Annotated in this window: 479 protein-coding genes, 16 tRNA genes, 3 riboswitches and 1 other annotated feature (2 of these 499 only partly in view); of the genes, 458 read left to right on the plus strand and 37 right to left on the minus strand. The window is 48.6% G+C overall.

The genetic code is table 11. The annotated features are described in order from the left end of the window. From HMPREF1705_RS05830 to HMPREF1705_RS05900, 15 genes are all read left to right on the plus strand, one after another. Positions 1-425: the 3' portion of an O-acetylhomoserine aminocarboxypropyltransferase/cysteine synthase family protein gene (locus HMPREF1705_RS05830; RefSeq protein ID WP_009201731.1), read on the plus strand. The gene continues 859 nt to the left of window position 1, outside the view; only the last 425 of its 1,284 coding nucleotides appear in the window; its start codon lies off the left edge, out of view; its stop codon occupies positions 423-425. 24 nt (positions 426-449) lie between these two features. Further along, the gene (gene metX, locus HMPREF1705_RS05835) at positions 450-1,553 is read left to right on the plus strand and encodes a homoserine O-acetyltransferase MetX (protein WP_009201730.1); all 1,104 of its coding nucleotides are present in this window, start codon (positions 450-452) and stop codon (positions 1,551-1,553) included. Positions 1,554-1,788: 235 nt separating this feature from the next. Next, positions 1,789-1,863 (plus strand) — tRNA-Val (locus tag HMPREF1705_RS05840). Positions 1,864-1,879: 16 nt separating this feature from the next. Beyond that, positions 1,880-1,956 (plus strand) — tRNA-Asp (locus tag HMPREF1705_RS05845). Between the two features lie 21 nt (positions 1,957-1,977). Then, positions 1,978-2,053: transfer RNA gene (locus tag HMPREF1705_RS05850), tRNA-Phe, on the plus strand. Between the two features lie 41 nt (positions 2,054-2,094). Then, positions 2,095-2,169: transfer RNA gene (locus HMPREF1705_RS05855), tRNA-Gly, on the plus strand. A gap of 8 nt (positions 2,170-2,177) precedes the next feature. Further along, positions 2,178-2,252, plus strand: a tRNA-Cys gene (locus HMPREF1705_RS05860). 14 nt (positions 2,253-2,266) lie between these two features. After that, a tRNA-Asn gene (locus HMPREF1705_RS05865) sits at positions 2,267-2,342 on the plus strand. Between the two features lie 159 nt (positions 2,343-2,501). Further along, a complete protein-coding gene (rnhA, locus tag HMPREF1705_RS05870) occupies positions 2,502-3,032 on the plus strand; it encodes a ribonuclease HI (RefSeq protein WP_009201729.1) in 531 nt (176 codons plus the stop codon). A 125-nt stretch (positions 3,033-3,157) separates the two neighbouring features. Then, positions 3,158-3,255, plus strand: a riboswitch (TPP riboswitch). 91 nt (positions 3,256-3,346) lie between these two features. Continuing rightward, positions 3,347-4,126 (plus strand): sulfide-dependent adenosine diphosphate thiazole synthase, encoded by a 780-nt coding sequence (locus tag HMPREF1705_RS05875; RefSeq protein ID WP_009201728.1) that lies wholly within the window; start codon positions 3,347-3,349, stop codon positions 4,124-4,126. 156 nt (positions 4,127-4,282) lie between these two features. Then, positions 4,283-4,690, plus strand: coding sequence for a thioesterase family protein (locus HMPREF1705_RS05880; RefSeq protein ID WP_009201727.1), 408 nt, complete (start codon positions 4,283-4,285; stop codon positions 4,688-4,690). Between the two features lie 63 nt (positions 4,691-4,753). Further along, a complete protein-coding gene (locus HMPREF1705_RS05885) occupies positions 4,754-5,011 on the plus strand; it encodes a 4Fe-4S dicluster domain-containing protein (protein ID WP_009201726.1) in 258 nt (85 codons plus the stop codon). Beyond that, the gene (locus HMPREF1705_RS05890; protein ID WP_009201725.1) at positions 4,989-6,134 is read left to right on the plus strand and encodes a 2-oxoacid:acceptor oxidoreductase subunit alpha; all 1,146 of its coding nucleotides are present in this window, start codon (positions 4,989-4,991) and stop codon (positions 6,132-6,134) included. The genes HMPREF1705_RS05885 and HMPREF1705_RS05890 overlap by 23 nt, the downstream gene beginning before the upstream one ends. After that, complete coding sequence (locus HMPREF1705_RS05895; RefSeq protein WP_009201724.1) at positions 6,131-6,973, plus strand: thiamine pyrophosphate-dependent enzyme; 843 nt, start codon at positions 6,131-6,133, stop codon at positions 6,971-6,973. The genes HMPREF1705_RS05890 and HMPREF1705_RS05895 overlap by 4 nt, the downstream gene beginning before the upstream one ends. 6 nt (positions 6,974-6,979) lie before the next feature. Beyond that, a complete protein-coding gene (locus tag HMPREF1705_RS05900; RefSeq protein WP_009201723.1) occupies positions 6,980-7,525 on the plus strand; it encodes a 2-oxoacid:acceptor oxidoreductase family protein in 546 nt (181 codons plus the stop codon). Positions 7,526-7,705: 180 nt separating this feature from the next. Here HMPREF1705_RS05900 and pdxS read toward each other — a convergent pair whose 3' ends face one another. Continuing rightward, positions 7,706-8,482: a pyridoxal 5'-phosphate synthase lyase subunit PdxS gene (gene pdxS, locus HMPREF1705_RS05905; protein ID WP_111089645.1), complete on the minus strand. Its 777-nt coding sequence runs from the start codon at positions 8,480-8,482 to the stop codon at positions 7,706-7,708. Between the two features lie 302 nt (positions 8,483-8,784). Continuing rightward, a riboswitch (TPP riboswitch) is annotated at positions 8,785-8,881 on the plus strand. Positions 8,882-8,934: 53 nt separating this feature from the next. Between pdxS and thiC the strand changes: the two genes are divergently transcribed. Further along, entirely contained in the window at positions 8,935-10,221 is a 1,287-nt protein-coding gene (thiC, locus tag HMPREF1705_RS05910; protein WP_242603547.1) for a phosphomethylpyrimidine synthase ThiC, read from the plus strand. Positions 10,222-10,252: 31 nt separating this feature from the next. On the opposite strand, the gene HMPREF1705_RS05915 is transcribed toward thiC, so the two are convergent. Both HMPREF1705_RS05915 and HMPREF1705_RS05920 read right to left on the minus strand, forming a co-directional pair. Beyond that, a complete protein-coding gene (locus HMPREF1705_RS05915; RefSeq protein ID WP_009201719.1) occupies positions 10,253-10,792 on the minus strand; it encodes a type 1 glutamine amidotransferase domain-containing protein in 540 nt (179 codons plus the stop codon). Positions 10,793-10,868: 76 nt separating this feature from the next. Continuing rightward, the gene (locus HMPREF1705_RS05920; RefSeq protein ID WP_009201718.1) at positions 10,869-11,345 is read right to left on the minus strand and encodes a ferritin family protein; all 477 of its coding nucleotides are present in this window, start codon (positions 11,343-11,345) and stop codon (positions 10,869-10,871) included. A 177-nt stretch (positions 11,346-11,522) separates the two neighbouring features. On the opposite strand from HMPREF1705_RS05920, the gene HMPREF1705_RS05925 reads away from it, so the two are divergent. Beyond that, on the plus strand, positions 11,523-12,929 hold the full coding sequence (locus tag HMPREF1705_RS05925) for an MATE family efflux transporter (protein ID WP_009201717.1): 1,407 nt from the start codon (positions 11,523-11,525) through the stop codon (positions 12,927-12,929). Here the strand turns inward: HMPREF1705_RS05925 and HMPREF1705_RS05930 are convergent. Together HMPREF1705_RS05930 and HMPREF1705_RS05935 are read right to left on the minus strand one after the other, a co-directional pair. Further along, positions 12,912-13,808 carry an ROK family protein gene (locus tag HMPREF1705_RS05930; protein WP_009201716.1) on the minus strand — a complete coding sequence of 299 codons (897 nt, stop codon included), beginning with the start codon at positions 13,806-13,808 and terminating at the stop codon, positions 12,912-12,914. The two genes, HMPREF1705_RS05925 and HMPREF1705_RS05930, sit on opposite strands and share 18 nt — an antisense overlap. A gap of 39 nt (positions 13,809-13,847) precedes the next feature. Continuing rightward, positions 13,848-13,935, minus strand: a tRNA-Ser gene (locus HMPREF1705_RS05935). Positions 13,936-14,089: 154 nt separating this feature from the next. On the opposite strand from HMPREF1705_RS05935, the gene HMPREF1705_RS05940 reads away from it, so the two are divergent. The 83 genes from HMPREF1705_RS05940 to HMPREF1705_RS06350 all read left to right on the plus strand — a co-directional run bounded on the left by HMPREF1705_RS05940 (position 14,090) and on the right by HMPREF1705_RS06350 (position 85,179). Next, complete coding sequence (locus tag HMPREF1705_RS05940; RefSeq protein ID WP_009201715.1) at positions 14,090-14,473, plus strand: DUF3426 domain-containing protein; 384 nt, start codon at positions 14,090-14,092, stop codon at positions 14,471-14,473. 58 nt (positions 14,474-14,531) lie between these two features. Further along, positions 14,532-14,945, plus strand: a complete 414-nt coding sequence (locus HMPREF1705_RS05945; RefSeq protein WP_071804893.1) for a CoA-binding protein — start codon at positions 14,532-14,534, stop codon at positions 14,943-14,945. Positions 14,946-15,085: 140 nt separating this feature from the next. Continuing rightward, positions 15,086-15,499, plus strand: a complete 414-nt coding sequence (locus HMPREF1705_RS05950; protein ID WP_040348227.1) for an acyl-CoA thioesterase — start codon at positions 15,086-15,088, stop codon at positions 15,497-15,499. A 23-nt stretch (positions 15,500-15,522) separates the two neighbouring features. Further along, a complete protein-coding gene (iorA, locus tag HMPREF1705_RS05955) occupies positions 15,523-17,382 on the plus strand; it encodes an indolepyruvate ferredoxin oxidoreductase subunit alpha (RefSeq protein ID WP_009201712.1) in 1,860 nt (619 codons plus the stop codon). Next, the gene (locus tag HMPREF1705_RS05960) at positions 17,382-17,942 is read left to right on the plus strand and encodes a 2-oxoacid:acceptor oxidoreductase family protein (RefSeq protein ID WP_009201711.1); all 561 of its coding nucleotides are present in this window, start codon (positions 17,382-17,384) and stop codon (positions 17,940-17,942) included. Before iorA ends, HMPREF1705_RS05960 begins: the two co-directional genes overlap by 1 nt. Next, positions 17,932-18,462: a type II secretion system protein gene (locus HMPREF1705_RS05965; RefSeq protein ID WP_057940791.1), complete on the plus strand. Its 531-nt coding sequence runs from the start codon at positions 17,932-17,934 to the stop codon at positions 18,460-18,462. The genes HMPREF1705_RS05960 and HMPREF1705_RS05965 overlap by 11 nt, the downstream gene beginning before the upstream one ends. Positions 18,463-18,554: 92 nt before the next feature. Then, positions 18,555-19,061 (plus strand): signal peptidase I, encoded by a 507-nt coding sequence (lepB, locus tag HMPREF1705_RS05970; protein ID WP_009201709.1) that lies wholly within the window; start codon positions 18,555-18,557, stop codon positions 19,059-19,061. Then, positions 19,061-19,879 (plus strand): YlqF/YawG family GTPase, encoded by an 819-nt coding sequence (locus HMPREF1705_RS05975; protein WP_057940792.1) that lies wholly within the window; start codon positions 19,061-19,063, stop codon positions 19,877-19,879. Before lepB ends, HMPREF1705_RS05975 begins: the two co-directional genes overlap by 1 nt. A gap of 1 nt (position 19,880) precedes the next feature. Beyond that, positions 19,881-20,462, plus strand: a complete 582-nt coding sequence (locus HMPREF1705_RS05980) for a ribonuclease HII (RefSeq protein ID WP_057940793.1) — start codon at positions 19,881-19,883, stop codon at positions 20,460-20,462. Further along, positions 20,452-21,411: a hypothetical protein gene (locus tag HMPREF1705_RS05985; protein WP_057940794.1), complete on the plus strand. Its 960-nt coding sequence runs from the start codon at positions 20,452-20,454 to the stop codon at positions 21,409-21,411. The genes HMPREF1705_RS05980 and HMPREF1705_RS05985 overlap by 11 nt, the downstream gene beginning before the upstream one ends. Then, positions 21,408-21,710, plus strand: coding sequence for an EscU/YscU/HrcU family type III secretion system export apparatus switch protein (locus tag HMPREF1705_RS05990; RefSeq protein ID WP_009201705.1), 303 nt, complete (start codon positions 21,408-21,410; stop codon positions 21,708-21,710). Before HMPREF1705_RS05985 ends, HMPREF1705_RS05990 begins: the two co-directional genes overlap by 4 nt. After that, entirely contained in the window at positions 21,703-22,080 is a 378-nt protein-coding gene (locus HMPREF1705_RS05995; RefSeq protein WP_057940795.1) for a YraN family protein, read from the plus strand. The genes HMPREF1705_RS05990 and HMPREF1705_RS05995 overlap by 8 nt, the downstream gene beginning before the upstream one ends. After that, positions 22,081-23,583: a YifB family Mg chelatase-like AAA ATPase gene (locus tag HMPREF1705_RS06000; protein WP_057940796.1), complete on the plus strand. Its 1,503-nt coding sequence runs from the start codon at positions 22,081-22,083 to the stop codon at positions 23,581-23,583. It begins immediately after the preceding gene. Then, positions 23,573-24,697 (plus strand): DNA-processing protein DprA, encoded by a 1,125-nt coding sequence (gene dprA / locus HMPREF1705_RS06005; protein ID WP_057940797.1) that lies wholly within the window; start codon positions 23,573-23,575, stop codon positions 24,695-24,697. Before HMPREF1705_RS06000 ends, dprA begins: the two co-directional genes overlap by 11 nt. Beyond that, on the plus strand, positions 24,687-26,762 hold the full coding sequence (gene topA, locus HMPREF1705_RS06010; protein ID WP_242603550.1) for a type I DNA topoisomerase: 2,076 nt from the start codon (positions 24,687-24,689) through the stop codon (positions 26,760-26,762). Before dprA ends, topA begins: the two co-directional genes overlap by 11 nt. Next, a complete protein-coding gene (gene trmFO / locus HMPREF1705_RS06015) occupies positions 26,734-28,071 on the plus strand; it encodes a methylenetetrahydrofolate--tRNA-(uracil(54)-C(5))-methyltransferase (FADH(2)-oxidizing) TrmFO (RefSeq protein WP_071804895.1) in 1,338 nt (445 codons plus the stop codon). Before topA ends, trmFO begins: the two co-directional genes overlap by 29 nt. 90 nt (positions 28,072-28,161) lie before the next feature. Next, positions 28,162-29,055: a tyrosine-type recombinase/integrase gene (locus HMPREF1705_RS06020; protein ID WP_057940799.1), complete on the plus strand. Its 894-nt coding sequence runs from the start codon at positions 28,162-28,164 to the stop codon at positions 29,053-29,055. Further along, positions 29,048-29,584: an ATP-dependent protease subunit HslV gene (gene hslV, locus HMPREF1705_RS06025; protein ID WP_057940800.1), complete on the plus strand. Its 537-nt coding sequence runs from the start codon at positions 29,048-29,050 to the stop codon at positions 29,582-29,584. The genes HMPREF1705_RS06020 and hslV overlap by 8 nt, the downstream gene beginning before the upstream one ends. After that, positions 29,577-30,989 carry an ATP-dependent protease ATPase subunit HslU gene (gene hslU / locus HMPREF1705_RS06030; protein ID WP_071804897.1) on the plus strand — a complete coding sequence of 471 codons (1,413 nt, stop codon included), beginning with the start codon at positions 29,577-29,579 and terminating at the stop codon, positions 30,987-30,989. The genes hslV and hslU overlap by 8 nt, the downstream gene beginning before the upstream one ends. A 24-nt stretch (positions 30,990-31,013) precedes the next feature. After that, on the plus strand, positions 31,014-31,838 hold the full coding sequence (gene codY, locus HMPREF1705_RS06035; RefSeq protein ID WP_057941017.1) for a GTP-sensing pleiotropic transcriptional regulator CodY: 825 nt from the start codon (positions 31,014-31,016) through the stop codon (positions 31,836-31,838). A 106-nt stretch (positions 31,839-31,944) separates the two neighbouring features. Next, positions 31,945-32,352 carry a flagellar basal body rod protein FlgB gene (gene flgB / locus HMPREF1705_RS06040; protein WP_057940801.1) on the plus strand — a complete coding sequence of 136 codons (408 nt, stop codon included), beginning with the start codon at positions 31,945-31,947 and terminating at the stop codon, positions 32,350-32,352. After that, positions 32,352-32,762, plus strand: coding sequence for a flagellar basal body rod protein FlgC (gene flgC, locus HMPREF1705_RS06045; RefSeq protein ID WP_057940802.1), 411 nt, complete (start codon positions 32,352-32,354; stop codon positions 32,760-32,762). Before flgB ends, flgC begins: the two co-directional genes overlap by 1 nt. Positions 32,763-33,027: 265 nt before the next feature. Beyond that, positions 33,028-33,321, plus strand: coding sequence for a flagellar hook-basal body complex protein FliE (gene fliE / locus HMPREF1705_RS06050; RefSeq protein WP_242603551.1), 294 nt, complete (start codon positions 33,028-33,030; stop codon positions 33,319-33,321). A 12-nt stretch (positions 33,322-33,333) separates the two neighbouring features. Beyond that, positions 33,334-34,884 (plus strand): flagellar basal-body MS-ring/collar protein FliF, encoded by a 1,551-nt coding sequence (gene fliF / locus HMPREF1705_RS06055; RefSeq protein WP_040348221.1) that lies wholly within the window; start codon positions 33,334-33,336, stop codon positions 34,882-34,884. 36 nt (positions 34,885-34,920) lie between these two features. After that, positions 34,921-35,934, plus strand: a complete 1,014-nt coding sequence (gene fliG, locus HMPREF1705_RS06060; protein ID WP_009201691.1) for a flagellar motor switch protein FliG — start codon at positions 34,921-34,923, stop codon at positions 35,932-35,934. Next, positions 35,927-36,799, plus strand: a complete 873-nt coding sequence (locus HMPREF1705_RS06065; RefSeq protein ID WP_057940803.1) for a FliH/SctL family protein — start codon at positions 35,927-35,929, stop codon at positions 36,797-36,799. The genes fliG and HMPREF1705_RS06065 overlap by 8 nt, the downstream gene beginning before the upstream one ends. Further along, positions 36,789-38,117: a flagellar protein export ATPase FliI gene (gene fliI / locus HMPREF1705_RS06070; RefSeq protein WP_083489960.1), complete on the plus strand. Its 1,329-nt coding sequence runs from the start codon at positions 36,789-36,791 to the stop codon at positions 38,115-38,117. The genes HMPREF1705_RS06065 and fliI overlap by 11 nt, the downstream gene beginning before the upstream one ends. A gap of 52 nt (positions 38,118-38,169) precedes the next feature. Beyond that, entirely contained in the window at positions 38,170-38,622 is a 453-nt protein-coding gene (locus HMPREF1705_RS06075) for a flagellar export protein FliJ (RefSeq protein WP_057940804.1), read from the plus strand. Then, on the plus strand, positions 38,619-39,173 hold the full coding sequence (locus HMPREF1705_RS11145) for a lytic transglycosylase domain-containing protein (RefSeq protein ID WP_057940805.1): 555 nt from the start codon (positions 38,619-38,621) through the stop codon (positions 39,171-39,173). The genes HMPREF1705_RS06075 and HMPREF1705_RS11145 overlap by 4 nt, the downstream gene beginning before the upstream one ends. Then, the gene (locus tag HMPREF1705_RS06085) at positions 39,173-39,844 is read left to right on the plus strand and encodes a MotE family protein (RefSeq protein WP_057941019.1); all 672 of its coding nucleotides are present in this window, start codon (positions 39,173-39,175) and stop codon (positions 39,842-39,844) included. Before HMPREF1705_RS11145 ends, HMPREF1705_RS06085 begins: the two co-directional genes overlap by 1 nt. A 5-nt stretch (positions 39,845-39,849) precedes the next feature. Then, complete coding sequence (locus HMPREF1705_RS06090; RefSeq protein WP_057940806.1) at positions 39,850-41,214, plus strand: flagellar hook-length control protein FliK; 1,365 nt, start codon at positions 39,850-39,852, stop codon at positions 41,212-41,214. Between the two features lie 15 nt (positions 41,215-41,229). After that, a complete protein-coding gene (flgD, locus tag HMPREF1705_RS06095) occupies positions 41,230-41,658 on the plus strand; it encodes a flagellar hook assembly protein FlgD (RefSeq protein ID WP_057940807.1) in 429 nt (142 codons plus the stop codon). A 55-nt stretch (positions 41,659-41,713) separates the two neighbouring features. After that, positions 41,714-43,639, plus strand: coding sequence for a flagellar hook protein FlgE (locus HMPREF1705_RS06100; protein WP_057940808.1), 1,926 nt, complete (start codon positions 41,714-41,716; stop codon positions 43,637-43,639). Between the two features lie 33 nt (positions 43,640-43,672). Continuing rightward, positions 43,673-43,909, plus strand: coding sequence for a flagellar FlbD family protein (locus tag HMPREF1705_RS06105; RefSeq protein ID WP_057940809.1), 237 nt, complete (start codon positions 43,673-43,675; stop codon positions 43,907-43,909). After that, positions 43,896-44,675: a motility protein A gene (locus tag HMPREF1705_RS06110; RefSeq protein WP_057940810.1), complete on the plus strand. Its 780-nt coding sequence runs from the start codon at positions 43,896-43,898 to the stop codon at positions 44,673-44,675. Before HMPREF1705_RS06105 ends, HMPREF1705_RS06110 begins: the two co-directional genes overlap by 14 nt. Before the next feature lie 18 nt (positions 44,676-44,693). Beyond that, positions 44,694-45,413: an OmpA/MotB family protein gene (locus HMPREF1705_RS06115; protein WP_057940811.1), complete on the plus strand. Its 720-nt coding sequence runs from the start codon at positions 44,694-44,696 to the stop codon at positions 45,411-45,413. Positions 45,414-45,446: 33 nt separating this feature from the next. Beyond that, entirely contained in the window at positions 45,447-45,902 is a 456-nt protein-coding gene (locus tag HMPREF1705_RS06120) for a flagellar basal body-associated FliL family protein (protein WP_057940812.1), read from the plus strand. Between the two features lie 14 nt (positions 45,903-45,916). Beyond that, positions 45,917-46,945: a flagellar motor switch protein FliM gene (fliM, locus tag HMPREF1705_RS06125; RefSeq protein ID WP_057940813.1), complete on the plus strand. Its 1,029-nt coding sequence runs from the start codon at positions 45,917-45,919 to the stop codon at positions 46,943-46,945. After that, positions 46,938-48,038, plus strand: coding sequence for a flagellar motor switch protein FliN (fliN, locus tag HMPREF1705_RS06130; protein ID WP_057940814.1), 1,101 nt, complete (start codon positions 46,938-46,940; stop codon positions 48,036-48,038). The genes fliM and fliN overlap by 8 nt, the downstream gene beginning before the upstream one ends. Positions 48,039-48,057: 19 nt before the next feature. Next, entirely contained in the window at positions 48,058-48,420 is a 363-nt protein-coding gene (locus HMPREF1705_RS06135) for a response regulator (RefSeq protein ID WP_071804899.1), read from the plus strand. Positions 48,421-48,446: 26 nt separating this feature from the next. After that, positions 48,447-48,824: a hypothetical protein gene (locus HMPREF1705_RS06140; RefSeq protein WP_242603552.1), complete on the plus strand. Its 378-nt coding sequence runs from the start codon at positions 48,447-48,449 to the stop codon at positions 48,822-48,824. Positions 48,825-48,857: 33 nt separating this feature from the next. After that, positions 48,858-49,589 (plus strand): flagellar type III secretion system pore protein FliP, encoded by a 732-nt coding sequence (fliP, locus tag HMPREF1705_RS06145; RefSeq protein ID WP_040348597.1) that lies wholly within the window; start codon positions 48,858-48,860, stop codon positions 49,587-49,589. Between the two features lie 13 nt (positions 49,590-49,602). Beyond that, positions 49,603-49,863, plus strand: a complete 261-nt coding sequence (fliQ, locus tag HMPREF1705_RS06150) for a flagellar biosynthesis protein FliQ (RefSeq protein ID WP_040348213.1) — start codon at positions 49,603-49,605, stop codon at positions 49,861-49,863. After that, the gene (gene fliR, locus HMPREF1705_RS06155) at positions 49,860-50,639 is read left to right on the plus strand and encodes a flagellar biosynthetic protein FliR (protein WP_009201672.1); all 780 of its coding nucleotides are present in this window, start codon (positions 49,860-49,862) and stop codon (positions 50,637-50,639) included. Before fliQ ends, fliR begins: the two co-directional genes overlap by 4 nt. Beyond that, positions 50,630-51,733, plus strand: coding sequence for a flagellar biosynthesis protein FlhB (flhB, locus tag HMPREF1705_RS06160; RefSeq protein WP_009201671.1), 1,104 nt, complete (start codon positions 50,630-50,632; stop codon positions 51,731-51,733). The genes fliR and flhB overlap by 10 nt, the downstream gene beginning before the upstream one ends. Positions 51,734-51,748: 15 nt before the next feature. After that, positions 51,749-53,821, plus strand: coding sequence for a flagellar biosynthesis protein FlhA (gene flhA, locus HMPREF1705_RS06165; RefSeq protein WP_009201670.1), 2,073 nt, complete (start codon positions 51,749-51,751; stop codon positions 53,819-53,821). Then, positions 53,818-55,005, plus strand: coding sequence for a flagellar biosynthesis protein FlhF (locus HMPREF1705_RS06170; protein WP_083489961.1), 1,188 nt, complete (start codon positions 53,818-53,820; stop codon positions 55,003-55,005). Before flhA ends, HMPREF1705_RS06170 begins: the two co-directional genes overlap by 4 nt. Before the next feature lie 5 nt (positions 55,006-55,010). Beyond that, positions 55,011-55,895, plus strand: a complete 885-nt coding sequence (locus HMPREF1705_RS06175; protein WP_009201667.1) for a MinD/ParA family protein — start codon at positions 55,011-55,013, stop codon at positions 55,893-55,895. Between the two features lie 6 nt (positions 55,896-55,901). Next, positions 55,902-56,585: a flagellar brake protein gene (locus HMPREF1705_RS06180; protein WP_009201666.1), complete on the plus strand. Its 684-nt coding sequence runs from the start codon at positions 55,902-55,904 to the stop codon at positions 56,583-56,585. Then, positions 56,560-57,627, plus strand: a complete 1,068-nt coding sequence (locus HMPREF1705_RS06185; RefSeq protein ID WP_111089573.1) for a protein-glutamate methylesterase/protein-glutamine glutaminase — start codon at positions 56,560-56,562, stop codon at positions 57,625-57,627. Before HMPREF1705_RS06180 ends, HMPREF1705_RS06185 begins: the two co-directional genes overlap by 26 nt. Positions 57,628-57,682: 55 nt before the next feature. Further along, positions 57,683-59,704 carry a chemotaxis protein CheA gene (locus HMPREF1705_RS06190; RefSeq protein WP_009201664.1) on the plus strand — a complete coding sequence of 674 codons (2,022 nt, stop codon included), beginning with the start codon at positions 57,683-57,685 and terminating at the stop codon, positions 59,702-59,704. 22 nt (positions 59,705-59,726) lie between these two features. Next, a complete protein-coding gene (locus HMPREF1705_RS06195) occupies positions 59,727-60,359 on the plus strand; it encodes a chemotaxis protein CheC (protein ID WP_009201663.1) in 633 nt (210 codons plus the stop codon). 4 nt (positions 60,360-60,363) lie between these two features. After that, positions 60,364-60,855: a chemotaxis protein CheD gene (locus HMPREF1705_RS06200; RefSeq protein WP_009201662.1), complete on the plus strand. Its 492-nt coding sequence runs from the start codon at positions 60,364-60,366 to the stop codon at positions 60,853-60,855. 24 nt (positions 60,856-60,879) lie between these two features. Beyond that, entirely contained in the window at positions 60,880-61,920 is a 1,041-nt protein-coding gene (locus HMPREF1705_RS06205) for a hypothetical protein (RefSeq protein ID WP_009201661.1), read from the plus strand. A 5-nt stretch (positions 61,921-61,925) separates the two neighbouring features. Continuing rightward, entirely contained in the window at positions 61,926-62,681 is a 756-nt protein-coding gene (locus HMPREF1705_RS06210) for a sigma-70 family RNA polymerase sigma factor (RefSeq protein WP_009201660.1), read from the plus strand. A 27-nt stretch (positions 62,682-62,708) separates the two neighbouring features. Next, on the plus strand, positions 62,709-64,301 hold the full coding sequence (locus HMPREF1705_RS06215) for a DUF342 domain-containing protein (protein WP_040348210.1): 1,593 nt from the start codon (positions 62,709-62,711) through the stop codon (positions 64,299-64,301). Positions 64,302-64,315: 14 nt separating this feature from the next. Further along, on the plus strand, positions 64,316-64,633 hold the full coding sequence (locus tag HMPREF1705_RS06220) for a hypothetical protein (protein WP_009201658.1): 318 nt from the start codon (positions 64,316-64,318) through the stop codon (positions 64,631-64,633). Beyond that, positions 64,626-65,213, plus strand: coding sequence for a hypothetical protein (locus tag HMPREF1705_RS06225; protein WP_009201657.1), 588 nt, complete (start codon positions 64,626-64,628; stop codon positions 65,211-65,213). The genes HMPREF1705_RS06220 and HMPREF1705_RS06225 overlap by 8 nt, the downstream gene beginning before the upstream one ends. Before the next feature lie 13 nt (positions 65,214-65,226). After that, positions 65,227-65,835, plus strand: coding sequence for a hypothetical protein (locus HMPREF1705_RS06230; protein WP_131725252.1), 609 nt, complete (start codon positions 65,227-65,229; stop codon positions 65,833-65,835). Positions 65,836-65,928: 93 nt separating this feature from the next. Continuing rightward, entirely contained in the window at positions 65,929-66,360 is a 432-nt protein-coding gene (locus HMPREF1705_RS06235) for a S1 RNA-binding domain-containing protein (protein WP_050767862.1), read from the plus strand. Beyond that, positions 66,329-66,961: a DUF501 domain-containing protein gene (locus HMPREF1705_RS06240; protein ID WP_009201654.1), complete on the plus strand. Its 633-nt coding sequence runs from the start codon at positions 66,329-66,331 to the stop codon at positions 66,959-66,961. Before HMPREF1705_RS06235 ends, HMPREF1705_RS06240 begins: the two co-directional genes overlap by 32 nt. Before the next feature lie 11 nt (positions 66,962-66,972). Then, positions 66,973-67,920 carry a Ppx/GppA phosphatase family protein gene (locus tag HMPREF1705_RS06245; RefSeq protein ID WP_009201653.1) on the plus strand — a complete coding sequence of 316 codons (948 nt, stop codon included), beginning with the start codon at positions 66,973-66,975 and terminating at the stop codon, positions 67,918-67,920. Beyond that, a complete protein-coding gene (gene argH, locus HMPREF1705_RS06250) occupies positions 67,917-69,326 on the plus strand; it encodes an argininosuccinate lyase (RefSeq protein WP_009201652.1) in 1,410 nt (469 codons plus the stop codon). Before HMPREF1705_RS06245 ends, argH begins: the two co-directional genes overlap by 4 nt. A 67-nt stretch (positions 69,327-69,393) precedes the next feature. Continuing rightward, a tRNA-Lys gene (locus HMPREF1705_RS06255) sits at positions 69,394-69,469 on the plus strand. A 28-nt stretch (positions 69,470-69,497) separates the two neighbouring features. Next, positions 69,498-69,573 (plus strand) — tRNA-Glu (locus tag HMPREF1705_RS06260). 14 nt (positions 69,574-69,587) lie between these two features. After that, positions 69,588-69,663, plus strand: a tRNA-Thr gene (locus HMPREF1705_RS06265). 39 nt (positions 69,664-69,702) lie between these two features. Further along, positions 69,703-70,200 (plus strand): flagellar assembly protein FliW, encoded by a 498-nt coding sequence (gene fliW / locus HMPREF1705_RS06270; protein ID WP_057940816.1) that lies wholly within the window; start codon positions 69,703-69,705, stop codon positions 70,198-70,200. Continuing rightward, the gene (gene csrA / locus HMPREF1705_RS06275; protein WP_009201651.1) at positions 70,201-70,443 is read left to right on the plus strand and encodes a carbon storage regulator CsrA; all 243 of its coding nucleotides are present in this window, start codon (positions 70,201-70,203) and stop codon (positions 70,441-70,443) included. A 125-nt stretch (positions 70,444-70,568) separates the two neighbouring features. Then, on the plus strand, positions 70,569-71,216 hold the full coding sequence (locus HMPREF1705_RS06280; RefSeq protein ID WP_009201650.1) for a histidine phosphatase family protein: 648 nt from the start codon (positions 70,569-70,571) through the stop codon (positions 71,214-71,216). Positions 71,217-71,238: 22 nt separating this feature from the next. After that, a complete protein-coding gene (locus HMPREF1705_RS06285) occupies positions 71,239-71,808 on the plus strand; it encodes a sigma-70 family RNA polymerase sigma factor (protein WP_009201649.1) in 570 nt (189 codons plus the stop codon). A gap of 32 nt (positions 71,809-71,840) precedes the next feature. Next, positions 71,841-72,491, plus strand: coding sequence for a hypothetical protein (locus HMPREF1705_RS06290; protein ID WP_040348206.1), 651 nt, complete (start codon positions 71,841-71,843; stop codon positions 72,489-72,491). Positions 72,492-72,507: 16 nt separating this feature from the next. Next, positions 72,508-74,382 carry a BamA/OMP85 family outer membrane protein gene (locus HMPREF1705_RS06295; RefSeq protein ID WP_009201647.1) on the plus strand — a complete coding sequence of 625 codons (1,875 nt, stop codon included), beginning with the start codon at positions 72,508-72,510 and terminating at the stop codon, positions 74,380-74,382. A 93-nt stretch (positions 74,383-74,475) separates the two neighbouring features. Beyond that, positions 74,476-75,639 (plus strand): hypothetical protein, encoded by a 1,164-nt coding sequence (locus HMPREF1705_RS06300; protein WP_242603554.1) that lies wholly within the window; start codon positions 74,476-74,478, stop codon positions 75,637-75,639. Positions 75,640-75,661: 22 nt separating this feature from the next. Next, complete coding sequence (gene lpxD / locus HMPREF1705_RS06305; RefSeq protein ID WP_009201645.1) at positions 75,662-76,729, plus strand: UDP-3-O-(3-hydroxymyristoyl)glucosamine N-acyltransferase; 1,068 nt, start codon at positions 75,662-75,664, stop codon at positions 76,727-76,729. Next, positions 76,689-77,540: a UDP-3-O-acyl-N-acetylglucosamine deacetylase gene (gene lpxC, locus HMPREF1705_RS06310; protein ID WP_009201644.1), complete on the plus strand. Its 852-nt coding sequence runs from the start codon at positions 76,689-76,691 to the stop codon at positions 77,538-77,540. The genes lpxD and lpxC overlap by 41 nt, the downstream gene beginning before the upstream one ends. Then, a complete protein-coding gene (fabZ, locus tag HMPREF1705_RS06315; protein WP_009201643.1) occupies positions 77,537-78,004 on the plus strand; it encodes a 3-hydroxyacyl-ACP dehydratase FabZ in 468 nt (155 codons plus the stop codon). The genes lpxC and fabZ overlap by 4 nt, the downstream gene beginning before the upstream one ends. A gap of 2 nt (positions 78,005-78,006) precedes the next feature. After that, entirely contained in the window at positions 78,007-78,828 is an 822-nt protein-coding gene (lpxA, locus tag HMPREF1705_RS06320) for an acyl-ACP--UDP-N-acetylglucosamine O-acyltransferase (RefSeq protein WP_009201642.1), read from the plus strand. After that, complete coding sequence (locus tag HMPREF1705_RS06325; RefSeq protein WP_009201641.1) at positions 78,815-79,285, plus strand: KdsC family phosphatase; 471 nt, start codon at positions 78,815-78,817, stop codon at positions 79,283-79,285. Before lpxA ends, HMPREF1705_RS06325 begins: the two co-directional genes overlap by 14 nt. A gap of 9 nt (positions 79,286-79,294) precedes the next feature. Next, on the plus strand, positions 79,295-80,404 hold the full coding sequence (lptG, locus tag HMPREF1705_RS06330) for an LPS export ABC transporter permease LptG (protein ID WP_009201640.1): 1,110 nt from the start codon (positions 79,295-79,297) through the stop codon (positions 80,402-80,404). A gap of 5 nt (positions 80,405-80,409) precedes the next feature. Beyond that, the gene (locus HMPREF1705_RS06335) at positions 80,410-81,216 is read left to right on the plus strand and encodes an LpxI family protein (RefSeq protein ID WP_040348586.1); all 807 of its coding nucleotides are present in this window, start codon (positions 80,410-80,412) and stop codon (positions 81,214-81,216) included. Then, complete coding sequence (gene lpxB / locus HMPREF1705_RS06340) at positions 81,213-82,316, plus strand: lipid-A-disaccharide synthase (protein ID WP_009201638.1); 1,104 nt, start codon at positions 81,213-81,215, stop codon at positions 82,314-82,316. Before HMPREF1705_RS06335 ends, lpxB begins: the two co-directional genes overlap by 4 nt. Then, positions 82,313-83,419 carry a glycosyltransferase family protein gene (locus HMPREF1705_RS06345; RefSeq protein ID WP_009201637.1) on the plus strand — a complete coding sequence of 369 codons (1,107 nt, stop codon included), beginning with the start codon at positions 82,313-82,315 and terminating at the stop codon, positions 83,417-83,419. The genes lpxB and HMPREF1705_RS06345 overlap by 4 nt, the downstream gene beginning before the upstream one ends. Then, positions 83,407-85,179 (plus strand): ABC transporter ATP-binding protein, encoded by a 1,773-nt coding sequence (locus HMPREF1705_RS06350; protein WP_009201636.1) that lies wholly within the window; start codon positions 83,407-83,409, stop codon positions 85,177-85,179. The genes HMPREF1705_RS06345 and HMPREF1705_RS06350 overlap by 13 nt, the downstream gene beginning before the upstream one ends. Before the next feature lie 7 nt (positions 85,180-85,186). On the opposite strand, the gene HMPREF1705_RS06355 is transcribed toward HMPREF1705_RS06350, so the two are convergent. Further along, entirely contained in the window at positions 85,187-86,785 is a 1,599-nt protein-coding gene (locus HMPREF1705_RS06355; protein ID WP_009201635.1) for a Na/Pi cotransporter family protein, read from the minus strand. Positions 86,786-86,929: 144 nt separating this feature from the next. Here HMPREF1705_RS06355 and lpxK point away from each other — a divergent pair, with 144 nt between their 5' ends. Genes lpxK through HMPREF1705_RS06390 form a run of 7 tightly spaced genes read left to right on the plus strand, consistent with a single transcriptional unit; the run spans position 86,930 to position 95,481 of the window. Next, positions 86,930-89,230 carry a tetraacyldisaccharide 4'-kinase gene (gene lpxK, locus HMPREF1705_RS06360; protein ID WP_040348205.1) on the plus strand — a complete coding sequence of 767 codons (2,301 nt, stop codon included), beginning with the start codon at positions 86,930-86,932 and terminating at the stop codon, positions 89,228-89,230. Further along, a complete protein-coding gene (gene kdsB, locus HMPREF1705_RS06365) occupies positions 89,223-89,975 on the plus strand; it encodes a 3-deoxy-manno-octulosonate cytidylyltransferase (protein ID WP_009201633.1) in 753 nt (250 codons plus the stop codon). Before lpxK ends, kdsB begins: the two co-directional genes overlap by 8 nt. Beyond that, complete coding sequence (kdsA, locus tag HMPREF1705_RS06370) at positions 89,960-90,808, plus strand: 3-deoxy-8-phosphooctulonate synthase (RefSeq protein ID WP_009201632.1); 849 nt, start codon at positions 89,960-89,962, stop codon at positions 90,806-90,808. Before kdsB ends, kdsA begins: the two co-directional genes overlap by 16 nt. 5 nt (positions 90,809-90,813) lie before the next feature. Continuing rightward, positions 90,814-91,833: a KpsF/GutQ family sugar-phosphate isomerase gene (locus tag HMPREF1705_RS06375; protein WP_009201631.1), complete on the plus strand. Its 1,020-nt coding sequence runs from the start codon at positions 90,814-90,816 to the stop codon at positions 91,831-91,833. A 21-nt stretch (positions 91,834-91,854) separates the two neighbouring features. After that, positions 91,855-93,090: a 3-deoxy-D-manno-octulosonic acid transferase gene (locus tag HMPREF1705_RS06380; RefSeq protein WP_242603555.1), complete on the plus strand. Its 1,236-nt coding sequence runs from the start codon at positions 91,855-91,857 to the stop codon at positions 93,088-93,090. 22 nt (positions 93,091-93,112) lie between these two features. Further along, positions 93,113-94,276 (plus strand): iron-containing alcohol dehydrogenase family protein, encoded by a 1,164-nt coding sequence (locus tag HMPREF1705_RS06385; protein ID WP_111089575.1) that lies wholly within the window; start codon positions 93,113-93,115, stop codon positions 94,274-94,276. After that, positions 94,276-95,481 (plus strand): DegT/DnrJ/EryC1/StrS family aminotransferase, encoded by a 1,206-nt coding sequence (locus tag HMPREF1705_RS06390; RefSeq protein WP_009201628.1) that lies wholly within the window; start codon positions 94,276-94,278, stop codon positions 95,479-95,481. The genes HMPREF1705_RS06385 and HMPREF1705_RS06390 overlap by 1 nt, the downstream gene beginning before the upstream one ends. A gap of 59 nt (positions 95,482-95,540) precedes the next feature. Here the strand turns inward: HMPREF1705_RS06390 and rimI are convergent, their stop codons facing one another. Continuing rightward, on the minus strand, positions 95,541-96,026 hold the full coding sequence (rimI, locus tag HMPREF1705_RS06395; RefSeq protein WP_009201627.1) for a ribosomal protein S18-alanine N-acetyltransferase: 486 nt from the start codon (positions 96,024-96,026) through the stop codon (positions 95,541-95,543). A 204-nt stretch (positions 96,027-96,230) separates the two neighbouring features. Here rimI and HMPREF1705_RS06400 point away from each other — a divergent pair, with 204 nt between their 5' ends. The 4 genes from HMPREF1705_RS06400 (at position 96,231) to HMPREF1705_RS06415 (ending at position 99,777) form a co-directional block, all read left to right on the plus strand. After that, complete coding sequence (locus HMPREF1705_RS06400) at positions 96,231-96,764, plus strand: hypothetical protein (protein ID WP_111089576.1); 534 nt, start codon at positions 96,231-96,233, stop codon at positions 96,762-96,764. A 6-nt stretch (positions 96,765-96,770) separates the two neighbouring features. Continuing rightward, positions 96,771-98,411: a carbon starvation CstA family protein gene (locus HMPREF1705_RS06405; protein WP_009201625.1), complete on the plus strand. Its 1,641-nt coding sequence runs from the start codon at positions 96,771-96,773 to the stop codon at positions 98,409-98,411. 97 nt (positions 98,412-98,508) lie between these two features. Further along, positions 98,509-98,784: a hypothetical protein gene (locus tag HMPREF1705_RS06410; protein ID WP_009201624.1), complete on the plus strand. Its 276-nt coding sequence runs from the start codon at positions 98,509-98,511 to the stop codon at positions 98,782-98,784. Positions 98,785-98,856: 72 nt separating this feature from the next. After that, complete coding sequence (locus HMPREF1705_RS06415; protein ID WP_009201623.1) at positions 98,857-99,777, plus strand: ArsA family ATPase; 921 nt, start codon at positions 98,857-98,859, stop codon at positions 99,775-99,777. Between the two features lie 74 nt (positions 99,778-99,851). On the opposite strand, the gene HMPREF1705_RS06420 is transcribed toward HMPREF1705_RS06415, so the two are convergent. The 6 genes from HMPREF1705_RS06420 to HMPREF1705_RS06445 form a co-directional block, all read right to left on the minus strand. Continuing rightward, positions 99,852-100,013 carry a hydrogenase expression protein HypA/HybF gene (locus HMPREF1705_RS06420; protein ID WP_040348203.1) on the minus strand — a complete coding sequence of 54 codons (162 nt, stop codon included), beginning with the start codon at positions 100,011-100,013 and terminating at the stop codon, positions 99,852-99,854. Between the two features lie 58 nt (positions 100,014-100,071). Then, positions 100,072-100,788 carry a DUF554 domain-containing protein gene (locus tag HMPREF1705_RS06425; RefSeq protein WP_009201621.1) on the minus strand — a complete coding sequence of 239 codons (717 nt, stop codon included), beginning with the start codon at positions 100,786-100,788 and terminating at the stop codon, positions 100,072-100,074. Positions 100,789-100,997: 209 nt separating this feature from the next. Continuing rightward, positions 100,998-101,699 (minus strand): hypothetical protein, encoded by a 702-nt coding sequence (locus HMPREF1705_RS06430; RefSeq protein ID WP_009201620.1) that lies wholly within the window; start codon positions 101,697-101,699, stop codon positions 100,998-101,000. A gap of 20 nt (positions 101,700-101,719) precedes the next feature. Beyond that, the gene (folK, locus tag HMPREF1705_RS06435; protein WP_040348579.1) at positions 101,720-102,205 is read right to left on the minus strand and encodes a 2-amino-4-hydroxy-6-hydroxymethyldihydropteridine diphosphokinase; all 486 of its coding nucleotides are present in this window, start codon (positions 102,203-102,205) and stop codon (positions 101,720-101,722) included. 5 nt (positions 102,206-102,210) lie between these two features. Continuing rightward, positions 102,211-103,059, minus strand: coding sequence for a dihydropteroate synthase (folP, locus tag HMPREF1705_RS06440; protein ID WP_111089578.1), 849 nt, complete (start codon positions 103,057-103,059; stop codon positions 102,211-102,213). 38 nt (positions 103,060-103,097) lie between these two features. Continuing rightward, positions 103,098-103,751, minus strand: a complete 654-nt coding sequence (locus HMPREF1705_RS06445) for a histidine phosphatase family protein (protein WP_009201617.1) — start codon at positions 103,749-103,751, stop codon at positions 103,098-103,100. A gap of 233 nt (positions 103,752-103,984) precedes the next feature. Between HMPREF1705_RS06445 and hrcA the strand changes: the two genes are divergently transcribed. The 72 genes from hrcA (at position 103,985) to lptB (ending at position 177,990) form a co-directional block, all read left to right on the plus strand. Next, on the plus strand, positions 103,985-104,992 hold the full coding sequence (gene hrcA / locus HMPREF1705_RS06450; protein ID WP_040348200.1) for a heat-inducible transcriptional repressor HrcA: 1,008 nt from the start codon (positions 103,985-103,987) through the stop codon (positions 104,990-104,992). A gap of 25 nt (positions 104,993-105,017) precedes the next feature. Further along, on the plus strand, positions 105,018-105,659 hold the full coding sequence (locus HMPREF1705_RS06455; protein ID WP_009201615.1) for a nucleotide exchange factor GrpE: 642 nt from the start codon (positions 105,018-105,020) through the stop codon (positions 105,657-105,659). Then, a complete protein-coding gene (gene dnaK / locus HMPREF1705_RS06460; RefSeq protein ID WP_009201614.1) occupies positions 105,652-107,487 on the plus strand; it encodes a molecular chaperone DnaK in 1,836 nt (611 codons plus the stop codon). The genes HMPREF1705_RS06455 and dnaK overlap by 8 nt, the downstream gene beginning before the upstream one ends. Before the next feature lie 13 nt (positions 107,488-107,500). Next, on the plus strand, positions 107,501-108,634 hold the full coding sequence (dnaJ, locus tag HMPREF1705_RS06465; RefSeq protein ID WP_009201613.1) for a molecular chaperone DnaJ: 1,134 nt from the start codon (positions 107,501-107,503) through the stop codon (positions 108,632-108,634). A 106-nt stretch (positions 108,635-108,740) separates the two neighbouring features. Then, positions 108,741-109,607 (plus strand): 50S ribosomal protein L11 methyltransferase, encoded by an 867-nt coding sequence (locus HMPREF1705_RS06470; RefSeq protein ID WP_111089579.1) that lies wholly within the window; start codon positions 108,741-108,743, stop codon positions 109,605-109,607. Next, complete coding sequence (locus HMPREF1705_RS11205; protein WP_306337264.1) at positions 109,579-109,983, plus strand: RsmE family RNA methyltransferase; 405 nt, start codon at positions 109,579-109,581, stop codon at positions 109,981-109,983. The genes HMPREF1705_RS06470 and HMPREF1705_RS11205 overlap by 29 nt, the downstream gene beginning before the upstream one ends. After that, positions 109,955-110,308, plus strand: a complete 354-nt coding sequence (locus tag HMPREF1705_RS11210) for an RsmE family RNA methyltransferase (RefSeq protein ID WP_306337266.1) — start codon at positions 109,955-109,957, stop codon at positions 110,306-110,308. Before HMPREF1705_RS11205 ends, HMPREF1705_RS11210 begins: the two co-directional genes overlap by 29 nt. Further along, positions 110,301-111,692 (plus strand): tRNA (N(6)-L-threonylcarbamoyladenosine(37)-C(2))-methylthiotransferase MtaB, encoded by a 1,392-nt coding sequence (gene mtaB, locus HMPREF1705_RS06480; protein WP_009201610.1) that lies wholly within the window; start codon positions 110,301-110,303, stop codon positions 111,690-111,692. Before HMPREF1705_RS11210 ends, mtaB begins: the two co-directional genes overlap by 8 nt. After that, the gene (locus HMPREF1705_RS06485; protein ID WP_009201609.1) at positions 111,685-112,737 is read left to right on the plus strand and encodes a bis-aminopropyl spermidine synthase family protein; all 1,053 of its coding nucleotides are present in this window, start codon (positions 111,685-111,687) and stop codon (positions 112,735-112,737) included. Before mtaB ends, HMPREF1705_RS06485 begins: the two co-directional genes overlap by 8 nt. Before the next feature lie 32 nt (positions 112,738-112,769). Then, a complete protein-coding gene (locus HMPREF1705_RS06490; protein ID WP_242603556.1) occupies positions 112,770-114,356 on the plus strand; it encodes an Hsp70 family protein in 1,587 nt (528 codons plus the stop codon). Further along, positions 114,353-115,264 carry a J domain-containing protein gene (locus tag HMPREF1705_RS06495; RefSeq protein ID WP_009201607.1) on the plus strand — a complete coding sequence of 304 codons (912 nt, stop codon included), beginning with the start codon at positions 114,353-114,355 and terminating at the stop codon, positions 115,262-115,264. Before HMPREF1705_RS06490 ends, HMPREF1705_RS06495 begins: the two co-directional genes overlap by 4 nt. Before the next feature lie 30 nt (positions 115,265-115,294). Next, positions 115,295-115,636 carry a histidine triad nucleotide-binding protein gene (locus HMPREF1705_RS06500; RefSeq protein WP_009201606.1) on the plus strand — a complete coding sequence of 114 codons (342 nt, stop codon included), beginning with the start codon at positions 115,295-115,297 and terminating at the stop codon, positions 115,634-115,636. Positions 115,637-115,667: 31 nt separating this feature from the next. Continuing rightward, positions 115,668-115,841 carry a 30S ribosomal protein S21 gene (gene rpsU, locus HMPREF1705_RS06505; RefSeq protein WP_040348195.1) on the plus strand — a complete coding sequence of 58 codons (174 nt, stop codon included), beginning with the start codon at positions 115,668-115,670 and terminating at the stop codon, positions 115,839-115,841. A 233-nt stretch (positions 115,842-116,074) separates the two neighbouring features. Further along, complete coding sequence (gene nrdR / locus HMPREF1705_RS06510) at positions 116,075-116,554, plus strand: transcriptional regulator NrdR (RefSeq protein ID WP_009201604.1); 480 nt, start codon at positions 116,075-116,077, stop codon at positions 116,552-116,554. After that, positions 116,551-118,674, plus strand: a complete 2,124-nt coding sequence (nrdD, locus tag HMPREF1705_RS06515) for an anaerobic ribonucleoside-triphosphate reductase (protein WP_009201603.1) — start codon at positions 116,551-116,553, stop codon at positions 118,672-118,674. Before nrdR ends, nrdD begins: the two co-directional genes overlap by 4 nt. Continuing rightward, complete coding sequence (locus HMPREF1705_RS06520; RefSeq protein WP_009201602.1) at positions 118,662-119,339, plus strand: anaerobic ribonucleoside-triphosphate reductase activating protein; 678 nt, start codon at positions 118,662-118,664, stop codon at positions 119,337-119,339. Before nrdD ends, HMPREF1705_RS06520 begins: the two co-directional genes overlap by 13 nt. A gap of 32 nt (positions 119,340-119,371) precedes the next feature. Beyond that, positions 119,372-120,562 (plus strand): glycine C-acetyltransferase, encoded by a 1,191-nt coding sequence (locus HMPREF1705_RS06525; RefSeq protein ID WP_009201601.1) that lies wholly within the window; start codon positions 119,372-119,374, stop codon positions 120,560-120,562. A gap of 186 nt (positions 120,563-120,748) precedes the next feature. Continuing rightward, complete coding sequence (locus HMPREF1705_RS06530) at positions 120,749-121,891, plus strand: ABC transporter substrate-binding protein (RefSeq protein WP_009201600.1); 1,143 nt, start codon at positions 120,749-120,751, stop codon at positions 121,889-121,891. 97 nt (positions 121,892-121,988) lie between these two features. Continuing rightward, positions 121,989-122,882, plus strand: coding sequence for a branched-chain amino acid ABC transporter permease (locus HMPREF1705_RS06535; RefSeq protein ID WP_009201599.1), 894 nt, complete (start codon positions 121,989-121,991; stop codon positions 122,880-122,882). Further along, the gene (locus HMPREF1705_RS06540) at positions 122,879-123,925 is read left to right on the plus strand and encodes a branched-chain amino acid ABC transporter permease (RefSeq protein WP_009201598.1); all 1,047 of its coding nucleotides are present in this window, start codon (positions 122,879-122,881) and stop codon (positions 123,923-123,925) included. Before HMPREF1705_RS06535 ends, HMPREF1705_RS06540 begins: the two co-directional genes overlap by 4 nt. Next, positions 123,918-124,706: an ABC transporter ATP-binding protein gene (locus HMPREF1705_RS06545; protein ID WP_009201597.1), complete on the plus strand. Its 789-nt coding sequence runs from the start codon at positions 123,918-123,920 to the stop codon at positions 124,704-124,706. Before HMPREF1705_RS06540 ends, HMPREF1705_RS06545 begins: the two co-directional genes overlap by 8 nt. Beyond that, a complete protein-coding gene (locus HMPREF1705_RS06550; protein WP_040348193.1) occupies positions 124,693-125,397 on the plus strand; it encodes an ABC transporter ATP-binding protein in 705 nt (234 codons plus the stop codon). The genes HMPREF1705_RS06545 and HMPREF1705_RS06550 overlap by 14 nt, the downstream gene beginning before the upstream one ends. Before the next feature lie 43 nt (positions 125,398-125,440). Then, positions 125,441-125,962 (plus strand): CDP-diacylglycerol--glycerol-3-phosphate 3-phosphatidyltransferase, encoded by a 522-nt coding sequence (pgsA, locus tag HMPREF1705_RS06555; RefSeq protein ID WP_040348572.1) that lies wholly within the window; start codon positions 125,441-125,443, stop codon positions 125,960-125,962. A 27-nt stretch (positions 125,963-125,989) separates the two neighbouring features. Further along, positions 125,990-127,201: a M20 family metallo-hydrolase gene (locus HMPREF1705_RS06560; RefSeq protein WP_009201594.1), complete on the plus strand. Its 1,212-nt coding sequence runs from the start codon at positions 125,990-125,992 to the stop codon at positions 127,199-127,201. Between the two features lie 157 nt (positions 127,202-127,358). Beyond that, complete coding sequence (secA, locus tag HMPREF1705_RS06565; RefSeq protein ID WP_009201593.1) at positions 127,359-130,028, plus strand: preprotein translocase subunit SecA; 2,670 nt, start codon at positions 127,359-127,361, stop codon at positions 130,026-130,028. A 3-nt stretch (positions 130,029-130,031) separates the two neighbouring features. After that, a complete protein-coding gene (locus tag HMPREF1705_RS06570; protein WP_009201592.1) occupies positions 130,032-131,894 on the plus strand; it encodes a hypothetical protein in 1,863 nt (620 codons plus the stop codon). A gap of 15 nt (positions 131,895-131,909) precedes the next feature. Continuing rightward, complete coding sequence (argS, locus tag HMPREF1705_RS06575; RefSeq protein WP_009201591.1) at positions 131,910-133,586, plus strand: arginine--tRNA ligase; 1,677 nt, start codon at positions 131,910-131,912, stop codon at positions 133,584-133,586. Then, positions 133,587-133,889 (plus strand): FtsB family cell division protein, encoded by a 303-nt coding sequence (locus HMPREF1705_RS06580; protein WP_009201590.1) that lies wholly within the window; start codon positions 133,587-133,589, stop codon positions 133,887-133,889. Between the two features lie 135 nt (positions 133,890-134,024). Next, entirely contained in the window at positions 134,025-134,309 is a 285-nt protein-coding gene (rpsF, locus tag HMPREF1705_RS06585) for a 30S ribosomal protein S6 (protein WP_040348191.1), read from the plus strand. 12 nt (positions 134,310-134,321) lie between these two features. After that, positions 134,322-134,801, plus strand: coding sequence for a single-stranded DNA-binding protein (locus tag HMPREF1705_RS06590; protein ID WP_009201588.1), 480 nt, complete (start codon positions 134,322-134,324; stop codon positions 134,799-134,801). A gap of 30 nt (positions 134,802-134,831) precedes the next feature. Further along, complete coding sequence (gene rpsR / locus HMPREF1705_RS06595) at positions 134,832-135,062, plus strand: 30S ribosomal protein S18 (protein ID WP_009201587.1); 231 nt, start codon at positions 134,832-134,834, stop codon at positions 135,060-135,062. Positions 135,063-135,137: 75 nt separating this feature from the next. Then, complete coding sequence (locus HMPREF1705_RS06600; protein ID WP_057940817.1) at positions 135,138-136,094, plus strand: YybS family protein; 957 nt, start codon at positions 135,138-135,140, stop codon at positions 136,092-136,094. Positions 136,095-136,100: 6 nt separating this feature from the next. Beyond that, the gene (gene rplI / locus HMPREF1705_RS06605) at positions 136,101-136,544 is read left to right on the plus strand and encodes a 50S ribosomal protein L9 (protein ID WP_009201585.1); all 444 of its coding nucleotides are present in this window, start codon (positions 136,101-136,103) and stop codon (positions 136,542-136,544) included. 29 nt (positions 136,545-136,573) lie between these two features. Beyond that, the gene (gene dnaB / locus HMPREF1705_RS06610) at positions 136,574-137,893 is read left to right on the plus strand and encodes a replicative DNA helicase (protein ID WP_009201584.1); all 1,320 of its coding nucleotides are present in this window, start codon (positions 136,574-136,576) and stop codon (positions 137,891-137,893) included. Between the two features lie 21 nt (positions 137,894-137,914). Continuing rightward, positions 137,915-138,913, plus strand: coding sequence for a DUF72 domain-containing protein (locus tag HMPREF1705_RS06615; RefSeq protein ID WP_111089654.1), 999 nt, complete (start codon positions 137,915-137,917; stop codon positions 138,911-138,913). Then, positions 138,894-139,292 (plus strand): 6-carboxytetrahydropterin synthase QueD, encoded by a 399-nt coding sequence (gene queD / locus HMPREF1705_RS06620; protein WP_009201582.1) that lies wholly within the window; start codon positions 138,894-138,896, stop codon positions 139,290-139,292. The genes HMPREF1705_RS06615 and queD overlap by 20 nt, the downstream gene beginning before the upstream one ends. Then, the gene (locus HMPREF1705_RS06625; protein ID WP_009201581.1) at positions 139,289-140,245 is read left to right on the plus strand and encodes a 2-hydroxyacid dehydrogenase; all 957 of its coding nucleotides are present in this window, start codon (positions 139,289-139,291) and stop codon (positions 140,243-140,245) included. Before queD ends, HMPREF1705_RS06625 begins: the two co-directional genes overlap by 4 nt. A gap of 33 nt (positions 140,246-140,278) precedes the next feature. Then, positions 140,279-140,950 carry an HAD family hydrolase gene (locus tag HMPREF1705_RS06630; protein WP_009201580.1) on the plus strand — a complete coding sequence of 224 codons (672 nt, stop codon included), beginning with the start codon at positions 140,279-140,281 and terminating at the stop codon, positions 140,948-140,950. Between the two features lie 33 nt (positions 140,951-140,983). Continuing rightward, on the plus strand, positions 140,984-143,206 hold the full coding sequence (locus tag HMPREF1705_RS06635; RefSeq protein ID WP_009201579.1) for a vitamin B12-dependent ribonucleotide reductase: 2,223 nt from the start codon (positions 140,984-140,986) through the stop codon (positions 143,204-143,206). A 12-nt stretch (positions 143,207-143,218) separates the two neighbouring features. After that, positions 143,219-144,145 carry an HlyD family efflux transporter periplasmic adaptor subunit gene (locus tag HMPREF1705_RS06640; protein ID WP_009201578.1) on the plus strand — a complete coding sequence of 309 codons (927 nt, stop codon included), beginning with the start codon at positions 143,219-143,221 and terminating at the stop codon, positions 144,143-144,145. Then, positions 144,142-144,846 (plus strand): YggS family pyridoxal phosphate-dependent enzyme, encoded by a 705-nt coding sequence (locus HMPREF1705_RS06645; protein WP_009201577.1) that lies wholly within the window; start codon positions 144,142-144,144, stop codon positions 144,844-144,846. Before HMPREF1705_RS06640 ends, HMPREF1705_RS06645 begins: the two co-directional genes overlap by 4 nt. 25 nt (positions 144,847-144,871) lie before the next feature. Continuing rightward, positions 144,872-145,252: a cell division protein SepF gene (locus tag HMPREF1705_RS06650; RefSeq protein ID WP_009201576.1), complete on the plus strand. Its 381-nt coding sequence runs from the start codon at positions 144,872-144,874 to the stop codon at positions 145,250-145,252. After that, a complete protein-coding gene (locus HMPREF1705_RS06655; RefSeq protein ID WP_009201575.1) occupies positions 145,245-145,709 on the plus strand; it encodes a DivIVA domain-containing protein in 465 nt (154 codons plus the stop codon). Before HMPREF1705_RS06650 ends, HMPREF1705_RS06655 begins: the two co-directional genes overlap by 8 nt. Continuing rightward, entirely contained in the window at positions 145,696-147,786 is a 2,091-nt protein-coding gene (recG, locus tag HMPREF1705_RS06660) for an ATP-dependent DNA helicase RecG (protein WP_009201574.1), read from the plus strand. The genes HMPREF1705_RS06655 and recG overlap by 14 nt, the downstream gene beginning before the upstream one ends. Before the next feature lie 92 nt (positions 147,787-147,878). Next, positions 147,879-149,270 (plus strand): sodium-dependent transporter, encoded by a 1,392-nt coding sequence (locus tag HMPREF1705_RS06665; protein WP_009201573.1) that lies wholly within the window; start codon positions 147,879-147,881, stop codon positions 149,268-149,270. 91 nt (positions 149,271-149,361) lie between these two features. Beyond that, entirely contained in the window at positions 149,362-150,855 is a 1,494-nt protein-coding gene (locus HMPREF1705_RS06670; RefSeq protein WP_009201572.1) for a sodium-dependent transporter, read from the plus strand. 367 nt (positions 150,856-151,222) lie between these two features. Then, positions 151,223-152,761 carry a ribonuclease Y gene (gene rny, locus HMPREF1705_RS06675; RefSeq protein WP_009201571.1) on the plus strand — a complete coding sequence of 513 codons (1,539 nt, stop codon included), beginning with the start codon at positions 151,223-151,225 and terminating at the stop codon, positions 152,759-152,761. Positions 152,762-152,769: 8 nt separating this feature from the next. Then, positions 152,770-153,561, plus strand: a complete 792-nt coding sequence (locus HMPREF1705_RS06680; RefSeq protein WP_009201570.1) for a TIGR00282 family metallophosphoesterase — start codon at positions 152,770-152,772, stop codon at positions 153,559-153,561. A 113-nt stretch (positions 153,562-153,674) separates the two neighbouring features. Next, entirely contained in the window at positions 153,675-153,917 is a 243-nt protein-coding gene (locus HMPREF1705_RS06685; RefSeq protein WP_040348190.1) for a HypC/HybG/HupF family hydrogenase formation chaperone, read from the plus strand. Continuing rightward, positions 153,889-154,974: a hydrogenase formation protein HypD gene (hypD, locus tag HMPREF1705_RS06690; protein ID WP_040348187.1), complete on the plus strand. Its 1,086-nt coding sequence runs from the start codon at positions 153,889-153,891 to the stop codon at positions 154,972-154,974. Before HMPREF1705_RS06685 ends, hypD begins: the two co-directional genes overlap by 29 nt. A 2-nt stretch (positions 154,975-154,976) precedes the next feature. Further along, a complete protein-coding gene (gene hypE / locus HMPREF1705_RS06695) occupies positions 154,977-155,954 on the plus strand; it encodes a hydrogenase expression/formation protein HypE (RefSeq protein ID WP_009201567.1) in 978 nt (325 codons plus the stop codon). Between the two features lie 78 nt (positions 155,955-156,032). Further along, a riboswitch (glycine riboswitch) is annotated at positions 156,033-156,134 on the plus strand. A 119-nt stretch (positions 156,135-156,253) separates the two neighbouring features. Further along, entirely contained in the window at positions 156,254-156,676 is a 423-nt protein-coding gene (locus tag HMPREF1705_RS06700; protein ID WP_111089583.1) for a GrdX family protein, read from the plus strand. Continuing rightward, a complete protein-coding gene (locus HMPREF1705_RS06705; protein WP_040348186.1) occupies positions 156,654-156,974 on the plus strand; it encodes a thioredoxin family protein in 321 nt (106 codons plus the stop codon). The genes HMPREF1705_RS06700 and HMPREF1705_RS06705 overlap by 23 nt, the downstream gene beginning before the upstream one ends. A 39-nt stretch (positions 156,975-157,013) precedes the next feature. Then, positions 157,014-158,303 (plus strand): glycine/sarcosine/betaine reductase component B subunit, encoded by a 1,290-nt coding sequence (locus HMPREF1705_RS06710; protein ID WP_009201564.1) that lies wholly within the window; start codon positions 157,014-157,016, stop codon positions 158,301-158,303. 26 nt (positions 158,304-158,329) lie between these two features. Continuing rightward, the gene (grdA, locus tag HMPREF1705_RS06720; protein ID WP_083489964.1) at positions 158,330-158,812 is read left to right on the plus strand and encodes a glycine/sarcosine/betaine reductase complex selenoprotein A; all 483 of its coding nucleotides are present in this window, start codon (positions 158,330-158,332) and stop codon (positions 158,810-158,812) included. A 7-nt stretch (positions 158,813-158,819) separates the two neighbouring features. Beyond that, positions 158,820-160,151 carry a glycine reductase complex selenoprotein B gene (gene grdB / locus HMPREF1705_RS06725; protein WP_083489965.1) on the plus strand — a complete coding sequence of 444 codons (1,332 nt, stop codon included), beginning with the start codon at positions 158,820-158,822 and terminating at the stop codon, positions 160,149-160,151. A gap of 96 nt (positions 160,152-160,247) precedes the next feature. After that, positions 160,248-161,795: a glycine/sarcosine/betaine reductase complex component C subunit beta gene (gene grdC, locus HMPREF1705_RS06735; protein WP_057940818.1), complete on the plus strand. Its 1,548-nt coding sequence runs from the start codon at positions 160,248-160,250 to the stop codon at positions 161,793-161,795. 20 nt (positions 161,796-161,815) lie between these two features. After that, positions 161,816-162,973, plus strand: a complete 1,158-nt coding sequence (grdD, locus tag HMPREF1705_RS06740; RefSeq protein ID WP_009201558.1) for a glycine/sarcosine/betaine reductase complex component C subunit alpha — start codon at positions 161,816-161,818, stop codon at positions 162,971-162,973. Between the two features lie 348 nt (positions 162,974-163,321). Beyond that, positions 163,322-164,698: an alanine/glycine:cation symporter family protein gene (locus HMPREF1705_RS06745; RefSeq protein WP_009201557.1), complete on the plus strand. Its 1,377-nt coding sequence runs from the start codon at positions 163,322-163,324 to the stop codon at positions 164,696-164,698. A 62-nt stretch (positions 164,699-164,760) separates the two neighbouring features. Further along, positions 164,761-165,876, plus strand: coding sequence for an alanine racemase (gene alr / locus HMPREF1705_RS06750; protein WP_040348183.1), 1,116 nt, complete (start codon positions 164,761-164,763; stop codon positions 165,874-165,876). 68 nt (positions 165,877-165,944) lie between these two features. Next, positions 165,945-167,063, plus strand: a complete 1,119-nt coding sequence (gene ald, locus HMPREF1705_RS06755) for an alanine dehydrogenase (RefSeq protein WP_009201555.1) — start codon at positions 165,945-165,947, stop codon at positions 167,061-167,063. Between the two features lie 182 nt (positions 167,064-167,245). Continuing rightward, positions 167,246-169,192: a transketolase gene (locus HMPREF1705_RS06760; protein ID WP_009201554.1), complete on the plus strand. Its 1,947-nt coding sequence runs from the start codon at positions 167,246-167,248 to the stop codon at positions 169,190-169,192. Between the two features lie 27 nt (positions 169,193-169,219). Then, the gene (locus HMPREF1705_RS06765; protein ID WP_040348182.1) at positions 169,220-170,002 is read left to right on the plus strand and encodes a tRNA (adenine-N1)-methyltransferase; all 783 of its coding nucleotides are present in this window, start codon (positions 169,220-169,222) and stop codon (positions 170,000-170,002) included. A 4-nt stretch (positions 170,003-170,006) separates the two neighbouring features. Then, entirely contained in the window at positions 170,007-170,558 is a 552-nt protein-coding gene (locus HMPREF1705_RS06770; protein WP_111089586.1) for an epoxyqueuosine reductase QueH, read from the plus strand. Beyond that, positions 170,555-171,532 (plus strand): AIR synthase-related protein, encoded by a 978-nt coding sequence (locus tag HMPREF1705_RS06775; RefSeq protein WP_009201551.1) that lies wholly within the window; start codon positions 170,555-170,557, stop codon positions 171,530-171,532. Before HMPREF1705_RS06770 ends, HMPREF1705_RS06775 begins: the two co-directional genes overlap by 4 nt. Before the next feature lie 98 nt (positions 171,533-171,630). Then, positions 171,631-171,792 carry a rubredoxin gene (gene rd, locus HMPREF1705_RS06780; RefSeq protein WP_091459727.1) on the plus strand — a complete coding sequence of 54 codons (162 nt, stop codon included), beginning with the start codon at positions 171,631-171,633 and terminating at the stop codon, positions 171,790-171,792. A 103-nt stretch (positions 171,793-171,895) separates the two neighbouring features. Further along, positions 171,896-172,124 (plus strand) — a binding site (T-box leader). 50 nt (positions 172,125-172,174) lie between these two features. Continuing rightward, positions 172,175-173,218, plus strand: a complete 1,044-nt coding sequence (thrC, locus tag HMPREF1705_RS06790; RefSeq protein ID WP_009201548.1) for a threonine synthase — start codon at positions 172,175-172,177, stop codon at positions 173,216-173,218. After that, the gene (gene thrB / locus HMPREF1705_RS06795) at positions 173,212-174,168 is read left to right on the plus strand and encodes a homoserine kinase (protein WP_009201547.1); all 957 of its coding nucleotides are present in this window, start codon (positions 173,212-173,214) and stop codon (positions 174,166-174,168) included. The genes thrC and thrB overlap by 7 nt, the downstream gene beginning before the upstream one ends. After that, positions 174,150-175,376, plus strand: a complete 1,227-nt coding sequence (locus HMPREF1705_RS06800) for an aspartate kinase (RefSeq protein WP_009201546.1) — start codon at positions 174,150-174,152, stop codon at positions 175,374-175,376. Before thrB ends, HMPREF1705_RS06800 begins: the two co-directional genes overlap by 19 nt. 1 nt (position 175,377) lies before the next feature. Then, positions 175,378-176,379: an aspartate-semialdehyde dehydrogenase gene (locus HMPREF1705_RS06805; protein ID WP_009201545.1), complete on the plus strand. Its 1,002-nt coding sequence runs from the start codon at positions 175,378-175,380 to the stop codon at positions 176,377-176,379. A 23-nt stretch (positions 176,380-176,402) separates the two neighbouring features. Then, positions 176,403-177,257, plus strand: a complete 855-nt coding sequence (locus HMPREF1705_RS06810; RefSeq protein ID WP_009201544.1) for an LptA/OstA family protein — start codon at positions 176,403-176,405, stop codon at positions 177,255-177,257. A 7-nt stretch (positions 177,258-177,264) separates the two neighbouring features. Beyond that, entirely contained in the window at positions 177,265-177,990 is a 726-nt protein-coding gene (gene lptB, locus HMPREF1705_RS06815) for an LPS export ABC transporter ATP-binding protein (protein ID WP_009201543.1), read from the plus strand. Here the strand turns inward: lptB and HMPREF1705_RS06820 are convergent. Continuing rightward, positions 177,980-178,438 carry a hydrogenase maturation protease gene (locus HMPREF1705_RS06820; protein ID WP_234945337.1) on the minus strand — a complete coding sequence of 153 codons (459 nt, stop codon included), beginning with the start codon at positions 178,436-178,438 and terminating at the stop codon, positions 177,980-177,982. The two genes, lptB and HMPREF1705_RS06820, sit on opposite strands and share 11 nt — an antisense overlap. A 47-nt stretch (positions 178,439-178,485) precedes the next feature. Here HMPREF1705_RS06820 and murJ point away from each other — a divergent pair, with 47 nt between their 5' ends. The 118 genes from murJ (at position 178,486) to HMPREF1705_RS07410 (ending at position 292,828) form a co-directional block, all read left to right on the plus strand. Then, positions 178,486-180,033, plus strand: a complete 1,548-nt coding sequence (gene murJ / locus HMPREF1705_RS06825; RefSeq protein ID WP_040348181.1) for a murein biosynthesis integral membrane protein MurJ — start codon at positions 178,486-178,488, stop codon at positions 180,031-180,033. A 1-nt stretch (position 180,034) separates the two neighbouring features. After that, a complete protein-coding gene (gene hslO, locus HMPREF1705_RS06830; RefSeq protein ID WP_009201540.1) occupies positions 180,035-180,916 on the plus strand; it encodes an Hsp33 family molecular chaperone HslO in 882 nt (293 codons plus the stop codon). After that, on the plus strand, positions 180,913-181,470 hold the full coding sequence (locus tag HMPREF1705_RS06835; RefSeq protein ID WP_009201539.1) for a hypothetical protein: 558 nt from the start codon (positions 180,913-180,915) through the stop codon (positions 181,468-181,470). Before hslO ends, HMPREF1705_RS06835 begins: the two co-directional genes overlap by 4 nt. Before the next feature lie 202 nt (positions 181,471-181,672). Continuing rightward, on the plus strand, positions 181,673-182,659 hold the full coding sequence (gene tsaD, locus HMPREF1705_RS06840) for a tRNA (adenosine(37)-N6)-threonylcarbamoyltransferase complex transferase subunit TsaD (protein WP_009201537.1): 987 nt from the start codon (positions 181,673-181,675) through the stop codon (positions 182,657-182,659). A 194-nt stretch (positions 182,660-182,853) separates the two neighbouring features. Continuing rightward, positions 182,854-183,144 (plus strand): co-chaperone GroES, encoded by a 291-nt coding sequence (gene groES / locus HMPREF1705_RS06845; protein ID WP_040348179.1) that lies wholly within the window; start codon positions 182,854-182,856, stop codon positions 183,142-183,144. A 49-nt stretch (positions 183,145-183,193) separates the two neighbouring features. Next, positions 183,194-184,813 (plus strand): chaperonin GroEL, encoded by a 1,620-nt coding sequence (gene groL / locus HMPREF1705_RS06850; RefSeq protein ID WP_009201535.1) that lies wholly within the window; start codon positions 183,194-183,196, stop codon positions 184,811-184,813. 127 nt (positions 184,814-184,940) lie between these two features. Further along, positions 184,941-185,699: a nickel pincer cofactor biosynthesis protein LarB gene (gene larB / locus HMPREF1705_RS06855; RefSeq protein WP_009201534.1), complete on the plus strand. Its 759-nt coding sequence runs from the start codon at positions 184,941-184,943 to the stop codon at positions 185,697-185,699. After that, positions 185,686-187,635, plus strand: a complete 1,950-nt coding sequence (rnr, locus tag HMPREF1705_RS06860; protein WP_009201533.1) for a ribonuclease R — start codon at positions 185,686-185,688, stop codon at positions 187,633-187,635. The genes larB and rnr overlap by 14 nt, the downstream gene beginning before the upstream one ends. Positions 187,636-187,653: 18 nt before the next feature. Further along, positions 187,654-188,748 carry an AI-2E family transporter gene (locus tag HMPREF1705_RS06865; protein WP_009201532.1) on the plus strand — a complete coding sequence of 365 codons (1,095 nt, stop codon included), beginning with the start codon at positions 187,654-187,656 and terminating at the stop codon, positions 188,746-188,748. A gap of 21 nt (positions 188,749-188,769) precedes the next feature. Continuing rightward, the gene (locus tag HMPREF1705_RS06870) at positions 188,770-189,405 is read left to right on the plus strand and encodes a molybdopterin-guanine dinucleotide biosynthesis protein B (RefSeq protein ID WP_009201531.1); all 636 of its coding nucleotides are present in this window, start codon (positions 188,770-188,772) and stop codon (positions 189,403-189,405) included. Positions 189,406-189,637: 232 nt separating this feature from the next. Further along, on the plus strand, positions 189,638-191,599 hold the full coding sequence (locus HMPREF1705_RS06875) for a sodium-translocating pyrophosphatase (RefSeq protein WP_009201530.1): 1,962 nt from the start codon (positions 189,638-189,640) through the stop codon (positions 191,597-191,599). 100 nt (positions 191,600-191,699) lie between these two features. Beyond that, positions 191,700-193,454, plus strand: a complete 1,755-nt coding sequence (gene dnaG / locus HMPREF1705_RS06880; RefSeq protein WP_009201529.1) for a DNA primase — start codon at positions 191,700-191,702, stop codon at positions 193,452-193,454. After that, entirely contained in the window at positions 193,451-194,689 is a 1,239-nt protein-coding gene (gene rpoD, locus HMPREF1705_RS06885; RefSeq protein WP_009201528.1) for an RNA polymerase sigma factor RpoD, read from the plus strand. The genes dnaG and rpoD overlap by 4 nt, the downstream gene beginning before the upstream one ends. Positions 194,690-194,780: 91 nt before the next feature. Next, positions 194,781-195,926 (plus strand): baeRF10 domain-containing protein, encoded by a 1,146-nt coding sequence (locus HMPREF1705_RS06890; protein WP_009201527.1) that lies wholly within the window; start codon positions 194,781-194,783, stop codon positions 195,924-195,926. 206 nt (positions 195,927-196,132) lie between these two features. After that, positions 196,133-196,402 carry an RNA-binding S4 domain-containing protein gene (locus HMPREF1705_RS06895; RefSeq protein ID WP_009201526.1) on the plus strand — a complete coding sequence of 90 codons (270 nt, stop codon included), beginning with the start codon at positions 196,133-196,135 and terminating at the stop codon, positions 196,400-196,402. A 27-nt stretch (positions 196,403-196,429) separates the two neighbouring features. Further along, positions 196,430-197,722 (plus strand): phosphopyruvate hydratase, encoded by a 1,293-nt coding sequence (gene eno, locus HMPREF1705_RS06900; RefSeq protein ID WP_009201525.1) that lies wholly within the window; start codon positions 196,430-196,432, stop codon positions 197,720-197,722. Continuing rightward, on the plus strand, positions 197,719-198,363 hold the full coding sequence (locus HMPREF1705_RS06905) for a redox-sensing transcriptional repressor Rex (RefSeq protein ID WP_009201524.1): 645 nt from the start codon (positions 197,719-197,721) through the stop codon (positions 198,361-198,363). Before eno ends, HMPREF1705_RS06905 begins: the two co-directional genes overlap by 4 nt. Positions 198,364-198,446: 83 nt before the next feature. Further along, a complete protein-coding gene (yajC, locus tag HMPREF1705_RS06910; RefSeq protein ID WP_370739596.1) occupies positions 198,447-198,746 on the plus strand; it encodes a preprotein translocase subunit YajC in 300 nt (99 codons plus the stop codon). Between the two features lie 96 nt (positions 198,747-198,842). After that, positions 198,843-200,246 (plus strand): protein translocase subunit SecD, encoded by a 1,404-nt coding sequence (secD, locus tag HMPREF1705_RS06915; protein ID WP_040348176.1) that lies wholly within the window; start codon positions 198,843-198,845, stop codon positions 200,244-200,246. Then, the gene (secF, locus tag HMPREF1705_RS06920) at positions 200,246-201,142 is read left to right on the plus strand and encodes a protein translocase subunit SecF (protein WP_009201521.1); all 897 of its coding nucleotides are present in this window, start codon (positions 200,246-200,248) and stop codon (positions 201,140-201,142) included. The genes secD and secF overlap by 1 nt, the downstream gene beginning before the upstream one ends. A 143-nt stretch (positions 201,143-201,285) precedes the next feature. Beyond that, positions 201,286-201,585 carry a hypothetical protein gene (locus HMPREF1705_RS06925; protein WP_009201520.1) on the plus strand — a complete coding sequence of 100 codons (300 nt, stop codon included), beginning with the start codon at positions 201,286-201,288 and terminating at the stop codon, positions 201,583-201,585. A 30-nt stretch (positions 201,586-201,615) separates the two neighbouring features. Beyond that, positions 201,616-203,067: a radical SAM protein gene (locus HMPREF1705_RS06930; protein WP_009201519.1), complete on the plus strand. Its 1,452-nt coding sequence runs from the start codon at positions 201,616-201,618 to the stop codon at positions 203,065-203,067. Positions 203,068-203,094: 27 nt separating this feature from the next. Beyond that, entirely contained in the window at positions 203,095-203,460 is a 366-nt protein-coding gene (locus tag HMPREF1705_RS06935; RefSeq protein WP_009201518.1) for a LapA family protein, read from the plus strand. A gap of 59 nt (positions 203,461-203,519) precedes the next feature. Beyond that, the gene (locus HMPREF1705_RS06940; protein ID WP_242603557.1) at positions 203,520-205,109 is read left to right on the plus strand and encodes a single-stranded-DNA-specific exonuclease RecJ; all 1,590 of its coding nucleotides are present in this window, start codon (positions 203,520-203,522) and stop codon (positions 205,107-205,109) included. Positions 205,110-205,129: 20 nt separating this feature from the next. Beyond that, positions 205,130-207,424, plus strand: a complete 2,295-nt coding sequence (locus HMPREF1705_RS06945) for a RelA/SpoT family protein (RefSeq protein ID WP_009201516.1) — start codon at positions 205,130-205,132, stop codon at positions 207,422-207,424. A gap of 4 nt (positions 207,425-207,428) precedes the next feature. Further along, positions 207,429-207,884, plus strand: coding sequence for a D-aminoacyl-tRNA deacylase (gene dtd, locus HMPREF1705_RS06950; RefSeq protein ID WP_009201515.1), 456 nt, complete (start codon positions 207,429-207,431; stop codon positions 207,882-207,884). Further along, positions 207,881-208,525 carry an MBL fold metallo-hydrolase gene (locus HMPREF1705_RS06955; protein ID WP_009201514.1) on the plus strand — a complete coding sequence of 215 codons (645 nt, stop codon included), beginning with the start codon at positions 207,881-207,883 and terminating at the stop codon, positions 208,523-208,525. Before dtd ends, HMPREF1705_RS06955 begins: the two co-directional genes overlap by 4 nt. Positions 208,526-208,593: 68 nt before the next feature. Beyond that, positions 208,594-209,631: a rod shape-determining protein gene (mreB, locus tag HMPREF1705_RS06960; protein WP_040348174.1), complete on the plus strand. Its 1,038-nt coding sequence runs from the start codon at positions 208,594-208,596 to the stop codon at positions 209,629-209,631. A 55-nt stretch (positions 209,632-209,686) separates the two neighbouring features. Then, the gene (gene mreC, locus HMPREF1705_RS06965; RefSeq protein WP_009201512.1) at positions 209,687-210,496 is read left to right on the plus strand and encodes a rod shape-determining protein MreC; all 810 of its coding nucleotides are present in this window, start codon (positions 209,687-209,689) and stop codon (positions 210,494-210,496) included. A 1-nt stretch (position 210,497) separates the two neighbouring features. Beyond that, positions 210,498-210,965, plus strand: coding sequence for a hypothetical protein (locus tag HMPREF1705_RS06970; RefSeq protein WP_009201511.1), 468 nt, complete (start codon positions 210,498-210,500; stop codon positions 210,963-210,965). After that, positions 210,966-212,699 carry a penicillin-binding protein 2 gene (gene mrdA / locus HMPREF1705_RS06975; RefSeq protein ID WP_009201510.1) on the plus strand — a complete coding sequence of 578 codons (1,734 nt, stop codon included), beginning with the start codon at positions 210,966-210,968 and terminating at the stop codon, positions 212,697-212,699. Between the two features lie 3 nt (positions 212,700-212,702). Continuing rightward, positions 212,703-213,347, plus strand: a complete 645-nt coding sequence (minC, locus tag HMPREF1705_RS06980) for a septum site-determining protein MinC (RefSeq protein ID WP_009201509.1) — start codon at positions 212,703-212,705, stop codon at positions 213,345-213,347. Between the two features lie 20 nt (positions 213,348-213,367). Further along, complete coding sequence (gene minD, locus HMPREF1705_RS06985) at positions 213,368-214,168, plus strand: septum site-determining protein MinD (RefSeq protein ID WP_009201508.1); 801 nt, start codon at positions 213,368-213,370, stop codon at positions 214,166-214,168. Between the two features lie 36 nt (positions 214,169-214,204). Then, a complete protein-coding gene (minE, locus tag HMPREF1705_RS06990; RefSeq protein WP_009201507.1) occupies positions 214,205-214,480 on the plus strand; it encodes a cell division topological specificity factor MinE in 276 nt (91 codons plus the stop codon). Between the two features lie 6 nt (positions 214,481-214,486). Continuing rightward, positions 214,487-215,584, plus strand: a complete 1,098-nt coding sequence (rodA, locus tag HMPREF1705_RS06995; RefSeq protein ID WP_009201506.1) for a rod shape-determining protein RodA — start codon at positions 214,487-214,489, stop codon at positions 215,582-215,584. A gap of 24 nt (positions 215,585-215,608) precedes the next feature. Further along, positions 215,609-217,408: a radical SAM protein gene (locus tag HMPREF1705_RS07000; RefSeq protein ID WP_057940819.1), complete on the plus strand. Its 1,800-nt coding sequence runs from the start codon at positions 215,609-215,611 to the stop codon at positions 217,406-217,408. Then, entirely contained in the window at positions 217,398-217,982 is a 585-nt protein-coding gene (locus tag HMPREF1705_RS07005) for a TIGR03936 family radical SAM-associated protein (protein ID WP_009201504.1), read from the plus strand. Before HMPREF1705_RS07000 ends, HMPREF1705_RS07005 begins: the two co-directional genes overlap by 11 nt. Before the next feature lie 27 nt (positions 217,983-218,009). Next, a complete protein-coding gene (locus tag HMPREF1705_RS07010) occupies positions 218,010-219,506 on the plus strand; it encodes an Rne/Rng family ribonuclease (RefSeq protein WP_057940820.1) in 1,497 nt (498 codons plus the stop codon). Further along, positions 219,481-222,891: a chromosome segregation protein SMC gene (gene smc, locus HMPREF1705_RS07015; protein WP_111089588.1), complete on the plus strand. Its 3,411-nt coding sequence runs from the start codon at positions 219,481-219,483 to the stop codon at positions 222,889-222,891. The genes HMPREF1705_RS07010 and smc overlap by 26 nt, the downstream gene beginning before the upstream one ends. Before the next feature lie 8 nt (positions 222,892-222,899). After that, positions 222,900-223,631, plus strand: a complete 732-nt coding sequence (locus tag HMPREF1705_RS07020; protein ID WP_040348172.1) for a tRNA1(Val) (adenine(37)-N6)-methyltransferase — start codon at positions 222,900-222,902, stop codon at positions 223,629-223,631. Then, positions 223,631-224,479, plus strand: a complete 849-nt coding sequence (gene rsmI, locus HMPREF1705_RS07025) for a 16S rRNA (cytidine(1402)-2'-O)-methyltransferase (protein ID WP_009201500.1) — start codon at positions 223,631-223,633, stop codon at positions 224,477-224,479. The genes HMPREF1705_RS07020 and rsmI overlap by 1 nt, the downstream gene beginning before the upstream one ends. Continuing rightward, positions 224,463-226,403: a methionine--tRNA ligase gene (gene metG, locus HMPREF1705_RS07030; RefSeq protein ID WP_009201499.1), complete on the plus strand. Its 1,941-nt coding sequence runs from the start codon at positions 224,463-224,465 to the stop codon at positions 226,401-226,403. Before rsmI ends, metG begins: the two co-directional genes overlap by 17 nt. A gap of 14 nt (positions 226,404-226,417) precedes the next feature. Beyond that, complete coding sequence (locus HMPREF1705_RS07035) at positions 226,418-227,191, plus strand: TatD family hydrolase (protein ID WP_040348170.1); 774 nt, start codon at positions 226,418-226,420, stop codon at positions 227,189-227,191. A 3-nt stretch (positions 227,192-227,194) separates the two neighbouring features. Continuing rightward, complete coding sequence (tgt, locus tag HMPREF1705_RS07040; protein ID WP_009201497.1) at positions 227,195-228,325, plus strand: tRNA guanosine(34) transglycosylase Tgt; 1,131 nt, start codon at positions 227,195-227,197, stop codon at positions 228,323-228,325. Further along, positions 228,322-229,347: an L-threonylcarbamoyladenylate synthase gene (locus tag HMPREF1705_RS07045; protein WP_009201496.1), complete on the plus strand. Its 1,026-nt coding sequence runs from the start codon at positions 228,322-228,324 to the stop codon at positions 229,345-229,347. The genes tgt and HMPREF1705_RS07045 overlap by 4 nt, the downstream gene beginning before the upstream one ends. A gap of 17 nt (positions 229,348-229,364) precedes the next feature. Next, positions 229,365-229,451, plus strand: a tRNA-Leu gene (locus HMPREF1705_RS07050). 192 nt (positions 229,452-229,643) lie between these two features. Continuing rightward, entirely contained in the window at positions 229,644-233,195 is a 3,552-nt protein-coding gene (gene rpoB, locus HMPREF1705_RS07055; protein WP_009201495.1) for a DNA-directed RNA polymerase subunit beta, read from the plus strand. Beyond that, a complete protein-coding gene (gene rpoC, locus HMPREF1705_RS07060) occupies positions 233,196-238,154 on the plus strand; it encodes a DNA-directed RNA polymerase subunit beta' (protein ID WP_009201494.1) in 4,959 nt (1,652 codons plus the stop codon). Between the two features lie 99 nt (positions 238,155-238,253). Beyond that, positions 238,254-238,514, plus strand: coding sequence for a ribosomal L7Ae/L30e/S12e/Gadd45 family protein (locus HMPREF1705_RS07065; protein WP_009201493.1), 261 nt, complete (start codon positions 238,254-238,256; stop codon positions 238,512-238,514). A 39-nt stretch (positions 238,515-238,553) separates the two neighbouring features. After that, entirely contained in the window at positions 238,554-238,925 is a 372-nt protein-coding gene (gene rpsL, locus HMPREF1705_RS07070; protein WP_009201492.1) for a 30S ribosomal protein S12, read from the plus strand. A gap of 20 nt (positions 238,926-238,945) precedes the next feature. Beyond that, positions 238,946-239,416 (plus strand): 30S ribosomal protein S7, encoded by a 471-nt coding sequence (gene rpsG / locus HMPREF1705_RS07075; protein ID WP_009201491.1) that lies wholly within the window; start codon positions 238,946-238,948, stop codon positions 239,414-239,416. 30 nt (positions 239,417-239,446) lie between these two features. Continuing rightward, positions 239,447-241,522, plus strand: a complete 2,076-nt coding sequence (fusA, locus tag HMPREF1705_RS07080) for an elongation factor G (protein WP_009201490.1) — start codon at positions 239,447-239,449, stop codon at positions 241,520-241,522. A gap of 62 nt (positions 241,523-241,584) precedes the next feature. Continuing rightward, positions 241,585-242,790, plus strand: coding sequence for an elongation factor Tu (gene tuf, locus HMPREF1705_RS07085; RefSeq protein WP_009201489.1), 1,206 nt, complete (start codon positions 241,585-241,587; stop codon positions 242,788-242,790). A gap of 30 nt (positions 242,791-242,820) precedes the next feature. Further along, positions 242,821-243,126, plus strand: a complete 306-nt coding sequence (rpsJ, locus tag HMPREF1705_RS07090; protein WP_009201488.1) for a 30S ribosomal protein S10 — start codon at positions 242,821-242,823, stop codon at positions 243,124-243,126. A gap of 31 nt (positions 243,127-243,157) precedes the next feature. Then, complete coding sequence (gene rplC, locus HMPREF1705_RS07095; protein WP_009201487.1) at positions 243,158-243,787, plus strand: 50S ribosomal protein L3; 630 nt, start codon at positions 243,158-243,160, stop codon at positions 243,785-243,787. A gap of 3 nt (positions 243,788-243,790) precedes the next feature. Then, on the plus strand, positions 243,791-244,417 hold the full coding sequence (gene rplD, locus HMPREF1705_RS07100) for a 50S ribosomal protein L4 (RefSeq protein ID WP_009201486.1): 627 nt from the start codon (positions 243,791-243,793) through the stop codon (positions 244,415-244,417). Continuing rightward, on the plus strand, positions 244,414-244,713 hold the full coding sequence (rplW, locus tag HMPREF1705_RS07105) for a 50S ribosomal protein L23 (protein WP_040348167.1): 300 nt from the start codon (positions 244,414-244,416) through the stop codon (positions 244,711-244,713). Before rplD ends, rplW begins: the two co-directional genes overlap by 4 nt. 13 nt (positions 244,714-244,726) lie before the next feature. Continuing rightward, on the plus strand, positions 244,727-245,560 hold the full coding sequence (gene rplB / locus HMPREF1705_RS07110; RefSeq protein WP_009201484.1) for a 50S ribosomal protein L2: 834 nt from the start codon (positions 244,727-244,729) through the stop codon (positions 245,558-245,560). 16 nt (positions 245,561-245,576) lie between these two features. After that, positions 245,577-245,858 (plus strand): 30S ribosomal protein S19, encoded by a 282-nt coding sequence (gene rpsS / locus HMPREF1705_RS07115; RefSeq protein ID WP_009201483.1) that lies wholly within the window; start codon positions 245,577-245,579, stop codon positions 245,856-245,858. Positions 245,859-245,869: 11 nt separating this feature from the next. Further along, positions 245,870-246,217 (plus strand): 50S ribosomal protein L22, encoded by a 348-nt coding sequence (gene rplV / locus HMPREF1705_RS07120; RefSeq protein WP_040348165.1) that lies wholly within the window; start codon positions 245,870-245,872, stop codon positions 246,215-246,217. Between the two features lies 1 nt (position 246,218). Then, positions 246,219-246,893 carry a 30S ribosomal protein S3 gene (gene rpsC / locus HMPREF1705_RS07125; RefSeq protein WP_009201481.1) on the plus strand — a complete coding sequence of 225 codons (675 nt, stop codon included), beginning with the start codon at positions 246,219-246,221 and terminating at the stop codon, positions 246,891-246,893. Between the two features lie 7 nt (positions 246,894-246,900). Next, positions 246,901-247,326: a 50S ribosomal protein L16 gene (gene rplP / locus HMPREF1705_RS07130; RefSeq protein WP_009201480.1), complete on the plus strand. Its 426-nt coding sequence runs from the start codon at positions 246,901-246,903 to the stop codon at positions 247,324-247,326. Beyond that, on the plus strand, positions 247,326-247,541 hold the full coding sequence (gene rpmC / locus HMPREF1705_RS07135; RefSeq protein ID WP_009201479.1) for a 50S ribosomal protein L29: 216 nt from the start codon (positions 247,326-247,328) through the stop codon (positions 247,539-247,541). The genes rplP and rpmC overlap by 1 nt, the downstream gene beginning before the upstream one ends. A gap of 13 nt (positions 247,542-247,554) precedes the next feature. Beyond that, positions 247,555-247,848, plus strand: coding sequence for a 30S ribosomal protein S17 (gene rpsQ / locus HMPREF1705_RS07140; RefSeq protein ID WP_009201478.1), 294 nt, complete (start codon positions 247,555-247,557; stop codon positions 247,846-247,848). Positions 247,849-247,853: 5 nt separating this feature from the next. Further along, on the plus strand, positions 247,854-248,222 hold the full coding sequence (gene rplN, locus HMPREF1705_RS07145; RefSeq protein ID WP_009201477.1) for a 50S ribosomal protein L14: 369 nt from the start codon (positions 247,854-247,856) through the stop codon (positions 248,220-248,222). A 14-nt stretch (positions 248,223-248,236) separates the two neighbouring features. Beyond that, the gene (gene rplX / locus HMPREF1705_RS07150) at positions 248,237-248,563 is read left to right on the plus strand and encodes a 50S ribosomal protein L24 (RefSeq protein WP_040348163.1); all 327 of its coding nucleotides are present in this window, start codon (positions 248,237-248,239) and stop codon (positions 248,561-248,563) included. A gap of 19 nt (positions 248,564-248,582) precedes the next feature. Beyond that, positions 248,583-249,125, plus strand: coding sequence for a 50S ribosomal protein L5 (gene rplE / locus HMPREF1705_RS07155; protein ID WP_009201475.1), 543 nt, complete (start codon positions 248,583-248,585; stop codon positions 249,123-249,125). A 21-nt stretch (positions 249,126-249,146) separates the two neighbouring features. Continuing rightward, positions 249,147-249,332 (plus strand): type Z 30S ribosomal protein S14, encoded by a 186-nt coding sequence (locus HMPREF1705_RS07160; RefSeq protein WP_009201474.1) that lies wholly within the window; start codon positions 249,147-249,149, stop codon positions 249,330-249,332. A 27-nt stretch (positions 249,333-249,359) separates the two neighbouring features. Further along, positions 249,360-249,764, plus strand: coding sequence for a 30S ribosomal protein S8 (gene rpsH / locus HMPREF1705_RS07165; protein ID WP_009201473.1), 405 nt, complete (start codon positions 249,360-249,362; stop codon positions 249,762-249,764). 13 nt (positions 249,765-249,777) lie between these two features. Next, entirely contained in the window at positions 249,778-250,317 is a 540-nt protein-coding gene (rplF, locus tag HMPREF1705_RS07170) for a 50S ribosomal protein L6 (protein ID WP_040348160.1), read from the plus strand. A gap of 15 nt (positions 250,318-250,332) precedes the next feature. Next, entirely contained in the window at positions 250,333-250,701 is a 369-nt protein-coding gene (gene rplR / locus HMPREF1705_RS07175) for a 50S ribosomal protein L18 (RefSeq protein WP_040348159.1), read from the plus strand. A 15-nt stretch (positions 250,702-250,716) separates the two neighbouring features. Beyond that, positions 250,717-251,217, plus strand: a complete 501-nt coding sequence (gene rpsE, locus HMPREF1705_RS07180; RefSeq protein WP_009201470.1) for a 30S ribosomal protein S5 — start codon at positions 250,717-250,719, stop codon at positions 251,215-251,217. 17 nt (positions 251,218-251,234) lie between these two features. After that, positions 251,235-251,417, plus strand: coding sequence for a 50S ribosomal protein L30 (rpmD, locus tag HMPREF1705_RS07185; protein WP_009201469.1), 183 nt, complete (start codon positions 251,235-251,237; stop codon positions 251,415-251,417). 15 nt (positions 251,418-251,432) lie between these two features. Next, positions 251,433-251,879: a 50S ribosomal protein L15 gene (rplO, locus tag HMPREF1705_RS07190; RefSeq protein WP_040348158.1), complete on the plus strand. Its 447-nt coding sequence runs from the start codon at positions 251,433-251,435 to the stop codon at positions 251,877-251,879. Further along, the gene (gene secY, locus HMPREF1705_RS07195; protein WP_009201467.1) at positions 251,880-253,172 is read left to right on the plus strand and encodes a preprotein translocase subunit SecY; all 1,293 of its coding nucleotides are present in this window, start codon (positions 251,880-251,882) and stop codon (positions 253,170-253,172) included. A 33-nt stretch (positions 253,173-253,205) separates the two neighbouring features. After that, positions 253,206-253,865 carry an adenylate kinase gene (locus tag HMPREF1705_RS07200; protein ID WP_040348157.1) on the plus strand — a complete coding sequence of 220 codons (660 nt, stop codon included), beginning with the start codon at positions 253,206-253,208 and terminating at the stop codon, positions 253,863-253,865. Next, positions 253,852-254,625, plus strand: coding sequence for a type I methionyl aminopeptidase (gene map / locus HMPREF1705_RS07205; protein ID WP_009201465.1), 774 nt, complete (start codon positions 253,852-253,854; stop codon positions 254,623-254,625). The genes HMPREF1705_RS07200 and map overlap by 14 nt, the downstream gene beginning before the upstream one ends. Next, positions 254,622-254,933, plus strand: a complete 312-nt coding sequence (locus HMPREF1705_RS07210; protein ID WP_009201464.1) for a KOW domain-containing RNA-binding protein — start codon at positions 254,622-254,624, stop codon at positions 254,931-254,933. The genes map and HMPREF1705_RS07210 overlap by 4 nt, the downstream gene beginning before the upstream one ends. A 10-nt stretch (positions 254,934-254,943) precedes the next feature. After that, positions 254,944-255,162: a translation initiation factor IF-1 gene (gene infA, locus HMPREF1705_RS07215; protein WP_009201463.1), complete on the plus strand. Its 219-nt coding sequence runs from the start codon at positions 254,944-254,946 to the stop codon at positions 255,160-255,162. Positions 255,163-255,184: 22 nt separating this feature from the next. After that, on the plus strand, positions 255,185-255,310 hold the full coding sequence (rpmJ, locus tag HMPREF1705_RS07220; RefSeq protein WP_009201462.1) for a 50S ribosomal protein L36: 126 nt from the start codon (positions 255,185-255,187) through the stop codon (positions 255,308-255,310). A gap of 6 nt (positions 255,311-255,316) precedes the next feature. Next, positions 255,317-255,700, plus strand: coding sequence for a 30S ribosomal protein S13 (gene rpsM / locus HMPREF1705_RS07225; protein ID WP_009201461.1), 384 nt, complete (start codon positions 255,317-255,319; stop codon positions 255,698-255,700). Positions 255,701-255,731: 31 nt separating this feature from the next. Further along, entirely contained in the window at positions 255,732-256,124 is a 393-nt protein-coding gene (gene rpsK / locus HMPREF1705_RS07230; RefSeq protein ID WP_009201460.1) for a 30S ribosomal protein S11, read from the plus strand. A 39-nt stretch (positions 256,125-256,163) separates the two neighbouring features. Then, positions 256,164-256,790 (plus strand): 30S ribosomal protein S4, encoded by a 627-nt coding sequence (rpsD, locus tag HMPREF1705_RS07235; RefSeq protein WP_040348156.1) that lies wholly within the window; start codon positions 256,164-256,166, stop codon positions 256,788-256,790. A 20-nt stretch (positions 256,791-256,810) separates the two neighbouring features. Next, entirely contained in the window at positions 256,811-257,845 is a 1,035-nt protein-coding gene (locus HMPREF1705_RS07240; RefSeq protein WP_040348155.1) for a DNA-directed RNA polymerase subunit alpha, read from the plus strand. Positions 257,846-257,848: 3 nt separating this feature from the next. Further along, entirely contained in the window at positions 257,849-258,202 is a 354-nt protein-coding gene (gene rplQ, locus HMPREF1705_RS07245) for a 50S ribosomal protein L17 (protein WP_040348152.1), read from the plus strand. A gap of 6 nt (positions 258,203-258,208) precedes the next feature. Then, the gene (locus HMPREF1705_RS07250) at positions 258,209-259,045 is read left to right on the plus strand and encodes an ATP-binding cassette domain-containing protein (RefSeq protein WP_009201456.1); all 837 of its coding nucleotides are present in this window, start codon (positions 258,209-258,211) and stop codon (positions 259,043-259,045) included. Further along, positions 259,036-259,887: an ATP-binding cassette domain-containing protein gene (locus HMPREF1705_RS07255; RefSeq protein WP_009201455.1), complete on the plus strand. Its 852-nt coding sequence runs from the start codon at positions 259,036-259,038 to the stop codon at positions 259,885-259,887. Before HMPREF1705_RS07250 ends, HMPREF1705_RS07255 begins: the two co-directional genes overlap by 10 nt. Further along, positions 259,875-260,687 carry an energy-coupling factor transporter transmembrane component T family protein gene (locus HMPREF1705_RS07260; RefSeq protein WP_009201454.1) on the plus strand — a complete coding sequence of 271 codons (813 nt, stop codon included), beginning with the start codon at positions 259,875-259,877 and terminating at the stop codon, positions 260,685-260,687. Before HMPREF1705_RS07255 ends, HMPREF1705_RS07260 begins: the two co-directional genes overlap by 13 nt. Then, positions 260,675-261,481: a tRNA pseudouridine(38-40) synthase TruA gene (truA, locus tag HMPREF1705_RS07265; protein ID WP_057940821.1), complete on the plus strand. Its 807-nt coding sequence runs from the start codon at positions 260,675-260,677 to the stop codon at positions 261,479-261,481. The genes HMPREF1705_RS07260 and truA overlap by 13 nt, the downstream gene beginning before the upstream one ends. A 21-nt stretch (positions 261,482-261,502) precedes the next feature. After that, on the plus strand, positions 261,503-262,546 hold the full coding sequence (gene mreB / locus HMPREF1705_RS07270) for a rod shape-determining protein (RefSeq protein ID WP_009201452.1): 1,044 nt from the start codon (positions 261,503-261,505) through the stop codon (positions 262,544-262,546). Between the two features lie 43 nt (positions 262,547-262,589). Further along, a complete protein-coding gene (locus HMPREF1705_RS07275) occupies positions 262,590-263,360 on the plus strand; it encodes a flagellar hook-basal body protein (protein WP_009201451.1) in 771 nt (256 codons plus the stop codon). A 31-nt stretch (positions 263,361-263,391) separates the two neighbouring features. Beyond that, positions 263,392-264,180, plus strand: a complete 789-nt coding sequence (flgG, locus tag HMPREF1705_RS07280; protein ID WP_009201450.1) for a flagellar basal-body rod protein FlgG — start codon at positions 263,392-263,394, stop codon at positions 264,178-264,180. A 3-nt stretch (positions 264,181-264,183) separates the two neighbouring features. Continuing rightward, a complete protein-coding gene (flgA, locus tag HMPREF1705_RS07285) occupies positions 264,184-265,101 on the plus strand; it encodes a flagellar basal body P-ring formation chaperone FlgA (protein ID WP_009201449.1) in 918 nt (305 codons plus the stop codon). Then, positions 265,098-265,670, plus strand: coding sequence for a flagellar basal body L-ring protein FlgH (locus HMPREF1705_RS07290; protein ID WP_009201448.1), 573 nt, complete (start codon positions 265,098-265,100; stop codon positions 265,668-265,670). Before flgA ends, HMPREF1705_RS07290 begins: the two co-directional genes overlap by 4 nt. Positions 265,671-265,707: 37 nt before the next feature. Then, positions 265,708-266,832 carry a flagellar basal body P-ring protein FlgI gene (locus HMPREF1705_RS07295; protein WP_057940822.1) on the plus strand — a complete coding sequence of 375 codons (1,125 nt, stop codon included), beginning with the start codon at positions 265,708-265,710 and terminating at the stop codon, positions 266,830-266,832. Between the two features lie 2 nt (positions 266,833-266,834). Further along, positions 266,835-267,164: a hypothetical protein gene (locus HMPREF1705_RS07300; protein ID WP_057940823.1), complete on the plus strand. Its 330-nt coding sequence runs from the start codon at positions 266,835-266,837 to the stop codon at positions 267,162-267,164. Further along, the gene (locus HMPREF1705_RS07305) at positions 267,119-267,589 is read left to right on the plus strand and encodes a YkgJ family cysteine cluster protein (protein ID WP_242603559.1); all 471 of its coding nucleotides are present in this window, start codon (positions 267,119-267,121) and stop codon (positions 267,587-267,589) included. The genes HMPREF1705_RS07300 and HMPREF1705_RS07305 overlap by 46 nt, the downstream gene beginning before the upstream one ends. Before the next feature lie 117 nt (positions 267,590-267,706). Beyond that, positions 267,707-269,074 (plus strand): L-lysine 6-transaminase, encoded by a 1,368-nt coding sequence (gene lat, locus HMPREF1705_RS07310; RefSeq protein ID WP_057940825.1) that lies wholly within the window; start codon positions 267,707-267,709, stop codon positions 269,072-269,074. A gap of 136 nt (positions 269,075-269,210) precedes the next feature. Continuing rightward, complete coding sequence (locus HMPREF1705_RS07315; protein ID WP_242603561.1) at positions 269,211-270,407, plus strand: DUF3084 domain-containing protein; 1,197 nt, start codon at positions 269,211-269,213, stop codon at positions 270,405-270,407. Between the two features lie 33 nt (positions 270,408-270,440). Next, on the plus strand, positions 270,441-270,671 hold the full coding sequence (locus HMPREF1705_RS07320) for a hypothetical protein (protein WP_040348150.1): 231 nt from the start codon (positions 270,441-270,443) through the stop codon (positions 270,669-270,671). 3 nt (positions 270,672-270,674) lie between these two features. After that, complete coding sequence (locus HMPREF1705_RS07325) at positions 270,675-271,097, plus strand: GNAT family N-acetyltransferase (RefSeq protein ID WP_009201441.1); 423 nt, start codon at positions 270,675-270,677, stop codon at positions 271,095-271,097. A gap of 131 nt (positions 271,098-271,228) precedes the next feature. Next, a complete protein-coding gene (gene metK, locus HMPREF1705_RS07330; protein WP_009201440.1) occupies positions 271,229-272,428 on the plus strand; it encodes a methionine adenosyltransferase in 1,200 nt (399 codons plus the stop codon). A 13-nt stretch (positions 272,429-272,441) separates the two neighbouring features. After that, positions 272,442-273,104: a ComF family protein gene (locus HMPREF1705_RS07335; RefSeq protein WP_040348148.1), complete on the plus strand. Its 663-nt coding sequence runs from the start codon at positions 272,442-272,444 to the stop codon at positions 273,102-273,104. A gap of 64 nt (positions 273,105-273,168) precedes the next feature. After that, on the plus strand, positions 273,169-273,447 hold the full coding sequence (flgM, locus tag HMPREF1705_RS07340) for a flagellar biosynthesis anti-sigma factor FlgM (RefSeq protein WP_111089590.1): 279 nt from the start codon (positions 273,169-273,171) through the stop codon (positions 273,445-273,447). Continuing rightward, a complete protein-coding gene (flgN, locus tag HMPREF1705_RS07345) occupies positions 273,444-273,893 on the plus strand; it encodes a flagellar export chaperone FlgN (protein WP_009201437.1) in 450 nt (149 codons plus the stop codon). The genes flgM and flgN overlap by 4 nt, the downstream gene beginning before the upstream one ends. Positions 273,894-273,915: 22 nt before the next feature. Beyond that, complete coding sequence (gene flgK, locus HMPREF1705_RS07350; RefSeq protein WP_009201436.1) at positions 273,916-276,393, plus strand: flagellar hook-associated protein FlgK; 2,478 nt, start codon at positions 273,916-273,918, stop codon at positions 276,391-276,393. Positions 276,394-276,416: 23 nt separating this feature from the next. Continuing rightward, positions 276,417-279,086 (plus strand): flagellar hook-associated protein FlgL, encoded by a 2,670-nt coding sequence (flgL, locus tag HMPREF1705_RS07355; RefSeq protein WP_071804902.1) that lies wholly within the window; start codon positions 276,417-276,419, stop codon positions 279,084-279,086. A gap of 17 nt (positions 279,087-279,103) precedes the next feature. Next, on the plus strand, positions 279,104-281,812 hold the full coding sequence (locus HMPREF1705_RS07360; protein WP_009201434.1) for a motility associated factor glycosyltransferase family protein: 2,709 nt from the start codon (positions 279,104-279,106) through the stop codon (positions 281,810-281,812). 138 nt (positions 281,813-281,950) lie between these two features. Further along, complete coding sequence (locus HMPREF1705_RS07365; RefSeq protein WP_057940826.1) at positions 281,951-284,269, plus strand: flagellin N-terminal helical domain-containing protein; 2,319 nt, start codon at positions 281,951-281,953, stop codon at positions 284,267-284,269. Between the two features lie 114 nt (positions 284,270-284,383). Then, entirely contained in the window at positions 284,384-284,770 is a 387-nt protein-coding gene (locus tag HMPREF1705_RS07370) for a flagellar protein FlaG (protein WP_057940827.1), read from the plus strand. A gap of 253 nt (positions 284,771-285,023) precedes the next feature. Next, positions 285,024-286,028: a UDP-N-acetylglucosamine 4,6-dehydratase (inverting) gene (gene pseB, locus HMPREF1705_RS07375; RefSeq protein ID WP_057940828.1), complete on the plus strand. Its 1,005-nt coding sequence runs from the start codon at positions 285,024-285,026 to the stop codon at positions 286,026-286,028. A 2-nt stretch (positions 286,029-286,030) separates the two neighbouring features. Next, positions 286,031-287,224 (plus strand): UDP-4-amino-4,6-dideoxy-N-acetyl-beta-L-altrosamine transaminase, encoded by a 1,194-nt coding sequence (pseC, locus tag HMPREF1705_RS07380; protein ID WP_242603563.1) that lies wholly within the window; start codon positions 286,031-286,033, stop codon positions 287,222-287,224. 30 nt (positions 287,225-287,254) lie between these two features. Next, complete coding sequence (locus tag HMPREF1705_RS07385) at positions 287,255-287,971, plus strand: cytidylyltransferase domain-containing protein (protein ID WP_242603565.1); 717 nt, start codon at positions 287,255-287,257, stop codon at positions 287,969-287,971. Then, positions 287,968-289,035: a UDP-2,4-diacetamido-2,4,6-trideoxy-beta-L-altropyranose hydrolase gene (pseG, locus tag HMPREF1705_RS07390; RefSeq protein WP_009201428.1), complete on the plus strand. Its 1,068-nt coding sequence runs from the start codon at positions 287,968-287,970 to the stop codon at positions 289,033-289,035. Before HMPREF1705_RS07385 ends, pseG begins: the two co-directional genes overlap by 4 nt. 16 nt (positions 289,036-289,051) lie before the next feature. Further along, positions 289,052-290,026 carry an ATP-grasp domain-containing protein gene (locus HMPREF1705_RS07395; RefSeq protein WP_009201427.1) on the plus strand — a complete coding sequence of 325 codons (975 nt, stop codon included), beginning with the start codon at positions 289,052-289,054 and terminating at the stop codon, positions 290,024-290,026. A gap of 26 nt (positions 290,027-290,052) precedes the next feature. Beyond that, entirely contained in the window at positions 290,053-291,105 is a 1,053-nt protein-coding gene (gene pseI / locus HMPREF1705_RS07400) for a pseudaminic acid synthase (RefSeq protein WP_057940831.1), read from the plus strand. 562 nt (positions 291,106-291,667) lie between these two features. After that, positions 291,668-292,621, plus strand: a complete 954-nt coding sequence (locus tag HMPREF1705_RS07405; protein ID WP_057940832.1) for an Rpn family recombination-promoting nuclease/putative transposase — start codon at positions 291,668-291,670, stop codon at positions 292,619-292,621. A 132-nt stretch (positions 292,622-292,753) separates the two neighbouring features. Next, positions 292,754-292,828: transfer RNA gene (locus HMPREF1705_RS07410), tRNA-Ala, on the plus strand. Between the two features lie 72 nt (positions 292,829-292,900). Here HMPREF1705_RS07410 and HMPREF1705_RS07415 read toward each other — a convergent pair. Both HMPREF1705_RS07415 and HMPREF1705_RS07420 read right to left on the minus strand, forming a co-directional pair. Beyond that, positions 292,901-293,125 carry a type II toxin-antitoxin system HicA family toxin gene (locus HMPREF1705_RS07415; protein ID WP_009201424.1) on the minus strand — a complete coding sequence of 75 codons (225 nt, stop codon included), beginning with the start codon at positions 293,123-293,125 and terminating at the stop codon, positions 292,901-292,903. Next, a complete protein-coding gene (locus HMPREF1705_RS07420) occupies positions 293,118-293,372 on the minus strand; it encodes a type II toxin-antitoxin system HicB family antitoxin (protein WP_040348141.1) in 255 nt (84 codons plus the stop codon). The genes HMPREF1705_RS07415 and HMPREF1705_RS07420 overlap by 8 nt, the downstream gene beginning before the upstream one ends. Before the next feature lie 176 nt (positions 293,373-293,548). Here HMPREF1705_RS07420 and speD (HMPREF1705_RS07425) point away from each other — a divergent pair, with 176 nt between their 5' ends. From speD (HMPREF1705_RS07425) to HMPREF1705_RS07445, 5 genes are all read left to right on the plus strand, one after another. After that, entirely contained in the window at positions 293,549-294,004 is a 456-nt protein-coding gene (speD, locus tag HMPREF1705_RS07425) for an adenosylmethionine decarboxylase (protein ID WP_057940833.1), read from the plus strand. 24 nt (positions 294,005-294,028) lie between these two features. Further along, on the plus strand, positions 294,029-295,120 hold the full coding sequence (locus tag HMPREF1705_RS07430) for a mechanosensitive ion channel family protein (RefSeq protein WP_242603566.1): 1,092 nt from the start codon (positions 294,029-294,031) through the stop codon (positions 295,118-295,120). A 10-nt stretch (positions 295,121-295,130) separates the two neighbouring features. Beyond that, the gene (locus HMPREF1705_RS07435; protein ID WP_057940835.1) at positions 295,131-295,832 is read left to right on the plus strand and encodes a HEPN domain-containing protein; all 702 of its coding nucleotides are present in this window, start codon (positions 295,131-295,133) and stop codon (positions 295,830-295,832) included. Positions 295,833-295,937: 105 nt separating this feature from the next. Then, the gene (locus HMPREF1705_RS07440) at positions 295,938-297,104 is read left to right on the plus strand and encodes a MalY/PatB family protein (RefSeq protein WP_040348138.1); all 1,167 of its coding nucleotides are present in this window, start codon (positions 295,938-295,940) and stop codon (positions 297,102-297,104) included. Between the two features lie 24 nt (positions 297,105-297,128). After that, positions 297,129-298,457 (plus strand): N-acyl-D-amino-acid deacylase family protein, encoded by a 1,329-nt coding sequence (locus tag HMPREF1705_RS07445; RefSeq protein ID WP_009201418.1) that lies wholly within the window; start codon positions 297,129-297,131, stop codon positions 298,455-298,457. Here HMPREF1705_RS07445 and HMPREF1705_RS07450 read toward each other — a convergent pair whose 3' ends face one another. From HMPREF1705_RS07450 to HMPREF1705_RS07460, 3 genes are all read right to left on the minus strand, one after another. Continuing rightward, a complete protein-coding gene (locus HMPREF1705_RS07450) occupies positions 298,458-298,706 on the minus strand; it encodes a hypothetical protein (RefSeq protein ID WP_009201417.1) in 249 nt (82 codons plus the stop codon). It abuts the gene before it with no gap. A gap of 24 nt (positions 298,707-298,730) precedes the next feature. Further along, positions 298,731-298,806: transfer RNA gene (locus HMPREF1705_RS07455), tRNA-Glu, on the minus strand. A gap of 10 nt (positions 298,807-298,816) precedes the next feature. Continuing rightward, a tRNA-Gln gene (locus HMPREF1705_RS07460) sits at positions 298,817-298,891 on the minus strand. A gap of 153 nt (positions 298,892-299,044) precedes the next feature. Here HMPREF1705_RS07460 and HMPREF1705_RS07465 point away from each other — a divergent pair. From HMPREF1705_RS07465 to HMPREF1705_RS07585, 26 genes are all read left to right on the plus strand, one after another. Further along, complete coding sequence (locus HMPREF1705_RS07465) at positions 299,045-300,316, plus strand: class II fructose-bisphosphate aldolase (protein WP_040348135.1); 1,272 nt, start codon at positions 299,045-299,047, stop codon at positions 300,314-300,316. A gap of 35 nt (positions 300,317-300,351) precedes the next feature. Next, positions 300,352-302,160, plus strand: coding sequence for a ribonuclease J (locus HMPREF1705_RS07470; RefSeq protein WP_009201415.1), 1,809 nt, complete (start codon positions 300,352-300,354; stop codon positions 302,158-302,160). Beyond that, positions 302,157-302,951, plus strand: a complete 795-nt coding sequence (locus HMPREF1705_RS07475; protein WP_009201414.1) for an undecaprenyl-diphosphate phosphatase — start codon at positions 302,157-302,159, stop codon at positions 302,949-302,951. The genes HMPREF1705_RS07470 and HMPREF1705_RS07475 overlap by 4 nt, the downstream gene beginning before the upstream one ends. A gap of 32 nt (positions 302,952-302,983) precedes the next feature. Continuing rightward, a complete protein-coding gene (locus HMPREF1705_RS07480; RefSeq protein ID WP_083489966.1) occupies positions 302,984-303,586 on the plus strand; it encodes a Maf family protein in 603 nt (200 codons plus the stop codon). After that, positions 303,583-305,502, plus strand: coding sequence for a DUF5693 family protein (locus tag HMPREF1705_RS07485; RefSeq protein ID WP_009201412.1), 1,920 nt, complete (start codon positions 303,583-303,585; stop codon positions 305,500-305,502). Before HMPREF1705_RS07480 ends, HMPREF1705_RS07485 begins: the two co-directional genes overlap by 4 nt. Next, positions 305,486-306,532: a polysaccharide pyruvyl transferase CsaB gene (gene csaB, locus HMPREF1705_RS07490; protein WP_009201411.1), complete on the plus strand. Its 1,047-nt coding sequence runs from the start codon at positions 305,486-305,488 to the stop codon at positions 306,530-306,532. The genes HMPREF1705_RS07485 and csaB overlap by 17 nt, the downstream gene beginning before the upstream one ends. Then, a complete protein-coding gene (locus tag HMPREF1705_RS07495; protein ID WP_009201410.1) occupies positions 306,511-307,359 on the plus strand; it encodes a transketolase in 849 nt (282 codons plus the stop codon). The genes csaB and HMPREF1705_RS07495 overlap by 22 nt, the downstream gene beginning before the upstream one ends. 5 nt (positions 307,360-307,364) lie before the next feature. Then, complete coding sequence (locus tag HMPREF1705_RS07500; protein ID WP_040348133.1) at positions 307,365-308,306, plus strand: transketolase family protein; 942 nt, start codon at positions 307,365-307,367, stop codon at positions 308,304-308,306. A gap of 4 nt (positions 308,307-308,310) precedes the next feature. Next, positions 308,311-309,006 carry a cell division ATP-binding protein FtsE gene (locus HMPREF1705_RS07505; protein ID WP_009201408.1) on the plus strand — a complete coding sequence of 232 codons (696 nt, stop codon included), beginning with the start codon at positions 308,311-308,313 and terminating at the stop codon, positions 309,004-309,006. Then, positions 308,993-309,877 (plus strand): cell division protein FtsX, encoded by an 885-nt coding sequence (locus tag HMPREF1705_RS07510; RefSeq protein ID WP_009201407.1) that lies wholly within the window; start codon positions 308,993-308,995, stop codon positions 309,875-309,877. The genes HMPREF1705_RS07505 and HMPREF1705_RS07510 overlap by 14 nt, the downstream gene beginning before the upstream one ends. A gap of 21 nt (positions 309,878-309,898) precedes the next feature. Then, positions 309,899-311,089 (plus strand): murein hydrolase activator EnvC family protein, encoded by a 1,191-nt coding sequence (locus tag HMPREF1705_RS07515; RefSeq protein WP_111089591.1) that lies wholly within the window; start codon positions 309,899-309,901, stop codon positions 311,087-311,089. A gap of 18 nt (positions 311,090-311,107) precedes the next feature. Continuing rightward, complete coding sequence (locus tag HMPREF1705_RS07520) at positions 311,108-312,328, plus strand: S41 family peptidase (RefSeq protein WP_009201405.1); 1,221 nt, start codon at positions 311,108-311,110, stop codon at positions 312,326-312,328. A 3-nt stretch (positions 312,329-312,331) separates the two neighbouring features. Next, complete coding sequence (locus HMPREF1705_RS07525; protein ID WP_009201404.1) at positions 312,332-313,279, plus strand: divergent polysaccharide deacetylase family protein; 948 nt, start codon at positions 312,332-312,334, stop codon at positions 313,277-313,279. Between the two features lie 44 nt (positions 313,280-313,323). Continuing rightward, entirely contained in the window at positions 313,324-314,607 is a 1,284-nt protein-coding gene (locus tag HMPREF1705_RS07530) for an adenylosuccinate synthase (protein WP_009201403.1), read from the plus strand. Between the two features lie 18 nt (positions 314,608-314,625). Beyond that, positions 314,626-315,801: a mitochondrial fission ELM1 family protein gene (locus HMPREF1705_RS07535; protein WP_009201402.1), complete on the plus strand. Its 1,176-nt coding sequence runs from the start codon at positions 314,626-314,628 to the stop codon at positions 315,799-315,801. Beyond that, positions 315,759-316,862, plus strand: a complete 1,104-nt coding sequence (locus tag HMPREF1705_RS07540; protein ID WP_242603568.1) for a glycosyltransferase family 4 protein — start codon at positions 315,759-315,761, stop codon at positions 316,860-316,862. The genes HMPREF1705_RS07535 and HMPREF1705_RS07540 overlap by 43 nt, the downstream gene beginning before the upstream one ends. Then, positions 316,846-318,042 carry a glycosyltransferase family 9 protein gene (locus HMPREF1705_RS07545; RefSeq protein WP_057940836.1) on the plus strand — a complete coding sequence of 399 codons (1,197 nt, stop codon included), beginning with the start codon at positions 316,846-316,848 and terminating at the stop codon, positions 318,040-318,042. Before HMPREF1705_RS07540 ends, HMPREF1705_RS07545 begins: the two co-directional genes overlap by 17 nt. After that, positions 318,039-319,082, plus strand: coding sequence for a glycosyltransferase family 4 protein (locus HMPREF1705_RS07550; protein ID WP_009201398.1), 1,044 nt, complete (start codon positions 318,039-318,041; stop codon positions 319,080-319,082). Before HMPREF1705_RS07545 ends, HMPREF1705_RS07550 begins: the two co-directional genes overlap by 4 nt. 18 nt (positions 319,083-319,100) lie before the next feature. After that, positions 319,101-320,102, plus strand: coding sequence for a glycosyltransferase family 9 protein (locus HMPREF1705_RS07555; RefSeq protein ID WP_009201397.1), 1,002 nt, complete (start codon positions 319,101-319,103; stop codon positions 320,100-320,102). Between the two features lie 19 nt (positions 320,103-320,121). After that, positions 320,122-321,177, plus strand: coding sequence for a glycosyltransferase family 4 protein (locus HMPREF1705_RS07560; protein WP_111089592.1), 1,056 nt, complete (start codon positions 320,122-320,124; stop codon positions 321,175-321,177). A gap of 87 nt (positions 321,178-321,264) precedes the next feature. Next, a complete protein-coding gene (locus tag HMPREF1705_RS11150) occupies positions 321,265-321,399 on the plus strand; it encodes a hypothetical protein (protein WP_009201395.1) in 135 nt (44 codons plus the stop codon). A gap of 142 nt (positions 321,400-321,541) precedes the next feature. After that, positions 321,542-323,104 carry an S-layer homology domain-containing protein gene (locus tag HMPREF1705_RS07565; RefSeq protein ID WP_009201394.1) on the plus strand — a complete coding sequence of 521 codons (1,563 nt, stop codon included), beginning with the start codon at positions 321,542-321,544 and terminating at the stop codon, positions 323,102-323,104. A gap of 132 nt (positions 323,105-323,236) precedes the next feature. After that, a complete protein-coding gene (locus tag HMPREF1705_RS07570) occupies positions 323,237-323,995 on the plus strand; it encodes a hypothetical protein (RefSeq protein ID WP_057940837.1) in 759 nt (252 codons plus the stop codon). A gap of 5 nt (positions 323,996-324,000) precedes the next feature. Further along, complete coding sequence (gene pfkA / locus HMPREF1705_RS07575; RefSeq protein WP_057940838.1) at positions 324,001-324,966, plus strand: 6-phosphofructokinase; 966 nt, start codon at positions 324,001-324,003, stop codon at positions 324,964-324,966. A 23-nt stretch (positions 324,967-324,989) separates the two neighbouring features. Continuing rightward, entirely contained in the window at positions 324,990-325,910 is a 921-nt protein-coding gene (locus HMPREF1705_RS07580) for a DUF4392 domain-containing protein (protein ID WP_242603569.1), read from the plus strand. After that, a complete protein-coding gene (locus HMPREF1705_RS07585) occupies positions 325,907-326,392 on the plus strand; it encodes a hypothetical protein (RefSeq protein WP_057940839.1) in 486 nt (161 codons plus the stop codon). The genes HMPREF1705_RS07580 and HMPREF1705_RS07585 overlap by 4 nt, the downstream gene beginning before the upstream one ends. Here the strand turns inward: HMPREF1705_RS07585 and HMPREF1705_RS07590 are convergent. Continuing rightward, a complete protein-coding gene (locus HMPREF1705_RS07590) occupies positions 326,389-326,658 on the minus strand; it encodes a ubiquitin-like small modifier protein 1 (RefSeq protein WP_009202518.1) in 270 nt (89 codons plus the stop codon). The two genes, HMPREF1705_RS07585 and HMPREF1705_RS07590, sit on opposite strands and share 4 nt — an antisense overlap. Before the next feature lie 2 nt (positions 326,659-326,660). Next, on the minus strand, positions 326,661-326,891 hold the full coding sequence (locus HMPREF1705_RS07595; protein ID WP_306337410.1) for a DUF3343 domain-containing protein: 231 nt from the start codon (positions 326,889-326,891) through the stop codon (positions 326,661-326,663). A 130-nt stretch (positions 326,892-327,021) separates the two neighbouring features. Between HMPREF1705_RS07595 and HMPREF1705_RS07600 the strand changes: the two genes are divergently transcribed. From HMPREF1705_RS07600 to HMPREF1705_RS07615, 4 genes are all read left to right on the plus strand, one after another. After that, positions 327,022-327,480, plus strand: coding sequence for an OmpH family outer membrane protein (locus HMPREF1705_RS07600; protein WP_009202520.1), 459 nt, complete (start codon positions 327,022-327,024; stop codon positions 327,478-327,480). Positions 327,481-327,644: 164 nt separating this feature from the next. Next, positions 327,645-328,496, plus strand: coding sequence for an HAD-IIB family hydrolase (locus HMPREF1705_RS07605; protein ID WP_057940840.1), 852 nt, complete (start codon positions 327,645-327,647; stop codon positions 328,494-328,496). After that, positions 328,489-328,986, plus strand: coding sequence for an adenosine-specific kinase (locus HMPREF1705_RS07610; RefSeq protein ID WP_057940841.1), 498 nt, complete (start codon positions 328,489-328,491; stop codon positions 328,984-328,986). Before HMPREF1705_RS07605 ends, HMPREF1705_RS07610 begins: the two co-directional genes overlap by 8 nt. After that, positions 328,970-330,205 (plus strand): type 1 periplasmic-binding domain-containing protein, encoded by a 1,236-nt coding sequence (locus HMPREF1705_RS07615; RefSeq protein WP_083489967.1) that lies wholly within the window; start codon positions 328,970-328,972, stop codon positions 330,203-330,205. Before HMPREF1705_RS07610 ends, HMPREF1705_RS07615 begins: the two co-directional genes overlap by 17 nt. A gap of 26 nt (positions 330,206-330,231) precedes the next feature. Here HMPREF1705_RS07615 and hisIE read toward each other — a convergent pair whose 3' ends face one another. Genes hisIE through HMPREF1705_RS07650 form a run of 7 tightly spaced genes read right to left on the minus strand, consistent with a single transcriptional unit; the run spans position 330,232 to position 335,348 of the window. Next, positions 330,232-330,858: a bifunctional phosphoribosyl-AMP cyclohydrolase/phosphoribosyl-ATP diphosphatase HisIE gene (hisIE, locus tag HMPREF1705_RS07620; RefSeq protein WP_057940842.1), complete on the minus strand. Its 627-nt coding sequence runs from the start codon at positions 330,856-330,858 to the stop codon at positions 330,232-330,234. Between the two features lie 4 nt (positions 330,859-330,862). Further along, positions 330,863-331,624: an imidazole glycerol phosphate synthase subunit HisF gene (gene hisF / locus HMPREF1705_RS07625; protein WP_057940843.1), complete on the minus strand. Its 762-nt coding sequence runs from the start codon at positions 331,622-331,624 to the stop codon at positions 330,863-330,865. Beyond that, complete coding sequence (locus tag HMPREF1705_RS07630; protein WP_057940844.1) at positions 331,617-332,324, minus strand: 1-(5-phosphoribosyl)-5-[(5-phosphoribosylamino)methylideneamino]imidazole-4-carboxamide isomerase; 708 nt, start codon at positions 332,322-332,324, stop codon at positions 331,617-331,619. The genes hisF and HMPREF1705_RS07630 overlap by 8 nt, the downstream gene beginning before the upstream one ends. After that, positions 332,321-332,944, minus strand: a complete 624-nt coding sequence (hisH, locus tag HMPREF1705_RS07635; protein ID WP_057940845.1) for an imidazole glycerol phosphate synthase subunit HisH — start codon at positions 332,942-332,944, stop codon at positions 332,321-332,323. The genes HMPREF1705_RS07630 and hisH overlap by 4 nt, the downstream gene beginning before the upstream one ends. Beyond that, positions 332,941-333,507, minus strand: a complete 567-nt coding sequence (locus tag HMPREF1705_RS07640; RefSeq protein ID WP_057940846.1) for an imidazoleglycerol-phosphate dehydratase — start codon at positions 333,505-333,507, stop codon at positions 332,941-332,943. The genes hisH and HMPREF1705_RS07640 overlap by 4 nt, the downstream gene beginning before the upstream one ends. Then, positions 333,500-334,147: an ATP phosphoribosyltransferase gene (gene hisG / locus HMPREF1705_RS07645; RefSeq protein ID WP_057940847.1), complete on the minus strand. Its 648-nt coding sequence runs from the start codon at positions 334,145-334,147 to the stop codon at positions 333,500-333,502. Before hisG ends, HMPREF1705_RS07640 begins: the two co-directional genes overlap by 8 nt. Then, complete coding sequence (locus tag HMPREF1705_RS07650; protein ID WP_057940848.1) at positions 334,140-335,348, minus strand: ATP phosphoribosyltransferase regulatory subunit; 1,209 nt, start codon at positions 335,346-335,348, stop codon at positions 334,140-334,142. Before HMPREF1705_RS07650 ends, hisG begins: the two co-directional genes overlap by 8 nt. A gap of 184 nt (positions 335,349-335,532) precedes the next feature. Between HMPREF1705_RS07650 and radA the strand changes: the two genes are divergently transcribed. The 5 genes from radA (at position 335,533) to holA (ending at position 342,438) form a co-directional block, all read left to right on the plus strand. Beyond that, positions 335,533-336,867 carry a DNA repair protein RadA gene (radA, locus tag HMPREF1705_RS07655; protein ID WP_057940849.1) on the plus strand — a complete coding sequence of 445 codons (1,335 nt, stop codon included), beginning with the start codon at positions 335,533-335,535 and terminating at the stop codon, positions 336,865-336,867. Beyond that, complete coding sequence (locus tag HMPREF1705_RS07660) at positions 336,864-338,168, plus strand: NfeD family protein (protein WP_057940850.1); 1,305 nt, start codon at positions 336,864-336,866, stop codon at positions 338,166-338,168. The genes radA and HMPREF1705_RS07660 overlap by 4 nt, the downstream gene beginning before the upstream one ends. Before the next feature lies 1 nt (position 338,169). Beyond that, a complete protein-coding gene (locus HMPREF1705_RS07665) occupies positions 338,170-338,961 on the plus strand; it encodes a slipin family protein (protein ID WP_040348122.1) in 792 nt (263 codons plus the stop codon). 82 nt (positions 338,962-339,043) lie between these two features. Continuing rightward, on the plus strand, positions 339,044-341,515 hold the full coding sequence (gene leuS, locus HMPREF1705_RS07670) for a leucine--tRNA ligase (RefSeq protein ID WP_009201372.1): 2,472 nt from the start codon (positions 339,044-339,046) through the stop codon (positions 341,513-341,515). After that, positions 341,515-342,438, plus strand: a complete 924-nt coding sequence (gene holA, locus HMPREF1705_RS07675) for a DNA polymerase III subunit delta (RefSeq protein ID WP_009201371.1) — start codon at positions 341,515-341,517, stop codon at positions 342,436-342,438. Before leuS ends, holA begins: the two co-directional genes overlap by 1 nt. Here holA and rpsT read toward each other — a convergent pair. Continuing rightward, positions 342,435-342,737: a 30S ribosomal protein S20 gene (gene rpsT, locus HMPREF1705_RS07680; protein ID WP_040348120.1), complete on the minus strand. Its 303-nt coding sequence runs from the start codon at positions 342,735-342,737 to the stop codon at positions 342,435-342,437. The genes holA and rpsT overlap by 4 nt on opposite strands. A 151-nt stretch (positions 342,738-342,888) precedes the next feature. Here rpsT and HMPREF1705_RS07685 point away from each other — a divergent pair, with 151 nt between their 5' ends. From HMPREF1705_RS07685 to coaD, 12 genes are all read left to right on the plus strand, one after another. Then, the gene (locus HMPREF1705_RS07685) at positions 342,889-343,821 is read left to right on the plus strand and encodes a DUF445 domain-containing protein (RefSeq protein WP_057940851.1); all 933 of its coding nucleotides are present in this window, start codon (positions 342,889-342,891) and stop codon (positions 343,819-343,821) included. A 105-nt stretch (positions 343,822-343,926) separates the two neighbouring features. Next, a complete protein-coding gene (gene rpmH / locus HMPREF1705_RS10650; protein ID WP_040348117.1) occupies positions 343,927-344,064 on the plus strand; it encodes a 50S ribosomal protein L34 in 138 nt (45 codons plus the stop codon). A gap of 2 nt (positions 344,065-344,066) precedes the next feature. Next, positions 344,067-344,471 carry a ribonuclease P protein component gene (gene rnpA / locus HMPREF1705_RS07690; protein WP_071804904.1) on the plus strand — a complete coding sequence of 135 codons (405 nt, stop codon included), beginning with the start codon at positions 344,067-344,069 and terminating at the stop codon, positions 344,469-344,471. Continuing rightward, a complete protein-coding gene (gene yidD / locus HMPREF1705_RS07695; protein ID WP_057940852.1) occupies positions 344,464-344,727 on the plus strand; it encodes a membrane protein insertion efficiency factor YidD in 264 nt (87 codons plus the stop codon). Before rnpA ends, yidD begins: the two co-directional genes overlap by 8 nt. 11 nt (positions 344,728-344,738) lie before the next feature. Then, the gene (locus HMPREF1705_RS07700; RefSeq protein ID WP_057940853.1) at positions 344,739-345,542 is read left to right on the plus strand and encodes a YidC/Oxa1 family membrane protein insertase; all 804 of its coding nucleotides are present in this window, start codon (positions 344,739-344,741) and stop codon (positions 345,540-345,542) included. A 24-nt stretch (positions 345,543-345,566) separates the two neighbouring features. After that, complete coding sequence (jag, locus tag HMPREF1705_RS07705) at positions 345,567-346,235, plus strand: RNA-binding cell elongation regulator Jag/EloR (RefSeq protein WP_057940854.1); 669 nt, start codon at positions 345,567-345,569, stop codon at positions 346,233-346,235. A gap of 128 nt (positions 346,236-346,363) precedes the next feature. Then, entirely contained in the window at positions 346,364-346,624 is a 261-nt protein-coding gene (gene rpsO / locus HMPREF1705_RS07710; protein WP_009201364.1) for a 30S ribosomal protein S15, read from the plus strand. 90 nt (positions 346,625-346,714) lie between these two features. Further along, complete coding sequence (locus tag HMPREF1705_RS07715; RefSeq protein WP_057940855.1) at positions 346,715-348,940, plus strand: polyribonucleotide nucleotidyltransferase; 2,226 nt, start codon at positions 346,715-346,717, stop codon at positions 348,938-348,940. A gap of 19 nt (positions 348,941-348,959) precedes the next feature. After that, positions 348,960-349,397 (plus strand): dUTP diphosphatase, encoded by a 438-nt coding sequence (gene dut / locus HMPREF1705_RS07720; RefSeq protein WP_009201362.1) that lies wholly within the window; start codon positions 348,960-348,962, stop codon positions 349,395-349,397. Between the two features lie 13 nt (positions 349,398-349,410). After that, positions 349,411-350,349 (plus strand): tRNA (guanosine(46)-N7)-methyltransferase TrmB, encoded by a 939-nt coding sequence (trmB, locus tag HMPREF1705_RS07725; RefSeq protein WP_009201361.1) that lies wholly within the window; start codon positions 349,411-349,413, stop codon positions 350,347-350,349. Further along, positions 350,346-350,837 (plus strand): RsmD family RNA methyltransferase, encoded by a 492-nt coding sequence (locus tag HMPREF1705_RS07730; protein ID WP_009201360.1) that lies wholly within the window; start codon positions 350,346-350,348, stop codon positions 350,835-350,837. Before trmB ends, HMPREF1705_RS07730 begins: the two co-directional genes overlap by 4 nt. Beyond that, positions 350,837-351,328 carry a pantetheine-phosphate adenylyltransferase gene (gene coaD, locus HMPREF1705_RS07735; protein WP_009201359.1) on the plus strand — a complete coding sequence of 164 codons (492 nt, stop codon included), beginning with the start codon at positions 350,837-350,839 and terminating at the stop codon, positions 351,326-351,328. The genes HMPREF1705_RS07730 and coaD overlap by 1 nt, the downstream gene beginning before the upstream one ends. Here coaD and HMPREF1705_RS07740 read toward each other — a convergent pair. Further along, on the minus strand, positions 351,321-352,529 hold the full coding sequence (locus HMPREF1705_RS07740) for a tRNA(Met) cytidine acetate ligase (RefSeq protein WP_009201358.1): 1,209 nt from the start codon (positions 352,527-352,529) through the stop codon (positions 351,321-351,323). The genes coaD and HMPREF1705_RS07740 overlap by 8 nt on opposite strands. Before the next feature lie 49 nt (positions 352,530-352,578). Here HMPREF1705_RS07740 and HMPREF1705_RS07745 point away from each other — a divergent pair, with 49 nt between their 5' ends. From HMPREF1705_RS07745 to HMPREF1705_RS07835, 19 genes are all read left to right on the plus strand, one after another. Further along, positions 352,579-353,784, plus strand: coding sequence for an acetate/propionate family kinase (locus HMPREF1705_RS07745; protein WP_040348112.1), 1,206 nt, complete (start codon positions 352,579-352,581; stop codon positions 353,782-353,784). A gap of 46 nt (positions 353,785-353,830) precedes the next feature. Next, entirely contained in the window at positions 353,831-354,457 is a 627-nt protein-coding gene (locus HMPREF1705_RS07750) for a YceD family protein (RefSeq protein ID WP_057940856.1), read from the plus strand. Next, positions 354,414-354,611: a 50S ribosomal protein L32 gene (gene rpmF / locus HMPREF1705_RS07755; RefSeq protein WP_040348110.1), complete on the plus strand. Its 198-nt coding sequence runs from the start codon at positions 354,414-354,416 to the stop codon at positions 354,609-354,611. Before HMPREF1705_RS07750 ends, rpmF begins: the two co-directional genes overlap by 44 nt. 146 nt (positions 354,612-354,757) lie before the next feature. Beyond that, positions 354,758-355,324 (plus strand): transcription factor FapR, encoded by a 567-nt coding sequence (gene fapR / locus HMPREF1705_RS07760; RefSeq protein ID WP_009201355.1) that lies wholly within the window; start codon positions 354,758-354,760, stop codon positions 355,322-355,324. Positions 355,325-355,380: 56 nt separating this feature from the next. Beyond that, positions 355,381-356,382 carry a phosphate acyltransferase PlsX gene (plsX, locus tag HMPREF1705_RS07765; protein WP_040348108.1) on the plus strand — a complete coding sequence of 334 codons (1,002 nt, stop codon included), beginning with the start codon at positions 355,381-355,383 and terminating at the stop codon, positions 356,380-356,382. 1 nt (position 356,383) lies between these two features. Further along, positions 356,384-357,382: a beta-ketoacyl-ACP synthase III gene (locus HMPREF1705_RS07770; protein WP_040348106.1), complete on the plus strand. Its 999-nt coding sequence runs from the start codon at positions 356,384-356,386 to the stop codon at positions 357,380-357,382. Between the two features lie 11 nt (positions 357,383-357,393). Next, complete coding sequence (gene fabK / locus HMPREF1705_RS07775; RefSeq protein WP_057940857.1) at positions 357,394-358,341, plus strand: enoyl-[acyl-carrier-protein] reductase FabK; 948 nt, start codon at positions 357,394-357,396, stop codon at positions 358,339-358,341. 23 nt (positions 358,342-358,364) lie between these two features. Then, positions 358,365-359,318 (plus strand): ACP S-malonyltransferase, encoded by a 954-nt coding sequence (fabD, locus tag HMPREF1705_RS07780; RefSeq protein WP_009201351.1) that lies wholly within the window; start codon positions 358,365-358,367, stop codon positions 359,316-359,318. Next, positions 359,315-360,061: a 3-oxoacyl-[acyl-carrier-protein] reductase gene (gene fabG, locus HMPREF1705_RS07785; RefSeq protein WP_057940858.1), complete on the plus strand. Its 747-nt coding sequence runs from the start codon at positions 359,315-359,317 to the stop codon at positions 360,059-360,061. The genes fabD and fabG overlap by 4 nt, the downstream gene beginning before the upstream one ends. A gap of 24 nt (positions 360,062-360,085) precedes the next feature. Continuing rightward, positions 360,086-360,337, plus strand: a complete 252-nt coding sequence (acpP, locus tag HMPREF1705_RS07790) for an acyl carrier protein (RefSeq protein ID WP_009201349.1) — start codon at positions 360,086-360,088, stop codon at positions 360,335-360,337. Between the two features lie 66 nt (positions 360,338-360,403). Next, on the plus strand, positions 360,404-361,642 hold the full coding sequence (gene fabF, locus HMPREF1705_RS07795) for a beta-ketoacyl-ACP synthase II (protein ID WP_057940859.1): 1,239 nt from the start codon (positions 360,404-360,406) through the stop codon (positions 361,640-361,642). Between the two features lie 303 nt (positions 361,643-361,945). Further along, positions 361,946-362,485, plus strand: coding sequence for a bifunctional pyr operon transcriptional regulator/uracil phosphoribosyltransferase PyrR (pyrR, locus tag HMPREF1705_RS07800; protein ID WP_057940860.1), 540 nt, complete (start codon positions 361,946-361,948; stop codon positions 362,483-362,485). Positions 362,486-362,497: 12 nt separating this feature from the next. Continuing rightward, positions 362,498-363,427: an aspartate carbamoyltransferase catalytic subunit gene (locus tag HMPREF1705_RS07805; protein ID WP_057940861.1), complete on the plus strand. Its 930-nt coding sequence runs from the start codon at positions 362,498-362,500 to the stop codon at positions 363,425-363,427. Continuing rightward, positions 363,424-364,737 carry a dihydroorotase gene (locus tag HMPREF1705_RS07810; protein WP_057940862.1) on the plus strand — a complete coding sequence of 438 codons (1,314 nt, stop codon included), beginning with the start codon at positions 363,424-363,426 and terminating at the stop codon, positions 364,735-364,737. Before HMPREF1705_RS07805 ends, HMPREF1705_RS07810 begins: the two co-directional genes overlap by 4 nt. Beyond that, positions 364,727-365,506, plus strand: coding sequence for an iron-sulfur cluster-binding protein (locus HMPREF1705_RS07815; RefSeq protein WP_057940863.1), 780 nt, complete (start codon positions 364,727-364,729; stop codon positions 365,504-365,506). Before HMPREF1705_RS07810 ends, HMPREF1705_RS07815 begins: the two co-directional genes overlap by 11 nt. Continuing rightward, positions 365,493-366,443: a dihydroorotate dehydrogenase gene (locus HMPREF1705_RS07820; protein WP_057940864.1), complete on the plus strand. Its 951-nt coding sequence runs from the start codon at positions 365,493-365,495 to the stop codon at positions 366,441-366,443. Before HMPREF1705_RS07815 ends, HMPREF1705_RS07820 begins: the two co-directional genes overlap by 14 nt. Beyond that, positions 366,440-367,126, plus strand: a complete 687-nt coding sequence (gene pyrF / locus HMPREF1705_RS07825) for an orotidine-5'-phosphate decarboxylase (protein WP_009201342.1) — start codon at positions 366,440-366,442, stop codon at positions 367,124-367,126. Before HMPREF1705_RS07820 ends, pyrF begins: the two co-directional genes overlap by 4 nt. Next, entirely contained in the window at positions 367,123-367,710 is a 588-nt protein-coding gene (gene pyrE, locus HMPREF1705_RS07830) for an orotate phosphoribosyltransferase (RefSeq protein WP_009201341.1), read from the plus strand. Before pyrF ends, pyrE begins: the two co-directional genes overlap by 4 nt. A 4-nt stretch (positions 367,711-367,714) precedes the next feature. Continuing rightward, the gene (locus HMPREF1705_RS07835) at positions 367,715-368,569 is read left to right on the plus strand and encodes a hypothetical protein (RefSeq protein WP_057940865.1); all 855 of its coding nucleotides are present in this window, start codon (positions 367,715-367,717) and stop codon (positions 368,567-368,569) included. Here HMPREF1705_RS07835 and selD read toward each other — a convergent pair. Both selD and HMPREF1705_RS07845 read right to left on the minus strand, forming a co-directional pair. Next, positions 368,566-369,603: a selenide, water dikinase SelD gene (gene selD / locus HMPREF1705_RS07840; RefSeq protein ID WP_111089594.1), complete on the minus strand. Its 1,038-nt coding sequence runs from the start codon at positions 369,601-369,603 to the stop codon at positions 368,566-368,568. The two genes, HMPREF1705_RS07835 and selD, sit on opposite strands and share 4 nt — an antisense overlap. A 4-nt stretch (positions 369,604-369,607) precedes the next feature. Continuing rightward, entirely contained in the window at positions 369,608-370,381 is a 774-nt protein-coding gene (locus HMPREF1705_RS07845) for a biotin--[acetyl-CoA-carboxylase] ligase (protein ID WP_057940867.1), read from the minus strand. Positions 370,382-370,476: 95 nt separating this feature from the next. On the opposite strand from HMPREF1705_RS07845, the gene prfB reads away from it, so the two are divergent. The 15 genes from prfB to HMPREF1705_RS07920 all read left to right on the plus strand — a co-directional run bounded on the left by prfB (position 370,477) and on the right by HMPREF1705_RS07920 (position 385,275). Beyond that, positions 370,477-371,596 (plus strand): peptide chain release factor 2 gene (prfB, locus tag HMPREF1705_RS07850; RefSeq protein WP_111089595.1). Its coding sequence is split into 2 segments (ribosomal slippage): positions 370,477-370,548 and positions 370,550-371,596, totalling 1,119 coding nucleotides; the frame shifts between segments, so codons are not numbered across the junction. A gap of 5 nt (positions 371,597-371,601) precedes the next feature. Next, the gene (locus tag HMPREF1705_RS07855; RefSeq protein WP_057940868.1) at positions 371,602-373,359 is read left to right on the plus strand and encodes a SpoIVB peptidase S55 domain-containing protein; all 1,758 of its coding nucleotides are present in this window, start codon (positions 371,602-371,604) and stop codon (positions 373,357-373,359) included. Positions 373,360-373,392: 33 nt separating this feature from the next. Beyond that, on the plus strand, positions 373,393-374,172 hold the full coding sequence (locus tag HMPREF1705_RS07860; protein ID WP_057940869.1) for an MlaE family ABC transporter permease: 780 nt from the start codon (positions 373,393-373,395) through the stop codon (positions 374,170-374,172). Then, positions 374,172-374,939 (plus strand): ABC transporter ATP-binding protein, encoded by a 768-nt coding sequence (locus HMPREF1705_RS07865; RefSeq protein WP_057940870.1) that lies wholly within the window; start codon positions 374,172-374,174, stop codon positions 374,937-374,939. Before HMPREF1705_RS07860 ends, HMPREF1705_RS07865 begins: the two co-directional genes overlap by 1 nt. Then, a complete protein-coding gene (locus tag HMPREF1705_RS07870; protein WP_057940871.1) occupies positions 374,936-376,297 on the plus strand; it encodes an MlaD family protein in 1,362 nt (453 codons plus the stop codon). The genes HMPREF1705_RS07865 and HMPREF1705_RS07870 overlap by 4 nt, the downstream gene beginning before the upstream one ends. 2 nt (positions 376,298-376,299) lie before the next feature. Beyond that, positions 376,300-376,944, plus strand: coding sequence for a dTMP kinase (tmk, locus tag HMPREF1705_RS07875; protein ID WP_057940872.1), 645 nt, complete (start codon positions 376,300-376,302; stop codon positions 376,942-376,944). After that, a complete protein-coding gene (locus HMPREF1705_RS07880) occupies positions 376,904-377,341 on the plus strand; it encodes a DUF327 family protein (RefSeq protein ID WP_009201331.1) in 438 nt (145 codons plus the stop codon). Before tmk ends, HMPREF1705_RS07880 begins: the two co-directional genes overlap by 41 nt. Then, a complete protein-coding gene (locus tag HMPREF1705_RS07885) occupies positions 377,317-378,081 on the plus strand; it encodes a DNA polymerase III subunit delta' (protein WP_057940873.1) in 765 nt (254 codons plus the stop codon). Before HMPREF1705_RS07880 ends, HMPREF1705_RS07885 begins: the two co-directional genes overlap by 25 nt. Next, the gene (locus tag HMPREF1705_RS07890) at positions 378,056-379,138 is read left to right on the plus strand and encodes a PSP1 domain-containing protein (RefSeq protein ID WP_057940874.1); all 1,083 of its coding nucleotides are present in this window, start codon (positions 378,056-378,058) and stop codon (positions 379,136-379,138) included. The genes HMPREF1705_RS07885 and HMPREF1705_RS07890 overlap by 26 nt, the downstream gene beginning before the upstream one ends. Positions 379,139-379,147: 9 nt before the next feature. After that, entirely contained in the window at positions 379,148-380,065 is a 918-nt protein-coding gene (gene ftsY / locus HMPREF1705_RS07895; RefSeq protein WP_083489968.1) for a signal recognition particle-docking protein FtsY, read from the plus strand. A 24-nt stretch (positions 380,066-380,089) separates the two neighbouring features. Next, positions 380,090-380,761, plus strand: coding sequence for a hypothetical protein (locus HMPREF1705_RS07900; protein WP_057940876.1), 672 nt, complete (start codon positions 380,090-380,092; stop codon positions 380,759-380,761). Next, positions 380,742-381,260 (plus strand): DUF4416 family protein, encoded by a 519-nt coding sequence (locus HMPREF1705_RS07905; protein ID WP_057940877.1) that lies wholly within the window; start codon positions 380,742-380,744, stop codon positions 381,258-381,260. Before HMPREF1705_RS07900 ends, HMPREF1705_RS07905 begins: the two co-directional genes overlap by 20 nt. Then, on the plus strand, positions 381,257-382,549 hold the full coding sequence (gene purB, locus HMPREF1705_RS07910) for an adenylosuccinate lyase (RefSeq protein WP_057940878.1): 1,293 nt from the start codon (positions 381,257-381,259) through the stop codon (positions 382,547-382,549). The genes HMPREF1705_RS07905 and purB overlap by 4 nt, the downstream gene beginning before the upstream one ends. Positions 382,550-382,564: 15 nt before the next feature. Further along, a complete protein-coding gene (gene glpX, locus HMPREF1705_RS07915; protein WP_111089596.1) occupies positions 382,565-383,572 on the plus strand; it encodes a class II fructose-bisphosphatase in 1,008 nt (335 codons plus the stop codon). Positions 383,573-383,607: 35 nt separating this feature from the next. Beyond that, entirely contained in the window at positions 383,608-385,275 is a 1,668-nt protein-coding gene (locus HMPREF1705_RS07920) for a formate--tetrahydrofolate ligase (protein ID WP_057940880.1), read from the plus strand. Between the two features lie 65 nt (positions 385,276-385,340). Here HMPREF1705_RS07920 and HMPREF1705_RS07925 read toward each other — a convergent pair whose 3' ends face one another. Continuing rightward, positions 385,341-386,303: a TAXI family TRAP transporter solute-binding subunit gene (locus tag HMPREF1705_RS07925; RefSeq protein ID WP_057940881.1), complete on the minus strand. Its 963-nt coding sequence runs from the start codon at positions 386,301-386,303 to the stop codon at positions 385,341-385,343. Positions 386,304-386,456: 153 nt separating this feature from the next. Here HMPREF1705_RS07925 and HMPREF1705_RS07930 point away from each other — a divergent pair, with 153 nt between their 5' ends. From HMPREF1705_RS07930 to galU, 22 genes are all read left to right on the plus strand, one after another. Beyond that, the gene (locus HMPREF1705_RS07930; protein WP_040348097.1) at positions 386,457-386,969 is read left to right on the plus strand and encodes a HutP family protein; all 513 of its coding nucleotides are present in this window, start codon (positions 386,457-386,459) and stop codon (positions 386,967-386,969) included. Positions 386,970-387,057: 88 nt separating this feature from the next. Beyond that, positions 387,058-387,288 (plus strand): 50S ribosomal protein L31, encoded by a 231-nt coding sequence (gene rpmE / locus HMPREF1705_RS07935; RefSeq protein WP_057940882.1) that lies wholly within the window; start codon positions 387,058-387,060, stop codon positions 387,286-387,288. Continuing rightward, positions 387,278-387,979, plus strand: a complete 702-nt coding sequence (thyX, locus tag HMPREF1705_RS07940; RefSeq protein WP_234945352.1) for an FAD-dependent thymidylate synthase — start codon at positions 387,278-387,280, stop codon at positions 387,977-387,979. The genes rpmE and thyX overlap by 11 nt, the downstream gene beginning before the upstream one ends. Before the next feature lie 37 nt (positions 387,980-388,016). Beyond that, on the plus strand, positions 388,017-389,093 hold the full coding sequence (gene prfA / locus HMPREF1705_RS07945) for a peptide chain release factor 1 (RefSeq protein WP_057940884.1): 1,077 nt from the start codon (positions 388,017-388,019) through the stop codon (positions 389,091-389,093). Between the two features lie 6 nt (positions 389,094-389,099). Next, complete coding sequence (prmC, locus tag HMPREF1705_RS07950) at positions 389,100-389,951, plus strand: peptide chain release factor N(5)-glutamine methyltransferase (RefSeq protein ID WP_057940885.1); 852 nt, start codon at positions 389,100-389,102, stop codon at positions 389,949-389,951. A 31-nt stretch (positions 389,952-389,982) separates the two neighbouring features. Next, complete coding sequence (gene trxB, locus HMPREF1705_RS07955; protein WP_057940886.1) at positions 389,983-391,158, plus strand: thioredoxin-disulfide reductase; 1,176 nt, start codon at positions 389,983-389,985, stop codon at positions 391,156-391,158. An 80-nt stretch (positions 391,159-391,238) separates the two neighbouring features. Further along, positions 391,239-392,189, plus strand: coding sequence for a 1-phosphofructokinase family hexose kinase (locus tag HMPREF1705_RS07960; RefSeq protein WP_262349451.1), 951 nt, complete (start codon positions 391,239-391,241; stop codon positions 392,187-392,189). 13 nt (positions 392,190-392,202) lie between these two features. Continuing rightward, the gene (locus tag HMPREF1705_RS07965) at positions 392,203-392,640 is read left to right on the plus strand and encodes a CBS domain-containing protein (RefSeq protein ID WP_009201314.1); all 438 of its coding nucleotides are present in this window, start codon (positions 392,203-392,205) and stop codon (positions 392,638-392,640) included. Between the two features lie 3 nt (positions 392,641-392,643). Next, positions 392,644-393,204: an arsenate reductase/protein-tyrosine-phosphatase family protein gene (locus HMPREF1705_RS07970; RefSeq protein WP_071804909.1), complete on the plus strand. Its 561-nt coding sequence runs from the start codon at positions 392,644-392,646 to the stop codon at positions 393,202-393,204. Positions 393,205-393,265: 61 nt separating this feature from the next. Then, the gene (gene fliS, locus HMPREF1705_RS07975) at positions 393,266-393,718 is read left to right on the plus strand and encodes a flagellar export chaperone FliS (protein WP_057940887.1); all 453 of its coding nucleotides are present in this window, start codon (positions 393,266-393,268) and stop codon (positions 393,716-393,718) included. Beyond that, a complete protein-coding gene (locus tag HMPREF1705_RS07980; protein ID WP_057940888.1) occupies positions 393,708-394,151 on the plus strand; it encodes a flagellar biosynthesis protein FlgN in 444 nt (147 codons plus the stop codon). Before fliS ends, HMPREF1705_RS07980 begins: the two co-directional genes overlap by 11 nt. A gap of 73 nt (positions 394,152-394,224) precedes the next feature. Then, complete coding sequence (locus HMPREF1705_RS07985) at positions 394,225-395,271, plus strand: M48 family metalloprotease (RefSeq protein WP_057941028.1); 1,047 nt, start codon at positions 394,225-394,227, stop codon at positions 395,269-395,271. A gap of 64 nt (positions 395,272-395,335) precedes the next feature. Then, on the plus strand, positions 395,336-397,009 hold the full coding sequence (gene dnaX / locus HMPREF1705_RS07990) for a DNA polymerase III subunit gamma/tau (RefSeq protein ID WP_057940889.1): 1,674 nt from the start codon (positions 395,336-395,338) through the stop codon (positions 397,007-397,009). Beyond that, entirely contained in the window at positions 396,987-400,421 is a 3,435-nt protein-coding gene (locus tag HMPREF1705_RS07995) for a DNA polymerase III subunit alpha (RefSeq protein WP_111089597.1), read from the plus strand. The genes dnaX and HMPREF1705_RS07995 overlap by 23 nt, the downstream gene beginning before the upstream one ends. A gap of 96 nt (positions 400,422-400,517) precedes the next feature. Further along, positions 400,518-402,269, plus strand: coding sequence for a pyruvate kinase (gene pyk, locus HMPREF1705_RS08000; RefSeq protein ID WP_057940891.1), 1,752 nt, complete (start codon positions 400,518-400,520; stop codon positions 402,267-402,269). 33 nt (positions 402,270-402,302) lie between these two features. After that, positions 402,303-402,992 (plus strand): NUDIX hydrolase, encoded by a 690-nt coding sequence (locus HMPREF1705_RS08005; RefSeq protein WP_242603570.1) that lies wholly within the window; start codon positions 402,303-402,305, stop codon positions 402,990-402,992. After that, positions 402,983-403,825, plus strand: a complete 843-nt coding sequence (locus HMPREF1705_RS08010; RefSeq protein WP_009201305.1) for a deoxyribonuclease IV — start codon at positions 402,983-402,985, stop codon at positions 403,823-403,825. The genes HMPREF1705_RS08005 and HMPREF1705_RS08010 overlap by 10 nt, the downstream gene beginning before the upstream one ends. Beyond that, positions 403,822-404,928 carry an alanine/ornithine racemase family PLP-dependent enzyme gene (locus HMPREF1705_RS08015; protein ID WP_009201304.1) on the plus strand — a complete coding sequence of 369 codons (1,107 nt, stop codon included), beginning with the start codon at positions 403,822-403,824 and terminating at the stop codon, positions 404,926-404,928. The genes HMPREF1705_RS08010 and HMPREF1705_RS08015 overlap by 4 nt, the downstream gene beginning before the upstream one ends. Beyond that, on the plus strand, positions 404,925-405,761 hold the full coding sequence (gene cdaA, locus HMPREF1705_RS08020; RefSeq protein ID WP_009201303.1) for a diadenylate cyclase CdaA: 837 nt from the start codon (positions 404,925-404,927) through the stop codon (positions 405,759-405,761). Before HMPREF1705_RS08015 ends, cdaA begins: the two co-directional genes overlap by 4 nt. Beyond that, entirely contained in the window at positions 405,742-406,950 is a 1,209-nt protein-coding gene (locus HMPREF1705_RS08025) for a CdaR family protein (RefSeq protein ID WP_009201302.1), read from the plus strand. The genes cdaA and HMPREF1705_RS08025 overlap by 20 nt, the downstream gene beginning before the upstream one ends. 53 nt (positions 406,951-407,003) lie before the next feature. Continuing rightward, on the plus strand, positions 407,004-408,380 hold the full coding sequence (gene glmM / locus HMPREF1705_RS08030; protein WP_009201301.1) for a phosphoglucosamine mutase: 1,377 nt from the start codon (positions 407,004-407,006) through the stop codon (positions 408,378-408,380). Between the two features lie 31 nt (positions 408,381-408,411). Continuing rightward, entirely contained in the window at positions 408,412-409,281 is an 870-nt protein-coding gene (gene galU, locus HMPREF1705_RS08035) for a UTP--glucose-1-phosphate uridylyltransferase GalU (RefSeq protein WP_057940892.1), read from the plus strand. Between the two features lie 333 nt (positions 409,282-409,614). Here the strand turns inward: galU and HMPREF1705_RS08040 are convergent, their stop codons facing one another. Beyond that, positions 409,615-410,031, minus strand: coding sequence for a Fur family transcriptional regulator (locus HMPREF1705_RS08040; protein ID WP_009201299.1), 417 nt, complete (start codon positions 410,029-410,031; stop codon positions 409,615-409,617). Positions 410,032-410,188: 157 nt separating this feature from the next. Here HMPREF1705_RS08040 and HMPREF1705_RS08045 point away from each other — a divergent pair. From HMPREF1705_RS08045 to HMPREF1705_RS08130, 18 genes are all read left to right on the plus strand, one after another. After that, positions 410,189-410,264, plus strand: a tRNA-Gln gene (locus HMPREF1705_RS08045). Positions 410,265-410,331: 67 nt separating this feature from the next. Next, positions 410,332-411,699, plus strand: coding sequence for a bifunctional UDP-N-acetylglucosamine diphosphorylase/glucosamine-1-phosphate N-acetyltransferase GlmU (gene glmU / locus HMPREF1705_RS08050; protein WP_009201298.1), 1,368 nt, complete (start codon positions 410,332-410,334; stop codon positions 411,697-411,699). A 39-nt stretch (positions 411,700-411,738) separates the two neighbouring features. Further along, positions 411,739-412,707: a ribose-phosphate diphosphokinase gene (locus tag HMPREF1705_RS08055; protein WP_057940893.1), complete on the plus strand. Its 969-nt coding sequence runs from the start codon at positions 411,739-411,741 to the stop codon at positions 412,705-412,707. A gap of 122 nt (positions 412,708-412,829) precedes the next feature. Further along, complete coding sequence (locus HMPREF1705_RS08060; protein WP_057940894.1) at positions 412,830-413,489, plus strand: 50S ribosomal protein L25; 660 nt, start codon at positions 412,830-412,832, stop codon at positions 413,487-413,489. Positions 413,490-413,496: 7 nt separating this feature from the next. Further along, entirely contained in the window at positions 413,497-414,075 is a 579-nt protein-coding gene (pth, locus tag HMPREF1705_RS08065; protein WP_071804912.1) for an aminoacyl-tRNA hydrolase, read from the plus strand. 6 nt (positions 414,076-414,081) lie between these two features. After that, the gene (gene mfd / locus HMPREF1705_RS08070) at positions 414,082-417,231 is read left to right on the plus strand and encodes a transcription-repair coupling factor (protein WP_057940895.1); all 3,150 of its coding nucleotides are present in this window, start codon (positions 414,082-414,084) and stop codon (positions 417,229-417,231) included. Further along, entirely contained in the window at positions 417,210-418,043 is an 834-nt protein-coding gene (gene mazG / locus HMPREF1705_RS08075; RefSeq protein ID WP_057940896.1) for a nucleoside triphosphate pyrophosphohydrolase, read from the plus strand. The genes mfd and mazG overlap by 22 nt, the downstream gene beginning before the upstream one ends. After that, positions 418,036-419,499 carry a pyruvate carboxylase subunit B gene (locus HMPREF1705_RS08080; protein WP_057940897.1) on the plus strand — a complete coding sequence of 488 codons (1,464 nt, stop codon included), beginning with the start codon at positions 418,036-418,038 and terminating at the stop codon, positions 419,497-419,499. The genes mazG and HMPREF1705_RS08080 overlap by 8 nt, the downstream gene beginning before the upstream one ends. Before the next feature lie 38 nt (positions 419,500-419,537). Further along, positions 419,538-419,780, plus strand: coding sequence for a NifU family protein (locus HMPREF1705_RS08085; RefSeq protein ID WP_040348087.1), 243 nt, complete (start codon positions 419,538-419,540; stop codon positions 419,778-419,780). 29 nt (positions 419,781-419,809) lie between these two features. Then, positions 419,810-420,835, plus strand: coding sequence for a PhoH family protein (locus HMPREF1705_RS08090; protein WP_009201290.1), 1,026 nt, complete (start codon positions 419,810-419,812; stop codon positions 420,833-420,835). Next, entirely contained in the window at positions 420,789-422,822 is a 2,034-nt protein-coding gene (locus HMPREF1705_RS08095) for an HD family phosphohydrolase (RefSeq protein ID WP_009201289.1), read from the plus strand. Before HMPREF1705_RS08090 ends, HMPREF1705_RS08095 begins: the two co-directional genes overlap by 47 nt. Before the next feature lie 16 nt (positions 422,823-422,838). Beyond that, positions 422,839-423,339, plus strand: coding sequence for an rRNA maturation RNase YbeY (gene ybeY, locus HMPREF1705_RS08100; RefSeq protein WP_009201288.1), 501 nt, complete (start codon positions 422,839-422,841; stop codon positions 423,337-423,339). A gap of 1 nt (position 423,340) precedes the next feature. Further along, positions 423,341-424,648: a hemolysin family protein gene (locus HMPREF1705_RS08105; RefSeq protein ID WP_040348086.1), complete on the plus strand. Its 1,308-nt coding sequence runs from the start codon at positions 423,341-423,343 to the stop codon at positions 424,646-424,648. A gap of 34 nt (positions 424,649-424,682) precedes the next feature. Further along, positions 424,683-425,387: a DNA repair protein RecO gene (recO, locus tag HMPREF1705_RS08110; RefSeq protein ID WP_009201286.1), complete on the plus strand. Its 705-nt coding sequence runs from the start codon at positions 424,683-424,685 to the stop codon at positions 425,385-425,387. Between the two features lie 49 nt (positions 425,388-425,436). Beyond that, positions 425,437-426,324: a glycine--tRNA ligase subunit alpha gene (locus HMPREF1705_RS08115; protein WP_009201285.1), complete on the plus strand. Its 888-nt coding sequence runs from the start codon at positions 425,437-425,439 to the stop codon at positions 426,322-426,324. A gap of 20 nt (positions 426,325-426,344) precedes the next feature. Next, positions 426,345-428,420 (plus strand): glycine--tRNA ligase subunit beta, encoded by a 2,076-nt coding sequence (gene glyS, locus HMPREF1705_RS08120; RefSeq protein WP_009201284.1) that lies wholly within the window; start codon positions 426,345-426,347, stop codon positions 428,418-428,420. A gap of 16 nt (positions 428,421-428,436) precedes the next feature. After that, positions 428,437-429,237: a pyruvate, water dikinase regulatory protein gene (locus HMPREF1705_RS08125; protein ID WP_009201283.1), complete on the plus strand. Its 801-nt coding sequence runs from the start codon at positions 428,437-428,439 to the stop codon at positions 429,235-429,237. Positions 429,238-429,249: 12 nt separating this feature from the next. Further along, positions 429,250-430,314 carry a deoxyguanosinetriphosphate triphosphohydrolase gene (locus HMPREF1705_RS08130; protein ID WP_040348083.1) on the plus strand — a complete coding sequence of 355 codons (1,065 nt, stop codon included), beginning with the start codon at positions 429,250-429,252 and terminating at the stop codon, positions 430,312-430,314. Here HMPREF1705_RS08130 and HMPREF1705_RS08135 read toward each other — a convergent pair. Continuing rightward, a complete protein-coding gene (locus HMPREF1705_RS08135; RefSeq protein ID WP_009201281.1) occupies positions 430,289-432,559 on the minus strand; it encodes a transglycosylase domain-containing protein in 2,271 nt (756 codons plus the stop codon). The two genes, HMPREF1705_RS08130 and HMPREF1705_RS08135, sit on opposite strands and share 26 nt — an antisense overlap. A gap of 234 nt (positions 432,560-432,793) precedes the next feature. Here HMPREF1705_RS08135 and HMPREF1705_RS08140 point away from each other — a divergent pair, with 234 nt between their 5' ends. From HMPREF1705_RS08140 to argF, 6 genes are all read left to right on the plus strand, one after another. After that, positions 432,794-433,279 (plus strand): pyruvoyl-dependent arginine decarboxylase, encoded by a 486-nt coding sequence (locus HMPREF1705_RS08140; RefSeq protein WP_009201280.1) that lies wholly within the window; start codon positions 432,794-432,796, stop codon positions 433,277-433,279. A gap of 3 nt (positions 433,280-433,282) precedes the next feature. After that, entirely contained in the window at positions 433,283-434,158 is an 876-nt protein-coding gene (gene speE, locus HMPREF1705_RS08145) for a polyamine aminopropyltransferase (protein ID WP_057940898.1), read from the plus strand. Next, entirely contained in the window at positions 434,155-435,012 is an 858-nt protein-coding gene (gene speB / locus HMPREF1705_RS08150) for an agmatinase (RefSeq protein ID WP_009201278.1), read from the plus strand. The genes speE and speB overlap by 4 nt, the downstream gene beginning before the upstream one ends. Beyond that, a complete protein-coding gene (gene speD / locus HMPREF1705_RS08155) occupies positions 434,993-435,421 on the plus strand; it encodes an adenosylmethionine decarboxylase (protein ID WP_242603571.1) in 429 nt (142 codons plus the stop codon). The genes speB and speD (HMPREF1705_RS08155) overlap by 20 nt, the downstream gene beginning before the upstream one ends. A gap of 145 nt (positions 435,422-435,566) precedes the next feature. Further along, positions 435,567-436,799 (plus strand): arginine deiminase, encoded by a 1,233-nt coding sequence (locus tag HMPREF1705_RS08160; protein WP_111089598.1) that lies wholly within the window; start codon positions 435,567-435,569, stop codon positions 436,797-436,799. A 22-nt stretch (positions 436,800-436,821) separates the two neighbouring features. Beyond that, positions 436,822-437,766 carry an ornithine carbamoyltransferase gene (argF, locus tag HMPREF1705_RS08165; protein ID WP_009201275.1) on the plus strand — a complete coding sequence of 315 codons (945 nt, stop codon included), beginning with the start codon at positions 436,822-436,824 and terminating at the stop codon, positions 437,764-437,766. Between the two features lie 70 nt (positions 437,767-437,836). On the opposite strand, the gene nikR is transcribed toward argF, so the two are convergent. Next, a complete protein-coding gene (gene nikR, locus HMPREF1705_RS08170; protein ID WP_009201274.1) occupies positions 437,837-438,241 on the minus strand; it encodes a nickel-responsive transcriptional regulator NikR in 405 nt (134 codons plus the stop codon). A gap of 38 nt (positions 438,242-438,279) precedes the next feature. Here nikR and HMPREF1705_RS08175 point away from each other — a divergent pair, with 38 nt between their 5' ends. Next, the gene (locus HMPREF1705_RS08175) at positions 438,280-438,822 is read left to right on the plus strand and encodes a hypothetical protein (RefSeq protein WP_009201273.1); all 543 of its coding nucleotides are present in this window, start codon (positions 438,280-438,282) and stop codon (positions 438,820-438,822) included. 22 nt (positions 438,823-438,844) lie between these two features. Here HMPREF1705_RS08175 and HMPREF1705_RS08180 read toward each other — a convergent pair whose 3' ends face one another. After that, entirely contained in the window at positions 438,845-440,527 is a 1,683-nt protein-coding gene (locus tag HMPREF1705_RS08180; RefSeq protein ID WP_009201272.1) for a radical SAM protein, read from the minus strand. Positions 440,528-440,650: 123 nt separating this feature from the next. Between HMPREF1705_RS08180 and nadE the strand changes: the two genes are divergently transcribed. The 24 genes from nadE to HMPREF1705_RS08300 form a co-directional block, all read left to right on the plus strand. Then, the gene (gene nadE / locus HMPREF1705_RS08185) at positions 440,651-441,391 is read left to right on the plus strand and encodes an NAD(+) synthase (RefSeq protein WP_057940899.1); all 741 of its coding nucleotides are present in this window, start codon (positions 440,651-440,653) and stop codon (positions 441,389-441,391) included. 51 nt (positions 441,392-441,442) lie between these two features. Continuing rightward, complete coding sequence (locus HMPREF1705_RS08190) at positions 441,443-442,195, plus strand: YebC/PmpR family DNA-binding transcriptional regulator (RefSeq protein WP_009201270.1); 753 nt, start codon at positions 441,443-441,445, stop codon at positions 442,193-442,195. Positions 442,196-442,199: 4 nt separating this feature from the next. After that, the gene (gene ruvC, locus HMPREF1705_RS08195) at positions 442,200-442,697 is read left to right on the plus strand and encodes a crossover junction endodeoxyribonuclease RuvC (protein WP_009201269.1); all 498 of its coding nucleotides are present in this window, start codon (positions 442,200-442,202) and stop codon (positions 442,695-442,697) included. A gap of 16 nt (positions 442,698-442,713) precedes the next feature. After that, a complete protein-coding gene (ruvA, locus tag HMPREF1705_RS08200; RefSeq protein WP_009201268.1) occupies positions 442,714-443,304 on the plus strand; it encodes a Holliday junction branch migration protein RuvA in 591 nt (196 codons plus the stop codon). A gap of 19 nt (positions 443,305-443,323) precedes the next feature. After that, a complete protein-coding gene (gene ruvB, locus HMPREF1705_RS08205; protein WP_009201267.1) occupies positions 443,324-444,361 on the plus strand; it encodes a Holliday junction branch migration DNA helicase RuvB in 1,038 nt (345 codons plus the stop codon). A 26-nt stretch (positions 444,362-444,387) separates the two neighbouring features. Continuing rightward, positions 444,388-444,612: a DUF2905 domain-containing protein gene (locus HMPREF1705_RS08210; protein ID WP_009201266.1), complete on the plus strand. Its 225-nt coding sequence runs from the start codon at positions 444,388-444,390 to the stop codon at positions 444,610-444,612. A 21-nt stretch (positions 444,613-444,633) separates the two neighbouring features. Beyond that, the gene (locus HMPREF1705_RS08215; protein ID WP_057940900.1) at positions 444,634-446,037 is read left to right on the plus strand and encodes a SpoIID/LytB domain-containing protein; all 1,404 of its coding nucleotides are present in this window, start codon (positions 444,634-444,636) and stop codon (positions 446,035-446,037) included. A 39-nt stretch (positions 446,038-446,076) separates the two neighbouring features. Next, a complete protein-coding gene (gene queA, locus HMPREF1705_RS08220) occupies positions 446,077-447,111 on the plus strand; it encodes a tRNA preQ1(34) S-adenosylmethionine ribosyltransferase-isomerase QueA (RefSeq protein ID WP_057940901.1) in 1,035 nt (344 codons plus the stop codon). Positions 447,112-447,129: 18 nt separating this feature from the next. Then, positions 447,130-447,939: a class III extradiol dioxygenase subunit B-like domain-containing protein gene (locus HMPREF1705_RS08225; RefSeq protein WP_057940902.1), complete on the plus strand. Its 810-nt coding sequence runs from the start codon at positions 447,130-447,132 to the stop codon at positions 447,937-447,939. Continuing rightward, a complete protein-coding gene (amrA, locus tag HMPREF1705_RS08230) occupies positions 447,936-448,493 on the plus strand; it encodes an AmmeMemoRadiSam system protein A (protein ID WP_057940903.1) in 558 nt (185 codons plus the stop codon). Before HMPREF1705_RS08225 ends, amrA begins: the two co-directional genes overlap by 4 nt. After that, positions 448,490-449,479 carry an AmmeMemoRadiSam system radical SAM enzyme gene (gene amrS / locus HMPREF1705_RS08235; protein ID WP_057940904.1) on the plus strand — a complete coding sequence of 330 codons (990 nt, stop codon included), beginning with the start codon at positions 448,490-448,492 and terminating at the stop codon, positions 449,477-449,479. Before amrA ends, amrS begins: the two co-directional genes overlap by 4 nt. 58 nt (positions 449,480-449,537) lie before the next feature. Further along, positions 449,538-451,064: a histidine ammonia-lyase gene (hutH, locus tag HMPREF1705_RS08240; RefSeq protein WP_057940905.1), complete on the plus strand. Its 1,527-nt coding sequence runs from the start codon at positions 449,538-449,540 to the stop codon at positions 451,062-451,064. Positions 451,065-451,151: 87 nt separating this feature from the next. After that, on the plus strand, positions 451,152-452,063 hold the full coding sequence (ftcD, locus tag HMPREF1705_RS08245) for a glutamate formimidoyltransferase (RefSeq protein WP_057940906.1): 912 nt from the start codon (positions 451,152-451,154) through the stop codon (positions 452,061-452,063). Positions 452,064-452,065: 2 nt separating this feature from the next. Then, positions 452,066-453,310, plus strand: coding sequence for an imidazolonepropionase (gene hutI / locus HMPREF1705_RS08250; protein ID WP_057940907.1), 1,245 nt, complete (start codon positions 452,066-452,068; stop codon positions 453,308-453,310). Between the two features lie 9 nt (positions 453,311-453,319). Then, positions 453,320-453,940 carry a cyclodeaminase/cyclohydrolase family protein gene (locus HMPREF1705_RS08255; RefSeq protein ID WP_083489988.1) on the plus strand — a complete coding sequence of 207 codons (621 nt, stop codon included), beginning with the start codon at positions 453,320-453,322 and terminating at the stop codon, positions 453,938-453,940. A gap of 284 nt (positions 453,941-454,224) precedes the next feature. Next, the gene (locus tag HMPREF1705_RS08260) at positions 454,225-455,904 is read left to right on the plus strand and encodes an aldehyde ferredoxin oxidoreductase family protein (RefSeq protein ID WP_057940909.1); all 1,680 of its coding nucleotides are present in this window, start codon (positions 454,225-454,227) and stop codon (positions 455,902-455,904) included. A 236-nt stretch (positions 455,905-456,140) separates the two neighbouring features. Further along, positions 456,141-456,215 (plus strand) — tRNA-Val (locus HMPREF1705_RS08265). Between the two features lie 114 nt (positions 456,216-456,329). Then, positions 456,330-456,704: a holo-ACP synthase gene (acpS, locus tag HMPREF1705_RS08270; RefSeq protein WP_057940910.1), complete on the plus strand. Its 375-nt coding sequence runs from the start codon at positions 456,330-456,332 to the stop codon at positions 456,702-456,704. Next, the gene (locus HMPREF1705_RS08275; protein WP_057940911.1) at positions 456,701-458,305 is read left to right on the plus strand and encodes a bifunctional ADP-dependent NAD(P)H-hydrate dehydratase/NAD(P)H-hydrate epimerase; all 1,605 of its coding nucleotides are present in this window, start codon (positions 456,701-456,703) and stop codon (positions 458,303-458,305) included. Before acpS ends, HMPREF1705_RS08275 begins: the two co-directional genes overlap by 4 nt. A gap of 205 nt (positions 458,306-458,510) precedes the next feature. Beyond that, positions 458,511-458,963 carry a tRNA (adenosine(37)-N6)-threonylcarbamoyltransferase complex ATPase subunit type 1 TsaE gene (gene tsaE / locus HMPREF1705_RS08280; RefSeq protein WP_242603572.1) on the plus strand — a complete coding sequence of 151 codons (453 nt, stop codon included), beginning with the start codon at positions 458,511-458,513 and terminating at the stop codon, positions 458,961-458,963. After that, on the plus strand, positions 458,951-459,631 hold the full coding sequence (gene tsaB / locus HMPREF1705_RS08285; RefSeq protein ID WP_057940913.1) for a tRNA (adenosine(37)-N6)-threonylcarbamoyltransferase complex dimerization subunit type 1 TsaB: 681 nt from the start codon (positions 458,951-458,953) through the stop codon (positions 459,629-459,631). The genes tsaE and tsaB overlap by 13 nt, the downstream gene beginning before the upstream one ends. A 206-nt stretch (positions 459,632-459,837) precedes the next feature. After that, positions 459,838-460,044 (plus strand): 4Fe-4S dicluster domain-containing protein, encoded by a 207-nt coding sequence (locus tag HMPREF1705_RS08290; RefSeq protein WP_057940914.1) that lies wholly within the window; start codon positions 459,838-459,840, stop codon positions 460,042-460,044. Beyond that, positions 460,037-461,170, plus strand: a complete 1,134-nt coding sequence (locus HMPREF1705_RS08295) for a 2-oxoacid:acceptor oxidoreductase subunit alpha (RefSeq protein WP_057940915.1) — start codon at positions 460,037-460,039, stop codon at positions 461,168-461,170. Before HMPREF1705_RS08290 ends, HMPREF1705_RS08295 begins: the two co-directional genes overlap by 8 nt. Positions 461,171-461,172: 2 nt before the next feature. Continuing rightward, positions 461,173-461,373: the beginning of a 2-oxoacid:ferredoxin oxidoreductase subunit beta gene (locus HMPREF1705_RS08300; protein WP_057940916.1), read on the plus strand. It continues 624 nt past the right edge of the window; only the first 201 of its 825 coding nucleotides appear in the window; its start codon is at positions 461,173-461,175; its stop codon lies off the right edge, out of view.

Consider the following 461,373-nt stretch of genomic DNA (forward strand, 5'->3'; position numbering starts at 1 on the left):
GCATCGGCACCTTGTCTCTCAGGATGAAAAAGCACAGCGAAAACGCCCTTGCCGTTGCCAGGTTCCTGGAAGAACGCGAGGAAGTGGCTTGGGTATCCTATCCCGGCTTGGAGAGCCACCCCCATCACGAGAGGGCGAAGAAATACTTCCGAGAGGGATATGGCGGCATGATAGCTTTCTGCTTGAAGGGAGGAATTGAGGCGGGGAGGAAGTTTCTAAACAGCTTGAACCTCTTTTCGATCATAGCGAACATAGGGGATGCCAGGAGCATGGCCATTCATCCTGCCTCAACCACCCACAGCCAACTAAGCAGTGAGGAGCTGAAAAAGGCGGGAATAGAGGACGGATTGGTGCGATTGAGCATAGGACTTGAGGATGTAGAGGACATTATCGACGACCTAGATCGTGCCTTAAGTTCAATTTAAAAAAAGAAGGCGGGTAAACTGTCCGTGGTAAGTAAGTTCCTGGAAGAAACCATTGGAATGGTCGAGATACCAGAGCTTCATCTGGAGTCCGGCAGGGTATTAAAAAAGGTCAGGCAGGCCTATGCCGTGTACGGGTCTTTAGATGCCAGACAAGTGGTACTGGTATGCCATGCCCTTACCGGGAGTCATCATGTCGCCGGCCCTGACGTCCCCGGATTGCCTGAGGCGTGGTGGGATCCTTTGGTTGGTCCCGGCAAGGCCATCGATACGGAGAGGTTCTGCGTTCTTTGCTTCAACGTCTTGGGGAGCCCCTACGGGAGTACTTCGCCCTTGAGCCCTTGCGATGACGATGGGCGTCCTTATGGTATGCGTTTTCCTGTATTTTCCGTCAGGGATATGGTGAAAGCGCAGCATGAAGCCTTAAAGATCATTGGCATCGAGAAACTCGAATGTGTAATCGGAGGTTCTTTGGGCGGGATGCAAGCTTTGGAGTGGGCTGTGATGTTTCCCGAGGTCGTAAAACGTTCAGTAGTGATAGCAGCTCCCGCCTTTACGTATCCTCAGGCGATTGCATTCAACGAGGTTCAGCGCCAGGCGATAATGGCAGATCCCCAATGGCGAGGAGGAGATTATTACGATTCGGCTCCTCCGGAACGAGGACTCGCCATTGCGAGGATGTTGGCCATGATCACCTACAGGAGCGAGGAAACTTTTGTCAAAAGATACATGAGGGAGCTGGCCTTCGGCGCTCCCTGGGATTGGGATGGCAAATTCAAGATCGAGACCTATATTCACCATCATGGCGAAAAGTTGGTGCAAAGGTTTGATGCTAATTGCTATCTATACTTGACCAGGGCTATGGATTTGCACGATATAGGAGAGGGCAGGGGAGGGGTTAAGAAAGCGCTCTCAATGATTGGCGGCCAGCTTTTGGCCGTGGGCATATCGAGCGATCTTCTCTTTCCCAATTGGCAGGTTGAAGGGATAGTCTCCGAAGCCAGGGAAGCTGGCGTCGAAGCCTTTTACGACGAAATAGAAAGCGATAACGGGCATGACGCCTTTCTTATAGACTTGGATCAACTGGACGACATTTTGCGGGGTTTCTGGAAGAGGACTATGCTGTACTAAAAACAATGCTCATTCTGAAGAAGGCGTTGGCTCTGGAAGCAGCCTAATGCTTCCCTACCACGGAAAGTTACGCCTGCGGAGCTGGTCTGCTAGGGCCACTATGAAGTAGGAAGCCTTTTTTGTAAGGAAGGGGTAGTTCACGTTACGAGATTATTTTCAATTGGTATTTTTGAAAAATGCCGTCCCAATGAGATTGACAGAATTGCCGGGTCACGGTTATACTAATACGCGCTGAGGGCGGATAGCTCAGCGGAAGAGCACCTGCCTTACACGCAGGGGGTCATAGGTTCGAACCCTATTCCGCCCACCATGAGGCAGCAATATGCGGGGCTGTAGCTCAGCCGGTTAGAGCGCTGGCCTGTCACGTCAGAGGCCGCGGGTTCAAGTCCCGTCAGCCCCGCCATATTTTGACCAGGTGGCGAGAGGCGAGATAGCTCAGTAGGTAGAGCAGCGGACTGAAAATCCGCGTGTCCCCAGTTCGATTCTGGGTCTCGCCACCATTGAAAGAAAGAATAGAAGGCAAGAGGTAAGGTAGGAGAATGCGGAAGTAGCTCAGGGGTAGAGCACCACCTTGCCAAGGTGGGGGCCGCGGGTTCAAATCCCGTCTTCCGCTCCAGAGATCTCGGCGGCATAGCCAAGTGGTAAGGCAGGGGACTGCAAATCCCTTATACCCCGGTTCGAATCCGGGTGCCGCCTCCAGATAAAAAGCATACTCCGGCGTAGCTCAACCGGCAGAGCGGGTGGCTGTTAACCACTAGGTTGCAGGTTCGAGTCCTGCCGCCGGAGCCATAGAGATTAAGTCCGAAGAGGGCGTATATTTTATAGAATATCCCCCGCCAATTGAACTCGCGGGGGATATTTGCATATTTGCCCTATGGATCTGACTGAAGGAAACTAAATGGAATCGTAGACTTTGTTTCGCTTTTTTAGTGGAAGGCCCTTCTGATTATGAAATGCGAAAGGCGGGAGATGATGACTTTCGAGGAAAAGGAAAAGAGAGAGGAATTGAAAGAGGTGACCATTTACACCGACGGTGCCTGTTTAGGCAATCCCGGCCCTGGAGGATATGGTGTAGTCTTGCTTTACAACGGCCATAGAAAGGAAATATCGGGAGGATTCAGGCTTACGACGAACAACAGAATGGAGATATATGCAGCTATAGCGGGATTGAGCGCCCTAAAGTGCAGGTGTAAGGTCAAGCTTTATACTGATTCGAGGTATCTCGCCGACGCTATGAATAAGGGGTGGGTAAAGAGGTGGAAGGCCAATGGATGGATGCGAAATAAAAAGGAAAGGGCTTTGAATGTCGATCTGTGGGAACAGCTGCTCCGGTTATGCGAAAAACATGAAGTGGAATTCCTCTGGGTCAGAGGACATGACGGAAATGTGGAGAACGAACGTTGCGACCAACTTTCCACGACTGCTGCCAGAGGCAAAAACCTCCCCATTGATCAGGGCTACGAAAATGCCGACCAATAACCCATTTTAAGAAGAGCGGATTTATGGCTTGTTTTGGAGTATGTCATTTGATTAAAGTCCTTTCAAAATATGTGATTTGTTTGACTAACTAGAGAGAAGGTAGTAGTATATTTTATACAGGAAAAATATATCGCCGGGGGTGCTTCGCGATGGCGGGGCTGAGAGCATACCCCTAGACCTGACCCAGGTAATGCTGGCGGAGGAAGGGCGAGCCGAAAAATTTAAATCAACCGAAAATCTAGATGTAAACCTAAAAAGCCGCCCAGGGGCGGCTTTTTATTATGGAAGATTAAATCTATAGGAGGTGCTTAAAGGTGAAGCTCGATGAGCTGGTTATAACAAAAGCCATAGTCGAAGGGTACTTCAAGAAACTAATGAATTGTTTAGAGCTCGATGTTGCCATAGTTGGCGGAGGTCCTTCTGGGCTGGTGGCAGCTCTTGAATTGGCCAAGGCCGGCAAGAAGGTGGCTCTTTACGAACGCAAGCTAAGCGTTGGCGGCGGAATGTGGGGAGGTGGAATGCTTTTTAATGAGATAGTGATACAGCATGAAGCCAAAGAAATCTTGGAAGGGGTGGGCGTCAATGTACGCCCCTATGAGGTCGAGGGATATTACACTGCCGATTCCGTTGAGGCCGTGAGCACATTGACGAGTAAGGCCGTGAAGGCAGGAGCGACGATATTTAATGCCCTTAGCGTGGAGGACGTAGTGGTGGACGATGAGGAGAGGATAAATGGGCTCGTTGTAAATTGGACGGCTGTGGAGATGGCAGGTCTTCACGTTGATCCACTGTCGATTCATTGCAAATATGTGATAGACGCTACGGGACACGACACCGAAGTGGTAAGAGTAGTGGCGCGCAAGATGCCGGGCAGGCTTTTTACGGCGACTGGCAACATTGAAGGCGAGAAGTTTATGTCGCCCGACAGGGCAGAAAAGTTGACAATAGTAAACACCCGCGAGGTATTCCCGGGTCTTTACGTGGCCGGAATGGCAGCCAACGCCACCTTCGGAGGTCCCAGGATGGGGCCTATCTTTGGGGGGATGCTGCTTTCGGGCGCGAAGGCCGCGAGGGAGATTTTAAGTAAAATTTAGCAAGTTTTCTTACGCCTCAATTTTTTTTGGTCGCGAGCGAATTTGATTGGCCCGTAGGGTTTGCTCGCGACTTTTTTCCTGTCGGTCTGATCAATTGGAAGACAGGTGATATTGTGGTAAATTGAGACTAAATAAACGGTTCAGGAGGTGTTGTAGATGTTGGATATTTCTCAATTGGTTTCCCTTGGTTCGGAAAGGGCTATTAAGAAGACTGTTTCCGTCGATGATACCGTCGGCAATTCGTCGCTTTACCTTGAACAGTTCTTATCGACTTCTGCATGTATAAATATGGTCGTAAGAATGGCTACGGAAATGGTTGACCAGGCACTGCCTCAGGGGTTCATATCCGTAGGCTATCACACCGAGATAACTCATGAAGAACCTACTATGATGGGAGCCGAAGTCTCTTACAAAGTTGTCTTGAAGGAGATAGACGGCAACAGATTGACCTTCGATTTTGAAATTAGCGATAAAAATGGGATTGTCAGTTACGGCAAGCATGTCAGAGCGGTAGTAAACTACACGAAATTGCTCGAAAAAGCCAAAGAAAGGATGAGCACCTAAACCTGGATGCTTTGTTGATCTCCTGGTCATAAAATCCGTCGATGTCTGAGAGGGGGGTAAAGTATGCATTCCCATGAAGGCGAGATTGAAATAGCTGAGGGCAAGAAATTCATAATTAGGATAAGAAGGGAACGATGCAAGGGATGCGAAATTTGCATAGAATTTTGCCCCAAGAAAGTCTTTGAAGGCGACGAGCTCGGACATCCAATCCCGGAGAGGATTGACGAATGTATAGGTTGCGGAACTTGCGAATTGCGCTGCCCCGACTTTGCCATTGAGGTAATACCGAAGGAGTGTCATGATAGTGAAGAAAAAAGTTAAATTCATGTTGGGCAATGAGGCTATAGTGGAGGGTGCACTCCTGGCGGGGGCGACATTTTTTGCCGGATATCCCATAACCCCTTCGTCAGAGGTGGCCGAAAGTGCATCCAGAAAGCTCCCTCAGATAGGGGGTTGCTATCTTCAAATGGAAGATGAAATCGCAAGCATTGCTGCCATAATAGGTGCATCCATTGGAGGGGCCAAGGCCTTTACAGCCACATCGGGGCCAGGTTTTTCCTTGATGCAAGAAAACATTGGCCTGGCCATCATGGCAGAGGTTCCCTGTGTGATAGTCAATGTCCAAAGGTCAGGCCCAAGCACAGGATTGGCCACCCGCCCAGCTCAGGCAGACATCATGCAGGCCCGCTGGGGACGCCATGGGGATCACTCCGTGATCGCCCTCTCTCCTGCCACTGTGCAGGAGTGCTTCGATCTCATGGTTCAAGCCTTTAATATGGCTGAAAAGTACAGATGCCCCGTCCTTTTCATGGCCGACGAAACGGTAGGTCACTTGCGCGAAAACTGCGTTCTCCGTTTAAGGGATGAAGTCGAGATCGTGAACAGAAAGAGACCCCCTGAAGGGCTTGAAGAATATTTGCCATACAAAGCCGACGACGATCTGGTGCCTCCCATGGTCACGCCGGGCAGCGATTATTTAACCAGATATCATTCCTCGACCCATAACGAAAAGGGCTTGCCCACAAGTTCTCCTCAGGAGGCTAGGAAACTTATCAAGAGGCTTTACGACAAAATAGAGAAAAATAAAGATGATATTATAATGTACAGAGAATTTGACGTAACGAAGTGCGAATATCTGGTGATCTGTTTCGGCGGAGCCGTCAGGGCGGCCAGGCAGGCTGCGATAGAGGCGAAAGAGGAAGGACTGAGCGTAGGCGTACTACAGCTTCAGACGGTATGGCCTTTCCCTGCAGAATATATTAGCGAAATTTCCAAGGGCAAGCGAGGGATAATCGTTCCCGAGATGAACATGGGTCAGATAATCGGTGAAGTGCGAAAAGCCGTTCCCGACGAAATTCCGGTCCTTGGGGCAAATCGTTATGACGGTGAACCCCTGACGCCTAAGGAAATTATCCAAGTCTTGGGCGAGGTGGTATCGTTATGAGCAAAAGATCGTGCGAAGTCAGCTGGAAGGCCTTTTTGAGGGAAGAAAACCTGCCCCATCAGTGGTGCCCCGGTTGCGGCTACGGGGTGATCTTGAAGAGTATGCTTTATGCCTTCGAAAAGGGCGGCCTTGCTCCGAAAGATGTCGTTGTAGTTACGGGGATCGGCTGTTGGGGTAAAGCCGATGATTATCTTTATGCCAATACGGTTCACGTTACACACGGGAGAGCTTTGCCCGTCGCAACGGGCATAAAGGTGGCAAATCCATCTATGAAGGTCATAGCTTTGATGGGCGATGGCGATAGCGCGACAATCGGAGGAAATCATTTGATTCACTCTTCGCGCAGGAACATAGACGTCGTCGCCTTGGTAGCCAATAACCTTAACTACGGAATGACGGGCGGCCAATATTCCTGCACTACGCCGCTTTATTCCAGGACGTCTACATCCTGGTACGGTGATCCGGAGCCGGCGCTCGATGTTTGTCGTATTTCGGAGACGGCCGGAGCAAGTTTCGTCGCCAGAACGACCGTCTATCATGCGACAACGATAGAAAAATATATCGGAATGGCCCTTTCTCACGAAGGTTTTTCCCTGGTGGAAGTGATATCTCCCTGTCCGACCTATTTTGGAAGGTATAACAAGCTCTCCAAAGCGCCGGAAATGCTGAAATGGCTGAAGGAACAGTCGATACCCATAGAGCGCGTAAAGGACTTATCCGAAGAAGACCTTAAGGAAAAGTTCGTCACCGGAGTATTTGTCGATAAAAAAGGACATTCCTTCCTGTCCCGCTACAGGGTAATACAGTCTCGGGCAAGGAACGAGCTTGAAAGCGAGTGATCGTCAATGAAATATGAAGTTATTTTTGCGGGAATCGGTGGTCAAGGAGTGATTTTAGCCGGCACTTTGCTTGGCGAGGCTGCCGTAGCTTCCGGGCTGAAGGCCTCTCAGACGCAGGCTTACGGAGTGTCGGCCAGGGGAGGCTTTACAAAGACGGACGTTGTAATCTCTGACGGCGAGATTCTCTTCCCTTATGCCTTAAGCCCCGATATCGTCGTCATTTTGGCCGAGGAAGCCCTGGTTCGGTATCTTGATATAGAAAACAAAAACTGCAAAGTGGTTTACGATTCCGGCTTGATTGACGCGTCAAAATACAAGCTGGATTCGAGATTTGTCGGATTTCCCATAACGAAGACTGCCATCGAAATGGGTTCTTCCAGGAGCGCGAACGTGCTTTCCCTGGGGATAGTTGCTAGCTCCTTAAAGGCGATTTCGACTGAGGCGTTGTTTCAAACCTTGGCCGAGGCTTTCTCGCCAAAAATACGGGATATAAACGCTAAGATTCTACAAAAAGGCATTGATGTTGGAAATGAGATAATTTCTAGCCGTTAGCTTTATGAAGAGGCATTTCAGGGAAAGCTGTTTTTCTCTATTGTTCTTGCTGTAATAAGCTCTTTGTTCATTGTGTGTCGATAAGCCTTTGGACATCTTTGACAACATCCATTGACTTTGCTTTTGATTATGCCTTTGTGATCCCTGTTATGCCTCTTCGACACTTTTGTTTCTGATGCGTTAGATTAAAACTCCTTCCATGGCCTCTCCGAGTCCTGTTGATACCTCTGCCAAAACTCCGGGTTTTTTAAAGTTTGCGACGGCTTTTACTATCGCTTTTGCCCTTATCGAAGGATTCTCCGATTTGAAGATGCCACTTCCAACGAAGACGCCATCACAGCCCAGTTGCATCATCAAAGCGGCATCGGCAGGAGTGGCGATTCCGCCAGCTGCGAAGTTGACGACGGGAAGCCCTCCTGTTGCGCGACACGTTTCCAGCAATTCCAAGGGAACGCGCAGCTCACCGGCGAGGGTTGGCAGGTCCTCTTCGTTTGCCGATAAAAGCTTCTTCAATTGGGCATAGATTGTTCTGACATGCCTTACTGCCTCTATTACGTTGCCCGTGCCGGCTTCCCCCTTGGTTCGGATCATAGTTGCACCTTCGGCAATTCGACGCAGGGCCTCTCCCAGGTCGCGGGCACCGCAAACAAAAGGAGTTTTAAATTCTCTCTTGTTTATGTGATGTTCGTCGTCGGCAGGTGTTAAGACCTCACTTTCGTCTATGAAGTCTACTCCAAGTGCTTCTAGGATCTGCGCCTCGACGAAATGTCCTATGCGCACTTTGGCCATAACCGGTATGGAAACGGCATTTTTTATCTCCAATATCTTTGTAGGGTCGGCCATTCGAGCCACCTTGCCCTCCTTTCGCAAATCTGCAGGCACCTTTTCTAGGGCCATAACGGCCACGGCGCCCGCATCCTCCGCTATTTTGGCCTGCTCGCTGTTTGTCACGTCCATGATGACTCCTCCGACGAATTGCTTTGCCAGCTTTTCTTTGTCGGTGAAGTTGATTTGGTTTTTCACTGCAAGTTCCCCCTTTTCGTAAGTTTTTCGCTTTTATGTTAAGGGGGAGCTATATCTTTGGTTAGTGCCAAATCATGAGAGTTTATATCCTTTTTTGGACCCTACCAGAAACGTTTGCAGAGTCGTGTTTTTTGGAATGATCGATGTCGCATAATGAACTTATAATAATATGTAAGTGGTTATAGCGATTTTTTTCCGTTGTTCCATAAACTTTTTTATGAAAATATGTTATATTTGTAAAAGCCAGGGGGCGCTCATGTGCGTGAGCTGAGAGAGAACCCCTAGAACCTGATCCAGGTAATGCTGGCGGAGGGAATGGCGGACAAAAGAAGAACTTTTGTGATGTCCTTTCCCTTCCCATAAAAAATAGCGGGAGGGATTTTTAATTGAGTACGCAACTTGAAATGGCAATGGCTGGCATCATAAGTGGGGAAATGCGGAAAGTCGCAGACGATGAAGGCCTTGCGCCAGAAACTATTCGTGATTTGGTGGCACATGGCAAAGTCGTTATTCCCAAGAATGTCAACCACGATATTAGAAGGATCAAGGGCATAGGGAAAGGTCTTTCCACCAAGGTGAACACCAATTTGGGCACCAGCGACGAATGCTGCGACCTTGAGCTTGAAGGTCGTAAGTTGAATGCTGCCCTCGATGCCGGTACGGATTCCATCATGGATCTGTCGACGGGAGGCGACCTTGATTCAGCAAGGGCGTTCTTTTTGGAAAAATCGCCCATAATGGTGGGTGCTGTCCCAATTTATGCCGTGGCGAGTGAATTGGCAAGGGAGGACAGACCTCTGGAGGACCTTAGCGTCGAGAGGTTGTTTTCCTCTATTGAAAAACAGTGTCGTCAAGGTGTCGATTATATAACAGTACATTGCGGAATCAACAGACAGTCGATGGAGTTTTTGCGAGGTGTAGAGCGCATCATGCCCTGCGTGAGCAGAGGAGGTTCAATCCTGTTGTATTGGATGGAAAAAACGAGACAGGAAAACCCTCTTTACGAATACTTCGATGATTTGCTTCAGATAGCCAAACGTTATGATGTAGTATTAAGTCTGGGAGACGGATTTAGGCCGGGAGCCATAGCGGATGCCATAGACGAACCCCAATTGGCGGAGCTGATGGTCTTAGCTCATTTAGCGAGGAGGGCTAACGATTGGGGAGTGCAAGCCATGATAGAAGGTCCGGGACATGTGCCGATAGAGCACATAAAACCTCATGTAGAGCTTGAAAAACGTCTCACTGACGAGGCGCCTTTTTACGTTTTAGGGCCTCTTCCTACCGATATAGCAGCCGGATATGATCACATTTCCGGAGCGATAGGCGGAGCAATAGCTGCATCGGCGGGAGCCGATTTTCTATGCGACGTGACTCCGGCGGAGCACCTCGGTCTTCCCGATGAAAATGACATATATCTCGGAGTGATCGCCTCGAAATTAGCAGCTCACGTTGGTGACCTTGCTAAAGACGTTAAAGGTGCTCGTGACCGGGACAGAAGGATATCGTTGGCGAGACGAAATTTGGATTGGGAATCGATGATCGCCGAGGCTTTGGATCCGGAATTGGTCCGAATTAAATCACACCTTGCAAGCGACAGGGAAGCTTGCACCATGTGCGGAAAACTTTGTGCTGTTAAATTGAGCAGGCAGGTTTTGCCGTCGAGGGAATAAAAAAAGGGGCGCTCACGCCCCCTTTTTTATTTTAACGACAACAGCCGCTCGGTGAGGCTTTCTCGATGATGGCCCTGCAAAACTGGGGAAGGTCGTTAGGTGTTCTGCTGCTTATGAGGTTTCCGTCCACTACTGCTGCCTCATCTACCCAATTCACGCCGGCGTTCACCATGTCGTCCTTTATCGCTCCGACTGACGTGGCTTTCTTTCCTTTGAGTATTCCGGCCGAAATGGGAACCCAACCGGCATGACAGATGAAAGCCACGACTTTGTTGGCTTCATTTAGCTTTCTTACGATATCGAGAGCCTTTTGATATCTCCTGATCTTGTCGGGGGCATATCCGCCCGGTATGACTATGCCGTCGAAGTCGTCAGGGTTGACTTCCTCGAAAGACACATCGCTTTTACAGGGATAACCGTGTTTGCCCCTGTACAACTTTCCCTTTTCAGGACCCGCAACTACTGCTTCGGCGCCTTCTTCTATCAATCTGATTTTGGGATACCAAAGCTCCAGATCTTCGTATTCTTCATCTACGAAGAAGAGAAAACGTTTTCCCGTCAGTTCCGACATACGTTCCACCTCCTGACAAATGTTTGGCAATACTTATTTTATTTGATCTGCCAAACTTTTGCAAGGCCTGGCGTGTCTATAGCATCAATCTTCCTTCCAATTCACCCCTAAGTTCGTCGTAGCGTTTTTTCACGAAATCCATATGGCCTCTTTCCATTTTCGCCAGGTCATTGAACATTGCCTTGGTCTCTTGGGAATCCACTTCCTCTACCAGTTTTTCGTAAAATTCTGCTGCTCGCATCTCCGAAAGGTAGGCCGTAGATATTAGCCGCAATAAGGAATAGTAGTCTTTAAATTCGTCGGCCTGCACGCGCAGGGCAGGATCAACCGTTACATTTGGATCCGGAGTAAAGGGTTCGCCAAATAACTCCTGATAGTATTTCGATAGCGTCTTTTTGTGCGTATCTTCCCAGTCGGCAAGTTCCGATATTTCCTTTTTCAAGACCGGTGTCCTGGCATTTTCTGCCCATGTTGTATAGAATTCGTTTGCTTGAATCTCAGCGTGAATTGCATAGGCAAGTGCGCTTTTTAAATCGAATTTGCTTTCTGACATTTTCTCCTCGCCTCCCTTAAATTATTTAACATAATTCTAATGTATTAATCATATCACGTCGCTTTGTATTGTATCAATGGTGTGAGGACGTCTTCGCTACTTTTGATGCATGTGGTATAATAGGGTTACGGCAATGGGCGAATATTGTATGCATTTTAGCACGAAAGGGGGAATTGGATGATCAATGTCGACGAAAAAACAGAACGACTCGGCAAAGAACCTGTAGGCAGACTTCTTTTGGCATTTTCGCTTCCGGCAATTGCGGGATTGTTTGCGAATGCTCTCTATAACATAGTTGATAGAATTTTCATAGGGCAAAACGTCGGCGAGACGGGTCTTGCTGCCGTTACGGTGGCTTTTCCTCTTTTCGAGTTATCCATTGCCCTCTGTCTTTTGGTTTGCGTGGGGGCGGCTTCGATTGCCTCCAGGAGTTTGGGCGCCGGCAGGAAAAAGAGGGCTGAGCTGACCTTGGGGAATGCCTTTACCCTATCCGTTATTATTGCGATCTTTATCTGTCTTGGCATGGCTTCGTCCCTTGAGTCGGCTTTGAAACTCTTTGGTGCAAGCGAAGAAATCTTGGGCCCAGCTCGCGATTACATGGTCATCGTGTTGTACGGGATGCCCTTTTTTGTGATTTCCTTTGTCCTTAACTCATTGATCAGGGCTGAAGGATCGCCCAGGTGGGCAATGGGTACCCTGGTTCTGGGAACGGGGGTCAACATCTTCCTGGACTGGCTTTTTATCTGCCACTTAGGTTGGGGAATAAAGGGTGCCGCCTGGGGTACGACAATTTCAGAATTCCTGTCATGCCTGTGGGTTGCAATTTATTATCTTAAATACAGCGTACTTAAGATTAAATATAGGAATTTAAAACCACGAGCCTCCTTAATGGGTTCTATATTGTCGATAGGGATAACTCCCTGTATAACTTCAATATCCTTTGCTGTGTTGTTGGTGCTTTTAAATCAAAGAGCGCTGAGACTTGGGGGAGATTTGGCCGTATCCTCCGTAGGTATATTTCTCACGTTGGATACACTATTCTTTCTGCCGGCCCTCGGCATAAGCGAGGCAGCTCAACCAATAATCGGTTACAATTACGGAGCAGGCTTGTATCAACGCGTTAGAAAGGCCATATTGCTCGCCCTTGGGGCTTGTCTGTTGGTCTTTTCTCTTTCCTGGTTCTCCACTCAGTTTTTTGCCGGGAGAATCGTTCAAATCTTTTGCAACGATAATTTAACGTTAATCCATATGACCTCACGTGCATTGAAGGTTGGCTACATCTTTCTACCGGCTGCTGCCGTATTCGTGGTCACTTCCTATACTCTCCAGTCTTTAGGGAGAGCTCGTGAGGCGTTGTTCATTCAGCTTGTCCGTCAGCTTGGCATTTGCTACCCGGCCGTATTGATCATGCCGAGTTTTTTGGGCTTGGATGGCATATGGATGGCTTTCCCGGCTACCGATCTTGGCGGGTCGATATTGGCCTTTTTTGCTATTAGACGGGAGTTGAAGAAGCTCAGGGAAGAGGAAAAGACAGTTCACCCAAAGCTTGAAGTCGTTGCAAACAGGTCAGGAGGATGCAGGTGATTCCTCGCTTACGAGGGAAGCGGCTCCAAATATGGCTGCGTCGTTTCCCAGGGAACTGATCTTCAAAGAGAAGGCGCCTTTGTAGAGGGGAACGATATGTTTGTGGACTAAGGGTTCCAAGACGGCAAGGAGTCCCTCTGCTCGGCTGAGCCCCCCTCCCAAGATGATAGTTTCGGGGTCGAAGAGATGAACCATCGAAGCGATAGCTTTGGCTATTGCCTCTAAAGAGGGGTTTATGATTCGTGCTACCTCCGGCTCTTTCCTTCGCGCCCAAAGTATCTTCATGTCTTCGGGCAAGTCGTTGCGGCCTGCTTTTCTTTCGATTGCATCGGTGCCTCCGATAGCTTCAAGATGTCCGAGGCATCCGCATCCGCAACGCTCATCGTCGCCTAAGGCCATGTGTCCTGGTTCTCCTGCGTAGCCGTGAGCTCCCATCAGCAATCTGCCGTTCAAAACTATTCCTCCGCCAATTCCCGTCCCCAGAGTTAAAACGATGAAATTGCTAAGTCCCTTGGCAAGCCCGGTCATTTGCTCGCCCAGAGCGTAACAATTGGCGTCATTCTCTATTGCAATCCTTCTCTGCAAATTCTTTTCAAACATGGATTTGATGGGAATGCCCTTCCAATTGGGAAAGTTGGGAGAAAGAACGAGGTGCTCCCGTTGCAGGTCCAAAAAACCGGGAATTCCAATCCCGACGGAGAGCATGTAACCCGGAGGTTCCAGTTTTTCGACGATACGTTGAAGTTGTTCGATAACCCCTTTAAGGGTTCTTCCCTCGGAGGTTGGTTCTTCCCACCTTCGAAGTATTTTGTCTCCTTCAACCAGTGCAGCCTTTATATAGTGTCCGCCTATATCTATTCCTATTGCAAGGTCGCTCATTTCGTCTCTCCTTCGTGTGGTGAATTCGAGCTTACAAAATGGCGGAGGACGAGGGATTTGAACCCCCGGTGCCTTGCGGCACAAGTGATTTCAAGTCACCCGCCTTCGACCGCTCGGCCAGTCCTCCGCACAAGCCATTATAGCAACTACTACGCAGTTCGTGAAGTCAAGGTGCGAGGACTTAATGCCACCAATCGTCTTTATCGATTAAAATAAAACTGGGATTTTCCTAGCTGACCCCAGAGTTTATATAGATGACCTGAAAAAAAGGGGGATATATTATGAAAAAACGAAGACAACTATCGATTGCGTTATTTTTATTGGCGATTGTCCCTGTAATTTTGGTTTTTGCGGTTCCTCTATTTTCTGAAGAGAAAAACGATTCCTTAGTTTTGGTGGCGTCCTCCTTTAAATACAGCGGGGAAGAAGGTGTTTTTAAATTAAATACGACTATCAAAAACGTCTCATCGAGGGAGATCGAGGGGCCTGGGCTTATCGTGACCATTTACGGACAGGAGGACAAATTATTGGTACAACGGTCCTTTAAGGCAAGAAGGGTGTCCCTCTTACCCGGAGAGGAAACGGAGGTGGCAGCTACGATTTACGTCGATACGCCTGTCACTGATTTTAGGTTGACAGTGACGGAAGGTTTGGGAGGAGGTTGAAGATAAACGAGGAACACCGTGCGTGTCCTCAAAGATTTTACAAAAGGAGGGCGAGCGAATGGAGTGGGAAAGGATAATAAAAGAATACGTATGTTCCCCCTGCAAGGTGGCCGTATTGGGAGCTACGGTCGAAACGGGAAAGCCTGTCTCCAGAGTGCTGTCTTATTTAAAATCTAGAGAATTTGTGATTTATCCCGTAAACCCGAAATATATGGGCCTTAAGATCTTCGATCTTGACTTTTACTCTTCGATAAAGGGTATTCCGGAAGCCATCGATATCCTTTTGGTATTCATAGGTCCTAAAAATCAGGGATTTTTGTTGGATGAACTGAAGCAGATTGCCTATAAACCGATTATATGGTTCCAACCAGGTGCCCAAAACCCACAGCTTGAGGAAAAATTAAAAGAATTGGGATATTATGTTGTAAGTGGTGAGTGCATAATGGCGGTGCATAGCACAAATTGTCGCTAGTTTGTCCTCCATAGCTTTGCTGTTTGCTGTAAATATTTTTTTGCAAGCCCATGTGGAATATTTATCGATCTATGTGGTATGATAGATCTGCTACCCTTTTATTGTGCGTACATTACATTTCAGGCTAGGAGATGGAAACAATGTCCTTAAGCGCGTCTCTTACGGTTAGGGTGCCTTACGGCGCGACCGATCAGATGGGAGTAGTATATTACGCCAATTACCTGACGTGGTTCGAAATGGGCAGGACCGAGTTCTGCAGGGAATTCGGAATGCCATACACAGAGTGGGAAGAAAAGGGAATCTTCATGCCCGTTGTCGAGGTCAGATGCAGATACAAACACCCTGCTCACTATGACGATCTCATTAGAGTGGAGACCTCTTTGAAAGAAATAAAACCTCACAGCCTTTCCTTTGAATTTAAAATCTATCGTGATAGTGACGACAAACTTCTTGCCGAAGGCTTTACCAAACACGGGTTTTGTGACAGACGAGGGAAGTTGGTCAAAAAACCAGAGCCTTTTTACAGCAAGCTCATGGATCTGTTGAAAGAATAAAATGGCGAGAGAGGTGTATGCGAATGGCAACTGAAAGGGCTGTTCTGCTTGGCAATGAGGCGATTGCCAGGGCTGTTGTTGAAGCGGGGTGTGAGGTAGCCTGTGCCTATCCCGGCACGCCCTCATCGGAAATTTTGCCGGCAATAGCGAAATTCGCCGATTTGCTCGATACCAAAACGGTTGTGGAATGGGGCACGAACGAAAAGGTGGCGTACGAAGTCGCGATTTCCGCCTCCTTTACCGGGAAAAGGTCTTGTGTCGCAATGAAACATGTTGGTCTTAACGTTGCAGCTGACCCCTTTATGAGCGCTGCTCAGTTTGACATTGAAGGCGGCATGCTGTTGATCGTAGCCGATGATCCCGGGCCCCACAGTTCCCAGACGGAACAGGACAGCAGATTGTTCGGTCTGTTTGCCAAGGTTCCTGTCTTGGATCCTTCTTCCGCGAGGGAAGCCATGGAAATGGTAAAAGATGGTTTTGAGTTGTCCGAAAGGCACAAGATACCGGTGATGTTGCGTCCTACGGTGAGAGTCGATCATTGCAGACAGGATGTGGAGCTTAACGATCCCTTAAGGCTGGAAAGGCCGGCCAAATTCGTAAAGGACGTAAAGCGTTGGGTTTGTCTTCCCGCCCACGTAAAGACGACCCATCCTAAGCTAAACCAAAAGATGGATGCCGTAAGAGAGGAGTTTACGAAAAACTTCTCGAAGTACAACTTTGAGGTAGCGGCGCAGGAAAAACCCAAACTTGGTATTATTGCGGGAGGAATATCCTTTGCAGTAGTGATGGATTTGCTGGCAAAGCTGGGCAGAAAGGATATATCGGTGTTGAAGATAGGCACACCCCACCCCCTGCCAGTGGATCTCGTAAACGATTTTATAGCCCGCCACGAAAATGTTTTGTTACTTGAGGAGACCTATCCCGTAATAGAACTTCAGATCACTGACCGCAGAAATGTGAAGGGGCGATGGAACGGCTATGTGCCCAGAGCCGGCGAATTGACACCTGAAGTGGTGGAGGAATTGGTTTGCAAAGCTCTGGGTGAAACTTGCACTCGCGATGCTGATGAGGATTTGAAGAAGGCGATAGAAGAATTAAAGATAACGCCCAAACCCCCGATGCTATGCCCGGGATGTCCTCATAGGGCGAGCTTTTTCGCCATAAGGAAGGCCTTTCCCGACGGAATATATCCTTCGGATATAGGATGTTACACCTTGGGAGTTAACCAGAAAACTGTCGATACCTCCATATGCATGGGTGCCTCGGTAACGCAGTCATCGGGTTTTTATCTGGCCCACAAGGTCGATGGCCAGTTGCGTCCCGTTGTAGCTACCATAGGAGATTCCACTTTCTTTCACATGGGTTTGCCAGGGCTAGTAAACGGGGTTTACAACAAACATGCCTTTGTATTGGCAATTCTCGATAATCATGTGACGGCCATGACGGGAGGTCAGCCCCATCCAGGTACGGGCCAAAAACTTAGGAAAGGCGACTCTGGCAGGATAGTGCCCATAGAAAGGGCGGTCAAAGGCTGCGGCGTAGAGTTCGTAAAGAGGGTGGAAGCCTATGATATAGACGAAGGAGTAAAGGCGCTCAAGGAAGCGTGGGAATATGCAAAGGATCATAAGGAGCCGGCGGTGGTTATCTTCGGCCATCCTTGCATGCTGCTGAGACAAGAACAACCCAAGGTTCCCGTTCGCGTCGAGGACGAGACGTGTGTAGGTTGCAAGTTCTGTATAAACTTCTTCAATTGTCCCGGCCTGGTTTTCGACGAAAGCTCCAAGAAGGCCTACGTAGATGAACGCTTTTGCGTCAAATGCGGCGTTTGCGTGAATGTGTGCCCCCATGGGGCTATCCAGGTCATATCGGAGGAGGGAAAGTAATGCAATACATCATAGTTGGTCTTGGCGGGCAGGGAATACTCTTTGCCAGTCGCGTTTTAGGGGAGATAGCAATAAAAAGAGGAGAAAACGTGATTGGAAGCGAAGTTCACGGTATGGCTCAGCGTGGAGGCTCCGTTATCAGTCACTTTAAAGTAGGATCATACAAAAGCCCATTGATAAGTGCCGGCGATGCCGACGTGCTACTGGCCTTCGATCAAAACGAGGCGATAAGAAATCTCCACTTCCTGAAAAATGGAGGATACGGCATAATTAATGTCCATAAGATGGAGGTCTTTCAAAACGAGAGCCTGAAGAAATACCTTACAAAAAGAAATATTTCCACCTTTCTTTTGAAGGGATACGAAATATTGAACGAACATATGAAGGGTAATTATCTGTTTTTGAACGTATTGATTTTGGGTGCCACGGGTGCTTTAAACTTAGGGGGCATCTCTTTCGACGAGGTAAAGGATGCTGTTTCCAAGCTAAGTCCTGCGAAGTTTCTCGATGATAACATGAAAGCGCTCGATCTAGGCAAAATGGCAACACATGAGTCTTAAAAATTCAAAGACGTACAGGACCCTCCTCTCAAGAGAGAGGGTCCTGTTTTTTTCGCCAAGAAACGGGCTCTCCCTTGTCGAGCTGTTGATAGTAATTTTCATTTTTTCTTCAACTGTTGGCGGCATTGGAATGGCCGTCAGCGCGGCCAAAGAGGTATTCGCTCTCATAGAATTCAAAAAGGCTCACATATGGATTCAGGGCATCTTTATCGAAGCAGCCCAAACCGACAGGCCTTTCATGTTTAAATATACGACCCGTTCTGCTTCCACAGACACGCTGCGGATCCAATGGCTTGACACTCTCGATGAAAAAGTATTTGATACGGGTAGAAGCTGTTATTTCAGAGGGATGAGCGCGTCGGAGAGTTTTTCGGTGTATTCCCCTAAATGGCATACGCTCACTCCCGGTTTGACGTTGAAGGTGACCATAGGTCCGGGAAGTAGTTCCAAAAAACTTGGATATATAGTTATTTCTCCCTATTGTTATATAACGATCAAAAAGGATCCACCAAAGAATTGACATTTCCTCTTGATTTTGGGCATTGAATAGGGTTATAAAGACATTCATGTGACGAAGTTTAGCCAATAATCTTGTGGGGTGTAATTATCGACATGAAGCCATGGTGGAGAGAATTAATCGAGACTTTGATTTGGGCATTGATTTTGGCCTTGGTTTTGAGGACTTTTGTGGTTCAGGCATTCTGGATTCCCAGCGGTTCAATGATACCTACCCTAATGCCGGGCGACAGGGTATTGGTGGCGAAGTTTTGGTATCGCTTTACTGAACCCAAGAGAGGTCAAATAGTGGTATTTCGATATCCCCTCGATCCGACGAGGGATTTCGTAAAGCGATTGATAGCTCTTCCCGGCGAAACTGTCGAGATAAAAAACGGTGTAGTTTATATAAACGGAGAAGTTATCGAAGAGCCTTACGTGAAGAACAGGGACTTTCTCAGCATGGAGAAGACGACAGTCCCAAGGGAGCAATATTTCATGATGGGCGATAATCGTCCAAATTCGCAGGATAGTCGCTTTTGGGGTTTTGTCCCCAGAAATTACCTGCTCGGCCCCGCCTTTTTCCGTTATTGGCCCTTAAGCAGAATAGGGGTGCCCAAGTGATGGCGAGGACGGTCTGGTATCCAGGTCATATGGAAAAAGGGAGAAGAAGGCTGGCCGAACTGGCTTCTCAAGTCGATGTATTTTTAGAGGTAAGGGATGCCAGAGCCCCTTTTACTACTTCTTCTCCCCTTATAGGTGAGCTGGCCAAGCTGAAGCCTGTTTGTGTAGTATTGAGCAAAAGAGACCTAGCGGAGGAGGAAAAGACGAAACTCTGGATTAAAGAGTTGTCCAAGCTTTACCCTACATTCGCATTGAACCTGAGGAGGGGAGTTCCAAGAAAGTTGACGGGCAAACTTTTTGAAATATGCAAAAATCGGCCGAAGTGGAGGGAATTGAGGGTTGCCATCGTAGGTATACCCAATGTAGGGAAATCCATGTTGCTCAACGCTCTGATCGGTAAAAAGGCATCCAAGGTGGGAGGAATGCCGGGTATAACCAGGGGAGTATCGTGGTACAGATCGGGTAATCTGCTAGTCGTCGATTCTCCCGGAATCCTGGATCCCAAGGCTGATCGAGAAACCCATGTGATGCTGACATGGCTTGGATGTTCCAAGGCGGATGTCGTGGGAGATCATGAGACGTTAGCCCTCCAGCTGCTGGAGTTTTTGCGCTCTTCAGGTTCAATTTCCAGGTTGCTTGAAAAGTTTTCCTTGAGTTTTTCCGAAGATAAAGATGTGGCAGAATATCTCGCCGAGATTGGTCGTAAAATAGGCGCCCTTGTCTCTGGAGGCGATGTAGACTTGACGAGAGCGGGTCAATATTTGCTCGAACGCTTTGCCACCGGCAAGTTGGGTTCCTTTACGCTGGAGATGCCTTAAAATGATCGTGGTAGGGGTCGATGAGGCTGGAAGAGGTCCTTTGGCCGGGCCTGTGGTCGCCGCAGCCGTTGCGGCTACGAGGGAAAAGATGTCTCTGCTGAAGTCTGTGGGTGTAACTGATTCAAAGGCTATGTCTTCAAAGAGGCGGGAAGAGATATTTCTCCTTCTTCTGCGTTATGGTTTTGTCTATAGAGCCCAGGCTGCGAATCCGTGGTTTATCGACAGAGCAAACATCCTCCAAGCGACTTTATGGGCCATGGAAAAGGCGGTTTCTTCTCTTCCCCTGTCGCCCGATATCGTGATTGTAGACGGCAATCAAAAAATACCCGATTTGTCCTTCCCCCAAAAAGCCTTGCCAAAGGCGGACAAAAATGTCCTGGTAGTGGGAGCTGCCTCTATCGTCGCTAAAGTCATAAGGGATAGGGTGATGTGCGCATACGATAAGCTCTATCCGGATTATGGCTTTGCCGTGCACAAAGGCTATCCCACAAAGGAACACAGGAGAGCTTTGGCGTTAATGGGCGCCTCTCCCATTCACAGAAAAACATTCAAATGGAAAGTTGTGAAAGACGATGACCGGTAACGTTCAGGGGCCGGAATTCGCTAAATTCAATGCACAGGAATTGTCGGCAATACGACCTTCTTCGGCAATCCCAAACGGTTCTTTGGTTAAAGGTCTGGTCCTCGAAAAAAGGGGTGACGGGTACATAGTTGAGATACAGGGCCAACGGATGCATGCAGCCTCTTCTCTTGACCTTGAGGTTGGGGAGCGTTTTGTCGGCATATGGGATTCTACGCACATACCTCCTCTGCTGAAGATCAAACAGGACGAGATGGCTTTGCATCAAAAGCTGACAGACTTTGAACGATCCATCCTTCAGGCTTTGCTGGACAGGCAGCTTCCGGTTACTGAAGGCCTCATCAAAGCGCTTTCTTCTTTGTTGATGAAAATGGCCAGCAGCGACGATATCCTTTCTATTTTGATCGAGCTTTACGCACGAGGCCTACCTTTGGACGAAGCCAATGTTAAAACACTTTCGTGGTATTTGGGGTTGACTGACGTAGAAATCAGAAAATACGAAAAGCATATAAAAGACACACTTAAAAATCCGGAGGAAATGAAAGATTCGGAAGCTACCGAATACCTCAAATCCCTGCTGCTCCTTGCGCGCCCTCTGAAAAACGTAATTTATCCCTATAATTTTCTGCCACTTCTTTTTCATCTGGACGGCGATAAAAGCGTAAAGATCTGGATTTCCTCACAGGAAGAACCAAAAAAGGCCGTTAAACTCTTGTTTCATTTCGAAGGTCATAATATCGGTCTTGTGGAAGGTGAGCTGGTTTTTGCTGACGATGCCTACGGGGTGACCTTGCGCCCTAAAAACGATGTCGTTAAAGAGCTTATCTCCAAGGAGTTGCCCCATCTCGAGAGGGCCTTAAAAAGTTTGTCTCTTCAGTTGATATATCTCAATCTGGGTCCGATAAAAGAAATCAGAAATGTAGCCTATCAGGGATTTGAGGCGGAGGCATGACGGTGGATAGAGAAAAAGGGGATATCAAAAAAGCTGCAGCCCTTCGTTACGACAAAAAATTGGACAGTGCGCCCAGGGTAATCGCATCCGGCAGAGGATGGATAGCTGAAAAGATAATAGACGAAGCTCGAAAGAGGGGGATACCCCTCGTGGAAGATTCCCTGTTGGTATCGGTCCTTTTGGGTGTCAACCTTGGGGAGGAGATACCGGAAGAAGCTTATCTTGCCGTTGCCAGGATACTGGTTTTCCTCAGTAAAATCGATTCTGCTGGAGGAGAAGTACTCGGGAAAGATGGATAGAAAAAGTAAAAAGGACTTGGGGCGCTGGGGGGAGGATTTGGCCGCTTCCATAGTGTCTCGGATGGGTTATGAGATTTTGATGAGAAACGTTACTTTCAGGGGAGGCGAGCTTGACATTGTCGCCCTGGACGGCGATGAGTTGGTGATCCTGGAGGTCAGGGTGCGCACGAAGGGAAAGGTGCAGTCTCCCACAGAAAGCGTCGGTCCCAGAAAGGTAAAAAGGCTTCTTCGCGCGGGCAGTCTGCTGGTAGAGAGGCTTGAATGGGATGGCCCCTGGAGGTTGGATGTTATGGGTATAACGTTGGGCGGTGACGTCGCAAAAGGATATGCGTGTGAGTACATCAAAGATATTACGTTAGGAATGATATAGATGAATCGCATTTACGGTCTTACCTTGAGAGGTATCGATGCTCTTCCTGTAGAAGTAGAAGTATGCGTTACCGGAGGTTTATTTTCCATATCAATTGTTGGTTTAGCCGATACCGCAGTCAAAGAGGCACGGGAAAGGGTGCGCATTGCGCTGGGAACCTTGGGGATTAAGCTTAAGGGTCATATAGCTGTAAACCTGGCGCCGGCTGATTTACCCAAGGAGGGTGCCCTCCTTGACTTGCCCATGGCTGTCGGTATTGCCAGAGAAGCCGGTTTTATACCAAAGGACGTCAGTGGGATTTTCATGGGAGAGCTGGCTTTGGACGGACGTTTGCGCAAGGTCAAGGGCGGAGTGCCCGCAGCCTTCCTTTCCCGCGAGATGAGCCTTCCTCTTTTCGTCCCCCGAGGAAATGCCCCGGAAGCGTCCATGGTCCAAGGGGTTGAAGTCTACAGTTGTTCGAACATTGCGGAGCTGTTTTCACATCTAAGGGGCGAGATTAGGCTGAAGAAGCTCGATTTCTCTCTACCCAAGGCGAAGGTGGTCGAAGTTGAGCCGGATTTCGCCGACATAAAGGGACACGTCGCTGCCAAGAGGGGCATGGAAATTGCTGCAGCGGGCCATCATAATTTGGCTTTAATCGGCGCTCCGGGTTCGGGCAAGACCATGTTGGCCAAGGCCCTTCGCGGCATTCTTCCTCCTCTTTCGGATGAAGAATTGATAGAGGTTATGAGGATAAGAAGCGCTCGAGGGGTCTCGATCGAAGTCGAGAGGACCAGACCCTTCAGACCTGTGCATCATACCGCAAGCGTGGTAGCACTCTGCGGCGGAGGATCGGATCTAAGGCCGGGGGAGATCAGCCTTGCACATAGGGGTGTACTTTTTCTGGACGAAATAACCGAGTTCAGAAGGGACGTACTGGAGGCGCTGAGACAGCCGCTGGAGGACGGATGTATAACCGTCAGCAGGGCGGCCGGAAGTGTTGTCTATCCCGCTTCGGTATTGCTCGTAACGGCATCTAATCCCTGCCCCTGCGGTTATTTGGGCGATTCTGCGAGAAACTGCACGTGTTCGCCGGGCGATATAGAGAGGTACTCGAGAAAGCTGTCCGGTCCCATATTGGACCGTATTGACCTTCGGTTGCAGATACCGAGGCTTACGCCCGATGAATTGCTGGAATTGGACGGAGCTGGCGAAAGTTCATTCGAAATAAGACAGCGGGTGATAAAGGCCAGAGAGCTTCAGATTGAAAGATGGAGCTCCTTTGGCGTGAAGTGCAATGCCGAATTGAGCGAAAACATGATAAAGAAGCATCTTGGTTTGTCTAAAAACGGCAGGGCCTTTCTCAAGTCGCTTGGCGCTGCATTTAAACTTACTGGGCGAGGATTCAGTCGCGTCCTCAAGGTTGCAAGGACCATAGCCGATCTCGCTGGAGATAAATCGGTCGACGAGCCCCACCTTGCTGAAGCGCTGGCCTATAGAGGAGGTTATTTCTTTGAAAGATGAGGAATTATCGATCCTTCTTGCATTGAACGCTCTAAGGCAATTCAACGGCCATTTGATAAACGATTTGAAATGCAAATCCGTATCCTTGCTTGACCTGGCTGCCTCTCCCTCTGCGATAAGGGAATTTACGAGATCGGAGCGCGTCATACAAAGATGGTATGAGATGCTGTCTAAGGGTTGGCATTTCAGGGAACTGGAGCGATGTCGTGCAAAGGGCATCGAAATTCTTGTGTGGGGAGAGGAGGGTTACCCCTCTTCCCTGGATCGATTGCCCGACCCTCCTCTGTTGCTTTATTGGTGGGGGAACAATCCTAGATTAGACAAAGCTGCCGTGGCCTTGGTGGGCACGAGAAGATGCAGCAACTACGGTGGAAAGGTTGCTTTTGAGTTGGCTTTTAGAATGGCCGAAGAGGGTTTTTCCATCGTAAGCGGCGGCGCTTACGGAATAGACGCAAGAGCTCACAGGGGAGCTCTGGAAGCCGGAGGAGTTTCCCTTTCTGTCTTTGGAACGGGAGTGGATGTATTTTATCCTGCCAAAAACGAGACCCTATTTGAGGGTTTGAAGGAAAGGGGAGCCCTGGTCTCTGAATACCCCCTCGGGACGAAGGGCATGCCGTGGAATTTTCCGGAGCGCAACAGGATCATTGTTGGGTTGGCTGAGGTGGTCGTAGTGGTAGAGGCACCCATCAAAAGCGGGGCCATGATAACGGGGCGAATTGCCATGGAATGCGGAGTGGAGCTTTGGGCTGTTCCCGGAAGGATCAACGAAGGAGTGGCCAGGGGCTCCAATCTGCTGATATTTGATGGAGCGTACCCATTGATCGATGTTGATTCTTTCGTGCATTTGATGAAGGGCTCTCCCGAAGGGTTTTTGGTAAAGGGACAAAGCGAAGTGTCTTTGGCGGAGTTGGACGATGGGGAAAGGCGTGTTTACGGGCTTTTAAGGGAGAAGGGCGATAGGACTGTTGACAATATCTCTCTAGAATGTAAAATGACGCCTGCCCAGGTGTTTACTATGTTGACAAAACTTGAGTCTCGGGGCCTGGTCTCAGCGACGGGGCCGGGACGATGGGGAGCAAACGCTTTTATGGAAGGTGAAAAAGGTGTCGGATAAAACTTTAGTGATAGTCGAATCACCTACTAAAGCTAAGACTTTGAAAAAAATACTCGGTCGTAAATATGATATAAAGGCAAGTAACGGGCATGTAAGAGATCTTCCCAAAAGCAGATTGGGTGTCGATATAGAAAATAATTTCGAGCCGGAATACATCCTCGTCAGAGGTAAGGGTCCGTTGGTTCGAGAGCTTAAAAGGGCTGCTCAGAAGGCAAAGAATGTATTGCTTGCTTCTGACCCGGATAGGGAGGGAGAAGCAATAGCCTGGCATTTGGCGAATCTATTGTCCATATCTTGCGAAGAGCCTTGCAGGGTTCGTATGTATGAAATAACGCCCCGAGCCGTAAAAGAGGCTTTTTCTAAGGCCGAACCGATAGACATGAATAAGGTCGACGCACAACAGTCCAGAAGGCTTGTGGATAGGCTCATGGGTTATAGCTTGAGCCCTCTGCTGTGGAAAAAGATCAAGGCCGGGCTTTCGGCAGGCAGGGTTCAATCGGTAGCCCTTAGGCTTATTTGCGAGAAGGAAGCGGAAATAAAGGCCTTTGTCCCCCAGGAATACTGGGTCATTGCCGCAGTGGCAGAAGGGGAAAGGGGACAGTTTTCGCTAAAGCTTGCCAAGAAGGACGGAAAAAACATAAGGGTTACGAATGCCATCGATGCCCAGGCCGCATATAACGAATTGCTGTCTTTGTCCTATGTGGTCTCGAAGTTCGATACGAAGGAGGGCAAGAGAAACCCTCTTCCGCCCTTTAAGACCAGCACCCTCCAACAGGAAGCGGCAAGACGGCTTGGTTTTTCTCCCCAGAAGACCATGCGCGTAGCCCAAAGCTTATACGAAGGGATCGATCTGCCCGGGCAGGGGCCTGTGGGTCTGATCACCTATATGCGGACAGATAGCCTGCGCATAGCTCCGGAAGGTATAGCTATGGCTCGCAAGTTCATAGAGGAAAACTACGGAGAAAGGTATTTGCCGAAAAAACCTCATCAGTATATATCCAAGGAGCGGTCTCAAGATGCTCATGAGGCTATAAGGCCTACTAATGTCCGTTTGGTGCCCGAAGAAATACAAACTCACTTGACGAAAGATCAAAAGGCCTTGTACGAGCTGATATGGAAGCGTTTTTTGGCTTCCCAAATGGAGCCCGCTGTCGTGGCCAGGACTAACCTGGAGGTGGAGGCAGGGCCTTACACCTTGAGACAAAGCGGAGTGACCTTGATTTTCGACGGTTGGAGCAGGCTTTGGCCGCTGGAAATGAAGGAGGAAATCTTGCCCGAGGCGGAGGTCGGAGAGCTGCTGAAGTTGTTGAAACTCGATAAAGAACAAAAATTCACTAAACCGCCTTCCAGATATACGGAGTCGGGCTTAGTTAAGGTCTTGGAAGAGAAGGGAATAGGCAGACCGTCGACGTATGCGACAATAATACAGACGCTTTACGACAGACATTACGTCGAGAGAGACGAAGCCAAGAAGCTTTTTCCCACGGAGCTTGGGATTACGGTAAATTCCTTTTTGGTGGAACACTTTCAGTCTCTGATCAATGTCGAATTTACGGCGAAGATGGAGGATGAGCTGGACAAAGTGGAGAGGGGCGAGGCATCTTGGCTTTCGGTAGTCAGGGAATTTTGGGTTCACTTTGAGGGCATTTTAAAAAGCGTCCAAAACGTGGCCAAGGTGGAAGTGCCCGTCGAAACTATAGACGAAAAGTGTCCCCTTTGCGGTGCCCAGTTAATCGTAAAACACGGCCGTTACGGTAAATTTATAGCCTGTTCGGCCTATCCTGATTGTAAATATACGAGAAATTTCAAAAACAGCTTAGACATACCCTGTCCCAAGTGCGGCGAAGGCAAGGTGGTGCTCCTTCGTTCAAAAAACAGAAGGCCCTTTTATGGCTGCTCTAGATATCCCAAATGCGATTTCGTAAGTTGGAGCAAGCCCACCGGAGAAATTTGTCCCAAGTGCGGCGGCCCTTTTGTGGTTAAAAGAAAGGCAGTAAAGTGCGCCGATTGCGGATATGAAAAGGAGGAAATTCCCGATGATGCCGGAGCCGTTGGAGAAAGATAATTTGGCGGTGACTATCGTCGGGGGAGGTCTTGCGGGAAGCGAGGCTGCCTATCAGCTCGCCAAGAGAGGAATTAAGGTAAGGCTTTACGAAATGAGGCCCAATAAATATCCTCCGGCGCACAGGACATCGAAATTTGCTGAACTTGTCTGCAGCAACTCCCTCGGTTCCGACGTGCTTTCAAGCCCCGCTGGCATTTTAAAGGCCGAGCTTAGAGAGCTTGATAGTTTGATAATAAAATGCGCTGATCAGCATAAAGTTCCTGCCGGTTGGGCTCTTGCCGTGGATAGAGAGGCCTTCAGCGAAGAGGTTACCTCCAGGATAGGGTCGATGCCTTCGGTGGAAATAATAAGGGATGAGGTCGAAAAAATCGGAGGAGGGCCTGTGATAGTTGCGAGTGGCCCCCTGACTTCGCCTTCGCTGGCCTCCGACCTTAAGGCTTTGGTCGGCGAAGATTTTTTGTACTTCTACGATGCCGTCGCTCCTGTGGTGCTGCGGGACAGTATAAACATGGAGATAGCTTTCTACGGCAGTCGTTACGGTTATGGCGAAGATTACATTAACTGTCCTCTAAACGAGGAGGAATATCAGCGTTTTTACGAGGCCCTGATAGAAGGCGAAGTGGCCATGCGCCATGAGTTCGAAGAGGAGCATTTCTTCGAAGGATGTTTGCCCGTAGAGGTGATAGCGAAAAGAGGGCGTGACGCTCTGAGGTATGGGCCCATGAGACCGGTGGGCCTCAAAGATCCGCGAAGCGGGAGAGAGCCTTACGCCGTCGTTCAGCTGCGACAGGACGATAAAGAAGGAAGGCTTTATAACATAGTCGGCTTTCAGACTAATTTGAGATGGTCCGAGCAGGACAGGATCTTTCGCCTCATCCCGGGGTTGGAGGAAGTCGAGTTTGCAAGATATGGTGTTATGCACAGAAACATCTACGTCAATGCTCCTGTAGTGCTCGATGAATATCTGAGGTTGAAGGGTTTCGAGGATCTTTTTTTCGCAGGCCAATTGGCGGGCGTGGAAGGTTACGTGGAGAGCACGGCCATGGGATTGGTCGCCGCTTTAAACGTGTTTTGTTTGCTAAAGGGAAACGCCCTTCTGTCGTGGCCCAGGGAGACTGCCATCGGTTCTTTGTTATGGTATCTGAACAATGCCAATCCCAAATCCTTTCAACCCATGAACATCAACCTGGGGTTGTTGCCGCCCCTGCCGAAAAAGATAAAGGACAAAAGGCGACGTTGTGAAGCGATAGCTAGTAAAGCACTGGAGTCTCTTCGTGCCTTTATGGAACCCCGGAGTGATCTGTTTTAATGTAATGACAATTCTTCGTGTCAATTTTATCGAAAAGACGCAATTAATCAGAATATACTTTTATTTTCAGCAATATGATATAATTTGCGCATGAGCGAAAATATTTCTTCCTCGGTCGATGCCTTTTTGGAATATTTGAAATATGCAAGCGGAAGGACGGACAACACCGTCATAAATTACGCAGTTGACCTCTCTCAGTTTGTCGACTACGTAATCTCACAAGGTGTGGAGGAGGTCGAGAAAATCGAGCAGGCTCACATTCGCGCCTTTCTCAGAGAACTGGCGGCATATGGATATTCTAAAAGCTCGGTGTTGAGGAAGCTGTCGTCGCTGAGAAGTTGGACGAACTTCTTGCTTCAAAGCGGAAAGCTGACCTCTGATCCTACCAAAGGTGTTAGGGGGCCGAAAGAGCCCAAGAGGCTGCCAAGAGCGTTGGCTTACGAAGATGTTAGAATGATGCTCGAGAACGGTCCTAACGGTGAATTTGAGATGAGGGACAGAGCTATACTTGAACTTCTGTACGGTTGTGGTTTGAGGGTTGCCGAGTTGGTCGCCCTGGATTGGGAAGATGTGGATATAGAGGAAAGATGGTTACGAGTCAAGGGTAAAGGGGAGAAGGAGCGTTTGGTTCCAATGGGAAGGCATGCCCAGAAGGCATTGAGGGAATGGCAGGTTTTTTTAGGAAAATTGAGCGGCCCTTTATTTCCCGGAGACGGTTGCGAGCGTATTGCCGTGCGGACGGTGCACAGGGTCGTCTCCAGGTCTGCAAAAAGGGTTGGGCTAGCAGGCGTAAGCCCCCACATGCTTCGTCACAGCTTTGCAACTCACATGCTGGAAGGGGGAGCTTCCTTGAGGGTACTGCAGGAATTGTTGGGGCACCAGAGTTTGGTCACCACTCAAAGATATCTCAAGATCAGTTACGAGCAGTTGAAAAAAAGTTATATAAATGCCCATCCCAGGGGGAGAGGTGAAAAAGATGTTTAAAGGAACTACTATCATTTGCGTGAGAAGGGGCGATGAGGTCGCCATGGCCGGAGACGGTCAGGTAACCTTAGAGCACCAGATTATAAAAAACGGAGCCAAAAAAGTGAGGCGTCTTGCAGGAGGAAATGTCCTGGCGGGCTTTGCGGGCAGCACGGCTGATGCCATGACCCTGCTCGAGCGCTTCGAAAGGTATCTCGAAGGTCATAGCGGAAACTTGATGCGCGCTGCAGTTGACCTGGTAAAGGAGTGGCGCACAGATAAAGCGCTGCGCAGGCTGGAAGCGATGATGTTGGTGGCCGATCTGCGACAGACACTTCTGCTTTCCGGTGCGGGTGATGTTCTTGAGCCCGATAGCGACGTAGCTTCCATAGGTTCCGGTTCGGGATACGCTCTGGCCGCTGCAAAGGCCTTTATAGAGGTTTCCGACATGGGGGCTGGCGAAATTGCGAAAAGATCGCTGCAGATAGCTTCGGAGTTATGCATATATACGAACGATATCATCACATTAGAGGTGATAAAAGGTGAATGAGGCAGTGATTAAAGGGGACGAACTTACGCCATCCCAGGTGATGGCCTATTTGGATAGATATGTCATAGGGCAGATGAAGGCGAAAAAAGCTGTAGCGGTTGCCTTGCGCAATCGCATCAGAAGAAAACGACTTCCAAAGGAGCTTGCGAAGGAGATAATTCCCAAAAATATTTTAATGGTAGGCCCCACTGGCGTGGGAAAGACCGAAATAGCGAGACGTCTGGCACAGCTCGTGGATGCACCCTTCGTTAAAGTCGAAGCATCCAAATATACTGAAGTTGGTTACGTTGGCCGGGATGTGGAATCCATGATTCGAGAAATGGCTGATATTGCCGTGCACATGGTAAAATCCAGAAAGATCGAAGAAAACAGCGCTGCTGCGGAAACGCTAGCGGAAGAGAGGGTTCTCGATGCCCTCCTTCCGACTAAGCATAAAAGCAGGCAGCCTCAGGATTTTATGAGGCTTTTGCTCGGCGATTCTACGGAAGAAGAAGAGGAATCCGACGAGACCGAGAGGGAGACCAAAAGGACGACGAGGGAGAAATTTAGAAAACTCTTAAGGGAGGGGAAGTTAAACGACAGGGAAATAGAGATCGAAGTTGCAGAAAGCCCGCTGTCGAACATCCCCTTCGTCGGAGCCGGCATGGAGGAGATGGGCTTGAATTTGGGCGAGATGTTGGGCGGCATTTTGCCCAAGAAGATCAAACGCAAAAGGGTTACCGTAGCTAATGCTTTAAAGATCTTCCAGCAGGAGGAAGCGGAAAAGCTTATAGATATGGATGCCGTGGTTCAGGAAGCCTTGGATAAGGTCCAGGAAGAGGGCATAGTGTTTATAGACGAACTGGACAAGATCGCCTCCTCCGGCGGGCAGAAATACGGACCCGACGTGAGCAGAGAGGGAGTGCAGCGCGATCTCCTTCCCCTCGTTGAGGGGACGACGGTGCAGACTAAATACGGCCCCGTGAAAACGGATCATATACTCTTTATAGGTGCCGGAGCCTTTCATGAAACAAAGCCCTCGGATCTCATACCGGAATTACAGGGCAGGTTTCCCATACGGGTTGAACTGGACGCCCTTGAAGAAGAGGAATTGTTGCGCATCCTTGTCGAGCCGGAAAACAGTTTGGTCAAGCAATATAAGGCATTGCTCGAAACAGAGGGCATAGAAATGATTTTCGATGACGGAGCCCTTAAAGCCATCGCCTTTTTTGCGGCAAAGATGAACAGGGAGATGGAAAACATCGGGGCGCGAAGACTGCATACCATGATGGAACAGCTTTTGGAAGATATAAGCTTCAAAGCGCCGGAATTAAGGGAGAGGGAAGTGCGAATCGATGAAGCCTTCGTCAACGAGCGTCTCGCAGATTTAGTGGAGAACACCGATCTCAGAAGGTATTTATTATAAGTTAAGAAGGTGAAATTTATGGTCATGGAAACGCCTCGTGAGCTAATTGAAGCAAGGCCCAAAATCGTTAATCCCACTGCAATGGAGGATTTGCTGAATAAGACTCGCATAATAAGTAGAACCCTGCAATCTTCCGCCATGACGCCCCATCCGGATTATCAAAAGATTGCTAGGTTGTTGTGCGATCTGGCAACCGCTAACGTATATATAATCAACGGAGAGGGCAAAATATTGGGTTATGCCTGGATAAGCGATTACAAGTGCGATTATATGGAACAGTTGCTTAATGAGGGTTATATGCCTAAAAACTATACCGAAAGACTGAACCAACACAGCGAATCGGTTTTAAATCACAGCGATCACGGCAATTGCGCCTACGCTGACGAGCCCTGCAGGTATTTCAATAAGCATGTAGTATATGTGCCCATTTTCAGTTGTGGAGAGAGGCTGGGAACGCTTATCTTGGCTCGTTTCGGCGCACCTTTCGATACGCGCGATCTTGTATTGTCTGAGTATCTTGCCACTGTTGTGGGAATCGAAATTTTGTACGACAGGACACATCACATCGAGGAGAGAGCAAAGGAACGATTTATGGTCCAAATAGCTGTCAGAGCTCTTTCTTATTCGGAGATGGAGTCCATAAAAGTAATTCTTAAAGAGCTCGGGGGTTGCGAAGGGGTAGTAGTGGCAAGCAGAGTGGCCGACAGGATAGGGGTTACCAGGAGCGTCATCGTCAATGCTCTGCGCAAGCTGGAGAGCGCAGGCTTGATCGAAAGCAGGAGCTTGGGCATGAAGGGGACCTATATAAAGATCTTGTCCCCCATCTTTTTAGAGGAGTTAAGCAAATAAAAGGCCGATTTGCCCAATATATTTAATATATGGTTTAGATAAGCGCCTTTGGGCGATCTAAAGGTACGTTAATTTTTTGCCGATTAGAGTATAGGGGTGTTGATACATGAGAGACGTAACATGGGATGTCATTACCCTTGGTATGAAGGGGTTATCAAAGCGTTTTGAAGCAATTTCCCAAAACGTGGCAAATACAAATACGCCGGGATATGCCCGAAGCGAGGTTGCCTTTGAGGATGAACTTCGCGAGGCGCTTTCCGTGAACAAAAGGCCCAAACTCCCCTTGGCGACAACCCATGAAGCCCATATCACAAACTTGCCTCGGGATATAAAGGGCATTACCCCGAAAGAACATCGTGTTGTGGGTGAATTGGCGAGGTGGGATGGTAACGGTGTCGACCTCGATATCGAGATGTCCAAGTTGGCTCAAGCCAGAATGACCTATACCGCTTTGGCAAGCTTGATGTCTAAAAGGGTCAGTTCCTACAAAACGGCCATTGGGGGCGGTAGGTGATGCGTCTTTTTGATTCACTCGAAATAGCCGGCAGCTCTTTAACTGCCCATAGACTGTGGATGGATCTCATATCGCAAAATTTGGCCAACGTGAACACGACTCGAACACAGGACGGAGGACCCTACAGGCGCAAGGTGCCAATTTTTGCCGAAAGGCTTGAAGCGACGGAAAAGGGCGCTAAAGGGGTTCGAGTGGAAAAGATTGAAGAGGATGATCTGCCTCCACGTATGGTATATCAGCCAGAGCATCCCGATGCAGACGAAGAAGGTTACGTGGCCTATCCAAACGTCAACGTGGTCAGAGAAATGACGGATATGATGGCGGCTACCAGGGCTTACGAGGCCAATTTAATGGTAGTGGAGTCGGCCAAGGAGATCTGGGGCAGCGCAATTGATGTACTTCGTTCCTGATCCCTTCTGAAACATTGATAGTCGAAAAGCTCACATTTTGTGCTAGAGTTCGTTGGTTAGAAATAAAATCAATTTGTTCCTACGCCAGTAGATATAGCAGTGTAAAAAACTTTTCAACAACCTGTCTCATGTCAGGTTTTGCTGGTATGAGGCAGGTTATTTTTTTAGGGTATTGCAAACGCGATCGCTTTTTTGTTTTATAATAAAGGCTAAATTATAAGCTTAAATCTAATAACGCTAAAACCGGAGTGGGGAGGGAAAGGCATTGTCCGTTTCGCGCATAGACCTTATGAAATTAAATTCTGGTCAATTTATCCCGGAAACGAAAAAAACTAACAAGGAATCATTTGAAGATCATCTAAAAAAAGGCTTTGAGAACGTAAACAATCTTCAACTTAGGGCTGAACGAGAAGTGCAAAAATTAGTAACTGGTGACGTTGACGATATTTCGCAAGTTGTAACGGCCGTTGCTGAGGCAGAAATAGCCCTCAGACTATTTGTAGAGGTAAGAGATAAGCTGGTAGACGCCTATCAGCAGCTGTCCAGAATACCTGTTTAGGTATAATCGGTAGTGGATAGATTAACAAAGGTCTGGAACGATATTAAGCAATTTTGGTCCGGGTTGTCCAGATGGCAACGCCTTTCTATTATGGGGGTAGCAGGGGCAGGTGTTGCTGTCGTCCTTTTGCTTTTGTTTGTCGGCGGGAGAGAAAGGTACGAACCGCTTTTTTCAAATCTAGATGTAGAGGATCAGGCAGCCATTGTCAATTATTTGAAGGAAAGCAATATCCCCTACAGGGTCGACCCTTCTTTTAACGCCATTTTGGTACCTCGGGATGTTGTTTATGAGACCAGGCTTTCCCTCGTAGGGGAAGGACTTCCAAGGGGTGGAGCAGTAGGCTTTGAGCTCTTCGACAAAATGAAGATGGGAATGACCGATTTCCAACAGAAGGTCGGCTATTTGAGGGCTTTAGAGGGAGAGCTCACGCGCACCATACAGAGTATCAGAGGCGTCCAATCTTGCAAGGTCAACATTGTCATACCGGAACAGAAGCTTTTTTTGGAAGAGCAGTTTCCCGCTACGGCTTCCGTGTTATTGAGTCTAAAGCCGGGTTTTGAGATGGGCCCCGAGCAGGTGAAAGCTATCGTTCATCTCGTGTCCCACAGCGTCGAGGGGTTGAGCCCCGACAATGTTGTTGTGGTCGACAGCAAGGGCGCAATTTTGTCCGACATGCTCGACGAGAGTTATTTTGTCCTCAGAAACGAAACGGTAACTTCTGTTCAAAGGGAGATGGAACGCCAACAGGAGCTCGAATTGGAACGCAAAGCGAGACAGATGCTTGAACGAATTTTTGGACCTGGAAAGGCTGTCGTAAGGGTTCGGGTCTTTTTAAATTTTGACAGAAGGAGGACTTCCACCAGGGAATTCGTACCAGGACCTTCCGGGCGAGGGGTTCCCCGGAGCGACCAAAGCTTAGAAGAAACCTATACAGGTCCGGGCATTCCGCCAGGAGGAGCACCGGGCACGACGACAAATATCCCGGGATATGTGATAACCCCCCAGACTGCGGGGCCAAGCAGTTACGAGCGAACCGAAACTACCACGAATTACGAGATCACAACAAGGGAACAGGAAGTCGTTTACACCCCGGGAGGGGTAGAAAAGATTACAGCTTCTGTGCTTGTAGATGGACAACTTGAACAGCAAATGTTGAACAGCCTGCGACAGGCAGTGGCGGCGGCAATTGGCATTAACGAGGAGAGGGGAGATGAGTTATATGTGGCCTCGATGCCCTTTTCCGCCATGGAAGTGCCTGCCGTTGCCTTGGCCCCGTCAAGGCGATGGTTATGGATAATTTTAGCCGTATTGCTTGCATTGCTCATATGTGGAGGGGTTATTTTCTTCCTTCGCAAGAAAAGAAAAGAAGAAAAACCTGAGACAGCACCTGCTCGAGAGGAAGAGGGTATACCCTCCTTAGAAGAACTGCTCAAGCGCCCAGAATTGTTAAAAGAAAAGGGAGAGTTGGCGGTGTTGGAACAGCAATTGAGGGAATATGCTTCTAAGAAGCCAGAGGAGATAGCTGCTATTATCAAAAATTGGCTGTTGGAAGATCAATATTAGGTATATGCCAAACTACGATAAATAGGAGGTTGGAAGGTGGAAAGGAGGGGGAAAGATTTAAAAGGAAGGGAAAAGGCTGCCATACTGCTCGTATCTTTGGGATCTGACGTTGCGGCTAGAGTTTACAAAAACCTGGACGAGAACACAATAGAAATGCTCACTATGGAGATAGCCGGTCTCAGAAAGGTATCGGGCAGCCAAAGGGAAGGAGTATTGAGAGAAGCCCAAGAATTGTTGCTTGCCAAGGAATATATGACTCAAGGGGGTGTGGATTACGCCAAACAGCTCCTGGAGTCTGCCCTTGGTCCGGAAAGGGCGCAGGACATATTGCGCAGAATAACGGCCAGCCTTCAGGTCAGACCCTTTGACTTCATAAGACAGACCGATCCTCAACAGATTTTGACTTTTATACAAAACGAACATCCCCAAACCATATCTTTAATTGTTTCCTATATGGAGCCGAAACAGGCCGCCCAAGTAATGAGTGGATTATCGCCGAACTTGCAGGTCGAAGTAGCAAAGAGGATCGCTTCTATGGAAAGAGTTACGCCGGATGTGCTTCGAGAGGTGGAGAGGGTTTTGGAGAGGAAAGTCTCCACGGTGCTGAGCCAGGATTTCACGATAGCTGGCGGAATAGATTCCCTCGTTGCAATCATCAATAACGCCGATAGGGCTACAGAGCGCAACATAATGGAAAGACTAGAAGAAGAAGACCCCGAATTGGCTGAAGAGGTCAAAAAGAGGCTTTTTGTATTCGAGGACATTCTCGGTATGGACGATCGCTCTTTGCAAAGGGTGCTTCGCGATGTCGATATGAAGGACGTGGCATTGGCTTTGAAGGGTGCCTCCGAAGCGCTGAGGGATAAGTTCTTCAAGAATATGTCGAAGAGAGCAGCGGAAATGTTGAAGGAGGACATGGAGTATATGGGCCCCGTGAGGGTGAGGGATGTAGAGGAGGCTCAACAGAGGATCGTAAACGTAATACGGGCCCTAGAGGAAGCCGGCGAGATAGTCATTGCGCGAGGAGGGGAGGAGGAGTTAATTGTCTGACGACAGCAAGCTCTTTAAAACCGTACGCCTCGTGCCCAATGCGGTAAAGATAATATCAAAAGTTAACGTTGAACGCTTGCAAAAATCTCCTAAGGAGTCGAATGCAGAAGGCGACGTCATTGAAGCAGGTACCGGCGAATACGCCAATTTTAATGAGCTCAAAAGAGATTACGTTGCGCTGAAGGGGAAATATCTTTCCATTAAGGAAAAATATGAAAAACTTAGAGAGGACTTTGACAAGCTTAAAGGTTCTTTGGAAATCGAAAAGAAGAATTTTCTTGAGAAGGCTAATAGAGAAATAGAAGCAACCAAGGAAAGGGCAAAAAAAGAGGCCTATGAAGCGGGGTTCAAACAAGGTTTGGAAGAAGGAAAGGAAGAGGCCCTGAGAGTGGCCAAAGAGGAAGTGGCGCAGGAAATAGCGGGTTTGGTGGGCATCCTCGAGGGTTGTTGCGAATCCCTGTCGCGTTCGATGGACGCATTATTTAAGCAAAACATCCTGAAGATGATTCGACTCTGGGAAAAGGTATTAAAAAGACTTCTTTACAGAGAAGTGAAGCTAGATAGCGAAGTGTTGGAGCGATTGCTGGAGCAGGTTTTAAAGCGCATGAGCGATAAGGAAAAGGTTATCATATATTTACATCCCTCTGAAGTGGCCTACCTTCAAGAAAAAATTGATCAGTTCGGCGATATGCTGCGAGGTGTCAAGCACTTGGAATTTATAGCTGATGATCACGTGGAAAGAGGCAGCTGCATGGTAGAGACAAACCTTGGCATTTACGATGCCCGGTGGCGCACTCAGTTGGAACGTTTGTCTGAAGAGATCGATCGCCTTCTGATGGAGGGTCAGCAGGAAAATGACCTTTAAAGATGACGGAAATATGCTGTCGGCATTGGAAACCAGGCTGGATAACCTGGATTTTATTCGTTTAAACGGGATTATAGCGAAGGCTATTGGCATAGTCATAGAGTCTAAAGGTCCGGATGTCCGCGTGGGCGATCTCTGCGAGATCCGATATCGAGACAGCTCCTCCTCTTTATGTGCTGAAGTCGTCGGTTTTAACGAGGATAGAGTATTATTAATGCCTCTGGGAGAATTGGCCGACATTGGGCCTGGTTGCGATGTAGTGGCAGTCGGTCAGAAACTTGGCGTGCGAGTCGGCCCCGGACTTTTGGGAAGGGTTTTGAACGGATTAGGAGAACCTATTGACGATAAGGGTCCAGTGATGGCAGGGGACGTATATCCTCTATATGCCAGACCGCCTCATCCTCTGTTGAGAAAGTCCGTTTCTTCGCCTTTGCCTGTTGGCGTGAAGGCCATAGACGGCATGCTCACCCTGGGAAGAGGACAAAGGATAGGCATATTTTCAGGTTCCGGAGTCGGCAAAAGTACTCTTATGGGCATGATGGCAAGGAATACCGAGGCTGAGGTCAGCGTCATTGGGCTTATAGGAGAGCGGGGAAGAGAGGTAGGAGAGTTTCTGGAGAGGGATTTGGGAAGTTCCGGATTAAAACGTTCCGTAGTAGTGGTTGCCACGTCTGATCAGCCTCCTTTAGTTAGATTGAAGGCCGCCCTGACGGCCACGGCTATAGCAGAATACTTTAGGGACAAAGGCAAAGACGTCCTTCTTTTGATGGATTCCATTACGAGGGTGGCAATGGCTCAGCGTGACGTAGGTTTAGCCATCGGAGAGCCTCCTGCTACGAGGGGATACACCCCATCGGTTTTCGCCTTCCTGCCAAAGTTATTGGAGCGAGCAGGTGCCGGGGAAAGGGGAAGTATAACCGGTATCTATAACGTCTTGGTCGAGGGCGACGATATGAATGAGCCCGTTGCAGATACAGTACGGGGCATCCTCGATGGTCATATTGTGCTCTCAAGAAAGTTAGCTTCAAAAGGGCATTATCCTGCCATAGACATATTAAGAAGCGTAAGCCGTGTAATGCCCAATATAGTATCTCAAAAGCACCTTGCGGCAGCCCAACGTGTCAGGGAATTGCTTGCGATTTACGAAGACGCAGAAGATTTAGTGAATATTGGTGCGTATAAGGTCGGAAGCAATCCCAATATAGATTGGGCTCTGAAGCATCTGGACGATGTTTTGGACTTCTTGAGCCAACCGGTGGAGGGGAGCTTTGGTTTTGAAGAAACGGTGAAGTTGCTTTCTTCTCTGGCGCCCAAATAGATGTGTCTTCGACAGACATCGCAGTACCACTCAGTGAAAGGAAGAGTAAAGGATGAATGATAGGATAAAGAGGTTCAATAAACTCGAAAACATAAAAAACAAGGAAGTTGAATCTTTGGAAATTGCACTAAAAAATCAAAGGAAAATTTTAGATGAGCTAAAGCAGCACTTGGTCCAACTGGAGCAGGATATGAACGATGCTGTCACAGAATTTGCGACGATTTCGGACAACGGACTGCACAGCATTGAAGACCTCTGGGAGGCCAGAATGCAGGTGGAATCAATCGAAGGCGAAATAGCTCAAACCTCGATGGAATTAAGAAAATGCGAGATAGCGGTCGAAAATATAACAGAGGAACTGTTAAATAGATACAAGGAAGCAAAGATCATGGAAAGGGCGGCAAATAGGCTCTATGAAAAGGAAAATTCGGAAAAGCTGGCGAAAGAACAATCTGCAATTGATGATATTTCTTTAAGTCACATGGGAAGGAATGGTGTTTCGTGAGGATTGGCCCCAATTTCGAGAAGATCAGGGAAGTGCATTCAAGAGTTGAGCAAATACGAGAAAAGGTCGGCGAAAGGACAGAGCAAAAAAAGAGAAGCTTTATCGAAGTCATGCGCGACCTCGAAGGCGATAAGAGGTATGTCGATAAAATCTCTTCTCAAAACGTAGAAGATCTGATCGAAGATGTTTCAAGGAAGTTTAAAGTCGATTCAGCCTTGATAAGGGCAGTTATAGAGATGGAATCCGGCGGTAATGCTAAAGCCGTATCTTTCAAGGGCGCCATGGGGCTGATGCAGCTTATGCCTGCGACGGCCAAAGATATGGGTGTAGAAGATCCTTTTGATCCCCGGCAAAACGTCGAAGGAGGAGTAAGGTATTTGGCCCATCTCCTTCGGAAATATGACGGCGATTTGGATATGGCGCTTGCGGCTTACAACGCTGGCCCCGGCAGGGTTGATTATTACCGGGGGATACCACCTTTCGGGGAAACCGTCAACTTTGTGAGAAACGTGAAGGCTTTATATGAAAAATTTAAGAGGGACGACAGTTGATGGAAGCTATAGACGAACGTTCGGTCGACAGAGAAGAGGGACAAGAAGAGCTTTCGCAGAAGCCGGGCAGAAAGAAACCGAAAAAGAAGAAAAGGGCCGTAGGTTGTGCCCTTCTTTCTTTATTTATTATCATGTTGGCCTGTGGTGCCCTTTTTGGACTGCACCTCTTAGGTATAGTCGATATACGGTCGATAACATATAAAGCAGGATCGCATTTGCCCTTTTTGGGCGACAGGTTGTTTCCCCCAGGCGAGGTTGTCATAACTCCGGAGGAAAGAAGAATTCAGGAACTGCAGGAATACGAGAAACAAATTAACAGTAAATTTCTTGAACTTCAAAGAAAAGAAGAAGAGTTGGAGAAAAAGGAGAGGGAATTAACCCTAATGGAGGAGGAGCTTCAGGCCAGGGCGAGGAGTTTGGCAGAAATGACGCAAACGCCGTCGTCCTTAGAGCTCCAAGTCGAGGAGGAGCTTTTCCCAAAGGTAATCGCGATAATACAGGAGATGTCGACGAGAAGGGCTGCGGAGGTTTTAAACGACTTTACTGACTCTCTGGCGGTAGAAGTCCTGAAGGCTTTACCTCCCGACACTGCAGGGGCGATACTTGGTCGCATGGATGCGGCTAAAGCGGCAAGGCTGATGGAGCAGATGGCGACGGAAAAAGGCGAGTGATTACGGTGTCTTTCAATCCTTTTTTGATTCATTTGCTCGGAAATTTAGAGGGCGGGATTCCCGACGTTATGGCGGAAAAATATCAAACCACTTCCGACTCTGTCGATTCCTTCGGCTTTATCTTGGAAGGGATCATGAAGAAGTTGGGCGCAAGGGGCATTGCGTCGATCCAAGCGGATATTTTGCCAACCCTTTGTCAAGAAGAGGCGAAAAGATGTGACGCAAAAGAAGACAAAGCAGAGGGGGAAGAAGCGACGTTGAAGCCCTGTGAGAGAAAGGTTTTATTCCCCTACGTAGAGGCCGGCTTTTTTTGCCAGGAGTTTGCGGCTTGGCATGACCAATCAAAGGGAGAAACTGAGGCGGTCCGCCATGGCGATAGCGTAAGAGCGGAAGATTTAATGGCACCTGCAAATGCGATTCAGAATAAAAAGGACAATCATGAGCTCAAAACCCCACAGTTTGTCGATGTTTCTGACGACTTCGGGAAAATTGCCGAAAAAACGGAGCCTTACACACAATTCGAGCAGGAAGAATGGGTCCTCCTTCCTGCACATGAAGATATCCAAGATAAAGATTCGTTTTTCGGTCAAAAAAATGTCCGAAGTGACGAAATGTCATCTCAGAACGTTGTTGAAGATGCAAGCCGGGGCCAAGATCTGAAACATATGAAAAGTCCTGGCGATCAAGGTGGTTTTTCAAAGGTTTTTGACGTTAAAAGGGGCAATGCCGACACACCAGGTTTTCAGGTAAATGGAAAAGTTTCTTCCGATTCCGAATATGCCGGAGGGTTGAGAAATTTCCCCGAAATTTTAGGGAATTCAAGAAATGAACCGATCTATGAAGAGGGATCACGAGCTTCGTTTATGGCTTTAGCGTCCTCAATTGCAGATACCGCAGGGGCAGAAAATGACAGTCAAAGAGTCATATATCGAAGTAATTTTTATGACGACAGGGGCGCCATATTGAAAGAAAGTTTGGGAGCTGCAATCAATTTGATGCGTCGCGAAGGAGCCCAAAAAGCTGTCGTTGAGGTGCACCCTCCCGAGCTTGGCCATATCGAAATAAATGTCGATATTACCCAAAGCGGCGAGCTTAGGGCAACCTTTCGCGTCGCTGGCAGCGATACGGCGAACTTGCTCACGGGACAGCTTGATTCCCTGAGGCAAACCTTGACTGCAACGGGATTTCAGGTCTTGGGGCTTAATGTATTTTTAAACCACGACGGCGACAGAGATGCTCGCCATGGATGGGAAAAGAATTTTAAAAGGCAAAAAGTTTCCCATGACGGGCTTTTGGGTTCCCTGGATGAGGGCGAGAAAATGTCTTTCCTTCTGAATATGGATGCCGGATTGCTTCAGTGGATAGCTTAAAGGAGGCGTGAGAATATGGCCGTAAATCAAGTTTCCTCCGTTAACCAAAGTTACTATAGCGAAGGAAAAAGGGAGATCAAAAATGAGCTGGGCAAAGATGACTTCTTGAAGTTATTGATAACGCAGCTGACTCATCAGGATCCTTTGGAGCCCGTTAGCGATACGGAGTTTATAGCTCAAATGGCGCAATTTTCCACTTTGGAGCAGATGACGAATGTAGCAAAGGGCGTGGAAAGCTTGCTCTCCGTAACAAAGCTTAACGCCCAAAGCTATATTGGTAAAGAAGTGATCTATTACGATGATAACACGGGATTATATCAACAATCATCCGTTCGTTCCGCCCTGTTTGAGGACGGGGAGGTTTATCTGGAGTTGGAAAACGGCAAATACATACTTTTAGACGAAATAAAGGCGGTTACGACGCCCTCCACGGATGGCGGGTAAAAAGGGCAAGGGATTGTCTGCCATAAATTTCATACTCTAAATCGGAGGGATTGTAATGCTTAGGTCTTTGACGTCCGGCGTAAGCGGTATTAGAAGTCATCAAACGATGCTTGACGTGGTGGGGAACAATATAGCCAACGTCAATACAACGGGTTTTAAAAAGTCGACTGTTACATTTCAGGACTTGTTATACGAGACGAGTAAGGGCGCTACGGCGCCACGAGAGAACATTGGAGGCGTAAACCCTATGCAGATTGGGTTGGGGACGACCGTGGCTGCCGTGGAGACGATACACTCCCAAGGCCCCTTGCAATATACAGGTAACCGTACAGATGTTGCCATTCAGGGCGACGGATATTACGTATTAAACGACGGTGCTCAAAACGTATACTCCAGAGCCGGTAATTTCGTGCTCGATGGAAATGGCAATATAGTGCAGTCTGGTACGGGTTATACGCTGATGGGTTATAAGATGACGCCCGATCCTCAAAATCCCACTCAATATGTTCGAGGGACCCAGTTGGTGGCTTTGAACATTCCGGTAGGACAGAAGTTGAGTGCCAAAGGAACGGAAGTCTTGGGCTTGCAGTGTAATCTTGACAGCAGAGTTGACACCTATCTTCCCATGGGGATAACAAATCCGAACTTCTCGACAACTGTCGCCATAGGGGGCAATAACTACACTTTGGCCATTTCTGAAGGCGGCGATAACAACCTCCTGAATAACCTCCTGAATGTATCCATAGGCGGATCGTCGTATCCCATGAGCTTGGTGGGAATAAATCAAAATACCGGATTGCCAGAACTGAGCGATGTATCAGTTACAATTGGTAGCGATAGTTATACATTACACTTCGATGACGAAACCGGTGAGCTTCAGCTGAAGGATCCGGGAAATAATAATATTGTTTGGAAACAGCAAATATCCGGCATTATGGATTACCAGATCCTTAATTTTGAGGGCGACGACCATCAAACAAGGCCTTATTTAGTTGAGTTCACCGACAGCGGAGACGGTAATATGGTCATGAGGTTGTGGGGAGAAGACAATAATACCCCCATCCCCGCCTGGACGTCTTTTGAAGCGGTTGTGCCGGTCAATGCCGACGGCACCTTTGCAGTACCTACGGGTGGCATCGATATAACAGGGCTTGCGGGAAACGTTGGTCTCAGATTAAATTCCACCGAAGACGGGAGGGGCCTTTCCGTTTCCGCAAGCAATGATGGCTTTACATATGAAGTCGCTGCTACCTTAAATCAACGCACCTCTTCCATTCACTCCACCAAAATTGACATTTACGATTCTATGGGCAATCCCCATACCGTTGAAGTCGCCTTTGAGAAGATAGGCGCCAATGAGTGGCGTTGGAGGGCATGGCTTCCCACCGAGTCGGGGATAGCGCTTTCGAACAATACCGGCATTATCGAATTTGGTTCCGACGGTAAGCTGAAAAGCGGAGGAACGGCCACCGTGAACATCGGATTTTCTTCCCTCGGGGCTGAAGATGCGTCGATAAAGCTGGATTTCTCCGGCGAATCCTTTGGAAAGAGCCCCATAGACGGCGTGACTCAATTCGGTTCGAGTTTTACGACGAAGGCATACTATCAAGACGGCTATCAGATGGGCGTATTGCAGGACTTCTCGATAGCCTCGGACGGGACCGTCATGGGCATCTACAGCAACGGCAGAAACAGCGCTCTTTACACGTTATCCCTGGCGCTTTTTTCAAATCCCAGCGGCCTTGAGAAAATAGGTATGACGGCTTTTATCCCTACCGCCAATTCGGGATTGCCTCAAGTAGTTACGCCCAAGGAGGGTGGAGCGGGCTCCTTGGCCGGAGGCAACCTTGAGATGGCAAACGTAGATCTGGCAGAGGAGTTTTCGAGACTGATCATTGCACAAAGGGGATTTCAAGCCAATGCTAGGGTAATTACTACAAGCGATCAAGTTTTAGACGAGTTAATTAATCTAAAGCGTTAACCTTTACCCTTTACCCGAAAGGTGTAATGAGATATGATTGAAGTTACTCGTCTCAGGGGTGCGAAATTTGTCATAAATGCCGATTTGATAGAAACTATCGAAACTACGCCCGATACCGTGATCACTCTCGTTAATGGACACAGATATGTGGTCGAGGAGTCTGCCGAAAAGATAATTGAATCGGTATTGAACTATAAACGTAGAATAAGAAAGGGCTGCACCTTTACTTTTAAGGAGGAAATCGGAGGGTCTGGCAGTGGATCTTGCTAGTTTTATCGGGATCGCCTTGGCCTGCATCATGGTAGCAGGAGGAATAGTTGCCGGTGGTGATGCCGGAGCCTTTATCAACCTGCCGTCGCTTTTGATAGTCGTTGGAGGTGCTTTGGGAGGGACAATTCTTTCTAACCCCTGGAAGCGCGTCTTGTCTTTGGGTCAAATTTTGAAGAAGGCATTTTTTTCCGAAAGTCCCGAGCTGATATCTATAGTCCAGACTATGGTGAGTTTTGCGGAAAAGGCAAGGCGTGAAGGACTTCTATCTCTTGAGGATGATGCAGAACAGCTGGACGACCCATTTATGAGAAAATCTATACAGCTGGTCGTAGATGGCACCGATCCAGAGCTGGTCAAATCCATACTCGATACCGAAATTGGGCTTCTCGAGGAGAGGCATGCGGGCAACAAATTCATGTTCGACACCTTTGCGGAACTGGCTCCCGCCTTCGGAATGCTTGGAACCTTGATAGGTTTGATACAAATGCTGGGGAGCCTCAACGACCCTGACGCTCTGGGGCCGGGGATGGCCGTGGCATTGATCACTACCTTTTATGGTTCTATGATGGCCAATATTTTTGGCATTCCCATCGCCCGAAAGTTGACCGTCAGAACTCAAGAGGAGGTCATGACGAGGGAAATGGTGGTGGAGGGGATATTGGCAATACAGGCCGGAGAGAACCCGAGACTGGTCGAAGAGAGATTAAAGGTCTTTTTGCCGCCCAAGTTTAGAGTAGCATTCGAGGAAAAGGAAGAATCACAATAAAGATAAGGTGTTGTTTTAATGGCACGCAAGAGAAAGAAGGATTTGCCACAATTGAGGGGCAATTGGCTAACGACATATGGAGATATGGTGACCTTACTTCTGATCTTCTTCGTCTTTTTGTACTCGTTTTCTACTATAGATGTGCAGAAGTTTCAAAAGATGATATATTCTTTCCAGGATGCCATAGGTGTCCTTCCGGGGGGTGTTACGACAATACCGGGCGAAGAGACGATGCAGGGTGCACAGCTTACAGGTCCGGGGCAGGAAATGACCCTGAACGCAGAGCAGGTGAAGAAAGTACACGAGATGATGGTACAATTGCTCGAGTCAGAAAATCTAATGAATGAGGTTACGGTAAGGGTGGAAGAAAGGGGAATCGTAATTTCAATAATAGACGGACTTTTGTTTCAAAGCGGGAGCGTAGAACTTATACCACCTGCCAGGCGTTTGATATACAAGATCGCTCAAATCATTAATGATCTTCCAAATCAGATATCGGTGGAGGGCCATACGGATAATGTTCCTCTCAACAGAGGTCCGTATAGGGATAATTGGGGTTTATCGGCTATGAGGGCGGCTGTCGTAGGATCCTATCTTGTAGAAGCTGGTATTGATCCCAAAAGGTTGAGGACAGTGGGGTATGGTCAGTCCAGGCCGTTAGTACCAAACGATACTGAGGAACATCGGCGTATCAACCGACGTGTAGATATAGTGATTTTAAATAATTTCAAAGAATGATCCTTTCAATTAATTGCGAGGTATTATATAATTATGGTGAAGCGTTTTTTAATTATTATAATAGTAGGATTAATCTGTCTTATACTTGGAGTTGGCGGTGGTATCCTTTTGGGTAATAAATTCTTCGGAAAACCGCAACCCCTTGATGGGAGCTATAAGGAAATTGCGAAGCCGGGAGCCATGTTGCAACTTGGTGACTTTACGGTAAATTTGGCAGATAAAGATCCTCATATAGTGCGTTTTAATTTGGTATTGGAATTATCAGATCCGGCTTTCCTTACTACGATTTCGGAGCAGGGTTGGATAAGCAGGATAAAAAACGAAATCATATTGACCTGTAAAAATAGATATTACGACGACCTTCGTACCGCTGATGGTGTTTTAGCATTAGCTCAGGATATATCCAAACGCCTAAATACAATTTTGCCCCCTGTGAAGGACAAGCTGCCTGTAAGAAATGTGCTTTTTCAAGAATTTATAATCCAGTAGTTGGTGGTGAAATTATGGGACCAGAGGTTCTTTCGCAGAGCGAGATAGATGCCTTGTTAAAAGCTCTTTCAAGCGGTACTGTCGATATTGCTGCTTTAACTAGCGAAGAAAAAGAGAGAGCAATAAAAGTTTATGATTTCAAGCGCCCCGATAAGTTCAATAAAGATCAGTTGCGAGCTATTCAGATGATACATGAGTTTTTTTCTCGCCAATTGACAACGGCATTTTCCTCTTTTGTGAGAACCATGGTTTCCGTGGAGGTTGCCTCAGTAGAACAGCTTTCATATGACGAATTTATAAAATCGCTAGTTCAACCTACTGTAATAGTCGTTATGGAAATGTATCCCTTAAGCAGCAATGCACTGTTGGAGATAAACCCCCGACTCGTCTTTGCCATTATAGACAGAATGTTGGGAGGAGTCGGCAAAACTACCTATAAAGCAAGGGAACTTACGGATATAGAAAGGACCGTAACGGAGCGGGTCGTTATGAGAATGTTGGAACTTCTCGAGGAAAGCTGGGCCACGATCGTCGATCTCAGGTTTAGGATACAAAACATGGAAAGCAACCCCTATTTCGCTCAAATTTGTCCTGCGTCAGATGTTGTTGTGGTCATTACGCTTCAAGTGAAAATTGGTGATGTTGATGGCTTCATAAACATCTGTATACCCTATTTTGCTATAGAACCAGTTATAGATCAACTTAGCTCTCAGCGATGGTTTGTTTCTACGGGCAGTCGAGAAGATGATGCTTCTCAAGAGCGAATCATAGAGAGATTGTCCAAAGTAAAAGTGCCAGTAACTGTAGAAATAGGACATGTTGATGTAACGCTAAAAGATATTTTGAAACTTCGTGTTGGTGATGTTATTAAGCTTGAAGAAACTTATTCGGAACCGGTAAAGGTCAGAGTGGGGGAAAGGGTCAAATTTTTGGGCCATGCTGGAATTTATAATAAAAAATACTCGGTTCAGATAATCAAAACCTTCATTTCGGAGAAGGGTAATGTCGAGCTGCAGCCCGAGGAGGAATTAATTTATGGCTGATGACCTGTTAAGCCAAGAAGAGATCGAAGCTCTTCTCAAAGGAATAGGAGGAGCCTCGAAGCAGGACGAGGATGAAGAGCTTAAGGAAATTGCCTCGTTATATGCGCAGGCCTTTTCAAATGTATTACAACTGCTTTCCGGCGGAGAAGTAAAGATAGATGTAAAGGAAAGCCGAGTTTGCGGACAAGCGGCTTTTGTAGAGGAACTTGAAAAATCAAGCTATCTGCTTTACGTAGTGGATTATGACGCCTTTGAAGGTTGGTCTCACGCCTTTGTGATGAGCGAAAGAACAGCCCTGCTTTTAGCCGACATTATGATGGGTGGCGACGGAGCCGAATTGCCCGACTCGATGAACGATTTGTATCTGAGTGCAGCTCAGGAGGGGTTGAGCCAGATTACTGGTGCTGCCATATCTGAGATGGTCAATTTGTTGGGCGGTAGGAGGATTGGGATTAAAAATACCTCCTGTTCTTTAAAAGTCGAAGGATGGCTTCCCTTTGAACTTCTTCCTTCGAGCGAGAATGTATGGGTTTTTAGCTTGAATGCGGAAATTAAAGATGTCGGCAATTTGAAACTGTGGAGTTTAATGCCCCAAAAGATTGTCCAGGTTTTATCGGATGAAATTAAAAAAAGAGTGGGGTCTCGAGAACAGCCACAAAAAAGATCGGAACAGGGTCCAAAAGAAACGGGATTGCCTGTATCTGCAAAGGTTTCTCAAGTGGCAAGAGAAACGTCGGGGCGTGTCGTTGGCGAAGAAGTGTCTGGAGCTGTCGAGGTGCGGCCTGCGGAATTTGTCCCCTTGGATAAACAAATTGTAGATCAGGATATGGACGGTCATAATTTTGACCTAATAGTGGATGTACCCGTGAGGATAACCGTGAGGTTGGGCCAAGCCGCGAAAACTATCGGTGAAATATTGAATTTAACGCCCGGTTCTGTGATAGAATTGGATAAAATGGCCGGCGACCCCGTAGACATTTTGGTCAACGGTAAGCTGATAGCTCGAGGCGAAGTTGTAGTTATCGATGAAAATTTCGGAGTTCGTATTACTGAGATAGTTAACCGCAGCGACAGGATTAAGTCATTATGGTGAAGATAAAGGGGGATTTTTCGTGCCAAAGGTACTCATAGTTGATGATGCTGCTTTTATGCGCATGATGCTCAAAGACATTTTAATGAAAAACGGGTATGAAATTGCAGGAGAAGTTTCAAATGGCGTTGAGGCGATAGCTGCTTATAAGGAAATGACACCCGATATTGTTACTATGGACATAACCATGCCCGAGATGGATGGAATAACTGCGGTGAAGGAAATAAAGAAGATCGATCCGAACGCCAAGATCGTGATGGTTAGCGCCATGGGGCAACAGGCGTTGGTGATAGAGGCCATAAAGGCCGGGGCTTTGGATTTCATCGTGAAACCCTTTCAACCGGACAGAGTGCTTGATGCTTTGAGCAAAGCTTTATCTCAATAATAAAATCTTTTGAGGAGAGGGTATCGTTGACTTTGACTTTTTTAAATAAGCGAGGTGTTGTCATATGCCTCGCTTTCTTGTTATGGACAGCTTGCGAAAAAGCATTTGCTTTCCAGAACGACAACCAATTTTCGTTTATTGCTTATTCAGTTAAAATAGTCTTGGCTTTAGCGTTACTCGCTGTAGCAGCGCTGTTATTTTACCGTTATGCTTCAAGGAGAGGATTGTTGAAAAGGTCCGATGAGCTTCAGCTGATAGCGTTTCTGCCCTTGGGAAACGATAAGGTATATCTAATTCGTTGCAAGGATCACGTAGTGGGACTTTTTGTTGGCAAGTCCGGAACAGCTCTTCTGGGAAAATGGAGTATCGAAGAGTGGGACCGACATAAATCACAACCCAGGTGAACCGCCGTGAGATCGAGGATTGCTTTGTTTTTTGTGTTTTTTTTTATTTTACTTTTGGCAAAGGGAGCTTTGGCTCAACCTGCCGATATACCATTCCCGACGCTGGACATTAACGTGAGGCCGGGGGACTCGCCTTCCGATGTTGCTCTTACGTTACAAATCATTGCCCTGATAACCATACTAAGCTTGGCTCCGGCTATTGTTTTAATGGTTACTAGTTTCACTAGAATTATAGTGGTATTGGGTTTCGTTCGCCAATCCATAGGTCTTCAGCAGTTGCCTCCAAACCAGGTGCTGGTTACTCTGGCTTTGTTTTTGACATTTTTTACCATGTCGCCCGTATGGCAAAAAATATATTCCGAATCAATAAATCCATATATGGCCGGCGAAATAGCAACACAAGAAGCATATGCAAAAGCCATAGGGCCCATAAGAGATTTCATGTTCTCCCAGGTAAAGGATGAGGAGCTTTCCCTGATGGTCTCTCTTTCTGATCTGCCCCAGCCGCAAAATCACGACGACGTTCCTACTAGGGTATTGATACCGGCTTTTATGATTGGAGAGCTTAAAAAAGCATTTCAGATGGGAATCCTTATCTTTATACCTTTTATAGTTGTCGATATGATTGTAGCAAGCGTTTTGCTAAGCATGGGCATGATCATGCTTCCGCCCATGTTGATATCTCTCCCATTTAAAGTCCTGCTTTTCGTAGTTGCCGACGGTTGGGACCTTGTGATATACAGCGTTGTCAGCAGTTTCAAGTGAAGGGTGAGTTAAATTGTCCGTAAGCGATGTTTTCCAACAAGCAATCTGGATTATTTTGATATCCAGCATGCCTGTTTTATTGGTAGCGATGGTTGTTGGGTTGGTCATAGGAATTTTACAGACCGCCACATCTATTCAGGAGCAGACCTTAGTATTTATACCTAAAATATTAGCGGTGTTTTTATTGTTATTTTTATTGGGACCCTGGATGTTTGGACATGTCGGGGAGTTTGCCAAGTATTTGTTTGGCAATCTGGCTAGCTTGGTGCCATGACATTTGAAAATAGCTTTGTTCAATATTTTACATTGATATTGCTTGTTTCCCTGAGGTTTCTGGGCATGACTATTGCTGCACCTTCCTTTGCACCGCCATCTTATCCGGTCCCAGTCAAGTTTATGTTCGCTCTTGTGCTTGCCTTGGCCCTTTCCCCCCTTTTGGAATATCCTCAGGGGTTGTTTCAGGGAAGCTTTATTGCTTTGATACTTGTCGGGCTTAGGGAGTTTTGTATAGGGCTAGGTATAGGTTTTTTTGCCTCTCTGCCCTTGTATGCCTTTCAACTGGCAGGAGGATTTTCGGGCATCAATATGGGTTTTGGAATGGTCAATATATTGGATCCCTTTTCCGAAACCCAGATTTCCCTGCTTGGTCAACTTAAGTTCATGTTGGCACTGTGGTTTTACTTTAAATGGAACGGTCATATTTTGCTTTTTAGGTGTCTCGTTCATAGTTTTAAGTTGCTTCCCTTTGGCATATGGGGTTGGTCATGGAGCAACGGTTCAATAACGGGCGAATGGCTGGTTGAACTTTTTTATCTTGCAATAAAAATTTCTCTGCCTTTTTTAGGAGCTATGTTGCTTGCCGACATCGGGCTTGGTTTTGTTGCAAGGACGGTGCCACAGATGAACGTGTTTGTTTTGGGCTTTTCGATAAAAATACTCCTCGGAATGTTGGTTTTGATGTTCATGGTACCATTGTTGGTGGATATTTTAAAAGTTGAAATCGAAAAAGCAATTGTGTTGGCCTTGGAAGGCGTGTACCTATGGCGATGATGGAATATCTCAAGTTTGATCTTCAGTTGTTTGCTGAAGAAAAGACGGAACCGGCGACTCCGAGAAGGAGAAGAAAGGCCCGAGAAGAAGGTCAAGTTGCCAAAAGCATGGATTTGGTGTCATCGGTAGCTATTTTAACAGGTGTCTTGCTGCTTTTTGCTATGGGTTTTTTTCTTTTTTCGACGCTGAAGCAATTCTTTGTTTGGGAGCTTTCCCATCTTTCCGATGACGTCAATTTCAGAGGCCAGTGGATATGGAGGGCAAGCGCCAGAGGTCTTGCCGTTTATCTGAAGACGTGGTTTCCCTTGGCAATCCTGTCCGCTTTGGGTGTAGTTTTAATCAGTTTTGCTCAGGTAGGTTTTTTGATAACTCCTAAGCCGCTGGTACCGAAATTGAACAGGTTAAATCCGGTCTCGGGTTTAAAAAAGGTCCTTTCTTTAAGGTCATTGGTCGAATTGATCAAGGGGTTGCTCAAGGCCACCCTTCTGGCAAGCGTTCTTTATTTTGGACTAAAGAAGAGTTTGGAGACCCTTCTTTTAACGATGCAAATGCCCCTTTCTGGCGGTTTGGGCATATTATCGAAGACTATTTTAAACTTATCCCTTAAAATGGCAATAGCTCTTTTTGCAATTGCGATATTTGACTATGCCTATCAAAAGTGGGAGTTTGAGAGATCCATAAAGATGAGCAGACAGGAGATCAAGGAGGAATTTAAACAGCTTGAGGGGGATCCCCAGTTGAAACGCAGAATTCGTCAAAGGCAGCGGGAGCTTGCCAGGCGCAGGATGATGGCAGAAGTTAAAAAAGCGGACGTCGTTATCACGAACCCCACCAGGATAGCTGTTGCGATCCTTTACGATAAAAAGATAATGGATGCGCCCGTTGTGATCGCTAAGGGGCTGGGGGTAGTAGCAGGCAAAATAAGAGAAGAGGCCATTAAATACGACATACCGTTGGTTCAAAGGCCGCCTTTGGCTTGGACGCTTTACAATAATGTCGAAATAGGCGAAAAGATACCTGAAGAACTGTACAAGGCAGTTGCCGAGATCCTTGTTTTCGTTTATAGGTTGAAGCATAAGATTGCAAACGTGTAATAGCAGGAGGATAGCATGGGAGCCGTAAGGGAAAGGACTTCGAAGGAGAGAGGAATATTTCGTTTTGCCGACATAACCATGGCTATTCTAGTAGTCATGATAATAGGTATGATGATAATTCCCATGCCTACAAAGCTTTTGGACGTCCTTTTGTCTTTGAATATAACCTTTGCCGTTGTCACTCTCCTTTCTACCTTTTACGTCAAGGAGGCTCTGGAAATAGCGGCTTTTCCCACTATATTACTGTTAGCCACCCTGTACCGGTTGGCTTTAAACGTTTCTACGACCCGACTTATACTTTTAAAGGGGTACGCAGGCGAAGTTATAACGGCCTTCGGCAACTTCGTCGTGGGGGGAAATTACGTTGTCGGCGCCGTGGTGTTCTTGATATTGGTAGTCATACAGTTCATAGTTATAACCAAAGGAGCGGAAAGGGTTGCGGAAGTTGCCGCAAGGTTTACCTTGGACGCAATGCCGGGGAAGCAGATGGCTATAGATGCCGATTTGAATTCCGGCCTGATAGATGAGAGCGAAGCCAGGCTAAGAAGGACTCGCATTCAGCGGGAAGCCGACTTTTACGGAGCCATGGATGGAGCGTCCAAATTTGTCAAAGGCGATGCCATAGCGGGGCTGATCATAACTGTTATTAATATCATTGGCGGTCTTACTATAGGCGTGTTTCAAAGAGGCTTAACGGCGGGACAGGCTTTGCAGGTTTATGCTCTGCTCACAGTGGGAGACGGATTGGTGGCCCAAATACCTGCTCTTGTTTTCTCTACCGCTACAGGTGTGATAGTAACGAGAGCAGCCAGCGAAACAAGTCTGGGAATAGATGTGATAAATTCGTTGACGTCCAATCACAGGCCTTTGTTGATCGGTGCGGGGCTTCTTTTTATGTTGGCTATTGTTCCCGGGCTTCCCTTTCTGCCCTTTGCAGTCATAGGTTCCCTATTGGGCTTCCTTGGGTATCGCATGATCAGAGAAAAGAAAATTGCAGCCGAAATGCCCAAAGAGGAAGCCCGGCGGGAGGCCAGGCCTCAGCAGGCTGGACCGGAAAACGTCTTGCCGCTCATGACGGTCGAACCGATGGAATTGGAAATAGGCTATGCCTTAATTCCTCTTGTCGATCCCTCTCAAGGCGGAGACATGCTTGAGAGGATAAGCACCATAAGAAGGCAAATGGCCCTGGAATCCGGCCTCATTGTCCCCCCTATAAGGATCAGGGACAACATCCAGCTTAAGCCCACAGAATACGTGATTAAGGTAAGGGGGGTCGAGGTATCTCGAGGGGAACTTATACCGGACCATTATCTTGCCATCAATACATCAGGAGTTGAAGAAGCTCTCGTAGGAATTCCCACCACTGATCCGGCTTTCGGACTTAAAGCCTTCTGGATATCACCTGAAATTAGGGATAAGGCCGAGGAAATGGGTTTTACCGTTGTCGATGCTCCCTCTGTCTTGGCAACCCATCTTTCCGAAATAATTAAGAAATATGGTGCCGATCTGCTATCGAGACAGGACGTTCAAAAATTAATCGATACTGTCAAGGAAGGCCATCCTGCTGCTGTCGAAGAGCTTTTGTCAGTGCTGTCTTTGGGGGATATTCAGAAGGTACTTCAAAACCTGCTTCGGGAGTCAATTCCCATAAGGGATTTGGTGACGATATTTGAGGCATTGGCGGATAACGGCCGTATTTCCAGGAGCGTTGATTTTTTGACTGAAAGGGTGAGGGAAGCTTTGTCGCGGCATATAACGCACAGGTTTAAAGGAGAGGACGGTCAAATTACCGCCATGACCCTTTCTCCGATCTGGGAGCAGAAGATAAGAGAAGCCCTGAAGGGTGATTTATCGCAGGGATGGCAGCTGCAGATGGACCCGAAGAGTTTAAATTCTCTCCTTTCCCAAGTCTCAAGGGCTATGGAAAAGATGGCCATGGAGGGCAGGATGCCCGTATTGCTAGTTCATCCGGATGTAAGGTTTATAGTTCGAAAGATCATCGAAGGCAAGCTCACAAACGTCCACGTGCTTGCCTATAGCGAGATAGAACCCGGCACAAAGGTGCGATCTTTGGGGACGGTGGAATGACGATGCGGGTTGTGAAACAAATTATTTATGAGGTCGATACAGAACAGGAGGCCTTTGAAAAGGCCAGGAAAAAACTCGGTCCGGAAGCAGTCGTTTTGTCTAGCGTGCCTATCAGGCGTGGTGGCTTTTTAGGGTTGTTCAAGAAGAAAAAATATATAGTTACAGCGGGAATTTTGGAAGAGGAAGAAAACATCCAAAGGCATGAAAGAGATGAACACGAACGCTTGATTGCTTTTCAAAAATTGCTCAGCGAGTTTTCAGGCGATGACAAAGACGTTGCTCCTGCAGCAAAAGAAAATACCGATGTGCTTGAGATATCGAATGAGGCATTAAACCTTTCACTTGAAGGGCATAAAGGAAAGGAAGTTAATTCATCTTTTCAAGAAAATATCATATTAAGCGCTCCAAATGAAATCGGAGAAAGACAAATATGCGAAACTCTTTTGCAAGTAGGATTCGATCCCCTTATGGCAATGGAAATAGCCTCTGAGTATTTGCGAAAGGGGAGAAACAAGAAACTAGATGATTTTTTAGCAGAATCCATCTCGGTCACGGGGAGCGATTTTATCTCAGCCCTTGGCGGCAAAAGGGCCATGTTTGTAGGTCCGACTGGTGTAGGCAAGACCACTACAATAGCGAAGCTGGCGGCAATCTTTGCCCTGTGGCATCAAAAAAAGGTATTGCTGCTCGGAGCAGATACTTATCGCATAGCGGCGGTGGAACAACTTCGTACCTATGCTAGTATCCTTGAAGTTCCCATGGAGGTAGTTTCAAACAAGGAGGAAATAGAGAAAGCGCTGGGGAAACATGATGCAGAAATTGTTTTGACAGACCTTCCGGGCAGGAACCAGAAAGATTTTGCAAGATTGCAAGAATATAGTAAAGTATACGAAGCTTTACGTCCCGATTGCGTTCATTTGCTTATCGCGGCAAATTCCTCTTACGAAACTATGGTTGATGTTGTGGAAAAACTCAAGATAGTGCCCTATAACGCAGTCATTTTTACGAAAGTTGACGAAACTACGTTCCTCAGCAATATCTTTAAGTTGATGAAAACCTATAATATTCCCCTCTCCTATATTACCACAGGCCAGGACGTTCCTAGCGATATAGAGATCGCCTCTCCTGCCCGTCTGGCAAGACTTGCTTTGCGTTTAGAGTCTATTGAAACGACCGAGGTTTAAGTGGCATGGGGAAAAAAGATCAGGCCTATCAGTTAAGGAGTTTAAAAAAGAGAATAGCCGGAGGCATAAAGACATATACAATAGCCAGCGGCAAGGGCGGTGTCGGCAAGACCAGCTTATCCGTAAATCTAGCTTTGACATTGGGTAAAATGGGTATCAGAACCATTATACTCGATGGCGATTTAGGTCTTGCTAACGTCGATGTGATGTTCGGCCTTTATCCCAAATATCACTTGGGATATGTCATAAAGGGAGATAAGAAACTTTCCGATATTTTGGTTTCAGTGCAGGAAAATGTATATATGTTGCCTGGCGGGACGGGCTTACAGGAAATGGCGGATCTGGATGCCAAGAGGCAGCTGAAACTAATAGAAGAATTGGCTTCTTTGGAAGAATACTGCGATGTTTTGTTGATAGATACTGGGGCAGGTGTGCATCGCTCAGTAGTAGTCTTTGCCATTGCTTCAGACTCATTGCTATTAGTGACATCCCCTGATCCGACCGCCATCAGGGATTGTTATGGATTACTTAAAGCAGTGTTAGGGAAATCTTCCACTCCTTCGGAACTGCACTTGGTGATCAATATGGTAAAATCTGATAAAGAGGCCAAGGAAGTTGCTTCAAGATTACAGCTTACTGCTAAAGATTTTTTGGGGATAGATATCAATATGGCGGGGTATATATTAAAAGATTTTCATGTAGAAGAAGCGATAAAGATGGGCATGCCCTTTGTTATCTCTCATCCCGATTGCGAGGCGTCCAAATGCGTTGCTTGGATTGCTAAAAATATCTTCAATCCCGAAGGAGTCGATAGCGTTTTGAATGCTCCCAGCGGAAGGGGGATAAAGGCTTTTTGCATGAGGCTGTTGAAGCAGTTTCAATTGAGGTGAGATATTGTGGACGAGAGGTCGTGGGCTGAGTTTTTCGAAAAAGTTATCAATACAAAAGTGGTAATCAAGGTCAAGTATGGTTTATACAAAGGCAGCTACCCATCTCGGATTGAGGACGTAAGAGATGGTGCAGTGGCAGTTTCGCATCCTTTTTTAAAAAACGGTCTTGTCCCATTGTATAAAGACACGATATTAGATCTGATCACATTTGAAAAACAGCCTCCGATGATCATTCAAATGAAAGTGTTGCGCAGAAGCATAAGTAACGGCATCCCTCTATTATGGCTTTTCCCTTCAGGTGAACCTGTGAAGATACAAAGGCGCAGATATGCCAGAGTAAGTTGTTACATGGAAATTGCTTTCTTTTCTCTCTCCCGAGAAAAGAAAGCCCCCTTTTCTGCCAGCTGGGAAGAGGCTCGCGGGTTGGATATAAGCTTGGGTGGCATTAGAATGAGAAGCAAGGTTAGGGAAGAGTCTCTCGAGGAAGGCGACAGGCTGTATTTGAGGTTTAATATGGATCCAAATGAGGAAATATATATGATATCGAATGTTGTGCGTGTCATAAGAGAAGGCGAATTTTTGGAATCGGGCTTACAGTTTGAGGGTTATCCAAGATTTACAGAAAGAAGGCTCATACAATTCATAAGAAGCAAGGAGCTCAGAAATGCAAAGGATGTCTTTCACGACTAGGCAAGTAAAAGTTTTAGTGGTGGATGGTTCTGCCTTTATGCGTAAAATTATTTCAGATATATTGGAAGAAGATCCAAAAATTAAAGTAATAGACCGAGCGCGTGACGGCAAAGAGGCTGTCGAGAAGATCCTCAAGTTGGATCCTGACGTGATCACTCTTGATGTAGAGATGCCCGGTATGGATGGCCTTGCGGCCTTAAAGGAGATAATGCGACTTAAACCAACACCGGTAGTAATGGTCAGCAGTCTCACTCGCAAGGGTGCCGATACGACCATGAAGGCCCTGGCTTTAGGGGCTGTCGATTTTGTGGCCAAGCCCTCGGGAGCCATATCTTTAGATATGAAAGATGTGGCACAGGAACTCAGGGAAAAAGTGTTAATAGCGGCATCTGCTTCTGTTGAAAAACTAATCGGGATTGCTCTGCCCACTAAGGAGCCCGTAAGGCCAATACAGATAAAAAGAAAAAACATTGAAGTGGTCGCAATTGCTGCTTCTACCGGGGGCCCTCGGGCCATTCAAGATATACTTGGAAACGTAAAAACGACCTCCATTGCACCTATTGTTATTGTACAACATATGCCAGCAGGATTTACCAAAAGTTTCGCCGAAAGGTTGAACGAAATTTCAATTTTGGAGGTATTGGAAGGATATGATAATTTGCAGCTTAAGCCCGGCATGGTCGTAATAGCTCCCGGAGGGAGTCATCTTATAGTAGAATATGATAGAGCAAAACAACTGATATGCCGACTTTCCGATATGCCCCCTTTACATTCCGTAAAACCGGCAGCTGATTTGTTGTTTTTAAGCGTGGCTGATATTGTTGGCGATACTTCGCTAGGGATTATTTTAACAGGAATGGGTCGAGATGGTGCTGAGGGTGCTAAGGCCATCAGACAAAGAGGGGGTTACGTAATTGCCGAGTCGAGCGATACCTGTGTAATATATGGTATGCCTAAGGTTGCAGTAGAGCAAGGAGCCGTAGATGAGGTTCTTCCTCTTCATGCCATTTCAATTCGTATTGAAGAGTTGGCAGCGAGGTAATAGATTTGCATTGATATGATATCCAAAGATAAGTCAAAGAACGGAGCTGAGGGCCATGGATATGAGCGAATATTTGAGTGCTTTTTTAGATGAATCAAGTGATCAGTTAGAGCAATTGAACGATTTGATTTTGCTTTTGGAGAAGGATCCTCAATCTAGGGATACGGTAAACGAGATATTCCGCATAGCCCATACGCTTAAAGGCATGGCGGCTGCCATGGGATATGAAGGGATCGCAAATTTGACCCATGCCCTAGAAGACATGTTAGACATGGTCAGGAACGGTGAATATCAGTTGAGGGTAGAGGATATCGATTTGATATTTAAATGCCTGGATTTGCTTTCTGCTGCGGTTGGGGAAATTCGCGAAAAAGGTAATGAGGGAGAGATGGGAAGACAGCTTAGCGAGATGGCGAAGAGGATTAAATCTAAGCTTGCTCATGGATCCGCAATCCAAAAAAAAGAGGAGTCTGCTGAGATCGATGCCTGGGACGCCTTGGAACATGGGTGGTTTGACAAGGCTCGCGAGCAGGGGCTGGATGTATATAAAATTACGATTAAAATTGCCTCCGACTGCGCTTTAAAATCTGCAAGGGCTTTCTTGGTTCTCACGCGTCTTGAAGAAGCGGGAGAGGTAATAAAAACTCAACCGTCTGTCGAAGATCTTGAAAGAGAAAATTTTGGCGATGGTTTCGTTCTATACTTTATTACTAAGGAACCAAAGGAAGAGATAGAAAAGATTTTGTCCTCTATATCTGATATTAGCCTCTTTTGCGTTGAGTTAATAGACGCCGATGAAGATTCCTCGAAATCGAAGCCTAATGAGCAAAATCAAGAAGAGTTCGAGGTTAAACCGCAGATTAAAGATAATGTGAAGATGAATAGAATTAATGAAAGTTTGAATTCCATAAAACAGCAACAGACTACGACCGTCAGGGTTGATATAGGCAGACTGGATAAACTTATGAATTTAGTAGGCGAATTAGTCATTGGAAGGGCACGTATCGAGCGGTTGGCTGCAGAAGCAGGACTGAGCGAGTTCGAGGAACCCTTATTACAGCTTGGTAGGATATCGACGGAAATTCAGGAAATAGTTACGAAGTTGAGGATGGTCCCGGTTGCCTACGTATTCGACAGATTTCCCCGGATGGTTCGCGATCTGTGCAGAAACTTGGGAAAGGAAGCGGAGCTGTTCATAGAAGGCAGCGAAACGGAACTCGACAGGACGGTAATAGATGAGATAGGAGATCCCATGATCCATCTTCTGCGAAATGCTTTGGATCACGGTATAGAGACGCCACAGGAAAGAATCTCCAAAGGAAAACCACGCAAGGGTTCCATCACGATAGCGGCATTTCAAGAGGGCAATAGTGTGCTAATAGAAGTGATGGACGACGGTCGGGGTATTGACCCTGGGGAAATAAAAAAGAAAGCCGTGGAGAAAGGGGTTATAACGAAAGAGGAAGCTGAATTTATGCCGGAAGACGAGGCGCTGGCGCTTGTGTGTCTTCCCGGGTTCAGTACCTCCGAAAAGGTAACGGATCTTTCCGGACGGGGAGTCGGAATGGACGTGGTTAAGAATAAAGTGGAGTCCCTTGGAGGGCAATTCCATATCACTTCAAAAGTAGATGAAGGCACTAAAGTGACGATCAAACTTCCTCTGACCCTCGCCATTGTCCTTGCCCTTTTGATTCGAATAGGAGATGAAACTTACGCCATATCCTTAGAGAATGTCGAAGAGACATTATTGGTCGATAAAAGCGATACAAAGTACGTTCACGGTTCTTTGGTAACTACCGTAAGGGGGGAGATATTGTCCCTTCATAATTTAAAGACGTTATTAAATTACCCCGGAGAATTAGATGACAAGGAAGAGTTCCCTGTGGTCGTTGTCCGCGTTGGGGCTAGCGGTAAACGCCGCGGTCTTATTGTGGATGAATTAATAGGACAGCAGGATATAGTTATAAAACCACTGGGAAAGTTGCTCTCAAAGGTGCGCGGTATGGCCGGGGCTACTATTTTGGGAGATGGCAAGGTGGCGTTGATATTGGACGTTGCCGGTGTCGGAAATTGGTAGCGGATAAGCGGGAGATGCTGGGATGGAGTACAATGAACTGGAAGGTCTGAGCTCTTTTCATCTTGACGTTATAAGAGAAACGGTCAATATCGGAGCGGGTAATGCAGCCACTGCTTTGTCACAGCTTTTAGGGTCTGTTGTTACCATGGATGTTCCTAAGGCTGAATTGGTATCGATATACGATATTTCCGACAGATACGCATCTCCTACGGAATTGGTTTGCGCCGTTTACCTTCGGTTCGAGGGAGAGATATCGGGCAACATGCTGTGGATCATGAACGAAGAAGTGTCCGGTCAACTTGTGAAGGTGTTGGCTAAAAAGAATTTGGGAAATATATCGGTTGAACAGTTGAACGAAGTTACAGACAGTTTATTGGTGGAAGTAGGAAATATTGTTTTAAGTTCCTTTTTAAATGCCATCAGCTCTATGATTAATTCTTCATTGCCCGTCACCGTCCCGGCCATTGCTCACGATATGTTGGGGGCCATACTCGACCTGTTGGCTGCTTACTATGGCATGGTAGGGGATGTTGCTATAGTCTCGGAGGCGAATCTTAGAATCATGGATTATGAAACTCCTATGAATGGCCATGTGATGCTTTTGCCGGATCCTCAGAGTTTGTCCATGCTTCTTTCCAAGCTGGGGGTGCTTTAAAAACATGGCTGGAGTTTATCACGTAGGAATGGGAGAAATTGTCGTTGCAAAGCACCCTGTTATATTGACTTCCCTGGGTTTGGGGTCCTGCCTTGGGCTTGTAATATATGATGAAATTGCGAAGGTCGCAGGAATGAGTCATATAATGTTGCCCGAGAATCATGAGGGAAGGGAAGTTAAAAAATTTGGCAAGTACGCCGATACGGCCATTCCCAAATTAATCGAGGAATTGATCGCCCTGGGGGCCTTGAGGTCCAGGCTAAAGGCTAAAATGGCCGGAGGTGCTCAGATGTTTTCAATCCCAGGAAAGAATTCAGGTTCCTTTTTGGCTATTGGCGAGCGCAACATCGAGGCGACCAAGAAGATGCTTAGTAATTTCGGCATATCATTGGTCGCTTATGACGTTGGCGGAAATAAAGGGCGTAGCGTCGAGTTTTATACAGATAACTGGATCATGGTAGTAAAGGTGATAGGGTCTGAAGTAAAAAGAATTTAACGAGTTGGGAGGAGCTGGTAAGTAGTGGGCGATCCAGAAAAAAGCCAAAAAATAGAAGCAATAGAAGAAAATGAAAAGCAACCTAACGAAACTTTGATCCAGCTTCTTTCAAATCAAACAGGAGTTTCCGCAGAAGAAATCAAATCAATATTTGTTCAAAGCGAAGGCAATATACAAAAGGTTATCGAAATTATCAAAGAAGTGGCACCTTCTTATGTAGCAATTAAAGGAAAACTTCAACCTCGAAGGAAGGGAGAGTTAAACGGCGTTTTTTGCTTGGTGGCAAGAGGTGTGACTGGAGAGATGTTAGCCTACGAAAGCTGGATTGGTCCCAAGGATTTGCCTGAGGATTTTGATGTTAAAGCAACATGGGAATCAGTTCATTCATATATTATATCAAATAAAGATGTTCATGATAATTACGCCAAGCGGCAATTTGACAAAATAATAGACAGACTCTTTCCTCATACTACTTTGAATAAGCTCTTTATGTCACACATCAATGTGGAACAGCTCCAAAGAAACATCACGAGGGAGACAGGAGATATTCTAAGATTCGATACGGTTGTCGAAATCGATGTTGAAAAATTTAATGAAATAAGATATAGGTTATCTCCTCTTGGGAAAAAAACTGAAGAAAAGCCAGATTTAGAAGAGAAACAACAGGAAGAATCGAACGTTGGATTCCAAAGTATATCGTTGGCATGCCTGCCAAGATTAGACGCAGTGAACGGGAAGCCCGTAGCAGATTTACAAAAGGGCGATATGGTTGAAGTAGCAATAACATCTAACAATCCCTTAGGAAAGTTTATGAACAGATTGTTTGCGAAAAACGATGTTAACCCTAAGTTTAAGGTGAAATCTCTTCAGCAGCTTCCAAGCGGAGAGTATTTGGTGCGTCTTCATATTTCCGACGATATAGAAGGGATTTTTAAAGGTTCCGGCGAGCTTAAGGTAAGTGTTATTGCCGACGAGAAAGAGCTACCGAAAAGGGCAACCTATTACGTTTTTGTGTCTATTATTCTTTTTGTTATATTGTTTTTATACCTGGTTTTTAGGAGGTAGCAGTTTTGGGCAAGAAGCCTACAAAGGACGTTTTGGACGAGATATGGCGAAAATATGTCGATACTCGGTCGGAAGCCATCAAAGAGGAGATAGTTGGGTTATTTCTTCCTTTAGTTCGCTATGTTGTGGGAAGGATGTCGATTGTCATTCCCCCGGGCTTAAGTCAGGACGATCTTTTGAGTTTTGGTGCGATGGGATTGCTCGATGCCATAGACAGGTACGATCCTTCTCGTGGAGTATCATTTAACACTTTTGCCTTTTCTCGCATCAGAGGAGCTATTTTAGATGAACTCAGGAGGTATGATTGGCTGTCCAGAGGGGCTAGAGACAAAATACAACGTTTGGAAAAAGCTATAGCGGAGATGAACGAACAAGGTCTTAAGGCAAACGATGAGATGCTAATGGAAAAGCTCCAGATGGACGAAAAAGAATTAAGATGGCTTTATGAGTTGATGAGTCGAAGCTACGTGGTTTCCCTCGACGAGGTGATCTCTTTAGATGAGGGTGATGTAGAAAGGAGCGCCCTCGTTCCCGACACATCGCCAAACCCGGAGGAGTATATGGAGGCGATGGAGGATTGCGACACATTAAAAGGGGCACTGGAAAAGCTGGAAGAAAGGGAACAGCTGGTTTTGTCGCTATATTACTATGAAGGGCTTACCTTTAAAGAAATAGGAGAGGTCTTGGGTGTTACCGAATCCAGGGTATCTCAGATTCACGGAAAAGCTTTGGCCATGCTTAAAACCTTGTTGGGGAAATAAATACGGAAGATACGCGGGGTGAATCATGTGAGCTCTCGTCCTTTTTCCATATATGTGCGGGAAGACGGAGTGTATCTCGAGGTAGAACCGGAAACTGAGGTTAGCTTTATAGAGATAATGAGCCTTCTTAAGCGCAGAGGTATTGAAGTCGACGAAAAATTGATTGATGAAATAATTAAAGAACATAGGGGCGAGGTTCTAAAAATCTCTGACGAAGTGCCCGTTAGCGCCAAAGAGGCTACCATAGAGGTTGAAATTTCGGAAGACGGCCTTGCCGCCTCGGTTCACATTATTCCACCCCTTGACGAGTCGGCATGGCCCTCTCCTCAGGATATCGAGGAAGAATTGAGAAAGAGAGGCATAACCTTTGGCTTAAAAAAAGATATCATCGAAAAAATCTGCGCCGAGAAAATAGCGCATCAGAGAATAGTCGTTGCGGAAGGAATTGAGCCGATTGATGGCGAGGATGCAGAAATAAAGGTTAAGGTAGATATTGAAAGGTTGAAACCAAAGATCGAAGACCCCAGCGTCTCGAGGGTGGATTTGCGCGAGCTTGGTGCCGTCATAAATGTATTTAAGGGTCAGGAACTGGCCGAGAAAATACCTCTCAAACAGGGGCGGGATGGCATAAGCGTTTTGGGAAAACCCATAAAGGCCCGGCAGGCTAAGGATAGGAATTTACCAAAGGGCAATAATACCGAAATCACGGAAGACGGGCTGAAGTTAATAGCGACCATTGATGGTAATTTAGTCGTAAGAGACGGAAAGTTACACGTCTTGCCTGTGTATGAGGTTGATGGCGACGTAGACTACAGCGTGGGCAATATAAATTTCATTGGCAGTGTCATCGTTAAGGGTTCGGTGCGGGACGGCTTTACCGTAGTTGCTGGTTCGGATATACAGGTCGGAGGGGTGGTCGAAGCCGCTACATTGCGGGCCGGAGGCAAAATATTGATACGAGGCGGCATAAGGGGTATGGGAAAGGCTTACGTCGAAGGGGAATCCGACGTCATGGCTTTATTCATTGATCAGACTAACGTTAGGAGCAACAGCAACGTAATAGTCGAAAGGTCCATAATGCACAGTACCGTGATGGCTACCGAGAAAATCTCTGTCATGGGCGGCAGAAAAGGCATGATTGTCGGTGGCAGCTGCTCGGCCGGTTTTGAGGTATCCTGCATCACTCTTGGAAACGATATAGGAACCAAGACGGAGATCCAGGTAGGGGTGTCGCCTACGGTTCAGCAGGAGCTCAAAAATGTGACCGGAACCCTCGAGGATTTGGAGGGAAAGCTCAACAGCATCGAGAACAATTTGAACTATATCAAAAGGTTGGAGATGCAAGGCAGGATAGACCAATCAAAAAAAGCGCTCATGTTGCAGCTATCCAAGGCAAAGCTGCAACTTCAGTCAAATATAGAATTTTACAGAACAGAAAAACAGAAATTGGAGCAAGAGATGGCCAAGACAACAGAGGCATGTAGGGTAAAGGTTAAAGGTTCCTGCTATCCTGGCGTTATCATCAATATGAGAGGTATTAGCTACATTGTTAGAGAAAAGATGGACTACGTGATATTTTACTTTGATAAGGGAGAGATAAAGTTCACTTCCTATTCATAATGTGGTGATGGGTCATGTTGCGACCGATTCAGTGGCAAATAGCTATGTTAAGGACGGGGCAGGAAACGCATTTGTCAAAAGATGCGGCCTCTTCGGCATCTCAGTTTGCAATGAGACAGGAGGCGGTAGAAGAATCTGTGCGGGAACAGGAGCAGGTGAAGCGCAAAGAAAATACATCCGGTGCGAATAAATTAGGGGTCAATAACAGGAGGTCCGAAGAAGATGGCGGCCGGCGCCGTAAAAGCAAGGAGAACAAAGAAAAAGGGGCACCAAATGATGAGGATGCAGAGGCAATAGAGGACGAATACGAGGGATTGGACATATATGCCTAAGGCGCAGGCGGAATCGAAGAAGGACCTTTTACTGGGGTATTTATATATTTTGCTTTTAAGTGACAAAGACTTATATTCTGGCGCCGTTATGATTACCGATATTAGAGGTATACCGGTTGATTTCAAATACGTTGACCCAATAAAGTTTACAAGGCTTGAAAAAGTGTTGTACGGCGATGCTCTTGATGCATATTTGAAAGAAGAGTTGATACTGCATAATTTGCTCAAATCACTCGAAAAAAAGCCGCATGTTCTCATATGCCAAGATCCGTCGCTGGTAAAGCTCTCTAGATCTTTGCTTAAATCTCCTGTTTTGCACCTCGAGCCTCATTCGGGGACACCCTTAGAAAGCGCAGGAATGTTCGAAAAGTTGTCCGAGGGGGATTGCTATCTCCTTCAGGTGGAAGAGGTTGGACCTCCTTTAAGGGCCTACTTTGGTGTCGTTCCTGAGGAATCGGAGGTAAAGGGTCTTTCTTTTATGCTTACAGAGGCTTCTCGTTACATGGACTTGCTCGAGCCATTTCAGCGAATAGCAAAAGCGCTGGATGTGATTATAGAGGAAAGCCATGGGAAGCCATAGCCAGAAGGGTAGTTTGAAACAAGACCTTTTTCGACTGTTGTTCGGTAAAGTTAAGGTATGTTCACATCGTTTTGACCACAAATCTTTTGAGGTTGTAAATGCTTCGCTTATAGCCGAGGTGATATCCCTAAATCCGGATATTGAAGCTGAATGCAAAAGTTGGGTTCTTTCCCGGTCTGCTGAGGCAAAACCACAAAAATTTTCCTTGAATATCGATTTAATAAAAGTAAAAAGGGTCACCCTTTCGTCTCTTGATGTAACGATTAAGAAATTAAAGAGATTAAGAGATGTTTCTATCTGTTCAAACTTGATTTTTTGTTCCCTGTTGCCTCAAGTGAGAAAAAATAGGATAATTTCCTTCAGAAGTGGAGGTTTTTGGGGGAAGGGGACTATTCCCATTGCCCTGTTTTACCCTATAATAAAAGATAAGGTATTGAAATTAGTTTTAAGCAAAAAGGAAGGCATGCTTTTGGTGTGGTATTCTAAGGAATCGGAAAAAGGTGAGCCCTATTGTTTGTTTTTGTGTCGTAAGATTGACAAAGGGGCGGAGCAAAGCGATATCCTTTGGCAATGGGTTCCACTAAAGGATAAATGTAGCGGAGGTGGTCGGCTCACGCTTTAGGGATATAGGGTAAAAGGATACAGCAAGTCGGGATTATCGAGATATAAGTTGTGAAAAATGTTAATTACTAAAAATGGAGGTATAGTTTATCAGATGAGCAACGAGCAAGAGGTAATCACCTCGGCAAAGGTCAACGAAGTTGTCAAGTGCGTGGTGGAGAGGATAACTCCCTATGGGGCTTTCGTTAAGATCCAGAACGGGCAGAGGGGAATGATCCATATTTCGGAGATATCTCAAGGCTACGTGAAAAAAGTGGAAGATGTACTTTCCTTGGGCCAGGAAGTCGAAGCCAAGGTGATAAAGATAGACGAAAGAGGTCGCATAGACCTTTCTCTGAAAGCTCTTGGTTCCGCCGGGGAACGGGCTGAACTTCAGGCTAAAACTTCCCATCAGCACAACGAGGATGATTTCGAGAAAAAGCTGACGAAGTTCATGAAGCTGAGCGACGAAAAGATCTCCGATCTCTATCAAAAAATTGGAGACGGTAAAAAAAGTGGCAGGCGCAAGGCCGGAAGCAAAAGGTAAGACACTTCAAAACAACCTTTCAAAAATAAAGGGGCTTTTACAGCCCCTTTTGTATATTCAGCAAATCTTTCCCGGGGACGAAAGGGTTATTTTGCGCCAAATGAGGGGCAGAAATTTCAATTCCTCCATCGCCGTTGGAATTGTAAAGCGTTGCAGATTGGGCAAGCCTCAAGTTTTACTCTGCGCCCCCTTATTCGAATTAAAGCCCTTTCCCACCACCTTTTGGCTGTCCTGTCCCTATCTGGTAAGTATGTGCGGTAAAGAGGAGGCTGCAGGGGGAGTAAAGCAGCTCGAAAGTTACGCCAAAAATTATATCGATTCGGAAAGATGGATTAATTTTAATGTAAAACACGGCGTCATTAGGCTTTTTTTGTTGTCGGAAGGAGAAAAGTTATTTCTTTCTAAAGTAGGCAAAAACATATTTGACAGGCTCCGCCTCTCTGGCATCGGGGGTATGGGTTGTCCTGTTGAAATGAGAATGAAATGCCTGCACCTTCAGGTTGCCTCATGGCTCGCCCTTGGAGAACATCCTGCGGAAGGTTGGCTTAAGGGTCGCTTCACAGAGCTTGAGTGCGATAATCCCGATAGATATTGCACTTAATTGGTTTGGAGATGAACATTTTGTCTCGTTACGCTACTATAGATATAGGGTCTAATTCCTTGAGATTTCTGGCTGTGGAAAGTTGTGCTGACAGTTTGTATTATCTTGATTCCGGGATCTGGACGGTTCGTTTGGCCGAAGGAATGGGAAAGGGCAAGTACGAAATTAAGGAAAAGGCTTTAGAAAGGACTATGGCTGCTTTGGAAGAGGTTTGTCATCGGCTGGACCGATTGTCCGTATCTTTAAAAAGGAGGCTTTTGTTTACCACCGAGTCCTTGAGATCCTCTCTAAACGTTTCGGATGCAATGGGTTTTATTGAGGAACGAGCGGGTTTGAAGGTCAGAATTTTAGAGGGTTGGGAAGAGGCTTTTTACAGCTTTAAGGGGGCTCTGCTGGGGACAGGGCTGAGCGATCCTCTCGTTTTCGACTTGGGAGGAGGCAGTTTGGAGATTTCGGACGGGAAGGAAGGCTTTTCTTTACCTATGGGTGCTTTAAGGGTTAAAAACCTCTTTGGCGAAGACGAAGAGGCGATAAAGGGTTACGTCAGGTCCGGCTTAAAAGGTCTATTCGAAAAACCTTCAAGGAGAGAAAGCGCAAAATCATTCATTGGGGTGGGGGGAACTTCCTCTGCAGCCGTAATGATCTTGAAAAAAATAGCCGTCAATTCCTATCATCCCTCGAAGGTCCACGGAAGCATGGTGAAGGTCGATGATATAAGGGATTTGATCCTAGCTTTGAAGAATATGAAGCCGGAAGAGAGAAAATCCGTAGCGGGCTTAGAGCCTAGCAGATCGGATATCATAGTGAGTGGACTTTGCGTCATAGAGGCACTTCTTGAATTTTTCGGGGCAAGTTGTTATTTTCATAGCGAGTGCGACCTTCTTTGGGGATTGGCGGCAGAGATGGTCGAAAGCCGTGAGGCGAAAAAGCTATACGATGTAGTTTGGAGGTGTGAGTGAGGTTGTGGAAAGGTCGGTTTAGCGAAGATATGGCAGATGTGGTGGTGAATTTCACCCAATCTCTGGACATGGATTGGGATCTTGTAGAAGCCGATATAGAGGGAAGCAAAGCTCACGTAAGGGTTTTGGCATCGGCCGACCTGATAACGGAAGAAGAGAAAATGGCCCTATTGAAGGGTTTGGATCAGGTGTTGAGCGAGATAAAAAACGGGACCTTTAAGCCTTTGATGGAGCTTGAGGACGTTCATATGAATATAGAGGCCCGCCTTACAGAGATTTTGGGCGAAAGGGGTAAAAAGCTTCATACCGGAAGAAGCCGCAACGATCAAATAGCCACGACGTTGCGAATTTTTTTGAGGGGGCAGCTCGTCGGAATAGGAAGTAAAATGAGAAATCTCCTCGAGTCTTTGTTGGATAACGCCGAAAGGCATATCGATTTCGTAGTGCCGGGATATACCCACTTGCAAAGAGCTCAACCGATAAGCATGGGGCATTATTGGATGTCCCATTTTTGGGCTTTTCACCGAGATTCCTCGCGTCTCATGGCAGCGCTTGAAGCACTGGATGAGTGCCCCTTGGGCTCTGCGGCTCTGGCGGGATCCACTATTCCTTTGAATAGGCACTTATCGGCGGAGTTGCTCAAATTTTCTAAGCCCACAGAAAACAGCATCGATTCAATAGCAAGCCGCGACTATTTAGCGGACTTTCACCACTTTGCGTCGATGTTCTCAATTCACTGCAGCAGATTGGCGGAGGATCTGATAATATACAACACCGATGAATTTGGCATAGTTAAATTGCCCGATTCCTTTTGTACAGGTTCCAGCATAATGCCGCAGAAGAAAAATCCTGACGTTCTTGAACTGATTCGCGGTAAGGCCGGACAGATTCTGGCCGGCTACGTCGATCTTCTGGTTGTGTTGAAAGGCCTTCCTCTGGCGTACAACAGGGATTTGCAGGAAGACAAGAGGAGCTTAATGAGGAGCCTGCGAACCCTGCACGGCATTTTAGATGTCTTGCCCCAACTTATTTCAAGAATAGAAGTTGACCTCACGGCAGCGTCGAGGGCCCTTGAAGATGGCTACATCCTGGCCACGGATATAGCGGAATTTCTTGTTTTGAAGGGCGTACCCTTCAGAAGCGCCCACGAATTGGTGGGAAAGGCCGTGAAGTGGTGTTTAAAAGAAGGCAAAAGCCTTTCTTCTCTCTCAATGGAGGAGTGGCGAAACCTTATACCTCAATTTGACGAGAATATCTTCGGATGCTTAAACCCCAAATCATCTGTGGAAAGGCGCAAGACCTACGGGGGGACTGCCTTTTCTGAAGTGAAGCGACAGGTGGAGAAAGGGAAGACTTTGTTGGGGGAAATGGAAAAAAATTTGGCGACCTGGGGCGAAAGATGTTGACTATTTCTTCGACCTGTGATAATTTCCTATTGCTCGCTCGGAGCAGTATGAGGTAATTTGAATGAGGGGGCCGTTAGCTCAGGTGGCAGAGCACCGGACTTTTAATCCGGGTGTCGCAGGTTCGAATCCTGCACGGCTCACCATTACAAAATTTAAGCAGTTCATTGAAGCGGTCCCATCGTCTAGAGGCCTAGGACACCGCCCTTTCAAGGCGGCGGCACGGGTTCGAATCCCGTTGGGACCGCCATTGTATAGTTGTAGGCCGGTGTAGCTCAACAGGCAGAGCAGCGCACTCGTAATGCGCAGGTTGGCGGTTCAAGTCCGCCCGCCGGCTCCAGTTTTTATGTTCAATATGCCAAAACCGGAGGCATTTCTTATGACAAAGCTTCAAACCCCGAGGTTCGGGCTCCTCGAGTTTCAAGAAGGAGATGTTATCTTTTTTCCAAAAGGCATTCCCGGCTTCGAAGATCACAGGAAGTGGATATTGGTGGGGGATGATGAAAACCCTATAAAATGGCTTCAAAGCCTAGACGATGAAGACGTTGCCCTTCCCGTTTTACCCCCAAGTCTGGTCAGTTCCGATTACGATCCCCAACTATTAGAAGCTGACGTGAGAGAATTGAAAGCGACTGCGAAGGATTTACACCTCTTCGTGGTGGTGTCCGTACCGGAGGATGCACCTTGGGATGCCACGGTGAATCTGAGGGCTCCGATAATCATCAATTCCAATGAACGCTTGGGAAAGCAGGTTATAAGTCAGAGGGAAGATTATAAGATAAAGCATCACCTTTTTGACGAAATCATAAGAGATAGGATGAAAAGTGCCTTCCTTGAGGCCGGAAGCCAAACTCCGACCGAGGGAGGTGCCTCTTAGATGCTAGTTCTTTCGAGAAAAGAGGGCGAATCCCTGATGCTTAACGATACAATTGAAGTGATGGTCGTGGAGATAGGGAAGGGGCAAGTTCGTTTGGGCATCAGGGCGCCAAAGGATGTCTTGATTCTGCGCAAGGAGCTTACCGAGGAGGTAGCCCTTTCAAATAAACTTTCGGCTAAAACTAAAGATCTTCACGTTTTGGGATCTTTGATGAAAAAGTCCAACCCGAATAATGATAGTTGAAGCCTTTTTGTAAAAGAAGTATAAAAACAGGCCTCCCGATATCGGGAGGCCTGTTTTCTTGGATGAATTTACGAAGACTTTTGACGTAAAAATCTTTATAATAACAAGCAATGAGGTGATACATCGTGAGGCGTCTCATATTTTTGCGCCATGGCAAGACAGAGTGGAACGGGCAATTTCGATATCAGGGCAAAACCGATGTTCCTCTTAACGACGAAGGTCGCATGCAGGCCGACCGGACGGCATTGAGATTGAATTCCCTAAAGGTTGACGTCATATATGCAAGCGTGCTTTCCCGTGCAAGAGAAACTGCCGAAAGAGTATCAAGGCATTTAGGCACACCTTTGGGCGGTTTGCTGGAAGAACTGGTGGAAATGGATTTTGGCAATTGGGAAGGGATGCAGGTAGCAGAAGTAGAAAATGCCTACAAAGAAGTTTACGCTCAGTGGAGAAAATTCCCCGAAAAGGTCAAAATCCCCGGCGGGGAAAGCTTCGTTGAAGTTGTGGAGCGCGTTAATCGGGGAATGAAGAAAATTTTGGACGACGGAGGCGAAAACGTCTTGATCGTTGCCCACGGAGGTTCCATAAGGGCTGCCCTAACAGGATTTTTTGCGATGGATGCCTCTGCGGCCTGGAGGACAAGGATCGACAACTGCAGTTTGACCTCCCTTGAGCTCTGGAGGGATCGGGTAATGTTGAGCTTTACAAATGACACACTTCACCTTCTCGTCGAAGACCCCGATTTCGTTCGCAATCTTCCCGTTTTGATTTAACCTTCAAGAGGGGGATTTTACGATGGATGGTTACGAGCCAATTTATCCCGAAGGTGATACAACCTCCGAAGAAAATTTGTGGCAAAGGATAAAATTCGGTGACGAAAAAGCCAGGGAAGAAGTGATAATTTCTTATAGACCTATGGTTTTTTGGCTTGCTAAGAAGTTTCACGTACCCTCCGATTCCTATCAGGATTTGATACAGGAGGGAATGGTGGCACTAATCGAGGCAGTGGATAGGTACGATGCCAAAAGAGGTACTAAGTTCATCACCTACGCCTATTATCGTATTAAGGGACGTATGGTGAATTTTCTCGAAAGATCGGAAGCAAGAGCGCCCGAGCCCGTCGATATCGACGACCATCTCTACGAAAGCAATATGGCCAGCTTCGACGATGAGGGCTGGTTGATCGATCTTGAGGCGGCTATTCGATCTTTGAGCGAAAGAGAAGCTGAGATAGTAAAAGCCGTAGACTTAAACGGGTTATCCGTTAAGGAAGTTGCCCGGAAAAAGGGTGTCGATATAAGCTACATCTATAGGTTGAGGAGAAGGGCCATAGCGAAGCTAAAAAAGGTTTTGGGAGCAACTTAAGCGGTTTTTATTTTTATTTGGGGGGACTTACCGTGGAGAGACGTCTTTTGAGGATAAGACGTTGGATCGACAGAAGTATAGAGGCCTGCAGGCGAGGCAGGCCAAGGGATGTGGTCGTCGAACTTGAATGTGCCGAGGCGGAGATGCGAATCGCCAGGGAAGAAATTCTGACCCTCATATCAGGTTCAAAAAGCCATCGCATCTTTTTGCCGTTGAAGCAGGCCTTCGTGTCTATACTAGTGGCAGCTGTCTTTTTAGTAGCGCTGGCTTTGCCGACCTCTATGGAGGTGATCGAAGACAGCGGCAAAAGAGCGCAGGCTTCAAGGCCGAGAGATGTCGAATCCCTTCGTTTGAGTCTGATAACCGATGAAGAGGAAAGGCTTATCATGGCTTTGCGAAAAAGTTTAAGCGACACAAACCTGGGGCGCTTCTACGATCCGGGAGAAGCTTCCGTGGCTGAGGCGAAGCCCGAGGAAAAGGAAACCTTAAAGGGCAAAAAGGACGACCTTGGCAGGAAAGATTTTGCGAAAAACGGAAAAAATGAGTCAAAGGACTTACCCGAAGAGAAAAAGAGTGGTGTATCATTTGAGGAAGCCATGTTGGAGGATTTCTTGAGGTTGGTTCGCCTTGGAGAGAAAGCCCTCAAGGGTCAAGAAGAGGCTGCCGTAGAGTTTTCAAATTGAAGGAGTGATCTCGGGGATGAAATTTTTCACTAGAATCGTGATATTTAGCTTAGTTTTCATGCTTGTAAATTCACCCCTTGCTTTTGCCCAGACGATGCCCAACGTCGTGGCCGTAGAGGTAGAGGGCAATCGGCAGGTGGACACCAACTACATACTGTCAATAGTCGGCACAAAAGCAGGCCAACCAGCAGATCGGGAACAGATCGATAAGGATGTAGAGGCCATATATAATTTGGGCTTTTTCTCCTATGTCGACGTCAGAGTCGAGCCTGTAGCGGATGGCATCAAGGTAGTTTACGTGGTACAGGAAAACCCTGTCGTAAAGGAAATAAGGTTTGAAGGAAACGAAGTATATAGCGAGGATGAACTTAAAGAGCTTGTCTTTACGAAGCCGGGCAACATCTTCAACTCCGTCTTCTTCAGGCACGACCTCGAGAGAATCAGAAACAAATACCAGGATGACGGCTATGCGATGATGCGAGTGCGTGATGTGCAAATTGAAGAAGGCGTCATTACGGTAAAGATACTTGAACCCAAAGTCGGAGAAATTGCCGTGCAGGGAAACGAAAAAACCCAGACTTACGTTATAGAGCGGGAGATAAAGCTAAAACCGGGAGATCATTTCAACGCCAAGGTATTGAGACACTCCCTCAACAAGCTTCAGAGGATGGGGTACTTCGAGACGGTGAACGTCGGTTTCGAGCCCACTCAGGACCCCGCCTTCGTAAACATCATAGTCTCAGTGGAGGAGCAGAGAACCGGAAGGATTGGCCTTACCATAGGTCACGGCTCAAGCAGCGGATGGAGCGGCGGCTTGTCTTACGAGGACACCAACTGGAAGGGGTTGGGCCATACCGCGTCTGTCGGATTTGAGACGGGTAAACGGGACCAATATTGGATCACCTATGAAGAGCCCTTTATGGATGTCGATTATTACTCTTGGAGAGTAAACCTCTATAGGTGGGAGTGGGACGACATAGAAAACTACATAGGTGGGGAATCGGTCTTCGAGTACGAAGAAACCAGGACCGGCATATCCGTGGGAGCGGGCAAGAAGTTCAAACGCGATCCCAGGTTTAGCTGGTATGCAACGCTTGATTGGCACGATTCGGATATACCCTACGATGATATACGTTGGTACAGTGATTTCCTCATAGCGGCGGAGGAAGTTCGAAAGACTGATACCACCGGGAAATATAAAGACAAGACTGTGGAAGAAATTAAAAGGATATACTTCGACGAACACATGCAATCGGGAAAGACCTTCTCCATCACGGGCAGGCTGCAACGTTCTACTTTGGACGAGTATTTGAGCTATCCAAAGGGAGATGTCGTCAGCTTAAACGTAGAACAGGCGCTGGATTTCCTGGGCAGCGACTGGGACTTCACCAAATATTGGCTCGAAGCCAGATATTACACGCCCGTAACCAGAATAGGGGAGATCTTCGATATCGACCTTGGGACGGAAGACACGCCCGTGATTTTCGCCGCCCGCGTGAGGGCAGGCTTTTCAAGCGGCGAAATTCCATTCATGGATCATTATTTCTTGGGTGGAGACAGAGACCTTCGCGGTTACGAAGAGGACGAGTTTTACGGTACGGAGATGTTTTTGGCCAATTTCGAGTTGAGGATACCCATCGAGCAGGCCTTTGGGCTGGTATTCTTCTACGACGCCGGAAACGCCTGGGGGGATAGCGATCCTTTGATAGATCAACTTTATAGAACCGTAGGCCGTGGCGAAAGGCGGTCTTCCAGCTTCGACCTGTCGGATCTGCATGATTCTTACGGCATTGGAGTTCGCGTGAGAACACCCCTCGGCAACTTGCGCATAGATCTGGCCGAAGGAGAATACGAAACCTACACGCACTTCGGGTTCGGCGAGCTCTTCTAAAGATGGGTCATGAGGCAGCTTAGGGGGGCGACAAAAGGGATCTTTTTTCTCCTTCTTTGGGCGAGCTTTTTCTGCGGGGCCGCTCATGGGGATGTGAAAGTCTCTTTGACGGGACCTCCCGAATGGCTTGCTGTGGCAATGAGAGAAAGCGTCATTGCCGTCATGAATGAGATGCCCGACTACGAAGTGAGCCGACAGGAAAGACTTCTTCGCATGGTATCGGAGAGGATCTTCGAGGGATATGAAATAAAGCGTGTGAACATAACGGGAGAAAGAGAGGTATTTATGGACTTTGTGCCAAAGGCAAAGCCCAAATGGAAGGTCGCCATCTCCGCTCCCAGACTGAGACAACCCTGTGACGGCTGGTTTTTAAAGGATATTTCTGGGGTTGATGAAAAATTACAAAATATGCTGAAAGGCGTTCCCGTAGAGGCTTTAAAATGGGCTGATGAGGTGTTTTTGAGGGAAGTTAAAGGGATCGTCTCCTCCCGCCTTCCCGGTTGGGAGCCTCACGTTTTGGTGAGCCGAGAGGGCGATTTTCACGTTGTTAACATATCCTTCACGGCGACTCAGGATCTGATATTGGCCTTCGATGCCCACATTTTTTCCAGGTCCCTGCCCTCCTTTTGGCAGTATGACATGCGCGAGAAGATGGCTGAAAGCCTATCTCCCTTCGTCGGGATTCCCGTTAGCTGGGCTGCCAAGCACGAGAGGGATATAGAGCTTATTGTCGAGGAAAAATTGAAAGATATGTCATTTGCCGATACAGCAAAGATAGAAGTAGACACCGAATTTATGCCCTCGAGGATTGCAAGGGTCGAAACGAACGTAGAAAGCAAAAGATATGCATTCTACGTTTGGGGGGCAGCTTACGGCGGAACGGAGGACAAATCCACTGAACTGGGGTTGCACTTCGGACGTAAGGCACAACCTTTTCCATCTTGGGATGTGGAACTTTACGGAGAGGCCATCCTTTTTTTAGATGACGGAGACAGCGAAGAGAGGTTGGGGTTGAGGTGGTCTCCCTACAGAGATATTTGGTTGGGCACCGAGAGAGAACTTGAGGAAGATAAGACTTGGTATAGACTGTGGATAGAAGGCGGCATCAAGGCCTTTTACGCTTGGTGGCGCTATTCCGAGGATAGCGAAAACAATGCTGCATTGGGCTACCGCTTTACGGAACATCTTTCCTTGGAGATCTACCTGGATGAGCGAGACGATGACGAGGTCAGCGTGCGAGCGGTAGGCAATTTTTGAGGTTTTTGAAAGGAAGAGAGCTATGAAGAATTTCGACAGGGCCTGGAGTCTTTCCAAAGTTGCGACTTATTTGGAGGGCAGGTTGGCGGGAGATCCGGAAGAAGTCGTTTTGGGGATTGCTTCCCCCGAGGAGGCCGCCCCAAATTATCTATGCGTCGTGTGGGAGAAGAAGTGGCTTCAGAAGCTGGGGGAGAAGGTTTTTGTGATAGCTCCCGTAAATTGGTTGAGTCCCGGCCAAAGCGGAGTGGAGATCGAAGATCCGAAGAAGGCTTTGATTAAGTTGCTTTCCCTTTTCGAAAGACCGCGTTCCTCGCAAGGAGGCGTTCATCCTTCAGCCGTTGTACACGAAAGAGCTTCAGTGGATCCTTCCGCATATGTCGGTCCTTTGTGTGTAGTGGATGAGGGAGCCGTGATATCTGCTAACGCCATCCTTGAGGCACACGTTTATGTCGGAAAAAACGTCTTTATTGGCGAAGGTACTGTAATTGAACCAAATGTGAGTATATACCACGATGTAACCTTGAAAAAAAGGTGTCTCATCCATGCAGGCGCTTCCCTTGGTTGCGAAGGGTTCGGATTTTACAACGACAAAAAGGGCCTTATAAAGATTCCTCAAGTTGGAGGTTTGTTGGTGGAAGACGACGTCGAGATCGGTGCCCTGACGAGCATAGACAGGGGAACAGTCGGGGATACCCATATAGGTTCAGGCACCAAGATAGGAGACAGCGTCCATATAGGTCATAACGCAAAAATAGGCTCAAACTGCATAATAGTAGCCATGACCGGAATCGCCGGAAGCGCGGTAATAGAAGATAACGTGATTATGGCCGCCCAAAGCGGTGTCAAGGATCACGTAAAGGTAGGGAGAGGGACGATAGTGGCGGCCAAATCGGGGGTGACCAAGGACATTCCTCCGGGAATGATGGTCTCCGGTTTTCCGGCGAGAGACCACAGGGAAGAATTAAAGATTCAGGCGTTAATGCAGAAGTTGCCCGAAATATACGAAAGGCTCGTACACCTGGAACAAAAATTAGGAGCGAAAGATTGCGATGGCAAAAAGAACGACCCTTCGAAGAACAATAGAAGTTAAGGGCAAGGGGCTTCACAGCGGAAGGGAGAGCGCTATTACCTTGATTCCCTCCTATCGGGAAAGTGGTATAATGATCTGCGCTTCGAAGGGGAAAAATCTTTATCCCATCGGAGATTGTGAGCTTTTCTCGCCCGGCAGGTCTACCTGTCTTGTTTTGCCCGATGGCGAGATAATTTATACCGTGGAACATCTTCTGGCATCCCTTTATGGTATGGGTGTTGATGATGCAGTTGTAGTCGTAGAGGGAGGAGAAGTCCCCATATTTGACGGCAGCGCTTTGCCATGGGCGGAGCGCATAAAAGATGCCGGTCTGGCGGAGAAGGATGACGGCGAAGAAGAGCCCATAAACTTGTCATCTCCCCTGCTTGTGGAAGACGACGAGGCTGGGGCGTGGGTTGCTTGTTTTCCCTCCGATGTTCTAAAAGTGAGCTATATAATATCCTTTGATAACGACTTCATAGGGACGCAGGTCTTTTCTTCAGTCGTAACGGAGGAGACTTTCCTTAAAGATTTTGCTCCTGCCAGGACTTTCGTCAGGCTTGAAGATGTGGATGAGCTAAAAAAGCAGGGTTTGGCCTTAGGCGGTAGCCTGGACAATGCATTGGTGTTTGATGATAAGGGATTGGTAAACGATACTTTCTTGCGCTTTGAAAACGAATGCGTCAGGCACAAGGCGGTGGATCTGCTGGGGGATCTGTCTTTAGTGGGCAAGTTACTTTGCGCTCACGTCGTCGGGTTTAAGGCTGGCCACAGGCTGCATTTGCGGATGGTGGAACGTTTAAAACGGTTGTGCAGAGGTGATATGAGTTGACGATTGACGAGGATAAAATTGTTGATATTGATATCCATAAAATAATGAAGTGCCTTCCCCATCGCTATCCCTTTTTGCTTGTAGACAGGATTTTGGAGCTCGGCGAAGGGAAAATAGTAGGGCTAAAAAATGTCACCATCAACGAGCCCTTCTTTCAGGGACATTTCCCCGATGAGCCTGTCATGCCGGGCGTGCTTGTCTTGGAGGCCATGGGTCAGGTCGCTGCCATGATGATAGTGCTCCGTCCGGACATGCAGGGGATGGTCACCTATTTGACGGGAGTGGATAAGGCCAGGTTCCGCAGGCCCGTATGTCCTGGCGATCAGTTGATCACGGAAGCGCTGGTGTGTAAGTTAAGAGGGCGCGTTGGACAGGTTAAGGCCACAGCCAGGGTTAATGACGAAATGGCAGCCGAGGCGACGTTTAGCTTCGTGGTGGCCAAGAATTTATTACAGAAGGGGTAACTATGACGGTGACAATACATCCGACGGCAATAGTCTCTTCCGAAGCGGAGTTGGGGGAAGGGGTGGTGATTGGGCCCTATAGCATTATAGAGCCCAATGTTCGTATAGGGAGAAATACATACATTGGATCCTATGTCAGGATTCTAAGCAACGTCGAAATAGGTAGCGACTGCAGGATATACGAAAACACCATACTTGGCGGCGAACCTCAGGATCACTCCTTCAAAGGCGAGATGACTAAGGTCATCATCGGCGATCGAACGATTATAAGAGAAAACGTTACCGTGCATCGTGCCACGGGAAAGAACAATGTGACGCGAATAGGTGACGACGTATTTTTGATGGAAGGCGTCCATGTCGGGCATAACGTTAAAATAGGAAACCAAGTTACGGTGGCAAATAAAAGCGGACTTGCAGGGCATTGCGAAGTCGAAGATAACGCCAATTTGGGCGGAATGGTAGGTGTTCATCAGTTCGTAAAGATTGGTAAGTTGTGCATGGTTGGAGGCTTGTCAAAGGTCGTGAAGGATATTCCTCCCTTTACCATGGCAGACGGACGCCCGGCGAGGCTTTATGGGATAAACAGGATTGGCTTGCAGAGGGCCGGTTTCAATTCGACCCAGAGGGATCACGTAAAGAAAATATATAAAAGGCTTTACCATAACGGTCTTCCCTTACGGCAGGCGCTGGATTTGATTCGCAACGAAGACGTCGAAGACCCTATAGTGAGGGAAATCGTGAGCTTCTTAGAGAAATCGCGCAGAGGATTGGCGCCCTGGCCGAGAGTACGTCCTACGTGGGAGATGTCGAATGATGAAGATTAAGCTTTTGGCCATGGACGTGGATGGTACCTTGACCGATGGATCGGTATATATGGATGGAGAAGGACACGAATTCAAGCGCTTCGATATCCAGGATGGGATGGGTATTGCTCTCTTAAGGCGCGAGGGCATAGAAATAGCTTTAATAAGCGGCCGTTTTTCAGCGTCGACGGATCAGCGGGCCAAGGATCTAGGGATTTCTTTGGTCTTTAACGGCGTAAGGGATAAATTAGGCACCTTGAAGTCCTTAACCGAAAAATTGGGCTTGAGAGATGAGGAGGTAGCCTATATAGGCGACGACGTAAACGACATAGACTGTATCAAGTGGGCAGGCCTTGGCATTGCCGTTGCTAACGCGAGGCCTGAAGTCCTGGAAGCGGCCGGCTATATTACCAGGTCTTCTGGCGGCATGGGAGCTGTGAGGGAAGTGGCCGATTTATTGCTGAAAGAAGGAGTGTAGTTAGAGGTTATGGCTGAATTTCGCCTGAAATTTAGGTTATTGGATAAATTCATAATAACCGAATTTTATCCTACTTTCGTTTTTGGAGTAATGGTCTTTACCGTGCTTTTGGTTGCCGGCGACTTGCTTTTTGATATCGCCGATTTGCTCATCCAAAGCAGGGTTCCCTTCAGCATAGTAATCAGGCTTTTCGTATACCGCCTGCCCGGCGTGATAGTTCTCACCTTGCCTATGGCGGCTTTGCTTGCCACGATACTGAGCTTCGGAAAGCTGGCAACGCAATCGGAGCTCACAGCCCTCAGGGCTTCGGGGATTAGTTTTTATCGCATACTGCGCCCTGTATTCCTTGCAAGTATTTTAATTGGCGGCTTTGCCCTCCTTCTCAACGAAACCTTGGTGCCTTTGGCCGATAGGGCTGCCGATAATATAATGCGATACGAAGTTGCCAGGCAGAAACCATCCCTGCTCAAGGAGCAGATGTTTTTAAAGGAGGAGAGGGATGGCGCTCTGTCGAGAGTGATCTATATAGGCAAGCTGTTTCCCCAGGAGGGCAACATGGATGACGTCCTCATCCAGGAGTTTGAGTCGGGAGAAATTACCCGCATCTTGACGGCCAAAAACGGAGACTGGAAGGAGGGCCAATGGTGGCTTTACAACGGTCAGGTTTTTAATGTCACCAAGGAAGGATTCGTAGAGCCGCTTTTCAGTTTTGAAAAACAACAGCTGTCTCTGCCCCTGTCGCCTTCTCAAGTTGTAACGAGTTCGCAGGATCCGAAAAAAATGAGCGCCTTTGAACTGTATAACTATATAAAACTCATGAATGTACAGGGTTCTGACGTGAATTCGCTGTGGGTGCTGTTACACCTTAGGTTGGCTGTGCCCTGGGCAAGCGTGGTGCTGGCTTTGGTGGGAGCGTCCGTAGGAGCCGGAACAAGGAGGTCGGGCTCAGGAATGGGCATAGGGGTTTCTATCTTATTGGTTTTTGCCTACTATGTGTTCATGTCTTTCTGCCGTTCTCTGGGTCAGGGCGGTTATATTCCTCCCTTGTTGGCTGCCTGGATGCCCAACTTGATTTTCCTTGTGTGTGGCGCCTTTATGGTTAAAGGGGCTAACAGGTGAAGACGATGGACTGTAAAACTATAGCTCTTATAGCTGGAGACGGACAACTGCCATTGGAGATTGCCCGCCGCCTTACCTGCAAAGGCTGCCCCCCTGTCGTATATTCTTTTGGGGAACATGCGGGGCGTCTTTCCAAGTATGCCTTGGAGTTGGTGAGGTTATCGGGGTTAAGCCTCGGCTTTTTGTTCGACGATATGAGATCTAGGGGTATTAAAGAAATAATAATGGCCGGGGTCGTTCCCAAAACGCTGATGTACCATCAGGGGCTACAGGATTCGAAGCTAAGGCAGCTGCTTAAAAAATTGCATTCCAGAGACGATCACAATCTTTTGGCCAATATCGTCTCCGCCTTCGAGGTCAGCGGTTTTCTCGTCGTCGGGTATAGGGATCTCATATCTGACTGGTTGGCGACGGAAGGGCACATAGCAGGCAGATATGTTACGGAGGAGGAGTTGGATGACGTAAATTACGGCAGGAAAGTCGCAAAAGTGCTTCTTCCCCTGTCGTTCGGCCAAACCCTGGTGATCCACAAAAGAGCTGTTGTTGCCGTAGAGGCCATGGAAGGGACGGACGCCATGCTGCTTCGAGCCGGCAGTTTGACAAGGGGCGGAATAGTTCTTAAAATGATGCGTCCCGATCAGGACGAACGTTACGATTTGCCCACCGTGGGCATAAAAACCTTGCAGAACATGTCGAATGCAGGGCTCAAGTGTTTGGCAATCGAAGCGGACAGGACGATTATCATCGAACCCGATGAGTTCAAACGTTACGCAGAAAGCTTCGATATCGCGGTTTTGGGGGTTAGGCATTGAGTCTTTTTTTAAGTTGCGGCGAAGCCTCCGGAGACCATTATGCCGGGAGGCTTATAGAGGCCGTTAAAAGCAAAGTTGCCCCTGTCTGGGGTATGTTTGGCCCCGAAGGAACGATGGCTGGAGGCCATGCCCTGTGGGGTCTGGAGGAACTCCAGGTAATGGGCATCTCGGAAGCCTTTAAGGAGATTCCTAGGCTCATGCGTTTAAAAAACGCAATGGTCGATAGGGTCTTGAGTGAAATGCCTTCATGCGTGGTAGTTATAGATAGCCCTGATTATCATATCCCCCTGATTAAGGCCTTGAGGAAGAGGGGGTACGCTAAGCCCGTATTTTATGTCTCGCCTCCCACTGCCTGGGCCTGGCGAAGGGGCAGAGCCTCTGCGTTGAGGGATTTAAAGGTCATTTGTCTTCCCCTCTTCGAGATGGAACACCTTTTTTATAAACAAAGGGGCGTGGAAAGTCATTGGACAGGCCATCCCCTCCTCGACGACCTGTCGGGCTACGTTCCAGAGGAAAGGGTGTTGAAAAATACTGACGCTTCGCCCATAGCGGCACTTTTGCCGGGAAGCAGGTCAAGCGAAACGAGGCGTCTTGCTCCTGTTTTAAAGGATGCCGGTTTAATGCTTCAAGAGACGGGATATCATCCGGTGATTTCCATAGCGAAAAACCTATCCGCTAGAGACAGGGAAATGATAAAAAGCATATGCCATCCCCTGACTTTCTTTGAGGGCAAAGGGGTGGATTTAATTTTCCAATCCCAACTTGTTGTCGGAGCTTGCGGCACTGCTGCGGTAGAAGCGATGATGTTCGATAAGTTCATGGTGGTCCTATATAAGGCGTCGCTTTTGAGTTATATAGTTTTTAAGGTCATGGTTAAGACAAAGTGGGTATCCATGCCAAACGTTTTGCTCCGGCGGGAGGTATATCCGGAATTGTTGCAGGGCAAAGCAAATGTAGGTGCGATAAAAAGGGCGATATGCATGTACCTGGAAAATTCCGCAAAAATACATAAGGATTTGCTAGAAGCGAAAAATAAAATGGGAAGAAGGGGAGCTTATCGGCTCTGGGCCGATGTCATTCTCGAAAGGGTAGGAAGATGAAGTACGTATATATACTCAGCAACGGACCTGGAGAGCTGTGGGATTGGGCCAGACCTGTGGCATATGAATTGGTAAAAAACGAAATTAAGCCCCTTCTTTGGTTGTTGCCCTGTCAGTACGCTTCGGGTATGGAGCGCGCTTGCGCCGAGTTAATTCCCTTTCATGACGTTATAGGTCCCTACAATTGGGCGAAGACCTTTGCCGAGATGAGGAAGGCGAAGGACGTGGGCCTGGTAATGCAGTTAGGCGGTGACCTAATATTTGGAAGGTTTTTGTCTAAGACCTCAGGGGCCAAGCTTTTTTGTTATACCTACGGTAAGAAAAGAGGTTTGCCAAAATGTTCTAAGGTGTTCACCGCCTACGAGGTAATGGCAAGGAGCATCAAGGGCGATGGAGTATGCCCCCATGTCATCGGAGACTTGGTCGCCGATTCTTTGAAGTTAAATTCCGTGCCGTTTGGCGGGGATGAATTGTCGCCCAAGGGATCGTCATCCTCAAGAAGGGTGGCCTTTTTCCCCGGAAGCAGATTCTCCATAAGAAGGAAAGCGTTGCCTTTCCTGCATGAGGTTTACTTGTACCTTAAGTCCGTCATGGACGTGGAAGTAGTGACGTTGCTTTCGCCCTTTTCATTGAACGATGAAGTGTATGCTTGGAAGGAAGCGGGGTTAAACCCAAGAAGACAGCCCGCATCTACAGTATTGAAAGGCGTAGATTTGGCATTGACGCAACCGGGCACTAATACTCTGGAGCTTCTTTATTTGAAAGTCCCCACATTGGTGGCCGTTCCGTACGCATTTTTGAGCGATATACCCTTTAGCGGTTTTAAGGGGGCACTGCTTCGCTTGCCTTGGATCAAAGGCAGGGTTTTTGATCTTTTATCGAGAAAGAGAGGCATGCTTTCCTGGCCCAACAAGATACTGGGAAGAGAATTAATGCCCGAGCTGGTCGGAGATTTTACGCCAAAGCAGATTGCAGAGGCCATGGCTCGTTTTTTAAAGGACGACACCTGGCTTAAAGAAACTTCTGCATATATGGACAGATTTTCGCCCGCGAAGGGGGCTTCTAAAAAAATGGTCGAGGAGATAAAACAATGTCTCGTTTGAAGGATAAATTTTTGAACGTTGCTTCTGGAAATACCTATATGCGCTTGGTGCGATACTTAAGGCCATACCTTGGGAGACTGTTTGCTGCCATAGCGTGCATGACCTTATCTTCCGTTATGGCTGTGCTGCCTCCTTGGCTGTTGAAGAACATCGTCGATGACGTCTTGATACAAAAAGACCTCTTTATGCTAAACTTTCTTGCCTTGGGGATAGTATTAATCTACCTTTGCAAGGCAGTCTTTTCTTACGGGCAGACCTATCTGATGAACTGGGTAGGGCAGAAGGTGATAATGGATATTAGGGTCCAACTTTACGACCACATGCAGAAGATGTCCTTTCGCTATCTCTACAAGTCGCGGATCGGCGATTTGATTTCCAGGATTACCAATGACGTTATGATACTCCAAAATTTGGTAACTAACGTTATTATCGATTTGGTCGTTCAGAGCATAACCTTCGTTGCCGTGATAATATTTTTACTCATTTTGAATTGGCGACTTGCAGTGATTACCTTTGTAGTCCTGCCCATCACGGCCTATGTTTTAAACGTGGCCTCGAAGAAGTTGCGCCTGGTAGGTTACGAGATACAGGAAGAGCTGGGTAGAGTGGTTGCCATAGCCCAGGAAGCGCTCTCTGCGATAAGGATAGTCAGATCCTTCGCCACTGAAGACGAGGAGCTGGATAAGTTTAAGGGGCAAAATAAATCGAACTTCAGGGCGCTCATGCATGGCATGCAAATACATGCCTTTTTGGAAGGAGCTGTCGAGGTCATATTGATAGGAGCCCTTGCCCTGATTTTATGGATCGGCGGAAGGGACGTAGTGGCGGGAAGGGCCACGCCGGGTGAGCTGATTGCCTTCATCGGTTATCTTGGCCTGTTAGTGCAGCCCGTCAGAGTGTTGAGCAAAGTGGTCTCGGGAGTGCAGAGGGGTCTGGCGGCCGCCGACAGGATATTTGAAGTCCTAAATGTTTCGACGGAGGTACGCCCCCCCAGGTCGCCTATCGTATTAAAGGATGTCAAGGGCATGATCGATTTTGAGGATATCTATTTTGCCTACGAGGATAAAAATTGGATTTTAAGGGGCATAAATCTTCACATCTGCCCGGGGGAGAAAGTGGCGATCGTGGGTCATACGGGGGCCGGGAAGTCCACCTTGGTCGACCTGATACCCAGGTTTTACGATCCAAATCAGGGATGCGTCAGGATAGATGGTCATGATGTAAGACAGCTTGATTTGAAGACCCTTAGAAGGCACATTGGAATAGTACCGCAAGATCCCGTTCTACTTAAAGGTTCCATAGCCTACAACATTGCTTACGGATGCCCCTGGGCCTCCCGCGAAGACATCGTGGAGGCGGCGGACAGGGCAGGTATACTCGACTTCGTCAAGAGCTTGCCAAGGGGCTTCGATACCGAGGTTGGAGAGCGGGGGGTCACTTTAAGTGGCGGGCAACGTCAGCGCATCGCTATTGCGAGGGCCATCGTGAGAAATCCCAGAATACTCATAATGGATGAAGCGACATCTTCTTTGGATGCCGCTATGGAACAGCATATTCATGAATCCATGCAAAGGGCTATGGAGGGGAGGACTTCTCTGATCATTGCACACAGGCTCTCTACGGTCAGAAACGCAGATCGCATCATAGTGTTGGAGAAAGGCGAAATCGTCGAAGAAGGCGACCACGGTACCCTGCTCAAACGGGAAGGAGTGTACGCAAATCTCTACTCTCTCCAAATGGGTGAAAAATCCAGAGCTTAATTGATCCTCAGGAAGCCATTATTTCTCCTGCAATGTTAACCGCATGGTCTCCTATTCTCTCCAGGTGGCTTAGCATGTCAAGAAATACGACGCCCGAGGCGGGATAGCATATTCCTTGGTTTAATCTCTTTATGTGTCTTGCTCGGAGCGTTCGTTCCAAATCATCGAGTATGTCGTCCATGGCAATGATGCTGGCTGCCTTTTGTTTGTCGTCCTTCTCGAGGGCTTCGACCACTGTTTTCACGGATTCGACAGCTTTGTTCATCATCTCGTCCAGCTCTTCTACCGCCTGTTGCGAAAAGGGGAGGTTGTGTTTCTCGCGATAGTCGGCGAGCTCTGCTATGGCTGTGGCGTGATCGCCGATCCGTTCCAGGTCGGCGGATATGCTTATTGCAGAAGTTAGAATTTTTGCTTGCGCACTGTTAACATCCTGTTGAAATATCTTCGCGACGTAGTAACTTATGGCCTCTTCGATCTCATCGATTACCTCCTCGATGTTGTTGAAGCGCTTTCTATCTGCTTTGGGATCTCCTCTAAATATGGCGATGGCCGTTTCCAGGTTATCGAGGCACAGGTTTGCCATTCTCGCGACTTCTTTTTGGGTCTGTACGACAGCCATGAAGGGAACGGAGACCAGCTTCGCATCCAGGTATTTTGGCCCGTGCTCTATAGTCATCTCCGATCCCTTGATGAGCTTGCATACTAAGTTGATAAATCGAGGGGCAAAGGGGAGCAATACAAGAGTGGTCGTAACGTTAAATATGGTGTGAGCGTTGGCTATTTGCCTTGCAGCATCGAACCCGGAGCGCGCAACCGCACTTTCCAGAGGCTTCAGAAAGGGCAGGAAAATCAGCACCCCAATGACGTTGAAGAGCAGGTGGGCGTAGGCCGTCCTTCTTGCGGCTAAGGAAGTATTGATGGATGCCAGCAGGGCAGTTGAAGTAGTGCCGATGTTGGCGCCAAGTACCATGGGCAGTGCAGCGCTTATGTCTACGACGTTTCTTGCGGCCAATGCTACCAAAAGGCCGGTCATCGCAGAGGAAGACTGTAATAGTGTTGTCAAAGCCGCTCCGGCAATTATGCCGATTAGGGGGTGAGTTTGTCCGATGCACAGAAAATTGACGAAGGGCGCGTAGGACTGGAGGGACGACATGGCATCGCCGGCGATGGAGAGGCCCAAAAATAATAGGCCGAATCCGAGAAAACAATCGGCCCATCCTTCTTTTATGCTCTTTCTCTTTCCCAAAAGCATCAGAGCCATTCCAAGAGCTATTGCAGGCAGGGCAGTTCTTTCGAGCTTAAAGGCTACCATTTGTGCTGTTACGGTGGTACCTATGTTGGCGCCCATTATAACTCCAATCGCCTGTTCGAGCCTCATTATTCCTGCGTTTACAAAACTTACACACATGACCGAAGTGGCGCTGGAGGATTGAATTATAGCGGTAACTATTATACCTACGATCACGCCCGAGAATCGATTCGATGTAAGCTTCTCGAGAAACCTCCTCAAGCGATCCCCCGCTATCTTTTGCAGTCCTTCCCCCATTTTTGACATTCCGTATAAAAACAGAGCTATACCGCCTAAAGCAACAAGTGCCGTTTCCAAATCAAAATCCCCCGCTTTTGAGATTTTGTTCCCTTATGTTATAGCATAATTTTGGCCTCTTGGGTGATATAATGAACGATACCTTCCGCGTTTGGCCGAGGGTTTCATGAAAAGAAAAATTTCCTATTGCACATGGTGATTAAAATGAAAGGATTTCTCAATAAATATTTGGAGTATACGAGGGGGAGGGCCAAAAACTTCCTCTTCGGCCTTATTTTTACCCCCTTGGGATACATATACAGCCTTGGGGTGGTCTTTCGCAATTTCTCCTTTGATCATGGATTCAGAAGCTCACATGAGCCCCCCCTGCCGGTTATAAGCGTCGGTAATATAACTATGGGAGGTACCAATAAGACCCCCTTCGTGGAGATGCTTGCAAGAAAATTCATGGGATTGGGGTTACGTCCAGGGATCATTACCAGAGGTTATGGCGGAAAACAAAAAGGCAAAGCTCCTGTCCTCATAATGAACGGCAAAGGGGATCGTAACGAAGTGGGCGACGAATCCCTGCTTCTTTCTTCCAGGTTGCCCGGCGTTCCCGTGTCAGTTTCGTTGGACAGGCTTGCCGCCCTGGAAAAGCTGTCATCTGAGGGTAACGTCGACATAGTTATATCCGACGATACCTTTCAACACAGGCGAATGGTACGAGATGCGGACGTTGTTTTAGTCGATGCAACCTGTCCTTTTGGCAACGGGAAGCTCTTTCCTGCCGGTATTTTGAGGGAATCGCCGGAAAACCTAAAAAGAGCCCACATTTTAGTAATAACTAAGGCCGATCAGGTTAAGGCTGAAAAGCTGGATGCCTTGATAGAAGAGGTACGTAAATATGTCCCGGACAAGCCGATTTTTACATCTAGACTGGCACTTGAAAAGTGGAAACGATGGGATGGAAGCAGGCTGATCGATGCAGAACCCTTGACTTCAGGGACTCCTGTAGTAATATTTTCTGCCATCGGAAACCCGCCAAGCTTTCGCAGCTTTGTCGAAAAGATGGGGTTGGATGTCAGGGGAGAATTGCGTTTCAGAGATCATCACCTATACTCCGGGAAAGATCTAATCGACATAAAGAACTATTGTGGCGCTTTGGGAGCTAAAGCTGCCATATGCACCGAAAAGGACGTCTATAACCTTCCAGGAGGTTTTGATATGGGCTTTCCGATCCTCATTCCAAGCGTGGTGACTGCCATGGGCGAGGAGAGAAGTTTCTTTGAAAGCCTTGTCGAGACGTTAAGACCTAAGATAGTGGTATCTTCTAACGGACATGGCGAAGATTCCATGGCCTGCATGTTGATCGAGCGGATCAAAAAGGACCTGCCTGAAGCGAAAATATATGCTTTTCCTCTGGTAGGCAAAGGCAAGCCTTTTCAGGATTCCGGCATAGAGATCTATCCCCCACCGCTTGATACTCCAAGCGGTGGGGTCATCAAATACAGCTTCCTCGAGCTCTTGAGGGACATAAGAGCAGGATTGCTCGGCCACGTCAAAAGACAGCTGGATGCCTGGGGCAGGCTGAGGGGAAAGATCAGGACCCCCCTCTGCGTTGGTGATGTATATCTTTTACTGCACGCTTTGTATGGCCAGGGAATTCCGCCCATGCTTTTGGCGACGGCCAAGACCGTCTATTTAAGAGGTCATTTCTTTATAGAGAAGTTGATCTTAAAAAAGAAGTCCAGGATAGTTTGGACGAGGGACGAGCATACGGCCCGCGAACTGAAAAAAAGCTCCGTCAATGCCGTTTACTCGGGAAATCCAATAATGGATCTGGCAAGTGATAATAATAATTGGACCTTGGAAGATCCTTGGCCTAAGGCCGAGGGATACCGGGTGCTTCTTTTGCCCGGAAGCAGACAGAACGCCTATAGAGATGTAAGGTTGTTATTAAATGCTGCAGAGTTGATAAGGGAACAAGTAAGAGCAAATTTTTTAATGGTTATAGCTCCAAGCATCGAGTGGGACAGGATGGCGTCGAGTCTTGACGGTTATTCATTGGAAAATGGATTTGTAAAAAAGGGGGAAATGGAAGTCCTCGTATCCTTTTGTCCCGTTCCGGCTGCTGCCAGAAGAGCTGACATACTGCTCGGTTTGGGTGGCACGGCCAATCAGGTGTGTGCGGGATTGGGCGTTCCCGTCGTTTCCGTCGATGACAAGGGGAAAAGGGTCCAAAAAAGGCTCTTGGGAGAGGCGGAAGTCCTCCTTAAAAGGGACCCCAAAACCCTTGCCTACGAAACAATATCGATTCTTAGGGATAGCGAAAGATACGAAGCTATGTCTTCGGCAGGAAAGTTGAGAATGGGCAAACCGGGTGCGATAGAGGAAATATCGAGATACGTCCTATTCGAGCTAGGATGGAAACATAGGCATGACCTATACTGCGCCCTGCGAAGCAGATTTCACGGTTATCACGAAACGCTAGAAAAGAAGGAGGTTAAATCAGGCGTTGAATAAAGATGTTTTAGCGGTAGTTCCAGCAAGATACGGAAGCACTCGATTGTCATGCAAGCCCCTCGTAAATATTTGCGGCAAACCTTTACTTTTCTGGGTGTTAAAGGGACTGTCGGCATGTAATGTAGACGAGATAGTAGTTGCTACAGATCATAAGGAGATTGCCGATTACGCCATAGAAGAAGGCTATGAGGCGGTGATGACCCCCTCGGATCTGCCCTCAGGAAGCAACAGGACAGCCTGTGTTGCGAGAGAAAGAGATGCCGATATAGTTTTAAATGTGCAAGTAGATGACCCTATGGTAGGTCCTGATATGATCGACCCCTTGATAGCGGTACTCGGTAAATGGGAAGAAATAGATGTTGCCCTTCTAGTGAAACGGATTGAGAAGGAAGAGGAAATTCCAAACCCCAATATCGTCAAGGTGGTATTCGACCAAAGGTGGCGTGCCCTTTACTTTAGTAGATCTCCCATTCCTTACGAGAGGAACAAGGGAGCGACGTATTATAAACATATTGGCCCTTATTGTTACAGGAAAAGTTTTCTGCTTGAATTCGATTCGTGGCCCCAGACTCCCCTGGAGAGGGTCGAGAGTTTGGAGATGTTGCGCATTTTGGAGAGGGGCTACGATATTTTGTGCCTTGAGACCGAAAGAGACACCATAGAGATAGATACACCCGATGATGTTTCAGCCTTCGAGAGATATTTAAGAGAACATGGAGATGATTTGCCTTGGTTAAGAAAATAACAATTGACGGCATGACAATAGGGGAGGGGCGGTTTGTTTTGGTTGCCGGCCCTTGCGTGCTGGAGAGCTTGGAGCTGGCTCTTGAAGTCGCCTGCGAAGTGAAGAAAATATGTGACGGTTTGGGCCTGGGTTATATATTCAAATCTTCTTTCGATAAGGCGAATCGCACTTCTATATATTCCTTTCGCGGTCCCGGGCTGGAGGTGGGTCTGCGGTGGTTGGAAGAGGTCAAAACTAAAGTGGGGGTTCCCGTCCTCACCGACATTCACGAGCCTAAGCAGGCCGATCTGGTTTCAAGCGTCGTTGACATCATTCAGATCCCCGCCTTTCTCTGCAGGCAGACCGACCTGATAATGTCGGCTGCCAAAACGGGCAAACCCCTGAACATCAAAAAGGCACAATTTTTGAGCCCCTATGATATGCGTTTTGTTCTGGAAAAGGCGAAGGAATCGGGCAACGATCAGGTTATTTTGTGCGAAAGAGGCACCACCTTCGGATATAAGCAGCTGGTAGTGGATTTTCGTTCTCTCTCCATAATGCGTTCTTTCGGTTGCCCCGTGATGTTCGATGCTACCCACAGCGTTCAGATGCCAGGCGGTCAGGGAGCCTCCAGCGGCGGGAAGAGACAGTTCGTCTTGCCTCTTTCGCGTGCCGCGGTATCGGTGGGCATAGATGCTCTTTTCATGGAGGTCCATCCCGACCCCGACAACGCTAAAAGCGATGGCCCGAACATGGTGGCTCTTTCGAATTTGAGGGGGCTTCTCGAGGAATTGATTGCCCTTGATGACTTGGTCAAAAACAAGCTGGGTTGTGTCGAGATCGAGGAGGCGTAACCGATATGGAAAAGGCGATATATAAAGACAACAGAGAGCTTACCTTGTCTCGAGAGGACGAAGAGTTGCTCGAGGTCGGCAGAAGGGTATTAAAGCAGGAAGCGAAGGAATTGGCCAATGCGTCATCGCGTCTCGGGAGGGAAATCATAGAGGCGGCGAAGTTGATATTTGATTGCAAGGGTCGCGTTGTGGTATGCGGCCTGGGAAAGTCGGGCATCATAGCCAAAAAGATTGCCGCCACCTTTGCATCTTTAGGTACGCCCTCTATCTTCCTTCATGCCACGGAAGGGGTGCACGGAGATCTGGGAATGGTATGCCGCGGCGATGTGGGGATTTTTTTGAGCAACAGCGGGCAAACCAACGAGGTGCTGGAAGTGGTTCCCTATTTTAAGCGATTCGGTATTCCCATAATAGCGATAACCGGCAACGTTTCATCTAGGCTGGGAAAAGAGGCGGATCTCGTTATTGATGCGAGTGTGGAAAGGGAGGCCGATCCCCTGGGATTGGCTCCTACCAGCAGCGCCGTGGTTCAGCTTGCCATTGGAGATGCTCTTGCAGTTATGGTCGCGGACTTGAGAAAGCTGAAAAGAGAGGATTTTGCGCTTTTTCATCCGGGAGGTTCCCTGGGAAAAAAACTCCTTTTAAAGGTAAGAGATGTCATGGGCAGTGAGGATAAGCTTCCCTCAGTATCCCATAGGGCCACGGTGAGAGAGGCTCTCTTCGAGATAACAAGCAAAGGATATGGGGCTACGGTTGTCGTGGACGACGAGGGCAAGCTGAAGGGGATATTTACAGATGGCGACCTGCGCAGATTAATAGAGGATCGAGGAGAGGTTGGCGTCCTTTCTCTTCCCATTGCAGAGGTGATGACGAAAAATCCTAAGACCATAGACGCTGACGAGCTTGCCGCCAAAGGCGTCCTTCTAATGGAAAAACATGAAGTTAGCGTCTTGGTAGTGGAAAAAGATGGATTGCCCATAGGCATGGTGCATCTACACGATATGCTCAAGGCGGGGGTGGCCTAACTGAACCTGAAGTCCTATTCTTTGTTGATCAGCCTTGCCTATCTGGGGCTTTTCCCCTATTTGAGAATACGTTATAGAGAGGGGTTTCATCAGAGAATAGGCAAGCTTGCAAAAGGGCAATTTAATAATACAAAGGACAGCCCAATTTGGGTTCACGGCGTTTCCGTAGGGGAAGTTCAGGCCGCCTTCCCTCTCATATATGAGGCCCGAAAAGGCGGCTGCTCATTTCCCATATTCTTATCAACCGTTACTTGTACGGGAAAAAAGATGGCCGAAAAGCTGCTTTCGGAGCTCGTAGACGGGCATTTTTATTTCCCCTGGGATGTGCCTTGGATTATAAGGCGTTTTCTCGATGAACTCACTCCCAGGATTTATGTGGGGCTGGAGACGGAGATATGGCCCTGTCTGCTTCATGAGTTAAAAAAAAGGGAGATACCCTCTTTTTTGGTAAACGGCAGGTTTTCGGAGCGGTCCTTCAAGAAGGCCTGCAGATCCCGCGAGTTTTGGAAAGAGACCCTCGAGTGTTTTTCCAGGATATTGGTCCGTTCCTCCGATGACGCCGATAAACTCTACTATTTGGGTGTTAGTCCGGATAAAATAAAGATCATCGGCGATGTTAAAATTGATGCCTTGCTTTTGAGGCGTGATAGGGTCGACTCCGGTGCTTTAAGGGATAAATTGCATATAAGTGAGGAAGAACAATGTCTGATAGCCGGTAGCACCCATAATGGGGAAGAAGCCGTTGTCCTCGAGGCTTTTGATTTGGTGAAGAAACAATTTCCAAAAGCCAAGCTGATATTGGTGCCCAGGCACCCTGAGAGAGCTCGTGACGTGTGCGCTTTGATCGGCGAAAAATTCGGAGTATCATTATATTCCGAATTGAAGGAAAGATGGGACATTTTGGTGATCGACGAAGTCGGTCTTTTGTTCGAGCTCTATTCTTTGGCCGATGCGGCCTTCGTCGGCGGGAGTTTGGTTCCTAAAGGAGGTCAAAACGTGCTCGAGCCGGCCTGTTTTGGTGTGCCCATAGCCTTTGGCCCCCACATGGAGGATTTTTCGATGCACGCCTCTGAGCTCGGCAAGATCGGTATTGCTCAAGTGGTGGAAGACAGCACAAGTTTGGCTCGCTTATGGCTGAGTTCCCTGAAAATGAAGATCGAAAGCAGGAAAAGAGCCGTTGAATATGCGGAGAGCTTGGGCGGAGCAGCCGGACTTGCCGTAAGAGAGATACTGGATTGTTTGAAAGGTAGAATTTAACGCATTAACAGGAGGGGTTGCTTTGTCTTTTGAGATGTTCGTTCCGGGAAAGGCGTTTTTTGGAATCGGCAGTGTTTCTAAGGTAGGGGATTTGATGGGGGATGGCATGAAAAAGGCCATTATAGTCACGGATAAGAATTTGGCGAAGCACGGTACGGCGAAAAAGGTCGAGCAAATTCTCACAGCTAGGGGGGTAGATACGGTAATTTTCGATTCGGTGGAACCTGAGCCGTCTGTCGAAACTACCGACGAAGCTGCTTCCTTGGCCAAAAAATTTGGCGCCCAGGCTGTGGTGGGTTTGGGGGGAGGAAGCTGTTTGGACGTGGCAAAGGCCGTAAGCGTCCTTTTAACGAATGAGGGGTCGGCTGCCAATTACCAGGGCTTGGGACTTGTCAAAAAGCCCGGTGTTTTAAAGGTAATGATACCTACCACGGCCGGTACCGGTTCGGAAGTGACTTTCACCGCCGTTTTGATCAGAAGAAGCGATGGTTTCAAAGGCGGCATCAACGACGAAAAATTGTTTGCCGATTACGCTATATTGGACCCCGAGCTCACGGTGACGGTACCTCCAAAAGTTACAGCCTCCTCTGGGATGGACGCCCTCATACATGCTTTGGAAGCCTATACCAGCAGGTATGCAACTTGGTTCAGCGACATGTTCGCCGAAGAAGCCCTAAGAAGAATAGGAAAATGGATCAGGGTGGCCACCTGGAATGGCAGAAACCTGGAGGCTAGAAGCCAGATGCAATACGCAGCCTATATGGCGGGATTGGCCTTAGTTCATGCGGGGGTGGGGGCCTGCCATTCCCTTTCGTATCCCTTGGGGGGGATGTTTGGAGTCGGGCATGGAGTGGCAAACGCCCTGTTAATCCCCCATGTGGTACGGGCCAATGCCTTATGCTGTCCCGAGCGTTACACTGACGTTCTGAGATGGTTGGGATATATTGACGAAGAAGCCAAAATTAATCCAAGAGATGGTGCCTTGCTTTGTGCGGAGGCCCTGGAGGAACTGCTCGAGGATTTAGAGCTGCCTACAACTTTAGAGTCTCTCGGCGTGGGCATCACAGAAAAACATTTTCCTGAGATGGCAGAAAAAGCTTTAGCAGTCAGCAGGCCAATGGAGAATAATCCAAGAGTTTTCGACAAGGATCTTTGTATCAAAATTTATGAGGAGGCGATGAAGTAATGCCGGGTTTTGAGCTGTTCGATCAGAAGGAAATAGACGCTCTGGCTGACGTAATTAAAAGAAAAGTGGTCCATAGGTATTCCTTTCAAGGTGTCAGAGAAGGGATTTACAGGGTGGCCGAATTTGAGGATGCCTTTGCTAAACGCGTTGGAGCTAAATACGCTTTGGGAGTAAGTAGCGGTTCAGCAGCTTTATACGTGGGGCTTAAGGCATTGGGGATAGGGCCGGGTGATGAAATAATAACCAGTGCCTTTACGTTCATAGCCAGCATCGAAGCCATTTTGGAGTGCGGCGCCGTCCCTGTTTTGGGCGATATAGATGAGAGCCTGAACTTGGATCCCACATCCGTGGAAAGCCTGATCACCGATAGGACTAAGGCCATAATGCCCGTACACATGTTCGGTGCTGCTGCCGATATGGATGCCTTCAGGGAAATTTGCGATCTTCACGGTCTTTACCTGATAGAAGATGCCTGTCAGGCAGTGGGGGCTACGTATAAAGGAAAAGCCTGCGGAGGTTTGGGGATGTGGGGTGCATTCAGCTTTGATCCCTATAAGGTGATTACCGTAGGCGAAGGCGGAATGATCTTCACCGACGACGAAGAGCTTTACAAGAAGATGGAGTATTATCATGACCATGGCCACATTCATAATGCAAGCATAGAAAGGGGAGCCGAGGGGAAGGCCTGTCTCGGGTTCAACTTCAGGATGAGCGAGCTCCAGGGGGCCTTGGGATTGGTTCAGCTTTCGAAGCTCGATCTCGCCATCGAATCCCAGAAAAAGAATAAGAGAAAGATATTGGAAGCCATTGGCGACGTCGAAGGGGTTTCTTTGCGGGATCTTCCCGATCGTGACGGCGAGATCGCTTCCCATCTGGTGCTGATTTTGCCCGACGGCGATGCTGCTAAGCGGTTCAAAAAAGCCTGCATTGATGCAGGAGCGGGCTGTTCTATTTTGTCCGACAACACATGGCATTACGCCAAACATTGGGTTACTCTCAGAGAGGGCAAATATTATTCCAGGACGCGATGTCCTTTCGATTGTCCCTATGCCGAGGACATGCCTCTGTATCGTCCTATCGAGTGGACTCAAACCGACGAAATTTTGACTCGGTCGGTTATGTTCCCCATCGATGTTGTCGTGGACGATGCCAGGATCGAAAGGCTTGTATCGGCCATTAACGCAGGAATAAAGGCGGCACTATAGGATTTTCTGTGGTTTGCTTAGGCGATCCGACCGTAAAAGGTCGGATCGCCTTTTCGCATTTATGCATCGACACTTTCTTCTGCTTTGACTCCTGGAAACGGAAGAGGTGAAGTCATTAGATAGGCATCCTCTCCGTCTTCGTAATAACGGGAGAGGACGCGCAATTTCTTGAATCCAAATTGCTCGTAAAGCGTTATGGCCGGACGGTTGGTAACCCTTACCTCCAGAAGTACCTTTCTGCAGGCAAGCTCTAACCCTACTTCGCCCATGGCAAGTAGTAGCTGAGAGGCCACCTTGTGGCGCCTGAACTCGGGGAGGACTGCCAGGTTCATTATTTTGAGAGCCCTCCCCTCCTGGCGGCATACGCCAAAACCGCACAGTTTTCCCCTCCATCGTGCCCCAAGGTAAAAGATGCTACTGCTTCTATATTTCAAATCGGTTTCGAAGACATCGTAGGGCCAGGGGTTGATGTGTGCCTCCTTTTCTATCGAATAAATATCGTTCAAATCATGAAAATCGCAAAACTCAATATCGACTAACAACATCTCAGAAGGACTCCAATCGTTATTCTCGAAGTTTACCTCTGTTTTTAATTATAAGCGAATTGGCAAACCTTTAAATATTACGATAGATTGTCGAAGGGGTGGAGAATAGATGACCTTGCTTATATAATCTAGGTGTAGAATATATAAAAATTTATAATTGACGCCTTCGCTACCTTTCAGCGAGTTGGCAAGAGGTGTTCGGCTTTGGATAAAGTATCTTATTTAGCCATGTTGGAGCAAAGGCACAGGCATTATTTCGATGTCTTCAAAGATTATAAAATTGAAAAAATGACCTTTGATCTATATGCGGAGTGCCATGTAAAGACGGAACGCACTGTCTTGGGTTTTCCTCTCGATTCCTATGAGAGTCACGATTACAGGATGGTTAAATGTTACGACAGGCCTCTTTTAAGGGAGATAGAAGGGCTGTGCAGTTGGGTTACATCGCACTGTGATATTTGGGTTAATCCAAGGGACGATCATATGTGCACTTTTCTCACCTTAGTGGTAATATTAAGCGAAAAGCCTACTAGCGATGTCATCAGCTTTTCAAAAAAAGTAAAACATAATCGTTATTTCAGATTCGGCCTCAGGGGTTGGTGCGAATTGAGGTTTTTACTGGTGGATTTGACGAGCGGCAGGATTTGGTGTAACGGCAGCGGCAAAGGAGTGAAAGAAGACTTTGAGGTTAAACCGGCATCGAGCGGTTTCCTTGAAAAAATACTGTTTTGGAGGTGAAGTAATATGAGTGGTGTTTTATTGCTTTTGGTTACCTTTTTGCTTTTTATTTTGGCTTACATATTTTACGGAGGGTGGCTAGCGAAGCAGTGGGGTTTGAACCCTCAAGGGAAGACCCCTGCCCATGAGCTTTACGACGGAGTTGATTATGTTCCCGCAAAGGCACCGGTGCTGCTGGGTCACCATTTTGCTTCGATAGCCGGAGCAGGTCCCATCAACGGTCCCGTTTTGGCTGCCGTCTTTGGATGGTTGCCGGTCACGCTTTGGATAGTCATCGGCAATATATTTATGGGAGCCGTTCACGATTTTGGGTCTTTAATGGCTTCCATCAGGCATAAGGGGCTGTCCATTGGCGGTATCATCGATGCAAACGTTGGTAAAGGGGCCAAAAGGCTCTTTTTGCTCTTCTCCTGGCTTACCCTGGTCCTCATCATTGCCGCCTTTGCTAATATCGTGGCAGATACCTTTGTGGCCACACCGCAGACTGCCACGGCGTCGCTTTTGTTCATACCGCTAGCCATGGTATTTGGATTTTCCATATACAGGAGAAACGCGCCCCTGCTGGTGAGCACTTTTGTTGGGCTTGCAGTGTTGGTCCTTTGCATATGGCTTGGGCTTAGTTTTCCGATCAAGCTCTCTAAAACGGCATGGTTGGTTTTGATATCCTTCTATATCATAGGTGCTTCGGTCATGCCCGTGTGGATATTGCTTCAGCCAAGGGATTACCTCAATTCCTTCCTGCTCTATGCCATGATATTGGGAGGTTTTATAGGAGTGATTTTGTATCATCCGACCATTGCCATGCCGGCAGTAACGACCTTGAAACATCCGACTCAGGGGTATCTTTTTCCTATGCTTTTTATAACGATAGCCTGTGGAGCCATCTCGGGGTTCCATTCGCTGGTGGCCTCAGGTACCACGGCAAAACAGCTGGATAAAGAGGGGGATGCAAAGGTTATAGGTTACGGCGGGATGCTCATCGAGGGAGCATTGGCGATTTTGGCGACACTTTCGGCCGTCTACCTCACGACGGATGGTTATGCTACGCTGTTGAAGGGCGGTCCCGTAAACGTATTTTCAACGGGCCTGGCTACTTTCATGACCAGTTTCGGCATTGAGGCTACGGCAGGAAAAACCTTCGTGGCATTGGCCGTGTCGGCCTTTGCCCTGACCACCCTGGATACCGCTGCCCGCCTTGGCAGGTTTGCTTTCCAGGAGTTTTTCCAGGAGACTACAACGGCCGAAGCCGGCAGTAGCAGCAGTTCTTCTTCCTCAATGTCCTTTTTGGCGAACAGATACGTAGCTTCCGTTATAACCATAGGCATCTCGATTTATCTTGCCTTCACAAGTTGGAGAGTTATTTGGCCCATGTTCGGATCGGCAAACCAGCTTTTAGCTGCTGTAGCCTTGCTGGCAGTAGCTACATGGCTGGCGAACAAGGGTATGAATAATAAGATGTTGATCGCCCCAATGATCTTTATGTTTATCGTTACCCTGACGGCCCTGGTCTTTTTAATCCAATCCAACATTGCAAAGGGTAATTTCATATTAGTATTCTTTGCTGGGTTGCTTTTCGTCCTGGCAATCCTTCTGATCGTATTGAGCTATAACGTGCTTTCGAGGAAGAGAAAAAGACAGGAAGCGTAGAAAATAAAAGGCAAATGGAGGGGTCGAAGGGATGGCTTCGAGGTCTTCCTTCGGCCCCTTCATTTATCGGCCCGGTTCTTAAGGGAGGTGAAAGGTGATGTTCGAAAAAGCCTCGGCGTTTTTGAAGGATTTCTTTGCCACTTTGTTGCGGCCCATCGACAGAACTCACCCTATGGTCATGAAAGAGGCATATGCAGCTAATGATGCCTTCATGCTACTTCTATTCGGAGATCTCCTGGGTATACCCAACCCTGCATCCTATTACACCCTAGAATTATTGCCCTATTTGGCTGACGAAATAGAGGGCTGGCAACAGCGGATGGCGATCAAGGGAACGGTGCTCGAGGAGAAGGCCGCTCAATTCGATTTCTGATGTTAATCGTTCGCTCCGTGTGAGCGATATGGATTATACCAAGCAACTGGAAGGGTGTGAATTTTATTGAATATGGCTGCCTTATTCGACAAAAAATATGTTTTCTTTGGCGGCAAGGGCGGCACCGGTAAGACTACCTGTGCCGCTGCCTTTTCTCTTAAAGCCTCGGAGATGAAAAAAAAGGTTTTGCTCGTTTCGACAGACCCGGCCCATTCCTTGTCGGACATCTACGACACATCCATCGGTCCTAAGGGAGCACAACTTTCGGATAACCTGTTTGCCATCGAAATCGACCCGGAAGTAGAGGCTAAAAAGTACATAGAAGGCATAAAACGACAACTTTCTGGCGTCGTAAGCAATGTTGTCATAGAGGCACTTCAAAAACAAATTGATGCTGCATACATGTCCCCAGGCTCCGAGGAGGCTGCGATTTTCGATAAATTCATTGAGATAATGGAAAGTTCGGAGAAAAAATTTGACCTGGTGGTCTTCGATACCGCGCCGACAGGACATACTCTAAGGCTTTTGTCTTTGCCCAAGCTTTTAGGGCTATGGATCAATAGCCTGATCGAAAAGAGGAAAAATGCCGTAAAGCTTTTGGAAAAAGCCTCGGGGGTTAAAAACGATGATCCTGTTTTGCGAATACTTCAAAATAGGAAGAACATGTTTGAAAAGGCTTGGAATATTTTAAGCGATTTCCGGCAGACGGCTTTTGTGTTCGTATTGACGCCGGAGAGGTTGCCCATCTTCGAGACGGAAAGGGCCATGCAGTATCTGGAGCATTCGGGCATAAAAGTCGCAGGTGTTGTCGTAAATGGCGTTATACCCCAAGCGGCGGAGGGCGCCTTTATGAATAAGCGCAGGGAGGTCCAAAACAGGTATATAAGGGAAATCCACGGGAAATTTAAAGAAAAGGTATTGGCGGAAATCGATTTGCTCGATGAAGACATCTGGGGAATCGACAATCTAAGACGAATTGCCGAAATGTTGTGATAACATAAAAGCAGTAGGGGTATTCTAATACCCCTACTGCTTTTATGTTAAAACCGAATTCACTTGAAAGGGCTCTAACGTACGCTGAAGGTCTTACTGCTCCAAGGCTTGCCTTTAAGCGGTTCCCCTTCTACCAATTCCACAAAGCGAGAGTAACATTTCGGACACTTCATTACTGGGGGGACGTCTTCTGTCTCAAATTCATGTTTACAAACGAGGCAACGAAATTTTCTCATGATGACACCTCCCATCTTACCTTTGCCTATATTATACATGACTTCGAGAATTTATGTTTTACAAAAAAAGAGAAAATATCACCACTAAGAGCAGGGAAGGTATCATATTAAATACCTTGAAGTGTTTTAAATGAAGCAGGGAAAAACCTAACCCCAAAAGCAGCACTCCACCTACTGCCGTTATTTCGTCTATCAAAGCGTTGGATATGAAGCTGTTGAGATAAAAGGCGCCAAGCGTTAAACCTCCCTGATATAACAGTAGTGGTATGGCAGAAAAGAGGACTCCAATCCCTAAAGTAGATGCCAACGCTATGGAGGACACCAAGTCCATCATGGATTTTACCAAGAGCAGGTTGGGCGGTTTCCCCACGCCCTCTTCAAAGGCTCCCAAGATTGCCATCGATCCCATGCAGAAGAGCAGGAAGGCCGTTAAAAAACCTTCCACCAGATGATCTCCTCCGAATTGCCAACCCCTTTCTATCATCCTGGTCCTAAGACCCTTCAGCCCGTTTTGTAACCTATCCTCCAATTCCAAAGCCTCTCCCAGTATTGCTCCAAGAAGCAGGCTCAATATCATTATTAGGACATTTTTGCTCTGCAAAGTCATCTGTATCCCCAGGGCCAATACAGAGAGCCCGATGACTTGAAATGCTACCATTGTGATGCGCTCGGGCAACCTTTTTTTGATAATTAATCCTATTAAGCTGCCCGCAATAACAGCCAAGGCGTTTATGACAGAACCAGCCGCAGGAATGGCGCTGATGAAGTCGAACATTTAAAAGCCTCCTCTTGTTCGAAAGATACATGCAAAAAATTTTACATGGAAGACGTAATTTATTCTATACTCAACAATAATCCCCAGAAAATCCCCTATTCAGCGATGGCAAAGACCGTATCATGAAGCGATTGAGCTTTGGTGATCACAAAAGCTCAATCCTTCGATCGCAGAGGCAGAAATAGGGCTCGAAGTTTTTGAAGTTATGTTTACCACGTGATTTTGAAGTCCTTCTTCAGGCTTAAAGTTTTTGCTATATTATCGGCGTTCTCGCCTTGGGCGAGCTGTGTAAATATTCCGATCGTCCTTTGAACCTTCTCCTGTTCGAATATGCCCTTTGATTGAGCGAACGTTATGGCCAAAGGAATGATCTGTTCGTAAACTTTAGGCATAGGTGCGAAGGATAATCCCTTTTGCGATAGGATAATAGTGAAAACGCATGGCAATGCTTGTTCCTCTGCTAAGGGGTCGTAGGAGGGAAAAAGAAAGACGCCCTCGGGCAAAGGGAGCTTAGAGACGATCCTGGTCCAGTCGTTATTTATCGTTTTGCCGCTTGCTACCTCTATTATTCGCTCATTGGGAAGATAGGCTATCCATAGCTGCATCGTTTCATTGGAGCAGTCTCCTTTAACGAAGTGCAGCCTCCACAAATATCTTGGAGATTCCCCCTTATTTTTCAAGGTGAAAATCTCATGGCGAGATAAGAGATAGCCCTCTATAGTTTTAATTGGGTAGGAACCGGCCGGTGTGCCAAGATGAGCTTGAGCGATTACGCCGTTTTTAACGTCAGCAACTAAATAAAGAGGACACTTTTTTGCGGTCGTAACGGTAAGTGCCCAAGCACCAGTTTCGGCCAAAGGCATGAACAGGAAGTAAAAGACAACGAAAATAGAAAGAAGTGTTTTTTTCACCGGCAAAATCTCCCTTCGTATTAGAGGTTCGTTATTTTAACGATCTCGGATATATTTATGTTTCTATAAAGATCTTCTACGGTAACCCCCAGCAAAGGATGCTTCCATTTGGGACATATTTGAAATAACGGTACTATTATGAAAGGTCTTTCTTGGAGACGCGGATGGGGTATCGCCAATTCGTCGTCTCTATAGATCAAATTGTCCATAAATAAAATATCAAGATCTATTTCCCTTGGCCCCCATCGCATCCGTCGCTTCCTTCCCATCTTTAACTCTATGCTTTTAAGAAGTCGTAGAATTTTCTTCGGCTCCATGTCGCTTTCAGCCAGAAGGCATGCATTTAAAAAATATGGTTGCTCCTTTACGCCAAAAGGGGGCGTTTCGAAGACATCGCTTTGTTTTTTTACTATAAAACCAGCGTTTTTAAGCAGCTGTACCGCCGTTCGCAGGTTGTTCAAACGATCTCCCATGTTGCTGCCAAGGCCGATTCCTACCACTTCCATGTCCATCAGGCCCTTTGAATGGCGCTTATCATGGTAACGACTTGTTTGTTTTCCAGCACATCGTGAACTCTAAGAATCTCTACGCCATTTAAAGCACAATATGCTGAAATAGCCAAAGTGCCGTAGAGCGCCTCCTCCGGCCCCTTGCATCCCAATACTTTACTAATGGTTCCCTTTCTCGAATGCCCTATTAAAATTGGTCTTCCCAGAGACCTGAACTCCCTGATGTTTTTCAATATGCATAGATTATCCTCGTTTCTTTTACCGAACCCCAACCCGGGATCCAGGACGATCTGTTCTCTTTTTATCCCAGATTTTGCAGCCAATGCCATCTTATCCTCAAGAAATTCCTTTATTTCTCCTATTACGTCGTCATATCTCGGGTCTTTTTGCATGTCCTTCGGCGTGCCCTTTATGTGCATTATTATTACGGGAACCCCAAGACGGGCAATTGTATCCGCCATGTTGGAATCAAAGGATAGTCCCGATATGTCATTTATTATATCAGCTCCTGCCTCGACGGCGGCCTCGGCTACTGCAGCTTTATAGGTGTCGACGGATATCACTGCCTCGGGAAAGTTTTTTCTTAAGGATTCTACGCCGGGGATCAACCTTCTCATTTCCTCTTCGAGGGACAGAGGTTCGGCTCCAGGGCGGGTCGATTCTGCTCCGATGTCTAAAATGTCTGCTCCGTCTTCTATCATTTTCTCCGCCCTTTGAAGTAGGGTCTCTTTATCGTCTCCTATCCTGCTTTGGGGGTAAAAAGAATCGAAAGTCAAATTTAAGATGCCCATAATCATGGGTCTTTCCCCCAGGTTCAACTTGCGGTTTCCCGGTAGCATTAAAGTTTCCACGATTTTGACCTCCCTGCTGTGTATTTTTTATAGAAGGTTTACACCCATTCGCTCGTAAAGTTTTCTAAATGTTTCGTTTGATTGAGCAGGGTTAGGCAATAGCCTCTAGCTTCGTCGTGTACGATTATACTGTATGAAGCTGTATCGACGTGTATCCGCCAAAAATAGGGATCGGATATTTGAATGCATGCTGCTATCAAAGGTTTAAGTACGGCACGATGGCTGACGATTAATAAAGTCTTTTCTCTGTGCTTTTGTACCAAAAATTCCAAAGTGGAGAAAGCTCTCTTTTGTACGTCCGAAATGCTTTCGGCATTCGGAAGTTTGAGGCGTTCCGGAGATTTTATCCACAGGCTCCATTCTTCTGGGTATTCCTGCATTATCTCCTTCTTTTTTCTCCCTTCCCAGGGGCCAAGAGATATATTGGTAAAGCCCTGCAGTGCCGTCACGGGGATATTGCCCATTCTTTGGGAAATTATTTGAGCGGTTTCTGCGGATCTTTTCAGGGGGCTTGTGAATATGAAGTCCACCCTTTCCAAATTTGCGATCTCCTCTGCCAAAGATTGGGCTTGTCTGACTCCATTTTTGTTTAAAGGAAAGTCGCTTCGCCCTCTGAATAAACCCTCTACATTTCCTTCACATTCTCCGTGTCGGACGAGTATAATTTTGGTTGTTTCAGCCGGATCTGCCATTCTATCATCCTCCAGGGTACGGGTCTTCGTTTAGATAATTTTACACCTAAATTCAGCCAAAACGCAGGTTAGGGATGTCGTAAAACTTGCGCAATTCATCGGGGCTGCCCAAAGAGAGCTTTATTTGACCTGTCTTGACAATTGGCATATAAAGTTGCTAATCTATCTTGCGGACAATTAGCACTTAAAGGGTGTAAGTGCTAATTCGGTTCCCGGCTCCGGGGGGTGATAAGATGTTGACGGAGCGACAGTTGGAAATATTGTATTCTGTAGTTCACGAATATATACGGACAGGAGAGCCCGTAGGCTCGAGGACTATATCTAAAAAATACCTTACCAATAGAAGCGCTGCGACAATCCGCAACGAAATGGCAGATTTGGAGGAAGCGGGATTTTTACACCAGCCTTATACATCGGCGGGACGTGTGCCGACGTCTAAGGCCTATAGGGTATATGTGGACATGATACTTCAAAGAGATTCGCTTCAGGTTCCCGTAACTGCCCGAGAGAAACTCAGGTCTTTAAAGGAAGAGAAAAGAAGCATAGAGAACATGCTATCCTATCTGACTCAATTATTGGGCAGCATTACCCATTATATATCGCTTGCAGGCATAACTGTGCTGAACGATGCAACTTTACGCAGATTGGATCTGGTCAAAGTGGACAGTCATCACGTGCTCCTCGTTATAATACTCGAAGGCGGGCTCGTGCATCACGACATAATCAGGACGGAGCGCGATGTCTCACAGGAAGAACTAAATGACTTGACTTCCTATCTCAATGGGGTTATAGCTGGGCGTACATGGCTTGAAGCGCGGGATCTTATTAGAGAGAGGGTTTTCCGTGAGCTGGTTCATTATGCTGAAATATGTATGCAGACCCTGGATGAGGTAGATTATGTGTTAAAAAAGTCCCGTTACAGATTTTTTACTGGTGGAACCAGCAACATACTGTTGTTGCCCGACTTCAGGGATACGGAGAAGCTGCGCTCCCTGCTAGTCCTCCTTGAAAATGAGGAGGAATTTGCAAAGATCGTCGATGCCTGTGCTACCGATGAACCTATTTCCGTTATAATTGGGGACGAAAATCCCGTCAATGCTATGAAAGATTGCTCTCTGGTCCTGGCCAGTGCCGAAAGCGGAGTTAAAAGGACGATTATAGGAGTTATAGGGCCGGTCAGGATGGACTACGAGGGGACGATTGGAGTGCTGGAGCTTCTCTGTGAACAGCTTTTAAACTAAGATTGCAAGAAGGGGGAATTGCGAGTTGTGCCGTGAAAATTCGAAGACAAAGCCCTGCGAAGAGGTTTCGCAGGAAGAGCTTTGCTGTAAAGATCAACACGATGAAATCGAAGATATCATCGATATGGCCTATGAAGGCGACTATAATGCAGAAGAGCTTATGAAGGAAAAGGCTGCCCTGGAAGGTGAGCTGGCCGATTTAAAGAGACAATACGAGGCCCTGTACAGCGAAGCGGCTAGAATAAAAGCCGACTTTTACAATTATAAAAGAAGGACGGAGTCCAATGTCGAAAGGCTAAGGAATTCGGCTCTAACCGAGATTATACTTGAGCTATTGCCCGTAGTCGATAATTTCGAACGGGCATTAAACTCTGAGGAGGACAAGGACACGCCCCTTTATAAAGGCGTTTCCTTGATCTATCGACAGCTTTTGAGCGTTATTGAAAAATTTGATATGGCTCCAATTAAAAGCATCGGGGAGGCCTTTGATCCATCTTTGCACGAAGCCGTCGCCGTAGAGGAGATATCTGATACAGAACTGGACGGAAAGATCGTCAAAGAGATTCAGCGAGGATATGTCTTAAAGGGAGAAGTCATCAGACCGGCAAAGGTTATAGTTGGCAAATTGACCGATGAAACAGAAGAAGAGGTGGGTAAGGATGAGTAAAGTCGTAGGAATTGACCTGGGAACGACTAACAGCGTAGTTGCGGTTAAAGAAGGAGATAATATAACAGTTATTCCAAGTGCCGAGGGAAGCAGGCTAACGCCTTCGGTGGTAGCTTTTACCAAGGACGGAGAGCGCCTTGTTGGTCAGTTGGCCAAAAGACAGGCGGTTATAAATCCGGAACGTACTGTTATGTCGATAAAAAGGAAAATGGGTAGCGATTATAAAGTCAAAATTGACGACAAAGAATACACTCCACAAGAGATCTCGGCCATGATCCTGCAGAAGATGAAAAAGGACGCCGAGGATTATTTGGGCGAGGAGGTGACAAAGGCAGTCATAACGGTTCCGGCTTATTTTACCGATGCCCAAAGACAGGCAACGAAGGACGCAGGCAAGATCGCCGGTCTGGAGGTTCTTCGAATAATTAACGAACCCACGGCAGCCTGTTTGGCCTACGGTATGGATAGGGGCGGAGAGTTCAAGGTGCTAGTCTTCGACCTGGGCGGAGGTACCTTTGACGTCTCCATCCTGGACGTAGGAGAGGGAGTTTATGAGGTCATGGCCACCAGCGGCGACAACCATTTGGGTGGAGATGACTGGGATCAGCGGCTGGTGGAATGGATGATCGCCGAGTTTAAGCGTAAAGAGGGTGTCGACTTAAGCAAGGACAAGATGGCCCTTCAGAGGCTTCGTGAGGCGGCGGAAAAGGCAAAGATAGAGTTGTCTTCCATGTCGGAGACGACAATATCGCTTCCTTACATCACTGCCGATCAGAATGGACCCAAACACCTGGAGCTTGAAATAACCAGGGCTAAATTCGAGGAAATGACGGCAGACTTGCTGGAAAGGGTTGTCGGTCCGGTACAAAAGGCCCTATCCGACGCTGGCCTTACTCCGGATCAGGTGGACAAAATATTGTTGGTCGGAGGTTCCACGCGCATGCCTATGGTGCAACGCAAGATAAAGGAACTTCTGGGCAAGGAGCCGACGAAGGGGATAAATCCCGACGAATGCGTGGCCATAGGCGCGGCCATTCAAGGTGCCATATTGGCGGGCGAACATAAAGACATCGTTTTAGTGGATGTAACTCCTCTGTCCTTGGGTGTCGAAACCTTGGGAGGTGTCTTTACGAAGATCATCGAAAGAAATACGGCTATTCCCGTGTCGAAGAGTCAAATATTTACTACTGCCGTGGATAACCAGACGCAGGTAGAGATACACGTTTTGCAGGGAGAAAGGCCGATGGCAGCGGATAACGTTTCTTTGGGCAGGTTCTTCCTTGACGGCATACCTCCTGCACCTCGCGGAGTGCCTCAGATAGAGGTAACATTTAACATAGACGTCAACGGCATCCTAAATGTTACGGCCAAAGATCTCGCCACAGGAAAGGCGCAGCACATTACCATTCAGTCATCCAGGCTGTCGGAGGACGAGATAGAGCGCATGCGAAGGGAAGCGGAGGCCAACGAAGAGGCCGACAGAAGAAAAAGAGAACTTGCCGATGCGAGAAACGAAGCCGATAGTGCAGTCTATAACGCCGAAAAACTGCTCAAAGAGCTGGGAGATAAAGTAACCCAAGAAGAAAAGGACAAGGTGGGGTCCAAGATAGAAGCCGTCAGACAGGCCTTAAGCAAGGATGACGTATTAGCGATCAAGTCCGCCTGCGAGGAGCTGACGAAAGATCTCAACGAGTTGGCTGTTAGGCTCTATTCCCAGGCTTCGCAGGGAAAAGCAGGAGTTGGAACAGCCGAAGAAGGCTCACAGCAGAGCGGTTCCGGTGATGGTTCGACTGTAGATGCTCAATATAAAGACCATGGGCAGGCTTAAGAGGTGACCAAAATTGGCAGGTCCCTCTAAGGGGAAGGATTATTATGAAATATTAGGCGTAGGACGGGATGCATCGCAAGAGGAGATAAAGAGGGCGTACAGAAAGCTGGTGCGTCAATACCATCCTGACGCCAATCCCGGAAATAAAGAGGCGGAGGAAAGGTTCAAGCTCATTAACGAAGCTTATGAGGTTTTGAGCGATCCGCAAAAAAAGGCCCAATATGATCAATTTGGCTTTGTGGGCGACGTGCCGCCTCAGGGCGGCGAGGGCCCCTGGGATTTTGGCGGATTTGAAGACCTTTTCGGGGACCTCTTTGGTGATTTTTTTGGAGGATTCGGGTCAAGGAGAGACGCCAGATCACCGCAAAGGGGCATGGATCTGGAGATGCCCCTTACCGTTACGTTGAGGGAGGCGGCTTTTGGTGCGTCTAAAGTGGTGTATATCCCCAGATGGGAGAACTGCAGGACCTGTGGCGGCAGTGGAGCGGCTCCCGGAACTTCTCCGGAACGTTGTCCCCACTGCGGTGGAAAGGGGCAGGTGGAGTCCAGGTCTAGGAGTCCCTTTGGAGAGTTTGTAACCGTAAGGACCTGTCCCCATTGCGGTGGTTCGGGGAAAGTCATCAAAAACCCTTGCAAGGAATGTGGTGGCCGGGGCAAGACAAGGGTCAGACATAAAGTGGAAGTTAACATTCCCCCTGGCATCGATACTGGCATGCGCCTCAGGATAAGGGGAGAGGGCGAGGAAGGCAGAAACGGCGGACCGCCGGGAGACCTCTATTTGGTGATAGAAGTGGAGGAGGATCCCGTCTTCAAGAGGCAGGGAGACGATCTCCATGTGAGGGTGGAGGTCCCCTTTCCCATAGCGGCCTTAGGAGGCAAGATATCCGTTCCCACTCTTGAAGGAGAAGAGGAGATAGAGATAAATCCAGGCACGCAGTCGGGCTCCATTAAAAGGTTGAAGGGTCTGGGCATGCCTCGACAGAGGGGCAGCGGGAGAGGTGATCTGATAGCTCACATAAACATTGCCGTTCCCCGTAATCTCACCGACAAACAAAGGGCATTAATTGAGGCCTTGGCCATGGAGATGGACGTACCAATAAAGGCCTCAGGGTTGTTCGATAAGATTAAGGGCCTTTTTGCCCAGTAACTTCTTCAAAGTGGACGATAGATTCCGTTAAAATCGACTCAAGGGGAGCGAATGCTCCCCTTGAGTTTTCGGAAAATGCACATTGATGACTACGGAGATGATATTTATGGGTAATGAATCCTTCTGGTGGTATATTATTTTACGATCTAAATCTGATTGCGAGGAACTCTTTTACTACATCGCCCAAATATCGGATAGCATGGGGGCCGAAGTTTACGAAAAACAAAATTGTATCGAGGCTAAGATATATTATCGATCCGATATAAGCATTGAAGATTGTGTTAGAAAAGTATCGTCGTTGCTGGAAGGATTTGAAGGGGTAGATATCATTGAAGTGGGTGAAGCAAGATGGCACCCCTGGCTTAAGAAGCACTTGGAGGCCTTCCCTCCACTTCCCATCGGGAAGGGTTTGGTCGTATTGGCGCCGTGGCACAAAGAAGATGCCCCACAGGGCAGAGTTCACATTTATATAGAACCTGGAACTGCCTTTGGAACGGGTTATCACGCAAGCACCCAAATTGCTCTGGAGCTTCTTGAGAGAAACTTGAAGTCGGGATGGAAAGTTTTGGATGTGGGAACAGGTTCGGGCATACTTGCCTTAGCTGCGCTCAAACTTGGGGCCTCTGAGGTCGTGGCAAGGGATGTTGATCCGGCCGTTAGGGAGGAAGTCGAAAAGAACATGATTTTAAATGACATAACCTCTGGGCTTAAGCTTGATATTGGGGATGGAGTCAAGGGATTGAAGGAGAAAGTTGATCTTATAACGGCAAATATACTATACGAGCCCTTGGTTTCTATGTTAACTTCGTTTAGTAGGTTGATCTGCGACCATGGCCTTATAATACTATCGGGCCTGCTGTTTAAGGAACGGGACTCTTTCATCGATGAAATGGCCAAGGCAGGACTTACGATGGTTGAGGAACTTTCAAAGGAGGAATGGTGGGGTGTCGTTGCCTCGCGCCAGGTTAGATAGGGCGGAAAAGATTTCCGACAATATGTGGTCCTTGGATTTTAAGGAATCCCATCATCTCGTTCACGTAAGGAGATGTCGAATTGGAGAGGAATTCGAAGGGCTACTGGAGGGAAGGAAACTTCTTCTTAAAATAGAAGGCTACGAGCAGGGGAGGGTAATAGCCAAGGAAACGGGCAAACTTCCGATATACGAGAGGTCAAGACAAATCTCGCTGTTGATAGCCCTTGTTAAAAACAATGCCTTCGAAGACATATTGAACCATGCCACGGAGTTAGGCGTTGCGGAAATTATTCCTATTCTTGCAGAACGATCCGTGGTGCAGCTTAAAGGACAATTAACGAAAAAAGATGGAAAGATGGCGCAGGATAATAGCTGAGGCCACCAAAATAAGCGGTATAGGTAATCCGCCACTTTTACACACTCCCTTGAAGGTTCTGGATTTAAGGGATGAGAGCTTACCCTCGTTGCGCCTGTTGGGCGCTTTGACCGACGATGCGAAACCGCTGGGAAGCGTCAATATCAAACAACAGGAAGATGTCGTCTTTGCCGTTGGACCCGAAGGAGACTGGACGGAAGGGGAAATGGCGTATTTTGCGAGGTTGAAATTTCTTCCCGTCTCCCTTGGTCCCAACATATTGCGTGCCAATACCGCTGCCATAGCCGGTTTGTCTTATATTATTTTATGCACAGAGGGTGTTTAGTTTGACTTTGCTAAAGGGCATCAGGGTAAAGATCAAGACATTAGGATGCAGAACGAATATCTACGAGGCAGAGGCTATCGCCGACTCCTTTCGCAGAGAGGGAGCTGTGATATCCGAAGACCTGTTCGATGTAGGTATTTTGGTAAGTTGTGCCGTGACAAAAACTGCCGAGAAAAAATGCAGACAATTTCTTCGTCAGCTGAAGAGAGAATCGCCCGATGCCCTGATCGTTTTGTGCGGTTGCTACGTGCAAGCTCTTACCGAGGAAGAGCTTGCCTCGCTAGGGGCTGATCTTTATGTGGGAAACAGGCTGAAGTCGGATCTTCCTGGGATCGTAGCCAAGATGCTTAATGATCCCATCGAGAGGCCTCTTTTTTTAAAAAAGGACGTGTTGAGCAACGACAAGTGGGATGCTTTGGAGTTATCGCGGGTTACCTTTCACACCAGGTCTTTTGTGAAGGTGCAAGACGGCTGCAATCGTTTCTGTTCTTATTGCATAGTTCCCTTTTTGAGAGGTCGTCCGACGAGCCGTAGCGTGAAGGAAGTGGCGGAAGAAGTAAAGAGGTTGGTCGACCATGGCTGTAAAGAGGTAGTGCTTACGGGGATACACCTGGGATTGTATGGATATGGATGCGATTTCGACCTTGGAGACCTGATTAATGCCTTATCTAGGATCGAAGGCTTGAGAAGGCTTCGTTTTGGTTCGATAGAGCCCCATGCTTTAAGCGACAGGCTGATCGACGTTTTGGCTGAAAGTGATATCTTTTGCCGCCACCTTCATGTCCCGCTTCAAAGCGGGGACGATAGAATCTTGAGCTTGATGCAGAGGGGCTACAGGGCCGAGGATTTTATTAACATAATTCGAAAGATAAGGCGCAAACTGGGGGACGATGTTCATATAAGCACCGATATAATAGTAGGGTTTCCTGGAGAAGACGAAGATGCCTTCCAAAACACCCTAAACCTCGTTGACGCACTGGGCATTGGAAGAGTCCATGTCTTTCCTTTTTCTCCCCGCTCCGGAACGAAGGCTTACGATATGCCCGGACGACTGGAGGGACAAACGATCAAATCGAGGGTCGTAAGGGCTACTGAAAGGGGAAGGCTGTCTTTACAGCGCTATGCTCAAAGGTGGTTAAACCGTAAGGTCGACATATTGGTCGAACATAACGACGGCGAAAAAGTTAAGGGTCTTTCCAGGCATTTTTTGGAAGTAGAATCGTCGCTGGATCAGACACCGTCGCCCTCTGTCGAGGCCTTTCAAAATGGGGGAGTCGGTTTTGAGTGCGAAGTTTGTGTATTAGAGGCAAAGCATGGTATCTTATACGGTGTCTCATCCGTCGAGAAAGATCTGTCATCTGAAAGGGGAGTTTATCGTGAATAAAGACGATTTAGCGAGCATCGTAACTAAAATTACAAATATTCCATGGAACGCTCGTAATGTAGAAAGAGTCCTGTCGGCTCTATTGGTGTCGAGTAACTTTTGGGATATCGTTTCCTTCAGTTTTGAACCGTTGCCGGCTGTGGCGGCTGTCTTGAGGACTTTGGCCGAGGAGGGTATCGTCTCCTTTTCCGAGCTTGGGGTTGAGCTGACCGATAGAGGGCGCAGGTTTATAGAAAGGGAAAAGATATCTCCCCTTCATTCTCACGCCTGTCCCCGTTGCGAAGGAAGAACAGTTGTTATAGACGAATTCAAAGAGGCCTTTGACAAGTTCGCGAAGATTCAGCTCGACAGGCCTGAAGCGATCAGAAAGTTCGATCAGGGATACGTGACGCCTGATACTACCTTCGCCCGCATAGCCCTTGCCGACAGCAGGGGCGACTTGAGGGGCAAGAAGGCTTTGGTATTGGGCGATGACGATCTCGTTGGCATAGCCCTGGGGCTTACAGGGTTGGTTGAAGATATCGTGGTCTTGGAACTAGACGAGCGCATCATAGACTTCGAGCAGGGGGTGGCATCTCAATACAGTTTGCCTCTAAAGGCGTTAAAACATGACTTGAGGAAGCCTCTGCCCGAAGAGTTGTTGGGAAGTTTCGACGTTTTTTTCTGCGATCCACCAGAGACGGTAGAGGCATTGGATGCCTTTGTTGGTCGGGGCGTAGTGGGGCTTAAGGGCCTTGGTGGTGCAGGCTATTTCGGGATCACTCATGCCGAAAGCTCTTTTTACAAATGGCGCTTGCTCGAGATGGCGTTGCTGCAGAGAGGCTTGGTGATCAGCGATATAATCACTGATTTTAACGTATACATGAACTGGGAATACGTCGACGAGATGTTGGCCTGGGATTTGGCGCCGGTCAAACAGCCTCCCCATCGTAATTGGTATAAGTCATCGATGATCAGAGTGGAGGTTGTGGAGAAGGTCGAAGTGCCCAACGAAGACCTTACTGATCGCGATATCTACAACGATCCGGAAAGTTCCACTACCTAGCAAGTTTTTCTCTGCTCGATGGAGGTGTCCCTTTGGAGGGTGTTATCTTAGGAATCGACCTTGGGACGAGGTATTCCATCATGGCCGTCGTTGATGAAAGAGGGACGAGGGTCGTCAAAAACCGGTGGGGCGAGGACAAGACCTCTTCCTATGTGGCGTACGGCGATGACAAGCTGTATGCTGCCAATGAAGCGGCGTCGCTGTTTTACCTTCGTCCGGATAGAGCTTGCCCAGATTTGAAGCGACGTTTAGGAGCTTCAAAGGGTATTCGTTTGGGAAACAGATTCTTTACACCTTCCAAGCTTCTGCAGGCCCTTTTGATTTACTTGAGGGAGGATGCCGAGGCCTTTTCGCATTCCCTGGTTAATGGATGTGTTATAGCTGTGCCCTCCTCTTTCGATTTCAAGCAAAGGGAGATTGTCAGGGATGCTGCCCGTATGGCTGGTTTTTGTAGGGTAAAACTTGTAAACGAGCCTACGGCTATAGCCATGTCATCGGAGGCGGAGGGCTGTCTTCTGGTCATCGATTTCGGAACAGGGAGTGCGGACATTTCCGCCATCGAGAAGAAGGACGGTTTTTGTCATGTCTTGGACAGCGTGGGGAACGCAGGCTTTGGCGGTGCGAGCCTTGATAAAATCCTAGCCCGGCACCTATGGAGATTGATCGACAAAAGAGAAGATCCTGAGAGGGATGAAAGATGGCCCCTGCTTTTGGCTGAAGCAGAGATGATAAAGGAGGCCCTGTCCTTCTCAAATAAAGCTTACTGGTTTCCAAAAGCCAGCGGCTTTGAATGTAGCGACGACACTTCGATAACGGTTCATCGCGAGGACATTGAGAGGTTGTTTGAGCCAACAATCGCTTCTTTTCTCGACATGGCGAAAGACATGTGGAAACAATACGAGTGTCAGACAGTTTTGTTGGCCGGCGGTTCCTCGCGAATTCCCCTTTTCAGGAGATTGCTTTCCCGGTTCCTTGGAGAAACTTTGAACATCAGAGTTTGCCCCGATGAAGCAGTGGCCCTTGGAGCAGCGCGGCTGGCAAGAGGCGAGGGGGAGGCGTTAATCGACGTTTTGTCCTGCGATCTTTGTATAGGAACGGCAGAAGGCGGAGTTACGGTCATAGCTTCAAAGGGTACGCCTTTGCCACTTAAGCTTACAAAGCGGTTTATGGTCGTAGGTACCGGGGCGATAGACACTGAAGTTTTTCAGCGCAAAGAATATGGCCTCGAAGTAAGGGACGAACCCCTTTGTTCTCTGTCCATAAAGGAAGCTAACCCCGGGGATGTAGTAAAAATAGTTTTTACCGTAGACGGCAGCGGGATTTTAAATATAAAAATAACCAATGATAAAGGCAAGTTATATATGAGTCGTGATGTAAGCGTACGAGGGCTTTCTTCGCAGAATGATTCGTCGGAGGAGCGCAAGAAAAAGATAATTGAGCTCGAAAAGAGTATAGCCCCCCTTTCTTGTCTTTTCGACCCTAACCTGGAGCGGAAAGTGAAGGAGCTTTTTGATGACCTTAAAGTTCTGCAGGATGCAGAGGAAGAATTGTGGCAGGATGCTGTGTCCATTCTTGAATCGGTCGTCGATAGAATTTCTCGGGCGGTGAAAAACAAGTGAAATCAATAGAGGCCAGTTACAGGCTGTTGGATTTACCTCCCGGAGTCGATTTTTCGGAAGTAAAAAAAGCCTTCAGAAAAAAAGCCCTTCTTTGCCATCCCGACTTGGCAGGAGAGGAGCACGCCTTTCACTTTCAGCAGATCAACGAAGCCTATACCGTTTTGAAAAATGCTTTGACCAACAGACAATCTGCGAAGGTTCACTTTAGCGAGGACATAGCCGCTAAGGAGCGTGCCCGCGAGTTTTTAATAAAAAAAGAGATAGAAGATATATTAGACGAAGCCCTCCTCGATATGTCTAAACTTATAAGAACGGTTGGAGGGGACGAGAATTTGGGGCTCTCGGCTTTGCTTTTTCGCATGCAAAGTAAGCACCCTGAAGTCAGGTTTATTGCCGCAGGCCATCTAAGAAAACTGCAATGGGAAGAGGGATATGCAGCAGAGCTGGCCGGGGCAGTTTCGGCTATTCCCTTCGATGATTGCTTCGTGGACTTATTTCTCGAGTTTTTTAGGAAGGCTCCTTTGTGTGTTCAAAAGAGCCTTCTTCCAGAGCTTGCAAAGAACGCTAGTGCCGACGAGGAGAGGGCCTGCATAAAGATTTTGAATTGGGGAAAGAAAGTTGGATGGAACGATGGCGCTTTGGTTTCCTTTTTGATCCATCCTTCTCCGCGAGTTCTTTCCATCGTTCTTTCGATGCTCTCTTCTCTTGAAGAGCTGCCTTTGAAAACCATGTTATATTTGATTAAAAGAAATGAAGAAGAAGTGCTAATTCCTATACTTAAAAAACTGCGGGGCAGCAAGCATTTTCCCTATATGCGATCTGCGGTTGCTGACTTGGCGACTAACCATCCGTCCTTAAGCGTTCGAGCTTGGGCAAATTGGGTTGTAGATAAGGGAAATGTAAGGTAAAATATATCGAAAGATGCGGAGGAATGACGGGTGGCAGGTGAATGCGTTTTTTGCAAGATAGCGAGGGGCGAGATGAAAAGCGATGTGGTTTACGAGACGGCCGATGTCATGGCGATCAGGGACATAGCGCCGCAAGCGCCCCATCATTATTTGATAATTCCTAAAATGCACATACCGACCTCTCAAGATGTCAGCGACCCTACCCTGTGGGCCAACTTAATGGATGCCATCACTTCGGTTGCATCCATGATGGGTTTGAGTGAATTGGGGTACAGGGTTGTAATAAATTGTGGGAGCCAAGCGTGTCAGAGCATATTTCATCTTCACCTCCATCTTCTATCAGGACGTAAATTCGGATGGCCCCCCGGGTAGTTTTGTTTTGGTGGCGAAAGGGGGGATAAAGATGACTACGGTTTACAGAAGAGAAAACGAGTCCATAGATGATACTTTACGTCGCTTTAAAAAAGAAGTAAAAAAGGTTGGAATTCTTCGAGATGCCAGGAAGCATGAGCATTATGAAAAGCCCAGCGAAATCAAGAAGAAAAAGAAGTCAAGCCCCAAGAGACGCAGGCCATAAGTTCTGATTAAGCGTTGAATAAAATCAAAAGAGGAAGGCCAAATGGCCTTCCTCTTTTGATTTTGTCTCATAGGAAGCAGTGATTGCTCCCCCTTTGTTTTTTAGAAGATGATGCAAAAAGACCAAGCCTTAGGTGCAATTTTAATCTTCCAGACCTCTTAGCTTTTTAAAAAAACCATTACACTATATATAGAGATATTCAATAACATAAACCATATAGGTAGGGTGTCTCGATGCGTTGTCCTAAATGTAACTACGAAGACAGCAGGGTCATAGAGACTCGATCGGTAGAAAATGGCGGGGTTATACGGAGAAGAAGGGAGTGCCCTGGTTGCGGGAATCGCTTTACCACTTACGAAAGACTCGAGAGGAATAAAGTGCTTCTGGTGGTGAAGAAGGACGGTCGAAGGGAGGTTTTCGACAAACAAAAGGTTTTAAGGGGCATGGTGCGCGCCTGCGAGAAACTTCCCGTTTCGCTCGAAACGCTGGAAAACGCCGCTTCGTCAATAGAAGAAGAGCTTTTCGGCATGGGCGTCGGCGAGGTGCCGAGCTCCTTGATCGGCGATATGGTTGCCAATTCTTTAAAAGAAATCGATCATGTCGCTTACGTCAGGTTTGCCTCCGTGTACCGAGAGTTTACCGATCTGCAAAATTTTATCGAGGAGATATCTAAGCTTTTGAGAAAAGAAGAAGGAGGGAAAGATAGGCAATGACTTTAACCGTTAGGTCAGATCATAGCAGGAACATAGGATATGGAAAGCAGCAATTCCTCTTCGATCGTGGGGAGTCCACCGATTTAGCTTTGATGGTGGAGACTCATTCCAAGGACGAGAGATGCCCCTGGGATGCTGCTAGGATAAGGGACGCACTTATCAGGGAGGCGGGTGTAGATCCGGATACAGCTTTTTCCATAGCGGCGGAGATAGAAGAAGAGGTCTTGCGTTGCGGTAAGGATAAGCTTAATACCTCGATCATAAGGGAGATGGCAAATGTAAAGCTATTCCAAAGGGGATTGGACGTTTCCTTGGTTGATCATTCGAGGGTTGGGATACCCCTTTACGATCTGGAGGCTATGCTGTTTTCCCCAAACAAGGAAAACAGCAACACCGCCTATAACCCTGAGTCCATAAACCTGACCATTGCCGAAAGGATAATAAAGGATTACGCCCTTAGCAAGCTCTTTTCTTCGGACGTGGCGTCAGCTCATTTGGCCGGAGATATTCATATTCATGATCTTGGGATGGTGATAAGACCTTACTGTAGCGGGCAAAGTCCTGCCTACGTTGCCAAGTTCGGATTGAACCTTCCCTCCATAACGAGCGTTTCTTCGCCGGCAAAACACCCCGACGTTTTTCTGGCACATATTTTGAAAATGACGTCGGTACTGCAAAACAATTTCGCCGGTGCCATTGGCTGGGATGCCATGAATATGTTTTTCGCTCCCTATCTTGAGGGGTTGAGCGACGAGGATATACGACAGCTCGCTCAGATGTTGATATTCGAGTTTAATCAGCTGGCAGGCGGGAGGGGCGGACAGGTCGCCTTTACCGACATCAATCTGTACTACGAAACGCCTAAACACTTCCGTGATGTGCCGGCCATTGGGCCTGGGGGAGAGTATACTGGAAAGACCTATGGCGACTACGCCTCCCTTTCTAAGCGCTTTTTGAAGGCTTTATTTGAAGTTTATCTGGAAGGGGACAGTCGGGGGCAGCCTTTCTTTTTCCCAAAACCACTTCTTCACATTACGGACGCCTTTTTCGAGGAAGCCGGATGGGAGGAGATGTTGGAGCTAGCCTCTCTTGTAGCCGCGGAAAAGGGAAATACCTATTTCGTGTTTGATCGGGGAGGGGTTACTAAGCTTAGCGAATGTTGTCGTTTATCCTTTGAACTTACCGAGGAGGATTTACTGGAAGCCAAGACTCCCTGGAGGATGCGATATTCGGCATTGCAGAACGTTACCATAAACCTACCCCGCATAGCCTACCGGTCTCAAGGAGACACGAGGACCTTCTTTGGTTTATTAGAGGAGTTTATGGAGCTTGCCCTAAAGGCACACGTACAAAAGAGAAATTTTATCAAGAATTTGCTCGATTTAAAGGATAAAGGTCCTTTGTCGCTTTTGAGCGTGGCCTACGATGGCGAGAGCTATTTGAGGATGGAAAAGGCAAGCCACTTGATCGGATTGCTTGGGCTTAACGAGACGGTACAGGTCTTAGCGGGTAAACAGCTTCACGAAGGCAAGACGGCAGAAGAGCTGGGCCTTGCCATTGTTAAGTTTATGGAGCTTAAATGTCAGGAGTTGACTGAAAGGGTAGGTTTTAAGGTGGTGCTTGAGCAGACTCCGGCCGAAAGCGCGGCCCACAGACTCGCGAGGCTGGATCTCAAGGAGTTTTCGGTGGCCAGGGATGTGGTCAAAGGTAACCTGGAAACCAACGAGGTGTTTTATACCAACAGCACGCACATCCCTTATGATGCTCCTGTTGATCCCATAGACAGGGTCGTGAGGGAAGGTCGTTTCCATCCCCTGATCAAGGCCGGCGCCATAACACATGTGTGGATGGGCGAGCATAAACCACATCCTCGGGCGCTAGCGTCATTTGTGCGTAAAATTTATGAGCATTCCGAAAATGCCCAGGTGACCTTCAGCCCCGAGTTCACTATATGTAACGACTGCGGCAAAGTGGAAAGGGGCTTGCGATCATCTTGTGTCAGATGCCAGTCCTCTAATGTGGACGGCGTGACTAGGATAACGGGGTACTTTACTAAGATATCTTCATGGAATGCCGGCAAAAGGGCCGAGCTGGCGGAGAGGAAGAGATGGGCAATATAGGTGAAATAGGGAACTATATCCCGTCATCTTTCATAGATTGGGATAGCCGCGTGTCAGCTGTCATTTTTCTGACGGGATGTAATTTCAGGTGTCCTTTTTGTCATAATGGCCTTCTGGTAAATGAGCAAGTGCCAGCTTTAAACGACATAAAAGTCTTAGAGCACATAAAATCTAGGAGAAGTTTTTTAGATGGAGTTGTTATTAGCGGCGGCGAGCCGACGCTTGATATTAAAAGATTAGAGAAGATATTGTTTCAACTGAAAGAAGTCGGGTTGCCCGTAAAGTTAGATACCAACGGCAGTAACCCTCTTGCATTGGAGATGCTGATATCGAAAGGGTTGATCGATGCAGTTGCCATGGACATTAAGGGGCCATGGGAAAAGTACGATATGCTCTGCGGTCGTATTGTTGACAAAGAATCTATAAAAAGATCGATCGATCTTCTCATTTCATCTGAAATCGAAGTGGAGTTTCGCACCACCTTCGTGCCCGCTCTCATGGACTACGATGATCTTTCGAAGATAGAAAGATTCTTGGGCGGTAAGGCCCCATGGATTGTGCAATGCTTTAAATCGGAAAACGCCATGGACGAGGCTTTGAGAAATACCAAGGGGCCTTCGCGTGAAATTTTGCGCGAAAAGTTTCCCGGTGCTATCATTAGATAGAAAACAACAATCTCAAGGAGGGGTTCGAAAGCATGGCTTCCAATTCAAATAAGATGAGTTTTGTGACGGAGGAGCTAAAGCGCCTTAAAAACGAAGGGCTGTATGTGAATATCAGGGTAATAGAAAGCCCTCAGGGACCTTGGGTTCAGATTGAGGGAAGACGGGTTTTAAACTTGTGTTCCAACAACTATCTGGGACTTTGCAATGACCCCAGGTTATGTGCTAAGGCGAAGGAATACATAGATAAGTACGGAGTGGGTCCCGGAGCTGTTCGTACGATAGCAGGTACCATGTCGATACATGTAGAGCTGGAGAAAAAGCTCGCTGCCTTTAAAGGTGCAGAAGCAGCCCTTGTGGTGCAATCCGGTTTTTGTGCCAACCTTTCGGCCATTCCTCCTCTTGTGGGAAAGGGCGATTTGATCTTCAGCGATGAACTGAATCACGCCTCCATAATAGACGGTTGCAGGCTCAGCAGGGCCGAGATCATCCGATATTCTCACTGCGATGTGAGGGATCTTGAGGCGAAGTTAAAGGAGTATGCCGATAGAGATTGCCGCAAGCTGGTCATAACCGACGGTGTCTTCTCCATGGATGGTGACATAGCTCCGCTTCCTGAGATTGTCGAGGTTGCAGAAAAATACGGAGCCATGGTAATGGTCGATGATGCTCATGGCGAAGGGGTTTTGGGGCGCGGAGGCAGAGGTATTGTCGATCATTTCGGCCTTGGCGACAGAGTTGACGTGGAAGTGGGCACACTCTCCAAGGCCTTTGGGGTCGTGGGGGGATTTGTGGCGGGAAGCAAGGAGCTTGTCGAGTATCTGCGTCAAAAAGCTCGTCCAAACCTTTTCAGCAGTGCCCTTACCGTTCCCGATGTTGCTGCCAACATTGCGGCCGTTGACACCTTGGAGAAAAGCGACGACCTAGTAAAGAAGCTTTGGGAGAATGGCGACTACCTCAAGAAGTCTTTAAAGGAAAGAGGTTTTGATGTGGGCAGATCCCAGACACCCATCACTCCTGTCATGATAGGCGATGCAAATAAGGCAAAGGAGTTCAGCCTTAGACTCTTTGAGGAAGGCATCTTTATACAGTCTATTGCCTTTCCGACCGTTCCCGTCGGGACGGCGAGGCTCAGAGCCATGGTCTCTGCTGCTCATACCAGAGAAGACTTGGATTTTGCCGTAGATAAGTTCGCGAAAGTTGGAAAGGCGCTGAGCATAATTTAAATTCCTTCAAAACAGTTTTAAACTCGTAATAAAAGGGGCCTTCACGTGAAAGGGAAGGCCCCTTTTGATTTTAGCCTCCTCGAATAGCAGGGATATTGCTTTCCCTGGGTTGTCTTTTTGTATATAATTATGACGATTGAGAATGTTTTTTGAGTTTACATTTTAACAGTTGGAGGAGGGGTTTAGATGAAAGGCGTTGGGCGTATTTTAGTTGCAGGCTTGATTTTGCTTTTGTTGGGAACGGGTGCCTATGCTGCAGAAGATGTCATCAAAATCGGAGTATATGAGCCTTTGACGGGTCAAAATGCCTTTGGCGGTCAGCTCACTGTTGAGGGTATTCAGCTCGCCCACGAACAGGCCCCGGAGGTATTGGGCAAGAAGGTTGAGCTCGTCATCGTGGACAATAAGTCCGACAAGGTTGAAGCCGCTAATGCCGTTAAAAGGCTCATCGAGAGGGATAAGGTCGTGGCTATAATCGGTAGCTATGGTTCTTCTCTCAGCATGGCAGGAGGTGAGGTTGCCGAGCAATATGGTATACCATGTATCACCGATTCGGCTACGAATCCCTTGGTAACTCAGGGCAAGAAATATTATTTCCGCATGTGTTTTATCGATCCCTTTCAAGGGGCGGCTGCGGCTAAATACGCTTACGAGCAGCTGGGCGTCAGGAAGGCAGCCATACTAAAGGACGTTGCTCAGGACTATTGCGTTGGCCTTGCAGCCTTCTTTAGGAGAGCTTTCTTGGACCTGGGCGGCGAGGTTGTAGCCGATCTTAACTATCAATCGGGAGACCAGGACTTCACTGCCCAACTTACAGAGATAATAAGCAAAGGGCCGGAGCTTCTTTACATACCTTCCTACTTTGCCGAGGGTGCCATAATAATGAAACAGACAAGAGAACTTGGCGGAAACTTCCATATCATGGGCGGGGATGCCATGGACAACCCCGACATGATAAAGATTGGAGGAGAAGCCGTCGAGGGATTCATATATACCACCTTCCCCTATGCTCCGGAAATGCCCGACATGAATCCAATAGCCCAGGAATTTACCAAGGCCTTCAGGGAAAAATACAAAAAGGAACCAAACGCCAATGCAGCATTAGGGTATGATTGCTATATGCTGTTAGTAGATTGCATACAAAGGGCCGGCAAGGCAGACCCAGATGCAATAAGAGATCAGCTCGAAAAGACCAAGGATTGGGTGGGCGTTACGGGTTCAACGACGATCGACGAAAACCACAATGCCATAAAGGCCGTCGGAATAAAGATGGTAAAGGACGGGCAGCAAGTTTACGTCGCGACAGTTCAGCCCGAAGGCAGCAAGTAAAAGGGGAAGCTCTTTTTAAGGTGTGGTGATAATTGAGCAAATTAGGGGGAGTATTGTCTCCCCCTAATTTTTAAGACCGTCGAAGAGGGGGAATGACATGTCTTATCAAATGTTTATCCAACACTTTTTGAACGCCGTTACCCTTGGAAGTCTTTATGCCTTGATAGCAATCGGTTATTCGATGGTTTATGGCATTTTGAGATTGATAAACTTCGCCCATGGAGAAATATTCATGTTGGGAGCCTATTTCGTTTTTTGGGGAACTACCCTTCTGCACCTCCCCTGGTTGGTGGCTGTCCCTACTGCAATTGCGGTCACAGCCCTCTGCGGTGTTTTGGTGGACAGGTGCGCCTACAGACCCTTAAGGGATGCACCTAGAATTTCTGCATTGATCAGTGCTATCGGAGTTTCCTTCTTCTTGCAAAACTTCGCAATAGTGGTCTTTTCTGCCATACCCAGACCCGTCTATCGGCCGGGATGGCTGGTAACGCCAATATTGATACAGGGAGTGCATTTTTTACCCCTCACCCTGGTAGTTCCCTTTATATCCTTTGTTTTAATGTTGGTGGTGCTTTATATCGTATACAAAACGAAGCCGGGGTTGGCGATGCGCGCTATATCGAAGGATATCGAAACAAGTCGTTTGATGGGCGTCTCAGTTGACCAGATAGTAGCTATCACCTTTATGATCGGTTCGGCTTTGGCGGCAGCATCAGGCATTATGTGGTCTTTGAGGTATCCTCAGGTGCATCCGATGATGGGCATGATCCCCGGGTTTAAGGCCTTTATAGCGGCTGTGGTTGGAGGCATCGGCTCCATACAGGGAGCCGTCATCGGAGGCATGTTGCTTGGATTTATAGAAATAATGATAGTTGCCTTTTTCCCCAACCTATCGGGTTTTAAAGATGCCTTTGCTTTCGTGTTGCTCATATTTCTCTTGCTCCTGAGGCCTACGGGCATCATGGGTGAACGACTGGAGGAAAAGGTATGATGTCTTCCAGGAGAAACTTAATTTTAAATATTTTGGCGGTCCTCTGTTTCGGCATGTTTTTGTGGTGGGCGGAAGGCCACCTCAGCGGCTATCAAATTCAAATCATGAACTTGATAGCCATAAATACCATCTTGGCGTTGGGCCTTAATTTGATCTATGGCTTTGGCGGTATGTTTTCCTTGGGACACGCGGGGTTCATGGCCATTGGCGCTTATACCTGTGCACTTTTAATATTGCCTCCCTTACAGAAGGAAATGATTTTCATACTTCAGCCTCTGAGATGGCCCTTTTCGGTGCTTCACGCTCCCTTTTTGGTTGCCGTCGTGTTGGGTGGAGCGATGGCCGCAGTCTTTGGAATATTGGTGGGAATTCCCATTTTAAGGCTCGGCGGAGATTATCTTGGCATAGCGACTTTAGGTTTTGCCGAGATAGTGAGGGTTGTTGCCAATAACATTCCGAGCATTACCAACGGAGCTCTTGGATTGAAGGGTATTCCTCCCTATGCCAATATATGGTGGAATTACGGTTTCCTCTTAGTGGTATTATACTCTATGGTTAGGGTAGTCAACAGTAATTACGGCAATGTCTTAAAGGCCATAAGGGACGACGAGATGGCAGCGAAGGCCATGGGAATTGACGTATTCAGATACAAGATTCAGGTCTTTGCAATGGGTACTTTTCTTGCCGGCATAGGAGGGGCATTGCAGGCCAGCTTCATCACGACCATTGATCCCAGGATGTACATGTTTACGATGACATTTAACGTTCTAATGATGGTTGTGGCCGGCGGTCTCGGTTCAATAACGGGAACATGCATAGCAAGCGCAATAATAACCATATTGTTGGAGTGGTTGAGGATAGTAGAAAGCCCCATGGACTTTGGGCCCGTACATATACCGGGAATTCCGGGCATGAGGATGGTCATCTTTTCCTTGGCGCTTATATTCATAATACTCTTCAGGCGAGAAGGCATAATGGGCATGAAAGAGTTAACTTGGGATGCGTTATTTGGTCGTATGGGGAGGGCAGGAAAAGATGAATGATTATATTATGAGACTGGAAGGCATGACTATGCGATTTGGCGGCTTAACGGCCGTCAATGATCTTTCCATTGAGATTCCTACAGGCAGCATAGTGGGTCTCATAGGGCCAAATGGTGCCGGAAAGACCACTGTTTTCAACGTGATAACCGGGTTTTACCAACCCACTGCTGGCAAGGTCCTTTTTAAAGGGACGGATATATCTGGCAAACAACCTCATGAGGTATGTTCCTTAGGAATCGCGCGTACTTTTCAAAACATCAGGTTATTTGGAAATGAGACGGTGCTGCAAAACGTGATGATAGCATGTAATGTTAGACTGCCGATAAGGTGGTGGGAACCTCCTTTGCTCTTGCCCTCGGTTTTTAAGAAGGAGCGCACCATCAAGGATAAGGCCATGGATTTATTGTGCAAGGTTGGGCTTGAGGACTTGGCCGACGAAGCGGCAACCTCTCTCCCCTACGGTCAGCAGAGACGATTGGAGATAGCTCGCGCTCTTGCTACGGACCCCGAGCTGCTCCTTCTTGACGAACCAGCTGCCGGCATGAATCCTAGAGAAACGCATGCATTGATGGAGTTCATCAAAAATATCAGAGATCTCTTCGGCTTGACCATCATGTTGATAGAACATGATATGCGCGTCGTTATGGGCATTTGTGAGCATATATGGGTTTTGGACTATGGCGTTCTTATAGCGGAAGGCCCCCCCTCTTTCATCCAATCCGACAAAAAAGTCATTGAAGCTTACCTTGGAGAGGAGTATGCTCGTTATGTTAACGGTTAAGGACCTTCACGTTTATTACGGAGGAATTCATGCCATAAAGGGCATTTCCATCGAGGTCCCGCAGGGAGTTATCATTACCTTGATTGGAGCTAACGGAGCTGGCAAAAGCAGCACTTTGAGATCTATAGCGGGATTGGTAAGGCAAAAGAACGGAATAATATCTTATAATGACGAGGATATCTCGAGATTATCTCCGGAAAAAATAGTGGAAAAGGGCATCGTTTTGGTTCCCGAGGGCAGAAAGATCTTTCCGAATCTGACTGTTATGGAAAATTTGATGCTGGGAGCTTACCTGAGAAAGGATGAAGAGGGAATAAAAAGGGATCTAGAGTGGGTATTTGAACTTTTCCCGAGGCTTAAAGAGAGGACTTGGCAAAAGGGAGGGACTCTATCGGGCGGGGAACAGCAGATGCTTGCCCTCGGCAGGGCGCTCATGGGCAATCCGCAACTTGTCATGATGGATGAACCCTCCTTGGGACTTGCGCCCATCTTGGTGAAGGAAGTGTTTGATATAATAAAAGAGATAAATGCTCAGGGCAAGACCATACTTCTCGTCGAGCAAAACGCCTTTGCCGCGTTAAATATAGCTCATTACGCTTACGTCTTGGAAGTGGGCCAAATAGTTCTCAAAGGTCCAGGCGAGGAGTTGATAAAAAATCCACAAGTGAGGGAGGCATATTTAGGTGTCTGAAGGGCCTGTTCGAGGTGGCAACTTAAAGGGAGGCGTTACCAAGATGGGCAGCATAAATCTTCCGAACGCGTTAAGTCTTTCGAGGGTCTTTTTGGTTCCCTTGATGCTGGTATTCTTGAGCCTGGGGATCAAGTACGGCGATATTTTGGCCGGCGTGGTATTCATGGTGGCCGCCTTCACCGACATGGCCGATGGATATATCGCCAGAAAGCATGGCATGGTCACGAATTTGGGCAAGTTTATAGACCCTCTTGCGGATAAAATTTTGGTGATGGCAGCGTTAGTTGCCTTAGTGGAGCTTCAAAGGCTGCCGGCATGGATAGTGGTGGTCATCCTGTCCAGGGAGTTCATAGTTACGGGATTAAGGATGGTCGCCGCGGCTGACGGCGAAGTCATTGCTGCTTCTAAGGGTGGCAAAGCCAAGACTGTGAGTCAGATCATAGCAATATTTATGATCATGTTCGGTTTGCCAGGCGGCATGATCATGATGTGGGTGGCGATGATACTGACAATCTGGTCAGGGATGGATTACTTAATTAAAGGCAGGGAATTTCTTTTTAAGTGATGCAAATGTTAAGGAGGATATGTTTTGATGAAAGACCTCTCTGATGTTTTGGATTCCATGGAGGAGGATATGACTCGCCTCCTCTGCGATTTGGTGTCTATACCCGCCGTTTCCCCGGAGAGCGGAGGTAAAGGCGAGGCCGAGAAGGCAGCCTTTTTAAGCCAGTATATAAGAAAAATTGGATTGGGTTCTCCCGAACGTTTTGACGCGAGTGATCCCGATGCGGAGGGAGGATTAAGGCCAAATATAGTCGTCAGAATCCCAGGAACATCGAAAGAGCGCCTATGGATAGTTGCCCATATGGATGTAGTTCCCGAAGGAGACCGGTCTCTATGGGATACCGATCCCTTTGTTCCCATCGTTAAAGACGGCAAAGTCTACGGCAGAGGGGCCAATGACAATGGTCAAGAGATCGTCGCTTCTCTCTTTGCGGCATATGCTCTAAAGAAATTGGGTTTAAAGCCTGCAAGAGAAGTGTGTCTCTGTTATGTGGCCGATGAGGAGTTGGGAAGTAAGCACGGCATTCAATACTTGCTCAATAATGACCTCTTTTTGCCCGAGGATATGGTAGTCGTCCCCGATGGGGGAACTGAACGTGGGGATTTTATAGAAATAGCCGAGAAGTCGATTCTGTGGTTCGAGGTTAAGGTCCTGGGCAAACAAGTTCATGCAAGCAAACCCCATGAGGGATTGAACGCTTGTAGGATAGCCAATGAGCTGGCCGTGGAATTGGATAGAGCTTTGCATTCTGCTTTCCCGGAACAGGATGACATTTTCGCCCCACCAATTTCCACCTTTGAACCTACGAAAAGGGATGCAAATGTAGCTAACGTCAATACCGTGCCCGGAAGGGAAACCTTTGCCTTCGATTGCAGGATCTTGCCTGACACTTCTTTGGACGATGTCTTGAAGGTCATAGATGAGGTATGCAGGCGAAAATCCGGCGTAAGCGGAGCTGTAATAGAATATCGAATTCTCCAAAGAAACGATGCCGCCCCTCCGACGGATGCCGAAGCTTTCGTGGTGCAGCTATTGAAAAGAGCTGTCAATGATGTCTTGGGGGTAGATCCTGTCGTCGGAGGAATTGGAGGCGGTACCTGCGCAGCCTTTTTCAGGTCTCAGGGTATTCCTGCAGCCGTATGGGCTCAGGAGGTCGATACAGCCCATATGCCAAACGAATATGCTGTAATAGAACACATGGTAAACGAAGCGAAGGTCTTCGCTCATCTGATGCTTTAAGCTCTTTAATCGACCCGTTGCCGGCCGCATATAAGCCATATCAGGATGCAGGGGATTTTGCTGCTTAAGTCGAAAGGCGGATCCCCTTATTTGCGTTTCCGGGTTATAAAAGTGATATTATTCTACGAATTTCAGGTTCTTTATGAGGTGAATAGGTATGTTAAACGGTTTAAAAAAGATTTTGGGATTGGACGCCAATGACAGGGCGTTGAAAAGATATTCCCAAACAGTAAATGAGATAAATGCTCTTGAAGAAGAAGTTGCTGTTTTAAGCGACGATGACCTCGCGAGGGAAATTGCGGAGATGCGCCGAAGGGTTGTCGAGGAAGGGCAACCTCTCGACGAAGTGATGTGCCGAGTATTTGCAATAGTCAGAGAAGCTGCGAAGAGGACTTTGGGGATGAGGCATTTCGACGTGCAGGTCATGGGAGCGATTGCCTTGCACGAGGGAAAGATAGCGGAGATGAAGACAGGCGAAGGAAAGACGTTAGTTGCCACAATGCCCGTAGTATTGAACGCTTTGAAGGGCAAAGGCGTTCATGTCGTGACGGTAAACGACTACTTGGCTAAACGTGATGCCGAGTGGATGGGCAAAGTGTATCGTTTCCTCGGGTTGTCTGTCGGGGTAATTTACCCCTTTATGAGCATTGAAGAGAGAAGAGAAGCCTACGAAGCGGATATCACTTATGGTACCAACAGCGAATTTGGCTTTGATTATTTGAGGGACAATATGGCAATTTTGCCCTCACAACTGGTGCAAAGGGGGCATCACTATGCAATAGTGGACGAGGTCGATTCCATTTTGATAGATGAGGCCAGAACACCTCTTATAATATCAGGCCCATCAGAGGAGTCTGTTGAACCCTACAAAGTTGCCGACAGGATAGCGAAGTCCTTGACCGTTAACGAGGATTTCGAGATAGATGAAAAGGAAAAGAATGTGGCTTTGACTGAGGTGGGAATTAAGCGATGCGAAAAAATTCTGGGCATCGAAGATATATATGCTGAGGTGGAGACCTCGGAGTTGCTTCATAAGATTGTGCAGGCCCTTAAGGCCAGATATCTTTTTAAGCGCGACGTCCATTACGTCATAAAGGACGGAGAAGTTGTGATCGTCGACGAGTTTACGGGGAGGTTGATGTACGGGCGGCGCTATTCCGATGGCCTGCATCAAGCAATCGAAGCCAAGGAGGGTGTCCGAATAGGAAGGGAAAATCAAACCCTTGCGACCATTACACTGCAAAACTACTTCAGGATGTATGAAAAATTGGCCGGCATGACGGGGACCGCCGCCACCGAGGCCGAGGAGTTCAATGAGATTTATGGCCTGGAAGTCGTCGTAATCCCAACCCATAAGCCGATGATCCGCCGCGATTTCCCTGATATCATTTACAGAAGCAAACGGGAAAAATTCGCAGCTGTCGCTGATGAAATCAAAGAATGCTACGAAAAGCGTCAGCCCGTGTTGATCGGCACGACATCGATAGAGAATTCAGAAAAACTAAGCAAATTGCTTTCCGCGCGCCACGTCCCTCATCAGGTTTTGAACGCAAAATATCATGAAAAGGAAGCAAAGATCATTGCCCAAGCCGGCCGTGTGGGTGCTGTCACGGTTGCCACAAATATGGCCGGGAGGGGGACGGATATCCTTCTCGGCGGCAATCCAGAGTTTCTCGCTCTGGAAGAGGCAGAAAAGAGGGGCGTAGATGTGGAAGGTGACAGGAAAGCCTATGAGGCCATATTAGAAGAATATAAAAGTCTATGCGACGAGGAGCACAAAAAAGTAGTATCCCTGGGAGGACTGCACGTCATTGGTACTGAACGGCACGAATCCAGAAGGATAGATAATCAGTTGAGAGGGCGAAGCGGCCGCCAAGGCGACCCGGGATCATCGAGGTTTTATCTTTCCCTGGAGGATGATTTGCTTCGTCTCTTCGGATCGGACAGGATACAGGGCATAATGGAGAAGCTGGGCATGCAGGAAGGCGAGGCCATCGATCACCCTCTTTTGAGCAGGGCCATAGAGTCGGCCCAGAAAAAGGTCGAACAATATCACTTCGACATCAGAAAACAATTATTGCAATATGATAGCGTTATGAATCAACAAAGAATAGCCATATACGACGAGAGGAGACGAATTCTCTTCGCCGACGATTTGATCGAACATACGTGGCAAATAATAACGGATACTTTAGATGAAATACTCGAGTCATATTACCCTGAAGGACAGGAAGCAGATCAGAGGGGAGCCGTTTTAAAGGTTAAAGCCCTTTTCAGCGGGAAAGTAGCTGAATGCCTGACCGGCGTGGACGATCGCTCCCTTTTGCCCGAGGCCAGGGAAAAGATGGTTTCCCTTTTAAGAGACGAGTTCGAGGCAAAACTTGAGGAGCTGGGAAGGGAGACGGCCAATACGATATTTAAGATGATCCTGCTGCACGTTGTCGACTCCCACTGGAAAGAACATCTGCTGGCAATGGACGATCTGAGACGCGGTATAGGGCTTCGTGCCTTAGGTCAAAAGGATCCGTTGTTAGAATATCAGTTCGAATCATACAACTTATTTCAGCAGATGCTCGGCAGCATTCGCGAGGGTGTGGCCCGTTTGGCTCTAAAGGTTTCGGTGGCACGTGAGGGGAAGACTCCTCAGCCTCAAAATAGAAGAGAAATCAGGGATCTCGCTTTGGTCGGGTCTGCTGGCAAAGCAAACAGCGAAAGAAACTTTGAACCTACGCAAGGTACAAGGCGAACCCTAAAGGTGGGGCGAAACGACCCCTGTCCCTGCGGTAGTGGCAAGAAGTACAAATACTGTTGCGGAAGGAATGCATAGTTCATGTTCTTTGCCATGAGGATCGAAAAAGCTTTCTTTATTAAAGCTGCAATTTTGCTGTCTATAATGCTTTTTTTCTTTGCAGCTCCTGCCGTGGCCTTTGCGGGAGACGAGGATAATTTGAAGCTTATTCGGGAATATGTCAAGCAGGTTCCTCCTCTGACTGCCTACGGCAAAGATACCAAGGCAATGGTATGGCAGAGAAGCCACGAATATAAACTGCTTGCCGACGGAAGTATGCTGGTCCGGACAAAATGGCTCATATACTCTGAGTCCCCACTATCAGAAAGCTGGAGAAATTGGAAATTTCCCTTCGTTGGCGACGAAAGGGTAACGATCGACGAGGCCAAGATTTACGATCCAATTAGCTTCGAACTCTATGCCCCTTTGTCCCCGAAAAAGGCAGAAAGCGGAGGCTTATCCTGGTACGAGGTAAACGTTCCCCCTTTGGACATCCCAAACGTTCTGGTCATTTCCTACCAAAAGGAATACCCCGGCAGATGGAACGTCGATGATGCAATACCCATAGGTCTCGATCTTCCGCAATGGAAGGTCGAAATAGCGGTATCCGTTCCCCACGGCTCCAGCTTGACATGGACAACGCCTAAAGATCGACGAGTTTCCCACAGACTTGCAAGGGGAGTGGAAGACACGTATATCTGGGAATTTATAAACCAATTTCCTGAGGGGATAAATGCGCTGGAGGAAGGAAACGATAACTTTCTCATCTTCAGTATGCGCAGCGGTTGGCTTAACGCTATTAAGCCGCTTGAAGATTGGGCATCGGGCTTGAAGTCAATTGTTCCTGAGGCTGTCGGGAAATTTATTGACAACAACAAACAGAGCGCTGGCACGGAGATATTGCAATGGGTTGGAAGAGAAGATCTTTTGCTGCAGGATTTCAAATTGTCCGATGTAAGAAGGAGCCCCGAAGCTATCCCCGGGGAAGGCCCCTGGACGCCATGGGAAAGGACAGTTCTTGCAGCCCATTGGCTTTCCATGGCGGGTTGGGATGTGCGAATCAATTGGCTACCCTTCGTCGTTCCCGAAGAGGACGTCCCTGGAACGCCGAAATTGATATCTCGTCCAATTCTGGAAGCTAGAACTCCCGGAAGTAGCGCCTATAGGGTTTACGATTTGAGATCTTCCGCGATAGGAGGTGCTACGGTACCAGATTCTCTGTGGGGAGAGACTCTTTGCTTCTACGATGGCAATGGCGTGCAGTTGAAACAAATCGATCGCGGAAGCGTCGGCGATCATCGGTTGCGAGTAAAATGGAATCTGGAATTGACGGAATTGGGAGAGGCCAAAGGTACGCTTGAATTGAACCTCAACGGAGGCTGGCCTTACGTCGTATTTGGTGGGCAAAGTCCCTTTTTAGACCTGTCGTCTTCCATGCGCGTATATCCGACTCAAATCGTGGTGAGATGGAACGAGGGGGAGATATCGGAAAGACAGGGGGGCGTGAGGATTGTGTATCCCGTGTCGGGTATATTGGGGATCCCCAGCGACAGCCAAATGCTTTTGAGGTTCCCGATGACGGCCTTCAATTTTCTTGAAGCTTTGGGCTCAATGGATGTAGGGTCGAAATTGAAGTTCCCCTTCTTGGTCGAAGGCATTGTAACGCTTAGGTTGCCCCAGGGTTTTGAGGCCTTCTCGATGCCTTCGTTGCAGTCTAAAAAAGACGGCAAAATTCAATGGGAACAGAAAATCGACAAAAAAAGTCGTGGTAGAATTGTGGAGGCGAACTGGCGTTTATTGGTTAATGAAACATCCATAAACGAAGAAACTTTTTTGACATTGCGTGCAGGCTTTAAAGCCTTGCAACAGTGGAACAACTTGGCTATTCCTATCCGCAAGAAATGATGGAGGGTTGGTTTTATGATTGACGTAGAATCCCACATTAAGGACCTTTTGAATGATGCCATAATTTCGACTGCGAAAGACGAAAACCTAGTTTACCCTGAGGGTCTGGAGATAATCATAGAAAGGCCACGTCGCGAAAATCAAGGCGATTACGCCACAAATGTTGCTATGCTAATGGCTCGCAACTGGGAAATGAAGCCGAGAGACATCGCTCAAGTAATCATTTCCCATTTAAAGAAAAGCGAATACGTGGAAAAGGTCGAAGTAGCAGGACCGGGTTTCATAAATTTCTTCCTATCGGACCTTTGGATGTCAGAGCTTATCAGGGAAATAATCGATAAAGGGGAAGACTACGGCAAAAGGGACTTGGGGGAGGGCAAGCGTGCTCAAGTCGAATTTGTCAGCGCAAATCCAACGGGACCTTTGCACATCGGCCACGGCCGCGGAGCTGCCGTGGGAGATGTTATGGCCAACATACTTTCCTTTGCGGGATGGTATGTGGAAAGGGAATATTACATTAACGATGCCGGTCTTCAAATGAAGTTGCTCGGGAGATCGGTTCAGGCCCGTTACTTTGAGTTGCTTGGAAGGTCGGAGGCTGCCCCCTTCCCTGAGGACGGGTACAAAGGGGACTATATTCACGAGATAGCTCAGGAGATCATAGACATAGAAGGAGATAAATTTCTAGGCCTGCCCATCGAGGAGACATTGGATTATTTTAAGGATTATGCCGTGAAGGTGATCTTAAATGGAATTAAGAAGGATCTGGAGGACTTTAGGGTACTCTTCGACGTTTGGTTTTCCGAAAAAACGCTTCATGAACGGGGCCTCATTCGCGAAATGGTCGATTTTTTGATGAAACGGGGGCTTGCCTACGAAAAAGAGGGGGCCATATGGTATAGATCGACTAAATTTGGCGATGAGAAAGATAGGGTGCTGATCAGGTCAAATGGAGAACCTACGTATTTTGCTTCCGATGTCGCTTATCATAAGGATAAATTCGACAGAGGATTTGATCTTGTCATTGACGTCTGGGGCGCGGACCACCACGGATATGTTCCGCGCATGAAAGCTGCAGTTCAGGCCCTGGGAAGATCGCCTGATGACCTTCAAGTTTTATTAATACAATTCGTTAGTTTAATTAAACAGGGCAGGATGGTCTCCATGTCCACCAGAGCGGGGGAGTTCGTAACTCTCCGGGAGATGATGGATGAAGTGGGAGTAGATGCGATGCGATATTTCTTCCTGATGAGGAAGTGCGATTCCCATCTCGATTTCGATATAGATTTGGCGAAGAGCGCTTCGACGGATAACCCCGTCTATTACGTCCAATACGCCAGTGCCAGGTTACATAGCATATTTAAAGAGGCGTCCTCTAGAGGCATAGAGTTGCCTGCTCCGGAGAAAGTCGACATCTCTTTGTTGAAGACGGAGGAGGAAAAAGCTCTAATTAAATGTCTTGGCAAATTTCCCGAGGAAGTTGCCAAGGCGGCAAAGGAGCTTTCGCCCCACTTGATCGTTTTTTACGCCTATGAATTGGCCAAGGCCTTTCACTCTTTTTATAACGCCCACAGGGTTTTGGGCGAGGAAAAATCTTTGTCGGATGCCAGGCTGATTTTGGTGCGTGCAGTACAGGTGGTGTTGCTAAATGTCTTGGGGTTGTTGAAAATTAACGCTCCGGAAGTGATGTAAGTGCCTAAGCTCAGGTGGATAGTTATTTCTCTTTGTTCAATTCTCCTGTTTTTAATGCTCTTTAACGGTTACCTGCGGGAGCTTAAAAAGTTGAACGAGCTATCCAACCGCATAGACGAGCACGTTCAAACCCTGGTAAGGTTGAAGCTGGATATCGAGGATAAAAACGAGAAAATAAACTATTACAATACTCCCGATGGAATTGCCAAGTTAGCGCGGCAGGAGTTCAATCTCGTGCTTCCTGGAGAAAAGATCTATATTTTAGAATATTATACTCCCGAGGAAGGACCTCAAAAAAAATAACAGCAATCTTCTTGGTCTGTTTAGAAGAGATGTTGTTAAATTTCGCGTTTATGTTTATAATGCTTTGTCGTTGGTGTATCCCTGTCCCCTTTTCGGTGAGGGGATCTTTTAAGGCCAAAGGGAGGAGGTGTAGAAATGCGACCCTATGAATTAATGGTACTCATTCACCCCGATGTCGAAGAAGTCAAGGCTCAGGTCGATGAAATTTCCGAGGTAATCAAAGGTTTGGGCGGAGAGTTCCACAAATCCGACATATGGGGCAAGAGGAGGCTGGCCTATCCTGTGGAAAAACAGGTGGAAGGTTATTATGCTTTGATCGAATTTGACCTGGAGCCTTCTCAAATAGGTGAAGTCGATCGCTTGCTGAAATTGCGCGATCAGGTCTTGAGGCATTTGATTGTTCGTCTCGACGAGAAGTAGGAGAAGGTTAAGATGGTTAGAGGATATAACAGGATTATATTGATGGGCAATCTCGCACGCGATCCCGAGATGAGGTATACGGCCTCAAAACAGGCAGTAGCAAGGCTGACCGTCGCTGTGGGGCGCACCTGGAGGGATCACGAAGGAAATCAGCAGGAGCATACTGATTTCATCCCTGTAGTTGTCTGGGGAAATCAGGCAGAAAATTGCGAGAAATACCTGCGAAAGGGTCGCCCAATATTGGTTGAGGGCAGGCTTCAGATTAGAAATTACGAGACCCAGAGCGGGGATAAGCGTTGGGTTACCGAAGTGGTGGCCCAAAACGTAGTCTTCCTCGGCAGCGGCTCTCGCGATTCACATGATAGCAGTTTCAAAGGATATCAGGAACCCTCTTCTACTATCGGAAGCCTGAGGGACGAATTTCCCGACGAATTTCCAACTGACATATCGGAGGTGGAGGACGGCGGAGAAGAGGCCGATATCCCGTTCTAGTTTATTTATTGAAGAAGGAGGTCGATAGCCATGGCGGATTTTAAACGTCGCAAACGTCGCCCAAAGGTATGTACCTTTTGCTCGAATAAGATAGAATATGTTGACTATAAAAATGTTGAGCAGCTTAAGAGATTCCTGACTGAAAGAGGCAAAATATTGCCCCATAGAGTCACGGGAAATTGCGCCAAACATCAAAGACAACTTGCCAGAGCCATTAAGAGGGCCAGGTTTATGGCTCTGTTGCCCTTCACTGTGGAATAGCGTCGTATTAACATTTATTAATATAATTTGGGGAGAGAATACGCTCTCCCCCTTTTTTTACTGGGAGGTATTTTAATGCAAGATACCCGAAGTCTAGTCGAGTCATCTCTGTTGGTGGCGCTATCGGTCGTACTTTTTTTGGCAAGCCACTTCTTGCCCCTGGTGGGCATTGTAATTTCTTTCTTCTGCCCCGTGCCTCTTGTGATCTTGGGGCTAAAGGTCCCCGCCGAGAAGGCGCTGTTGGGGGCTTTTGTCGCCGCTGTATTGATCACAATGTTCATGGGACTGTTGGGAGGGGTCTTCTTTCTATTCGGTTTTGCCATCATGGGCGTTGCTCTTGGGATGTTCGGTCGGCGTATTCAAAAGGCATCTGATATTATCTTTTACGGATTTCTCGTTTCGCTGTCTTGCAAACTGATCCTTATGGCATTGGTAAAGCTTCTGACGGGTATCAACCCCTTTGCGATAGATCCCGATCTTCTCACCAAAAGTCTGGATAACGCTTTAGCGGTCTTTTCCGATGGCTACGGAGAGACCTTTTTGGAAAGCATGAAGGCACAAGTAGAGACTATGAGTCGATTAATGGTTCATATCTTGCCGGCGATCCTAATTGCTGCCTCTTTCTTCGATTGCGCCGTAAGTTACGTCATAAGCGAAAAAGTTGCCAGAAGATTTAAGGTTCTCTCCTTGCCTTCGATACCGTCTTTCGGCACTTGGCGTTTCCCTAAAAGTGTATTGCTTGCCTTTTTTGCATCCTTCATCCTTTCATTTTTTGCGGGCAAGGGTAATAATATTGGTATGCTAGACGTTCTGAGCTTGAACTTGAAAGTTCTATCAATGATGATTTTTTTGATCCAGGGGTTGGCAACCCTATGGTATTTATTGGCAAATTTTTTGAACATCAACGCAAGAAAATGGATCGGGGTTATGATCTTGGTATTTTCTTTGTTGGTGCCCATATTATCTACAATTGTGATAATGTTGGGTTTCTTTGATATGCTGATAGATCTGCGAGTAAAAATTCGGAGGTGAATTGCTTTGCAGGTAATTCTTAAGCAGGATGTTGATAAATTGGGGAAAAGGGGAGATCTGATAAAGGTGTCGGATGGATACGCTAGAAACTATCTGATACCTCGCGGTTTGGCTGAGGAAGCCACGACCGAAAAAATTAAAAAACTCGAGGAGTTTAAAAGGATAGAAGAAAAAAGGGCAAAAAAACTGGAGGAAGAAGCTCGAGAAAAGGCTAAAATGCTGCAGGGCAAGCAAGTTATTGTACGTGTCAGTGCAGGCGAAAAGGGGAAACTCTTTGGAAGTGTCACCAATGCCCACATAAGTGAAGCCATACAGGAGCAATTGGGAGTTGAAGTTGATAAAAAACTTGTTAAGCTGGAAAACCCCATTAAAGAATTGGGAGCCTATCCAGTTAAAATAAAACTCCATCCCAATGTGGAAATCGACATGACGGTTAAAGTGGAGGCGTGAGAAGTTTGAGTCAGGTGCTCGACAGAGTTATGCCACACAATTTGGATGCCGAAAGGGCCGTCTTGGGTTCCTGTCTCTTGGATAAAGACGCTGCCCTCTATGTCGTAGAGACGCTGCGCAAAGAAGACTTCTACGACGCGGTCCATCAACTGGCGTTCGAAGTAATCGCCGACATGATGCAAAAAGACAAAGCTGTCGACCCTCTGACCTTTATGGAGGAAGCTAAAAAGCGAGGCCTTCTCGAAAGGTTGGGAGGACAACCCTTTGTGGCCTCTCTGATCGATACAGTTCCCACTACGGCAAACGTCGAGTATCACGCTAGGATTGTCCGGGATAAATCGGTGCATCGTAAGATGATACAAGTGGGAACCTATATAACGAAACTGGGCTATGCCGAAGAGGTAGAAGTGGATGAGGTTTTGGACGAGGCCGAAAGGGCCGTTTTCGATGTGGCAACCCATGGAAATTTGGTTGTTTTCAAGAGGATAGGAGATATATTAAACGCAACCTTTCGATACCTCGAAGAACAATTTTTAAAGGGCAAGGTCGTCACAGGAATTCCTTCGGGTTATATAGATTTTGATCGTGTCACCGGAGGTTTTCAGCCGGGATCTTTGACGATTTTGGCAGCCAGGCCTTCGATGGGTAAGACTGCTTTGGCTTTAAACATCGCTCAGCACGTGGCTATCGAACAGGAAACGCCTGTTTTGATTTTTAGCCTGGAGATGGGGGCGGAACAGCTTTTGCAGAGGCTTCTTGCCGCTGAGGCCAGAGTTAACATTCACGATATGCGAACGGGGACATTTCCTCAAGGGGATTGGGATATTCTGTCCGATGCAGCGGGAAAGTTGGCCACGGCGCCAATTTACATCGATGACAGCTCCTTTTTGTCCACCCTGGACCTAAGGGCAAGAGCAAGAAGATTCAAGGCGCAACACGACAATTTGGGCTTGATAATAGTCGATTATCTCCAGTTGATGAGTTTAGCCAGAAGAGTTGAGAACAAACAGCAGGAGGTAGCCGAAATCTCTCGGTCTTTGAAGGGTGTAGCGAGGGAGTTGAACGTACCCGTTTTAGCCCTTTCGCAACTTTCTCGAGCCGTGGAGCAGAGGCAGGACAAAAAGCCTCAACTTGCCGACTTAAGAGACAGCGGTGCCATAGAGCAGGATGCGGACTTGGTTGTCTTTCTTTACAGGAAAGGATATTACGAGGCCGACAAAGAGGAAAACAACGTTGCGGAACTGATAGTGGCTAAACACAGAAATGGCCCCACGGGCACTATACAGCTGCTGTTCATGAAAGAATATACGCGATTTGAGAATTTGGCCTCATGGAGCTTGCCTAAATGATTTGAGGAGGGAAGTATGGGCATGGATGTGGATTTCAGGATTGGCACCTGTTCCTGGGCCGACAAGTCGCTTCTCTCGAGCGGCTGGTATCCGAAGGGCTGTAAAAAAAGCAAGGACAGACTGAGACATTATTCCTCCTTCTTTGATACCGTGGAGGCCGACTCCTTCTTTTATTCATTGCCTGACCCGGCGGTCATCTATTCTTGGATGGCCGCGACACCGCTCGATTTCCTCTTTAATGTGAAGGCCTTTGCCCTCTTCACGAATCATGCCCTTTCGGTTAAAAATCTGCCCCCTTGGTGCAGGGAAAAGTTTGACGACAGATCGAATGAAGGCTTTCAAGCCTCGCGAATTACCCTTTGGGACCTCGACAGAAAGTCGAGAGTACGGCTTTTCGATCAATTTGTCTTTCTTATATCGATCTTAAAATCTACCAAAAGGTTAGGTTACGTGCTTTTCCAGTTCTCTCCAAAAACTAGATATCACGAGCGGTGGCTTGCATACATAAAGAGATTGCGCGAACTGCTGCCTTCCTATCCTATAGCTGTCGAAGTGAGACACATCTCGTGGTTTGAAGGGGATGGAAAGGCCAAGTTTTTGGACCTGCTCGGCGAGGAGAATATGGCTTACGTGGCTGTCGATGAACCCGAGCTTTCCTGGACTGTGCCGAAAGACTGGTATATAACCTCTTCATGGGGCAGCGTCATAAGGTTTCACGGGAGGAATGCTTTGGCATGGAAGAAGGGTTCGACGGTTTTGGAAAAATACAGATATAAGTATACAGAGGAAGAGCTAAGGGGGTGGCTTGATGCTGCTTTGAGCATGAAGCTGCCGGGCAGGGTTTTTATGATGTTTAACAACTGTTACAGGGATTATGCGGTCCAGAATGCCCTTTGGATGAAAAAAGTGTTGGGATTGACTAAGGATGAAGCGCCGTTGCAAATGAGCCTGCTTGAAGGCTTGGAGGCGCCCTTGGGCAGTGAAAATACAGGAGGGGATAATGGTGATATTAAAACGTGAGTTCAGTTTCGATGCCGCCCATTATTTGCCGGATTATCACGGCAAGTGTGAGAGGTTGCACGGACATACCTATAAAGCTGCAATTTTTGTCGAGGGATCTCCCGATGAAGAAGGGATGGTTATGGATTTTGTCGAGCTCAAGGGTTTGGTCGAAGAGAGGATTCTGTCGAAACTGGATCATTCCTGTCTTAACGATGTGATAAAAAGACCCTCGGCGGAATATATAGCTCTCTGGATATGGGGGGAAATGGAACCCCACATTAATGCGGGCAAGAGGCGGTTGAAATACGTTCAAGTATGGGAAAGTCCGGGAAGCTCAGTGATCATAGATGAAAATGACTTCGAGAATTTTCGCGGTATGCTGGAGGTCGTATCATGAGGGTGCTTTTTTCGAATAAAGGTTTCGAGCGCCTCAGGGAGATAATAGAAACTCTCTTCGAAAATCACGAGGTTCGTTACGCCGATATCCTTGAGGATCCGGATTCCTTGGGGTGGGCCGAAGTGCTAGTGAAGGGAACGGAGCCCTTCACAGCAGAGATGCTAGCCCATGCTCACAATATGAAGATGCTTTGTCAATGGGGGGTTGGTTTGGAAAGCATAGACATCGAGGCTTGCACTTCTAGGGGAATCTACGTGTGTAACGTCCCTTCCGGCAACACGGGCAATGCCGAAGGGGTTGCCGAGATTGCCCTTTTGCACATGCTACTTTTGGCAAAAGGATACAACAAGTCACAGGAGAATTTGAGGAAGGGAAAGCTCTTTTCCCCGAGGGGCTTGACGATATGGAGGAAAAGAGTTTGTATAGTTGGCCTAGGAAATGTAGGAATGACCCTGGCCAAGCGTTTGAGTTCCTTCGATGTCGCTATGGTTGGCGTTAACAGATCGTGGAAAGATATATTTTCCTCTCTTTTTCTTGAGCGATTTTACACGTTGGATAAGTTGAGCGATGCCGTAAGGGGTTGTCGCTTCGTCGTAATAACTGTGGCCCTGACTCCTCAGACGAAGGGGTTGATTGGCGAAAAGGTGTTGGGGAGTATGGACGAAAATGCCTTTTTAATAAATGTAGCTCGAGCAGATGTTGTGGAAAGAAAAGCCTTGGAAAGGGCCTTGATGGAAAAGAGGATTGCGGGATGCGGTTTGGACGTCTTTTGGCAGGAACCTCCGAATCAGGAGGACCCTTTGTTAAATATGCCAAATGTCTACGTTACCCCGCACATAGGGGGAACCAATGACGAAGCATTAAAAGGTATACCTGCTTACATAGCTCAAAACGTGGATAGGCTTTCGAAGGGAGAATTGCCCCTATCTTGCGTGAATATTAAGTCTCACTAGAACATCATTCGATAATCTCCTGGAGGTGTTTTTATGAAAGTCAGAGCTCTTTTGTTCGATTTCGACATGACATTGGTCGATACTAGCCATGTCATCGCCTACGCCATGAATTATTTTGCCAGGATAATGGGATTGAGAGCTGTAAGTTACGAAGAGGTGTTGTCTACGATAGGAATTCCCATGGAAAAGTCTTTGCGCTGTTTGTGGAATGAATTCAGGCCAGAGTGGCTCGATATTTATTCAAAGGAATGCAGACCTCTGGAATATGAACGAATGAAGCTTTTCCCGGGAACCGAAGAAGTCTTGCAGGCCCTAAGGAATAGAGGTTTAATGTTGGCCATTACGTCGAACAGGAGAAAGGCCAAAAGGGCTGTCAGGCATTTGGGCATTGATAAATATTTCGATATCGTTTTAGGGTTGGAAGATGTAGATAGAGCTAAACCTGATCCTTACATTTTGTTCAAGGCTGTAGAAAGTCTTGGTGTCGATAAAGATGAAGCGATATACGTTGGGGATACGGTGATCGATATGGAAACGGCAAATAATGCCGATATCATGGGGATTGGACTTGCAACGGGGCCAAACTCGGCTGAGGATTTGAAGAAAGCAGGGGCCCTAATGGTCTTATCCGACATAAGGGAGATTTCAAATATACTGACCTGTGACGGCTTCTTGATCGTAGATGAAGCAAAGGTGGGCAATTAGTTTAAAGTTTTTTTAGGGAAGGGTGATTTAGACATGTCCAGCGGAGCGCGTATAAAACCTTCTTTTTCTGAAAATGCGACTAAAGTATTAGAGCGTAGATATTTATTGAAAGACGAGAAAGGAAATCTCATAGAGACGCCGGAGGATATGCTATGGCGCGTAGCGAGCGCTATAGCAAAGGCAGAAAAAGCATTTGGCGATGAGGAGTCGGAGGAGGAGTGGGCCAATAAATTTTATGAAATGATGGCCAGTCTGGATTTTTTGCCCAATTCTCCAACGCTTATGAATGCAGGGACGCCCACTGCACAGCTGTCGGCCTGCTTTGTCCTTCCCGTGGGAGACAGTATGGATGAAATATTTGATGCCCTCAAGTATACTGCCCTCGTCCATAAATCAGGGGGAGGGACGGGCTTTAATTTTTCGTCTCTTCGTCCCTATGGTGATATCGTAAAGAGCACCAAGGGAGTCGCCTCTGGCCCGGTATCCTTTATGGAGCTTTTTGACCATACTACCGATGTGGTAAAGCAAGGAGGGATGAGGCGGGGCGCCAATATGGGGATCTTAAACGCCGATCATCCCGACGTCATAAAATTCGTCAAGGCAAAGATCGAAGAGGGGAAGTTGAAGAACTTCAATATTTCGGTGGGAACCACGCAAAAATTCATGAAAGCCGTATTAAATGATGAGGAGTGGGAGCTGGTAAACCCGCGGACTGGAGAAGTTGTCGATAAAGTTGGGGCACGAAATCTCTTTGATTTGCTCTGCGAGATGGCCTGGAAGACAGGCGACCCCGGGATAATATTTTTGGACAAAATTGAAGCTTCAAACCTTACTCCCAATTTGGGAAGCATTACTGCCACAAATCCCTGCGGCGAACAGCCCCTTTTGCCCTTTGAATCATGCAACTTGGGAAGCATTAACTTGTCTAATATGGTTCTACCTAAGGGGGAAATCGACTGGAGCAAACTGGAAAGAACGGTGCGCATTGCCGTACGTTTTCTCGATGACGTGATAGAGGTCAACCAGTTTCCCATAAAAGAGATTGCCGATATGACCATGTCGACGAGAAAAATCGGATTAGGAGTTATGGGCTGGGCTGACGTCCTGTTGAAGTTGCGCATTCCCTACGATAGCGATGAGGCGTTAAACCTTGCCCGTAAAGTTATGTCTTTCATCGCAAAGATCGGGCACGAAGAGAGCGCACGCTTAGCTGAAACTAGAGGACCTTTTCCGGCCTGGAAGGGGAGCAGATGGGAAGAAAAAGGGATGTTAATGAGAAATGCTACGGTGACAACCATTGCTCCTACGGGGACCATATCCCTCGTGGCTGAGGTATCGAGCGGTGTAGAGCCCGTCTTTGCGCTTGCCTACAGGCGTAAGGCCTTTGAGGGCGAAGCTAATCTGACTTACGTAAATGAAATTTTGCTGGATGCCCTTAGAGAGGAAAGACTTTATTCGGAAGCTCTGATCGAACTGATTTTGGAAAGAGGATCTTTAAAGGAACTCGATCTTCCCGACAGCTTAAAGAAAGTTTTTGTTACTGCCCACGATATTTCTCCTGAATGGCACGTGAGGATGCAGGCGGCATTTCAGGAATACACTGATAACGCCGTTAGCAAGACCATTAACATGCCCCACGAGGCTTCCGTAGATGATGTCAAGAAGGCATATTTGTTGGCCTATGAGCTGGGATGCAAGGGGATAACGATATTCAGGGACAGATGCAAAGAAGACCAGGTGCTTTACATAGGCACCGGCGAAGTGCCATCCTCCGAGGTGAAAGAGGAGCCGAAGGGTTTGGCGGGCAAAGGTTACGTAAAACCAAGGAGGCGACCGCCCCTTCTTTCGGGCAGGACGGTAAAGATAGGTACAAGTTACGGGAATCTTTATCTTACTTTGAACTTTATAGATGGACAGCCCTTTGAAGTTTTCGCCACTTTGGGAAAGTCGGGCAAGGACACTCAGGCCCACACTGAAGCTTTGGGGAGACTGATATCTCTTGCGCTTAGGAGCGATATACCCATAGACGAGATCATAAAACAACTCAAGGGTATTGGGGGAAGCAGCCCCTTTCTCGAAGGAGATGCCCTAATTTTGAGTTTGCCCGACGCAATCGCGAGAGGATTGGAGATGGCCCTCGGTAAGGCCGTCGAAGTAAACGAGGGAGGGGATATGTGTCCCGTATGCGGGGCTCCTTTAATTCATGCCGAAGGGTGCGAGCGCTGCACCGGTTGTGATTATAGCAGGTGTTCTTAAGAGCATGTCGAGATGAAAGAGGGCAAAAGCGCTAGTCAAACCGTATATGCGATATGGTGCGTAATTTTAGTCTCATTGGCCGCGACATTCTTTTTGGCCTGGCAAAATCACCATTACTATACGCACCCCAGTGTAGTGGCGGCGCAATCTGCCCTGTATATAGACGAATATCCCGTAGAAGGATGGTTGTTGTGGCAAGAAGAGGTGATCTCTGCTCCTTTGGATGGGACTCTAAAGTTCGTAAACGGAGGCAAGGTGGCAAGAGTCGCCAAAGGCGAAGCGATCGCAGTCGTTCAGGGCAGGGATCGGAGGGTAATTTGGGCGCCTGAGGCCGGATACTTCGTTCCGGCGCTGGACGGACAGGAGGGTAAGTGGAGTTTTGGTCGCCTATGGCTGGATTACGACGATTTGCCAAAAGAAGTAAGGGCAAAGCCTGTGCCGCAAGGGGTTGAGGTAAAAAAAGGCTCGCCAATCGGAAAGATCATACCATTGCCGCAGTCTTTGCGTTGCGTTTTTTACACATACCTGACTCCCAAAATTAAAGAAAATTTGGAGAGAAACTTTCTGTGGATCAGGTTTGATGAGCGGGATATACCCCTTAAAGTGGAGGTATTGGCTAAAGAAATTATTGGACTTAAAGCCAGGGTCAACATTTCCCTCATGCCCTATTTCCCAGCCCATTTGACCGTAGATCGCAAGCTCAGATTTATGATCTACGAGGGAAGAAGACAGGGAGTATTGGTGCCGGAGGAAAGCGTAATTTTCAAAGAGGGCAAACAGGGGGTATACGTTGTCTCCAAGGGTATGGTTGTTTTCAGAGAAATAAGCGGAGTGCCCACGGAGGATAAAATGTATTTCGTCGATGATGGATTATTGCCAGGGGAAATAGTCGTCTTGAAGGGCGATAAAGCCAGAGAGGGGAGGGTATTCCTTTGGTGAATTTATCGGACATACAAAAAAATCTCGAATCGGTAAAAGAACGAATCGCTAAAACAGCCGAAAGCGTCGGCAGGATGCCCGATCAAATTAAATTGATAGCAGTCACGAAAAATCAGCCCCTGGAAGCTATGTTACAAGCTTCTAGGAGCGGCCTGATAGATGGCATCGGGGAGAACAGGGTTCAGGAGGCGAAGGACAAGAAGGAGCGCTGGCCATCGGATTTGAAGCTACCCTGGCATATGATAGGACACTTGCAACGCAATAAAGCTAAACTGGCAATTCAATTATTTGATATAATACAAAGCATCGATAACATGGATCTTGCGGCAGTTTTAGAAAAAAGGCTGGCTGCACTGAAAAAGAACATGGAAGTACTTATAGAGGTCAACATATCGGGGGAAATTTCGAAATACGGCGTCGATCCCAAAGATGTTTCCTCTATGGCAGAATATATTTTAAGAAATTGCCCCAGTTTAAAACTGGTGGGTCTAATGGGCATAGGACCTTTGGTCAAAGACAGAGAAAAAATAATATCATCCTTTGTCCTGCTTCGTCGTCTTAAAGAAAAAACGGAGAAAGATATCGGCCTTCAATTGCACGAATTATCTATGGGCATGAGCGACGATTTCGAGCTTGCCATAAAGGAGGGGAGCACTATGGTACGCATAGGACGTGCCATATTCGGCCCCAGAGTGGACTAATAAATCTTTACTGGAGGAGAGGGGAATGCTCGAAAGATTTCTTGCTTTGTTGGGCATTTCGGAGCAAAAGGACGAAGATCTCTTAGAAGAGGAGTCGGAGGAAGAGAGCAGGGCTTCGGGCTCGCAATATGGCGAGGTAACCTTAATATACTGCAAAGGGTCAAAATGCGTCGAACGTAGGGAAGATTTGGCCGAAGCCCTTCATGGCGGTAAGATAGTAGTGATCGACTTGAAGGGGGTCGAGAAGGCAGAAGGACAAAGCGCTCTGGATTTCATTTGCGGTGTGGCATACGCCATGAGGGGTGTGGTTATGAGGATCGCTCCTGCGGTTTTTTTGGCCACTCCAAAACGAAACCTTGTCGATCTGTGGGAGGAGGAAAGGGTAGAGGCCAAAGATCATGAATGAAGTTTTATCCGCTCTTGACGTCATTAACAAGGATTTCAAAAGATCTCTGCGCGGTTATGACCCTGCAGAGGTCGATGACTTTCTGGATCTGGTCGCCGAGAGCCTTCACTTTTACGCGGAAAAGTGCCATGAACAGGAGCGCAGGATCGGACAGCTAGAGAGGCAGTTGGAGGACTACAGAAATTTAAGGGATTCTCTCCAAGAGGCGTTGCTCATGGCCCAACAAAGCGCCGACGATAAAGTTGAGGCAGCGAAAAGGGAGGCCGAAGCTATAGTCTCTGAGGCCAGGGCCAAGTCCGAAAAGATGCTTGAGGAGACGAGCCAGCTTTTAAATCAATATAAAATGGAGATCGAAAGGATGAAGAAGCTCAAGGTGGCCTTTGTGGCTGAGTTTAAGTCTATAATAAATAAATATGCTGAGATGATAGAGGCTGAAATGTCAGATGTCGAAGGTTAGTCCTGCAGAAGAAGAGCTCTTGTGCAAGAGCGTCAGATTTTTGAAGGGTGTAGGCCCTAAAAGGGCGTCGCTTTTGTCCAAGTTGGGGGTAGAAACCGTCGAGGACCTTTTGTATTTTTTCCCCCGGCGTTACGAGGACAGAAGACAAATAACGCCCATCAAATCTCTCGAGCCCGATTCCTATGCCGCCTTGCTCGTCAGAGTGGTTGGAGTGGAAAAAAAGATCACAAAAAAGCGCAACCTCAATCTTACTGTTGCCACAGTAACCGATGGTACCGATATTGCACAAGCTCTTTGGTTTAACAAGAGAGGGTTGGAAAATCTCCTTTCGATAGGCACTTTGGTCGCGCTTTTCGGAAAAATTAAAGAAAATTACGGGATGTTGCAGATATTAAATCCCGAATTTGAGATAATCGAAGAAGATGCTCTTCCTGAAGAAATGGGAAAGATAGTTCCTATATATCCTCTCACAGAGGGATTGAGCCAGAGATGGCTGAGGCTTTTGATAAGAAGAACTCTTTCGGAGTATCTGTCCTATGTGGAGGAGTTCCTGCCTGAGGATATCGTTTTACGTTACGGATTTCCACCGTTAAAGAAGGCTATCCTCGGATATCACTATCCTGATGACGAGAGGGGCTGGAAATCATGCAGAAAGAGGCTTGCTTTCGACGAGCTTTTTTTACTTCAATTAGGAGTGGCCATTAAAAGACGACAGATGGAAGAAGAAACCTCTGCGCCGAAACTCAGCTGTGGCGGGCCCCTACAAATGAAGTTCGTCGAAAATTGTCTAAACTTTAAACTCACCTCCGCACAGGAAATGGTTTTAGGAGATATATGTGTCGATATCTTCAGAAAAATTCCTATGAATCGTCTCTTGCAAGGCGACGTAGGTTCGGGAAAGACGGTCATAGCTGTGTTGGCCATGCTTGCTGCTGTAGATACTGGATATCAGGCAGCGATGATGGTTCCCACGGAAGTATTGGCAAACCAACATTATGCGAAAATAACAAATTGGCTGTCAAAGTTAAATGCCGAGGTCACCTTGCTAACTAGCTCCCTGACTCCCCAGGAGAGGGCCAAAAGGTACGAAGACATAAAGTCCGGAAGATCCAGGATAGTAATAGGGACTCACTCTTTGATCCAGGAAGGCGTGGAATTTCGAGAGTTGGGCCTGGTGGTGATAGACGAACAACACCGTTTCGGCGTGCTTCAGCGTCGAACTTTAATGGATAAGGGCAGCTATCCCCACACTTTAGTGATGACTGCTACGCCAATTCCCCGCACCTTGGCCCTGACCGTTTACGGCGATCTTTCGCTTTCGATAATCGATGAGCTGCCTCCGGGCAGAACTCCAGTGCGTACTCAGTGGATAGGAAAGGGCAAGTTAAAGGAGCTCTATGAATTCGTCAAAAAAAAACTCTTAGCGGGCAATCAGGTCTATTGGGTATGCCCCTTGATAGATGAAAGCGAATCCATTGATGCAACCTCTGTCCAGAAACGTTATCGATCTTTATGTGAAATATTTAGCGACTTTAAAGTAGGCTTGCTCCACGGTCGCCTTGGTGCTCCAGACAAAGACGAAACCTACCGTGCCTTTCTCCGCGGTGACTTAGATATATTGGTTGCCACAAGCGTTATAGAAGTGGGCATCGACGTAGCGAGGGCCAATATAATGGTCATAGAGGACGCCTACAGATTCGGCTTGTCTCAGCTTCATCAGCTTCGCGGAAGGGTAGGAAGGGGCGGCGGCCAAGGTTATTGTTTTCTATTGGGAGAAGCCCCGACGCCCGAGGCGAGGAAAAGATTTAAGGTTATGTGCTCAACCTCCGATGGGTTCGTTATAGCCGAGGAAGATTTGAAACTCAGGGGACCGGGTGCTTTTTGTGGCGTACGGCAGCACGGCATAACGGACTTCAGGGTAGCTGACCTCGTCAATGACGTTGATTTGTTGGATATAGCTCGCGAAGAAGCGCAAGTTTTAGTGGAAAACGATCCCTCCTTGGACAAATATCCCAAGCTTAGAGCACGGCTGATTTCAACGCTTGGTGAGACCCTTTCCCTTGCAATTACCGGATAGCTTATTACTGGTTCTTTAATTAACATACGCTTTACCGATTAGGGTTGTTGGTTCTTTAGCCCCAATTTACTTTATATCTAATATGCGATAAAATGATATACACAATAAAAAAGGAGGTGGTTAAAGTGGCCGAGAGGGAACAGTTGGCCTCAAGGCTGGGTTTTATTTTGGTATCTGCCGGTTGTGCCATAGGGCTGGGTAACGTTTGGCGATTCCCCTATATTACGGGACGATACGGTGGAGCGGCTTTTGTAATAGTTTATCTTATTTTTTTGGTTATATTGGGCCTTCCCATCATGGTTTGCGAATTTGCCATGGGGAGGGCGAGTCGAAGAAATTTGGCGGGCGCTATGCTCGCTCTTGAGCCTCCGGGCACCAAATGGCACATATACGGCTACCTGGGGGTAATGGGAAACATGATCCTGATGATGTTTTATACGACCGTAGCAGGATGGGGCCTGGCCTACACTTACTTTATGGCGGCGGGGCGGCTATCTCTCCTTTCTCCTGAAGAAGTAGGCAACTTCTTTGGTTCCTTCATATCCAACGCTCCTGCGTTAACCCTGTGGATGGCTCTTGCTGTCGTCATCGGCTTTCTTGTTTGTTCGATAGGTCTTCAGGCTGGAGTTGAACGGGTTACCAAGATATTGATGTCCGGCCTATTTTTATTGCTAATCGTTCTTATCATACGTTCCGTTACTTTGCCCGGCGCTGAAAAGGGCTTGGCCTTTTACCTTAAACCTGATTTTTCCAAGCTAAATTGGGAAGCGGTTTATGCAGCCATGAGCCAGGCCTTCTTTACATTAAGTCTGGGCATAGGAAGCATGTTGATATTCGGAAGTTATCTGAGCAGAGAGAGGACGCTTGCCGGGGAGTCGGTTTACGTGGTGATTCTGGATACCCTTATAGCCCTGATGGCTGGATTGGTCATATTCCCGGCCTGCTTTGCCTTCGGAGTGGATGCCGGAGCCGGCCCAGGATTGATCTTCGTGACCCTTCCAAACGTATTTAACTCCATGATGGGTGGAAGGCTGTGGGGGACGCTTTTCTTCGTCTTCCTCTCCTTTGCCTCCCTCACCACGGTCATAGCAGTTTTTGAGCATCTTATCGCCTTTACAATGGATGAATGGAAGTGGAGCCGAAAAAAAGCTTCTTACATCGGCATAGTTGTCATGTTCATAGCTTCTCTTCCCTGCGTTTTGGGTTTTGGCCCTTGGAGCGGTTTTCAGCCCTTCGGCGAAGGAACCGTGGTGCTGGATTTGGAGGACTTTATAGTCAGCTTCAACCTCCTTCCCATCGGCTCCCTCATTTTCGTGCTCTTTTGCACTTCCAAATACGGTTGGGGTTGGAACAACTTCATAAAGGAAGCTAACACCGGAATAGGCCCTAAATTTCCCGAGGGTTTAAGGGGCTATATGACCTACGTTTTGCCTGTTATAATTGCCGTTATATTGGTTATGGGCTACATCCAGTTCTTCAGTTAACGAGAGGGGTGGTGGAGGGCGCGTAAAGATGCTTAAATGCTTTTGATGTTTTTTAGGATATTTTACTATTATTAAAAAGGAGGAGAGGAAGATGGCTGAAGCCGGCAGAGAAAAGTTTTTAAAGCGGCGTCATATGATTTTTGCTGCGATAGGATCTGCGATCGGTTTGGGTAACGTCTGGCGTTTCCCCTATATGTGTTACGAATACGGAGGAGCTGCCTTTTTGGTAGCTTACATAATCGGTCTTTTTGCCATCGGGATTCCCTGGCTTCTTACCGAGTTTGGGATGGGGCATTACTTCCAAAAGGGGGCTCCAGGGGTGTTTCGCAGCATCGGTAAAAAATGGGAATGGGTCGGGTGGTTTCCAAGCATATCGGCCTTTTTGATCGATACTTATTATTGCGTCATCATGGCTTGGACTTTAATTTACATGTTTAGTTCGATGACTTTGGCTTGGGGTGCCGGAGAAGCTGGCGCTCACCAGGCTGGGGATTATTTTTTCAAAACAGTGCTCAACCTTTCTGAGAGCCCAGGAGAGCTGGGCGGCTTGCAGTGGCCAATCGTCGGAGCTTTGGCCTTCACCTGGATTATAATTTATTTCGTAATATACCGTGGGGCCGAGATCGTCGGAAAGGTATCGGAAGTTGTCATGGTTCTGGCCTGGGTTTTGATCATAGCTATATTGATCAGAAGCTTGACCCTACCCGGTGCGGTTGATGGACTAAATTACTACCTTGACATCGATTGGTCTGTATTGAAAGGTGCCGATGTGTGGTTTGCAGCTTTTAGCCAAATAGCCTTCTCGCTTTCGGTTGGTATGGCGGGAATGTATGCCTATGGACGTTTCATCGCAAGGAAGGGAGATATTACGAACAATACAATGATCACCGCATTTTGCGACAGCGGCTTTGCCTTTCTGACAGGTTTTGCCGTCTTCAGCACCGTTGGCTATATCATGCAAGCTCTTGGCGTATCCCTCCAGGATGTTACTATTGCTGGAATAGGGCTTGCCTTTGTGACCTATCCGGTAGGCATATCCCTGATGCCTGCTTTGAATCGCCTCACTGGAGTTCTGTTCTTTATCATGTTCTGGATCATCGGGCTAAGTTCGGCCTACTATCTTGCCTACGCCGGATATATAGTACCCATGATCGACAAGTTTGGCTGGCAGAGAAAAAAGGTAGCCTTTTGGGGTTGTCTCGTTGGATTTTTGGTGGGGCTCATTTATTGTACCCAGGGCGGCCTTTATTGGCTTGACATCGTCGATAGGACCGTGGCTTTCTACACGCTGTTGATAGGTGGTGCCATAGCTTCCCTGGTCGTCGGTTGGGTATTCGGAGCCGATAAGCTCCGCGAACACGTAAACGCTACCTCTGACATCAAGGTTGGTCCCTGGCTGGACTTTCTTATTAAGGTAGTAGTCCCGGCAGGTCTCCTTTTTGTGGTCGTTTACGGGGGCTTTATGCAGGATCTCAAGGAACCTTACGGCGGATACGGCAGTTGGTCTAACTTCATATGGATCCTCATGGTCATAGTGCTTGTGGCTAGCTTCGTATTGCAGAGTATGAAATCCAAGACGGAATAAAAAGGAGGGAGGTAAGATGACGAGTGCTGCTATCGGAACGACGGTGTTCATGGCTGTTGTTCTTATAGGTGGATTGATCTTTTGCTCCAGCAGAATGGGCAAGGGAGGAGGAGGGTGGGAGGATTAAGAAAAGATTTACGTACTTTCTTCCATCCCTCATAAAAAGATACATCTCATCGGAGTCGGGAAAGAATTTTCTTTCCCGACTTTTTGTTGTATGGGGATTTTTGGGATCGCCCTTGTGGTATTATGAGACATTCTGTAAAATAATGCGCAGGATATACTTCCTGTGCTTTAAGTAAAACTGACTCGAAGAAGATGCTAATTTGTCTTGTACCTTGACAATTGAATGAGGGGTGATCTTTAAATGGGATTTGTTGTGATCGCATCGATCGTATTAGTCGGCGCGGCGGGAGTTGCTGTCGGCTATTACGTTCGAAAATTTCATGATGAAAAAAAGGTTTTAAGCACAAAGAAAATTGTTGACCAAATTCTGGATGAAGCAAAAAGAGAGGCCGATACGAAGAAGAGAGAGATCCTTGCCGAGGCCAGAGAAGAAGCGCTTAAGATTCGGCATGAGGTAGAAAGAGAGATCAGAGAGCGGCGAAGCGAACTTCAAAGAGCCGAAAGAAGGATCGAGCAAAGAGAGGAAACTCTCGACAGAAAACTCGAGGGTTTGACCAGGAAGGAAGAAGAATTAAAGGCAAAACTGGCAGAAGCCGAAAGGGCAAAAGCAGAAGCCGAAATGCTTTTACATGAACAGGTGCATAAACTGGAAGAAATAGCGGGACTTTCCAGAGAAGAGGCCAAAGAACTTCTCCTCAAAGAGGTGGAAGAGGAAGCATCCTGTTCTATCGGTTTGAAATTAAAAGAGCTGGAAGAGACCTTTAAGCGTGAGGCCGACAGGAAGGCCCGAGAGATTATAACTACGGCGATTCAGCGTTGTTCCGTCGATCATACATCGGAAGTCACGGTAAGCGTCGTTAATTTGCCATCCGATGATATGAAAGGCAGGATAATAGGCAGGGAAGGAAGGAATATCAGAGCCTTCGAGAGCTTGACGGGTGTTGACCTGATCGTGGACGACACGCCGGAGGCGGTGACGCTAAGCTGTTTTGATCCGGTAAGGCGCGAGATTGCCCGAATTTCTCTGGAGAGGTTGATATTGGACGGTAGGATTCATCCTGCCAGAATAGAGGAAATCGTCGAAAAGGTGGGCAAGGAAGTGGAAGAACACATGCTCGAGGTAGCCGAAAACGCGTTGCTCGAGGCCAACGTAGAGGGGGTACATCCCGAGATAGTGAAGACCTTGGGCAGGCTTGCATATAGATCAAGCTACGGCCAAAATGCCCTGGCACATAGCTTGGAAGTGGCACATTTGGCAGGGGTCATGGCATCTGAACTCGGATTGGATGAGAGGCTTGCGAAAAGGGCTGGATTGTTGCATGATCTGGGCAAGGCCATAGATTGCCAGGTTGAGGGTTCCCATGCCTTGATAGGAGCTGATCTTGCTAAACGTTACGGCGAGTCGCATGTCATAGTGAACGCGATTGCCGCACACCATGAGGATGAGGAGCCAAAAAGCGTATATGCCGTTTTGGTGTTGGCTGCCGATGCCATAAGCGCCTCAAGGCCGGGAGCAAGGCGGGAGAGCATAGAGGCCTATATAAGAAGGCTGGAGAAGCTGGAAGAGTTGGCTTCTTCCTTCGATGGGGTTGAAAAAGCTTATGCCATTCAAGCGGGAAGGGAAGTGCGCGTAATGGTCTCGCCCGAAGCCGGCGATAACGGTGCGATATACAAAATTGCATACGATGTTGCCCGAAGGATAGAAGAAGAGTTGAAGTATCCTGGCCAGATCAAGGTAACGGTAATTAAGGAATTACGAGCAATCGAGCTCGCAAAGTAGGAATTCTCATGAGAGTCTTGTTTGTGGGAGATATCGTAGGCAGGCCTGGGCGTAAGGCTCTTCAGAAGTTTTTGCCGAAGGTCCGAAGAGAGCATGGCCCATTTGATTTTGTTATAGCTAACGTTGAAAATGCTGCCGGCGGTTTCGGCATCACTCAAAAGATCTTGGATGAGTTATTGGCAGTGGGGATCGATTGCATGACCTCGGGCAATCATATATGGGATAAAAAAGAAGGCGTCTCCCTTTTGGACACGGAGCCCAGGTTGTTGCGTCCTGCCAATTATCCCCCCGGTTGCCCCGGACGCTGGTGTATGACTTTGGATGGTGAGGCGGGCAGGTTGGTTGTGCTTAATCTGATAGGTCGCACTTTTATGTTCGACGTGGATTGTCCCTTTAGGAGGGCCGACGAAATTCTACAAGACATCGCAGTTCCTGTGTTAGTAGACTTTCATGCTGAGGCTACCTCAGAAAAGAGGGCCCTTGCACTTTACCTCGACGGGCGGATATCTGCATTGTTGGGTACCCATACGCACGTTGCCACGGCTGACGAAGAGATACTCGATGGCGGAACTGCCTTTATAACCGACGTGGGAATGACGGGAGGGCACGCCGGAGTCATCGGGATGCAGAAAGATTCGGTAATAAGTCGGTTTTTGACGGCGATGCCGGCGCGATTTGAGGCATGCAACGAAGATTTGCGGCTGAACGGAGCTTGTATAGATATAGACCCGTCGAGTGGGAAAGCCTTGAGCATTCGAAGGATAAGCGTGAGAGAAGGCTGTGAAACCCCGAATGAATAGAATCTTCGATTATTATGATATATTATGATTCCGATGTGGCGTAAATTACGGAAAAAGCGGGGCCTTGGTAAGGTCCCGCTTTTTAATGAAAAATATAGGGAGGCATGAGGAAAATGTGTCTTGCAATTCCTCACAGGATAGAGGAGGTTTTGGATTCAAGCAGGGCTGTCGCCCGCACTGGGTCGTTGCGAGTGGAAGTGAGGACGGACCTGGTGGATGAGATCAACGTAGGGGACGTTGTGTTAGTGCACGCTGGTTTTGTCATTGAAAAGTGCGAAGAAAGGGATGGTCGGGAATTAGAAGAATTATGGAAAGAAGTGTTGAAAGTTGCTAGTCAAGGGCGCAGTGAAAGATAAAATTGAATTACTTCGGCGTGCGCTAACTTTTTTTGCTGAACGTCCAATGACGTTTATGGAAGTTTGCGGTACTCACACGGTCGCTATTTATAGGAGCGGCATAAGGTCTTTATTGCCGCCCGATATTTCGCTGGTCTCCGGTCCGGGTTGTCCCGTTTGCGTGACGGATCAGGGAGAGATAGATGTCGCAATAAAACTTGCCGGCAAAGGGGATTTGATCTTCGCTACCTACGGCGATATGCTGCGCGTTCCTGGCACGAAGGGTTCGCTGCAGAGCCTGAGGGCACATGGCGCCGATGTTCGTGTCGTGAGGTCGGCAGACGAGGCCTTGTCGTTAGCCCTTAAAAACCCCGTTAAGGAGGTGGTTTTTTTGGGAGTTGGCTTTGAAACCACCGCTCCTTCCACTGCAGCCATGGTCATTGAGGCGATGGATAGGGGTGTGCAAAATTTTTCCGTCCTTTCATTTCATAAACTGGTCCCTCCTGCTCTACGACTACTTGCCGAGTCAGAGGAATTGCAAGTTGACGGCTTTTTGCTTCCGGGACACGTGAGCGTTGTGCTGGGAGCAGAACCTTACCAATTTTTACCCAGGGATTTCGATATTGCCTGTGCAATAGTTGGCTTTGAGCCTTTGGATATAATGGAGGGGTTGGTTGAGCTGGCCCGCCAGGTAAGCGAAAGTGATTTCAAGGTCAGCCTCTTGTACTCGAGAGCCGTTAGGCCCCAGGGGAACGCAAAAGCTAAAGGGTTGATAGAAGAAGTATTCGATAAATGCGATTCAAAGTGGCGTGGTTTGGGGCCTATCGAAAGGTCGGGACTGAAGTTGAAGGGCGATTTTGCCCGGTTTGATGCTCTTTTGAAGTTCGACTTGAAGATCGAGGATGTCCCTCTCCCCCAAGGTTGCAAGTGTGGTGAAGTATTGATGGGCAAGATAACTCCAAAAGAATGCCCCCTTTTCTCTAAGCTATGCAGGCCCGATACCCCTGTTGGTCCCTGTATGGTATCGAGTGAGGGAAGCTGTGCAGCATGTTATAAGTACGATTATAGGGTGATGTAGCGATGTTCATCGAAATAAAACACGGAAGCGGTGGCAGGCCCACCCAAGAGCTTATCAAGGAGATCCTCGAAATATATCAGGATCAAAGCGTTAATGATTTGGAAGATTGTGCTTTAATTGAAAACGGCATAGGCGTAACGATTGACGGTTTTACTGTAAGCCCTCGGTTTTTCCCGGGAGGAGATATTGGGAAACTCGCTATCTGCGGAAGTACTAACGATTTAGCCGTCAGAGGGGTAAAGCCAAATTATGTTGCAGTAAGTTTCTTAATAGAAGAGGGATTGCCAAAGGACGAGCTCTTTAGAGCCGTCGATAGCGCCTATCGTGTCAGCAAGGAATTGGATGTCAAGTTCATCGCCGGCGATACCAAGGTGCTGCCCAAAGGACAGGCTGACGGCATTTATATAACCTGTTGTGCCCTGGGTCAATCCGTGACGGATCGTCCCTGGGGTGTCAATGAGCTTTCACCGGGAGATGTCATCATTGCCACCGGTCCTATCGGACAACACGGTGCTCTTATAGCCGCGCTCCGCTACGGCCTTGATGTGGATGAATTGGAAAGTGACTGTGCGCCTCTGTGGCCTTTAATGGAACCTCTGACAAAGATACCGGGCGTAAAGTGCGCAAGAGATTGTACGCGAGGCGGTTTGGGAACGGTCCTGTGCGAATGGGCCGAGGGTGCCTCCTTGGGCATTGAAATTGATGAAGATCTCATCCCACTGACCCGACAGGTAATCTCCCTAGCCGACGTCTTGGGCTTTGACGTGTTGCACCTCGCCTGCGAAGGTACAGCTGTCATCGCCGTGGATCCCGACTGCCTGCATGAAGTCCTTTCTTCTTTGAAAGAGAAGGCACCCCTCTGTTCTGTTATAGGCAAGGTCGCTGATGAACATGTCGGAATTGTCGGACTTAAGACCAGCATCGGCGGCATGCGCGTCGTCGACATGCCCTTGGGAGAGATGGTTCCCAGAATATGTTAGGCTGGAAATATGTTTGAGATATTCGGCCTTGACTTTGTGAAATGATATATATAAAATAAAGTATGTAAGAATACCCGGATGAGCACCGCAAGAGATATCTCGCTTGAAGGAAAGCGAGGAGCCGAAGGTGCAAGGGCAGCGATGCCCCAATCTCTCAGGCAAAAGGATTGCGGTGTGACGGAACCCTGGAAAAGATTTCTTTAGAGATCTACCAAAAGGGCAAGCCATATGATTGCTTATGGTGAATCCCTGGGGGTGAAGAGGACAGGGGCCAAATGGACCGAGGAGGGATTTGGCGCATGTCCTTTTTTTATGAAGTTGTAACGAACAATCCTCGACTGAAGCACATCGCAGGATGCGTATATCTAGAAGGCTGTCCTTTAGATGTGTTGGCGATGTTGCGCGATAAGGTCCATGACGGATATAGGCTTATCTCCCATCCTCTGACGGGAAATATCCCTCCGGGAAGAAGGCTTTATTTAACTGTGCTTCTGGCCAGTTCCACATCTGACGATGATTTCGTCGATCAGGAATCTCTTAATTTAATCGAAAGAGCCCTCGAAATTTACGAAAGGGTAGATCGTAATCATATCGATTTGGATCCAAGTTCGATAGAGGATATGCAATTCCTCGACGAACAGCTCATGATGCCGGTGTTTTATCAATATGGAATCTTATCAATAGGGAGGTGCACTGAAATTGATCGAATTGAACAAGGATAATTTTGAAAGCGAAGTTTTGCAAAGCGATCTTCCAGTCGTGGTGGATCTTTGGGGACCCAAATGCGGACCTTGCCTTGCTCTGATGCCTCAGGTAGAGGAGCTTTCTTCTCAATATGACGGCAAAGTAAAGTTCTGTAAACTAAACGTAGCTGAGAATCGTCGTTTGGTGATCAGTTTAAAGGTCATGGGGGTTCCTACCTTTCTCTTCTATAAAGAGGGAGAGTTAAAGGACAGGATAAGCGGAGAAGAGGTCACTATAGAAGCTATTAAGGAGCGAATGGAAAAGTTATTGCAGTAGCATTCCGTTTTAGGCGCAGAAAGAAGGGGGTGTCTGTTGGTGAGGTTGGAATTGCATAAAGTTAAGATCGAGGATGTGCAATGGGGCGATGCCACCAAGGTCGAAAATAACGTCCTTTACATCAACCGCGAAGAAGTTACAGATATGCTGCTAGAGGATGATCGCTTTGAGTCCGTAGAGGTGGATTTAGCTCGTCCCGGAGAAAGGGTTCGCATTATCCCGGTCAAAGACGTGATAGAGCCCAGGTGCAAGATCGAGGGCGAAGGCGACGTCTTTCCAGGTTTCATCGGCGATGTCGAGGGTAACGTAGGGAGGGGCAAGACATTAGTGTTGTCAGGTTCCGCAGTTGTGACCTGCGGCAAGATAGTCGGTTTCCAGGAAGGGATTATAGATATGTCGGGTCCCGGTGCCGATTACACGCCCTTCTCCAAGACCAATAACGTGGTCTTGGTCCTGACGCCCAAGGAAGGTATTGAAAGGCACGATTATGAGGCGGCATGTCGCGTGGCCGGGCTCAAGGTCGCGCACTTTTTGGCGGTGAATGCGAAGGGAACGTCGCCCGACGAAGTATCGCTTTACGAATTAGGGGAGATGACGAAAAGGCCCAAGGAGCTCGAGAGTTTGCCTAAGGTAGCATATCTTTACATGTTGCAGTCCCAGGGTCTTCTTCACGATACCTACGTATATGGAGTCGACGCGAAGAGGATACTTCCAACGCTAATTCATCCTAATGAGGTCTTCGATGGGGCTATCGTGTCGGGCAACTGCGTATCCGCCTGCGATAAGAATAGCACCTATGTACATCAAAATAATCCTGTAATAGAAGCCCTCTACAAGAGGCATGGCAGAGACATTGATTTCGTAGGTTGCATAATTACCAACGAGAACGTGACGCTCGAAGATAAGAAGAGAAGCTCTTCCTATGCAGTCAAGCTTGCCAAGATGCTTGGAGTTGACGGGTTGATAATTACGGAAGAAGGTTTCGGAAATCCCGATACTGACTTGATCATGAACTGCAGAAAGGCGGAGCGTGCGGGTATAAAGACGGTGCTCATTACCGACGAATATGCCGGAAGGGACGGAGTCAGCCAATCCCTCGCCGATGCGGCCCCTGAAGCGAACGCCGTCGTAAGCGCCGGAAACGCAAACCCGACGGTCCAATTGCCCCCTATGGAAAAACTGATAGGCTTTTCTGAATCAGCCAATGTCATAGCGGGAGGTTTTTCCGGAAGCTTAAAGGAAGATGGTTCCATCGAAGTTGAGTTGCAGGCAATAACGGGTGCCACCAACGAGCTTGGTTTCACCTGTTTGTCTGCCGAAACCAGATAAATAATAAAAACAGGAGGTGTTAACCCATGGCAAAGGGGAAATTGGTCGGTAAAAAGCTGATACTCCTTGGCGAACGGGATGGAATTCCCGGTCCCGTGATGGAGGCCTGTTTAAAGGACAGCGGAGCCGATATAGTGTTTTCCGTGACCGAATGCTTCGTCTGAACGGCCGCGGGAGCCATGGACCTGCAGAATCAACAGCGCGTCAAGGACGCAGCCGAGAAATTCGGTGCTGAAAACGTCGTAGTAATACTGGGCAGCTCCGATGCAGAGGGCGCAGAAATTTACGCCGAAACCGTTACAAACGGAGATCCGACTTACGCAGGTCCATTGGCAGGAGTCCCGTTGGGACTCGCAGTTTATCACATGTTTGAACCGGAGATAAAAGAGGAAGTGGATCCCGCTGTTTGGGAAGAGCAAATGGGAATGATGGAGATGGTTTTGGATCCTGAGGCCCTATCTCAAGCGGTAGCTAAAATGCGAGAGCAATGCAGCAAGTATACTCTCTAGGGTTGCGATGAGAGATGGGGAGGGATTATTTGTGGCTTATAGGGTAGTGCACTATATAAATCAATTTTTCGCCGGCATAGGTGGCGAGGAAAGGGCGGATTATCCGCCGGAGCTTCGTGATGGCGTGGTAGGCCCTGGGCAGGCCTTGCAGGCAGCCTTTGAAAAAGAGGCTACTATAGTGGCGACGGTAATTTGCGGTGACGGCTATTTCGCCGAACAAATGGATGAGGCTATAAACAAAATTATCGAGATGCTCAAGGAATACAAACCCGATGCCCTCGTTGCGGGGCCGGCTTTTAACGCGGGACGATACGGCATGGCCTGTGGCGCCATATGCGATGCCGTCGGTAAAAGGCTTGGCATACCCGTCGTTACTGCCATGTATCGGGAAAATCCCGCTGTCGAGATTTACAAAAAAGGCATTTACATAATCGAAGCGGCGGATAGCGCCAGAGGAATGCGCGATGCCATACCTAAAATGGCCCGCCTCGTTTTGAAGCAATTGAAGGGAGAAACTATTGGGAGCCCTAAAGAAGAGGGCTACATAGAGCGTGGCGTCAGGGTAAACGTATTCAGAGATCGAATTGGAGCCGAGAGGGCAGTCGATATGCTCGTGAAAAAGCTTCGCGGCGAGGAGTTTGTCTCAGAATATCCCATGCCATCCTTCGATCGTGTGCCGCCCGCTCCTGCTATAAAAGACATAAAGAAAGCCAAAATTGCCCTTGTTACTTCAGGAGGCATAGTTCCCAAGGACAACCCCGACAGGATAGAAGCTTCAAGCGCCACTAAGTTCGGGGAATATAGCATAGCGGGCTTGCAGGACCTCACATCGGAAACGCACGAGACAGCTCACGGAGGTTATGATCCTACCTATGCAAACGATGACCCCGATAGGGTGTTGCCCGTGGATGTGGCAAGAGAACTGGAAAGGGAGGGCTCCTTTGGCTCGCTTCACGATAAATATTACGCGACCGTGGGCAACGGAACTCCCGTAGCCTATGCCAAGAGCTTTGGAGAGGAGATTGCCAAGAGGTTGAAAAGCGATAACGTAGATGGCGTCATCCTCACGTCCACCTGAGGAACCTGTACTCGTTGCGGTGCAACGATGGTAAAGGAATTGGAGAGAGCGGGTTTACCCACCGTGCATATATGTACTATAGTTCCCATATCACAGACCGTCGGAGCGAACAGAATAGTTCCGGCCGTTGCAATTCCTCACCCCCTTGGCGATCCGACAAAGTCGCCGGAAGAAGAAAGGGCAATAAGACGCCGCCTTTTAAACAAAGCATTAAAGGCCTTACAGGTAGATATCAAGGAACAGACCCTTTTTGACGATTAACTTCTCTCCGATCAAGGGGCCAAAAGAAAGGTCCCATTGGCCCCTTGATCAATTAAATTGGCGGTAATTTCGGACATAAGGAGCGTGCATGATTACATGCGAAAGGTTGCTATAAAAGAATATGCCTATTGCTTGAACCACACCCCCGAACTTGCCTATCACTATGGCAATACCCCCTTTTGGGAAAGGAAGGCCAAAGGAGAATCGGAGTTTCTGCTTTCCCTGTCAAAATCGATGCGCCCCTTTGAAGAGGCAGTAAGTTACGCCCCAAACCAAGCCTACATCGGAGGGATTGATCCGGAGGACCTGGAGGCTCAGCCTGTTCCGTGGTACCAAAATCCGATGAGGGGAGCCTCTCGTTGGGGCCAATTTGGAGAGATAATGCCCGAAGATGAATTTTTGGCCCTTATGGATATTTCCGACGTCTTCGACATCATCTGGCTTGAGGAAACCTTTTCGGGAAAGGTCAAGGAAAAGCTCCAAAGCCATCCCTTGATAAATCCCGACATTTTACAGCGTCTGGAAAAGGGTCATCCCATTGATGCAATAGAGAGGGAAATAAGAGAAAATGAGGCGTTACCATTATATTACGACGGCATAACAGTTGGTTGTTGTAGAAAATCCCATGAATTTGACGAATGTCTGTCCTCCTATGTATTGCTCGAGAACATAGCCTGCAAAGCCGGCGGAGTATTGGCTTTGCTCCATCTACTGAAACGTGCGGGCATGAAACCTGAAGAAGTCGATTTCATCATAGAATGTTCCGAAGAAGCTGCAGGAGACATGAACCAAAGGGGAGGAGGTAATTTCGCTAAATCAGTAGGTGAAATTGCCGGCTGTATAAATGCAAGCGGGTGTGACGTAAGGGGCTTTTGCGCCGGGCCTGCCTACGCTCTTATCAACGCAGCGGGACAGGTGGCATCCGGTATCAGGAAAAACGTAGTGGTGTTAGCCGGAGGAGCCGTTCCGAAGCTTTACATGAACGCACGGGATCACGTGAAAAAAAATATCCCGGCATTGGAGGATGTCTTGGGTAGTTTTGCAGTATTGCTCACTCCCGAAGACGGGGTCTCTCCCGTAATAAGGCTCGATGCAATCGGGAAACATTCCGTTGGGGCCGGGGCCTCTCCCCAAGCCATAACCGAGGCTCTTGTTTACGAGCCGTTAAAGCGGATCGGGCTTGGCATTGCCGATGTGGATAAATATGCGGCAGAGCTGCAAAACCCCGAGATTACGCTGCCGGCAGGAGCGGGAAATGTCCCCGAGGCCAATTTCAAGATGATCGCAGCCCTTGCCGTAATGAAGAAGGAGCTCGAAAGAGCCGATATGGCTGATTTTATAAAGGAACGCGGAATGCCTGGCTTCGCACCAACGCAAGGACATATACCCTCCGGCGTGCCTTTTATAGGGCATGCCTGCGAGAAGATAAAGAAGGGAACGATGAAGAGGTCGATGATAATAGGAAAGGGAAGCCTCTTTTTGGCACGTTTGACGAACCTATCTGATGGAGCTTCCTTTATCATAGAATCGCCTTCGCCTCTTGCCGGTGAGGAAAAGACCGTAAGCAAAGAAGCGATAAAGGAGATCATTTTGGAAGTGCTTGCCGATCTCGCCGGTTCGCTTAAAGGTTCTGCCAAAGAGTAAGGCTTAAGAGGTGAAATGTTGTGAGTGATGTCAATTTGAAAAAGTTAATCGGCGAAGCGTTGATTGAAATTGTAGATGCGGCCAAAGGCGGAGGTAAGTTTGTGCCTATCGGCCTGATGAGCAGCGGAAGCGAGCTTGGTTCCGAAGAGATGGCTTTGGGGGGCAGGCTTGCCCAGCAACAATACCCTTTTATAAAAGTGGTTATGATAGGCCCTCGTGTCGAAGGTTTCGACGATTTAGAATGGATTGAGACCGACGATTGCGAGGCAGACATCCAAAATGCAATGGAAAAAGCTTTAAAAGAGGGTCGTATAAAAGGTGCCGTTGCCCTCCATTATCCCTTTCCTTTGGGCGTCGCTACCGTTGGAATGATACACGCGCCTGCCAAGGGGAAGCCCCTCATAATATCCACTTCTACGGGGACTTCTTCCGCTAATAGAGTCGAAGCCATGGTGTTGAATGCAATTTATGGTGTAGCAGTTGCCAAAGCCAGAGGAATCAAGAAGCCGGAAGTTGGCATTTTAAACGTGGATGGGGCGCAAATGGTTTACAGATCTCTCAGAAAATTGGCGGAGGGCGGTTACGATATTACCTTTGGAAGCAGCGTAAGGAGTGACGGAGGCCCTATTTTAAGAGGGAACGATTTGATAGCCGGTTCCGTGGATGTATGCGTTACCGATACATTGACGGGGAATGTCCTGGTCAAGATATTTAGCGCCTACAACACGGGCGGGAATTACGAAGCTTTAGGTTGGGGGTATGGGCCGTCCGTAGGAGAGGGGTGGGGCTATGTCGTCTCCATCATTTCCAGGGCTTCCGGGGCCCACGTTATCGCAAATGCCATCTACTTTACGGCTGAAGTGTCCTTAGCCGGCCTGCCGTCGCTTGTGAGGGGCGAACTTGAGAGGGCCAGAAATGCAGGCCTTGAAAGCATTCTCGCCCAACTGGAAAGCAAGGGGGAGGGTGGGAAATCACGGGTGGAGCCGCCCAAACCGGAGCCGACAGACGAAGAAATCCACGGTATAGATGTTTTGACGATAGAAGATGCGGTAAAAACTCTTTGGGCGTCAGGAATATATGCCGAATCGGCCATGGGATGTACTGGCCCAGTCGTAAAAGTTCCTTCACGCTTTCTCGACAAGGCTAAGGAAGTTTTGGCCGAGGGCGGCTACCTGTAATCGCTATAGAAACAGAGTTGTCGTGTTAGGCTAAAACAAAAAAGCGTTCTTCGGTTTACGAAGAACGCTTTTTTGTTTTCTCTAACTTAAAGGAGTAGTATAATATTAGTAATTACAAAAAATTTCGTAATGTTTCATCGTAATATCCCATATCGCAACGTCAACATATAACGCCTACAGTATGACAAAATTACACGCTTCTTTATTAGTTAAATGAAAGGTTAATTGGTATTACAAAAGTGGTAAAATATTATTTAATTCGATAGGAGGTGATGCCTATCGAAAAATGTATGATTGTGCTTTCGTTATTGTCTTTTAATCATATTTTTGAGGAGGGACAGTGAGAGCATGGATCTTTTGTTGAAAATTAACGGTATGGTAAACGGGATAGTATGGGGACCATGGATGTGTGCCTTTTTATTAGGCACAGGTGTTTATTTGACTATTATATTGGGCGTACCCCAGATACGTTACTTCACTTTTTCTTTTAAGAATGTATTTACAAAGAGCGCACTCAAGGGCTATGGCAAAGAAGGCACCATATCTCCCTTTGCGGCTTTAGCTACGGCATTGGCGGGGACTCTGGGATCTGGGAACATCGCAGGAGCTGCTACAGCCATCCATTTAGGAGGACCAGGTGCGGCCTTTTGGATGTGGATAAGTGCACTATTTGGAATGACAACTAAAATGGTCGAGGTTATACTATCAACCCATTTTAGAGAAAAAGACGAAGCAGGTAACTGGCGGGGAGGAACAATGTACGTGTTAAGAGCGGCCACGGGACAAAAGTGGCTGGCCTGGCTTTTTGCCCTATTTGCGGCACTGGCAGCCTTTGGAATTGGTAACATGACACAGGCCAACTCTACTGCTGAGGCAGTAAATTTAGGTTTTGGCGTCCCACATATATATACTGGAATAGCGTTGGCTTTTCTAACGGCCCTGGTTATCTTAGGTGGCCTAAAAAGCATAGCTAACGCTACCGTCATCATAATTCCTTTCATGTCCGTGCTATATTTTGTTGGTGGTTTAGTCTTGTTTTTAATGAACATGGATAAATTGCCGGCTGCTTTTGGTGCAATATTTTATTATGCCTTCCATGATCCTATGGCAATGCCAGGTGCCATTGCTGGATGGTCCGTGAGACAGGCATTGATAAAAGGTACCGCCCGAGGCATCTTTTCAAACGAAGCTGGTTTGGGATCGGCCCCGATGGTTCATTGCACGGCCATAACGGATCATCCCGTGCGTCAAGGCACCATGGGCATTTTTGAGGTGTTTTTGGATACCTTTATAGCATGTACTGTCACAGTTATAAGCATTATTGCCACAGGTACCCTTACTGGTTATCCGGAACTTACGGGTGCTCAATTGACCTTAACCGCTTTTAGTACCGTTTGGGGTCGCGCGGGCGCAATGTTTTTGGCAGTTTCCCTCGCCTGTTTTGCCTATTCGACGGTGCTTGCATGGTACTGGTACGGAGAAACAGGAGCGACTTATATATTGGGAGTGAAGGTGATTCCCTTCTATAAGGCACTTTGGATCATCTGTATCGTTCTTGGTGCTTGGGGTGGAAGTGAGTTTTTACGGAACATTTGGGACTTTGCCGATACTTTAAACGGCCTGATGGCTATACCCAACCTTATAGCTTTATGGTGGGTATCGGGAGAGGTTCGCCGTCTGGTCAAGGATTTTGATGCTAAAAGGGCTAGGGGAGAATTGTTGTAAGTCTTTGGCGTAAAGGAGGAGGGGTGTGCCCCTCCTCCTTGAATTATGGGAGGTGTTTCCCGTTGAATTTAAGGCCAACAAGGTACGAAGTGTACCTCGAAAATTTGCGCCATAACTTCGATAAGATAAAAAGTTTTGTCGGCCCCCGCGTCCAGGTAATGTCAGTAGTTAAGGCCAATGGATACGGAATGGGCATAGTCCCTATTGCCAAAGCCCTGGAAGAAGCGGGGTGTCAGAGATTTGCCGTTGCTACGCCTGACGAAGCGGTGGCTTTGAGAGAAGCCGGAATAAAAGAGCCCCTTTTGGTTCTCGGACCTTCGCCCATTGAAGCGGCGGGCTACTACGTCGACCACGATGTTGCGGCGGCACTGACCGATATGGAATTTGCATGTGCCGCAAGTCGGGTTGCAGAGGAAAAAGGTAAAGTGGCCCAACTTCACGTCAAGATAGACACTGGCATGGGTAGAATTGGTTTTTTGCCTGAAGAACTGCCCCATATTTTGCCAAAGTTAAAGGGGCTGTCCTGTATTGATATAGAGGGCATTTTTACCCACTTTGCCACTGCCGATGAACCCAACCTGGAATATAGTCGTTGGCAGTTTCGGAGATTTATGAAAGCACTGGATATACTTGCCGATTTCGGTATAAAAGTTAGGTTACGCCATGTATGCAATAGCGCCGGCATCTTAAATCTTCCGGAATATCACCTTGATGCAGTTAGGCCGGGGTTGATCCTCTATGGCATGTGGCCATCGGATAGCTGCAGAAAGCCCTTTGACCTGAAAAAAGTTTTTCAAATAAAGACAGAAGTAGCTGCCCTTAGAACGCTGCCTCTCGGAAGCGGGGTTGGTTACGGACTGCGATACATGACCAGAGGCGAAGAAAAGATAGCCGTTTTGCCCGTAGGGTATCATGACGGCTACCCTCGCGTCCTTTCCATGAGGGCATCCGTTTTGATCAAGGGAATACGCGCTCCCATCGTAGGAAATATATGCATGGACCAAATGATGGTAAACGTTACCCATATTCCCGATGTTAAGGTGAAAGACGAAGCGGTTCTTATAGGGGCTCAGGGAGATGAAGAGGTAACGACCGAAGAGATAGCCAAAATAATTGGTACGATAAATTATGAGGTCCCAAATCTCTTTACGCCAAGAGTACCACGTGTATATTTGTGAGAAAATATAGTATAATGAATATTAAAGTGCTAGTTTTAATTATCTCAATTTAAGGGAGGCATGTATAGATGAGGATAGGTTGCCCAAAGGAGGTAAAGGACAACGAATTTAGGGTAGGGCTCATTCCTGCGGCAGTCAAAGCATATGTAGATGCCGGACATGAGGTATTAGTCGAAAGGGGTGCCGGCATTGGATCCAGCATAACAGACGAGGAGTACAAAGCTGCAGGAGCCAAGATACTCGATTCGGCCAAAGAGGTTTGGGCTGCCTCTGATATGATCGTAAAAGTCAAAGAGCCGCTTCCTCAGGAATACGATCTTATGCGGGAGAATCAGCTGATCTATACATATTTTCATTTTGCAGCTGATGAAGAGCTTACCAAAGCCTGTCTCAAAAAGAAGATAGTCGCTGTTGCTTATGAAACGGTTCAGGAAGCCGACGGATCGCTGCCCCTGTTGAAGCCAATGAGCACGATTGCCGGTCGCATGGCCTGTCTCATGGGCGCATATTATCTTGGCAAGCCTCACGGGGGAATGGGGCTGCTTCCTACGGGGGTTCCTGGCGTTGCTCCTGCAAACATATTAGTGATCGGCGGTGGCAGCGTGGGCAGCAATGCAGCCAGAGTGGGAGCGGGACTTGGAGCAAAGGTAACCATACTTGACGTAAATCCGAACGTTCTCGAACATTTGACGCAGATTATGCCTCCTAATGTTTTTCCCGTATTCAGCGACAGCCACACCTTGGAAGCCGGCTTAAAAGAGGCGGATGTAGTCGTGGGTGCCGTTTTGATACCCGGCGCCAAGGCGCCAAAACTGGTTCGCAGGGAGCACCTTAAAATCATGAAACCCGGCTCCGTGATCGTTGATGTTGCCATCGACCAAGGGGGATGTACCGAAACGTCAAAGCCAACCACGCATTCGGACCCGGTTTATGTAGTCGATGGTGTCGTGCACTATTGTGTCGCAAACATGCCGGGCGCCTATGCCAGGACCGCGACATATGCCCTCAACAACAGCACGATACGATATGGTTTACAGCTTGCAAACAAAGGACCTGAGCGTACCTGCAGGGAAAACAGTGCTCTTCTCAAGGGATTGAACATGTATAAGGGTATCATAACCTACAAGCCTGTGGCAGAGGCCTTTGGCATGGAAGATCTGTACAAACCTACCGAAGAAGTCCTTTAAAAAATTCTTGTTAAAATCCGATCTATAAATAAAGCGGAAGCCAAAAGCTTCCGCTTTATTTTCTGTGCACGATTAGTCATCTTCGTCAAAAGCAACGATGCAGTTGCAATAACTTCGGGTAGCTGGTATAAGGTATGCGTTAAGTGAAACTTAATAATTTCTTGTTTGCCGGAGGTAACTAAATGAGGGACACACTTCTTGCATTAGCGCATTTTCCTAAAGATAAATTAGACAAAGTCGATACAGAGGCCTTTCTCATCGCTGCAAAAAAGTGTCGGGGTTGGGTCCTGACGATGACCACGGCGGCCAATAGCGGTCACCCGGGCGGCTCCATGTCGAGCATGGAGATGTATTTGGTGACCTATGCCGTTTCCAACCTCAGAAGAGAAAGGGTAGAGGAAACAGATAGAGATTACGTCGTGATCAGTCATGGCCATACGGCACCGGCAGCCTATTCTGCTCTTGCCTATCTGGGCTTTTTCGATCCTTTGGAACTTTTGGGCAATTTTCGCAGGACCGGCAGTCCCTTTCAAGGTCATGTGGAAAGATCTGTCCCCGGCATAGACTGGGGAAGCGGGAATTTAGGCCAGGGCCTTGCGGCAGGAGTCGGCTACGCTTTAGCTCAGAAAAAGAGAAGAGGGGAAGGACACGTCTTCGTACTGATGGGTGATGGCGAGCAAACGAAGGGGCAGGTATCCGAGGCTCGCAGGATAGCGGCAAAGGAGGGCTTAGACAACGTAACGGCCCTAGTAGATTTCAATCACATTCAAATTAGTGGTTTCGTTGAGGATGTTATGCCCGTTCAATACAAAAGGCTTTGGGAAATTGACGGTTGGCAGGTTTACGAGTGCGATGGGCACGATCCATCTGATATCTATAGCGCTTTGAAAGAAGCTTACGAGGACGATGGACCAAGCGTCGTCTTCTGTAATACGGTGATGGGTAAAGGCGTATCCTTTATGGAGGGTATTCCAGATTATCATGGCAAAGCACTTAACAAAGAACAATATCTTAGGGCCATGGAAGAGCTGGGGGAGGATCCATCGATTTTGGAAGAGGCCTTAAGGGCGCGAAGAGGCCCCTTGCCGGAAGGTCGAAGGGTTTCTGTGAGTGCTCCTCCCATACAAACAGGACATCCCTTTACTTATTCCCGGGAGACCAAGACGGATAACAGGAGCGCCTTTGGAAAGGCTTTGGCGAATATTGGCGAACTTAATTACAAAGAGGGCTCTTCTTCGACACCAATACTTGTCTTCGACTGCGACCTGGCCTCATCTGTGAAAGTGGACGAATTTGCAGATAAGTGTCCCGAATGGTTCGTAGAAACCGGCATTCAAGAACATGCCACTGCAACGGTTTCCGGAGCGGCCTCTTGCGGGGGTGTCATTGCCCTTTGGGCTGACTTCGGGGTCTTTGGTCTTACCGAAGTATATAATCAACAGCGCTTGAACGACATCAATAAAACTAATTTGAAGCTCTTTTTGACGCATGTGGGTTTGGATGTTGGTGAAGACGGGATGACTCATCAATGCATAGATTATTGCGGGTTGTTGCGCAACCTTTTCGGATGGAAGCTGACAGTTCCCATCGATCCGAATCAGACCGACAGGATAACGAGGTGGGCTCTTTCCGAAGCGGGGAACATATGCGTTGCCATGGGCAGGAGCAAAGTGCCCATCCTTACAAGGGAGGGGGAGGACACTCCCTTTTACGGAGAGAACTATGTTTTCAGATATGGCGCCATAGACCTGATAAGGGATGGTCGTCACGCATCCGTTTTTGCTATGGGGCATATGGTATATAGAGCGGTTCAGGCCAGAGAATTGCTCGAGAAGCATGGTCTTTCCCTGAGGGTTTATGGGGTTTCCTGCCCGTTGTCAATAGACGAAAAGGCTATTGAGGAAGCGGCCGAATTGGGACCCATATTCACATTCGAAGACCATCACGCAGGGACAGGATTAGGCCGGGAAATCGTCTCTAAGGTGCAGAGCTTAGGGCTGCACTGCAGGGTTAAGCCCTTGGGCGTTTGGCGATACGGCGATTCCGGACCATTTGACGAAGTCTTTGAAGCCATGGGCTTGTCCTCGAAAGCCTTGGCCGAATGTGTCCTCAAAGAGTTGGAAAAGTAATGCTGTCTTTTGGTAGGTGTGATGCCGATGATCGATAGCGGAAGTCTAGTTTTTCTTTCCTCTGCCGAAAAGAAGGACACATTTTTGATTTCCCTTGAAGAGGGGGGAAAGCTTGAAACGCGATTGGGCGTTATCTTACACGAGGACGTTATGCGAGCCGGTTTTGGGGGCAGGGTCAGATCGCACAACGGAAATCTCTTCTACATTACCAAACCCTCATTGGGGGAATATTTACGAAGGATAAAGCGCAGGACCCAGATAGTTTTTCCCAAGGAAGCGGGCTATATATTGCTTCAGCTGGATGTAAAACCTGGTGCAAGAGTCTTGGAGTGCGGGACAGGTTCGGGAGGGATGACCAGTGTCTTCGCACATTTCGTCGGGGACGAAGGTCGAGTCTACTCCTATGACGAGCGTGATGAATTTGTTGAGCTAGCACGCCGAAACTGTAAGAGATGGAAAGTTGACCACAGGGTAGAATTCAAGACAAGAAACATATCGGAAGGTTTTGATGAAGTCAATGTGGATGCCCTTTTCCTGGATTTACCCGATCCATGGAATTATCTTAACCAGGCAAGAAACGCTCTCGCCCTGGGTCGCAGGATGGGGGCTTTGCTTCCCACCTTCAACCAAATAGAGAGGTTTTTGAGGGCTTTGCAAGAAAAGGGTTTCATCGATGTCGAAGTAATCGAGATATTTCACAGGAACCTTAAGACTGATCCAAACAGGTTAAGGCCGGAAGATCGAATGATAGGACATACGGGGTATCTCATTTTTGCGACATCTGTGACTGATTTCGATGGCGGTGTCTAATGAAATGAGAATTTTACTGCAACTTTGCTGTGCCCCAGACGGCACCGTACCTCTGGACATATTGCTTTGCGAGGGCAATGAGGTTATTTGTTTCTTTTACGGACATAACATACACCCCCAAGAGGAGTACGAAAGACGTCTTTGCGCCGCAAGGCAATTGGCCGAATTTTTTCGTGTTACCCTAGTAGTTCCACCCTACGACCCGGATCGTTGGCTGTGGAGTACCAGAGGTCTGGCGAAAGAACCCGAAGGCGGCAGAAGGTGTCTGTTGTGTTACGGGTTACAGATCGAGGCTGCCGTATTTTTGGCTAAAGCCTTAAAGTGCGACGCCTGTGCCACGACCCTTACGATAAGCCCCCATAAGGATCCCGAGTCGATCAATGCAATTGGGAGGCGCATGTCTCTAAGGGTGGGCCTTCAATGGATAGATCGCATTTGGAGGAAGGGCGGAGGGTTCGTCGAATCCGTCGCAAAAAGTAAAGAAATGGGATTATACAGACAACGTTATTGCGGTTGCGTATATAGCATACAGCATCGGGAGGTGAGTGTGCGTTGACCAAAGGCTTTTCAATATCGGTAGGAAAGGTCCCTCCTCATTTACTGCAACCCCTTTTGAAAGGTTTGCGGGGATTACATAGAGATGAGGTGCTGGTAGGACCTCAAATTGGCGAGGACGCGGCGGTCGTAGGGTGGCCTGCCGGCGCTTTTTTGATGGCCACCTCCGATCCAATAGTCGGTGCCGTGAAGGGGGCTGGCAATCTGTTGGTGAACGTAAATGCCAACGATATAGCCTCCAAGGGCGGTGATCCGGCTTATATGTTGGTTGTCCTAATTTTGCCCGCTACCATGACTTTAGACGATGCAACTTCTCTTATGAAAGAAGTAAACGAAGAGGCAAAAAAAATTGGAGTAGCCGTTATAGGCGGACATACGGAGTTTTCCGATCGTTATGAACATCCCATTATGGTCGGCACCATGCTTGGTATGGGTTATAGGGTATTGAGAGCAAGCTCGATAAGGCCGGGAGATGTATTGCTTTTAACAAAACACGTTGGCTTGGAGGGAATGACGATCCTGGCAAACGACAGGGAAGATTTGCTTGCCGACCTCCTTTCTCCGTATGAGATTGAAGAAGTGAAGGGATGGGCTTCAATGCTGTCGGTCCTTCCTGAGGCGAGGTTGTTGAGGGATCTTGCGGCTTTTATGCACGATCCTACCGAGGGGGGAGTTATGGGCGGAATATCGGAAATAGTTTCGTTGACCTCTCTCAAGGTAAAGTTGAATACAGATACCTTCCCGTTGCATCCCATTACAAAAAAGGTATCCCTTGCCTTGGGTTTTGATCCCCTCTATTTGATTTCCTCGGGGGTGCTCTTGGCCGTCCTTTCGCCCGATAAAGTCGAAATAGCAGAGGAGCGCTTGAGGAAGGCCGGAATTCGTTGCTCTGTAGTGGGATCTTTTGAGTGCGAGGGCTTGGGTGCCCAGGATTTTATGGCGAAGGAAGAGCTCTGGCGAATGTTAAGTCTTTGAATAGACACAGAAAGATTTGCCGGAAAATTGTCCGATGGCTTTAGTGTCTCCGTTAGTTTATAATATTTACAAGCTTCATTTTTATATAAGGAGGGGAAATCATGAAATACGTTTGTACGGTTTGCGGTTATGTTTATGATCCAGCTCAGGGCGATCCGGATTCGGGAATTTCTCCGGGTACTGCTTTTGACGATTTGCCCGACGATTGGGTATGTCCCGTCTGTGGAGTAGGAAAGGATATGTTCGAACCGGCGGAATAAAACGATTACGATGCAGATGCTGTTTATTCTGTCAGTTTGAAAAATATTCGCTTGACATATCGGGAAAAAGGTATTATAAAGACCAACAATAACAATATCGAAGATTTTTGCGATGAAGGGGAAGAGTAGTCCGTTTCGACGAACTCCAGAGAGGAAGTTCAAGGGTGAAAGACTTCCGTTCGTGGGCGGGCGAAGACCACCCCCGAGCTGCCATCGAAGCCGATGCTCGTCGGATAAGGTGGCGGGGTCCGCCCCTTAAAGCGGAGAGAGATCCGAAAGGCGTCTTTCGGAAATTGGAGTGGAACCGCGAGAGCCCTCCTCTCGCCTCCAAGCGGAGGCTTGAGGGGGGTTTGATAATTTTACGGGAGGATGGAGAGTCCACATGGTTTGCTTATTGAAAAGATATGCCGAGTTTTTTCCCCTTACCCCAAATACGCCCCTTCTGTCTATAGGAGAGGGAAATACGCCCCTGGTCGAGCTTTGTAATTTGGGAGCGAAACTAGAAATAGAGCTTTTCGCTAAATTTGAAGGATTAAATCCCACAGGCTCTTTTAAGGATCGGGGCATGGTGTTGGCCGTTTCCAAGGCAGTTGAAGAGGGTTCGTCAGGCATCATATGTGCTTCGACAGGCAATACCTCGGCGTCGGCAGCGGCATATGCGGCCAAGGCGGGAATAAAATGCCACGTGATCCTTCCTTCCGGCAAGGTGGCAAAAGGCAAGCTCGCCCAGGCGTTGATATATGACGCCAACGTTTTGGCCCTGCGGGGAAATTTCGATGTAGCCCTCGAAATGGTCCGCAAGATTGCCGATAATTTGGGCTTAAAGATAGTCAACTCCGTAAATCCCTACAGATTGTGGGGGCAAAGAAGCGGCGCCTGGGAAGTTTGCGATGAAATCGGTGCTCCCGACTGGTGCGTCTTGCCCGTCGGCAATGCGGGCAACATCACTGCCTACTGGACGGGTTTCTTTCAGTATATGAAAAAAGGTTTGATCGGATCGATACCGAAAATGGTGGGCATACAAGCCCAGGGAGCTGCTCCCCTTGTGAAGGGCTTTCCCGTTCCCGAACCTGAGACAATAGCGACGGCGATACGGATCGGCAATCCCGTCAATGCAAAAAAAGCTTTAGCTGCCGCTAGAAACAGCAACGGTATGTTTTTATCCGTTTCAGACGAGGAGATCTTAAATGCCCAGAAAGAGCTTGCCCGGAAAGAGGGTATTTTTGCCGAACCTGCATCTTGTGCCACGCTGGCCGGTCTTTATAAATTAAAAAAAGAGGGGAAATTGCCCAAGAACATCAGGGTTGTCATGGTTTTGACCGGCAATGGCCTGAAAGATCCTCAAATTGTGGATCGAGTAACGTCCTCGCCCAGAGAGATAGAGGCAAAATATGATGTTTTAAAGGAGGCGATCCTTTCGTGTTGACCGTCATAGTGCCGGCGTCAAGTGCAAACATAGGGTCGGGCTTCGACTCCTTCGGCGTTGCCCTGTCTTTGTATAATAAATATCAATTGCTTGGATTATTGCCGGCGAAAAGATATGACATTGATGCTGTTGGAGAAGGCGGAAAGGGGCTAGCATCGCCCGAGAGCAATCTGCTGATTAGGTCTTACGAAGCGGCCATGAAGAGATTCGATGTTCCTCTTGTCGGGCTTAAGATCAGATCTTATAACGCTATTCCCCTCGCAAGGGGGCTTGGAAGCTCTGCCTCAGCGGTGGTGGGAGGCGTCATGTTGGCGAATGTAATAGGCAAGATCAATTTGCCGAAAGAGAAACTCCTTCCCATCATGGTTGAGCTGGAGGGGCATCCCGACAACGTAGTTCCCTCCTGTATTGGCGGTTTCGTGATAAGCTCTTGGGATGATAAAGATGTGAAATTCGTGCAATTACCGCCCTTCAGGGAGAAGGTGAAAGTGGTCGTAGCTGTGCCCGATGTGACTGTGGACACCAAACAGGCCCGAGAGGTGTTGCCCCGAGACGTCTCCCTTCAGGATGCCGTATTCAACTTGAGCAGGGCTGCCCTCTTTGCAGCTTCATGGATGACGGGAAAACTGGAAAACTTGCCATGGGCTATGGAGGACAAGCTTCACCAGCCCTATAGGGCCAAGCTTTTCCCGGGAGGAGAGGAGATACTGGAACGCGTCAAATCCGCTCCGGGATGCCTTGGGGCCGCCATAAGCGGCTCCGGTCCGAGTGTCCTGGCCTTTGTTAGGGGAAATCCTACGCGAACGGCGAAGGAGATGTGCTCCGTCTTCACAGAGAAGGGCTTGAGATCTCGCTTTTTCGTCTTGGATGTCGATCAGGAGGGAGCCAGGATCAAAACCTCGGAAACGAACATCTCTATGGAGGCAGATAAATGTCCCTCCCTTTCGTAGTGTTGAAATTTGGTGGAAGTTCCTTGGCTACCGTCGACAGGATCCGTAATGTGGCGGGTCGAGTGAAAAACGACTACTTGGATCGAGGCCTTAAGGTCGCGGTTGTCGTTTCGGCCATGGGCAAGACAACGGATGGGTTAATAGATCTCGCACAAAGAACCTCCAATGTTTTAAACGGCAGGGAATTGGATCAGCTTCTCGTCACGGGCGAACAGCAGAGCGCTGCATTGTTGGCGATGGCCATAGAGGAGCTTGGCTTCAGGGCAAAGTCCTTCAATGGCGCTCAAGCAGGTATCTCGGCGACGGGCTACCATATGGAAGGCAGGATTGCTGACGTAAACCCTGAGAGGGTGCTTTCCTGGCTGGAAGGAGAAGGAGAAGTAGCGGTTGTAACGGGCTTCCAGGGGATTAACGAAGCCGGAGATTTCGTAACCTTGGGAAGGGGCGGTTCGGATCTGTCTGCGGTGGCTTTGGCAGTTGCCCTGAAGAGCAGCTTTTGCCATATATACACAGATGTTGACGGGGTTTACACAGCGGATCCGAAAATTGTTTCGACTGCGAGGAAATTAACGAACGTTTCCTACGAGGAGTGCATAGAAATGGCAGCCCTCGGCGCGAAGGTCCTTCAGGCAAGAAGCGTTGAATTCGCGTCTTTATACGACATGCTCATTTATGTGAGTTCCAGCATATTGGAAGGGGAGGGAACGTGGGTGAAAGAAAAAACAATTAAGGAAGGTCTTGCTATAAAAGCTGTTGTTCATGATAAAAATATTGCTAAAATAGCTGTGCTGGGAGTGCCCGACGTCCCCGGAATAGCTGCCGGTTTGTTCAGCAAACTGGCAGATAGGGGAGTCGGAGTGGAGATGATAATACAAAGCGTTATGCGGGGAGACGTTAACGATATCGCTTTTCTGGTCAAGGAGACGCTCTTGGGAGAGGCCATAGAAGTATGCGGAGATTATGCCCGCGAGATCGATGCTCAGGGGGTTACCTACGATGCTGAGGTTGGAAGGGTGTCCATAGTCGGGGTAGGGTTGTCCCTTCATCCGGAAATACCTGCCGAGATGTTTTCGGTTTTATCCGGGGAGGGCATTAACATAGATATGATTTCATCCACTTCCAACTCGATAACCTGTGTAATTTCATCGTCGATGATAGATAGGGCTGTATCTGCTTTGCACAGACATTTCTTGGAAGGAGAAAAGTAAAATGAGGATAGCAATTTTAGGAGCAACAGGTCTGGTAGGACAAGAGATGATAAAGACTCTGGAGGACAGAAATTTTCCGGTTACGGAATTCATACCTCTGGCCTCCAGCAAGTCGGCTGGCAAGCTCGTTGCGTTTCGCGGAAGCCAATTTGAGGTAAAAGAAGTGTCACAGGATGTTTTTGAAGGAGTGGAAATAGCGCTTTTTTCGGCCGGAGCCGATGCATCCAAAAAGTGGGCTCCCATAGCCGTTTCTAAGGGTGCCGTTGTGATAGATAACAGCTCCGCATGGAGAATGGATCCGGAGGTTCCTCTCGTTATCCCTGAAGTAAATCCCCAAGACATAAGGCAGCACAGAGGAATAATAGCCAATCCTAACTGTGCCACCATCCAAGCTCTTGTAGCCCTGGCTCCTCTTCACAGGAGGTTTCGTCTGGAGTATTTTTCGGCCGTTACTTTTCAATCGGTATCGGGGACAGGAAAGGAAGCCCTGGCAGAGCTCGACGATAGCATCTCTTCAATTTTGAAGGGAAACACCTTTGAACCCCATGTTTATCCTTTACCCATAGGATTTAACGTCTTGCCTCACATTGGGGATATCGACGAGACGGGCGTTTCCGAAGAAGAGTGGAAAATGTTGAACGAGTCAAGAAAGATATTGCACCATCATAGATTGCAGGTTAGTTGTACTACAGTGAGGGTGCCCGTAAGGCGTGGACATTCCGAGGCCATCGTGGCACAATTTGAGGATCAGGTGACGCTCGAGGAGGCATACGCCTTGCTTTCCGATGCTTCCGGCGTTGTCGTAATGTTGGAAAATAAATACATAACTCCCTTGCAGGCTGCAGAAAGCGATTTTGTCTATGTAGGTCGTTTGAGGTATGATATGGGATTGCCCAGGGCCTTGTCCATGTGGGTCGTATCCGATAATTTAAGAAAGGGAGCAGCGTTAAACGCGGTGCAGATAGCTGAACTTCTTATCTCCGATTTAGGGGCTTTAAAATAAAGACATTTCCTAGGAGGAGCAAAATGAGGGCGAACAAGGCTTTAGGCCTTCTTGCGATTTTTCTTTCCCTAATGCTCTTTTCTGATCCTCATCTTTGTTTGGGAGAGGAAAAGGGGGCTACAACGGAAATTATATTGCTTTCCGACGAGCTTTATTACGATCCCGGCACGGGCAAGGTCACTGCCAAGGGAAACGTGGAAGTTACCAGAGAAGACCTGATAGTAAAGGCTCCCTTTGTAGAAGGGTTTATAAATACAGAGGAATTCAGGTTTTGGGACCAGGTCGTCGCCTCTTGGCCTTCCCAAGAGGCGACATTGACCTGCCTTGAGCTGCAGATAAGCAAAACTCAAGGGGGGACTTTGCTGCGCTCTGTCGGCAACAGCCATCTGGTGCGCGGCAAGGAAGACGACATACGCTCAAATGAGCTGGAATGGCTGCAGGGTGAGAAGATTTATTACAGCGCTACGGGAGATGTCGATGCCCAATTCGGTCAAATGACCATAGTGGCGGAAAAGGTGGTAAGAGAAGGGGAGAATTTCAAGGCCGATAAGGTCCGCCGCTTTGTCGACAGGGGGCGCGGCCTTCAGGTGAGTGCCCTCGAGGTTACGGGGAAAATAAAAGACGAGATGATAGAGGAACTGCTAGCGAGCGGAAGCGTAGTGATAGATCATGAGCCCAAAGAGGGAGAAAAGACTCACATAACAGGTCAAAGGGCCCGCTATATAAAAAGTAAGGGGGTTTTGGAAGTTACCGGCGATGCCAGAGCAGTTCAGGAGGGAAGGACTATAGAGGCAGAAAATATAATTTATCACGTGGACGATAAGCACATAGAGGCCTTGGGCAGGCCTAAAGTTACAGTGGAAGTCAAGGAGGAATAAGCCTGATATGGCCGACTTGCTTTCTGTTGTTAAATTAGAAAAATCCTTCAAACAGAGAAAGGTGGTATCGGGCGTTTCCTTTGAGGTCAGAAGAGGAGAGATAGTCGGTCTCCTGGGGCCGAACGGAGCTGGCAAGACTACTTCCTTTTACATGATCGTCGGCTTGCTTTATCCCGATGGAGGAAAAGTTTATCTCGATGATGTTGAGATTACATCTTTTCCCATGCATAATCGTGCCAGGTTGGGTTTGGGTTATTTGCCCCAGGAACCCTCGGTCTTCAGATCTTTGACCGTTGAAGAAAACCTCCGCCTGGTGTTGGAGGAGCAGGGTTTAGGGGCGAAAGAAGTCGAAGAAAGGGTATCTCGTCTCACGAAAGAATTTGGTCTGGAAAAGATCGTAGATGTGAGGGGACAATCTTTAAGCGGTGGCGAGAGAAGAAGGGTGGAAATTGCCCGCACGTTGGCAATAGAGCCAGATTTTTTGATGCTTGACGAGCCCTTCAGCGGTATCGATCCCATTGCCGTTTACGATATTCAACAGCTCATCGTTGGTTTGAGGCGAAGAGGATATGGAATAATCCTCACGGATCATAATGTCCGCGAGACACTGGCCATTACCGACAGGACCTGTTTGATTCACGAAGGACAAATCTTGGTAGAAGGCCCTCCTGATATGGTGGCAAGGAGCGACATAGCAAGAAAATACTATCTTGGAGAGAGATTTAGCTGGTAAGAAAGGGTATTTCGTCGTACTTGGACCTGAGGATGATTTTGGCAACTTTTTTTGCAGCTTTGCGTAGCGGAGTCGAAAGTTCGGTGGAAAAATCTAAGGTTTTCGGTTGTATTCCTATCGTAGTTACTAAACAGCTCAAGTCATAGTAATTTAGCAAAGGTAAAATGGATATTCCGTGAGTCATTTCGGAGTGCCCCGTCGACTCATCGAGGGGAAGCCTTCGTATGCATCCAGGAGGCAAGTTCATCTGTGCCGCATCGACGATGACTAGATGTTTCGGTTTTTTTCTTTTCAACAATGGGGCGAAGTTCTCGGGGACGCTTTCGCATATTACAATTTCAAAGCCCGGAGGAGACAGCCTTTTTAGCATCCTGGCAACATAAATACCGACACCGTCATCTCCCAATATGCTGTTTCCAATTCCCCAAACATGAGTTTTTGTCTTCACTGATACCACCATCACCAAAAGATTTGGACAAAGTTAGGAGGATAAGGTTGGCCAAAGCAATTGATACAATTATACGACATTCTATGATGATGACCATCGGAACTTTTGCCAGTCGAATATTGGGTTTGGTTCGGGAAACCATCATAGCTGCATTTTTTGGCGCCTCAAGACAACTGGATGCCTTCCTGGTGGCCTATACTTTAGCCAACCTGGCGAGGCAGCTTCTGGCGGAGGGGGCATTGTCTGCCACCTTTGTACCCATTTTTTCCAGAGTCCTAAACCGACAGGGAGAGGAAAGGGCAAAGGAATTAGGGCGTCAAGCCCTTACATTGTTGATTATAGCAGGGAGCCTTGTAGTTTTATTGGGCATGATCCTCGCACCTTTCTTGGTTTTTCTGATAGCGCCCGGTTTTTCAGGGCAGGAAAGCCTGTTGGCCATATCTTTCACCAGAAGGCTTTTTCCCTTCCTGCTTATAATATCCCTGTCTGCATTAGTGATGGGTGTTCTTAACAGTCTCGGTTCTTTTTTTGTTCCCGCCATAGCTCCGGCTGTCAGCAACGTCGTTTTCATCTGCATCACCCTAATTTTACACGGAAAGCATGGCATTTCGGCCCTTCCTGTAGCAGTTTTGGCCGGCGGCTTTTTTCAGTTTTTGGTACAATGGATTTGGAGCACCAAGAAGGGTTTTGTCCTTTATCCCGTAAAGATCGATCGTGGTGACGATGAGCTAAGGACGATGACTCGACTGTTTTTTCCTTACGTAGCGGGGCTTTCCTTTAATCAGCTGCATCCCATCATCAGCAGGGTGATGGGATCTTTTTTGGAAGCGGGCTCCATATCCGTGCTGAATTATGCCGACAGGCTTTTGCAGCTTCCTCTGGGATTGTTCGTTATAGCGATATCTCAGGCCGTATTGCCCACCCTTTCAAAGGCTTCTTCCGATAAAGGGGAATTCGCAGAGATCTTTGGCGACTCCCTTAAATTTTCCTTTTTCCTCATCTTGCCCATATCCGTCTTGGCAGTGATATTTTCCTCTGAGGCCGTCAACTGCGTCTTTTACAGGGGAGCCTTTGACGATTGGGCATGGCGAGCTACAAGCCAATCGCTGGCCATCTATTCCTTGGGAATGTTGGGCATGGCTTTGACTAATGTTACCCTCCGTGCCCTGTACGCTTATGGATTGCCCAAGGGGGCTTTAATCGTTACCGCCTCTACGGTAATTATAAATCTTTTGGTGAGCGCTTCGACAATGAAGTGGCTATCTTATCGCGGCATTGCCTTGGGGGTGGCCTGCGCCTTCACCAGTGGAGCTTTTATAGGTATGTATTATCTTTCCAAAGCGACGGAGATGAATCTTAAGATATTTAACTATAAGTGGTTGGCAAAATTATGTCTTTCGGCCGTTATCTTGGTTGTAACGACTTTATCCTATAAATTTCTCGTGCCCTATCGGGCGGAGTGGGGTACAATTTTTAAGGTCTTATGGTTAATTGGCGCAGGCATAGCGGGCATGTCTGTCTATGGCCTTACGACCTTAGCGTGCGGATTGCAGGAGTGGAAGTGGATAGAGCGATCATTTAAAAGGAGAAGGTAAGATGCCTGAAAGTGATGCCAAGAAAGCTGTTTTACACAAATGTTTGCTTGGAAAGGGAGATGCTCGTGCGATAGTCGTAGAGGCAACGGGACTGGTGGAGCTGTTGCGTCAGATTCACAACCTGTCCTTTGTGGCGACGGCCGCCTTAGGCAGGCTGGTGATGGCTTCTATGATGATGGCGGCCCAGGAAAAGGGTGAAAGGGCCAGAGTTACGCTGAAGATAGAAGGAGACGGCCCCCTGGGTGAAATAGTGGCCGATGCGGAAAGAGCTGGATCGGTCAGGGGTTATGTGAGCAAACCATGGGTGGAGCTGCCCCTCTCGGAAGAGGGCAAATGGGATGTAAGCGCCGGAGTAGGAAAGAAGGGCTATTTAACTGTAATAAAGGATGTCGGCCTAAAGGAACCTGTGGTTTCAAGAGTGCCCTTGATATCGGGCGAAATTGCAGAAGATATTGCCTATTATTACGTAAAATCGGAACAAATGCCCACTGCTGTAATGCTTGGTGTTCTGCAAAGGCCTAGTTTGGGTGTTATATCTGCAGGTGGCGTTATGGTCCAGCTGATGCCCGGTGCAGACGAGGCCTTTGCAGAAATGTTGGAAGAATTGCTTAAAAAGCATGGCTCTGTGAGCAGGTTGGCGGAAAGCTCTCAATCTCCAAGGGATATATTGGAAACTATTTTCGATGGCATCGATAAAAAATGGCTCGATAGCTTGACCTTCGAATTCGGTTGTCGATGTTCGAGGAAGCTGGCCGAAGCCCTGTTGCTCTCCACCTCGGAGGGAGAAGAGGCGAATGATGTTATAGAGGTAAGATGTCATTTTTGCAATAGAGTATATAGCTTTTCTAGGGATGAAATAAAGAAATTAAAAGGCGGTGAATGAAATTGAGAAGAACCCTACTGCCATTAGTTGTATTTTTTTTGCTTGTCCTCGGAGCTCTCTCCTTTGTCGAAGTGGCCCAAGGCTCTCAAGACAAGCTTGAATCTCTGTCTGCGGAACGTACCGGAACCATATTCCTGGAGGGAGAAATGCTTGGGGACCTTATTTTGGGAGCAAGGGCGAGGTTGGATTTTCTTTACATTGATGATGTGCTCGTCAAGGCCTCCATTTCTTCGGGGAAAACCCCCGATTGGCTTAAGTGGCATCTCGGTCATTTTGGAAGTCTCGAGACCGAAGGCAAAGAACTGTTCGTGCTGCGATACGAGGTTTACAAGCCCTGGGATTTCGACCCTTTTAAGATAACAGTCAACGGCGTTTGTTTGACGAAAGAAGATATATTGACTGGGTTCAATCGTTTTGCCTCAGGGGCTTTGCCTACAGGTACCGTAGACAGTATGGCCTTTACCGTTCCTCGGTCACCCGATGGGTTATATAATATATCCTACGACGAAGACCATATAGAGATTGATGTCAAAAAGATAAAGAGAACGAAATAATCAGGGAAGGGGATTTTTAATGCATAAATATCGATGTGCCAGTTGTAACAAGGAGTTTGAAAGCGCCAGTTTTGCCCAGAGATGTCCTCATTGTCGCGGAAAGGTGTTAATTCACCTAGAAGGAGAATCGCCAAAAAAAAGATCCGCTGCTTGCTCCGGGGGGAGTTGTTCTTCCTGTAACGGTTGCGGCAGGTGATCGATAATGCTGACTTTAGGTATCGAGACCAGCTGCGATGATACATCCGTAGCACTTCTGGAGGGCGCAAGGCATTTGCGTCGTTTTCTTGTGGCAAGCCAGCTCGAAGATCACGAGGCTTTCGGAGGAGTTGTCCCCGAACTCGCATCGCGCAAGCATCTCGAGAACTTCTTGCCCCTGCTTTCGCGGCTTCTGACGGAATGTGAGATAAAAAACCCGTCGAGGGAGATTCATTTAATAGCGGTTACTGACGGGCCCGGTTTGATGGGATCTTTGCTGATCGGAACTACCGCAGCAAAGGCTCTGGCTCAAGTCTGGGAGGTCCCCTTAATAACGGTTAACCATCTCGAAGGACATATTTTCGCAAATTATTTGGCCCATGACGATTTGTTTCCTCCCTTTATAACGCTCATAGTTTCCGGCGGACATACCGAGTTGATTTTGGTGCGGTCCTTCGGGGATTATGTATTGCTTGGGGCCACGAGAGACGATGCAATTGGAGAAGCCTTCGATAAAATCGCTCGCCTCTTGGGCCTTGGCTATCCTGGGGGACCGGCCATAGAAAAGGCGGCAAGGGGCGGAGACCCTGCGGCTGTGGCCCTTCCGGTGCCCATGGCGGATAGTCCTGATATAGAGTTCAGTTTTAGTGGCCTGAAGACCGCAGTGATATGGGCGTCGAAAAGAAATCCCTATTTAAGACTGGAGGATCTTTGTGCCTCCTTTCAGCACGCTGCTACTGAAGCTTTAGTGTGCAAGGTGGAGCTGGCTGTGAGGAAGACGGGCATTCGCAAAGTAGCCGTATCCGGAGGCGTTGCCGCAAACCTCGAGCTGAGGAGGAAGATGAAAGGCGTGCCCTGGAAGACCTACTTTCCGCCCATAGAACTCTGCACGGACAATGGGGCTATGATTGCCGCTGCCGGTTATAACGCATACAAAAGGGGTGAGAGAGCATCCTTGTCCTTCATGCCGGATCCCTCCAAATCATTGGTCTAGAAAAAGCCCAAAAAAACGAGAATAAAACAGTAATTTGTTTATAGCCGTCAATAAAAATGAATAAACGCCAATATTCATACTTGTATTATTTGCCATAAGGACCTTAACATTAGTATCGCTTGTTAGCACTAAGCATGATTGAGTGCTAACAAGGAGGACCGTGATACAGTTCATATCAGCAGGGAGGGATGAAAATGCAGCTCAAGCCACTTGGAGATCGTGTAGTAATCAAGGTTCTAAGTCAGGAAGAAAAGACCAAAGGTGGAATCGTGTTACCCGATACCGCTAAGGAGAAGCCTCAAGAAGGAGAAGTAGTCGCCGTGGGAAGCGGCAGAGTGCTTGAAAACGGTCAAAAGTTACCCCTTGAGGTGAAGGTTGGCGAAAGGGTAATCTTCAGCAAGTATGCTGGGACCGAGGTCAAAATAGAGGGCGAAGAGTACCTTATATTGAGCGAGCGCGATATTTTGGCTGTAGTAAACAAGTAGTTGTCCAACGGTGAAATATTAACTTAAAGTCGTAAAGGAGGGAACTAATATGCCCAAGGTATTGAAGTTTGATGAAGAAGCACGCAGAGCTTTGGAGCGTGGAATAAATAAAGTTGCGGATACTGTAGGTATTACCCTGGGACCTAAGGGCAGAAACGTGGTCTTGGAAAAGAAGTTTGGATCGCCCACGATAACTAACGACGGCGTTACTATAGCTAAGGAGATCGAACTGGAAGAGCCCTTTGAGAATATGGGAGCACAGCTTCTCAAGGAAGTGGCTTCCAAGACCAACGATGTGGCTGGCGACGGAACCACCACTGCTACGGTGCTTGCGAGGACCATGATACGCAATGGCATGAAAAATGTAGCGGCAGGTTCAAATGGCATGTTGATGCGAAGGGGCATCGAGAAAGCGGTCGATGTAATCGTAGACGAGCTTAAGAAGATGTCTATCCCCGTAAAGGACAGGGCCAAGATTGCCCAAGTGGCTTCTATTTCCGCTAATGACAGAGGCATTGGCGAATTGATAGCCGAAGCCATGTCCAAGGTTGGAGAGGATGGCGTAATAACCGTAGAGGATAGCCAGTCCGTCGGAACCACCTTGGAAATGGTGGAAGGTCTCCAGTTCGACAAGGGATACATTAGCCCCTACATGATCACCGATCCCGAGCGTATGGAGGCTACCCTTGAGGATGCCTATATATTGATCAACGACGGAAAGATCAGCAATGTGAAAGACCTTCTGCCTGTATTGGAAAAGGTTGTACAGACAGGGAAGCCTCTTTTGATCATATCAGAAGACGTAGAAGGCGAAGCTCTGGCTACGCTCGTGGTCAACAAGCTACGCGGTATTTTGCAGGTTTGTGCTGTGAAAGCCCCGGGCTTTGGCGAGAGAAGAAAGGCTATGTTGCAGGACATCGCTATAGTTACCGGCGGGCAGGTAATAAGCGAAGAGCTGGGAATCAAGCTTGAAAATGCAGATCTTTCCATGCTTGGTCGCGCTAAGAAAGTCCGCGTAACCAAAGAGGAGACGACCATAGTAGAAGGTGCCGGAGACAGCGAGGCCATAAGGAAACGCGCTGCACAGATAAAAGCCGAGCTGGAAGAGGCAACTTCAGAGTACGACAAGGAAAAGCTTCAGGAGAGGCTCGCCAAGTTGGTCGGTGGAGTGGCTGTCATACAGGTTGGCGCTGCTACCGAGACAGAGCAGAAAGAACTGAAACATCGCATCGAGGATGCCTTAAGCGCGACGAGGGCTGCCGTAGAAGAAGGAATAGTTGCCGGAGGCGGCGTTGCTCTCATCAACTGCATCCCGGCGTTGGAATCCTTCATCGAAAATCTTGAGGGTGACGAGAAAATCGGCGCACAAGTAGTACTGCGTGCCCTCTCGGAACCTCTACACTTAATAGCCGAGAATGCTGGCTACCAGGGTGACGTAATCGTGGAGAAGGTGCGCAGCTTGCCGAAAGGACAGGGTCTCAACGCTGCCACGGGCGAATATGTAGATATGATAGAGGAGGGTATCATAGATCCTCTTAAGGTTACGAGAAGCGCCTTGCAGAACGCTGGTTCAATTGCTGCCATGGTTCTCACGACTGAGGTTCTCGTGGCTGATAAGCCGGAGAAGAAAGAAACTCCAAAGATGCCTGATATGCCAGATTACGACTAAGGGCATAAATCCTTTAAGGATAAATACAAAACTTGTTGACCTAAAGGCTGTGGTACACTAACCACAGCCTTTTTGATTTTGTAATATAATTGGGAAAACGGTACAGGAAAGAGAGGCGTAAGCATTCATGGATTTGCAAAACAGCTTGAGAGAGCTACTGAATTCTTTAAAACGAGGAGAATTGGATGTAGATGAAGTTGTGGAAAAGTTGTCTTTTCTCCCCTATGAAGACCTTGACGATGTGAAGCTAGATTGGCATCGATCTATAAGGCGTGGGATAGGTGAAATTATTTACACCCCAGGAAAATCTGATGAACAGTTAATTAAGATAGCAAAAAGCCTATCGGAACATAGGGCTAATGCTATCTTCAGTCGTATGACAAAGGATAAATACGAAATGTTGAAATCCTTCCTTCCAAATATGGAATACAGAGATGATTCGAGGTTAGCTCTCTGTCGTTTTGAAACGCCGATAGGGCGTGGGGGGGTGGCGATTATCGCGGCCGGCAGTTCCGACCGGCCGGTGGCCGAAGAAGCTGCGGGGGTGGCCGAATTTGCGGGTTGTAAAGTGAAAAGGTTCTACGATGTAGGCGTAGCAGGCATACATCGACTCTTCCCCTATCTTCCCGAGATAAGAAAGTCGAGTGCTATCGTCGTTGTTGCAGGAATGGAAGGTGCCCTGCCGAGTGTAGTTGCCGGGTTGGTCTCGACTCTCGTCATAGCAGTTCCCACCTCAGTAGGTTACGGTGCCAGCTTTGGAGGCCTTGCTGCACTGTTATCTATGTTAAATGCGTGCAGCGGTGGCGTGGTAGTAGTAAATATAGATAACGGCGTCGGGGCAGGAATAGCAGCGGCCTTAGTGGCGGCAAAAGATGAAGCGCGATAGTAAGGATAAAAATAAGAATAAGAAAAACATCGAACATAGGCCCAGGCGGTCGCGAGGCCGCTTGGTCATCGGAGTGCTTGAAGTCAATCCCCGTGGGTTTGGTTTCGTAAGCTCCATGGGTATCCCTGACGTTTACATTGCCGAAGACGATATGGACGGCGCGATTCACGGTGATAGAGTAAAGGTCGTAGTGTATGGAGGTAAAGGAAAGCCCTATGGAAAGATCAGAAAAATCCTTTCAAGGGGCACTTCCGAAATCGTTGGCTTAATTAGGCGTGTAGGGAATAAGTTTCACTTAATTCCATTAAATCGACGCTATAATTTTACCCTTCTTTTGGATGACGAAGGTGAATTCGAAGAGAACCAGGTAGCGGTTGCCGCAATTGAAAGATATCCCTATTTTCCTAATCCCGGCGTGGGAAGGGTCGTAAAAGTTTTGGGATCCGAAGGAGATCCAAGGGTGGGAATATTGGCCCTAATGGAAGAGTATAAAATTAGTGCCGATTTCCCGCGGGAAGTAGTTGAAGAGGCCGAAAGGTTGAGCGAACTTTCTACATTTTACTGTGCGCCTGGAGAGAGAAAAGATTTAAGAAAAAAGGTCGCTCTTACGATAGATCCGTCGGATGCCAAGGATTTTGACGACGCCTTGTCCATAGAGGAGGTAGAAGAGGGTTGGCTAGTAGGTGTTCATATAGCCGATGTGTCGGAATACGTCAGGCCGGCAAGTCAAATTGACATTGAAGCAAGGCAAAGGAGCTTTTCCGTCTATCTCGTCGATAGAGCCATCCCGATGCTGCCACCCAGACTTTCGTCGGACCTTTGTAGTTTGATAGAAGGAAAAGACAGGTTATGTCTTACCGTGGAAATGGTGTTGAATCATCGGGGCGAGCTTTTGAGATACAAAGTCATTCCAAGCGTGATAAGAGTTCGCAAGCGCCTCACCTACGAGGAAGCTCAAGAGGTTTTAGATGGCAGGAACACCTTTGGGGAAGAGATCGACGGGGTGCTGCAGAGGCTATCCCGAGTCGCGAAGAAGCTGTATTCCGGGCGGAAAAAAGAGGGTATGGTAGAGTTTGACTTTCCGGAAGCGAAGGTGGTGCTTGACGAGGAGGGCAGGGCGGTAGACGTGAGGGTCGTAGAGAGGATATTTTCCTATCGGATTGTCGAACACTTTATGATCCTAGCAAACAGCGTGATAGCCGAATATGTATTTAACAGCGATATTCAGGCGATATACAGGGTTCACGAGAGGCCCGATAGAGAAAAGTTGGAACAGCTTAGACGGATCCTTGCGTCGATGGGAATTGAGATTAAAAGGATCAACCGGTCTAACAGGACCATAAATCGCCTGTTGAAGCGTGTGGAGGGCCTTCCTTTCAAAAGGTTGGTTCACACCTTGGTGTTGAGATCCTTGTCGCGAGCTCGTTACTACCCGGTTTGTCTAGGTCATTTCGGCCTCGCTCTCAAATATTATCTGCATTTCACATCGCCTATACGGAGATATCCCGACCTGGTTGTACATAGGATCGTCCACGAATTGATCAAAGAAGAAAGATCCCTCAAAGAGCCCTACAGCTTTGAGGAGCTGAAGGACATTGCCTCCTATGCCAGCATTATGGAAGAGAAAGCCGATGAATTGGAAAAGACCTCGGTCAAAATGAAGATAGTGGAATATATGGAAAATAAAGTTGGCGAATGCTTCAAGGGTGTAATATCCTGGATAACACATAGAGGTATTTTTGTCGAGCTGGATAACACAGTAGAGGGGTTTGTGTCAAAGGAAAGCCTGGATTCATGGGGCGATTTTTACTACGACGAGGATGATTTTAGTCTGAAGGGGTCGAAGGGAATGGTATTTCGTTTAGGCGATATGGTAGATGTGCAATTGGTAGAGGTCGACAAAAGCGCCAATGGGATCTGTTTTCGATTGATTTAAGCGGAGAGTGATGAAAATATGAACGGATCGTTTGCCAACAGATCACCTCAGGGAGGCTATCTTCCCTTTTTGATCGTCTTTGCCCTCTTGGCCCTCCTGGGGATTTCCATAACGGAGCCAATAGTGCGCCCTCTAATGTGGTCTGTCATTTTGTCCTTTTTTTCTCACCCCTTAAACAAGCTTTTATATGTGAAGGTCTTTCGAGGTAAGCGCAGAAACCTGGCCGCACTGATCACCGCCGGGTGTGTAGTCTTGCTTATCTGTGTCCCTATGGGTTTTATAGGTATTTCTTTAGCTAGAGAGGCCTTAAGGTTCATCTCCAGCCTTTCCGACAATCTCGAATCGATACAGGAGACATTTGCCGGGGCGTGGGCATCGTTAGTTAACAGGCTTCCCGATTACGTCATCCAATATTTCGGCATCAAAGGCGATCCTTCCTTTTTGCGCGATCTCACTCATCGAGCGGTAAATTACGTTATTTCGTCGCTTGGTGATTTTTCCAGAGGCCTCTTGGGCAATGCCTTTAAAATGGTCTATCAATTGTTCGTCATATCGGTTTCGACCTTTTACCTGCTTCGTGATGGCCACGTGGTCATAGAATACCTCGATGACATCCTGCCCCTGCCAAAGGAGGAGAGGGCATCCCTTTTCACGAGCGCGACGCGAATGATGAAAGCGGTAGTCATTGGGACTACGGTGACGGCGGGAATTCAGGCCTGCCTTGGCGTGGCTGGTTGGTTCTTCTTAGGCCTGCCCGCACCGCTGTTGGCCGGTGTTCTTCTTTTTATCTGTGCCATGATACCCTTTATAGGCACTCCCTTCGTCTTGATTCCGGCCGCCGTTTACCTTTTTCTGATGGGCAACGTAAAAGAAAGCATTATATTGGCGGGTTGGGCTCTTTTGGTCGTTAGCACCATCGATAACTTGATACGCCCCCTTTTCATATCGGAGGGAAGCAGGGTTCATTTTCTCTTAGTCTTTTTAGGAGTGGTGGGCGGAATTCACGTGTGGGGATTCCTTGGGATTTTCTTAGGTCCTATTGTTTTGTCATTGTTTATATTCTTTCTTGATTGTTACAGGAGAATTTGGAGTACGAAAAGGGAATATGAGTGAAATTTCGGAGGAGGAGATTTGATGGCCTACAAGATTTCCCTATGTGGTTACAAAAATAGCGGAAAGACCGGGCTTTGTAAAAAGCTTATCGAGATATTCAAAGATGAGCTCGCCATGAAAGTGGGCTATATAAAGCACTGTCATGATGAGGTAATTTCCGGTCGAGACACCGACAGCGGGGTAATTGCCGGCTTGGGTGTCGAAGTAGCCCTTTGGGGTGCAGACGGGGTTAGAGTCGAAGTCCAGGGCAATCGTATTGCCTTAGAGGAGATCGAGAAGAAGTTTTTTCCTGACAGAGATTTGATCCTATTGGAGGGAGGAAAATCACTGCCCATCCCTAAGATTTGGGTAGGCAAAGAGCCTCCCTCAGGCGAAGTAAAGGGAATTTTTTGCCTCTTCGATTGCACCGACGACGTCCTTCCTGCCCTGCCACATTTTCGGTCGGGGCAGGAGCGTCAGTTGGCGGAGTGGATTGTCGAAAGAAGGGGAAGCAGGAGGGAAAGTGCTTTACTGTATATAGGAGGGCAGAAAATAGGCCTGAACGATTTCGTCATGGATTTCATCGTCGGAACCGTTAGGGGTATGATAGGTTCATTGAAAGGTGTAGAGGATAAAAAGGGCGAGGTGCTATTAGTAATTCCGGAGGAGAAAAAATAATAACTCTTTCAAATATTTGGACATTATTAATTCCTGCATGAACTTTAAGGAACGCTCCTTCCTGAAGGTCGCTGTATATAGCGGCGTTGTCATGTTTAACTAATGCGAAATGGGATTCGATCTTGCAAATTTAGGATAACCTGCATATAATTAGGGTCGCTTCTTATATGATCAGATGTGCCCGCCTAAACAAAGGCGGGCTTGAAATTATCGTAAACGGAGGGATCTGGCAATGAACGGATTTGCGTTGTGGTCTTCGATAGGCGCGGGAATAGCAGCATTGTTATACGCTGTTATAGTAGTTAATCGCATAAACGGATTTAAAGTGGATAATGATCGGATAAATTACCTCTCGAACATTATCCAAAGAGGTGCCATGGCGTTTCTGTATAGAGAGTACAGGGCTCTCATTCCCTTCGTGATCGTAGTGGCCTGCCTTTTGGCCTGGAAGTTGGGCTTTCCCATGGCGGTTTCCTTTCTGTTGGGGGCCGTCTGTAGCGCCGTTTCCGGCTTTTTGGGCATGAGGGTGGCTACGAGGGCTAACGGGAAGACGGCCTTTGCTGCCACTACTGGTATGAATCAGGCTTTAAAGATTGCCTTTTCGGGCGGTTCCGTCATGGGCATGACCGTGGTTGGCGTAGGAATCTTAGGAATAATAGTTGCCTTTTTGCTATATAGGGATCCGAACATTATCACCGCCTTCGGCTTTGGAGCAAGCTCTATAGCGCTTTTTGCAAGGGTCGGGGGTGGCATTTACACTAAAGCAGCCGATGTCGGGGCCGACTTGGTTGGCAAGGTGGAGGCCGGAATTCCCGAGGACGATCCCCGAAATCCTGCCGTCATAGCGGACAACGTGGGCGATAATGTGGGAGATATTGCCGGCATGGGTGCGGACCTTTTCGAATCGTACGTTAATTCGATCATAGCTGCCATGGCTATTGGAGCCGGCATATTTGGTATTACCGGTGTGTCCTTTCCGATCTTGCTTGCAGCGATAGGAATAGTATCGGCGCTCATAGGCACCTTTTTCGTCCGGATCAAAGAGAAGGGAGATCCTCAGCTCGCCCTTAGAAAGGGCACTTTTGCTACGGGCATTTTGATGATAATTGGTTCTTTCTTTTTAACGATGGCTGTGTTCGGCGATTTGTCCCTCTTTTGGGCAGTTTTGGCCGGAGTCATCTGCGGAGTTTCCATAGGTTATATAACTGAGATATATACTTCTTCTTTTTACACTTCCGTAAAAGAAATTGCCAACGCGTCGACGTCGGGATATGCGACCAACATTCTGACCGGGATTGCGGTGGGAATGAAATCGACTATGTGGCCGGTTTTATTGATATGTGCGGCTATTTTCATAGCCGTTCAGACGGGAGGTTTGTACGGCATCGCCTGTGCGGCAGTAGGCATGCTTGCCATCACGGGAATGACGTTGAGCGTCGATGCCTATGGCCCCATAGCGGACAATGCTGGCGGCATAGCGGAGATGAGCCATTTGCCGCCTGATGTCAGAAAGATCACCGACAGGTTGGATGCAGTAGGGAATACCACTGCAGCGGTGGGTAAAGGTCTTGCGATAGGCTCTGCTGCTTTGACGGCCATTGCACTTTTTTCAGCCTACTCCAGCGCTATCGGTTTGAAGTATATAGATCTAATGGATGCTCGAGTTTTGATCGGGCTTTTTATAGGCGGGATGCTGCCTTTTGTGTTTTCCTCTAGGGCTATTCAAGCCGTTGGAAGAGCTGCACAGAGCATGATCGAAGAAGTGCGGCGTCAGTTCAAAGAAATTCCGGGCATCATGGAAGGCTCGCAGGAACCTGATTACGAACGGTGTATCGATATTTCTACAAAGGCAGCCCTTAAAGAGATGGTCGTTCCCGGGATGATGGCGGTCTTTTCTCCGGTGGTTGTGGGTTTGCTTCTGGGCCCTTCTGCTTTGGGCGGACTGCTTGCCGGTTCTATCGTAACGGGAGTGATGCTTGCTATTTTCATGGCCAATGCTGGCGGAGCTTGGGATAACGCTAAGAAGTATATCGAAGAGGGCAATCTGGGCGGCAAAGGTACACCTCCCCATGCAGCAGCCGTGGTCGGCGATACTGTGGGAGATCCCTTTAAGGATACGGCCGGTCCAAGCCTTAACATATTGATCAAGTTGATGTCCATCATCGCTCTCGTCATAGCCCCGCTGCTAATGTAATTGCTGCTTAAATATTCGCCGTTGACAAAACCCAGTTTTATCGGAAATTTTAGGGAGGGCAGATGTTGTTCCCTCCCTTTTTGGCTTTGGAGGGGTTGGTTTGGATAAATTTCAAATAGAAGAGATAAAAAAAAGGCTCGACATATTGGACATTGTAGGCGATTATGTTCAATTAAAAAAAGTAGGAAAAGGGTATAGAGCTCTGTGCCCATTCCACAGCGAGAAAACGCCGTCTTTTTACGTTATGCCCGACAGGCAGTTCTTTCATTGTTTTGGCTGCGGCAAAGGCGGTGATGTCATATCTTTTGTAATGGAGATCGAGGGGCTGAGCTTTCCCGATGCCATTGAATTGCTTGCCAACAGGGTTGGAATCAAAATCGATAGCAATGAAACCAGGCGCAACGAGTGGAACCTAAGCGAAGTCATGGAGAAAGCACTTAAGATATACCGTGACAGCCTGGAAAGCGCGGGAGGAGAAGTTGCCAGAAAGTATCTAATTCAGAGGAGGCTACTGGAGAAGTGGTGGTCCCGCTTCGAGATAGGGTGGGCGCCTCCTTCATGGGATTATTTGTGGCGCCTGCTCAATAAGGCCGGCATTCCTTCGAAAGCTGCGATCGAATGCGGTTTGGTTATCGAAGGTCAACGGGGTTTGTACGATCGTTTCAGAGGTAGAATAATCTTTCCCATTAGGGATGTAATAGGTCGGTTAATTGGCTTTGGAGGACGTTCCATAGCGGGTGAGGGCGCCAAATATATCAACACGCCGGAAAGCCCCCTGTTTCATAAAGGACGATGCCTATATCTGCTTAATGTGGCCAAGGATGCCATGCGCGAGAAGGGGCGGGCGATTTTAGTCGAAGGCTACATGGATGCAATCAGACTGCACATATCGGGGTTTGGCGAATCCGTGGCGTCTCTGGGGACGGCATTGACCGAGGAACAGGCAAATTTGATAAGCAGATTTGCCGATGTTTGTTACGTTTGCTACGATGCCGATACGGCCGGTCAGGAAGCGGCAATACGGGGGATGTATCTGTTGCAGGCTTCGGGTTTACAGGTAAAAGTAGTTGTCTTGCCCCATGGTGTCGATCCGGATGAGTTTTTATCGAAGGAGGGGGAGAGGGCCTTCAAGGAGCTTTTAAGTCAAAGCCTCCATCTTCCTCTTTATCATTTAAAAATAAGAGAGAAAGCATTAAAAGATCTCTCTCTGCGAAAGAAAGCTGTAGAGGAATTGCTAGAATCTTTCTCCGGGATTTCATTGCCCGACCTTGCCCCCTTTATGTCCCAAATAGCTTCTGCCTTGGAGGTTCCCAGGTATGCCTTGGAGAATATGCTGTTGAACTTTGGGGCAAATAAAACCAGGGCTGAAGATGAAAAAAAAGGGAAATCGGCCAAATCTAGCGTATATATAAATGAAAGCAAGAAACAGGATGAAAAAAGCTTGGCGGTCGATGCGAAAGAAGCGGCTCTTTTTGCTCTTCTATGGAACGATCCGGAAAAAAGGCATCATTTTAGGGAGGAGGAGATATATCCTCTAATTTCAGACGAAAGGATAAAAACGTTGGTTGCGGCCTTAATTAACGGCGAATCCACGGAAGAATTGGAGAAACGATGGTTGAATTCAGGGGACCTCTTTCCCTTGCAAACCTTGGCCCTGGGTAACGCCTTTTGCGAACAATTCGAGGAAGGAATAAGCCCCTGGGACGTAATTGTAGGCGAACTGAGGTTGAGATCGATTAAATTTAGATATGACGAGCTTTATTCGAAGATGCTCAAAGGGGAAGCCAATTACGATGAAATAAAGGAAATGCGAAAGATAGCTTCCTTGTTGAAGGGAGGAAAGGAGGACAGATGAACAGGAAAGACAACAGCAAAAAAGAAAAAGATAAAGATAAAGATAAAGATATTGAAAAGTCGGTAAAATTCGAAGGCGAAGACAGACAAATGGAGCGTAACGAGAACATCGTGGATCAGGAGTCACAGGAATTAGAAGACATGGAAAGTCACGAAATGGCAGAATTGATAGAAAATATCCGGGAATTGTTGCAGGAGGGGCGACAAAAGGGCTTTATCACATATGATGACCTTGAAAAATATTTGCCCCAGGAGGCCCTAAGTGAGGCTGATATAATGGACAATGTTTACTCCAATCTCTTGGAATTGGGAATAGATGTCAAAGAAGAAGATAAACTTCAAGAGATCAGGCAGGGCGAACTTCTCCCTCAGGTGAGTCTGGAAGAACTTTCGGACATAGAAAGTGTTTCCATATCCGACCCAGTGAGGATGTATTTGAGAGAAATAGGAAAAATCTCTCTGCTTACTCCGGAAGAAGAGGTGGAGCTGGCGAAACGGGTCGAAGAGGGAGAGGAAGAGGCTAAGAAAAAGCTCATAGAGGCGAACCTGCGTCTCGTTGTAAGTATAGCAAAGAAGTATATAGGAAGAGGCTTGTCATTTCTGGATTTGATCCAGGAGGGCAACCTTGGTTTGATACGGGCTGTAGAGAAGTTCGATTACAGAAAGGGATTCAAATTCAGTACCTATGCTACGTGGTGGATCAGGCAGGCCATTACGAGGGCAATTGCTGACCAGGCGCGCACCATCAGAATTCCCGTGCATATGGTGGAGACCATAAATAAGCTCATTCGAGTTTCTCGGCAGTTGGTACAGCAACTGGGTAGAGAGCCGACCATAGAGGAAATAGCACAGTCTTTGGGATTGCCGCCGGAGAAAGTCGAGGACATTCAAAGAATTGCCCAAGAGCCCGTCTCTCTAGAGACGCCTATAGGGGAAGAGGAAGACAGCCAACTGGGAGACTTTTTGGAGGATAAGGAATCTCCCAATCCGGAAGACGCCACGGCGGGTCAATTGTTGCGGGAACAACTGGAAGAGATGCTTGGCGAGCTGACCGAGAGAGAGCGAGAGGTATTGCGCTTGAGATTTGGCCTGGAGGATGGCCATGCCCATACTCTGGAAGAAGTGGGCAAGCGCTTCAACGTTACCAGAGAGCGGATAAGACAAATTGAGGCCAAGGCTTTGCGTAAATTGCGCCACCCCAGCAGGAGCAAAAGGTTGCGAGATTATTTAGAATAAAGAAAAGGATTACTTAATGTGATCGATGAGGGTTGTAATTGAAGAAGGCGAAGTATGAAATAATGTAACCTTTAAAGAGGGGGTGCGGTTGATGTTCGAAGACGTAGTCAAGGGATTGTTGAGGGAATGCGAAGGGAAGCCCTTTCTTATGTCGCTGTACGTTGATTGCGATAGAGCGCAAAGGTCGGCCAAGGAGATACTGATCGATCTTAAAAATCTTCAAAAAAAGGCCTCTGAGGAGGTGAAATACTTTTGCGGAGATGCTAATTGCAAGCAATGTAACGAAACCATCGCTTCGATATTTAATGAGTTGAGCGACGAACTATCTCACGGCGGTTTCAGCGAAGCTAAAGGAGTGTCCTGTTTTGCTGACCTGCATGGAGATTATCGTCGATTTATAGGACTTCCCATATCGGTAGAGAATAAAATAAAATTTCTGGACCACCCTTTTTTGGCGCCCCTTGTCGAAGCCCTGTCCCCTCACAAACTCGCCCTCGCTGCGGTCGTTGAGGCCAGAAGGGCTACATTTTTCAGGGTATACGCAAGTTCCGTCGATAAGCTCATGACCTTGGAAGAGGATGTACCTCCCAAGGTTAAATCTGCAGGGTGGTATGGACTCGAAGAGACGAGAATTAAAAGACATGTCGAAGATCACGTGGAAAAACATTTGAAAAACGTCGGGGCAACCATGAGAGCCCTCTACGATGAAGACAATTACTCAATTATATTGGTGGGAGGCAACACTAATTACGCTTTGGTCGTCGCCGATCTTCTTAAAGAGATAATTACCGGAATTCCCGTCGAAGTCTTGGAAAATCTTGGAATTACCGATCAGCCCAGGGCGGTAGTCGATGCTGTTGCCAATCATGCCCTTCAGACCTTTGTAGCCGAGAGTTCGAACTTGATCGAAGGCCTCATAACGGAGCATGAAAAAGGTGGTTTGGCCGTTGCTGGGCTTAGGGGGGTAATTCACGCTTCTAATCTTCATGCCATACATAAGCTCATTGTCGACAGTCATAAGGAGATAGCCGGCAAAAGGTGTTCTTCTTGTGGTACATTGGGCTTAGACGAGGATCTCTGCCCCTTGTGTCATGGCAGGATGGAAGATATTGAAGACGTAATAGATCTTTTGATTTACAAGACTTTGTGCGATGATGGCGATGTGAGGGTGATTGGGGGCGAGTCTCCTTTAAGGGAGTATGAAGGCGTAGGGGCAACTTTACGCTTCTCAATATAATGTGAAAACAAAGTCGAGTGGCAAAGAGTATGTCCCCGCTCGACTTTGTTTTTTGTTAAAATAAATAGCATCGGTTTATGAGATTTGGATTATAAGTTAAGATGAACCTGATGTTGATAAGAAATTAAAATCTTTGTGTTGATCGGAGCCTGTGTTATATTTATACTCATTCCCAAGGCGTTTGTGTCACTAGAGGGGCATAGATAATGAGGATCGACAAGTATTTAAAGATATCCCATATTGTAAAAAGGCGTTCAGTGGCGCAAGAAATGATTGCGGCAGGAGTGGTAAGGTTAAACGGCAGGCCTGTCAAAGCTTCTTCTATGGTAAAGGTGGGCGACATAGTTGAGGTTGCCTTCCCAAGGAGGACTTTGAAGGTTTCGGTTATATGTAACGATGAGCTATTGTTGAAAAAGGGCAATCGCAGTTACGAAGTATTAGAGGAGCATGTAGTAGAGCACAAGGATATACCTTAACCTGATCATTTAAGAGAGGTGAAGTTGATGGGCCACATAGTTGGCGTAAATGCTCGCGAAATTCTTGATTCCAGGGGTAATCCTACTGTTGAAGCAGAGGTTTGGCTGGATAGCGGATTAATGGCAAGGGCAGCAGTCCCCTCCGGTGCCTCTACCGGAAAGCATGAGGCTGTCGAGTTAAGGGACGGAGACGGACGTTACGGGGGTAAGGGCGTTCGCAGAGCCGTAGTCAATGTCAAAGAAAAGATAGCTCCCGAAATAATAGGGATCGATCCTGGCGAACAGGCGCTTATAGATAATATAATGATCGAATTGGATGGCACCCCAAACAAAAGCAACCTGGGAGCGAACGCAATCCTAGCCGTTTCCATGGCTGTGGCGAGGTTGGCAGCTATGGAAAGGGAACTTCCGCTGTGGAGATATATTGGCGGATTGGGCCCCTTCCTTTTGCCCACTCCGATGATGAACGTTATAAACGGAGGAGCTCATGCCGATAACAATCTGGATGTACAGGAATTCATGATAGTGCCCCATGGTGCGGAAAGTTTTGGCGAAGCTCTTAGAATGGGGACGGAGGTTTATCACTCTTTAAAGAAGCTGCTGAAGAACAAAGGTAAAAATACATCCGTAGGCGACGAGGGGGGGTTTGCGCCCGATTTGGCCGGTGCTGAGGAAGCCTTAGAGGTTTTGGTCGAAGCCATTGCCGGCTGCGGGTATAAGCCGGGAGAAGATATTAGTTTAGCATTGGACGTGGCTGCCTCCGAGCTTTACGACGATGGTCTTTATCGCTTTAAGGGGGAGGGAAAGGATTATAACCCCGAACAGTTAGTTGAGTATTACTTGAAATTGTGCCGAAATTATCCCTTCGTCGTGTCCATAGAGGATGGCATGGCGGAAGACGATTTCGAGGGCTGGAAGATGTTGACCCAGGCCCTCGGCGGCGAAATACAGTTGGTGGGCGATGATATATTCGTTACCAATCCAAAGAGGCTTGCTGTGGGTATTGAGGAAGGAATGGCCAATGCAGTGCTCGTAAAGCTCAATCAAATAGGGACATTGACCGAAACTCTCGAAGTAATAGACATGGCAGTCAGGAATTCCTATTCAGCAATAATATCCCACAGATCTGGCGAGACGGACGATCCTTTCATCAGCGATCTGTCAGTTTCCGTTGGCGTGGGGCAGATAAAGACAGGGGCACCTGCTCGTGTAGATAGAGTGGCTAAATATAATCAGCTTTTAAGGATCGCAGAAGATTTGGGCGATCTTGCGCTGTTTGCCGGGCTGAAAACCTTTAGAGGAAGGAAGGCAGAGAGATGAGAATAGCCGAGCCAACAGTTGAGAGATTGGTGCAATATATTCGTTATCTCGAGCGTTGTAGAGAAGCTGGGAAAAGGGTAATTTCTTCCCAAGAGATCGGCGACGGACTCGGTATCAAGGCAAGCCAAGTCCGTAAAGATCTGTCCTATTTTGGAGAAATAGGGAAAAGAGGCGTAGGCTATAATGTAGAGAAGTTATATGGCCATCTTAATACAATTTTCGCCCCACCGAAGACCTGGAAAATAGCCATGATAGGTATTGGAAACCTGGGGGAGGCTTTGTTGGGCTACAAAGCCTTCGAGAGCGATAAGTTTCGAATTGTTGCGCTATTTGACATAGATCCGGCCAAAATAGGCCGCAAAATACACGGCATTCCCTGTTATGACGTCGAGGATATGCCTCAAGTGTTAAATGATGAAGGCGTAGAAGTTTTAATCATAACCACGCCTTCTTCGGCAGCCCAGGATGTCGTCGATAAGGCGACCGAAAGCGTTCCTATTAAGGGGATACTCAACTTTGCGCCGACAACTTTGGTTGTGCCGGAGCATATTATACTTTACAATGTCGATATATTTGTAGAACTCGAGAAATTGCTTTTTTATATAAAGCTGAAAGAAATGGGAGGAAATATTTGGGGTTAAAAGATCTTTTGCAATTGTTGCGAGTTATTTATTAGCTTAGATGTAAATTTAATTAATTTTTCATTAATATAGGAGGGATTTCCTTGAACGGACAAGCTGGATTGTTAGGTATGATGTGGCCACTGTTGCTATTTATTGTGATATTTTATTTTTTACTGATAAGACCGCAAAAGAAGCGCCAAAAGCAGCACCAGGATATGTTAAATTCCATCAAGCGCGGAGATCAGGTCGTCACGGCAGGAGGCATCTTCGGTACGGTGCGAGACGTTAAAGACGATAGCTTCATCATTGAAGTAAGCGACGGAGTAAAAGTAAGGGTGTTGAAAAATGCTATATCAATGAAACGTGGCGGCGGAGAAGCAGGAGAGGCGACGGTAGGATAAAAAATAATAAAATATGCAATTCGATAGATAGGACGCGATGTTTTTCTAGCGAAATTATATTAGTTGCTGCTTTTTCATTTAGGAGGTAGAAATCAATTGCCCAGACATGAACGCTGGAAAATAATACTGATCCTGGTTATTCTGATCGCATCTGTTTTAGCTATATATCCTCCGGACGAAAAAATAAAGCTGGGTTTGGATCTCAAGGGCGGGGTTCATATACTGCTACAGGCCAAGGGAACGCCGGATAACCCGATCACAGGCGATAGCATCGAACGCCTGATAGCCGTGATGAGAAATCGAATCGATCAGTATGGTGTGGCTGAACCCGTCATTCAGCGAGAGGGCGGCGATCGAGTAGTTGTCGAACTGCCTGGACTGGATGACCCCGAAGCCGCCATCGAACTGATCGGGAAGACGGCAATGCTTGAGTTTAGACCTGTGGTGGATGTAACGCCGGCAATACCGAGAGAGCCCGAAAGGCAAAACTACGATACTGATGAGGAATATCAATCTGCATTAAAAAGGTGGCAGGAGTATCGCGATCAATCCCTTTCCCTGGAAGAAAAGCTGCGGGTTCGTAGCCAAAGCGATCCTTCTTTTACGGTGGCAAGGGGAGAGGATGGGAGGATCTATTTATTGGGTCCTGCCGAGGTTACTGGTAAACATTTGACGGATGCCAGAGTAGCCTTCGATAATTTGGGAAGACCTGTGGTGACTCTCAAATTTAACAAGGAGGGTACGAACCTTTTTGACGAACTTTCCAGCGAAAACATAGGCAAGCAAGTAGCCATCCTCCTCGATGGAGTTGTCATATCTGCGCCTGTGGTACAGGAGAGGATAAGTGCCGGAGAGGCGCAGATCAGCGGCAGGTTTACCACGGACGAAGCCCAAAGGCTTGCCATAATGCTTCGAGCAGGAGCATTACCTGTCACGGTAGAGATCCTGGAGACGAGGTCAATAGGGCCTACTTTGGGCGCGGATTCCATCAGATCGGGGGTAAGGGCTGGTCTTATCGGGGCTGCTTTGATCTTCATATTTATGATTATATATTACTCTGCAATAGGCTTAGTGGCTGATATCTCTTTGGTGATGACTATACTGTTGTTGCTTGCGGGTTTGGCCAGTTTCAAGGCAACCCTTACCTTGCCTGGGATAGCCGGGATAATCCTTACCATCGGAATGGCCGTAGATGGAAATATATTAATATATGAACGAATAAAGGAAGAACTGAGGAGCGGAAAGACCGTCATGGCGTCGGTCGATGCCGGCTTTAGAAAGGCCTTTATTACAATAATTGACGCTAATTTGACTACACTCTTCGCGGCCGTCTTCCTTTTCTATTACGGCACAGGACCAATCAGGGGATTTGCAGTTACATTGAGCATAGGTATTCTGGCGAGTGTTTTTTGTGCCGTCTTCGTAACCAGGGTTTTGCTGCGAATCTTCATCTCTAAGCGGAAAAAACTATTGTTCCCCGCTTTTAAGGAGAGATCCTAATGTTCATTAAGTTGAAGTCGGACTTTAATTTTATGAAATACCGAAAAATCGCTCTTGGGCTCAGTTTGTGCCTGATAATTTCAAGCCTACTTTTACTGGCGACAAGGGGTTTAAATTTCGGCATAGACTTTGCCGGTGGAATGCTTTTTCAGCTGGAGTTCGATTCTCCCCTATCTGTTTCGGAGATCAGAACTTCTTTGGAGAGGGCCGGTTTCGGTGGGGCTGTCATACAGCTTTATAGCGATAGAGGCGTTTTGATCCGCGTAAAAAGCGACAGGGAGGGCGACCAAAAGAAAGTTTTGGACTCTTTGAGGAGTAGTGCGGGCAAAGACTTCAGGGTGCTGCGGGCAGAAATGGTCGGCCCAGTCGTGGGAAGTCAATTGCGCAAGAGCGCAGCACTTGCGACCGTCTTTGCCCTCCTTGCCATGCTTGCTTACATCACAATAAGGTTTAGGTTGAGGTTTGCGGTAGGCGCAGTCATCGCCCTCGTTCACGACGTGATCATTACGCTGGGCATTTTCAGCTTGACCTTTCAGGAGATATCCATGCCCTTTATTGCCGGCATGCTTACCCTTGTAGGTTATTCCATCAACGATACAATAGTCGTATTTGACAGGGTTAGGGAGAATTTAAAAAACCCCAAGGGGATGGCTTTTGTCGATCTCTTCAACAGCTCAATCAATCAGGTGTTATCGCGGACTATCAATACGTCTTTGACGACCTTTTTCCCCGTCTTGGCTCTTTTTTTGTGGGGCGGTAAAGCTATCTCAGATTTCTCAATGGCGCTATTGGTTGGAATTGTAGTTGGCACTTACAGCTCCATATATATAGCAGGAACGGTTGTTGTCGAGTGGAACATGAGGTCGCGCGGTAAAGTCCTGTCGCAGGGGCGTTAAGTTCTTGAGTTTCAGACTCTCGGGCAATCGGTCGCATAAAAGTTGGTTAGGCACGAATTTTCGCCCCAGTTGTTTAAATTGCATTTTGGGTTAGAATAAAAATTGATATAAATGCTTACAATATAAAAAGGGGGTCGTCCTATATGGATTCGGTAATTCAGTTGATTTTGGGAGGATTTGGCGTTAGCGACGACCTTGTATCTCTATGTAAGTCTTATATGAGCACACTGGTTGAAGAGGGCGCCATGGAACAGTGGGCCATGGATAGGGTGATAGGACAGCTCGAGGAAGAGCTTGCAAGAAGACGTGAGGCGTTGATCCAGGGGTTTAAAAGCGAGATGGAGAAATTTCTCTCCTTTTTGCCCTTGGTTACAATAGAGCAATTTAAAGCATTAGAGGCAAGGGTGAAAGCTTTGGAGGAAAGAGAAAACACTTGCAATTAGGGTCGTGCTAGCTTAAAGGAGGCGTTTTCGATGGTTATGAGTTTAACGGATCGACTAAAGGGAATGGTTTCGATTGCCCTCTTGAACCAGATCGTCAAGTTGGTGGAAGAGGGCAACGACGAAAAGCTAGCTTCGCTGTTCGATACGATTTCTCGTTTGGCACCGGCAAAATTTCAACGGGAAACTTTCAGTGAAATGGCACAAATGGCCAGAGAAAACCATCCCTTTGTTGGCGTATTTAGAAGGGTATTCCAGGAGCTTCATCCTAACTGTCGAAAGAAGCTCATCGTGAACCTTATAGTTAATTTCATGGTCCTCTCTCGCGGCATAAGAGACAGAAAGATGAGAGAGCTTGATATACACATACCCAATTTTATGGTGATCAGCCCGACTATGAGGTGTAATCTGAAATGCAAAGGTTGTTACGCCGGATCCTATGACACGTCGACCGATTTGACTGCCGGGGAAATTGATGATCTGATAACGCAGGCCAAGGAATTGGGAATGTACTTCTTCACTATATCCGGAGGAGAGCCCTTTACGAGGAAGGACCTTTTCGACATATGGGCAAAGCATGATGACTGCTATTTTCAAGTATATACCAACGGGACGTTGATTACGGATGAGGTTGCGGACAAATTGGTGGAGCTTGGGAATGTGGCCCCTATGATCTCCATCGAAGGAACGCCGGAAGAGACAGAATACAGACGAGGCCAGGGAATGTACGGCAAGATCATAGAGACCTACAGAAGGCTTAGGAGGAAAGGTGTTCTTTACGGCTTCAGTGCGACATGTACGCGTTCTAGCGCTTCTTACATTTCCAGCGACGAGTTCATCAAGTGCATGCTCGAAGAGGGTTGTAAGGTTGGTTGGTTCTTCCAATATATCCCAACCGGTCTCAATCCGGATCTCTCTTATATGGCAACGCCTGAGCAGCGAGCTCACCTTAAGGAAAAAGTTGAAGAGTGGAGATCGAAGTATCCCATATTTTTGGGCGACTTCTGGAACGACGGCCCCTATGTCGATGGCTGCATTGCCGCCGGTTTTCGTTACCTGCACGTGATATCCAACGGAGATGTCGAGCCCTGCGTGTTCTGTCATTTTGCCGTAGACAACATAAGAGAGAAAAGCCTCGTTGAGGTGCTGTCTAGTCCTTTCTTCGAGGCGATACGTTCGAGGCAACCTTACGATGATGACAATTTACTCAGACCATGCCTTATCATAGACCACCCGGCAGTGCTGAGGGAATTGGTCATAGAGTACGGAGCACATCCCACGCATCCCGGGGCCGACAAGCTTCTCGATGAGCTTGCTTCTGGATTGGACGAATACGCCAGAAGGATGAAGGCGATTTACGATCCGATTTGGGAGGAAAGAGAACGCCAAAAGTACCTTAAAAACCTTGAAAAGGAGGATAACCCCGATATTAAGGGAAGATATGAGAAAAGATGCGTTAATTGCGGCACAAAGGGCGAGAGGTAAATTTTATGGACTGAAGGTGGGGCTTTCATGAAAAGTTATGTTGTGGCTCTTGCACTTGGAATGTTGTTGGCAGCCTTCTACGCTGTCCAAAATAGCGGAACCGTGATCGTAAAATTTCTGACGTGGCAATGGTCTCTTCATCAAGGCATATGGGAAGTGTTGGTCTTTGCTGCCGGTGCCGTTTTGATGTGGATAACTTCTTTATTTGCTCAGTTAGAATATAAGAACAGATACAAAAGCGACACAAAAGAACTTAAAAGGCGCATTGCAGAACTGGAAGACGAAAAGCGGTCCCTTTTGAACGCCCTGCAACGAGAAGGCAATGCCGGTTCGCGAGAGGTCTTCCCCCAGGGAGAATACGTTGCAAATGAAGGGGTAGAAGCTGAGAAGTGATTCCCCTACAAGATAACGCGCGTCTTCGTATTTGGGGGATAGAGGATGCTCCGCGCGAATTGGTAGACTCGTTGCAGTGTCATGAGCTAACGGCCTTAACTTTGCGAATTAAATATGGTGACCGCTTGGATATCTCAAAGGCTCGGGCATGGTTGCGCCCGAGCCTAAATTCGTTATTGGCTAGTCTTTTCCTTTGTGAGGGAGGGGAGGCAGTTTTTCCAACTTTAAGAGCACTTCCAAAGGGCAGCAAGGTTGCTCTTTACGGGGACTACGATGTGGATGGGGTGGCCTCTGCATTGCTTGCCAGTGAATTTGCCCGTGAAAAGGGATGGCATGTTCGATATTATCTCCCCCATAGGCTAAAAGACGGATATGGTTTAAATCCTAATGTCGTTAAGGTAATAGCGCGTATGGGTTTTGATCTTCTGATCGTTACCGACTGCGGAAGCAAAAATGAGAAGGAAATCGATCTTGCCCTCGATATGGGTTTGAAAGTGGCGGTGTTCGATCATCATCTTGTTGACAAAATTTGCCATCGTGAATGTATAATTAATCCTCACATAGGGGGAGATGAAGAAGCGAGGAAGCTGTCTGCCGCAGGAGTTTTGTGGTGTTGGCTGTGGCAAAGCGGCCTTGTGTCGCAGGATTGGTTGTTGGACAGATTGGATATAGTCTCCCTATCAGTAGTTGGCGATTCAATGCCCCTTGGCCTGCTGAATAGAGCCCTCGTGAGGGAAGGTCTTAAACGGTTAGAGACGACTCAAAGGCCGGGCTTGAGATATCTATTCGACAAACTTTCTATAATATATCCTATCGATGAAAATCAGTTAGCGATGAAGCTAAATCCATGTTTAAATTCGGCAGGAAGGATTTCCCTTGCAGAGACGGCTCTGAAGGCGCTCGAACATTCCAGGGAGAGCATCAAGGCTGCCCTGGAACTTGTGAATTTAAACTATCAGCGCAAAAAGCTGAGCGGCGAGCTGTACAACCAGGCCACTACGGGATTGCGTGATGGACGTTTCAAGTTCGTTGTGGATTCAGCTCATTGGCCTTTAGGGCTTTTGAGCAGTGTGGCGAGCAGGTTGTGCTACGAGTTCAACAGGCCTATAGTTTTGGCTGCTCAGAACGGCGGAAATGTGAGAGCTTCTTTGAGGGTGCCGGAGGGTTTAAACGCTATAGAAATATTGGAAAAGATATCCTCCCATTTAAAAAGCTGGGGAGGCCATAAGGGTGCGGCAGGCTTCAGTGTCGATGCGAAAGGATGGCATGAGGTAAAGAAAAAGCTCGAAGAAAGCTTGTCGAAGTGCTGTTTACTCGGGAGCGTTTCGGAAAACGAGGACGCAATATCGTTTGAGCCTAAGATGTGGGATTTGCATCTATGGGAGCGATTTAGGGAGCTTGCCCCCTTCGGCGAGGGCAACGAGATGCCCTACTTCTTTATAAGCCATCAATATGATGATGTAATGAAACCTCTAAGAGGAGGGAGTCATTATCGTCTTTTATCAAGGAGTGGCGAAGTATTGATATTTAATTTCAGTGAAGCAGAAAAGTACAAAGGCAGAATCAAAGGGTGGCTGTACCGCCCCTTCGTCGATGCCTTTGGGGGAAAGCTTAAGTTGTCCATGAAAGCAGAAAAAGCAGTCATATGAATTGTCAGGGGAGTAGCTAAATGAATGAAGGTAGCGAAAGTCGCATGATGTACGGCTACCAGTGGAGCGGGATGCAGAGTCCCTCATCCCAGGGGATGGATAAGGCCCTACGGATTTTGCGCGATAGCTTCATGGGTCGCATCCCTGAAGAGAGCAGGACGACTGCCGTAAGTTTAGCTTGGCAGGAGCTTTGGAGTAAGGCGGCGAAATACCTGGATAAGAACGAATTAAAGCTCCTGGGGGAAGCTTTTGTGTATGCCGCTAACAAGCATAAGAACCAAAAAAGGGCTACGGGGGAACCTTATGTGGTGCATGTCCTCTCGGTGGCCGGTATACTTTCCGATGTCAATATAGATGTTGAAACTCTTGTAGCCGCGCTCTTGCATGATGTCATTGAAGATACCGATTCTACTTTCGAGGAAGTTAAGGCTAAATTCGGCACGAACGTTGCAGTGCTTGTCGATGGGGTAACAAAACTTGGAAACATCGACTTTAAGACCGTAGAGGACTATCAGGCTGAGAATTTGCGCAAGATGTTTTTAGTGATGGCCAAAGACATTCGGGTCGTGCTAATCAAATTGGCCGACCGCCTTCATAACATGCGTACAATACAGGTCTTGAGAAGGGAAAAGCAGCTTCGCATTGCCAGGGAAACCCTTGAAATATACGCGCCTCTTGCTCATAGGCTCGGCATCTATCATATGAAACGTGAGCTCGAGGATTTGGCCTTTAAAGTCTTGGAACCGGACATGTATTATGAGATTAGGCGGAGGGTAAGAAAGAAACTTCCCGAAAGGGAAGCCATTATAAAAGAAGCTATAGACGCCTTATCCAAAAAATTGGATGAAGGGGGAATAAGGGCCTTCATTACAGGGAGGGCAAAGCACTTTTACAGCATTTACGAAAAGATGAAGCGTAAGAATCTGACAATAGAGCAGATGTACGATCTTCTGGCTTTAAGGGTTATCACAAATTCTGTTGTGGATTGCTACCAGGTTTTGGGCATTGTCCATACCATATGGAAACCTATTCCCGGTCAGTTCGACGATTACATTGCAAATCCTAAAAGCAACATGTATCAATCTTTGCATACCACAGTGGTGGGACCAAGCGGAGAACCCCTGGAAGTACAAATCAGAACCTGGGATATGCATTGGATAGCGGAGTACGGCATTGCTGCCCATTGGAGATACAAGGAAGGTCAGATAAAGCCAGACGACCTGGATACCAAGTTAACGTGGATAAGACAAGTCCTGGAAACGCAGCTAGATTCTTCGGAACCTTCCGAATTCCTAGAGAACTTGAAGGCAGATGTGCTATCGACAGAGGTCTTCGTCTTTACTCCCAAGGGCGATGTGATATCTCTGCCCAAGGGCGCAACTCCTCTGGACTTCGCCTATAATATTCACACCGAGATTGGAAACAAGTGCGTAGGCGCCATGGTGAATGGCCGTATTGTTCCCTTGAGCTACGAGTTAAAAAACGGGGATATAATTAGAATTCTTACATCTCCGCAGGGACACCCTTCCAGAGACTGGTTAAGCATTGTAAACACAGGGCGGGCCCGATCGAAGATAAGAGCCTATTTCAGGGCAATGGAGCAGACCGAGAAAAAAGAAAGGCTGGAAAGAGGGCGGGATCTGCTGCTGTCTGAAATTTCAAAGCATGAAGAATTTAAAGGCTTGGATTTGGAATCCTCTTCCAGCACTTTGAATAAAGTGGCAAGGGATTTTGGCCTGTCAAATAAAGAAGAGCTTTTCGTCGCTATAGGAGAGGGGGGTATTTCGCCCTCCTCTGTGGTGTCTAAGCTTATAGACTCGGAACTTGCGAGGTCTAAGGGTGCGACAAAGGCAATGGGACAACCAAAAACGAAGGAGACGGACTCGGAGATCCTAGTTGAAGGGGCTGGAGGAGTGATGGTCTCGCTGGCCCACTGCTGTTGTCCAGTCCCGGGAGATCAAATTGTCGGTTATGTTACGACAACCAGAGGGATAACAGTGCACAGGTCCGATTGTCCGAATTTGCTGAGAACATCGGATGGTCGAAGGGTTGAGGTCTCCTGGGGGCAGAAGACCAAGGCCTTTTACTCTACTCGCCTCAGGCTGGAGGCTGTCGACAGGCCAGGCTTGTTTGCCGATGTTACACAAGCGATAAACGCAGCCGAGGGAAGTATTCTATCCATAAGCGCCCACGTGGTCGATAAGAACAGGGCCAGAATGAACATGGAGATATTGGTCAAAGACGTAGAGCAGCTTTACCGAATAATGGCGCGCATCAATTCGATCGAAGGTGTGCTCATGGTTGTTAGGGGGTAAGTATATGCGAGTCGTTTTGCAGAAAGTGCTCTGGGCCAAGGTCGAGGTCGGAGGTGAAATGCTAGGGGAAATAGGCCCCGGTTTGTGCCTTTTGGTTGGTGTATCTCGAGAGGATACCTTGGAAGATGTAAGGTTTATGGCGAATAAAATACCGAATCTGAGGGTTTTTCCTGATGACGAGGGCAAGCTCAACCTTTCCTTAATGGATGTTAAGGGGTCCATTTTGGCCGTTTCTCAGTTTACCCTTTTTGGAGATTGTAGCAAAGGAAGAAGGCCCTCCTTTTTGGGCGCTGCGCCACCCGATATGGCCAATCGACTTTTTGAGGAGTTTTTGGATGAATTGAGGAGAAGCAAGATCGATGTCCAGACGGGACGTTTTCAGACCCACATGAAGGTGAGTCTGTGCAACGACGGCCCGGTTACATTGATAATAGACAGCAAAGAGGTGTTGAATAAATGAAGGTCATGCGATTTCCCTTAGGAGCTCTGTTTGCGAACGGATATTTAGTATATGATGAAGACGGCAATGCCTTTTTCGTGGATCCTGGCGGAGACCCCGATGATGTCATTGCTGTCATCGAGGGCAATTCACTTGAATTGAAGATTATTCTCTTGACCCACGGCCACGTGGATCATATAGCCGGGGTCAAGGCTCTGCAGGATCGCTACGATTGTCCAGTAGCGGTGCATGAAGACGACTCCGGCATGTTGGCCAATCCAATGAAGAACCTTTCTCAATTTGCCGGTGAAAGTGTGAAAGTGGATGGCAGGGTGAAACCCTTGTCCGACGGGGAGTCGATAAATATAGGCTCGATTTTAATAAGGGTTATACATACCCCTGGCCATACTCCGGGAAGCGTCTGCTATCGAGCAAGCCATGAGGGCGAAGAGGTTCTTTTTTCGGGAGATACCATTTTTGCCCTTAGCGTTGGAAGGACTGATTTGCCCGGAGGGGATTTTGCCGCCCTTGAGTCATCGTTGAGAAAATTGGATTATCTTCCCGATGATCTGAAGGTCCTTCCGGGACACGGACCGGAGACGACGCTGGGCAGAGAAAGGCGAGAAAATCCTTTCTGGCCGAGAAAGCGCGATGTGCGCTAAATTGGCCTTTACATCTATTGCCATTATAATTCAGCGTTTTTGGAGATCGAGAAGGAGGTCTAAATTCCTTGTTTAGGTTTTTGTCGGGATTGTTCGCTAGAGATATGGGAATTGATTTGGGAACGGCCAATGTGGTAGTTTATCAGAAAGGCAAAGGAATAGTGGTTGACGAACCCTCTGTTGTGGCCTACCGTAAATCTTTGAATTCCAAGGATGAGATAATTGCCATCGGGATGAGGGCAAAGGAAATGATCGGCAAGACCCCCCAGAGTATTGTTACTTTAAGACCTCTTAAGCATGGCGTTATCGCTAACTTCGATGTTACTGAAGCGATGTTGCAATATTATATAAGAAAGATCAACGGAGACAGGCGTCTCTTTGCCCATCCGAGAGTGGTGGTGAGCGTGCCTGCCTGCGTTACCGAGGTGGAAAGAAAAGCTGTAATAGATGCCTGTCTGGGTGGGGGAGCAAAAGAAGCTTATATCATAGAAGAGCCCCTAGCGGCTGCTTTGGGTGCGGGGCTTCCCATTCATGAACCGAAGGGGTCTATGGTGATCAACATAGGAGGAGGCACTACAGAGGTAGCTGTTCTCTCTTTGGGCGGCATTGTGGAAAGCTCTTCCCTCAGGGTGGCGGGGGACGATATTGATGAGGCAATTATTGAGTTGCTCCGACAAAGCTTCAAGATGTGCATCGGAGAAGCTACCGCTGAGGAAATAAAGATCGCCTTGGGATCTGCCTGCCCGCTGGATGAGGAGCCTTCGACCGAGGTTAGGGGGCGCGATTTGAGCAACGGATTGCCCAAGAGCCTGACCATTACCTCATCCGACGTTCGCGTAGCCTTAGAGCCGATGATCAAAAGAATAGAAGAGACGGTTCGGGAGACGCTTGAAAGAACATCTCCGGAGCTCGTTAGGGATATCGTCGAACGGGGCATAATTTTAACCGGAGGCGGAGCTATGTTAAAGGGATTGCCAAAGCGTTTATCTTCGTCTCTTAACATCCCCGTCATGTGCGCCGATCAACCTCTCTATGCCGTAGCCATAGGCATAGGGAAGGTTTTGTCAGAACTGGAGAGGATGAAACGGATTTTAATATCAGTTTAGCTAATGCTTCCGATGGCTATATTTTATTATTTTAAACAAGAGGTGCTGCTTCCCGATGCGAGATCGGAAGAGGGTTGAATTTTGGCAAGTCGGCATCTCCTTAATCGCTTTTTCCATGGTGCTAATGGCAGTAGTCGGTCATCAATCGGGTATTGATGTAAGAATGAGAAGCTTCATTTATAAAGGTCTGAGGCACCTTGAATTACCTGCCCTGGCCCTTCGAGAGGGCATAAATAGGGCGTTAGTTCTTAGCCGAGATAAGGGGATGTTTTTAGAAAAGATAGATTCATTGCAAAAGGAAAATGTTGCCCTGCGAATGGAATTAAACAGGGTTAAGGAGTTTTATGGATCAGAAGGTTATGAAGTCTCCCCCTATTTAGCGGCAGAGGGGATTAATTTCTTGAATGCGACAGTAATTTACCGACACCCCGGATGGTGGTGGAGATATTTGACCATCGATAAAGGCCGAGATGACGGCCTAAAGAGAGGCATGCCGGTGTTGAGTGGCGAAAACGTCGTAGGAAGAGTTTCCATAGTAGAAGATGCGACGGCTGTTGTCGAGCTGGTGACGTCGCCCGACCTTAGGATCCCCGTTATCGTAGAAGACACGAGGGATGTCGGCGTCCTTTCGGGAGATGGGAAAGGGAACATGTCCTTATTTTATATGCCCAGGAAAGCTCCTCTGGAAAGGGGCATGAAAATAGCTACGGCCTTTGCCGTGGGCAATTTCTACCCCGGATTGTTGGTGGGTACTGTGGATGGTCCGGAAGAAGATTTTGTCGAGGGAGATTTTGTTACATACAAAGTAAAGCCCGATATAGATTTCTCTCGCCTTCGAAGAGTCAGGATTTTGGAGGTAAGGTGAAGTGTCCTTCCTTTGGTTCGCCTCTATTGTCACTTGGCTTGTCCAGGATTTTTTTCAAGTCCTGGCTAATCCCTTTTCGGGAATTCCGGATTTCTACGTTTTAACCTTAGGGATGCTTCTTGTCAGCAATAGAGAGGGAAAGGAGATTCATCTTTTGGTTGCCGCATTTGTCGGTGGACTCCTCTGGGATCTGCGGTGGGGAAGCCCTTTAGGCTTTAGCTCCCTTTTCTACGTTTCCGCTATACTGGCAGTCAAGTTGATCTGGGGGGCGATTTCTCAAACAGCGAGAACACGTCTTTCTGCGACGCTTCTCGTTCTTGGTTCCCATATTTGTATTTCTATAGCGGAAGGATTTATATTCGATGCCCCAATTTTGCATGTAGGCCTTGCTTTTGTGGTAAAGCAAGCTGGCGCTTTTCTTTTTTGTATCCTTATGAATGCATATATATTTCATCGGGAGATGGACTAATTGAAACGCCTCGATCTTCCTTTGACGATCGATAAACGCCTTTTGTACTGTATTTATTTTGCATTTGCTATACTGGCTTTTTTGACGATCGCTCTGTTCGTCTTTCAGGTGATGCATGGTGACGATTATGTCAGATTGGCTACGGAAAACAGGCTCAGAGTGATCAGGCTCTCCCCTCAGAGGGGGACTATTTTCGATGCTAACCAAATCCCTCTAGCCGTAAGCATCAGCACTTTTTCCATTCAAGGGTACCCTCTCTCCATGCAGAGCGAGGAAACCATACAACGGATCGCATCCTTCCTTGGAAAACACGGGATCGTAAAAAGGCCTGAGGATCTCAAAGAAACATTGAAGAGCCAATATACGGTCCCCTACAGGTCGGTGACATTGGTCAATAACCTTACCCTGGCGCAAATGGCAACGATAGTGGCGGACCCTGAATTTCCCCAGGAGCTGGTGCCCGTCTCTCAGTGGCGTCGCGTATATCCTGCAGGGGAGGTCATGTCTCATGTCGTTGGCTATGTGGGCAGCATTAACAAAGAGGAGCTTAAAAGATACGGTAGCAGAGGTTATCAGGGCGGCGATGAGATAGGCAAATCTGGGGTTGAGGCGAAGTTCGAACACCTTTTACGCGGTAATTTTGGCGGGGAGGCCATAGAGGTGGATGCCAGGGGAAGGCTGGTTCGTAAGTTAGATTTCAAACCCTCCGAACCCGGTAAGGATGTTGTTCTTACGCTGGATTTAATTGCCCAACAAAAGGTCTCTGAATTGATGAAAGGAAAGAAGGGGGGCGTCATAGTTATGGATGTACAGCGTGGCGATGTAGTGGTGCTTTATTCTTCTCCTTCTTACGATCCCAATCCCTTGGCATGGGGCTTAAGGGATTTTGAGTGGAGGGCCTTGACCAAGGATCTCTCTTACCCCATGATGAATAGGGTCATAGGTGGCCTTTATTCGCCCGCCTCGACTTTTAAAATCGTCGCTGCGATTGCCGGGCTGGCTGAAGGCGTCATTACACCGAAAACAACTTTCTATTGCCCCGGCTATTTGGAGGTGGGCAACAGGAGATTTCGTTGCGTAAGGCCACATGGCAGGGAAGATATAGTTGGCGCCTTGAGGGATTCCTGTAATGTTTTTTTCTTCCAGCTCGGTTTAAAACTTGGTGTGGACGTGTTATCCGATTGGGCTTACAGGTTGGGCTTCGGCCGGCCGACGGGTATCTCTCTGCCGGGCGAGGTGACGGGAAATTTGGCGGGTCGTAAGTGGAAAAAGGACACTTTCGGCGAAAGTTGGTACCTTGGAGATACTGCCAATTACGTAATAGGACAGGGTTTTTTGCTCGTAACCCCAATTCAGCTTGCAAGGGCCTATGCTGCTGTGGCAAATGGAGGGTTCTTGCCCAGGCCCAGGTTGATCGAAGCAGAAGGCCTAGATGGCGAAGAGATATCGATAGACGATAAGGTTTTAAGCGTTATAAGAAAAGGCCTGGAAGAGGTGGTCAAATCCGGAACGGGGCGGGCTGCCGGGGCGTATGGTGTCAAAGTCGCTGGCAAAACGGGAACGGCGCAAACTTCACGAGGTAAAAACGACGCCCTCTTCGTGGGTTATGCTCCTGCGGATTCTCCGAAGTACGTCATTGTGGTTTTATTAGAAGAGGGAGAATCCGGAGGAAGGGCAGTGGCGCCCCTGGCGGGCGAAATATTGGCCTATTTGCTAAAAGAGAGAGGGGAATAACATATGGGGTCGCATATCCTCCTAAAGGGCACCAGGGAAGGCATACGCTGTATTTTTCCCGAAGATAAAGATATAATTGGCATCGAGCAGATGTGCGATGAGGTCGTAAGAGAGAGCGGCCATATTTTGCGAGACGGAACTTTGATCGTGGATTTGCAGGGACGGGAAAGCAACGAAGGCGAAATTGTCGCTATCTTGAAGAACCTAGTGTGGTCCTCCGGTGCAAGGGAAGTTGTCTGGATGTCCTACAATCCCAACGTAAGAAGGATCTTGAAGTCGGCAGGTTTTTGTATAGAAAATCGTCCAAGTTACGGAAGCGTCGGCGTAAGGGGTCTTTTTATATTTAAATCTCTGAGATCGGGGCAGAAGGTTGAACACGATAGCGATGTATTCATACTGGGCAACGTAAATGACGGCTCAGAGGTCTGGGCAGGCGGCAACATTTGGGTTTGGGGAAAACTGCAAGGCCTGGTTCATGCCGGCTGTCACGGGGACGAAGATGCTCATGTACTTGTCAAGGTCTTTGAGTCAAACCAGGTTAGAATAGGCAAGCTTTATAGCAGTATTGAGAAAGACTGCTCCTATTGGGGCAAACCCGTTTTAGTTTATGTGCAAGAAAATACGATCATTTTTAAGGAAATTCAATAGTTTACAGGGAGGCGGGGGCGTTGGTCGCTAGGACGATAGTAATAACATCTGGTAAAGGGGGGGTTGGCAAAACCACGACTACGGCTAATCTGGCCGTAGAGCTTGCAAAGATCGGCAAAAAGGTCGTTGCCATAGACGGAGATATCGGCTTGAGAAATCTGGACGTGGTAATGGGGCTCGAAAATAGAATAGTATATACTCTAGTGGATGTCATAGAAGGGGCATGTAGGTTAAATCAAGCCCTTGTCCGAGATAAAAGGATCGAAAATTTGTATATGCTTCCGGCGGCACAGACGAGAACGAAAGATGCCGTAACTTCAGAACAAATGTGCGAAATTTGCTCGATGTTGTCCGATGAATTCGACTTCATACTCATCGATAGTCCCGCCGGCATAGAAAGCGGGTTTAGGAACGCCGCAACTCCTGCGCAGGAAGCCCTTATCGTTACCACTCCCGAAGTTTCCGCAGTCAGGGACGCCGATCGCATCATAGGTCTGTTGGAGTCCATGGAAAAGAGGGGGATCTCTCTGGTGATAAATCGACTCTCCCCAAAAATGGTAAAAAGGGGCGATATGTTGGACATATCGGATGTCGTGGAGATACTGTCGATCAATCTGATCGGTATCGTCCCCGAAGACGAGGCTGTGATAACTTCCACCAACAGGGGAGAGCCTCTGACATTTCAGGCGGTCGGCCCTGCTGCCAGGGCATTCAGCAATCTGGCGAAACGCATATTGGGCGAAAAGGTTCCCTTCGATGAACTTGAGCACATGAACAACAAGGGCATATTGGGACGCGTCAAAAAGTTGTTTGGGGTGTAGTTTAAATTTTTTAACATGGATTTGGAGGCATGAGATATGGCTTTTTTGGATAGATGGTTTGGCAGAAACAAGACGAAGGATGAGGCAAAGGAACGCCTGCAGCTTGTCTTGATTCACGATAGGACCGATCTGGCCCCGGAACTTCTCGAGCAGCTCAGAACCGAGCTCATAAAAGTCATATGTAATTACTTGGAAGTAGACGATAAAAAAATTGAACTCGGGCTCGAAAGGGAAGATCGAACCGTAGCGCTCGTGGCTAATATACCTGTCAAAAACATCAAAAGATACATTCCTAACGCAAAGAACAAGTAAGGATAAATGGCGGAAAGCAGCAAATTAAAGCAGGTCTTTGCCTCTCTCGATCTGCCCCTTATTGCGGCAATTGCAATTTTATATGGTCTAGGGGTTATGACCATATACAGCGCAACTTACGGTCAGGGGCTGGGATATGTCGAAAGGCAGTTGATTAACGGCATCGTGGCTGCGATGGCAATGGTTGTCTTTTTCTTTATAGGTGTCAGGCGGTTTTTTGAATGGTCCTACCTGTTGTATGGGTTGCTCGTAATATCCCTGATCGCTCTTTTGTTCTTGGGCGATGCCACGAGAGGTTCCCACAGGTGGATCTATCTTGGAGGATTTGCTTTTCAGCCTTCCGAGATGGGAAAGCTCATATTATGCTTGGCTTTGGCCCGTTTTTTGGCATTGAAAAAAGACAAGTCCTTCTCGAATTTTTTAAAGGTTCTCGGACTCTCCGCTGCAAGCGGATTGTTTGTCCTATTGCAGCCCGATCTCGGTTCCTCGATCATATATGTCGTTATTACGATATCCTGCCTTTGGGTGTGGGGTTTGCCGAAGAAGTATTTCGCTGCCCTCGTTGGATCGTGTCTTGCGTGTATTCCGATTGGATGGCCTTTTTTGAGGGATTACCAGAAGCTTCGTATTTTGACCTTTTTAAACCCCAATATCGATCCCTTGGGAGCGGGGTATAACGTGATTCAGTCTCGAATTGCTGTCGGTTCCGGAGGTGTCTTCGGCAAGGGTTTTTTGAAGGGAACTCAAAGCAAACTACAGTTTCTTCCCGAACCTCATACTGATTTTATATTCGGTGTTTTCGCCGAGGAATTCGGGTTTGTAGGCGCTTTTCTGGTGCTTTGCCTTTATGCCTTCGTCCTTTGGAGAATTCTTCTTGTAGGATTAAAGAGCAAGGATCTGAGGGTTAAGATTTTTGTCGGCGGATTTACGGGGTGGATATTATTTCATGTATTCGAAAGCGTGGGCATGAGCATGGGGTTATTGCCGGTGACGGGCTTGGCGTTGCCCTTCATGAGCTATGGAGGAAGCTCGATCATTTCTTTAAGCTGCGGTTTTGGCCTTCTCCTAAGCGCATGTTTGGATTTTCCCAAAAGATACGAATAAAAGATAAGTTTGCGAGGAGATCAGATGGAGAATTTGTCTTTGGATTTGGAGTGGAATAAAGATTGGGATTATCTTACCAAGGTCAAAAGACCCTCCCGATACATTGGAGGAGAGTGGGGTCTTTTGCCCCCGAAAGATGATGAAGAAAATATCATTTCTCTCTGCCTTGCCTATCCCGATGTGTACGAGGTGGGGATGAGCTACTTGGGATATCAAATTTTGTATTTTTTGGTTAAATCCCTCGATTTTGCCGATGTTGATAGGATTTATGCCCCCTGGCCCGATATGGAGGAAATGCTTGCTAAAGAGGGAGTGCCATTGAGGTCTTTGGAGATGAAGAAACCCCTGAGGAATTTCGACCTATTGGGGTTTACATTACAGTACGAACTTAACGCAACTAACATCCTCACCATGCTTAACTTATCCTCTATTCCCCTTCGATCTGCCGATCGTGGGGATGAAGACCCAATAGTCATAGCAGGGGGACCCGGAGCCCTTGCGCCAATGCCCTACACCCCCTTTATCGACGTCTTTTGCATGGGTGACTGCGAAGAGCTGTTGGTGGAGCTTTTATCTATCCTGTATGAGCATCGATCTTTTGCCAGAGAGGAAAAGCTTAAATTGCTTTCCAAGATAGATGGGTGTCATGTTCCGCTCATGGCAGGGAGATCGGGCAGAGTCAAAAGAAGGATAATATCTTTGAAAGAGGCCTATGCCCCCGAAAGATTCATGGTTCCCTCCGATAAAATTGTTCATGATCGGGCATCAGTAGAGGTTTTCAGAGGTTGCACCAGGGGGTGCAGATTTTGCCAGGCCGGGATGATATACAGGCCCGTTCGCTACAGAGATCCGGAAAGGGTTTGTGAGCTGGCGAATAAGATCCTATCTCAAAGCGGTTACGAGGAATTGGGCCTGACATCGCTTTCTACCTGTGATTATCCCTGGCTTGAGGAGACTATGGATAGATTAGGTCCGCTGCTTTTCGAATACAGGGCTGCTTTAAGCCTTCCCAGCTTGCGGATGGATCCCAAGGCCATTGACGTGGCTTTGAAGCTTGAAGAGATGAAAAGAAGGGGTCTTACCTTTGCCCCTGAGGCGGGGAGTCAACGTTTGAGAAATGTGATCAACAAGGGAGTGACCGAAAAGGATATAGAAAACACCTTGAAGGCGGTCTTCGAAGCGGGATGGAGCAAGGTGAAGCTATATTTTATGATGGGCCTGCCAACCGAAACAGAGAAAGACCTCAGGGGCATAGTTGATATAATAGGAATGGCCCGTTTCCTGGGAAGGTCGTACAATAAAAGGACGTCGGTATCGGCTTCGATTGCCGGTTTTGTGCCTAAGGCTCACACGCCTTTTCAGTGGGAAGCACAGAACCGGATGGAAGAGTTGATGGATAAGGGGCTTTGGATTAAAAGGCAGTTTCGTCAGAAAAACGTCTCCGTGAGTTTTCACGAGCCTGCACAAAGTTTTATAGAAGCCGTTATAGCGAAAGGCGATGAAAAGGTGGCCGACGTAATCGAGAGGGCCTGGAAATACGGTGCGCGATTTGACGGATGGGGCGAGACCTTCGACTTATCTTTTTGGCTAAAGGCGTTCGATGATTGCGGAGTTGACCCCTACCATATTACGGCCAGGCAGATTCCCTACGAGGAAAGGCTCCCCTGGGATCATGTCGATGTAGGCGTAACGAAGGAATTTCTGTGGTCCGAGAGGGAAAAAGCCTTAAAGGGCGAAATAACGGGTGACTGCAGATGGAGCGGATGCAACGGATGTGGCCTCCGGGATGTTTGTTTCTCAGGTGATGTACGCCATGAGAGTTAGAATGCTCTACGAAAAAATGGGGCCCATATGTTTTGTCCCCCATGTCGAAATGCCCACCCTTCTGTCGAGATCCCTAAGGCGGTCAGGAATAAGGCAGATTTTTACGGAAGGCATGTCGCCCCATCCTAAGATAAGTTTGGGTCCTCCTTTGCCCGTGGGAGTCTTTTCTCTATGCGAAGTGGCCGATATTTGGGTAGAAAATTGGAGTGCAGAAGATCTCGAGGCTTTGAATGAAAAACTGCCCCGTGGTTTGATGGCAAAAAAGGCTGTCCCGACAGAGGGCTTGTCTTTGAGCAAATCCTGCGATAAAGCCCAATATCTTTTGCAATTTAAAAGCAAAGAGAAGGGGAGCGATGCCTGCTTCCTTTTGCAAAACCATGTCCCTGGGGTCGAGATTTTGACGCTTTGCGGAAAAGAAATAGAAGCCGTAACCGGCAATCCTTATCAAATAAGCCCAACGCTTTTCGTAAAAGCCCTTTCAAAGGGCGGAGTAATCTCCTCCTGGGAGGACATAAGGATAGTCAGAACAAAACTAGGAAAAGACGAAGAGGGAAAGATACTTTCCCTCTTGTAATAAATTGCTGTTTAGGGGGTAACGCTTTTGAATGACGACGATAAATGGATCATAGCAAATGTCATCGATCCGGAAGAATCTCGCGTTGCCATTTTGGAAGGAGGGCGTCTGGTAGAGCTTTTTGCCGAAAGGATGTGGGAAAGGCAGAGAGCGGGAGAGATATATAAGGCCAGGATAGATAATATACTTCCAGGGATGAATGCGGCCTTTGTAAATTTAGGTGAAGGGCGAAACGCTTTTTTATATCTCGATGACGCTAAGAATGCCGAAATAAAGCCAAACGGAGAGATAGTCGTTCAGGTTACCAAGGTAGCCAGGAAGGGGAAGGGGCCGCGAGTAACGGCTCGCATTTCCTTGCCGGGAAGGTATGTGGTTTTGCTTCCCGGAGCTAGCGACATCGGCGTTTCCAGGCGTATCGACGAATCGGGAGAAAAGGAGCGGTTGAAGGGCATCGCAAGAGAATTGGTTCCCGATGGTTTTGGCGTCATCGTGCGTACAGTGGCTTCGGGAGTGGATGAAGAGGTCATAAAAGAGGAGATTGGAGAGCTTTTGGAACTTTGGAAAGATATAAGCGACCTCGCGCTGACAATGCCATCTCCTTCCCTTCTTTATCGGGATGCCGGCCTGCTGGGAAAAGTTTTGCGCGATGAGCTCGACGAAAGGGTCTCTCAAGTGGTTATAGATGATCCTTACGAACACAAGCTCGTAGTTGATTACATTTCCAGGCATTCCCACAGGGTACAGCCCGTTGTGGAACTTTATGCCAGGAACATACCCATATTTGAACATTTCGACATAGAAAAAGATATCAGCGCCGCCCTGGAAAGAAAGCTCTGGCTTTCATCTGGCGGTTTTTTATACATAGACCAGGTGGAGGCGATGACGGTCATAGATGTCAACACGGGCAAGTATGTCGGAACGGATAATTTAAGACATACCATATTGGATACAAATATGGAGGCGGCAAAGGAGATCGCAAGGCAGCTGAGGCTTCGCTCCATTGGCGGAATAATCATAGTGGACTTCATAGATATGGATTACCAGGAGGACAAACAAAAGCTTTTAGACTATCTGGAAGAGCTGCTCAAGGGGGACAGGTATAAATCCAAGGTTTACGGCGTGAGCAAACTCGGCCTTGTGGAGATTACGCGCAAGCGCTCGAGGCCGGACTTGAAGACCTATATGACCAGGCCTTGTCCTTTTTGCGCCAATATGGGTTGGGTGTTAAAGGAAGATGCCGTCGCCATGGACATAAAGCGTTTCCTGAGGAAGGTGATATTGTCCAGCAAGGTCGAAGCCCTCATATTGGAGGCACACTCTGCCATAGCAGAATACATAGGAAATCACTTCCTCTCCCAATGGGCTCAGGAATTTGAAAAGGCCCTGTTCGTCCTTCAGTCGAAGGAGCTGGCGTGGGATAAGTATCGCCTTATCTTCCAAGGTCCTCTGGACCAAGCTCTTTATAAGATCAAATTGTTGGAAGAGGATGGAGATCTCGTTGTTCATAGAGCGAGTCGCTCTTAAGGGATTTAAAAGCTTCGGGGAACAGGTCGATATCGAGCTTTCCGAAAAATATACGGTAATTGCAGGTCCTAACGGAAGCGGAAAGAGCAATATTCTAGATGCCGTAAGATGGGCTTTGGGGGAGCAGTCTCCGAGCCGTTTGAGGATATCGAAGCAAAGCGATCTTCTCTTCCAAGGCAGCCCCTCGCGCCCCCCTGCCAGGGAGGCCCGGGTTTCTTTCGTAATCAACGATAAGGGAAAACTGAAAGCCTTTAAGCGCGTTCTCGACGAAAGTGGTTCCTCCTTTTTCGTGGATGGCAAAAAGGTAAAACTTTACGAGATGGAGGAAGAAAAGCGCCTGTTGGGGCTTGAAGGGATCGATTTTGCCTTCATCGGCCAGGGCGAGGTTCTAGAAGCTATTAAGCAAAAGCCCGCCGAAAGGAGGGAGAATCTGGAAGTTCTCTTCGGTATATCCCAATACCGCAGGAAGAGAGAAGAGGCCTTTTTAAAGCTGATCAGGGCTGATGAAGAGGCCCTAAGGTTAAAAACTTTGATCGATGAATTAAAGCGAAGGCGCAGCGACATTCACCCCCAAGTTATAAGTGCCAGAAAAAAACGCGAATTGGATAAAGAGCTTAAAAGTTTATCGAAAAGGATAAAATGGCTTGAGTATTGCAGGGTTATCGAGGAGATCAAAGACGCAGAGGATGCCAAAATGAGAATTTCCGGGAGCCTTTTTGCTGCCCGGCTCTGGGTTTTGCTATGGCAGAAGGCTTTAAGCTTTTTTGAAAACCAAATCGATGCCTTGGCCTCCGGGGACGAAAGAAATAGAGAGATTTTTGACCGACTCTCCAGTGAAATCGGCAACTTAAAAAAGAAGCTCTCCTCCCTGGCTTTGGAGCGCAGCAAAACAAGGGACCTCTATTTTCGTACTAAGGAGGAACTCGAGTCGGCATATATGTCGATGGAAAAGCTTCGACCTGAAGAAGAAGGCCTTAGGCTCGCCGTAGAAGAACTGAAGGAACAATTGGCCTGGAAAAGGCGACTGCGCGATGATCTCGAGGCCAAATTGAAAGACAGCTTTTCGAAGATAAAAGAACTTTCCCGAAAGAAAGAAGAATTGCTCGGAAGGAAGGCCCTTTGCGAAACATCTCTCACTGAGTTGAACCGCAAGGTTCGTTATTCCGGAAAAAGTTACGGCAGCCTGATCTTGCAAATGCTGGAGGCGAAGGAGGAATTATCCGATCTTCAAAAATCTGCGAGTGATATAGCTTTAAAGTTGCAGAATGAAGAAAGGGTCTTTGAGGAATTATCCTCTCAACACATGAAGGCTCTTGCCGAAGCTCAGGCGATAGCCGCCAAGTTGCAGTCCAAAAGGAAAGAGAGGACGAAGCTGAATTCGGAGATCGAAAGGACCAAAGACGCCCTCTCATCCGGAGTTTATCCGAGACCCGTTGAATATCTGATGGCCGCCAAAAGATTGGGAAGGCTGAAGGTTGATTTCGACCCCTTCGTCGATGCAATATCCTGCCCCAAGGAATATATCCCAGCCCTGCAGTCCTTTTTGGGTGGGAGGCAATTTTGGATATTAGTGCCCGACGAGCATGCGGCCGGCGAATGTATCGAGTACCTGAAAGTGGGCAATGCGGGAAGGGCTACCTTTTTACCCTTGAGCAGGGCCAACCCTCAGCGGAAGAATCAGGCCATCCGCGTAGATGGAAAGAAGGCGATAGGATGGTTTATAGATCTCATCTCCTACAACCCCAAATGGGAAAATTGCGTGATGCACCTTTTGGGCAACCTGCTTTTGGCGAGCGATTACGGTGAGGCCGTCAGGATATCGGGCATGTACAGGAATTTTCCGGTAGTGACCCTTGACGGAGAGGTATTCTTGCCAGGTGGTACCATATCCGGGGGCAGCGCGAACAAGTCTTCACAAAACGTTTTAGAGCTAAGAAGCTATCTGAGAGAAAGGTCGTCTTTTCTTGAATTGCTCGATGAAGAGATAGAAAGATTAAGCTCCACCTTGTCCAAGGCGGAGGAAAGGGAGATAAGGTTAAAGGAGGACACTCAAAAGCAGCTCGCTTTGGTAGATCGGCTGAAGGGGGAGATGAAAAAGATTTCGAGCCTTTTATCCAACAGCGAGAGTCGGATTAAGGACGCGGAAGCCGAGGTTGGCGAATTAAAAAAAGAAATAAAATCCCTCATCGTGGATATGAAAAAAAGAAAGGCCGAACTGGAAAAAATCTCATTAGAATTGTCCAGCATGGAAGAGATCGGCTTAAACGATAGATTGCAGAACGATCTTTCCTCCCTTGATCGAGAGGTGGAGTTATTGCAGGAGAGAATAAGGGGCCGTCAGGATGTGTTGGATAGGATAGAAGATGAATTATCAGCCCACAGGGAGCGCATCCAGCAAAAGGGGGAGGAAATCCTTAAAGCCGAAAAGGAATTGGCCGACAGCGATCTCAAAATATCCGAGTTGAAAGACAAGTATAAAGAGCTGTTTTTTAGGCGTCGGAGCCTTGTTGGGGATATGAAAGTAGCACAGGAAGTTAGGGCAAAAATCGAAAATATGTTTCACAAGTCCTCTTCGAAGCTTCAAGAAGCAAGGGAACGAATGAGGAAATGTGAGTCCCAGTTGGCCCTGGTGAAGGAAAGGCTGAAAAACCTGTATGGCCAAAGAGTAGAACTTGAGGATAGCGGATTCGACGGCAAAGAAGGTTCTCTTTGCGACGTGAGCCCTGTCGAACTGGAACGCCTTAAGGAGAGAGCAAGAACATTGCAGCGAGAGCTTCAGGATTACTGTGATGTGGACTACGGTGTCTTGTCGGAGGACGCCTCGCTGATCGGCCGTATTGACTACCTTTCCGAGCAATATGATGATGTTAATGAAGCCAAAAGAGAGCTCGATGGCATTATAAGGGATACCGACAGGCAGGCGGGATTATTGTTCAAGGGGGCCTTGAAGGCTATAAACGATCGCTTTAATGCCATTTTCGTCAAGCTCTTCGGGGGCGGAGAAGCCAATTTGGCTTTAAACGACGAGTTTGATCTGTGGAATTCAGGGGTTGAGATAGCTGCTAGACCGCCGGGCAAGATGCCGCAAAATTTGGCTCAACTTTCGGGAGGCGAACGCTCCCTGACAGCCATCGCCTACCTTTTTTCCACCATGGAGGAAGCCAGGGTCCCCGTGGCCATTTTGGATGAAGTCGATGCCTCCCTGGACGAAGCCAACTTAAGGCGTTTTGCCGATTTGGTGGAGCAATACTCCAAATCCCTCCAAATTGTGGCAATTACCCATAGAAGGCTGACAATGGAAAGGGCGGATATAATGTATGGCGTGACTCTGGAAGAACCCGGACTGTCGAAAATCGTAAGCATCAAGCTTTCCGATTGGGAATGAGGCGAGCGATGGAGATAACTTTGGATGATATACTTTACGGCAAGCTGAAATTAAAACAACCGCTGCACGGTCCCAGGGTATCGGTTGATACCGTGTTGTTGTCATGGTTTGTAAGGTTGCGGTCGAAGGATCGGGTGATGGAGCTTGGCACGGCAAGCGGTGCCGTTGCCCTGATATTGGCCAAGAGGTGGCAGAAGGTGTCTGCAATAAAGGGCATAGACATACAGGAGGAACTGATCGAAATTGCAAGAGAGAATGCTTTAGCCAACGATCTTGAGGACAAAGTCACCTTCGAAAGGGGTGACGTAAGGGAGATATCGGCAATTTGTCCCCCCCAGACCTTCGATGCGGTTGTGGTCAATCCTCCCTACGATGAAGCTTTCAAAAGTAGGACCAGTCCAAAGGAGGGCGTTGCCCTCGCAAAACAGGGAATTGCCTGCACTTTAGAGGACGTAATAAGGGCCTCATTTTATTTATTGAAGGACAGGGGGAGGCTTTATATGGTTTTGAGGGCAAAACGTACCTCTGAATTGTGCTACCTTCTTGAAAAAAACAGAATGCCGCTGAAGAGGTTGAAAATCGTCTACCCCAAGCCAAAGACAGAAGCCTCAGTCGTTTTGATCGAGGCCAGAAGAAATGCAGGAAGAGGTCTGAGGTTGGAGCCTCCCCTTTTTATATGCGACGAGAGGGGAGATTACACCCCCGAACTTCTTGCTGCCTATGAATTGGAGGAAAACTGATGCCTCTTTTTGTTGTCCCGACGCCGATCGGAAATTTAAAGGATATTACTTTCAGGGCTATAGAGGTGCTGAAGACGTCGGACCTTATACTCTGCGAGGACACGAGAAGGGCGATAAAACTACTAAACCACTATAATATTAAAGTAAAGATGCTTTCATACCATGAGCATAACGAGAAAAGTCGCCTCTGTGAGATTTTGGGCATGCTGGATCGCGGAATGAAGGTTGCCTTGATATCCGATGCAGGCACGCCCTGCATATCCGATCCAGGACAACTTCTGATATGTGAAGCAATTAAGGCAGGTCATGAAGTGGATGCTCTGCCCGGCCCTTCTGCGATACTTCCCGCCCTCGTCATGTCGGGATTTCCTTCGTCTCAATTTTCCTTTTTGGGATTTCTACCCGAAGAAAAGGCCTCGCGGCAGAGATTTTTGATATCCTTGAGAAATTTGCCCCATACTTCGCTATTTTACGTGGCGCCCCATAAATTAAAGCGAGACCTGGAAGACATCATCGAGATTTGGGGCGACAGGAAAGCAGCGCTAGTGAGGGAGATATCGAAAATACACCAGGAATGCCTTCGAGGCTTTCTTTCCGATATTCTCGACGGCTCAAGGGAGGTAAGGGGCGAAATAACCCTTGTAGTGGATGGCCTTAGAGACACAGCGATTGAGGAAGAGGACGAATCATGGCAGAAGGTGGCCGTCAACATGAGAAAAGAGGGCATGGCCATAAAGGATATTGCAAAAATTCTGTCCGAGAGCTATGGTATAGAGAAAAACCGGATTAGAAAATTCGTACTAGGTCGGGAAAGAATGGAGGAAGGAAGAGATGAATCGCGAGAGTAGTTTTTATATCACCACTCCAATTTATTACGTGAACGATGTCCCTCATATAGGGCACGCATATACGACGGTGGCCGCCGACGTAATGGCGAGATACAAAAGGATGTGCGGAATTGATACCCTTTTCGCTACTGGAACTGACGAACATGGTCAGAAAGTTCAGCAGGTCGCTCAAAGGGAGGGGATCACCCCTCAGGAGCTGGCAGACAGGACTGTGCTGAATTTCAAGAAGCTTTGGGAGGCATTGAACATATCCTGCGATGATTTCGTGAGGACTACGGAACAAAGGCACATCGAGGTAGTTCAATATATCTTCAAGAAGCTGATGGATCAGGGTGATATATACAAAGGAACATATGAGGGGTGGTACTGCGTCCCCTGTGAGACCTATGTTCCGGAAAGCCAGATGGGAGAAGGGAAAACTTGCCCCGATTGTAGGCGTCCTCTTGAAAGGATGACTGAGGAAAGTTATTTCTTTCGCATGTCGAAATATGCCCAACCATTGTTGGAGTACTACGAAAAAAACCCTACGGCTGTCATGCCGGAGTCCCGCTATAACGAAATAGTAAGCTTCATAAAGATGGGGCTTAAAGATCAGTCGGTCTCCAGGACTACCCTTAAGTGGGGCATACCCGTACCTGGCGATGATGCCCACGTAATATACGTGTGGTTTGACGCCCTGATCAACTACCTGACCGTCTGTGGTTATCCCCAAGACGAAGAAAGATGGAAGAAATACTGGCCCGTCGTCCGCCATTTGGTTGGCAAGGACATATTGAGGTTCCACAGCATCGTCTGGCCGTCCATGCTTCTTGCCCTAGGAGTCAACCCCCCGAAACAGGTTTTTGCCCACGGATGGTGGACTGTGGAAGGCGAAAAGATGTCCAAGTCCAGGGGAAATGTCGTCGATCCCTTTGAGGTCGTCGATCTTTACGGAGCCGATCCTTTCCGTTATTTCATGTTGAGGGAAGTGCCCTTCGGCCTCGATGGCGACTTCTCTGAAAAGGCCCTGGTCCAGAGGATTAATTCCGATCTGGCCAACGATCTTGGTAACCTCCTGTCCAGGACGTTGCAGATGGTTGTCAAATATTTTGATGGTATCGTTCCGGAACCTCTCTCGAAATCGACGAAAGAGGACCAAGAAATAGGAGGAGATGTCGTAGAAGCGTTGCTTCAAAGGGTTGACCGGTCCATGTCGCGCTTTGCCTACGATGATGCCCTAAAGGAGATATGGGGTTATGTGGGTTTGGCGAATAAATACATAGACCTAACCATGCCCTGGAAACTTGGTGAAGAAGGCGATCGAGAACGTCTCAGCAGCGTGCTGTATAACCTTTGTGAGTCCCTGAAGTGCATAGCTCTTTTCCTTCGCCCCTTTATGCCCGCTAAGGCCTTAGAAATATGGGAACAGCTGGGCCTAAAGGGCAAATTGTCAATCGATAGCTTCGAGACCGTAAAGATTCCCTATCCAGCAGGCACTTCCGTCTTGAGGAAAGGCGCCCTTTTTCCGAGGATAGACATTAGAAAATGGGCTGCTAAGAAGGCTGAAAGGGACGCTAAAAAAGGGTTGGCTCCCGACCCCGGCGATCATGAAGAAGAGATATCCGTTGACGACTTTAAAAAGGTCGAACTCAGGGTGGCAAAGGTTATATCCGTAGATCCCATTCCCGGAGCCGATAAACTTTACAAGCTGACGGTGGATCTGGGTTATGAGCAGAGGACGATAGTTTCGGGTATAAAGGAATTCTATAAACCTGATGAACTGGAGGGCAAAAAGATCATAGTGATCTGCAACCTGAAGCCGGCAAAACTGCGAGGTGTGATGAGCAACGGCATGCTTTTGGCCGCAGAATCACATGACGGTTCCAAACTTGCTCTCCTTACCGTCGATAACGACGAAATACCCCCGGGAAGCCGCGTGCATTAGGGAGTTGCGATGCTGTGAGATTGGCCGATACCCATTGTCATATTTATATGTCGCCCTTGAAAGACCATCTGGACGAGGTCTTGGCGAGGGCCTCAGGCAGGGGTTTGAAGCGTTTGCTCGTTCCCGGAGTGGATGAAGCATCGAGCTTCGAGGCCCTTTCTTTGACTAGGCAGGTTAGGGCCGTGAAGACCTTTGCGGCCGTTGGCGTTCATCCCCATGACGTTAAGGATCTGAAAGAGGGCATTCCCGAGGAGCTCCTTTCCTTGGGAGAGAACGAATCGGTGCTGGCTATAGGGGAGACCGGATTGGATTACTATCGCAACCTCTCGCCCCGGGATGTTCAGCGGGAGTTTTTTATAAAGCACATAGAATGGGCCAAGTGCGTGGGCAAACCCCTCATATGTCACGTGAGGGATGCCTACGATGAGGTCCTAGAAATTTTGAAAGTCGAAGGCGCCTCCGAGGTGGGAGGGGTTTTGCACTGTTTTCAGGGGGAGATGGAACATGCAAAAAAAGCTATCGACATGGGCTTTTACATTTCCTTTGCCTGTACCATTACCTACAGAAAAAACGAAAACTTGAGGAGGATTGCCGCCTCCATTCAGCCGGAGAACATCCTTTGCGAGACCGATTCTCCGTACCTTTCTCCAGAGGGCCTTCGAGGCAAACCAAACGAGCCGGCCAACGTCGGTTACGTTTACGAGACGATTGCAACTTTGCGAGGTATTGAGGTGGAAGAATTGGCCGAAGTAGTGTTCGATAATTCGATGAGGCTTTTAGGATGGTAGGCCATGGGGAGGGATAAGCTTTTCAGCTATGAGATCATTGCCGAATGTCCCCATACCGGAGCCAGAGCAGGCAAGTTCTATACGACTCATGGAGTGATAGAGATGCCCTGTTTTATGCCCGTGGGGACCCAGGCCACCGTTAAAGCCATGGCACCCTTCGAGCTTGAGGCTTTGGGAGCTCGCATTATTTTGGGGAATGCCTATCATCTTTATCTCCGCCCCGGCGTCGATGTAATAGAAAAGGCGGGAGGTCTTCACGCTTTTATGGGGTGGGACAGGGCAATTTTGACGGATAGCGGGGGCTTTCAGGTGTTTTCCCTGGCGTCGTTGAGAAGGGTAAGCGATGAGGGCGTGGAATTTCAGTCCCATCTAGACGGCAGCAAACATTTTCTGACGCCTGCCCTGGTAATGGCCATAGAGGAAGCCATAGGCAGTGACATAGCCATGTGTTTCGACGAATGTACCACCTATCCCATAACGGAAGAAGGCGCTAAGGAAGCGACCCTTAGAACCATAAAATGGGCGGGACTTTGTAAAAAGGCACATTCGAGAAGGGATCAGGCTCTGTTCGGGATTGTGCAGGGTTCTGTCTTTCTATCTTTGCGCGAATACTGTTGTCATGCCCTGGTGGACATGGATTTCCCCGGTTACGCCATAGGGGGCTTGGCCGTTGGGGAACCGAAGGCGCTCATGCATGAAGTTTTAGAGCTCTTGAACAAGTTCTTGCCCAAGACGAAGCCCCGTTATCTTATGGGTGTAGGTCATCCCCTTGATATGGTGGAGGGGATAGCAAGGGGTGTGGATATGTTCGACTGCGTCTTGCCGACGAGAAACGCGAGAAACGGTTCGGTGCTGACCTCGATGGGAAAGTTGAACGTTCGCAAGAAAGAACTTAAAGAGGATTTTTCTCCCCTGGATCCGAATTGCAGTTGTTATGTTTGCAGAAATTTCAGCCGCGCCTACATTCGCCATCTCCATAAAGCGGGCGAAATTTTGGCGTCAAGGCTTTGTACTTGGCATAACCTGCATTTTATGTTAGATCTTGCGCGCAAGGCGAGAAGGGCCATTATAGATGGCACCTTTCCTGACCTTCTGGAGCATTGCCGTGAGGTTTTCGGAGATGAAGCGGATTGAAAAAAGCTGCAATATATAAAATAGACAAATGGAACCCGGAACGTGAAATAATAAAAATTGCCGCGGAAGCGATAGTGAAGGGAAAACTAGTTGCCTTTCCCACGGAAACCGTTTACGGCCTTGGTGCCAATGCCCTGGACGAAAGTGCCGTGAGAGGCATCTTCTCTGCCAAGGGACGACCCTGTGACAATCCCTTGATAGTTCATGTAGCAAATGTGGAATCGGCAGAAAAAATTGCCCACACCACCTCGAAAGCTTTGAGGTTGATGGAGCGTTTCTGGCCGGGTCCTTTGACGCTGGTCATGAAGGCCAAGGATATTGTTCCCAAAGCTACGAGGGGAGGGCTTGAGACAGTTGCGGTGAGGATGCCCGCCCACCCCGTGGCATTGGCCTTGATAGAGAAATCCGGCGTTCCCATAGCAGCTCCAAGCGCCAACACCAGCGGAAGGCCAAGTCCCACGGATGCAGGGGTTGTCTATGATGATCTTGGTTGCTGCGTGGATGTGATCTTGGATACCGGGCCGACCGACGTGGGCGTGGAATCTACCGTCATAGACGTGACGCAGGAAAAAGTCGTTCTTTTAAGGCCGGGCGGCCTGCCCGTTGAGGCCATAGAGGAGTTTGGCGAAGAAGTTATGTTGCCCGATGAATTGGGAGCAGGCCGGGCAGAGGATGTTAAGCGCAAGTCCCCGGGTACTCGTTACAGGCACTATGCTCCCCGGTGCAGGGTCGTGCTTTGGAGAGAAGGCGATGATTGGCCCCTCGAGAGGGATGAAGCTGTAGGCTACATGGGTATCAAAAGACCTCCCCTGGATATTTCGGAGAAGGTAATTTTGTTCGATTCTCTTGAACATTACGCTCGCGGACTTTTTATGGCTATGCGATACCTCGAAAAAAAAGGCGTAAAGGTGATAGTGGCCGATTATCCAGTCAAAGAGGGGTTAGGTCTGGCCATCAGAGATCGGCTTTATAGAGCTTCGTCGGCTGAATTTGACGAAAACCCGCATGACGTAGTAAAATAAATCGCCATGCGAAGCAGGGGCAGGTGGCGGAAAGGTAGACGCGCTGGCCTCAGGAGCCAGTGGGCTTAGCGCCTGTGGGGGTTCAAATCCCCCCCTGCCCACCATTCTTAAAACTACATAATTATATTCATCCCTTCAGGAGTGAGATGTATCCATAATCACCTCAAGTTATGGAAAAGAGATATTCCTATGGTATTGACAGAGCGTTCGCCATTTGTTATCATGTTCGCTCGCATTATAAACAATGGTTCCCATTTTAACCCACCAAAAACATAGATAGGGAGGTCGTTGCTCCCATGTCAAATTTCGTGAATATGGGGAGAAAACGCGAGAGGTTGTTTTTTGGTCCTTCAAAAGAATTAGTCGCCCTGCCTTATTTAGTCGAGCTGCAACACCAATCTTACAAATGGTTTTTGCAACCAGATGAAGCCCCTGACTACAGAAAGTCTCAGGGGCTTCAGGAGCTGCTAGAAGAGATCTTTCCGATAGAAAGTTACGACGGTTCCTTTGTCATCGAGTTTGTTCGATATTACATCGATCCTCCCACCTTGACGGAAGAAGAGGCAAGACAAAAGGATTTGACCTGGTCCATGCCTCTTCGCGCTACAGTTCAGCTGATCAATCGCGGCTCCGGGGAGATCAAGGAGGAAGAGATTTTCCTCGGAGATTTTCCCGTAATGACGGACAGAGGAAGCTTTATCATCAACGGCACGGAAAGGGTTGTCGTAAACCAGCTGGCTCGCTCGGCGGGAGTTTATTTCAGCATTGAGACGGGGGTTCCCGGTCAGGAGGTTTACAAGGCCAAGATTATACCCGACAGAGGCGCCTGGCTCGAGTTCGACCTTACCCCAGGCGACGTCTTGTCCGTTAACATCGACAACAGGCGCAAGGTTCCCGCAACAGCGCTTCTAAAGGCCTTTGGCATCAGGGACAATACGGAGTTGCTAAGGACATTCGGAGGTGTCGAGGAAGAGGTTGATATCGTAGAGGAAGAGATTAGAGGGCGCTTGATCGCCGAAGACATAATAGACAGCGCTGGCCACGTGGTAATACCCAAAAACGATCGTCTCACCAAAGAGCACGTCGAAGTTTTATGGAACAGCGGCAGGACGAAGGTAAGATTGTGGAATGTGGACCCTGTATTCGCAGCTACCCTGGAACGCGACGGCACCGATACGCCCGAGGAGGCGATGCTCGAGATTTTTAGGCGCATGCGTCCTAACGAGCCTCTGAGGGTGGAAAACGCTAAAGATTACGTCTATTCCCTTTTCTTCGATACCAGACGATACAACTTGGGCCGAGTGGGAAGGTATAAATTGAACAGAAGGCTTGGTCTCAATATATCCGAGGAGGTTCGTCTGCTCACTATAGATGATTTGGTGACCATCGTTAAGGGCATACTCAACTTGAGAGACGGATTGGAGCGGGAGGACGATATAGATCATCTCGCCAACAGGCGTGTCCGTTCGGTAGGGGAGCTCCTTCAGAATCAAATTCGTATAGGATTGCTGAGGATGGAACGCATCGCAAAGGACAGGATGACCACCATACCCGATCTTTCTACCGCAACAGCTCACGATCTCATAAACATTCGCCCCATCTCGGCTGCAATAAGGGAATTTTTCGGTTCCAGCCAGTTATCTCAATTTATGGATCAGACTAACCCTCTGGCCGACGTCACACATAGGCGGAGGTTGTCTGCCATGGGGCCCGGAGGTTTGACCAGAGAAAGAGCGGGGTTTGAGGCGAGGGACGTACACCCGTCTCACTATGGGAGGATATGCCCTATCGAGACTCCGGAAGGTCCAAATATAGGTTTGGTTACCTCCTTGGCCAATTACGCCAGGGTCAACGAATACGGCTTCCTAATGTCGCCAAAGCGCGTCGTCAGGAACAGGTATGTCACCGACGAAGTTGTATATCTTCCCGCCGACGAAGAGGACGAGGCCTTTGTCGCCAGAGCAAACATACCCTTGGATGAAGAGGGAAGGATATGCGAAGAAGAGGTCCACGTCAGGCATCGCGGATCCATAGTCATAGTTCCTCCCGAACAAGTAAATTACGTCGACGTAACGCCAAAACAGATCGTGTCCGTTTCGGCAGCCCTGATACCCTTCCTTGAACATGACGACGCCAATAGGGCTTTGATGGGTTCTAACATGCAAAGACAAGCTGTTCCTCTCGTGCAGAGCGAATCTCCCCTTGTGGGCACGGGCATGGAGGAAAAGGTCGCAAGGGACTCGGGAGCCTGTATATTGGCCAAAAGGCCCGGGACGGTTACCTATGTCGATGCCAACAAAATTCAGGTTACTACCGAGGATGGCTTGGTGGATACCTATACTTTGATAAAGTTCAGAAGGTCTAACCAGGGAACGGTAATACACCAGCGTCCTATCGTCAGAAAGGGAGATTTCGTCAATGAGGGAGATTTTCTGGCAGACGGTCAGGCGGTGGATCATGGCGAATTGGCGTTGGGCAGGAACGTCTTGGTTGCCTTTATGGGGTGGGAGGGCTATAACTTCGAAGATGCCATCCTTCTCAGTGAAAGGCTCGTAAAAGAGGACGTATATACGTCGATCCATATAGAGGAATACGAAATAGATGCCAGGGATACAAAGCTGGGTCCCGAGGAGATAACCAGAGATATCCCCAACGTGGGAGAAGACCAGCTGAAAAATTTGGACGAAAGAGGCATTGTTCGCATAGGAGCTGAGGTAAGGGCCGGGGATATCCTGGTAGGCAAGGTCTCGCCTAAGGGCGAAACGGATCAGACACCTGAGGAAAAGTTGCTCAGGGCCATTTTCGGGGAAAAGGCCCGCGAGGTGAGGGATACTTCTCTGAGGGTGCCTCACGGCGAAGGTGGCAAGGTCGTAGCCGTTAAGCGGCTTTCCCGGGATGAATACAGCGATGATCTTCCTCCCGGAGTCAACGAAGTGGTTAAGGTATTTTTGGCCCAAATCAGAAAAATTACCGTGGGAGATAAGATGGCAGGACGCCACGGCAACAAAGGGGTTGTGTCCAGAATCTTGCCCGTGGAAGACATGCCTTATTTGCCCGATGGCACCCCCGTAGATGTGGTCTTGAACCCGCTTGGCGTTCCCAGCCGAATGAACTTGGGCCAAGTTCTTGAGACCATATTAGGGTTTGTGGCCTATCACAACGGATGGAGCGTTGCGACTCCCGTCTTTGAAGGTGCCTCTGTGGACGAGATATTCAAGTATATGGAGGAGATTCGGGATCGCAAGCTTCCCGATCTCACCAGGGACGGAAGCATCGTCCTTTACGACGGGAGGACGGGCGAACCCTTCGAGAATAAAGTTACCGTGGGATATATGTACATGCTCAAGCTGATCCATCTTGTCGACGACAAGATCCATGCCCGATCCGTTGGCCCCTATAGCTTGATAACGCAACAGCCTCTGGGAGGAAAATCCCAATTTGGCGGACAACGCTTCGGAGAAATGGAAGTTTGGGCCCTGGAAGGATATGGCGCATCTCACATATTGCAGGAGATGCTCACCATCAAATCCGATGATGTGCAAGGACGTCTCAAGACATTCGAGAGCATAGTCAAAGGTCAAAACATAGGAAACCCCGGTGTGCCCGAGAGCTTTAGGGTACTCGTAAAAGAGCTTCAGGGATTGGGCCTTGACGTGCAGGTCCTTTACGATGACGACAGTGTTGGCTACGTTGAGGAGGAAGAGCAGAATATAGTTGAAGTGAAGAAAGAGACGGAGAAAAGACCTCAGACAAAAAAGGAAGAGGCAAAGATAGGTTTGGAAGCCAGGATCTTCGGCGATCCGGACGATGACGAAGCAGAAGTGGACCCTGAGGGGGATGATGCGTAAATGAACAATCGCGAAATTGTAGGCGTTCGAATCAGGTTGGCAAGTCCCGAAAGGATAAGGGAACTGTCAAGCGGCGAGGTAAAACGCCCTGAGACGATAAATTACAGGACCCTTAGGCCCGAAAAGGACGGTCTCTTTTGCGAGCGCATATTTGGACCTGTAAGGAGTTACGAATGCGCCTGTGGGAAATACAAGCGGAACGGCCCTAAATTTAAGGGCATAGTGTGTGACCGCTGTGGAGTCGAAGTTACCGACAGCAAGGTGAGAAGGGAGAGGATGGGCCATATAGAGCTTGCCTGTCCGGTCGTTCACATCTGGTATCTGCGCGGCATCCCGAGCAGGTTGAGCCTGTTTTTAGGAACGACATCCAAAGATCTGGAGAGAGTGGTGTACTTTGCCCCTTTAAGGCGAAGGGAAATCCTCTACAAAGTAGTCATGGAGGGCAAAAGGCCCGATCTAGTCAAAAAAGGCGATCTAATACCTGCCTGCGAAGAGCGCATACACAGGCACTACGATCCTAAATTCAAAGCTGAGGAAGCGTATCGTATCACTAGAGTAGACGATTTGCCCTTAAAAGAGGGGGATATACTTTCGGCCCAACAGGTATCTCGCTATCGAACGGAGTACGGCGATGACCTTTTTAAAGTCGAGCCGGCTTACACGATCACCGAGATAGAAGAAGCCAATTTCAGGGTTGGTGATGTGGTAAGCCAGGGCGACATCGAACGACTCCAAAGACATGGCGTCAAGGTCGAATTCCAGAGGGCGACTATCAAAAACCAGGAGGCTTTTATGGTTGTCGCTGCCGTGCGCCTGCCTTTTTCTAAGGACGATGTGGTTTCGACTTCCGAGTTGCAGCTTTATATGAAAAACTATCCGGGCAGATTTACCTCTCAGCAGGAGACGGTGGCCATTGAGGATCCTTCATATATAGTGATAGACGGAAGCGATTCGCCCTTTGATCAGTGCGACATCATAGTTGAAAGAGAACAAAGGCTGTGCAAGGCTTACGACAAGGATTTTTCAGCAGGCATCGGGGCGGAAAGCATTTTAGAGTTACTCAAGAACATAGATATAGACGAGTTGGCCATATCCCTTAGAGAAGAGATCGCGAATTCGACGGGCCAAAAGAAGCGCAAGCTGATAAAACGTCTTCAAGTTGTGGAAGATTTCAGGAAGGGCGACAGCAAGCCGGAGTGGATGATCATGAGCGTTCTTCCCGTCATTCCCCCGGATTTGCGCCCCATGGTGCAACTCGACGGCGGCAGATTTGCCACTTCCGATTTGAACGACCTGTACAGGAGGGTCATCAACAGGAACAACCGTCTGAAAAAGTTACAGGAACTCCGAGCCCCGGAGATGATCATAAGAAACGAGAAAAGAATGCTTCAGGAGGCCGTGGATGCCCTAATAGACAATGGACGGGTTGGTAAGGCCGTTTTGGGCGCAGGCAACCGTCCCCTTAAGAGCTTGACCGATTTGCTCAGGGGGAAGAAGGGACGCTTCCGTCAGAACTTGCTGGGCAAGCGCGTCGACTACTCGGGCAGGTCCGTAATAGTCATTGGTCCGGAACTCAAGCTTTATCAGTGCGGCCTGCCAAAGGAAATGGCACTGGAGCTGTTTAGACCTTTCGTAATGCACAAGCTTATTGAGAAGGGCATAGCCTCAAACGTAAAGGGCGCAAAGCGCGTTATAGAGCGCAGGAGAGATGAGGTATGGGAAGCCCTGGAAGAGATAATCAAAGACCATCCCGTTATGCTCAATCGCGCGCCCACTTTGCACCGTCTGGGAATTCAGGCCTTTGAGCCCCTGCTAATGGAAGGCAAGGCTATAAGGCTTCATCCGCTTGTCTGTACCGCCTTTAATGCCGACTTCGACGGAGACCAGATGGCCGTTCACGTTCCTCTTTCTTTGGAGGCTCAAGCGGAGTCTAGGATATTGATGCTGGCGGGACACAACCTGTTGTCGCCGGCCCACGGTAAACCTATAGTGACGCCCACGCAGGATGTCGTTTTGGGGATATATTACTTGACTGCAATGACCGAGGGGCGCAAGGGAGAGGGTATGGTTTTCAGGGATATTGAAGACGTATTGACGGCTCTGGATCACGGAATGGTCCACCCCCACGCAAAGGTGAAGATGTTGTGGGACGGGCAGCTGATTGAGACCTCGCCGGGGAGGGCGTTATTTAACAGCATGCTTCACTCGTCGTTGAGGTATATCAATAAACAGATTGCCAAAAAAGACCTGGGGGCCCTGCTGGATATGGCCTTCGACCGAGTAGAACACGAAGACCTGGTCAAGATGTTAGATGACGTTAAACTTCTGGGCTATCGATGGTTTACTAAATCTGGAGTTTCCCTGAACATAGATTCGATCGTCATCCCTCCCGAGAAACAAGAGATTGTCAGGGAAGTAATGGAAAAGGAGAGCGAGCTCAACAACCAGTACGGCATGGGTATCCTCACCGAGGACGAATATTTGAGGCAAACGGAGCTTCTCTGGACGGAGGCCGCAGCCAAAATCGCGGACTGCATTTTGGAGCATATGGATGAATTAAATCCACTTCGCATGATGATAGATTCCGGCGCTCGCGGCAGCAAGAGCCAGGTCTCCCAGATGGCGGGCATAAGGGGAGTCATGGCCGATCCTTCCGGTAAAGTCATCGACTATCCTATCGTTTCCAACTTTAGGGAAGGGCTGAACATGTTGGAATACTTCATTTCCACCCATGGCGCCAGGAAGGGGTTGGCCGACACGGCATTGAGGACAGCCAAGTCTGGTTATCTGACGAGACGACTTGTCGATGTGTCGCAGGACATCATTGTCCTCGAGGAAGATTGCGGCACAGATCAAGGCGTCTACATCACTCCTCTGCTTCAGGATGACAAGGTCGTGATCCCTTTGAACGAAAGGATTTACGGCAGGACGGCTCTGGAGGATGTGCGCCATCCTATCGACGGGACTGTTTTAGTTGGGGCGGGCGAGATCATAGATCAGGAAAAGGCAGACGCCATAGAGGCTGCGGGAGTAAAGGGCCTTTGGGTCAGAAGTCCCATGACTTGCGCATTGCGCAATGGCATATGCCAGAAATGTTACGGCCTTGATTTGGCCACGAGAAAGCCCGTAGCCATAGGCGAAGCCGTGGGAGTCGTGGCAGCTCAGTCCATCGGTGAACCCGGCACCCAGCTCACCATGAGGACGTTCCATACCGGTGGCGTGAGGATTACGGGCGAGGACATCACTCAAGGCCTTCCCAGGGTGGAACAGCTCTTTGAAGCGAGAAAGCCAAAGAAGACGGCCTTACTATCCGAAGTCGACGGAGTCGTAACTGAAATTCGAGAGATGGAGGGCAAAAGAAAGATCGTCATACAATCCGCCGACAACTCCGACGAAAAGATGAGCTTCAACGTCTCCACGGCTCAAATGCTCCTCGTCGAAGAGGGAGACGAGGTCAAGAAGGGCCAAGTGCTGACCGAAGGTTACATCGACCCCCAGCAGTTGATGGAGGTCAATGGTATCGAGGCCGTGCACGCCTACATGGTGGACGGCATCCAGGAGGTTTACAAATCTCAAGGCGTCTCCATAAACAATAAACATATAGAGGTAATATTGCGCAAGGTTGCGCCTGTCAACAAAGTTCGGATAGCCGATGAAGGAGATACCTCCTACGTGGTTGGTGAAATAGTGTGGATCGACGAGCTGGAAGGGGAAGTCCGGGAAATCAGAGAGCATAACCAGCGATGCATAGATGATTCCGTAGCCATGTTGAAGGGTAAAATCCTCAAGGATGTTATCGGCAAGGGGTCGCTGGACCATGCCGCTCAGTACAAAGGAGAGGCTCTCGACGAAGGGGCCATTAAGATCCTGTTGCAACCAGGAACAGCCCTTACTGAATTGATAGTTGAAGATGAGGGAGAATTAGTAAGGGTTATAGTGGGCGAATCCCTTTTCAGACGCGAGCTTGAAGGGTTGGAGCTCGTCGAGGATTACGAATCCGGCGATGGCGTGAAGATCGATGCCGGGAGTTCGCTTTCGATGAAACAGCTTACACTTATCACCAAAGACCTGCGAAGGCCCTTGCAGATCCTGGATACGGACAAGCTCTTCTCCCTTTGTGACGTTACCTACTTAGCCGAGGATGTTGTAAGCGGCGATAGGGTTATAGCTGCCAAGGATGCTCTTTTGACAAGGGAAGCCGCTTTAAAAATAAAGGAGAGCTTCATTAAAGAAATCAAGGTATGGAAGGCCCCCGAGACGATAGATCTGCCCGATGCCATCCAGGAATACCTGATCAGCAAGATATGGGGCAGGCCGCTTGGCAAGGTTATTGATGCCAGCGGAAACGAACCCATAGATGTCCCGCCTATAGTGGACGGCAGCATTGTTCGCGGTATAATTGAAGGCGATATAACGGCTATAGAGGCTGACGGCGAGATATATTCGCGCCAGAAAATACTTCACAGCGTCCTTACCGAAAAAATTTACGGAAAGGTCCTGCTCGAGCCTGTTAAGGATAAGTTGGGGAACGTTGTCGTACCTGCAGGGACAGAAGTCAATCAGCAGGTTCTAGAACGCCTAACCGAGCTGGAGCCGACGAAGATCGTCATCAGGCCGATACTGGCGTTGTCTCAAGTCGAAAGGCTTATACAAAAGGTGACCTTCGTGAGAAAACTTCGCCAGGAGCCGATATGGAAGCCGGTATTATTGGGCATAACTAAGGCTGCTCTTGCAACGGACAGTTTCCTTTCGGCCGCGTCCTTCCAACAGACGGCTCAAGCGTTGGCATCGGCTGCCGTTCGCGGCGAAGTCGATTACCTTAAAGGTTTGAAGGAAAACGTCATAATAGGACACTTGATACCTGCTGGAACAGGCGCTACCGTGAATCGCAACTTCGAGGTAGTCGAAGTGGAGAGAGAGCCCGCTTTCGAATCCGTTTCGGCGGATCGAGCGGGGTAGGAGCCTCGTCAAGTGGGTTCCAAAAAGGGCCCACTTGACATTGCGCTTCGGCGTTGTTATTATTCCTCGGTGCCTTATGTCACGAGAAGGTGATTTATTGTGCCCTTACAGGAGCTGGCTGCAGGCAAACGCGTAGTTGGTGCCAGAAGCGTCTGTAGGAAGTTGATCAAGTCGGAGATCGTAAAAGTATTCGTCGCGCGTGACGCCGAAAAAAAGGTCATCGAATCAGTGCTCAAAGAGGCAGAAGCTAGGAGCATCCCGGTGGAATGGGCGGATGACTCTAAGATATTGGGAAGGGCCTGTTTGATCGAGAGGCCGGCGGCAGTAGCCGGCTTATTAATAGATTCGAAGAACCAATAATATAAGATAGTTTTTAAGCAGATCGAAGGGGGGACATTTGTGGCTACCATCAATCAGCTAATACGCCAAGGGCGTAAGGAGAAGAAGAAGCGATCCGGTGCTCCGGCATTGCAGGGTAATCCGCAGAAGAGAGGGGTTTGCACGAGGGTCTATACCGTTACACCAAAGAAGCCAAACTCCGCCTTGAGGAAAGTGGCTCGTGTGAGGTTGACGAACGGCATAGAGGTTACGGCCTATATTCCCGGGATTGGCCATAATTTGCAAGAGCACTCGGTGGTATTGGTTCGCGGAGGGCGCGTCAAGGACCTTCCCGGCGTTCGTTATCACATTGTGCGCGGGGCTCTTGATTGCGGCGGAGTCGAAAATCGCCGTCAAGGAAGGTCTAAGTACGGCGTAAGAAAACCTAAATAGAGAACAAGGAGGTTGATGTCATGCCGCGAAAGGGGCATGTGATTAAAAGGAAGGTTCACCCCGATCCTTTATATAAGAACGAAGCAATAGCCAAGTTTATTCATTGTGTCATGTACGATGGCAAGAAGAGCATTGCCGAACGTATAGTATACGGAGCCTTAGAAGTGGCTGCAAAGAGGCTAAACGTATCTCCCGATGAGGTTTTCGATAAAGCTTTGGAGAACGTTAAACCCCTCATAGAGGTCAGGCCGCGGAGGGTCGGAGGAGCTACTTATCAGGTTCCAGTGGAAGTAGACCCCGCCAGAGCTCAGGCCTTGGCGATAAGGTGGATAATAAACAGCGCCAGATCTCGTAAAGGCATTCCCATGATCGAGCGCCTTGCCAGGGAATTTGTAGATGCTTACAAGGGAGAAGGATCAGCGGTAAAGAAACGTGAAGATACCCATAGAATGGCTGAAGCAAACCGAGCTTTTGCCCATTATCGCTGGTAATATGGTAATTAGGGTGGTGATTTGTAAGGCATGAGCGATGCAGGAATAGATATTCGCAAAATACGCAATATTGGCATAGCAGCGCATATAGATGCAGGCAAAACGACGACATCGGAGCGCATTCTTTTTTATACGGGGAAAATACATAGAATAGGCGAGGTGCACGAAGGCGCCGCTACGATGGACTTCATGGACCAGGAGCGCGAAAGGGGCATTACCATATCCTCGGCAGCTACGACGTGCTACTGGAAGGAATATATGATCAATTTGATTGATACGCCCGGGCACGTGGACTTTACTATGGAAGTGGAAAGATCGCTCAGAGTGTTGGATGGAGCGGTCGCCGTCTTTTGCGCTGTAGGAGGAGTTGAACCGCAGTCAGAAACGGTTTGGCGCCAGTTGGACAAGTACAGGGTGCCCAGAATTGCTTTCGTGAACAAGATGGACAGGGTGGGCGCAAATTTCTTCGACGTTATGAAGCAGATTAAGGAACGGTTAGGGGCAAACCCCGTTCCCATACAGCTGCCAATGGGCGCCGAAGATGCCTTTAAGGGCATCATCGACCTCATAACGATGCAGGCAATCGAGTACGCCGACGAGCTTGGAACCCGCTTGGAGTTGGAAGAGATACCTCAGGCTTTTCTGGCAGAGGCCAAAAAATGGCGTGAGCGCCTGATAGAGGCCTTAGCCGAAGTTGACGACGAAATCATGGAATCCTACCTCGAAGGCCGGGAAATATCGGAGGAGAGCATAAAAAGGGCTCTGCGTTTCGGTACCATAAGTCTAAAGCTGGTTCCCATGCTTTGCGGATCGGCCCTCAAAAACAAAGGGATTCAATTGCTTTTGGATGCGGTGATCGATTACCTTCCGTCTCCCTTGGACATTCCCCCTGTAAAGGGAGTCGATCCGCGAACGGGAGAGGAAGTTATCCGCCATACCGATGCGGAGGCGCCCTTTACGGCACTGGCTTTCAAAGTGTTGGTGGATCCATACGTCGGTCGGGTCGTTTATACGAGGATATATAGCGGAAAGCTGCACACCGGAATGTCGGTGCTCAATACGAACACCGGGAAGAAGGAGCGTATAGGGAGAATATTGAGGGTGCACGCCAATAAACGTGAGGACATCGAATCGGCCTTGGCCGGCACGATAGTGGCCATTCCCGGCCTTAAGAACACGAGGACGGGAGATACGCTTTGCGACGAAAAGGGGCCCGTCGTATTGGAGGGGATGAACATACCCGAACCGGTCATTTCTTTGGCCATCGAACCGGCAAGCAAGGCCGACCAGGTCAAGCTGTCAAAGGGTTTGGCTGCCCTTGCGGAAGAAGACCCGACATTTAGGGTTGCCATAGATCACGAGACGGGGCAAACGATCATATCCGGTATGGGCGAGCTTCACCTGGAGATTATAGTAGACAGGCTGCGTAGGGAATTTGGAGTTGACGTCAGGGTTGGCAAGCCTCAAGTTGCTTACCGTGAAGCCATAAAGAGGCCCGCCAGAGGAGAGGGCAAGTTCATACGCCAATCCGGCGGTCGCGGCCAGTACGGCCACGTGGTGCTTGAAATAGAAGCCCTCCCGGGACATACGGGATACGAGTTTGAAGACAGGATCGTGGGGGGCGTGATACCCAAAGAATTTATACCTGCCGTACAAAAGGGTGTAGAAGAAGCCTTAACCAGTGGTGTCGTTGGGGGATACCCCGTCATAGGCATAAAGGTTGCGCTGGTGGACGGGAGCTTCCATGAAGTCGACAGCTCCGAGATGGCCTTCAAGATAGCTGCGTCTATGGCTTTCAAGGAGGCAATGAAAAAGGCAGATCCTGTTTTGATGGAACCTATTATGGAGGTGGAGGTAGTAACGCCCGAGGAATACCTTGGAGATGTTATGGGAGACCTCTCATCGCGCAGAGGGCGGATCGAGGGCATGGCCACTCGATCGGGAGCAAAGGTTGTCAAGGCCTACGTTCCTCTGTCCGAGATGTTCGGTTATGCCAGTGCACTGAGGAATAAAACCTCGGGAAGGGCTACGTTTACGATGAAATTCAGCCACTACGAAGAAGTTCCTTCCGAGGTGGCGGAAAAATTATTAGCATCGGCATCTTAGATGCTCTAATACAATACGTTTAAAATTATTGAGGAATAAATTTTTAAGGGAGGCTGACAAGCATGGCAAAGGCAAAGTTTGAGAGGATGAAACCACATTTAAACATAGGAACCATAGGGCACATCGACCACGGCAAGACAACCTTGACCGCCGCTATAACCAGGACCCTTTCTACCCAGGGATTCGCTGACTTCACCCCCTTCGACGAGATAGACAAGGCCCCTGAGGAGAGGGAACGCGGCATAACGATAAGCATATCCCACGTGGAGTACCAGACCGAACACAGACACTACGCCCACATAGACTGCCCCGGACACGCCGACTACATAAAGAACATGATCACCGGAGCAGCCCAGATGGACGGAGCCATATTAGTCGTATCCGCTGCCGACGGACCCATGCCGCAAACGAGGGAACACGTCCTTTTGGCAAGGCAGGTCAACGTCCCCTCCATAGTGGTCTTCATGAACAAGGTGGACATGGTAGACGATGAGGAATTGCTCGACCTTGTCGAGATGGAAGTGAGAGACCTCCTTTCAAGCTACGACTTCCCGGGAGACGAAGTCCCCGTGATAAGAGGCTCCGCCCTGAAGGCCCTGGAGTGCGGCTGCGGCAAAAGGGAGTGTCAGTGGTGCGGCAGGATATGGGAGCTCATGGACGCCTGCGACAGCTACATACCCCTTCCGGAGCGTCCCGTGGACCAGCCCTTCCTCATGCCCATTGAGGACGTCTTCTCCATAACGGGACGCGGTACCGTCGTCACCGGCAGGGTCGAAAGAGGAAAGATAAACGCAGGCGAGGAAGTGGAGATCGTAGGCATGAGGGAGGACAAGACAAAGACCGTGGCCACCTCCCTTGAGATGTTCAGAAAGATCTTAGACGAGGCCATAGCGGGAGACAACATAGGAATACTCCTTCGGGGCGTGGGCAAAGACGACGTGGAAAGGGGCCAGGTAGTGGCAAAACCCGGCACCATAACTCCCCATAAACACTTCAAAGCTGAGATATACGTACTGAAGAAGGAAGAAGGCGGAAGACATACCCCCTTCTTCAACGGCTACAAACCTCAGTTTTACTTCAGGACCACCGACGTAACCGGTGAGATAACCCTGCCCGAGGGTGTAGAGATGGTAATGCCCGGAGACAACGCCAACATAGAAGTGAAGCTCATAGTTCCCGTAGCCTTGGAGAAGGGCTTGAGGTTTGCCATAAGGGAAGGCGGACGTACAGTAGGTGCCGGCGTAGTAACGGACATACTGGACAAATAAGTCCCCTTAAAAGTGAAAGGGGGGATATGAATGGCTCAAAATATCAGGATTAAGTTGAAGGCCTTTGATCATAGGGTCCTGGATGCATCGGCGCTGCAGATTGCCGAAACGGCGAAAAGGACGGGGGCTAAGGTTTCAGGCCCCATACCATTGCCCACGGCGATCAATAAGTACACGGTTTTGAAGTCGCCTCACAAGGATAAAGATGCACGAGAGCAGTTCGAGGTGCGCACTCATAAGAGGCTTATAGACATAGTCGATCCTACGCAGAAGACCATGGAAGCGCTGATGCAGCTGAACCTCCCTTCAGGAGTAGATATACAGATACAACTGTAGGGGAGCTCTGAGCTGAAAGGAGAGAAATTTGATGAGTCTAGGGATTTTAGGTGTTAAGGTTGGAATGACCCAGATTTTCGACGAAGAGGGTCAGGCTGTGCCCGTTACTGTCGTAGAGGCAGGTCCATGTAAGGTGGTTGCTTTAAGAAGGCCCGAAGTAGAGATGTATTCGGCCATAGTCTTGGGTTTTGGGAAGGTGAAAGCCCATAGATTGAACAAGCCCATGCTAGGCGTATACAAGAAAGCGGGGATCGAACCCAAACGATGGTTGCGGGAGTTCCGCCTCGATGACGTTACGGGTTATGAAGTTGGACAGACTATCGACGTAACTATCTTTGAAGTAGGCGAAGTCGTCGATGTTACGGGCACCAGCAAAGGCAAAGGTTTTGCCGGTGTCATGAAAAGACACGGCTTTGGAGGTGGCCCAGCAAGTCACGGTGCCTCTCTCTTTCACAGGCGAGCCGGTTCGTCGGGAGCCAGCAGCTTTCCGAGCCATGTCTTTAAGGGCAAGACGATGCCCGGTCGGATGGGTAACGAACGAGTGACCGTGAAAAACCTCAAAGTCGTTGCTGTCGATAAAGAAAATAATTTGCTATTGATTAAAGGAGCCATCCCAGGGCCGCGTAACGGCCTTGTTATGGTGCATAAAAAGGAGGGCTAGTTTATGCCTACTGTCGATGTTATTGGAATCGATGGACAAAAGGTGGGCGAAGTTGCCCTTGCCGATGATGTTTTTGCGGCGAGAATTCACGTTCCCGCTATGCATCAGGTCGTCGTAGCCTATTTGGCAGCACAAAGGCAAGGAACGCATTCGACGAAGACTAGAGGAGAGGTGCGCGGCGGCGGAAGGAAGCCCTGGAGACAAAAACACACCGGAAGGGCAAGGCATGGAAGCATACGCTCTCCTCTGTGGATAAAGGGTGGAGTTGTCCATGGTCCCAAACCGCGCTCGTACGATCAAAAGGTCAATAAAAAGGTGAAACAGTTGGCGATTAAGAGCGCTCTGAGCCTTAAGGTTAAGGAAAATAAGCTTATTTTGGTCGAGGGAATCGAAACAATGTCGCCCAAGACGAAGGATATGTGTGCCTTTTTAGCAAACGCTCAAGCCCAAGCCAAACCGTTGATCGTCATACACGAATCGTTGCCTTCAATCTATATGGCGGCGAGAAACATACCCGGAACGAGAGTGTTACATGTTGACAGCATTAACGTATACGAAATTTTAAATCATGAACACCTCATATTGACCAAAGGCGCGGCACAAAGGCTGGAGGAGGTGTACTCAGCGTGAAATTGACTTCCTATGATATAATTTTGCGGCCGGTAATAACCGAGAAGAGCAGCCGTCATATGATATACAACAAGTACACCTTTGAAGTGCATCCGAGCGCCAATAAGGTGGAAATTAAAAAGGCAATAGAGGAGATCTTCGACGTGAAGGTCGAAAAGGTCCATACGGTAAACGTCAAGCCAAAGCCGAAGCGCCTCGGGCGTTTTTTAGGACGCTCGAGAAGGTGGAAAAAAGCGATAGTAACATTAGCGCCAGGCGAACGCATTGAGTTCTTTGAAGGCGTACGGACGACTTAAAGGAGGAAGTCCAATGGGAATTAGAAAATACAAACCGACGACTCCCGGCAGACGCCAGATGGCCACATCGGACTTTTCGGAAATTACCAGAGATGAATTTGAAAAGAGCCTGGTAGTTTCGTTAAAAAAGAAGACGGCCGGAAGGAACAATAAGGGAAGGGTCACTGCGAACCATCGCGGCGGGGGCCACAAGAGGCTCTATAGAATCGTAGATTTCAAGAGAGATAAATTCGACGTTCCCGGAAAAGTAGCCGCGTTAGAGTACGATCCCAACAGATCGGCGAGGATAGCGCTCGTACATTATGCCGACGGTGAGAAGCGCTACATCCTGGCCCCTGTGGGCTTGAGCGTAGGAGATGTGGTAATGTCTGGAGAAAAGGCTGACATTAAACCTGGCAACGCATTAAAGCTACGGGATATTCCCGTCGGCACCTTCGTCCATAACATTGAGCTGCAGCCGGGGCGAGGCGGTGTGATGGCCAGATCTGCCGGCGCACAGGTGCAGATAATGGCAAAGGAAGGAAAATACGTTTTGCTGCGCATGCCGAGCGGTGAAATAAGGTATGTTCTGCAGGAGTGTATGGCTACGGTTGGCCAGGTCGGTAACGTGGAACACGAAAACGAGGTGCATGGCAAGGCCGGCAGGAAGAGGTGGCTTGGCAGGAAGCCAAGGGTGCGTCCTATGGCCATGAACCCCGTCGATCACCCCCTCGGTGGCGGCGAGGGTAAAACGAAGTCGAACAAACACCCCGTTTCGGCAACGGGCGTTCCGGCTAAGGGGTATAAAACCCGTAAGCCTAAAAAGGCATCGACCAAATACATCGTTCGTCGCAGGAACGTTCAGTAAGGGAGGGAACTGACTTATGCCCCGTTCGGTAAAAAAAGGTCCCTACGTGGATCAAAAATTGTTGAAACGAATAGAGGAAATGAACGCGTCCGGAAACAAGAGAGTGATCAAGACATGGTCAAGGAGATCTACAATAGTGCCAAGCATGATTGGCCATACTGTCGCGGTTCACAACGGACGCACTCACATACCTATTTACATAAGCGAAAATATGGTAGGCCATAAGCTCGGAGAGTTTGCCCCGACCAGAAAATTTGGCGGGCATGCCGGGCAGGAACGCACCACCAGGGTAAGGTAGGGTGAGAGATGATGGAAGCAAAAGCTATATCCAAACAAATAAGGATTTCACCCTTTAAGGTGCGACAGGTGTTGTCCTTGATCAGAGGCAAGAAAGCCGGGGAAGCTCTTTTAATATTGCGCTATTGCCCCAAAAAGGCCGCGCGATATATTGAGAAGACTTTGACCAGCGCCATTGCAAACGCTGATCACAACCTGGGCATGAGCGTCGACGAACTTTATGTAGTTAAGGCCATCGCGGATGAAGGTCCTACTTTGAAAAGATGGAAACCGGTATCCATGGGAAGGGCCCATCCTTTCAATCATCGTACCTGTCATATCACTATAGTAGTTGGCGAAAGGCAAGGAGGTATTGACTAAGATGGGACAGAAAGTACATCCCGTTGGCTATCGTCTGGGAGTCATCCGTGATTGGGAGTCGAGATGGTATGCCGACAAGAAAAATTTTGCCAAGCAATTGCATGAAGACATCAAACTGCGTAAATGGATAAAGGACAGATGGGGACATGCTGGCATCTCCACGGTCGAAATAGAGCGGATCGGAAACGTAATCCGGTTCACGATTTGGACCGCCCGCCCCGGTGTCGTAATAGGAAAAGGCGGCAGCGAAATACAGGAAGTCAGGGATGAGCTGCAGAAGATGACGGGATCCAAGGTAATGATCAATGTCCAGGAGATAAAAAATCCCGACAAAAACGCCCAAATAGTGGCCGAGGGCATAGCATCAGCCCTGGAGCGGAGGGTGTCCTTCCGAAGAGCGATGAAACAGGCCATATTCCGTGCCATGAAGGCAGGAGCTTTGGGCATCAAGACGCAGTGTTCCGGCAGATTGGGCGGCGCCGAAATTGCCAGAAGAGAGTGGTATCTCGAAGGTCGCCTGCCTCTGTCCACGCTAAGGGCAGATATCGATTACGGTTTTGCCGAGGCCAAGACGATGTACGGCGTTATCGGAGTAAAGGTATGGATATACAACGGCGATGTATTACCCTCGCTCAAGGAGCAGCCTCACGACGAGGTTTCGAGCGAGAGGAGGTGAATAGATTATGTTGATGCCAAAAAGGGTGAAGTATAGAAAACCTTTTCGCAAGCCTCTGCGAGGCAGGACGAAGGGTGGCGCAACTGTAGCCTTCGGAGATTACGGGTTGCAGGCTCTTGAAAACGTGTGGCTCACTGCAAGGCAGATAGAGGCTGCCCGTATAGCCATCACGCGAAAAATGAAAAAGGGCGGAAAACTTTGGATAAGAGTCTTCCCCGACGTCGCATATACCAAAAAGCCTTTGGAGACCAGGATGGGCAAAGGTAAGGGCGCTCCTGAGTATTGGGTTGCTCCCGTTAAACGTGGCCGGGTTATCTTCGAAGTGGCCGGCGTTTCCAGAGAAGTGGTAGAAGAGGCTTTTCGCTCTGCCGCACATAAATTGCCCATCAAGGTTCGGGTTATCGAAAGGGAAGAAATGGGTGGTGAAGCATAATGAATCCTAAAGAGTTGCGCGACCTGACCATCGAAGAACTGAAGGAAAAACACAGGGAATATAAAAAGGAACTATACAATCTTCGCTTCCAGCATGCCATTGGTCAGCTTTCCAATACGGCAAGAATAGCGGAAGTGAAGAGGACGATCGCCAGGATTCTTACTATCATGCGCGAGAAAGAGACCGGGCGAGATCGCTCCTCGGTGTTGAATTAAAGGAGGGAGTTTTATGGAGGAGCGCAAGGCTCAAAAAAAGGTCAGAAGAGGCATTGTCGTAAGCAATAAAATGGACAAAACGGTAGTGGTCAGAGTAGACAGGATGGCGAAGCACGCGTTATACGACAAACCTGTTCTCAAGAGCAAGAAATTCATGGCTCACGACGAGGAAAATTCTTGCTCCATAGGAGATAAGGTTTTAATAGAGGAAACTCGACCTCTTTCGCGAAAGAAAAGATGGAAAGTCGTAAAGATCCTGGAGCGTGCTCCTCTCTTTGAATACACTGGACCAGTCGAGGAGGAATAAAGGCCATGATACAGTTACATACTATGCTTAATGTGGCCGATAATTCGGGAGCAAAAAAAATAAGGTGCATTCAGGTGACCGGGGGTAGTTACAGGCGATATGGGACGGTTGGCGACGTAATAGTGGCTTCCGTTAAGGAAGCCATACCGAACAGCAATATCAAAAAAGGCGATGTAGTCAAAGCCGTAATTGTGCGCGTTCGCAAAGAGGTAAGGCGTCGCGACGGTTCCTACGTTCGCTTCGACGACAACGCCGCCGTTATAATCGATAACCAGGGAAACCCTCGCGGTACACGCATATTCGGCCCTGTAGCCAGGGAATTGAGGGACAAGGGTTATACGCGCATAGTATCGCTTGCTCCTGAGGTCGTATGAGGAGGCGTGTTTGTATGTCCAAGATGCGAATTAAAAAGGGAGATATGGTCCGCGTTATTTCCGGCAAAGATAAAGGAAAGGAAGGAAAGGTCCTCCAGCGCATACCCACAAGGAACATGTTGCTGATAGAGGGAGTGAACGTCGTAACCAAGCATTCGCGTCCCTCTCAGAAAAATCCCCAGGGCGGAATCCTGCGCCAAGAGGCCCCTATCCATGCGGACAAGGTCATGCTGGTCTGTCCTGCCTGTGGTGAGGCGACGAGGGTATCTCGCGCCTTTTTGGAGGACGGACGCAAGGTTCGCCTATGCAAGAAGTGCGGCGAAATAGTGGATAAGCTTTAGGTTGAGGAGGAACAGGCAAATGGTTCCGCGATTACTTGAAAAATACAGAAGTGAAGTAGTTCCGCGAATGATGAAGGCCTTTAATTACAAAAACGTCATGGAGGTTCCACGAATAGAAAAGGTCGTAGTCAATATCGGCGTAAGCGAAGCGAAACAGGATATAAAATATTTGGACGCTGCTATTAATGAGCTAGCCCTCATCACAGGGCAACGGCCAGTTTTGAAAAGAGCGAAGAAGTCCGTTGCAGGCTTCAAGGTGAGAAAGGGCATGCCCGTGGCATGCACCGTTACGCTCAGAGGGGCTAAGATGTGGGAGTTTTTGGACAGGTTAATCTCTCTGGCTTTGCCCCGCATAAAGGACTTTCAAGGCGTTTCGAGAAAAGGCCTCGACGGGCGCGGAAACTATAACTTGGGGTTGAGGGAACAGCTGATATTCCCTGAAATCGAATACGACGATATTATGCGTATCAGGGGTATGAACGTAAGCATTACAACTACGGCGAAAACCGATGAGGAAGCTTACGGACTGCTAAAAGAGCTGGGTATGCCCTTTAGGCAGTAGCGATGAGGAGGTTAAAATCCGATGTCTAGGAAAGCTCTTGAGATAAAGGCTCAAAGAGAACCGAAGTATAAGGTGAGAAAATACAACAGATGTCCGCTTTGCGGTCGCCCGAGGGCATTTATGAGGAAGTTTAACATGTGTAGGTGCTGCTTCAGAGATTTGGCGCGACAGGGCAAGATCCCTGGAGTCGTCAAGTCCAGCTGGTAGCCCTATGAAACAAAAGGAGGATCGGCGATGTATGTTACAGATCCGATTGCTGATATGTTGACGCGAATCCGCAATGCGAACATAGCTTACCACGAAGTAGTGGACATCCCCATGAGCAACATGAAGCATCGTATTGCGCGAGTATTGAAGGACGAAGGTTATATAAAAAACTATAAAGTGATAAACGACCCCGGCAAGCCCTATCAAATGCTGAGGATATATTTGCACTACGGGCCAAACAAGGAAAGGGTCATACAGGGTCTTCGTCGGGTCAGCAAGCCCGGCAGGCGAATATATGTCAACAGCAGAGACTTGCCGAAGGTCATGGGGGGCTTGGGGGTAGCGATAATATCGACTTCAAGCGGACTGATGACTGACGCGGAGGCCAGAAAAAAGGGCCTTGGCGGCGAAGTCCTTTGCTACGTGTGGTAAGGGGGGAAAGACGTTGTCGAGGATTGGTCGGAAACCGATTTCCATCCCTAAAGGGGTAAATGTGACGTTGAGCGGTCGCACCGTTAGGGTAAAAGGTCCAAAGGGAGAAATGAGTTTTGATTTGTTGCCCAACATAAACGTTGAGTTGGCCGATGAGCAGATAATGGTCATGAGGAATAGGGAAGACAAAAAAACGAAGGCCTTTCACGGCCTTGTAAGGGCCATGTTGAGCAATATCGTCACGGGCGTTACGCAGGGGTTTGAAAAGGAGCTCGAGATAGTGGGAGTGGGATACAGAGCTCAGATGCAAGGGCAGAAACTGGTCCTGAACCTCGGGTATTCAAATCCCGTTGAATATGTTCCGCCTAAAGGGATAACGATTACTACAGATAGCCCGACCAAGATAAAGATCTCGGGCATAGATAAGCAAGAGGTCGGTCAAGTCGCCGCTATAATAAGATCCTTCAGGGCCCCCGAACCTTACAAGGGCAAAGGGATCAGGTATGTTGGCGAAGTTGTCAAGCGAAAGACCGGTAAAGCTAGTGCGAAATAGTGGAGGTGGACCATTTTGATTAAGCGTAAATCGCGTAACGATATGCGCCTTCTTCGGCATCGCAGGATCAGGAAAAGGCTATTGGGTACACAGGAAAAACCTAGGTTGAGCGTCTTTAGGAGCCTGAAACACATTTATGTCCAAGTCATTGATGATGAGCGTGGGCATACCCTGGTTTCCGCGTCCACCTTAGACAAGGAACTTAGGCCTTTTCAGGCAAGCTCCGGCTCCATAGAGGCGGCCAAGGCAGTGGGGCAGCTTGTGGCGAGACGAGCGCTGGAGCGTGGCATTGCTGAAGTCGTTTTTGACCGTGGCGGACACGCCTATCACGGGAAGGTCAAGGCGCTTGCCGATGCCGCTCGCGAAGCCGGCTTGAAGTTATAAAGGGGGAGTCTTTGCATGGTCAGGATAACGATACCAAAAGGCGTGGAGCTAACCGAGAGGGTTATCGCCATAAACAGGGTCAGCAAAGTCGTCAAAGGCGGCAAGAGATTTAAATTCAGCGTTCTTGTCGTAGTTGGAGACGGGGAACGATACATAGGAGTAGGCATGGGTAAGGCGAGGGAGATACCCGAAGCGGTTCGTAAGGGCATTGAAAGGGCAAAGAAGAACCTTGTAGAGGTAAAGAAAGTAGGAAATACCATTCCCCACCCGATAGTTGCGAACTTTGGTGCGGCCCAGGTGCTGCTCAGGCCTGCCGCTCCTGGAACGGGAGTTATTGCGGGGGCAGTTGTGCGCGCCATTATGGAGTTGGGCGGCGTAAAGGACGTGTTGACGAAGGTCATAGGCAGAACGTCTAATCCTATCAACGTCGCTTACGCTACTGTTGAGGCCGTGAAGGCTCTGAGAAGCCCCGACGAGATCATGAAATTACGCGGGAAAGACCAACAACAGGCTTAGCGGGGAGGAATGAGGTTATGTCCAAAATTAGAGTTACTTGGAAAAAAAGCACCATAGGACGCCCGGAAAGACAGAGAAAATCTATCCGAGCTTTGGGCCTGAAGAAGTTGAACCATAGCGTAACCCATGACGATACGCCTCAAATCCGAGGAATGATAAGAGCCGTCGAGCATCTCATAGATTGGGAAATCGTCGAATAGCTGGGAGGGAATAGTATGCGAATTCATGACTTACGCGCCCCTATGGGGGCCCGAAAAAAGCCCAAGAGGGTTGGTCGGGGCAAGGGAAGCGGCCACGGCGGTACGGCTACGCGAGGGCATAAGGGGCAAAAAGCCCGTGCCGGTGGAAATATATCGCCCAGGTTCGAAGGCGGGCAGATGCCTCTGGTGAGAAGAATTCCGAAGAGAGGGTTTAATAATGCGAGATTCGCAAGAAAATATCAGTACGTCAATATTGTGACCCTCGACGAGAAGTTCGGAGAAAATGCAACAGTCACTCCTGAGCAGATGTACGAGGCTGGCATCATAGAAGATCTCCAAACGCCTGTTAAGATATTAGCGAAAGGGGACATCACGAAACCGCTTACGGTAAAGGCGCACAAATTCAGTGCCAACGCGAAAAGCAAGATCGAATCGGCCGGCGGCAAGGCAGAGGTGATTTAAGTGTTTAGCGCCTTGCGTGACATGTTTCGCCTTCCCGACCTTAAAAGCAGGATCTTGTTCGTCCTCGGGGTCCTGCTGGTGTTTCGCTTGGGGGCGCACATCCCAACTCCCGGAGTGGATGCGAAGGCAATGGCAAGTCTCTTTGAACAGGGCGGGGTATTGAGTCTCTTCGATCTCTTTGCGGGAGGTGCTTTGCGGCGATTCAGCATATTTGCTCTTGGCGTAACGCCCTACATCAATGCCAGTATCGTCATGCAACTTCTGGCCGTTGTCGTGCCCGCCATAGAAAAGATGCAAAAAGAGGGCGAAGAGGGAAGGCGCAAGATCGTTCAGTACACGAGGGTGTCTACGATCCTTTTCGCAGGCATCCAGGCGGTAGGAATGGTTTTGTGGCTCAGGAGCATGGACATCATTTATGTAGGTGGCATCTCTATAGTGGTGGCCATAGTAACTCTTATTGCTGGATCAATAGCCGTTATGTGGATGGGTGAAATGATATCTGACCACGGCATAGGCAACGGAATATCGCTGCTCATATTCGCCGGAATAGTTGCTCGTATACCGGAGGCAATAATGCGAACCTTTACATTGCTTCGTACCGGCGAGATGAATTTCTTAACTCTGATAATTGCCATTGCAATAATGATCGTAGTAATTGCCGGATGTATACTCCTTCAGGAGGGCCAAAGGCGATTACCGGTTCAGTATGCGAAAAGAGTTGTCGGAACCAGGGTGTACGGAGGACAGTCGACCTTCATTCCTTTGAGGGTTAACAGCGCAGGGGTAATACCTATAATTTTTGCATCCTCTGTATTACTCTTTCCCACTACCGTGGCCAGGTTTTTTTCGGCTGGATTTGCCCAGACGATTGCAGGGATCTTTTCGCCGAGTAGTCCAATATATATGATCCTTTACGTATTGCTGATCATATTTTTCACCTACTTTTATACGGCTGTCGTCTTTAATCCTGTCGATGTGGCCAACAATTTGAAGAAATACGGGGGCTTTATACCCGGAATAAGGCCGGGACGTCCTACGGCAGACTACATCGAAAGGGTGTTGTCACGAGTTACGTTGGGAGGGGCGGTATTTTTGGCGGGCATAGCTCTGCTTCCCTCGCTTTTGACGCAAATGCTGGGCATAACGACTTTCTACTTTGGAGGCACTGCAGTTTTGATCGTCGTCGGCGTTGCCCTTGAGACGGTACAGCAGATTGAAGCCCAGCTGTTGATGCGCCATTATGAAGGGATTATGAAAAGAAGGAACAAAGCTGGCGGAATACTAAGACTATAGAACAGCTTTGGGACTAGTTAGGAGGAAGAGAAGTTGCGCATGATATTTCTAGGGCCACCGGGAGCAGGAAAGGGAACGCAGGCGGTAAAATTGGCATCCAAATATGGAATAGCCCATATCTCTACCGGTGATATGTTGCGTTATCATGTTAAAAACGGCACCGATCTTGGCGAGAAGGCGAAGGCCTATATGGACTCGGGCCGGTTGGTGCCCGATGATTTGATTATAGAGATGGTCAAGGAGAGATTGGAAGAAGAGGACGCAAAGAGGGGCTTTATACTGGACGGATTTCCCAGGACCGTGAATCAGGCGGAAGCTCTGGAAGTTCTTCTAAAGTCCAAGGACATTACCCTCGATGCCGTTGTTTTATTCGACGTTGACGAAGAAACCTTGGTGCGACGCCTCTCAGGAAGGCGCATCTGCCCAAACTGTAATGCGATTTACAACGTTCATAACAGCGATTATCCTGAGGATGGTCGTTGTAAAAGGTGCGGTAATGGACTTATACAGCGCGATGACGACCGACCTGAAGTGGTAAGGCGGCGCCTCAAGGTTTACGAGGAAGAGACCGCCCCCTTGCTTGATTATTACAGAAATAAGGGCAGCCTGATATCTGTCGATGCCTCTTCCGAAAGCGACGCCGTATTGTACGCCATAGTGAGTTTGTACGGAGGCAAAGATGATTCGAATTAAGAAAGATTGGGAAATAGAAAAGATGAGAAGGGCGGGACTTGTGGTCGCAGACGTCTTAAAACTTATGAGGGATATGGTCAAACCCGGGGTGGACACGAAAAGCCTCGATGCAGAGGCCGAAAATATGATATTAAAGAGCGGAGGAATTCCGGCGTTCAAGGGGTATTCCTTTCCTGGGGCACCCTTTCCCTTTCCCGGTAGTATATGCGTCTCCGTCAACGATGAGATAGTTCACGGCATTCCCGATAATAAGAGAGTTTTGGTCGAAGGCGATATTGTGAGCATCGACGTGGGAGTCTGCATCGACGGATATTATGGGGATGCTGCTTGCACCTTTCCCGTCGGACTCATAAGCGATAGCAGATCGAGGTTGCTTGAAGTTACGAAAAGGGCCCTCTATTTGGCAGTCGATGCGGCTAAAAACGGCAATACCGTCGGAGATATAGGGCATACCGTGGAACAGTATGTCATTTCGCAGGGTTACGGTCTGGTCCGCGACTATGCGGGCCACGGGATAGGGAAGCGCCTCCATGAGGCTCCCCAGGTCCCTAACTTCGGAAGACGGGGGGACGGCATAACCCTTAAAAAGGGGTTTACCCTCGCCATCGAACCAATGGTCATCGCCAGTAAAAACGAAGATGTGGCGGTATTGGAAAACGGATGGACGGTTGTAACGGCAGATCACTCGGATGCAGCTCACTTTGAACATACGGTGCTCATTTTCGACGAGAGAGGAATCATACTCACGCCTTGGGAGTGACGATATTGGATTTAGATGACTTTCAAACAGGAAGGGTCGTCATATCCCGCAAGGGAAAGGATAAGGGCACTTTTTATGCAGTGATTGGCATGGATCGGTTGAAAAACAGGGTATACGTGGCAGACGGGTGGCGGCACTCAGTCTCTCGTCCCAAGCCCAAAAACCCGAAGCATCTTCAGATGACAAATTGGTCTTTGCCAAGATTGGAGGAACGTTTGAGGGACAGCTCGAAAAATAACGATGAGTGGCTACGTCAGCAACTGCTAAACCTGATTCGAGACAAAGGGGCTCAAATTAAGAGGGGGTAGGCCAGCGCGCATGGCGAGGGAAGATGTAATAGAGTTACGGGGTACGGTGCTTGAACCGTTGCCCAACGCGATGTTCAAAGTGCAGCTTGAAAACGGTCATATTTTGTTAGCCCATGTCTCGGGCAAGATGCGCATGCATTTCATTCGCATATTGCCCGGGGATAAGGTCTTGGTTCAAGTCTCACCTTACGACTTGACAAGAGGACGAATTGTATATAGATATAAATAGCTTTAAAGGGGGAAGTAAAAAGATGAAAGTCAGACCTTCCGTTAAACCTATTTGCGAACATTGCCAGGTCATTCGGCGTCACGGCAAGGTATGGATAATTTGCAAAAGAGATCCTAAACATAAACAAAGACAGGGAGCAAGGAGGTAGTCGGGCATGGCTCGAATCGCAGGTATTGATCTGCCCAGGGACAAAAGAGTCGAGATAGCGTTGACTTATATCTACGGCATAGGTCTTCCTTCGGCGAAGAAGATATTGGCATCTACGGGGATCAGCCCCGATACGCGGGTTAAGGACCTCACCGAAGACGAGATCAACAAGCTCCAAAGAGAGATTGAAAACAACCATAAGGTAGAAGGCGATTTGAGGCGCGAGGTCAACGCGAACATCAAGCGCCTGATAGACATAGGCTGTTATCGGGGCTTAAGGCACAGGCTCGGCCTTCCCGTAAGGGGACAGAGGACGCGCACCAACGCAAGGACGCGCAAGGGTCCAAAGAGGACGATAGCCGGCAAGAAGAAAGCCACAATGAAAAAGTAACGGAAGCCTATAAATTAAGGAGGGAAATTTAGTGGCCAAGAGCACCAAAAGACGGACCAAAAGAAAAGAAAAAAAGAATATAAATTATGCCGTTGCCCACATTCACTCTACATTTAATAATACGATCATAAGCATAACAGACAAGCAGGGCGGCGTTGTCGGTTGGGCATCGGGGGGGACAGTAGGTTTCAAGGGTACCCGTAAATCGACGCCCTATGCTGCTCAGATGGCAGCACAGGTTGTGGCCAAACAGGCACAGGATCACGGCGTCACTGAAATAGACGTAGTCGTCAAGGGCCCCGGACCGGGAAGGGAGTCGGCCATTAGAAGTTTGCAGGCCGCAGGACTGCAGATCAACATGATAAAAGACGCCACGCCGATTCCTCATAACGGATGTCGTCCTCCAAAAAGACGACGTGTATAAGCCCAACAGGGGAACATTGAAGGAGGGAAAGATCGCGATATGAGCAGATATACCGGACCTTCCTGCAGGCTGTGTCGCAGGGCAGGAACAAAGTTATTTCTAAAGGGAGACAGATGCTATTCTGAGAAGTGTGCCATAGCGAGGAGGAACTCCTTACCGGGTCAGCACTCGCAGAGGCGAGCGAAATTCAGCGAATATGGCTTGCGGTTGCACGAGAAGCAGAAGCTCAGAAGGTTTTACGGAATGACGGAACGGCAGTTTGAGAGGTTCTTCGAAAAGGCCAGCAGAATGGCCGGGCAGAAGGGGCACAATTTTCTGCAGTTGTTGGAAAGACGCGTTGACAGCGTGGTCTATCGCTTGGGCATTGCCTCGAGCAGAGCTCAAGCCAGACAGCTCGTGACCCACGGTCACATAACCGTCAACGGCAAGAAACTTGACATACCAAGCGCTTTGGTGAAAGTCGGCGATGTCATAGCCGTTGCTCCCAACAGCAGGGACATTCCTACTATAAGGGAAAACTTGGAAGTCGCTTCGGCCCGGGCCATACCGGAGTGGCTTGAACTCAATGCCGAGCGGATGGAGGGTAGAGTAGTATCTCTTCCGACGAGGGAGCAGATCGACGTTCCCGTCAACGAACAGCTCATCGTCGAATACTACGCTCGATAATTATTAAGGAGAGGATCAGTTTGGAACGTGTTGTGCCGGATATCCATATAGAAGAAAGCAGTTCGGGATATGGACGGATTAGAATAGAACCCCTGGAGAGGGGGTACGGCGTAACGCTTGGGAATGCCATTAGGCGAGTCCTGCTGTCGTCCATCCCGGGAGCTGCCGTCTCCGCCATCAGGATCGATGGCGTATTGCATGAGTTCAGTACAGTGCCCGGCGTAATGGAGGACGTATTGGAAATAATATTGAACATAAAAAAGCTAGCCGTCGTGTCCCACAGCGATGACGTTCGCATGTTGAGGCTGGAGGCAGAGGGGCCCAAGGTCGTGACGGTCGCCGATATAATCCCCGACAGCGAGGTGGAGTTTTCCAACCCCGAGGCTTACATATGTACTTTGGAAGAAGGTCATAAATTGGAAATGGACCTTTACGTCGAGCGGGGTGTAGGCTATCTGACAATGGACAGGCCAAGACCTAACTATTTGCCCATAGATGTTTTACTAGTCGATGCTGTATTTTCTCCCGTCTTGCGCGTGAACTACAACGTCGGGGCTGCAAGGGTTGGCCAGCGAACCGACTACGAGAGCCTGCTCATCGAATTGTGGACAAACGAGACGGTCGAGCCCGCTAAAGCCTTTCTTGAGGCTGTCAAGATATTGAACCAATATTTTGGCCATATAGCTTCCCTGTTGCTAAAAGAGCCCGTCTCTCCCGTAGCGGCGGAGGTTCCTGAGGCTGTCGTTGAGGCTGTAGCGGAGGAAGACCCCATTCTCTCCAGGCCCATTCGGGATCTGGAACTATCCATACGAAGCGAAAACTGCCTGCTTCGCGCAGGAGTGCGCACCATAGGGGATTTGGTCCAATACACGAGGGACGATCTTTTGAAGATACGTAATCTTGGAAAGATTTCCCTGAAGGAGATAGAGGAAAAGTTGGATATCTTCGGCCTGTCTTTGAGCGCTCCCAAAGCAGGTTCGAAGGCCGGAACAGATTCCCAGGAAAATGACGCCGAAGGTAACTTGGATGATGAAAACGAAGGCAAGGAGGAATAGAGGATGAGGCATAGAATGCGCTCTAGGACGCTTGGGCGATATGGAGCACACAGAAGTGCGATGCTCATAAACATGGCTGCAAGCCTTATAATTCACGAGAGCATAGAGACCACGGTTCCGCGGGCGAAAGAGCTTCGCAGGTATGTTGAAAAGCTCGTTACTCGCGCCAAGGGCGGGACTTTGCACGACAGAAGGATAGTTATATCGAGATTGCGCAACAAGGAAGCGACGATAAAGCTCTTCAATGAGCTTGCGCCCCGTTATGCCAATCGCCCGGGAGGCTATACTCGAATAGTGAAACTTGGATACCGCAAGGGAGACGCTGCCCCAACGGCCATAATTGAATTTGTTCAGTAATCCGATATGACTGCAAGGACAATTTTTTCTTTAAGGGATGTGACTTTTTGTTATCCCGGCTCGGACAAACCCGCCATATCGGGCATAACGATGGACGTAGAGGAAGGTCGGTGGGTTTCGGTCGTAGGAGACAACGGATCGGGCAAGTCTACCCTGGCAAAGCAATTGAACGCCCTGCTGGTGCCAACGCGGGGCGTTTGTTTTGTCATGGGCAAGGACACCAAAGACCCATCCCTACAATGGGAAATCAGAAAAGACGTCAGCATGGTCTTTCAAAACCCAGAAAATCAGATAGTCGCCTCTGTGGTCGAAGAAGAAGTCGCCTTCGGACCCGAAAATTTGGGACTTACGAGCGTGGAAATTGAGGAGCGAGTGAGGTGGGCCTTGAAGGTTACAGGCCTTTTTGAGTTTGCACATAGGCCAACCTATGCCCTTTCCGGCGGGCAAAAGCAGCGGCTTGCTCTTGCAGGAGCGCTTGCCATGAAGCCCAGATGTATTGTCCTCGATGAGGCGACCAGCATGTTGGACCCAGAAGGAAGAAAGGATTTGGTCGCAGTTTTAACCAGATTGCACCACGAAGGGATGACGGTGGTCATGATTACCCACAGATTGGAGGAGATACTGTTTTCCGATCTCACGGCCGTGCTCTCTCGGGGTAAATTGGCCTTCTACGGAGAGACGAAAGACCTTTTGGATAGCACGACCTTTGCCCGATTGGGTATCAAAGAGCCCCCCTTGTTTAAGTTGTGGCGCAACTTGAAGTCCAGGGGGTTGCTCGAAGAATCTACCTATCCCACTGTTCGGAATATGGTCGAAGAGCTGGTGGAAAGGCTATGTCTATAAGGGTTTGCAACGTAAGTTATGTATATCATAGGGATACTCCCCTGGAGACGGTTTCGCTTCGGGATGTCTCGTTCGATGTCGATCCTGGAGAATGGATAGCTGTTGTGGGGCATACGGGGAGTGGAAAGACCACTCTGGCCCAAATGCTCAACGGGTTGCTTTTCCCCACGTCGGGAGAAGTCGTCGTCGACGGATTAAAGCTCTATCCAAAGGCTCCTCATCTAAAGTCCCTTAGACGAAAGGTAGGTCTCGTATTTCAATACCCTGAGCATCAACTGTTTGCCGAAACCGTATTGGACGAGATGATGTATGCTCCCAAAAACTTCGACATCCCCGAAGATGAAGCGAGGAGAAATATCGAAAGGACTCTCGAGCTTTTCGATCTCGACGAAAATGTGCTTTCAAAAAATCCCTTTGAACTGTCGGGAGGACAGAGAAGAAAGGTCGCTCTTGCTTCGATTATGGTGGTAGAGCCTGACTATCTCGTTTTGGACGAACCGACGGCAGGGTTGGATTGGAAGGGGAGGGAAGCGCTGTTTTCAATACTTGAGGACTTCAGGAGTAAAGGAATCGCGATCGTACAGATAACACATGATATCGAGATGGTTTTGGGTCACTGCGACAAGCTGTTGGTGCTCGAGAATGGGAGAAAAAAGTTGTGGGGAAGGCCCGCAGAAGTGATAGAAGATCTGGCCGAAAAGCCGGTAAAGGGGCTTGTCCTTCCCGAGGTCCTGGAGTTTGCCCATTCACTGAGAAATGCTGGACTGAACGTGCCTCTTACGTGGGATGAGAAGTCCTTGCTTGAAGCCATAGAAAGGGAGGTTTCTTCGTGCATTTCCTAGAGCATCTTTCCTTGGGACAGTACGTCCCCGCTAAATCTTTCATCCATTCGTTGGACCCAAGGAGCAAAGTTCTGGCCGTCATGTTTTTGATCACCTCTGTTTTTCTGGCGAACACTACTCTGTGGCCTTACGTCATATGGTTTGTCTTGATCGTTATTATCAGCGCCTTGAGTAATATATCTTTTAAGACGGTCGTGACGTCGACGAGGCCCGTGCTAATATTGATCGTATTTACCTTGGCGATAAACCTGCTTTTCGCCGACGGCAGGGAGTTGTTCAGGATAGCCTTCATTTCAATTACCGAGGAAGGTCTCTTGACGGGAATTAAAATGGGCCTAAGGCTTTTTTACCTAGTATTGTTTGCCAATATAACGATGATGACTACAAGCCCAATAGAGCTTTCCGACGGCATCGAGTCTTTGCTTTCGCCTTTCAAGCGTTACGGGCTTCCTGCCCATGAATTCGCCATGATGATGACGATAGCCCTGCGGTTCATACCGACCCTCTTGGACGAAACGGACAGGATAATGAAGGCCCAGCTTGCCCGTGGAGCCGATCTGGACAGCGGCGGAATTATAAAGAGGTTTAAGGCTTTGATCCCTGTGCTGGTGCCTCTTTTTGTGATCGTATTCCAAAGGGCCGAAGAACTTGCCGTAGCAATGGAGGCCAGATGCTACAGGGGCGACTATGGCAGAAGCAGGATGAGACCGCTTGTGTGGGGTGCCTGTGACAGCCTTTATTTGAGTGCCATTCTTTTTATCTCAGCAAGCGGGGTGATTTTGGATAGGTGGATACTATAGGTCGTTTTGCTGCGCTGCTTTCCTATGATGGTTCTGCCTTTCACGGCTTCCAAAGGCAGAAAGACCTGCCCACCGTGGAATTGGCTCTGGAAGAAGCTTTAAACCTGCTTGATAAAAAGGGAAGAAGAGTGAAGGTGACGGGAGCCGGAAGAACCGACAGGGGAGTGCATGCCCTGGGGCAGGTAGTTCATTTTGACATCTCCTGGCCCCACGGCCCTACTGCTTTGAGAAAAGCACTGGAGGCAAATTTGCCTTCCTCTATAGGCGTATATGAAGTAGTTCCTGTGGACTTTGCTTTCCACGCCAGAAGGAGCGCCCTTTGGAGAAAGTATGCCTATTTTATCTGGAAAGGCGATTGCAGACTTCCCCATTTAGGCAGATATGTCTGGTGGAACCGAAGAGGCTGGGACATGGACTTGGCGAAGAAGTTTTTAACGATGATAGAGGGTTTCCACGAGTTTGGAGCCTTTTGCAGAAAAGCCGATCGTCCTTCCGATGCGAGGCGCACTATAATGGAAGCCAGAATCGAAGAGAAGGGTCCCCTTTTGAAGGTTTCCGTAACGGGGAGGTCTTTCTTGACGAATATGGTAAGGATAATAGTTGGTACAATGGATGAGATAGCGACGGGGAGAAAAAGCCTGGAGGAGGTCTGTCGTCTCTTGGATGGCGGCTCTCGCGGTGAAGCGGGTCCTACGGCTCCAGCGAAGGGCTTGTTTTTGTGGGAAGTTCGCTACGATCCCATGCCCTTCGGTTGCGAAGAATACAACGCTGTAACAGGCAATTTTATTCTTTAAGGCAAAAGGAGGTTACCTCAAGTGTTGGGTTTAGATATAGGCATAGATTTAGGAACGGCGACAATATTGATCTATGTAAAGGGAAAGGGCGTGATTATGAGGGAGCCGTCGGTGGTGGCAATAGATCAGAACAACAACAAGATCTTGGCCGTTGGCTCGGAGGCCAAGAGAATGCTCGGTAGGACTCCGGGGAACGTCGTAGCCGTTCGACCGCTTCAAAGCGGGGTCATAGCCAACTATACCATGACAGAGGCCATGATAAGGCACTTCCTGAAAAAAACCATGTCAGGATTGAACAAATTTTTGCGCCATCGCGTGATGATAGGCGTTCCCTCGGGAGCCACGGACGTGGAAAGAAGGGCCGTTTTGGAGGCTGCCCTCGAAGTGGGCGCCAAGGAGGCCTACCTCATAGAGGAACCAATGGCTGCAGCTATTGGTGCAGGGCTGGCAGTAGAGGAACCGCGGGGCAACATGGTGGTGGACGTAGGAGGCGGGACTTCGGATATAGCCGTAATATCCCTGGGGGGGCTCGTAGTGGCCGAGTCGCTGCGCATGGGCGGAGATGCCATGGATGAGGCGATAATAAGGTACGTCAGAAAGAAATACAATTTGGAGATAGGGTCGCAAACGGCCGAGGCATTGAAGATATCGATCGGCAACTGTTGCAACAATATCCCTGAGGAAGAAAAGAAAACGATGGCGGTCAAGGGTAGGGACGTAGTCCTCGGTCTTCCAAGGCAGGTAGAGTTGACTACAAAGGATGTGAAGGAGGCAATAGAGGACATAGTTTCGTCGATAATCAGGAGCATAAGGCGCGTATTGGAGCTAACGCCGGCGGAACTTTCTGCCGATATTATTGACAGGGGAATAGTGCTTACGGGGGGAGGAGCCCTCCTTAAGGGGCTTTCCGAGCTCATACACGACCAGACGGGCATAAAGACCTACGTAGCCGACTCGCCCCTGGAATGCGTAGCCCTGGGAACGGGAAAGGCTTTGGACGAACTGAACGCCCTCAAAGAATCGGGCTCGGTGTATTCGGCAATAAAGAAAAGTTCAGGGCGTTAGTCTTACAGATTGCATCTAACAATTAAAGAAGGTGGTTATTTCTATGTTTCGCGGACTTTATGGCGCCTCGTCGGCAATGCTTGTTCAGGAGAAGGTCATAGACGTCGCCTCCAATAACCTCGCAAACGTGGATACTGCAGGGTTCAAAAGAAGGATTAGTGTCAACAAATCCTTCCCTGAGGTAATGATTGAAAGAAGGGAGGCTGTCGGGCCCTTTGAAAGACAGGTTTATTGGCCCATAGGTTCAGCAAGCCTCAACGTGGTCTTGTCCGAGACAACCGTGGATCTCTCAGAGGGCCAAGTGGTATCCACCGACAATCCGCTGGATGTAGCCATTTCCGGTAGGGGCTTCTTTTCCCTTAGGGATGGAGCGGGAAACATCTTTTATTCGAGGGCGGGAAACTTTACTTTAGATGCTAACGGCTTTATCGTGAACCAGGAAGGCCTCACGCTCCTTGGCGACGGCGGCGTTCCCATAAATGTTGGTGACGTCTCTTCTGTGGCGATTGATGAAAGGGGCACCGTGGTGGCCGACGGCGAAATACTGGGTGCGATTCAGCTTTTTGAATTCGCAAATCCAACCTATCTGCGAAACTACGCCAAAAACCTCTTTCAGGCAAACGAAGCCGCTGGCGAACCTGTTTTGGTCGAAACACCTATGCTAGTGCCGGGAGCCCTAGAGAAATCCAATGTAAACGTCGTGTATGAAATGGTCAGGCTGATAGAAGGGCAGAGGGCTTATGAGGCATCGGCCAGGACGCTTACCATGCAGGACGAGCAGACAGGATCTATGATAAATACCTACGGAAGGTAGTCATAATTTTTAAGTTTCAGGGGTGATAAACATGATACGCGCTTTATGGTCGGGAGCAACGGGGATGATTGCACAGCAATCGAACCTCGACGTAATATCTAACAACCTCGCCAATGTAAACACAACAGGATATAAAAAGATTAGGGCCGAGTTCGAGGACCTGATCTACCAGATAGGGCGAGAGCCGGGAGCTCCCGTCGAGCCGGATTCGATGATACCCACAGGTGTTCAGGTAGGCCTCGGTACACGGCTTATTGGCACTAGCCGTATAATGAGCCCCGGCAACCTGCAGGTAACGGACAATCCCTTCGATATCGCCATTGAGGGAGACGGCTTTTTTCAGGTTACGCTTCCCGACGGCACCATGGCCTACACCCGAGACGGAACTTGGCATGTCGACGGTGACGGGCAGATAGTCACTTCCAACGGTTATCTCCTGGAGCCTCAGATCGCCATACCCGAGGACACCGTCGAAATCACCGTAAGCCCCACGGGTGAGGTCTATGCAAGACAGGCAGGCGATGTGGAGCCCGACGAAATAGGACAAATAGAACTTGCCCGATTCGTTAATCCCCAAGGCTTGAGGGCCATGGGCAAAAACCTCTTTTTGGAGACCCCTGCCAGCGGATTTCCCATATTGGGACAACCGGGCGAAGAGGGATTCGGGACACTGCGTCAGGGGGCTCTGGAAATGTCAAACGTTCAGGTCGTCGAGGAAATGGTGTCCATGATCGTTTCACAGCGAGCCTACGAGGCGAACTCGAAGACCATTCAGACTGCCGACGAACTCCTCCAAATAGCCAATAACCTGAGGCGATAGATCATGGCTCGGCAAAGGCCGAGGTACGCTATTTTGGTTTTTCTGGCTGTAGTTTTTTTCAGCATATCTTTTTTTTGTAGAGTCGCTTCGGCCATAGCTCAAGGTGATGTAACCGTAAAGATCGATGAAAGGCCCGTATTGCACGCTTTGCCCGATCTGTACCTGGGGGCCATATCGGAGATAACGGGCGACGCTGTCTCTGGCGCCGCCGTTGCAAGGATAAAGATAGATATGAAGGGCAAGTCGGTCGTAACGAAAGATGTAATCATCGATTCGATAAAGTCTTCGGGGCTAAAGGGCGTGACTTTCTCCCTTATCATACCCGACAGGATCGAAACCCTCTGTGAAGATCCCTTAAGTGCAGCCATCAGGCGCCAAACGGGTTGGCCGTGGAAACTTAAAGTGACGGCACGGGACGATTCGGAAGGGGAATTAATCGAATTCTCCAGGATAAAACCGGGGATGAATAAAGTGACCGCGAAGGTCAGGCTCGAAGACGGGTCCGTGAGGTACAAGCGCTTCGACGTGAGCTGGGTTGCCCCTCTTTTTACGGCAAGAAGTCGTATTGATTTCGACAGCACCTTGGAGCTTTCTCACATCGCAATTCAAACGTCCAAATACGAAGGCGGAGATATCCCCCAATACGCCGATGCAATTCTGGGCAAAAAGCTGAAGACCAACTTAGAGGCAGGAAGTCCTATTTATCTCCATGACGTGGAGCCTTTATACCTGGTCAAAAGGGGCGACAGGGTGCGCCTTTATGTAAACAGTGGAATGATATCCGTAGAGACAGTTGCCAAGGCCCTTGATTCCGGAGCATTAGGCGATATTATAAGGGTGATTAATTTGGACAGCCGCAGGACCATCTCGGCGAAAGTGGCAGGCAAAGGGGCGGTTGTCGCAAAGGAGGTAAACCCATGAAAAAGTTGATATTTACTGCATGTTCTATCTTTCTCTTTTTTTATGCGGGCTCCGCAGGTGCCCAATCCCTCTGGCAGGACGGCGCTAACCTTTACGCCGACCCGAGACCTTCCCGTGTGGGCGATATAGTCACTGTCATCGTGGATGAAAGTTTGAGCGCCAATGATGAGGCCAATACGGATCTGACGAAAGAAATAGATCACGGAGTAGATGATGGAACGGGCATTTTCGATTTTATTCGCAGGTTTGGAGTCAGTGCAAATACTGATATGTCTGGCGACACCAGCACGGAGAGGGATTATTCCTTGAATACTACCGTAAGCTGCATGGTGACCGAAGTTCAGGAAAACGGCAATCTAGTCATAGAGGGCTACAGGGATTTGAAAACCCACGACGAAACGCTAAAGCTTACGTTGCGTGGGGTGATCAGGCCTAAAGATGTGTCCTACGACAACACTATATCGAGCACGAAAATGGCAAACCCAGAGCTTTTTGTGGAGGGAAAGGGATCCCTTTCCCGGGTACAAAAGCCAGGACTGATCACACAAATCCTGCAGGCGCTTTTTTAGAGAAAATTGGGAAATTTAGGAAGAGGGTGCAATTTCCATGTTTCGGCGTTTATATAAAGTTGTTTTTTGTTTTCTCTGTGTTTTCGGTATTTTGGGTGCCATTCTTGTCGAAAGCGAAGCAAGCGAGCTTGCCCCAAGTGTCAGACTGAAAGACCTTGCAGTGGTCGAAGGCGCCAGGAGCAACCAGTTGACGGGCATAGGTCTCGTCGTCGGTTTGCCCGGGACGGGCGACAGGAGTGGAATGGCAACGCGTATGATCAGGAATATGGCAGAACAATACGGCCTTTCCCTTGGCACCAGGGAGATACGATCTAGGAATGTGGCAGCCGTCACTGTGACGTGCAATCTTCCTCCTTTCACCAGAGAGGGTCAGACGGTAGATGTATTGGTAAGTACCCTTGGTGATGCAAAAAGCCTCGACGGCGGCGTGTTGCTCCAGACGCCCCTTAAGGCTGCCAATGGCAACGTCTATGCCGTGGCCCAGGGTCCCGTTACGACGGGAGGGTTTGCCGTGGGGGGAGCTGCCACCCAGGTGTCGAGAAACATCACCACTACGGGAAGAATACCGGGAGGAGCGATTGTAGAGCGGGACGTTCCCATGGAATATGCAAGCGACTCAAAGCTTTCACTCCTCCTTCGCCAGCCCGATTTCACCACGGCTCAGCGTTTGGCTTTATCTATAAATAACAAATTCGGACAGATTGCGGTACCCCTGGATGCTGCGAGGGTGGAAGTGGCCTTTCCGCCGGCCTACGCGCAATACCCAGCCAGTTTTGTCGCCTCCCTTGAACAGCTCGAGGTCAGGCCAGATTCAGTGGCCAGAGTTGTCGTAAACGAGCGAACGGGAACGGTCGTGATGGGCGGAAACGTGAAGATTAGTGCCGTCGCGGTATCTCACGGAAATCTGACGGTTGCTGTGGCCGAGGCACCGCAGGTGGTGCAGCCCGAACCCTTTGCGGGAGGACGCACGGCAGTAGTTCCCAGGACGGAAGTCGCCATCGAAGAACAGCAGGGCAGGGTTATATCCATGCCTACCACGGCAACGGTGACCGAGCTTGTAGATGCTTTAAATTCCATCGGAGCAACCCCCAGAGACGTCATAACCATACTCCAAGCCATCAACGAAGCAGGCGCCCTTCACGGCGAACTGGTGGTGATGTGATAATGGCCGTAGTCGAGGTTTCAAGTCTCCTGAAGAGGGAATATCTGAAGGAACACCTCTACGTCAAGGCCTTGGATAAAGTCGAAGCCGGTGGGAGGCATTTGCAGGAAGAGTTGGAAAGCGCCTGCAAGTCCTTCGAAGGGTTACTTCTTGCCGAGATCGTGAAATCCGAGATGGCTAACGCCAGAGCCCTTGGACCAAACACCAAAAGACCCTTTCGTCAGATGGAGGAGGTTGCCATCGAGATGGTTTGCGATGAGATCTCAAACAGCGGTGGCCTGGGATTGTGGAAGTTTCTCTACGAGGAGATGTCAGGGCAAAAGGAACGATGAAGGAGTATAAAAATAAACGGTGGTGGAAGGACGGTTTATATTTTTCCTGCCTTGGATGCGGGCGGTGTTGCGGGGGAGAGCCGGGTTACGTCTGGCTTGATACAAATGAGATTTTTGCTATCGCCAACTTTCTCGAAATGGACGTTGTCGATACCCTTCGTTCCTTTGCCCGAAGGGTATCGGGCCGCATCAGCCTCATGGAGCTTGAAAACGGAGACTGCGTGTTCCTGGCCGATGGAAGGTGTCGGATATACCCCGTGAGGCCGCTTCAGTGTCGGACCTATCCCTTTTGGCCTTCGGTGCTTCAAAGCCCACGCTCGTGGCGCCTAGAGGGACAAAGATGCCCTGGAATCGGGCAGGGAAGCTTTTACCCGCAAGAGACCATTGATCGTCTTCTTTCCCATATTTCCGCTATGGGACTTTGACGATAAGTTAACTGTGCCTAATTTACTTGTATATATTTGCCTTCCGAGCTAGAATGTAAAATGTAAACTGATGCAACATGTGAGTTAAAGATCATTATAAAACGGGAGGCGTTAGGCATGGCAAATGTAAAATGGTCGGTTACGCCGGAAGAAGTCTTTCCGACATTGGAAAGGTGGATGTTGCGCGACGGATTCGACATAGTGGTCGATATGGAAAAGTCCCAGGGCAGCTGGATAGTCGATGCCCGAACGGGAGAGAAGTGGCTTGATTTTTATACCTTCTTTGCCTCTGCTCCTTTCGGCATGAACCATCCTAAACTTACGACAGACGAATTCAAGGAAAAGATCTTCAGGGCAGCCATAAACAAGGTGGCAAATTCCGACATATATACCGTGGAGATGGCAGAGTTCGTTAAGACCTTTTCCGAGGTGGCCCTGCCGAAAGGTTTTAATCACCTCTTCTTCATCGACTACGGAACTTTGGCCATAGAAAACGCCTTGAAAGTGGCGATGGACTGGAAAGTAAGAAAGCTTCTTGCCCAGGGCAAGATCACCAAGGGTGCGGCCATGGACGGCAAAAAGGGAACGAAGGTCATTCACTTCAGGGAGGCCTTCCATGGAAGGAGCGGCTACACCCTTTCCCTGACCAATACCGCCGATCCCAACAAACATCAGTACTTCGCCAAATACGATTGGCCGAGGGTGTTAAACCCCAAGATAATTTGGCCTCTCGAGGAGCATATAGATGCCGTGAGATGGGAAGAGGAAGTCTCGGAAAGCCAGATATTAAAGCACCTCTGGGATGACCCCGACGCCTACTGCGCTATAATACTGGAGACCATCCAGGGCGAGGGGGGAGACAACCACTTCAGGACCGAATTCTTCAAGAAGCTCCGAAAGATTTGCGATGAATACGACCTCATGCTCATTTTGGACGAAGTCCAGTGCGGCATGGGTATAACGGGTAAGATGTGGGCCTTCGAGCATCACGACATCACCCCCGATATAGTGGCCTTCGGAAAGAAGTCCCAGGTCTGTGGCATCATGGTCGGTCCTAAGGTCGACGAGGTGCCCGAAAACTGTTTCACAGTCTCAAGCCGCATCAACTCCACCTGGGGCGGCAATGTTTGTGACATGGTAAGGTCCACCAGGTACCTGGAGATCTATCGCGACGACAACGTCTTGCACTACGTCGAAAACATAGCCGGACCTCAATTGTTTAATGGTCTGAAAGCGCTGGGCGAGGAATTTCCAAAGCTTCTGTCGAATATCAGGGGCAAGGGGCTCATGTGTGCCTTCGATTTGCCCTGCGCCGACATAAGGTCAAAGTTCTTAAAGAAGATGCAGGAAAAACACGTCCTGATCCTCCCCTGCGGCACTCGTTCTGTGAGGTTCCGTCCTGCGCTTAACATAACGCCTGAGGAGATAGACAGAGGCCTTTCCCTTGCAAAGGAAGCACTAGCAGAGCTGAACAAAGAAGTTTAACCTCCCGAAAGGCCTTAGGTTTTTGAAATACTAAAAAGAGGCGGATGGGACACATCCGCCTCTTTTTAGTATTTCGCACATTTCGCTTATGGCAAATTCCTATCCTTCGTGGTATGTTTCAATGGGAGGTGGATAATTGCGATACGGCTTGAGTGAACTTAACTGGGAGTTGGTCTTTTCCCTCGTCATTGCTAGCGCGATAGTCGCTTACATCGGCGATATTTTGGGAATGAAGCTTGGCAAAAAGAGGATAAGCCTCTTTGGCATGAGGCCCAAATATACGTCTCGTTTTATAACTGTCGTGACGGGTGTTTTCATTGCCCTTGTCACGCTTTTCGTCATGGCCGTAGCATCCGATACGGTGAGGGTGGCTTTGTTTAACATGAAATACATCCAAAGGGAGATATCAAACCTCACCGTCGAGTTGGGCAAAAGCAGAAGCGAGCTCGAAAACCTTCAGTTGGATTTATTCAAAAGCCAGGCGGAACTTTCCGAGAAGGAAAGGCAGTTGCAAAAAGTTGAAAAAGACCTCGCCGAAAACCTGGACAAATTGCGTCAGGTGGAAGAAGAGGTTGCGAGGCTTAACGATAAAGCCAGGGAACTTGAGGTCGATAAAAGGAAACTGAGCGAGGAGCTTGAGGAAATGAAAAAAGAACGGGACAACCTCGAAGGCCAGATAGCCGAACTTAAGGCCCAAGCTGCGGAGCTTAGAGAAAACCTGGAAAGGGTCAAGGAAGGAAGGATATTGGTCCTTGCGGGAGAATTGTTGACCCAGATGCCAATTGATCCCGCTTCGGCGGAGGATTTGGAAATAGGCGACGCTATAAGCAAATTGAAGGAAAATGCTCGGCTGGTCTTATCACTGCGGACGGGGTTGCGACCTGAAGCTATAGACCTTCGCATAGACGAAGTCGAGCTTGAGGATGCCTTAAAGCAGATAAGAGAAAGCAAAGGAAGGAAGGTCATCAGGTTGGAAGTTGCCACTAATGCCGTGGTGGGTGAGAAGATCGATTGCGTGGTGAGCGTTCACGATAGCGTGAAAATTTACGCCTCGGGAGAGGTCCTGGTCAGCGAAGTTTTTCTGAAGCCCTTGAGCGAAGAAGAGGCCGAGACCGAGCTTTATAACCTGCTAAGGCAAGTTAACTTGAAGGCTCAAAGGGACGGCATACTTCCCGATCCCATTTCGGGAACGGTGGGCAGCCTTGAGGCCACTGAGTTCTTCGATGCCGTGGAGAAGTTGAGCAACACGACGCCCCCCTTCAGGGTTAACGTTATCGCCGCCGCCGACACCTACACAGAAGGTCCGGTTCGCGTTAAAATAGAGGTTGATTAAATGTAAATCATGCAAAGAGGAGGCGCTGGATCCATGCTCATAGTGGAATGTCAGGTTTGCGGGGAGGTCAAGGTTTTGGCCGGTGACCCCGATTACGATGGCATGGCCAGGGCGTCGTGGATATGCGCCAAGTGCGGAACGGGCCAGCTGGTGCAGTTGCCCGTGAGCAGCGATGCCCGAGGTGTGGATTTGAGAAAAATTTTAAAGGGCATGACCCTTCACGCTTCGTCAGGTGAATACGTCTTTTTGGGCGACCGCGACTAAAATATGGATCTTAGCGAATACACTTTTTACGATAACAAACTCGCCGTTTCGCCGCAGGAGATAAAAGCCCTCTACAGGTACATATGGTGGGGAAAAAGTCGCACCGATGAAGGCATAGTTCGCATGCTCGAAGGCAGCAGTATGTGTTTTTCCGTGCGATATAGGGGTGAACTGGTGGGTTTTTGCCGTATTCTCACGGATTTCGTCTATAGAGCATCGCTGTGGGATATAATCATCCATCCCGACCATCAGGGACAGGGATTGGGCACTGCCCTGATGAATTACGTCCTCGAACATCCGGCTATAAAGGATATACCGCTGGTAATTACCTATACGAGCGACCTTTACCCCTTCCTGGAGAAGTGGGGCTTCAAGGAGATGCCCGGAGCGGTAATTTTGCTTCGAAGCCCTATAGAATATTCTTAAAATGCACTTGACAGAAAGGCCCGTTGCAGGTTATAAGAACTTGCACCCTTATTTTAATGCCCGTTTGGGCCCTGGTGCTCTATTGTGTCGGCATCGGGGTCCACTATTTTTGATAACCGGAGGTGGAATTGATGCCTAAAGAGCGGCTGTTGCTGACGTCGGAGTCCGTAACCGAGGGTCATCCCGACAAATTGGCAGATCAGATATCCGACGGCATTTTGGATGCCATACTCGCCCAAGACCCCATGGGAAGAGTTGCCTGCGAGACCTTGGTCACCACGGGGCTGGTCATGGTAGCCGGGGAGATAACTACCAGCTGTTACGTCGATATTCCCCGCCTTGTAAGAAGCATCGTCAAAGATATAGGCTACACCCGTGCAAAGTACGGATTCGATGGAGATACCTGCGCCGTCATAACGGCCATTGACGAGCAGTCTCCCGATATAGCCCAGGGAGTCAACAGAGCCCTCGAGGTGAGGGAAACCGATATGACCGATGACGAAATAAATTTAATAGGGGCGGGAGATCAGGGCATGATGATAGGCTATGCCTGCGATGAGACGGAAGAGCTTCTTCCTATGCCCGTAGCGTTGGCGCATAAACTGGCCAGGCGCCTTGCCTACGTCAGAAAGGAAAAGATAATTCCCTATCTCCGTCCTGACGGCAAGACCCAGGTGACTCTTGAGTACGAGGACGGAAGGCCGGTAAGAGTGGACACGGTCATAGTCTCTGCCCAACATCACCCATCGGTCGAGCAGGAGCAGATCAAAGCCGATATCGTGGAACACGTCATAGAACCTGTCATGCCTCCCGATCTCATGGAGGATTCCCCTAAAGTGCTCGTCAATCCCACTGGAAGGTTCGTCCTGGGAGGGCCCCTTGCCGATACGGGGCTAACGGGCAGAAAGATAATCGTCGATACCTACGGCGGTGTTGTGCCCCACGGCGGTGGCTGTTTCTCTGGCAAAGACCCGACGAAGGTCGATCGCTCCGGGGCTTACATGGCAAGGTACGCCGCCAAAAACGTGGTGGCCGCAGGCCTTGCCCGCAAGTGTCAGATTCAGGTTGCTTATGCCATAGGGGTTGCAAGACCTGTCTCCATCTCCGTAGAGACATACGGAACTGGCGTAATTTCCGACGAAAGGATTACGGATCTGGTGAGGGAGCATTTCGACTTCAGGCCCGCGGCCATGATAAGAGATCTCGACCTGCGGAAGCCTCAATATATGCCCCTTGCTGCCTACGGCCATATGGGCAGGATCGATTTGAATCCCATTCCCGCCTGGGAGAGGACGGACAAGGCGGAAGCGATGAAAAAAGCAGCTCAGTAGGCGGCAAACGGTCGTGTCGGGGATAGCGGACCTGTTCCTGCATTTGATCTTTCCCGTCACATGTCCCATCTGCGGAAAGATCGCGTCTTCCTGTTGCGTTAACTGCGCGGAAGGTTTGCTGTCCCCAAATTTGCCTATATGCATTCAGTGTTTTGGACCCTATCCCTGCGATAAACACAGCGACTCCTTTCCCCACTATTACGGTGCCGCTCACGAAGGCCAGGCGAGAAAGCTCGTGCATCTTCTCAAATATGGCCACGATGGCGCCATAGGCTTTTCCCTGGGGGTCGCACTGTCTTTTCTCCTTGCCGAAACGAGGGCAGACGCTCTGGTTCCCATTCCGCTTCACATGGGAAGCCCCAGGCTTTTTAATCAATCCAAGAAAATAGTTAAGGGGTTATCCTGTAAACTTAAAATACCGCTACAGGACTGCCTGTCCTGGAACGTCAGGGTGTCCCCCAGGGCGCCCAAGGCAGCTAAGGACCGAGACCCTCTCCCCGAAAATGCATTTAAGATGAAATATTTTCCCCGTGGTGTAAAAACCGCGATCCTATGTGATGACGTCTGCACAACAGGAGCTACTATCTTAAAAGCGGCGTCGGCCCTTCGCGAAGGTAAAATACAAGTGGTGGCCTCCATCAGTTTTACCCTTGGACAAAAAGGAACATATAATTAATTTGAATCAAGATTTCCCGCAAATGTGCCGATAAAATTAACAGAAAGGAAAAGAGGTGATGGCCATGGTGGAGCCAATTGAACCTATAAACAGAGCGCATGAGACGGAACCCGTAAAAAAGGTGCGCCCCAGATACAGGGATGCCAAGGAAAGCGAAGCCGACGGCTTGGAGGTAAGCTTCGTTGCCAAGACGTTAAAAAGGGCAGTGGAAGAGGCCAAGAAGATTCCCGAAGTAAGGGAAGACAAAGTCGAAATTTTAAGGCAACAGGTACAAAACGGAACCTACAAGCCCGACCTCGGAGCTTTGGCCAAAATCCTTTACAAGGCCGGTTTCGGGAAATGAAATCCTCGGAAAACCTTGCCCTCGAACTTGCCAGCGTCATTGAAGAAATGGCAAGCCGGCTCGAGGGCATAGCCGGGCTTCTCAAAAAAGAGCGGCGCCTCATCGGAGGTGGCGATTACCTCGCGTTGCAGAATGCGATCAAGGAGCTCGAAAGAAGTGCTTCTGACTTTTTGTCCCTGGAGGGCAACCGCGATCGCCTGGCGCGCGAAATTTCAGCACTTTTGCACTGCGAACCCAAGATATCCGCCCTGGCATCTTGCACGGATGAAGCCGAAGCAGCCGCTCTTCTTGAAGCTGCCAAGAAACTACAAAGCTCCATGGCCGTCCTGAAGTCCGAGCTCGACATAACTTCACGTCTTCTCGACGAGTCCAAAAGGTACGGCGAAATGATCCTGTCCCAGCTTAGCAGCCTTGCAGGAGGGGGCACCTTCAGCATACAAGGCTAAACTAAAGAGGAGAGTACTTACGATGATAAATTCTTTTTTTGGCTTGGAAATGGGCCGAAGGGCGCTCGATTACTTTAGAAGAGGTATGGAAACGGCAGGACACAACATATCCAATGCCGACGTCGACGGCTACTCAAGGCAAAGGGTAGAGGCGGGTACCACGATACCTTTCACCGACCCGGCTTTCAATAGGCCGGCCACGCCGGGACAGATCGGTACAGGCGTTCAGATTGAAGCTATAAGGCGCTTGCGTGATTCCTTCCTGGATGCTCAATACCGCGAGGAGATGTCTACTCTCGGTTATTGGGAAGCCCTTGAGGAGGCCATAGGGCATATAGAGCTTTTCGTGAACGAACCTGCAGGCGAGGGGCTGAAGGTCGCCCTGGACGAGTTCTGGGCTGCTTTGGAGGAGTTGTCGAAAAGGCCCGACAATGCTGCAGCACGTGAAGGGGTTATCCAAAGCACGAAAAATCTCACGGTTTTTTTGGACCAGCTATCGGGAAACTACGATCAATATCGCCTGTCGTTAAACCAGGATCTGGGATCCCTCGTAACCGAGGTAAACTCTTTGATAGACCAGATAGCGGCCCTGAACGAAAAGATAGCACAAGTCAAGGCCGTCGGGGGAAATCCCAACGATCTGCTGGACAGGCGTGACTTGCTTACCGAGAAACTGAGCGAACTTATAGACATATCCGTATCCACTCCCCTTCAGGAGCAGGACGGAGATTTTAAAATAGATCTCCACGGCAAGGTCCTGGTGCAGGGTTCGCAGACAAGACATCTAGTGCTGGTTTCTGTGCCCGGAAACGAAGGTTTTTACGACGTCCAGGTCGAGGACAATCTCTTCGATCACGTGGACAACACCGATGTCCTTCTTGCCGTAATTGAGCAAAAGGCGCCAACGGCAGTGCATTCGGTGCTGGTGGAGAGGCTGGCAAGCGAAACGAATTGGAAGGTAGGCTCCCCGGGCAGCCTGTCAAACGTCGTAAGTCCCGACCAGGCGCTCAACCTGCACGGCGACTTTTCCCTTCAGGTGAGTTCAGGAGGTGTGGTCAAGACATCCCATCAGTTCAGTGGCGGCGTTTTGCCTTCTCCGGCTTCAGATGAATCTAGGGATTACAGCTTTCGCCTTGCCGCGGGCGGATTTGAAAGGGTTATTTCCGTAAATTGGAATGACAGTGCCTCCAAATGGGAGATAAGAGACAATGCAGGAAACAACGCCCTCTCTGCGTCCTCCACGCTTTCCCTACAGGACTTATCCGACTTTATAAACGCAAACTACTCTTCGTATTTGAACGCGTCAGTCACATCCGATAACCGCCTTACCATAGCCTCGTCGGACAGGCATTTGATCTCCCTTGTCGATATCAAAGGCGATTTGACGTCACAACTTGGCATTTCCGACAGTGCAAAGACCGTCACCGTAAGCGTAACAGAGGAAGACAGTTTAAATGCTATCGCAAACAAGATAAACGGAGCCTACATGACCGAGGGCGGTCCCTCCAGTCCCGAGGAGTGGCTTAGAGCTTCCGTCGAACAGGCTCCGGACGGAACGTACTACCTTACACTGGAAAGCCAGGTAATGGGAGAAGCTCAAAGGATTAACGTCACGGGCGACGAAAACGGAGGCCTTTACGTGGCCCATAATCTGGGGCTTTTAAATTCCGACGGTTCTACCAATTTCATGACCACGGCAGAGGATGCTCTCATATCCTTCGACGGGAGAAAGTACCTATCTTCCGTAAACAGGTTTACCGAGGCGAGGCAGATCACTCCTTCAGACGGCTATGCAGCAAAGAACATGAGCGAGGTCTCTTCGGGCATTACGCTGCAACTGGCGGGAACGGGGATGGCTTCCGTGAGGGTGGAACACCACGTGCAAGGCGGGAAGATATACGGCATGCTTGAGGCCAGAGATGACTTGATATTGTCACACCTTTCGACTTTTGACGAGCTGGCCTACAGGCTGGCCCTGGAGATGAATGCCCTTCACTATTCGGGCCACGGCATGGGAGAAAACGCAGACGTGACGGGAACGGCCTTTTTCGTGCCACTGCTCAGGCAATATGGTGCCGCCCGATCCTTGACGGTCAACCCCCTTCTGGAGCAGGATTCAAGCCTTATTGCCGCGGCTGCAGACGATGGTGAAGGAAACAGCCTGGGAAGCGGCGACGGCACAAAGGCCCTGGCTATGGCCCGTCTCAAACAGACAAAGGTGCTATCGGGAGGGAGTGCGGACTTCAACGAATTTTACCTGAGCTTCATCGCAGAATTGGGTGCGCAGGGGCGAAGGACCGTAACCATGGCCGAAAACCAACGGGCCTTGACGGATCAGATCAATGCCCAAAGGCAGTCCGTCATGGGGGTCAATATAGACGAAGAGATGATGGACATCGTCAAGTTTCAGCAGGCATTTAATGCTATGGCGCGTTATATTACAACCATAGACGAAATGTTGGACACCATAATAAACCGCATGGGAATAGTAGGCAGGTAGCCTGCCTTTGGAGGGGATGAGATATGAACCGTGTGACTAACTCCATGATGAACCAGATCTTTTTGTCGGACATGCACAGCAACTTGGAACGAATGCTCAAACTTCAAAGGCAGATGTCGACGGGAAAGCTCCATCAAAAACCTTCGGACGACCCTTTAGCCGTCGGCAGAGAGCTCTCTATATCAACAACCATATTTGAAAACGAACAATATTTGAAAAATTTAGACGACGCGATGATGTGGCTTTCCAACACCGATGCAGCATTAAACCAGATAACCGACGTAATGCATCGCATTAGGGAGCTGGCCATCTACGCTGGAAACGGGACTTTTGAGGAGGCAGAATATAATGCTATTGCGGATGAAATTTATCAGCTTCAGGAGGAGCTGATAAATACGGCTAATTTTTCTGTTGAAGGTAGATATCTGTTTTCCGGATTAAATGCGACCCAGAAGCCTTTCTTGCGGGATGAGCGCGGAAAGGTTGTATATATGGGAAACGAAATTCACGTCGAATACGAGGTCGAAAGAAAAGTTACTGGGCAAGTTTCATTCCACGGTCGCGAAGTTTTTCCGGAGCATTACGAACAGTATGTTTTGGAAAGCTACGAGGTTCCCCTGTCCTTTTCGTGGACGGGCAGAAGCGAGATACTCCAGGTCAGAGTAGGCGACAGGACGGCCAAGGTTATGATCCCCGAAAAATGGGCCGACGATAATAAAAATGGCTTACAAGACGTGTCCGATATGAATGACTTTCGAGACCCGGGAGAACTTACAGGCTACAGCTTAGATGAATTGGCAAGCCTCATAAACGAAAGTCTTGCCATGGGAGACGTGGGAAAACTTGTGTCAGTGTCCGTGGAAAAGGACTATGATCGCGGGGTTCAAAGGCTCGTTATCAAAGGGCATACGGGCGAGCCTTTGTCGATTACCTCATGGCCTTCTCCTGACTTTGAACCATTGCCGAGCGATGAAACCGCGGGTCAGCCCATGGATCACAGTCACATAGGATTGGCCTCCTATTTGGGCATCGAGACATCGCTGAAAAGCGTGGAATTTCCGACGGGTCATACCATAGACCCGACAAACAGCCCAATTTACTGGAGGCTTGAAAGCGGCGATGACTTTGTCGAGGTGCGTATAGACGGCGGACCTGAGCTTTCCCTTCAGGACCTGGCCGATAGGCTCAATAGCGCTGCAGGAGATTGGTTACAGGTTGTCGTTCAGACGGACGAGGAAGAAACGTCGTCGGGCGCAGATCTTGAAGAGCCGACTCAAAAACTTGTATTTCGCACACTGGATGGTTCGGCACTTAATATATACGATCTAAATCCGACGGTAAGCGCTTCAGCTGCCGAATTCGGTTTACAAACGGCGTTGGTCATGGATGACGCGAATGCCGTATTTCCCCTGGACGGACTTGATCCCAATATGCCAGCCTTAGTCAATGTCGAAGTTGGAGGAAAAGGTTACACCGTAAAGCTTTATCGCGACCAAGTTGGCAGCCTTTCCGGCAGCACCTGGAATGTGGATGCCCTAAAGGTCGCCAAGGCCATACAGTCTCAAGTCGGCGAGGATTTGATCGGCTACCGCGAGCTTGAGGACGGCCGTGTGGCCCTTTATTCAAAGACGGGCCAGGCGTTAAAGGTCACTGACCTTCCTTTCGGCGATCCGCAGTTTTCCGATTACACGTCAGGCATCGCCGCAAACTTGAGGGTTCATTCGGGCATTGCAGGAGGCGAAATTAACGGGACGACCGCACCAAGCGGCGGCGTGATCCGTATCCGTTCGGGCGGCAGCACGGTCGACGTAGCCGTCTTGGCGGGAGAGACTCCCGAGGAGATCGCAAAAAAGATAAAGGGGTTGGCAGGTTCCTGGCTTGACGTGAGCTTATACGACGCCGATTTAAGCGGTTCGTCGGGAAGCCAGAGGATTTCGCTGGCGGCAAAGGACGGCTCAGCCCTATCCGTTTACGATGTCCAGGGCAGCATCGCACAAAGCTTTCTGCAAATAGACACTGCTTTGCGCAGCGCTTCCGACGTCTCGACATGGAGCGGAAGCGGGACTTTGAGCATTACCGTAAACGGCTATACCCATACCATAGACACCGCGGGTATGACCGCAAACGATCTGGCGGACACCGTAAACGCCAGGTTTCAAAGCGGCGACGTAAGGGCGGAGGTCGTAGAAAACGACACCGGAGACTTGCGGTTCGTATTATGGTCTCCGAGGGGTTACGCAATCGAAGCGCAAGGAGATGTTCCCGGTTTGTCTAGCCCTGCGCATACTCCTATCAGGGGAGGCATTTTTCCTTATAATCAGACAATAACGGTTAGGACTTCGGCGAATATAAATTCCACCGACTTTTTCGGGTTGCTGGACGATCTGGTGCAGGCTTTAAGGCAGGGCGATGTGGAAGGGATATCCGGCAATATCTTGCCAAAAATTGACGATGCAATCGATGATGTCCTTCGCGTTCGGACTCAATCCGGTGCTCTTCAAAAGAGGTATGAAACGTCAAGTTCTAGATTGAAGCAGATGAACTTAAACTACAACGAGCTTTACAGCAAGGTGTCGGATACCGACCTCGCCGAAGCGGCAACAAAATTTGCCATGGCACAATCCGTATATCAGGCAAGCCTGGCAACCATAGCCAGGATAATACAGCCCACGCTGGTGGACTTTTTGACTTAAAGGAACAGGTGATTTATATGTCATTAAGCATTTGGCAGGAAAACATCGAGGAGTTGAAGAAACGCCAGCCTAAACTGGCCGCGTTGCTCGAAAAAGAAAGGAAATCTTATATCGAAAGCAGGACGCGCCTGATCCCGGATATTACACAGACCCCTAGCGGCCTTTGGATTAAAAGCCCTAATCGGCCTTTTTTCGAGCCCTTTAAGGGCAACAACGCTAAAGATGTCCCGAAAAATGCCTGCCTTTTTGTGGTCGGTGCCGGCAGCCCCAGCTATTTTACGGCCCTCTTTAAGTCCATGAGCTGGTCGGCCATGGCTGTCATAGTAGTAGAGCCGAACATTGACCTCTTGTTTTGGCTTTTTGAAGAAGTATCGGTATATAAGCTTCTTCCGCCGTTTATTCGTTTGGGCTTTGCGATAAGCGACGAAGACGATCTCGTTTTGGAGCTTTTGGACACGACCGTTACACCTCTTGGGACCTTTACTGCAGGCGATTTGGGATACGTGATTCATAAAGGCGAATGCGAGGACCCAAAACCTTTTAACGAAATCCTGGCAAAGCTCAAAGAACGCATTTTGATAAACCTTCAAATGATCGGAAATTCCGTCGAAGACACTTTGCTTGGCTTAAGACAGATGGCCCTGTCTTCTCCGTGGATCGCCTTCGGTCCCAAGTTAAGGACTTTAAAGGGAGCTTTCAAGGGAAGGCCTTCCGTCGTGGTCTCTGCGGGGCCCTCTTTGGATAAAAATTTTCATCTCCTCAAGGGCAGAGAAGACAGGTTACTCATAATAGCCACCGATACGGTGCTGCGCAAGCTTCTTAAAAACGGCATAAGGCCTCATATCGTATGCGCCCTCGAAAGGGGCCTTGCCGTGCTCGACAAACACTTCCGTGACGTCATAAGAGATTACGAAGAAGAGCTCAAAGACGTTTTGCTTATTGTCCAGTCCGTGTGCGTGCCCCAGATAGTCGGCACCTGGCCCGGCCCTAAAATCGTCGTGGGAAAGGCAGGTTTGCCCCTTGACTACTGGGTGGTCGGCCAGCTTTTGGACGGCGACGTAATTCCTTCGGGAGCTTCCGTTGCCCACATGTGCATGAATATAGCCGCCTTGCTTGGATCCGATAAGATTGCCCTTATCGGGCAAGACCTTGCCTACGGAGAGGAAGGTACTACCCACAGCAGCGATACGGCATGGTCCAAGGAAAAATCGGGCGATGCAATGATCTCCGAAGAAAATCGCATCCCGGTTCCTGGAGCGTTGGGAGGCAGCGTATTCACTCACGGCATATGGCTCATGTTCCTGCGTATTTTTGAACAGATGATAGGCTCCTTGGCTGAAGGAGGCCTTCGGGTTTATGACTGTACCGAAGGCGGCGCTTTGATCAGGGGCACGGAAGTGATGTCATTTAAGGATTTTACAGATGGCTTCGTGGACTCTATTGAGGGTCTTCCTATTTTACCGCAAGAAGTCGTCATTCAAGATACGGATAAGGATTGGCGTGGGTTGGCGGATAGCCTGCTTAAAAACATCGATGATGGCATTAAGGGCTTTGCATTTTCGCTTGAGCTGCTGCAAAAGCTGGAGGAAGAAAAAAAGCGAGTTGTCTCCCCCGGCCTTCCGCCGGCAAGAAGGCAAAAGCTTGCCTATGAGACTTCGGCCGTAATAGATGCCTTGCATGCCCAAAACAGGGTCCTGGAGTTTTTAGGACAAACTTACGCCTACGCTACTTTGCTTGAGATAGTAAAGACCCGCACCCTGGAAAACATGGAGATGATAACCAGATGGGAAAAGGCCCATGATGATCTCATTGCCGCCCATCGTGTGGCCGCCAACTTTACGATTCAATGGCTGACCTACATAAAAGACACCATACAGGGCTTTAAAGAGGCAGGAGAAAAAGGCTTATCCTTTGGCCTTGCCCCTGCAGACGAAGAGGCTGCCCGCGGTTGCCTTGAATCACTGCTTGAAAGCAATACGGATGACGAAGGAGACATGGGGAGATTTCGCAAACCTCTGATCGACAACCTCCTTGCAAGGTGCGATCCCCTCTCTGCCGATTGGCCTTACAAACTGCTTTGGAAATTGGCACTCCACCTCGAGAGTGAAGGACGGGCTGAAGAAGGGTGTGCCTACATGCAGAAGATTGCAGGTCTTCTTGAGGACCGCGAAGTGGAAAGAACAGAATCCGCCGGGGTGCTTAAGACTTGGGCACGGCTTCTGGCAGCCCCCGACCTCTGTCGTTTGCCTCAGTTTGAGATGGCAAGGCTTATTTTAAGCAACGCCCTTCGTTACGCTCCCAATGACGAAGAGATACAGAAGATGTGGGTATTTTTGATAGAACAGGAAGGTCAACTCTTCGGGGATCTTAAGGGGTTGGACCCTGAAAATGCAGTCATTAAGTGGCGTAAAGAAAAGGCAGATGTGGAAAAGTTCGTTATCCGTGGCGAAATGTACGAAGCCTTACATAAAGCATGGCACATGGTCGAAATGTTTCATGAGGTACTGCCGAATGAAAGCCGAGAAATAGCTCATTGGTGCCTTTCTACGGCGGAAAAGCTCTTGGATATTCGTGCCGAGGCAAGCGCAGAGCTAACATCACTCATGCGTCGTGTGCGCAATGGCCTTCCAATTATAGAAGAGCTTAAAGTTCCCGTTACGCCAAAATTGGCTCAAAAAATTTATCCGGGATATGAATTAAAGTTTTTGCCGACAAAGGCCGAATAATTTGTAAGAGGAGGTGATGCGCGTCTGAGATGTATTAATTTTAACTTCAAATGCGGGATAGATTAGGCTTATGGGGTATTTGTATGGGTGGGGTAAGGATGCCCTGCTCGAAAAACTATCAAGGAGGGTGAAGCGATTATGAGAGTTTACCACAATATTCCTGCTTTATTTACCTACAATGCTTTAAACGGCACCAATGAATCCCTGCAGAAATCCATTAACAAGCTATCTACAGGTTTAAGGATCAACACGGCCGCTGACGATGCCGCTGGTCTTGCCATAAGCGAGAAGATGCGGGCTCAGGTGAGAGGCCTCGACATGGCCGTAAGGAATGCCCAGGACGGCATATCCATGATCCAGACGGCAGAAGGCGCCTTAAACGAGACCCACTCGATCCTTCAAAGGATGAGGGAACTGGCTGTCCAGGCTGCAAACGACACGTTAACGGCAAACGACCGCCAGGTCATCCAGCTTGAAATCGATCAGCTGAAAGAAGAGGTGGACCGTATCGCCTCCACAACGCAGTTCAACAAAAAGAAACTGCTCGACGGCACGGCTTCCGTCCTTTGGTCTGCGGATAAGTTAGAAACCAAGGCCTTTGTGCGAGGCAGTCTGCGCCAGGTCGACCAGTTCGGCCAAAAGGCGGCCGCCGAGGGCAACTTCAAGATTTCCATCAACGCCACCCCTGGCCAGGGGCAGATCCAGAAGAGCGACGTCTTCAAGATCAAGCACGAAAACGTCATGATGAACGTGAGCGTGAATACCCTCGAAGGCGTAAACGATGTCAGCATTGACGGCTTGCCTGCCGGGGATTACAAGCTTAACCTCGAAAGGATGACCACTGCAACTGCAATAACTGCAGCTGCGAACCGGGTGAGCTGGTATGGCTTCAATGGTCTTAAGGCCTTGGGAAGCGGCGCTAGCGCAAACGCCAACATCCTTTTTGAGGTCGTCAATGTTGATACCGAAGCGAAACAGGTAACGTTCCGCGGCGTTTCTTACGTATTGGACAAAAACGGTAATTTAACGAACTACGTCGATGAGAATATCGTTGTAGGAATCGAAGGCTTGTCGTCGTATACTGGCTTAGGAGTTACACTTGTTCTATCGGGAATTAGCGATTCTAATATCGTAAATGCCAATGAAGGTGACAAGCTCGTCTATCAAGTCAATGCTGATGTAGCAAAAGATGATATCGTAGCAACATGGTCCGCAACTATTAATTCCGACTGGCCTCTCGGCTGGGCCGGGACAAATAAGTTCGAATTTGCATTTAACAAGGCAGGTGTCGACAACAAGACCGTCCACTTCAGGACGTTCTACCTCAATACCGCAAACGGCGTCACTTACGAGGGCGATATCAGCGCCCGCTTCGGTGACTTGACAAATATTGCATCAGGCGAGACTGTGACGGGCGCGAGCTTCACCGCGGCTTACGTCGGGCAAGTCGCAGCTAACGACGTCATGCTGCGCGACCTCGACCGCTTCTGGGATCCCAACGGGCGCTTCTTGCTTGAAGACCCTCAAACCATAACGCTTATACAGGGTGACGGAACAAAGGCTTCCGTTACGCTATACGCCACGGACACGATCAGAAACGTCCAGGAAAAGCTCAATGACGCTATTCGTGACCAGTTGGGCCAAGGTCAATACGTGTCGAGCAATGCCGACAAGTTTGTGACCTACGTGTCCGAAGACGACGAGGCGTCCAATACGCCCGAGGCCGTCGCCGGGACCTTCGTTATCCGAAGCGTAATTGCCGGCACCAACGGCGAAATATCCTTCGCCGGCGACGAAGATGTCATAAAAGCTTTGAGCTTGAGCGTAATTCAAGAATCGAAGGAAAACGAGTTCCGCGTGTCCGCCCAGGATGCCCATAGCGGTGCCACCGTCGCCTCAAACGTAAAGGTGACGGGAAACCTGCTCATCGGCATAGTGCACCCCAACGTTGATGTCGAGTTCGACCCAATGGCTGACATTGGTGTGTCGTGGAATGCCAACACGAGGCAATTTGAGCTCGCTGCCGAAAGCGGCACTTACGAGACTTCCTTGCACTTGGCGGACAACTCCACGGTATTCCAGATCGGCGCCAACGAGAGCGAAGACATGGGTGTTGACATAGGCGACATGTCTGCGCGCTCGCTCGGTATCCATAGGGTGCTTGTGACCGACCGCGATTCAGCGGCCCGTTCCATCACGATCATAGACTCCGCCTTGGACCGCGTCTCAAGCCAACGGGCAAAGCTCGGCGCTTACCAAAACAGGTTGGAGCACACCATAAATAACCTTAACACCGCTTCTCAGAACCTGACCGCTGCCGAAAGTCGCATCCGCGACCTCGACATGGCAAAGGAAATGATGAACTTCACGAAGCTGCAGATCTTGATGCAGGCCGGCAACGCTATGCTCGCCCAGGCAAACACCCTGCCTCAGGCCGTGTTGCAGTTGCTGCGGTAGTCGGTGAAAGCGCTTATTAATCTCAATTAAGCAGTTAATTTAAGTTTTGCAAGGGAGGAAAGAACTTTCCTCCCTTGCAAAATAGTTAAGATCGACTTCGAGGAGGGGGCTTGCATGAGCGTAGACAGCATCGGCAGGTCAGGTTTTTTCCCTCAGGAAAACAGCATGCCAAAGGCAGCTGAAGCTGGCCTGGGGAGCGTTGTTTACAAAGAAAGCATCAATTTGGAAAAGTTGCAAGCGAAAGCAAATGACGAAACAAATTTGCGGGAATACTCCAAAGAGGACATCAAATCCGCCATCCGCAAGGCTGAACAGATGGCGATGATCTTCGACCGAAGCCTTAAATTCAAATACGTCGAAGAAGCCGACATCTACCAAGTCCACGTCATCGACCACGCCCACGACGACAAGGTCATCCGAAAAATCCCTCCCGACGAACTGGTACATTTCATCGCCGCCGTCAACCAAATGCTCGGTGCTCTGTTCGACACCGAAATTTAAAATTCCGGGGTCGGATCTTTAATCTTGAATTTTCATTTAATCGGTTAAACCACATACACTTTTTGCTATTCAGGGCGAAAGTTTGTGTGTTTTAGTATTCAATGGTTACAGAGAAGTTTCTAAATTACTTGGATGCCAGCGGTAATTTTATAAGCTCAAAAGAGCGGCATCGTTGCTTATGAAAAATTGCAACGGTGCCGATAATTTATGTAGTATTTATATGCACTCGTCGTAACCCAGGAGGATAGTTGCAATGAATATAGATGGCAAAGTTGTTTTACTTACCGGCGGGACCGGGTCGTTTGGAAAAAAATTTACCCGCACACTCCTTGAAACCCAAAAGCCCAAGGCTGTAAGGATTTTTTCTAGAGGAGAATATTTGCAGTACCAGATGCGCCAAGAATTCGATGATGATCCTAGGCTAAGGTTTTTCATAGGAGACGTCAGGGACAGGGAGCGCGTATACCGTGCGATGAACGGCGTAGATATAGTCGTTCATGCCGCTGCCTTAAAGCAGGTCCCGACCTGCGAGTATAACCCCATCGAAGCCGTAAAGACCAATATCGACGGGTCGGCAAACGTCATAGATGCTGCAATAGATAACGGCGTTGAAAGGGTCATGGCCATCAGCACGGACAAGGCCGTGCAGCCCGTCAACCTCTACGGAGCTACAAAGCTTGTCGCGGAAAAGCTCTTCGTTCAGGCCAATGCCTACACTGGGAGCAGAAAGACTAAATTCAGCGTCGTTCGCTACGGAAACGTCGTGGGAAGCAGAGGAAGCGTGGTGCCTTTGTTTTTAACCCAGCGGGAAAAGGGCAGGATAACGCTTACCGACGAACGGATGACCAGGTTTTGGATCACCCTGGAGCAGGGGGTGTGTTTTGTCATCGACTGCATCGGCAGGATGCAGGGCGGTGAGATTTTTGTGCCCAAAATTCCAAGCATGCGCTTAGTTGACCTTGCTGACGTCTTGGCTCCGGGGATATGCAAGGAGACCATAGGCATACGTCCGGGCGAAAAACTTCACGAATGCCTGATTACGGCAGAAGAGGCAAGACACGCCAGAGAATATGATGGCTTTTACGTCATCGAACCGGAGCATTCCTTTTGGAAGAAGGATGACGACGACGGCGGTACGCCTTTGCCAGACGGTTTTTGCTATACCAGCGATAGCAACGGCTGGTGGCTTACGGGAGAAGAACTTAAAAACATGGTCGAAAGCCTGGACGACTACGCAAAACAAGGCAAGGTGGATTGAGCTTGGACGATAAAAATATTTTAGCTGTAGAGGGAGGTAGTCCCGTAAGAGTTACTCTCTTGCCTTACGGGCGTCAGTATATAGACGAGGACGATATAAAAGCGGTCGTCGACGTGCTGCGATCGGATTGGCTGACCACGGGGCCCAAAGTGGCGGAGTTTGAAAAGCGCTTTGCCGAAACGGTCGGGACTAAATATGCCGTCGCCGTAAACAGCGGCACGGCAGCCCTTCATGCCGCAGCCTTTGCTGCAGGCATAACTTCGGGAGACGAGGTCATAACGACGCCCATGACATTTGCTGCAAGCGCAAACTGTGTGCTTTACTGTGGGGGACGCCCCGTCTTTGCCGATGTTGAAGCTGACACGCTGCTTTTGGACCCTTCTTGTGTGGAGTCAAAGATATCGCCCAAAACTAAGGCGATAATTGCAGTAGATTACGCCGGTCAACCCTGCGATTACGATGCCTTAAAAAAACTTTCCGATGAACACGGTCTTATCCTCATAGCCGATGCCTGCCATGCGCTGGGTGCTACGTACAAAGACCGTAAGGTCGGAACGCTTGCCGATATGACCGTCTTCAGCTTTCATCCCGTAAAGCACATAACTACAGGCGAAGGCGGCATGGTAGTAACAGATAATCCTGATTTTGCCGTAAAATTGCGTGCCTTTAGAAACCACGGCATTACCACGGACCACAGAGAGCGTGAGGTAAGTGGCTCATGGTTTTACGAGATGGCCGAACTGGGCTACAACTACAGGTTGCCCGACATAAACTGCGCCTTGGGATTAAGCCAGTTAAAGAAGCTCGATAAATTCGTGGCAAGAAGAAGGCAAATAGCTGCCCTTTACGATTCGGCCTTTGTTGATATGCCCGCACTTTCTCCATTAGCCCAACGGGACGACAGAAAGTCTTCGTATCATCTTTACGTAGTTAGGCTTAATTTAAGCAAGCTTAACGCGAGTCGCCTTCAGGTGTTTGGCGCCCTGCGGGCCGAAAACATCGGCGTTAACGTGCACTATATTCCCCTTTATTGGCATCCTTATTACAATAAGTTGGGTTACAGAAAAGGTTTGTGTCCTGTGGCGGAGAAGGCTTACGAAGAAATCGTTACGCTTCCCTTGTTTCCTGCGATGAGTGACAGTGACGCCGAGGATGTTATAAAAGCAGTTAAAAAAGTGCTTAAGCATGTACGCTGAATAAATTAAAGCCTTTTGGGGTGAATGAACATGACTCGCATAGTAGCTATAATTCAAGCCCACATGGGAAGCACGCGCCTACCGGGTAAAGTGTTAAAGGGTTTGGCAGGAAAACCTGTGCTTACCAGAGTCGTAAACCGCGTGCGAAGGGCTAACTTGCTGGACGAGGTCGTCGTGGCAACCACGACAAAGCCCGGAGACGATGTCCTGGTAGACATGTGCAAAAGCGAAGGCTGGTCTTGGTTTCGCGGAAGCGAAGAGGATGTGTTGGACCGTTATTACAAGGCGGCAAAACAGTTTTCTGCCGATGTGGTCGTTCGTATCACATCGGACTGTCCTTTGATAGAGCCTGAAGTTACTAATTTGGTGATTAAAGAATTCATCGAGACAAAACCGGATTATGCACATACCCGTAATTATCCGCGCGGACTTGATACAGAGGTCTTTGGCTTTGGCGTTTTGGAACGAATATGGCATGAGGACAAAAACCCCGCTTGGCGCGAGCATGTTACGCCTTATATTTACCGCCATCCAGAAAAATTTAGCATAAAGGACGTTTGCTACGATGAAGATCTGTCTTTCATGCGCTGGACGGTGGACACCCAGGAAGATCTGGAATTCGTCCGCCGCATTTACGACCATTTTGGGCACGATTTGTTCTCCTGGCGCGAGGTGCTAGATTTGTTAAAAGAACACCCCGAATGGCTTGAGATTAATAAACACATTGTGCAAAAGACACTGCCATGAGTTTGGTAGACAATCACGTTTTATTGGTACGCGTCGACTCCGGCATAAATATAGGTAGCGGCCATGTAATGCGCTGTCTTGCCCTGGCTCAGGCTTGGCAGGATGGCGGTGGAGATGTGGTGTTTGTCTTAGCACCGAAATCACCTAACGCAGAAGCAAGACTCACTGCCGAAGGGTTTGAGGTCCTTTATATAAACGCGAAGCCAGGCAGTGCGGAGGATGCGCGTTTGACGACGAAACTGGCGCATAAATATGGGGCATCATGGGTCGTTGTTGACGGATATCACTTTGGCGGAGATTATCAAAAGATCATAAAAGAAGCAGGCTTAAATCTTTTGTTCATCGACGACTACGGACATGCAGACTATTACCCGGCCGACATAGTCTTAAACCAAAACATACATGCCGACGAAAATCTTTACTTAAACAGGGCTTCTTATACGAAACTTTTGCTTGGAACCCGCTACGTGCTCTTAAGGCGTGAGTTTTTAAGCTGGCAAGGTTACAAGCGGGAAATACCAAAGATTGCCCATAAGATGCTTGTCACGATGGGGGGAAGCGACCCGCAAAACGTTACGCTAAAGGTGCTTCAGGCGTTAAAAAATATCGACATAGACGGCTTTGAAGCACTTTGCGTAGTTGGCGGCAGCAATCCTCACTACGGTGCCTTAATAGATTTTGTTGAAACTGCAAATTTGCCTGTTCGCATCGAAAGAGACGTTAAAGATATGTCTCAGCTGATGGCCTGGGCTGATGTGGCTATAACGGCAGGCGGCACAACCTGTTGGGAACTGGCGTTTATGGGGGTACCGTTCATTATTGTGGTTCTTGCAGAAAATCAACGATTGGCAGCTGAATATCTTGACAATCTTGGTTATGCCGTGAACTTAGGATGGTATTGTAACCTATCGCTGTCAGATTTAAATGAAGTTATCATGAGTTTATTGCTAGATAAAAAACGTAGGATTGATATGTCTTGGCTTGGACAGGTATCAATCGATGGTAGCGGTGACAAAAGAATAGTAAATCTTTTAACCAGAAGTTTAGCGAATTATGAATGTTAAGTGAGGACAACGCTCGATGAACGTCCTAATCACCAGCGTTTCCCGTAAGGTATCGCTCGTAAAAGCCTTTCGCCGGGCTTTAAGCGAAGAAGGCGGGGGAAAAGTAATAGCAATAGACGCAAGCCCAAAGTCCGCAGCGCTGTATTTTGCGGATATGGCATACATTGTCCCGACAGGTTTGGGTGAAAACTTTCGTGAGATAGTGCAGAATATTTGCGTTAGGCACGAGATTAAACTTCTCATACCTACGAGGGACGAAGAGCTGCCCTTCTTTGCCCGGGAGCTGGGAAGGCTGAAAGATATAGGTGTATGCGTGATGGTTTCAAGCTCGCATACTATTAAAGTATGTCAGGACAAAGGTCTGTTCGTTGAATTTTGTTTGAAACACGGCTTTTCAGCGCCTAAAACTTATAAAGAAACGGATATAGATTTAGATTTCCCCCTTTTCGTCAAGGACAGGTTTGGCAAGGGAAGCAAAGGCGCGTTTCGCGTGAATTCAAAACCTGAACTGGATTACTTTTTAAGCCGTCTAAAGGACCCGATCGTTCAGGAATATGTTGAGGCACCGGAATATACCGTTGATCTGTTTGCGGATTTCGCGGGTAATATATTGAGCGTAGTTCCCCGTCAGCGATTGTCGGTATTTGGAGGTGAGTCGTTCATAGGCAGGACGTGCAAAAATTGGGATATAATTAACGAATCGATGCGCTTGGCCAAAGCCTTAAATTTAATCGGCCATAACACTATTCAATGTTTCTTGCATAACGGAGAAGTAAAGTTCATAGAAGTCAATCCCCGCTACGGAGGGGCAGCAAACCTTGGCTTCGCTGCCGGTACGTTTACGCCTCGAATGCTTGTGCGCCTTGTTTTAGGCAGAGAAGTCAAACCATGTGTCGGAGATTTTAAGGATAATCTGTATATGCTTCGTTACACCGACGATATCTTTGTTGATGAAGATAAAATGAAACAAATTGCGCATTTTATCGAATAGATGGAATGTGAAAGGAGCCGGGGTAAATGGGTACAACTTTTGCAATTAATAATCGTGATATAGGACCTGGTTATCCTACCTACATAATTGCCGAGATGTCGGCTAACCACAGTCAGTCTTTCGAGCAGGCCGCGGAAACCGTACACGCTGCCAAGGCGGGAGGGGCTGACGCTATAAAGCTTCAAACATATACCCCCGATACCATGACCGTTAAATCGGATTCTCCCCTTTTTTGTCATAAATCCGGTAGCCTTTGGGAGGGCAAATCTCTTTACGACCTTTATTCCGAAGCCTATATGCCCTGGGAATGGCAGCCCAGACTAAAGGAGATAGCAAACGATATGGGACTTGACCTGTTTTCTACCGCCTTCGATCCGACGGCCGTTGATTTTTTGGAGGAAATGAACGTCCCTGTTCACAAGGTGGCTTCCTTTGAGATCGTCGATATCCCATTGATCGAAAAGATGGCCAAAACGGGAAAGCCTTTGATAATTTCCACCGGCATGGCAACTTTGGCTGAAATAGATGAAGCCGTAACCGCGGCCAAAAGGGCAGGAGCTACACAAATTGCTCTGCTTAAGTGCAACAGCGCATATCCGGCGCCCCCTGAGGAGATGAATTTGCGCACGATACCTCACATGGCCGAGGGCTTTGGCGTACCCGTAGGGCTGTCCGACCATACCCTGGGCATAGAAGTGCCCATTGCTGCCGTTGCTATAGGAGCCTGCATAATAGAAAAACACTTCACATTGTCACGCGATATCCCAAGCCCTGACAGGGCATTTTCCATAGAACCTCACGAGCTTAAGGCTTTGGTCGATGCCGTAAGGAGGGCCGAAAAGGCCTTAGGCAGGGTTTACTACGGCGTCAGCGAAAAGGAAACGCAAAGCAGGGTCTTTAGGCGATCCTTGTTTGTGGTAAAGGACATGAAAGCCGGCGAAACCTTTACCGAAGAAAACGTACGTTCCATCCGCCCCGGCTACGGCCTCCCTCCCAAATTTTTAAAGGAAGTTTTAGGCCGAAAATCCGCACGGGACATAAAATGCGGGACACCGCTTTCGTGGGATTGCATATCGTAAACCCCAAATATTTTCACTCGACCACTTCTTCATAGGGAGGATGCTTCATCTCCCGCTCTAAGGGGGCCGTATTTTGATTATAAAAAGAAGGTGAAGGGGGTTCGCTGGCTTTTCCTGGATAAAGGGCAGCTTTCCAGGAGTCCTGGGGTTTTTCTGCGACTCGATGGCACTGCGGAAGTTCCCCTGAATCTTGTTCTTTAGATCTAGTTATATTGGATATAGTTATGTGGCCGTCCTGCGACCCGGGGTGGGTTTTTTGGCGACCCCCCTCTGCGCTTGAGGAAACCCGGGTGCGGTTTTCTCGCGGCAGGAGGGTGTGCGTGAACCCCGGGGTCGGATCTTTAATCTTGAATTTTAGTATAACAGCTTGACGATGCTGCCAAAATGCTTAATTGTTTCTTTTGTATATAAATGCCCAAGGCTTAATTTAGAGTAAAGATCAAGTTACCTTCGATGTTTTTTGTGATATCATTAGCAAATAATACAACATATGTCAGCTTTTAGCATTTTCATGCCTTGATTGCTGTATTAAAATCATCTTCAACCAAAGGAGGTTTCTCTAGTGCCAAAAGACGACCTAAGGCCCAAAGACCCCCACGACAGGCTATTTAAAAGGGTAATGTCAGAGGAAGCAAACGTAAGACAATTTATAAAGGAGTTTCTTCCAAAAGACATTTCAAGCCAGATAGATTTAAAGGAAATGAAACTAATTCCCACAGAAAAGATCAAAGGCTATAACAAATACTACATGGACATAGCTGTTGAATGCTATATATCAGACACAAAAGGACAGCTTTACTTCGTATTTGAACATAAGTCATATCCTGACTCCGGAGTTTTACTTCAAATATTAAGCTATATGACCGTAACGTGGGATGAACAGAGAAAGAAAAACGTACCACTTACACCTGTAATTCCCGTAGTCATCTATCACGGCTTTTCAAGCTGGAACATAACGACTCATTTTCAAGGACAGTTTCAAAATATAGGTGAATCCATAAAACCTTACATCCCTGAATTCAATTATGTACTAGTAGACTTAACTCAAATTCCTAACGACGAGATAGAACAAAAGGCAAAGTCCACCCCCTTTTTGATGGGAAGTTTACTCTTGATGAAGCTTGTAGCCTTACATGACATAGAGGGAATCATAAGGATAGCTGTTATAATAAAGCTGTCTGAAGAAGAAAGGATAATACTGATCCTATATTTATTTTACACACTCGACGTAGACCAAGACACCATGCAACGGATAGTAAAAGAACTTGGAGGTGAAAAAGTTATGCCGTCTTTTGCAGAAAAGCTGATAAAACAAGGGGAAGAAAGAGGCGAGATTAGAGGTACAATCAAAGGCAAACAAGATGTGCTTATAAAACTGTTGCGCCGAAAATTCGGTCTGTCGTCTTCTGACGAAAAGATAATCCACTCCGTTACCGACGAAGTTAAACTCGACGCTGCGATCGAAGCCATATTTGACGCCAAATCCAAGGAGGAAGTGCTTAAAATATTAGGTTAAAAATTTTGGGTTCGCATCTTGAATATTAATATTAAGCACTGCTTTCTATGAGAATGCAATAAGTCAGTATAAAAAATTTCAAAATTCCCGTTGACAAAAGCCCGGTCCATTCCCTATAATGGGCACTGTTCTGGGGCTGTGGCGCAGAGGGAGCGCGCTTCCTTGGCATGGAAGAGGTCAGGGGTTCGAATCCCCTCAGCTCCACCAGTGAAAATTAAGCCTCTTTTTCGCAGGCAAAGGCGAGAAAGAGGCTTTTCCTTATGTAAAGAATGTCAGAATCTATTTATCATTTTCCAACCATTCTTCCCTTGTGATTCCGGCTTGTTTCAAAATTCGAGTCAACAGATCGACGCTTATTTCCTTTCTATGTGGATTGGGGATAGTTAAAACTAAATCTCCTTTGATCATATACGGATGTTTTCCACCAGTATATGGACCGTCGAAACCAAATTTTCGTAGCATTCCCACCAAGTCATGCCACGCAATCGGCACAAGTTTAGCCATTAGCTGCAAATCCTTTCGGCTCAGTTATGCAATACTGTCCTATTGGAGGGATTGCAAGTCCTCGTTGCAGCCTTATAATTATCCAGCCCTCGAGAGCTTCCTTTAAGTTGCGCCTGCATTCTTCTAAGGTCTTTCCCGTGGCCCAGACACCTTTTAACTGAGGAATGGCGCCATAGTATGGCTCGTCGTCCTCGATAATCTCGTATTCAGCTCTTTCTAATGCTGCATCGATATATTCTGTAAGCATCCCTTTCACCTCCAAGGCTGGAAACATCTTTACTTTTTTATTATACAATGAGCTTTGTTACGCAGACTTTCCTGTGTTTAATTTAAATCGAACATGCGAAAAGTCTTTTTATATCCGCTCCTTTGTATTAAACTTAAAACCGATTCGTGAACAATAAACAAAGGGGGGTGTTTTGCATGAATCCGAGGGGACATCACTATATCGTTGAAGCCTCCGGCTGTGCGGAAGTTATTGGGGAAGTCGACAAGATGCAGGAAATCCTCGTCGAAGCGGCGCGCCGTGCGAACGCTCAGGTATGGGCCGTTTCCTTTCACCGCTTTCCACCGAACGGGGTAAGCGGCGTGGTGGTGATAAGCGAGTCTCATCTGTCCTTACACACATGGCCTGAGCTTGAATATATGGCCTTGGACATATACACCTGCGGAAGCGATACCCGACCCGACGTGGCAGTGGACTATGTATTGGAGAAAGTGAAGGCAAAACACACCCACGTTACGGAAATAACTCGAGGTCTTGATGACGGAGATCGGGAATTTTATCACTCTCTCATAACCTGGGAGGAACAACTTCGTCAAAACGACGATGGGCAGAAGGATAAGAAGCCCAAGTCCAAGGATCAGGAAATTCTTTAGCCTTTACCAAAGGAGGTCATGTCGATGGATACTATTATTTGGGGCAACAGCGTGGGGGCATGGATAGTTGCCCTTGTTGTTGGTGTTGTTTCTTTTTTCTTATTTTACTACTTGAAAAAGATAGCCGATAAATATATCTCTTTTCTCTTTTCTCGACGGCCAACTACGGCCATTAGCCTGGTTTTGGACCTTGTAAGACAGATAAACGTATACTTTTTGATCCTCCTTGCCATACTCGCGGGTTCTTCCTTTCTTTCCCTGCCACTGAGGCTATCCAGGGCCATCTCCATGTTGGTGGTTCTTTTTTTGCTCTTACAGGTTGGGCTCTGGGGTAATAAGGCGATCAACTTTTGGCTGACGTCGAATATAAAAAGAAAGGTCGAAAAGGACCCCTCGGCGGCAACCATGCTTTCGGCCCTTGGCTTCATGGGAAGGCTCCTTTTTTGGGGGATAATAATTTTAATCGCTCTGCAGAATATGGGCATAGAAGTATCGGCTCTGGTTGCAGGCTTAGGGATAGGCGGTATCGCCGTAGCTTTGGCGGCCCAGAACATATTGGGCGACCTTTTCGCTTCCTGGTCGATAGTGTTGGACAAGCCCTTTTTGGTGGGCGACTTCATAATCATAGACGGCTATTTGGGAACGGTGGAGCACATTGGCCTTAAGACGACGAGATTGCGCAGCCTGACCGGGGAACAGCTCATATTTTCCAACTCCGACTTGTTGAAGTGCAGAATACGAAACTACAAGCGCATGCAAGAGAGGCGCATCGTCTTCTCCTTTGGAGTGCTCTACGAAACCCCCCTTGAAAAGCTTAAAGAAATCCCCGACATAGTCAAAAATATAATCACTTCGATAGAAAACGCCCGCTTTGACAGGGCGCACTTTGCAAGCTACGGCAACTTTTCGCTGAACTTCGAGGTGGTTTACTACGTTCTCTCTCCCGATTACACTGTCTACATGGACATCCAGCAGAGGATAAACTTTGCCCTTTTTGAGGAGTTTAAAAAGAGGGATATAGTCTTTGCCTACCCGACTCAGACGATCTACGTCTCCGGAGCCGAGCCGATAAGCGTATCCCTGAAAGGTCAACCTGCTTCAGAGGGATCGGAATAGGAGGAGCGATATGGAGGAAATAATTCGCTCCATCGCAGAAATGATAAGACGTAAGTTCAACCCTCTTAAAATCATTCTTTACGGCTCCTACGCCAGGGGCACCCAGACTTGGGACAGCGACGTCGATTTTCTCATCGTAGTCGAAAAGGAAGTGAACAAGCGGGATGTGGCGGTGGCCATGCGCGCTGCCTTGAGCGATTTTCCTTGCGGGAAAGATGTGGTAATCGCCACACCTGAAGAGTTGGCCGTTAAAGGCAGCATTCCCGGAACCCTGCTTTATTCTATGTTAAAGGAGGGTAAGGTCCTGTATGAAGATATGACTCCTTATATCGAAGAAGCCCGTATCTGGCTGGGCTGTGCCTCCGACGACTTAAGTGCCGCGAAAAAATTGCTGGACTTGGGCTTTTATCGCCACGCCTGCTGGCTGTCCGCCATGGGTGCCGAGAGGGCGTTAAAAGCCCTCTTAATTTCAAATGGTATCCCCTTTCCGCGAAGCCATGACTTAAACGCCCTTTACAAGCTCATTTCCGAACATATATCTGTCGAAAGCCTGAAGCTTGACTCCCTAGAGCTTGCGAAGTTTTCCGAATGGGCCGTTGAGGCGGGGCATCCCGGGGACTGGCCGGCCATTACTCCTCGGGAAGCCGAAAATGACGTTGCCTCCGCCGAGAGGATTGTCGAAGCCATTACCAAGGCCTTCGGAAAGCTTTAGAATTTTTAAATACATTTTAAAATAATCGTAATCATGCTAAGCTATGGGCGGCGTTAGTGCGATAAGGGTTGAAGGATCGTTAGTCCAAAGAAGAGGGGGATGGAAATGTCCAAATACGATTTTGACGAGGTCTTGGACCGCAGGGGAACCTGTAGCGAAAAGTGGGACGGGTTGCTCGATAACTTTGGGGCTGAAGATCTGCTTCCCATGTGGGTGGCTGACATGGACTTCAAGTCTCCTCCTAAGGTAGTGGAGTTTTTTGTCGAGAGATCAAAGCATGGCGTATTCGGCTATCCTTCCAAGGGCAAGTCTTACCATGACGTGATAGTCGATTGGGTTTCAAAGCGCCACGGCTGGGAAATAAAAAGGGAGTGGATAGTTGACGTTCCCAGTGTCATGCCTGGCATCGCCGCAAGCCTGCTTGCCCTTACCTCCAAAGGCGACGGAGTCGTCGTGCAACCTCCCGTATATCCTCCCTTCTTTGAGGTGACGGGATCCCTTGACAGGAAAGTCTTGCCCAATTTCCTGGTTGAGGACGAAGGTTGGCATATGAACCTGAAAAACCTCGAGAAAGTTCTTCCTTCGGCCGAGGCGTTACTCTTTTGCAACCCCCACAACCCGGTTGGCAGGGTCTGGACCGAGGATGAACTTTCTGCCCTTTCGCACCTTTGCGCAAAGGCCGAAATTCCGATCATTTCCGACGACATACATTGCGATTTCGTCTACCCCGGAAGGAAGTACATACCCATGGCATCGCTGAACCACGAGGCCATGATGAACAGCATCACATTTATGTCGGCCAGCAAGACCTTCAATATTGCGGGATTTAAAAACGCCTACGCCATAGTTCCAAATCCCGAGATGAGAGAAAAGCTTACCAAGGTGCTAAGAGGCCTTCATTTCGGTTCGGGAGACCTTTTTGGTATACTGGGCCTTGAGAGGGCTTACAAATACGGGAGGGATTGGCTCGATGAGCTGATACTTTATCTGGAGAAAAATCGCGATTTTGCCCTCCCGATCCTGCGAGAGGCGGGCATAGATGTCGTAAAGCCCGAGGGAACGTACCTGCTTTGGCTTGATTTCAGAAAATTAGGCTTAAAGCAGGAGGAGTTAATGGACTTTCTCGTCAGGAAGGCGAAGTTGGCCTTAAACGACGGCTCCGCTTTCGGGTCAAACGGAATCGGTTTTGCCAGGATGAACATAGGCTGTCCGAGAAATACGCTTTCGGAAGGCCTAAAAAGGCTGACGGAAGCTTTGTCCGAAATACGTTGAATCCCATTGGGGCAAGGAGGAAGGATGAAGTTGGATCTTTTGATACTCGACGGATCTGTCGTAGATCCGGAAAAGCTCGAGATATACAAGGCAAATATAGGCGTTGAAGGCGACAGCATAGTTTACGTCGGAAGCGATGTTCCCACGGATGCCAAGGTTACGATCGACGCTAAGGGGCTTTACGTCTCGCCGGGTTTTATAGATACTCACGTTCACGACGAAAAGCTCGATGAAGACGACGTCGAAAGGGCTCTGCTTCTTCAGGGCGTTACCACGGCTGTGGCAGGAAACTGCGGATTGGGCCCCATTTTAAGCGATGAGCTTTTGTCGAAACCTCGCTATATGAGAATTGGTTTTTTTACGGGCCATCAGACCTTGAGGCAAGAAGTGGGGCTAAACGACGTATACATGCCTGCCGATTCCAAGGCCATAAAAGAGATGGTCGAGATCTTAAAGCAGGAGTTGTCCAAGGGCAGCTTTGGCCTTTCTCTCGGACTTGAATACGTTCCTGGGGCAAGTTACAGCGAGATAAGCGAGCTTGCCAAGGTGGTAGGGCAATACGACAAGAAGTGGGTCTCGATACACATAAGATACGACGGCGAAAGATCGCTTGAAGGCGTTAAGGAAGCAATATCCCTCGCAAGCGAGTGCGACGTCAGGGTGCAAATATCCCATTTGGCCAGCATGGCTTCCTTCGGATGTCTCGAAAAGGCCCTTGAGATGATAGAGGAGGCTAAGCCTCACGCCGACGTTACCTTCGATTCCTATCCCTACAGGGCATTTTGCACTCGTATCGGATCTGCCGTCTTCGATCCTGGATTTGAGAAGCGGTGGAAAAAGGGTTTTTCCTCGCTTCAGATTGCCTCGGGGAAAAACAGGGGCAAAAGGCTGACGCAGGAACTTTACGTCAAACTTAGAAAAGAAGAACCCGACACCCTGATCATAGCCCACGTCATGAACGAGGAGGAAGTAAAGGTCGCTTTGAAGCACCCCGATTGTATGATAGCCTCCGACGCACTCATGGAAAATGGCCAGGGTCATCCCCGCGCCTACGGCACCTTCCCAAAGGCCTTCAGGATCCTTTTAAAGGAAGGGCTTTCCTGGCCCGAGATCGTGCGCAAGGCGACCTCTCTTCCTGCCAAGGCGTCTTGGCTTGAGGACAGGGGGGTAATCAAGCAAGGCTGCAAGGCCGATCTAGTCGTTTTTCATCCGAAAAAGATAGTGGATTGTGCCACCTTTAAAGAGCCTAACCTTCCGCCAAAGGGGATAGAATACGTGGTCTTAGGCGGTAAAATTGCGGTACAAAAGGGGGTGCTTTTCGAACCCAAGGGAGAAGTGATGTTGCGGAGGTGATCAATCTCCGTTCATCAGAATCCAGGGCCCTTCTTCGTCCTTCTCTCGGGAAGGGTCGTATATCCAGAGCTTACCGGAAGAAGAGTCGAACTTCATCATTCCGTCGTCGTTTATGATTAGTTTATACCTATCGGGGTGGGCAAATAAAGCGTTTCCCAAGTTTACGGAGAACCCTACGACGATACCTAGGGTGAAACTTATTATGATGATTATCGTTATAAGACCTATAGAGAGGTAGTTTTTGGCCATCTTTGAAATGCCCCTAAAGAAAAATGGCAGCCCCAAGGGGATTCGAACCCCTGTTGCCGGACTGAGAACCCGGAGTCCTAGACCTCTAGACGATGGGGCCGCTTTGAATTTGGCTGGGGGAGGTGGACTCGAACCACCACTACATGATCCAGAGTCATGCGTCCTGCCAATTAGACGATCCCCCAACTTCTCTTTGGCGAAAGCTATGTTATCATGACTTCAGCTGCAGTGCAAGGGGCTTGTTGAAAATCTTTTAAGGACGGATTTTGTTTTGCGTGTTACAATTTATTCGCTCCCAATTTCAGAGAGGGCGAAAAGTAAAGCAGGAGGTGTATCAATTGAAGACGGAAAGTCTGTCTTACAAAGAATTGCTCAAGAAAAGACCGTTAAACGTGCAAGCCATATATGGAGACGAACCAGTAGCGCTGGTAAGCGGAAGGGATATCATCGAGGCGGCGAGGAAAAAGGGAGCCGTCATATTGGCTGCCAACGCTAGAAACCCCCTGACAGTAAAGGGAGTATTGCAAGCTGCTAAGAAACTTAATTCTGCTGTTTTGATCGAGCTTGCCAAGTCGGAATCCACCTATTGCGGGTGCACTTATGACAACGTGCCCGATTATGCGGTAAAGTATTCGAAGGAATTGGGGCACGGCGTGGTATTCGGTCTCCATGTGGATCATTACGCCATTAAATCCATTTCCGACGTATATAAGGCCATAGCCCATTTGAGGCAGATCGTAGAGCGAGGCTGGACATCCGTCGCCGTTGACGCCTCTCACAATCCCGACTGGGAAAACCTGACTTTCACCCGTGACGTGGCTCAGCATATACCGGCCTACCTTGGGTTGGAAGTCGAGGTGGGAGAGATAAAAGGAGCGGGAGAACTGACGACCGTGGAAGAGGCCTTGTTTTTCGTGGGCGGTCTCAACTCATGGTGTATATTCCCCGACCTGCTTGCCATTTCAAATGGAAGCATGCACGGCACCTATGACAAGACTGCCGGACAGATAGAGGGGATAGATTTAAATCGCACGAAGGAGATAGCCGATGCCGTCGCTCGTTACGGCGTTTCCATAGCCCAGCATGGCATATCTGGAACGCCCTTCGACAAGGCTTCGATGTTCTCGAAATACGGCATTAACAAGGGAAATGTAGCGACACTGTGGCAAAATATCGTTTTCGGGCTGGAGATGGAGCCCGAGACGGGCAACGCCGTCATAAAGGACGGCTCCTACGTCAAGGATCCCAACAGGGGCATTCCAGTGGAGCTTTGGAATAAAATAGTTGCCTGGGCCGACGAACAGGGCTTCAACAGGAAATCCGGTGACTACAAGAAGGCGAACAAGCCCTTCCACGACCAAATAATGGCCCTGCCGGAAGAGATACAGGAGCGGATTGTGGCCGAGACGGAGGAGTGGGCGACCAAGTTTATAAAGGCCTTTGGAAGCGAAGGCACGGCGGAGTTGGTCTTGGAGGTAGCGTCTTCCAGGAGGGATTACAATTCCACGCCCGAGCGAAAGATCTACCATTCGAGGAGCGAATTTGCTCCCGAGAAGGCTCCCGATGCAAACAGGGAGAAGAAGAAAGACGATAAAGATTATTCAGATTAAAAACGACGAGAAAGAGCTTACGGACTGCGTAGGCTATGGAGGGAGACTTTGTCGCCCTCCATTTTGACGTGGAGGTGAAATATTTGGTGCAAAAAAACGCGACAAAGCGCAGAAGGCGTTCGCCGGACGAGCGCAAAAGCGCTTCTTTGAAGTTTATTCCCCTGGGAGGTGTCAGTGGAATAGGCAAGAATATTAGTGTCCTGGAATATGGCGACGATATCCTGGTAATCGATTGCGGGCTTATGTTTCCAGACGAGGAGATGTTGGGTGTCGATTTCGTGATACCCGACCCGGCCTACCTTTTGGCCAACAAGGAAAGGATAAGGGGGATGGTAATCACCCACGGACATGATGACCACATAGGGGCTTTACCCTACATCCTCCCGGAGCTGGACTGCCCTATTTACGCTACCAGGCTCACTCTGGGGCTTATAAGAAGCAGGATGGAAGAGAGGGCTCCAAAATACGAGCTTAAAGCTAAAGAAATCCAGGCGGGAGACGTGATCGATCTAGGCTGTTTCAAGGTTCAGCCCTTCAGCGTATGCCATTCCATTCCTGACGGCGTAGGCTACGCCATCCACACTCCCTTGGGCGTGGTGCTTCATACAGGGGATTTCAAGCTCGACCCAACCCCAATAGACGGAAGGGCGACGGATTATGCCCTTCTTGCATCCCTGGGCACGAAGGGCGTGCTTTTAATGCTGTCGGATTCTACAAACGTGGAGCGCGACGGCTTCACCCCTTCGGAGCGAATGGTGGGAAAAACGATGGAGCAGACTTTCAGACTTTACAAGAACAAGCGAATCATCATCTCTTCCTTTGCCAGCAATCTCCACAGGGTTCAGCAGGTCATAGAGACGGCGGTAAGGTTTAACCGAAAGGTGGCCCTAATAGGAAGGAGCATGATAGCGAACGTCGCCAGGGCTAGGGAATTGGGATATATGGACGTCGATGATGACGTGTTCATCCAGCCCTCGGAGATCGAAGGCTTTCCCAACAACAGGTTAGTGGTCATAACGACGGGAAGCCAGGGAGAGCCCTTTTCGGGGCTGGTGCTCATGAGCCGCGGAGACCACAGGTTCATCAAGCTAGGACCTAAAGACCTGGTGGTCATAAGCGCTCTCCCCATTCCGGGAAACGAGAGGCTCGTCCACCGAACGATAAACGATCTCTTCAAGCAGGGATGCGAGGTTATATACGAGGCGGAACAGAATATACATGTCTCGGGGCATGCCTCTCGGGAAGAGCTTAAGATGATACTGAGCCTTATAAAGCCCTCCTATTTCGTTCCCCTACACGGCGAATACAGGCATCTCGTGAAGCATAAGCAGCTTGCCGAGGAGATGGGGGTGCCCGCCAAAAATGCCTTCGTCATGGAGGAAGGAGATGTATTAAGTATCACAAAAAGGCAGGCCAGGATCTCGGGCAAAGTCCCGGCCGGGGCCTACATTGTGGACGGTCGCACCTACGGAGATTTGAAGGGGGGGCTCCTTGGCGAGAGAAAGGACTTGGCCGAAGAGGGAGTCTTCTGTATATCGGTGGTGCTGGATTCGTCAGGCAACGTAATCGCCCCACTTTCAATTGAAAGCAGGGGTTTTCTGCATCGCGTCGATGCAGACGAACTTTACCGTCAGATAGAAGATGCCGTGGAAAAGGCCGTGAAAGCTTTCGCCCGCGAAAAACGCGATAGAAAGGATGAGGACCTGGCCTCTCGCATCAGAAGTGCGATAAAGGGCGTGTTGAGAAGATATTCCCTTTCTTCTCCCGTGATATTAGTCTTGGTCAACGAAGTGAAGGAAAATGCAATTTTGTCGGGGCTTGCCGGAAGGGAGTTTGCGAAATGAGCGCCCTTCATTCATTAGTCCTCGCTGTGCTTCAGGGCGTCACGGAGTTTTTGCCCGTCAGCAGCTCGGGACATCTGGCCCTGGCGCAGCACCTGTTCAATCTCGAGGAACAACCTCTCGTCTTTGATGTCTATCTTCATTTTGCTACTATGATGGCAACGATTGTCTATTTCTTTTTTGATATTGTCGGGCTTTTGAAAGAATGGATCCTGGGCTTGTTTTTCAGGGAACGAAGAAAAAGCGCGGGCTGGACATACGGTTGGGCAGTAATATTGGGAAGCTTCCTGACGGCCGTCGTTGCTTTCGCCCTGGAAGATGTGGCCACGAAGGCCTTTGGCCTTCCCCTGGCGGTATCCTGCGGGTTGGTTGTGACGGCCTCTCTTTTGAGGTGGGCCGGCCGCATTCCGGCGGGAAACAGAGAAGTAAGCCTCTGGACGGGGCTTGCGGCGGGGCTTGCCCAGGGGCTGGCCGTGATGCCCGGGATTTCGCGGTCGGGAAGCACCATAGTGGCTTCTCTCATGACGGGCGCGAAGAGAGAGGAAGCCTTTAGGTTTTCCTTTTTGCTGTCTCTTCCAGCTATAATGGGAGCTACTCTCCTTGAAGGAATGAAGGCGTCGAAAATGGGAACTTCTCTTCCCGACGGCTGGCTTTTAGCCTGCACTGTGGCCTTTGTTTGCGGACTTTTGTCGCTTCATTTGATGAAAAGAGTTGTGATATTCGGAAAGTGGAAATATTTTGCTCTCTACTGTCTTTTGGTGGCGGCTTTAGGGTTTGCGATCGGCATTATTTAGTCTAATCACCCCTTGTCGGAAGGAGCGAAAACATGGATCGATCGGTGCCGATAGTGTTGTCTTCGAACAGCCCAAGAAGAAGGAGCTTGCTGAGCGAGCTTTTGGGCTGGGATGTTTTCTTCATATCTCCCGACGTGGAGGAGAATGTCGGTGATTTTGGCTCTCCCTCTAAGGCTGTGGAGCTTTTGGCCGAAAAGAAGGCCCTCTTTGGAGCAAAGCTTTATCCGGAGCGTTACGTCATAGGCGCCGATACCCTGGTCTATATGGACGGACGTACCCTGGGCAAACCCACCTCCAAGGAAGAGGCCCTGGACATGCTTTCCCTCCTCAACGGCTCTACGCATGAGGTCTATACGGGAGTGGCCGTAGCAAAAGCTGACAGGATAATTTCCGATCATGAGGTCACGAAGGTTACCTTCAGAAGGATGGACATAAAAGCCCTTTTGGCCTACCTAGACACCGAGGAAGGCATGGATAAAGCCGGCGCTTACGGAATTCAGGGCAAGGGCGCATTATTGGTGGAAAGGATCGAAGGATGTTATTTTAACGTGGTAGGCCTGCCGCTCGCTACTCTATCTAAGGTTTTGGAGCGCATGGGTTGGCCCCTTGAGGCCCAGTGGAGGTGTGTCAAGTGAGTTCTTTTTTAAGGAAGCTTTCTTTCGTCCTGCTTTTGTGCGCTGTTGTCACAGGAATATTGGGCTTGCAATACAGATTCAGAGAAGAAATGGCAAAAAAGGACGTCGCCCTGCTCATGGAATACTCCGATGTGGAGATAATGGCCCGGCAGACGGGTCTTGACTTCGATGACATGCTGGATCGCCTGATCGAAAAGGGGATTTCGGCCATATCCTTTAAAGATTTGACGGGAGCGGACCTGCGGGACGGCGATTCGCCCTTTTTGTGGGGCACGTTAAGGGATATTTTGCCCCAAGAGAGATTAAACGGCCTGTCGGGAAAGGCGGCCCTTTTCGTTCCCCTGGAATACGACGACTGGTTTTTCAGAAAGTATTTGCACGCTCGCTTTCCCGGCTGCAAAGTTTATGATGCACCGGGGGGGAGAGTTTATGTCCTCCCGGGGGAGCCAAAGGAGTTTTTGGAAGTGGGCGTAGTGCCGGACCCGGAGGCAATGAAGCGTCTCACCCGACTGGACGTCCCCCTGGTTTACAGGCCCTCTCCCACCTTCGGCATAGCTTCGGAAAACGTGGCCTCGTCCCTTGACCTGCTTTTTGCCTCCCTTTGGAGGCTAAGGGGTGTCTTGCCCCAGGGAACGGTGGTCTTCGGATATCCCGATACTCCTGCCGTCGTAGAAGTAATGAGACGATATGATGCCCTATTGTTGCAGCCGGAATTCGTCCGTCAAATTGGGGGCAACACCTTAAGTTGGCAATCCTTTCCCAACATACTTCCCCTTCACAGCGTAACTACGCAGGAGGTAATAACAAGAAACCTCTCCCGTCCCGTCTTGGTGGAGCGCTTTGCCAGGGCCGCAAGGGAGCGTTCCGTGAGGGTTTTGTTGCTCAGGCCCTACGATATCGCCTCCGCCCCCTGGATTAACAGTTTCGAGGAAGATTTGCTCTCTCTGAAAGGTTTACTCCAAAGGGACGGCTTTGAGATAAAATTTGGGGAACCTTACGGCAGCTGGCAGCGAAACATGTGGTCTGTGATCGCTTTTTTGGCTGCCAATCTGCTCGTCTTCGCCCTTTTGACGTCTATGGCCGAAGAGCGCTTGAAATCAAAAGGATTTTTTTTGAAAGCAGCCGCCATCATAGCAGCGCTTGCCCTTGGAGCAAATTACGCGAACTTTCTTGCCAGGATAATGGGCGCCATGCTCGCTGCCTTTGGTGCTTCCGTCGCAACCGTAGCGGCTCTCGAGGACAAAAAGCCCTTTTACGGGTTGCTTAAGGGTATGGCGCTTGTCCTTGCCGTAGGCCTTGCCCTTTCGTCATTTTTCGGGACACCTCATTATATGCTTCGCCTGCTGACCTTTTCGGGGGTCAAGGCGACGCTTGCCCTTCCGCCGATTTTTGTTTTGTTTTACGATATGACTAAGCGGCGCTATCCGGAAAGCCCGATAGATGTATTGAAACGACCACCCCTATGGGAGGAGCTTTTGCTGCTTCTTTTTCTTCTTGCCGCAGCTACTGTGCTATTAATAAGAAGCGGAAACGTTTCCTTTGTGCCAAAGTGGGAGGTGGCCTTGAGGGATGCCTTCGAACGTTACCTCGTGGCTCGGCCGAGAAACAAGGAGATATTCGTCGGCTATCCGGCCCTTTGGCTGGCCCTGCTTATTGGTGTCATGAAATCGAAGTATTCCCTTACGAGGTTTGGACATCAGATTCACCTCTTGCTCAGGATGGCTTCTTCCCTTGCTTTTGCCTCGGCCGTAAACAGCTTTTGCCATTTTCACACGAGGATATATTTCATCTGTTGGAGGGTGTTCAACGGCCTTTGGGTGGGGTCCTTTTTCGGGCTTATTGCCATAGGAGTCTTTCTTTTGGCCCTAAGGATCAAGGCCTTCAGGAGGTTATTTTTTGGTGGCGAAGGTATATGACGTAGTACTTAGTGGATACTACGGTTTCGGTAATATGGGCGATGAACTCATTTGCCAAGCATTGATAGAAATGGCCCTTAGGGCGGGAATTGACAAGTCCCGCCTCTGCGTGCTCTCCGCAAATCCTAAGGAGACGTCCGAGAAATTTGGTGTTGCCGCCGTTGACAGGTGGAACCTCTTTGAGGTGTTTCGTGCCTTAAGGCAAAGCAGGAGCCTGCTTCTCGGTGGAGGCGGGCTCTTTCAGGATTCTACGAGCCTTAGGTCCTCTTTTTACTACTGGGGTGTGGTCTTTCTTGCCCGAATGGCCGGAGCTCGTCCCTGGGCTTTTGGTCAGTCCGTAGGGCCCTTCCGTTCTAAATTGGCGGCAAAACTCGCAAGAAACGCCTTAAAGCATTGCAGTCCCAGGTACGTCAGGGACGATAATTCGGCAGCGCTCCTTTCATCCTGGGGGCTTGAGCTTTTTTTGGCGCCCGATGCCGTGTTCGCACTTTCTTTCAAAGAAGCCGTAAAAACCTCGGCCAGGGACGTTTTAGTTTTCAACGTGAGGCCCTTGCCTCAGAGAGAGGGAGGGGTAAAATTGCTGGTGCGGGAAGCGGAGCGATTTGCTAAAATGCAAGGATATAAGCTTAGGGCGGTGTGCATGGCCGAGGAAGATCTGGAGGAGTTGAAGGCTTCAGGCGTTAGCCCCGATTGCGAGGTTTTTTTGCTCAAAAAGGCCGGCGACGTAGAGCCTGCCTTTGAGGGAGCTGCAAAGGCAGTAGGGATGAGATTGCATTTTTGCCTTCTTGCCCTGCTGAAAGGCATTCCCCTGGTCGCTTTTCCCTACGATCCGAAGGTAAGGTCCTTCGCCCTGACCTGGAATATCCCCCTTTGGGGGAGAGGTGAAGGATTTGACTCCCTATTTTTGGAGGCACGGCCGGCCGAAGGGCAAAGGGTTGCCGAGGCGAGAGAAGTGTTGCGGAAAAGTTTCAATTCGGCTTTAAAGATTGCGTTGGGAGATGAGGAGCATTGGAACGTGAACAACAGCTGAAGCTGCGCCGTATAGCCCTGGATATAAGAAAGGACGTATTGCGCATGATATCCATGGCCGACTCGGGCCATTTGGGATCGGCCTTTTCCTGCGTGGACATTTTGGTTTATCTGTATTTTTATCTTATGAATATAAACCCTGATGAGCCCGGATGGCGGGAGAGGGACAGGTTCGTCTTGAGCAAGGGGCAGGCCTGTCCCAGCCTTTATGCCGTATTGGCCAGAAGGGGGTATTTCGAGAGACAGGAGCTTTGGAACTACAGGAGATTGGGATCGTTGCTGCAGGGTCACCCCGCGTACATGACTGCCCTTGGAATTGACGCGCCGTCGGGATCTTTGGGCATGGGGATCGGGATATCCTGCGGAATGGCCCTTGCTTTGAGAAAAACTTCGCCCCAAAGCAGGATTTACTGCCTGGTAGGAGACGGCGAGCTTCAGGAAGGCTCCTGTTGGGAGGCTTTGATGACGGCTTCCCACTGGAAGCTTGATAACCTTTATGTGATCGTTGATCGAAACGGCCTTCAAATGGAAGGAAGGACGGAGGAGATAAAGGCCCTGGAACCTCTGAGGGAGAAGTTCCAGGCCTTCGGATTTTTCTGCAGCGAGACCTGTGGCCATGATTATCCTTCCATCGATAGAGCCTTCGCCGAGGCATCGGACAGCAGGGGAATGCCTAAAGCCATAATTGCCCGCACCAAGTGGGGAAGGGGCGTTACTTTGGCAGAAAGAGGGGATATTCCCGTGAAGGCCAGCCTCACCAGAAACGACGTAACTTTGTTGCTCGACGAGCTCAACAAGGAGTCGGCCTCTTTAAACGAAAAGGAGTGATCATAATGGAGAGAAAAAGCACACGCGAAGCGCTTAAAGATGCCTTGCCTGAGCTTGCCGGGCTCGACGAAGGCGTCGTGGTGATCGATGCCGATGTCGCTTCCTCCACTTACGCCAAGACCTTTGCGGAGGAATTTCCCGACCGATATTACAACGTGGGCATAGCGGAACAAAACATGGTGGAAGTCGCAAGCGGTATGGCTCTGGGGGGAATGAAGCCCTACGCCGTCGCCTTCTCTTCTTTTTTGGCCGGGAGGGCCTATGATCAGATAAGGTGCTGCGTCGCCATGCCCGATTTGAACGTAAAACTCATAGCCACCCATGCCGGCATCACCGTGGGGGAGGACGGCGGGACCCATCAGATGCTCGAGGATTTGGCTTTGATGAGAGTCCTTCCCAACATGACGGTCATGGTACCGGCCGATTACTGGTCGGCTCGCGATTTGATAGTCTCTTCCTTCAAATACGATAAACCTCTCTACATCAGGCTGGGGCGCATGGACGTTCCTCTTTTTTATTCGCCCAAGGAGGAATTTAAGCCGGGCGGGGGAAAGATCGTCAGGGAAGGCAGGGACGTCACCGTCGTCGCCTGTGGTATCATGTTGTTCGAGGCCTTGAAGGCAGCCGAGATACTTGCCCGTCAGGGCATAGAGGCCGAGGTGATAGATTGCTATAGCGTTAAACCCTTGCCGGAAGACCTCATACAGTCCTCGGTAAGAAGGACGGGGTGTTGTGTCGTTGCCGAGGAGCATAATCAGGTAGGAGGCCTTTGCGGCGCTGTAGCGGAAAGCCTCGGAATGAGCTATCCCGTTTCCCTGAGGTTCGTCGCCATAAGGGATCGCTTTGGAGAAAGCGGGACGCCTGCGGAACTTCAGGAGTACTATTCCCTAACCCACAGGGAGATAGTTGGGGCTGTCGCTCAAGTCTGGGCAACCAGAAGGCGGTGATAGAATGGACATAAGGATGGCCGGTGTGACGAAGATCTTTCACCCCGACATAGTAGCTTTGGAGGACGTGTATCTCAATGTAAAAAGGGGCGAATTTGTCTATTTCGTCGGGCACACCGGTTCGGGAAAGACCACGCTTCTGCGCATGTTAAACAGGGAGCTTTCTCCTTCGTCGGGGCAAATTATTGTCGGAAAGCACAACTTGAGGAAGATGAGATTGGGACAGCTTCCCTTTTATAGGAGGCAGGTCGGCGTGGTCTTTCAGGATTTCAAGCTTTTGCCCCATCTCAACGCAGCTGAAAACGTCGCCTTTGTCTTGGAGGCCATAGGCATGCCCGGAAGGCAGGTCGCAGAGAGGGTCAAGGCCATATTGACCAAGCTGGACCTTTGGAAGAGGCGTTTTTTATATCCCGAGCAGATGTCGGGAGGAGAACAGCAGAGACTGGCAATAGCCAGGGCTGTGGTGAACATGCCCTCGCTTTTGATAGCTGACGAGCCCACGGGCAATCTCGATATGGAGACGGCCGAGTCGATAATGGACATCCTTTTTTCGATAAACGCCTCGGGAACGACCGTGCTGATGGCTACGCACAATCAATATGTTGTCGACGCCTTCAGGGCGAGGGTGGTCAGGTTAAGCAGGGGGCGAATTGTAAGCGACGAGCCGAGAGGAGAGGTGGAGCTCTATGGCGACCTTTAAGTATATAATAAGAGACACGATGAGGCTGCTGACGCGCCATTTTGGCGTCGTTCTACTGACGCTTCTTACTGTAGTGGCGGTCTTTTTAGCCGTGGGGATGAGCATCCTGCTTTCCGTAAATGTAGCGTCCCTCGCCTCCCAGATCGAAAGCGACCTCACCGTAGAGGCCTATCTCAAGGATCAGGAAGCGAGGTCGGCGGTCCTTGAAAAACTGAAACACATGCCCGAAATCATAGAGGTGCGCTACATATCTCCCGAAGAGGCCTTGAAGCGCCTGGACGCCAAGATCGGCCAGGGAGAACAGATAATATCTCTTTTAGGCGACAACCCCCTTCCGCCGAGCGTCATCGCAACGGTGGACAGGGCAGAGAACCTGTCCCCCGTTGCGCGAGAGATAGAGGCCTTTCCCGAGGTGGAAGACGTAGTATATGCAGGAGAGGTAGCGGAGCGGCTGGCTTCATTGGCTTATTTTTTAAACAGGTTCGCCATGGCCGTGTTCTTAGTTGCGCTGCTTACGAGCCTCGTTATCATGATGAACACCATCAGGATTGCCCTCTACTCCAGGCGAGAGGAGATAGGAGTCATGCTTTTGGTGGGTGCCACTCCAAGCTACGTATCACTTCCCTTTCTCCTGCAGGGCGTCATATTGGGGGGAGTTGGAGCGTTGATTGCCCTTTTTTTACTACTCAGGGCCTACAGATGGCTAATAGATGTTTTGTCAAGGGTATTGCCCTTTTTTACCATGCTCGATTCGCCCGAGATATCTCTTTGGCTTTTTTGTCTCCTCGTAGGCGGCGGAGTGGCACTTGGGTGGCTGTGCAGTTGGACGGCTGTGTATAAATATGTCCGCAGGGCTTTAAAACCAAGATGAAAAAATTGGGAGGTGAGGGCGGTGAATTTTGAGAGAAAGAAGCTCCCTGTTTGGTTCGTCTTTATTTTCGCCCTTTTTTTGGGCACCCTGGCTTTGACCGGTCCCTCTTTCGCCGATGATCTCGATGCCCGAATAGCTCAGGAACAGCAAAAGCTCGAATACATACAAAAAAAGATCGAACAACACAAAAAGGAAGCAGCTTCCTACGCGAAAAAGGAAAAAAGCCTCCTCGCGGAGCTTGAAGAGATCAATCAAAAGGAGGAGGTCGCCAGGCAGAAGATAAAGGTCTTGGAGCTGAAGGAAAGAAAGCTTAACGAAAGAATAAATGAATTAAGCAAAAAGATCGAGGAAGAAGAGGCGCTTCTGGCCAGGGCGAAAGAGGCTTTGAGCAGTCGTGTGGTTAGCCTTTATAAGTTCGGTTCGGTGAGCCAGTATAAGCTGCTTTTCTCGGCAAGAAACGTGCAGGAAGCCATGAGCATGAGCTATCTTCTTGGAAGGGTCGCCAAGGCCGACAGCGAACTTATAGGCGAAGTCAGGGAAAGGAAACGCTCCCTCGAGGAGTCCAAGGCTGAGCTTCAAAAGCAAAAACAGGACCTTTTGGCCAACAAGAAGGACCTTGAGTCGGAGAGAAAAAAACTGCTTCAGGCGCAAAGCCAACAGAAAAAACTTATTTCGGACATAAGGCAGCAAAAGAGCCTTCACGAGAAGGCCACTGCCGAGCTCGCAGCTTCTCAAAGGGAGCTTCAGGAAAAGATACAATCCCTCATCGCTGAAAAAAGGCGAAGGGCAGCAGCTTCGAGCGGCCGAACTGCACTAGTCGCGCCGAAGGGCAAATTGCTCTGGCCGGTAAGGGGGAGCATAAACGACAGATACGGGACGCGGGTCCATCCTGTTTTCAAGACGAAGACGGTGCATACGGGGATTGACATCGGCGCTGCTCACGGCACGCCCGTGAAGGCCGCGGCGAGGGGAGAAGTCCTCTTTACGGGTTGGCTTAAAGGTTACGGACAGGTTATAATACTTGATCACGGCGGCGATATGACTACCGTTTACGCCCATCTTTCCGCCATAAACGTGAGGGAAGGGCAGGTCGTAAACCAGGGCGACGTCATAGGAAGGGTGGGGAATACCGGCGTAGCCACCGGCCCGCATCTTCACTTCGAGGTTCGCATAAACGCCAATGCAGTTGATCCTCTTAAATATTTGCCATGATGCAAATGAAGGCGAGGGATGGGAGTGAAAAAGTTCATTAGCAAGAAAAAGGGATTCCTATTAGGGCTGCTCCTCCTGATTCTTTTCGGCAGCTTAGGCCTTCTTGTAACTGGGGCTAGGGGTGAGTTTCAGTTCAAGGACATACTTCCCTTTGAGGCCCAATACGTATGGATGATGAAGCAGACCAGGTCGATCCTTGAGACCTATCATGTGAACGACCAGAATAAAAAAAGCGACGAAGAGCTTTTCTACGGCGCCATGAAGGGGATGGTGGCAGCCTGGGGAGATCCCTACAGTAGATTTGTCGATCCCGACGAGTTAAAACAGGAAGAGATAGATATCGAGGGAGAATACGGCGGCCTGGGTATATACATAGGAAGCAAGGACGGCAAAATCCTCGTCATAAGCCCTATAGAGGGCACCCCTGCCCACAAGGTCGGCTTAGAGCCCATGGACGAGATAGTCAAGGTCGATGACGATATCGTATTGGGCTGGAACATAAACGATGTGGTCAAGATGTTGCGCGGAGAGCCGGGCAGTAAAGTCACCATTTGGGTCAGGCGCGAAGGGCACGACGAGCTTTTAAAATTTGAGATGACCAGGGAGCTTATAAAGATAGATTCCGTGAGCCAGAAAAGGTTGACGGGCGACGTTGCCTATATCAGGATTTCCCATTTCACGCAAAAGACACCTGAAGAGATGAAAAGCGCTTTAAAGGTAGCTCTGGATACCCAGGCAAAGGGGCTTGTTTTGGATTTGAGAAACAATCCCGGCGGCTTGCTCGACGCCTGTGTGGCCGTGGCGGATTATTTCCTCGACGGCGGCGAAGTGGTGAGCATACGAGGGAGGGTCGATAGGGCCAACGAGGTCTTTAATGCCAACCCCGGTGTGCTCTTTAAAGGTCCCGTTGCTGTCTTGATAAACGAAGGAAGCGCCAGCGCCTCAGAGATAGTTGCAGGGGCATTTAAAGACAGGGATAGAGCTGTCCTCGTCGGCGAAAAGAGCTTCGGCAAGGGGTCAGTTCAGACCCTTTTCAAACTTCCCGAGGGTTCGGGCCTATTCGTCACAATTGCTAAATACTACACGCCTTCGGGCGTCGTGATCGACGGGGTGGGCATCGAGCCCCACGTTAAGGTAGAAGGAAAGTATACGGGAAAGCTCGAAGACGACGAACAGCTCAAGGAAGCGCTGAAAGAAGTCGAAGCTTTTTTAGTTAAAGCCAAAGAGGCCAAAGGGTAGGAGATGAACTTCTCGAAAAAACACCTTTGGGTGATAATGCTTTTCGTCATGGCGACTGGGCTAGGATTGATCTTTGCGGCCACAAGAAAAGATGTGCCATCGAAAGACCTCCGGGCAGCAATCGTCAGGGAAGAGGTAAGTGACAACTTATCTTCTACTAGCGGTGAAAAAGTCACCCTAGATTCAAATACAGCAGAGGATGGGCGTCTCTCAGAAAGGGAGGAGGAAAAACAGGCCTTGACTGAGGAACCCTCAAAGGCAAAATCTTTGAAGGGCGCCTATCTTGCCATAGTAGTCGATGATTTGGGTTTTTCCTATGCCAGGGCCGAGGAGCTTGCCGGGCTTAAGATTCCCCTGACCTGGGCAATAATACCCTTTCAGAGGAGCAGCAAAGCTACGGCAGAGTTGGCGAGAAATAAGGGCATCCCCTTTCTCGTACACGTCCCTATGGAGGCTTTCGGGGACAATGAAAGCCAAATGCATCTTGTAGCCCTTTCCATGGATGACGAAACGATAAGAAGAAACGTAAGGGAGGCCTTAGAGTCTCTTCCGGGCGCTATCGGCGTGAACAACCACAGGGGCTCTGCGGCGACTTCCGACATGAGGGCGATGAGAGCTCTCATGGAAGAGCTGAGACAGGATAACATGATATTTTTGGATAGCAGGACGGCGGCCTCCTCCGTAGCAGCTATCGAGGCGAGAAAGGCGGGCATTTTTGCCTTGGAAAACGGAGCCTTTATCGATCACCTGGAGGACATTAAGTTCATGTGGTCCCAGCTTGAGCGTGCGGCGGGTCAGGCGCAGAGGCGGGGTTATGCCGTCGCCATATGCCACGCTCGCCCCGTCACATTGACTTTTTTAAATCAACTGGACTCGAATCCCGACATAGGTGTAAAATTAGTGACCGTCGACGAACTCGTTCGTATTTTATCCCAATCTCACGGCAATTGATCGCGTTTTTAATCCCACCAAATTCAAGGGAGGGATGTGTGAAAATGAAGGGCAAGGCAGAAGTAATCCTAGGAATGCAATGGGGCGACGAAGGAAAGGGCAGGGTCGTCGACGCCATAATGTCTAAATGCGATGTGGTAGTTCGTTATCAGGGAGGAGCTAACGCAGGGCATACTGTCATAGTAGAGGGCAAGAAATACATCTTTCACATCCTCCCTTCGGGGATGCTCTATTCCGGAAAGACCTGTGTTGTGGGAAACGGCGTGGTTATAGACCCCGACAGGCTTTTCGAGGAGCTTGACGAGCTTTCCTCTCAAGGCATGGACAGGGCAAGGCTGATCGTCAGCGGTTCGGCTCACGTCGTGATGCCCTATCACAAAATATTGGATCAGCTGGAAGAGAAGAGCCGAAGGGACGAAAAACGCATCGGAACGACGGGGCAGGGCATAGGCCCCTGCTACGTTGACAAGTTCAACAGGACGGGCATCAGGGTTTACGACCTGATGCATCCCGAGACACTTCGCGAAAAGCTGGATTACATCCTCGGCTTGAAAAACCAGATAATCACCAGGATATACGATGAAAAGCCCATATCCTTCGATTCCGTTTTCGAAAGGGCCATGGAGTGGAAGGAGCGCCTCTCCCTTTACGTGGGAGACAGCTCGCTGGTCGTGGCCAATGCCCTGGAGGAGGGAAAAAGGGTGCTTTTCGAGGGCGCTCAGGGCACCATGTTGGACATAGATCACGGAACCTACCCCTACGTGACGAGCTCCAATCCCAGCTGTGGAGGGGTTTTTACGGGTACGGGCGTGGGGCCGAAAGGCGTGGACAGAATTATAGGAGTGGCCAAAGCTTATTGCACCAGGGTCGGCGAGGGGCCCTTCCCGTCGGAGGATTTTGGAGGTAAGGGCAACTTCCTTAGAGAAAAGGGCAAAGAGTTCGGCGCCACGACGGGACGTCCCAGAAGGTGCGGCTGGCTCGACATGGTGGCCTTGAAGTACGCCATCAGGGTCAACGGCGTTACTCATTTGGCACTAACTAAGCTTGACGTTCTGTCTGGTCTTGAGGAGATAAAAGTCTGCGTAGCCTACGAACAGGAGGGCAGACGGTTCGAGGAATATCCCGCCGATACGGAAGTTTTAAATTCAGTAAAGCCTGTTTACAAGGCCTTCAAGGGCTTCAGCGAAGACACTAGCGAGGCTAAAACCATGGAAGATCTTCCACCGGCAGCGCAAGACTACGTTAAATTCATAGAAGAGGAGACGGGCCTTCCCGTCATAATCCTCGGCGTCGGTCCTGACAGAAGGGAAACCATATACAACGAGTAGAATGAAGGTCGCGCAAATATGTCTCAAGGCAAAAGATTGAAAGCAGTGTTCATTATAAGCGACGGCATTCGTGGGCACGTCAACCAAAGCCGCGGCGTCGCTCATTTTCTGTCCCTTATTACAGGGTGCGAGGTGCGGGAACTGGAGGCAAACCCTGCAGGATTTCTTTCAAAAATTAAGGCCAAAAGGGCAACCGATAAAGAGGGTAACGAAAAAGTGCTTGTGCGTTGGCTTAAGCAGACAGGAGGGCTGTCTTTCCTGGAAGCCGTAAAAGAAACCTTGCGCTCCTTAAGCGCGGCGGGCGAAGAGGCGCTTTTTCTTTCCGCAGGAAGCGGAGTTGCGCCCCTTTGTCTTTCTTTGGGACGGCTTTTTAAGGGTGGGTGCGCTACCATAATGACTCCCGCCCTGCTGGGGACGAGGCCCTTTGATTTTGCCGTCGTCCCGGAACACGACTTCCCGAAGCCTTCTAAAAACGTCCTGGTCACCCTAGGAGCCCCAAACTTCGTCACCGAAGAAAAGATAAGACAGGAAGCCGAAAGGCTAAAAGAGCTTTTTCCTCCCCGCTTTGAAAAAAGGATCGGGCTTCTTTTGGGGGGAGACGACGGAAACTACCGCATCACGCCCCGCTGGATCGAAGGAGTCGTAAAGCCTGTATTCGAGCATGCCGATAAAAACGGAGCCGACCTTTACGTTACGACCTCCAGGCGTACCTCCGAAGAAAGCGAAAAGGCCCTGGAAGGCCTGGCGCAAAAACACCCCTGTGTCAGGTATCTCTGCCTGGCCTCCCATGATCCCTACAACCCCCTTTACGGCATCTTCGGCCTTGCCACCCACCTTTTGGCCACCGAGGACTCCGTATCCATGGTATCCGAGGCAGCGACTGCTGGCTTTAGGGTGGGCGTCCTTTTAGCTGAACGAAAAAAAAGCGTAAAAAGACTTGCCGAAGGCCTTAGCAAACATCTTGTCCACTGGAAAATTCTGTCGGAGGGGTGTCTTTTTGGCGTGCCGAAATTCGTCTTGGCCATAGAGAGGTTTTGCGAGCGAGGTCTCGCCTGCTTTATAAAAGACTTCGCCGACTTCGAAAGTTTCGTCGAAGGAAGTTTTTCGGGCAAACATGGCGTGCAGTTTTGCGAGGCTAAAAGGGCGGCAGAATGGATTGCCTCATCCTGGCAAGAAGGGGAGTCGGCAAAGTGAAAAGAGAGTCGCTTAAGGTAATTCAGATGCTTCCGGAATTTCACGAAGGCGGCGTGGAACGCCACGTGTTGTGGCTTTCGGATGCGCTGGCAAAGCAGGGCCATGAGGTCATGGTCGTAAGCAAGGGGGGAAAGCTCGAAAAGTTCCTTGACGAGGGAGTAAAGGTCTGGCACCTTCCCCTTCACGCCAAAAATCCCCTTACCGCCCTTTGGTGTGCTTTGCTCCTTGCCCGAAGGGCAAGAAAGGAAGGCTGGCAGATAATTCACGCCCACTCGCGCGTTCCCTTTTGGATCGCCTGGTGGGCAAGCTCTTTTAGCGGCGTTCCCTGGGTCGCGACCTTGCATGCTACCTTCAGGCACTCCCGCGCCCTGGCCCCATTAAAAAAAGCCTGTGCCTGCATAGCGGTAAGCCAAACCGTTAAAGACCACCTTGCGCCCTACCTGTCGGACAAAGCTTTTGTGATATATAACGGGCTTTTGTCGACCGACGTCAGGTGGCAGGGCAGCCTAGGAGACGACCCCTTTAAATTTACTTTCGTCGGACGCCTGAGTCCCAAAAAGGGGCTGCAGGTAGCTTTAAGAGCTCTAGCTGACGTGGAGGGCAGATGGCTTTTAGACGTGGTAGGAGACGGTCCTATGCGGGCAGAGCTTGAGGATTTCGTCGAAAAACTCAGGCTTTCCCAAAGGGTAAAGTTTTGGGGCTTCAGGGAGGACGCCGACGAGTGGATCGCCCGCTGTTCCTGCCTTCTGTTTCCCTCCTTCGAGGAGGGGATGAGCATGACGCTGATTCGGGCGATAGATATGGGGGTTCCCATCCTTGCCTCGGACATTCCCTCCGTCAGGGAGCTGTGCCTCAACCCAGAGGCTCTGCTTAAGCCAAAAGACAAAGCTTCCTGGAAAAAGGGTATTGAAGATATTCTTCGCGAAAGAAAGGCCTTGCAGCTTTTCGACCGCGATAAAATAGGTACCATCGACGATATGGCAAAAAGTGTCGTTAGTGTATACCAATTATGTATCAACGAAACCGGAAAGGGGAAACGACAGAATGCTGACCGCAGTTAAGAGCTGGCCTACGTCCGTATCGGGCAAGGAGTTTGAAGCTGTCCTTTACAGGGCAAGGCCCGACGATTATCCCAAAAAGCTTTACGAACCTTGGTATAAAGACCCCCTCTACAGGCATCTTGACGTAAAAAGCATTTTGGTCTACGTCGGAGGCGCAGGCATGGGGGATATCGTCATGATAAATCCCTTATTCAACGCCTTGAAAAAGGTGTGGCCTGAAAGCCATATCACATGGATAGGGGAATACAAGAACCCCGTAAGGTGTCTCATGGAGGAAAGCGGCCTTATCGACGATATCTTTTGTACGCACGTAAGAAAACACAGGCCTTCTGCCATTCCCGAGTACACCAAGTGGTGGCGCGAGGGAAGGCGAATGGGCGAGGTGGATTTATTTATAGACACCCAACGTCAGTTCGTACCGTCTTTGCTTTTTTCTTTGTGCTTTAAATATAGACACCGCATAGGTTACTCTAGCAAATGTCTCTTCAGCGACTGGAAGTTCGATGAGCCAGACAGGCACAAGGTGCATGACAGCTTTCAAACTTTGATCCTGGCAAGAAGGCTTGGCATCACACCCCCCGATCCGCTGCACCGCATTGTCATACCCGAAAACTTCGAGCAAATTGCCGGTGATCTGTGGGAAAAGTACGGCTTTGGCGAGGCCGTTGCCATGTTTCCCTACAGCGCGTGGCCCGTAAAGGATTGGGACGGCGAATATTTCCTTTCCCTGGGCCGCATGTTGCTTAAAGAGGGCTTCAGGGTGCTTTTGTTCGGCGGCCCCGTGGATTTCGAAAAATTAAGAAACTTGGCCGATCTCATGGGCAAAGGAGCTTATGTCCCTTACCTTCTAACGGATCTTTCGATAGACCAGGAAATGTATCTTTCCATGGCTTTGCTTAAAAGGGCAGCTTTAACCCTATCGGTGGATTCGGGCGGGGCCCATTTGTCCGCCGCCTTGGGCACGAAGACATTGGTGATCAGCTTGCTATCGCGTGTCGATAAGTTTATGCCTGTAGGGAGGCAGGTTTGGAGCATTTATCCCGGGATCGAGTGTTCGCCCTGCCCCGACAGAAACATGAGAGCCTGCGGGGGGAAGCGTTGGTGCGCAAAGGGAATTACGCCACAGATTTTATATGAGGCTGTAGCAATGTTGCTTGCAGGCAAAGAGGTGAAGCAATGAAAAAGATCCTTCAAGCCATTGATGCGGGAGGCTGGGGTGGTGCTGAAAAGGTAGTTGTGATGATATCAAACGGGCTTGCTGACATAGGTCACGACGTGGAAGTCTGGGTCAGAAGGGGGTCCCTCTTGGTAGAGCATTTGTCTTCCGAGGTCAAAGTCAAGGTTGTGCCCTTTATCAACGACTACGAGCCCTTTACACCCCTTCTTTTTGCAAGGGCTCTTAAGACCTTTGATGTAGTCCACGTGCACCTGGGCCGTGCAGCGCTGTTAAGCGGCTATGCGGCGAAGTTTCTGCCAAAAGAGCTTAGAAGAAAGCTTTTTTGTCACATGCACCTCTACCACAAGCCCAAGCACTACAAGGGGCATAAGCAGATTATATGCGTGTCTAAAGCTGTGGAAGATTATGTTAAAAAAGCTATGCCCTGGGCGAAGCGGACCTGGGTGGTCTATAACGGCATAGATATGAGCGGTGCTCCTTTGGCCGAGCCTCTAATTTCCAAAAAATGGGGCGTCTTTAGGATAGGGCTTCTTGCCTCCTTTAAGGCCGAGAAGGGACATGCAGACCTCGTGAAAGCCGTTGCCGCGTTTAGCAGGCGTTTGCCCGTCGAGCTTTTGCTTGGAGGAGAGGGTCCCCTGCTTTCTGAGGTAAAAAAATTGGCTTCGGATTTGGGCGTGGAAGATAAAGTAAATTTCCTTGGAGCCGTTCCTCCCGAAAAAGCCTTTTCCTTCTGGAAGTCCTTGGACGTCGCCTGCGTTCCGTCTTACGCCGAAGGTTTCCCCCTGACTTTGATCGAAGCCATGTCCTGCGGTCTGCCGGTAGTGGGCTACGCCGAGCCGGGCATCGTAGAGGCAATGGGAGACGAAGGGCTCCTCCTTCCCGTGGGAGACGTTGAAGCTTTGGCTGCGGCGCTTGAGAGGGTAATCGTAGATGAAAGCCTGAGAAAACAGCTTTCGTCTTTGAGCCTTAAAAGAAGCGGGCTTTTTTCGGCAAAAAGCATGGCCGAAAACCTGCTGAAGGTGTATGAGTCGATCGAGTTTTAGCTTGGGAGGTTATATTGTTTGGCCGGATACAATCCCCCTTTAGGGACGAAGGACGAAAAGATCCTTTTTATACGCTACAGCGCCTTAGGCGACGTGGTAAGGGCTATTCCGATGGCGGCGGCTATAAAGGAAGCCTTGCCCAAGGTGAGCCTAACATGGCTTTTGGTACACCCCTACGAGGAGCTTATCGAAGGTCAGCCCTACGTCGACGACGTCTTAGTATGGGACAGAAAACAGGGGTTTAAGGGCTTTGTCCGCCTCATCTTAAATATCCGAAGAGGTGGCTTTACGCATATGGTTTCCATGCAGGGCACGGACAGGTCGGCCGTGATGGCCCTTTTTTCAGGGATAAAAAACCGTGCAGGAAGGCACAACTGGGCCTCTTTCGTTTACAATATGCCCAGCGAAGATATGGCCCAAATTCTAGGCCGTCCCGTAAAGGTGGAAAAGGGGCGCGTTTATTATCAGGTTTCAAATGAGCTTCACCGTTTTGCCGATGAGCTTTTAAGCGCCACCTCAAGGCCGCGCGTCGCCTGCGTTATAGGGGCAAGTAAGATCGTAAAAAGGTGGCCCGCTCGCTGTTGGGCAGAGCTTGCGTCCATGGTCGCTTCATCGGGCGGAAGCGCCGTCTTGCTGGGCCACGGCGAGCAGGAATGCGACATGGCAAAAGAAATAACCTCGTTGCTTCCCAAGGAATTTCAGGAAAAAGCAGTTGACCTGACAGGAAAGCTTAAGCTTGACGAAATGGCTGCCGTGATAGGAGCCTGCGACGTCGTCATAGGGGGAGATACGGGGCCGATGCATTTGGCTTTGGCCTTGCATAAGCCTGTCGTGGGGCTTTTCGGCCCGACGTTGCCAAATCAGGTAGGTTTAGAGGGAATAGACGTAAAGCTTATCTCAGGCTGCAAATGCGCAGGATGCAAAAACTGGGACTGTGGCAGAGATTGTCTTTCTTCGATAAAGCCAAAGGATGTCTTTAAAGCTTTAGCCAAGCTGAAATTTCATGAATTTATCAGATAAATCCAAGGAGAAGGGTAAAATGCGCGTACTTCATTACGTCGACGAAAACAGGCTGTCCTGGGCGCAGGCCTGGATACAGCTGCTTGAAGCCTTAAGACAAAAGGATATAGAAAACTTCGTCCTGTGCCGCCCCGGAGGCAGCTTGCAGGACATGCTCGCAAAGGTAGGTTTTACCGCCTTTGCCTGCAAGCCCCTCTTGCCCTGGGCGCCCCCATTTTGTGTCAGCGTAAAAGACGCAATTAAAAGAGCTAAGCCTGACGTCATCCACACGCGCCTCTCCCAGGCCGCCCTGATAGGCGGATATTGGGGAAAAAAACTTGACATACCTGTGCTTTGCACCGTAGATAAATACCCCAAGGCCAAATACTACAGGTACGCCACGCACCTGGCTGCCTGCTCAAGCGACGTGGCAGGCCATATGATCTCCCTGGGCTTTGACGAAGAAAGGGTAACGGTGGTCTCAAATCCCATAGATGTCTCCCGCTACGAAAGGCCAAAAGGTTACGTGCCAAAGATGCGAAAAAACTCGGGCACCCCTGAAGAAGCTTTCGTCATCTTGGCCGCGGGCAGGTTCGTCGACTGGAAGGGCTTTGACGTGTTGATCAAAGCCTGCGCTGACCTTGCCAAATTTTTCGATTTTCGCCTCTGGCTTGCTGGCGACGGGCCCGAGCGTAAAGACCTACAAAACCTGGCCTCAAAGCTTGCCGTAAAAGACATCACCACCTTTTGGGGATTTCTTGAAGACATAAGGCCCTTGATGTGGGAAGCCGACCTTTTCGTGCTTCCTTCCAAGACACCTGAGCCTTTTGGCATAGTGGCCTTGGAAGCTGCGGCCAGCGGCCTGCCCCTTGTTGCTACGAAGGCAGGAGGGGTGCTTGACTTCGCCGATGAAACCTGCGGCTGGCTCGTCAAGCCAAACGACCCAAGCGAGTTGGCCGTCGCCATAAAGGATGCCATGAGCTTTGAAGAAACAAGAAAGGTAAAGGGAGCCTCGGCTGCCAAAAAAGCTTTAAAATTTGACGTCAGTGAAATCGCAGGGCAATATGCGGCTTTGTACCGCAAATTAGGACTTTAGACCTATTGTTTTATCTTGCGCCAACAGCTAGCATATATAGCGTAGCAAAGGCTAGAGGTTAGCCTGAGTCAAGATGGGGATTTCCTAATGGCCTGGTTTTGGCCGCGTTCCCCGAAGCACCTTGACAACATAACCTTGGGTTTGCTTCTAACACCTGCGTCGATCCCCGAAGGCACGGAAAGGAGGTGCGAAGACCCCCGGCCAAAAAGGGAGAGCGGGTGAGGAAGGCGGAAAAAGGGCAGGACGAAAGACCTCTTTCGTGGGGAAAGAGAAGGAAACGAGGAAACTTCTTTAAAAGACCCCCGAAAGCACAAAGTCCTTGCCGATCCGCAAAATATATATTAACCAAGGGGGTTAAACGAACATGAAGAAGTTATTAGCTTTAGTAGCTGTATTTGCCCTTGTGGCATTTGCGGCTCCCGCATTTGCGGCCAATCCCTTCGTCGACGTTCCCATGAACCACTGGGCTTACGACGCCATATCTCAGCTGGCCGCAAAGGGGGTAATTCAGGGTTATCCCGATGGCACCTACAGGGGCAATCAACCCATGACGAGGTATGAGATGTCCATGCTCGTGGCAAGGGCTCTTGCTACTGTCGATATGGATAAGGCCAGCAAAGAAGACGTCGAGATGCTCAAAAAACTCGTCGTAGAGTTCAAGGACGAGCTCGATGCCCTAGGCGTAAGAGTAGATGCCCTTGACGAGCGCGTAGCTGTCCTCGAAGAGAACCTTGGCGGTTGGAGGTTCTGGGGCGAACTGCGCTTCGACGCCCGCTGGGCCGATGAAGGCGACGGAGCATACGCCAACAGCGACAGCCCAAGCGGGTACAGGCATAACGGCGAAACAGAATTCGATCTGAACAGGTTCCGTCTCTGGATGAGCCGTCAGATCGACGACAAGACGACCTTTACCGCGCGTCTTGGCCGCGCCGGAACCACCGGCGTGAACTGGGATCGTTACTTCGCAACGATTCAGATGCCCTGGGATTCCTCGTTGATGCTCGGTAGGTGGCTCTACGACTGGGAAGGCGAAGCAGGCCTGTATAACGACGAAGATGCGTGGTTTACAGACCAAGTGTTAACCGGCTTCTACTGGAGGAAGAACCTGGCAAAGGGTGATATAACCCTGTTTGTCGCTCACAACGAGGACAATAGTGATGTAGATGATTACAGAGATCTTGGCGACATGTACAACTACGGTGCCCGTTTCAACTTCCAGCTCAACGACAAATTCCGCATCGCCTTAAGCGGTCTGTACTACGACTACGATAACGACGGCACTGCATCAACTGAAATACGTGATACTGGTGTGTCTGTCCCATTATTTGACTACGGCACCTACTGGGTGGACTTCGGCATTACCTTCACGCCAGGCTTTGAGTTCAAGGGCGCTTACTACATGCAGGATCACGATGGGCCCAATATTGCTGGCCTTCCATTCGACGATTCGCCTAACGCCTACAAGGCAATCATCGACGTATCTCAGGATACCTTGAAGTTCACGAGCCTGTGGATTGAATACGCTAAGTTCGATCCTAACTTCCAAACTGCCCTTGCTCCGTGGGATGCCTATGGTGCAGAGCTTACTCCTAACTTGACGATACCTGCTGTATCTAACGTGTGGGAGACGGAAGTTTTCTTCGTGAGGCTGGAGCAAAGGTGGAGCGACAAGTGGGCAACGTATCAGCGCTACGGCCAATTTGACCATAGCCTTGAAGGCTTTGCCAGGAATGCCGCCAGGGAAGTCGGGTTGACCGACAGCTTTGATATTACCAACTGGACCTTTGGCGTTCAGTACTGGTACACCCCGACCGTCATGTTCGAACTTGCTTACGACGATGTTGATTACGACAGAGGATGGACTGAACTTGACGGGGACCTTAAAGACGACAGCTTGATCCGTTTCCGCACTCACATATTCTTCTAAGCTTAGACTCAGTAATAAGGCCTAAAAAAGACCGGGCAGTTTGCCCGGTCTTTTTTTTTATCACGACGTGAGCTATAATTTTTCACGTGTCCTTGCTTTTAAAGAAAATTTGAGCTTTGCGGAGGTATTGAAATGAATAAAAGAATTCGTTTTTTTGGAAGTATATTGTTGGCATTTTCAGTGCTCTTTCTTTGCGGGATCCCTTCCTTTGCCGCTGATTTCGACTCAATCCTTCAAAAGTGGAGCAGGACCTATACGACTAAAGGCGACATGGGAGACGAACTTACCATAGTCGCTACCTACTATTCGGCCGAGTACATCGAAGCTTTGGTCCAGCGTGAAGCGGAAAAAAACCTCTGGACCGAAAGCGAGGTGGAAAACTACAAATACGAGCTGCTAAAGGCCCTGCAGCTTGAGGAGTACATCCCCGTAATGCTTTCCTTCGACATGAAGGGCGCACCTTTGAGGATGGCACCCTTCGATAATAAAGCAATTTTGTGGGTGGGAGGCCAGAAATTGTCGCCTGCCGACTACGACAAGAGATTTAATTTTAAGCTCTCGGGCAAGCGCGAGGGGCTTGTATATTTTCCACGCTACGACGAAAGCGGCAAATCCTATCTTGAAGGAGTTTCCACCCTGAGGCTTACGATAGATGGCAACATAGGCCCCATAACCATGGGCAAACAAATAGATTTTTACTGGGACGTCTCCAAGGACGATCCTTCAAAGCTTTACGAGGGACGGGCCGCTTCGCGCCTGGAGCTCGAGAGGCTGATCAAGCGATTAAACCAGCTGAAGGAGCAAAAAAGCAAGCTCGAGGAGCAGATAGCGGCCATAGAAAAGGAAATCGAGATGGTCGAAGGGCGAATCGAAGAGCTTGAAAAGGAGTAGAAGGCATGGAGCTTAAACGCATAGGAATTCTCACCAGCGGCGGCGACGCTCCGGGCATGAACGCCGCCATAAGGGCGGCGACGAGGTGCGCTATTTACAAGGGACTTGAGGTCATAGGCATCAGGCGAGGTTTTGAGGGCTTGCTTGAAGGCGACGTCGTTCCCCTTACCAGCCGCTCCGTCGGGGGCATCATTCACAGGGGAGGCACCATCCTACGCACCGCCCGAAGCGAGCGCTTTAAAAAGCCCGAAGGACAAGTTGAGGCCTTAGACCGCTTAAAAAAGCTAGACCTTCAGGGACTTATCCTGATAGGCGGGGAAGGCACCTTTAAGGGTGCCTGGGCCCTTTATAAAAAAGGATTTCCCGTCGTGGGAATCCCGGGGACCATAGACAACGACGTAGCCGGCACCGACGTGACAATTGGCTTTGATACGGCAGTAAACACCGCTTTAGAGGCCGTCAGAAAGCTCAGAGACACGGCCTCAAGCCACGACAGGCTTTTTATAGTTGAGGTCATGGGCAGAAATTCCGGGTTCCTGGCTTCCATGGTGGCTCTTGCCTCTGGCGCCGAATACGTCCTCGTACCGGAGATACCCTCCGACATAGAAAAACTTTGCGATAAACTTTACAACGCCAGGCGCCAGGGCAAGACCCATTCTTTGATCGTCGTTGCCGAAGGCGTCATGAGCGCCCAGGATTTGGCTTTGAGGCTCAAGGATACGGCAGGCTACGAAGCGCGAGTAACCGTCTTGGGCCACATCCAGCGCGGCGGAAGCCCCACGGCCTTCGACACCGTTTTGGCCTCGCGCATGGGAGCCTGCGCCGTAGAGGCCCTCGTGGAAGGCAAAAGCGGCGTCATGACGGCTGTGCAAAAAGACGAGATGGCGACGCCTCCTCTGTCGGTGGCCTGGGAGGAAAAAAAGCCCTTAAGCGCCGACCTTCTTTCCCTTATGGACATGCTTTCGATATGATGGACAGAAGGCTTGTTTTCGACATGTTTGACTCGAAATTCGATTTGAAAAGACACCCGACCCTCGGCGAAGAAGTCCTAAAAGAAGTAATGTCGTTGGTTTCTTCGGGCTTTACGGGAAGGGAGCTTTCCCGTTTTTCGAAGACAGGGGATTTTCTCAAAGCTTTGAAGTTGTTGCTTTCTTCGGAAAGGCCTTTGATAATCACGGGTTTTTTCGTCGCAGAGGCAGGGGCTCCCGAGACGGACGGTCCTATGGGGGCGGCCGTTTTGGGCAGGGCCCTGAAAACGCTTGAAAAAAGGGTCCTGATAGCTACGGACTGGCGCTGTCGGGGCGTTGTGGAAGCCGCCTCTTTTGCCCTGAAAGGTCCCAAGGTCTTTATCGCTTCAAAACCAAAGCATATCTTAAAGTTTAACCCCGACCTTTTGATCTTTATCGAAAGGCCCGGCAGGGCAAGAGACGGCCGCTACTACAATATGAGGGGCATCGACATAACAGACGTGACCGATCCCTTGGACGATGCCCTCTCCTTGGCGGAGGATTTTTCCCTCAAAGTGAGGTCTTTAGGTATAGGCGACGGGGGAAATGAGGCGGGAATGGGAAATTTCCTTCAAAAGCTCGCCCTTTCGGCGCCGGAATTTGGTAGGTGTTTGTCCGTAGTTAAAAGCGATGGGGCGATAGCCTGCGACGTCTCGAACTGGGGGTGTTACGGGCTGGTCGCTTTGCTTTCCTGCCTTTTGAAAGAAGACTTGCTTCACGACGAGGGAGAGGAGCTTCACATGATGCTTGCCATGTTAGACGCAGAAGCTCGAGACGGAAAGACCCTTAAGCGAAGCCCCTTCGTCGACGGCCTGCCCTTGTCTTTATCCCAGGAGGTGGTTTCCCGTCTCAGGGAGTTGATCCAAAAATATATCAAAGAAGGTCGAAGAGGAGGCAGGCCGGAATGAGATCTTTTTGTGGAGGCCCCCTTTGGCCCTTTGCTCCCAGGTGTGGGAGGTGGATCACCTTAATACTTGGTTTTTTGGCAATAGTTTTTGTCGTCCTTTGGGCAATTTTCTTTTACAGGTTCGTTTTAGGAGGAGAATATGAGATGTATCACATGTGGGGGGCGGCGCCTTTTATGTCTTTCCCGGGTATGATTGTGATGGCTTTGGTGCTGGTGTTGGTGGGTTTGGGGCTTTGGTGGCTCATGTCGTCGCTTTTTTGGAACAAGTACTTTCCCACGCAAAGTCCCCCGAGCCCGCCAATAAGAGACGAAGGAAACGAAAAAACGCCCTTCGGCTACGACGATAGGGCTCCTTTGGCCGATAAAGAGGAGCTCGAAAGGCGCTTGGATGTTTTGGAAAGGGCTTTGCTCGACGGTCGCATCTCGGAAGATACCTATCGCGAGCTCAAAAGAAAGTACGAAGAAAGGCTAAAAGGTTTCTAGCCGCCGGCTACGGGCGGGAAGACGTCTATGACGCTGCCTTTCCCGAGCGGGGTGTCGAAGCCCTGCAGGTGGGCTATGTGGGTTCCGTTTACGAGGACCATCGCTCCCTGCACGAGACCGTCGCCTTTAAGCACCAGCCTTTCGAAGTCCCTGCCGTAGGTTTTTGCAAGGTCTTTGAGAAGTTCGCCCACGGTCTCGTATCCTTCGACCTTTTTTTCCTTGCTTCCCGTAACATCGCGAAGGGTGGCGTAAAATTTGACTATCATCTTCAATCCTCCAGTCGGTGAAAGGCTTCGACTTCGATGTCTTTCGAAAGGCAAAGCTTTTTTATCTCATCTTCGGCCTGGCAGGGATATCTGCAGGCAAGTCCGCAGCTTGCCGAGAGTTTCCTCGGGACGGGAACAATTCGCACGTCGTAGCCTGCATTTTTGCACTCCCTTTCGAACATCAGGGCCATATGGGTCACGTAGAAGGTAGCTATGCAGGACAAAGTCTTCACCTCTTGACTTTAGATATCTTATCATAGGTAATTATACCTGGACTTAACTTGGCAGTCGAAGTACAATTTCTTTATTGCAAAATTGCAAAATCGACGGAGAAGTCGAGACTGTTGTTATGGGCTTATTTTTATGCGTTCATATTTAGGAGGGTGGTTTGTAGTGGTTCGCAAATATTTGTCTGTGATCATGTTGGCATTAGTGTGTGTCGTCGCAGTGACGGGCGCGGCCGTGGCGGCTGAGAAGATCGCTATTATCGATCCCCAGAAGGTGCTGTTCAATCATCCGAAATTTCAGGATACGCAAAAGCAGATCCAAGCCATGATGGACAAGAAACAGCAGGAGACGAAGATGGCCATGGAAACCGTCAAGGCCGAGGAAGAGCAGAGAAGGATCTTCATGCAGAAAAGGCAGGAGGCCGCCATCGAGGAACAGAAGATGATGGAGGGCTTGTTCAAGGATATAGACATGGCCATCCGCGTAGTGGCCCAGGCGAAGGGCTTTACATTAGTGCTGGATAAAAACCAGGTCTTCTTCGGAGGCGTCGACATCACTAACGACGTGATTCTGGAGCTTAACAAGAAAAAGTAGCTTTTTCGATCGGTGCAATCAAGCAAGGTCAATTAGGCTAAAGGGGAAGCGAAAACGCACTGAGGGTTTTCGCTTCCCCTTTTAGTTTAAGGGTTTTATAAAGCGCGATTCTGGTCTAAAATAAGACGCAAGAATAAGGCATGAGAGCGAAAAAGGATGATGAGATGAAAAAGGACCTTTTGTTGACGGATAGATGGGTGGTCGTCGATCTCGACGGCACGATAATCAGAAACGACAAAGTCCCAACCAAGGTGGCAAGGGCAGCAAAAGTTCTTCAAGATGCAGGGTGGAGCCTGATCGTTGCCACAGGTAGGATACTGGCCGGAGCGCTTCCTCATATAAAGGCCCTGAAGACGGCCTGTCCTGCCATCGTTTACGACGGTGCGCGGGTCATGGACCCAAAGACGGGGAAAGTCTACTTCGAAAAAAAGATACCAAGACAGATCGCCGCAGAGGTGATCGGCCTGGGGTTTGATTTGCCCTTGGAAATTCAGGTCTACGGCGACGAGTCGGTGATTTGTCGGCCCAGCGACCTTTTGACCATAACCTATTTCAAATCCCTCGACGTGGAGTTGAAGCCCTTTCTCGTCTCCTCGCGCCTGGATGAAGAGGTCTTCAGGGTGATATTTTTCGGCAAGCCCCTTCTGGCTTCAAAGCTGAAGTCCCTGCTGGAAGAGAGGCTAAAGGGAGCGGTGAACCTCACCCTGGCCGGAGACGACTTTTTAGACGTCCTTCCCGCAGGGGTCTCCAAGGGGGTGGCCCTGGAAGCTTTAAAGGAAATATCGGGCAAAAGAGATGCTTTCATCGTGGGCGTGGGGGATCACATGAACGACCTTGAGATGCTTCGGATGTCGGACTTTAGGGCGGCGCCGGCGGACGCCCTTTCGGAAATTCGCGAGATGGCCGACGTGATAATACCCCCTTCGTCGAAATGCGGCTTTTGCGAGCTCTGCGAACTGCTTTCGAGCGACGGTTTCGAAGAAAATTTAAGCAGGAGGTGCAATGCAAATGTCTGAACCGGTCAAATGGGAAGTAGTCGATATGGAAATGCCCGATGATTGTAACATAATAGTTGGTCACAGTCATTTCATAAAGACCGTCGAAGACCTTTACGAGGCTTTGGCGACGGCTTCTCCAACTCTTGAGTTTGGGATAGCCTTTTGCGAGGCCTCGGGGCCCTGCTTGATCAGGTGGGACGGCAACGCCAAGGATCTCACCGATGCTGCGATAAGGAACGCCCAAAAGATATCGGCGGGCCACACCTTTGTAATACTCCTTCGCAAGGGATATCCAATCAACGTGTTAAACAGGATCAAGGACGTCCAGGAGGTCTGCCGAATATACGCAGCGACGGCAAATCCCCTTCAACTGTTGGTGTTTGAGACCGACATGGGGCGTGGCGTGGCGGGCGTCGTAGACGGCTACCCCTCCAAGGGCGTGGAAGAGGAATCCCACATCGCAGAAAGAAAGGCCCTCTTGAGGGATATAATTGGCTACAAAAGATAATGTCCCATGTAGACGGAGGAGCGAAAAAAGCAGCAAGCTCCCCTTTTATACCAATTTTGTTTTCTTGGAAGGCGTGAAATTCATCTTAGGTTTCTTGGCCTTTTTTCTGGCTGTATTGTTGGTTTTACCCTCCGAGGCCTGGGGTTACGATCCTTTATACGATCCTTTAAAGGAAGGGTGGGCCCTTCCCGTGGTCGTCATACCGCCCGAAAAGGGATGGGACAGCCCGGAGGGTCGGTCTGTTAAAAGCGGACTTACAGCCTATGAGGCAGAAGTTTCCCGCGCCAGATGGGGCATTGGAGGTTACGACATTGTTTTTGTGGAAGAAGGCAGGGAGGGCGCTATTGCCTTTCTCAGTTTCGTCGAAGGCAGGGAAGGCATGAAGCAGGTTGAAGCCCTTGGGAGGACGGGGCCTGTTGTGTTGTCGGCCTTCGGTGAAGACCTTGCCCTTCAACAAAAAGATGGCGAGGTGTTGCCCTATGCCTTCGCCCTGGACCTTCCAAGGGGATGTAAAGGTGCAGCCTTAGGAAGGCACGTAAGGTTTGGCCATGCAGGCAAGTCCTTTGCCTTCATGGCCGATCCACTCGACCGATATATGAGGCCGATGATAAAAGGCTTTATGGACGAGACGAAAAGCTTAAAGGTGTCGGCCTTTTGGCTTCAAAGCGGCATTTCAATGGAAAGTGCCTTTGCCGAGATGAAAAAGCTTAAAGTCGACGGAGTGGTGAGCTTCCTTGGCGCTTCAGGTACTCAATATCTTTGGGCTATGTGCAAAAAAGAAAATCTTGATTTCTTCTCAGGCCTGTCTCTTTGGGCCATTTCTCCCCTTCTCGAGGGAACGGTGGCAGTCGACCAGGGGTGGCCTTTGAAGGAAGATCCCGCCGTAAGAAGTTTTGCGACGAAGGTCTTTGACCTCACAAGAAAGTCCGTTGAGCGTCCCGAGTGGGCCCTGCGCGCCTATGCAGCGGCTTCGTGGATTGGAAATGCATTGAAATACTCCCTAGAAAGAGAAGATCAACCGGGGTCGAAGGATGGGATGAGGCGAGGAATGGAAAGGGCGTCGCCCTTCGCCCTGGGCTCGCAGGTGCTTCTTCCCGATGCGGCGACCCACAGGCCCAGGGAGCGAAAGGTGGCCATCCTGAAACTTCAAGAGGGGAAATTTGTCCTTGACGAGGAGCTTATTATCCCTTCACGCCTCGAGCTTGAGCCGGTCTTTTAGGCCTTTTTTCGGGCAACGATGCAGCGTCATATGTCCTTTTTCCCGTGACGCGACTCCAACTCCTGCCAAATCTCCTCAAGGGAAACGCCGGAAGAGATCAGTCCCACGAAAAGGTGATAGAGGAGGTCCGATGCCTCGTATATGATTTGTTCCCTATCGTTTTGTGTCAAAGCGATGGCAACTTCTACTCCCTCCTCCCCGATCTTTTGAGCTATTCTGGGGCGGCCCTGGGCGATCAGCCTGGCTGTGTAGCTTTCCTCAAGGTTGGCGTCTTTTCGCTTGAGAAGGTACCTCCACAGCCGGCTGGGGAAGGTCACGTCTCCTTTCAGCCCTTTTAAGAGTATGTTGAAAAAGCAGCTTCTTTGGCCCGTATGGCAGGCAGGGCCGGCAGGATCTACCATGACAAGCAGCGCATCTCCGTCGCAGTCGAGCCTGGCTTCCCGCACCTTCATTATGTTTCCGCTACTTTCCCCTTTGTGCCACAATTTGCCCCTCGAGCGGCTGAAAAGGTAAAGCTCTCTTTTCTTGAGCGTAAGCTCCAAAGCTTTTTCATCGGCGTAGGCGAGCATAAGGACTTCTCCTGTTGTGCTGTCCTGCACTATGACGGGGATGAGGCCTCTTTCGTCGAAATTAACGGTTGTCCCTTCCTTCATGGTCTTACCACGTCCTTCTTATGGGAAAGCCGGCTTCCGCCAGCGCGTCTTTTGCCTCTGCGATGTTGTAGATACCAAAGTGAAAGACCGACGCCGCCAGCACCGCATCGGCTCCTGCCTTCAGGGCTTCGACGAAATGTTGCAGCTTTCCGGCGCCTCCAGAGGCGATGATGGGAACGCTTACGGCATTTCTTGCAGCTTCTATGAGTTTGAGGTCATAACCTGAGTCGGTGCCGTCCCTGTCGATAGAGGTAAGCAGCACCTCTCCCGCCCCCAGGCTGCATCCTTCTTCGATCCACTCGATTGCGTTCCTGCCGGTTGGTACGGTTCCTCCTCCGGCGTAGGCCTCCCACCTGCCTTCGCCTGTCATCTTAGCGTCGACGGCCAAAACGACGGCCTGGTTTCCGAGTAGGAGGGCGCATTCCCTTATCAAATTAGGGTCTTCAAGGGCTCTGGTATTAAGCGATATCTTATCGGCGCCCAGGGATATTATCTCCTTTGCCGTTTTGACGGAATCAATCCCGCCGCCGACTGTGAAGGGGATAAATATCCTGTCTGCTACCGCGCGCACCCACTCCATTTGGGTGGTCCTCCTCTCGCTTGAAGCGGAGATGTCGAGGAACACGAGCTCGTCGGCCCCTTCTTCCATGTATTTTTCGGCCAAACTTCCCGGTTCGTCCAGCTGCCTCAGATTTTGAAAACGAACGCCTTTGACGACGCAGCCGTCCTTGACGTCAAGGCAGGGTATAACTCTTTTTTTAAGCATCTTCTACCTCCTCGAGCACTTTTTTAAGGTCAAGGCTGCCGTCGTAAAGGGCTTTCCCTATGACGGCTCCGAAAAGGCCTAGTTTTTTGAGGGCTTTAACGTCTTCGATGGAGCCTATTCCGCCCGCCGCAATGATCTTCATGTCCGAATTTTTGACCAAAGCACTGTAAAGGGCCAAGTCGGGTCCCCTCTTAGTGCCGTCTCTTTCCGTTGCAGTTGCCAAGATGGTTTCAAAGCCCATTTCGCAAATGCGCTTTACGGCTTCAAGGGGATTTAAAGGGACAGTCTTAAGCCAACCCGCCAGGGCGACCTTTCCCTGTTTTACGTCCAGGGCAGGGATTACTCTGGGCGCAAGCTTACTTATCTCTCCTGCGCCCTCCGTCCAGATGAGACTTCCCACCATAGCCTTGTCGGCGCCCATTTCAAGCGCCTTTTGCACCTCTTGGGGGCTTCTTAGCCCTCCGCCGAAATGAATGACTTGGAAGATCTCCTTTAGCTTGGGAAGGAGACCGATGTTTTTTGGGCTTCCCTCCTTTGCTCCTTCGAGGTCGACGACGTGGATTTCCCTTGCCCCCATTTCCTTTAAAGTTCTTGCCACCTGAAGGGGGTCGCCGCTTATGGTCCAGGAGCGGTCGAAATCGCCCTGATAAAGCCTTACGACCTTTCCTTCATATAAGTCTATGGCAGGATATATCTTCATTTCCCTTTGCCTCCCTTTAGCGAAAGGACGGCCGACTTAAAAAGAGCCAGGCCGAGTTTGCCGCTTCTTTCGGGATGAAACTGAAAGCCCATGATGGGGCCCCATTTCACCGCGGAGACGAAGCTTTTTTCACCGAGCTTGGTGGTAGCAATACAGGCTTGCGACTCGAGCAGACAGTAGCCGTGGACGAAGTAGACGTCGGCGCCCTCGAAGGGCTTGGCGTCAAATTCGGCTGCCCTGTCCTTGCGCCAGCGAAGTTCGTTCCAGCCGATATGGGGCCAGGGCTTCGCCTCAAGCCTCACGACCTCACCCGGAATGAATCCCAGCCCTGGAGTGTAGCCCTCCTCAAAACTTCCCTCGCAGAGCATCTGCATGCCAAGGCAAATACCGAGAATGGCCCCTCCGGCATCGCGATATTCCTTTAAAAAATCCGTCCACCCAGCCTCCTTCAGGTGGCGGTAGGCGGCGGGGAATGACCCGACGCCGGGAAGGATTAAAAGGGAGAGGGGCTTTCTTTCGTCCTTTGGTTTTTTCAAGACCTCTGCCGGCATTTTTAGGGCTGCAAGGGCCCTCATGACATTTCCTATGTTTCCGGCTCCGTAATCAATTACGCCGATCAAATGATCGCCCCCTTAGTGCTCGAAGGTCTTTCAGAAGATTTCAGCGCCTGCTTCAAAGCCCTTCCCACGGCCTTGAAGGTCGCCTCGGCAAGATGGTGGGAGTTGTCTACGCTTAAAGCCTGAAGGTGCAGCGTAAGGGCAGCTTCTCTACTGAAGGCGCGCCAGAACTCCGGTATGAGTTCCGTATCGAAGTTGCCGCATTTGGGAGAGGGAAAACATCCCTTCCAGGAGAGACTTCCCCTTCCGCTGGCGTCGACCGCCGCCAAAACCAGCGTTTCGTCCATGGGGATGGCTGCCCAGCCGTACCTTTCGATCTGCCTTGAAGTCCACAATTCCTTCAAAGCCCTTCCCAGTGTAATCGCCACGTCCTCCACGGTGTGGTGATCGTCTACGTGGACGTCTCCCCTTGCTTCTATCCTGCCGTACACACCTGCGTTGAAAAGCAGAAGTTCAAGCATATGCCCCAGGAAGCCGACGGGCACGTCTATTTCGATTCCCTCGCCTTCTAAGGCTAAAGAGACCTTGACCGTAGTTTCCTCGGTCCGGCGAAAAGCTTCATACATCTTTCATCCTCCCGACAATATTTTTTATGCTTTCCGTTATGTTTAGGCACTCCCTCCAGTAGGAGGAGCTGCCGTGTTTTCTTGCTACGAGCTTCAAGGAAACGGGGCATACCTCCTCTAAGATGGTCAAATCGTTAGCCTCGAGGGTGGTTCCCGTCTGGGTTATATCGACTATGCAATCGGCGATGTTAAGCTGTGGAGCAAGCTCCACGGAGCCGTGAAGTTTTATTATATCGACTTGCACCCCCTTGGAGGCGAAGTGCCGTTCCGCTATGTTGGGATATTTCGTGGCCACGCGAAGCCACATGAGTTCCTTTTCGTTTCCCTCGAACCTGGCCTTCAGGCTTCTTGGCCCGGCAACGACCATCCTGCATCGCCCCAAGCCGGTATCGACGAGCTCGAGGAGGTCCGCCGAGACTTCCATCAGCACGTCGCTTCCCGCCAGTGCGAGGTCTGTGGTGCCGTAGTAAACGTAAAGGGGAACGTCCATTGGCTTAGCCAGGAAGAAGCGGAAGTTCTCCTCATCTATGGCGAGCTCCCTCGAGGCGCTTTCGAGGTTTTTGGTCGGTATCCCAGCGCGCTTTAAAACCTCGATGGCCTCCTTTTGAATCCTGCCAGTAGGTATGGCAATCTTAATCATCGTTTTCCCCTCCGAGAAAATCGTCCAAAAATGTCTCGTCTCCCGAAGACAGCTCTATAATGTTTCCCCTGTTTAAGTCCAAAAGGAGGTCGTATCCTTTGATCCTGGCGAGCTCCCTAATATCGGGGTCCTTTTCCCGCCACAGAATTTCGACGCTGTAACCGAGTAAGATGAGCTCTTCGGCGCACTTTAGGACGTAGGAGGGTGCATTTTTCTGTGCCCACAGCAGTATCTTCTGTGCTTTGCCTCTCTTTTTGTTCACGCTCAAGGCAAGCCTCTCAAGGTCGAGGGCAAACCCCACTGCCTGTCCTAGCATGCCGCAGGCTTCGAGCAGGCGATCGTACCTTCCCCCTCCTCCCACGGATACGCCCGTTTCCTCGAAGTAAACGTCGAAGATGGGACCGCTGTAATAGTCGAGCTCCCTTACGAGAGAGAGGTCCACGACGATGGAATCTTCGTGGCCAAGCTTTGCAAGCTCGGAGTAGATGAACTTTAAAGGCCTTATGGCCTCTTCCATTTCGCCGAGAAGCTCCGATGCTCTGTACAGCACCTCGGCGTTGCCCTTGAGCCAGGGAAGCTCCTCGAAAAAGGACGAAAGTGGAGAGGGAGGCAGGTTTTTTGCCGCCTCCGCGTATTCGTCGAGACTTCCCCTTTCCAGGCAGTCCAAAAGGACTTTGCCGTGGGGTGATGGCAAGCTCTTAATGGCCCTTTGTATAAGGGAAACGTCACCGAGGGTGAGGGCGATCTTGGGGCAGTTGAGCCCGTTTAAGAAGGAAAGGAGGAGAGAGATGAGCTCCACGTCGGCGCCTTCTCCCTCCCATCCTATGAGCTCGGCACCCATCTGCAGCCTCTCGACGTTTTTGTCGGGAGATTTGGGCCTCCTGTATATCCGTTCTGTGTAGCAGAGTCTGAGGGGCCGTTCGTGGGGTTCGAAGTGGGAAGCGCAGTAATCCACCACGCCCAACGTCACGTCCGTCCTTACGGCGCAGGGTTCTCCGAAGAAGGAGTTAGTCACCATAAAACGGTTGTGCAAGTTGGGGCTTATCTTGTCCGTTATGGCTTCAAGCAGCTGCAGTCCCGAGGGCCAAAAGGGCCGGTAACCGTAAGGGATAAAGGCCTCCATGAAATCCCTTCGCAGCTCTTCAACGCTCAGCGCTACGTCGCCGCCGATATTTTTGCAACCCCGCGGTGTCAATTTCATCGATACCCCACCTTTGTAAGATAATATTTTAGCATGATATTAATACGAGGAATTGCCTGTCGGCAATGATATCACGGGTTACGACATATGTAAAGAGGGATCTGTGGGTATGAAATCGACTTTGTTGCGATCATCTGCTATTATTTAACATAATAGCAGATAGGAATAGGACGGGAGGATTGGGATGGCTAAAGTCTCCAAGATCAAAAGATACAGATGTGCCGATTGCGGCGCCATAAGCCTTACCTGGACCGGAAGATGCCAGACCTGCGGCGCCTGGGGCACGCTTTACGAGGAAAGGGAAGGCGCGAGCGGTTCTCCTAAATCGCAGGTAAAAAAGCTCCTCTTGAGCGAGGTCGGGGAGGTAAAACGCTTTTCTTCAAAGATAACAGAGTTGGACAGAGTGCTCGGTGGAGGATGGGTGGAAGGTGCCGTGGTACTTTTGAGCGGAGAGCCAGGCGTGGGCAAGTCGACCCTGCTTCTTCAAAGCGCTATAGCAATGGCAGAGGAGGGCAAAAAAGTTCTCTATGTATCGGGGGAGGAATCTGCATCTCAGGTTGCCTCGAGGGCCAAGAGGCTGGGAGCAAAGGATGGCTTGCTGTTTCTGCTCTGCACTGACGATATCGACGAGGCCCTGAGCGCTGCGGAAGACGTGGAGTTTCTCTTTGTCGACAGTGTTCAGACGATGAGGGATAAGAACGAAAGCGGCTGGCCCGGCAGCCCCCTGCAGGTGAGGCTGACGGCCCAAAGGTGCATAGAGATTGCCAAAAGTAGGGCAATTCCCTGCGTCCTGGTTGGGCATATAACCAAAAGCGGCCAGATAGCCGGACCGAAGCTTCTTGAGCACATGGTTGACGTCGTCATGTTTTTCGAAGGCGACAGGTCTTCCCGCTACAGGATGCTTTCGGCGGAAAAGAACAGATTTGCCAACGCCGATGAGGTGGGAATATTCGAGATGACCGAGAGGGGGCTGGTTCCAGTTTTCGACCCAGGCAGGATGTTTTGGAACGAAACTTCCCTTAAGGAGGCGGGCGTCGCCATGGGAGTGGTGCTCGAAGGATCGAGGCCGCTTGTCGCCGAATTTCAGGCCCTGGCTTCCTCTACCCCCTTCATGTATCCTCGTCGAACATCCAGGGGAATAGACTTGAATAAATTGCATCTCCTTCTGGCGGTGCTGGAGAAGAGGGCGGGCCTTATCTCGAAAAACTGCGACGTTTACGTGAATGTCGTGGGAGGACTTACGACGAAAGATCCGGGAGCAGATTTGGCCATCTGCATGTCGATCGCTTCGACTTTGCTGGATCGTCCCCTGCCGAAGGAATGTTGTTTTGTCGGTGAAGTGGGTTTGGCTGGGGAGGTGAGGCCCGTTGCCCGAACGGCTTTGAGGATCAAGGAAGCGGAGAGGATGGGTTTTGAAAAAATCGCCGTGAGTCGGTATGAAAAGTGCGAAAGAAGCGGTAAGATAAGGCAAATAGAGTTTGAGAGCCTGAAAGAGGCGGTGAGGATGATGTTTCCGTGAAGCGCTTGATATGGGTTTTTTCGATTCTTCTTCTTTTGACGGTAGGTCCGGGCTGGGCAGGGGAAAAAAGCAACGTAGTTATGGTGGTGCCCCTGGAGGGAACGGTGGGTACGGTCATGGAGACCTACATGATCGACGTGCTCCGAAAGGCCGAGGAAGAGGCCTATATGGTGGTGTTTGAGTTGGATACGCCCGGGGGCCTGGTCTCCTCTATGACGGAGATCACAAAGCAGATCACCCAGGCTCGGGTTCCCGTGGTCATGTGGGTCTACCCCAGCGGCGCCAGGGCCGCCTCGGCGGGGGCTTTTCTGGTCATGGCCTCCCACATCGCGGCGATGGCTCCAGGCACGCGCATAGGAGCGGCTCACCCGGTGCTCGCCTCCGGCGGTGACGTTGACGAGACTATGGGAGAAAAGATAACGAATGACCTGGCGGCGCAGATGCGCTCTTTGGCGGGTACGAGGGGAAGAAATTCGCGGGTTGCCGAACGAATGGTGACGGAAAGCCTCTCTTTGACGGCCGAGGAGGCACTGGAAGAAGGCGTCATTGATTGTATCGCCTCCGACGTTGGAAGCCTTCTGGCGGCCGTCGACGGACGTGCTGTGCAGCTTGCAGACGGGGAAACGGTCCTGGATTTATCGGGCTACGAGATCCTTCGCGAAGAGATGCCGACCCGCCTGAAGATACTGGAATTCATCTCGAGACCCGACATTGCCTACCTGCTTTTGGTCTTGGGGATTTATGCCATCATATTCGAGGTCCTGTCGCCGGGTGGTTTCGTAATGGGAACGGCTGGAGCCATAATGGTGCTCCTCGGAGCCTACGGCCTGAGGATGTTACCCCTGAACTACGCCGGCATCATCTTGCTAATAGCCGGGATCGTGGTAATGGTAGTCGACCTTTTGGTCGGAGGTATAGGAATTTTAAGCGCCTTCGGGGCTTTATCCCTCATCGTGGGAAGCCTCATAATATACAGGGCGCCGGGGGGTGAGCTGTTGAGGTTTTCTATGACCTTTTTGGCTGGTGCCATAGTCGTGTTGTCAGCCTTTTTCGCAGTAGCTGCCTGGGCAGTTTTGAGGGCCATGAAGCGAAGAATCGTCTCAGGCCAGGAGGAGTTGGTCGGAATGACCGGCAAGGTGGTGCAGGACTTGAACCCCGAGGGCACGATATTTTGTCACGGGGAATATTGGAAAGCCAAAAGCTCCGACGGCAGTCCCATCGCAAAGGACGAGTGGGTGGAGGTTGAGTCGGTGGACGGTTTCGTCCTCATAGTCAGAAAGAGCGATGCGAGGAGGAATTAGTATGTTAAATGCTTTGTTAGAGGGGGTATTCAGCTTGGGAGCTTATTTGGGAGCGATAATCATAGTTGTCTTAATTTTAGCTTCGGCTATCAAGATAATTCCCGAATACCAGCGAGGCATCGTCTTTAGGCTGGGAAGGGTAATGGATCCGAAGGGGCCGGGCATCATAGTCATAATTCCCATAGTCGATAGATTGGTAAGGGTTGACCTTCGAGTCTTTACCCTGGATGTGCCGGTGCAGGAGGTATTGACCAAGGACAACGTCCCCATAAAGGTGAACGCCGTCGTTTATTTTCGCGTAATCGATCCGATCAAGTCCGTGGTTGCCGTGGAAAACCACATCATGGCCACGAGTCTCCTGTCTCAGACTACCTTGAGGTCAGTTGTGGGCAGGTCGGAGCTCGACGAAGTACTTTCCGAGAGGGAGAGGATTAACGTAGAGCTTCAGCAGATCATCGACGAGAGGACCGATCCTTGGGGCATCAAAGTTTCGGCCGTCGAGGTAAAGGAACTCGAATTGCCCGAGAACATGAAGCGCGCACTGGCAAGGCAAGCTGAGGCGGAAAGGGAACGGAGAGCCAAGATAATAAACGCCGAAGGAGAATACCAGGCGGCGGAGAGGTTGTCCGAGGCCGCCAGGTTGATGGAGGTCTCTCCCATTACCTTGCAATTGCGCTACCTGCAGACTTTAAAGGAGATGTCAAGCGAGAGGAACGCGACGATAATAGTCCCCTTCCCCGTGGAGTTTTTGAAGGCCTTTATGGCCGTCGCGAAGAGGGACGAAGAGCAGTAGGGGTATGATGCGGGGTATCCTGCAAATTTGCAAGTTGATGTATAATTGGGCTCAAGTTTCCTGTTAGAGGAGGTCGAAGATTATGCCCTACGATTTTGCTGCCATCGAAGCTAAATGGCAAAAGCGGTGGGAAAAAGAAGGAACTTTTTACGTAAACCCCGATGATAAACGGCCGAAATTCTACTGCCTGGAGATGTTCCCCTACCCGAGCGGGGCCTTGCACATGGGGCATTTGAGAAATTATTCCATAGGCGATCTCATGGCCAGGTTTTTGACGATGAGGGGCTATAACGTTCTTCATCCCATGGGATTTGATGCCTTTGGCCTTCCCGCTGAAAATGCTGCCATAAAATACGGCGTTCATCCCTTCGAATGGACCTGGAATAACATAGAGAGGATGACCGCTCAATTGAAGAGCATGGGGTGCAGCTACGACTGGAGGAGGCGTATAGCCACCTGTCATCCCGACTATTATCGTTGGAACCAGTGGTTTTTTCTTAAGTTCTACGAAGAAGGTTTGGCCTACAGGGCGGAAGCGCCCATAAACTGGTGCCCCAGCTGCAAGACGGTCTTGGCCAACGAACAGGTCATAGAGGGGGGGCATTGTTGGAGGTGCGGCAGCGAGGTAACGAAGAAAAAGCTCAAACAGTGGTTCCTTTCGATAACTAAATATGCCCAGGAGTTGCTCGACAGCCTGGAGGATCTTCCCGGCTGGCCCGAGAAGGTCAAGATAATGCAAAGGAACTGGATAGGACGCTCCGAAGGCGTAAAGCTCAAATTCGATGTCCCCGAGCTCGAGGAGACTTTGGAGACCTTCACCACAAGGATCGACACGATTTTTGGAGTAACCTATATCGCCCTCTCCCCCGAACATCCTCTTGTACCCAAGATCCTATCTTCCTGTGCCGACAGAAAGAAACTTGAGTCCTTCATAGAAGCCTTTGCGGCGACAAATGCCGGATCTCGAATACAGGATACGGAAAAGGAAGGCGTCTTCACAGGCTTTTACGCCGTAAATCCCGCCAACGGAAAGGCCGTCCCCATATGGTTGGCCAATTACGTGCTGATGGAATACGGCACGGGTGCCGTTATGGGCGTTCCCGCCCATGACCAAAGGGACTTTGAATTCGCAAAGAAATACGACATAGACATAATACCCGTCGTGAAGCCCGAGGGGGGAGAGCTTGGAGAGCTTGTCCGTGCCTTTGAAGAGGACGGAGTGGCCTGCAATTCCGGTCAGTTCGATGGCCTGCCCACGTCTGAAGCTCTGAAGGCCATGGCCGATTGGGCCGAAAGAGAGGGCTTCGGGAGGAGGGAGGTCCAATACAGGCTTCGGGACTGGCTGGTGTCGCGTCAGCGTTACTGGGGCACGCCCATTCCTATCGTCTATTGCGACCGTTGTGGCATCGTTCCCGTTCCCGAAGAAGACCTTCCCGTCATCCTTCCGACGGACGTTCGGATGCCCAAGGGCGGAAGCAGTCCACTGCCAACATTGGAGGAATGGGTCAACACTACATGTCCGAAGTGCGGCGGGCCGGCAAAGAGGGAGACTGACACTCTGGACACATTTTTCTGTTCCTCCTGGTATTTTCTGCGTTTTTGCTCTCCCTGGTGCGACAAAGCTCCCTTCGACGACGAGGTGCATTACTGGACTCCCGTGGACCAGTATATAGGGGGCATCGAACATGCCTGTCTCCATCTGATATATTCCCGCTTCTTCACTAAAGTTTTGGCAGATATGGGAATGATCCGTTTCAGGGAGCCCTTCGTAAACCTGCTAACCCAGGGTATGGTGATAAAAGACGGCGCCAAGATGTCCAAATCCAAGGGCAATGTCGTGGATCCCGACGACATCATTAAACGTTACGGAGCGGATACGGCGAGGCTTTTTATACTCTTCGCTTCTCCCCCCGACAAGGACCTGGAGTGGTCAGACCAGGGGGTAGAAGGGGTATACAGGTTTCTGTCCAGAGTTTGGCGTTACATGGAAGACAAAATAGAAGACCTGAAAAAGGCCGACCCTGCCCGCCTATCCATGGAATCCTTGCGGGAGGGAAAGAAGAGAAATCTAAAACGAAGGATACACAGGACTATAGAGCTTGTGACGAGAGACATAGAAGTGGAAAGGCAGTTTAATACGGCTGTAGCCAGGTTCATGGAGCTTTTCAACGAGATGTATTCCTGCGAACCAAAGGACGGGGCCGACTGGTCTTTGCTTCGCGAGGCCGCCGAGGTTTTGGTGGTATGTCTTTCGCCCTTTGTTCCTCACTTCTGCGAAGAGCTTTGGGAGAGGCTGGGGCATGACAGCATGGTCTTAAAACAGCCTTGGCCCGAAGTCGATGCAAGCGCTTTGGTTGAAGACAAGGTTACTATTGTCGTTCAGATTAACGGGAAGGTAAGGGAAAGGATGACCCTTCCCGCGGGTTTGTCCGAGGATGAGCTCGTAAAGAGGGTGTTTGAAGACGGCAAGGTGCGAAAAAGGATAGAGGGTTTGCAGGTTTTGAAGACTATCGTCGTTCCCGATAAACTGGTAAACCTGGTGGTGAAGGGTTAGTGCCCCATGTGGTAGCTATAGAGCTGACAGCGCCCCAGAGGCGCAGTCGGATCGAAGATATTTTAAGGGAATTCGAGTCCGAAGGTTACGAGAAGGCTGGGAGACCTGAGGAGCCGGGAAGCTGGAGCGAGCTTTTTGCCCTAGCTTCGACGCAGGGGCTTTTCCGGGATAAACTCCTCTACATAGTCGATGAAGCCGAGAAGTTGGGTCCCTTTCCAGATAGGCTGGAGGCCTTGCTCGAGAAAGAAGGGGCGAGGAACGTTATTTTGTTGCTTTACAACGGCAAATGCAACGCCTTCCCAAAGTCGCTGAAGGAAAAGGTCAGGATCGTCACAGTAGGAAGAGAGCTGAAGAATAAAAGGGAGCGCTTGCGGTGGATGGAGGAGGTTGCCCAGAGGAAGGGGCTGAGCTTGACCGGGGAAGCCCTTTACCTTCTGGACGAGTGGATTGAGGACGTCGAAGAGATAGAAAGCGAGATCGAAAAGTTTTGCCTCGCGGAACAAAAGTCGGTGACTGCCGATATGGTCAGAGAGTTGTCGAAGGACGAGGGATCGCGGGCTCTCATTCGGCTGCTTGACGGTGTGTGTTTGCGGGACGGAAAGACGATTCTGTCTTCTTTGAAACAATTGCAGGGAAAGACGGAGTTTTTGGTCGTTGTCACCTCTTTATACAACAGACTGAGGTTGGCTTCGCTTTTTCTTTCCTTTGGAGGGAGAGGGCCGGATGCCGCAGGTGCCAGATATTATCAGAGCAAGATGGCCAAGGAGGCGGCATGCCGATACACCAAAGAAGCGATCTGGAATGCAACCGTTTCGCTGGGATTGCTTTCGGCCGCCGAAAAGATGGGCAGGGGAAAGGGTTGGTTGGGCCTGGAGCTGGTCCTTTGCGACTTAATCCGGACCCAACCTCCTTTATCCTGTTAAACGGTCTCTTGAGAGGGGGATTCCGCTCCGGTGGTTTTCTTGAGGTTGACGATCAACTTGGCAAGCATCGCCTTGCGGCGAGCGGCCGTGTTTTTGTGGATCACGCCCTTGACGACGGCTTTATCTATTACGGATTGTGCCTCGTCGAAAAGCCTGACAGCCGAATTCAAATCATTCTCTTCTACGGCTTGCATGACCTTCTTGGTTATCGTCTTAGTTCTAGTCTTCCAGGCGCGATTGTAGATCCTGTTTCTCTCAGCGATTCGCATTCTTCTAAGTGCAGATTTCGTGCTGGGCATCTTTCGCAATTCACCTCCCTGTCGCTGGTATTTGCGCGATGCTCATTCTATCATGTTTTGCCCTTTAAAGGCAACATTTTGCCCTTGACAGGAAGACATCTTCCACGCATGTTCTTTCTATGGAGTTTTCACAGCTTAAGGAGGCATAAATATGGCTCAAATCGCCGATAGCGAAAGGGAAGCTAAAGCGTTGAACTTCATCAGGAACGGGACAGCTATCTTTTTCGTAATTCTTGCTTCCGCCGGGTTTTATCTGGCAGCGGCTGGGAATTCCTACGGAGAGCTTTTTGCAGCAATTGGCGTCTCGGGCGGGGTGGGTATATTTACGAACATATTGGCGGTGAAGATGCTTTTCCGCCCCATGTATATCCCGATAATCAAGGTTCCCGTCCCGGGAAGCGGCGTCATCGCCAAAAATCGTGAAAAGATTCTAAACACCTTTGCCAACGAGGTGAGAAACAGGCTCCTTACCCCCGACGCCCTGAAGCAGGCGGCGGAGGACGAGGCCTTTTTTCAATCCGTAAGTCCGGTCCTTCAGCGGGAGATAATGCGGCTTTACTTGAGGAGGGACAACCTGAGGGCCCTGTTGGGAGTGCTCGAAAAGCCCTTGACCGATTTTTTCGACAGCCCCGGTTTCGAACATATGGTCAGAGAGAGGCTGATCGAGGTTGAGAGATCTCATTTCGCCCTATCTCTTGCTTCTAAGGTAGGGTTGTTTCAAGTGGAAAACCTGACCAAATGGATAGTCTCGCTGGTTAAAGAAAGGTGGAGATATTTTTTACAAGGAGAAGAGGGGTTGAAGGAACTCCAAAAGCAGGTTGCGCTCATGCTTTCTAAAGCCTCCTGGGATGAGGGAGAGGCGATTAAAATCTTCAAGGAGGCCTTCGAACGGATAGTTCATAAGGTGTTGATGAAGATAGACTTGGGAGAGCTGGCCAAAAAGTCCCTAGGGGAGGTCGAGGAGGGAGACGTGGAGGTCTACCTGGAAAAGCTGGCACAGAAGTACCTTTTCTGGATAGAGATGTGGGGAGGAATTGTGGGAGCTTTCATAGGTCTTTTTATGGGGATGTGGTTCGTTCTGTAATAAAGTGTTGCTAGCCGATCGCCCCATATGGTATAGTATCCTGGCTCATTTATTGGTTAAGGTTCGTCATAATTTTTTAAATGTCGAGATTGGAGGTGCTTATTCGTGCCTAAAAGGACATTTCAGCCGCACGTCAAACCTCGCAAGCGCAAAATGGGCTTCCTGGCTCGTTCCAGCTCGCCCAGCGGACAGCGCATTCTCAGAAACAGGAGGCGTAGAGGACGTCAAAGGTTGGCAGTTTAGCCATGTCCTACCGCTATCCCAGATCGGTGAGGTTGCGTCGCAGGGAGGAGTTCGACCTCCTCTTTCGAGAGGGCAAGAGAGCCCGCGGAGCATACGTGAGGATGTTGTACATAAAAGCTCCGGAAGGCACTGGTACCCGCATTGGCGTTGCAGTGGGGAAAAGACAGGGAAAATCGTGTGTTCGAAACAGGGGGAGGCGCTTGCTCAAGGAAGCTGCAAGACGCCTCTTGCCTTGGCTGAAGGAGGACTATTGGATTGTCCTTCAGCTTTCGTCGGCGGGTTTGACAAAGGGTGCACGGGATATCTATTTCGATATGGCCGATTTGTGGAGACGAGAAGGCTTGATGCGGGCAGATTGGCCCGGTGCCGATTTTACCCCTTGGACGAAGGGTGAGGAGAATGAATAAAACAGGATATCTCCTGGAAAAGCCCTTTAAGCGTATGCTCATTCTGTCGATAAGGCTTTATCAGATTTTTCTTTCGCCCCTGCTTGGGCGCAACTGTCGGTTTTATCCCTCCTGTTCTCAATATGCTCTTGAGGCTATTGAGCAGTGGGGCGCAATTCGGGGAAGTTGGTTGACCGTTAAGAGATTATGTCGCTGTGGTCCCTGGCATCCGGGAGGATATGACCCGGTTCCCGGGACAGATCGAAAGACAGGGTAGGTGAACGTATAGTGGGTTCTTTGTGGCAATTGGGTACTGATTTAATGTTGGGGGTTCTCAACTTCTTTTACGAGATCAGCAATTCTTACGGAATAGCCATAATTCTTTTGACCATCTTGATCAGGATTTTGCTGTACCCGCTCTCCCATAAACAGCTTGTCAGCATGAAGAAGATGCAGCAAATTCAGCCACGTCTGAAGACCTTGCAGGAGAAGTACAAGGACGACAGACAGAAGTTAAACCAGGAGGTGATGAAGCTATATAAGGAATACGGCGTGAATCCGGCGGCGGGCTGTTTGCCCCTCCTTGTGCAGCTTCCCATCCTCATACTTCTTTTCAGGGTTATAATGAATTATGATTTTGGAGAAGAGTTCTTCGTCGGCGTATCCCTGAAGCACTCGCTTTTAGCCCTAATGAGCCAGGCCCTTGGCGCTTCGGAGACGGCAAGGGCGGGAATAACGACCGTCTTGGGAGCAATCGCTTCAAATCCTGCAGGCCTTTTAAACTTTGGAATATACGGAGGCACTTTGTTGCTCTGGTTGGGAGTGGGCTTTGTTACTTGGTTTCAACAGAAGATGACCACAAGTTCGGCGGCGAGCGAGCAGATGGCCTTCATGGGCTGGTTCATGCCCCTCTTTATGATGTTTATATGTTTGAGCCTTCCTGGAGGCGTCCTCCTATACTGGGGTGTTTCCTCGCTAATAGGAGTTGTCCAGCAGGCGTGGGTGCAGCGCAAAGCCTCGGTTGAAGGTGCCAAAAAGCCGGTGTTGTATAAGGAAAAGCCCCGTTCGGCAGAAAAACCGAAGGATCTTTAAGGAGAAAGGTAGGGCGATTATCCCTTGAGCGAAGAAAAAGGTGTTATTGTCATAGAGGCCTCTTCGCTGGAAGAGGCAAAAGTTATTGCTGCGCAGGAGTGGGGAATAAGCCCGGGAGATGTGGTAGTTAATCTGGTCGAGGAGGAAAAAAAGTTATTCGGAATCTTGGGCAAGCGCCTGAAGGTCGAGGTCAGGCCCCTTTACCCTCTGGATTTGATCAGGGCGCAAAAGATGCTGGGCGAATTGTTGAAGAAGATGGATTTAAATGTCTCTCTTTCGCTAACGGAGGATAATACGATAAATATAAGCGGCGGCGACGCAGGAATTGTGATCGGCAGGTACGGGGAGACCTTGAGGGCCCTGGAGCATCTGATCAACCTCATGCTCAATCGGAATATGGATTCGAACTTCAAAGTGCTGCTTGACAGCGACGGATACAGGACCAGGCGGGAGGAGAGCATAAAGCGGATAGCGACGTCGGCGGCAAGAAAGGCCTTGAGCAGGAGAAAGCCAGTGGGATTGCAACCAATGTCCAGCTGGGAGCGTAAGGTGGTCCATATGGCGCTTCAATCCATGGACGAGGTGGAGACGCGCTCCGTGGGGCAGGAGCCCAGACGTAGGGTGATAGTATCTCCGAAACCGACGTCGGCCCGAAAAAAAGAGGGAGCAAGAAGGAATTTCAAGGCCGATTAGCCGCTAAGCGAATGGCCCAAAGGCTTGCGACCCTCAAATTGTAGTGATAATATGTAAATACCCTCGACTAGGTAAGTACGGGAGACGTCTTTCTTGGTCGGGGGAATTTTCAGTGAGGTGATAGTGCGATGGAAGAGTGGAAGCAAAAGATCATCGAGGAGTTCAAAACTCACGACGCCGATACGGGTTCGCCCGAGGTGCAGGTGGCCATATTGACCTACAGGATTCGTTACCTTACGGAGCACCTGAAGGTACATAAAAAGGATTTTCACTCCAGAAGAGGTCTCCTGAAAATGGTCGGAAAGCGGAGGAAGCTCCTTAAGTATCTGCAGGAGAAGGATTTTAACAGGTATAAAAGGCTTATAGAAAGGCTGGGGTTGCGCCGATAAAGGGGCATAAAGGCGAGGATATCCTCGCCTTTAAATTGCTCGGGCGTTTCGTGAGCTTAACGTTTGAGACAATGGGAGGAAAACGGGAGGATGAATGAAGATAAATGCTTTGAGGTAGAGATAGGGGGCAGAACCCTCGTATTTTCGACGGGGCACCTTGCGAAACAGGCTAATGGCGCCGTTTATGCCCGTTACGGGGATACGGCGGTATTGGTCACGGCCTGCATGGAAGACGAGCCCCGCGAGGATGTGGACTTCTTCCCTCTGATAGTTGATTACGAGGAGAGGTTTTATGCCGCGGGCAAAATACCCGGCGGATTCATTAAAAGGGAGGGCAAGCCGTCGGAATCAGCGATTTTGAGTGCCAGGCTCGTCGACAGATCCATAAGGTCGCTCTTTCCCGAACACATGAAAAACGACGTGCACGTCGTTGCTACAATCCTGTCGGTGGATCAGACGAACCCACCCGATGTGTTGGCCATAAATGCAGCGTCTGCCGCTTTGGCCATTTCCGATATTCCTTGGGACGGCCCCGTGGGTGCCGTGCGGGTAGGTTACATCGACGGCTCTTTGGTGATCAACCCGATGGAGGAGGATATGCAAAACAGCACTCTCGATCTGGTCGTGGCGGGGCATAAAGAAGGCATCACCATGGTCGAAGGCGGTGCCGGCGAAGTTCCGGAAGAGGTATTGGTCGACGCGTTGGAACTGGCTCAGCAGGAAATAAGGCGCCTGGTCGATTTTCAGCTCAAGATGAGGGAAGAGGTCGGTAAGCCTAAGTGCGAGATCCCTGCGCCCCAAGAGGTACCCGAGATAGATGAGTGCATCAAGACTGACCACTACGGTGAAATATACGAAGCCGTCAAAATACACGCCAAAAAAGAGCGAAGCGATGCCATTAAGGCGATAAAGGAAAAGGTCTGGGAGAAGTTTAAAGATACCTATCCGGAGCAGGAGGGTTACGTCTCCAATGCCGTTACCAAATACGTCAAGAAAGCGATGCGCTCTCTGATATTGGACGAAGGACTGAGGGCCGACGGCAGGGCCATGGACGAGCTCCGTCCCATTTCCTGTGAGGTTTCACTGCTGCCCAGGGCCCACGGATCGGCCGTATTTACCAGGGGCGAAACCCAGGCTCTGGTGGTTACAACACTTGGAATGTTCGGAGAGGACGAACAGATTTTGGATGGCCTGAAGCTGGATGAGCCTCCTAAGCGCTTTATGTTGCACTACAACTTTCCTCCCTTTTCGGTCGGAGAGGTCCGCCCCATGCGCGGGCCCGGAAGGCGCGAGATAGGTCACGGCGCCTTGGCCGAGAGGGCAGTAAAGCCCCTGATTCCTGATGAATCGCAATTTCCCTATATTATTAGGGTGGTTTCGGACATACTCGAGTCCAACGGATCGAGCTCAATGGCCAGCGTCTGTGGCGCTTCCATGTCCCTCATGGATGCGGGCGTCCCTATAGCGAAGAGCGTGGCAGGCATAGCCATGGGCCTCATAAAGGAAGGAGATAAATACGCCATTCTGACGGACATCCAGGGACTTGAGGATCACTACGGAGATATGGACTTCAAAGTTGCAGGGACCCGCGACGGCGTCACGGCCCTTCAGATGGACAACAAGGCGGGCGGCATTACCAGGGAAATATTGGTCCAGGCATTGGATCAGGCTAAAAGAGGAAGACTTCAAATCCTCGATATAATGGAAAAGGCGATAGGTCGTCCGAGAGGCGAGCTTTCTCAATACGCTCCCCGCATATACACCATGAACATAGATCCTGACAAGATCAGGGATGTAATAGGGCCCGGAGGAAAGACCATCAGAAGTATTGTTCAGAAGACAGGTGTGAAGATAGACATAGCAGACGACGGCGTGGTCCATATCGCAGCCTCTTCCGAGTCAGCGGCAAACGAAGCCATGTCAATAATAAAGTCCTTAACGAAGGACGTCGAGCCGGGAGAGGTGTACATCGGAAAGGTGACGAGGCTGATGAATTTCGGAGCCTTCATCGAGCTGCTTCCGGGCAAGGAAGGCCTGCTTCACATAAGCGAAGTCAGTTCGTCCCATGTGCCCAAGATAGAGGACATATTTAAAGTGGGAGACCGCGTTTTGGTCGTCGTAAAGGAGATCGATGAACTTGGACGCGTGAACCTGAGCAGGAAGAGGATAATGGAAAATCCCGACGATTACCCCCTCGGTCCAGACATGCAGACCTTCTTGGAGGAAGAGAGGAAGAGAGATTCCTCGCTGGCGCCCAAGAAGAGGGAAAACGACAAGGGGCAGACGCGTCACCCAAGACATAAAAGGGAGCAATAGAAAATTGAGGAGAGATACCTTGAAAGTCAAAGTACTTCGTAAGGGCAATGCCACTAAGTTCGACCTTCCTGACTACATGACGCCTTCCTCCTCGGGCGTAGATTTGAGGGCAGCGGAGGAGAAAGTGATTGAGCCGGGACGTTGGGCTCTGGTGGGCACGGGACTTTACCTTGAGATACCGGTCGGCTATGAGGCGCAGGTAAGGCCCCGTAGCGGCCTTGCCCTGAAACACGGGGTGACCGTTTTAAACGCTCCCGGAACGATAGATGCCGACTATAGAGGTGAAGTGGGCGTCATTTTAGTTAATTTAAGCGACAGCCCCTTCGAGATAAAAGTAGGAGACAGAATCGCACAGCTTGTCATCTCTCCCGTAGCAAGGGCGGAATTCGAAGATGCAAGCGGGTTGACCGCCACGGAGCGGGGTGCCGGCGGCTTTGGAAGCACCGGCTTGAAATAAAGGGGCTGTTTGTATGTCTTGGACTTTGGACAAGGTCATACTTTCTCCCGACTCCGCGCGCCTTTTTCGTAGAGAAGAGCTTCCGCGACGGGGAGCCCTTTTCGCTGAGATAGGTTTTGGCAACGGCGATTTTTTGGTAAATTTAGCGTCAGCCCGGAGGGATGCTCTTTGCGTCGGGATAGAGGTTTCGCTTACATCTCTTCTTAAGGCAGCGAGAAAGGTGCTTAGAGGAGGAATTGATAACGTCAAACTGCTCAATGGTGACGGCAGCTTCTTGCTTAGGGAATTCTTCCTGCCCGAAACGGTAGAGGGAGTTTTCGTAAACTTTCCCTGTCCCTGGCCGAAGAAAAGGCATTCCAAGAGGCGGTTGATCAATTCTCTTTTCGCAGATAATCTCGCGGGAGCCCTCAAAATAGGGGGTTTCTTTGAGCTGGCAAGCGACGAAAAGTGGTTCGTGGATGAGGCAAGGGGCTGTCTTCTTGAAAATGGAGCCCTGGAAGTCGAGGAAATCCAACATCACTTAGGCGGACCGATAGGGACCAAATACGAACAAAAGTGGATATCCTTAGGCAAATCGATTTACAGACTTAGGGCAACTAAAGTAAGTTTCTTCAGGACAACTTCGATCGTCGATTGGGAGGAAGTTACATTGGACATTAATAAGGAAATGCCCAAGGGGTGGCGGATGGGCAAACTGGGTTTCATGACGAATAAAACAGGGGGAGACGATCGATTTAAATGGACTTTCAAGGACGCTTTCTTCGGCGACGACGAAACGGGCCTTTTGCAGGTTATAACAGCGGATGACGGATTTCAGCAGAAGTTTTACGTCAGAGTCATACCCCGCGAAAATTCCGTCTTGATAAAGCTCGATGATGCCTCTACCGTTTACAGGACGCCTGCCGTCAAGGAGTCCTTTAAAGCCCTCGCCGAGGAGATCGGAAAACTTTGAGAAAGACCACCGGAAAAGTCTTGCAAGCTCTCTTTAATTCCCTGGGCGATATGCGGGGGAAGGCTTTTTTGGACCTTTTTTCGGGAAGCGGACAGGTTGCCGACGAGGCTTGGAGGAGGGGTGCAAGGCCCGTCATAGCTGTGGAAGCGGATCGCAGGCTCTGCAGTGTCTTAAGGGCAATTGCGGAGGGCAAAGAGGAATTTAAAATTTTTTGCCTCGACGTTAGAAGAGCCTTGCCCAACCTGATAAAGAAAGAATACAGCTTCACCGTCGTATTCGCCGATCCTCCTTACGGGCAGGGTTGGGTAGCGGAATTGCTGTCCCTTTTTCTCAAGTACGGCGACCTCTTGGGGCGCGATTCTTTGCTCGTGATCGAACGGTCGAAGAGGGAGGAAATGCCCTCTCCCTTAGAAGGTTGGGAGATGTCCAGGGAAAGGAACTATGGCGATACCGTGTTGTCCTTTTTGAAGAAAAAGGAGGATTTATAGTGCTCAAGGCCGTTTATCCCGGCTCTTTCGATCCTATAACTAACGGGCACCTCTACGTGGCGGAAAGGGCTGCAGCCCTTTTTGACGAATTGGTTTTGGCCATATTGGTGAACCCCCAAAAGAAGTCCACCTTCACGGTGGAGGAAAGGAAGACCATGGCTCGTGAGGCTTTAAGCCACGTATCCAACGTGAGGGTCAAAAGTTTCGAGGGCCTTTTGGTGGATTTCATGAGGCAGGAACGCTGCAGGGTGATTATCAGAGGGTTGAGGGCGCTCTCCGATTTCGAGTACGAATTCCAGATGGCCCTTATGAACAGGGAGCTGGCGCCTGAGATCGAGACCATATTTATCGTCACGGACGCTCAATATTCCTATCTTTCCAGCAGTGCCGTGAAGGAGGTCTTTCAGTTCGGCGGATCGGTCCAGGGTATGGTTCCGCCCGGCGTTTACAGGAGGCTGAGAGAGAGGTTTCCGCCCAAGGACCTCATATGATAACGGGCTTTTGGACGATCTCCCTTCTCCTTTGAGGAAAGGTGCAAAGCATTTCCCAAATTTCCGTGGCCCTGTATTCGAAGTTCGTTATCGTTTCGCCGTAGGCGGAGGGGATATGCCTTGGTTTGTCTATAACGGGAAGTTTTGCCCTGTCTTTCATCTTCTTTAAAAGGTGTCTTCCTCTGTCGTCGAAACCCAGGACTCGAATATAGGGAACGGACAGTCTTTGGACCGCCACATTCGTCCAGTGGTCGTAGGAAAGGAGGATGTGGATTAAATGCCGTTGCACCCGAGCTTTGGGGTATCTTTTTGTGGCGACCTTTTCCACAAGCTCCTCCAAGTTTGAGGATCTTTTCGCGGCTTCGATAATTCTGTTTTCGATTCCCTCCCTTATCTCGGCCGTATGGGATATTTCATCTTTAGAGGACCTGAGACAGGATGATACTATCATCCTGAAGAGAAGATCGTCTTCAACGGCACATCTTCCTCTTTCGAAGGCACTTTTTAAGATTGAAAAAGTGCTTTCCGGGACCTGGGCGATTATCCCGTCGAGGCCCTTCGATTTGACCGCCTTTCTTATTGCCGTAGCGCTTGCGAGGTCGGACAGTGCCTCGTCGAGATATCTTCTTCCGATTCTTTTTACGGGAAGCGGCGTCAGAGCGTAGCCTTTTTGCGCGATCCTCATCATGTAGCCTATGGCCAGAATGTTGTTGGATTGGGACAGAAGTTCGCCGGAGCCTGGTATCATGTCCTCCATGGCGAGGGAGCGGGCCTCGACGAAGGAATTTCCGCAGTTAAGATATTGTCTCAATTTTTTCTTGAAAGATGGCGGTTCCTCGATTAATATATCGATGACGCTTTTAAGTGAATGGAAAGACGTTTCCTCCATTCCGAAGGATATATGGGTTACCAGACCCGTGGAAGCAAGCAGGTCCACACCGGCAGAGCAGAAGACGCCGGCGTTGTGGCAGGAAAAGGCGGAGGGCAATTCTAATATCAGGTTTGCTCCTTGCAACAGAGCCATTTTTGCGCGTTCCCATTTATCGACCATCGAGGGTTCTCCCCTCTGGACGAAATTGGAAGAAAGGGACACGACGACGTCGCTCGCCCCCGTTATCTCGAGGGCTTTGCCTATGTGATATAGGTGTCCGTTGTGAAAGGGGTTGTATTCGGCTACTATTCCCAAAACTTTTTCTTTCATCGAATCGACCTCTTCTAAATTATAAATTATTTGAGGGGGGTTCTGTAAATTGAAAATTCTGGTTCTAAACTGCGGTAGTTCTTCTTTGAAATATCAGTTGTTCGACATGCCTCAGGAGAAGGTGGCTGCCAAGGGTTTGGTCGAAAGGATCGGCATCGAAGGCTCCAGGATAAAACACACCAAGACGGATTCGGACACGACGGTAAAGGATGCAAATATACCCAATCACAAAGTCGCACTCAAGTATGTTGTGGACCTTCTTTTGGATGGCGATGCAGGGGTAATGAAAAGCCTGAGCGAGCTTGGCGCTGCAGGACATCGTGTCGTCCACGGGGGAGAAAAGTTCGCCTCTTCAGTGGTCATAGACGATGATGTAATTCAAGCCATAGACGAATGCGTCCCCCTTGCTCCGCTGCACAACCCGGCAAACCTGACCGGGATAAAGGCGATGAAGGAGCTTCTTCCCGATCTTCCGCAAGTCGCCGTTTTCGATACGGCCTTTCATCAGACGATGCCCCAAAAGGCCTACATGTACGGCCTACCCTACAGATATTATACGACTTATAAGGGTCGCCGATATGGGTTTCACGGAACGAGCCATTATTACGTTGCCCACAGGACGGCAGAGCTCATGGGAAAACCAATTGAAGAATTGAAGATCGTCACCTGCCATCTGGGGAACGGAAGCTCCATTACTGCGGTGAATGGAGGAGTATCCGTGGACACCTCTTTAGGCTTTGGGACTGTTCCCGGCATCATAATGGGCACCAGGAGCGGCGATGTGGATCCCACTCTTCTTTTGCATATAATGGAACAAGAAGGGATGAGCCCGGCCGAAATGAGCCACGTCCTTCATAAGGAAAGCGGATTTTGGGGGTTGAGCGGTATAAGCAGCGACCTTCGCGATATAGAAGAAGCCATGGAAAAGGGGAATGAAAGGGCCACTTTGGTAATGGAAATGCTGGTCTATGGCATAGCGAAATTCGTAGGAGCCTACGCTGCAGCGATGAAGGGGTTGGATGCCGTTGCTTTTACTGCAGGCATAGGCGAAAACAGCCCCATCGTCAGGGAAAAAGTGTGCGAATACCTGAGCTTTCTAGGTCTTAGATTCGACAGGGCCAAAAATGAAGCATTGATCAGAGGTAAGGAGGGTTATATCAGCATAAAGGATTCGCCCGTGAAGGCTCTCGTGGTGCCAACCAACGAGGAGCTCGTCATCGCAAGGGATACCTTTGAGCTGATCGACAACAGGTAAAGCAATATCTTTTGGGGATCTCCAATCCCCGGGAGGAAGGATATTTTTGAAGGATAAATTGGATTTGCATTGGTTTTTAAATCTCGAGGACATAAAGAAGGGAGAAATTTTCAGCACGTCGGTATCGTTCGATGAAGCCGACAGCGCTATCAGTTACTGGGGACAGGAATACCTATTAAAATTTCCCCTGACCTTCGATGTGCAGGCTCATTGGGCAAACGAGGAATTGAGGGTTGACCTGGAAACGGCCTTCAGGGTAGAGGTTCCCTGCGCCAGATGTCTTAAACCCGTATTATTGGATATTTCCGAAGGATATGAATACATATACACCCTTAGAAAACCAAGCTCCGAACCCGACCACGAACTGACCGAGGAAGAAATGTCAATGGTGCATATTAAATTTTGGCCTACGCATCTTGACTTGAGCCCCCAGTTATGGGAGAGTATTATCCTGTCTTTGCCCTCTGTCGCTCTTTGCGATCCCGATTGCAGGGGGCTCTGTCCTCATTGCGGCAAAGATTTGAATGTCGATTCCTGTGACTGTGCTTTCCGTGAGGTTGATCCTCGCCTGGAAGCGTTGAAGAAGGCAAAGATTTCGCTAAGCGGTCTCGAAAGGAGGAAAGAAAGAGATGGCCATCCCCAAAAGAAAGGTTTCTCACGCAAAAACGGCTAAAAGATACGCCCAATGGATTAAGAGTCTAAAGGGACCCGAGCTGACTATCTGTCCCCATTGCTCTGAAGTCGTGATGACTTATAGGGCTTGTCCTGAATGCGGATACTATAGAGGGCGTTCTGTAGGAAAGCTAGCCAAAAAAGAAGAAGAGTAGAAATCGATCGTCTAAAATACAGGGGAAAGGAGCCTTTCCCCTGTATTTTTTATTAAAGGACAGTCTTGACCGACGCAAAGGATTGTTTTATAGTACCTTTAACATCAGTTATTAAGACCAGATATTAAGTTTCGGAGGTCGATTTCGTGTCAACATCGGGCGACAGGAAGCGTCGGCACCAGAGGATTTTGAAGCTTTTAAGGGAAAACCCCTTACTTACTGACGAGGCTTTGGCCAATGCCCTGGGCGTTTCTTTGAGCACTGTCAGGCTGGACAGGGCGCTTCTGGGGATCCCGGAGTTCAGGGAGAGAATGAGAAAAATGGCCGAAGAGGCGACAAGCAGGTTGAGATCCCTGAGGTACGACGAAGTGGTGGGGGAATTGGTGGAGCTTCAGCCTAACAAACTGGCCCTGTCGGTACTTCAGACCACCGGAGATATGGCCTTTCGCGATACCGACCTGGTAGCCGATCACCATATTTATGCTCAGGCGACCTCTCTGGCGATCGCGGTAGTGGAGGCCGATTACGTGATAACCGCTTCGGCTCACATAAGATACAAGGTTCCAGCTCGTGTCGGCGATATGCTGGTGGCGAGGGCCAAGGTGGGGACCCACAAGCAGAATAAATACATAGTCAGCGTCAGAACGAAGGTCGAGGGCAAAGAAATTTTCATTGGCAGGTTCATCGTTGCAGCTCTTGAAAACTACCCCTAAAAAAGGGTAAAACATAAAAACAAGTGTAGAGAGTTCGACCGATAGGGGTGAGTGTTTTGATCTTAGCGTTAGATGCTATGGGAGGAGATCATGCTCCCGGTGAAGTGTGTAAGGGAGCGTTGGCAGCCTGCTCGAAATATCCCGACCTCGAAGTGGTGTTGGTGGGAGACGGCAGCCAAATAGAAATGTCGATACAGGGCGCGGAGCCTTTTGTAACGAAAAGGATTCATATCGTTCATACCGATGAGTTCATTACCATGGACGAATCCCCAACAGTAGCTTTTAGAAAGAAAAAAAAGGCCAGCATTAGGATGGTAATGGATATGGTGAAAAGCGGCGATGCTCAGGGGTGCATATCGGCGGGCAATACGGGAGCTGTCGTGGCCGGGGGCGTGTTAATTTTGGGCAGAATTGAGGGCATAGACAGGCCCGGCTTGGGAGTTCCCATACCATTGCCCAACAGGATTACCCTTCTCATAGATGTTGGGGCAACAGTTCGCTGTAAGCCCATTAACCTTTATCAGTTCGCCATCATGGGGGAGATCTACATGAAGAATACCTTGGGTGTCAAATCCCCTGTCGTCGCTTTGCTCTCCAATGGCGAAGAGGAGATAAAAGGCGATGAGGTCGTCTGCGAAGCCAGGAACATGTTGGCCGGAGGCAACATGGAGTTTATGGGATATGTCGAAGGCAAGGACATACCCTTGGGAGTGGCCGATGTGGTTGTTTGCGACGGCTTTACGGGAAACGCGTTGTTGAAGTTCATCGAAGGCGTGGGCGAAGCGTTGTATAAGTTGTTAAAAGAAGAGATGGAACAACGGGTTCTCCCTAAAGTCGGATTTCTTTTTTTATTGCCCATGCTCAAGGAGATTTGGGGGCGTTTCGACTACGAAAAATATGGCGGGACCCCCCTGCTCGGCGTTAACGGAGTGGTCATAAAGGCTCACGGACGGTCGAAAGCGAGGGCCATTGACAACGCATTGAAGGTCGCCAGTGATTTTGCAAATCATCGAGGCGTTGATTTGATTAGAGACGGCTTGGATCGAGGGGGGATGTAGTGTGGCTGTTTTTAACGGAAGGCCGGTATCCCTATTGGGTAGCGGCATGTACGTTCCCGAGAAGGTCTTGACAAATAAAGACCTCGAGAAAATTGTTGATACTAACGATGAATGGATCAGGACGCGTACAGGCATCGTTGAGAGGAGGGTCGCATCCGACGATCAAGTTACTAGCGATTTGGCTTACCTGGCGGCCCTCGAGGCCTTGAGGTCATGTTCTCTTAGCCCTAAAGATTTAGATATGGTTATCGTGGCGACAAATACGCCCGACACCATATTTCCTTCTGTGGCTGCCAAGGTTCAGGGGAGGTTAGCCGCCACAAAAGCGGGAGCAAGCGACATACAATCCGGTTGCACCAGCAGCGTTTACGCCCTAACTTATGCAGCTGCAGGTATTGCTTCGTTTCTCTGGGAGAGAGTGCTGGTGATAGGGGCCGAAGTTTTGACGAGGCTGCTCAATTGGGAGGACAGGTCTACCTGCGTTTTATTTGGTGATGGCGCCGGAGCTGTTGTTTTGGGAGTTAGCCCTGACGACAAAAACAGGGTGATATCGGCTTCCCTAAGAAGCGATGGCACGAAAAGCGACCTGATCATTTTGCCCGGAGGTTTGGTGGAATGCCCCGCCTCGGTGGAGATGATAGAGAAAAAATTACATACGATTCATATGAAGGGCAACGATGTGTTCAAGTTCGTGAACAAGGAATTACCGCCCTTTTTGTCGGAGTTTTGCGATGAATCGGGATTAGCTCTTGACGATGTGGACTGGTGGATATTTCATCAAGCAAACTACCGGATCGTGGAAAGCGTACTGAGGCGCCTCGACGTTTCCATGGATAAAGCTATACTGAACGTGGATAAGTATGGGAACACCTCCTCAGCCTCCGTTTTTCTGGCCTTCCATGAGGCCAAGGCTGAGGGAAAGGTGAAGAGGGGAGACAAGGTAGTCATGGTGAGCTTCGGGTCGGGGATGACTTACGGGGCCACATTGATAGAGGTATGAGGTGGATGAGGATGTTTAAAAAGACGAGAATTCAAGAGTTGCTTGGATTGGAGTACCCCATCTTTCAGGGCGGTATGGCCTGGGTCGCCAATGCCGATCTGGCCGCCGCAGTGAGCAACGGAGGAGGGCTCGGCGTCATAGCTGCGGGGAACATGCCTCCGGAATTGTTGGACAGGGAGATAAAGAGGGCAAAAAGCATGACCGACAGGCCCTTTGCCGTTAACATAATGCTCATGTCTCCCACGGCAGAGGCCGCAATCGAGGTGGTCGCCGAAAATCGCGTCCCCGTGGTGACCACAGGCGCAGGTAGCCCCGGGAAGGTGATAGAAAGGCTGAAACCCTTGGGCACCATAATAATTCCGGTGATAGCTTCTGTAGCTCATGCGAAGAGGGTGGAAAAGCAGGGAGCCGATGCTGTGGTTGCCGAAGGAACCGAGGCCGGAGGTCATATAGGCGAGCTAACGACAATGGTCCTCGTGCCTCAGGTAGCAGATGCCGTTAGCATTCCCGTCGTTGCCGCTGGCGGCATAGCTGACGGACGCGGCGTCGTTGCGGCCTTTGCTCTTGGGGCCGAGGGCGTGCAGGTAGGGACGCGTTTCGTCTGTGCCGTCGAAAGTCCTGCCCATGAGGCCTACAAGCGCATGATCATCGAGGCCACTGACAGGTCTACCGTCGTTACAGGACGCACGACGGGCCATCCCGTAAGGTGTATTAAGAACAAATTGACGAGAAGATTTGAGGAAATGGAAGCAGCAGGAGTCAGCCTGGAAGAGCTGGAGGCGCTTGGAGCGGGAAAGCTCAGGGCAGCCGTGACAGATGGCGACGTGGAGTGGGGGTCGGTGATGGCCGGCCAATCCGCCGGTCTAGTCAAAAAGGTTCAGCCCGCTGCAGAGATTATCAAAGAGCTTTTCAGCGACGCTGAAAGGATCCTTCGAGGCCTAGAAAATCGTTTAGAGTAAAAGCGGAAGAGAGGTGAAATCCCTTGGCATATGCGTTCGTTTTTCCGGGCCAAGGTGTCCAGGAAGTGGGCATGGGAAGGGAGTTTTACGACGAATTTACCGTCTCCAGGGAGATGTTCTTGCGAGCCGACGAAGCCCTTGGCTTTCCTCTTAGCAGGGTCATATTTGAGGGTCCCGAAGAGGAATTGACCAAGACCGAGTTCGCCCAGCCGGCTATTCTAACCGTCTCTATTGCCGCCTTCGAAGCGCTGAAGTCCATGCGGAAAGAGTTGGATCCCTCCTTCGTTGCCGGTCACAGTTTAGGGGAGTATACGTCCCTGGTCGCTTCGGGCGCCTTGAAACTTGAGGATGGAGTGAGGCTCGTCAATATTCGCGGCAAGCTCATGCAACAGGTCGTTCCCCTCGGCGTCGGTGCCATGGCTGCCATCATAGGATTGGACAAGGAAACGGTCGAAGAAATATGCAGCCTCGCCTCGACGGCCGAATCTTTTTGTGAGCCCGCAAACTACAATTCGCCGCAACAGATCGTCCTCTCCGGACATGCCGAAGCGGTAAATCGCGCTATAGAACTGGCCAAGGAGAGAAAGGCAAAAAGGGCTGTTCCGTTAAAGGTAAGCGCCCCTTTCCACTCCTCATTGATGCGCCCAGTTGCTGAGGGGTTGAGCGAGGCCTTTAAAAGTTGCGAATGGAGAAGGCCCAAGTGGCCTGTAGTGGCAAACGTAAACGCCAAACCTCTTGAAAGCGTGGAAGAAATACAGAAGGCCCTGCTCCTTCAAAGCTATAGTCCCGTGTTATGGACCCAGTCGGTGGAGTTCATGAGGGGGGCGGGAGCAGATTCCTTCCTGGAGGTCGGCCCCGGCGGAGTGTTGACGGGCTTGATCAAAAAAATCGCTAAAGACGTCAAGGTTTACTCCCTCGATAGCCCGGAAAAATTAAAGGGAGCCCTTGATTTTTTGGGGGGTGCTCAAGTAGAATGACTTCGGTTTGTAAGGTGGTCTTAATAACAGGTGCCAGCAGGGGTATAGGAAGGGCTATTGCACTGAAGATGGGAAGTCTGGGCTATGTCGTTGCATTAAACTGCAGATCCTCGGCAGAACAGGCCGAGGAGGTAGCATCTGAGATAAGAAAGATGAATTCCGAGGCGAGAGTTTTCCTCGCCGACGTAGGGGATGCCAAAAGCGTCAAAGGGATGTTTGAGGCCATCAAAAGGGATCTGGGACCTGTCTCCATCCTGGTCAACAATGCCGGAGTCGTAAGGGACAACATTTTGCTTCGCATGAAGGACGAAGAATGGGATGATGTGTTAAGGGCAGATCTTACCTCTGCTTTCTACTGTACGAGGGAAGCTCTGCGGGATATGGCGAAGGCGAGATGGGGAAGGATAGTATACGTGAGTTCTGTAGTGGGCCTGATGGGAAACGCAGGTCAGTCCAATTACGCTGCAGCCAAGGCCGGGTTGGTGGGTTTTGCCAAAAGCGTCGCCAGGGAGTACGGCCCCAGAGCAGTAACGGCAAACGTGGTAGCGCCGGGGTTCATAGAGACGGATATGACTCAAAAGCTGGGAGACCAATATAGAGAGCAGTTTTTGAGCCGTGTGCCCCTCGGTCGTGCCGGCAGACCTGAGGATGTGGCGAACTTGGTGGCCTTTTTGGTCTCCGACGATGCCGAATACATCACCGGACAGGTGATAGCTGTAGATGGCGGAATGGTCATGTATTAGTAATTTGGAAGGAGGTGAATAAAGATGAGATTGGAAGAAATCCAGGAAAAACTCAAACAAATAGTAATGGACAGATTAGATGTCGATGAGGATCAGATCACGATGGAGGCCTCCTTCGTGGAGGATTTGGGTGCCGATTCGCTCGATATCGTTGAACTCATCATGGGCATCGAAGAGGAGTTCGATATCGAGATCCCCGACGAGGACGCAGAAAAGCTTACTACCGTCGGAGGAGCATTGGAGTACATTAAGACCAAACTTGGTGTAGAAGAGTAAAGGCATAGGGCTCTTGCAGGTCATCCCGCAAGAGCCTCTACACCACCAATCGAAGGAGTGAACAACTTGAGAAGAGTGGTGATAACTGGGGTTGGCGTCGTAAGTCCCATCGGAAACGGTAAAGATGAATTCTGGAAAGCCCTTGAGGAGGGCAAAAACGGCGTGGGATATATCACGCTTTTCGACGCCTCCGATTATCCTGTAAGAATAGCTGCCGAAGTGAAGGATTTTGATCCGGGACAGTGGCTTGAAAAAAAAGAAGCCAGAAAAACTGACAGGGTCATACATTTTGCCGTCGCGGCTTCGGATATGGCAATCAAAGACAGCGCTTTGGATTTGAGCATGGAGGATCCGACGAGGGTTGGAGTCTACTTGGGGAGCGGCGAAGGCGGTATAGGGACGAGCTTTCAAAACATCAAGGCCTTGGTAGAGAAAGGCCCGAACAAGATTAGCCCCTTTTTCATTCCCATGATGATAAGCAATATGCCCGCTGCTTACGTGGCAATAAGATGCAACGCCAAGGGTCCAAGCCTATGTGCGGTAACAGCCTGCGCCACTGCGACGCATACCATAGGTGAGGCCATATACGCCATTAGAAGGGGAGAAGCAGACGTAATCCTTGCAGGAGGTGCGGAAGCGGCCATTACTCCCGTCGGGGTAGCGGGTTTTGCCGCCATGAAGGCGCTTTCTTCCAGGAACGACGACCCCGAGCACGCATCGCGTCCCTTCGATGTCGACCGAGACGGATTCGTTTTGGGCGAAGGTGCGGGAGTGCTTGTCCTGGAGGAGCTTGAACACGCCAAAAAGAGGAACGCCAGGATATACGGAGAACTTGTAGGTTACGGAAATACCACCGACGCCTATCATATTACCGCTCCGGATCCCAATGGAGCAGGAGCAGTCAGGGCCATGAAGATGGCTATAGCCATGGCGGGTTGGGATCCTGCGGAGGTTGAGCTTATAAATGCCCACGGCACGTCCACGCCTTTAAACGATACGATGGAGGCCAAGGCGATAAGAGCCCTCTTCGGGGAGCACACAGACGATATTTTGGTCCATTCCACAAAATCAATGGTGGGACATGGCTTGGGTGCGGCTGGTGTCCTCGAGTTAATCGCTCTACTGATGGCCCTGGAAAAAGGCGTCGTCCATCCAACCATCAACCTTGAAAAAATTGACGAAGAATGCCCCATCAATGTCGTGGGAAAATCTCCAGTATATAAGAAGATCAGCCGAGCTTTGTCGAACAATTTCGGCTTCGGGGGGCATAATGCTGTTTTGGCAATACAAAGTTATGAAGGTTAAAGTACTGAGCTCTCTTTTTCGTTGTCGGACGATCAAGAAGGGAAGATCCGCTCATGTGCCGAATGTTAAGCATGTGGTCTTCCCTTTTTATTTTTATGTAACTTTTATGCAACCGGTTGCATAAAAGTTTGCCCTCTGATATACTCTCTCCTAAAGGAGATATCTTTTGCGGGGAGGTAAATTATTGTGAAACAAATACTTGATAATAAAGGCAGAGCCCAACGAAGGGGTTGTCTTAAAAAGTTTCGAGAGCTTCCATGAGGTCTTTTTCATGGAAGCTCTTTTTTTAGGGAGGTGGCGAGAGTGAAAGTCAAGGCTGTAGTGATGGACGAGAAGGAAATGGATCTTACGATAAGAAGGATGGCCCATGAAGTTTTGGAGAAACTTGGCGGCACTGACGAAGCAGTCCTGGTGGGGATCCAAAGAAGAGGGGTATATCTTTCCCACAGGATCAGGGATGTCATTAAATCCTCGGGTTATAAGGAACTTCCCTGCGGACAGCTGGATATAACCTTTTACAGGGATGATCTTTCGTTAATGGCCGATCATCCGATGGTGCACAGCACGACCATGCCCGTGGACATAACGGGCAAGGATATAGTGCTGGTTGACGATGTTCTTTTCACGGGAAGGACGGTGAGAGCTGCCCTTGATGCCTTGATGGATATGGGAAGACCGAGGAAGGTTTTGCTGGCCGTTTTAGTGGACCGTGGGCACAGAGAGCTTCCCATTCATCCCGATGTGGTAGGAAGGGTTGTTCCCACTTCAAGGGATGAAGTCGTAGAAGTTTACGTCAGGGAGCTCGACGACAAGGACGGCATAGTCATAGCGGAGAAGGAGTAGGGGGGTGGTTTTATGCCTTGGAAACACAGCCATCTGGTAGACGTAGACGTCTTTAGCGAAGACGACTTTTACGTCGTCTTGGAAGAGGCTTGTAAGATGGAAGAGGTCATGGAAAGGCCATTAAAAAAGGTCCCCGCTTTGAGGGGAAAGGTCGTTGCCAACTTATTTTTCGAGCCATCCACGCGAACCAGGACGTCTTTTGAGCTTGCGGAAAAATTCTTGAGCGCCGACGTGATAAACTGGTCCGCCTCGGGATCAAGCGTATCAAAGGGGGAGAGCCTTCAGGATACTGCCAAGACGATCAAAGCAATGGGAGTGGATGCCGTTGTCGTTAGAAACAGGGAAGTCGGGACGCCGGAATATCTGATAAACAAGCTATTGGGAACGTGCATCATCAACGCAGGCGACGGAGCGAGGGCTCACCCCACTCAGGCTTTGCTCGATCTTTATTCCGCCTGGAGACATTTTGGAGATTTGAAGGGTCGCAAAATGGCGATAATTGGCGACATACTGCACAGCAGGGTAGCAAGGAGTGACATCCACGCCTTCTCGAAAATGGGAGTTCATGTGGTGGTTTCAGGCCCAAGGTCCTTGATCCCTCTTCACGTTTTCGATCTCGCCGAATACGAACCGGATCCCAAAAAGGCCGTAGAAGGCGCCGATATTGTATATGCCTTGAGGATTCAGCGCGAAAGGCAGGAGGAGGGTCTCTTTCCCAGCATCGATGAATATCACAATCGATGGGGCGTGAAGACAGAACTTCTGCGTTATGCCGAAAGAAATGCAATAGTGATGCATCCCGGCCCCATGAACAGAGGTGTCGAAATAGAAAGTTCTGTGGCTGACGGAAGCAGAAGTTTAGTGTTAGATCAGGTGAGAAGCGGTGTGGCCGTCAGGATGGCTCTACTTTTCCTGTATTTAGCCGGAGGTGCGGGCAGATGATTTGGTTGCGTAAAGTGTTCCTCTATGATGGAAGTAGTTTGAGAGATGGCAAATGGGATCTTCTCCTTGAGAAGGGCAGTGTGACGAAGTTGGTTCCTTCAGAAAGCAACAGCTTGCAAGAAGAGGATGTATTTTACGATCTTGAAGGCCTCGTGGCTTGTCCCGGTTTCGTCGATCTCCATGCCCATTTGAGGGATCCGGGCCAGACTTGGAGAGAGGATATCTATAGCGGTTCTCTTGCTGCCGCGGCAGGAGGTTTTACCCATGTGGTTGCCATGCCTAACACCACTCCGGCAGTGGACGAACCTTCGATCGTCCGTTACGTTGCAGAAAAGGGGAGGGTTGCCGGGGGAGCAAGGGTGCTTCCGTCGGGTGCCGTGACGGTGAAAAGAGAGGGCAGGCGGATCACCGAGATGTTAGCAATGAAAGAAGAGGGGGCGGTGCTTTTTACCGACGACGGCTCTCCGGTGATTTCGGCTAAGGCCATGCGAATAGCCCTTTTATACCTCAAGGATGTAGGGGTGCCCCTCATGGAACATCCAGAAGAGTTAAGTCTTTCCGAAGGGGGGCAAATTAATGAAGGCAGAGTGAGTGCCCTTTGCGGTCTTAAGGGGATACCGCGAAGCTCCGAGATAATAGGAGCAGAAAGAGCGATAAGGCTGTGCGAGGAGACCTCCGGTCGTCTTCATCTGACCCACATAAGCACCAAAGAGGCTTTGGAGGCCATAAGGCGGGCCAAGGAACGGGGATTGTCAATTACGTGCGATGTGACACCTCACCACCTTCTCTTTGACGAAGAGATGATATTGCATTCTGCTTTTTCCTCTTCCCTTAAGGTCAATCCTCCGTTGAGGAGCGGGGAGGATGTGGAGGCGCTTTGGCGTGGCCTGGAGGATGGGACGATCGATGCCATAGCAACCGATCACGCCCCCTATCACGTAGACGAAAAGGATGTTGTCTTTGAGGCTGCACCCTTTGGGATAGCTTCCCTTGAGTGCGCCGTGGCTGCAGTCATCGATAGATGGGATAGAAGGGGCAGGCCCTTTCCAAAGGAAAGGCTCTTCGAGCTTTTTTCGACGGGACCGGGAAGGGTAATCGGACTTGAGAGAAAACTGAAGCTCGGCTCGAAGGCCGACTTGACGATAATTGATTTGAACCTTGAAGGGAAAGTCGATGTGGCAAACTGGAAAAGCAAGGCGAGGATAACGCCATACGACGGCTTTACCTTTAAGGGATGGCCGGTATTGACCATCCTGGAAGGTAAAATAGTTTATAATCGTCTAAAAGAAGAGGTATGTCATGCATTGTAGCCGCGGACTGGAACTGGAAGGTTTTTTGATCGACAAGGCCTTTTTGGGCGGAGGCGTATATTTGTTGAGATTTGAGACGAAAGAACTTCTTCCCGAAATTTTGCCGGGACAATTTTTTATGCTAGGACCTCATCGATGGAAAAGCGACCCCTTTTTGCTCAGGCCCTTTGCCGTGGTCGATTGGTCGGAAAATGACGTCGAATTTTTGGTGAAGGTTGTGGGCAGAGGTACGAAAGATATCGTCTCTTGCGAAAGAGGCACCCCCTTTCGCCTTCGGGGACCCCTTGGAAACGGTGTCTTTACTGCCACAAGGGGAAGGTCTTTGGCGTTGGTCGCAGGAGGGATAGGAGTGGCGCCTTTGCTGTGCGCCTGGAAATTCCACTCCGATGTTGTAAGCAGCTTCGTCTTTGGCGTTTCAAACAGGGATTGGGCAGGCGTGGCAGATTGGGCAAGCAGTAAAGTCTCCGGTCTGACCGTGGCCTCCGACGACGGATCACTGGGTTATAAGGGAACTGCCCCGGACGTTTTAAAAAAAGAAGGGGATTTCATCGATGAGATATGGGCCTGTGGTCCTGTTCCCATGCTTAAGGCGGTATACGGGACATTTGGGGGAAAGTCTCTTATCATGGCGTCGCTTGAGTCGAGGATGGGTTGCGGCATCGGCGGGTGCCATTCCTGTGCAGTGAAAACGCAAAGGGGCATGCTTAAAGTGTGCCATGACGGCCCTGTTTTCGATCTTTCGGAGGTATTTTTGGATGAGCTTATCTGACGTCTCGAAAAGATTACCCGATTTGAGCGTTTCCGTAGGCGGATTGACCCTTCCCTCCCCTTTGATAATAGCGTCGGGCCTTTGGCCTCATGATGCTTCCTTCTGGCAGGAGCCCTATAGTGAAGGCGTTGGAGCAATCTGCAGCAAAGGGTTGACCCGTCGCCCCAGGGCAGGCAACAGTGGCATCAGAATATGGGAAACTCCATCCGGAGTACTTAACAGCATAGGGCTTCAAAACAGGGGGGTAGAGGTCTTTATAAAAGAAGAGTTGCCCCATCTTTCAAAAAGCGGGATTCCCGTAATCGTCAACCTGGCCGTGGAGTCCCTTGAAGAGACGACAGAGAGCCTGGTCTTGCTCAAATCCGTAGAGAAGGACATAGCGGCCGTGGAATTAAACGTTTCCTGCCCTAACGTCGATTGCGGCGGTATGGCATGGGGAATGAGTGCGGAAGGTGTCTCGAGCGTTCTTATGGCGGCAAGAAAAGTTTGGGAAGGAAAGCTTTGGATTAAGCTCACGCCTCAGGCCTTCGATTTGCCGGCCGTCGGAAGGGCTGCCGAGGGTGGCGGTGCTGATGCCTTGGTGGTATCCAATACTTGGCTTGGAATGGCCATCGACGTGGAAGCCAAAAAGCCCGTATTCGACAGGATATTTGCGGGCCTGTCCGGCCCCGCCGTATTTCCTCTTGCATTGCGATGTCTTTACGAAGTGGCAGGGTCGGTCTCCATACCTGTGATAGGTTGTGGAGGCGTTTGCAGCGACGAAGATGTGTTGGCCATGCTTCTTGCCGGGGCTGCCGCCGTAGAGATTGGCAGCATGCTGATGCATGACCTGAAATGCATATCTAATATCCATGAAAGTTTGACTAAAAGGATGGCCCTTTGGGGCGTCGGTTCCGTGGCGGATATAATAGGAAAGGGAAGAGGTGATCACTTTTGAGCGAAATAGTACTGGCTTTGGACGTAAAGGACCTGACTTCTGCAGAAAAAATCCTGGAGATGCTTGGGCCCGATTTAAAATACGTAAAAATAGGGCCGCGGCTTTTTTGTCAGGGAGGTAGAGAGTTCATACTTTCTGTTGGGAAGAACTGGAAAGTATTTTTGGACATTAAGTTGCACGATATACCCAACACAGTCAAGGATGCCGTTTCAGCCATAGCCGAAATGGGAATCTTTGGGCTTACCCTCCACGTCGCCGGAGGAAAGCGGATGTTGTGTGAGGCGGTGAAGGGGCGGAACGAAGCGAACCCCGATATGAAATTATTTGGCGTTACGGTCCTGACCAGCATTAACGAAGAAGAGTGGAAAGCCGTCTCTCCGGGATGCGGCATCGAAGATGCGATCGAAATGAGGACCAAACTGGCCGACGAGGCCGGTATAGACGGTGTCGTCTGCTCTCCTAGGGATTTGGAATCGATAAAGAAAGTTTCAGACAAGCTTCTTACTTTGGTGCCCGGCGTTAGGCCTGAGGGTACTTCGAAAGACGATCAGGCCAGGATTATGACTCCCGGTCAAGCCAAGAAGAAGGGGGCCGACTTTATAGTGATAGGCAGGCCAATCCTCCTGGCTTCGGACCCCCTAGAGGCGCTTACTGCAATCAAAGGGGAGGTGGCGTGTTCGTGAGTGGCGTAAATGACGGAGATCTCCTGGAAAAGATGCTTGCCGACAGCGGTGCTTTGCTGGAAGGCCATTTCCTTCTGTCCTCCGGCCTTCATAGCTGTAACTATTTACAATGCGCTTTGCTTTTGCGGTTTCCGCACTATGCAGCTTACGTCGGCGAAAGGTTGGCGAACTTAATAAGACCCAGCGCCCCCGATATCATAGCCAGCCCCGCGCTGGGGGGCATAATAATAGGCCATGAGGTGGCCAGGGCCTTAGATGTCCCCTTTATATTCTGCGAGAGAGAAGAGGGTAAGATGAGGTTGCGTCGGTTTCCCGCACCCGAGGGGATGAGATTTGCCGTCATAGAGGATGTGGTGACGACGGGAGGATCGATAAAGGAAGTTGGAGAAGCATTAGAATCACTTGGCGGTAAATGGGTTGCCTCGGGGTGTATAGTGGACAGAAGCACGGAAAACACAGGTCTTAAAGGGGAGCTGTTTAGCCTTGCCAAGAAGGTCTTTCCCGTCTATAAACCGGAGGAATGTCCACTTTGTAAAAAAGGGCTTCCCCTAGTGAAGCCCGGCAGCAAAAAACAAAGGATATAAAATAATGAGCTACGAAAAGGGCGGTCTTTTTGCGATGGCTGTATTTGTGAAAAAAACATTTCTTGTCCTCTTTCTTCTTGTCCTGGTTTTTTATCCCTCGGGGGCCATGGCGGTCGAGGGTAAGATTGCCACGGTTGTGGTAACACCTCCCGAAGTTGCTGTCCTTGTCAGATTTGTAGGAGGTCCGGTAGTAGAGGTGCACTCGCTTTTCGACTGGGCCGAAGACGGCTCCCTGACCAGGCGCCTGAGGAGTTGGCCGAAAGATGCTTACCTGATTGCCTTGACGCCGGGAGAGAGGGGGATACCGAGGGGCGAAAAAAGGGTGAAGTACATGTACGACTTTTTGCCCTACGATAGAGATGTCTTCGATAAATATTTCTTCGACCCGGCCACCATTTCTTTTATGTCAAGTCGTATATTGGTTTTGCTCACTGAGATAGAGCCGTCCATGTACGACTACTTTCAAAGACGTTTGGCGGAATTTCAAAGCAGGTTGGACAGCGTGATCGGGGTGGGGAGGGAAATAATGAACGGCCTTTTCATCCTCGATTTATCAGGAAGAATGGAGTTTTTACTGAAAGCCTCTGGTGCCGAAACGTTGAGACCGCCCGTAAATTGTTTTGATGATTGGAGAAGGGGCGAAGGTATCGTTGAACTGGAAAAATATATAGAATACGCAAAAGCAAGAGGAGGCCTCGTCGTGGCCGACGTATGGTCTCCTCCCTTGATAAGAGAAACCCTTTCAAGTTTATCATGCGCCATCCTATTGCCGACGCCAAAGGTCGATGAGATGTGGACCACCTATTTGCACGATATCTACCTCACCATTTGGAACCGATTTAAAGCGGTTTATGGCTAATTTATCTTTACTTTTCCCTTTCCCTCCGTCACTTCTCCTATTACGTTGCTTCCCACAAAGCCCTTCTTCCTTGCGACGTCAAGTATGACATCCTCGACGTCGGGGTCGACGGCCAAAAGGAGGCCTCCCGAAGTCTGGGGATCGAACAGCGCGTCTTCTAAGTTTTCGTCAAGAGATTCCAACCCTGTAACCTTGCCAGTACTTTTATAGCAGTCTTTATTACGGTAGGCTCCTGCCGGGACGAGCCCCATCGATATTTTCTCGGTCACCCCTGCCAAAAGGGGAACCCTTTTGGCTTCAATTCTTATATCAATGTTTTCGTCTAACATGTTCAAAAGATGACCGATGAGGCCGAAACCTGTTACATCGGTACAGGCATGGACCTTGCGGCGCACCTCTTGGGGCAGGTACAAAGGCAGATCGTTTAAACTCATCATTTGAGATATCATGACTTCTTCCTCTTCTTTGCTGAGCAAATCGGCCTTCAGGGCCGTAGAAAAAACGCCGGTGCCCAGCGGTTTAGTGAGAATGATCTTATCCTTCGGTCTCGCCCCGGTAGTGCGCCATATTTCGTTCAGGGCCACTTCGCCGTAAACTACGAGGCCATATTTCGGTTCATCGTCCTCAACGGTATGTCCTCCGGCCATTATGGCACCGGCCTTCGTCGCCCTTTCCATGCCGCCCTCCAGGATGGCGGAAAGGGTATCCAGCGGCAGGCAATTTATGGGAAAACCGACGACGTTTAAAGCCAGAAGAGGTCTTCCTCCCATGGCGAACACATCGCTTAGCGAGTTGGCAGCAGCTATCTGCCCCCAGGTATAGGGATCGTCCACGACGGGTGTAATTATGTCTACCGTCAGCACGGCAGCCCTTTCGTCGGAGAGGATCCACAGGGTAGCATCTTCTCCCCCCTTCCAGGAGGAAAGAAGCCTGGGATGTTCTTGTACCGTAAAGTTATCGAGCAATTTATTCAGGTCCGCCGGACCAAGTTTTGCGGCTCAGCCACTCGTCCTTGCCAGTTCGGTCAAGCGCATCGGATCACCTTCTTCTTAAATGGATTACATCGCCTGTAGTAAGCGTAAGAATTTCTTTCGTCGTGGCGACCAAAAGTGCACCCTCGCCGGTAATATCAAGAGCACGTCCGCTCACCTTTCCCTTGTCCAGATAAACGATCACTTGAGAGTTCAAGGTCAGGCAATGTTTTTTGTAATCGGCTATTGTCTTACTTCGCCCCTCCTGTGTCACAAGCCTTGATATTCGGTCCAAGACTTCGGTGCATGCTGTAGCTAAAAGGACTTCAAGATCGACCTCGCGATTCACGATATTTTTAACAGCAATTGCTTCCCTCGATATCCCTTCGGGCAAGCCCGAAAGATCTGTGTTGACGTTTATCCCAATGCCTACAATGGCGTGATCGATTTCTTGGCCGCGGCTTGCGACCTCGCTTAATATACCACATAGTTTTTTTCCCTGATATAGTATGTCGTTTGGCCACTTTAGCTCGCAGGTTATGTCGTATAATTTCTGCATCACATCTTTTATGGCTACCCCTGCGGCCAGACTTATCAGTTGGGGAGAGGGCAAGTTCCCTAATTTTTTGGAAAAAAGGGAAAAGTACAAACCCCCCTTCGGAGAGTGCCAGCTCCTTTCTCTCCTTCCCCTTCCTGCAGCCTGTTCTACTGCCCAAACGACGAAGAGGTCTAGTCCTTCTTTATCGTAAAGCTCCCTTGCTTTAGTTTGAGTCGATTGAAGGACGTCGAATTTGAAGATGGGCAGTTTAGGTCTTTCGTTGCTAATACGGCTTTCTTCCATGGGCTATGTCTCTCCTGCTATTAAAATCTCCGTCAATGATATAATAAATTTTACCTTGAGGGAAAAAAACTAAAAGACTATATGGAGGTATGCATATGGAATTAAAGCCGATTTCAACGGTTTTGGAGGAACTGCGCTCATCTTTGGATGAGTTGCGGGAAAGTCTTTGACGTCGATACACTGGAAAGCGAGATAAAAGCTCTCATCGACAAAACTTCCTCTCCTGATTTTTGGAATTCCTCCGATGCTCAGAAAGTTACCCAAAAATTGTCCCACCTTCAAGATTTGTTGGGCCAGTGGCAAAAGATGAAGGCGGAATGGGAAGAACTGGAAGTTTTGACCGAACTGCTTAATGAGACCGAAGATGAAGAGTTGATAGGTGAGTTTTACGATAAGGCATCTCGCTTGAGAAAAGAGATAAATTCCATGGAAATGGAGCTTCTTTTGGACGAGGAGTATGATGAATCGAACGCCATCTTGACCGTTCACGCAGGGGCCGGCGGTTTGGACGCCCAGGATTGGGCAGAAATGCTTTTGAGGATGTATTTGCGGTGGGCCGAAAGGCATAACTACGAAACTAAGGTAATCGATATACTCCCCGACGAGGAGGCCGGAATTAAATATGCTACTATCTTGATTAAGGGTATTTGTTCCTATGGCTATCTGAAGGCCGAAAAGGGCATTCACAGGTTGGTCAGAATATCGCCCTTCGATTCGTCGAAGCGGAGGCACACCAGTTTTGCTTCCATTGAGGTTATTCCCGAATTGCCTGACGATGCCGATATCGAGATAAGGCCGGAAGAGATAAGAATGGAGACCTTTAGGGCAAGCGGAGCTGGCGGCCAGTACGTCAACATGACCGATTCGGCTGTCAGGTTGATACATATCCCGACGGGTATAGTTGTGACCTGTCAGAACGAAAGATCCCAACACATGAACAGACAGGTTGCGATGCAGCTTCTCAAGGCAAAGCTGTACGAAAGGCGCCAACAGGAAAAGCAGAAAATGCTCGATGATCTCCACGGAGAGAAGAAGGAAATCGGATGGGGCAGTCAAATAAGGTCTTATGTATTACACCCCTACACGATGGTTAAGGACCATCGTACGGGCTATACGTCCTATAGCGTCGATGCTGTGCTGGACGGAGACATCGACGATTTTGTAATAGCTTACCTGAGGATGCGCAAAGATACCATCAAGGCTAAGGGGGCTTAATAATTATGGATTTTAATGGGCTGTTTAAGAGCTTAGGCAGGAGGAGATTTTACCTCGCCTTTGTTTTGTCGTCGTTTCTGGTCTTTGGGCACGCTTTTTTTAACGGTTCGGTTTTTGCCGCGGCTTTCGTCCCAAAGGTTCCCGTCTTTCCTCTGAGCGAGCTTAAACCGGGAATGCAAGGAGAGGTCGTCACGGTAGTGAAGGGTCTGGAGCGGGTTTCCTTTCCTGCCGAAGTGGTGAGCATAATCCCCAGCCAAAACGAGCCAAAAAGCCTAATCTTGATCAGGGCAAAGGGGCCTTTGGTGGAAAAAATCGGCGGAATAGCTGCCGGAATGAGCGGAAGCCCCTTCTTCATAGGGGGAAAGCTCGTTGGAGCAATCGGATATGGATGGGAATTCAGCGATCACAACCTCGGCCTGGTGACGCCAATCGAAGAGATGACCAAGGCCTTAGAAAGATCCTCCGGGGCAGAGGGCGTAGTAAAACATGGATTTTATGAAGGCAAAAATGCCCCCATGATAGCATCGGGAGTAAGCAGAAGGGGGGCAGAGAGGATATCCGACGATTTAAAGGGTAGAGCGGAGGTTTTGCCCTTCGATCTGCCGCAGGGAGGAATTTCCGTGGATTACAATGCAAAGCTTAATCCTGGTGATTCCGTAGGGGTTTTGCTGGCCTGGGGCGATGTCACCGTTGGTGCCACAGGAACCCTGACGGCATTGGACGACAAAGGTAATTTTTTGGCCTTCGCACACCCTTTTTTAAATCGCGGCGATGTTTCCTTTCCCCTTACACGGTCATGGGTGCACGAGGTGATTCCCAGCATAAGAAGCCCCTTTAAACTGGGAAGCCCCCTTTCCATAGTTGGTGTAGTGAGCCAGGACAGACCACAGGCTATTGCGGGAAGGGTAGGGAGTTTTCCCTATGGCGTGGAAGTTTCGGTGAAGTTTACTGATGAATCTGGAAAAAGCACCTCCAAGCGATTCCAGGTAGTAAATGACCCCTTTTTGATGAACAGGGTACTACCCGGCGCTTTGCTCGGGCTTCTGGATGATCTTTGGGGAAGGGTAGGCGAGGGAACGGGTTACGTTTCCGTGAAAATAGAGGGTAAGGGCTTCACGGAAGGATTCTCGAGAAAAAATGTTTACTTTTCAGATAATGATATAATAGGACAAATTGTAAACCAGGAAATTATGAGATTAGTTTCCTCTCTTTCGCTGAATAGGTTCAAGGAGATTGAACCGCTTGGTATACACGTTGAGCTCCAGGTCACCAGGAAACCGGAGATCGTATATATTGAAAAGTTGGAGATTCCCAACAAAGATGAGGTCAAGAAAGGGCAAGATTTGGATGTTCACGTGACTTTAAGAAATTTTCGCGGCGAACCCGAGGTGAAGAAGCTGAAACTAAAGGTTCCGGAAAAGGCTACAGGATTGTGCGAGGTCGTCGTTAGAGGCGGCGGAATTGCGGAACCATCGCAGGTCTCATTGATGTCCGGCTGGAGAGCCATAACTTCCTTCGATGAGCTTTTAAGCGAGATCAAAGCCGAGGAGTCCAATAATCAGGTGATCGTGGAGTTGCTTTACGGCTTTCTTCTCGAGGAGGAAGAGGAAGGGGGCATGCCCCTGGACGAAAATTACGAATTGGTTTCGGAGATGAAAAAACGTAGAATGGAGGAGGGCACCCTCAGAGTTTTCGACACGAACTATTATGTGGAGGGGCTCTTGAGGCGCACAGTAACTATTCAGAATATTGAGGGTAATTAAAACTTTAGTGACGAGAGGGTAAAGGTTTAAATCATGGTCAAATGGCTGGAGACCCTGGGCAAGGCGATCGCATCTTTTCTAGATCTTTTGGGGTGGATCGCGTCGTTGGCTTTTCATGTTTTGGTTCATTTGCCGCGTGCTCGTGTGGATCTTCGTTCCATCACAGATCAGATGGAGCGGGTAGGAGTGCAGTCGGTCTTCATGGTCTCCGTCATAAGTGCCTTTACGGGCATGGTGATGGCTGTCCAGACTTTGGATCAATTTCTCAAGTTTGGCGCCTCGGGATATATCGGAGGGGTCATTGCCTTGAGCATGATAAGGGAAATGTCGCCAGTCTTAACGGGCATAGTGGTTGCCGGCAGAGTGGGGTCTTCCATGGCGGCCGAGATAGGGACTATGAAGGTGACGGAACAGCTCGATGCCCTGAGAGCCTTTGGTCTGGACGAATACGTTTTCGTAGGGGTGCCGAGGATTTTGGCAAGTTTGGTTATGGTGCCCATTTTAACGATATTTTCGATGACCGTTGGCACCTTTGGCGGCTATCTTTACGTCGCCTTTCGTGGCATCCACCCTCTCATATTCAAGGATTCCATAAAACTTTTGGTCAACGTCTATGACATTAATGGCGGCTTATTGAAATCCCTGGTCTACGGCTTCGTAATATCAATAGTAGCCTGCGCCTGCGGTTTCAGGGCTGAGGGAGGGGCTAAAGGGGTTGGCGAGACTACCACTTTAGCGGTAGTGTGGAGCAATATGTTAATATTAATATTGAACTACATGCTGTCAACCCTTTTATTTGGAGGAAGGGTTTAGTGGAAGAATATATTTTGCGTTTCGAGAAGGTCAGTAAGTCCTTCGGTGATAAGAAAGTTTTGAGGAATATAAGCTTTTCCGTGAAGAAGGGGGAAGTGGTTGCCCTCATGGGCCCTTCCGGTTGCGGTAAAACGACGGTCCTGAGGCTTATATTGAGGCTTATCGAGGCCGATGAAGGAGAAATCCATCTTTACGGCAGGGATATAACGCATCTTTCAGAAAGAGAACTGATAGATATCAGGAAGAAGGTAGGCATAGTCTTTCAAGGCGGAGCTTTATTTGATTCCATGACGGTCTTTGAAAATGTGGCATTTCCCCTCCGATACTGCCTTGACATCAAAGACGAAGGCTTAATGAGGGAAATGGTTTCTTCCATGTTGGAATCCGTTGAACTCCCGGATACGGAAGATCTCATGCCGGCCGATCTATCTGGCGGCATGAGGAAGCGTGTGGCCCTTGCTCGGGCTTTGGTCTATAAACCGTCGTTTTTATTGTTGGACGAACCGACGACGGGGCTTGATCCCCAGACGGCAAGGCACATCGATCGCCTGGTAGCCGATTTGAGCAGAAGACACAATCTCTCCGCAATGACCGTTACGCACGATGTAGTGTCGGCGCTGGGGATTGCCGATAGGGTTTTTTTGATGAAAGAGGGAGACATCGTATGGATGGGAACCTCTGAGGAGTGGGAGGCCTCCTCGGATCCAGAGGTGACCTCTTTTCTTCTCGGAACCAAATCGATACGTCATAGGGGGAGTGCCCCATGAAGCGGGAGGTTAAAATAGGCCTGGTTGTGTTCCTTGGCTTGGCGCTCTTGGCTGGCTTGATATTTGTGTCGGGTGGTCGTTTAGTGCGTCAGAGGGGCTATATCTTGGAAGTTCAATTGCCAGAGGCAAAGGGGTTGCCTCCGGGAGCCCCGGTTTATATATCCGGTGTGGAGACTGGTTATGTGGAAGACGTCTTCCTCACTGACAGGGGCGTAACCGTTTCTGTCTTCATCAAAGAAGGTGTGAATATACCCTCGGACAGCAAATTTTTCGTGCAGGGAGGAGGGCTTTTGGGAGAAGCGTCCCTTCAGATCAGAAGAGGGAGTAGCGATACCTTTATAATCCCCCCAGGTCCAGTAAAAGGTACGACGACGCCCGATGTGTGGAGCGTTCTTGAGGAGATGGAAAGAAACCTCAATTCCCTGCGGTCTTTCATCGACAATCTGAGCGGTCTCGTAGGCGATGAAGAGTTAGAAGACCTGAAAAGGGCCATGAAAAGAATTCCCTCATTTCTTGAAAGTGCCGAAGAGGCTTCGGAGAGCTTGAAGGGATTGTCCGACGAGGGCAAAGTCCTTTTGGGTGACATGAGGGGAAGGATGGGGACTTTTCTGGATAATGCCAACGGCATGGTTTCAAATATGAACGAGATCCTGGCCGAAAACAGACAGGCATTCAAAGAGACAATGGCTAACGCAAGCGATTTGGTCACCAGATTAAGTGCCATGGCGGAGGAATTGGATCGGGAAGGGCCCTTTGCTGCTGAGGTCAAACAACTTGTAAAAAATGCCTCCGATGCCGCCCTTGCCTTCGAGAGATTCGTAGTCGAGCTCGAAAAGACTTTTTTCAGCGAGAGCGAGGATGGCGACAGTAAGGGCAATCTTCCCAAATTGCTCGAGGATGTGAGGCAAACCCAGGAAGCAGCCCAAAGGACTTTAAAGACCATTCAGAAGATAGAGGTAAAAGGAGATGTCTCCCTTAGGGGCAAGACCTTTGGAAGGGGAGAAGATGCCTACATGGATGTCAACGTGGCGCTCGGCATGAAAAACAGAAAGGATTTTCTGCTCTTTGGCGTCGACGATCTGGGCGACGGGAGTGACTTTACGTTTAGTTACGGATACAGGTGGAAATGGATATCCCTCTGGGGGGGTCTGGTCAGGGACGATTTGGGAGTGGGTCTCGGCTTAGGAGATCCGACCTCTTTTCCAATACAGTTGATCGGAAAATGGTGGGACGACGGATCGGGCGCATGGTCGTTGGAGGGTCGTTACAACCTCAACAATCGATACGGCCTTCTCTTTCGCCATGACGAATTGGACGACGAGAGACGCGAATCCGTAGGCGTTTATTACAAATTTTAAGGGTGATCGGGTTGTTTATTACTTTTGAAGGCATAGACGGTTCCGGAAAATCGACTCACGCCAAAAGATTGTACGAACATTTGTCGAACATTTTTGGGAACGAAAGAGTGCTGATCACTCGCGAGCCGGGAGGATGGAGCGGGGGATCGCAGCTTCGTGATATCTTGCTGCACAGCAATTGGAGACCCTGGAGCGAGTTTTTTCTTTTCATGGCAGACAGGTGCGAGCACGTTGAGGAGCAGATAAAACCTGCCCTGGCGAAGGGGCAGATAGTGATATGCGAACGTTACACCGATTCCACTCTAGCCTATCAGGGATGGGGCAAGGGACTGCTCTTGGAAGAGATGGAAAGGCTTTTTTCTCTGCTTGATTTTCCCCTCCCCGATCTTACTATATGGCTAGATATTTCCGTGGATACGGCGATGAAGAGGATCAAAGCGAGAAGTGCCTCAGATAGACTTGAGGAAGAGAGGTTTCTCGCGGTGGTACGAAGGGGATACGAAGAGCTGTCCAAAAGAAACCCTGTCAGGATAAGGCGAGTCTTTTCCGGGGACGAAGAAGAAAAAGTTTTTGAAGAAATTACCAGAGTAGTGGAGGACTTTATGGATGAAGGTGGAAAGGAGAAATTACAAAGAAAGGCGCCATAGCGTAACGGCTGCAGATTGGGACAGCTCGACAAGGGAACACAGGGTGGAGGCGAAAAAGGGGGAATCCTTCGATGGGTACGTCGATAGGGAAGAGATAAATTCTCTTTTGAGAGAGCTGGACGACCTGGGGATGGCCTTGTCCAGGTATCCCTCCAAAGAGCTGATACATAAATATAGGTTGCTCGTTCGTCAGATTATTGCCTTAATACTGGAGAAGTTGCGTGTTAAAAGGGAGTACGGATTTTCTTCGCGCAGCAACAAAATATATACGATTGTGGAAAGGACAGAGAGCTCTTTGTCGAAGCTCGAGGATGCATTGGACAAAGAGAGAGAAAAGATCGTCATACTGAATATAATTGAGGAGATTAAGGGATGTCTGATATCGCTTTTGTTATAAGAAAAAGCGAGGCTTTCAAAACGATTGCTACGGCAATTATGTATTCCAGAGCACCCCATGCGCTTTTTATAGAGGCACCAGATCCATTTCATGAGAAAATTGCCGTGGAGGTGGCACGCCTCTATCTGTGCGAAAGCGGAAATGGAGACGACGAATGCCCCTCATGCAGGAGCTGGAACGAAGGGGATCACCCCGATTTTATAAGGCCCGTTGAATGGGACAAGTCGCCCGGGATAGACGATTGCAGGAAAATGGCCGCTGAATTATATTTAGCTCCTGTTGTTGCACCGAGGCGCTTCCTTGTCATACCCAGGGGAAGCGGATTGTCCCTTCCTGCCGCCAACAGTTTGCTCAAAATATTGGAAGAACCTCCAACTTGGGGGGCTCTCCTCATACTTTCCGATGGTGGGGGATTGCCCGAAACGATTAAAAGTCGTACCTGGCAATTGACCATTGACGTAAAAGAAGAGGTAAGTCCGCTGGCGTTGCCCGAGGGAAAAGACGGTTGGCTGTCATTGATCGCGTCAGCCTCAGAGATGACGCAGCAGGAAGCCCTTGTTATGATGAATATGTGGATTAACTGGTGCCTCGGAAATGGCGAGATCGAAAGGGCTGCGATGATCGATAAGATCAGGTTGATAGCCGAAAAGGGGCACATCCCTAACTATATGGCCTTTGATCTCCTTTATGCTTTCTTGGAGGAGGAATTATCCGATGAATTATTTGATAATCTTTGGTAAGCCTCGATTTTTGGGGTTGATATATAATTGCGAAGAACATCTCGAAAAAAACGTTAAAATCGTGATAGAAAGCTCCAGAGGGCTCGAATTAGGATATGTCGCGGGGACTTTGAGCGAAGAACAGGTGCGTAAATATAAAGAAAAGTTCGAGTCTCCCAAGGAGTACGACGAAGGCGATAATATAAGGTCGGCAGAGCCTTTATGGCAGTGTGTCAACCTTTTGAGGTTGGCCGATGAGGAGGATCTTTCCGAAGCAGAACGGCAGAGAGGGGAAGAGGAAGAGGCCCTCCCCTTAGTGCGCAAAATACTCAAGAACCACGATCTTCCGATGAAGATAGTGGATGTGGAATATGTATTAGACAGAAAAAAGTTGTATTTTTACTTTACCTCGGAGCAGAGGGTGGATTTTCGATGCTTCGTAAAAGATCTTGCCAGGGAGTTTAAAACCCGAATAGAGCTGAGGCAGATAGGGGCAAGGGATGAGGCGAAGATCCTCGGGGGTTTGGCGCCCTGCGGAAGTCCCTGCTGTTGTAGTTATTGGATGTCTGAATTTTTCCCCATTTGCATCCGTATGGTAAAGGAGCAGAATTTAGCGCTTAACCCATCGAAAATATCGGGCCTCTGCGGCAGGCTCATGTGCTGCATGAGCTACGAATATGACTTGTATAAGCAACTATGGAAGGATTTGCCGAATCCCGGTACAAAAATAAAGACGCCCTCCGGAAATTACCATATATCAGGCGTCGATTTGGCGAGCAGTACCGTGAGAATCAGAAGCCCAGAAGGCGTTGAGTTTTTAGTGCCTGTCGGTGAATTTGTCCTTTTTCGAAAGACCGTCGAGGATGGAGGTAAATGGAGTTTGCATCCAAAATCTGGTGATATAGCTGAAGTTGCTCAATCATTGAGCGAGACATTTACTTCAAGTGTCGAATCTTCTCCATCGAGACCGTCGAATGACGACAGAAGAAAAAGAGAAGAAAAGAACGAAAACACGCGCAACGGTAAAGGCAAAACAAAGCAAAAAACAAAAAGTAGAAAGCGTAAAAGTAAAATTTAATGGGGTGAAATGATGGCGTTTTTTGACGCATTAAAAGAAAAACTGCAAAATGTAAAAAAGGGCTGGTTAGGTCTGGGGTCTCTCTTTGCCCCGGACAAGAAAATCGATGAATCCTTTTGGGATGGTCTGGAGGAGCAGCTTTTGCTTGGCGATGTGGGGGTCGACCTTACGGATGAACTCGTTGCCGAATTGAGACAGGAGGCCAGGAAATCTAATATAAAGGATGCGTCGGCTCTAAAGGAGAAATTCGTCGATCTGATCGTCCGAAAACTGGAGGAAATTCCCGGCATGGGAAAACCAATCGAGACAAAAAACAAACCTGCAGTTGTCTTGCTGGTAGGCGTCAATGGAAGCGGAAAGACTACAACGGCGGCAAAGTTGGCATCCAAACTTGCAAGCGAAGGCAAAAAGGTCCTGTTGGCCGCTGCCGATACGTATCGCGCGGCCGCTATCGACCAGCTGAAGGTGTGGGGTGAAAAGATAAACGTTCGCGTCGTGGCCCACGATGTCGGAGGAGATCCGGCAGCTGTTATTTACGATGCCATAGAAAGCGCCGTTGCATCCGATGGGGACTTGGTGATTGCCGATACCGCAGGTCGGCTTCACACAAAGCACAATTTAATGGAGGAATTGAAAAAAGTCAAAAGGGTAGTGGAGCGGAGACTGCCCGACGAGCCCTTCGAGTCGCTGCTGGTTTTGGACGCAGTAATGGGGCAAAATGCCTTCTATCAGGCTGAGGTTTTCAACGAAGCACTGAGTTTGACGGGGGTCATCTTGGCTAAATATGATAACACTGCGAAAGGTGGTATAATTCTTGCGGTCGCCCAAAGGATGTCCCTTCCGATCAGATATGTGGGCTTGGGAGAGGGTAGCGAAGACCTTGAGCTCTTTGAGCCACGATCTTTTGTAGAGGCGCTTCTGTCTTAGTTGAGCGGCAAAGGAGGTCTGACTTTGGAAGAAGAAAGCCTGGATCATATCGTTTTGAGCGAAGATGCGACCGTTAGAGATTCTCTTAGAGCACTTTACGGGACCGCCTTCAAAGCAGCCAGTTTTTCCGTCGGCGACAAGACCTGCTTGATATCTAAGGACGAGCTGGTAACAGCTTTGGAGAAGGGGCTTGGAGATTTGCCATTGAGGAGGGTGATTTCCAGCGGCCCTCTGTATTGCACCGACGGCTTAACGGACGAGGAACTGCGCTTGCCTTTGCTCAGGGTCAAGGATGGCACGGTTATTGTTAATGAGGCGGCCAAAAAACTCATAGACCGCGCTTCAATAGAGCTTTGCGAAATCAATGAATCGTCGTCGGAATGTGCTATGTTGCATATGGACAACGGAAGTGTCATTTCTATAGAACCTGTGGGCAACGGGTATTTCGTGGTCAAGGAGTTGGGCAGAGATGAAGTGGAAGAGATGCTCGGTACAGCCCGATGGGCAGCTATAGGCAAAGCCCTCTGGAACTATCTCGAGGCAAAGGATATGGCTTTGAAGGTCGAGGAGAGGGAAAAGAGGGGGGCTGTTCCTTTGAGATGGAATGGATTAGACCTCGGTTTTTTGACTTGCCGAAAAAAAAGAAAGAGCCCGAGCAAAGGAAAGGAACCCAAGAATGGCTCCTCCTCTGGTTAAGCTGCTGGTGGGTTTTTTATTCCCCGATGAAGCTTTTTATAGGTGGACGATCGACGGCATATCCTCGCTGTGGGGGTCCGTAGAGAGGAGGAGTCCGGTTTATCCCTTTGACCATACCGATTATTACAGGGATATTTCCCCCGTCCTTTATAAGGCTTTCGTCAGCATAGAGGGCCTTTGGCCTGCAGATCAGCTTGTAAGGTGGAAAGTGCAGGCCATTGCCCTGGAAAAAAAGAGCGGGCACAAACGCAAGATAAACGTTGATCCGGGCTACGTCGACGGAGCAAGGCTGGTTTTGGCATCAACGAAGGATCATGCCCATAGGATTTACATTTCGGAGGGCATATTTGCTGAGGTGACCCTGCGTTATATGTTCGGCAAGTGGGTTTCCTACGATCATACCTTCCCGGATTTCAAGAGCGGCCTTTACGACGACTTTCTTGACGCAGTGCGTAGGGATTGGCTTTCCGACATGAGGAAAAGGAGGACTCTTCAGTGATAGAACGTTACGAAACCGAAGTTATGCGCCACATATGGAGCGATGAAAATAAATATCGGACCTGGCTTGAAGTGGAATTGGCGGTTTGTTGCGCCTGGAAGGAAGAGGGAGTAATACCCCAGGAAGCTTACGAGGTTATCAAGGAAAGGGCGACCTTCGATATCGAACGCATAAAGGAAATAGAATCTAAAGTTCATCACGACGTAATAGCCTTCGTCTCCTGTGTTGCCGAAAGCGTAGGAGAGGAGGGAAGGTTCATCCATCTGGGCCTCACAAGCAGCGATGTCCTGGACACGGCATCGGCCCTACTTTTAAAAAGATCTCTCGAAGTTGTCATGGAAGAATTGACCTTACTGTCCAAGCTGGTGTTGGACAAAGCCTTTTCCTGCAAATACTTGCCCTGCATAGGCAGGACCCATGGGGTTCACGCCGAACCAATGAGTTTCGGCCTTAAACTCCTAAATTGGCATTCTCAGCTGAAGAGATCGGAGGAGCGCTTGAGTTTGGCTCATGACCAGATAAATTACGGAAAAATATCGGGAGCGGTAGGTACTTACGCCCACTGTCCGCCGTCGATAGAAAAAAAGGCCTGCTTGCTTTTAGGCTTAAAGCCGGCGCCCATATCCAATCAAATCCTTCAGAGAGACAGCCATGCCTTCCTTTTGCAAACCCTCGCTTTGCTTGCTTCCTCTTTGGAAAACATGGCCCTGGAGATCAGGCATCTACAGCGTACCGAAGTGTTGGAGGCCATGGAGCCTTTTTCTAAGGGACAAAAAGGCTCCTCTGCAATGCCGCACAAAAGAAACCCCATTTTATGCGAGCGCATATGCGGGATGGCGCGCCTGCTCAGGGGATATAGCCTTAGCGCAATGGAAAACGTGGCGCTTTGGCACGAGAGGGATATTAGCCATTCCTCGGTCGAGAGGGTCATCTGGCCCGATGCTTTTCACATCACCCACTACATGATTCGCACTTTTAAGCGCATTGTGGAGTTTATGGAAATAGATGCTGAAAGGATGGCCAAGAACATCGAGCTGACCAGAGGGCTGATTTTCAGTCAGAGGGTGTTGCTTGCTCTCGTCGAAAGGGGTATGAACAGAGATGAGGCTTATGAGGTCGTTCAACGGTACGCCCTGAAATGTTGGAACGGAGAGGGCGATTTCAGGGTGATTTTGTCTCAAGATCCAGCAATATCCTCTTTGCTTTCGGCGGATCAATTGCGTGAGCTTTTCGATGTCGGCTATTACTTGCGATATGTTGATGATATATTTGACAGATTCGACAAATAAATGGAGGTGTGCATCTTGGGCGTCCCCGACAGGAATATGGCTTTAGAGTTGGTAAGGGCAACGGAAGCTGCAGCCATGGCTGCAGGGCGTTGGATGGGACGTGGCGACAAAAACGCCGTGGATAATGCGGCCGTCAATGCCATGAGGTATATGTTGAACACCGTTTCAATGGATGGAGTTGTGGTCATTGGCGAGGGAGAAAAGGACCAGGCCCCCATGCTTTTTAACGGCGAAAAGTTGGGTCTGGGTTGTGAACCTGAGGTGGATATTGCCGTCGATCCCGTTGACGGTACTACCCTTACGGCGCTGGGAAGGCCAAATGCCGTAAGTGTAGTCGCCGTAGCTGAAAGCGGAAGCCTCTACAGTCCGAAGCACATATTTTACATGAATAAGATAGCTACCGGTCCTGAGGCGGCAGAAGTCATTGATATTGAGTTGTCTCCATCGGAGAACATCCGGCGCGTAGCGAAGGCGAAACACAAGGCCGTAGAAGACGTTACGGTAGTAGTGCTTGACAGGCCTCGTCACGAGAGCTTGATTCAGGAGATAAGGTCTTTAGGCGCCAGGATAAAATTAATACCCGACGGGGACGTTGCGGGTGCGTTGATGACATGCAAGGAAGATAGCGGCATAGATCTTCTCTTAGGCGTTGGGGGTTCCCCCGAAGCCGTAATATCGGCATGCGCCATTAAATGCATTGGGGGTAATTTTCAATGCAAACTTTGGCCGAGAAACCGCGAGGAAAGAGAACGTTGCCTTGAAATGGGCATGGATATAGATAGAGTGTTAAATATTGATGATCTTGTAAAAAGCGATAACGTATTCTTCGCAGCTACGGGCGTTACCGACGGTGAGCTTCTGAAGGGAGTCCGTTACAGGGGCGCCACGATAACGACCCACTCCCTCGTAATGAGATCTAAAAGCGGTACCGTAAGGTACGTGGAGGCAATACATCGGAGCAAGAAGTTGTACGAGATAAGCGATATCGAGTACTTGCCCAGGATGTCGAAGGGCCTATTATAATTTTTTATAACATTTCTTGAACAGGAGGAGATCCCATGTTATCCGATATCGAAATAGCCCAACGATCAAAGCTAAAACCCATAAGGGATATAGCACAAGACTTAGGAATACCCGAAAGGTATTTACTCCCCTACGGCCACTACAAGGCCAAGGTGGACGTAAACTACATGAAGGATTTAAAGGAAAGGCCCGACGGCAAGCTCATACTTGTCACCGCAACCACCCCCACCCCTGCGGGGGAGGGAAAGACCACCACTACGGTGGGGCTTACTCAAGCTTTGGTGAAGCTAGGCAAAAAGGCCATGCTATGCCTTAGAGAACCCTCGCTTGGTCCCTGCTTTGGCGTTAAGGGGGGAGCTGCGGGAGGAGGCTACTCCCAGGTACTTCCCATGGAGGAGATAAACCTCCACTTCACGGGAGACATACACGCCGTGGAGACGGCCCACAACCTGCTTGCAGCCCTGCTGGACAACCACCTGCACCAGGGAAACCCCCTTAAGATAGACCCCAGGGAGATAACCTGGAGGAGGGCCATGGACATGAACGAGAGGGCCTTGAGGAACGTGGTCATAGGCCTTGGAGGGAGGGCGAACGGATTTCCCAGGGAATCGGGATTTGACATCACCGTGGCCTCCGAGGTGATGGCCATATTGTGCCTTTCCAAGGACTTAGCCGACCTAAAGGAGCGCCTCTCCAAGGTGGTCGTAGGTTACGACGAAAGCGGTAATATGATAAGGGCAGGAGACTTGAAGGCTCATGGCGCAATGGCAGCCCTCCTTAAGGAGGCCATAAATCCAAACCTGGTCCAGACCATAGAACACGTGCCCGCCTTCGTCCACGGAGGACCTTTTGCCAACATAGCACACGGCACGAACTCCATAATAGCCACGAAGATGGCCTTGAAGCTAAGGGATTACGCCGTAGTCGAAGCGGGCTTTGCCTCCGACCTGGGAGCGGAGAAGTTCTTCGACATAGTCTGCAGGTTTGCGGGCCTCTCCCCTTCGGCAGTCGTGTTGGTCACCACCGTCAGGGCCTTAAAGCACCACGGAGGGGTGAAAAAGGAAGACCTCTCCAAGGAAAACCTTGAGGCGCTATCCCAGGGCCTTGAAAACCTCAAAGCCCACCTCGACATACTCTCCAACTTCGGCATTCCCGTAGTGGTGGCATTAAACAAGTTCGCCTCCGACACCGATGGGGAGATAGAGATGGTCATGGAGGCTACGGAGGAAAGAGGCGCCAGTATAGCCCTTTCCGAGGTGTGGGAGAAGGGAGGAGAGGGAGGCATAGATCTGGCAAAGAAGGTGCTTGAGGCTACGAAAGAGGAAAAAAGCTACAAACCCCTCTACGAGTTAGACCTTCCCCTTACGGAAAAGATAAGGACCATAGCGACCAAAGTTTACGGAGCAGACGACGTGGAATACTCCCCTCAGGCTTTAAAGACCATAAAAAACCTGGAGGAAAAGGGCTTCGGCGGTCTTCCCGTCTGCATGGCGAAGACCCAGCTATCCATATCCGACGACCCTCAAAAGCTTGGAAGGCCTAAAGGATACAAGCTATCGGCAAGAGAAGTGAGGCTGTCAGCGGGAGCCGGCTTCGTCGTTGTCATATGCGGTAACATAATGACCATGCCGGGCCTTCCTAAAAAGCCTGCCGCAGAGTTCATAGACATAGACGAAGAAGGGAACATAACGGGGTTGTTTTAAGTGCAAAATAAACATAACGGGGAAGCGGAGGCTTCCCCGTTATGTTTATGACGATTTGAGTATCCTTATTTTACCTCAGGTATCTTTAGTCCTATTTCCTTGTAGTAGCGAATAGCTCCGTCGTGGAGAGGAACCGATAATCCGTCGAATGCGGTCTCAAGGGTTATTAGCTGGGCCTTGGCGTGAACGCGCTGTACATCATCGATATGCTCCCAAAGCGCTTTGGTGAATTGATATACAACTTCTTCGGGAACGTCGGCATCGACAGCCAGCATGGCCATGACCGCAGGAGTTTGAACGTCGCGATCTATCCCCTTATAGGTGCCGGCAGGAATGGTGTCTTTAATGTAAAACGGATATTTTTCCTGCAGCTTGGCTAAGAAATCATCGTCGAAACTCACGAGATCGACATCGTGGGTGGTAGCAAGGTCCATTATGGCAGCCACAGGATAGCCTCCGACGACGAAACCGGCATCGAGCTGACCGTCCTTCATGCGGTCAACGGTGTTGTTGAAATCGAGAAAATCCACTTTCATGTCATCGTATTTGATTCCTGCGATATCCAGAAGGCAGCGCATGTCCGCTTCAGTTCCCGAACCAGGGGCTCCCACGGAGACTCTCTTGCCCTTCAGGTCGTAAATGCTTTTTATGTTGGCCTTTTTCATCACAACCAGGTGATTGGTTTCCGGATAGAGGGTTGCTATCGCCCTGATATTGGGAAAGGCATTTTTAAACATTATTTCGCCCCTAGCAGCCCACCAGGCCGTATCGTTTTGTACGAAGGCAAACTCGATGCTGTGGGTTCCAAGCAGGTTAAGGTTGGCAACTGCGGCATTTCCGGTTTCTGCCGTGGCCTGGATGTCTTCCGCATAACGGCTCACTACGTCGGCAATGCCTCCGCCTATCGGGTAATAGGTCCCTCCCGTGCCGCCCGTGGCGATGGAAACAAAGGTCTTGGCCTGAGCCGTGCCTACCGAAAAAACGAGACCTACAACCAAAGCCATTAATAAAACTTTTCTTATTCTCATTTAATCCCCTCCTCATTGTTATTGATAAATCTTATTGCCACCTAATGCACAAAACTCTATGTTATTTTAAAATATAAACGATAAGCCGGAATATTTCAAGACTCATTTGCTTGATTTAACATGATAAAAGTGATGCGAAGGAGCGATGGTTCGATGTTGGAGAAAAGAGAAGAGAGCGAAAGGTTTGCGGAGGCTGTCGAAGAACTGGGAGAGGACGAAGAAATATTGGGCACTCTCGAGGTGTCCTACGATATCCGTCAGGAGAGCCAGGTTGGAAGGGTTGCGGTTTTGCTAGCTGCCACTACTAATAAAAACGAGGAAGAATATCTCAAGGAGCAGATCAAAAGGCTCGGCTGGAGAGCTGTGGCTACTGAGGTAGGAGGTTTAGTCGGTAACATATCCGGCAAATTGACGCGTTCCCTGGTAGGGGCGGCGCTAAACGGCAATGTGGTCAAGAAGACGGGTAGCGAAATGCACGCTCTGATGCACGCCTCAATGGAAGCAATAAACAGTTTTTTGCCGATTTGCCTGTTGGAAGCGAGCGTTGGCGCAAAATTGGCCATTGTTCGAAGCAAAAAATGGATAGGAGTTGCTATAATTGGTGACAGTGCCTATCATGCTGCCGCTCACCACGACAGGTGCGGTTTGGGCGTCATGCACATTTGAACAAAGAGAAGGCTTGCAGGTCCTTGTTGAGTGTGGTAAATTGCTCTTTGCTCTATAATTATGAATGTAGAAAATGGAGGGATTTTAGATGAAAAAGGATATACATCCAAAATACGATGTTTGCAAAGTAAGTTGTGCCTGCGGCAATACCTTTGAGACGAGGTCCACTAAATCGGAAATCCGCGTATCGGTTTGCAGCAATTGTCACCCCTTTTACACCGGAAAGAGGGGCTTTCTGGTGACAGAAGCAGGACAGCTCGAAAAGTTCCGCAAGAAATATGCAGGAACGGATTACGTACAGTCGAACGATGGAGAGTAGCGTAAGGGTTAAACTGCTTACCTTCACGCCCACGCCCGACGATGTTGTCGCTGCAGCAGCGAGACTTTGTTACAGTCCGTCCACGGCCGAAGATTTAGTGGTTGAATTTAGAGAGGGAAAGAGGCAGAGCGGTCTTTTTATCAGGAAGTTGATAAATTCTGGTCATCTTTCACCGCTTGAACATGCCTCTTTTACCTTTGCCGTCGACGGCATCAGCAGGGCTTGCTCGCATCAGCTAGTGCGTCATCGCATAGCAAGTTACAGTCAGCAAAGTCAAAGATATGTCTCGATGGATGAAGCAAGGTATATCCTTCCGGATTCCGTGAAAGTTGATGCTCGGGCACTATCGATTTTCAAAGAAGCTATTCGCTATGCCCATGAAGCCTACAAATCCTTGGTAGAGTCGGGTATTCCTCTGGAGGATGCGCGGTATCTCCTGCCCAATGCTTGGGAGACGAGGATAGTTGTCACTATGAACGCCAGGGAATTGCATCATTTCTTCAGTCTCAGGCTGTGTAAGAGAGCTCAATGGGAGATACGCAGGCTTGCGAAGTTGATGTTGACAGAGGTCAGAGGGGTCGCAGGGGGGATATTCGACATCGCCGGTCCGAGTTGCATTACAAAGGGCAAGTGCGAGGAGGTCAATCCCTGCGGAGAACCATATGGCAGTATGGAAGAATTGCTAAATTAAGAGAGGCTCTTCCCTTCAAGGGGAGGTGATGATATAGGTGGATAATTTGAACGAAAAATTGGATGATTTGGAACGGAAATACCAAGAGTTGGAGACGAAGTTAAGCGATCCCGATGTCATCTCCAATCCGGCAATGTTACAGCGCCTGGCGAAGGAACATTCTGAAATGTCAAAGGTCGTGGAAAAATACAGGGAGTACAGACAAGCTCAAAAGAGGTTGGAAGAGGCGCTCGCCTTGACCGAAGAGGATGACGAAGACCTGAGAGAGCTCGCCAGAGAAGAGGCAAATCAGCTCAAAGATACCGTAGAAGAGCTCGAAAAGGAGCTGGCCCTTCTTCTCTTGCCCAAGGATCCGAACGACGAAAGAAGCGTGATTGTGGAGATAAGAGCCGGTGCCGGAGGCGAGGAGGCAGCCCTTTTTGCAGCCGATCTTTACAGGATGTATGTACGTTATGCCGAACGAAAGGGGTGGAAAGTAGAACTTTTGACGGCCAACGAGACTGGCATTGGCGGCTATAAAGAAATTGTCTTCAGGGTCGAAGGGCAAGGTGCGTATAGCGTATTGAAGTATGAAAGCGGAGTCCATCGCGTCCAACGCGTCCCCGTTACGGAAGCAAGTGGGCGTATACACACTTCCACTGCCACTGTTGCTGTATTGCCCGAGCCCGATGAGGTCGACGTGGAGATTCGTCCGGATGACCTTAAGATAGATACCTTCAGAGCCAGCGGAGCAGGTGGGCAATATGTGAACATGACCGATTCGGCCGTAAGGATAACCCATATCCCTACGGGCATCGTAGTTACCTGCCAGGACGAAAGATCGCAGCTTAAGAACAGGGCCAAGGCGATGCAACTGTTGAGGGCAAAATTATACGACGTGGAGATTCGCCGACAGCAGGAGGAAATGGCATCGGAGCGCAGGGGTCAAATAGGCAGCGGTGACCGTTCCGAAAGGATTCGCACCTATAACTTTCCGCAAAATCGCGTCACCGATCACAGGATTGGTTTGACTCTTTACAACCTGGACGAAATTTTGGATGGCGATTTGGATGAGTTGTTATACGCGCTGGCCACGGCCGACCAAATGGAAAAATTAAAGCTCTTGGGAGCGTAGGACCTGTTGATTCTCTCTCAAGCAAGGGAGTATGTGATTGACAGATTAAAACAAGCGGGTATTTCCGGGCCGTCGATAGAGAGCGATTTGCTATTATGTAAGGTGTTGGGCTGCGATAGATCGTGGTTGATAGCCCATAAAGAACGGCCAATATTCGACTACGAATTGCAATATTTAAATGCTCTCTTGGAAAGAAGATGCAATAAGGAGCCTTTGGCTTATATATTTAACGAAGCTCAATTTTACGGCAGAAATTTTTATGTCGGCGAGGGCGTTTTGGTGCCCAGGCCAGAAACGGAATCGTTGGTCGAGATCGTCCTTTCGTTGGTGGATGAAGGGATTGTAGTCGACTGGGGAACAGGAAGCGGATGTATCGTGATTTCGCTGTTGCTTGAAAACCCAAAGTTTAGAGGGATAGCGTTGGACGTAAACCCAAAGGCACTGTATTGGGCATGGAAAAACGTCGACAAATACGACTTGTTCGACCGATTGATCTTGTGGCATGAGAGCGGGAAATTGCCGGCTCAATTCGCAAAATCGGGTGTCGATGCCGTAGTGAGCAATCCCCCTTACATACCGACGAATCTCGTTGACACTTTAATGTCTGAAGTTAAATGTTTCGAGCCGATTTCGGCCCTCGATGGAGGCAATGACGGGACGTTGTGGTACCGTTTTCTTTTTGAAAAGGCGTCTTTGTGGTTGAAAGAAGGGGGCTGGCTTATCGTAGAAACCGGCGGTTGGAAGGAGAAGGAGATCCTGTCTTTGGCGCCGGACCGCTTTAGCCTCTGTGAGATGAAGAAATTAAGCGGAGGGGTCTGCGTTATAGCCTGGAGGCTTAGCGGTAAAAAATCTTTTTAGCGCAGATTGGATAAATTAGGGAGGTGTTGTCGTGGAGAAGCGCGAATTGGTGATCGTTGGCGGGGGGCCCGCCGGACTTACTGCTGCCATATACGGCAGAAGGGCAGGGCTTGACGTGTTAGTCCTTGAAAAGGGAATGGCAGGAGGTCAGATCACAATTACTGCCGAGATAGAGAATTGGCCGGGGATACCCATGATAAGCGGAGAAGAGCTGGCCAGGGCTTTCAGGGAGCATGCGGAGAAATTCTCTCCCGAATTCAGGGAGGCCGAAGTCAAGAAAGTATCCATAGAGGCCGGCAAAAAAGTCGTCGCAACCGACAAGGGGGATATAGAGGCCGAAGCAGTTATAATAGCCACAGGCGCCAGCTTCAGAAAGCTCGGGTGTCCCGGCGAGGCGGAATTCACCGGAAGAGGTGTCAGCTACTGTGCCGTATGCGATGGTGCCTTTTTCGAGGATCAGGTTATCGCAGTGGTCGGAGGAGGCAATACTGCCGTAGAAGAGGCAGACTATCTGACCCGATTTGCCTCTAAGGTGTACATAATACATCGTCGTGATTCCTTCCGTGCCGATAGAGCCGTCGTAGAAAAGGCCATGGCTAACCCGAAAATAGAGCCTGTATGGAACTCGGTCGTAGAAAAAATAAAGGGAACGGATATGGTCGAGGGCATCGTATTGAAAAATGTCAAGACGGGGGAGACGAGCGAACTGCCGGTTGCCGGTGTATTCGTCTTCGTTGGGATGAATCCGAACAGCGATTTTGTGAAAGGCCTGGTAGAGACCAAGGACGGCGGATGGATCGTAACCAATGAAATGCTGGAGACCTCCGTGGAGGGAATATTTGCCGCCGGCGACGTTCGCGATAAGTTCCTCAGGCAGGTAGTAACAGCTGCAGGTGACGGGGCCACAGCAGCAATGGCTGCATATTCCTACATTTCAGAGCAGCTTCACCTGCAGAAAGTATTGTTTGAGCCTGAAAGGGTTGTCTCTCTGTTTTATTCAAGCATAGATCAGGAGCAGATAAAGCTGGCCAATGAAGTTGAGAAAAAATACGCCAAAAAAGTTTTGCTCATAGACGGTTATAAAAATAAAAGGATGTGCGAAAAACTTGGCATAGTCGACCTGCCGCAGGTCGTAGTATTAAACAAGGGCTCTTTGGTTAAATCTAAAGCGATAAATGACGCTCAAGCGATAGAGGGGTTGCTTTAGCTTCTCTACCCTAATGTGCCGGGCCTATCTTTGCAGGTGGGCCCTTTATTTTTAATTTTATTGAAGAAGGGGGAGAGGTTTTGGACAAAACAATCGTCACCGTTACCATGAATCCTGCTGTAGATATTCAATACGTCGTTCCCGATTTCAGACCCGGAAGATGGTTCAGGGCTTCCGAGGTGGACAGGTCAGCCGGAGGAAAGGGTATAAATGTATCAATAATATTGCAGCAGTTGGGATACGAAAGCGCAGCGATGGGGTTTCTGGCCGGCTTTTCTGGAGAATATATAAGGGATACATTGAGGCGCTTGAAACTGACCACAAACTTCGTAAACGTAATAGGCGAATCCAGAACGGACGTGTATATCGTCGATGAAGTTGGACATATCGAGACAGGTGTGGCAGAGGCAGGACCTTATATCTCTGACGAGGCATTGCATAGATTCATGAAAAATTTCGACCGCATACTTAGTCGTGCCCGTTTGGTTTATTTGGGAGGATCCCTCCCTCCCGGAGTTCCTCAGGATGCTTACAAGGACCTGATCCTGCGTTGCAAGGAAGCGAAGGTACCTGTATTTGTGGATGCTTTCGGTCCGGCCTTGACTGCTGCTTTAGAGGGTGTGCCTAGGGTCGTTAAATTCGATCACCGATTTTTGTTTTCCACCCTCGGCTACCCTATGGGCGACCTTGACGATGTGCTTGAATTGGTATCCAAAATACACGACAGTGGCGTGGAGTGGTCAGTTACAACCTATCGAGCCGTAGGCAATATTTTTTATACGCCCGAGGGAATCTATTTGGTAGACATAGAGAGGGAAGAGAAGGAGCAGATGGTGTCCCTTCTTGCGATAGGCGATGCCCTTATGGCGGGATTAATGGTGGCCCTTTTGGAAAACATGGATGTAGAAAAAGCAATTCGTTTTGCCCAGGCATGCAGTCTAGAGGATACCCTTCACGTCAAAAAGGGAATTCGAGGCAGAGATATGGTGGAGTCGCTGATGCCAAAGATATTGGTCGAAAAGCTCGATTAAAGAGGTGTTTCTCATGTTGGTTGGCGATCTTATGGATAGGGATTTGACGTCGCTTGGAGAGGACGCTACATTAATGGAAGCGATAGAGGTCTTGTCAAGGCACAGAATTCCAGGACTTCCTATTGTAGATGCCGAGGGACGCGTGGTCGGTTTTTTAAGCGAAAAGGATATAGTTAGGGCTGCTTTGCCAGGTTATATCGACTTGCTGGAAGATCCCTCTTACGTTCCTGACATGGGACAATTCAAGGTAAGAATGAAAAGAGCCAGCATGGATTCGGTTGGAAGGCATATGACTAAGGAAGTCGTGTGCCTTAGTACGAATGACAGCGATTTTCATGCAGCCTTGATCATGATAAAGAAAAACTTAAAACGTGCTCCCGTCGTTAAAGAAGGCATTTTGGTCGGGGTCGTGAACAGAGCAGATATTATTGAGCACTTAATGAGCGAGTGAGCCATGCCTAAAATATTATTCGTATGTTCCGGCAACACCTGCAGAAGTCCCATGGCGGAGGCCTTGATGAAAAAGGCCTTAGATATGAGAGGTATAGAGGGGTGGCAGGTGTCGTCGGCAGGCCTTATGGCCATGCCGGGCAATTCTGCGAGCGAGAACGCAAAGAGAGCTCTTATGGAAGATTTCGGTATCGACATCGGGAGCCACCGCTCAAAGCCCGTAGACCTTTCCCTCATGGCCGATCATGATTATGTAATTGCCTTGACTTTGAGGCATCTTCAATGGCTTGCGTCTAAGTACGGCCAATATAAAAATAAAATTTATTTCATAGGGTCTTTTGTCTCAAGGGATGTCGATAATGCAGTAAAAGAATACCTGTCGGCGACTGACCCATATTCTACATATTACATGAGATTATACGAGGACAAAATCAGATCCTATGAAGTTGAGGACCCTTACGGTCGCGAAATAGGTGAATACAAAAGGGTTGCTCGGCAGCTGTGGGATTATTGTTGCAAAATTGCGGATCTCATAGAAAAACACCTCTTACCCCCAAGACCTTAGAAGGCAGTATTAATTTTAATAGGCAAAATGGCCGATTACAATCTATAGGGGGTGCTGGAGAATGTTGCCGAGCGGGAACGAAGCGCAAATAACTTATAGGGTAAACCAGATTCAAACTGCCAGCAGAGAACAACTGCTTCTAATTACTTATGATATAGGCATAGGTGCGATTAAAGTTGCTAAAGAGGCGCTCAGAGATGGAAATAACGAAGTTGCAAACAGGGAGTTGCAGAGGGCACAGGCGGTCATAAGGGAACTTATGAGCGCACTCGATGTGAGTGCGGGAGAATGGGCGACGGCATTGATGAGTCTCTATGAATTTATGTATGAACAACTGGTTAAAGCTAACGTGGAAAAGGACCCCAACATCATGGACAGCGTAAGGTCTATGCTCGAGGAATTGCGTGCCCTTTGGCAGGAGGCTATGGAAAAAAGCCGCGTAGAAAGCCTCGCCCAAGGCGAAGCGCGTCGTGGCGAAGTCAGACCGCAAGGGGGTCTTGATTTTGCAGGTTAACGTTGACGATATACTGGATTTGGCAAAAAAAGAGAAGGGGCTTTACGAAAATTTGCTGGCCCTGGTGGAAGAGGAGATGAAATACGCTCGCGAAGGAAACGCCTCAGCCCTTATGGATGTCCTGAGAAGAAAACAAGAAATTATATCCCGCCAGGAGATATTGTTGGAGAGGTGGGAAGAGCTGGCATCTGCAATGGGCGTTAAGTCTTCAAGAGAAACGGTAGAGTTTTGGGATATCTTGTCGTCGAAGTTGGGCGAAAAAGGTTACCAGGAGGTTATAGGAGCCGTTATAGAGATCAGGGAAAAAGCTGCCGAGACATTGCGGAAGGAGACGGAAGTTCAGAAGGAACTTGAAGCCCATTTGGAGAAATTGAGGTCAAATTTGTTAAAATTAAACGACGGGATGCGTGCCTTTAAGGCTTATACCAAATAAACCTAATTGTTTTTAGTCGGGAAGTGATCAGAGTCTGAAAAAACTTATCTCAGTTTTATGTCTCATATTGGTAATGATCGTTCCTGCTGATGTATGGGCTCAGGAAAGCGCTTCAAACGATAACTCCAAAGAAATTTCCTTAGGTCGTAAAGTAGCAGAGGAAGTCGAAAAAAACTGGGAAAGGGTAACCGATCCTTCTGTAACTGCAAGGCTAAACATGATATTTGCTAACTTTAAGCCCCATTTAGAACGTGACTTGCCCTATGAGATCAGGGCGATAAAAGATGACGTTTCCAATGCTTTTTCGCTTCCGGGCGGAATAATTTATTTCACCACGGGTATGATCGAATTGGCCGAAAGCGATGCCGAAATAGCGGGAGTCATGGCCCATGAGCTTGCCCATACCGAGAAAAGACATGTGATGATTCAAGTTGCCAGAAATCAGAAGCTCTCTCTATTGAGCCTCGGGATCATAGTTGCTACAGGAGGGCAGGCAGCAGCACTTCTGCTGACTAACGTTGCTCAAGTGGCGATAATGAATTCCTACAGCAGAGATCTGGAGGAAGAGGCCGATATGCTTGGATTAGAGCTTTTGATCAAGGCAGGTTATCACCCGTCGGCGATGATCACATTGCTTGAGCGTCTTGCCGAGGAAGAACTCAAAAGGCCTTATTTCGACCCCGGAATATATCAGAGCCATCCGAAGCTGAAGGACAGGATATCCTATTTAAAGCAAGCGATCAAATCAAAGGGATTCACCCTAAATCGCAAGGTAGTTTTGGGTTTGTTGAACGTAATGATAGAAGAAGGCCCGGAGTTATATATGTTGAGAATAGACGATGTCGAAATTTTGGAGTTGGAAAAGAGTCCAAAGTCATTGAGCCTGCTGGAGGAAATAAAAGACAGGCTCGACAGATCATTAAAGCTTGAACTGGAACCCTATGAGGTCAAAGTCGTGGATATAGATGGGGTTCCGTCTCTTTGCGTCGGACCGGAGAAAATTTTAGGCCAGCCGGATCTTCCCGCAAAAGGCCCATCCCTCGAAAAGATGCGGGACAGCATTCTTATGGCTCTGGAAAGGGCTAGGCAGAAACATACCTTTACCAATTTCGTCCGCTGAGACACGCCCTCGACCTTTTGTTGTAAAATGAAGTAAGATTTGAGGATGACAAGGAGGCCTCTCAATGTACATTTCCCTTTACAGAAAATATCGGCCCGGTCGTTTTAGCGATGTGGTCGGCCAGGAAGGTATTGTCAAAATCCTGAGGAACTCCTTAAGGTCGAAAAAAATTGGGCATGCCTTTTTGTTCTCCGGGCCCAGGGGTTGCGGCAAGACGACTGTGGCCAGGATTGTTGCTAAAGCGCTCAATTGTCCCGATGCTTGGGAAGGGGAACCTTGCGACTGTTGCGAGGTTTGCAAAACAATATCAAGGGGAGAATCCCTGGACGTAATAGAAATAGACGGAGCTTCCAACAGAGGAATCGAGGAAATACGAAATCTGAAGTCGCAGATAGGTCTTGCATCCTTCTCGTTGTCTTATAAAGTATACATAATAGATGAAGTTCACATGTTGACCGATGCTGCTTTCAACGCTCTTTTAAAAACCCTTGAGGAGCCGCCGCAGAGAGTGGTTTTCATCTTGGCCACGACGGCGCCGGAAAAGGTCCCGCTTACCATAAGGTCTCGCTGTCTTCGTTTTTATTTCAACCGACTTTCCTCTGTCGATATCGTAAACAGACTGCGTCGCGTAGCACAGGAGGAGAGCTTTGATTACGAGGAAGAGGCCCTCTGGGAGCTGGCAAGACAGGCCGACGGGTCGTTGCGCGATGCTTTGACTTTGCTTGAACAGGCACTCTCGCTGGAAGAAAAAGCCCTGACTTTAAATTCCGTTGTTCTCCTTTTTGGGGGCAGCAGAAGCACTTTGGAGGATATGGTAAAGTTGATGGCCCTTGATCCGTCAAAGGGCTATGCAAAAATGAGGGAGATTTTGAAAAGGGGTTTAACGGCCGAAAGGCTTTTTGAAATAGCCTTCTCTATCTTCAGGGACATGTGGGCCTATAAGGCCTTAGGGGATGAAGTCGTTGAAGAGTTGGAACTGTCCGAAAAGGAAAAGCGGTTTTTGGAGGAGGAGACTTCTTCCTGGGACACTTCAAATCTCTTTTCGGCAATGGAGTTGTGCGCTGATTTAAGCTTAAAGGCAAAGTTGGGCGTAAAAGATGACATCCTTGCGAGCATGTTCTTTGCGCGAACGAAAAAAATGGAGCAAGCCGTCATTTCCCTTCGCAACGATGTTCAAGAGCATGTGAAAGAACCGGAGATTGCGACAACTGAAAGCAGCAGGGATGAGGTCGATGTTCAAACAGTAAACGTTCAATGGCAAAAAATTATGAATCAATTAATTGAGGAAGCTCTTCCCATTTATTGCGCATTGATTTCTTCCAAGGTCGAGCGGGGCGAGGGAGAGGTTGTTATAGAAGTATCAGAGGAGCGAGCCTTCGATTATAATATTCTGAAGTTACACCGAAATAGAGTATATCTTTATGATTTAATATCAAGGCATATGGGCGAAATTTCGGAAATAGTCGTAAAGAGCGGAAAGGAAGAAATAAGATACTCCAAAAGGGTGCCCGATGCGGAGGATATCGCCGAAAAAGGTCAAATAGAACTTCTTCAACCCGAAGAAGACGAGGAAAAAGTCGAAGCCAAAAGGGACGAACCTCTTTCGGCCCGTGCATATAATGTTAAAGAAGATGATGCGGTTCTTAAACATATAGCTATGTTTCTTAACGGCGATGTGTTGATGTATAAGAGGATTGAAGAAGATCTAGACGAAGATGGAGGCGTTGATATTGAATAATAAATTCGTTCATCTACATGTTCACACAGAATACAGCCTCTTAGACGGCGCCATAAAAATAAAAGACCTGGTCTCCAGGGCTAAGGAATGGGATATGGGAGCCGTGGCGGTGACTGATCACGGTGTGATGTTTGGCGCCATAGAATTCTATTACGAGTGCATGAAGCAAGGTGTCAAGCCGATCATGGGGTGTGAAGTTTACGTAGATCCAAAGGGGCATACCAGACGCGAAGGGCAGGGAGGGAACTACCATCTCCTGCTCTTGGCAGAAAACGAAGAAGGTTACAGGAACCTCGTAAAGCTGGTTTCCATAGCCAACGTGGAGGGATTTTACTATAAACCGCGGGTCGATTATGACTTGCTGTCGAAATATTCCAAGGGGTTGATCGCATCTTCGGCATGTCTTGCCGGAGAGGTTCCCTCTTTGATCTTGAGCGGCAGATACGACGAGGCGAAGGAAAAAGCCCTGCTTTATCGCGATATATTTGGCGAGGGGAATTTTTACCTAGAGATTATGTCCAACGGTCTGTCGGAGCAGGCGGTAGCCAACAAGCACGTAATAGAGCTCGCCAGAAAGGCTAACATTCCTCTTCTTGCCACCAATGATGCTCATTATTTGGAAAGCTACGATGCAGACTGGCATGAAATATTGCTCTGCGTCCAGACCAACTCCACCGTCAATTCCAAGAACAGGTTTCAGTTCGGATCCAAGGAATTTTACCTGCGTTCACCCGTGGAAATGTGGAAGATATTTGGCGATGAGCTGTCGGATGCCCTGCATAACACTGTCGATATATCGGAAAGATGCAATGTCAAGCTTGAATTCGGCCAATACATGCTTCCCGAGTACAAAGTTCCCGAAGGCGAGACGCTGGAAAGCTATTTGGCCCTGAAGGCCCAAGAGGGATTGGCCAGGAGGTTCGGCGGTAGGGAAATACCGCAAGAGTACATAAAACGAATGGAATATGAGTTGGGCGTTATTAAACAAATGGGGTTTGCCGGATACTTTCTGATAGTCCAGGATTTCATAAATGCAGCCAAAGAAAGGGGTATACCTGTGGGGCCGGGCAGAGGGTCCGCTGCCGGTTCTTTGGTGGCCTATGCCTTGAGAATAACTGAGATCGATCCTATTACATACAATCTGCTTTTCGAACGTTTTTTGAATCCCGAAAGGATAAGCATGCCCGATATTGATACGGACATTTCCGATAAGCGGCGTGATGAAGTGATCGATTACGTGGTGGAAAAGTACGGTAGAGATAAAGTAGCCCAGATAATAACTTTCGATAGGATGAAAAGCAGGGCGGCCGTGCGGGACGTAGGTAGAGCTTTGGATATGCCCTATCCTGATGTGGACAAAGTGGCCAAGTTGATACCCTTCAATGTCTCCTCTATAGAGGAAGCGTTAGAGTTATCCCACGAATTGAAGGCGTTATATGACGGCAACAGAGAGGTCAAACAGTTGTTGGATTACGCAAGTCACATCGAGGGTATCGCCCGCCATTGCTCACAGCATGCCGCCGGGGTGGTCATATCGCCCGAACCTCTGGTTAATATCGTTCCTTTGAAAGCCATCAACGGTACCCAAATAGTGACGCAGTATCCCATGGAGCCCCTTGAAAAACTTGGGTTGGTAAAGATGGACTTTTTGGGCTTGAGAACTCTCTCCATGATAGAAGAGACTTTGAAGAATATAGCGAAAAACGGCAAAAAGGTCCCCGATCTGACACAACTGCCCATGGACGACAGAGCAACCTTCGAGATGTTGCAGAGGGGCGATACCATGGGCGTCTTCCAGCTTGAATCTTCCGGGATGAGACAGCTTCTCAAAAAACTTTGCCCCGATTCGTTCCAGGATATCATCGCAGTTCTGGCCCTTTATAGACCCGGACCCTTGGGCAGCGGAATGGTGGATCAGTATATCGAAAGGAAGCACGGGAGATCCCCCATAAGCTATCCCCATCCTGCGTTGGAAGAGGCCCTGAAAGAAACGTACGGAATTATTTTATATCAGGAGCAGGTTATGCAGATTGCCGCTAGATTAGCGGGTTATACCCTGGGGCAAGCCGATATACTGCGTAGGGCAATGGGAAAGAAAAAGGTCGAAGAGATGGAAGAACAAAGACAGGTATTTGTCAAAGGCTGCCTTGAAAATGCCGTAAGTGCAGAACAGGCCAACGAAATATTTGATTTGATACAATATTTTGCCGGGTATGGTTTCAATAAGTCTCACAGCGCTGCCTATGCGATGATAAGCTATCAAACGGCGTACCTTAAAGCTCACTACCCCGTTGAATTTTTGGCCGCCTTTCTTTCAAGTCACATAGGCGCAAAAAAAGAAATCCTTGCTCGTTACGTTAGGGAAGTAAGGAGTGACGGCATTGAAGTCCTTCCTCCCGATGTGAACGAATCCGAAGCCGGTTTTACGGCCGTGGGCGATGTTGTAAGATTTGGGTTGACCGCCGTCGCCAAGGCCGGCTCCGGGGCCGTGGAGGCCATACTGAAGGCGAGAAAGGAAGGAGGCCCCTATAAATCTTTGTGGGATTTCGTTTCGAGGATAGATCTGAGGGCGGTGAACAAATCAGTTATAGAGAGCCTTATAGGTGTGGGTGCCTTCGATGGATTGCACAGCAATCGCCGCCAGATACTGGAATCCCTTCCCGTGTTACTGGAGGCGCGTGCCCGCTTAGACGAGGATAAGTTTCAGCAGCGCCTCTTCAGTCTCGATGGGAACGATTCTTTAGATGTAGAGCCGGCGTTGGTGGATATCGAGGACTTCGAGTTTCACGAGAAGCTCGAGCTTGAGAAAGATGCTGTGGGACTCTATATTTCGGGGCATCCCTTCGAGGCCTACGAAGAAAGGGTACGAAAATATGCATATTGTACCCCTTCCGAACTCATCCATTGGTGTTCTCCTCAGGCGAAACCCTTGGTCGGAGGCATCGTAACAGATGTAGCCGAGAAATATACCAAAAAGGGCGATCTCATGGGGATTGTGGGAGTAGAAGACCTGGATGCCAAGCTGGAAGTGGTGTGCTTTCCAAGAATGTGGGGTAAAGTAAAGGCCTTTTGTCAGGCGGGCACCGTAATTTTGGTGTCGGGGCGTCTCGAGGAAAGAGGAGGGGGGTTGACCATGATCGCCGAGGACGTTGTTCCTTTAGAAGTTGCCGAGAGAGAAAAAGGTCAAATTTTTAGGCTTCGCATTCCCTACCACCTTTGCGACGAGACGATCCTAAGAAATTTGATCAGAACTTGCAAGAGCTATCCCGGGAAAGACCAAGTTCTTGTGGAGGTCTATAACGACCGATTTTCGGCCTTCATCTTATTGAACGATACCCGTGTAACCGTAAGCGAAGAGCTTAAGGGAAAAATAGAGGGTATGATGGGAAGTTTCTTGGAGATCGCCGTTTAACCCGTACAGGGATTTGATTTTGATGATCAAGAGATTGCATTTTATTTGCAAGCATATATTTGCACCTGATAAATTTGCATTTATGGAGTGATGAGTATGAGAAAGGTTAAAATTGTATGTACTTTAGGTCCCGCCTGTGGCGATCGCGAAGTCCTCAAGCTGCTCGCCCAAGAGGGCATGGATGTGGCGAGATTGAACTTCAGTCACGGCACGTACGAACAACATGCTAAAAGTTTGGGAAACATAAGGAGCATAGAAAAAGAACTGGGGCGTCCAATAGCGACAATGCTCGATACCAAAGGTCCGGAGATCAGGACAGGCTCTCTTGCTAACCGCGGAACGGTCATCCTTCATGAAGGAAATGTCTTTGTGTTGACGCCCGAATCCGTCGAAGGAGATGAGTCCGGGGTATCCATAAGTCATACAAAGCTTTTCGAGGACGTTAAACCGGGGATGAATATTTTTATAGACGATGGCACTATTGCTTTAAAAGTGGAAGACATTAGAGGTCATGATATCGTCTGTCGCGTGGTTGTTGGCGGAGAGTTGGGCGAACATAAGGGGATTAATGTCCCCGATGCCAATCTCTCAGTGCCGGCATTGACGGAAAAGGACATTGAAGACATAAAGTGGGGTCTTGAACATGACATGGAATACATAGCCGTCTCCTTTGTCCGCACGAGAGATGAGATCATTAGCGTAAGGCGCGTGGTAGAAGAGCTGGATGGCGATATCAAGATCATCGCCAAGATAGAAACAAAACAAGCTGTAATGAATCTGGACGATATCATTTCCGTGGTTGACGGTATGATGGTTGCCCGAGGGGATTTGGGGGTTGAAATGCAAACCGAGGAGGTCCCGCTGGTTCAGAAAAGGATTATTGACCTTTGCAGATATCACGGCAAACCTGTAATAGTGGCGACGCAAATGCTTGATTCCATGATAAGGAATCCGAGGCCTACGAGGGCGGAAGCCAGCGACGTGGCGAACGCAGTTCTCGATGGTACAGATGCGGTTATGTTGTCTGGTGAGACAGCAAAGGGCAAATATCCCGTTCTGGCGGTGCGGACGATGAGAAATATTGTGGAGAGGGTAGAGAAGGAGTATCGTATGTGGCAAAGGCCTGCGACGATCCCCATAAAGGCCAGGGGCGTGCCCGATGCCGTGAGCCATGCAGCAGTTTCAATAGCTGAGGAGATGAACGTAGGGGCTATACTCTCTCTCACCAGCAGCGGGAGCACGGCAAGAATGGTGAGCAAGTACAGGCCTCTTCCTCCCATTATCGCAGCCACGCCAAAGGTCAAGACCTGTCGCGAGCTCTCCCTTGTGTGGGGGGTAATTCCGATGATTCAGCCCCAGATATCTACCACTGATGAAGCAGTAGAAAGGGCTTTGGCTTCGGCCAAGGAAAGGAATCTTCTGAAAGAAGGGGAATTAGCCGTAGTGACGGCAGGCGTTCCCATGGGCATTCCCGGAACGACGAACATGATAGAAGTTCGTCCGGTCAGCAAAATTTTGGTCAAGGGCTTGTCTTTGATCAAAAAAGTAGTTTCGGGAGTCGTTTGCAAAGCCCTTGATCCCGATACGGCCATTGCAACGATGAAGGACGGTTATATTTTAGTAGTGCGGCAGACTGACAAGGCATATGTACCGGCCATGAAAAAGGCTCAGGCTATCATCGCGGAGGAGGGCGGCCTCACCAGCCATGCAGCAATAGTTGCCCTAGAATTGGGCATTCCCTGCATTGTCAGCGCCGCTGGGGCGACCAACATTTTAGAAAATGGCATGGTTATAACGGTAGATGGCTCGCGAGGTGTAGTATATCAGGGGAATGTAAAACTTCATTAATAGGATATTGCAATAGCAGATAGGAGTAGCGATGTGGATGTAGGGTTTGATGATAGAAGAAATTGCGATGAATTTTGCCCGGGACATCGCTCCGGCTTTCGCAGAAAGGCCTTTTCCTCCGATTGGAGGAGCATGGAAAAGGAGATGGCAAGACATTATGGAGACAGAGTAAGGGTCTCCTCTCTGTTTAAAAGCGCCGTGTTGGTGCCTCTGTTGACTGTAGCGGGAAGGCCGTCTCTTTTACTGGTCGAAAAAAGGGATGACCTTCCCAAACACGGAGGGCAAATTGCCTTTCCCGGCGGTAAGATGGAGCCCTACGATAAAGGGCCCGTCGAGACAGCACTACGTGAATTTGAGGAAGAGACAGGTTTGCCCTCTAGCGAAATTAGCGTAGTTGACATGTTAGATCCCGAGCTTACTCACACGACGGGTTTTGTGATAGTTCCCGTCGTAGGTTTTTTGAAAAATATTGATAATTTAAAAAAGGTTAAAGTAGATTCCAATGAAATCAAAAGGATCATTATCTTCTTTTTGGATGACCCGAATGGTTGTAAGTTTGAGTTAGAGACCTTTGCTCTGAGCGAGGGATTTTCCCTTCTATATCCTATTTACCGTCTCAAAAGCGGAGTAAGGATATGGGGTGCGACGGCACGTATTTTGCTTAAGATAATGGTCAATTCAGGCGTATATTTTAGAGGAGCATTGGAGCGTAGATGGCTTTGATAGGAGCTCATATATCCGTTCGCGGTGGCCTCTCGAAGGCCATAGACAGAGGAAAAAGCCTCTCATGCGAGGCAATACAGATATTCACTAAAAATCAATTGCAGTGGAAATCATCTCCCATAAAATTGGAAGAAAGTATGGCCTTTTACAAAAAGTGGCAAGAGAGCGACATCAAAGCAATAGTAGCCCACGGGTCTTATTTGATCAATTTGGCTTCGGAGGGAGATCTGAGAGTTAAGAGCATATGCGCTGCCGTAGAGGAGTTGAAGAGGTGCAACGAACTGGGGATATCCTCTTTAGTATTGCACCCCGGTTCTCATGGGGGCGCAGGTGTTGACGTGGGAATCGAAAGGGTGGCACAGGCCCTCAAGGAGGTATTAGAAAGGACCGAGGAGCTTAAGACAAGAGTGCTTCTTGAAACCACTGCAGGCGAAGGTTTTTCCCTTGGTGGGGATCTGGCTCATTTTGGCGAAATCTTGGAGTTGTTGGATGGCCACTTTAGAATAGGTCTTTGTCTCGATACGTGTCATCTATTTGCCAGCGGTTACGAGCTTTCCTCTATGGAGGGTTATGAACGCCTAATCTTAATGGTTGGCAAGTACGTCGGTCTTGAAAGGGTTGGATGTTGGCATTTAAACGACAGTCGCTTTGAGAGAGGAAGCAGAAAAGACAGGCATGCTCATATAGGAGATGGCAATATTGGCATTGATGCTTTCGCAAATATACTTACCGATCGGCGTTGGGAGAGGGTGCCATGTCTCTTGGAGACCCCTAAGGAAGGCCGCGGCGACGAGGGTAATTTGGCTTTATTGAGGAAACTGAGGGGACATTGATTATCGAAAGGAAGACGATCATGGGGAGTAATCCCAAACTTAGGATAGGGCTCGAAAAAATCCGGGATAACGCTTCGAAAGTGGTAGAACTTTGCAAAAAAACCGGCATCAGGGCGGGCGGCGTTACAAAGGGGCTTTGCGGAAATCTAAAGGTAGCCGAGGCGATGGTCGACGGAGGATGTTCCTTTTTGGCCGACAGTCGCGTAAAAAATATCGCAAATCTCAAAAGAGAAGGCATGAATGTCCCTTGTATGCTTTTGCGCCTGCCGATGCCAAGCGAAACAGATGCTGTGGTGACTTGGGCCGATGTAAGCTTGGTTTCCATGGGTGAGACGATCTTACTCTTAGATGAAGCCTGTAAAATTAAAAATAAGTTTCATGAAGTGGTAGTCATGGTTGACGTCGGCGATCTGCGCGAGGGTATATGGCCATCTGATGTCGAAATAGAAACGATCGCCAGTGCTTTGAAGAAGTGTAAAAGGGTTCACTGCCTTGGAGTTGGAACTAATGTCGGATGTTATGGCGGCGTTTTACCCTCCCGCGAAAATATGGGCAGGTTGGTCGAGGTTGGTCGTAAACTCGAGGACCTGCTTGACTACAAGTTGGCGGTCTACTCGGGGGGAAGCAGCTCCTCTTTGGCGTTGATAGAAAAGAGAGAGATGCCTCGGGAAATAAATCAGCTGAGAATAGGAGAAGCTATTTTGCTTGGTACTGACGTAACGGGCGGAAGGAAAATTCCCTATCTGAACCAGGATACCATGTTTCTAGAGGCCGAAGTAATAGAGGTCAGGCGAAAGCCGAGTGTGCCTGTAGGCGAAATAGGAGCAGATGCCTTCGGCAATGTGCCTTTTTTTGAGGACAGGGGGGTGCGTCTTAGGGCTGTTTTAGCCTTGGGCAAGCAAGACGTCAGGCTTGAAGGAATCAAACCTCTTCAAAAAGGCATCCACATCCTCGGTGCGTCGAGCGATCATATGATATTAGACGTCGAAGAGTGTGACGAAAAAATTTCCCCGGGAAGCGTTCTGGCTTTCAGGGTAGATTATGGGGCGATGCTGGCAGTTGCTACGTCGCCCTATGTGGAAGTGGTGGCGGAAGCAGAATGATCAAATTTCTGTCCTTGCGCGATATTTTAGATATACTCATTATTGCCTTTCTCATATATCGCATCCTTTTGTTGCTGATGGATACAAGGGCCATGCAGCTTGTAAAGGGGCTGTTGCTCTTGGCCTTAGTCAGTGTATTTGCCAGGACTTTGCGCTTTGAAGCTTTGTCGTGGATATTAGGAAAGTTTTTAGGCGTTTTGTTTATAGCCATTCCCATTGTATTTCAACCTGAACTGCGACGGATGCTCGAGGAAATAGGCAAAGGAAGCCTGTGGAGACGGGCCATATCCAGGGAGAAAGCGCAGTCTTTGGCGGATGAGGTTTTAAGGGCCCTACTGTATCTCCAATCTCAAAAAATAGGGGCTTTGATAGTTCTTCAGAGGAGCACGGGACTCAAAGACGTGTGGCAATCTGCGGTAAAACTGGACGCTGAAATTTCTCAAGAGGTGTTGGTATCCATTTTTTGGCCGGGCAATCCCCTCCATGACGGTGCTGTCATCCTGGACAGGGAACGGGTGATTGCGGCTTCATGTTTTTTACCCCTGAGCGATAATCCGGATATTTCAAGATGGCTTGGTACGAGGCATAGGGCAGCCTTAGGAATAACGGAGGTATCGGATGCCATATCTCTGGTGGTTTCGGAAGAGAGGGGAGAGGTTTCCTTTGCAATACGCGGTCACCTCTCCAGAGGTCTTAAAGAAAACCAATTGCGTCAGTTGCTCCTTCACTACTTCCTTTCCGAAAGCGAACCCACATCGCTGTGGGAGAGGATCCGTGAGGCCTTTGCTTCATTTCGTTCTGGAGGTGTAAAAGATGATGAAATGGATCGATAATCTGTTTTCCTCCAGGACATTTTTGAAGGTATTTTCCTTGGTACTCGCCTTTTTTCTGTGGTTTTATGTCACGGGAGACAGTAATACCGATGTGGTAAGATCTTACAGACTGGCTTTGCAGCTTCGAAATGTCCCTAGCGGGGTTACGATCCAACTTCCCAGCAGGGAAGTCGAGGTTCAAGTGGCTGCCAACAGGTTTTTGGCATCGAACATTATTCCCGAAAAGGACATAGTTTGTTATGTCGACCTTCAGGGATTGGAGCCGGGGCGACATACCCTCCCAGTAAAGATATCTTTGTCAACGGGATTGCAATTGATAACAGTAAATCCCTCAACGGTGGATCTCAGATTGGAAAAGAGTGCGGAAAGGGCGATCCCTGTTACGCCGGAATTGCCTCAGCTGCCCGACGGATATGCTTTACGAAGCGTTATCGTGTCTCCCTCCCAAGTGATCGTACGGGGTACAGAAAGCGATGTGAAAAGGATAACGGGTGCAGTCGTCGTTCCCTCTCTTGCCGATCTGCTTGCCAACGAAAAGATAAGTCTTAAGGTGATGCTTGAGCCTCAATCGCAGGAATGGTCGAGCGTAACAGTGATCCCTGACAGGGTTGATTTTCAGGCTGAGGTCGATATCGTAAAGATAAAAAAAGAAGTTCCCATCTTTGTTCCCATTGAAGGGGAGCCTCATCCCGATTATATCGTTACGTCCATTCTGACTACTCCCGGGAACGTGATATTGGAAGGGTCGAAAGTGACACTTAACGGGATCAGTTCCATCACTACAAAGTCTCTGAATATAAGCGGAATAAAAGAAGACATGGAAGCGCAACTTCCCATTTCAGTCCCGAAAGGGATCAATGTATTGGGAGATAAAAGCGTAACCGTGAAGGTAACATTAAAGCAAAGGATTGCTACTATGAAATACGAAAATTTGGAGATAGAGATAAGGGGCAGAGGTATATATAGAAATTGGAAGATAGATCCCACTAAAGTGGATGTGATCATTGAGGGGCCCCCGTCCATTGTTTCTTCCCTTGAAGGCAAGGAGCCCGCAATAGTAGCCTATGTAGATATTACGAATATAGTGTCCAGGAGATTGTCCATACCCGTAAACGTGGAAGTAAAGGTTAAAGGGATCAGCGTCGAGAAGGTCGATCCTGACAGGGTTACCTTTACGGTTTTGGATTAGACTGATAACTGTAAGGCATTACAATTCATGATAAATATGGGAGTGAACGTCCAATGGGCAAGAAAATACGATGCTTATTCGGAACAGATGGAGTAAGAGACGTGGCGAATAAGGGAGTCATGATCCCCGAAATGGTGCTGCGTTTGGCCAGAGCCTATGCCCTATTTTTGGCCGAAAGGGGGATACCCAAACCCACAATTGCCATAGGAACCGATACCAGATTATCATGCCAAATGCTGCAATCCGCACTGGAGGCAGGGTTCATGTCTGCTGGCGCTGATGTGCTGCTTTTAGGCGTTATCCCCACGGCCGGGGTCAGTTTTGCAGTTAGGCAATACGAGTTGGCGGGCGGTGCTGTCATCAGCGCTTCGCATAATCCTGCCGAGTATAACGGGGTTAAATTCTTCGATAAAAGGGGCGTAAAGCTGAGCGATGACGACGAAGCGGCCATAGAAGAGTACCTTGGGGACTCCATGTTGGACGAGTGGAGGCCAACGGGGGCATCGATTGGTGTCTCCATTGAGGCCGAGGACTCTATAGGTGATTACGTAAAATACATGTTGGCAAAGGTCGACAGTTTTTCTCTGTCCGAATACAAAATGGTGATCGATTGTGCGAATGGAGCAATGATAAAATCGGCAAAAGATGTATTTGAAGCTCTGAAGCCAAAAAAAGCGGTTTTTTTGGGCGATAAACCGGATGGTCTCAACATCAACGAGGGCGTCGGCGTGATGTTTATCGAGACATGCCAAGAGGCTGTTTTGAAAGAGGGGGCGGATTTTGGAGTTGCCTTCGACGGTGATGGCGACAGGGTCTTGTTCGTCGACAAAAAAGGTCGCCTGATAAACGGAGATTTGATTCTATGGGTGCTGGCCAGGTGGCTTAAGAAAAAAGGAGCGCTGGGTAGCGGTGTGGTTGCTACAGTGATGAGCAACATGGCATTGGAAGAGCATTTAAACAAAGAAGGCATTCCTCTATTTCGATGTCCCGTAGGCGACCGCTACGTCTATGAAACTATGCAAAAGACCAATTCCTTGCTCGGAGGGGAGCAATCGGGTCATATAATTATTAAAGATTATGTCCAAACGGGCGATGGGTTGTGCACCTCCTTGATGTTCCTTCGAGCCTGCGATGAACTCGGACTTCCCATCAGCGAGTTGAACGATGAATTTTCTCCATACCCTCAGCTTTTACAAAACGTCAGGGTGAGCAGTAAAGACAAAATATTATCTCATCCGGCTTTTTTGGAACTTCTCAGAGAGTACGAAAGAAAAATAGAGGGCCGGGGAAGGCTGTTTGTCAGGCTTTCCGGGACTGAGCCCATGGTGCGAATTTTATTGGAGGGGAAGGGTCTCGATTTGGGTTCTTTAGCTAAAGAGCTGGTTTCGCAAATTCACAAGATAGATAAAGAGCTTGATGAGGTTATTTGACATTTTACTTAAGTATAAAGGAGGTATGTCAATGTCTGGCGTTCGAAAGTGCATCTTCCCCGTGGCCGGTCTCGGAACTCGTTTTTTGCCTGTTACCAAGGAAATACCGAAAGAAATGTTGCCTTTAATCGATAGACCCATTATTCATTACGGTGTGGATGAGGCTGTAGCATCGGGATGTAGTCAAATTATATTTATAACCGGAAGAGGCAAGAGGGCACTAGAGGATTATTTCGACAGATCCTACGAATTGGAACAACTTTTGAAGGAACGTAACAAGGAAGATTTGTACCGTTTAATCACGTCTATAAGCACCCTTGCGGACTTTGCCTATGTAAGACAGCCTGAACCCCTTGGATTGGGGCATGCTATACTCTGTGCCGAACCCTTTTGCAACGAACCCTTCGGGGTTATTTTGACTGATGATGTCATGATCTCCGATAAACCGGTCCTTAAACAGCTCATCGATGTGCGGGAGAAATTTGGAGGCTCGGTGATCGCACTTGAAAGAGTGCCTCACGAAGAAACGGAAAGGTACGGCATTGTAGATGCTACCCCCTATTCGGACAACGTTTATCGGATAAATGACTTGGTTGAAAAGCCGAAGAAAGAAAAGGCACCAAGCGATTTTGCCATAATGGGAAGGTATGTTCTGTCTCCGTCTATTTTTTCCCATATAAGGAATATAAGTATGGGCGAAGGCGGCGAATATCAACTCACCGATGCCTTGAAAAGCTTGGCACAGGAGGAGCCAATCTGGGGAGTTGTTTACGAAGGAGAGCGTCTCGATTGCGGGACCAAGGTTTCCTGGTTCAGATCGACCATAAGAAGGGGACTTCAAGATCCCGAACTGAAAGACGTTGCCTTAGAAATATTAAGAGATGAAAATATCATTAAATGAATTTGAAAAATGAATTTGAATTATAACTGTAGCGGGCTTCTTGTAAAATGATCGCGATAAGAGCAAGTAGCCCGCTGTTCGGTGGACTGTTAACCCGAGCGGTTCGATCGTTTAGTCAGTATGTAGATATACATCGCTAAAGGTATCAGAGGGGCTATAGCTATATAAAATGGCGCAATAGCCAGCAATACCAAGAAGCTTAACACCATTATCATGGCAAAACTCGACCAAAAGAGGCCTTGCAGTAAAGAGGATTCTCTGCGTTGGTTCAATATACCCAAGACCGAAGACAAAACTACCAGCGCAATTATTAGGAAGCACAAAATTTTTAGATTACCTGTTATTGCATTCTGGACATAATCCATATAGATAGACCTGTAAGCTTTGGGTTCTGTATTCGCTCAAATTTTTGAGTTTGTCCACTTCCTCCTGTTCCATCTCGATGTCTTCCAGTCGGCCGCATTTTTGGCAGAAGAAGTGAGCGTGAGCTGCCCACGTTGGGTCAAAATGGGTTTTTTTCTCGTCGATGGTAAGTATTTGCAGGTAGCCCATTTCTTCCAAGAGCTGCACGGTACTGTATATGGTAGCAAAGGATATGGTCGGATAGTCTTTTTTAAGTTCTTTGTAAAGCTGTTCTGCCGTTGGATGATCCTTGCGCCCGCACAGCCTTTCCACGATTGCCTTTCTCTGACCTGTCAATTTATACCCCCTTGTTTTTAACTTATCCAAAATTTCATCGACATTCCACATGTTTTGATACCCCTCCAATCTGTAATTTAATTTATAACTATTTAAAGGTAAATTTTCAAGAGGGACCGTTCAAAAAGTTTAAAAAATAGGATTTCCTTTGCCCGATTGATCTGGACAAGGAGGCAACGTTTCATGTATAATTCATTTTGCTTTACGATGGGGTGTAGCCAAGCCGGCAAGGCAGCGGACTTTGGATCCGCCATTCGCAGGTTCGAATCCTGCCACCCCAGCCATAAATATGGTATATAAATGGGGGGAGAAAGACTCCCCCCACTTTGTTGCATTGGGAGGCTAGAAGATATGAATTTTACTTGGGGAGCTTTAATTCTTGCCGCCGGCAAGGGCACAAGAATGAAAAGCGTTACCGCGAAAGTGATGCAACCCATTTTGAACGAGCCCATGCTTTTATATCCTCTAAATGCTTTAAAGGGGTGTCAGCAAGTTGCTACTGCAGTAGTAGTAGGATATGGAAAAGAAGAAGTAATAGCTTATCTCAAAAGAGATTGGCCCCATATCGCTACGATCGAGCAAAAGCAGCAAAAAGGTACAGGAGATGCGGTTAAGGTTAGTTCTTCTTTCTGGGAAAATTACGACAATTTATTGGTCCTGCCCGGCGATGTTCCCCTTATTACCAGCGATACCATCGACTTGTTGATGAGACGGCATTTGGAGAAAGGTTCGGCGTTGAGCTTTATCAGTTTTCAGGCGTCCAATGCGGTTGGATACGGTAGGGTCGTTAGAGCCGGCGGCGTTGTTCGAATCGTCGAAGAAAAAGATGCAACCAAAGAAGAATTGAAGATCTCTGAGGTCAACAGCGGCGTCTATGCCTTTTCAACAGATGCCCTTAAACGTCATATTAAAAGTTTGGAATGTAAAAATGCACAGGGAGAGTACTATTTAACTGATCTGGTGGAAATCTTTCAGAGTGCTGGGGAACGTGTTGAAGTGGTGCTCGGAGAGAGAGAAGAAGAGTTTTTGGGAGTCAACGATCCCTTTCAATTGGCACGAACAACCGCTTTGCTAAGGGAATCGATACTTGCTCGGTGGATGGAAAGGGGTGTCAAATGCGTTGATCCCTCAACTGTTTGGATTGGTCCTAACGTACTATTTGAAGGAGAAGCTTTTATTTCTCCAAATGTCCAGATATATGGCAGGACCGTCGTTGGAGATCGTTGCAACATAGGCAGTTTCTCGATAATAAGGGATTGCAGGCTTGAAAGTCAGGTTCACATAAACTCCCACGTGATAATTGAAAATTCTTCAATCGGACGTGAAGCTGTCGTAGGTCCCTTTGCCTATTTAAGGGACGGAGCGGAATTGATGGCACAAGCCTTTGCAGGGAAATTCGTCGAAATAAAGAAGTCAAAAATAGGGGCGAGGAGCAAAGTTCCTCATTTATCGTACATAGGAGATGCTATTATTGGAGAAGACACCAACATCGGTGCCGGCACTATAACATGTAATTACGACGGAATTAAAAAACATCCGACGAAAATAGGCGATCGCTGTTTCGTCGGCAGTGATACGATGTTGGTCGCGCCAGTCGAGCTCGATGACGATGTCACTACAGGAGCCGGTTCCGTAATTACCGATAATGTCCCCAAAGGAGCCTTAGCCTTGGCAAGAGCGCGGCAGCGGAACATATTGGGGTGGAAACGGAAAAAATAAGGCATCAACTACTAATAATAAAGGTGGGGGTCGGTCTTTATGGTCTTTAAGGATAGGGAGCTCAAAATTTTTGCGGGGCAATCTCATCCGGACTTTGCCAGGAAGGTGTGCGAAAACCTCCATATATCTTTGGCGGCTTCCAAGATTTATAGGTTTTCCGACGGCGAAATAGGCATATCTATAGAGGAAAGCGTTCGAGGCGCCGATGTGTATGTTATACAATCGACATGCTACCCCTCGAACGAAAACTTGATGGAGTTGTTGATATTTTTGGATGCCCTGAGAAGGGCATCTGCTTATCAGATCAACGTAGTGGTTCCTTACTTTGGTTATGCAAGGCAGGATAGAAAGACACGAGGCAGGGAGCCGATCACAGCAAAGTTGATAGCGAATTTGCTGGAGAAAGCCGGAGCCGACAGGGTAGTATCGGCAGATCTTCATGCCGGACAAATTCAGGGCTTTTTCGACATTCCCGTAGACCATCTCACGGCCGTTCCGTTGCTGGCATCCTATTTCCAGGAGAAGCTGAAGGATGAAATAGAGGCGGGGAAAGCAGTTGTCGTATCGCCCGATATAGGCGGAGTGGTGAGAGCGCGGCGTTTTACAGAGCCCTTGCATACTGATCTTGCCATTGTTGACAAGAGGAGATCCTATGACATAGCCAATCATTGCGAAGTGATGGAGATAATAGGACACGTCGACGGCAAAGTGGCCATCTTGGTGGACGATATGATAGATACCGGCGGCACTATTGTAAAAGCAGCTGAGGCATTGATGGAAAGGGGAGCAAAAAAGGTCTTTGCGGCTGCAACCCATGCCGTTTTGTCCGGCCCGGCCATAGAGAGGCTCATGGATTCGCCAATAGAAGAAGTGGTTTTAACCGATACCATCCCGTTGTCCAAAGAAAAGACATTGGATAAAATCACTGTGTTGTCCATTGCTCCACTTTTTGCTGAGGCTATAAGCAGGATACATTCAAATGATTCGGTGAGCATACTCTTTCGATAGGCTATAATGTTTTAAAATACGGGCAATATTGGCAATCGTTGCGTTTCATTTTACATAGGGTTGCTTTCGTTTAGGGCATTTACCATCATAATTTTAGTTCTGTTTCGAGGGAGGAATTCGATATGACGGTTGGGAACATTGATATAAGGTTGGAATATAGGGAAAATCTGGGAAAGAACAGATCAAAACGGCTACGAAAAGAAGGATATTTGCCGGCAGTCTTTTATGGTCCGGATTATAAAGAAGCAGTCCCGGTCAAGGTGTCCGTCGATGAGATTTTGCCACACATACATTCTTCCCATTGGAAGACCTTGATGTTTAACGTAATTTTCCCCGACGGCAAGAAGGAGATGGCGATGATAAGGGACTACCAAAGGGATCCTATAAGCAGGCAGGTCCTTCACATCGACTTCTATCAACTTGTAAAAGGACACAGGGTATTGGTAGCTGTTCCCATAGTCCTTATAAACAGGGAATCCTGTCTGGGCGTCAAGAAGGGTGGAGTTTTGATTCAATCTCTTCACGAATTAGAGATGGAAGTTCTTCCTACGGAAATGCCCGATGAGATACATGTAGACATAGCTGGACTCGATGTAGGAGACAGCCTTCGGATATCCGATATCAACTTGCCGGAAAGCGCTTTAGTATCGGTCGATCTTGAAGACACTGTCGTTCAGATCGTTGAAGCAGTCGAAGAAGTAGAAGAAGAAGCGGCTGAGGAAGTTGAAAGGGAAGTCGAAGTAATAGGCAAAAAGCCCACCGCAGAAGAAGAGGAGGAATAATTTTAGAGTGGGCGTACGACTCTGCGTCGGCCTTGGTAATCCGGGAGCAAAATATGGCATGACAAGGCACAACGTAGGATGGCTGGCCATGGATGCCTTGTTGGAAAAATTAAATAAATTTGCCGGTTTCCAGTATCGGTGTAATGGCATGATGTGGGGACCCTTGAACGTAGAGGGAGAAAGGGTCTACCTGTTAAAGCCGCTCACCTTTATGAACTTAAGTGGCCGTTCTGTAGTTCAGGCAAAAAGGGAGTTAAATATAGATAATAATAATATATTGATAGTTTATGATGATATATATTTGCCCTTTGGCAAATTAAGGCTGCGCGCCAAGGGCAGTGCAGGCGGCCATAATGGAATGGCTTCCGTTATAGGTGCGCTTGGCACATTGGAGATACCTAGGCTTAGAATAGGGACGGGGAGAGAGGAACCCATAGAGGATTTAATCGGCTTCGTCTTATCTCCCTTCGACGAAGAGGAAATGAAGGCCTTGCCCGATGTGCTAGAGAGAGCAGCAAAGGCAATTTTGGCCTGGGTTACAATGGATATAGAACATGCCATATCCTACGTAAACAGCAGCCTATAGGACGTGATGCATGAATTGCAGATATACATTGAAAAGGTTTGGGATGTCGACCTCGAAAATTGGATAAGGGGAGACACCCTTTGTCTCCAAACGAAGGGCGCCGCAAGGCCCTGGGTTTTGAGAGATTGTAAATTTAAAAGCATAGCTATATTCCCCGACAATTCGCAGGCACTGGACTTTTATTTCGACTGGAAGGCATTGTTCGGAGAAAGAGAAATAGTCTATTTGCCGGAGTTGCCCTTGACGGCAGATCAGGTGGGGCAATCCGCATTGTGGGTTAGCAGAGGAGAGCTTTATAGAAAGTGGCGTCATGGCGAGGGCAATAAGCTTTTAATATCGACACCGGGGGCCCTTATGACGCCCCTTTCTTTTGCCGACGACAGCTTCAACATAGCTGTTGGAGAAGCCATCGGCAGAGACAATCTCTCCAGATGGCTTCAAAACAGTGGCTATGAACATGTCGATCTGGTGTGGGCGCCTGGCCATTTTGCCCTTAGGGGAAATTTATTGGACCTCTTTGACCCGCTTTACAGATATCCCATCAGGGTGGAATTCTTTGACGATGAAGTGGAGAGCATTAGAGCTTTTGACGGCGAGACCCAAAAAAGCATCGCCCATCATGATGAGATAGAAATTCATAGAATTTACGGCAGCAAATTGTCCTTTCCTTTCGAGACGATCCCTGAGGGTTGCCGCGTAATACTTTTCGACCCAAAGGAGCTCGAGTCGCAGGGAGACATATATAGTTGGCTTTGGGATAAGTTATGCGACGATGATAAGTCTTTGCCTTCCATACCGAGCTGGAGAGAGATTTATAAAATCATCGGAAGGTTGCCCAAGATAAGAATCGATTCATCGCCTGAAGGTGCAGCATATAGGTTCGATATATTGAACGAGCCTTATTTTAAAGGAAAATTAGAAGAGGCCAATGCTTATCTGCTCAAGTGGAAAGAAGAGGGTTACAGAGTTAGCCTCTACGCGGATATGGAACATCTGGCCGATTGGGCGCGCAGTCGGGATATCGAATTCATACCTAGGCCCATTAGCAGCGGTTTTCTGGATATAAAGGGCAAAAAGGTCATACTGTCCCAATCTTCGATTATGGGGATCGACAGGTCAAATCTTTTGGATTTCTCCTATCGCCCTCCGTCGGATTGGGAAGAAACTTTAGAGGTCGGCCAGTACGTGGTACACGAGGATTACGGGATAGCTATTTTCAAAGGAGTTACCTCTACGGATACAGGAGAAGGTGAAAGGGAATATCTGATTTTAGAGTACGGCGATAAAAAAAGACTATTGGTGCCGGTATATCAACTGTACAAAATTGCCCCTTACGAAGGAATATACGGAGTTGAACCTCAGCTTGATCGCCTTGACAGGAAGTCGTGGAAAAAGAACCTCCAAAGAGCGAAAGAAAAGGCTCAAAAGGTTGCAGCGGATCTGGTATCGCTCTATGCATTGAGGGAATTGAAAAAGGGATTTCCCTTTCCCAAAGACGGAGATATGTCACGCCATTTTGAAAAGACCTTCCCCTATAAAGAGACCTCTGACCAGTTGAAGGCGATTGAAGAGATAAAGAGGGATATGGAAAAGCCGGTTCCCATGGACAGGGTCCTGGTTGGAGATGTTGGTTTCGGCAAGACGGAAGTGGCATTACGCGCTGCAATAAAGGCCGTAGAGGGAGGAAAACAGGTTGCGGTATTGGTTCCCACTACTCTTCTTGCAGAACAGCATTACGAAAATTTCATTGCCAGAATAGGTGACATGCCGATCAGGGTGGAACAGCTTTCGCGCTTCGAAGGGCAGGCAAAACAGCGCCTTATATTGGAGGATACGAAAAAGGGACTTGTGGATATATTGATAGGTACCCATCGATTATTGCAGAGGGATGTTCAATTTAAAGATTTGGGTCTGGTCATTATAGACGAGGAGCACCGGTTTGGGGTGAAACAAAAGGAACTTTTAAAAAAGTTGAGAGCCGAGGTAGATGTGCTTTCCATATCGGCTACGCCGATACCCAGAACACTCTATATGGCACTGTCCGGGATTAGGGACATATCTCTTCTGTGCACCCCTCCCAAGGAAAGACAGCCTGTTATAACTGTAGTCGGGCCGTGGGGGGATAGCCTTGTGAGGGAAGCCATCGTAAGGGAGATATCTCGAGGCGGTCAAGTATTTTTTGTATATGATCGAATTAAAGGGATAGAGAAAAGGGCGCAGAGCTTAAAGAAGCTCGTCCCCGAGGCAAAGGTAGGAATTATTCATGGCCAGCTACCCAAAAACGTTCTCGAAAGGACGATGATTAAATTTTTAAGGGGAGACATCAACGTTCTCGTTTGCACCACTATTGTCGAAAGCGGCCTCGATATAGCTAGGGCTAACACTCTTATTGTGGATAATGCGCACATGTTTGGACTTTCTCAACTTCATCAGTTGCGCGGAAGGGTAGGCAGAAGGAGCAGACAAGCTTTTGCATATATGTTGTATCCCAGTGATAAAGTGTTGACAAAAGAGGCGATGCAGAGACTTGAGGCCATTTCGGAATGCAATCAGTTGGGCGGAGGATATATGTTGGCCTTAAGGGATCTGGAAATTAGGGGCGGAGGTAACCTCTTGGGTATAGAGCAACATGGGCACGTTGAAAAAATTGGTTTCCAACTCTACTATAAACTGATCGAAGATGCTATGAAGAATTTGAAGGGAGAAGGAACCGAGGCCCTTTCTATGGATATAAAGATTCCCATAGGCATTCCAGAGCACTACATTCCCCAGGCAAGCTTGAGATTAGCTTTGTACAGGAGGTTGCTCAGGGATTTGAATTTTGAAGATATTGAGGAAATTAATCGGGAAATTGTCGATAGATTCGGACCTTTTCCTGAAGAAATTGAGTTGCTGTTGAATATAACAAAACTGAGAGCGGGATTGCCCGGCCTTATGGTTCGTGAGATCGCGGCGGATGTGAAGGAGATATATTTGAAGGGTGCAAGAGAGGGTCTTTCCGCACTGGTCGGAGGAAGCCCGGGTTGGATAATCACCGACTCTGTGGCCAAGGGCCCCGGTGGGTCAAGGGGAATAAAGGAATTGGTCCGATATATGATGGATGCCTTGCAACGAGGCGAGGGGGCGGTTGAACAATGGAACCGAAGCGCCATATAGGAGGAAGTTTCGAGGAACTTGTCGAGATTATGAAAAAATTGCGGGCGCCGGGAGGTTGTCCTTGGGATAGGAAGCAAACTCTTGATACGTTGAAGGAGTACGTTATCGAAGAAAGCTACGAATTGATCGATGCCATCGACTCTAGAGACGAAAAAAACATCTGTGAGGAATGCGGCGATCTTCTCCTGCAGATTGTTTTCATCGCTCAGATAGCTGCTGAAAACGGCTGGTTCGACGTTCAGGCAATAATAGAATCGCTCTGCGACAAATTAAAACGAAGACACCCCCATGTATTCGGAGATCTCAAGGTTCGAGATAGCGAAGAGGTGAGACGGAATTGGGATATGATAAAATTGCAGGAGCGGGAGTCCAAAAAAGAGGAGCCCTCTCGACTTACGGGTATCCCCAGATCAATGCCGGCGCTTCTAAGGGCATATGCCATTCAAGAGCGAGCTGCGAAGACGGGCTTTGACTGGGAGAAGGGTAATTTGGATCCCATTTGGTCTAAAATAGACGAAGAGATTCGTGAGCTTCGCAAAGCTTTAGATGAGGGCAATGCTGGAGAGGTTAAGGAAGAGATTGGAGATTTGCTCTTTGCCGTGGTTAATTTATCAAGACACATTGGAGTGAATCCCGAAGAGGCCCTTCAAGGGGCAAATGAAAAATTTTCCGCCAGGTTTAGGTTTATCGAGGAATCTGTGGAGGGAAAGGGAAGAAGTTTTGATGAATATTCGCTAGACGAACTGGAAACGCTTTGGCAATCTGCGAAAAAAGCACAAAGGACCAAGGGGAGGCCAATTTTAGATGGATAATAATGATATTAACCTGAGCGGCATTGACATATTTGGGGAGTCCATAAAGGGACAAAAGGGCGAAAAAAAGAAGGTATTAGTTACCGAGACCGTTTTAAGGGATGCCCATCAGTCCTTAATGGCAACCAGGATGCGGACAGAAGATATGCTGTCCGTGGCTGCCAAGATGGATGAGATTGGATATTACTCCTTCGAAATGTGGGGAGGGGCCACTTTTGATGCGGCCATGCGTTTCTTGAACGAAGACCCCTGGGAGCGCTTGAGGGCGCTCAGACGGGTAGTTAAAAAAACTAAACTTCAAATGTTGCTGCGTGGCCAAAATATAGTGGGATATAAACACTATCCTGACGATGTGGTGCGAGAATTTGTGAAGAGGGCTGTCGGTAACGGGCTGGATATCATAAGAGTTTTCGATGCCTTGAACGACCTTAGAAACATGGAAGTTGCAGCAGATCAAGTGAAGAAAGAGGGCGCTCATTTGCAGCTTTCCATTTGCTATACCATTTCGCCGGTCCATACATTGGAGTCCTTTGCACAGCTTGCACTAGAAATGAAAGAGATGGGTGCGGATTCCATATGTATAAAGGACATGGCCGGGCTGTTGTCGCCAGTTGCTGCCTATCGCCTGGTAAAAGCCATAAAAGAAAAGTGCGATCTGCCTGTGCAAGTCCATACTCATTACACCAGCGGAATGGGATCCATGGCGTATCTTGCTGCGATTTTGGCAGGGGCTGACGTAGTCGATTGTGCTATTTCGCCTTTTTCCATGGGCACAAGCCAGCCTCCGACCGAATCCCTTGTGGCTTCTTTGAAGGATTCCATATACGATACCGGAATAGAACTTCAGGATCTGGTGCCTATAGCCAATCACTTCAAAGAGGTAAGAAAGAAAAACGAAGACCTAATCGTAGGCTTGACCGGAGTGGACATCAATGTCCTCATCTACCAAATTCCCGGGGGCATGTATTCGAATCTGGTAAGCCAGCTTAAGGAACAGAATGCTTTGGATAAACTCGATTCAGTTCTGAAGGAAGTTCCTAAGGTTCGTCAGGAGATGGGATATCCTCCTCTGGTTACCCCTACAAGCCAGATCGTCGGAACTCAAGCCACGCTGAACGTATTGGTAGGAAAAAGGTGGCATATGGTTCCAAATGAAGTTAAAATGTACTTCCTGGGCTACTATGGCAAGCCCCCTGCGCCGGTTGACCCTGAAGTGGCGAAGAAGGTCATTGGCGAAGAAAAGCCCATAACATGCAGACCTGGAGAGATTTTGCCGCCCGGTTTGGAGGAAGCCCGCAAGGCCGTAGAACCATGGATATTGCAACCGGAAGACGTTTTGAGCTATGCTTTATTTCCAAACGTGGCCAAGGATTTTCTGATGAGAAAATTCGCCAGGACCTTAAAAAGGGATGTAGGGTTTGAGGATGTTATCGAAGGAGTAGCCTACCCTGTATAGGGTTATATTTGATGCGTAAGAAGGAGGAAATATCGATCATGACTCAAGTGCAAAAGGACATAACTGATGTTATAGAGAAAGATATAAGGCCGGCTCTGGTGTCTCACGGAGGAGACATAGAATTCGTAGGCTACGATGAAGCCGAAAAGAAGGTTATGGTGCGGCTCACGGGGGCTTGTGGAGGATGCCCCTTTGCCAGGGAAACTTTGAGATTTCAAGTTGAGAACGTCTTGAAAGATCGCCTTCCGGACATCGTGGCGTCCGTGGAAAGCGTTCAATAAGATAAGGGGAGGGAATTCATTCATCGTTGATGAGTTCTTCGAGTTCTAAAGGTGAGGCTACCAGTCGCGAAGAATCCAGGCCCGAAATCCTCGTGGTGGCGGACGAAAGGGTTCTGGAGAAAATATTGGGCCAAAGGGACGAGAACATCAGGGCCGTGGAGGAGAGGTTTCCTGTTCGCATAACGGTGAGGGGAGACGAAATTCAAGTTCACGGTCCGGATATTGAAGTCGTCAAGCAGGTCGTAAAGTTCCTCGAACAGCTGGTGGAGGTTGCCGAAAAAGGTTACAGGCTTACTCCTGCCGAGGTCAAGTATGGAATGAACGTCATGACCGAAGGAGGTAAGGTCGACCTCCTTTCCATTTACGAGGAGATAATATATTTAACTTCACGGGGAAAACCGGTGAGACCCCGGACAGCCGGGCAAAAAAAATACATAGAAGCGATCAAGCGTAATGATGTGGTGTTCGTCATAGGTCCCGCTGGTACTGGCAAAACATATCTTGCGGTGGCTATGGCGGTAGCTGCCCTTAAAGCCTCTGCCATAAGCAGGATAGTCTTGGTGCGGCCTGTGGTGGAAGCGGGAGAAAGGCTGGGTTTTTTGCCTGGAGACGTAAAAGAAAAGGTCGAGCCCTATTTGCGTCCGCTTTACGATGCCTTTTTCGACTTGCTCTCTCCGGAGCGATTTATGAAATATCTGGAAAAAAATGTGATAGAATTGGCGCCATTGGCGTACATGCGCGGTAGAACTCTAAATGACAGCTTCATAATTTTGGATGAAGCGCAAAATACTACACCGGAGCAGATGAAAATGTTTCTCACGAGAATGGGCTTTGGCTCGAAGGTCGTAGTAACTGGAGATATAACGCAAATCGACTTACCTCCCGGGAAAGAGTCGGGTCTCAAGGTGGTGCAAAATGTCTTGGAGGGAGTTGCCGGGATAGAGTTCGTTTGGCTTACAAATTACGATGTCGTACGTCACGATATGGTGCAAAGGATAGTTGAGGCATATGAAGTTTACGAGAAGAAAAGGGGGAACGATCAACAGTTATCCTAAAAAGGTAGCTGTTGCGTTAACTCGAGATTCGTTACGTTTAGAATGGTTTTTACGCCTAATTGTAATTACTGTTGCGGGGATATTGCTCTTTTGGGGATGGAAGCTGGATGTGGCCAGCAAGGGCTTCAAGGTAGGCTCTCCATCCCCAAGGGATTATTATGTCCTCTCCGATGTCGCTTATGTGGACGAGGCGGTCACCGAGCAATTAAGGGAAAGCCAGGCTTCAAGGGTTCTGGGGGTGGTCGTCCATGACGTTTCTCTTCTTCCCATTGTAAAGACCGTACTTGAAGAGATAGATAAGTCCTCTACGTGGCTTTATTTTCCGCAGGGGCTGGCAGATATATTGAACACCATGCCTGCTCAGAAACGAGAAGTGGTCTTGGGCGTTACCCGCGATCTGGGGCTTCGGCTCATGGTCTTTAACGGAGACATCTTTGACGGTAATGATCTCAAGCTGGATCTTTGGAGGTATTTATCGGATACCGATTTATCCATAGCAGATCAGAACATAGTCTATCAAATACTTAGCTATCTCCTTGATTTGGCGGTAAAGGTTGACGCAGAGGCGACTTCTCTGGTTCGGGAGTTTTATCGGTCAGGCATCGATCCGATAGAGAGGTTGCTTCAACCCGGAACGTTGTTAGTCAAAAAAGGAGATGTCATAACTCCGGAGATTGCCGAGATCCTAAAATCTCAAGGGTATTTGGAGGAGCGTTTTCCCTGGATGCAGCTTCTCCTGTCGCTTTTTATCGTCTTTCTTTGGACTTTCTTGCACAGGTATACGGAGCTTCGGGAATGGAGGGAAACCTCGGCCAGAAAGATGACTTATTTCGTCACCCTCCTGCTCCTGGCTTGGATATTGCAGTTTGGTATGGCAAGAGTAAATCACTTTTGCATCGGGCTTGGCATTTTGCCTATCGTGGGGTTAAGCTACATGACAATGCCCTTTATAAGTGCGATGTATCTGGGTTTAAGCGGTGGATTACTGGGCGTAATGGTGAGTTCCTCTAACAGTTTTACTTACTTATATGCCATGTTACCCGTAGTGCTGATCACCGTGTTAGCCCATGCCTTGTTCAAAGATAAGCCGACAACGCGGGGGAAGGCCCTTTTAAGGATTCTTACTGTTGGCCTTGGAGCCATGGCCTTATGGTTTGTGTTCATAGGAGTCTTCTACAATGTCCCCACGGCCAAAGAAACCTTGATTATACTGATAGCGATTTTTATTTTGAGCGGAGCCTTCGTATTGTTGTTGCCCCTTTTCGAAGGCATATTTGATGTCGTATCTCCAATTAGGTTGATGGAATTGACCCATCCCAGCAATCCCTTGCTCAAAAGGTTGCAAATTGAGGCTCCGGGTACGTATCATCATGTCATGACGGTGAGTACATTGGCCGAAGCGGCAGCAGAGAGGATAGGGGCAAACGCCCTCTTGGTCAGAGGCGGGGCATACTATCACGATATAGGGAAGCTTAAAAGGCCTCATTATTTCATAGAAAATCAAATAGAGGGAGAAAATGTCCACGACACCTTGTCTCCTTCTATTTCAGCCTTGGTGATACTCTCTCATGTTCAAGATGGGGTTAATCTGGCCAAGGAGTATGGGTTGCCCAGCGCAATGATAGACTTTATCACCGAACATCACGGCACGACCTGTTTGTCCTATTTTTATAATAGGGCAAAGGAAAGAGAGGAACATGTTGAGAGAGATCAGTACTGTTATCCCGGCCCCAAGCCACGCTCGAAGGAAACTGCCTTGCTTATGCTGGCAGACTCGACTGAAGCGGCAGTCCGTGCTTTGGGTTCCTCGGTTCTTAACGTTCCTGCTTTGAACGATGCCATACGACAGGTAATAGAGGTCAAAAAAAAGGAAGGACAGCTTGACGAGGTGGACTTGACGATGAGAGATCTTAACGACATACAGCAGGCCTTTGTCAAGACGTTGATGTCAATGTATCATACTAGACAAATTAAAGAAAGAAAATAGTGGAGGAGGGGCAGGGTTGAACATCAATTTAGACGTCAACGATGAAGAATTGCGCGACTTTGAAATTACCGATAAAATGCTAGAAGAATTCAAGGGACTGTCTGATAAAATTATAAGCCAAGAACTGAGGACCTCACGCCTTGACCCTCATGTATCAATAGAGATATCTTTGACTCTTCTTGGGCCGGAAAGGATGCAGGAATTGAACAAAAGGCATCGAGGTATAGACGAACCGACGGATGTCCTGTCCTTTCCTTTGTGGGAAGAAGAGGGAACCTTTTGCATGCCGGAAGAAATTGCAGGCGAGGTGTCCTTGGGAGATATCGTAATATGTCCCTATGTAGTTGCGGAAAATGCCCGTGTTTTGGGGAAAAACCCCGAGGAAGAACTTAAGTTGATCTATGTGCACGGGTTGCTGCATCTGTTGGGGTATGATCATGCTACGCTGGAAGAAGAGGCTATAATGTGGAAAAAACAAGAGGAATATTTAATAACAAATAGGGAGGGCGATATTTAAGGTGGATACCGACCTGCCTAGTAGTATCTATTTGTTGGTCTTTTGTTTAGTGCTATCGGCAATTTTTTCGGCTTCGGAGACGTCGATTACCGCGACAGGCAGAGGTAAGCTGCTTGCCATAAGGGAAAAGAGGCCTGCCGGAAGAGCCAAGGCAATATCTTGGTTAATCGAAGATATTCATCGCGCTCTAACGGTTACGCTGATAGGCAACAATTTGGTGAATATTGCGGCTAGTGCTGTTGCCACCTCGGTCGCCGTATATTTTTTCGGCGATAAGGGCTTGCCCATCGCTATTCTTCTAATGACCTTCATTATTCTGATATTCGGCGAAATATTGCCGAAGACTCTAGCCATTACCCATGCGGAAAAGGCTGTCGTTTTTTTCTTGCCCTTTTTGAGGTTTGTTTGGTTGATACTTTCCCCCTTAGTCTGGCTCGTAACACTTATAACGAAAATTCTTGGGAAGATGATTCATCTCGATCTCTCTTTACAACGAGCGTTCATAACCAGAGAAGACATTGAAGAAATGCTCAAGATAGGCGAGGAATCGGGGGCTATTGAGGACGATGAAAGGAGAATGATAAAGGGCATCATCTCCTTTGAGGATACGAGGGCATATCAAGTCATGGTCCCTAGGATGGACATGGTTGCCATACCCGATATGACTACGGTAGGAGGGTCTATCGAGACCTTTCGCCAGTACGGACATTCCCGAGTCCCCGTATACGAAGGAGATATCGATCATATAAAGGGCATACTGTATGTAAAGGATATCATCATGCCCTTATATAACGGAAACTACGACGATGCCGTGATCAATTATATTCGAGAAGCTCTTTTTGTTCCCGAGAGCATCAAGATTAGCGATCTCTTCGACATCATGAGGAGCAAGAGAGTTCATATGGCCATACTGGTCGACGAGTACGGCGGCACTGCCGGGCTGATAACCATGGAGGACTTGTTGGAAGAAATCGTAGGTGAGATACAGGACGAATATGATACAGAGGTTCCTCCCATTTATAAAGAATCCGAGGGCATATATATTGTGGATGGGTTGGTGAATTTGGAGGACCTGAGCGAATATCTGGACTACCCCTTCGAATGCGAAGACGCCGACAGCGTGGCCGGTTTTGTGTTAAGTCACTTCGGAAGGTTTCCTGTCCCAAGGGAGTCCTTTATTTACGGAGAATGGAACATCGAGGTTATGGAGGTCGACCAACATAGGGTTAAAAGACTCAGGTTCAGTAAAGTTCATATCCCCTCCAATGAGTCGGAGAGGGATGAATACCAAGAAGATAGAGATGCTTAAATTTTATCGAGTGGGCATCGTTTGATTGGCAATCATGAGACAGGGTTTCTATAAGTTGACGGGGGTCGTCCTGAAAAGACATGAGACGAGCGAGGGCGATATTAGGCTATATAACCTTTTTAGAGATTTTGGTCCCCAGTGGATCTTAGCTCCCGGAGCTGCCCGGGGCAGGAGGCGTTTTGGTGGAGCTACAGAACCTTTAATTTGGGGTCATTTCAGCTGTTACAAAAGCCCTAAGCAGCTTTATTTGCGGGACATAGAGGTCAAGGAAGATCATTGGAACATCAGGTCAAATCCCGACAAGCTGGAGAGGGCCATGATTTGGGCCAATCTTCTGACAAAGTACTTGCTGCCGCTACAACCTTGCAACGAAGTAATGGCTGTTTTTTACGATTCTCTATGTCTCTTGGAAGGGGATATAGACGAGAGTATGATAGAATGGCGTTTCCTTTACAGATGGATGAAAAAATGGGGATTGGCACCGGAGCTCATCAGGTGCGCTTCTTGTGGGAAAGAAGTCACGACCGCCTATTGGGACGGAGATGTCGTTTTCTGCGAGGAATGTCGCTCTAATAAAGACGAGTTGATCATTCCCAAAGAGGAGTTGCGTGAAATGGTTTTTGCCTTCGCCCTTCCCCGCGAAAGTCTGGTCCGATGGATTCAACGGGTAGAGCTAAGGGCCAATTACGTGGTTTATAATAGAAAGCTCAGGGATATATTGAGGTTGAGTTTGGCATAAGGTTATCTTCAGAACTTTCAATTTTTAATAGGGATGGGAGGAATCTGATGTGAACCTCCAAGAGGTCATCTTTAGATTGGAGCGATTTTGGGCTTCACAAGGTTGCGTTATTCAGCAACCCTACGATATTGAAGTTGGGGCTGGCACGATGAACCCCGCAACTACTTTGAGAGTTTTGGGTCCTGAGCCCTGGAGGGTTGCCTACGTGGAACCCTGCAGAAGGCCTACTGATGGTCGTTATGGCGAAAACCCCAACAGGTTGCAGCACTATTACCAGTATCAAGTAATAATTCAACCTGCCCCTGAAGACATACAGGAGATATATCTCCAGAGCTTGGAGGCGCTTGGTATCGACCCCGCGGAACACGATATTAGATTTGTCGAGGATGACTGGGAATCCCCCACCATTGGAGCATGGGGATTGGGTTGGGAAGTTTGGCTCGATGGCATGGAGATCACGCAATTTACATATTTTCAGCAAGTTGGCGGAATAGATATGGACATCGTTCCCGCTGAGATCACTTACGGAATTGAGCGTATAGCCATGTTCGTTCAAAAAGTCGACAGCTTGTTCGATTTACGCTGGGTTGACGAAATTACCTATGGAGACATACATCATAGAGGGGAAGTCGAGCATTCAATATACAACTTTGACGAAGCCGATGTAGATATGCTTTTTAAGTTGTTCAATATGTATGAAGCCGAAGCGAAACGTCTAATAGAAAAAGGATTGGTACTTCCGGCTTACGACTACGTTTTAAAATGCTCTCATACATTTAATCTGTTGGATGCAAGAAATGCAATAAGCATCACTCAGAGGACCGGCTTTATCAGCAGAGTAAGGGCTATCGCTTCTTTATGTTGCCAGGGGTATCTCGAACAACGCAGAGCTGCAGGTTATCCGCTTATGAAGAAGTTTGCGCGAGTTAATCCTTAATTAGTCGGGAGGATCGGGAGATGAATGCGAGAAATTTACTCTTTGAGATTGGCACAGAAGAAATTCCGGCCCGATTTATGCCCTGGGCACTAGAGGAGATCAAGAAAATAGCTGACGATGAGTTTCAAAAGGAGCGTCTGAGCTATGATGTTATGGAAAGCTTCGGAACTCCGCGTAGGATTGCGTTACTCTTAAGAGGACTTGCGGAGAAGCAGGAAGATCTGATCGAAGAAATCAAAGGTCCTCTGTGGAGTCAAGCCTTTGATGATTACAGCAACCCCACAAGGGCAGCTATAGGTTTTGCCAAAAGCAGAGGGGTACCCGTTGAATCTCTAAAAAGGCAAGAGATTAACGGCCAGTTTTATGCTTTTGCAGTTATAAGACAGGAAGGCAGGGAAACCCTTTCGATCTTACCTTCGCTGCTTGAAAGATTGGTCAGGAGGTTGGTATTTCCCAAAAACATGTATTGGATGGATCCGGGGTTCAAATTTGTAAGGCCCATCCGCTGGCTTTTGTGTCTTTACGGAGATGAGGTAGTTCCTGTGAAATTGGGCAATCTAGTCGGCAAAAATATCAGCCGTGGTCACAGGTTTTTAGGCTCCAGCAACGTCGAGATAAACTCCGCGGACGAGTATCTTGAGAAGCTTTACGATAATTACGTAATCGTAGATCATGCTAAGAGGAAGGAGAAGATCCTCTCCGGAATAAGAGCCATAGAAAGGGAAAACCATGTCAAGGCTATGCTCCCTCCCGATTTGGTAGATGAGAACGTATTCCTCGTTGAGTATCCTTTCCCCTTCATGGGAACATTTGAAGAAAGATTTTTGTCCCTTCCCGAGGAAGTCCTTATTACTGTTATGATTCATCACCAAAAATATTTTCCCCTAAAAGACGACTCGGGGAAATTGCAACCCGCCTTCATCGGAGTGAGCAATAATATGGCTACCGATATGGACGTTGTAAAGGAAGGAAACGAAAGGGTTCTCAGGGCAAGGCTTTCCGATGCTGTCTTCTTCTATAACGAGGACCTGAAAAAACCGTTAGCAGCAAGGGTTAACGAACTGCAAAACATAGTTTACCAGGAATCTCTCGGTACATTGTTGGATAAGGTCGTTAGGGTTAAGGATATAGCCCTTCATTTATGCAAGGAGTTAGGCTATGGTAAGGAAGTGGCCGATCTGGTGGAGAGAGCCGCTTTTCTTTCTAAGGCGGATTTGGTGACAAATATGGTCTACGAATTCCCCGAACTTAGGGGTGTGATCGGTAGGGAGTATGCAAAAGCAAACGGTGAACACGAAAGAGTGGCCCGTGCCCTGCACGAACAATACCTCCCTGCCTTCGTGGGAGATGTCTTGCCAAAGGATGTAATTGGAGCGATCATCGGTGTAGCTGACAGGATCGACAACATTGTATCTTGCGGCAAAATGGACTTGCTTCCAACAGGATCTCAAGATCCATACGCCTTGAGAAGGACCGCAAGGTGTTTAAACGAATTGATAATTGGCCTAGAAATGGACGTAGACTTAGGAAGCCTTGTCGAGAAAGCTGCCGTTATACTGAAATGTGAGGAGAACATTGGGCAAAAGGTTATGGATTTTTTAAAGCAAAGGCTATATGTGCAGTTGAGGGAAAAGGGTTTTTCCCACGACGTGGCAACGCTTTCCCTTGCCGTAATAGGGCAGAGACCCTTGCAGGCCTTGAAGCTTGCCGAAAAGCTGGAATCGGTAAGAAATGAGGAGTGGTTCCAACGTCTGGCTACCGCTGCCGTTAGAGTAAGAAATATTTTGGCAAAGGCCTCCGCTCTTGACACTGGCAAGGGCAAGGTTGATGAAAGTTATTTTCAAAGCGAGGTCGAGAAGGAGTTATATCATAAAATCAGCGTGATAGCTCCGGTTTTGCGGGATGCTTTGAAAAGCTTTGACTGGGATAGGATCATTAACTCGCTCTTGGAATTAGAACCTATTATATCAAGGTTTTTCGAGGAAGTGCTGGTGATGGCCGATGACCCCCTTCTCAGAATGAACAGGCTTGCTTTGCTTGCGGAATGCGACGCTTTATTCCGCTTGATCGGCGATCTCGGGACTATAAGAGAATAAATCGGGTGAGACTGATATGGGTGTAAAAATTTTCATAGTGTCTGATTTTACCGGCGAGACGGCTGAGCATGTGGCTAAGGCGGCAACGAGTCAGTTCAACGGAAAAGATAGCGAGATGGTGCGTTTCAGATATGTGAACAATCAGGATCGCCTTATGGAAATAATAAGAAGGGCTCAAGGGGAGAATGCCCTGATCATAGCCACATTAGTCGATCATCAGTTGCGAAATCTGCTGGCAAAGGAGGCGAAAATCCACCATATAGATTTTATAGACGTCCTTGGCCCCATTCTTGGGACATTGGAAAAGAAAATAGGGACGCCGCCAAGGGAAACTCCCGGTCTAATGAGGAGGATGGACGAAGAATATTTCAGAAGAGTGAAGGCCATCGAGTTTGCCATTAAATGCGACGATGGCAAAAGCCCCGAGCTCCTTAAGGATGCAGATATAGTCCTTGTCGGGGTTTCAAGAAGCGGGAAAACGCCCTTGGCAATGTATTTGGCCCATAAGGGCTTAATGGTCGCCAACATGCCATTGGTTCCCGAAAGCCCTCCCCCCGGCGAGCTCTACGAGGTTGAAGGGGAGAGAATAATAGGGTTGACCATTGATCCTGCAAAGTTAAGGAGAATTAGAGAAGAGAGGTTGAGAGTTCTCGGGTTGGATCCCGGCGTGTCTATGTATGCCAGACAGGAACGAATAGAAGAAGAGCTCGGTTACGCAAAGAAAATAATGGAAGAGCTAAAGGCGAAGATCTTCGATGTAACCAACAAGGCTGTCGAGGAAACGGCTCAAGAAATTATGGATTATCTAAATCTATGAGGTGTTAGAGAGTTGACTTCAAGAGAAGTTTGGGAAGCGACGGAAAGACAGATATTAGCCCCTTACGCTTCCAAAAGCGCCGAATCCAGAGGAAGAAGTGTTCCAGAATCGCCCTGTCCAATAAGGACGTGCTATCAAAGGGACAGAGATCGAATCATCCATTGTAAGGCCTTCAGGAGGTTGAAATATAAAACGCAAGTCCTGCTGCTTCCCGAAGGTGATCATTACAGGACTCGATTGACCCATACCCTGGAGGTTGCTCAGATCGCTAGGACGATTTCCAGGGCTTTGCGATTAAATGAGGACTTGACGGAAGCAATAGCTCTGGGTCATGACCTCGGGCATACGCCATTTGGTCATATGGGAGAAGAGGCGTTGGACGTGTTGGTGCGGGAAAATGGGTTAAAGGGATTTCACCATGCCAGGCAAAGCCTAAGGATTGTCGAAATTTTGGAGAGAGATGGCAGGGGGCTAAACCTCACTTGGGAAGTCAGGGAAGGGATATTGCAGCATAGCAAGGGGCAAATAGATGTACATAAGGGTTTGGAGTTGTCAACCCCGTCGACTTTGGAAGCTTGGGTTGTGAGGGTGAGCGATTCTATCGCTTATTTGAATCACGATCTGGATGATGCTCTAAGGGCTCGCTTGGTTGCCCTGGAAGAAGTTCCAAGGGACGTGATCTGTATATTGGGCGATAGGCATAGCCAACGGATTGGAACCTTGGTCACCGACGTAATTCAAAATAGCGGCGAAAGTGGCGTTTATTTTAGCGACACTGCTCTGGAAGCAATGGAATTGCTCAGGACGTTTCTCTTCAATCGGGTATATTCCGGGCCTCAGGCCGAGAAGGAAAGGCCCAAGGTAAGGTACGTTTTAAGCGCTATATTCAATTATATTATGTCGAACATTCAAATTTTGGATTCCATGGAGTTCACCGACGCGGAGGCAAACAAAACAACACGTGTCATAGATTTTATTTCAGGCATGACCGATAGATATGCCCTGGCTTTCTTTGAAGCCATAGCGGTGCCCACTCCTTGGCCTCTCGATATTAATCTACCAACCCATACTCCTTGAGCAATTCCTGATATCGTTTTTCGATATCTTCCGGAGTAGGTTCGTGGGGTACCTTCTTGATTTCCTCAGAGGGCGGTTCGCCCTTGGGTTCAACTATTTGAGGCTTGGGAATCTCTGAAGGTGACGGGAAGGACTCCCTTTTCGAAGCGGGCTCATCGGTTCTTGGGAAAGATGCGTAGAAAGGCGATTTCATCCCGTATTCCGCAAGTAACAGGTCATCTCCGGATATGAGATAAAGCTTTGGTTCGTTAGGATCGTAGGCTTCTAGAAACATACTGCTATAATCTCCGTGATAAGGACAGTTTCTTGTAGGTATTTGATCGACGGGAAGCAAAATCGTTGCCCCCTTTGGGCAGCCCGGACTTGCAGGATATCCAGTTTCACGACATATTTCCACCTGCAAAACCTTTTCGCCTATTATCCCCGCAAGGGAGAAATGTCTTTGCAGATCGGCAATCTTTACGGCTTGGGACATAAAATCCTTCCATACGGGAGCAGCTACGCGACCTCCGGTATTACCGTGACCAAGAGTTTTATGGTCGTCATGTCCGGCATATACGACGCAGACCAGACCGGGGACTCCTCCTGCAAACCATGCGTCATGCCACTCATTAGTAGTTCCCGTCTTTCCGAAAACTTCGTAATCGGGAATTTTGGCCGATCTCCCAGTTCCGTTGTTTACCACGTCCATCAAAAGGGATCGAAGGGATACAGCTATCGAGGGGTCTATGGCACTCACCAGGTTTGGGCCCTTTGACTCCAGGGTTTTTCCCCTGAAATCGACCACTCTTTTGATCGAGAAGGGTTCTATTCTATATCCGCCGTTAGCGAAAACACTGTATGCCGTTGCCAGTTCCATTGGCGTCACGCTGGCTGACCCAAGAGCTATCGACAGGTCGTAAGGCAGATAGGGGCTTTCTATGCCCATCTTTCTTGCCGTTTCGATAATTTCGTTTATACCTATCAGTTGGGCAACGCGAACGGCTACCGTGTTGTAAGAATAGGTCAGCGCGTCAAGCAAGGTACATTCTCCGCTATATTTGTTTCCATAATTAGTTGGTTGCCAACCATTTGAAAAGGACAAAGGAGCGTCAAGAGCTCGGTCTACAGGTCGGATTCCATTGCTGAGGGCAGCCGTATATACGATGGGTTTAAACGCTGACCCCGGTTCTCTGTAAGCTTGGACGGCCCTGTTGAATTTGCTTTTGTCGAAGTCCTTGCCTCCAACCATAGCGAGAATCTCGCCGGTATTTGGATCAATTGCCACGAGGGCCCCTTCGCTTTTGAGTTTAGATACGGCGCTTTGAGCAGCCTTTTGCAGCTCCAGGTCGAGTGTCGTGTAAATTTTCAAACCGCCTTGATATACAACTTCCGGTCCATATTTTGGGAGCAGATGATTGAATAGTATATAAGAAACGAAATATGGAGCCGGATTTTCGTTTAACGTAGGTTGCCTTTTTTGGGTGAAAGACAGTTCCGTTTCAAGAGCCCTGTCGACATCCTCCGAGGCAATTAATCCCAGTTCTTCCATTCTCCTAAGTACGTAAGACTGTCTTGCTTTTGCCCTGTCGGGGTGCCTTAAAGGGGTGTAGTATTCCGGTCCCGGAAGCAAACCGGCTAACATGGCTGCCTCGGGTAACGTCAAAGTCAAAGGGTCCTTTCCTAAGTAGTTATAGGAAGCGGCGTATATGCCGTAAGTTCCGTGTCCCCAATATACAGTATTGAGGTACATCTCAAGGATCTGGTCCTTAGAGTAAAGCCTTTCCATTCTGTAGGCCAATATGACTTCCTTCATCTTTCGCTCCAATGTCTTCTCTCTGGAAAGAAATAAATTCCTTGCAAGTTGTTGGGTGATGGTACTGCCCCCCTGAAATGTCCCCTTTTTTGTCAAATTTACCCACGCAGCCCTGATAATTCCTTTTATATCTATTCCTCTGTGATTGTAGAAATTATCATCTTCTGCAGCTAAAACAGCCTTTATCAGCCAGGGAGATATCTTCTCCAACGACACCCAGGTCCTGTTTTCCTTAAATAACCTGGCAATCTCCTTTCCGTTTCTGTCATATATCACTGTGGACAGGCTCGGATCGAAGGCGATAAGCTCCTCTGATGAAGGTAAATCGAAGGACAGCTTCAAAGCCCACCCGGCGCCGACAATAAAGAGGATGGAAAACAGAAATAGCAGACCGTATATTACGATGAGGGCAAATCGACCCTTTCTCGCATCCTTGTCGGTTTTTTTCATTTAATCAAACCTCCTAAACACCTCTTCCTCATAACAGAAGTGATTATAACATGTTTGATATTATGGGGTTAACAGAAAGGCCTGCGAGGCATATTTGACGGGAATAAAGCTGAATGTATTTTTTGTAAAAAAATGCTATATTTCCGATTGACACACCCCCCTTGGGGGTTATAATGTAATCCGCTCTTAATTAAAGGAAGGAAACTAAAAATTCAAGCAAGGAGGGTATGCCCAATGCTACCAATTCCAACGAAATTTACCCTGGTGGTTGGCCATGGAGAAGGTGATAAGAAGTTGACCGCCTTCGACGCCGCTCTTCTGGATGCTGGCATAGGAAATATGAACCTACTTCGGGTTAGCAGTGTACTGCCTCCGAAATGTGCCTTTGAAAATGTTTTCAAACTACCTGCCGGCTCGTTGCTTCCTATAGCATATGGATCTTTGACGAGCGATGTTCCCGGTGAAATCATCTCGGCGGCAATTGGCGTTGGGATTCCGGAAGATCCCTCTTCTTTTGGAATGATCATGGAATTTTCCGGCTTTTGCACTAAGGATGAAGCGGCGCTTAAGGTGGAGGAAATGGTCCGTGAAGCATTTGCAATGCGCAGTTTGGCCTTGAAAGAGGTAAAGGTCAAGTCAATAGAGCATAAAGTAGAACGATGCGGTTCTGTAATCGCGGCATGCCCTCTCTTTTATGAAACTACAGGTGGAGGATATTAAACGATGGGCGCGATGGAACGCAGGGTAGCAGATCTGTGGTTTACGGAATATCAAACGCCGAATCTAAGGCTTGGCCTGAGGATCAGGGATGTGCTTTTGAATAAACAATCGCCCTATCAGCACATATTGGTAGTTGATACGGATCAATACGGCAAGGTCTTGGTTTTGGACGGAGCGATTCAGCTCACCGAAAACGATGAATTCTGCTACCACGAAATGATGGCTCACTTGGTGCTATGCGCACACCCCTGTCCTGAGCGGGTATTGGTCATCGGAGGTGGGGACGGAGGAGTTGTGCGCGAGGCAATAAAGCATGAGGCCGTGAAAAAAGTTACTTTAGTGGACATTGACGAAGACGTCATTAATACATCGAGGACCTTTTTTCCAAATGTTTCTTGCGCTTTAGAGGACGAGAGAGTCGAAATCAAGCCCATGGATGCCCTTCTATACGTAAAAGAGCGTTTCAACGAGTTCGATATCGTAATAATCGACAGCACCGATCCCGTAGATTTTGCCAGCGGTCTTTTCGAACCCGAATTTTATAGGGATGTTCACAAGGCGTTAAAGGACAATGGGTTAATGATAGCTCAGACGGAATCCCCCTTTGCTGAGCCCAAGTTGCTCAGCGAGGCCGTTAAGGGTTTAAGGAGCGTCTTCGAAAACGTTTATTTGGCTTGGGGTGTTGTACCAACCTATCCCACCGGTTTTTGGACCTATTCAGTGGGAAGCAAAAATATAGATCCCAGAATTCAAAGAAGATCGGCACCAAAAGGTACAAAATATTATAGTGATGATATGCATTCCTTAGCCTTTAAGTTGCCTCCCTTTGTTTGGGAAATTATAGATGGGGACAACTTGAAGGAGGCAAAAGCGGATTGACTCGATTTTTGGAGAGCGGGTCTGGTTTCGCTAGTGCCGAATGGGTTATGTTTGGCGCTCCCTCCGATGCGACGGTGTCGAGAAGAGGGGGAGCTCAATATGCTCCTGATGTCATCAGATGTGAATCCCATCACATCGAAAGCTATTCTCCGTCCCTCGATGGAGATCTTAAGGATGTATCCTTTGTTGATCTGGGAAATGTCTTTCTATCGCCCGGCGATGTGCAAAGCTATTTGACGAAAGTCGAAAAGGTGGTCACTTCCTTTGCAGGCAAAGGAAAAAGGATTTTGATGATCGGAGGAGATCATCTGGTAAGTCTTGCCGGGGTTAGAGGCGTGATTTCAAAGTATTCCGATCTGCACGTCCTTCATTTCGATGCCCATGCCGATCTGCGCGATTTTTATTTAGGAAGCAGATACAGCCATGCTACCGTCATGCGAAGGGTAGCCGAATGTTTGACCAAGACAAAAATGTTGCACCAATTTGCGATACGTTCTGGTTCTATGGAGGAAATCGAATGGGGGAAAAGAAACACCGATCTTTATTTGATGCAACTGTCTGAGCCTTTGAGGAAGGTGAAAGACGAAATTGGCGATAGCCCAGTATATGTAAGCCTGGACATAGACGTACTGGACCCTTCTGTAGCTCCCGGAACCGGCACTCCTGAACCGAACGGCATAGGCGTTTCAGATCTTTTCGACGTACTTAGGGATATCAAGGGATTGAACGTAGTAGGCTTTGACCTGGTAGAGATTTCTCCCCCAAATGACGTGAATAATATAACGTCTTTATTGGGGGCAAAAATTGTACGCGAGGTTTTAATCACGTTGGGAGGTGACAGCGTTGACCAATAATCAAGCGCTTGGAAGACATATTTTGATGGAAGCTTACGATTGCGAGTACGATGTGCTCGACGATATGAGGGGAATTCAAAATGCCATGATCGAAGCAGCAGAACGTACCGGTGCCACTGTAGTGGATGTGGCATTCAGGAAATTCGAACCTTACGGTGTTAGCGGTGTTGTGGTGATTTCGGAATCGCACCTGGCCATTCATACCTGGCCGGAATTTGGTTACGCTGCTATTGACCTCTTCACTTGCGGTGATAAAGCGGATCCCTGGAGAGCATTCGAATATTTGTCCAGTCATTTTAAACCGAAGAAGATCACGACAATGGAGATAAAGAGGGGTAATCTCATAGCCTCTGATAATAAAAATTGCGTATCGATTGATTCAGCAAAAGAGGCCGTCAGCGGCGAATGAAATAACAGTCCGGATAAGAAGGACATCGACGGTGAGGGTTTTGTACTATTGATTTAGTGGAAGCGCCCTTTTAAGCTCTGAATAAATATGATAAACTTTTGAGGTAAGTTTGTTTATTATATTTCATCCGACGGTGGTGAGAGAAGTGGATGACAGCGGCAGAAAATTGTATGTAGGCTCGGAAATTGGAAAGCTTAGAAGGGTGCTTCTTCACAGGCCCGGTTTAGAGTTGTCCCGTTTGACCATCGATAACAAGGACGAATTGCTTTTTGACGATATCCTTTGGGTGGAAGAAGCCCAAAAGGAGCACGATGCCTTCGCTGATCTGCTACGGGATAACGGCATTGAGGTAGTTTATTTTCGTAATTGCTTAGCTCATATATTGAAGGAAGACGAAACTCGTAAGTGTCTGCTCGATGAGGTGCTAGCTTTGGAGGCGCTGGATCATCATTTGAAGGAATCCCTTACCAAGGCTTTGTTTGAGATGCCTCCAGCCGATCTTTCCGAAGTACTCATTGCTGGCTTGACCGTTTCCGAAGCCAAGGATCTCGTAGGAAACGTAAAAAGCCTCTGCTTATTGACGGCCGAAGAGACTGATTTTCTGATCAAACCCCTTCCGAATGTCCTTTTCCAGCGCGACCCCTTCTCTTTCATAAAGGACGGAGTCGTTATAAGCGTCATGCGTTTCGAAGCTAGAAGGAAAGAGCCTTTATATGCAAAGTACATATTCAATCACCATCCCTATTTTTCGGGTTTGAAGATAATTTATGGGGAGGAAACGACCAATGTACACCCCTATTTCATAGAAGGCGGAGACATATTGGTTTTATCTGACGAGGTCATAGCCATTGGGATAAGCCAGAGAACAACCCCCGGGGCAATACAGGTAGTGGGGCGTAAGCTTGCAAAGGAGTTGGGCATAAAGAAAGTCTTGGCTGTTGACATTCCCAAGGTTCGAGTCTATATGCATTTGGATACAGTGTTCACAATGGTAGATAGAAACTGTTTTGTGATATATCCGGGCATTAGGGACAGCGTTCGAGTCTGGGAAATATCCTATGACGAAAATGGAAAGGTAGTAGATTTGACTGAATCTGAAGATCTTTTAGAGACCATGAAACGCAACCTGCAACTGGATACGATCAACTTCGTTCAAACCGGTGGCGGTGATCCCATTGCTGCCGCAAGAGAACAATGGAACGATGGCACAAACACCTTTGCTATAGCGCCGGGAGTGGTAGTGACATACAGGCGAAATACGGTCACAAACCAAGAGCTTAGAGCCAATGGGATAAAGGTGTATGAGATTAAAGGGGCAGAGCTTGGGCGCGGGCGAGGCGGACCTAGATGCATGTCCATGCCTTTGCTTAGAGATTAATTTGAGAAGGGGGTTTTGAACCATGCCTGTTAACTTGCGTGGACGCCATTTGCTGTGGTTGAAAGATTATCAGCCTGAGGAGATAAGGTTTCTTTTGGATTTAGCCGTTTCGCTGAAGGAAAAGAAAAGGGCAGGTGTCAAGGGCAATTTGTTAGCCGGAAAAAACGTGGCATTGATCTTCGAAAAGCCCTCGACGAGGACCAGATGCGCCTTTACCGTGGCCTGCCTCGACGAAGGAGGTCATGCCGAATATCTGGGCAAGAATGACATCCAACTTGGCCACAAGGAGGATGTCAGAGACACTGCCAGGGTATTGGGCAGGATGTTTGACGGAATACAGTTTAGAGGTTTTAAGCAGTCTACAGTGGAAGAGCTGGCCAGATTTGCCGGTGTTCCCGTCTGGAACGGGCTTACCGATAGTTACCATCCGACGCAGGCTTTGGCCGATGTGATGACAATCCAGGAAAATTTCGGTGACGTAAAGGGATTGAAACTTGTCTACGTTGGAGACGGAAGGAACAACGTCGCCAATTCTTTGATGATAATTTCCTCCAAGTTGGGGATGCATTTCGTTATAGCTGCCCCCAAAGAGCTCTATCCTGACGAAGCGCTGCTTAAAGAGTGCAGGTCGGAAGGAGAAAAGCACGGTGCGGTTATAGAAGTCTTTGAAGATCCTCGTGAAGCCGTAAAGGGGGCTCATGCGGTCTATACTGACGTTTGGGCATCCATGGGAGAGGAGGAAAAACTTGCCGAACGCATCAAGTTGCTGAGGCCCTATCAAGTAAATAGCGATTTAATGAGTCTTGCTGACAAAGACGCCATATTTTTGCACTGCCTGCCGGCGGTCAAGGGCAATGAGGTTACTGAAGAAGTTTTTGAATCTGCGCAATCGAAGGTATTCGACGAAGCCGAAAACAGGCTTCATACTATAAAGGCTGTAATTGTGGCAACAATAGGCAATCTATAAACAATAAAGGGCATAAAAACGCGAGCAGGATACCTGCTCGCGTTTTTTCAAAGGGTTGCACTTGAGGTGCTTATATATTTACCATTGAAGTTCTTATTTCCTTTATCCCCTTTAATGAATTTAAGTCGATCAGGAATCTTTTGATCTCGTCGATTTCTCCTAATAATATGATTGCCTCAAGACAGTTGGAATGATCTATATGAACGTGGGTAGTGCAAACTATTATATGACCGTATTTGTGTTGAATGGATGTAATTTCGGAAACGGCGTCGTGTCTGTGATGGTCGTATATTACCGTTACAGTACCGCTCCCTATTCCCTCCTGGAACTCCCATTTAGATTGGGTTATGAAAGATCGCATCATCTGTCTCAGGGCCTCGGAACGGTTGACCATGCCATGGTCATGAAGCCATCTCTCAAATTCGTCCAACAATGATTTTGGTATGGATATGCTAAACCTAACGAGCTCTTCCATGTAGGTTTGCCTCCCTCGAAAAAAGGTGATCTGGAAAGATGAGAAACAATTTAAGTGTAGCATTAACCGCTTTATCTGTCGAAGAACTCGCCAAAGAAGATTTAAGCAGTACAAATTTGGTTTTTATATGCCCGCTAAGCGTCGAAGGGGAGGAGCGGAACATATCCAACCTTGCCTCAAAAAAGATATGCTGGATTGCCGGTTCTACCGTCGGTCAAGACGGGCTATTGAGGCAATTTCTATATAATGATGCCGGCATTTTGGAAAAAGACAGCTTCGACGTTTATCCATTTTTTTTGTTTGGCAACAAAGTCCTGCTCCTTTCCTACGATGCATTGCAAATCCCATCGAGGTGGAAGATATATAATATGGCCCCTGACTTGTTACTTCTTTCAAGCGTTACGATCGCTGAAGAAATTGCGGAATTGAGGCTTAAGCTTAAAGCTCTGGCGGGAGATTGGAAAGTTAATATCGCCTGCGCTTTTTCCCTTTCGAAGGGAGAGCGACGATTTGGGGCCTTTTCAGCCGAGGGAGAGGAAGTTTGTTTTCAAGATTCCGCACTTGCAGTCTGGAGAGTTTGAATTTCGGTTGTAAAATCGACTTCTATAAAGCTGTAAATATTTTCAAACCTTCAGCAACCTCTTCGTCGTCAATTGCTTCCTTAAGCTTTTCAAAGGAGGCAAAAGGCCTTTCGCTTATTATGCGAGATGCTCGGGCTCTTCCTATTCCGGGTATGGCGGTGAGGGAGCCGGGCGGGCAGTTGTTTACATCCAGCGGGAAGGGGACGGCCGTAAGGGAACGTCTTCCGTAGTCTGTGACAGCTGCGTCAATTACGGTCCCCAGAGGCAAGGTATCATCGACAACTCCAACCAAAAGCGGATATGTAGCAAGTTGCCTGCCGAAGGAAAGATTACCTACCTTTTCCTCGATCCGCAGATTCTTTATTATACAGCCCAATGGAGCCAGGCGCTTTAAAAGGGGTTGGTCGATTTGGCTTCTTACCCATTCTTTCCATTTTTTGTAAGGGTTTTCTTTTATTTTGCTGGGATATTTGTCGATAAGGACTTTAAGAGGGGTGTTTTCAAATAGCATTGGTTTTCTGATGTTTATCCTTCGTAACATTAGTCCTTCTTCAAGGATGCGGGCCAAAAATTCGGCGTGCAGCTCGAGTGATTCGTTGCTGTCTCCTGCAAGCCCTACCAGGAAGTTCAGCCCCGGTAAAAGTTTGGGCAGGCTTCTTGGGGTAGGTCTCCATCCTCCGATTTCGTTCACCACTTTTACGGCAAAGAGGGCCTCATCGAAGTTTACCTTTAAATTGTTGATATTCCTTACGAAGGGGTGTAAATTTTCGATGCCAAAGGAAAGCACATCGCCCTCGGTGTTGTATTTTGATATTATCTCAATAGCTTCTGCTGCCGCATCGGGAAAATCGACTATCGTTCTAGGGTTTGCGTTGTCGGTATGAAGCGTCATCAGTTGGGGGCACGTTTCTCGTGCCTGACTGTAAAGATCTCTCAAGGCATCGGCATTTGGTTTTCTTTTGTTATCATGAGTTGTGCCTTGATATGTCAGTATATTTGAACATCTGCCAAATCTGAAGGCTCTGATGCCAAAATTGTAAAGTGCCCTCATCTCGTCCAAGACATCTGAGATAGGCCTTTCCTCAATTTTCATCGAAGTTCCTTCGGTACAGAAGCTGCAAGGGGTACCACCTTTGTCGCATCCCCTGGATAACTCAAGTTCCGCCATCACCCATGGGTACCAGGGGTGCAGTTTAACAACTTCACTTCCAAAGACGCTCCAAAGCCTAATCTTTTCGTACGTCCTCCTGGCGCGAAGGTCTATATCATTTTTTGTTAAAAATTGATATAGTACTTCTTCAGGGTCGCCTGTTACGACAAAATCGATGTTGTCGGCGGAAATGGCCATGGCTTCTTTCCCGCCCCGCAAAGCATACCCGGAAGTTATCGGGCCTCCCAGAAAAAGAAAGCCCCGCCTCTTCAAGGAGGAAATTTTTTGAAGTTCACTTAAGAGCAAAGGTGTGCCGCCTCTGTAGCGGCCGGGCACGGAAAGTCCGGCTGCGATTACAATTACGTCTGCCCTTCTCAATATCTCTTCCACAGGCTTCGAATCTTCTCTCCATTGATCGCAGGTGTAATAGGCTATTTCGTAACCAAAAAGTTTTAAAACGCCGGCGGAATAGCGGACGTAAGGCGATATATAAGGAGGCACTCCAAAGCAAGCCGGTTCGTCTACGTATCCGTCAAATATCAATCCTAGGGGCATGCAAACACCTCAGTTCTTCTGCTTTGTTTGCCCATTATCAGGCGATTTTTCCATATTATGCTAAAATTTATATCAACATCGCAGATAAAATTAAGTATAGTAAAATTTTCGGGGGGTGCCAACGTGAAGAATATCTATAGAGACCCTCAATTTTTGAGGGGAAGAATAACGACCTGGATAAGGGATAAAGTTGAAGAAGCAGGAGTCAGGGGAATAGTCTTTGGGTTGAGCGGCGGCCTGGATTCCTCCGTTCTTGCCTTGCTGGCGAAGGATGCCTTAGGGTATGATAATATCTTGGGAATAGTAATGCCATGCGAGAGCCAACCGGAGGATGAGGAGAATGCTCTTTTATTGGCCGAACGTTGCGGAGTACCCGTTCAAAAGGTCGACTTGACTGCGACGTTCAATTCGTTTATTGGCATCCTCCCCTTTGAGAAAGAGATGATGAAGCCTTTGGCCATAGCAAACGTCAAGCCGAGGCTCAGAATGACAACTCTTTATTTTTTCGCCCAAAATTGCGGCTTTCTCGTGTGTGGCGCGAGCAATAGGGACGAGTTGGAGTTGGGCTATTTCACCAAATACGGCGACAGCGGTGTAGATCTGCTTCCCATGGGCGATCTACTGAAGGGTGAAGTCAGACTCCTTGCGGATCATCTCGGAGTACCTGCTCCTATTATTGATAGAGCTCCCTCTGCAGGCTTGTGGCCTGGGCAAAGGGATGAAGATGAAATAGGAGCATCTTACGATGCAATAGACAGATATTTGGCTACTGGGGAGGGGGATGAGAGAGTCAGAGATATCGTCGAACGAGCAAGAAGGAGCAGTGAACACAAGCGGAGAATGCCTCCTATTTGTAAAATTTGAATTTCCTTGAGGACTCGTAAAACGAGTTACATTGACTAGGGGTGATAGTAAATGTCCGGTCATTCTAAATGGGCAAATATAAAGTACAGAAAGGCTGCGCAGGATTCAAAGCGCGGTAAATTGTTTCAAAAATTGGTGAGGGCCATCATTACTGCCGCTAGAGAGGGCGGAGGAGATCCCTCTGCTAACGTTGCCCTTAAAAATGCCATTGAAAAGGCAAAAGAGGCCAACGTTCCCATGGAAAACATACAAAAGGCCATAAAACGGGGTACTGGCGAGTTAGAGGGAGCTTCCTACGAATATGTTATGTACGAGGGATACGGTCCAGGCGGAGTGGCCATTCTAGTCGAGGCTACTACCGACAACAGAAACCGCACAGCATCGGAGATGCGTTTTATCTTTACCCGTCATGGAGGTTCCTTGGGAGAGGCGGGTTGCGTCTCCTGGATCTTCGAAAAGAGAGGGGCTATTTATATTCCCTCTCAGGTTAACGAAGACGAACTGCTTCTGACTGCAGCAGAGGCAGGTGCCATGGACGTTGTCAAGGAAGACTCGTCTTTCATTGTATATACAGAGCCGTCGGCTCTGAATGAAGTCAGCGAATTTCTCGCCAAACAAGGATATCCAATAGATCGCTGCGAAATGGCTATGATACCTAAAACTACGGTTCAGGTGTCCGATACGGGGGAGGCATCAAAGCTCCTGAAGCTTTTGGACGCCTTGGAGGATCACGACGACGTTCAAAATGTCTATGCCAATTTTGATATTCCGGACGAGATCTTCGAACAACTAGAGAGCGCTTAGATTCATGTTGTGCCTGGGCATAGATCCCGGAATTGGTCGAGTGGGTTTTGGGTATGTTAACGAAGAAGGCAGCGCGTTGTCGGGTTTGACATTTGGATGCATCGATACCGACCCCGACCTCTCCGTGCAGGACAGGCTCAACATGATATATGACGAAGTTAAAAATCATATCAATACGATTAGGCCCGATGTTTTGGCAATGGAGAGGCTTTTCTTCGGGCAAAACCTGACCACTGCGGAAAACGTTTGGCAGGCCAGGGGTGTAATCTTGTTGTTAGCTGCCCAAGAAAGGCTTCCTATCGTTGAGCCCACTCCATCGCAGGTCAAGATGGCAGTATGCGGGTACGGAAAGGCCAGTAAATCCCAGGTGCAAGAGATGGTCAAATGCATCTTGTCCCTGGAGTCCGTACCAAAACCTGACGATGCTGCCGATGCCCTGGCAATAGCCATTGCGGGATTGTCTCTTTGGAGGATCGAGAGTTTGCGGGAAATGTCGAGATGAAGGATAGTGTGGGGGAATGATAAAGTTCGTCTCCGGAGCGGTCGTAAGCGTCGAGGAAAATATAGTTGTTTTAGATGTATCCGGATTTGGTATGGAGATCATTTGTTCCAGAGAGGCCCTTTCTTTGTGCAAGCCGAGCAAAAAGGTGACATTGCCCACCTATCTGGCTGTGAGCGAAAGCGGTCCGTCTCTTTACGGCTTTGGTGACGATTTTGAAAGGGAATTTTTCCTGATGTTGAAAAACGTCAAAGGCATGGGGGCCAGGACGGCAATTTCTATACTGAGGTGGCTCTCGGCTCGAGAGTTGATAGAGATCATAGCAGAGAAAAACCTGGAAAAGCTCGAAAAGGTACCCGGTGTAGGCCGTAAGACCGCCGAAAGGATCTGTTTCGAGCTAAAAGATAAGACAAAAAAGCTCTTCACCGGTAAAAAGGGCACATATGAGAGAAGCGATAAACTTATGCTGGTTAGATTGGCTCTGAAGGAGCTCAATTTCAGCGAAGGGGAAATAGACAGAGCTATCGGGAGCCTGCAAACAAACGCCAAAATCGATGAAGAATCGGAAGAAGTGTTGTTGCAGAAGGCTCTCAAGGTTTTGAGCGGATAGCAGTTCGGAGTGATGCATCATGAAGAAAAACATGGCCAGGCTGATGAGCGAGCAGCCTCTTGCCCTGGAAGAAGACGTATTTATCAGACCAAAGAGATTATGTGAGTTTATTGGCCAGGCCAAAGTCATTGATAAGCTGAGCATGTTCATTAAGGCGGCTAAATCGAGGGATGAACCGCTGGATCATACCCTTTTTTGCGGTCCGCCGGGTCTTGGTAAGACCACTTTAGCCGGAGTGGTTGCTCACGAGATGGGGGGAGAGCTTAAGACAACAACGGGGCCAGCCATCTCGCGCACGGGAGATTTGGCTGCTATATTGTCCTCATTGAAAGCCAAAGACGTGCTCTTCATCGATGAAATACACAGGCTTTCCCCACAGGTCGAGGAAGTGCTTTATTCCGCAATGGAGGATTTCTTTCTGAACATAATTATAGGAAAGGGCCCCATGGCAAGAAGCATTAAGCTCACCTTGCCCAAATTTACGCTAATAGGAGCGACGACGAAGCCGACCTTGCTTTCTGCACCCCTCAGGGGGCGTTTCGGCATCATAGAGCAATTGGAGTATTATTCGACAGATGAGCTAGCCGAGATACTCGTAAGGGGAGCATCAGTGTTGGAAGTGAACCTCGACGAAGAGGCAGCTATGGAGATAGCCAAAAGGTCGAGGGGCACCCCTCGGATAGCTCTTCGTTTGTTAAAGAGAGTGCGTGATATTGCAGAGGCAAAAAAAGAGAGTAAGGTGACGGTAGCTATTGCCAAAAAGGCCTTGGATTTGCTCGGAATAGACGACGACGGTATCGATGACCAGGAGAGAAAGCTGTTGGACGTGATTGTAAATCTTTTCGACGGAGGACCCGTGGGGCTATCGACATTGGCGGCCGCCATGAGCGAGGAAGAAAGGACAGTAGAGGAGATTTATGAGCCTTATTTGTTGAGAAATGGCTTGATCGAAAGGACAAGAGGGGGAAGAATGGCCACCAGGAAGGCCTACGAAAGGTTGGGGATACCCTATCTAAGAGACGGATCGTTGGATGGGGATAATTTAACCCTCTTTTAACCAATTCGAGCGGTGGTGATGTTGGCGTGCAGGATGTGGGGAAATTATTGATCTTTTCGGGTCTAATAATGCTCGTCATCGGTATAGTGCTCTATTTCGTTGGAAAGGAGGGGCTTCCCCTTGGGCATATGCCCGGAGACATAGTCATACGCAAGAAAAACATGGTGTTCTTTTTTCCCATAGTCAGCATGTTAATTTTGAGCGTAATACTGACCGTCGTTCTTAATTTATTGGGCAGATGGTTCAGATAAGATAGGAAGGGAGAATCGATTATGAAATCTTTTTTTAGAATGTTCGTCCTATCGGCCTTGTTGGTGTTTGTTATGTGGGGAGCTGGATATGCGGCCGAACCTCAAATATCCGTGGCATTGGCCCAAAATATTTCTTCGTGCACCATTAAGGCAAGCAGCTTGACCTTTTACGATGCATCGGGAAAGCAAGTAAACGCAAAGGGCACTATAACGGTAAAATCGGGCGGCGGATCAAAGGTCATCGTTGGAGGAAAGACGTTGTCCTTACCCGTAACAGTTAAATCTAACAAGGGGTTGCTCTATTTCGATGACAGGCCTTACAGGGGAATTTTAATGTTGATACATAGCAACAATTCGTTTACTGCGGTCAACAAATTATCTATTGATGATTATGTTAAGGGAATATTGAAGATGGAAGTCAATCCAAATTGGCCGACAGAAGTCTTGAGAGCGCAGGCTATTACAGCAAGGACCTATGCTTTGGCCGAAAGAGGAAGACATGGCAATGCCGGCTTTGACCTCTGTAATACCGATCATTGTATCCCCTACAGAGGAGTTAATGCAGAGGATCCCATATTGACGAAGGCGGTGGAAAGCACAAAAGGAATGGTGCTTTATTATCAGGGTAAGTTGGCTCTTACCTTTTTTCATTCCGATAGCGGCGGTTATACTTCGGACGTTCAGTCCGTATGGGGGTCAGATATACCCTATCTCAAGCCCGTCCAAGAGCCTTTCAGTTACCAGTCACCATATACGTCATGGTCTTTCGAGATAAGCGGCGAAGAAATCGGCAAAAGGCTTTCGAGGGCAGGTATAAACGTGGGGACTGTTTACGAGATAAACACTGTCAAGTTAGGGCCCGGCGACAGGGTTGAATTAATAGAAGTAGTAGGTTCCAACGGCAGGAAGACTATAAAATCTCATGATCTCAGGATGGCCTTAGGTGCTAAGGAGCTGAAGAGCACAATATTTACCGTATCGGCTGACGGGACATCGGCTTTGTCGGCAAGAAATATCGCAGAAAGCCAACCCAAAAATGAAGAATCTGCGGGGTCCACACTTATAGCCTTGACTCAAGAGGGTGCATTTACCACCGATGAGCTTCTCGACATGCTTCTTCATCCGGAAAAAAAAGAGGAATATCTCCAAAAAGCACTGGCTCGCAAGGGTAAAAGTGCAGCTTCGCCGAGACCTCAGCAGAAGAAGGATCCGAAGTTGCTATGGCCTCAATGGGATTCTCCGGCGGAAAATAGCGCAAAGCCCGGAGGTGCAAGAGGCTCTGTCTTCGTCTTTCAGGGAAGAGGTTGGGGACACGGCGTTGGAATGTCTCAATGGGGAGCTAAGGCTATGGCCGAAAAGGGTTGGACTGCGGAGAAGATAGTTAAGTATTACTATCCCGGAACGGAGTTGCGAAGGATTTATTAATATAAATATATATTCGATGGCAAGAGGTGATCTGTCACGATAGAGCTTTACGATGTTTCAGCATATGACTACGAGTTACCGCAGGAACTCATCGCCCAAACTCCCGTGAAACCGAGGGATCACTCAAAGCTTATGGTCTTAAATAGGCGCGAAAGATGCCTGGAGCATGCCTGTTTTTATGAGATAATTAAATATTTAAAAAGAGGGGATGTCTTGGTATTCAACGATACCAAGGTCATCCCCGCCAGGTTTTTGGGCCAAAAGCCTAGCGGAGCAAAGGTGGAGGTATTGCTCGTAAAACCCAAGGATTCCGCATGGGAGCATTGGGAAGCGATGGTGCGTCCTGGTAAGCGGTTGAAATCGGGCGACGAAGTGGTAATTGACGATGAGGCTTCTATATTGGTGCTTGACAGGGTTTCTGGGGGCATGCGTTTGGTCAGGATTAAAGGAAAGGATACCCCCTACAATATAATCGAAAAAAAGGGGAAAGTCCCCCTGCCCCCATATATAAGGGGCAACGGCAGAGCCTCCAAACATTATCAAACGGTGTACGCTCGTGTCGACGGTTCTGTTGCTGCGCCCACGGCAGGTTTTCACTTTACCGAAGAGCTGTTGGATAAACTTCGTTCCTGCGGGATTGAATTAGCCTATGTAACGTTACACGTCGGTCCGGGAACCTTTCGTCCCGTAAAGGTAGACGACGTTAGAAAACATGAGATGCATTGCGAGGATTACAACATTTCGTCCGATACAGCAGAAAGGATAAACAAAGCAAAAAAGGAAGGCAGGAGAATTATAGCCGTAGGGACTACGGTGGTCAGGTGTTTAGAGTCATCGAGCGATGAGGAGGGTTTCGTCCTTTTCGGTAAAGGGAGTACCGATCTTTTTATATTCCCAGGCTATAAGTTCAAGGTTGTCGATGGCATGGTCACAAACTTTCATCTTCCCAAAAGCACTTTATTGATGCTGGTATCTGCCTTTGCTGGATATGATTTTGTAATGGAAGCCTACAAAGTGGCTATAGAAAGAAGATATCGTTTTTATTCCTTTGGTGATGCTATGTTAATAATTTAATCTTTGGAGGGGATCTCTATGTGGAGTTGGGCAGTATTCGTACCCCATCCTCCTATAATAATACCCGAAGTTGGCAGGGGAGAAGAGAAGGCCGCTGCAAAGACATTGGAAGGAATGCAGAGGATCTGCAGCGAGCTGGAAGACGAAAGGCCGGAATCGTTGGTAGTGCTTACGCCACACCATGTCATGGGTAAGGGGTTAAGTATCATCTGTGGGGAAAGCATTGCCGGTGATATGGGGATGTTTCGCGCCAAGGAATGCAAATTGCAGGCTGAAGGCGACTTCGAACTTGCCACAGAATTAGCGGGACATGTCAAAAAAGAAGGTTTGCCCGTAACGATGTCGACGGGAAAGAGGGTCGAGATGGACCACGCTTCCTTTGTCCCCCTTTATTATTTGAGTAAAGCTTGGAAGTCGCTGCCAAAGCTTGTTTTGGCAAATCCCTTGGGGTTGAGTTATGAGCAAAGTTACTTTCTGGGAAGGGTGTTAAGGCGTTTAGAACTAAAGGGTAAAAAGGCGGGCATTGTCTTTAGCGGTGACTTGTCCCACAGGCTCATTCCCGGGGCGCCTGCAGGTTATCATCCGCGAGCGAAGGAGTTCGATGCATTGGTGGTAAAAGCGTTCGAAACCTCCAGTGCCGATGAACTTCTATCGCTATCGGAAGATCAGATAGAATCGGCGGGAGAGTGTGGGTTGCGATCAGCTTTGGCCTTTTTGGGCATTGTTGAAGGAGAGCCCCTTCGCCTGTTTTCCTATGAAGGGCCCTTTGGGGTTGGATATTGCACTGCCATTTGGAAGCCTGCCAAAGGAAGGGGTGATATTAATTGAAAAGTGGCAATTCGCATCCCTACGTGGAACTGGCACGGCGCGCAGTTAAATATTATTTCCAGACAAAAAAGATATTAAATCCTGGCGAGGCCGTGACTATATGTCCCAACCCGGAAATGTGGAACAAAAGGCGTGGATGCTTCGTTTCAATTAAAAATTTAGACGGAAGCTTGAGGGGATGTATAGGGACCATTCGTCCTGTGAGAGATGATTTATCTTCAGAGATCGTTTACAATGCCCTTGTAGCTGCCTTTGAAGATCCAAGATTTATGCCACTAAGGGAAGAGGAACTTGAAAAGGTCAAATTTTCGGTGGATGTCTTAAGCGAGTTGGATATAGTCGATTCGACAGAAAAATTGGACCCCAAGATATATGGCGTGGTGGTGGAGAAGGGCTTCAGGAAGGGGGTTTTGCTTCCCAATCTCGATGGCGTGAACACCGTCGCCGAGCAGTTAGAAATAGCCGCCAGGAAGGCTGGTATACTTTCTTTAGATGGTTGTGTCATATATAAATTTACCGTGGATAGATACGAGGAAGTGATAGAAGATAAATGAAGGCTCTCTATTGGCATTGGGAAGACGGAAATGTAAGATGCGAGCTTTGCCCCCATGCTTGTCTCGTTCCCGAGAGAAAAAAGGGGCTTTGTCTTGTTCGCGAAAACGTCCCCGGGGAGGGATTAATAGCAAGCACATACGGGCTTTTTTCTAGCATTGCCCTTGATCCCATGGAGAAAAAGCCTCTTTATCATTTTCTGCCTGGAAGGGACGTCCTATCCCTGGGTTCTGTCGGTTGCAATATGAGGTGTCCCTTTTGCCAAAACTGGCATATATCCACCTGGAGTCCCCAAATTAAACTGTCTAGGATTGATCCCCCGGAGTTGCTATCCCTGGTTAAGAAATATAGCGTAACGGCTGTAGCCTTCACCTATAATGAGCCTTTGATTTCCTACGAGTATCTTTTGGAAGTGATACCCCTTTTAAAAAAGGAAAACGTGAAAGTCGTCTTAGTGACAAATGGTCTCATAAACCCCCTTCCTTTGAAAGAAATAGCGCACCGCATAGATGCGGCCAATGTAGATTTAAAAACTTTCAATGAGGAAACATATAAAAAATTGGGCGGCGATCTTGAGACTGTATTGAAGACGCTTCAAATTTTAAAGAGCTTCAATGTCCATGTAGAGATAACCCATCTTATGGTTACGGGCATAAACGATGATCTCGGTGAATTCGAGGCCCTCTGTTCCTGGATTGCAGGAGAATTGGGAGATAGATTGCCCCTTCATATTTCCAGATATTTTCCTTCGCATAAATGGACGAAACCCCCTACCGACATTTCATTGTTAGAAAGGGCGCTAGAAATTGCCAAGAGATATTTAGAATTCGCCTATTTAGGAAACGTATCAAAATTTTCTCATACCTTCTGCCCCAGCTGCGGGAAGTTGGTCATTAAGAGAAGAGGCTATAAACTTCAGCTTTTATCGGTAACTAGCGACGGAAGATGTTCTGCCTGCGGTTTCGATTTGGGTATTGTACTTTTGTAAATTTATGGCATACTTTAAATAGCGAATTCAAAACTTTAGACTTCAGGGAGGGGCATGCATGGATACGATTCACCTTAATGGTCATTCTTTGACGTTAGAAGACGTCGTCAAGGTTGCCCGATGTGGCTGCAAGGTAAACTTGGATCCCGCTGCAAAGGCCTTTGTCAAGCGGGGTGCTGCAATTGTTGGAAAGTGGGTTCAGGAAGAAAGAGTCGTATATGGGATAACAACAGGCTTCGGAGATCTTGCTTCAGTTACCATTCCCTCAGAACAAAGCGAAATTTTGCAGGAGAATCTGCTCAAGAGCCATGCATCGGGAGTTGGGGAACCTCTCCCGGAAGACGTAGTAAGGGCTATTATGTTGCTTCGAATCAACACGTTGATACGGGGTTTTTCGGGAATTAGCCTTGAGACGCTTTCTCTTTTGGTTGACCTTTTGAACAAAGGAATTCATCCCCTTATACCCTCCCAAGGTTCGGTGGGAGCTAGCGGAGATCTGTGTCCGCTGTCTCATCTGGCCATCGCCCTTTTGGGATTGGGCGATGTTTTTTATAAGGGCGAAAGAATGCAGGCAACATTGGCTTTGGAAAAAGCAGGGTTGAAGCCCATAAAATTAAAGCCCAAAGAGGGGCTTGCTTTAAATAACGGCACCGCAGCGACGACAGGCATTGCTTCGTTGGTCATCTATGATGCTTTAAATTTAGCAAAAGCAGCCGATATAGCGGGAGCGATGTCACTGGAGGCCCTGCACGGAGTTCCCTATGCCTTTGACTCCAGAACTCACGAACTTAGACCTCACTTCGGACAGAGGACGGTTGCTTCGAACGTTAGACGATTGATAGAGGGGAGCGAAATAATCGAAGCATTCAAGGCCGCAAGAGTTCAAGATGCCTATTCGCTTAGATGCATCCCGCAAGTTCACGGAGCAAGCAGGGATGCGCTGGACTTCGTTCGTCAAAAAATAGACATAGAAATCAACTCCGTCACCGATAATCCCTTGATCTTTCCCGCCGACGGCGAAGCTTTAAGCGGGGGCAACTTCCACGCCCAACCCATAGCTTTGGCCATGGACTTTTTGGGAATAGCCGTGGCGGAATTTGCAAACATCTCGGAAAGGCGTGTCGCAAGGCTGGTCGACAGCAAACTTTCCGGCCTGCCGGCCTTTTTGATGAAAAATAGCGGAGTCAACAGCGGCTTCATGATACCTCAGTACGTCTGCGCCGCACTGGTTTCCGAGAATAAAGTGCTTGCCCATCCATCTTCTGTGGATTCTATACCCACCTCTGCGAATCAGGAAGATCACGTCTCCATGGGAGCCTATGCCGCCAGAAAGGCTCAAACCATATTGTCCAATGCCCAGAAGGTAATCGCCATAGAGATGTTGGCTGCAGCACAGGCCTTGGAGTTCAGCGCTCCCCTTAAACCCGGCAAAGGGGTTTACAGGGCATTTCAAGCCATCAGAGAGAGGACTCCCTTTTTGGACGAAGATATCCTTATGGCCCCTTTGATCGAAGAGGTGTTGAGCCTCGTCAAAAGCGGCGAAATAGTTAGAGAGGTTGAAGAAGAAGTAGGAGAACTCGATTGACCGAAGCTAAATTGTAAATTGCCGGTTGACTGTTGAGCATAAATCATTTGGAACTGGATAACGGATAAAGTACTGGAGGTGTAAATTGTGGTCAAATTAATCGAATGTGTCCCAAATTACAGCGAAGGCAGACGAGAAGATGTCATAGAAGCTATAGTAAAACCCTTCAAAGAAACCAAAGGTTGCTATCTATTGGACTATAGGGCAGATAAAGATCACAATCGCTTGGTGGTAAGCCTCGTCGGAGAACCCGATGCACTGGGAAAGGCGCTGGTAGAGTCGGCAGAGGTTGCCATAAAGAATATAGATCTTAACAAACATGAAGGTGCTCATCCGAGGATAGGTGCCGTCGACGTCATTCCCTTTGTCCCCTTAAGAAACATCACTATGGAGGAATGCGTGGAATTCTCGAGAAAGTTTGCAGAAGATTTTCATCGCAGAACTTCCGTGCCTGTATATTTCTACGAAGAATCGGCTTTGAGGCCGGAAAGGCGCAATTTGGAAGTCATAAGGAAGGGCCAATTTGAAGTGTTGAAAGAAGAAATCTCCAAGCCGGAGAGATATCCCGATATCGGTTCGCCCGAGATACACCCCACAGCAGGGGCTACCGTTATTGGGGCCAGAAAGTTTTTAGTCGCCTTCAACGTTAATTTGCATACAAATGATGTCAATATAGCCAAAGCAATCGCCAGGGCCATAAGGTCCTCAAGCGGCGGCTTTTCGGCCGTAAAGGCCATTGGATTGGAGCTTAAGGAGAAGAACATGGCTCAGGTGAGCATGAACATCGTGGATTACGAAAAGAACGCCCTATATCGCGTCTTGGAGCTGATAAAATGCGAGGCGAAACGTTGGGGGGTTTCGGTAGCGGAGACCGAAGTCTACGGCATGGTTCCTGCTGAGGCATTGCTTCAAAGCACTTCTTACTACATGCAGATCTCCCATTTCGACCCCAACCAGGTAATTGAGCTAAGGCTTCTTGATCTTTTGGGCAGGGATTGAAGATGACCTTAAAGCTTTTCAGAAACGCCAGAATATACACCCCCTTGGATAAGGGAAGGCCCTTGAGGGGGAGCGAAATGAATCAAATTTATTCTGAGGAAAAGGGAGCAATCCTCATAAGGGATGGCTATATCGAATCAATTGGTCAAGAATTAGAAGTACTAAAATATGTCACGGAAGATGCCTTGGAGATCGACCTAGGCGGTCGATGCGTTATTCCCGGCTTCGTAGATCCCCATACTCATGCATGTTTTGTCGGAACTAGGGAGAGGGAATTTATACTGCGTCTCCAAGGAGCTTCCTATCTTGAAATCCTCAAAATGGGCGGAGGAATTCTTTCCACCGTCGATAAAGTCAGGTCGGCAAGTTACGACGAGCTTTATACAAGCACTGAAGAAGTAGTAAATAGAGCTTTGAAGAATGGCACCACTTCCATGGAAATAAAAAGCGGGTACGGTCTTTCCTTAGACCACGAAGTCAAAATGTTGGAAGTCATAGATGCGTTAAAGGGCAAACCTGTCGATATAATCGCAACTTTTATGGGTGCCCATGCGGTGCCGCGGGAGTATAAAGAAAACCCGAAAGCCTATGTCGATCTCGTAGTGGAGGAAATGATACCTCACATTGCCGCTAAGGGATTGGCCAAATATTGTGACGTATTTTGCGAAGAAAGTGTCTTTTCCGTTGACGATGCCAGGAGGATTTTATTGGCGGCAAGGAAATGCGGTCTGGGCTTAAAAATTCACGCTGACGAAGTGTATGATTTAGGCGGAGCAAAATTAGCTGCCGAGCTTAAGGTTGATTCTGCTGAACACCTGCTTGCGGCAAGCGAGGAAGGCTTAAAAGCAATGGCTGAAAGCGGTGTGCTCGCTGTATTGTTGCCGGCGACGGCCTTCAGTCTCAGAAAATCTTATGCCCCCGCAAGGAAAATGATAGAAATGGGAGTCCCTGTTGCATTGGCAACGGATTGCAATCCCGGTTCCTGCTATTGCGAATCCATGGAGATGGTATTTAGACTTGCTATATTGGGCATGGGCTTGTCGATGGAAGAGTCGCTTGTGGCTTCGACGCTTAACGCTGCCTACGCCATAGGCATGGCAACTCATGTAGGCAGTTTGGAAAGGGGAAAAAAGGCCGATTTTGTTGTTTTAGAGGGAGAAACACCAGGTATCATGGCCTACCATTTGGGATGGCGAAACATAAAAGAGGTATACAAAATGGGTCAAAGATTTTCATCGGAGGTGTAGAAGGTGTCAATGAAGGAAATGTCTCTGAGATCTTTTTTAGTGGAACTTGCTTCGGATTCTCCGGCGCCTGGAGGGGGGAGCGTAGCCGCTTTTGGCGGTGCCATGGGAGCTTCTTTGGTGTCCATGGTGGCCAGGCTTACTGTTGGCAAAGAAAAGTACAAAGAACATTGGGCAATAATGGAAGAACTGATGAACGATTGTGATAAAATGCGGGACGAGTTTTTGGATCTAATGGACAAAGATTCAAATGCATTTAACGATTTTATGAAAGCCATGCGCCTTCCCAAAAACACTGAGGAAGAAAAAAGGGAAAGGACTTTTGCTATGCAGGAGGCTCTTAAAAAAGCAGCCTTGGTCCCAATGGAAACGCTAAGGAAATGTCTTTATCTTGCAAAAAAGGCGGAAATAGCCGTCGAAAGGGGCAATGTCAATGCCGTAACTGATGCAGGGACTGCGTTGCTTCTTGCTTCAAGCTCCGCAAAAGCCGCCTCCTATAACGTATTAATTAACTTGAAAAGCATTAAAGACGAGGGCTTCGCCAATCAATTAAAATCCGAGGTTGAATCCTTGTTAAAGGCTATTGACGATACCGTTCTAAGGGGATTAAAGAGCTTGGAAGAGAATTTGTAACCATGTGAATATCAAACCGAAATGGAGGAGGCTGTTTGTTAGGGATTAGCAACGCTTACTTTAATGCCTCCTCTAAAATTTAGCTGGAATACACGTAATGACAAATGGAAAATGCAGGGCGAAGTGACAAAGTATTAATATTGTCTTTCGCCCTGCAATTTCTTGGGGAGCACCTTTGTCAGGTTTCTTAGTGAGCGGGGTAAACCAGGCATAAGATAATATATAAATGTAATAGTATAATAAAAAAGATCTGTGGTAATTTTTAAAAAGGGGGAGATTGGGGGATGGAGCAAAAATGGTTTCCCGATGCTAAGGTGCTGGAGGTTGATCTCTCAAAAGGGACGATTAAATCGCAAGTTTTGCCGGGCGAGATCTATAGGCTATATCCGGGTGGTTCTGCTTTAGGAACCTATCTGTTGCTTAGAACAATGAAAAGCAAGGTAGATCCCTTATCCGAAGATAATGTCATCACCTTTTCTGTGTCGCCTCTGGTTGGTTTGCCGATAAGCGGTGCAAACAGGCTTTCCATTAACACCAAAAGCCCCTTGACGGGAGGAATAGCGGATAGTCAATCTGGTGGTTTCTTTGCTGCCCATTTAAAAAGCAACGGCTGGGACTCAATAGTTGTGAAGGGGTGTTCGCCAAAGCCGGTTTATCTTTATGTTGATGGAGATCACGTTGAGTTGAAAGATGCCACTTCATTATGGGGGAAGGTTACGGCTGAGGTTGAGCGGGCAATCAAAGATGAACTTCGCGATAATCACGTTGAAATAGCCCAAATTGGGCCTGCGGGTGAGAAAAAGGTGCGGTTTGCCTGTGTTATAAACATGGCCAATAGGGCTAATGGCAGAAACGGAACAGGTGCTGTAATGGGCTCGAAGAATTTAAAAGCCATTGTGGTTAAGCGCAAGGCTTCTCAAAGGCCCTTCGATGGCGATGGTTTTAAGTCGTTGGTAAAAAGGGTCACCGATGCCTTGCAAGACAGCGAAGCTCATCGATCGCTACATAAATACGGCACAGCCGGTGTACTTGCTAGTTTTAACAATGCGGGATACCTTCCATCAAAGAATTGGACAAGTGGATACCTTCACGATGGTTTCAATATATCAGGGCAGGCTATGACAAAAACCATACTGAAAAGAGAGGACACATGCTTTGGGTGTGTGGTCAAATGCAAAAGAGTAGTGGAAGTCCCGGGCAAGATTGACAGCATATACGGAGGCCCCGAGTATGAGTCATGTGCTGCTTTGGGATCGTACTGTGGCGTTACTGATCTCGAGGCAGTAGCATACGCTAACCAGTTATGCAATATGTATGGTATGGATACAATAAGCTGTGGCGCAACAATAGCCTTTGCCATGGAATGCTTTGAAAGTGGAATCATAGATACCGTTGACACAGATGGCATAGAATTGAACTTCGGAAATGGCAGTGCGCTAGTGAAAATGGTAGAAAAAATAGCTAAGAAAGAAGGATTTGGCGGCATACTTGCCGAAGGAAGCGCGAGAGCCGCAAAGGTAATAGGCAGAGGATCGGAAAAGCTTTTGGTAACGGTGAAGGGACAGGAATTTCCGGCCCATATGCCTCAATGGAAAGCTGCCCTAGGATTGGTTTACGCGATTAATTCTTATAGCGCAGATCACCAATCGAGCGAACACGATCATATTCTAGCCGCTGATCCCACATCTAGTGAGCGAAATAGGTTAGCCAAGATTGGCGTTTGGAAGGGGTCTAAAGAATTTAGATCTCTTGACGAGGAAAAAGTAAGATTTGCTTTCAATACTTTGCCTGAAAAGGTTTTTATCCCCCTCTCAGGCGGACCCAGCGATGGAGTGCATTTAGACAGGGAGGAATTTAAAAGTGCGCTCGAAATGTTTTACAAAGTAGCTCAATGGGATCCAAGCAATGGCAATCCTATGGAGGGTGCACTAAGGCGTTTGTCTTTAGGTTGGCTTCTCAGTTAAGTAAATGATCTTCGCCTTGGCCATGGTGGTAAGAGCCTCCTTATTTTAATTGGTTTGGTTGGTTCTTACCACCATTGTATTTTCAAAGCTAAATTCCACACTAAAGATTATAGAGCCCAATTTCTGTTGACAACAGCCTTTAGGTTTGATAAAGTTTACTGCAGCGAGAGAAGGGAATGCGATGTGTGTCTAGCCGTTTTCGATGCGTGTTATACATACATCAAGAAGGTTTTGTTGGGTGGTTAGTTCAGAGGGAGAACGCTTCCTTGACGCGGAAGAGGTCGCAGGTTCGAGTCCTGCACCACCCACCAAAGGTTTTCGCAAGGAGTCTGGTCGAGGTACTGGACTCCTTTTTTTATAGCCCTTAATATAGTTATGACGAATATATCGAATAAGCAAAGGTGGAAAAGAGGTTTGGTTCTGTCTTGATCAAGGGTATCGGGGTAGATGTATGCGATATAGGTAGAATAAAGGAAAGCATAAAGTCGGGCCATTTTTTAAAAAGGGCTTTTACCGACGTTGAGATAGAGTATGCCCTCTCGAAGGCTCGCCCAGAACAGCATTTGGCTGGCTGTTTCGCCGCCAAAGAAGCTCTTTCTAAGGCTCTTACCGTGGGCTTATGGGATTTGGGGCTGAAAAATGCTTGGGTAGTTCGCGGAAATGAAGGTGAGCCCAAGTTCGGCTTTAGCGCATCTTTATCGGAAAAGCTATGTAGAAGCGGGATAGATAAGGTGTGGTTGACAATTAGTCATGAGAAAGAAATGGCAGCGGCTTTTGTTATTTTGGAGGCATTAATATGATTCCTCTTTATACAGCAGAAATGGCTAAAAAAATAGATAAGACACTCATGGAAGATTTTTCACTTCCGGGTACAGTTTTAATGGAAAATGCAGGAAGGTCCGTGGCATCGCATGTTTCGGAATTGATGAAAGATAAAAATGGGAAAGTTTTAATATGTGCGGGTCCGGGCAATAATGGAGGAGACGGCTTCGTTGCGGGAAGACATCTCCTAAACTATGGTTACGAAGTTAAATTGATCACTTCTTTGCCAATGTTTGAGCTTTATAAAGGAGATGCACTGATAAACGCCAATGCCTTTGTAAAGATGGGAGGTAATATCTGCTTTTCCAATGAGTTATCGGATCTGAAACTGGAAAAAATGATAAAGGATGCGGACCTGTGTATCGATGCCTTATTAGGTGTGGGCTTTAAGGGAGCTCCCCAAGGGGAAATTGCAAGATTAATCGAGGCTATTAATAAGGCCTCTTTAGTTGTCTCAATAGATGTTCCAAGTGGGGTAGATTCTTCGTCGGGGCGAGTTCCCGGAGTTGCGGTTAAGGCAGACGTTACCGTAACGATGCATCTGCATAAAATAGGCCTTTATGTGGCCCCTGGCTGCATCTATGCAGGAAAGGTCCTGTTGGCGGATATTGGCGTACCTCCCATGTTGGGAGCTTTGACCTTTAACGCTAACTGTTTTTTGTGGAACGAAGAATCGTCTATTGATGCACTGCCTTGTAGGCTCCCAGACATGCATAAGGGCGACAGGGGAAGTGTCGCAGTTCTAGGAGGGTCCGATCTTTATCGAGGTGCTCCCCTGCTAACATCCCTGGGGGCATTGAGAGCGGGAGCCGGTGTAGTGTATATGATTTTACCCGAGAAGGTTTATGAACAAACAGGTCAATTCTTGCCAGAAGCCATTGGCGTTCCAGTGAGATCGGACGAGTATTTTTTGACGACCAAGGCGCTTGACGCAATCAGTGCGATAGAAGACAAGATAGATGTATTGATCGTCGGGCCTGGGATGGGCAGAAGGAAAGAAACTGTAGATTTAGCTGTGAAACTTTGGCAGGAATATCCTAAAAACATGATTTACGACGCCGACGGACTATATGCCCTTTCTCTCAATTCTGCTGCTTTAGACAGAAGGGATAATGTAATCTTAACCCCACACGAAGGCGAAGCAGGCAGATTGTTGGGTTGCAATGCTTCGCGGGTGCATGAAAATCGGCTTGAAGCGACAGAAAGGCTCAGTCTTAAATACGGGCCCGTTGTATTGAAGGGTTTTCACAGCATCATCGGCGATGGTTTGCGTTATCTTGTTTGCAACGCCGGAAGCCCGGCCCTTTCGGTGCCGGGTTCGGGGGACGTATTGAGCGGAGTCATTGGAGCTTTATACGCCTCCGGGCTTGATCCTGTCGATAGCGCCGGTCTGGCGGTGTGGTTGCACGCTAAAGCGGGAGAAAACCTAAGTTGCCTTGAAGGTGTTGACGGATCTTTGGCGCGGGAAATTGCCGATCAGGTAAGATTCGTAATGGGGGATATTCGATATGCCAAGGAGAAAAATAGATTGGGAAGAAGAGTTGGAAAAGACGGAAAGGATACGCCGGCGTGGTTTTAGAATCACGGCCCTCTCCCTTGCCTTTATAGCCATGTTTTTTATGGGCAATAAATTTCAAAACTATCGACTTGCACCACCCTTTTATGTAGTTATGGTCTTATTGGGTCTTTTGGGTATTATATTAATATATGGTCGAAGAAAGTGAATGGCGGTGAAATATTTTTTGAGGGATCATTTATATTCTTATATTATCAGATCGCCAAAAATGATGTTAGATTTGGGAAGCGTTATTGCCTCTCTGGTATTTCCGGGTTTGGTGATTTACCTGGATGGGAAACTGGGCACGGGCAAGACCACGCTTGTCAGAGGCATCGCTTGGGCATTAGGTTGGCACGAGGTTAGAAGTCCCTCTTTTACTCTTGTCAATGAATATCCCACTGACCCGCCAATGGCACACATTGACCTTTATCGTTTGGAAAGAAGCGAATTTGAGGATATCGCCGTCGAGGAATACATCGACAACGGCTTTTTTGTTGCCATTGAGTGGGGAAAGCCTGATTATTTCCCCTATATAAATCATTGGTGGCATATAATAATTTTATACGATGATGACTTAATCAAAAGAGAAGAAAGAAAAGTTAAAATAACTGCATTTGGAGATAAAGCTGAAGAAAGATTAAAACACTTAGATAGGGTGGTCTCGTCATGGGCTCTTTAAAATCCAACGATTGTCTAGTACTGGGGGTAGATTGCTCTACGAAATATACCGCCATTGGATGCGTTAGGTGCGAGAGGGTAATTGGAGAAATTTCCCTCGACCTGGGCAGATACCAATCCTCCCTTCTTCCGGGTTTGGTAGACGAATTGTTAGGTTTTTGGGGTTTCAAACTGACGAACGTCGATGCCTTGGCCGTAACAATCGGCCCGGGTTATTTTACCGGCCTTCGCGTCGGGCTGTCTTATGTCACAACCTTAGCCTACGCGTTGGAAGTGCCCGTAATTCCGCTTTCTTCGTTAAAGGTTCTGGCCGGCGATTTTATTGAAGCTAAAAATGTGATCACAGTGCCCGTAATTTGGGCGAGGGGGACTCAATATTACTCTTGCATTTTTGAAAGTGACGGAGAGGATTTAAAAGAAATAGCTGCCCCTGATGTCTTGGACGAGCGGGATATCATTGCAAAGGCAAAAGATATGTCTTTAGAGAAAGGGAAAACGGTATTTGTGATTGGCGATGACGTAGCACGTTTTCAAGAAAAACCTTCAGGAATTCATTTCCTGGCAGACGGCGTAAGAGGCGGCAATGTAGCCAAGCTCGGTTTTAAGATGAGAAGCTGCGCCAGATCACCAATGCAGATTGAAGCTTTGTATTTAAGAAGACCGTACTAAGTCAAGATTTACTTTATATAGGATACGGGCTGTTATAGCATAATACATGTGATTAAAATCACATTAGTGTATTATAGGCAATTTGTCAGAATTTTTGTAATAGTAAGATCATGTCTATATTTGCGTGATAATTCTTTTATAGTCATAATTAAATTTGGAATTATAAAATCACAATAAGACTCATTCCACGGAGGGTGGTGTCTCCCTTGGCAAAATTTGTTGTGGACGTAAATGAAAATTGGTGCAAGGGTTGCGGGCTATGCGTGGCAATATGCCCTAAGAAGGTGTTGGAATTTAACGAGAGAGTGAAATCGGAGCCGGTAAGGATTGACGATTGTATTGGATGTCATCAGTGCGAAAATATCTGTCCTGATTTCGCTATTACGGTTAAGGAGGCGAAACCAGATGCCTAAAGTTGAATTTTGGCAGGGCAATACGGCTGTTGCAATGGGGGCAATAGCTGCAGGATGTCGGTTTTTCGGCGGATATCCGATTACTCCTTCTTCGGAAATCGCCGAGATAATGGCTGCCGAATTGCCCAAGGTTGGCGGAAAGTTCATTCAGATGGAAGACGAGATTGCAAGCATTGCTTCTGTTATCGGAGCATCTATTGCCGGGCTTAAAGCTATGACTGCCACATCGGGCCCGGGATTTTCCCTGAAACAGGAAAACATTGGCTTCGCCTACATGACCGAAGTCCCTGTCGTCGTCATTAATGTTATGAGAGGAGGCCCATCAACGGGGTTGCCGACGAAGGTCTCGCAACAGGATGTCATGCAAGCTCGTTGGGGAACCCATGGGGATCACGAGACAATTGCATTGGCTCCGGCATCCGTACAAGAGTGTTACGAATTGACCATTGAGGCCTTTAATTTATCAGAACGGTTTAGACAGCCCGTAATTTTGTTGAGCGACGAAGTTGTGGGCCATATGAGGGAAAAGATAGTGATTCCCGAAAAAGGGTCTTACCATATAGTAGATCGCAAAAGACCCAAAGAAGATCCCGAAAAATTTGTTCCCTATAAGCCAGATCCGGAAGACGACATCCCTCCCATGGCATCCTTTGGGGATGGTTACCGATGGCATGTGACGGGCTTGACGCACAATCAATGGGGTTTCCCAACCAACGACCCCGATATATCTGAGGAGAAGGTTCTGCGGTTGATGCGTAAGGTGAGGCGTTTCAAAGGCGAAATAGTTAAATATGATACATATGAAGTTGAAGATGCTGAAATATTAGTAGTTGCTTACGGCTCTGTTTCCCGAACGGCCTTGAGCGCTGTGCGGGAGGCAAGGAGCAAGGGAATGAGAGTCGGCTTTTTCAGACCAATAACTCTTTGGCCTTTTCCCGATGACGAACTTCGCGGGCTGCTGGGCGGCGTAAAATCCGTGTTAGTGCCCGAGCTTAACTGTGGCCAGATGATTCTCGAAGTGGAAAGGGCTGTGGGGGGTAAGGCCAGGGTCTTCGGAAAGGGCTTGGTCAACGGAGAGCTTTTCAGGCCCTCCGAGATATTTGATTTTATCAAGGAGGTAGCGTAATAATGCCTAGCCAGGAAGTTTTAAATTGGTTGCGCACGCGCTTTTTCCCTCACATATGGTGTCCGGGCTGCGGCCACGGGATAATAATGCATGCCTTATTGAGAGCCCTTGTCGACTTGGGGAAAAAGAAAGAAGAAACCGTAATTGCTTCGGGCATTGGTTGTTCGAGCAGAATGCCGGGGTACATAGATGCCTGTACTTTG

Source organism: Acetomicrobium hydrogeniformans ATCC BAA-1850 (genome assembly GCF_000160455.2).
Classification (GTDB): Bacteria; Synergistota; Synergistia; order Synergistales; family Acetomicrobiaceae; genus Acetomicrobium; species Acetomicrobium thermoterrenum.

Excerpts from the sequence above, each read along its gene's own strand:
- rnhA (WP_009201729.1), top strand. The coding sequence starts at position 2,502 with ATGAAATGCGAAAGGCGGGAGATGATGACTTTCGAGGAAAAGGAAAAG.
- HMPREF1705_RS05880 (WP_009201727.1), top strand. The coding sequence starts at position 4,283 with ATGTTGGATATTTCTCAATTGGTTTCCCTTGGTTCGGAAAGGGCTATT.
- HMPREF1705_RS05885 (WP_009201726.1), top strand. The coding sequence starts at position 4,754 with ATGCATTCCCATGAAGGCGAGATTGAAATAGCTGAGGGCAAGAAATTC.
- HMPREF1705_RS05890 (WP_009201725.1), top strand. The coding sequence starts at position 4,989 with ATGATAGTGAAGAAAAAAGTTAAATTCATGTTGGGCAATGAGGCTATA.
- HMPREF1705_RS05895 (WP_009201724.1), top strand. The coding sequence starts at position 6,131 with ATGAGCAAAAGATCGTGCGAAGTCAGCTGGAAGGCCTTTTTGAGGGAA.
- HMPREF1705_RS05900 (WP_009201723.1), top strand. The coding sequence starts at position 6,980 with ATGAAATATGAAGTTATTTTTGCGGGAATCGGTGGTCAAGGAGTGATT.
- pdxS (WP_111089645.1), bottom strand. The coding sequence starts at position 8,482 with ATGGACGTGACAAACAGCGAGCAGGCCAAAATAGCGGAGGATGCGGGC.
- HMPREF1705_RS05915 (WP_009201719.1), bottom strand. The coding sequence starts at position 10,792 with ATGTCGGAACTGACGGGAAAACGTTTTCTCTTCTTCGTAGATGAAGAA.
- HMPREF1705_RS05920 (WP_009201718.1), bottom strand. The coding sequence starts at position 11,345 with ATGTCAGAAAGCAAATTCGATTTAAAAAGCGCACTTGCCTATGCAATT.
- HMPREF1705_RS05925 (WP_009201717.1), top strand. The coding sequence starts at position 11,523 with ATGATCAATGTCGACGAAAAAACAGAACGACTCGGCAAAGAACCTGTA.
- HMPREF1705_RS05930 (WP_009201716.1), bottom strand. The coding sequence starts at position 13,808 with ATGAGCGACCTTGCAATAGGAATAGATATAGGCGGACACTATATAAAG.
- HMPREF1705_RS05940 (WP_009201715.1), top strand. The coding sequence starts at position 14,090 with ATGAAAAAACGAAGACAACTATCGATTGCGTTATTTTTATTGGCGATT.
- HMPREF1705_RS05945 (WP_071804893.1), top strand. The coding sequence starts at position 14,532 with ATGGAGTGGGAAAGGATAATAAAAGAATACGTATGTTCCCCCTGCAAG.
- HMPREF1705_RS05950 (WP_040348227.1), top strand. The coding sequence starts at position 15,086 with ATGTCCTTAAGCGCGTCTCTTACGGTTAGGGTGCCTTACGGCGCGACC.
- iorA (WP_009201712.1), top strand. The coding sequence starts at position 15,523 with ATGGCAACTGAAAGGGCTGTTCTGCTTGGCAATGAGGCGATTGCCAGG.
- HMPREF1705_RS05960 (WP_009201711.1), top strand. The coding sequence starts at position 17,382 with ATGCAATACATCATAGTTGGTCTTGGCGGGCAGGGAATACTCTTTGCC.
- HMPREF1705_RS05965 (WP_057940791.1), top strand. The coding sequence starts at position 17,932 with ATGAGTCTTAAAAATTCAAAGACGTACAGGACCCTCCTCTCAAGAGAG.
- lepB (WP_009201709.1), top strand. The coding sequence starts at position 18,555 with ATGAAGCCATGGTGGAGAGAATTAATCGAGACTTTGATTTGGGCATTG.
- HMPREF1705_RS05975 (WP_057940792.1), top strand. The coding sequence starts at position 19,061 with ATGGCGAGGACGGTCTGGTATCCAGGTCATATGGAAAAAGGGAGAAGA.
- HMPREF1705_RS05980 (WP_057940793.1), top strand. The coding sequence starts at position 19,881 with ATGATCGTGGTAGGGGTCGATGAGGCTGGAAGAGGTCCTTTGGCCGGG.
- HMPREF1705_RS05985 (WP_057940794.1), top strand. The coding sequence starts at position 20,452 with ATGACCGGTAACGTTCAGGGGCCGGAATTCGCTAAATTCAATGCACAG.
- HMPREF1705_RS05990 (WP_009201705.1), top strand. The coding sequence starts at position 21,408 with ATGACGGTGGATAGAGAAAAAGGGGATATCAAAAAAGCTGCAGCCCTT.
- HMPREF1705_RS05995 (WP_057940795.1), top strand. The coding sequence starts at position 21,703 with ATGGATAGAAAAAGTAAAAAGGACTTGGGGCGCTGGGGGGAGGATTTG.
- HMPREF1705_RS06000 (WP_057940796.1), top strand. The coding sequence starts at position 22,081 with ATGAATCGCATTTACGGTCTTACCTTGAGAGGTATCGATGCTCTTCCT.
- trmFO (WP_071804895.1), top strand. The coding sequence starts at position 26,734 with ATGATGCCGGAGCCGTTGGAGAAAGATAATTTGGCGGTGACTATCGTC.
- HMPREF1705_RS06020 (WP_057940799.1), top strand. The coding sequence starts at position 28,162 with ATGAGCGAAAATATTTCTTCCTCGGTCGATGCCTTTTTGGAATATTTG.
- hslV (WP_057940800.1), top strand. The coding sequence starts at position 29,048 with ATGTTTAAAGGAACTACTATCATTTGCGTGAGAAGGGGCGATGAGGTC.
- codY (WP_057941017.1), top strand. The coding sequence starts at position 31,014 with ATGGAAACGCCTCGTGAGCTAATTGAAGCAAGGCCCAAAATCGTTAAT.
- flgB (WP_057940801.1), top strand. The coding sequence starts at position 31,945 with ATGAGAGACGTAACATGGGATGTCATTACCCTTGGTATGAAGGGGTTA.
- flgC (WP_057940802.1), top strand. The coding sequence starts at position 32,352 with ATGCGTCTTTTTGATTCACTCGAAATAGCCGGCAGCTCTTTAACTGCC.
- fliI (WP_083489960.1), top strand. The coding sequence starts at position 36,789 with ATGACCTTTAAAGATGACGGAAATATGCTGTCGGCATTGGAAACCAGG.
- HMPREF1705_RS06075 (WP_057940804.1), top strand. The coding sequence starts at position 38,170 with ATGAATGATAGGATAAAGAGGTTCAATAAACTCGAAAACATAAAAAAC.
- HMPREF1705_RS06085 (WP_057941019.1), top strand. The coding sequence starts at position 39,173 with ATGGAAGCTATAGACGAACGTTCGGTCGACAGAGAAGAGGGACAAGAA.
- flgD (WP_057940807.1), top strand. The coding sequence starts at position 41,230 with ATGGCCGTAAATCAAGTTTCCTCCGTTAACCAAAGTTACTATAGCGAA.
- HMPREF1705_RS06100 (WP_057940808.1), top strand. The coding sequence starts at position 41,714 with ATGCTTAGGTCTTTGACGTCCGGCGTAAGCGGTATTAGAAGTCATCAA.
- HMPREF1705_RS06105 (WP_057940809.1), top strand. The coding sequence starts at position 43,673 with ATGATTGAAGTTACTCGTCTCAGGGGTGCGAAATTTGTCATAAATGCC.
- HMPREF1705_RS06115 (WP_057940811.1), top strand. The coding sequence starts at position 44,694 with ATGGCACGCAAGAGAAAGAAGGATTTGCCACAATTGAGGGGCAATTGG.
- HMPREF1705_RS06120 (WP_057940812.1), top strand. The coding sequence starts at position 45,447 with ATGGTGAAGCGTTTTTTAATTATTATAATAGTAGGATTAATCTGTCTT.
- fliM (WP_057940813.1), top strand. The coding sequence starts at position 45,917 with ATGGGACCAGAGGTTCTTTCGCAGAGCGAGATAGATGCCTTGTTAAAA.
- fliN (WP_057940814.1), top strand. The coding sequence starts at position 46,938 with ATGGCTGATGACCTGTTAAGCCAAGAAGAGATCGAAGCTCTTCTCAAA.
- fliR (WP_009201672.1), top strand. The coding sequence starts at position 49,860 with ATGACATTTGAAAATAGCTTTGTTCAATATTTTACATTGATATTGCTT.
- flhB (WP_009201671.1), top strand. The coding sequence starts at position 50,630 with ATGGCGATGATGGAATATCTCAAGTTTGATCTTCAGTTGTTTGCTGAA.
- flhA (WP_009201670.1), top strand. The coding sequence starts at position 51,749 with ATGGGAGCCGTAAGGGAAAGGACTTCGAAGGAGAGAGGAATATTTCGT.
- HMPREF1705_RS06170 (WP_083489961.1), top strand. The coding sequence starts at position 53,818 with ATGACGATGCGGGTTGTGAAACAAATTATTTATGAGGTCGATACAGAA.
- HMPREF1705_RS06175 (WP_009201667.1), top strand. The coding sequence starts at position 55,011 with ATGGGGAAAAAAGATCAGGCCTATCAGTTAAGGAGTTTAAAAAAGAGA.
- HMPREF1705_RS06185 (WP_111089573.1), top strand. The coding sequence starts at position 56,560 with ATGCAAAGGATGTCTTTCACGACTAGGCAAGTAAAAGTTTTAGTGGTG.
- HMPREF1705_RS06190 (WP_009201664.1), top strand. The coding sequence starts at position 57,683 with ATGGATATGAGCGAATATTTGAGTGCTTTTTTAGATGAATCAAGTGAT.
- HMPREF1705_RS06195 (WP_009201663.1), top strand. The coding sequence starts at position 59,727 with ATGGAGTACAATGAACTGGAAGGTCTGAGCTCTTTTCATCTTGACGTT.
- HMPREF1705_RS06200 (WP_009201662.1), top strand. The coding sequence starts at position 60,364 with ATGGCTGGAGTTTATCACGTAGGAATGGGAGAAATTGTCGTTGCAAAG.
- HMPREF1705_RS06220 (WP_009201658.1), top strand. The coding sequence starts at position 64,316 with ATGTTGCGACCGATTCAGTGGCAAATAGCTATGTTAAGGACGGGGCAG.
- HMPREF1705_RS06225 (WP_009201657.1), top strand. The coding sequence starts at position 64,626 with ATGCCTAAGGCGCAGGCGGAATCGAAGAAGGACCTTTTACTGGGGTAT.
- HMPREF1705_RS06235 (WP_050767862.1), top strand. The coding sequence starts at position 65,929 with ATGAGCAACGAGCAAGAGGTAATCACCTCGGCAAAGGTCAACGAAGTT.
- HMPREF1705_RS06245 (WP_009201653.1), top strand. The coding sequence starts at position 66,973 with ATGAACATTTTGTCTCGTTACGCTACTATAGATATAGGGTCTAATTCC.
- fliW (WP_057940816.1), top strand. The coding sequence starts at position 69,703 with ATGACAAAGCTTCAAACCCCGAGGTTCGGGCTCCTCGAGTTTCAAGAA.
- csrA (WP_009201651.1), top strand. The coding sequence starts at position 70,201 with ATGCTAGTTCTTTCGAGAAAAGAGGGCGAATCCCTGATGCTTAACGAT.
- HMPREF1705_RS06285 (WP_009201649.1), top strand. The coding sequence starts at position 71,239 with ATGGATGGTTACGAGCCAATTTATCCCGAAGGTGATACAACCTCCGAA.
- HMPREF1705_RS06295 (WP_009201647.1), top strand. The coding sequence starts at position 72,508 with ATGAAATTTTTCACTAGAATCGTGATATTTAGCTTAGTTTTCATGCTT.
- lpxD (WP_009201645.1), top strand. The coding sequence starts at position 75,662 with ATGAAGAATTTCGACAGGGCCTGGAGTCTTTCCAAAGTTGCGACTTAT.
- lpxC (WP_009201644.1), top strand. The coding sequence starts at position 76,689 with ATGGCAAAAAGAACGACCCTTCGAAGAACAATAGAAGTTAAGGGCAAG.
- lpxA (WP_009201642.1), top strand. The coding sequence starts at position 78,007 with ATGACGGTGACAATACATCCGACGGCAATAGTCTCTTCCGAAGCGGAG.
- HMPREF1705_RS06325 (WP_009201641.1), top strand. The coding sequence starts at position 78,815 with ATGATGAAGATTAAGCTTTTGGCCATGGACGTGGATGGTACCTTGACC.
- lptG (WP_009201640.1), top strand. The coding sequence starts at position 79,295 with ATGGCTGAATTTCGCCTGAAATTTAGGTTATTGGATAAATTCATAATA.
- HMPREF1705_RS06335 (WP_040348586.1), top strand. The coding sequence starts at position 80,410 with ATGGACTGTAAAACTATAGCTCTTATAGCTGGAGACGGACAACTGCCA.
- HMPREF1705_RS06345 (WP_009201637.1), top strand. The coding sequence starts at position 82,313 with ATGAAGTACGTATATATACTCAGCAACGGACCTGGAGAGCTGTGGGAT.
- HMPREF1705_RS06350 (WP_009201636.1), top strand. The coding sequence starts at position 83,407 with ATGTCTCGTTTGAAGGATAAATTTTTGAACGTTGCTTCTGGAAATACC.
- lpxK (WP_040348205.1), top strand. The coding sequence starts at position 86,930 with ATGAAAGGATTTCTCAATAAATATTTGGAGTATACGAGGGGGAGGGCC.
- HMPREF1705_RS06375 (WP_009201631.1), top strand. The coding sequence starts at position 90,814 with ATGGAAAAGGCGATATATAAAGACAACAGAGAGCTTACCTTGTCTCGA.
- HMPREF1705_RS06390 (WP_009201628.1), top strand. The coding sequence starts at position 94,276 with ATGCCGGGTTTTGAGCTGTTCGATCAGAAGGAAATAGACGCTCTGGCT.
- rimI (WP_009201627.1), bottom strand. The coding sequence starts at position 96,026 with ATGTTGTTAGTCGATATTGAGTTTTGCGATTTTCATGATTTGAACGAT.
- HMPREF1705_RS06405 (WP_009201625.1), top strand. The coding sequence starts at position 96,771 with ATGAGTGGTGTTTTATTGCTTTTGGTTACCTTTTTGCTTTTTATTTTG.
- HMPREF1705_RS06410 (WP_009201624.1), top strand. The coding sequence starts at position 98,509 with ATGTTCGAAAAAGCCTCGGCGTTTTTGAAGGATTTCTTTGCCACTTTG.
- HMPREF1705_RS06415 (WP_009201623.1), top strand. The coding sequence starts at position 98,857 with ATGGCTGCCTTATTCGACAAAAAATATGTTTTCTTTGGCGGCAAGGGC.
- HMPREF1705_RS06420 (WP_040348203.1), bottom strand. The coding sequence starts at position 100,013 with ATGAGAAAATTTCGTTGCCTCGTTTGTAAACATGAATTTGAGACAGAA.
- HMPREF1705_RS06425 (WP_009201621.1), bottom strand. The coding sequence starts at position 100,788 with ATGTTCGACTTCATCAGCGCCATTCCTGCGGCTGGTTCTGTCATAAAC.
- folK (WP_040348579.1), bottom strand. The coding sequence starts at position 102,205 with ATGGAAGTGGTAGGAATCGGCCTTGGCAGCAACATGGGAGATCGTTTG.
- HMPREF1705_RS06445 (WP_009201617.1), bottom strand. The coding sequence starts at position 103,751 with ATGGCAGATCCGGCTGAAACAACCAAAATTATACTCGTCCGACACGGA.
- hrcA (WP_040348200.1), top strand. The coding sequence starts at position 103,985 with ATGTTGACGGAGCGACAGTTGGAAATATTGTATTCTGTAGTTCACGAA.
- dnaK (WP_009201614.1), top strand. The coding sequence starts at position 105,652 with ATGAGTAAAGTCGTAGGAATTGACCTGGGAACGACTAACAGCGTAGTT.
- HMPREF1705_RS06470 (WP_111089579.1), top strand. The coding sequence starts at position 108,741 with ATGGGTAATGAATCCTTCTGGTGGTATATTATTTTACGATCTAAATCT.
- HMPREF1705_RS11210 (WP_306337266.1), top strand. The coding sequence starts at position 109,955 with ATGGAAAGATGGCGCAGGATAATAGCTGAGGCCACCAAAATAAGCGGT.
- rpsU (WP_040348195.1), top strand. The coding sequence starts at position 115,668 with ATGACTACGGTTTACAGAAGAGAAAACGAGTCCATAGATGATACTTTA.
- nrdR (WP_009201604.1), top strand. The coding sequence starts at position 116,075 with ATGCGTTGTCCTAAATGTAACTACGAAGACAGCAGGGTCATAGAGACT.
- nrdD (WP_009201603.1), top strand. The coding sequence starts at position 116,551 with ATGACTTTAACCGTTAGGTCAGATCATAGCAGGAACATAGGATATGGA.
- HMPREF1705_RS06520 (WP_009201602.1), top strand. The coding sequence starts at position 118,662 with ATGGGCAATATAGGTGAAATAGGGAACTATATCCCGTCATCTTTCATA.
- HMPREF1705_RS06525 (WP_009201601.1), top strand. The coding sequence starts at position 119,372 with ATGGCTTCCAATTCAAATAAGATGAGTTTTGTGACGGAGGAGCTAAAG.
- HMPREF1705_RS06530 (WP_009201600.1), top strand. The coding sequence starts at position 120,749 with ATGAAAGGCGTTGGGCGTATTTTAGTTGCAGGCTTGATTTTGCTTTTG.
- HMPREF1705_RS06535 (WP_009201599.1), top strand. The coding sequence starts at position 121,989 with ATGTCTTATCAAATGTTTATCCAACACTTTTTGAACGCCGTTACCCTT.
- HMPREF1705_RS06540 (WP_009201598.1), top strand. The coding sequence starts at position 122,879 with ATGATGTCTTCCAGGAGAAACTTAATTTTAAATATTTTGGCGGTCCTC.
- HMPREF1705_RS06545 (WP_009201597.1), top strand. The coding sequence starts at position 123,918 with ATGAATGATTATATTATGAGACTGGAAGGCATGACTATGCGATTTGGC.
- HMPREF1705_RS06550 (WP_040348193.1), top strand. The coding sequence starts at position 124,693 with ATGTTAACGGTTAAGGACCTTCACGTTTATTACGGAGGAATTCATGCC.
- pgsA (WP_040348572.1), top strand. The coding sequence starts at position 125,441 with ATGGGCAGCATAAATCTTCCGAACGCGTTAAGTCTTTCGAGGGTCTTT.
- HMPREF1705_RS06560 (WP_009201594.1), top strand. The coding sequence starts at position 125,990 with ATGAAAGACCTCTCTGATGTTTTGGATTCCATGGAGGAGGATATGACT.
- secA (WP_009201593.1), top strand. The coding sequence starts at position 127,359 with ATGTTAAACGGTTTAAAAAAGATTTTGGGATTGGACGCCAATGACAGG.
- HMPREF1705_RS06570 (WP_009201592.1), top strand. The coding sequence starts at position 130,032 with ATGTTCTTTGCCATGAGGATCGAAAAAGCTTTCTTTATTAAAGCTGCA.
- argS (WP_009201591.1), top strand. The coding sequence starts at position 131,910 with ATGATTGACGTAGAATCCCACATTAAGGACCTTTTGAATGATGCCATA.
- rpsF (WP_040348191.1), top strand. The coding sequence starts at position 134,025 with ATGCGACCCTATGAATTAATGGTACTCATTCACCCCGATGTCGAAGAA.
- HMPREF1705_RS06590 (WP_009201588.1), top strand. The coding sequence starts at position 134,322 with ATGGTTAGAGGATATAACAGGATTATATTGATGGGCAATCTCGCACGC.
- rpsR (WP_009201587.1), top strand. The coding sequence starts at position 134,832 with ATGGCGGATTTTAAACGTCGCAAACGTCGCCCAAAGGTATGTACCTTT.
- HMPREF1705_RS06600 (WP_057940817.1), top strand. The coding sequence starts at position 135,138 with ATGCAAGATACCCGAAGTCTAGTCGAGTCATCTCTGTTGGTGGCGCTA.
- dnaB (WP_009201584.1), top strand. The coding sequence starts at position 136,574 with ATGCCACACAATTTGGATGCCGAAAGGGCCGTCTTGGGTTCCTGTCTC.
- HMPREF1705_RS06615 (WP_111089654.1), top strand. The coding sequence starts at position 137,915 with ATGGATGTGGATTTCAGGATTGGCACCTGTTCCTGGGCCGACAAGTCG.
- queD (WP_009201582.1), top strand. The coding sequence starts at position 138,894 with ATGGTGATATTAAAACGTGAGTTCAGTTTCGATGCCGCCCATTATTTG.
- HMPREF1705_RS06625 (WP_009201581.1), top strand. The coding sequence starts at position 139,289 with ATGAGGGTGCTTTTTTCGAATAAAGGTTTCGAGCGCCTCAGGGAGATA.
- HMPREF1705_RS06630 (WP_009201580.1), top strand. The coding sequence starts at position 140,279 with ATGAAAGTCAGAGCTCTTTTGTTCGATTTCGACATGACATTGGTCGAT.
- HMPREF1705_RS06635 (WP_009201579.1), top strand. The coding sequence starts at position 140,984 with ATGTCCAGCGGAGCGCGTATAAAACCTTCTTTTTCTGAAAATGCGACT.
- HMPREF1705_RS06640 (WP_009201578.1), top strand. The coding sequence starts at position 143,219 with ATGAAAGAGGGCAAAAGCGCTAGTCAAACCGTATATGCGATATGGTGC.
- HMPREF1705_RS06650 (WP_009201576.1), top strand. The coding sequence starts at position 144,872 with ATGCTCGAAAGATTTCTTGCTTTGTTGGGCATTTCGGAGCAAAAGGAC.
- HMPREF1705_RS06655 (WP_009201575.1), top strand. The coding sequence starts at position 145,245 with ATGAATGAAGTTTTATCCGCTCTTGACGTCATTAACAAGGATTTCAAA.
- recG (WP_009201574.1), top strand. The coding sequence starts at position 145,696 with ATGTCGAAGGTTAGTCCTGCAGAAGAAGAGCTCTTGTGCAAGAGCGTC.
- HMPREF1705_RS06665 (WP_009201573.1), top strand. The coding sequence starts at position 147,879 with ATGATATACACAATAAAAAAGGAGGTGGTTAAAGTGGCCGAGAGGGAA.
- HMPREF1705_RS06670 (WP_009201572.1), top strand. The coding sequence starts at position 149,362 with ATGGCTGAAGCCGGCAGAGAAAAGTTTTTAAAGCGGCGTCATATGATT.
- rny (WP_009201571.1), top strand. The coding sequence starts at position 151,223 with ATGGGATTTGTTGTGATCGCATCGATCGTATTAGTCGGCGCGGCGGGA.
- HMPREF1705_RS06680 (WP_009201570.1), top strand. The coding sequence starts at position 152,770 with ATGAGAGTCTTGTTTGTGGGAGATATCGTAGGCAGGCCTGGGCGTAAG.
- HMPREF1705_RS06685 (WP_040348190.1), top strand. The coding sequence starts at position 153,675 with ATGTGTCTTGCAATTCCTCACAGGATAGAGGAGGTTTTGGATTCAAGC.
- hypE (WP_009201567.1), top strand. The coding sequence starts at position 154,977 with ATGTTCATCGAAATAAAACACGGAAGCGGTGGCAGGCCCACCCAAGAG.
- HMPREF1705_RS06700 (WP_111089583.1), top strand. The coding sequence starts at position 156,254 with ATGTCCTTTTTTTATGAAGTTGTAACGAACAATCCTCGACTGAAGCAC.
- grdC (WP_057940818.1), top strand. The coding sequence starts at position 160,248 with ATGCGAAAGGTTGCTATAAAAGAATATGCCTATTGCTTGAACCACACC.
- HMPREF1705_RS06745 (WP_009201557.1), top strand. The coding sequence starts at position 163,322 with ATGGATCTTTTGTTGAAAATTAACGGTATGGTAAACGGGATAGTATGG.
- ald (WP_009201555.1), top strand. The coding sequence starts at position 165,945 with ATGAGGATAGGTTGCCCAAAGGAGGTAAAGGACAACGAATTTAGGGTA.
- HMPREF1705_RS06760 (WP_009201554.1), top strand. The coding sequence starts at position 167,246 with ATGAGGGACACACTTCTTGCATTAGCGCATTTTCCTAAAGATAAATTA.
- HMPREF1705_RS06765 (WP_040348182.1), top strand. The coding sequence starts at position 169,220 with ATGATCGATAGCGGAAGTCTAGTTTTTCTTTCCTCTGCCGAAAAGAAG.
- HMPREF1705_RS06770 (WP_111089586.1), top strand. The coding sequence starts at position 170,007 with ATGAGAATTTTACTGCAACTTTGCTGTGCCCCAGACGGCACCGTACCT.
- thrC (WP_009201548.1), top strand. The coding sequence starts at position 172,175 with ATGGTTTGCTTATTGAAAAGATATGCCGAGTTTTTTCCCCTTACCCCA.
- HMPREF1705_RS06800 (WP_009201546.1), top strand. The coding sequence starts at position 174,150 with ATGTCCCTCCCTTTCGTAGTGTTGAAATTTGGTGGAAGTTCCTTGGCT.
- HMPREF1705_RS06805 (WP_009201545.1), top strand. The coding sequence starts at position 175,378 with ATGAGGATAGCAATTTTAGGAGCAACAGGTCTGGTAGGACAAGAGATG.
- HMPREF1705_RS06810 (WP_009201544.1), top strand. The coding sequence starts at position 176,403 with ATGAGGGCGAACAAGGCTTTAGGCCTTCTTGCGATTTTTCTTTCCCTA.
- lptB (WP_009201543.1), top strand. The coding sequence starts at position 177,265 with ATGGCCGACTTGCTTTCTGTTGTTAAATTAGAAAAATCCTTCAAACAG.
- hslO (WP_009201540.1), top strand. The coding sequence starts at position 180,035 with ATGCCTGAAAGTGATGCCAAGAAAGCTGTTTTACACAAATGTTTGCTT.
- HMPREF1705_RS06835 (WP_009201539.1), top strand. The coding sequence starts at position 180,913 with ATGAAATTGAGAAGAACCCTACTGCCATTAGTTGTATTTTTTTTGCTT.
- tsaD (WP_009201537.1), top strand. The coding sequence starts at position 181,673 with ATGCTGACTTTAGGTATCGAGACCAGCTGCGATGATACATCCGTAGCA.
- groES (WP_040348179.1), top strand. The coding sequence starts at position 182,854 with ATGCAGCTCAAGCCACTTGGAGATCGTGTAGTAATCAAGGTTCTAAGT.
- groL (WP_009201535.1), top strand. The coding sequence starts at position 183,194 with ATGCCCAAGGTATTGAAGTTTGATGAAGAAGCACGCAGAGCTTTGGAG.
- larB (WP_009201534.1), top strand. The coding sequence starts at position 184,941 with ATGGATTTGCAAAACAGCTTGAGAGAGCTACTGAATTCTTTAAAACGA.
- rnr (WP_009201533.1), top strand. The coding sequence starts at position 185,686 with ATGAAGCGCGATAGTAAGGATAAAAATAAGAATAAGAAAAACATCGAA.
- HMPREF1705_RS06865 (WP_009201532.1), top strand. The coding sequence starts at position 187,654 with ATGAACGGATCGTTTGCCAACAGATCACCTCAGGGAGGCTATCTTCCC.
- HMPREF1705_RS06870 (WP_009201531.1), top strand. The coding sequence starts at position 188,770 with ATGGCCTACAAGATTTCCCTATGTGGTTACAAAAATAGCGGAAAGACC.
- HMPREF1705_RS06875 (WP_009201530.1), top strand. The coding sequence starts at position 189,638 with ATGAACGGATTTGCGTTGTGGTCTTCGATAGGCGCGGGAATAGCAGCA.
- rpoD (WP_009201528.1), top strand. The coding sequence starts at position 193,451 with ATGAACAGGAAAGACAACAGCAAAAAAGAAAAAGATAAAGATAAAGAT.
- HMPREF1705_RS06890 (WP_009201527.1), top strand. The coding sequence starts at position 194,781 with ATGTTCGAAGACGTAGTCAAGGGATTGTTGAGGGAATGCGAAGGGAAG.
- HMPREF1705_RS06895 (WP_009201526.1), top strand. The coding sequence starts at position 196,133 with ATGAGGATCGACAAGTATTTAAAGATATCCCATATTGTAAAAAGGCGT.
- eno (WP_009201525.1), top strand. The coding sequence starts at position 196,430 with ATGGGCCACATAGTTGGCGTAAATGCTCGCGAAATTCTTGATTCCAGG.
- HMPREF1705_RS06905 (WP_009201524.1), top strand. The coding sequence starts at position 197,719 with ATGAGAATAGCCGAGCCAACAGTTGAGAGATTGGTGCAATATATTCGT.
- secF (WP_009201521.1), top strand. The coding sequence starts at position 200,246 with ATGTTCATTAAGTTGAAGTCGGACTTTAATTTTATGAAATACCGAAAA.
- HMPREF1705_RS06925 (WP_009201520.1), top strand. The coding sequence starts at position 201,286 with ATGGATTCGGTAATTCAGTTGATTTTGGGAGGATTTGGCGTTAGCGAC.
- HMPREF1705_RS06930 (WP_009201519.1), top strand. The coding sequence starts at position 201,616 with ATGGTTATGAGTTTAACGGATCGACTAAAGGGAATGGTTTCGATTGCC.
- HMPREF1705_RS06935 (WP_009201518.1), top strand. The coding sequence starts at position 203,095 with ATGAAAAGTTATGTTGTGGCTCTTGCACTTGGAATGTTGTTGGCAGCC.
- HMPREF1705_RS06945 (WP_009201516.1), top strand. The coding sequence starts at position 205,130 with ATGAATGAAGGTAGCGAAAGTCGCATGATGTACGGCTACCAGTGGAGC.
- dtd (WP_009201515.1), top strand. The coding sequence starts at position 207,429 with ATGCGAGTCGTTTTGCAGAAAGTGCTCTGGGCCAAGGTCGAGGTCGGA.
- HMPREF1705_RS06955 (WP_009201514.1), top strand. The coding sequence starts at position 207,881 with ATGAAGGTCATGCGATTTCCCTTAGGAGCTCTGTTTGCGAACGGATAT.
- mreC (WP_009201512.1), top strand. The coding sequence starts at position 209,687 with ATGCGAGATCGGAAGAGGGTTGAATTTTGGCAAGTCGGCATCTCCTTA.
- minC (WP_009201509.1), top strand. The coding sequence starts at position 212,703 with ATGGGGTCGCATATCCTCCTAAAGGGCACCAGGGAAGGCATACGCTGT.
- minE (WP_009201507.1), top strand. The coding sequence starts at position 214,205 with ATGGCTTTTTTGGATAGATGGTTTGGCAGAAACAAGACGAAGGATGAG.
- rodA (WP_009201506.1), top strand. The coding sequence starts at position 214,487 with ATGGCGGAAAGCAGCAAATTAAAGCAGGTCTTTGCCTCTCTCGATCTG.
- HMPREF1705_RS07000 (WP_057940819.1), top strand. The coding sequence starts at position 215,609 with ATGGAGAATTTGTCTTTGGATTTGGAGTGGAATAAAGATTGGGATTAT.
- HMPREF1705_RS07005 (WP_009201504.1), top strand. The coding sequence starts at position 217,398 with ATGAGAGTTAGAATGCTCTACGAAAAAATGGGGCCCATATGTTTTGTC.
- HMPREF1705_RS07020 (WP_040348172.1), top strand. The coding sequence starts at position 222,900 with ATGGAGATAACTTTGGATGATATACTTTACGGCAAGCTGAAATTAAAA.
- rsmI (WP_009201500.1), top strand. The coding sequence starts at position 223,631 with ATGCCTCTTTTTGTTGTCCCGACGCCGATCGGAAATTTAAAGGATATT.
- metG (WP_009201499.1), top strand. The coding sequence starts at position 224,463 with ATGAATCGCGAGAGTAGTTTTTATATCACCACTCCAATTTATTACGTG.
- tgt (WP_009201497.1), top strand. The coding sequence starts at position 227,195 with ATGGGGAGGGATAAGCTTTTCAGCTATGAGATCATTGCCGAATGTCCC.
- rpoB (WP_009201495.1), top strand. The coding sequence starts at position 229,644 with ATGTCAAATTTCGTGAATATGGGGAGAAAACGCGAGAGGTTGTTTTTT.
- rpoC (WP_009201494.1), top strand. The coding sequence starts at position 233,196 with ATGAACAATCGCGAAATTGTAGGCGTTCGAATCAGGTTGGCAAGTCCC.
- rpsG (WP_009201491.1), top strand. The coding sequence starts at position 238,946 with ATGCCGCGAAAGGGGCATGTGATTAAAAGGAAGGTTCACCCCGATCCT.
- fusA (WP_009201490.1), top strand. The coding sequence starts at position 239,447 with ATGAGCGATGCAGGAATAGATATTCGCAAAATACGCAATATTGGCATA.
- tuf (WP_009201489.1), top strand. The coding sequence starts at position 241,585 with ATGGCAAAGGCAAAGTTTGAGAGGATGAAACCACATTTAAACATAGGA.
- rpsJ (WP_009201488.1), top strand. The coding sequence starts at position 242,821 with ATGGCTCAAAATATCAGGATTAAGTTGAAGGCCTTTGATCATAGGGTC.
- rplC (WP_009201487.1), top strand. The coding sequence starts at position 243,158 with ATGAGTCTAGGGATTTTAGGTGTTAAGGTTGGAATGACCCAGATTTTC.
- rplD (WP_009201486.1), top strand. The coding sequence starts at position 243,791 with ATGCCTACTGTCGATGTTATTGGAATCGATGGACAAAAGGTGGGCGAA.
- rplB (WP_009201484.1), top strand. The coding sequence starts at position 244,727 with ATGGGAATTAGAAAATACAAACCGACGACTCCCGGCAGACGCCAGATG.
- rpsS (WP_009201483.1), top strand. The coding sequence starts at position 245,577 with ATGCCCCGTTCGGTAAAAAAAGGTCCCTACGTGGATCAAAAATTGTTG.
- rplV (WP_040348165.1), top strand. The coding sequence starts at position 245,870 with ATGGAAGCAAAAGCTATATCCAAACAAATAAGGATTTCACCCTTTAAG.
- rpsC (WP_009201481.1), top strand. The coding sequence starts at position 246,219 with ATGGGACAGAAAGTACATCCCGTTGGCTATCGTCTGGGAGTCATCCGT.
- rplP (WP_009201480.1), top strand. The coding sequence starts at position 246,901 with ATGTTGATGCCAAAAAGGGTGAAGTATAGAAAACCTTTTCGCAAGCCT.
- rpmC (WP_009201479.1), top strand. The coding sequence starts at position 247,326 with ATGAATCCTAAAGAGTTGCGCGACCTGACCATCGAAGAACTGAAGGAA.
- rpsQ (WP_009201478.1), top strand. The coding sequence starts at position 247,555 with ATGGAGGAGCGCAAGGCTCAAAAAAAGGTCAGAAGAGGCATTGTCGTA.
- rplN (WP_009201477.1), top strand. The coding sequence starts at position 247,854 with ATGATACAGTTACATACTATGCTTAATGTGGCCGATAATTCGGGAGCA.
- rplX (WP_040348163.1), top strand. The coding sequence starts at position 248,237 with ATGTCCAAGATGCGAATTAAAAAGGGAGATATGGTCCGCGTTATTTCC.
- rplE (WP_009201475.1), top strand. The coding sequence starts at position 248,583 with ATGGTTCCGCGATTACTTGAAAAATACAGAAGTGAAGTAGTTCCGCGA.
- HMPREF1705_RS07160 (WP_009201474.1), top strand. The coding sequence starts at position 249,147 with ATGTCTAGGAAAGCTCTTGAGATAAAGGCTCAAAGAGAACCGAAGTAT.
- rpsH (WP_009201473.1), top strand. The coding sequence starts at position 249,360 with ATGTATGTTACAGATCCGATTGCTGATATGTTGACGCGAATCCGCAAT.
- rpsE (WP_009201470.1), top strand. The coding sequence starts at position 250,717 with ATGGTCAGGATAACGATACCAAAAGGCGTGGAGCTAACCGAGAGGGTT.
- rpmD (WP_009201469.1), top strand. The coding sequence starts at position 251,235 with ATGTCCAAAATTAGAGTTACTTGGAAAAAAAGCACCATAGGACGCCCG.
- rplO (WP_040348158.1), top strand. The coding sequence starts at position 251,433 with ATGCGAATTCATGACTTACGCGCCCCTATGGGGGCCCGAAAAAAGCCC.
- map (WP_009201465.1), top strand. The coding sequence starts at position 253,852 with ATGATTCGAATTAAGAAAGATTGGGAAATAGAAAAGATGAGAAGGGCG.
- infA (WP_009201463.1), top strand. The coding sequence starts at position 254,944 with ATGGCGAGGGAAGATGTAATAGAGTTACGGGGTACGGTGCTTGAACCG.
- rpmJ (WP_009201462.1), top strand. The coding sequence starts at position 255,185 with ATGAAAGTCAGACCTTCCGTTAAACCTATTTGCGAACATTGCCAGGTC.
- rpsM (WP_009201461.1), top strand. The coding sequence starts at position 255,317 with ATGGCTCGAATCGCAGGTATTGATCTGCCCAGGGACAAAAGAGTCGAG.
- rpsD (WP_040348156.1), top strand. The coding sequence starts at position 256,164 with ATGAGCAGATATACCGGACCTTCCTGCAGGCTGTGTCGCAGGGCAGGA.
- rplQ (WP_040348152.1), top strand. The coding sequence starts at position 257,849 with ATGAGGCATAGAATGCGCTCTAGGACGCTTGGGCGATATGGAGCACAC.
- HMPREF1705_RS07250 (WP_009201456.1), top strand. The coding sequence starts at position 258,209 with ATGACTGCAAGGACAATTTTTTCTTTAAGGGATGTGACTTTTTGTTAT.
- HMPREF1705_RS07255 (WP_009201455.1), top strand. The coding sequence starts at position 259,036 with ATGTCTATAAGGGTTTGCAACGTAAGTTATGTATATCATAGGGATACT.
- HMPREF1705_RS07275 (WP_009201451.1), top strand. The coding sequence starts at position 262,590 with ATGTTTCGCGGACTTTATGGCGCCTCGTCGGCAATGCTTGTTCAGGAG.
- flgG (WP_009201450.1), top strand. The coding sequence starts at position 263,392 with ATGATACGCGCTTTATGGTCGGGAGCAACGGGGATGATTGCACAGCAA.
- flgA (WP_009201449.1), top strand. The coding sequence starts at position 264,184 with ATGGCTCGGCAAAGGCCGAGGTACGCTATTTTGGTTTTTCTGGCTGTA.
- HMPREF1705_RS07290 (WP_009201448.1), top strand. The coding sequence starts at position 265,098 with ATGAAAAAGTTGATATTTACTGCATGTTCTATCTTTCTCTTTTTTTAT.
- HMPREF1705_RS07295 (WP_057940822.1), top strand. The coding sequence starts at position 265,708 with ATGTTTCGGCGTTTATATAAAGTTGTTTTTTGTTTTCTCTGTGTTTTC.
- HMPREF1705_RS07300 (WP_057940823.1), top strand. The coding sequence starts at position 266,835 with ATGGCCGTAGTCGAGGTTTCAAGTCTCCTGAAGAGGGAATATCTGAAG.
- lat (WP_057940825.1), top strand. The coding sequence starts at position 267,707 with ATGGCAAATGTAAAATGGTCGGTTACGCCGGAAGAAGTCTTTCCGACA.
- HMPREF1705_RS07320 (WP_040348150.1), top strand. The coding sequence starts at position 270,441 with ATGCTCATAGTGGAATGTCAGGTTTGCGGGGAGGTCAAGGTTTTGGCC.
- HMPREF1705_RS07325 (WP_009201441.1), top strand. The coding sequence starts at position 270,675 with ATGGATCTTAGCGAATACACTTTTTACGATAACAAACTCGCCGTTTCG.
- metK (WP_009201440.1), top strand. The coding sequence starts at position 271,229 with ATGCCTAAAGAGCGGCTGTTGCTGACGTCGGAGTCCGTAACCGAGGGT.
- flgM (WP_111089590.1), top strand. The coding sequence starts at position 273,169 with ATGGTGGAGCCAATTGAACCTATAAACAGAGCGCATGAGACGGAACCC.
- flgN (WP_009201437.1), top strand. The coding sequence starts at position 273,444 with ATGAAATCCTCGGAAAACCTTGCCCTCGAACTTGCCAGCGTCATTGAA.
- flgK (WP_009201436.1), top strand. The coding sequence starts at position 273,916 with ATGATAAATTCTTTTTTTGGCTTGGAAATGGGCCGAAGGGCGCTCGAT.
- flgL (WP_071804902.1), top strand. The coding sequence starts at position 276,417 with ATGAACCGTGTGACTAACTCCATGATGAACCAGATCTTTTTGTCGGAC.
- HMPREF1705_RS07360 (WP_009201434.1), top strand. The coding sequence starts at position 279,104 with ATGTCATTAAGCATTTGGCAGGAAAACATCGAGGAGTTGAAGAAACGC.
- HMPREF1705_RS07365 (WP_057940826.1), top strand. The coding sequence starts at position 281,951 with ATGAGAGTTTACCACAATATTCCTGCTTTATTTACCTACAATGCTTTA.
- HMPREF1705_RS07370 (WP_057940827.1), top strand. The coding sequence starts at position 284,384 with ATGAGCGTAGACAGCATCGGCAGGTCAGGTTTTTTCCCTCAGGAAAAC.
- pseB (WP_057940828.1), top strand. The coding sequence starts at position 285,024 with ATGAATATAGATGGCAAAGTTGTTTTACTTACCGGCGGGACCGGGTCG.
- HMPREF1705_RS07385 (WP_242603565.1), top strand. The coding sequence starts at position 287,255 with ATGACTCGCATAGTAGCTATAATTCAAGCCCACATGGGAAGCACGCGC.
- pseG (WP_009201428.1), top strand. The coding sequence starts at position 287,968 with ATGAGTTTGGTAGACAATCACGTTTTATTGGTACGCGTCGACTCCGGC.
- HMPREF1705_RS07395 (WP_009201427.1), top strand. The coding sequence starts at position 289,052 with ATGAACGTCCTAATCACCAGCGTTTCCCGTAAGGTATCGCTCGTAAAA.
- pseI (WP_057940831.1), top strand. The coding sequence starts at position 290,053 with ATGGGTACAACTTTTGCAATTAATAATCGTGATATAGGACCTGGTTAT.
- HMPREF1705_RS07415 (WP_009201424.1), bottom strand. The coding sequence starts at position 293,125 with ATGGCTAAACTTGTGCCGATTGCGTGGCATGACTTGGTGGGAATGCTA.
- HMPREF1705_RS07420 (WP_040348141.1), bottom strand. The coding sequence starts at position 293,372 with ATGCTTACAGAATATATCGATGCAGCATTAGAAAGAGCTGAATACGAG.
- speD (WP_057940833.1), top strand. The coding sequence starts at position 293,549 with ATGAATCCGAGGGGACATCACTATATCGTTGAAGCCTCCGGCTGTGCG.
- HMPREF1705_RS07430 (WP_242603566.1), top strand. The coding sequence starts at position 294,029 with ATGGATACTATTATTTGGGGCAACAGCGTGGGGGCATGGATAGTTGCC.
- HMPREF1705_RS07435 (WP_057940835.1), top strand. The coding sequence starts at position 295,131 with ATGGAGGAAATAATTCGCTCCATCGCAGAAATGATAAGACGTAAGTTC.
- HMPREF1705_RS07440 (WP_040348138.1), top strand. The coding sequence starts at position 295,938 with ATGTCCAAATACGATTTTGACGAGGTCTTGGACCGCAGGGGAACCTGT.
- HMPREF1705_RS07445 (WP_009201418.1), top strand. The coding sequence starts at position 297,129 with ATGAAGTTGGATCTTTTGATACTCGACGGATCTGTCGTAGATCCGGAA.
- HMPREF1705_RS07450 (WP_009201417.1), bottom strand. The coding sequence starts at position 298,706 with ATGGCCAAAAACTACCTCTCTATAGGTCTTATAACGATAATCATCATA.
- HMPREF1705_RS07470 (WP_009201415.1), top strand. The coding sequence starts at position 300,352 with ATGGAGGGAGACTTTGTCGCCCTCCATTTTGACGTGGAGGTGAAATAT.
- HMPREF1705_RS07475 (WP_009201414.1), top strand. The coding sequence starts at position 302,157 with ATGAGCGCCCTTCATTCATTAGTCCTCGCTGTGCTTCAGGGCGTCACG.
- HMPREF1705_RS07480 (WP_083489966.1), top strand. The coding sequence starts at position 302,984 with ATGGATCGATCGGTGCCGATAGTGTTGTCTTCGAACAGCCCAAGAAGA.
- HMPREF1705_RS07500 (WP_040348133.1), top strand. The coding sequence starts at position 307,365 with ATGGAGAGAAAAAGCACACGCGAAGCGCTTAAAGATGCCTTGCCTGAG.
- HMPREF1705_RS07505 (WP_009201408.1), top strand. The coding sequence starts at position 308,311 with ATGGACATAAGGATGGCCGGTGTGACGAAGATCTTTCACCCCGACATA.
- HMPREF1705_RS07510 (WP_009201407.1), top strand. The coding sequence starts at position 308,993 with ATGGCGACCTTTAAGTATATAATAAGAGACACGATGAGGCTGCTGACG.
- HMPREF1705_RS07520 (WP_009201405.1), top strand. The coding sequence starts at position 311,108 with ATGGGAGTGAAAAAGTTCATTAGCAAGAAAAAGGGATTCCTATTAGGG.
- HMPREF1705_RS07525 (WP_009201404.1), top strand. The coding sequence starts at position 312,332 with ATGAACTTCTCGAAAAAACACCTTTGGGTGATAATGCTTTTCGTCATG.
- HMPREF1705_RS07530 (WP_009201403.1), top strand. The coding sequence starts at position 313,324 with ATGAAGGGCAAGGCAGAAGTAATCCTAGGAATGCAATGGGGCGACGAA.
- HMPREF1705_RS07535 (WP_009201402.1), top strand. The coding sequence starts at position 314,626 with ATGTCTCAAGGCAAAAGATTGAAAGCAGTGTTCATTATAAGCGACGGC.
- HMPREF1705_RS07540 (WP_242603568.1), top strand. The coding sequence starts at position 315,759 with ATGGATTGCCTCATCCTGGCAAGAAGGGGAGTCGGCAAAGTGAAAAGA.
- HMPREF1705_RS07545 (WP_057940836.1), top strand. The coding sequence starts at position 316,846 with ATGCTGACCGCAGTTAAGAGCTGGCCTACGTCCGTATCGGGCAAGGAG.
- HMPREF1705_RS07550 (WP_009201398.1), top strand. The coding sequence starts at position 318,039 with ATGAAAAAGATCCTTCAAGCCATTGATGCGGGAGGCTGGGGTGGTGCT.
- HMPREF1705_RS07560 (WP_111089592.1), top strand. The coding sequence starts at position 320,122 with ATGCGCGTACTTCATTACGTCGACGAAAACAGGCTGTCCTGGGCGCAG.
- HMPREF1705_RS11150 (WP_009201395.1), top strand. The coding sequence starts at position 321,265 with ATGGCCTGGTTTTGGCCGCGTTCCCCGAAGCACCTTGACAACATAACC.
- HMPREF1705_RS07565 (WP_009201394.1), top strand. The coding sequence starts at position 321,542 with ATGAAGAAGTTATTAGCTTTAGTAGCTGTATTTGCCCTTGTGGCATTT.
- HMPREF1705_RS07570 (WP_057940837.1), top strand. The coding sequence starts at position 323,237 with ATGAATAAAAGAATTCGTTTTTTTGGAAGTATATTGTTGGCATTTTCA.
- pfkA (WP_057940838.1), top strand. The coding sequence starts at position 324,001 with ATGGAGCTTAAACGCATAGGAATTCTCACCAGCGGCGGCGACGCTCCG.
- HMPREF1705_RS07580 (WP_242603569.1), top strand. The coding sequence starts at position 324,990 with ATGTTTGACTCGAAATTCGATTTGAAAAGACACCCGACCCTCGGCGAA.
- HMPREF1705_RS07585 (WP_057940839.1), top strand. The coding sequence starts at position 325,907 with ATGAGATCTTTTTGTGGAGGCCCCCTTTGGCCCTTTGCTCCCAGGTGT.
- HMPREF1705_RS07590 (WP_009202518.1), bottom strand. The coding sequence starts at position 326,658 with ATGATAGTCAAATTTTACGCCACCCTTCGCGATGTTACGGGAAGCAAG.
- HMPREF1705_RS07600 (WP_009202520.1), top strand. The coding sequence starts at position 327,022 with ATGCGTTCATATTTAGGAGGGTGGTTTGTAGTGGTTCGCAAATATTTG.
- HMPREF1705_RS07605 (WP_057940840.1), top strand. The coding sequence starts at position 327,645 with ATGAAAAAGGACCTTTTGTTGACGGATAGATGGGTGGTCGTCGATCTC.
- HMPREF1705_RS07610 (WP_057940841.1), top strand. The coding sequence starts at position 328,489 with ATGTCTGAACCGGTCAAATGGGAAGTAGTCGATATGGAAATGCCCGAT.
- hisIE (WP_057940842.1), bottom strand. The coding sequence starts at position 330,858 with ATGAAGGAAGGGACAACCGTTAATTTCGACGAAAGAGGCCTCATCCCC.
- hisF (WP_057940843.1), bottom strand. The coding sequence starts at position 331,624 with ATGCTTAAAAAAAGAGTTATACCCTGCCTTGACGTCAAGGACGGCTGC.
- HMPREF1705_RS07630 (WP_057940844.1), bottom strand. The coding sequence starts at position 332,324 with ATGAAGATATATCCTGCCATAGACTTATATGAAGGAAAGGTCGTAAGG.
- HMPREF1705_RS07640 (WP_057940846.1), bottom strand. The coding sequence starts at position 333,507 with ATGTATGAAGCTTTTCGCCGGACCGAGGAAACTACGGTCAAGGTCTCT.
- hisG (WP_057940847.1), bottom strand. The coding sequence starts at position 334,147 with ATGATTAAGATTGCCATACCTACTGGCAGGATTCAAAAGGAGGCCATC.
- HMPREF1705_RS07650 (WP_057940848.1), bottom strand. The coding sequence starts at position 335,348 with ATGAAATTGACACCGCGGGGTTGCAAAAATATCGGCGGCGACGTAGCG.
- radA (WP_057940849.1), top strand. The coding sequence starts at position 335,533 with ATGGCTAAAGTCTCCAAGATCAAAAGATACAGATGTGCCGATTGCGGC.
- HMPREF1705_RS07665 (WP_040348122.1), top strand. The coding sequence starts at position 338,170 with ATGTTAAATGCTTTGTTAGAGGGGGTATTCAGCTTGGGAGCTTATTTG.
- leuS (WP_009201372.1), top strand. The coding sequence starts at position 339,044 with ATGCCCTACGATTTTGCTGCCATCGAAGCTAAATGGCAAAAGCGGTGG.
- rpsT (WP_040348120.1), bottom strand. The coding sequence starts at position 342,737 with ATGCCCAGCACGAAATCTGCACTTAGAAGAATGCGAATCGCTGAGAGA.
- HMPREF1705_RS07685 (WP_057940851.1), top strand. The coding sequence starts at position 342,889 with ATGGCTCAAATCGCCGATAGCGAAAGGGAAGCTAAAGCGTTGAACTTC.
- rnpA (WP_071804904.1), top strand. The coding sequence starts at position 344,067 with ATGTCCTACCGCTATCCCAGATCGGTGAGGTTGCGTCGCAGGGAGGAG.
- yidD (WP_057940852.1), top strand. The coding sequence starts at position 344,464 with ATGAATAAAACAGGATATCTCCTGGAAAAGCCCTTTAAGCGTATGCTC.
- rpsO (WP_009201364.1), top strand. The coding sequence starts at position 346,364 with ATGGAAGAGTGGAAGCAAAAGATCATCGAGGAGTTCAAAACTCACGAC.
- HMPREF1705_RS07715 (WP_057940855.1), top strand. The coding sequence starts at position 346,715 with ATGAATGAAGATAAATGCTTTGAGGTAGAGATAGGGGGCAGAACCCTC.
- trmB (WP_009201361.1), top strand. The coding sequence starts at position 349,411 with ATGTCTTGGACTTTGGACAAGGTCATACTTTCTCCCGACTCCGCGCGC.
- HMPREF1705_RS07740 (WP_009201358.1), bottom strand. The coding sequence starts at position 352,529 with ATGAAAGAAAAAGTTTTGGGAATAGTAGCCGAATACAACCCCTTTCAC.
- rpmF (WP_040348110.1), top strand. The coding sequence starts at position 354,414 with ATGGCCATCCCCAAAAGAAAGGTTTCTCACGCAAAAACGGCTAAAAGA.
- fabK (WP_057940857.1), top strand. The coding sequence starts at position 357,394 with ATGTTTAAAAAGACGAGAATTCAAGAGTTGCTTGGATTGGAGTACCCC.
- fabG (WP_057940858.1), top strand. The coding sequence starts at position 359,315 with ATGACTTCGGTTTGTAAGGTGGTCTTAATAACAGGTGCCAGCAGGGGT.
- acpP (WP_009201349.1), top strand. The coding sequence starts at position 360,086 with ATGAGATTGGAAGAAATCCAGGAAAAACTCAAACAAATAGTAATGGAC.
- HMPREF1705_RS07805 (WP_057940861.1), top strand. The coding sequence starts at position 362,498 with ATGCCTTGGAAACACAGCCATCTGGTAGACGTAGACGTCTTTAGCGAA.
- HMPREF1705_RS07810 (WP_057940862.1), top strand. The coding sequence starts at position 363,424 with ATGATTTGGTTGCGTAAAGTGTTCCTCTATGATGGAAGTAGTTTGAGA.
- HMPREF1705_RS07815 (WP_057940863.1), top strand. The coding sequence starts at position 364,727 with ATGCATTGTAGCCGCGGACTGGAACTGGAAGGTTTTTTGATCGACAAG.
- HMPREF1705_RS07820 (WP_057940864.1), top strand. The coding sequence starts at position 365,493 with ATGAGCTTATCTGACGTCTCGAAAAGATTACCCGATTTGAGCGTTTCC.
- HMPREF1705_RS07835 (WP_057940865.1), top strand. The coding sequence starts at position 367,715 with ATGAGCTACGAAAAGGGCGGTCTTTTTGCGATGGCTGTATTTGTGAAA.
- HMPREF1705_RS07845 (WP_057940867.1), bottom strand. The coding sequence starts at position 370,381 with ATGGAAGAAAGCCGTATTAGCAACGAAAGACCTAAACTGCCCATCTTC.
- HMPREF1705_RS07855 (WP_057940868.1), top strand. The coding sequence starts at position 371,602 with ATGGATTTTAATGGGCTGTTTAAGAGCTTAGGCAGGAGGAGATTTTAC.
- HMPREF1705_RS07860 (WP_057940869.1), top strand. The coding sequence starts at position 373,393 with ATGGTCAAATGGCTGGAGACCCTGGGCAAGGCGATCGCATCTTTTCTA.
- HMPREF1705_RS07870 (WP_057940871.1), top strand. The coding sequence starts at position 374,936 with ATGAAGCGGGAGGTTAAAATAGGCCTGGTTGTGTTCCTTGGCTTGGCG.
- HMPREF1705_RS07880 (WP_009201331.1), top strand. The coding sequence starts at position 376,904 with ATGAAGGTGGAAAGGAGAAATTACAAAGAAAGGCGCCATAGCGTAACG.
- HMPREF1705_RS07885 (WP_057940873.1), top strand. The coding sequence starts at position 377,317 with ATGTCTGATATCGCTTTTGTTATAAGAAAAAGCGAGGCTTTCAAAACG.
- HMPREF1705_RS07890 (WP_057940874.1), top strand. The coding sequence starts at position 378,056 with ATGAATTATTTGATAATCTTTGGTAAGCCTCGATTTTTGGGGTTGATA.
- ftsY (WP_083489968.1), top strand. The coding sequence starts at position 379,148 with ATGATGGCGTTTTTTGACGCATTAAAAGAAAAACTGCAAAATGTAAAA.
- HMPREF1705_RS07905 (WP_057940877.1), top strand. The coding sequence starts at position 380,742 with ATGGCTCCTCCTCTGGTTAAGCTGCTGGTGGGTTTTTTATTCCCCGAT.
- HMPREF1705_RS07920 (WP_057940880.1), top strand. The coding sequence starts at position 383,608 with ATGTTATCCGATATCGAAATAGCCCAACGATCAAAGCTAAAACCCATA.
- HMPREF1705_RS07925 (WP_057940881.1), bottom strand. The coding sequence starts at position 386,303 with ATGAGAATAAGAAAAGTTTTATTAATGGCTTTGGTTGTAGGTCTCGTT.
- HMPREF1705_RS07930 (WP_040348097.1), top strand. The coding sequence starts at position 386,457 with ATGTTGGAGAAAAGAGAAGAGAGCGAAAGGTTTGCGGAGGCTGTCGAA.
- rpmE (WP_057940882.1), top strand. The coding sequence starts at position 387,058 with ATGAAAAAGGATATACATCCAAAATACGATGTTTGCAAAGTAAGTTGT.
- thyX (WP_234945352.1), top strand. The coding sequence starts at position 387,278 with ATGGAGAGTAGCGTAAGGGTTAAACTGCTTACCTTCACGCCCACGCCC.
- HMPREF1705_RS07965 (WP_009201314.1), top strand. The coding sequence starts at position 392,203 with ATGTTGGTTGGCGATCTTATGGATAGGGATTTGACGTCGCTTGGAGAG.
- HMPREF1705_RS07970 (WP_071804909.1), top strand. The coding sequence starts at position 392,644 with ATGCCTAAAATATTATTCGTATGTTCCGGCAACACCTGCAGAAGTCCC.
- fliS (WP_057940887.1), top strand. The coding sequence starts at position 393,266 with ATGTTGCCGAGCGGGAACGAAGCGCAAATAACTTATAGGGTAAACCAG.
- HMPREF1705_RS07985 (WP_057941028.1), top strand. The coding sequence starts at position 394,225 with ATGATCGTTCCTGCTGATGTATGGGCTCAGGAAAGCGCTTCAAACGAT.
- dnaX (WP_057940889.1), top strand. The coding sequence starts at position 395,336 with ATGTACATTTCCCTTTACAGAAAATATCGGCCCGGTCGTTTTAGCGAT.
- HMPREF1705_RS07995 (WP_111089597.1), top strand. The coding sequence starts at position 396,987 with ATGGAGGCGTTGATATTGAATAATAAATTCGTTCATCTACATGTTCAC.
- pyk (WP_057940891.1), top strand. The coding sequence starts at position 400,518 with ATGAGAAAGGTTAAAATTGTATGTACTTTAGGTCCCGCCTGTGGCGAT.
- HMPREF1705_RS08010 (WP_009201305.1), top strand. The coding sequence starts at position 402,983 with ATGGCTTTGATAGGAGCTCATATATCCGTTCGCGGTGGCCTCTCGAAG.
- cdaA (WP_009201303.1), top strand. The coding sequence starts at position 404,925 with ATGATCAAATTTCTGTCCTTGCGCGATATTTTAGATATACTCATTATT.
- HMPREF1705_RS08025 (WP_009201302.1), top strand. The coding sequence starts at position 405,742 with ATGATGAAATGGATCGATAATCTGTTTTCCTCCAGGACATTTTTGAAG.
- glmM (WP_009201301.1), top strand. The coding sequence starts at position 407,004 with ATGGGCAAGAAAATACGATGCTTATTCGGAACAGATGGAGTAAGAGAC.
- galU (WP_057940892.1), top strand. The coding sequence starts at position 408,412 with ATGTCTGGCGTTCGAAAGTGCATCTTCCCCGTGGCCGGTCTCGGAACT.
- HMPREF1705_RS08040 (WP_009201299.1), bottom strand. The coding sequence starts at position 410,031 with ATGTGGAATGTCGATGAAATTTTGGATAAGTTAAAAACAAGGGGGTAT.
- glmU (WP_009201298.1), top strand. The coding sequence starts at position 410,332 with ATGAATTTTACTTGGGGAGCTTTAATTCTTGCCGCCGGCAAGGGCACA.
- HMPREF1705_RS08055 (WP_057940893.1), top strand. The coding sequence starts at position 411,739 with ATGGTCTTTAAGGATAGGGAGCTCAAAATTTTTGCGGGGCAATCTCAT.
- HMPREF1705_RS08060 (WP_057940894.1), top strand. The coding sequence starts at position 412,830 with ATGACGGTTGGGAACATTGATATAAGGTTGGAATATAGGGAAAATCTG.
- mfd (WP_057940895.1), top strand. The coding sequence starts at position 414,082 with ATGCATGAATTGCAGATATACATTGAAAAGGTTTGGGATGTCGACCTC.
- mazG (WP_057940896.1), top strand. The coding sequence starts at position 417,210 with ATGGAACCGAAGCGCCATATAGGAGGAAGTTTCGAGGAACTTGTCGAG.
- HMPREF1705_RS08080 (WP_057940897.1), top strand. The coding sequence starts at position 418,036 with ATGGATAATAATGATATTAACCTGAGCGGCATTGACATATTTGGGGAG.
- HMPREF1705_RS08085 (WP_040348087.1), top strand. The coding sequence starts at position 419,538 with ATGACTCAAGTGCAAAAGGACATAACTGATGTTATAGAGAAAGATATA.
- HMPREF1705_RS08090 (WP_009201290.1), top strand. The coding sequence starts at position 419,810 with ATGAGTTCTTCGAGTTCTAAAGGTGAGGCTACCAGTCGCGAAGAATCC.
- HMPREF1705_RS08095 (WP_009201289.1), top strand. The coding sequence starts at position 420,789 with ATGAAGTTTACGAGAAGAAAAGGGGGAACGATCAACAGTTATCCTAAA.
- recO (WP_009201286.1), top strand. The coding sequence starts at position 424,683 with ATGAGACAGGGTTTCTATAAGTTGACGGGGGTCGTCCTGAAAAGACAT.
- glyS (WP_009201284.1), top strand. The coding sequence starts at position 426,345 with ATGAATGCGAGAAATTTACTCTTTGAGATTGGCACAGAAGAAATTCCG.
- HMPREF1705_RS08125 (WP_009201283.1), top strand. The coding sequence starts at position 428,437 with ATGGGTGTAAAAATTTTCATAGTGTCTGATTTTACCGGCGAGACGGCT.
- HMPREF1705_RS08135 (WP_009201281.1), bottom strand. The coding sequence starts at position 432,559 with ATGAAAAAAACCGACAAGGATGCGAGAAAGGGTCGATTTGCCCTCATC.
- HMPREF1705_RS08140 (WP_009201280.1), top strand. The coding sequence starts at position 432,794 with ATGCTACCAATTCCAACGAAATTTACCCTGGTGGTTGGCCATGGAGAA.
- speE (WP_057940898.1), top strand. The coding sequence starts at position 433,283 with ATGGGCGCGATGGAACGCAGGGTAGCAGATCTGTGGTTTACGGAATAT.
- argF (WP_009201275.1), top strand. The coding sequence starts at position 436,822 with ATGCCTGTTAACTTGCGTGGACGCCATTTGCTGTGGTTGAAAGATTAT.
- nikR (WP_009201274.1), bottom strand. The coding sequence starts at position 438,241 with ATGGAAGAGCTCGTTAGGTTTAGCATATCCATACCAAAATCATTGTTG.
- HMPREF1705_RS08175 (WP_009201273.1), top strand. The coding sequence starts at position 438,280 with ATGAGAAACAATTTAAGTGTAGCATTAACCGCTTTATCTGTCGAAGAA.
- HMPREF1705_RS08180 (WP_009201272.1), bottom strand. The coding sequence starts at position 440,527 with ATGCCCCTAGGATTGATATTTGACGGATACGTAGACGAACCGGCTTGC.
- HMPREF1705_RS08190 (WP_009201270.1), top strand. The coding sequence starts at position 441,443 with ATGTCCGGTCATTCTAAATGGGCAAATATAAAGTACAGAAAGGCTGCG.
- ruvC (WP_009201269.1), top strand. The coding sequence starts at position 442,200 with ATGTTGTGCCTGGGCATAGATCCCGGAATTGGTCGAGTGGGTTTTGGG.
- ruvA (WP_009201268.1), top strand. The coding sequence starts at position 442,714 with ATGATAAAGTTCGTCTCCGGAGCGGTCGTAAGCGTCGAGGAAAATATA.
- ruvB (WP_009201267.1), top strand. The coding sequence starts at position 443,324 with ATGAAGAAAAACATGGCCAGGCTGATGAGCGAGCAGCCTCTTGCCCTG.
- HMPREF1705_RS08215 (WP_057940900.1), top strand. The coding sequence starts at position 444,634 with ATGAAATCTTTTTTTAGAATGTTCGTCCTATCGGCCTTGTTGGTGTTT.
- HMPREF1705_RS08225 (WP_057940902.1), top strand. The coding sequence starts at position 447,130 with ATGTGGAGTTGGGCAGTATTCGTACCCCATCCTCCTATAATAATACCC.
- amrS (WP_057940904.1), top strand. The coding sequence starts at position 448,490 with ATGAAGGCTCTCTATTGGCATTGGGAAGACGGAAATGTAAGATGCGAG.
- hutH (WP_057940905.1), top strand. The coding sequence starts at position 449,538 with ATGGATACGATTCACCTTAATGGTCATTCTTTGACGTTAGAAGACGTC.
- hutI (WP_057940907.1), top strand. The coding sequence starts at position 452,066 with ATGACCTTAAAGCTTTTCAGAAACGCCAGAATATACACCCCCTTGGAT.
- HMPREF1705_RS08255 (WP_083489988.1), top strand. The coding sequence starts at position 453,320 with ATGAAGGAAATGTCTCTGAGATCTTTTTTAGTGGAACTTGCTTCGGAT.
- HMPREF1705_RS08260 (WP_057940909.1), top strand. The coding sequence starts at position 454,225 with ATGGAGCAAAAATGGTTTCCCGATGCTAAGGTGCTGGAGGTTGATCTC.
- HMPREF1705_RS08275 (WP_057940911.1), top strand. The coding sequence starts at position 456,701 with ATGATTCCTCTTTATACAGCAGAAATGGCTAAAAAAATAGATAAGACA.
- tsaE (WP_242603572.1), top strand. The coding sequence starts at position 458,511 with ATGATGTTAGATTTGGGAAGCGTTATTGCCTCTCTGGTATTTCCGGGT.
- tsaB (WP_057940913.1), top strand. The coding sequence starts at position 458,951 with ATGGGCTCTTTAAAATCCAACGATTGTCTAGTACTGGGGGTAGATTGC.
- HMPREF1705_RS08295 (WP_057940915.1), top strand. The coding sequence starts at position 460,037 with ATGCCTAAAGTTGAATTTTGGCAGGGCAATACGGCTGTTGCAATGGGG.